Here is a 458526-nt window from a genome sequence, read left to right on the forward strand (position 1 = left end):
CCTGGGGATCTTCGGTCGTGGCGATGAACGTGACCGCGTCGGTGCCGTAATAGCGCTTCATGATGCCAGCCCAGGCGCCAGCGAAGATCGCGTGGCCGGACACGTACGCCGGGAACGGCGGTGAGAAGTGGACGCCGTTGCGGTCGATCGACAGCGGCTCCCACGCGGCGTTGGGCACGGTGGCGGCGTTGTTGTCGGTCTCGGGCTCGGCGATCGCGGTGTCCGGCCGCCACAGGTCGATGCTGGTGTTGTACTTGGCGTCCCATCCAGCGATGGCGGCGTCGGCCATCGCCATCGCCACGAGGGCGAACAGCTTGGCGGTGTCGCTGCCGAGCTGGGCCGCGATGATCTGGGTGTGCCGGAAGAGTTGGCCCGGCGGTTTGTAGGTGCCGTCGAGGTCGTTGGCCCAGAAGTACGCGGCCTGTGTCTGGTCGGCCGTGCGGTCGGTGGAGCTGGCGGTAGCCGAGCCGAGCTTCTTGACCTCGTTCACCTGTTCGGCGTACGCGCTGCTTTTGAGCATCGTGTCGGCGTTGGTGAAGCCACCCGGCAGCGGGGGACGGAACTGCGCACCGGAGGTGAGGGCGAACGGCTTGACCGCCCCCCAGTTGGGGCTGGCCGCCGCGCCTGAGCCGGTCGGTCGCCACTGGCCGGCGGTCAAGCTCGCGGTGTACGGGGCGTTGTTGGTCGAGCCGTCGTTGGCGCGGGCGTTGATCATGTTCCGCGCCGTGCCCTCGCCGACACTCGTGCTCCATCCCTCGGGTCCGGGATTGCCGATCGGCGGGTAGGAGCGGGAGCCGGCGAAGTCGTTGCCGAAGTCCCGGCTCGGCCAGATGGAGGCCAGGACAGTGACCGCCGCGACGTCCATGTTCCAGTTACGGTCGTAGCTGTAGTTGGGCATCTTGGCGACGCGGGCGATGTACGGGGTGCCGCTGGCACCGAACGACAGGCTGGTGTCGTACATCGCGAGGTGCATCATCGCGCCCGCCCGGGACAGCACCGTCGGCGGACCGCCCACTGCGCGGTATGTCTTCAGCAAGACGTTGTTCCAGTAGACGACGTGGTCGAAGCCTTCCGGGACGGCTTGGGCCGGCCGGGGTGCCGCGGTGATGGTGCCACCGACGGCGAGTGCGGTTACGAAGAGGGCGACGGTCTGCCGCAGTCCGATCCTTCGCAAGTGGGTCCTTCCCCCTGGACAAATCGCGCTCGAGGCGCGGTCACCGACGGGATCTCCATCGGCGTACGCCAATGATCGGAGATGCCGGAGGGTAGGGGCATGGCGAAGTGGTCGCAGTCCACAAGTTGCAAGATCAAATCCAACCGCGTTGGGCGGCAGCGATCCCAAGGGTCAGCCGGTTGGACGCGCCGAGCCGCTCGGAGAGGAGTTCGAAATGCCGGCGTACCCAGCGAGGGCTGCGCCCGAGACTGCGGGCGATGGCCTCGTCCTTGGCGCCGTGCGCGGCGAGCCGCAGAATCTGCAGCTGGACCTCCGACGGCGCGTCCCTGCCTGCCGCCGTCTCGGAGGCCAAGGGCTGCGCCAGCCGCCAGAGGCTGTCGAAGTAGTGGCCCGCCAGATCGACAAGCGCCGGCGCGCGCAGCACCCAGCCGACCGACCGGTGCGTGCCGGTCGGTGCGACCACGGCCATCTTCGCGGAGATCACCATCGAGATGGGGATGGCCGAGACGATCCGGGTCTGACCTTCCGGGTGGGTGGCTCCATCGGCACGGCTGAGTCCACCAGGAAGCTCGAGGAGTCGCCGGTCGAGGATCGTCCGGTGCCGTCGATCCGCGGGCAGGCCGGGCTCCGCGGCCGTCGGGTCCGGTGGCATCCCGAGCAGGACCCGCCAGTCGTCCGGCGCCTCGGCACTCAGCCGGCCGGCCAGTCGGGTGAACTCCGTCCAGTCCCGTACGACGTCGTCCGGGCCATGCGCGGTCGAACTCCGGTGCTCCTCCAGTCGTTCCAACTGGGCGTACTCGTCGATGAGTCGATGCTGGGCCCGGACCAGTTCCCGTTGTCGGGCGGCGAGCAGTAGTCGCAGCTCCACCGCCGACACCATGGCCGTGTCCAACGGGCTCGAATTCACCGTCCAGAGCGGGTCTGTGCCGCTGCCGTCCGTTTCCGACCAGATTCCACCTGACAAGCCTGACCACCCCCGTGGACGATGCCGAGGTGGCAGCCGGCAGGCCGGTCTGCGACGCCATCTACGCAGGGCGCCGGTCCACCATCAACATCGACGATCGTGCTTGTGGGGCGACTTTGTCGTCAAGTGGCCGTACCGCTGTTGACGACTAACCGCCGATGTGCTTGACCGTGCCCGGAACGCTACCGAGAGTCAAATCACGTCGTGCCGACGGTGGCGCGGACAAAGGGCGACGCCCGGGCAGGTCACCTGCCCGGGCGTCGCTATTGGTGCCGCAATCAGTGGTCAGCTGACCCGGATCTTCATCGAGGTGCCGTCCTGCTCCAGAACCTTGATCTTGACACCGGTCGCGGGGAGCTTGACGCCGTGGTTCGGCAGCTCCTCGTAGAAGTACTTCTTGGTGTCGTCGAACAGCGGCTCAGCGGCCTGGCCGCGGATGTACTGCGGCTGGCTGTTGAGGTGCAGGGTGAACGAGTCGGCCTTCTTCAGGCTGAACGGTGCGTCGTACACCTGGACGCGGGCCCGCCACGGAGCTCCCGTGAGGTTGTAGATCGGGCGCGGGTGCGCGTCGATGTACAGGTTGCGGCCCTCACCCGGGTGACCACCCGGGTTGGACTCCGGGTTGTACGGCGCGGTGTTGTTGTCCGACCAGCGGGTGTTCCAGTACGAGATGAGCAGGCCCTCCTGGTACGCGTAGTGGTCCACCCAGTCCGGGCGGGTGTTCGCGTAGCCGAAGAAGTACGGGCCGGTCTTCAGGTACTTGTCGTACGAGACGTACGACCGGTTGCCGGCGATGTAGAAGTTGTCGAACAGCCGGGTGTAGGTCGACCCGACCACCTGGAAGTTCTCCAGCGTCCAGCCGGCGTCGGCCTCGGCGCCGTCGCTGAACACGGTCTGGCCGTCGGCGGTCACGGTGATCGCGTCACCGAAGAAGCCGCCCAGGGAGACGCCGAGGTCGGTGACGTAGTGCAGGCGGACCTGCGCCACCTTCCCGGCAACCGAGGTCAGCGGGATGTTGATGTCCGTCCAGGCGCCCTCGCTGCTGCCGGAGATGGCGGGGCGGCCGTTGCCGTCCTCGCCGATCGGCGTGCCGTTGACGGTGCCGTCCAGGTCGGTCCAGGTCTTACCGCCGTCCGTGGACGCCTCGAAGTAGAGGTAGTCGTAACCGGGTTCGATGCTGTACTTGCCCTTGAGTGACAGCGCCGCCGAAGACTTCCCGGTGAGGTCGAACGTCCTCGTCATCCTGCTGTCGAGGCTGTCCTCGTTACCGGAGAAGTACTGCTTGGAGCCCTCGAACGGTGCGCCGTAGTCGAAGGTGTATTCCCGCTGCGGGAGCACGACCACAGCGGCCTGCGCCTTGTTGGAGTTGAACTCCTGCGGGCCGAGTTCCAGCGTGCGCTTCTGACCCGCCACGATGACCTCGTAGTCGAGCCAGCCGAGCTGGAGCTTGTTCCAGGCGCCGAGGTCGCCGCCCCGGTCGCCGATGCCGACGTCGTTCTTGGCGGCGAGCCGGCTCTGGGCCATCAGGGTCCAGTGTTCGTTGTTGTTGTCCGCCGGTCCGTAGTCGTCCGGCAGGCCCAGGTCGTGGCCGTACTCGTGGTAGAAGACGCTGCGGCCGCCGTTTTCCGGCTGGATCGTGTAGTCGCGGATCCAGACGCCGGTGTTGCCGATCTGGGTGCCGCCGCTCTGGTTGTATGCCGGACCGACCGGCGAGCTGTAGTAGGCCGACCACCGGTGGCTCCAGATGGCGTCCTCGCCCTGCTGCGGGTCACCGTCGGCCTGGTCGCCGCCGGAGTGGACGATCTGGAAGTGGTCGATGTAACCGTCCGACTCGTTGAAGTCGCCGTCACCGTCGTAGTCGAACCGGTCCCACTGGTCGAAGGCCTTCATCTCGGCGGCGATCTGCGCGTCCGTCCGGCCCTTGGCCTTCTGGTCGGCCACCCACTGGTTGGCGGCGTCGCGGACCAGCGCCCAGGTGTTGGAGCAGACGTTCTCGGGGCACACGGCCAGGTCGTCCCGCGGGTCCGGATCCTGGCCGGGCTTCGGGTCCGGGATCGGGTCGTCGGAGCGACCGTAACGGGCCTCGTTGTACCGGACCTTGACCCAGTCGGTCACCTCACCGTCGACGGTGTAGCGACCCGAGGACTGCGCCTCGTAGTACTGCTTGAGCGACTCGTCGCCGGGGTTGGTGCCGAAGTAGACCTGGCGGAAGTGCTCCGGGCTGAAGTCCGGCTGCCAGATGGTGGAGTTGTCCACGGCCCGGTTGGGCTCGGGGATCTTGTTGTGCAGCGGCCCCTCGAACGTCGTCGGTCCGGCGATGTCCGGGTCCATGTCCTTGTCCGGGTAGGACGGGTGCCGCTCGTCACCGAACTCGGCCAGGATCACGAAGATCTTGTCGGTCTGCTCACGCCTGAGCTCGACGTACTGGTCCTTGGCCTGCTTCGCGCCAGCGGTGGTGCGGGCGTTGGCGCCCGCTCCGGCCGCCTTGCCGACCTTGACCACCGTACTTCCGTTGCGCTCGATCGGCTTGCTCCGACCGCTCAGCACGTCGCTGAGCCCCTGCTCACGCAGTGCGCGGCGCTTCTCCTCGAGCTTGTCGGGGAGTTCGTCCTTCAGCGCCTGTGGTTCGGCAGCGGCCGGTGCTGCGGCCGGCAGTTTGGGCTGAGGCGCCGCCGAGGCGGACGGGCCGAAAGCCAGGCCTGTCGCCGTCAGTGAGAGCCCGAGCAGACCCACTGCGACTTTGCGCACGTGGTACCTCCGGTGTGAGGGAACCGGCCCAACGGGGGTACGGGCCGGTGGGAGATCGATCCCACTGGTGGGACCATTGGTGAACATAGTTACTGGCGGGACCGGTGGGAAGACGCGTGCGTCGATTTGTTGCAAGATTTTGTTGAGAATGGTTTCTGCCGTCACACCCCAGGTTTTCGCCAGGCATTGTGAGCTGGGCGCACTGCTCCCGATCCCGGGCGCAGTGTTGAGTGTCGATAAAGCAGCGGAAGCGGCGCGAAGGCAAATGTCGGCCCTTCGGGTTCGGCCACATTGCTCCGCGGACCGGTCTGTCCATCCACTGGTGTCGTCGCCCTTGACCGCCCGGCTTCGAGCTCGGACGGCCGCCGTCCTGCACCCCGCACGCGGAGTGCAGGACGGCTGATCATGCACGCACCGGCGGTAGCCGGGACCTGACCGAAAGCTACCAAGAGTGTTGACGGGCAAGATTGAATCGTCGAGGATCGATTCACCATCGCAGCGAGTCACGGGGGCTCTGCCGCGCGTAACTCCATATCGTCCTGGGCGGCATGCCCGGGGCGGGCCTCCGTGACCCATCTCTAGGAGGCCGAGTGGCCGCAGCGCCCGCAGATGTCACACCCCTACTACTGATCCTGGCGATCGCCGCCTTCGTCCTGGTAGTCGTACGCCGCAAGTCCACCTGGCCGGTCCGACTCGCCCTCACCGTGGGTGCGGGCCTGTGGATCGCCCTCGCCGGCGGGGCCATGTGGATGGTCAGCCAGGCCACCGCCGCTGGCACACTCCCGCCGAAGGCGGGTGCCCCGGTCAACCCGTGTGTTACCGGGGCGCCGGCGAAGGCGTTCAACGTCTCGATGATCAACCTGCCGATCTTCCTCAACCGGTTCGGGGACGTCGTCCCCGAGGGCAGGATGTACATCCTCGACTCGAACATCGCCACGGTGCGGGCCAACTTCAAAAGCGCCGCCGACCCGTCCAAGGCGAACCTCGACGATTTGATCGAGCCGCTCACGCTGCGGGTCAACAAGGGCGACTGCGTCACGGTCAATTTCACCAACCGGCTGAACGAGGCCGCGCCCACGCTGGACCGCACGGTCCGAGACTCGGCGATCTACACCCTGCCGGGGGAGATCAAGAAGGCCGCCGGTTCGAGCACGTTGGGCGCTCGGGAGTTCGCGCCGGCGCTCTCCGCGCCCAGGATCGACTTCGATCCGACCAAGGCGCCGAACGCCTCCATGCACTTCGACGGCCTGGACTACGACGTCAAGACCGGGGACGGGACCGTGGTGGGCGACAACCCGGACTCCACCGCAGCGCCGGGCGGAAAGATCACCTACCTGTTGCACGCGCAGGCCGAGGGTGAGTACCAATTCAAGGACGGCGCCGACTTCACCTCCCGGCAGACCCGGCCCGAAGATTCCACCGGCAAAGTGAAATTCATCGGCTCACACGCCTTCGGGGCGTTCGGTGCCATCGTGGTGGAGGCCAGCGACGCCACCTGGGTCGACTCTCGTACCGGTGGGGCGCTGGCGTCGGGCACTCGGGCGATCATCAAGCGCCCGAACAACAAGGACTTCCGCGAGCACGTGCTCTTCATGCACGACGAGGTGGAGGCCGAGCCGGGCATCCTGACCCGCTACTGCAGAGGGGCCTCGGAGGACAAGACTGGCTCGGAGTGCGTGACCCCGACCGCGGCCCAGACGGCGGTCATGACCAAGAACACCCTTCCTGGCCTCGGCGGCGGTGACGCCGACGCGATTGTGCAGTACCACGAGGAAGTGCCGGTCAAGCTCGAGTGGTTCGCCTTCAACTACCGCGCCGAGCCGACCTACAACCGCGAGGAGATCGGCTGCCCTGCGGCAACGGTGGCCGGGCAGGGCTACAAGGCGAACGAGTGCGTCGGTGAGGAAACCTCGTTGTCGTCGTGGATCTACGGCGACCCGGGCGGCGGTGACCTGGTCTTTCCGAACTACCGGGGCGAGCCGACCCAGGTGCGGCTGCTGCACCCGGCCGAGTTCGAAACCCACACCTTCCACTGGCATGTGAACCGGTGGGCGTACGACCCGCAGAACGAGGGTGGGCTGGACTCGATCAGCAGCCCCAACCACGTCACCGCCAAGACCAACATCCTTGACGTCCAGTCGGTGTCCCCGGGCACAAGTTACGACCTGGTGGTGCAGGGCGGTGCGGGCTCGTCGCACAAGACGAAGCAGGCCACCTTCGGCGACATCATCTTCCACTGCCACCTCTATCCGCACTTTGCGACTGGCATGTGGGGGTTGAACCGTACCCTCGACAAGCTCGAGGACGGCACCCGGAAGAACCCGGACGGCACGCCGATCCCGCGGCTGCAGCCACTGGCCGATTTCGATTACCAGACCTCGGTCACCGGGATCAACCCGCCTCCGTCGCCGGACGCGGACAAGACCGGCTTCCCGCACTTTGTACCCGGTGTCTTCGGGTACAAGGCGCCGAAGCCGCCGCTCGGAGTGTCGGAGCGCGCAACTTCCGGGACCTTCCCGCCCACCACGAAGGAGAAGGCCGCGGCCGACACCGGGGCACAGGTGCCGGGCGGCTTCTTCCAGAACCCCTGCCCGGCCGGCAGGCCGACGAAGACCTTCGACATCTCTGCCATCCAACTGAACCAGGTGTACAACCCGACAGCCAAGTGGCGAAATCCGCAGTCGCGCGTCTACGTGCTCAACTCGGAACGGGACGCGGTGCTGGCCGGCAAGAAGCCACAGCCCTTCTCGCCTCTGCTCAACGTGGGTGACTGCGTGGTCTACAACCTGACCAACCGACTACCCATGACGTACGGCGGCACCGTCTTCGACCGGCTCCAGACCACCAACGAGGTCGGCCTGCACCAGCACATGGTCCAGTTCGATGTGCTCTCCTCCGACGGCGCCGCCAACGGCTGGAACTACGACCAGGGCGCCGACGGTGCCGCCACCGGTGTCGGCCAGACCATCACCTACCGCGACTTCGTGCACGAGAACACATCCACGAACTCGTTCCACGACCACTTCTTCGCCAACGTCCACCAGGACGCGGGGCTCTTCGGCGGTGGCACCATCCACGACGCCGGATGCACTTTCCGCAGCCTGGCAACGGACCAGGCGGTCGCCGTCGGCACCATGGTCTCGGTGGTCTGCGACAGCACCACCGACTACAACGGCAAGGACACCGACGGGTACGACTACCGCAACGTGTCTCTCTTCATCGAGGATCACGTGCCGATGTTCAAGGACCCGGATCCGAGCACGACCAACGACGACCAGTTCGTCACTCCGTACGGGGTGCCGATCCAACCGGCACCATTCCCGTCCAGCCTCGACGACCAGGGCGTGATGGGTATCAACTACACCTTGGAGCCGTTCGAGGCGCGCCGAGACAGGGACCCGTCCCAGGTGTTCGCGGCGCAAGATGAGTCATACGGGAACCCATACACACCCATGCCAATGGCGTTCAAGGGTGACCGGATCAAGTGGCGGCTGTTCCAGCTCTCCCAGGAAGAGTCCCACGGTTTCAACATGGACGGCAGGTGGAAACAGGAGCCCAACGATCCGAACTCCAACGTCGTCTCCGCGCAGCACATCGGCATTCTCGAATACTTCGACATGCTGGTGAAACCGCAGACCGAGGGCCGCAAGAGTGGCGGGCCGGTGGACCGGGACGAGCTCTACTTCCTGGGCGGATCGGACGACATGTTCCTCGGCGCCTGGGGTTATCTACGGGTCATGCGCTGCCAGTACTGGGGAGCGTCCCCGGGCGGGGATCCCGACAATCCTCCTCCGCCCCCGAGATCGCTGCTGTATCCATTGCCGGACAACACCGCCAACGCACTGAACTGCATCGACGAGAAGCCGGAGGTCGGCGTGCCGCCTCCCGGCACACCCTGTCCCGCCGCGGCGCCGGTGAAGGCATTCAGTGTGGTCGCGATCAACCGGGACATCACCTACAACAAGGCCGGCGACCACGACCCGAACGGTCTTCAGTACGCGCTGGAATCCGACTGGACGAACGGCACCGTCAAGAACGAGCCGCTGGTCATGCGGGCCAACGCCGGTGACTGCGTGGAGGTCACCCTCAAGAACAGGCTCGATCCGGCCAAGATGGTGCCGAGTTGCTTCGAGGGCGTGGAACCGGGGCAGTTGGGCTACCGCACCAGTGTCCTGAGCTACCCGGGTTGCCTTGACCAACCGCCTAAGGACGAGGTCAACGTGCCCGGCTTCCGGCCGCTGCCGGTGAGCAACCGGGTGTCCATGCGACCCCAGTTGACCGACCACTGGAGCTACTCCGCGGGCGTGAACGTCGGCGCGACCCACGGTTACGACCGCACGGCGGGCCCGGGGGAGCAGGTCACCTACCGATGGTCCGTTCCGGTCCGCGGCATGGCGATGCTGCGTGACATGGCAGACCCGATGCATCACGCCTCGCACGGCCTGTACGGGGCCCTGATCATCGAGCCGGCCGGCAGCACGTACCTCAACCCCACCACGGGTGCACCGCTGGCCAGCGGTGTCAGCGCGGTGATTTCCAACCCGAACGGCGCCGACCACCGAGAAAACATCGTGCTGATGAACAGCGACCTGGCGCTGTTCCGCAAGGACACCAACGGCAACGTCGCCGACGACCAGCCGGTGCCGGACAATTTCGACCTGAGCCTGACGCCGAGCGATGTGGCCGATGACGCCGAGGACCAGGGCGAGTTTTCCATCAACTACAGCAACGAGCCCTTCGCGCATCGGTACGCCAACGACCAGAACATCACAAACATCTTCAGCTCGTACGTGCACGGGAATCCGTCGACGCCGATGTTCCAGGCGTACGGGGGCGACAAGACCGTGTTCCACGTCGGGCAGGCCGTCGGTGACCCGCGCTCGACGAGCTTCGCCCTGCACGACCACATCTGGCGGCGTGGGCCCAATGACCCCGACTCGCAGCTCGCAGCGAGCCAGGGGCAGTTCAATCCGGGTGTGTCGTATCAAATCGTGCTGGACCCGGCGGCCAATGGCGGCGCCGGCGGTCGACGGGGCGCCGCGGGTGACTACCTGTATCGCTCCGGCACTCTCGCCCGGCATCTGACGGGCGGTCAGTGGGGCGTCTTCCGGGTGTATGGGGCGGGTCGGAGCGGCCTGATCGCGCTCCCGGACCGGCCGATTGCCGGCAGTGGCCCGGCGGCGTAGGTGAGAGGAGGCACGTCCATGCAAGGTGACGAGTGGGCGCAAGCGGGGCGGCGGACGTGACCGCGCTCAGGGAGAGGTTGCGGCTCTCCGACGAGATGCTGGGCCGGTCGGCCTCCGCCGGCAGGCCGGTCCGAGCCGGAAAACCGGTCCGGCCCGGTCGGGGGCCTCGCAAACGGGGGCCGAACCGGTTCCGGCAGGGCATGCTCCTGGGGATCTGCATCGGGATGACGGCGGCACTGCTGGTCGGGGTGGTCGGCTTCCTGGCCACCCGGCCTCGGGTCGTCGTACCAACCGCTGCGGAGACTGCCCCAGCCGAACGGCATGGCCAGGGCAACGGGCAGCAGCCGCAGGCAGCGATCTCGATCGACAGTGAGCACCTGGGTGACCTCCAGGTGCGAATCGAGGCGAAGGTCAGCTCGCCGACCAGCTATGACCCGATAAGCAAGGGTCAGGTCGTGGCATACACCGACATGGTGGCCATGCCGATGGCGCACAAGTCGAGTCCGGTCGTGATGGCTGAGATGTCCGGGCAGCCGGGCGTCTACCAGGCCCTCGCCAACGTGCCCATGGCGGGCGAATACAACGTCATCGTCGAGGTGAAGCAGCCGATGGCATCCACCGCGAACCAGCGGTTGAACGTTGGCACAGTGGAGCAGAAGAAGTAGTAGTGATGGCAAGGCGATGGGCAGGCCCGGACGGGCCTGCCCATCGTTGTTCCAACCTCTGTGAGGGATGCCCTTCACCATCAGGCTTACGACAGTGGGGCCGGCAGCGTCTCCGCCACCGGCCCCACCATCAGTTGTCGATCTGTGAAACCGCTACTTCTTCGCCGGCGTCACGTAGATCATGGCCGACGAGTTGTCCCCGGCGGCCTTCTTGATCGTCAGCGAGACGCCGTAGTTCACGCCCTGGTCGCCGGGGTTGCCGGTGCCCAGCACGATCGCGCCACCGCCCAGGGTCACGCCGTAGAACTCCGGCGCCGGGCTGCCGTCCGGGTTGGTGACCCGGGTGGTGTACGGCGCGTTGTTACGCGACGGCAGGACCACCGACGCGTCGTTGTCCCGGGCGTAGGCAGCGCCATCGCGCATCTCGATGCCCGGGTACCAGCCCTTGGCGTCGGTGAACGCCTTGACCGGCGCCTGCCCCTTGAACTTCGTGCAGTAGGCGCTGTACGGCTCGTCCGCCGCCTCCAGGCACTCCGTGAAGGGGTACGTCCGCTGCAGCGTGAACGCCGCGTTGGACGACTGCGGGCGGCTGGGCAGGTTGTCCGTCACCGACGGGTCCTTCACAGCCGCCTCACCGGTGCGACGGAGCGGGTCGAAGTGCGAGTCGACGATCAGCAACCCGCCCTTCGCGCCGTAGCTGGGCAGCGCGGTCATCTGCCCGGTGACGTGGTTGACGTCGCCGAGCGCGGTGTCCCGGTACCAGACCAGCATGCCCGGAGCGTTGTAGGAGATCCGGTCGACCTTCCACGCCTCGTGCGAGTAGATGGTGTCGTACGCGTACTTCAGGCCCTTGTCGAAGCCGTCGAAGTTGCGCCACTCGGCCAGGTAGAACTGGGCGTGGACCTCGGTGCCGCTGGAGATCTTCCACCCGCCACCGGTGGTGTCGACGAAGGTGCCGCCGGTGGCCGTCCAGCCGTTGGCGCCGCCCTCGACGTCGTCACTCCACGTGGTGGCGCCGCCGCCGGTGACCGAGAAGTCGTCGACGAACCAGTTGCGCTCCTCGAACGCCTCGTCGGTGGCCTGACGCAACCGCAGCTGCACTGTCGTCCCGGCGTACGCCGACAGGTCGACGTAGTCGTGCCGCCAGCCGTCGGTGCTGCCGGTCAGGCCGTACTTCTTGCCGCCGAAGTCGTTCATGCGGCCGTTCGGGTCCGGGTAGCCGTCCGGCGTGGTGACCACCGTGCCGCCCTCGTCGTACACCTTCTGCTCGGTCCAGGTCGTACCGCCGTCGGTGGAGAGCTCGACGAAGCCGTAGTCCCAGTCCTCCTCGATGATGTAGTTGTTCCACATCCAGAACTTCGAGTCGGCGGCCGCCGGCACGTCGACCGAGCGGCTCAGCTTGACGTCGGCCCACTCCTGGTCGTTGTTGCTGTGCCACATCTTGGTGCCGCTGTGCGGGGTGGCCAGCGTCGTCACCTTGTCCGGCAGGTCGACCTTGATGCCGTCCTCGGAGTCGATCGGGGTGCGCGACGTCTGGCCGAGCTTCACCTCGCGCGGGTTCGACCCGGGGCGGATGGTCAGCGGGTCGGCCCAACCGAGCACCCACTTGTCCCAGATGCCCATGTGCGTCGGCAGTGCCTGGAAGATCTCACCGGAGTGCGAGCCCGAGGCCATCAGGTCCCAGAAGTCCACGTCGGAGTCGGCGTTGCCGGACGTGTCGTAGAGGTCCGGCAGGCCCAGGTCGTGGCCGAACTCGTGCGCGAACACGCCGACCCCGGCGTCCTCCGGCTGCACGATGTAGTTCGACGCCTTCAGGTTGGTGCCCGGGATGGTGTAGCCACCGGCGACCGTGGAGGAGTGCGCCCACACGGCGTACACGCCCTCGGCGCCGCCGCCGCGGGACTTGCCCTGGCCGGCGTGCACCAGCACGAGGTGGTCGATCACGCCGTCCGGCTCGAAGACGTTGCCGTCACCGTCGCGGTCGGCCTGGTCCTCGATGTCGTAGTCGGCCCACGGGAAGTTCGGGTCCTTCGCGACGAGCGCGTCGATCGCGTCGGTCGCTAGGCGACCCGCGCCGGCCGGGTTGTCCGGGTGGCCGTTCATCGACTGCTCACGGCCGGGAACCCACGCACCGGTCTCGTCCTGGAAGCAGCGGTTGGCCGCGTACCAGCCCTCCGAGTGCGGCACTGTGATCCACGGGCTGGCCTGCCCGTCCACCGTGTACGCGTTCTTGGACATCTCCAGGTACATGTTGTGCATGGTGCGACCGGACAGGTCGATGCCCTTCTTGCCGTCCGGGCCCTTCAGGTCCGTGCGGACCCGCTCGGTGATGCCCTTCTTGCTGTAGAGCATCTTGTTGTAGTGCTGCGGCGAGAAGTTCGGCACCCACATCGAGTTGTTGTCCTCGTGGGGCAGGCGCGCCGGGTCGGGGATCTTGTTGTGCTTCGGGCCGTTCTGGACCGTGCCGGGGACGCAGGTGCGGTCCTCGAACACCGTCTTGGGGACCATCACGCCGGTGAAGTCGTCGTTGGCCTTGTCGTTGAACTCCACCAGCAGCGTCAGCAGCTTCGCCGTCTGGGTGGTCGGCGCCTTCTTGAACTTGCGGGGGTTCTGGCCGGTCTTCAGCGACTTGGCCTCGTCCTTGGCCAGCTGCCGAGCGGTCACCGGGTTGCCCCGGGCGTGCTTCTGGTCGAACGCGCGCGCGGACTCCGCGGCAGGGGTGTAGATGCCACCCTTGCCCTTCACCTCACGGCCGGTGGTGTCCGGCTGCACCTCGGGCTCGGCGTAGTTGATGTAGTGCTCGTCGGCCCCGATCACCGCCTGGGGGGTGCCGGACGGCGACTGGGCCGCCGCGCTGCCACTCACGGTCAGTGACGTGGCCGCGAGGGCGATGGCGGGCAGCGCGACGAGTAGTCGTCGCCGCGCCCTGGACTGCGGTTTGTGGTTCATGCCGCTCCGTTTCTCGGGCATGGGGAGGTTGACGTTGGCGTGACCGACCATCGATGTGATGTGTGTCGAACTCTTCCAACCTGCGTGAACCTAAAGCACAACCGGCCGAAAGGACAGAGGTGATCTACGCCTGTGCCCGTTCAGCTTCTCCTGACTCCTCCGACCGACCGATGTGACAGTGGCGTTGCGGCGCGAACCAAAGCCGTAAGACATGACGGAGGGTGGCGGTCCGCACGGACCGCCACCCTCCAATGGGTACGCCTACCGTCAGTCTTCGTCGGACTTCGTACCGCTCATCCCCGAGGAGATCAGGTCCATCACCGAGGAGTCCTGCAACGTGGTCACGTCGCCCAGCGACCGGTTCTCCGCCACGTCCCGCAGCAACCGGCGCATGATCTTGCCGGAGCGGGTCTTCGGCAGCTCCGGCACCAGCATGATCTGCCGCGGCTTGGCGATCGGGCCGAGCGTCTTCGACACGTGGTTGCGCAGGTCGGCGATGAGCTGCTCGCCGGCTTCGCCGACGATGTCCGTGCTGCCCCGCGGGATGGCGAACGCGACGATCGCCTGACCGGTGGTCGGATCGGTCGCGCCGACCACCGCCGCCTCGGCCACCGACGGGTGCGACACCAGCGCCGACTCCACCTCGGTCGTCGAGATGTTGTGCCCGGACACCAGCATCACGTCGTCGACCCGGCCGAGCAGCCAGATGTGCCCGTCGTCGTCCTTCTTCGCACCGTCGCCGGCGAAGTACATGCCCTGGAAACGCGACCAGTACGTGTCGATGAACCTGTCGTCGTCACCCCAGATGGTGCGCAGCATCGACGGCCACGGCTCGCGCAGCACCAGGTAGCCGCCACCACCGTTCGGCACCGACTGGCCCTGGTCGTCCACCACGTCGGCCACGATGCCCGGCAGCGGTGCCATCGCCGAACCCGGCTTGGCAGCGGTCACGCCCGGCAACGGCGAGATCATGATGGCGCCCGTCTCGGTCTGCCACCAGGTGTCCACCACCGGCAGCTCGCCCCGGCCGATGTGCTCCCGGTACCACATCCAGGCTTCCGGGTTGATCGGCTCGCCGACGCTGCCCAGCAGGCGCAGCGAGGACAGGTCGAAACCGGCCGGGATGTCGTCGCCCCACTTCATCATCGTCCGGATCAGGGTGGGAGCGGTGTAGAGGATGCTCACCCCGTACTTGTCGATGATCTCCCAGAACCGGCCCTTGTGCGGCGTGTCCGGGGTGCCCTCGTACATCACCTGGGTGGCGCCGTTGGAGAGCGGGCCGTACACGATGTAGGAGTGCCCGGTGACCCAGCCGATGTCGGCAGTGCACCAGTAGACGTCCGTCTCCGGCTTCAGGTCAAACACCGCGTGCGTCGTGTACGACGCCTGGGTGAGGTAGCCGCCGGTGGTGTGCAGGATGCCCTTCGGACGGGCGGTGGTGCCGCTGGTGTACAGGATGAACAGCGGATGCTCGGCGTCGAACGGCTGCGCGGTGTGCTCGGCCGACGCGGTCTCCACCGTCTCGTGCCACCAGTGGTCCTTCTCCGACCACGCCACGTCTTCGCCGGTGCGGCGGACCACGAGCACGTGCTCCACCGACGGGGAGTTCGCCACCGCCTCGTCCACAGTGGGCTTCAACGCCGACGGCTTGCCCCGCCGGTAACCACCATCCGCGGTGATCACCACCTTGGCGCTGGCGTCCTGGATCCGGTTGCTCAACGAGTCCGCGGAGAAGCCACCGAAGACCACACTGTGCGCGGCGCCGATCCGGGCGCACGCCAACATGGCCACCGCCGCCTCCGGGATCATCGGCAGGTAGATCGCCACCCGGTCGCCGGCGGTCACCCCCAGGTCGGTGAGCGCGTTCGCCGCCCGGCAGGTCAGCTCGTGCAGGTCCGCGTACGTGATGGTGCGGGTGTCGCCCGGCTCACCCTCCCAGTGGATCGCCACCTTGTCGCCCCGGCCCGCCTCGACGTGCCGGTCCAGGCAGTTGTACGCGACGTTGAGCTGCCCACCCACGAACCACTTCGCGAACGGCGGGTTCGACCAGTCGAGCACCTCATCCCACTTCTTCGACCAGGCCAGCCGATCGGCCTGCTTCGCCCAGAAGGCCAGCCGGTCGGCCTCAGCCTCGGCGTACGCGTCGACGGTGACGTTGGCGTGCGCGGCGAGTTCGGCCGGCGGGGGGAACTGGCGCGTCTCGTTCAGCAGATTGGCCAATGCCTCGCTCATGCCGTGACTCCTCATCCTCGGGGTGACCTGGGTCTCGATGGCACGAGGGTAGTCGCGGGGCCTGCGACCGGCCACGGCTGCCCACTGCGTCGCGCCGAGTGGCCCCCGCCGCGCGCCCGACGGCCCGTCCCGCCCGTCCCCGCCGCGCGGGGCGCCCTGATCGACACGGGTTCATGAAAATCGCGGTCTCCAGGCCAGGCGGACACCCCAACGTCAATGAACCCGTGTTGACCTTGCCCGTGCCGGGTCGGGTCGGGTGGTCCCTGTCGCGTTGCGGGCGGGTGCGGCCCGCCGCGTCGGGTCGGGTCGTTAGCGTGGCGGGGTGACCACCGACCCGCTCGCCCCGCTGCTCGCGCTCGCCGACATCGCTGCCGCCGTCGAGCAGGCCCGCGAGCGGTTCGACCAGGCACTCGGGCACCGGGCGCTGCGGCGGCACGGTGGACAGGTCGCCGCCGAGGTCAGCCTCCGCTCCGCGGTGGCCAGCGCGGCCCTTGAGGGGGCCGGGCACGAGCGTGAGGCGGTCCGGGCCGGCACCGTCACCGACCCGGTGCTCCAGGGGGCGCTGCGGGTCGCCGGAGCGCTACCGGGCCTGAGTGAGCTGTGGCCGAAGGCGCCCCGCCAGGCGCTCGCGAAACTGCACGTGCTCGCCGCCCGGGACCTGGTGTCGGAGGCCGAGCTGGGCCGCCCGGTCCCCGACCCCGTCGTCGCCACCCGACTGGACGGGCTGGCCGGCCTCGTCGCCGGCGGCACGAAGGTCTCGCCGCTGGTGCTCGCCGCTGTCGTACACGGGGAGTTGTTGAACCTGCGCCCGTTCGCCGGGCCGTCCGGCGTGGTGGCCCGCGGTGCCGCCCGGCTGGTGCTGCTCGCCAGCGGCCTCGACCCGCGTGGCCTGCTCGCCGTCGACGTCGGGCACCACGAGCGGGAGCCCGAGTACGTCGGCGCGGCCGGTGCCTTCGCCACCGGCACCCCGGACGGGCTGCGCTCCTGGCTACGCCACTACATGGCCGCCGTCGAGGTCGGCGCCGACCAGCTCACCGCCATCGGAGACGAGATCCTCGCCGCCGCCTGAGCGGCCCGTCCTCGCGGCGTCGAAGCTCCCCGTCCTCGCGGCGTCGATCATGGAGTTGTGGTGCCCCGCAAAGGGCGCCAATTGGTCGAAGGCGCCCACCACAAGTCCAAGATCGACCTGAGCGTGGCGTGGCGTGGCGTGGCGGGAGAGGGTGGGGCGTGGCGGGAGAGGGCGGGGCCGTTAGGCGGTGGTGGCGGCTCGGGTGCGGCGGTGCCGGCCGTACCAGGCGATGCCGATGGCCACGCCCACCCCGACCCCCAGGGCCGCCGCGGCCACCGGAACCGCGGGTCGTTCCCGCAGGCGCCGGCCCAGCGGGATCGGGTGCCGGAACTCCAGCACCGGCCACGCGTTCTCCGAGGCCAGCTTGCGTAGCTGTCGGTCCGGGTTGACCACACTCGGGTGGCCCACGCACTCCAGGAGCGGGCGATCGCTGTACGAGTCGGAGTAGGCGTACGAATCAGCCAGGTCGTAGTCCCGAGCGGCGGCCAACTCGCTGACCGCCTCGACCTTGCTCGGGCCAGCCGCGTAGAACTCGACCTCGCCGCTGTACCGGCCGTCCCGCACCGTCATCCGGGTGGCGATCACGTCGGTCACCCCGAGCAGCTCGCCGATCGGCCGGACCATCTCCTCACCCGACGCCGACACCAGCACCACGTCCCGCCCAGCCGCTTGGTGCTCCACGATCAGGGCGGCGGCTTCGGCGTACACGTAGGGGTTGATCAGCTCGTGCAGCGTCTCCGCGACGATCTGGCGGACCTGCTCCACCTGCCAGCCCTTGCAGAGCGCAGCCAGGTAGTCCCGTGTTCGGGCCATGGTCTGCTCGTCGGTGCCGCCCAGCCGGAACATCAGCTGCGCGTACGCCGACTTGACCACGTCACGCCGGGTGATCAGCCCATCCCGGTAGAACGGCCGACCGAACGCCAGGGCGCTCGACTTGGCGATGACGGTCTTGTCCAGATCGAAGAAAGCGGCACTTCGGCCCACGGCGCGAAAGTCTAGCCGGATGGTCTATCGTCGGCGGGTGCCCGGGGTCATGCCACCCCTCAGACCTGCGGGCTCTCCGCTCCGCGTGATCACGCTCACACTCTGCGAGGAGATTTTCGCAGTGAGTGGAGGCAGCACCACTCGACGTGACGGGCCCGCTCAGGCAGACTTGTCCGTACGACGAGCTTTCACATCCTCGAAACAGGCAGACCCTCAGCGGTTGCACCCCCCGTGACCGCTGAGTGGTTCGGCTCGACCCCCCCGGAGCCGAACCTCCGACGACCCCCGTCTCCCCCCGACGGGGGTCGTCCCTTTTCCGTCAAAGTGCGCCACCGCTGCAAGCGCGCCGGCTGCCGGTCTCTGGTTGCAGGGCCCGATGCGCGACACAACTCCGCACCATGAGGCGCGCTCCTGGGCTGAAGCGGGGGCTGTCGATGAGCGGTGCCGCTCCGACGAGGTCCCCTCCCCAACTCGCCGTCAACGGTGCGCTCGCCGCGTGACGTGTAATTTGCCAAACGGGACGAGCTGAGGAGGAAACACGTGGCTTCTGGCGGCTTCTCGTCGAAACGGCTGGCTCGGCTGCAAGGGCTGCTTGAGCGCCACGTCGAGACCGGCTTCGTCCCGGGGATGGTGGTCGTCCTCGCCCGGCACGGCGAGGTGCACGTCGAGGCAACGGGTCATCTCGCGTTCGAGGGTCCCGGGTCACAGACGCCGATGGCGGTCGACACGATCTGTCGCCTGGGCTCGATGACGAAGCCGATCGTCGCCGCGTGTGCGATGACCCTCATCGAGGACTGCAACCTCCGCCTCGACGACCCGGTCGACAATCTCCTCCCGGAACTGGCGGGCATGACAGTGCTCGCCGATCCCCACGGCCCACTGGACGACACCGTCCCGGCGGAACGCCCGATAACGCTGCGGGACGTCCTGGACGGCACCCTTGGCACCGGCATGGTCCCCGCCGAGCCGGGAACGGTCCCGATCGCCGACGCGCTGAACGCACTCGAATATCCGTCGCCGGACGAGTGGATCCGCCAGCTCGGTGATCTTCCGCTCGTCCACCAGCCAGGTGATCGCTGGATGTACGACACCGCCGCCAACGTGACAGGTGTGCTCATCGCCCGGGCCACCGGCATGTCCTTCGGGGATGCCATCCGTGAGCGGGTCTGCAAGCCACTGGGGATGGCCGACACCGCCTTCAACGTGGGCAGCGAGAGCATCGGCCGGTTCGCGACGGCGTACGAGCAGGACAACGCCGCCACCGGCGAGCCGGTTGTCGAGGACGCTCCCGACGGGCGGTTCAGTCGACCGCGGATGTTCGAGTCCGGTGGCGGCGGGCTCGTCTCGACCGCCCAGGACTACCTCGCCTTCGCCTCGGCTCTGCTCGCGGGCGGTGCCCACCGCGGCGAGCGGGTGCTGTCGCGGCCGGCGGTGACGCTGATGACGAGCGACCACCTGACCCCGACGCAGAAGGCCATCTCCGGGTTCTGGCCCGGATACTTCGACGCCATCGGTTGGGGTTTCGGAATGTCGGTCCGGACCCGCCGCACACACCTCGGGCCCTCGGTCGGCAGCTACGGATGGCCCGGCTTCTATGGCACCGCCTGGTACAACGATCCCGCCGAGGACCTGACGACGATCGTGTTCATGCAGCGGGCCCACGCGGGCGACCAGCGGCTGCCGATGTGGCACGACTTCTGGACCACTGTCTACCAGGCGATCGACGACTGACCGCATCGCTCGTTCTCCCGGTGGGCGGCACCCGCCCTCGGCCGCGCGGTAATCCCGGGGCCCTCAGCGACACAAGCCACTGTGAGAGTCGCCGAGGCAATGGGGGTTCGGGTGGGTCCACCGAAGAGGCGGGACGAGGGCTGGTTCACCAGTCTCTACGCCGCCGAGTACGAGCACATAGTCCGATACGGCCTGCGCCGGCTCGCTGACCGGGATGCCTCGGTGGAGCTTGCCCAAGAGGTCTTCGTCGTCGCCTGGCGTCGCCGCGTCGAGGTGCCGGACCGCAGCCTGCCCTGGCTGTACGGGGTGGCCCGGCGCCTCCTGGCGAACCAGTGGCGGTCGCGACGTGCCGCCCCGGACCTCCTCTCGATCACCGATGTCGATTTCGAGCGACTGGCCGGATCGTCGGGTGCCGACACGAGCGTCGGGGTCGCCGACATCTGGGCCGCTCTGGCCACCCTCAACGACCTCGACCAGGAAATCCTCCGGCTGGTCGGCTGGGAGGAGCTGACCGTGTCCGAGGCGGCCAAGGTTCTCGGCTGCACCGGGGCGACCGCCGCAGTGCGCCTGCACCGCGCCCGCCGTCGTCTTGCCGAAGCGATGTCGGCCCGGCCCGCAAAGACCCGGCGCCGACCGGTGTTGGTGACCTTTCGAGAGGATCTGTGATGTTCGGAGCAGAGCGAACCCGTACTCTTCTCGGCCCGGCCGACCCGGCCCGGAACGTCGCTGCCGGTCAACCGCTGGTCTCGGCGCGCGAGCTGATCGACCGCGCCGGCGCTACCGAGCTGGTCGCCGGGCGCCGTCGCGTACACCCGACTCGCCGGCTGGTCCTGGCGGCCGGCACGTTGGCGGTCGCGGTCGGTGCCGTGGCAGTGCTCCAGCCGTTCGACGGGCCCGCACCGGACGCCCCGGGTGGGCCTGGAACCGCAGCGGGGTTGGTGCTCGTGCCAGTCGCGTACCAGTTCGACGCGGATCCGCCGGCCGCCGGCCCGCAGCTGCGCATGCTGGCCGACAAGATCAAAGACGCGGCGTACGACCACCAGAGCGGCCGCTACATGTATCACCACACGAAGCTGTGGGGCGATCCGGTGATGACGTCCGCCGACGGCCGCCACCACGTGGCCTTCGCCAGCGAGACGAAGGTCTGGCAGGCCGCCGACGGGACCGGCAACCAGGTCAGCACCCAACTGGAGCCGCAGTACCCCGACCAGGAGTCTCGGGACTACTGGCAGCGCGAGAGCATTGGGCGACCAGCAGCCACCGGCACCCCCGCACCGGACGTCATTCCGCTGTCGCCCGAGGAGCTCAGGCCGCTGTCGGCCGACCCGTCGGAGCTCCGGGAGCGGCTGAAGGTCGAGTACGGCGCGGGGGCGGCGAGCAAGTGGGTCGGCACGCTCTACGGGCGGTACGTCGTGCCGCGTGCGACCCGAGCGGCGGTCCTGCGGGTTCTCGCCGACGTGCCCGGCTTCCGCTGGCGGGGGCAGGTCACGGACCGCGCCGGCCGGCACGGATTGGCCGTCACCTTCGACGACCGCGAGCACGACCAGCAATCTCTTCTGATCTTCGATCCGAAGACGGGCGAATTGCTCGCCGATGAGCTGTTGACGCTGTCGCCCGTGCGGATCAGCTCGTACCAGGTGATCCTCGATGCCGCTTGGACAAATCAGCCCGGCTGACCACCGACTCGCGGGGCCGCTCCTTTCGTGAGCGGCCCCGTTGTTTTCCCGTAGCGGCAGTAGCTGCGGCGTTACCCGCGTCCGTAACAGATCAACTGTGTCGGCGGGGGTTTTCCACAGGCCACCAGGTTGTCCACAGGCGACGACATCGGGGCGGCTCCTGGGGCGGATTCCGAGCACTGTCGGCGGCATACCAGAGCCCGACCGCTGGAGGCCGCGATGCCACCCCGTACCACGGTTCCGCCGATCCGCCGGCTCCCGCTGGTCGTCACCGGCGACGACGATCTGCTCGATGACGTGCTCCGGCTCGCCGCCGTCGGCGGCACCGAGGTGGAGCTCGCCCGCGACCCAGCGGCTGCCCGTACCCGTTGGCTTCCCGCGCCCCTGGTGCTGCTCGGCGCCGATCAGGCGCAGGCATGTCTGCGCGCCCGGTTGCCGCAGCGGCCCCGGCTGGTGTTGCTCGGCCGAACTGGTCAGCTCGACCCCGGCTGGCAGATCGCCGAGCTCATCGGGGCCGAGCACGTCGCCACGCTGCCGGCCGCGGAGCCGTGGCTGGTGGATCGGTTCGCCGAACATGACCCGGACCGTCCGGCTGGCATCGGTGCCCGGGTCGTCGCGGTCCTTGGTGGTCGGGGCGGTGCGGGCGCGAGTGTGCTCGCCGGTGGCCTTGCGGTGACCGCCGCCCGGGCCCGGCTGCGCACTCTCCTGGTCGATGCCGACCCGCTCGGTGGTGGCCTCGACCTCGTGCTGGGCTGGGAGCAGTTGGAAGGCCTGCGCTGGCCATCGCTCACCACCGCCGACGGGCGGGTGGACGCCCCGGCGCTGGTGCAGGCCCTGCCCAGCCGGGGTGATCTCGTGGTGCTCTCCTGGGACCGTGGCGAGATGCTGGCGCTGCCGGCGACGGCGATGGCGGCGACCGTCGACGCGGCCCGGCGTGGGCGGGACTTCGTGGTGATCGACCTGCCCCGACAGTTGGACGACGCGGCCGTGGTGGCGTTGCAAGCCGCCGACCAGGCGTTCGTCGTCGTGCCGGCCGAGTTGCGGGCCACCGCGGCGGCCACTCGGGTGGTGGCTGCGGCCGCTCCGCACTGCGCTGCGCTCTCGGTGGTGGTGCGCGGGCCTGCTCCGGGGCGGCTGCGGGCGACCGAGGTGGCACGCGCTCTCGGCCTCCCGCTGGCCGGCACGCTGCGACCCGAGCCGGGGCTCTGCCGTGGGCTGGAACGGGGTGAGGCGCCGGCCGCCGGGGGCAAGGGCCCACTGGCCGCGCTCTGCCAACGGATCGTCACCGACCTCACCGGCGTGCCGGCTACGGGTGCGGCATGACCGCCGGGCCGGAGGACGGCACGCTCGCCGCCCGGGTACGGCAGCGGATCGCCGCCGCCGCCACCCCGGTCACCGCGGCGGCCATCGTTTCCGCGGTACGGGCCGAGCCCGCCGCCGCAGTGCTCGGTGACACCGCCATGCTGCGGATCGCCGACCGGGTTCGCGACGACCTCGTCGGCGCCGGGCCGCTGGCGCCGCTGCTCGCCGACCCGGAGGTCACCGACGTCCTCGTCAACGGCGCGCGGGTCTGGGTCGACCGCGGGTCGGGGCTGCACCAGGTCGCCGTCCCGGTGGGCTCGGTGGAGGACGTTCGCCGGTTGGCGCAGCGACTGGTCGCCAGCGCGGGGCGCCGGCTCGACGACGGCTCCCCGTACGCGGACGCGCGGCTTGCCGACGGCACCCGACTGCACGCCGTGCTGCCGCCGGTGGCGACCGAAGGTCCCTACCTGTCCCTGCGGACCTTCCGACACCGGCCGTTCACCCTGGACGAGCTGGTGCGTCAGGGCACCGTGCCGCGACCGCTGGCACCACTACTCGCCGCAGTCGTCGCGGCCCGGCTGGCGTACCTGGTGACCGGGGGCACGGGGTCGGGCAAGACGACCCTGCTCAACACCCTGCTGGGGATGGTGCCGGCCACTGAACGGATCGTGCTGGTGGAGGACGCCGCCGAGCTGCGTCCGGGGCATCCGCACGTGGTGGGGCTCCAGGCGCGTACCGCCAATGTGGAGGGCACGGGCGTGGTCAGCCTGGCGGACCTGGTTCGGCAGGCGTTGCGGATGCGCCCGGACCGGCTGGTGGTCGGGGAGTGCCGGGGCGGTGAGGTGGTCGACCTGCTGGCCGCGCTCAACACAGGCCATGACGGGGGTGCCGGCACGCTGCACGCCAACACACCGTCGGACGTGCCGGCCCGGTTGGAGGCCCTGGGCATGTTGGGTGGGCTGCCTCGCGCCGCGCTGCACGCTCAGGTGGCCGCCGCGTTGCAGGTGCTGTTCCAGGTGCGACGTAGCGACCGGGGTCGCGTCCTGGAGTCGGTCTGCCTGCTGTTGCCCGAAGGGCCCGAACGGATGGTGACAGTGGTGCCCGCCTGGGTTCGTGGCAGTGGGCTCGGGCTCGCCGCCCGCGCCCTCGGGGCGCTGCTGCGGGAACGTGGGGTGGCGGTGCCGCCCATCCTCAGCGAGCCGTGGCCCGGATCGGCGGGTCCGGCATGACCGCCGAGGCGATGGTGGCGGCGGCGCTGCTCCTGGTCGCCGCTGCCCTGGTGGCGTGGCCCGTGCGGAGCATTCGGGCCCGTCGACGTCGCGTGCTGGCACCGGGACGGAGGGGCGGCGGTGTCGATCCGGATGACGCCCTGGTGCGATGGATCCGGGAACTCGGTCGCACGCCGGACGGGCCGGTTGACGGCACCGGCGCTGCCCCGACCCCGGGTCGTCCGGCCGGCATCGCGTTCGAGTCGGCAACTACTGCGGGTGCCGACGGAAGACGGACGGCACTCGGCTGGCCCGACCGGGACGTGACCCGTAGCCCGAGGTGGCCGGGAGTGGCAGGTGGATTCACGCGTCCGGAGGGCCCGACGCGCCCGCCGGCCCGTCGGGATCCCCGACGCCCGACCGGCACCGCCCGGCCGGAGGTGGCCCCCACAACGCTCGATGCCGGACAACTGCCCGGCGCATCGGTGGCCACGACCACGATCGGTGTCAGCGGTCTGGACGTGGACGGTCGGAACGACGTCTGGGGCCCGGCAACCCCTGCGCCGGTGCGCACCAAGCGATCGACGGCCCGTGTGCTGCCAGTGGTCGGTCTGCTGGGTGGCGGTGTGGGTGCCGTGGTCGGCGGTCCGGTGGCCGCGGTCGCGCTGGCCGGTTACGGCACGCTGGCCGTGCGCGCCGCGCTGCGTTGGCGAGCGAACCGGGGCGCCGAGCGGGACCGACGACGTGGGCTGGACCAGCTTTGCGGCCTTGCGGCAGATTTGCGGGCTGGCCTGCCCATCCCACACGCGCTCGACGTCACGGCCGTCGAGAGTGACGGGGCGAACCGCCTACGTCAGCTGACCTCGGCGGCGGTGCGGTTGGCCGACCGGACCGGCGCGCCGCTGGCGGAGCTCGTGGAGCGGATCGAGGCGGACGCTCGGGCGACCGACCGGGGTCTGGCCGCAGCGGCGGCTCAGGCGGCCGGCGCCCGGGCCACGGCCTGGCTACTGGCGGCGCTGCCGATTGGCGGGATCGGGCTCGGGTACGGCATCGGCGTCGACCCCATGGCTGTGCTCCTGCACAGCACGGTCGGTGGCGCCTGCGCGGTCGCCGCGGTCGCCCTTCAGGCCGTCGGCCTCCTCTGGGCGGAACGGCTGGGCGCGACACCGGGGCGGGCCGGATGACGGCCCGCGGCCCGGCCGGCCAGCCCAGCGCCGCCGGCCAACGCAACCCAGCTGGCCAACGCAGCCCAGCCGACCGGCCCAGCTCGGCGAGCCAAGCCAGTTCAGCGAGCCAGCCCAGCTCGGCGGGCCAGCCCAGCTCAACCAGGGGGCGGCGGCCCGATGCGATCCGGCTCGCGGCGGTGCTGGGTGGGCTCGCCGTGGCGATCGTCGTCGAGGGCTGGCTCGGGCTGCTCGGGGCTCTTCCGGCCGCGTTCCTGCTTGATGTCGTCCTGCGGCGGATCGAGTCGCCCGCCGTGCGTAAGCGGCGGCAGCAGGAAGCCGCCGACCTGCCACTCGCCGCCGACCTTCTGGCCGCTGCGATGCGGGCGGGTGCCCCGGTGGATCGTTCGGTGTTGGCCGTCGCCGAGGCGCTGGACGGGCCGCTCGCCGGCCGGTTGGCCCGGGTCGGCCGCACGTTGCTGCTTGGTGGTGGCCCAGCTGAGGCATGGTCCGTATTGGACGGAGTGCCCGGCGCGGAGCGCCTGACAGCGGCGGCGTTGCGCTCGGCCAACAGTGGTGCCGCCCTGGCCGGCGCACTGACCCGGCTCGCCGACGACCTGCGCGCCGACCGGGCCACCGCCGCCGAAGCATCGGCCCGTCGGGCGGGTGTGCTCATCGTCCTGCCGCTGGGGCTCTGCTTCCTGCCGGCGTTCATTCTCGCCGGACTCGTGCCGGTGATCGTCGCCGTTCTCGGCGATGTGCTCTGACCCATCGAGAAGGGAAACAGTCATGCGCAAACTCATCGCTCGCCTACGCGGCGATGCCGGAATGAACACGGCCGAATACGCCGTGGGCACCCTCGCCGCGGTCGCCTTCGCCGGCATCCTGTTGAAGGTGCTGACTTCCGGCAACGTCCAGTCGGCGCTGACCGCCGTCATCGACCGGGCACTGAAGTGATCGAGCGCCGGCAGGTCGGCCGCGACTCAGGGTCGAGCGTTCCCGGGCCGGCGGCACGCAACGGGCGGAGACTTCGCGTCCTTGCGCCAGCGGTTGGCGGTGACCGGGGGTCTTTCACCGCCGAACTGGCGGCCGGCCTGCCGGCGCTGCTCCTGCTCCTGCTGGCCGGCCTGACCGCGGTCAACGCCGTCAGCGCACAGGCGGGCTGCCTGCACGCGGCCCGGGAGGCGGCCCTCGCCGCTGCCCGGGGCGCGGACGGCAGCGCGGAGGGTGGTCGCGCGGCACCGCCGGGGGCAGCGGTGTCGGTGTCCGTCGATGGCGACCGGGTGCAGGCGACGGTACGGGCACCCGTCCGGACATTGGGCGGCCGGCTACCACGAATCACAGTGGTTGCCACCGCCGTCGCCGCCGTCGAACCGGGCGCTCACGAGGGGAGCTGGTAGTGCGACAAGCCGGCGGTCCATTACCCCGCTTCGGTCGCGAACCCGCTGTAGGAGGGCTCGTCGACGGACGGCCGGGTCCGGAGCGAGGTGGAGCGACGGTCCTGCTGCTGGCGATGGGGCTCGTCTTCGTGGTGTTCGGAACGTTCGGCGCCGCCATCGTCGCCGCCGGAATGGCGAGCCAACGGGCGGCGGTAGCAGCCGACCTCGGCGCGCTTGCCGGGGCAGCCCGGGCACTCGACGGCAACGCGGTGGCCTGCGCGTCCGCCGCGGACCTCGCCGGTCGCAACGATGGCCGGTTGGTCGGCTGTCACCTCGACGGGCTGGACGTGCTGGTGACGGTCGAGGTGGCGTTCACGCCACTACCCGGCCTGACCCGGGTGGCTGCGGCGAGCGCCCGTGCCGGCCCGGTGCGTGGCTGAGCTGCGCGGCTCGGCTGCGCGGCGGCGCTTCTGGTCACCACCGCCGCGGCGCCGGACGCGGCGAGAGAAGGACGCGGCCTGTGGAGTTCCCGGCCTGACCGGGTCCCGGGGCCGAGCGCGGATACGGGTCCGCTGCGTGGCTGAACGAGCCAGGCCCTCGTGGGATTGGTGGGCGCTGTGGAGCTGAATCGTTTACGACATCAGGCCTGATGCGTTTACGACATCAGCTTCAAAGGGGGAGCGGACCCCGCCCGGGGCCGGCTCACCAACGGCCTGCCGCCCACAAGGCGGTCCGACGGCCTGCCGCCCGAAAACGCGGTCCAACGGCCCGCCGGCCGAAGGTGCGGTCCTGCGGCCTGCCGCCCGGAAGTCGGGGCGCCTGCGGCCTGCCGGCCGGGACTGGTCGAGGTCCCGGCCGGCTGCCGAGGATTGGGTGGCCGCGACGGCGACCGCGGAGCGTCGCCGCGCTGCCCTGGTCCGGGCCGGGTGTGTCAGCGGGCCTGGAGCGCGTCGAGGGCGACGGCCATCGCGATGACCAGACGACGGTCGATCTGCGGGTTCTGCACCTCGACGATGTACTTGTCGCGCAGGCCCCACTTCTTGACCACGGTGAAGACCGGCTGGCCGTTCGCGGTGAAGTCGAAGTGGTACGGCAGCCAGGACAGCGAGTCGACGAATCGACGCAGCAGTGCCACCGGCATGCTTCGCTCCTGGCCCGTCACCTGCGGCAGGCCGCCCTGCTCCACGTGCCAGGTGGACCGCAGCAGCGACTGGGCGAAGTCCTTGCGGAACAGGCCGATCGGGTTGCCAGCCGCGTCGGTGACGTCGTACGTGGCACCGAGGTCGATGCGCTGGCGGGCCTTGAAGCCGAGCAGAGGTTGCTGCTTGGAATCGTCCGTGTAGATGGTCACCTGCTCCTTGAAGGCGAGCCGCTTCTGCTGCGCGAACGCCAGCAGCTCACCCTCGGTGCCGTCGGGGGCGACCGCCCGGACCTCGTACTGGTTGACCATCATGCGCAGTCGCTGGCGGATGTGGAACTGGTGCTGGCCCTGCAAGTTGTCGAGCTGCATCTGAACTCCTCTGGAGGTTGGTGCGCCGGAGTCTCGCACAGCCCGACAACCGTCACGCCCCCTGCTATCCATGATCAGTTGCTGCTGGGTAGCCGTCGAGGTCGCCGGACGACTACCCAGCACGGAGTGATCACTGGTGCCCTGGCAGGATCACTCCCGGGAGACCTCAGCGACTGTCGACGGAGGTCGCGGCCCGCAGCGCCCAGGTGTTCAGCACCTGGTGGATGCCGCGCAGCCGCTCGTTGATCTGTTCCAGCCGTTCCGCCTGGGCCAGGGCGGCCAGCGCCGACCCCAGCGCGATCTGCTGGTCGAGGGTGAGATTGTCCTGGTCGATGGTGTAGAGCAGGTCGACGGTCTCGGCGATGGTGTCGGCCACAGCTTCTCCTCGGGCACGGGGGGTCGATCAGCAACATTGGCATCGATGGAAGCGCTCCCACATCATTGTGCCCTGCGCCATGCCGATTCATGCAAGCCGCTCAGTCCGGCAGGTTCGTCAGCACCACGTCGAGCACCCGGATCGCGTCCGGCTTGGAGAGGGGGTTGTTGCCGTTGCCGCATTTCGGTGACTGCACGCAGGACGGGCAACCGGCCTCGCACCCGCACTCCGCGATCGCGTCCCGGGTGGCCCGCAGCCACGCCGCCGCCGTCCCGTACGCCCGCTCGGCGAACCCGGCGCCACCCGGATGCCCGTCGTAGACGAAGACGGTCGGCGCCTCGGTGTCCGGGTGCAGCGCGGTGGAGAGCCCGCCGATGTCCCACCTGTCGCAGGTGGCCATCAGCGGCAGCAGGCCGATCGCGGCGTGTTCGGCGGCGTGCAGCGCACCCGGCACATCGGCCGGCTGGACCCCGGCGAGGGCCAACGACTGCGGTGACAGGGTGAACCAGACCGCCACCGTGCGCAGCTCCCGGCTGGGCAGGTCGAGCGGCCGGGTGTCGATCACCTCGCCGGTGGCGATCCGCCGCCGCTGGTACGACACCACCTGACTGGTTACATCCACCTCGCCGAGGAACATGCCGACCGGCCCGGCGTCCACATAGGAGCGCACCGACACCACGGACAGGTCGGTGACGTCGCGGGCGTGGGTGGACCAGTCCGGCTCCTCGGCGCGCACCAGCGCGCAACCGTCGGCCAGGTCCAGCTGGTCGACCACGTACGAGACGCCCTGGTGCAGATAGACCGCGCCGGAGTGCAGAAGGAAGTGCGATGAGCTGCCGTCGACGGTGCCGAGCAGTCGGCCGGTCGACGACTCCACCACGGCGACCGGGGCGCCGCCCTCGCCGCGCAGGTCCACCTCGGGCCGCTCCCAGTGCCGCCAGTACCAACCGGTGGGCCGCTGCCGCAGCGCCCCCGCCGCGACCAGCTCGTCGACCGCCTCCTTCGCCCCCTCGCCGAAGAGCACCAGGTCGGCCGGGGTGAGCGGCGCCTCCACAGCGGCGCAGGCGAGCTGCGGTGCCAGCACGTACGGGTTGGCCGGGTCGAGCACCGTCGCCTCCACCGGCGCGCCGAAGATCGCCTCGGGGTGGTGCACCAGGTAGGTGTCCAGGGGGTCGTCCCGGGCCACCAGCACCGCGAGGGCCTCCTGCCCGGAACGCCCGGCGCGGCCGGCCTGCTGCCACAGCGACGCCCGGGTGCCCGGGTAGCCGCAGATCAGCACCGCGTCGAGCCCGACCAGGTCCACGCCCAGCTCCAGCGCGTTGGTGGAGGCCAGGCCGAGCAGGTCACCGTGCAGCAGGGCCCGTTCCAGCTCTCGCCGCTCCTCCCGCAGGTAGCCGCCCCGGTAGGCGGCCACCCGGTCGCCGAGCCCCGGAACGGCGTCGTCGAGCGCTCGACGCGCGTTGGCGGCCACCACCTCGGCGCCCTTGCGGGAGCGGACGAACGCGAGGGTGCGTACTCCCTCGGCGACCGTGTCGGCGAGCAGGTCCGCGGTCTCGCGCAGCGCCGACCGGCGGACCTGGTGAAGCTCGTCGTGCTCGCCGGTCGCCTGCGGGGGCACCTGGGAAGCGGCCGACGAGTCGGGTGGCAGCAGCGGCGGTTCCCAGAGCGCGAAGGTCACCCCGCCGCGGGGGGAGGCGTCCTCGGTGACAGCTGTCACCGGCAGGCCGGTCAGCCGTCCGGCCGCGGTGGCCGGGTCGCCGGAGGTTGCCGAGGCGAGCACGAACACCGGGGTGGCCCCGAACCGGGCGCACTGTCGACGCAGCCGGCGCAGCACGTGCGCGACGTGCGAGCCGAACACGCCCCGGTAGGTGTGGCACTCGTCGATCACCACGTACGCGAGTCGGCGCAGGAAGCCGGACCACTGGGCGTGCCCGGGCAGGATGCCGTGGTGCAGCATGTCCGGGTTGGTCAACACGAACCGGGAGTGCCGGCGGATCCACTCCCGCTCGGTGCGCGGAGTGTCCCCGTCGTAGCAGGCGGGGCGTACGCCCTCCAGCTCCAGCGCGGCGACGGCGCGCAACTGGTCCGCGGCGAGCGCCTTGGTCGGCGCCAGGTAGAGCACTGTGGCCCGGGGATCGGCGAGCAGGGTGGCCAGGGCGGGCAGCTGGTAGGCCAGTGACTTGCCGGACGCGGTGCCGGTGGCGACGATCACGTGCTGGCCCTCGTACGCCAGGTTGGCCGCCTCGGCCTGGTGCTGCCAGGGCGCGACCACGCCGCGCCGGGTGAACGCCGCGCGCAACTCCGCCGACGCCCACGACGGCCATGGCGCGGGCACCCCGGCGCGGGCCGGAACCCGCTCGACGTGGGTGACCGGGTCGGCGGCACCCCGGGCGCGTAGCCGGCGCAGCAGGTCGGCCGGCGCTGGCCCGGGGCCGGGACCAGCGGATACGGTGGCCGCGGACGACGACTCCAGGTCGCGGCGCGGCGTGTGGCGCGCGGAGCTGAAGTCGTCGGAGGTCACGTCCTGCACTCTCGCACTGGTGTTCGGAGATGAAAAGTCGGACACCGGGGTAAGGGGAAGCCTCCGCTGGCGTCCGCAGGCCGCCTCGGCGGTAGTGGTTAGATGCCCACGAGAGTTTACGGCTCTGGCGAGGAGGACCGATGGAGCTGTCACTGGCGACCCGCACCGTGGGCGAGCACACGGTGCTCGAGGTCGGTGGTGAGGTGGACGTCTACACCGCGCCCCGGCTCCGTGAACGACTTCTCGAACTGATCGACGGTGGCGCCCGTCACGTGGTGGTCGACCTCGGTCGGGTGGATTTCCTCGACTCCACCGGGCTGGGCGTGCTGGTCGGCGCGCTCAAGCGGCTCCGCTCGGCGAGCGGTTCGTTCGCGCTGGTCTGCGACAAGGAGCCGTTGCTCAAGATCTTCCGGATCACCGCGCTGGACCAGGTGTTTCCGCTGCACTCGACGGTCGACGCGGCGATCAGCGCCGACTCGGCGGGCGCCGGCGCGTGATGGCGACAGTCAAGCTCTCGTTCTCGCCCGCCCCGGTGCACGTGCGCACCGCTCGCCTGGTCGGCGTCGCCGTCGCCCGGCGGGCCGGCGTGCGGGAGGACCTGTTGGACGAGGTGCGCCTGGCCATCGGTGAGGCGTGCACGCGCGCCGTGGCCCTGCACCGGCAGTACGGCCTGGCCGACCCGGTACTGGTGGAGATGTCCGACGGTGGCTCGTACGCCGTGCGGGTGGTGGACCGGGCGCCGATCGAGGCGGGTATCGGTCTGAGCGCGCTGCCGCCGGACGAGCTGGCCAACGAGGCGCTGACCGACGAGGCGCTGACCACCGGCGTCGGCTTCGCGCTGCTCGCGGGCTTCGTCGAGGACCTTCAGGTGCGCCCGGTCGACGAGGGCATCGGCACCGAGGTACGGATGGTGTGGCCGGTCGGCCGCTGACCCAGTTCCGCTGCGTAGGCCGCGTCCCCTGCTGGGGATGCGGCCTTCTTCGCATGGATCGGGCCCTATATCAGATTTCGTTTCATAACACAGCGACGAAGATCATCGCGACACGGTGCCACCTGGGTGTGACCTCCAACACTGCGGAGGGCTACAGTACCCGGGTTGTCAGCAAGTGACCTATCCCGCAGCCAGCGGGTATGGGTGTTCATCGCTGGTCCGCTGGTGGGTTGGCGCGCGCTTGCGAGTCCGCATCCAGGCGTCGGTCAGTGCGTCTCCACTCACCGGCGCGATTGTTCGGTAACAGGAGGACACAGATGTCCGAGACCTTGGCCGCCGACGGCGGCGGGCTTTCCCTTACCGGAAGCAATGTCACCTACGTCGTCATCGCCGCGGTTGTCGCGCTGGTGGCACTCGGTTTCGCTGCCGCCCTGACAAAAACGGTGCTGGCCGCTGGTAAGGGCACCGAGAAAATGCAGGAGATCTCGGGGGCGGTCCAGGAGGGCGCCTCCGCCTACCTGCTCCGCCAGTTCCGCACCCTGGCGATCTTCGTCGTCGTCGCCGTCGTGCTGCTCTTCCTGCTTCCGGTGCACGACACCGACGGCAGTGAGCTGGCTGTGAAGATCGGCCGCTCGCTCTTCTTCGTGGTGGGCGCCCTGTTCAGCGCGTTCATCGGCGGTGCGGGCATGTGGCTGGCCACCCGAGCCAACCTGCGCGTGGCCGCCGCCGCACGGGAGCGAGCAGGCGGCCGCGAGGCGGCCATGAAGATCGCTTTCCGAACCGGTGGTGTCGTCGGCTTCCTCACCGTCGGCCTCGGCCTCTTCGGTGCGGCGCTGGTCGTCCTCGTCTACCGGGGTGACGCGCCGACCGTGCTGGAGGGCTTCGGCTTCGGCGCCGCGCTGCTCGCGATGTTCATGCGGGTCGGCGGCGGCATCTTCACCAAGGCCGCCGACGTCGGCGCCGACCTGGTCGGCAAGGTCGAGCAGGGCATCCCCGAGGACGACCCGCGCAACGCCGCCACCATCGCCGACAACGTCGGCGACAACGTCGGTGACTGCGCCGGCATGGCCGCCGACCTGTTCGAGTCGTACGCCGTGACGCTTGTCGCCGCGCTGATCCTCGGCCGCGCCGCGTTCGGCGAGGAGGGTCTGGTCTTCCCGCTGATCATCTCCACCATCGGCGTGCTGATCGCGATCGTCGGCGTCTTCATCACCCGGCTGCGCGCGTCCGACCGCAGCGGCCTGACCGCGATCAACCGGGCGTTCTACCTGTCCGCGGTGCTCTCCGCGGTGCTGGTGGCGATCGCCGCCTACGCGTACCTGCCGGCGACCTTCGGCGAGTTCGACGACGGCCTCACCGAGGCCTCCGGCAACCCGCGGTTGGTGGCCATCGGCGCGGTGGTGATCGGCATCGTGCTGGCCGCCGCGATCCAGGCGCTGACCGGCTACTTCACCGAGACCAACCGGCGGCCGGTGCAGGACATCGGCAAGAGCTCGCAGACCGGCGCGGCGACAGTGATCCTGGCCGGCATCAGCATCGGTCTGGAGTCGGCCGTCTACTCGGCGCTGCTGATCGCCGCAGGCGTCTTCGGCGCGTTCCTGCTCGGCGGCAGCTCCATCACGCTGTCGCTGTTCGCGGTGGCACTGGCCGGCACCGGCCTGCTCACCACGGTCGGCGTGATCGTCGCGATGGACACCTTCGGGCCCATCTCCGACAACGCCCAGGGCATCGCCGAGATGTCCGGCGACATCGACGAGCACGGCGCTCGCACGCTCACCGAGCTGGACGCGGTGGGCAACACCACCAAGGCGATCACCAAGGGCATCGCGATCGCCACGGCGGTCCTCGCCGCGACCGCGCTGTTCGGCTCGTACACCGACACGCTCACCAGCGCGTACGCGACGGCTGGCGTGAACGACGTCGGCAACGAGATCCTCAACGCGCTGAACGTGGCGAACCCGCGCAACCTGGTCGGCCTGATCATCGGGGCGGCGGTGGTCTTCCTCTTCTCCGGGCTGGCCATCAACGCGGTGTCCCGCTCGGCCGGTGCCGTGGTGATGGAGGTCCGCCGGCAGTTCCGTGAGCTGCCCGGCATCATGGACGGCACCCAGCGCCCGGAGTACGGCAAGGTCGTCGACATCTGCACCCGGGACGCGCAGCGCGAGCTGATCACCCCGGGCCTGCTCGCCATCCTGGCGCCGATCGCTGTCGGCTTCGGCCTCGGGCCCGGTGCACTCGCGGCGTACCTGGCCGGGGCGATCGGGGCCGGCACCCTGATGGCGGTCTTCCTGTCCAACTCCGGTGGTGCCTGGGACAACGCCAAGAAGATGGTCGAGGACGGCGCGTACGGCGGCAAGGGCTCCGAGGCGCACGCCGCCACTGTCATCGGAGACACCGTCGGCGACCCGTTCAAGGACACCGCCGGCCCGGCGATCAACCCGCTGATCAAGGTGATGAACCTGGTCTCGCTGCTGATCGCGCCCGCCGTGGTGGCCTGGAGCGTCGGCGACGAGCGCAACGTCGGCCTGCGGGTCGGCATCGCGCTGGTCGCGACGCTGATCATCGTGGCGTCGGTGGTGTTCAGCAAGCGCAAGGGCATCGCGATGTCCGACTCGGACGCCGATGGCAACACCGGCGCGGGCAGCACCGATCACCGCCCGGAGACGGTCAACGCCTGATCCAGCAACGGCCCGGGGTCCCCGGTCGACGTAGCCCGTCGACCGGGGACCCCGGCCGTCCGGCCCGATGCCACACCTGGCCAAAGGCCGTACGCTGCAACGCATGCGTACGTGCCGGGCGTCTGCCGCCGGAAAGCTCACGGTGGTCCTGGCCACGATCGTCGTCCTGGCCGGCTGCGGCGGAGGCCCCAGCCCACGGGCCTGGGCGGCCTCGGTCTGCGGCGCCCTCACCCCGTGGCGCTCCGAGATCAACAAGCTGACCAGCAGCACTGACGAGCAGATGACCGCGCAGACCACGCCGGCGCAGGCCAAGGAGAACCTGGTGCGGCTCTTCGATGGGGCGGAGCAGGCCAGTGAGGCCGCGCGCCGCAAGGTGGAGAAGGCGGGCATCCCGGAGGCGGAGAACGGCGAGGCCATCTCCGCGGGTTTCGGCAGCTCACTGGGGAAGATGCGGGACGCGTACGGTCGCGCCCGGGACACCATCGACGGCCTGGGCACCGGCGAGCCGACCGCCTTCTACGAAGGCGTGCGGGCCGCCGTGGAGACCCTCAACAAGGAGTACGACGCCAGCGCGCTGGACACCAGCAAGCTCAACTCCGAGGAGTTGAAACAGGCATTCGACGAGGTGCCGGAGTGTCGCTGAGCGGGCTCGGTGACACCGGGAAGGCGCAGCCACCCCCGGCGCTGTTTCCCGCGCCCGAGTCCGACACGCCCACTCCCGGGCGACGCCGCGGCGGCGCGTCACAGAACCGCCCGTCCCAGGACGGCTCGGTTCAGAACGGCCCGACCCAGACTGACGCTGCGGGCCGGCAACTTGTCTTCTTCGGCGCGGACGCGGCCGAACCGACAGTCGCCGACCTGGCCGGGCTGCTCGCCGGGCCGGGCGAGGTGGTCCGGATGGGCGGCACCGCCCGGCTCTCGGTGCAGGTGGACGCCGCTTGGCGGGTGCACGTGCTCGTCGCCGAACTGGCGTCGCGCGGGCTGGCAGCGAGCTGGGAGCCGACCGAAGGCGCGCGACACGCCGTTCGTACGTCGTACACCCGGGTCTTGAAGCCGCTCGCGGCCGCCTGGCTGCACGGTACGACGAAACGCCCGCCGGCCGCCTTCCACCTGACCGGCCGGCGGTTGCGGCTGTGGCTCGTTGCCGCCGGCACGCCGGAGCCTCCGGATGCTGTTCTGCTGCGGCTCGGCGCGGACGGCCAGGAGTGCTGGGAGCGGATCGGGGTGGCGCTTGCCGCCGCCGGGCTCGGGGGCACCCTGCTCAGTCCGCGAGACGGTGGCCCGGCCTGCCGGATCACCGGCCGTCGCCGGCTCGCCCGGCTGGCCGAGCTGATAGGCGAACCACCGCGAGCAGCACCCCCGGAAGCCTGGCCGACCTGACCCGCCGCGCCGCGCCGCGCCCTCCGCGCCGCGCCGCGCCGCGCCCTCCGCGCCGATCGTGGAGTTGTGGTGGTGGACGTACTTCTCGTCCAGGGTTAAAACGCCCACCACGAGTCCATGATCGACGCGGCCGGGGCGGCGGCTTCCGGTGTCCGGTGCCGGACAGCCGGCGGGTCGATCCAGGCGGAAAACGGGCGGGTCGCGCCTCGGTAGTGGGCCCGCCATCGTCACAGTGACCCGCTTCGAGCCCTACACACGGTGTACGGTGGCGCCGTCCGGCAGTGCCGAGCGCGGCGGGGCGGCGTCGACCGCCGCCTTGAAGCGGTTTGCGGCCCGCGAAACCCGAAACGCGGGCGGCGCGTTACGTTGGACATCCGGACCGCCGGTGCGACGGCGGGGTCGAAAGCGGTCGCTGTCCGGGCGCCGGCAGACCACGAGCAGGAGTGAGGTCGGGGAGAGACGTGCCGAGCAACGCTGGAACCACCCGTCTGGTCATCGTCGAGTCACCGGCGAAGGCCAAGACGATCTCGGGCTACCTCGGCCCGGGGTACGTCGTGGAGGCCAGCTTCGGTCACGTCCGCGACCTGCCGCGCAACGCCGCCGACGTGCCAGCAAAGTACAAGGGCGAGTCCTGGGCCCGGCTCGGGGTGGACGTGGACAACGGCTTCCAGGCGCTCTACGTGGTCTCCGCCGACCGCAAGCAGCAGATCAGCAAGCTGATCAAGCTGGCCAAGGAGGTCGACGAGATCTTCCTGGCGACGGATGAGGACCGCGAGGGTGAGGCGATCGCCTGGCACCTGGTCGAGACGCTGAAGCCCAAGGTCCCGGTCAAGCGGATGGTCTTCCACGAGATCACCAAGCCGGCGATCCAGGCGGCGGTGGCCAACCCCCGGGAGATCGACCGCGATCTGGTCGACGCCCAGGAGGCGCGCCGGATCCTCGACCGCCTGTACGGCTACGAGGTCTCGCCGGTGCTGTGGAAGAAGGTCATGCCGCGGCTCTCGGCGGGCCGGGTGCAGTCCGTGGCGACCCGCATCGTGGTCGAGCGGGAGCGGCAGCGGATGGCCTTCCGCACCGCCGAATACTGGGACATCCTGGCCACCCTCGCGGTGGCCAACGCCGGTGAGGGCCCGCGGGCGTTCAACGCCACCCTGATCGCTCTGAACGGCGACCGGATCGCCACCGGTAAGGACTTCGAGCCGACCACCGGTCGCGTCCGGGCCGGCGCTGGTGTCGTGCACCTCGACGAGAGTGGTGCCCGGGGTCTCGCGGCCCGGCTGGAAAGCCGGCCGTTCACCGTCACCCGGGTGGAGGAGAAGCCCTACCGCCGTCGCCCGTACGCGCCGTTCATCACCTCGACCCTCCAGCAGGAGGCGGCCCGCAAGCTGCGCCTGTCCTCGCAGCAGACGATGCGCACCGCGCAGCGCCTGTACGAGAACGGCTACATCACCTATATGCGTACCGACTCGGTCAACCTGTCGGAGACCGCCATCTCGGCGGCCCGCCGACAGATCGTCGAGCTGTACGGCGAGCGCAGCGTTCCACCGGAGCCGCGCCGCTACACCGGCAAGGTGAAGAACGCGCAGGAGGCGCACGAGGCGATCCGCCCGGCGGGGGACAACTTCCGTACCCCGGGCGAGGTGGCCAAGGAGTTGTCCGCCGAGGAGTTCAAGCTCTACGAGCTGATCTGGCGACGCACCATCGCCTCGCAGATGACCGATGCGGTCGGCTCCAGCGTGTCGGTGCGCATCCGGGCGGTCTCCACCTCGCAGGAGGAAGCCGACTTCGGCGCGACCGGCAAGACCATCACCGACCCGGGCTTCCTGCGCGCCTACGTCGAGTCCAGCGACGACGAGACCGCCGAGGCCGAGGACGCCGAGCGTCGGCTGCCCACCCTGGTCAAGGACCAGCCGCTGACCGCCGACGAGCTGGCCGCGCAGGGCCACCACACCCAGCCGCCGTCGCGCTACACCGAAGCGTCGCTGGTCAAGGCCCTGGAAGAGCTGGGCATCGGCCGCCCGTCCACCTACGCGTCGATCATGCAGACGATCCAGGACCGGGGGTACGTCACCAAGCGCGGGCAGGCGATGATCCCGACGTTCCTGGCCTTCGCGGTGATCGGGCTGATGGAGCGGCACTACCCCCGCCTGATCGACTACGACTTCACCGCCACCATGGAGAACGAGCTGGACGAGATCGCCGGCGGTGACCACGCGGCGGTCGACTTCCTCACGGCGTTCTACTTCGGCAGCTCCAACGGTGCCGGCGACCAGGACATCGCCCGTTCCGGCGGGCTCAAGAAGCTGGTCACCGAGAACCTCAGCGACATCGACGCCCGCAGCGTCAACTCCATCCCGCTTTTCACCGACGACGACGGCCGCGAGGTCGTCGTGCGGGTCGGCCGCTACGGGCCGTACCTGCAACGGGAGCTGCCCGGCGGCGAGCAGCCGGCACCGGCCGCGGCTTCGGGTGAGGGCGAGGAGGGTGGCACCCAGGGTGACCGGGCGCCGATCCCCGAGGGCCTGGCCCCGGACGAGCTGACCCCGGAGAAGGTGCACGAGCTGTTCCTGGGCGGCAGTGGCGAGCGCAAGCTCGGCGACGACCCCGGCACCGGCGAGCCGATCGTGCTCAAGTCCGGCCGGTTCGGCCCGTACGTGTCCAGCGGCGAGCGGAAGTCGTCGCTGCTGCGTACGCAGACCCCGGACTCGCTGACCCTGGAGGAGGCGCTCAAGCTGCTCAGCCTTCCCCGGCTGATCGGTGTCGCGCCGGACGGCGTCGAGGTCTTCGCGAACAACGGTCGCTACGGCCCGTACGTCAAGCGGGGCGAGGAGTTCCGTTCGCTGGAGTCCGAGGACCAGATGTTCACTGTCGGTCTCGACGAGGCGCTGGCTCTGCTGGCCGCCCCGAAGGCCCGTGGACGGCGGGCCGCGGCACCGCCGTTGCGCGAGATGGGCGTGGACCCGGCGACCGAGAAGCCGTTGGTGATCAAGGACGGCCGGTTCGGCCCGTACGTGACCGACGGGGAGTTCAACGCCTCGCTGCGGCGCGGGCAGACGCCGGAGGCGCTGACCGTCGAGGAAGCGTCCGAGATGCTGGCTGAGAAGCGGGCTAAGGGTCCGGCGCCGCGGAAGAAGGCGGCGGCGAAGAAGGCGCCCGCGAAGAAGGCCACGGCCACCAAGAAGACGGCCGCCGCCAGCAAGTCCACGGCAGCGAAGAAAACCACCACGGCCAAGGCGACGGCGGCGAAGAAGGCTCCGGCGAAGAAGGCCGCCCCGCGCAAGGCTGCGACCAGCACGGAGTAGCCCCGCACGCTCTGCTCGCAATGATCATCGCGGCTTCCTTGAAACCGGGGTGTCCCGCTGTCGGCGACACCCCGGTTTTCAGGAAGTCGAGTCGGTAGACCGCACGCCGCACCGACGGAGGCCCGTCAGACCCCGAGGACGTGGTTCAGGTGGGCGTTGGTGAAGACGCGATGGGGGTCGAGCCGGTCGCGGACGGCCTGGAAGTCCGCGAAGCGGGGGTACGCAGTGGCCAGCGAGGCGGCGTCGCGGTAGTGCAGCTTGCCCCAGTGTGGGCGACCGCCCAGCCCCGCGGCCACCTGCTCGAAGGCCCGGAAGTACGGCTCGTACGGCATGCCGACGTACTGGTGCACGGCGATGTAGGCGTTGTCCCGGCCGTAGCCGTGCGACAGCCAGATGTCGTCGGCGGCGGTGAACCGCACCTCCACCGGGAAGAGCACCTTGAACGGCAGGCCGTCCACGATCCGCTGGAGCGCGGCGAGTGCCTCGGGCAACGCCTCGCGGGGCAGGCCGTACTCCATTTCCACGAAGCGGACCCGGCGCGGGGTGCAGAAGACCCGGTCGGAGCGGCCGGTGTACTGGCGTTCGGTGAGGGCACGGGCGGAGACCGCGCTGATGCCCGGGGCCAGCGCGGGCACGGCCCGGCCGAGTCGGCAGGCGCCGGCGAAGACCCGGTTGGACAGGAAGTCGTCGTCCACCCAGCCGCGCCAGCGGGACAGCGGCCGGTCGTTGGCCGGCACCCGGTCGTTGGCCTTGACCTGAACCCGGGACGTGTACGGGAACCAGTAGAACTCGACGTGGTCGTGCCGGCCGATCAGCTCGGGCAGTTCGCCGAGCACGTCGGCCAGCTCGGCCGGGCGTTCGTGGGCGCGCAGGACGAACGCGTCCACGCAGCGCAGGGTCACCTCGACCAGGACGCCGAGCGCGCCGAGTGACACCCGGGCAGCGGCGAGGACGTCGGGATGCTCGTCGGCGGAGCAACGCAGCACCTCGCCAGTGCCGGTGACCAGCGTGATCGCCTCGACGAAGGTGGAGAGGCACCCGTAGCCGGCTCCGGTGCCGTGGGTGCCGGTGGAGATCGCCCCGGCGACGGTCTGCGCGTCGATATCGCCAAGGTTGGGCAGCGCGAGGCCGTGCCGGGCGAGCAGGCCGTTGAGCGCATGCAGGGTCATTCCCGCCGGTACGGTGACCAGTCGGTGTGCGACATCCACGCTGACGATGGTGTCCAGTTCGGACAGGTCCATCCGACGGTCGTCGGCGAGCGCGACGGCGGTGAACGAGTGGCCGCTGCCCGTCACCCGGATCCGACCGCCGTCGGCGGCGACAGATCGGACGGCTTCTGCGACATCGGTCGGCGAGCCGGGGCGCAGGATCGCGCTGGCGCTGCCACGCTGGTTCCCGGCCCAGTTGGACCATCCAGCCCCGAGCGGTGCGGTGCGGACCATGCGCGCTCCTCATTCATGAATATGAACTGACTTCATATCAGGAACGTTCTAGCTGGTAAATACCGCAATTGCGATCCGCTCGTTGTACCGGTAGTCACGGACTCGTGACGTGGAGATATGTTCATCCGTCGAAGGGGGGTGGCGCAGAGTGTCCACACCAGCCGCCACGACCGGGCCGCTGCGCCGCGTACCGGTGCAAGGTCGAAGTGTCGCGCGGGTACAGCGCATGTTGGATGCCTGCGCCGAACTCGTCGACGAGGTGGGGTACGAGGGGCTGACCACCACCCTGCTCGCCGAGCGGGCCGAGGTGGCGATCGGGTCGGTCTACCAGTTCTTTCCGGACAAGCGGGCGATCGTGCAGGCGTTGACCCTGCGAACCATGGAGTCCTACCTCCAGCGCCTCGACGAGCGATTCGCCTCCGACGAGATGACGCACTGGTGGGACGGCGTCGACGCGGGCATCGACGAGTACATCACGATGCACCGCACCGTTCCCGGCTTCCGTACCCTGCACTTCGGCGACGTGGTCGACCTGCACCTGCTCGACGAGCAGCGGGACAACAACGGCGTGATCGCCGACCAGTTGGCCCGGGTGCTCACCGAGCGTTTCGGGCTCACCGACGTGCCAAAGCTGCGCTTCGTGCTGGAGATCGCGGTCGAGGCGGCGGACGCGCTGATCAAGCTCGCGTTCCGTCGGAAGTCCGACGGTGACGAGCGGGTGCTGCTGGAGGCGAAGGCGCTGATCCGGGAGTACCTGCACCGCCAGGTCGACGGCCCGGACAACGGCCGGTCCACAGTCGGCAAGCAGGCCGAGGCGCCCCAACCCGCCTGAGTCGGCGCGGCGGGCGGGCCTCGGCCGGCGGTGTAGGCGGCGGCTGTCCGGTCTCAGAGGAAGGCCTGCCCCTCACCCCGGTAGGTGGGGACGGTCGCCACGACCGCGTCCCCTTCGATCAGGTGCAGCTCGTTGACCCGTTCACACAGCTCACCTGCCTTGGCGTGCCGGAACCACACCCGGTCGCCGACGCGCAGCTCGGCCGCCGCCGCTCCGGACAGCGGAGTCTGCACCTCACCGGCACCCTCGGTGCCGACCAGCTTCAGCCCCGCCGGTAGCCACGGCCGGGGCAGTCGACTGTCGGCGGCCGGGCCGGAGGCGATCCAGCCAGCGCCGAGCACCGTCGCCAGCTCCGGCGTCGGTCGGCGGACCACCGCGCAGGCGAAGAACGCCGCCGGGGTGGGCCGCCAGGCGCGGTAGGCGTCGAACAGCGTCGGCCCGTACAGGCCCGATCCCGCGGTTATCTCGGTGACCGCGGGATCGGCGCTGGTCGCGGCCACGCTGCCGGTGCCGCCGCCGTTGACGAACTCCAGGTCGGCGTGCTCGCGTACCGCGGCGACCGCCGCGCCACGGCGGGCCAGCAACTCGCGGTACGACCCGCGCTGGGCCAGCCTGATCGCGCCCGCCAGCAGCGTCTTGCCCGGCGGCGCGTCGCCCAGGCCGGCGATCTGCGCCTCGTACGACATCAGCCCGACCAGCCGGAAGCCGGGCCGACCGGCGACGGCGGCGGCGAGCGCGCCGGCTGCCCGCGCGCTGTGCACCGGTGAGCGGCGGACGCCTACGTGCACCCGACCGCGCAGCGGCCGCCAGGAGGCGTCCAGATCCAGGCAGAGCCGTAGCTCGGCGCGTCGCCCCGGGGCCTCGATGGCGTCGATGAGGTCGAGTTGGCCGGTGCTGTCGATCATCAGGGTGATCGCGGCGGCGAGCGTGGGGTCGGCCCCCAGCTCGGCGATGGCGGCGCGGTCAGCGCTCGGGTACGCGACCAGCACGTCGTCGCTGACACCGGCGCGGACCAGCCAGATCGCCTCGGGCACTGTGAACGCCATCACGCCCTGCCAGCCGGGCCGGGCGAGGGCTCGACTGATCAACTTCCGGCTGCGGACCGACTTGCTGGCGAGGCGGACCGGTTTTCCGGCGGCGCGATCGGCCAGGGCGGCCGAATTGGCGTCGAAGGCGGTGAGGTCGACCACCGCGTACGGGGGGTCGAGGTGGGCAGTCGCCCGATCCAGGCGCTCGCGAAGTTTGTCGCTTTCGATGGCCACGTGTGCACGCTAACTGTCTGACGGAGAATGCGAAATACCCTCGCGTACGTCCGGGCTGCGGCCGGTACCTCCGGCGGCCTAGGCTCAGCGAGCAGGAGAATGTCGCCCGGGGGGTGGCCCCCACCGGGTCTAGAGTGTTGCACCGGAGGTGCCCAGCGATGGGCCGGCACGTGGAGGTACGGCCATCGAAAGCCAGAACAGCGGCGAGTCGCCCGGCGTGTCGCGCTCGGGTGACCAGTCGGACAACGCCGCCAAGCAGCCCAGCGGCGGTCAGGTCGATCCGTCCGGTTATGCCGCGATCCGGTCCGTGCTGCGCATCCGGCCGTTCCGCCGGCTCTGGATCGTGCTCGGCGCGGCCTCCTTCGGTGACTGGCTCGGCCTGCTGGCCACCGCCCTCTTCGCCGCCTCGCAGGTGCAGGGCAGCACCGCCCAGGGCGCCGCGTTCGGCGGGGTCACCGCGATCCGGCTGCTGCCCGCGCTGGTGCTCGGCCCGGTGGCCGGCGTCTTCGCCGACCGGTTCGACCGGCGCTGGACGATGGTCATCTGCGACCTGCTGCGCTTCGTGCTCTTCGCCTCCATTCCGCTCTACGCCCTCAGTGGCGCCGCAGGCGGCCTGGTGGTCGGCTGGGCGTTGATCGCCACCTTCCTCATCGAGTCGCTCACCCTGCTCTGGATCCCGGCCAAGGAGGCCGCGGTCCCCAACCTGATCCCGCGGGCCCGGCTGGAAGCGGCCAACCAGCTCACCCTGATCACCACGTACGGCCTCACCCCGGTCGCCGCCGCCATCGGCCTTGCCGTGCTCGACCGAGGCGTCCGTGAGGCCGTCGGGGGAGACCTGCCCTCCTGGGCCGAGCCGGCTCAGCTCGCGCTCTGGTTCAACTCCTTCTCCCGACTCGCCACCGCACTGGTGGTGGCGTTCGGGATCAAGGAGATCAGCGAGGCGCAACGCGGTGAGGCCGAGCGTGCCGAGCAGAGCATGTTCCGGCAGTTCTCCGAGGGCTGGAAGTACATCGGCCAGACCCCGCTCGTCCGCGGCCTGGTGCTGGGCATCTTCGGCGCGTTCGCTGGCGGCGGCATCGTGGTCGGCACTGCCAAGTTCTTCGCCAACTCGTTGGGCGCTGGCGACGCGGCGTTCTCACTACTCTTCGGTGCCATCTTCGTCGGCCTGGCGCTCGGCATCGGGCTCGGCCCGATGGTCGTCAAGGAGATGTCCCGGCGCCGCTGGTTCGGTATGAGCATCGTGCTGGCCAGCGCCGCGGTGATGACCCTCGCCTTCGCCATCCACCTGTCCATGGCGATCGTCGGCGCGGTGCTGGTCGGCGCCGGTGCCGGGATGGCCTTCCTGGCCGGCACCACGCTGCTGGGCGGCGAGGTGGCCGACGAGGTGCGCGGCCGGGTCTTCGCTGTGGTGCAGATCGGCACCCGGCTGGTGCTTATCCTGGCCATCGGCCTGAGCAGCGTGTTGGTCGGTGTCGGCGGCTCCCGCAAACTGACCATCGCCGACCTCGGCATCTCCGTCTCCTCCACCCGACTGCTGCTGCTCGCCGCCGGTGCCGCCGGCATCTTCGCCGGGATCAGCGCGTTCGGCCAGATGGACGACAAGAAGGGCGTACCGGTTCTCGCCGACCTCTGGGGCTCCATCCGGGGCCGTCCGCTGATGCCCTCCGAGCCGTTCGTCTCCGCCGGGCTCTTCGTGGTCTTCGAGGGCGGGGAGGGCGCGGGGAAGTCCACCCAGCTCACAGCGCTCTCCGAGCGGCTGCGCGGTCACGGCCGAGAGGTGGTGGTCACCCGCGAGCCGGGGGCCACCGGCGTCGGCCGGCGAATCCGGTCGCTGGTGCTGGACACCTCCGGCGACGACGCGCCCTCCCCTCGGGCCGAGGCGCTGCTCTACGCCGCCGACCGGGCGCACCACGTGGCCACCGTCGTCCGGCCCGCGCTGGTCCGGGGTGGCGTGGTGATCAGCGACCGGTACGTCGACTCGTCCCTGGCGTACCAGGGCGCCGGCCGGACACTGCCCGTCGACGAGGTCTCCTGGCTCTCCTCCTGGGCCACCGGCGGGCTCAAGCCCGACCTGGTGGTACTGCTGGACGTCGAACCGCGCACCGGCCTGTCCCGGGTGGCCTCGCGCAACACCGGCACCGACCGGCTGGAGGCCGAGTCGGTCGCCTTCCACGAGCGCGTCCGGTACGCGTTCCTCGACCTCGCCGCCGCCGACCCGAAGCGCTACCTGGTGCTCGACGCGTCCCGGCCGGCCGACGAGATCACCGGGCTGGTGGTCCGGCGGGTCGAGGAGATGCTCGGCAAGCCGGGCGGCATCGTTCACCCGCGGCCGGCGCAGGGCCCGGACACCTCGGTGCAGCCTGAGTTATCCGACGCGGAGCTGGTGACGATGGAGCACAAAACCTGATGTCGGACGTCTTCGCCGACCTGGTCGGTCAGGACGAGGCGGTGGTCGAGCTGCGGCGCGCCGCCGCCGCAGCTGCCGCCGTGCTGCGTGCTGGCGCGGCCGCGTTGGTCGCCGCCGGCCCGGTCAGCCGTGACGCGTCAGCGGCCGACGACGCCGTGACCGGCGCTGTGGACCCGTCCACCGGGATGACGCACGCGTGGATCTTCACCGGGCCACCCGGCTCCGGCCGCTCGGTCGCCGCACGGGCGTTCGCCGCCGCACTCCAGTGCGTGCACGGCACCGGCTGCGGTGAGTGCCCCGGTTGCCACACCACAATGGGCGGCACCAACGCCGACGTGCGGATGGTGGTGCCGGAAGGGCTCTCCATCGGCGTCGGCGAGATGCGCGCGCTGGTGCTTCGCGCGGCCAGCACCCCGTCCGGCGGGCGCTGGCAGGTGGTGGTCATCGAGGACGCCGACCGGCTCACCGAGGCCGCCGGCAACGCCCTGCTCAAGGCGATCGAGGAACCCCCGCCGAGGACGGTCTTCCTGCTTTGCGCCCCGTCCACCCACCCGGACGACATCTCGGTGACCATCCGGTCACGCTGTCGGGTCGTACCCCTGCGGCAGCCGCCGGCCGACGCGGTGGCCGAGGTGCTGGTTCGTCGGGACGGCATAGCCCTCGACGTGGCGCAGTGGGCGGCGGCGGCCGCGCAGGGCCACGTGGGTCGGGCCCGCCGGCTGGCCCGCGACCCGGAGGCCCGCAAACGGCGCGAGGCGGTGCTCGCGGTGCCCCGCCGGTTGACAGGTGTCGGCGCGGCGTTCGACGCGGCGTCCGCGCTGATCGAGGCGGCCGAGGCAGAGGCCGAGGCGTCGGTCACCGAGGCCGACGCGACCGAGCGGGCGGCACTGGAGACCGCGCTCGGCGCGGGCGGCACCGGCCGGGGCGCGGCCGGTGCCATGCGAGGCGCTGCCGGACAGCTCAAGGAGCTGGAGAAGCGGCAGAAGTCCCGGGCCACCCGGGCCCAGCGGGACGCACTGGACCGGGCGCTGGTCGACCTTGCGGGCTTCTATCGGGACGCGCTCACGATGGCGCTGAGCGCGCCCGTCGCCCCGGTGCACACCGACACGGCCGCGCTGGCCGGCGCCGGCGCGCAGAAGTGGGACGCCGAGGGATCGCTGCGCAGGTTGGAGGCCGTGCTCGCCTGCCGCGCGGCGATCGAGGCGAACGTCAAGCCGCGGATCGCGGTCGAGGCGATGATGCTCGCCCTCTGGAAGGGCTGACCCGCGCTTCCCGGCCGTTGTCCACAGGCATCGACAGGCCCGATTGCGGTGCGGTACGGTCCCTGTGCCGTGGTGACGGTGGCACCACACTGAGTGATGGATCACCCGGGAGGAGTCGGCCGATGCCGCGGGGGGAGATCGACGAAGCCTGGATCGAGGAGGCGGTACGACGCTACCGCCGGATCGAGTCCCTCCAGGCCGAGTTCGACCAGGCGGTGTCGACCGTCGAGGTGACCGTCCGCTCGCCGGACGGCCTGGTCGAGGTGGTGGTCACCGCAGGTGGACGGATCACCGACGTCCGGTTCCTCGGGCCGCTGCACACCCGCAGCCCGCGCGACGTGGCCGGCTCGGTGCAGGCCGCGGTAACCGCGGCGGCCGACGCCGCCGAATGGGCCCGGGAGAAGCTGCACAACGAGACGTTCGCCGCCTACCGACCGCTCGCGGGGGCCTGAGATGGACACACTGCGCGCGCTCTCCGCCCGACTGGACGAGGCGAGCGCCACGCTCACCGTCGTTTCGCACACCGTCACCGCCAGCGATCCGGCCCAGGCCGCGTTCGGCGCCGACGCACCGGGCCGACCGGGCGAGATCGGTCGGGCGCTGCACCGGCAGTGGGCCACCGCCACCGACGACCGGGCCCGGGAGGCCCGCGCCGCCGCCGGCCGACTGGCCGCCGCCGCAGCTGCGGTGCGGGAGGCCGCCGACCGCTACGCCGAGGTCGACCGGGCGGCCCGCCGCCGGCTCACCGGGGAACCGTGATGGACGCCCTGGACCGGCTCGCCGAACCCGGCCTCGACCTGCTCCGCCGGGTGGACACGCTGATCGCGGCCGGCGTCCCCGAGGGGCACCGGGTCTGGCCGCTGCTGCGCCGCATGCAGGTCCTGCCGGGCGACGCGGTTCGCAGCTTCCTCGACCTGCACCCGGTGCCGCTCGCCACCGCCGGCCACGCGGTGCGCCGGCTCGTCCGGGGGTACGACGACGTCTCCGCCGCGCTCACCGACTCGGTGCTCTGGTCCGGTCCGGCCGCCACGGCGTACGGGCAACAGCGGGCGGCGCTGCTCCGCCACCTCGACGAGGGGCCGGACAGCCTGGTCGGCCGACTCGAATCCACAGCCGGTTACGCCGACGCCCTCGCCGACTGGGTGGAGGGCAGCCGTCTCGCGCTGGCCCGCACGTTGGCCGACGTGCTCCGCTCGGCCGAAGCGGTCGCCGTTGTCGCCGCCACCGGTGCGTCGACGCGCCCCGGGCCGGTCGGCCCCGGTGTGGCCGACGCCGCCGAGATCGCCGCACGGGTGCTGGCGGTGCTCTGCGTCGCGTACGACGGTGCGGAGACGCTGCTGCGTCAGTGGGCGCCGAGCCTGGCCGAGACCGCGTGGGGTCCGCCAACGGACGGGCGCCCCCGCTACGACCAGCCCACCCGGGTCGGCTGGTAACCGAGCCCGGTCCTCCGGCAGTGGCCGCTCTGCCTCGGACACAGGCCACGGCGTCGCTCGCGGGCGCCTGGCCTGAGCCGGCGCCCACGGCGACGCCGTGGTCTTCCCCCTGCACCCCCCGCAGGTCTGCCTTCACTCAACGCCGCCGAGGCACGTCTTGTCTCCTGCCCGGCCCCGGATTCAACCGTCTGGGCGAGCAGCAACGGCACGACGGGACGCCCGGCAATAGGTCAAGTCGACGGTCATGAATGGCAGCGGGGCGTAGCCGGCCGCTGCGCTTCGCGGCGTGACCCGTCGTAGGGTGGGGGGATGGGCATGCTCTGCGCGGTCAGCTTCAACCGGTACGGGCGGCTCTACTACCTCGACCCGGGCGAGTTGCGTCCGCAGGTGGGCGACCGGGTGCTGGTGCCCACCGATGACGGGCCCGAGGTGGCGGAGTGCGTGTGGGCCGCGCAGTGGGTGACCGAGGAGACCGACGGCTTCCCCCGCCTGGTCGGGCTGGCCGGCGACGACGACCTCCGCCGGGACGAGGCGTTGCGTCGGCGCAAGGCCGAGGCGAAGGTTGCCGCGAAACGGCTGATCCGCTCGCACGGCCTGCCGATGAAGGTGGTGGCGGTCGACCATGTGCTCGGCTCCGCCGAGAGCGGCGGTGAGCGCAGCACCGTGTACTTCACCGCCCCGCACCGGGTGGACTTTCGCTCCCTGGTCCGCGACCTGGGCGCCACCCTGCACTGTCGGGTGGAGTTGCGCCAGCTCTCCGCACGCGACTCCGCGCGGGTGCAGGGCGGCATCGGCTCCTGCGGTCGGGACCTGTGCTGCGCCACGTTCCTCACCGACTTCGAGCCGGTGACCATCCGGATGGCGAAGGACCAGGACCTACCGCTCAACCCGCTGCGCATCTCCGGCGCGTGCGGTCGGCTGATGTGCTGCCTCAAGTACGAGCACCCGCTGTACCAGCGTTTTCAGGAGACCGCCCCGTCGGTCGGCAGTCGGGTCTCCACCCCCGAGGGTGATGGCCGGGTCGTCGGCCACAGCGTCCCCCGCGACGCGGTGACCGTACGCCTGGACGCCGACGGCTCTCGCTGCTCCTGCTCCCGAGCCTCCGTCTGCGCCCCCCGCCAAGCCCACGACCAGCACTACACCCCCTAACCCCCGCCCGTCCCCTGTCCCCATGCCCGTCCCACATTGATCATGAAGTTATTGCCGTCCGGAGCGGCGTGTCGGGGCAATAACCTCATGATCAACGGAGGGGTTGGTGGGGGTTAGTGCAGGACTGTGGGGGGTTCGGTTAGGTGGGGGGTCAGGGGAGACTTGGGGATCAGCCAGCTCTGCGTGGGGGACTGGTCGGGGTTCACCTGCCAGTCGCGGGAGACCCGGTCCACCCCCAGCGGGTAGATGGTCAACGTGCCGTCCGGGTCGATGCGCAGTCGCAGGAACGACTTGGAGTCCTCGATGCCCTGGCCGGCGAAGAGTTCGTTGACGTTCACGCCGAACGAGCCCGCCACCAGCAGGTACGCCGCCACCAGCTGGCTGGCGACCAGACCGATCACCGGGCCGTAGAGGACCGCCGCGGCGACCGCCGGCAGCGGCCACGGCCAGTCGTAGAACGGTAGCGCCAACCAGACCCAGGTGCCCGCCGCCGCCAGCGCCACCTGCGCCACGCCGTGGCCGACGCCGAGGATCCAGTGCCGCGCGTGGCGTTTGCCGCTCGCGCTCGGCGGCTTGGCGAACAGGGCCGCCGCGATCACCGTCACGAGCACCATCAGCACCAGCGGGACGCTGAACAGCCGCTGGTTCGTGCTGTCGGCCCAGTTCGCCGTCGCACCCGCCATGGCCAGCATCAGCAGGGTGTGCAAAGTGCCGAGCAACGTGGTGAAGCCGGGGTTGCGGAACGGCAACCGGGGGAAGATGCCCCAGCCGTAGCGGCGGGACCGTGCGGCGTCCGGGTAACGGGCCACCAGGTCGTACGGCTGGGCGGAGCTGGCCTTGCGGGCCAGCGTGTCCCGCGGTGGCACCTCGATGCGCTCCGGCAGCTTGTGCGTGGGGTAGAGGTACGCGCCACCCCCACCGCAGGTGATCAGCTGCCGGTCCGGCCCGGAGTAGCGGGCGTAGTGGTGCAGGTCGCCGGAGAGCAACAGCCGCACCCGTGCCCCGGTGGGGTCGATGATCGTACGGATGAAGTAGTCGATCGAGTCGTACGCCGTGGGGTTGTCCGCGGCCTTGACCCAGGTCGGCGCCGGCGCCGCGATGATCACCTTGGACTCCGGCCCGAGCCGCCGGGCCACCTCGTCGAAGTAGGCCAGCTGCGGGTCGTCAAGGTACGAGCCGGACTGGTCGTCCACGCCGAGCAGCCACCAGCCGGCCGGCAACTCCACAGCGAAGTACGACCGGGACTGCCCGGTGCCCCAGCCCGCGAAGTTGCGGTCCCGGGAGCGGACGAACAACCGCAGGAACGCGGTGAGGCCGTCGTACCAGTCGTGGTTGCCCGGCACCGCGAAGAGCGTCGGCTTCTCGGCCGGCGCCACCGGCAGGGCGGCCTGGTAGGGGCCCTTGCACCGGTCCTCGTACGCGGCGTAGGCCGCTGACGGGTACACCTGGTCGCCGCCCATCACCAGGGTCTGCGCCCGGGGCAGGCGGTGCCCGTCGACGGTCAGCTCGGGCTGCGCCAGCAGGTACGCCACCGAGTAGGTCGCGTTGAAGCCGTCACCGAGGTCGGCCACGTAGTCGAGCCACAGCCCGCCGTCCGGCCCGACCTGGCGGAAGACGCCGTCGCCGAACGCGTTCTGCAACTCGCGCTTGTCGAGGTACGCCCCGAAGAGCAAAGCCAGTAGCGTCCGGATGCCGGTGCTGATCAACAGGAACGGCGCCAGCCACGGCACCGGCTTGCGCGGCGTGAAGCCCAGCTCCAGCGGGTCGGTGCTGCGCGGCCGATGGGCGGCGCGTTCACCGGCCGGCGCACGGTCAGGGCGCTCGGTGGGCTCGTCCTGACGTTCGGGGTGGTCGCGTTCGTCGCTCACCCGCCGCAGCGTAGTCCCGGCCCCGATCATCCGCTGTCCGGTAAGCGTCCAGATGGCGGCCGATGTCCGGTTGGTGCTGGCGGGCTCGGCGGGGGTATCCCGTGCGGTCGGTGCCGCCGGGGTGCCGTACACTTGCTGATCGTTGCCGCCTTAGCTCAGTCGGCTAGAGCGACGCACTCGTAATGCGTAGGTCGACGGTTCGATTCCGTCAGGCGGCTCGGTACAGAAGCCCAGGTCATTGGCCTGGGCTTCTGCCGCTTCTCAAGGTCGGCAACCGCACCGGCCGGGAGGCCGGCCACCGCCGAATGGGCATAATGCGAGCCACTATGAGCGAACCGTTCGTCCTTCAGAGGTCTGGCGACCAGCGGTGGCTTGTTCGTCCTCCGCAAGATCCGTATGGCGACGGCTACGTCTACACGATCGCGACGGAGTTGCACGAGCTGGGCATGACAGCGTCGACGGTCGCGAAGGTCGATGGGCTCTACGCCCCCCTGGATACGACGCTGTCCGGTTTCGTGGAGAGCCTCGCTGCCGATTGGGAAGGTTGGAGCGGCACCCGTACCTGGACATCCTTGGAACGCGAGCTGGTGATCGACGCTCGGCACGACGGTCGAGGCCACGTGTCGCTGGGTGTGACTCTGCGGGCTCCCGGCCCCGATTGGGACGCCACGGCCTGGTCCGCCAGAGCGGTCTTCGTCCTCGAAGCAGGGGAGGAACTGACCCGCCTTGCCCGCGACCTCACACACTTCCTCCACACGTGGCAGCAGTCGCAGTAGATCGCTCTTACCGCAGCATGTCCGCGTCGCCCGTTTCCTGATCGACAGCCACCCGCAGCGGCCATCCGAAACTCACAACGTGGCAACGCCGCTCACCGGTCACGGTCACCACCTCCTCGGCGGTCACCCCCTGCACGCTCGGAAGTTCGCGCAGGTCCTGACGCTCGCCGAGGCGGTCGGCCAGGAATCGCATAGCGATCTGGACCGCCGCATCAGTGTCAATCACCAGACGAGAGTACGTAGTGGAGGTCCAACCCGGCCATCCATGGACCGCCGCCTCCGTCGTATTCCGGCGCGCAGGTGTGAGTCATCAGGTGGACCTTTGGGTGCCCGACGTCCTGTCGCTTGGGGGCACGGCAGTACCTGAGGAGCCGACCGGGATCGCCATGGCCATCATCGTCGACACCGCGTTGTCACTTGACCTCTGGCCGGAAGGCTTCACCCAGGGAGTCGGCGGGCGCACGTACCACTACAAGCCCAACGACTGATCCCGTTGGACGATGGACCGCGGGTGGGCGAACCCGTCAGGGCCCGCGCGATGGTCATATGTTCAGCGGGCCGCCGTTGCGCAGGGCGTCATCCTTGATCGCGATGAGATTTGCGGAGACGTACGGGATGTTGTGCGCCTTGTGCCATTCGCTCGGGAAGTAAGTGACCAGCCGCGACGCCTGAAACCGGCATGTGATTTCAGGTACGAACCGAGAGTACTTGGCGTCCGTGAAGTACCAGAACGAGTTTTCGTTGTAGAACGCCACGTGCGTCGGGTCCTGGTAGGCGCCTCGACCGTCGGTGCTGGGCGTCAGCGACAACAGCATCCCGTTCGGCGCGAGTAGTCGGTACAGCTCGTTGAACAGTGCGATCTTGTCCGGGATGTGTTCCAGGAAATCCACCGCCCGAATGACCCCGACGCTGTTGTCCGGCAGGTCGACACCCTTCGTTATGTCGCAGACGATGTCCACACCCGACCCGTCGTGGTAGTCCAGCCCTAGGTACCCTTCCGGCTTGTTGTGCGCGGCGCCCAGGTCGAGCGCCAGGAGCCCCTGCCGACGTGACCAGGCCAGCACATTATGTTGAATGTTCCGGTCGTAGATCTCCACCGTGCGCTGCTGGATACGAGCGTTGACTTCTGGAATGCGCTGCGTGTTCTTGGCGTGCATGCGTTGGAGGTACAGGCACTTCTGAATGTGATGGAACTCGCTCACCTGGTACATCCGAGCCATGAGATCGGCATCGTCTGCAACGTCGAGCGACTCGTCGTACCCGCCGACCTTCTCGTAGATGTCCCGGCGGAACGCCCGTACATGGTTCGGTGCGTACCAGATGTAACTCACGTTGTGTGGCGTCGGCGGCAGCGCCCGGCAGACCAGCACTTCGCGGCCGTCCACCTTGTCGTCGTAGTGCCGCCAGCCGAACGAACTCGCGAAACGGTCTTCAGAGCGGCCGCCGTCCTCCTGGATCTGTGCGGTGTCGCTGTAGACGAACCCCACCTCCGGGTTGGAGTCGAAGGCGTCGACGATCTCTTGCAAACAGTCACTGCTGAGCAGGTCGTCGTCGTCAAGCTCGACCAGGATGTCACCGGTAGCCTCGGCGCAGGCATAGCCCTTCACGGCGCCGACGCCGTTCAGGTCGTCCTGGACAATGAGCCGGATCCGATCGTCGTGCCTCTCGGGCCGCCAACGCGACCCCTGATTGAGGATGACCACCCATTCCCAGTCGGTGAAAGTCTGCGCCATGAGCGATTCGAAGCACTCATCGATGAAGCGGGTGCGGTTGCTTCCCGTGAAAACCGTTACGCGAGGTGTGCGCATTGAGCCAATCACCGACCCGCCGAAGTCGAAGACCGGGTGGTAGGAGTTGTGCGGTACTTCGCGGGGACGGCTGAGGTGAGCCCCTTGTCCAGACGGATCGCCGTCTTGAAGGCGTCCCGCGCTGCTGCGTCCTCACCGGACTGGGACAGCAACATGCCCAGTCGGAGGTAGGCGGTCGACGACTTGTCGTCGATCGACACGACCTTGCGGTAGATGTCTATCGCCGTCGTCGGTGCCTTGCCTTCCAGTGCTATGGCCTTGTTGTAAAGGGCCGGCTTGTAGTTGGCGTCGGCTGCCAGCGCCTTGTCGTAGTTGCTGATCGCCTCGTCGGCCTGGTTGCGCGACTGGGCGATGTAACCCAGGTTGAACCAGGCGAACTTGTTGTCGGCCTCGGCGTCCAGCAACTTCTCGAAGGTGACCTTCGCCGCGTCGAAGTTGCCGGCCTGGCCCTGCTCGACACCGAGCTTGAGCAGATCCTCCGGCGTAGTTTCGGTGCCGCCGTTCGACTTGTCGGTGTTGCCGGCGTTGTTCGTCTGCGGCTTCTCGGCAGGCTTGTCGCTGCATGCCGTGACTCCGGTCAGCAGGACCGCACCGCAGGCGAGCGACCCGAATATCTGACGCATGTCCATTACTCCTCCTCGACGGTAACGGGGCTGTCCGACCTGCTGTTCGGCCGGTTGGCATCGCTGCTGTTTGACGTTGCCCGGCCTGACGTGTTGGACGGAGCCGTCAATGCCAGCGGTGTGGCGAGTGAAATGCACGAGACCCAGATGTCAGCGCCTCCGCCAGTGAAGGTGAACTGATAGCCGCTGGTCGACAGTGGCTGGATGAGCACAGGGTTGACGCCTGCTCCCGAGAGCTGGTATCCGGTTCCGACAGCAATATCTCCGGCCTGGCAGCCGAAGTTGACAGGGGTGTCTGCGATCACGGTAAGCGGGCCCTGAATGTAGGCGGCCTCGATTCCGTTGCCCGCCACGCCCTGCGGGCCCTGGGCACCCGTGGCGCCCTGCGCACCTTGGGCGCCTTGGAAACCCTGGGCGCCGGTGGCGCCTTGAGCACCTGCGTCGCCTTGTGGGCCTTGGGCGCCGGTGGCGCCTTGGAAGCCTTGGGCACCTTGGGCACCCGCGTCGCCCTGGGGGCCTTGAGCACCTGCGTCGCCTTGCGGGCCTTGAGCGCCGGTGGCGCCTTGGAAGCCTTGAGCGCCTTGGGCACCCGCGTCACCTTGCGGGCCTTGGGCGCCGGTGGCGCCTTGGGCACCTGTGTCGCCCTGCGGGCCTTGAGCGCCGGTGTCGCCCTGCGCGCCGGTGGCGCCTTGGAAGCCTTGAGCGCCTTGAGCACCGGCGTCACCTTGCGGGCCTTGGGCGCCGGTGGCGCCTTGAGCACCCGCGTCGCCCTGGGGACCTTGGGCGCCGGTGGCGCCTTGAGCGCCCGCGTCACCTTGCGGGCCTTGAGCGCCGGTGGCGCCTTGGGCACCTGTGTCGCCCTGCGGGCCTTGAGCACCTGTGTCGCCCTGCGCGCCGGTGGCGCCTTGGAAGCCTTGAGCGCCTTGAGCACCGGCGTCACCTTGCGGGCCTTGGGCGCCGGTGGCGCCTTGAGCGCCTGTGTCGCCCTGGGGACCTTGGGCGCCGGTGGCGCCTTGAGCGCCCGCGTCACCTTGCGGGCCTTGAGCGCCGGTGGCGCCTTGGGCACCTGTGTCGCCTTGCGGGCCTTGAGCGCCTGCGTCGCCCTGCGCGCCGGTGGCGCCTTGGAAGCCTTGAGCGCCTTGAGCGCCTGTGTCGCCCTGCGCGCCTTGAGCGCCTTGAGCACCCGCGTCACCTTGCGGGCCTTGGGCGCCGGTGGCGCCTTGAGCGCCCGCGTCACCTTGCGGGCCTTGGGCGCCGGTGGCGCCTTGAGCACCCGCGTCACCTTGCGGGCCTTGAGCGCCGGTGGCGCCTTGAGCGCCTGTGTCGCCCTGCGCGCCGGTGGCGCCCTGGAAGCCTTGAGCACCTTGAGCACCGGCGTCGCCCTGTGGGCCTTGAGCGCCGGTGGCGCCTTGAGCACCCGCGTCACCCTGCGGGCCTTGAGCGCCGGTAGCGCCTTGAGCGCCCGCGTCGCCCTGCGCGCCGGTGGCGCCCTGGAAGCCTTGAGCACCTTGAGCACCGGCGTCACCTTGCGGGCCTTGGGCGCCGGTGGCGCCTTGAGCGCCTGTGTCGCCCTGCGCGCCGGTGGCGCCTTGGAAGCCTTGAGCGCCTTGAGCACCGGCGTCGCCCTGGGGACCTTGGGCGCCGGTGGCGCCTTGAGCACCCGCGTCACCCTGGGGACCTTGGGCGCCGGTGGCGCCTTGAGCACCCGCGTCACCCTGGGGACCTTGGGCGCCGGTGGCGCCTTGAGCGCCTGTGTCGCCCTGCGCGCCGGTGGCGCCTTGGAAGCCTTGAGCGCCTTGAGCACCGGCGTCGCCCTGGGGACCTTGGGCGCCGGTAGCGCCTTGAGCACCCGCGTCGCCCTGCGCGCCTTGAGCACCTGTGTCGCCCTGCGCGCCGGTGGCGCCTTGGAAGCCTTGAGCACCTTGAGCACCGGCGTAACCCTGCGAGCCTTGGGCGCCGGTGGCGCCTTGAGCACCCGCGTCACCCTGGGGACCTTGGGCGCCGGTGGCGCCTTGAGCACCCGCGTCGCCCTGCGCGCCTTGAGCGCCGGTGGCGCCTTGGGCACCTGCGTCGCCCTGCGCGCCGGTGGCGCCCTGGAAACCTTGAGCACCTTGAGCACCTTGAGCACCCGCGTCACCCTGCGAGCCCTGCGCGCCGGTGGCGCCTTGAGCACCCGCGTCGCCCTGCGCTCCTTGAACGCCGGTGGCGCCCTGGGCACCGGTGACACCTTGGAAGCCTTGCGCCCCTGCGTTGCCTTGCGCCCCTGCGTTGCCTTGCGCCCCTGCGTTGCCTTGCGCCCCTGCGTTGCCTTGCGCCCCTGCGTTGCCTTGCGCCCCTGCGTTGCCTTGCGCCCCTGCGTCGCCCTGCGCGCCTGCGTCGCCCTGAGCACCATGAGCGCCCGCGTCACCCTGGGCGCCTTGCGCACCCTGGGGGCCTTGGGCGCCATGCTTGTCGTGCTGGTAGTCCCCCTTGTCCTTGTCGTGCTTGTCCTTGTCCTTGTCGTGACCACCCCAGGGGCTCTGCCAGCCCTGCGGACCGTAGTCCGTTTGTCCGTCGGGGTACTGGTCCCACGAGTCGCCGGGTCCGTCGTCGTCTTGACGGACGCTTGACCAGGATGACGGCCACCCACCGCGTTGGCCCAGCGGACCGGGCGTACCGATGTGTACGTCCTGCGCGGACGGCTTCGTCTCCACCGGCTGCGCTGCGGCTGCAGGCCCACCCGTCATCCCGACTACCAGTAGGGCGGAGCTCAGCCCTGAAGCGGCCCGGCCATGGTTCAGGCTGCGCCGCAGCCGTCGGTTGTTACTCATGACCCCTCCAGAGCCACTCTGGATACACCCAGAGTTACCTACCCGTCACCCGACGTTATTCGTTGGGCGAGTCGTAGCGTATTCGACTGATTGGTCGGTCGAGAGGGGTTTTGAAAGTAGTTGGGTACATTTTGGAGAATGCGGAATTTCCTTACGATAAGGGCATAAGCCCTGGCCGCAGCGCTGCGAGCCACCGATCCAAGGACTTGTCACGTTCGACCGTGGATGGCCACCGCGACCCGGAGGTTCGTCCGGGGCAGCCGGTGGGTCCGCGGTAGGTGCGGCGCGCAAGCTGGGAAGCCGCCACCGTGCCTGTCGCGTTCGGCACGACGGCACGCGGAGACCTGGGGTGTCAGGCTCGCGGTTCGCGCCCCGGCGTTGTCTCCGCAAGTGCGGCGGCAACCCGGAGTGCCTCGCGTCGGCCCTGCTCGCGGGCTGCGGCCACGAGCGCGGGCACGACGGATCGGTCCATCACGCTGGTCCCCTGGGCTCGTTTGGAGGCCGGATCCCGGAGCAGCAACTCCACCCGGCGATCCGTTCCCAGCGCGGCTCGCTGCTTGTCGATGCGCGCCCAGGGTCCGATCGCGGCGGTGCTCGGCGCGAGGGCGATGACCGGGCCGTTTCCGGGGGCGAGGTCGAGGTTGAGGGTCGACCGCATGCCGCCGTCCATGTAGCGGCGACCGTCCATGCTGACCGGGGTCGCGGAGATCGGCATGGCGCAGCTTGCGGCGACGGCGTCGACCAGGGGGACGCCGTCGTGCCGGGTGATGGTGCGACTGACGCCGGACTCGGTGTCGACGACCACGATGCGGAGGTCCGCGTCGTCCGGCCAGACGTGGTTGGGCAGGCGGGCCTCGGATATCCGGCGCTGCCGGGACGGGTCGTCGATGCGTGCGGCGAGGGCGAGTCGACCGAGGCGGCGAGCGGCCTGCTCGGGGCTGCGCGCGAACAGTTGTGCCCGCGCGAGCCGAAGCAGGTGGAGAAGGCTCAGCGCGGGTGAGGTTTCGTGGGTGACGCCGCCGCGTTGGCGCTCGAAGAGTTCTACGAGTGGGGTGCCGCTGGCGAGCTGAGCGCCCACGACGGCGCCGGAGCTGGTGCCGATGAGGACTGCCTCTGGGGCCACTGTCACTCCCTCGTCGGCCAGCCCGGTGAGGATGCCGACCTCCCAGGCGATGCCGGCAACTCCACCACCGCCGAGCACCCAGACGGGCCGCGCGTCGTCCGTCATCAGTCGCCTCATTCGAAGTCGAATACTGCTAACGCTGTACGCAGTTTAGGGTAACGGCGGTGCCGGAGGATTGGCAACATGCGGTGCCGCTCAGGGCTCCCGTCGTCCGACGATGATCCCGCCGAGCCGGCTCTCCGCCGAGGTGACGGTGGTCTGCGAGTCGATCGTGAAGCCGCTCTGGCGTAGCCAGGCCGCCACCTGGGCTGGCTGCCGACGATGGACGCGCACGTTCATCGGGTGCCCGCCGTAGCCCTCGGTCTTGAGGGTCGTTTCGTCACCCACGTGGAAGCCGAGCAGCAGCGGGCCGCCGGGCCGCACCACCCGCCGGAAGTGGGCGAGCACGACGCCGATCTGGTCGTCGGGGATGTGGATGAGGGAGTACCAGGCGACCAGGCCGGCGACCGAGCCGTCGGCCAGATCGAGGTCGGTCATCGAGCCGACCTCGAACCTCAGCTCACTGTGGTCACGGCGGGCCACGTCGATCATTCCGGGTGAGAGATCGATCCCGAAGGCGTCGACGCCGAGCGTGTGCAGATGGGCGGTGATTCGCCCCGTCCCGCAGCCCACATCCGCGACCGGCCCGCCGCCGGCAGCCTGCACGAGCTCGGCGAACGATGCCAGGGCGGCTCGTTCGTACGGTGCCTCCGCCAGGAGGTCACGTACCAGGTGCGCGTAGCTGACCGCGACCGTGTCGTAGGAGGTGCGGGTCGCTGGCAACCAATCGTCGAGGTGCACCAGGCAACGCTAGAGCAGTGGTACGACGACCGGCCGATGTGGAGAGCCGACGGGGCTGGCGGTCCTGTCGTGGCGGCGGAAGTGTCGGCGGTGGTCGATATGGTCCGGCGGTGACCGTGACCACCGATGCCCCTGGGACGCTGCCCACCCCCGCCGACGAGGCCCGGCTGTGGGCACTCATCGAGGCGGCCTGGGCCGAGTTGGGCGCCGAGCCCCTGGCGCTGCGGCAGGCCCTCGTCGAGCGCGACCCCGCCGGCGACGACGGCGACGACGATGACGGCCCGTCCTACGCGATCGACGCCTGGCTTGATGCCTTCCTGGGCCACCTCGGGCAGTTGACCGTCGAGCTGACCGGGCAGGAGTTGACGGATCTCGACCGGGTGGTGGAGCGCAAGCTGCACGACATCGATCGGGAGGACATCCACGAGGTGACCGACGGGTCGGACGACGGCTTCCTCTACGCCCGAGGTTTCATAGTGGCCCTGGGGCGGTCGTACTACGAGGCGGTCCGCGCCGACCCCGCGATGGCGCTGCTGGACGCCGACTGCGAAGGCATGTGCTACTTCTTCGCGCACCTGCACAACGACCGGTTCGGATCGTGGCCGGAGACCGGCTCGGGGATCTCCCGGGAGTCGTTCGGCAACCCCGCCGGCTGGTCGGCCTGATCGTTGCCATCTGCATCAGCTCGGTTCGCGCTGCTGAGGTGGGGCTGCCTCCGTCGCCGGCAGTTCGATCCGGCGGAGGTTGACCTTCGAGACGCCAGGCGGAGTGCTGGTATACCGCTCCAGGTTCTCCAGCAGGCCCTCGTGCCGCGCGTGTGCCTTACAGACGCTGTCCAGATACTCCTGCCGGATCCGCGCGGTGCCCATCACGATGCCCTGGCGTGCCCGGTCGACCTGCTCCTGCCGCCCCGTGTAGATCCACACCACGTCGGGCACCACGGTGCCGGCCGGCACCGAAAGCCCGGTGGTGAGCACGGTGCGCTGGTAGTTGCCCTCGCGTTTGTCCAGCTCGACGAGTTGCTCGCCCCGTACGAGGATCAGGATTCCGTCGAGGGCCGCCGAGGCGTCAGCGTCCGGCTCGGCATTGAGGAACAGCACCTGGATCTCGGGTTCGTCACCGCTCGCCAGGTCCTGGTAGCGGATACGGCCCGGTCCGGTGTTGTCGGTGCAGACACTCCACGTCCGGCGCCAGCCGTCCAGGGTGGCCCGGCAGTAGTCGACGCCCTTCCGAGCGGGCCGACCTAGCAGGTCGCTGATCGTTTCGGGCGCGACCAGTGAGCCGTACGCGAAGATGCCGTACGTCGCCGGTTCGTCGAAGCGATCCCAGCCGCGCCAGTCGCGAGGCAGTCGGGTCAGGTCCGGTTCGATCGGCACCGCCCTACCCTCGTGGAAATCCTTGGCGAGCGCATAGCTCTGCTGGTCGTGGACGCTGATGTTCAACCCGGCGACCCTGGCCTCCACCACGACGAAGATGTGGTAGGTGCGGCTGTCGAGCTGCCGGCCCTGCACACTCGTCGCTCGCCCGTCGTGCAGAGGCGCCTTGAGCGGGATCCAGAGGGTCAGCGGCATGCACGAGTCGACCCGAGGCCACACCCGTTCCTCCACCTCGGTGGCCTCCGGGCTGAGCACCTGAAGCTGCTCGCGTTTAAAGAAGGTGCTGCCGTCGATGAGCGACGTGGAACGGAAGGCAAGGTAGGCCCGTGCCCGGATGTCGCTGAGCGTGACGCCGTGGATCTTCTTGTAGAAGCGGATCGCGATGATTCCGTCCGTGCTGACCTGCACCGGCCCGGCGGTGTCCGACCGCAGCTCGGCGAGGCTGGACAGACTTCCCTTGGCCCGCCAGGTGAAGAATTCGGTGGCGAAGACCCGGATCATGACGATGCCGATGATCGCGGCCGGGGTGACAGCGCCGAGAAGGCTCGCCAGTGTGGCGAGGAATTCGTGCCAGGTGTTCCCATCCTGCCGGGGAAAGTCCTCCGCGCCGAGGAGCGACCGAGCGGTCGCCAGCCAGGTCTGCGGGAAACCGTTCGGTCTGCCACTGTCGGTCCGCTCGGGGCCGGTGGTGAGCATCGCGGCCACTGTGAAGGCCGCCGAGACGGCCGCGACGAAGAGAACCAGCGCCGTCACCAGCTGCCAGGCGGAGGCACGAGCGACCCAAAACCTGCCGGCCCTGCGGATGACAGGGTGCGACCCAGGCCAGTTCGTCCTCATTGGACCCCCTCCCGTGGGGATCCAGCGTAGGCGTGCGAGCGTTATCGGTGACTGTCATTCAACAGACATACCGATTGCCACGACATCGCCGCGGGCCGTGCCCACCGCGCCACAGGTGATCGGGCGAAACCTCACGCCTTCTCAAGCACGATCAAGCGGTACTCCAACCAACGCCGTGACAATCCAGCCTGCAAGGCGGAACCGCCAATCATGTTGGCCCAGAATGGCACCTCGACAAGACGGTTGCGAAGCCGCGGAAGCAAGGCTGTGGCGCCGACAGTCAGCTTGATCACGCGGTCGCGGGGCCGCCCGAGGTGCAGGTATGGGGTGAGATCCAGGTCCTCGACCAGGCGCAAGCCAGCGCGCTCGGACATGGCGGCCAGCTCGGCCACGGTATGCAAGCTCCCGATCCGCCAGCCGGCGCGGAACTGGTCGAGACAACGCTCCCGAGCGGCGAGCCCGCGATCCTTCTCGGTCATCCAGTCGTCGCACAGGATGAGGCGCCCTCCAGGGCGCAGCCGCTCCACCAGGGACGGGATCAGGTTCTCCAGCGACGGCGAGTGGACGACCGCCTCCACGGCGAGCATGGCGTCGTAGTGGGGTTCCGCTGGCAGCTCGGCGAAGTCGGCACAGATCACGTCACAACGGCCGGTCAGTCCTTCGCGGGTGAACCGCTGCGCGGCGATCTCGGCCTGCACGCGGCTGATGGTCACCCCGGAGACGAACCCGTCCACCTCGCGGGCCAGGCGAACCATCGTCCCGCCGACACCACAGCCGAGGTCAAGCACCCTTGCGCTCCCCGCAGGGACCTGCCCGCGCAAGCGCTCGATGATCAGGCGGTTGACGGTGTCCATGGCCGCTGCCGTGTTCGCGACGTCCGGCGTCCACACACCGCGATGGATGGCGTCACTGCCTGGGCTCTCGGCAACCAGGAGGAACCGACGCGTGTTGTCGTCGTAGTAGTCAGCGACGCGATCAACGTGGCCAGACGCGCCTCGTTCAGGTGCCGAATTCATCGGCGAAAGCTATCAGGCCACCCCCGGGACCGTGACTATCGGTAACCGTAGGCCAACGCGGTTGATCACGCTCGATCTTCCTCTCGTGCAGCGGGATCAGACGTAGATCTTCGTGGCGTACGCCGGGCCGTAGTGCCGTTCCAGGTCTTCGAGGCTCTCCGTCGGGGCCTCGACCTCCTTGATCAGGCGTGCCCGGGACGGCAGTGCCTCGGGCTGCCAGGTCTCCGGCCGCCACAGTGCGGACCGCAGGAACGCCTTCGCGCAGTGGTAGAAGATCTGCTCGATCTCCACCACCACCGCGAGCACAGGTCGGTGCCCCTTGATCACCATGTCGTCGAACCAGGGCGCGTCGCTGACCAGGCGGGCCCGCCCGTTGATCCGCAGCGTGTCGGTCCGCCCGGGGATCAGGAAGAGCAACCCGATGTGTGGGTTGTCGAGGATGTTGCGGTAGCCGTCGGCCCGCTTGTTGCCGGGCCGCTCGGGCAGCGCGATGGTCGTGTCGTCCAGCACCAGGGCGAACCCGGCCGGGTCGCCCTTGGGTGAGACGTCGCAGCTGCCGTCCGCGCCGGCCGTGGCCATCAGACAGAACGGCGAGGCGCCGAGCCACTCGCGGTCCCGTTCGTGCAGCCGGGCGCGTTCCTTGTTGGCGGCCCGCGCGTTCGGCACGCCGAGCAGCTCGCGCAACTCCTCGTGCGACGTGATCTCCACCGTCACGTTGATCCTCCCTCAGCCGTTGACCCGGTGGCGGGCACCACCGTCGTCAGCGTAGGCCGCCCTGACCAGCGAGAGGTTTGTGCCTGGTTGCCGGGGGTACGGCCTCACCCGACGCGCTCGCTGCAAGCAGACCGTTCCGCAGGACGCCGACCAGTGGAGGCCGGGAGATGGAGAGCCGACTCAAGGTGCTGGGTCACCCAGTCCATCCGATGCTGGTCATGTTCCCGGTCGCGCTGCTGGCCACGGCGGTGCTGTTCGACGTGGTGGACACCGTCGGCGGTCCCGACTTCCTCGGCGAGGTCGCGTACTGGAACATCACTGTCGGCCTGATCGGCGGCCTGCTCGCCGCGGCTGCCGGCTCGTTCGACCTGTTGGCGATCCCGACCGGCACGCGTGCCAAGCGGGTGGGTCTGCTGCACGCGGGCGCCAACGTCGCGGTGATCCTGCTCTTCGCCGCCGTGTGGGCGGTGCGGCTCAACGCGGATTCCAGGGCCGCCGGTGGGGCGCTGGTCGCCATCGAGGTGGTCGCGCTGGCGATTCTCGGCATCAGCGCCTGGCTCGGTGGTGAACTGGTTGACCGGCTCGGTGTGGGCGTCGACCCCGACGCCGGCCTGGACGCGCCCAGCTCACTACGGCCGCCGACGGCCACTCAGCGGATCGGAGAGGTGTGATGAGCGAGCAGCAGTTTGGCGGCTTCGGCCGGGGGTGGCGCGGCAACCGGCAGCAGGGCTGGGACCCGATGGGGGAGTTGCAGTCGCTGCGCTCCGAGTTGAGTCGCCTGGTAGGTGGTCGCGGCGGGGCGTCCGACGTCGAGTTGACCGAGACCTCGGACGGCTGGGAGGTCGTCGTCCGGCTGCCCGGGGTGGCGCCGGAGGAGGTGGCCGTCGAGTTGGACGACCGCGAGTTGTGCGTGCGGGCCCGCTCGGAGGCGGAGGTCAACGCCGACCAGGGCATCCCCGGCGGCTTCGAGACGCGCGGCTTCGAGTACCGGGTCAACCTGCCGGCGCGGGTCGACCCGGACACCATCGACGCGCTGATGGATCACGGCCTGCTCCGGGTCCGGCTGCCGCGGGCGACCCGGCCCGCGCCGCGCACCATCACCGTCGGCCGCACTGGGCCGCGCTCCGGCGACCTCTCCACGGGTACGCCGATGCCAGCCGATCCCGCCGCGGACCGGGAGCTGCACCGCCCGGACACCGCTGGCGAGATCGACCGGCCGTAGCGGGCCGGGTGGTCACCCCGTCCGTGCTCGGCCCGACGGCCGAGCGCCTTCCCGACGTGCGGCGGATCGCCGTGCTGCGCGCCAACGCGCTCGGTGACTTCATCTTCGCCCTGCCGGCACTGGAGGCGTTGCGCAGCGCGTACCCCTCGGCGGAGATCGTGCTGCTCGGTGCGCCGTGGCACGCGAAGCTCTGGCGCGACCGGCCCGGCCCGGTGGACCGGGTGCTGGTGGTGCCGCCGGCAGCCGGCATCCGTACGCCGGAGGCGGGTGAGCCGGAGTCGTCGATCGACGACTTCGTGGCCGCTGCCGCAGGCGCGGAATTCGACCTGGCGGTGCAGATCCACGGCGGGGGTGCCAACTCCAACCCGCTGATCAGTCGGCTCGGTGCCCGGTTGACTGTGGGTCTGCGCGCCGACGACGCGCCGCCGCTTGACCGGTGGCTGCGCTACGTCTACTACCAGCACGAGGTGATCCGCTACCTGGAGGTGGTGGCGCTTGCGGGAGCGCCGGCCACCACCATCACGCCGACGCTGGCGGTGACCGACGCCGACCGGGCCGAGGCCGCTCAGGTGCTCGGCCCGGCGGGCCGTCCCCGGGTGGCGTTGCATCCGGGTGCCACCGACACCCGCCGCCGCTGGCCCGCCGAGCGCTTCGCCGAGGTGGCCCGTGCGCTGCACGAGGACGGCTACGAGGTGCTGGTCACCGGCACGCCCTCCGAGCAGGAGGTGGTGAACCGGGTCGTCGCTGCGGCGCAGGTGCCGGTGCGACAGCAGGTGGGCACGCTCAGCCTGGGTGGTTTGGTGGGCTGCTACGCCGACTGCGCGTTGGTCGTCTCGAACGACACCGGCCCGCTGCACCTGGCCGCCGCTGTGGGCGCGCCAACTGTGGGCATCTTCTGGGTCGGCAACCTGATCAACGGGGCCAGCCCGCTGCGGGCCCGGCATCGGCCGATCAGCTCGTGGACGGTGCACTGCCCGGTCTGCGGTGTCGACTGCACACCGGGCATCTACCCGCACCGGCCCGGCGACGGTGAGTGCCCGCACCGGGACTCGTTCGTGAGCGACGTACCGGTGATCGAGGTGCTGGAAGCCGCCCGCGAGCTGCTCACCCGGTAGTTCAGGCCGGCTGCGGGGTGTCCTCCTCGGCGAGGACGACCTCCCACGCCTCCACGTCCCGGTCGGTGACAGTGGTGGGGGACTCCAGGTGGTACGCGCCGCTGGGCAGGATGCCCGCGCCGCCGTAGCGGGCCAACACGGCGAGCTGCGCGGCCACGTCCTCGCCCTGGTGCTTCTCCTGCACCCGACGCCAGAAGTCGAAGCCACCGGCGTCGACGAGCTTGGCCCGGTCGTAGAGCACGCACCCGCCGATCCAGGAGACCTTGTACGCCCGCCACGCGCCCGGCGGCAGCGCCAACTGCTCGGTGATGTGCAGCAGGTTCGCGGCCGAATGGATCCGGGCCCGGTTCCACTCCGGGGTGCCGGGTCGGATCCGCTCCGGTGTGGGCGTGCCCGCCCACTCCTCGTAGTGGCCGTGCGATTCCGGCCGTACGTCATCGGTGTACGAGAGCCCGTGCACGCCGTTGCCGACGAACCCGCAGCCCAGCTCACCGATCGCGGTGACCAGTCGGTGCAGCGCACCGGCTTCCAGCCAGATGTCGTCGTCGAGGCTGAGGACGTAGCGGGCCGCCGAGGCGGCGAGCAGGTACGCCCGGTGTTCGGCCAACCCCCGTCGGGGCAGCCGGCGGGTCAGCAGCACCGGGTGACCCCGGTGGCGCAGCGCCCGGACCATGGTGGCCGCAGCGGGATGCGTGAACGCCGGATCCCCGTCGGACTGGTCGCTGACGACCACGCCGAAGCCGGGTACCCCGTCCTGGGCGGCGAGCCCGCCCAGGGTGACGGCCAACTCGGCGGGCCGGTTCCGGGTCGGGATCAGCACGTCGACCAGCCGATCGGCGCGGAACTCCTCCGGGGTGCCGAGGTCGAGGGGGCGGTTCACGACGCCTGGGTGCGGGTGCGCAGCGACGGGTCAGGCTCCCGGTCGTCGAGGTGTGGCGACGGGTCCTGGCTGTGCGACCGGATCCGCTCGATGATCGCGGAGGTGGACCGGTCCGGCACGTACCCCAGGGTGCGCACCTGGCCGCCCAGCCGGCGCACCAGCGGCGCCTCCGGCACCAGCTCCGGCGGATAGTCGCCGCCCTTGACGTACACGTCCGGTCGGACCGCCTCGATCAGCGCGGCGGGTGAGTCCTCCTCGAAGACCACCACGTGGTCCACGCAGGCGAGCGCGGCGAGCAGGGCACCCCGGTCCTCGACCGGGTTGACCGGCCGGTCCGGGCCCTTCAGCCGTCGTACGCTGCCGTCCGAGTTGACTGCCACGATGAGCAGGTCGCCCAACGCGCGGGCCTGCTCCAGGTAGCGCACATGCCCGCGATGCAGCACGTCGAAGCAGCCGTTGGTGAAGACCACCGACCGTCCCGCCTCGCGGTACTCGGCGACGATCGCGTTCAACTCGTCGCCGCCGACCAGCGCGGGGTGGCTCGTGGTGTCGGTCGGCTGGTCCAGTGCGGCGAGCAGGTCGTCCCGTCGGCACACGCAGGTGCCGGTGTCCGAGACGGTGATGGTGGCCGCCAGTTGGGCGAGTTGCGCGGCGGTGGGCAGGGGCGCGTCGGCGGCCAGGGCCAACGTCATCGCCGCCAGGTAGGCGTCACCGGCGCCCACGGCGTGGCTCGCCGGCACCGGGGTGCTGTGGCTGCGCCGCGGCTCCCCGTCGGCGCCGCCGACCACAGCGCCCTCGGTGTCCAGGGTCACCGCGACCACGTCGGCGCCGGTGTGCGCACGCAGTTCGGCCAGCCGCGACTCGGCCAGGACGGCCCGGTCGACGCCCTCCCCGGCCCGGGTGTTCACTGTGACGCCGGTGCCGGTGACGCTGAGCCCGTCGCCGGTGAGGGCCACCCGTCCCTCACCCGGGGTGGGCTCGCCGACCGGTCCCGGGCGGTCGGCCCGGGCCACCTCGGCGGCCGTGTCGTCGGCGCGTACCGCGCCCGGGGCCGCGCCGACGGTCATCTCGGAGGGCCCGTCGACCGGGTCGCCGTCCGGGTGTTCCAGGTGCAGTTCGGTCCCGCCGGTCGGTCGGGTCGTGCCGCCCGCGCGGGCCAGCAGCCGGGTCGCCTCGGCGAAGCTGGGGGTGACCACTGTCGGCGCGAGGCCCCGCCAGTCGGCCAGGTCGTGGGCGTCCAGCGCGACTGTGGCGTACCGCTGACGGTTCTCGACCAGCCACGCGCGGACCGGCGCGGGCAGCGCGCCCAGGCCGTAGTCGCAGACCACCAGGGTCGGCGCCTCTCCGCCGGCGGCGGCGCGCAACTCCCCGGTCGCGCAGCTCAGGGCGGTGAGCAGCCGGGTCACCCCGTCGTGGTCCAGGGCGTCCTCCGGGTCGCCGGAGTCCTCACGCAGCAGGATCTGGTTGCCGGCCAACATTCGCCGCTTGACCGGGGTGGGTCGCCCGGGCTGGTTGACGGTGCGGTCCCAGACGCTCGCGCGGTCCAGGCAGTCGTGCAGTTCGTCCCCGGCGACGTCCGCGCCGACCGGTGCCACCAGCACCGCCCGTCCGCCGAGGGCGGCGACGTTGACGGCCGTGTTCGCGGCCCCGCCGGCGGCGGAGATCCGCCGGCGCAGGGTGAGGACCGGTGCGGGCGCCTCCCGGCAGAGCCGGTCGGAGTCGGCGAACCGCCATTCGTCCAACATGGCGTCACCGACGATCAGCACTGGGCGTCCCAGCCAGCTCTCCACGACGGTGGCGAACCGGCGCTGTTCCGCTGCTGCTCCTGCCATGCCTCCCCGGGTCCCCAGCGGCCTGGGGGACAAACCTGCGCGCCGGCCGGCCCCGCCGCTGGCCAGGCGACCTTCGACGGCTCCTGACCGGTCCTCACCGGTCCGGACCGGTCCTCACCTGTCCGACCTGTTTCGGGCGTTCGAGGGCGGGAAGGGGATTGAGGTACCCCCCGGAAAGGAGATGTACCGAGATGGCAGCGACATTGCAGGGCAAGCGGATCGCCTTCCTGGCCGCCGACGGCGTCGAGGAGGTCGAGTACGTCCAACCACGCGAGGCGGTCGAGAACGCAGGCGCGACGGCCGAGCTGGTCTCGCTGAAGCCCGGTTCCATCCAGTCCTTCAACCACTTGGACCACTCCAAGACGTACGACGTGGACGTGACCGTCGACAAGGCCGACGCCGCCGGCTACGACGCGTTGGTGCTGCCCGGAGGGGTGGCGAACCCGGACTTCCTGCGGGGCGACCCGGACGCGGTGCGGTTCGTGAAGGCGTTCTTCGACGCGGGCAAGCCCGTCGGGGTGATCTGTCACGGCCCGTGGACGCTGATCGAGGCGGACGTGGTGCGCGGCCGGCGGATCACCTCCTGGCCCACCCTGCGTACCGACCTGACCAACGCCGGAGCCACCTGGGTGGACGAGGAGTGCGTTACCGACGGCAAGCTGACCAGCAGCCGCAAACCCGACGACCTCCCCGCTTTCTGTGCAGCAATCACCAAAACCTTCACCACCCCCTAACCCCCCACCCACCCCTACGTTGATCATGAAGTTATTGCCACCGCGCGCGGCGTGTCGTGGCAATAACTTCATGATCAACGCCAGGATGCGAGAGCGAGAGCGCGAGCCGGTGCGGTGCGGGTTGGTTTTTTGGGGGTTCGGCGCATGTTCTGCGGCTCGCGGGATAGAAGGGCACATGACCACCGAAGCCTCAGATGCGCCGGTGCTGAACCGGCAGCAGATCCGGCTGCTCATGTTCGGCCTGATGACCGGCATGCTGCTGGCCGCACTCGACCAGACCATCGTCGGTACGGCGCTGCCGACCATCGTGGGCGAGCTGGGCGGAATCAACCACTACTCCTGGGTGGTCACCGCGTACCTGCTCGCCTCGACCGCGTCGACGCCGCTCTACGGCAAGATGGCCGACCTGTACGGGCGCCGCCCGGTCTTCCTCTTCTCGATCGGCACGTTTCTGCTCGGGTCGTTGCTGGCCGGGCTGTCGCAGAACATGACCCAGCTGATCGTCACCCGGGGCATCCAGGGTCTCGGCGCCGGTGGTCTGTTGACGCTCGCGTTCACCATCATCTCGGACGTGGTGTCACCCCGGGAGCGTGGCCGCTACCAGGGGCTGTTCGGAGCGGTCTTCGGGATCTCGTCGGTCGCCGGGCCGCTGGTGGGCGGTTACTTCGCGGAAACCGACTGGCGGTGGATCTTCTACATCAACGTGCCGCTGGCGATCCTGGCGATCGTCGTCTGCTACCACGTGATGCGGTTGATCCCGTTCGAACGTCGGGACCACTCGATCGACTGGCTCGGCGCCGGCCTGCTGGTGGCCGGGGTGAGTTCCCTGCTGCTCGCGCTGAGCTGGGGCGGCAACGAGTACGCCTGGGGCTCCGGCGTGATCATCACGCTCTTCGTGGTCGGTGCGGTGCTGGGGGTGCTCTTCGTCCTCCAGGAGGCCCGGGTGGCCGAGCCGATTCTCCCGCTGCGGCTGTTCCGGAGCGCCACCTTCGCGTTGGCCAACTCGGCCCTGCTCATCATCGGTCTGGTGATGTTCGGTTCGATCATCTTCATCCCGCTGTACCTGCAGATCGTGAAGGGCGCCTCGCCGACCCGAAGCGGTCTGCTGATGCTGCCGATGATGGCCGGCATCATCATCACCTCGATCCTGACCGGCCGCGCGATGACCCGGATCGGTCGGTACAAGTGGTTCCCGGTGGCCGGTTCGGTGACCCTGCTGGTCGGCATGTTCCTCTTCACCCAGTTGGAGGTGGCCACCTCGCTCTGGGTCGCGTTCGGGTTCATGGTGGTGATCGGCGTCGGGTTGGGTCTCTGTATGCAGTCGCTGATCCTGGCGGTGCAGAACGCGGTCTCGGTACGCGACCTGGGTGCTGGCACCTCCTCGGCGACCTTCTTCCGGTCGCTCGGCGGTTCGTTCGGGGTGGCGATCCTCGGCACGGTGCTCTCGTCCCGGCTGACCGGCGGGCTCGCCGACCGGTTGCCCGGCGCGATCGCGCAGCTCCCGCCGCAGGAGCAGGCCGCTGTGGCGGCGAGTGGCGGCGCCAACATCTCGATCAACGACCCGGCCACCATCCTGGCCCTGCCGGGGCCGGTGCGCGCGGCCATCCAGGGCGCCTTCGTCGACGCGCTGGACATGGTCTTCCTGACCGCCGGCCTGATCGCGATCGTGGCGGTGGTGGTCACCCTGACGCTGCCCAACACGCAGCTGCGGGGTGCCGGCCCGCAGGGTGCCACAGGTGGCGCCGACCCGCTCGGTGGCGAGGCCCCGGCTCCGGGCGGTAAGCCGTTGACCCGCGAGTCCAAGGAGGAGGCGGCCGCCGACATGGAGGCCAAGTCCCAGACGATGATCTGAGTGTCCCGACGCCGACCGCCCCGGACCGCTCCGGGATCCGGCCGAGCGGCTGCTGCCCGACTTCGGGCCGGAGCAGCTGTGGTCAGGCGGGGCGGCGGTAGGCGCCGTACCACCAGGTCGCGGCCAACTCCCGGGCGGCCGCCGCGTCGGTATCGGGGTGGGCCGAGGTCGTGCTGACGTGGTCGGCGAGGAAGCGGTCGCCGCCGATCACGATCAGCCGGCTGGCCGCCGTCACGTCCAGGTCGGCGGGGGTACGTCCGGCCTGCTGCTCGATCCGGAGAGCGTCCACGGTGCGGGCCACGAACTGCTCCAGCCCGGTCGCCCAGTACTCCCGGACCGCCTCGTCGTAGGCGGCGACCTCGCTGACAGCGGCCAGCACCGGGGCGTACGTCCGGTATATCCGGATCACGTCGCCGAAGACCTCGGTGAGCCGGGCGAGCGGATCACCAGGGCCGCCCGGGTCCCAGTCGCCGGTGCGGTCGAACGAACTCTCCCGCATGGTGCCGGCGAGGCGCATGAGCAGCTCGGTCTTGTCCCGGAAGTGGGTGTAGAAGGTCGACCGCGCCACACCGGCCTCGGCGGCGATCCGCTGCACGCCGAGGTCGGTGAAGCGGATTCCCTCCTTCAGGAGCCGTTCGGTGGCCGCCAGCACCCGCGCTTCGACTGCCGCGCGTCCGTCGGGGTTGCGCGGGCGGCGGCGGGTGATCGAGGGCATAGCCGGAATCCTAGGTGGCTGGGGGTCGGGTGGGCGACGTACGCTCGTTGCCGGACACAGTGTCCGACATAGTGACCACGGAGTGCCTGACCTCGGCCTCCGACCCACCACGAGGAGCAACACACGTGAAGTACCGACTGTTGGGCACCACCGGGGTGTACGTCTCGGAGATCTCGCTCGGCGCGATGACCTTCGGCGGCAGCGGGCACCCGCTCTGGGGCACCCTGGGTGGGCTGGCGCTGCCCGAGGTGCAGCGGCTGGTGGACACCGCGCTGGACGCGGGCGTCAACTTCGTCGACACCGCCGACGGCTACAGCGACGGCGAGAGCGAGGAACTGCTCGGCAAGGCGCTCGGCAAGCGGCGTCGCGACGTCGTACTGGCGACGAAGGTGCACTCCCGCACCGGCCCCGGCCCGAACGACGTCGGCACCTCCCGGCTGCACATCATGCAGAACCTGGAGGACAGCCTGCGCCGGCTGGGCACCGATCACATCGACCTGTACCAGATCCACAACTTCGACCACATCACTCCCATGGAGGAGATGCTGCGCGCGCTCGACGACGCGGTCCGGCAGGGCAAGGTCCGCTACATCGGCGCCGCGAACTTCGCCGCCTGGCAGATCTCCAAGGCACTGGGCATCTCCGCTCGGGAAAAGCTGGCCGGGTTCGTCTCGGTGCAGGAGTACTACTCCCTGCTGGGTCGGGACGTGGAGCGCGACGTGGTGCCGATGGCGCTCAACGAGGGTGTCGGGGTGACCGTGTGGAGCCCGCTCGCCGGTGGTTTCCTCTCCGGCAAGGTCAGCCGGGACGGCGCCGTCGCCGACAGTGGCGCGCGTAGCGCACAGCCGGGTTACGCCAGCTTCACCCCGTTCGACCCCGAGCACGCCTTCGGCGTGGTCGACGTGCTCAAGGGCGTCGCCGAGCGGCACGAGGTCAGCCCGGCCCGGGTGGCTGTCGCCTGGCTGCTGTCCCGGCCGGCGGTGACCAGCGTGATCGTCGGTGCCCGCAAGCACGAGCAGTTGGTCGACAACATCGCCGCCTCGGACCTCACCCTGACCGCGGAGGATCTCACCGAGCTGGACGAGGCCACCAAGCTGCCGGTCGCGTACCCGAACTGGATCCAGGAAGGGTTCTTCGCCGGGCTCCGCCTGCCGCAGTGAGGCACGGCCCCGGGGCCGGTGGCCCCGGGGCCGACCTACTTGAGGATGAGCCGGTTGGTCTGCTCGAAGACGTCCAGGTCGGCCAGGGTCTCGATGACAGAGGTGGAGAGTGGGGCGGGGAACCGGTCGCGGGCGAAGAAGCCGGCGTCGGTGGTCTCGTCGGTGACCCGGGCCAACTGCCCGTCCCACTCCTCCACCTTGAACGCGGTGGTGAACACCTGGTACGTGTGGCCGTACATGTTGGTGCTCGTCCGGTCCGGGCCGGTGTAGAGAGCGAACGCGCAGACCCGCAGCGCACGCAGCCCGGTCTCCTCGCGGACCTCGCGGACCGCGCAGTCGGCGATCGACTCGCCCAGTTCCATCGCGCCGGCCGGCATGGCCCACTGGCCGTTGTCCGAGCGTTTGATCAGCAGGATGCGGCCGGCGTCGTCGTTGACCACGGCTCGGGCGCCGACGAACATCAGCGTCCGGTCCCCGGCGAGCGCGCGCAACTGCCCCACATATGAGTCGGCCCAGGAGATGCTCACCTGCGACAACTTACGGGGGTTCCCAACGTGTGACCGCCGACACTAGCTTGTTACCCATGCGTAGCACGATGATGGACGCCCCTCTGCAGATCTCCCGGATCCTCGACCACGGTGCACTGGTGCACGGCACGGCCGAGGTGGTCACCTGGACGGGCGCCGAACCCCGCCGGATGACGTACGCCGAGGTGGGCCGGGCGGCCGCTCGGTTGGCACACGGGCTGCGCGACGAGTGTGGGGTGACCGGCGACGAGCGGGTCGCCACCTTCATGTGGAACAACAACGAGCACCTGGTCGCCTACTTCGCGGTGCCGAGCATGGGCGCGGTGCTGCACACGCTCAACATCCGGCTCTTCCCCGACCAGGTCGTCTACATCGCCAACCACGCCGAGGACCGGGTGGTGCTTGTCGACAGCACGCTCATCCCGCTGCTGGCCCGGGTGATCGGTGAGCTGACCACGGTGCGGCACGTCGTGGTGGTCGGCGGCGGCGACCCGGCGCCGCTGGTGGCGGCGGCCGGCGACCGGATCACAGTGCACCACTGGGACGCGTTGCTCGCCGACCGGCCCGACACGTACGACTGGCCCGAGGTCGACGAGCGCGACGCCGCCGCGCTCTGCTACACCTCGGGCACCACCGGCAACCCGAAGGGCGTGGCCTACTCGCACCGGTCGATCTACCTGCACTCGTTGCAGGTCTGCATGCCGGAGGGTTTCGGTCTCGGGCCGACCGACCGCGAGTTGGCCATCGTGCCGATGTTCCACGCCATGTCCTGGGGCCTGCCGTACGCGGCCTTCCTCTCCGGCGCGTCGCTGATCATGCCGGACCGGTTCCTCCAGGCCGCGCCGATCGCCGAGATGATCGCCGCCGAGCGGCCCACACTGGCCGGCGCGGTGCCGACCATCTGGACCGACCTGCTGGCCTACCTGGACACGCACGACGTGGACACCTCCTCGCTCGGTGAGGTGATCGTCGGCGGCTCGGCGTGCCCGCCGGCACTGATGCACGCGTTCGACGAGCGGCACGGGATCGACGTCATCCACGCCTGGGGGATGACCGAGATGTCCCCGCTGGGGTCCGTCTCGCGCCCGCCCGCCGGTGCTACCGGTGAGCAGGCCTGGCGCTACCGCTACACCCAGGGGCGGGTGCCGGCGGGCGTGCAGGCGCGGATCGTCGGCCCGTCGGGCGACCCGATGCCCGCCGACGGCACGGCCGTGGGCGAGCTGGAGGTCCGTGGGCCGTGGGTGACCGCCCGGTACGTCGGTGACGACGCCCCGGACGAGGAAAAGTTCCGCGACGGCTGGCTGCGTACCGGCGACGTGGGCACCCTCTCGCCGGACGGGTACATCAACCTGACCGACCGCGCCAAGGACGTGATCAAGTCCGGTGGTGAGTGGATCTCGTCGGTGGAGTTGGAGAACGCGCTGATGGCCCACCCGGCGGTGCTGGAGGCGTGCGTGGTGGGGGTCCCGGACGAGCGATGGGACGAACGTCCGCTGGCCACCGTGGTGGTTCGGGAGGGCGCTTCGGTGACCGCCGAGGAGTTGCGGGACTTCCTGGCCGGGTCGGTGGCGCGCTGGCAGTTGCCCGAGCGCTGGGCGTTCATCGACACGGTGCCGAAGACCAGCGTCGGCAAGTTCGACAAGAAGGTCGTCCGTTCGCGGTACGCCGTGGGTGAGCTGACTGTCCGGGAGTTGACAGCCCCGTAACGTTTTCCTCGGCACTGTCGCCTGTTGAGGCGGGAGTACTCCTGATCCCTCCCCAGGGGCGGCCCCGGCGTTCGCACCGCGCCGGGGCCGCCCGCTCCACGCGGGGTGACCCGCACCGTCATTGTTGCGAAAGTTGTTCGCTTCTGTCCTGCTGACGGGGAAATCGGGTGGTCAGCGACCCGATCAGGCGTCGCTGGTGGTGATGAGCACCTTGCCCACCGTCGAGTCCTCCACCGCCTGGTGCGCCGCGGCCGCCTCGGCCAGGGGGTAGTAGTGCAGCGGTAGACCGGCGTCCGCGCCAACCCGGATGCCACCCTGGCTGGCCGCCGCCGCCACGTCCTTCACGCCCTGCGCCTTGGCCGCCTTCGGCTCGGTGTAGACCAGCACGAACTGCCAGCGGGCGTTCGGCGCCATCATCGCCCGGATCGGGATGCTCACCTCGTCCCCGCCGTTGTCGGCGTACATGCAGACCGCGCCGCCGTGCCGCAGCACCCGTGCGTCGACCGAGGCGTTGCGGGCGGGGGAGACCTCCACGATCGTGTGCACCCCGTCGGGGGCGATCTTGTGGACCTCCTCGACCACGTCCTGCTCCCGATAGTTGATCACGAAGGATGCGCCGGCCGAGGCTGCGAGCTGAGCCTTCTCCGCGCTGCTCACCGTGGCGATCACCGTGGCGTCGGCCCAGCGGGCGAGTTGGATCGCTGCGTTGCCGACAGCGCCCGCGCCGCCCTGCACCAGCACCGTGTGATCCGCCAGCGCGCCGGCCCGCAGCGTGTCCGGCATGAACTCGCCAGCGGTCAGACAGCGGTGCGCGGTGAGGAATGGGATGCCCAGGGCTGCGCCCAGCTCGAACGGAGCGGGGCCGAGGCGTACCGCCTGCCGGACCGGCACCAGCGTGTACTCCGCCGTCGTGCCCCACTGTCGCTGCCAGGCGGCCTCCCAGACCCACACCCGCTCACCGATCAGGTCGGGGTCGACCCCCTCGCCGACCGCCTCGACCACCCCCGCGCCGTCCTGCCCGGGGATCTGCCACCCGTTCGGCGGGGCGTTGCGGCGGGACTTCCAGTCGGTCGGGTTCACCCCGGAGACCGCCATCCGCACCAGTACCTCGCCCGCGCCCGGCTCCGGCACCGGCCGGTCGACCAGTTCCAGCACCGAAGGGTCGCCGTTGCGCTCGTACACGATGGCCTTCATCCGTGGTCTCTACCCGGCTCGACCCCTGTCAACCCAGCTCGTCCACCAGCTCGGGGGTCAGCTCACCGATCGCGTTCAGCGTCACCACGGCCAGCCCGGCGGCGTCCGGATCGAGCGGGTACGAGCCGTGCGGCACCGCCACCACCCGCATCCCCGCCGCCGCGGCGGAGCGCACGCCGTTGGACGAGTCCTCCACGGCCACACAGCGGGTCGGGTCGACGCCGAGGCGCTGCACCACGCTCAGGTACACGTCCGGTGCGGGCTTGCCCCGCTCGGTCTGCTCGGTGGAGAGGGTCGCGCCGAACGCGTCGGTCAGGCCGGTCGCCGCCAGCGCCGCCTCGATCAGCCGGGTCGGCGACGAACTGGCCAACCCGAGCGGCCACCGCGCGGCCAGCCGGCGAACGACCTGGTCGGCGCCGTCGATGAGAGGTACGTGGTCCCGGTAGCGTCGGGTCATCTCCTCGACCACCTCGACGGCGACCTGCTCGGCGGTGCGGCCGACGCCCAGCTCTCCGCTGAGGTAGTCGGCCCACTCACCGGTGCTCATCCCCATCAGACGGCGTTGCGTGTCCGGCTGCCACGTCCCGCCGTGCGCCGCCACGTACGCCCGGCGGACCTCCTCCCACACCGGCTCGGAATCCACGATCACGCCGTCCAGGTCGAAGACCACAGCATCAGTCACGGGCCCATCCTGCCCGACCGGTGGGTGCCCGGTCAGCTGGGCAACGCGGGCAGACCGAGCGGGCTGCCCTCGGGGAGCAGGGTGTGGCCGGACCGGGCGATCGGCTCCAGCAGCTCCCGGAGCCGGTCCGTGTCCTGGGCGCCGAGCGCCTGCCACGGGTGCGCGGCGGCCCGGTCGGTGGCATCCTCGATGGCCTGGAACTCGGCCCGGGCGTGCTCGGTGGCCGCGCCGTCCCCAGTCAGCCAACCCCGCTCGGTGAGCCGCTCACGGGCGGCCTGCCACTGCTCCTCGGACCAGCCGCGGCCCAGCAGGTACTGCGGCGACGAACCGTCCAGCGCGACCCGCCCGGTCAGCGTCTCCACCGGGTCCAGGCCGGCGGCCACCAGTGCGGCCACGTGCCCGTCCCCCCGGTGCTCGCGCAGCGTCGTGGCGGCCTGCCAGAGCCGCGCCAGCGGGTACTCGCCGGCCGGGAGGGCCGCGTTGGCGGCGCCGAGCACCCGGCCGGCGGTCTGCGCCGCCGCGGCGGCCCGCTCCAGCAGGTCGGCGGCCTCCACCAGGTGCGACTCCGGAAGCTCGTAGGTCAGCTCGGCGAGCGCCTGCACGGCACCGGTCAGACGGGCGCGCAGCGCCTCCTGCGGGGTGGCCAACCGCCACACCGCCGGCAGCGCGCGGGCCACCATCGGCGGCGCGAAGTTGAAGAAGGCGGCGATCACCGGGGCCGCCTCGGCGGCTCCCAGCGGTGCGGCACGGCCGGCGAAGTAACCGCGCCAGTAGCCGCGCAGCCCGACCGCCTCGTACGCGGCCCGGGCCCGGGGGTGCAGGTAGGTGACAGTGTGCACCGGCTCGAAGTACGCCCACATCGACCGGGCGGTCCGCCCAGGCTCGTCCAACGCCGTCACATGCACCTCCGCGTTCCGGTTCCGGATGCTGCTCACCCCGGGCGGCGAACCGCCCGGGGTGACGCCGAACCTACTGCCGCTGGGTGACGGGCCGGAAGCCCCATGTGAACAACTCCATCGCGTCCCGGCGACAACCGGGACGACCCGGACAGGTCACTGGGCGGCGAGCACGTCCACCACGAAGCGCAGCGGACCGGTCGGACGGCCACCGGCGGCGGCCTCGTCGTTGCCGTACCCAAGCTCGCCCGGGATGTCCAGCTGCACCCGGCTGCCCACTGTCACCCCGACCAGACCCTGGTCCCAGCCGGGAATGACCTGGCCGACGCCGATCGGGAAGGTGGCCGGCTGCCCGGCCTTCCAGGACGAGTCGAACTCCTTGCCGTCCTTGTAGAACACCCCCACGTAGTTGGTGGTGATGTTCTGGCCCTTCTGCACGGCCGGGCCCTTGCCCTTGATCAGCGGGGTGACCGTGAGCTTCTTGAGGTCACCGGTGCCCGGCGTCACCGTCGGCTTGGTGCCCAGCGCCGGGTCGGCGCCCTCGGGCAGCTGCGGAGCGGGGGGTGCGCCGGCCTCGTCGGGGGCCGGGGCGGAGGCGGACGGTGTCGCGTCGGCCTGGGTCTTGGGCTTGTCGTCGCCCCCGCCGATCGTCACGAAGACGCCGATCAGCACCCCGACCACGGCGACGGCGGCGAGGCCGCTGGCCCACGCGTTGCGCTTGCGCCTCGCGTCGGCGGCCTTCTTCTCCGCCAACTGGGCGGCCAGGCGGCGCCCCGACTTGGTTGCCGGGCTCTGGTCCGGGCCCGTCTGCTGCGTCCGCTCGCTCACGTCGTCGACTCCCTGCTGCGAAGTGTGGCCGGCACCCGGTGCCGGGGGGAAAGCCGACGCACACGGTACCCGCACCGCGGCCTACCGTGCCCGCCGCGGACGCCTCGGATCGCCCAGCGCGACACTTCCGGAGCTTTCTTGGGCGGTTATTCCGGGACGACCATGAAGTCGGTCACGAACGAGGTGACCCGGCCGTCGGCGGCACGGCCGATCCAGGTGCCGTAGCAGCCGTCGCCCCAACCCGTGGACACGGTGACGACGTTGGCGCCGGTGGCCTCGTCCAACACGGCGACGATCAGCCCCGGGACCGGGGACGAGGGCAGCTCGGCCGGGATGAAGACCTCCTCGACCCGGTCCTCGTCCCAGCCCTCCAGGACGGCGAGCGCGGTCGGGTCGGCGAAGGTGCCGACGCCGGCGTCCACGCCGTAGCCGAAGTAGTCGTCAGCGCCGAGCGTGGCGACGTCCTGGTCGCCCGCGACGGCCGGCTCCCAGCGGATTGTCGGCTCAGCCGAGACGACCAGCTCCAGCGCGGCGACCCGGCGGTCCACCTCGGCGTCCTCCCGGAGCACCACCGCCACCCAGGCGCGGGCGGGATGCCGCCCCGGCGGCACCGTCACAGTGAACGGCTCGGCCTCCGGGCAGACCAGCGGGTCGCAACCGACCACGCGGCCGGTCGGCAACACGATGTCGCCCGCCGGGTGAACCTCGATCAGGTATCCGCCGTGCTGGTCGGTGAAGCGGGCGCCGGGCGTCAGCAACCGGTCCAGATCAGGGGTGTACGGCATGGGGGCTCCTCCGGTCGCCAGCGGCCGGCGGAGCGTACCCGGCGGGGCGGACACCGCCGCCGCTGCCGTACGGTCAGGCGCTCTTGCGGGGTGCGGTCTTGCGCGCGGCCGTCTTCTTCGCCGGCTCCGCCTTCGTCGCGGCGGTCTTCTTGGCAGCGGTCTTCTTCGCCGGCTCGGCCGCCTTCTTCTCGGCCGTCTTCTTCGCCGCGGTCTTCTTCGCGGGCGCCTTGGCCGCCTTCTTCTCGGCTGCCTTCTGCGCCGACCGCGCCGACGAGATGGGCGTCGGCTCGCCACCACCACCGCCGCGGGCCGGCTGCTCGCCGCGAGCCGCCTTGGCGCGCTCCACCGAGGCCTTCAACGCCGCCATCAGGTCCACCGCAGCGGCCGGGGCCTCCTCGACCTCCTCCGGCTGGACGACCTCCCGACCCTCCACCTTGGCGTCGATGACCTCCTGCAACGCGGCCCGGTAGTCGTCGGTGAAGACGTCCGGCTCGAACTCGCCGGTCATCGAGTCGATCAGGGAGCTGGCCATGGCCAGCTCCGGCGGGCGCACCTTGAGGTCCTCGTCGAGGAAGCCGAAGTCCGGGGTGCGGATCTCGTCCGGCCAGAGCATGGTGTTGAGCAGCAGCACACCCTCGCGGACCCGCAGCGTGGCCAGCTGCTCCCGCTGGCGCAGCGCCACCTTGACGATGGCCACCCGCTCCGAGTCGATGAGCGCGTCGCGCAGCAGCACGTACGGCTTGGTCGCCGCGCCCTCCGGCTCGAGAAAGTACGCCTTGTTGTAGAGGATCGGGTCGACCTGCTCGGCCGGCACGAACTCCAGCACGTCGATGGCGCGGGAGCTGGTCAACGGCAGGTCGGCGAAGTCCTCGTCGGTGAGGATCACCATCTCGCCGCCGCCGATGTCGTAGCCCTTGGCGATGTCGTCGTAGGTGACCTCTTCGCCGCAGACCGAGCAGGTGCGCTTGTAGCGGATCCGACCGCCGTCCTCGCGGTGCACCTGGTGGAACCGAATGTCCTTCTCCTCGGTCGCGGAGTAGAGCTTCACCCCGATCGAGACGAGCCCGAACGACACGGCTCCCTTCCAGATGGCACGCATCCTGCGCTCCCTTCCCCGGTATCGACCATGCTCGCATCCGAAAGAACCGGACGCGAGGTGTTCGGGCTGCTACTACAGTCGGGTCGTGCCCGGCGCGCCGCTCAAGCCGATGCTCGCGATGACCGGGCCGCTCCCGGCGGGTGACGGCTGGGCGTACGAGTTCAAGTGGGACGGCGTCCGCGCCCTGGCCGACATCTCAGGTGGCGGTCAGCACCTGTATGCCCGTTCCGGCGTGGAGATCACCGCCGCGTACCCGGAGTTGGCCACCCTTCCCGAGCAGGTCGACGACGCGCTGCTCGACGGTGAGGTGGTGCTGCTCGGCCAGGGCGGGCAGCCGTCCTTCACCGCGCTGGCCGAGCGGATGCACGTCCGGGACCGGGCCAAGGCCGCCCGGTTGGCCGCCGTCATGCCGGTGACGTACATGATCTTCGACCTGCTCCGGCTGAACGGCGACTACCTGACCGGCTGGCCGTACGAGCGCCGCCGGGAGGCGCTGGACGCGCTCGCGCTCGGCGGCCTCCGGTGGGCGGTGCCGCCGATGTTCACCGACGGGCCGGCCACCTACGAGGCGGCCGGAGAGCACGGCCTGGAGGGGGTGATGGCCAAGCGGGTCGGGGCCGTCTACCGCCCGGGGGTGCGCTCGCCGGACTGGGTGAAGGTCAAGCTGGAGGTGACCGGCGACTTCGTCATCGGCGGTTGGCGACCGGGCGCGCGCCGGGTCGGCGGGCTGCTGGTCGGGGTGCCCGGCCCGGACGGCCGACTGATCTACCGGGGTCGGGTCGGCGGTGGGATCGGCGCGGCCATCGAGCGGCAGCTCCTCGCCGAGCTGGAACCGCTGCGCTCCGGCGTGTCACCGTTCGCGCCGGGTGTGCCGCGCGAGGATGCGCGGGGCGCCATCTGGGTAACACCCCGGGTGGTGGTGGAGGTGAAGTACGGCCAGCGCACCCCCGACGGCCGGCTGCGTTTCCCCCGGGTGCTGCGCTTGCGCCCGGACAAGCCTCCGGAGGAGGTCGACGATGCCGGCTGAACGGCTACGGGTGGACGTCGAGGGCCGCGCGCTGGAGTTGTCCAACCTGGACAAGGTGCTCTACCCGGCGGCCGGGTTCACAAAGGGTGAGGTGATCGACTACTACACTCGGATCTCCCCGGTGCTGCTGCCGCACCTGCGGGACCGGCCGGTCACCCGGATCCGCTATCCCAACGGGGTGGACGACAAGTCGTTCTTCGAGAAGAACACGCCGGCCGCGACCCCGGACTGGGTGCGGGTGGAGAACCTCCCGGCGCCCGGCTCGACGAAGGGCCGGGAGACCATCGACTACGTGGTCGCCGACGACCTGCCCACCCTGGTCTGGCTGGCCAACCTGGCCGCGTTGGAGCTGCACACGCCGCAGTGGAAGGTGGGCGAACACCCGGACATGATGGTCGTCGACCTGGACCCGGGGCCGCCGGCCGGGCTCGCCCAGTGTTGCCCGGTGGCGGTCCTGATGCGCGACCGCCTCGCCGACGACGGCATCGAGTCGTACCCGAAGACCTCCGGCAAGAAGGGCATGCAGCTCTGCTGCCCGATCGCCGGCACCCAGTCGTCAGACCTCGTCTCCGACTACGCCCGACGGATCGCCCAGGAGTTGGAGAAGGCCCACCCGAAGCTGATCGTGTCGAAGATGGCGAAGAACCTTCGCCCGGGCAAGGTATTCATCGACTGGAGTCAGAACAACGCCGCGAAGACCACAGTGGCGCCGTACTCGCTGCGGGCCCAGTCGGTGCCGTCGGTGTCGACGCCGCTGACCTGGGACGAGGTCGAGGCCGGCGCGCGCGGCCGGAAGCCGGCCGTCCGCCAGTTCACCGCCGCCGAGGTCCTGGCCCGGGTCGAGGAGTACGACGACCTGCTCGGCCCCCTGCTCGACGGCGGCCCGGAGCTGCCCTCGGCCTGACAACCTTCGGTGACCCCGCCGCGTGTAAGGCGCGTGACCGACCAACAGAAACCACTGTCCGCGGCGGACCGGTCCTACGTCGCGTTCGTCGAGGTGGCGTGGCAGCGACACATCCGGCTGGCCATGCTGCTGAGCGGCGACCGGTGGCGGGCCGAGGAGTTGCTCCAGGACAGCCTGGTCAAGGTCTACGAGCGGTGGCGGCGGCTGTCCCGGCTCGGCGACCCGCACGCCTACCTGCGCCGGGCCCTGGTCAACAACCACACCTCGGCGTGGCGGCGGCGTCGTCGCGAAAGTCTCTTCGCGGACGTCCCCGATCGGGCCGCTGCGGTCGGCGGCGTGGGCCCGCTGCCGGCCGACAAGAGCCCGGGCGAGACGTACGGCCGGTACGGGCAGTACCCGGGGACGTACGACCGGCTCTCCCTCTACGGCGACGGGAACGGGGTGCTGGGTGCCGCCGAGCCCGACCCGGCTGCCCTGTTCGCGGCGCTCACGCGGCAGAACGCGACAGTCACCGAGAACCCGGACGACACGCTGCACTTCACCTACGCCGAGACCAGCAAGGACGGGTCGAGCAGCACGGCCGGCGACGTCACGCTGGATCGCGCCGGCCGGATCGCGACGGTGGCGCTCACCCTCACCTGGCAGTCGACGGCGAAGGGGCGGCTCGACACCGGAACGGCCAACTCGACGCTCGAACTGTTCGACTACGGCACCGCCGTGACTGTCGAACGCCCGACCGACGTCGTGATGATGAAGGACTAGACCCGACGCCGGGCCGGACGACGTTCGGTCGCCCGACGTGACTTCCGGTGGCGACCCAGCCGGACTGCTCAGCCCCTTTGCTCTGCTTCAACGGACGCACTACCGGCTTGACCTGCGGCTGCGTTCACGTCCTGAGGCCGACCTGCCGACGCTGTGGTGACGGAGCGTGTCTGTTGCGTCCGTTGAAGCAGAGCAAAGGGGTGGAAGTGGGTGGCGACCTGGCGGCTGGTCACGGTGCGCGATCGGCCCGGCGTCCACGGTCGTGGACGCCGGGCCGGGTCGGCTGACGGGTCAGCGGCGGCCGAAGACCTTGCGGCTGGAGCCGAGGTGCAGGAGCACCGTCTCGCCGGTGGCGTCCTTGACCCCGTCGTTGTCGGTGATCGCGTACACCTCGCCGTTGCCGGCGACAGTCAGGCCCTCCAGCTTCTCCTGCGTCCACCCGTTGGTGGCGCGCAGCGCGGGCAGCACGTCGACGGCGAGCGTCTTCGGCAGCACGGTCAGCGGGCCGGTCGCCGCCGCACCGGGCAGCGGCACCGTGTAGATCCGCTTGACAGTGGCGGCCGGGCCGTTCAGCTTGTCCCGTTCGATGACCGCGAGCCGGTCACCGACCACTGTGATCTCGGACAGACCCATCCAGTCGCCGGGCACTGTGGTGGCCCCCAACTGGTAGCCGAACCAACTCCAGGTGCCCGCTGCGACGTCGTAGCGGCCGAGCCGGACGATGCCGGCCGGGTCGGTGCTCAACTCCCGCTGTACGGCCACCCAGACGATCTCCCGGCCCTGCCGGTCGGTGGTCGCGGTGACGCCCTCCAGGCCCTGCTTGCCGAGGCCGGCGGCGACCTCGGCGGGCAGCGCGACGGTCTGCCGGGTCACCCCGACGGCGTCGAGCCGGACCAGTTTGTTCTCCGCACCCTTGGCGCCCTCCACGGCGAGCCAGAAGCCGCCCTGCGGACGGGCGAAGATGCCCTCCGCGTCGTACCCGACCGGAGCGCCGGCCGCGTCCCGCACCGGCAGCGCGCCGGTGATCACGGCCGGCGTCCGCTTCGCGTCGATGGTGAGGATGCGGGTCTGGCCGTACGCCGCGTCGGTGACGCTGTAGAGCTGGTCCCGCTTGCCCGGGACCGCGCTCAGCGCGCCGAGTGCGCCCCAACCGGTCGGGGTGCCGGCCCGGTCGGCGCCGGAGACGATGCTCGGGAACGCCGGGGTGGCCTTGCCGAGCTGGAAGAGTGACACCGAGGCCCGAACGTTTACCGAAGCGTCGTCCTCCTCACTGGAGACAGCGAGCAGCCCGCGCGACGGGATGGGCAGCAGCCCCTCCGGCCCGTTTGTGGTCGGCAGGACCTGCCGGAAGACCGGCCGGGTGGGGTCGCCCAGGTCGTAGACCGCGACGAAGTTGCTCCGCTCCGAGCCGACGAAGGCGTACCGGACGCCGTCGTACTCGGCGACGGCCACGCCCTCCGGCTCGGTGCCCTTCTTGGCGGCCCGGTCCTCGTTGTGCAGCCCGTACGTGACGGCGAGCCGCTCGAAAGTGTTGCCGGCGTCCCAGGCCACGCGTCCGCTGCGGCTGTCGAAGACCGACCAGCCACGGGTGCCGCCGTGCCAGTCGCCCTCGTTTGCCGTGGCGAGATAGCGGTCGTCGACCCAGGCCACCGCGTCCGGCTCACGCGGCACGTCGGTGATGCTGCCGGTCAGGTCGATGACACCGTCCTTCTTGGTGTCGATGCCGCTGATCGTGGCGGTGCCGGCGCTGAACACCTTGGTGAGCCGGCCGGTGGGCAGGTCGACCAGGGCGACGCCGTTGTTCTCCTGAAGCGTCACGGCCAACTGGTTGCGGCTGTTGATCGAGACGTACTCCGGCTCGGGGTCGGTCGGCGCGGCGAGGCCGGCCTGCGCCAGCGCGGGCAGCGCGCTGCCGTCGGCCCCGGTCAGCGCGACCGGCCGCAGCCGCCAACCGGCCGGAGACTTCCCGGCCAGGTCGACGATCTGCACGAAACCGGCGGGCGCCTGGGGCAGGTCGCCTTCCTCGCCGCCGGGCGGTGTGGCCTCCTCGTCGCGCTCGTTCTCGATCGCGATCGCGGCGTACCGCTTGTCAGTGCTGATCGCGATGGAGTCGGGCTGACCGCCGAGATCGAAGCTGGCCACCCGCTCGCGGCTGGCCAGCTCGATCACGTCGAGGCGACCGGACGGCTTGGTGTAGCTGGCGCTGGTGTTCACCACCACCAGCACGTACCTGCCGACCACGGCGACCGAGGTCGGCTCGTCCTCGGCGTTGCCGAGCTGGGCCAGGGAGAGCGTGCCGAGGCCGCGCGGCCGGTCGGCACGGGAGATGTCCAGGAAGCCGATGCGCCGGGCCAGCGCGTCGGTGTGGATCAGGGTGCGACCGTCCTCGCTGACCGCCGAGATCTCGGCGACCGTCGCGGTCGTCGGATCCTCGCCGGCCGGACGGTTCTGGAACACCGGGTACGTGGCGACCCGGTCGAAGGCGAGCGAGCTGCCTGGGTGGTGGTGCGCGCCGGCCGACGCGGGGGTGGCCCCGGTCAGGCTCGCGGCGGCGACACCGGCTGCGGTGAGCGCGGTGAATGCTCTTCTGAGTGTCAAGGACTTCCTCCGTTAGGTCGTACCCGCACGGAGGCTGACAGTTGTTGGGGAGCGTCAGCTTGCGCCGACATGAACAGTCGGCGAAGCACGACGCAGCCGCCACCAGGCGGCCCCGACCAGGGCGACCGTGACGACGGTGACCGCGACGTCGCCGGCCAGGGCCGCGGCCGGGCTCGCCGGGGAGTACGGCGGCACCAGGTACGCGAACGCGGCGGCGGTGACCAGGCCGGCCGTGCCCGCCGCGAGCACGTGCCGCTGCCCCCAACCGCTGCCCGACGACCAGTACGCGATCAGCCCTCCGACGGCGGCGACGAGTCCCAGCGCGATGGCCACCCCCGCCCAGCCCGGCGTCAGGTCGGCCCCGATTCGGACCAGGATGACGGGCAGACCGATCCAGAGCGGGTGCGGTGCCCGGCGGGTCCGGCGCGGGTGGGGGCGGCGCCAGCGAGGGAGCAGGGCCGTCGCGACGAGGGCAAGGACCAGCAACGCCGCGAAGGTCAGCTGGAGTGGGCTGGCCAGGAAGCCCTTGTCATCGTTGATGTCCGAGAAGATCAACAGGCTGCCGAGCAGGTAGATCACGCCCACCACGGCGAGACCGGGCCGGCCCAGCCACGGCCGCAGCCGCCGCTTCGACCCGAGGAACGACTCGATCAGCACGATCGGCGCGCAGATGGTCAGCACGATGTGGTTGCCGACGTAGTCGAACGCCTGCCGGAGGCTGAATTCGAGCCCCGGCACCAGCGTCGCCTCGGCGGCGGCCCGGGTGTCGGCGTACTGGGTGTCGTCGAGGTAGTCGGGGTTGAACAGCGACTGGTCGACCAGCCCGGCCTGTAGTACGCCGAACGCGGCCGCGAGCAGCACGATGGTCGGCCAGCCCGCGCCAAGGTGCCGGGCGGTCTCCCGGATGAGGATCGCCGCGCCGCCGTACATCGGGCCCAGGAAGATCAGCACCGGCAGGAAGTCGTCGATGGCGAAGCCACCCCACGAGCACTCGGCCGCCCACGGCGCGAGCAGCAGCAACGCGATCACCGGCAGGAGCCGCCGGCGCACTGGCAAACGGTCAGCGGCGACAGGGCGGTCGGCGGCGGGATGGTCGGCGGTGACGGGGTCGGGTCCGGTCGGCATGGGCGCTCCTCAACGGCGTTTCGGGGGTCACCTGCACCGTGCGCGGGCCACCCGGTCACCCGATACGGCCATCGGCCGACGACCGGTGCGACCAAAGTCGTTGAGTACTGTGGTGCCGACGTCGACCCGGGGAGCGTGGAGATGCAGCCAACCGTCACGGCCGACCTGACGGCCCGGCCCGTCGAGGCCGAGCGTCCGCTGCTCAGCTACCGCGACGAGGCGACCGGCGAGCGCGTCGACCTGACGGCACAGCAGGTCGGCCAGTGGGCGGCACGTAGCGCGAGCCTGCTGCGGGACGGCTGCCGGCTCGGCCCCGGCAGCCGCGTAGCGGTCCTGCTGCCGCCGCACTGGCGTACCGCCGCGGTGTTGTTGGGCGCCTGGGCCTCCGGCCTGGCGGTGTCGTTCCGACCGCGCGCCACAGCGGGCCTGGCGGTGCTCGAACCGGGCGGCGACCGACCGTTCGACGCGGTCTTCGTGACGCCGGAGCGGCAGGACGACTGGCTGGAGGACGTGCCGGACGCGCCGCACCGCTATCTCGTCGGCACCGGGCCGGGGCGGCTGGACGACGTGCCGTTGGGCTGGTTGGACTGGTCCGCCGAGGTGCTTCGGCACGGCGACGGCGCGCCCGACCACACCGCCATCCACCCGTCGGACCCGGCCACCGCTGACGGCACCACCTACGGTCAGTGGGGTGCGCTCGCCCAGGAGTTCGCCACCATGCTGGACCTGCGCGCCGGCGATCGCCTGCTGGTCGACGCCGCCGAGACCGAGCAGCCGCTGAAGTGGTTGCTCGCGCCGCTCTCGGCCGGCGCGTCCGTGGTGATCAGCGCCAACCTCGACAGAGCGCGGCGGGACGCGGTCGTCGCCGCCGAACAGGTGACCCGGGTCCTCTGAACTCCGCCGGAGCGGCCGAAACAGCGCTTGCCGATGCCGTCGGCGCAGTTGATCAACTAACTGTTCATCCCCGCTGCGTCCGTTTCTCATCAAGCTCGCCTGACGAGTTCGCCAGCGGCCGGCAGGGTCACTGAACGGTCGCGCCCACCGGCGTGCCACAGCACCTGTAGACCGGAGCGCTGGCATGCCCTCAACCGCACGGTGGCTTCGCCGCGTCACGGCGCGCCTCCTCGCGTCGGTGGCGTTCACCCTGACGTTGTTCGCCGCCGCCGTTCCCGCTGCGGCCCACCCGTACGGCTATCCGCAGACCGTGACCATCGCGGCGGACGCGACCCGCCCCGCGGTGGTCCGCCTGACGTGGAAGGCGGGCGGTGTCGACGAACTGACCCTGCTCGGCGTCCGGCTCGGCCTGCTGCCGCAGGACCGTGTACTGCTCGACGGCGCGATCTCCTTTCAGGCTTCGGACGCGACAGTGCTCGCCTCGTCCGCGCCATTCGCGAGTTACCTGCTCACGCAGATGACGGTCAGTAGCGGCGGACACGCGTGCGCCGGCACCGTCGACACGCCGAGCGATCTCGCGGGCTCTGGTGTGGACGTCGACTACCTCTGCGCGGGGCCGATCGGCGCGGCCCGCATCGAGCTTCGGATGTTGAGCGACCTCGACCCCGCGTACCAGACGGTGGCGACCGGCCCGTGGGGCCAGCGCCAGGTGTACGGCCCCGGCCGGTACACCCACGACTGGGCGCTCGGCGACGCACCCTCGGCGAGCGACGCGGGCGTTGCCGACCACGGCCGCGCAACCGCCTGGAAGGCCGCCGGGAGCATCGGCCCCCTGCTGCTCATCGCGGCAGTCGTCACGCTGCTGCGACGTCAGGTACGTCGCCGACGGGTCGCCCGCGCCCGACCGTCGTCCTGAGACCGGCCACCCGCTCTGGCCCCGTGCCCGCCGCGGTCGGCATTCCGGTGCCCGGCGTCGGCGGTTCTTCGCACCCAACAAAGGAGAAACCCCGCCATGACGCACGCACCACGTGCGCGTAGGAAGCGAACACGCGGACTCCTGTCCGCGGTGGCGCTCCTCCTCATCGCCGGACCGGCGACGACCCTCAGCCCCACCCTGGCAGGAGCGCAGACGGTCCCGACCAGCGGTAACACGCCGCTGATCAACCTGACCGACGGGCAGAACCTCGAAGGTAAGGTCCCCGTCGTCGTCGAGCCCGTCACCGAGAACGACTCGGTCACCACCCTCGCCGTCGACGGCGACCGGATCGGTGCCGACAGGACCGCCGGAACCGCCCACTTCGCCTTCGAGATGGGCGGCAACGGCACCGAGGCCCGCTACCGCAACTACATCACCGTCAACGGCCACACCGCCGACGCCGACCGGGTGTACCTCCCGGACATTCCGGGCGGGCAGGTCGGCACTCTCGACTTCCCCGGTGACTGGCTGCAGCCCGGCACGAACACCGTCACCGTCCAAGCCGGCGCCAACTGGGTCGACTCGACCACCAAGACCGCCGTGGGCTACGAGGAGTTGCCGAACGGTGAGGGTGGCCGCTGCCCCAACTACGACGACTACGCGTTGAGCAGCATCAGCCTCAGCCTGCTCGGCGTGGTCGCCGACGGCGAGCAGAACCTGTTCAGCTACAGCTTCGGCGACGGCACCTGCGGCAGCTCCGCGAAGCTGCTCAAGCAGGCCCTGACCTTCGTCATCTCCGGCGAGCCGGGCAGCACGTCCGGCCTGCGCACCGACCTGGACACCACAAGGCTCACCAACGGCACGCACACGGTCAGCGCGACGACCCAGTCGGGCGCGAAGACATCAGTGACTGTCGACGTCAACAACTCGCCGGCCGGCGCGGCGGTCGTCACCCCCGGTGACGGTGCCCGCATCCGGGGCACGCGACCGGTCATCGCCGCGCTGCCCACCGGTGGCAAGGACCCCGTCGAGTCGCTGGCCATAGACGACAAGCCCGCCGAGAACGCCGAGGCGCTGGCCACCGGCACCGCCACCCTCGGCCTCCGGGTCGAGGCCGGCAACTCCATCGAGGCCCGCTACCAGAACTACGCGCTGGTCAACGGCCACCGGGTCGATCTCGGCGGCGACTACGGCGCCACCGGTGCCGAGGACGTCAGGCTGGCGTTCCCGACCCGTTTCCTGCACCTCGGTGACAACGTCGTCGAGGTCCGGACCGGCGACTACAACGGCACCCTGAACGGCGCGACCTGCGCCAACCACGACGACTTCACCCTGACTCGGGAGGCGACGAGCCTCACCCTGAGCACGGCGGGCACGGTGGCGGCCGGCGCCACGTACGTCGTCACCACCAGCGGCACGACCGTGACGAAGGCGGAGACGACCGCCGCCACGCTGGCGCTGGGCGACAGCACCTGCGCGGCAAACAGGGACGCCGAACTTCACTTCACCATCGGCGGCGCCCCGACGACCCGTACGGTCGACACCCTCGGCAGCGGCGGCGACGCGCACCTGAAGGTGTTCGTCGGCGGCAACGGCAGCGACAACGGGTACGACAACAAGGTGCTGATCAACGGCATCCCGCTGGAGATCGGCATGTGGGAGAAGGAGGTCGCCGACCTCGCCTTCCCGAACGAGTGGCTGGTGCCGGGCGTCAACGCCGTGGAGTTCGTCGCGGGCAACGACCACGGCAGCGCCAAGCCCGGCGGCTGCGACAACTTCGACGACTTCACGCTGCGGGACTTCCAGCTGCTGCCGACCGATGCGAAGGCGACCCAGCTGACCCGCTCGATCGCGCAGACCACTGTCACCATCGGCTCGGCGAGCTACCCCGCCGGTTCGCAGGTGACCACGTACCTCGGCGACGGCACCTGTGGCAGCAGCTACAACTCGGTGCTGACCAAGATGGTCCTGTTCGACGTCACGGCACCCGACGGCGCGGCGCTGCCGGCGCTGGGCAAGCGCGCCGACGTCGACACGACGACGATCGCGGACGGCGCCCACACCATCAAGGCGGTCGTCGGGGACAGGACCTCGACGCGGCGCTTCACCACTGACAACACCGCCCCGGAGGTCGAGAGCAGCGTCCCGGCGGCCGGGCAGCGGCTGACCTCGACCGTCGCGCTCAACGTCAAGATAAAGGACGCCTCCGGGGTCCTCGGTACGCCGGCCATCGCCCTCGACGGCGTGGCCGTCAAGCAGGGCGATCAGATCGGCCACGGTCTGCCGGCCGGCGAGCACACGATCGCCCTGACGGCGACCGACGCGCTCGGCAACACCGCCACCCGCGAGGTGCGCTTCAGCAGCGCGAGCATCCCAGACGTTCCGACCGAGCTGAACTCGACAGTCAAGAGCACCGACCCGCTCTCGGCCGAGCTGTCCGCCCGGATCCCCGGCGCCGAGGGCGTCGGGCTGACCGCCACCTTCACCAAGGCGGACGTGGTCCTGCCGACGGGCGGCTACCAGGGCGAGGCGGCCGACGTGCCGACCACGCTCGACGTTCAGCACGACAAGAACGTCAACGTCGCCTCGCTGCGTCCGCTCGACGGCGCGACGATCGACACCCCGTCCAGCCGTGGGGTGATCTTCCAGCGGTACGACCTGCCGCTGGGCGCGACCAGGCAGGAGCCGACACTGCGTTGGTCGGGCACCATCGACCCGGCCCGGATCGTGGCGCTGCGGGCGTGGGACCCGGCCACCAGGAAGTGGGTCGTGCTGACGAGTTCGCGGGGGCAGGCCGGGCAGGACACCGTTCTGACCGCGCAGATCGAGGCCGGCTACCGCGACGGCGGCGTGGTGCACGTGCTGGTCACCGGCGAGGATCCGTTCGCCGACGACCTGTCGCCGCACGACGCGTCGGCGCAGAACGACAAGGACCGCTTCGAGGATCCCGCGTCGTACGACTTCTCGCTGGCGCACTTCACCGACACCCAGTACGTCACCGAGGGTGCGGCCGGTGGTACGTACGACGACTTCGACGGCAACGCCGAGCCCTCGGACGTCGAGACGGCCGAGGAGCAGGCGATCTGGTCGGCCGCGTACCGCGACCAGATGCAGTGGATCGCCGACAACGCGGCCAGCCGCAAGATCGCGTACGCCGCGCACACCGGCGACGTCATCGAGAACGACTACTACGACCCGCTGGCCAAGAACCCGGACGGCTCGCTGAAGCGGCCCGGTCTGCACGAGCAGGTCGAGAAGGAGCTCGCCACCGCCTCGGGCTTCCAGAAGATCCTCGACGACAACGGCGTCGTCAACCAGGTCATCGCGGGCAACCACGACGACCAGTTGGGCGCCGAGACGGGCCCCACGTCCCGGTTCAGCCGGACCTTCAGTGCCGACCGGTACTACGGGACGGCGAAGGGCTGGCCGAAGGGCACCGAGTACCACGCGTGGGACGAGGTGACCAACGCCGACGGGTCCGTCACGCCGGGCAAGGACAACCAGAACAACTACCTGCTCTTCTCCGCCGGTGGCCTGGACTTCGTCGCGGTCGGCCTGTCGTACGGCGTCACGCCGGCCGAGGCCAAGTGGGCTGACTCGATCTTCAAGCGGTACCGGGACCGCAACGGGATCCTGCTCTCCCACGACTACCTGAAGCCGTCAGCCAACCCTGACGGTCGCGGGGCGGACTTCTCCGCACCGGACGGCTCGCCGCTGTTCAAGCAGGTCGTCGAGGTCAACCCGAACGTCTTCCTGGTCCTCGCCGGACACGAACACGGTGTCGGCACCAACCTGAAGTCGAAGATCGGCGTCACGGTCAGCCACGACGTCGTGGAGCTGCTCGCGGACTACCAGTTCTACACGGTCACCGCCGCCGAGCTGTGGCCGACGCGGGTCGCCCCGGACGGCACCATCGACGTCAACGGCGACGGCACCCCGGACCACAAGGCCACCGACCGGCTGCAGTTCGGCGCGAGCTTCCTGCGCCTGCTCCAGTTCGACGTGGACCGGGCCGAGATGCACATCGACACGTACTCGCCGTTCCTCAAGAACTTCGGAGCGACCGAGTACGACATCCGCCAGGACGGCAGCCAGCCGAAGCCGCGGTACAACGGCTCGGAGGACAACCTGACGCTGCCGGTGGATCTCAGCACCCGCAAGACGTCGTTCACCACCGACTCGCTCGCCGCGTACGTGCCGTCCGGCACGATCGGCACCGACGAGGTGACCTCGAACGGCGTCGCCACCACGACCTGGGGCAAGCTCCTGCCGGGCACCTCGTACGGCTGGATCGTCTCCGCGAAGAGTGCCGACGGCGGCGAGGCGGTGGCCCAGCCGGCCGTGTTCACGATCGCCAAGCAGGTCCCGACGATGACCGTCACCGCAGCCCCGACCGCCTGGGGCACCGCGGCGACGGTGACCGTGCGGGTCGCGGCCGGCAGCACGCCGGTCACCGGCACGGTGGAGCTGCGCGAGGGTACGACCGTCCGCGGTTCGACCACTGTGACAAACGCGACGGCGACGTTCACCCTCCCGGTGGGCCTCGCGGGCGGCCAGCACACGCTCACCGCTTCGTACGCGGGCGACGACCACCTCACGCCGGCGCAGGCCACCGCCGTCCTGGCGGTGAACCTGCCGGCCGAGTGGAGTTCGTCGACCGTCTACAACGACGGGGACCGGGTCACCTACCAGGGCCGGGTCTTCCGGGCCTCCTGGTACACGAAGAACCAGAAGCCGGGCGCCGACGCCAACGGCGCGTGGCAGGAACTCGCCATGACCGAGGACGGTACGACGATCTGGACCGCGTCGCGGATCTTCAACTCTGGTGACGTCGCGATGTACGACGGCCGGAAGTGGCGGGCCCAGTGGTACACCCGCAACCAGAAGCCGGGTGACCGAAACGGCTCCTGGGAGGAGATCGCCCCGACCCCACCGGACAACAGCCCGGCGGCCTGGACGCTCACGAAGGTCTACAACGCCGGTGACCGGGTGTCCTTCAAGGGCCACGTGTACGAGGCGAAGTGGTGGACGCGCGGCCAGGAGCCCGGTGACAAGAACGGCCCCTGGAAGCTAATCAAGTAGTCAGGTTCGCGTGACGCCGGCCCGGGATCGCTTCTGGTCCCGGGCCGGTGCGCGTCTCGTCACCCGTCCGGTGGAGCCCACACGTTCCGCCGTCTCTCACGTTTTCCTGCCTCCTAGGCTCCGCCGAAGGCCGGTATGGGTGGCGGAGGGCGATTGTGGTGTCGAGGCGTACACGTCGGATGGTGGTGTCGGCCGTGGCCGGCGGTCTGTTCGCCCTCGGTGTGGTCGCGCCTGGTCCGGCGGCGGCGCCGCTGCCCCGCGCGGCCCAGGCCGACGGCCCTACCGTTCCCGAACCGCGCGAGCCGCGCCCACCGCTGCTCCCCGCCGACTTCCAGGGCACCGGCCGGTACATCGTGCGGGACCTCGGCATCGACGTGCCGTTCTCGTGGCAGGGCCGGGACGGCAACAGCCAGATGACCGCCGGCGGCCCGGACCACCCCATCTGGTTCACGAACCTGATCTACGAGAACACCCTCTACACGCTCACCTACAAGTGGCCGAACATCCCGCTGTTCCCGCCCCGCGCGTGCAGCAAGGTCCCGGGGTTCTTCAACCGCCAGATCTTCAACGACAAGCTGAAGACCGCCCGTTACGTGGGGCCGGAGATCCTCCAGGGTGACCAGGACCGGCACGTCGACCACTGGCGGGTCGGGGTGGTCGGGGGTTCCACAGTGCCGGGGGAGTTCTTCCGGTTCCCGCTCGCGCTCGGCGACATCTACGTCGACCAGCACGACCCGAGCCGGTGGTGGCAGGTGTTGCAGTTCGGCCTGCAGAACCTCTTCGACCCGGAGTTGGACGAATGGTTCACCATGGACACCTTCGACCACCGTCCCGGCGAGGTCACCCTCCCCGACCGCTGCCCACCCCCCACGTCGTAACCCGGCCTGCCGCCGCCCACCCCGCGCGTTGATCGACTCGGCTTTCATGAAACCGGGGCATCAGCCTGCGTCGGACACCGCGACTTCCAGGAAGTCGAGTCGATCAAGGCGGGCGCGCCCCGGCCGGGTCGGGGCCGAGTCTGGTTACAGGGCGAACAGCAGGGCGGCGTCGAGGAGGACGACGAGGGCGGTGGCGAAATGGATGCCGAAGGCGACGGCCTTCGTTCCGCCGTTCCGTAGCACGATGACGGTGTCGCCCAGCGGGACGAGCGCGACGACCAGCATGAACCACGCGACCGCGTCGGCTGTCGTGAAGGCGATCAGGGCGAGGCCGAGCAGCCCGAACGTGAGGTCTTTCAGCCCTTTGACCGTCAGGTAGGCGGAATCACCGTCCGGCCTGGCCGGTACGCCGTACCCGGCGGCCGCGGCCTGCGGCACCAGCAGGAACCGCGCGCCGATGAAGGCGACGAAGAGGCTGAGTACGACGGCGAGCCCGTAGGCGAGGGGTGCCAGCATGAGTCTGCTCCAATTCCTAGCGCTGCTAGATATATGAGCGACGCTAGCAGAGCACCGGCAGGATAGCTAGCGGTGCTAGAGTTGCTGTCATGTCGACACAGGCGCGCCGGCAGCGTGAGCGGGCTGAGCGGGAGCAGGCGATCATCAGCGCGGCACGGGACCTGGCGTTGGCCGAAGGCTGGGACGCGGTAACCACCCGACGGCTCGCCGCCGAGATCGAGTACAGCCAGCCCGTCCTCTACAGCCACTTCAAGGGCAAGGACGCCATCATGGCGGCGGTCGCCGTCGAGGGCTTCGCCGAGCTGGCAACCGCACTGGTCTCGGCCCGGGCCTCCGCCGCCGACCCCCGGCAGGCGGTCGCCGACGTCGCGGCGGCATATGTCGCCTTCGCCGAACAGCGTCCCGCGATCTACGACGCGATGTTCACCCTCGCCGTGGACCTGCCGTTCGCCAGCCAGGACGTGCCAACCGACCTGGCCCGGGGCTTCGCCGAACTGTCCGAGACGGTGCGCCCGGTCGCCGCGGCCGACGACCTGGAGACGGTCACCGAAACCTTCTGGGCCGGCCTGCACGGGCTGGTCACGCTGATGCGCAGCGGCCGGCTCCGCCGCGCCGACCACGACCGCCGGCTCGCGGTCCTGGTGGACCGCTTCTCCCCGTGATGATCGACTCGGCTTTCAGGAAACCGGGGCATCAAAGCGCCCCGGACACCGCGACTTCCTGGAAACCGAGTCGATCAAGGCCGCGCGGGTCAGTCGACGGTCGGTAGCTTCGGGCCGAGGACGTCGTCGGCGTCGACGATCGTGTACGCGTACCCCTGCTCGGCGAGGAAGCGCTGCCGGTGCGCCGCGTACTCCGTGTCGATCGTGTCCCGGGACACCACAGTGTAGAAGTGCGCCTGTCGGCCGTCGGCCTTCGGCCGGAGCACCCGACCGAGCCGCTGCGCCTCCTCCTGGCGCGAGCCGAACGTCCCCGACACCTGGATCGCCACCGCGGCCTCGGGCAGGTCGATGGAGAAGTTGCCGACCTTCGAGATGACCAAGGTTCGCAGCGAGCCGGACCGGAACGCGTCGAACAGCCGCTCCCGCTCCTTGTTCGTGGTCGAGCCCTGGATGATCGGCGCGTCGAGGTACTCGCCGAGTTGGTGCAACTGGTCGATGTACGCCCCGATCACCAGCACCTGGTCGTCCGGGTGCCGGTCGACAAGCGCCTTGACCACCGGCAGCTTGGTTCGGGCGGTCGCCGCCATCCGGTAGCGCTCCTCGGCCTCCGCCGTCGCGTACGACATCCGCTCCGCGTCGGTCAGGGTCACCCGGACCTCGGTGCACTCGGCCGGGGCGATCCAGCCCTGCGACTCGATGTCCTTCCACGGCGCGTCGTACCGCTTCGGACCGATGAGGCTGAACACGTCACCCTCGCGGCCGTCCTCGCGTACCAGAGTCGCGGTGAGGCCCAGCCGACGGCGGGCCTGGAGGTCCGCGGTGAACCGGAAGATCGGCGCGGGCAGCAGGTGCACCTCGTCGTAGACGACCAGGCCCCAGTCGCGGGCCCCGAAGAGGTCCAGGTGGGTGAACGCGCCGCCGCGCCGCGAGGTGAGCACCTGGTACGTGGCGATGGTGACCGGGCGGATCTCCTTGCGCTCGCCCGAGTACTCGCCGATCTCCTCCTCGGTCAGCGAGGTGCGGGCGATCAGCTCCCGCTTCCACTGCCGGCCGGCGACAGTGTTGGTGACCAGGATCAGTGTGGTCGCCTTCGCCTCGGCCATCGCCGCCGCGCCGACCAGGGTCTTGCCGGCGCCGCAGGGCAGCACCACCACCCCCGACCCGCCGGCCCAGAAGGCTTCGACGGCCTCCCGCTGGTACGAGCGCAGCGTCCACGGCTTGCGCCCGTCCTTGCCGGCCTCGGCCAGCTCGATCGGGTGCGCCTCACCGTCGACGTAACCGGCCAGGTCCTCCGCCGGCCAACCCAGCTTGAGCAGCGCCTGCTTGAGCCGGCCACGCTCGGACGGGTGCACCCGGATGGTGTCGTCGTCGATCTTGTCGCCGAGCATTCCGGCGAGCTTCTTGCTCTTGGCCACCTCGATCAGCACCAGCCGGTCCAGTGCGCGCAGCACCAGCCCGTACGCCGGGTCGTTGGCGAGCTGAAGCCGGCCGTACCGGTCCATCGTCTCGGCCACATCCACCAGCAGCGCGTGCGGCACCGGGTAGCGGGAGTACTTGAGCAGCGAATCCACGACACCCTCGGCGTCGTGGCCCGCCGCGCGGGCGTTCCACAGACCCAGCGGGGTCAGCCGGTAGGTGTGCACGTGCTCCGGCGAGCGTTCCAGCTCCGCGAACGGCGCGATCGCCATCCGGCAGGCCTGCGCGTCGGGGTGGTCGATCTCCAGCAGCAGGGTCTTGTCCGACTGCACGATCAGTGGTCCACCGCTCACGCCAGCGTCCTCTCCTCGGTTGGCCGACCGGCCGGAACGGGTCGCATACCCGCTGCTGGCCGACCATCCAGTGTTGCACGACGCGGGACGGCGAAAGAAAGATGCTCACCGGGCGCAACCGTGATGGCACTCACGAACGTCTAGTAAAGGGACGACTGTCTGGGGAGGTTCCATGAAGCATGTCCGGATAACTTCCCGGCTGGTCGCCCTCGTGGTGGTCGTGCTGGTCGGCGCGGGAGCGTGCGCGTTCGATCCGCAGTCCGGCGGGAGTGGTGGCGGGGGAGCCGCCCCAGCCGGTGCGGCGGAACAGGCAACGGGGGCGGGCGACACGCCCGGGCCCGACCAGCACGGCCGGCCCACGCCGACCGCGCCCACCCCGAAACCCTCCCGGAAACCCACGCCGAAGCCGACCCGCCCGGCGCCCACCACGACCCCCGGCACCGGTACGCCGACCGTCGTCGGCTGCCCCCAGGGCCAGCACCAGCGCGCGGTGGAGACCTACCTGGCCCGGTTGGGCGGGTTCGGGGCGGTGACAGTGGACGGCCGGCAGTCCGCCGCCGACTGCGCGGCGATCAAGAAGTTCCAGAAGAGGTACGGCATTCGCCCCGTCGAGGGTCGCGCCGGACCAACCACCCTCGACGTGGCCCAGCGCCTCGCCACCACCGACACGACCCGCTGCAAGGCCGGCACCGGCACCACGTTCTGCGTCGACCTGACCCGGCAGACCGTCTGGGCGCTCCGCGGCGGCAAGGTGATCATGGCGCCGACGGTGACCCGCACCGGCATGTCCGGCTACCGCACCCCGGCCGGCACGTACGCCGTCAACTACCGCAACCCCAAGGAATGGTCGGACCCGTACGAGGTGTGGCTGCCGTACTGGCAGCACTTCACGCAGGGGATGGGCTTCCACGAGACCACCACCTACCTGCACGAGAAGTCGATCGGCTCGCACGGGTGCGTCAACCTGCTGCACGCCGACGCCGTCCGGATGTGGGAGCTCGGCAAGGTCGGCACCCGGGTGGTGCTGATCGGCCGGCGCCCCGGCACCTGAGCGACACGGAGCGAATCGCGGCGGTAACCCCCTGTCCGGCCGGACTAACGAGTGTCACCCTTGGAGTCCAGGGCCGGACCGGGCGGGGAGGCTGGGCATGACGGTCGACAGTGACGTATTCGCGGAGCACGAGCAAGCACCACCCGACGAGGTGTCCCGAGCGACGGTGATCGCGTACGCCGTCGCGGCGACGCTCCTCCTCGGGTGGTTTCTCTTCGGCTGGCTGGTGCTCCAGCAGGGCTTCGTCGACTCGGTCGGGGAATCCGCCGGCGCCGGCTTCGCGCTGCTGCTGATCATCTCGGTGGTCGGCACCGTACGTCGCAGCCGCCGCTGACCGACAGCGCCCGCGCGGTGGCGCCGTCGGTCAGTCCGCCACCACCGCCGCGGTGATGCGGTGCAGCGCGAACGTGTGCAGCATCTCGGTCCGTTCGTCCTCGGCCCGCAGGTAGCCGGCACCGATCGAAACCGGCTTGAGCAGGCGTGACGCCGTCGCCCCGTGCGCGTCGACGTAACCCACCCAGACCAGCGCCTTGTCCCGGACCGCCTGCTGGAGCACCGCCAGGGCCTCGCTGTGGGTGTGCGCCGGCACCGGGCCGCCGCCCAGCCCGGGCGCCCCGCCACGGACCACCGCCGGGGCCCGCCGGGCGGCACGCGCCGCCGCGTCACCTCGTCGGATGTGCTCCACCACGCCGAGCAGCCGGGGCATGGGCAGCTTCGGGGCGGCCAGCGGGTCGATCGTCCGGGTGGTGACCGACACCCGGGGCGGAGCCCGCCGGATTCGCGGCCGGGCCAGCACCGTGCTGCCGGTGCCGTCCTCCTGCACCGGGGCGTACCCCGCGTCGCGCAGCGCGCCCAGCAGCCGACCAACCTGGTACTGCGTGCACAGCACCGTCGGCGCGAGCCGGCGCAGCGCCAACGACTCCAGCCGCCGGTCTGCCAACACCTCGCTGATCAGCGTCTCGTCGTCGCTGCGCAGGTACGCCCCGGCCAGGCCGACCCGCAACCCGCCGTGCTTACGGGCCACGTCGTCGATCAGGTAGGTGAGCCCCTGCGGCACCGGTGTACGTGACCGGCGCCGGAACACGTCGTGCAGGTCGTCGGCCGTGTAGCCGGAATCCAGGGCACGCCGCACGCTCGCCGTGGTGACCCGGTGCACGCTGGCCCCGCCGGCCGACTCGAGCTCGGTCATCGCCTCCAGTTCGACGGCGAGCGCCGGCTCGGGTGGGCCGGGCACCACAACGGTCAGGTCGGCCTGCACCAGGAAGTGATCGACCGGTGCGGGCAGCAGGGCGTCCAGCGCCCTCGCGGCACCGGACGGGTCGCCGCTCTCGACGTCCGCGTGCACGCCCAGCGGGTCGTCACCCCGCTCGGTCGACGTCAGGTCCCCCAGCAGCAGCCGACCGTACGAGGTGAGCGCCCCCAGCCCCGTCACGCCCAGCTGTGCGGCCTCGGCCAGCACCTCCCGGTGGGCGGCGTCCCGGCCCCGGCTGCGACGCGGAGCCCGCCAGTCCAGCAGGTCCTGCACCTCCTCCGGGGTGGGCGCCGTCGCCGGCTCCAGATCGGCGAGTACGCCGAACACCGCCCGTCGGGTGGCCGGCACGCTGGCCCGCTCGGCCTCGGCGGAGAGCGCGGTGATCGGTCGGTCCCGGTCGTCGCGGCGGCCCACCAGCCCCACCTGCCGGGTCATGGTCAGCCACGCTCGGGCGAGCTGCTCCCACCGTTGGGCCAGCGAGGCGGCCCGCCACACCTCGTACCCGCCGGTCGGCAGCACCTGCTGATCCGCCCCGTACCGGCCGGTGGTCGTACCGGGCATCTCCAGCTCACCGAGGAGCCCCGCCGCGTACGCCACCTCCAGCAGCAGCGCGGTGGTCGGTTCGTCCAGCCCGGTGGCACGCGCCAACCGGCGCAGGTCCCGCACCCCGATGCCACCGGAACGCAGCACCGGTGCAGGCTCGTCGGCGAGTTGCTCCAGCAGCCCTTCGGTGTGCCGGACGACCTCCATGGTCTGCCCGGCCCCGGCCGAGTCGACAGCCTTCGGCTCGCGCGGCGCGGCGGCCACCGGCGGTGGGCTGGTGCGCAGCGCCCCGAGCGGGCCACTGTCGCGGCGCAGCAGCAGGCCGACCTCGCGGGGCAGTTCCACAGTTCCGCTGGCCGTGGACGAGCCGGTCGTCACCGGGACCAACAGCCGGTTGTCGACGAGCCACCGCACCGGGGAGCCGGTCGGCGCGCCACCGTTTGTCGGGTCGGAGAGGACCGGGTCGGCCGCGCCGAGCGGCGGCGCCTGCAACGCCCCCGGCGGCACGCTGCCCACCGGCGGGCCGGCCGCCAACCGGTCCAGGATCGCCCGGGCCGAGGGCGGGGCGGCGAGCACCGTCCGTCGGAGCTTCGCCGGGTCCGCGCAGAGCGCGGCCGTGCGCGGGTCCAGCTCCGCGGCCGGCCGGCCGAGCCCAGCGGGGTACGGGGCGACTTCGTCGACGGCGGGCACCACCTGGAGCGCGTGCTCCGGGCCGTACAGCAGGAAGAGCGCACGCAGTCGGCCCACGGCGGCCCGGACGGCCGTCGGAGCCGGCGGTTGTGGCCCCGAGGTCGCCATCGCGAGCACTGTGTCGGTGGCCGTGGTGGCGTCGTCCGGGTTCCGGGTGAGGCGGGCGGCGTCGAGGATCTGGAGGGTGAACTGGTCCAGACCGTCCAGCGCGCGGGCCACGGAGACCCGGGACTGGGCCCGGATGGCCAGGGCGGAGACGTCGGCTGGCACGGGCACGACGAGGTCGGGCCGCAGCTGGAGGAGCGCGGCCAGTGACTCGTCGGGCAGCGACCGCAGGTGGTCGGCGAGTGAGGTGGTCATCGTCTTTCCACGCTAGCCCGGCACCGGGCTTCCGCGCCCCTCGGACGTCCGGCCGACTGGGAGTAGCCGGTACGTTTCTCGACATGCCCGCACTGACCGTCGGATTCGACCTCGACATGACCCTGGTGGATTCCCGCCCCGGCATCGCCGCGGCGTACCGGGCGCTGACTGCGAGAACCGGTGTGCCGGTCGACGCCGAACTGGCGGTGTCCCGGCTCGGGCCGCCGCTGCGTACCGAGATCGCGCACTGGTTCCCGCCGGAGCAGGTCGAGTCGGCTGTTCTGGTGTATCGCGAGCTCTACCCGGCGTACGCGATCACCCCGACGCTCCTGCTGCCCGGCGCGCGGGAGGCGATCGACGCCACCCGTTCGCGGGGTGGCCGGGTGCTGGTCGTCACGTCCAAGATCGGCCGGCTGGCCCGGTTGCACCTGGACCACCTCGGTCTCGCGGTCGACGAGTTGGCCGGCGACCTGTTCGCCGAGCAGAAGGCGACCGCTCTGCGGGAGCACGGCGCGACCCACTACGTCGGTGACCATGTCGCGGACATGGTGGCGGCGGCAGCGGCCGGAGTGCCCGGCATCGGTGTGGCGACCGGCCCGTGCTCCTCCGATGAACTGCGCGCGGCCGGGGCGGAAGTGGTGCTGGACGAGCTCACCGAATTCCCAGCGGCGCTCGACCGGATGATCCAGCTAGCCTTGGAGCAGTAGCGGCTCAAGTGAAGCAGGGGTTTTCAGGTGCCTACGGGTCGAGTGAAGTGGTACGACACGGCCAAGGGATACGGCTTCGTCACGAGTGACGAGGGCGGCGACGTGTTCCTGCCCAAGGGGGCGCTGCCGGCGGGTGTCACCGACCTCAAGGGTGGCCAGCGGGTCGACTTCAGCGTGGTGGACAGCCGCCGGGGCGCGCAGGCCATGGGGGTCAAGCTGCTGGACGCGCCGCCGTCGATGTCGGAGCTGCGCCGTCGGCCGGCCGAGGAACTGCACGGCCTGGTCGAAGACATGATCAAGGTGCTGGAGGCGAAGGTCCAGCCGGACCTGCGCCGGGGTCGGTACCCGGACAAGAAGGCCGCGCAGAAGATCGCTCAGCTGGTCCACGCGGTGGCCCGCGAGCTGGAGGTCTGAGGCACCAGGCCGGCGGTGGCGGCCCGGTCGAGCAGTGCCGCCACCGCGGCGAAACCGGCCTCGCCCAGGTCCGCGGTGAACTCGTTCACGTAGAGGCCGATGTGCCGGTCGACGACGTCGAGTTCCATCTCCTGGGCGTGCGCCAGCACGTACTCCCGGCTGGCCGCCGGGTCCGCCCAGGCCTGCCGGACCGACTCGCGGACCCAGCCGGCCGCGGCCTCCGGGTCGACCGCCCCACGTCGGGCCAGGATCGCGCCGAGAGGAATGGGCAGGCCGGTGTCGGCCTCCCACCACTCGCCGAGGTCGACAAGGGCGCTCAGCCCGTGCCGGTGGTAGGTGAACCGCGCCTCGTGGATGACCAGCCCAGCGTCGTAGCGCCCAGCCGCCACGCCCGGCATGATCTCGTGGAACGGGACCACCTCGATCCGGGCCGGCGGTCGCCCGGCTGACCAGAGCCGGAACAGCAGGTACGCGGTGGTCCGATCGCCCGGCACCGCCACCGTGGCGCCGGTCAGGTCGGTGCGGTCCGGCCCGCCGTCACGGTCGCCCCGGGTGAGAACCAGTGGGCCGCAACCGCGACCGAGGGCGCCGCCGCAGGGCAGCAGGTGGTAGTCGTCGAGCAGCCAGGGCAGCGCCGCGAAGCTCACCTTCACCAGGTCGAACGCGCCCCGCTCGGCAGCCGTGTTGGTGACGTCCACGTCGGCGTACGTCACCTCGACCGGCGGCGCCCCGGGCACCCGCCCGTGCACCAGCGCGTGGAAGACGAACGTGTCGTTGGGGCAGGGCGAGATCGCCAGGGAGAGCGCCACACCCTCACGGTAGCCCCGCCCTCCGCACGGGGTCCGTGCCCACCCCACGACTGTGATCCGCGACTGGCCCAGCAGGGGCGAGCACCCACCTCCCAGTCCCCCTTTGGAGCTGATGTCGTCAACGAATCGCCCAGCGTCGCTGCCCGTGGTCCGGAGTTGAGGGCCCCGAGATGGTGGTGATGCCGCAAACGATTCAGCTCCAAAGGGATCGCGGGAGTAGGCCGTCCACCGGTTGGAGAGGTTTTCCACAGCGTTATCCACAGGTTGGCGCGGGGTGTTGATAGCTCGTCGACCGGCCGGGAACATCGGCCTGTGACCGAGGCGAGTGACCACACCGACGAGGCCGGCGGTTGGGGCTCGGGCGTCGGCTGGTCTCCGCACTGGTGATCGGGATGCGTGAGGCAGGCATCGACGACGCGGCAGCTGTCGCCGAGGGATCCGGCACCGACCTGCTGCTGGCGTGCGGCTTCGAGATCGAGGCACGCCGCCCAACCGCACTGCGTCTGGGCCACCCTGGCAAACGCTGTTGCTCCTGAACGTCGCCCGGGTCAGCGCAGTGCCGGGGCTGCTGCGGTCAGGGCGGCCAGGGCTTCGCGCAGCCGCCAGGCGTCCCGGTCGCGGGGGCCGATCGGGTTGGAGATGGTGCGCAGTTCGGCGAAGGGCACCCCGGCCTGCGCCGCGGCGACCGCCACGCCGTACCCCTCCATGGCCTCGGCGACCGCTTCCGGATGCCTCCGGCGCAGTTCGTCGGTGCTGGCCGTGGTGCCGGTGACGGTGCTGACCGTGAGCACCGGGCCGGCCGTGGCCGTCGGGAGGGCAGCTCGCAGTGCCGCCAGCAGGCCCGGGTCCGCCGGCACCCTGCTGCCGGCACCGAGCAACGCGGACGGCATGCCCAGCTCGTCGACCGGGATGAAGCCGTCGGGCGACTCCGCGCCCAGGTCGGCGGCGATGCTGGCGGTGCCGAGCACCGTGTCGCCGACCTCGGCCCGCCCGGTGAAGCCGCCGGCCACACCGGCGCTGACCACCGCACGGTACGGGCGGCCTGCGGCCTCTGCCAGCGCCAGCAGCCGGGCGGTGGCGGCACCGGCGACGGCCGGGCCCACACCGATCGGGGTGACTGTCACGCTGCGGTCGGTCAGCCCGGCGCGGACCGCGTCCGCCTCGGCGGGGACCGCCGTCACCACCAGCAGACCGGTCACGAGAGTGAGCCGGGGGACTCGCGGCGGGTGTCGTCGTCGGCTCCGCCACCCGGGCCGCCAACTGCCGACGACGGGCGGTAGATGTGGTAGCCCGGCGGGGCGAGGCTCGGGTCGTCGTACTGCGGTGAGCTGGTCTGGGCCGGTGCCGGTGAGGTGGGCGCGGGGTCGCCGGGCTCGTCCGCCGGCTCGTCCTCGGTCAACTCGTCGTCACCGAGTGGTCGGCCGGCCAGCTTCTCGCCGCGAAGCCGGGCGGCGGCCAGCACACCCCGGATCGCGGCCAGTACGCCGACCCCGGCGGCCACGGCGATGCCCATCCGACCATCGAACGGCACCAGCCCGAGCCCGCCGCCGGCGACGAAGGCGAGCATCAGCGCCGTCTCGGAGTGGGCGAAGGAACTGGCCCGCAGCCGTTCCGGGATGCGCTCCTGGATCGAGGCGTCCACTGCCAGCTTCGCTATCCCGCTCGCCAGCGCGGCGACCAGGCAGAGCAGGGCAACCATCAGCAGCGAGAACTGGATGACGGCGAGCACCGCCACCCCGGCCACGATGATCATGCTGCTGGACTGGATGGCGGTCGGCCGGTGGATGCGCAGTCGGGTGCCGATGGCGGTGGCCAGGAAGGTGCCGACCGCGAGCGCGCCGCCGACCACGCCCAACGCCCACTCGGCGCCCAGTTCCCGGCCGAACACCACTGTGGTCAGGTCGCCCTTCTTGATGGCGAAGGCGAGGAAGAGCAGCAGGAAGCCGTAGAGCGCGCGTAGCGTCGCCGCGCCGATCAGGGTGGCGATCACCAGCCGGCCGGACGGTCGGCCCCGACCCAAGGGGCGATCACCACGGCGGCGGCCCAGCGCGCGCAGTGGCCGGGGGACCCGCTCCGGTGGCTCCGAGTCGGCCTTCGGTGGCAGCCGCAGCGAGATCACCATGCCGACCAGGAAGATCACCGACGCGACCCGGAGCGGCCACTGCGGCCCGAACCAGAACGCGGCCAACCCGATCGGCGCCACCAGCGCGCCCGCGACCGTGCCGTAGACGCTGGCCCGGGCACCCACCTGGGACAGGCCGAGGCCCTCCGGCAGCAACCGGGGCACCGCCGCGGAGCGGGCCACGCCGTACGCCCGGGAGAGCGCGAGCACCCCGAACGCGGCCGGATAGAGCCCGAAGCCGTGGATGTAGTCGGAGATCAGCCAAGCCAGGAAGGCGCGGCCGAGCATCGTCGCGGCCAGGGCGTACCGCCGGCCGTGCCGGAAGTGATCCAGCAGCGGGCCCACCACCGGGGCGAGCATCGCGAACGGCACCATGGTCACCAGCAGGTAGAGCGCGACCTTGCTGCGGGCCTCGCCGAGCGGCACGTTGAAGAAGATCGTGCCGGCCAGCCCGATGGCGATCAGAGTGTCACCGGCACAGGACACCGCGTGCAGGTCGAAAAGGCGAACCATGCCGACCTCGCCGCCGGCGCCCCGGGCGCGGGCCCGACCGGCCCGGCGGGTCACCCAGCGGCCGCTGCCCACCGAACCGCGCAGTAGCAGACGGATAGCGCGAATGCCGGTGCCGACGGTCCGCCCGAGGACGGATCGCCCGGAGCGGGAGTACGACGGCATGTGCACCATCCTCGCCCATCTGATCCGGGTACGCCGCACCACTGCTGGGAAAGGTTCCCCGGGAGTCCCTGTCACCCCTGCGAGGCGCATGGGGAACAATGGTGAGGTGACCAGGCCCGTCTCCACCCGTGCCGCCCGTCTCGACCAGGTCTGCGCCGCCGCCGTCGAGGTGGCCCGCGCCGGCATCACCGAGGTGGACGCCGACGATGTCGGCGACCACCTGCAGGTCGTTGCCGAGGGCGATCGGCTGGTCACCCACTACTTCGAATGTCGCCTCGCCGGCTACAACGGCTGGCGCTGGGCGGTCACCGTCACCCGGGTGCCGCGCAGCAAGACGGTGACGATCTGCGAGACGGTCCTGCTGCCCGGCCCGGACGCGCTGCTCGCGCCCGGCTGGCTGCCCTGGCAGGAGCGGCTGAAGCCGGGCGACCTGGGTCCGGGTGACCTGCTCCCGACCTCGCCCGACGACGATCGACTGGTCCCCGGTTACCTGCTCTCCGACGACCCGGCGGTCGAGGAGACGGCGTGGGAGCTGGGCCTCGGGCGCGCCCGGGTGCTCTCCCGGGAGGGCCGCATCGACACGGCGCAGCGCTGGTACGAAGGTGACCACGGCCCCGCCGCGGCCATCTCGTCCGCCGCTCCGTCCGCCGCGCGCTGCGGCACCTGCGGCTTCTACCTGCCGCTGGCCGGTGCGATGCGGCAGGCATTCGGGGCGTGCGGCAACTTCTACGCCCCCGACGACGGCCGGGTGGTGAGCGCCGACCACGGTTGCGGCGCCCACTCCGAGACGTTGATCGAGGCGGCCGAGACCGCTGTCGAAGAGCTGCCCACTGTGTACGACGACAGCGCGGTGGAGGCCATGTCGGTCAGCCGGGCCCCGGGCTCGGTCGAGGCGGCTGAGGCGGCTGAGCCGGCGGAGCCGTACGGGCACTCCTGATCGTCCGTGCCGGAGTGCTCTGGCGCGGCGGCCAGCTCACCTGACGCGGCGGCGGCGTCGGTTGGCGTCGTGGCGCATCATCACGGCGAGGCCCGGGAAACCCCACAGGAAACCGGCGAGGCAGGTCCAGAGCCAGTTCTGGTGACCGTGGTCGGTCAGCCAGCCCCGGAAGAAGATCAGCAGGACCAGCCCGGCCACCGCCCACGCGATCAACCCGGCGAGGGCGAACGGCACCATCGGCGGATCCAGTGGTGCGGGCCGCGGTGGCTGCTCGTTCGGCATTCGGCAAGCGTACGGGATCTACTTCCCCTGCCCACCGACGATCTGGGACGATGCGCGCGACAACTGGAAGATCACCTGCGAGGACCTGATGGCCGTAGCGCCGCCCGAGAACGGCACACCTCCCAACCCCGCTCATCCGCGTAACGGTTTCGACCGTTTCTTCGAGATCTCCGCCCGTGGCTCGACGTTGAGCCGTGAGGTACGCGGTGGCCTGGCGACCTTCTTCACGATGGCGTACATCGTGGTGCTCAACCCCCTGATCCTGGGCGGCGCCGTCGACGGTGACGGCAAGAGCCTCCCAATTCCCGCGCTGGCTGCCGCGACCGCGCTGGTCGCCGGCCTGATGACCATCCTGATGGGTGTGGTCGGCCGGTTCCCGCTGGCGCTCGCCGCCGGTCTGGGCGTCAACGCGCTGGTGGCGTACGAGATCGCCCCCGAGATGACCTGGGCCGACGCGATGGGCCTTGTGGTGATCGAGGGTCTGATCATCGCGGTGCTGGTGCTCACCGGTCTGCGGACCGCGGTGTTCCGCTCGGTGCCAACCCAGATGAAGAGCGCGATCGGGGTCGGCATCGGTCTGTTCCTGACCATCATCGGCCTGGTGGACGCCGGCTTCGTCCGACGCATCCCGGATGATGCCAACACCACAGTTCCGGTCGGCCTGGGCATCGGCGGCAAGCTGGTGAGCTGGCCGATGCTGGTCTTCGTGGTGGGCCTGCTGATCACGCTGGTGCTGGTGGTCCGTCGGGTGAAGGGCGCGATCCTGATCGGCATCCTCGCCTCGACGGTGCTCGCGGTGATCGTGGAGGCGGTCGGCAACATCGGCCCGTCGTTCGTCAACGGTCAGCCCAACCCGAAGGGCTGGTCGCTGAACGTGCCGGAGCTGCCGAAGTCGGTGGTGGACCTGCCGGACCTGTCGCTGCTCGGCAAGTTCAACGTGTTCGACTCGTGGGGCCGGGCCGGTTGGCTGGTCGTGCTGATGTTCATCTTCACGCTGTTGATCACGGACTTCTTCGACACCATGGGCACGATGGTCGCGGTCGGCCAGGAGGGCGGCCTGCTCGACGAGCAGGGCACCCCGCCGAAGGCCAAGGAGATCCTGCTGGTCGACTCGATCGCGGCGGCGGCCGGCGGTGCGGCCAGCACCTCCAGCAACACGTCGTACATCGAGAGCGCCGCCGGTGTCGCGGAGGGCGCCCGGACCGGTGTGGCCAACCTGGTCACCGGCGCGCTCTTCCTGCTCGCGATGTTTCTGGCGCCGTTGGTCGTGATCGTGCCGTTCGAGGCGGCGTCGACGGCCCTGGTGGTGGTCGGCTTCCTGATGATGACAGCGGTGCGGACGATCGACTGGTCCGACTACGAGATCGCCATTCCGGCGTTCCTCACCATCGTGCTGATGCCGTTCACCTACTCGATCTCGAACGGGATCGGCGCTGGCCTGATCACCTTCGTGGTGGTCAAGTTGGCGCGGGGCAAGGCCCGGGAGATCCACCCGTTGCTGTACGGGGTGGCCGCGCTGTTCGTGCTGTACTTCCTGCGTGGGCCGATCGAGTCCCTGGTGCTCTGAGGCACATCCGGGCGGGGAGTCGATCAGGATTCCCCGCCCGTACCATCTGAATCCCCTCGTGAGCCTGGTCATAACGGATGTCGTTAGCCATGCTCATTAGTTAAGCTAACTACTGTGACGGAGCGGACGGTGACGGCGGAACGCGTGCCACCGGCGCAGCTGGCTCCCCAGCTGCGTGATGCGATCACCCGACTCAACCGGCGGGTCCGACAGGCCCGACCGGTCGGCGACCTCACGGTCACCCAGGTCTCCGCGCTCACCAGCCTGCGGCTGGCGGGCGCGATGACACCCCGGGAGCTGGCCGACGTTGAGCGGGTGCAGCCGCCGACGATGACCAAGATCGTCGGGAAGTTGGAGGACCGCGGCCTCGTGCGGCGGACACCCCATCCGACCGACGGGCGGCAGGTCATCCTCGCGGCGACCGAAGGAGGGCAGGCCGTGCTCGACCAGTTCGAGCGGGCCCGCGACGAGTGGCTGGCCCACCGGCTGGCCGCACTCGACGAAGACGAACGGGAGACCCTGCAGAGGGCCGCCGAGATTCTTCAGCAGCTCGCTCGCGCCTGAGCCGCACCCGCGCCACCGGGTCCGTGCCGTCACCTGTCGATGACGCGTACGTCCGGAGGAGGCGCACCAAGAGTGCAGGCGAAGCTGAGCACGATGTTCCAGTCCCTACAGGTCCGCAACTACCGCCTCTTCGCATCCGGGCAGCTGATCAAGTTGATCGGCGTCTGGATGATGTTCATCGCCCAGGACTGGCTCGTCCTCGAGCTTTCCAACAACTCGGCGACCGCGCTCGGCGTGGTGACCGCCTGCCAGTTCACCCCGGTGCTCCTGCTCACCCTGCTCTCCGGTCGGCTCGCCGACCGGTACGACAAGCGGGTGCTGCTCTTCGCCGCCAACGCCTTCTGGAGCCTGCTGGCGCTCGGCATGGCGGTGCTGGTCCTCACCGACCTGGTGCAGCTCTGGCACGTCTTCGCCTTCGCCGCGCTGCTCGGCACGGCCAACGCTGTGGAGACCCCGGTCCGGCAGGCGTTCGTCTCCGAACTGGTCGGCACGCCGCTGTTGCCCAACGCGCTGTCGCTGAACGCCGCCGTGTTCAACTCCGCCCGGATCGTCGGCCCGGCCGTCGCCGGCCTGGCCATCGCCGCGTTCGACGTGGGCCCGGTCTTCCTCTTCACCGCCCTCAGCTCGGTCGCGCCCCTGGTCAACGTGGTACGGATGCGGACGACCGAACTGCAGCGCGACGCCCTGCTGCCCCGCGACGAGCGGGCGTCCGCCCGGGTCGTCGACGGGCTGCGGTACGTGTGGCGGCGCCCCGACCTGCTGCTGCCGATGGCGATCATGTCGGTGATCGGCATGTCGCTGTTCAACTTCCAGCTCACCCTGGCCGCGTTGGCGAAGACGGTCTTCCACACCGGCGCCGCCTCCTTCGGCCTGTTCAGCACGGCGCTGGCCGTCGGCGCGCTCGGCGGCGCCCTCAGTGGCACCGGTCGGCGTAGCCGCCCGTCGGTGTGGCTGGTGCTGGGCGCGGCGATCGCCTGCGCCAGCTTCGGCACCCTGGTCGGCCTCTCCTCGGCGTACTGGCTGGTGGTGGCACTGCTGGTGCCGACCGGCTTCTGCATGGTCTTCTTCGCCCAGGCCGCCAACCAGCGGATCCAGATGGGCGTCGACGCGGCCTTCCGGGGACGGGTGATGGCCCTGTGGGTGCTGGTGTTCCTGGGCACCAACCCGGTCGGCGCGCCGCTGATCGGCTGGGTCGCGGAGCACTACGGTGCCGGTGCCAGCATCTGGATGGGCGGGCTCATCTCGCTGGCCGCCGCGCTGGTCGCGCTCACCTGGCAGCTGCGCCACTCCGGTGCCCGGCTGCGGTTCCGGGTGCTGCCGATGCCCCGCTTCTACGTGACCTCCACCGACTGCTGAGGTTTGAGGCGGGCCGGTCCGCGTCCGGTTGCGCGCTTTGCGCGGATGCGGCCAAACCGCTGGCGAGGTGGCACGGTGGGGCTTAGCGTCGATACGTGGGAGTCGGACGCGCGCTGATGCTGGCCCTGGCGTTCCTCGCCGTGGCCATTCTGCCGGCGGCATTCGCCCTGCTCTTCTGCTACGACGAGATCGTCGACCGGGCGGTCTGCGGCTGGTCCGAGTGGCGTGACCGCCGCCGGGAGAAGCGCACGATCGCCCGTCTCGACCGGGCCATCGAGGCCGACGCGTTGACCCGGGACATCGACCTCAGCGAGTTCGACAGCGCTGACCGCCGACCGCTCGAGCAGCTCGCCGCCGACCTGCGCCGCCTCGGCGGCCAGCGGGTCGGCGGCACCGGTCGCTCGATGGTCTGGCACACCGCACTGCTCCAGGCGTACGACGACCGGCTTCGACTCGCCTGCCGCGCCCTCGGCATCGCCGAACACCTCGCCGAGCTGGAGGGCGTCGATCAGGAGATCGAGCGGGTCCGGGTGGAGGGCGTGCTGCACGCCGCCGGGCTGGCCCTTCCGGCGGCCCGCGCTGGGCTTCGGCAGCGACACCGCTGAGCTTCCGGCCGCATCTGACCGTCGCCCGGCCCGGCGATCGGATGGACCTGGCCGACGTCGAGGCCGACCGGGCCAGCCTGGACGGGTACGAAGGGCCATCGTGGCCGGCGTCGGAACTGCTGCTGGTGCGTAGCCACCTCGGCGGCCGACCGCGCTACGACCGGGTTGCCGCCTGGTCGCTGTGACCCGGCGGCACGTGGCTGGTCGCTGTGGACGGCCTGCTGCGGAGAAGCTCGCGGGCCTGTTCGGCGGCGCGGGTGATGCTTTCGCTCATGAAGTCGAGGAAGCGGGCGATGTTCTCCAGACGGGCGGCGGCGGGGGTGTGCGCGCCGAGGAGGGCGACGCCCTGCCGAGCGGCCGCGACGAGATGATCGTTGGCCCGGGCACTGGCGATCGTCGCCTGGAAGAAGAGCTCGTCGTCGACGACGTAGCGGTCGCGGCGGCGCTCGTCGCGTTCGCGGCGGACGAGGCTCTGGCTCTCCAGGAAGGTGATCGCCTTGGAGATCGACGCCGGGCTGACCTGGAGGCGCTGGGCGAGTTCAGCCGCGGTGAGACTGCCCGAGTCGGTGAGGAACAGTTTGGTCAACACCCGGGCCCCCATCTTGTTCAGACCGGAGGCCATGAGGACGGTGGCGAACGCCTCCTCGTAGTCGTTCACGGCCTGGGCGTCGCGTCCGTCCGGTCGGCGGGCCGCCTCGGGCCCAAGGGAGGGGGCGGGCTTGCGCCGGTGGGCGCGGCGCTCGGTCGCGTGGTGGGCCAGATCGGCGCGGTAGCCGGTGGGGCCGCCGTTGCGCATCACCTCGCGCGTGATCGTCGAGGTGGGACGGTCGAGGCGTCGGGCGATCTCGGCGTAGGGGAGGCTGTCCGCCAGCCCCAGCGCGATCTGCTGGCGTTCCTGCTGGGTGAGCCTGCCTCCCGGCATCGCAATCTCCCTCGTGGTCCCGTAAGGCCGCAGCCCCAGACTCCGCCACCATAGCGTTAACCTACAGACCATTGCAACGATGGCTGGTGTCGTGTTGCATTAGATTCAGGGCTGTTGCAACAGTTTTACGAGCGAGAGCAGCGAAAACGCACCTTCACTGCAACATGGGTGTTGCAAAAAATGGAAAGCAACGTAGCGTTTCCCGTATCGGAAACAAGCACCAACCTGGGAGAGCACGATGCAGACGTTCGACACACCCGCCCCCATCTCCGCCGTCCTGGACATCCCCGCCGGACGCATCCAGCTCATCGCCGCGGACCGCGCCGACACCACAGTCGAGGTCGTCCCGGCCGACCCCGCCAAGAGCCGCGACACCAGGGCCGCCGAGCAGACCACAGTCGCCTACGCCGACGGCGTCCTGCGAATCACGACCGCACGTCCCATCAACAAGCTCTTCGGCCCCTCCGGCTCTCTGGAGGTCACCGTCCGGGTTCCCGCCGACTCCCGTGTCGAGGCCAGGGCCGCCAGCGCCGAGTTTCGGGGCGTCGGCCGCCTCGGCGACGTCACCGTCGACGGGGCGTACCGGGAAATCAAGATCGACGAGGCCGCGAGTGTGCGCCTCACCGCCATCGACGGCGATGTCGAGATCGGCCGGCTCAACGGGCCCGCCGAGATCAGCACCGCCCGGGGTGACATCACTGTCGCCGAGGCCATGCGCGGCACTGTCGTTCTCCGTACCCAGTCCGGCGACATCTCGGTCGCGGCGGCGGCCGGCGTCTCGGCCGCCCTGGACGCCGGCACCGGCCACGGCCGCGTCAGCAACGCCCTCAAGAACGACGGCACCGTCCAACTCGACATCCACGCCAGCACCCTGCAGGGCGACATCAACGCCCGCAGCCTCTGAGAGGACGGAACGAGATGACGAACAACAGCCTGCCCTCGACCAACTCACAGTGGACCGGCATGGTGTCGGTCGACGACACGGCCCTGGCCGTCACCGACACCGGCGGTTCCGGCATCCCAGTGGTCTACCTCAACGGCCAGTTCGCCACCCAGGGTTACTGGCGGCGGGTCATCGCCGAGCTGGGCACCGAATTCCGGCACATCACCTACGACGAGCGGGCTCGCGGCAGGAAGTCGAAGCGCTCAGCCGACTACTCGTTCGAGGCGGCCGTCCGGGACGTCGACGCCGTTCTCGCCGCCCGAGGCGTGCACCAGGCGGTGCTGGTGGGCTGGTCCTACGGAGCGGTGGTCGGGGCGCACTGGGCCAACCGGAACCCGGAGCGGGCCCTGGGCGCGGTCCTGGTCGACGGCGCGTTCCCGCACGACTGGCTCGACGAGGCCATGGCGCAGCGGATCCGCAAGATGTTCCGACGGATGAACCTGTTCATGCCGCTGCTCCGCCCGACCGGCCTTACCCCACGGATGAACGCCGACCAGATGGCGGACAGCAACATCGAACTCGGCGAACTCTCCCGCGAGCGCGAACTGGGCCCGGTGCTGGACGCCATCACCGTCCCGGTGCGGTACGTGGTCGCCTCGGGAACGTCACTCGGCAGTCGGGGGGACGAGCAGGAGCAGATCCGCGCCAGCCTCGACGCGGTGACCGCCCGCAACCCGCACATCACCATCGGGGCGAAGGTCGCCAGCAACCACGGTGCGATCCTCAAGAAGGACTTCCGCGCCGTCGCCGAGGCCGTACGCGGGGTCGCCGCCCCTCATCGCGAAGAGGCCGGAGACATTCGGTGAGGTCCGAACGCTCGCGCTGACGGGTGACGCACTGTCACCCGTCAACGCGAAGCGTCAGGAAGATTCGCGGGCGGCCGGGCCGCTGCCGAAGAGCACGTCGTCCCAGCTCGGCAGCCGCTTGCGTGGCTTGCCGTTGGCGTCGGTGGACTCGCCGGCGGCCGCCGCAGCGCCCGTCCGGCGGGGCCGCAGCACCGCCAGCGACGGCACGGCCGGCACCTCCTTGGGCGCGTCCGAATCATCGTCGAAGGCCGAGCCCTGGCCACCGCCGAGCAGCGCGGCGGCACCCCCACCGACGGGCCGTTGCCGAGGAGCGTCCGACCCGGCAAGGGCAGCCGGGGTACGCGGCTCAAGCCCGCGACCCGACGAGCCGCCGAGCGGGCGGTCCAGTGAGGCGAGCAGCGCGTCCCGGCCAGCCCGGATCGGATCGCGGCCAGGGCGCGGGTGCTCGGACGCGGCAGGCAACCCGTGCCCACCACGACTCGGCTCACCACGCGACGGACCGGGCAGGGCGTGCCCGGTCCGTTCCGGTGCCGGCTCCTGACCGAGGATCGGCGTGGGCCGCTCGGCGCACAGGTACTGCGCCATGTCGTCGTGCGGCGTGACCACCTGCCGGGCCTTGTCCATGTCCCAGATGGCCTGCGCGGTGGCCTTTCCGGACGGCCAGGTGGCGATGATCCGCCAGGTGCCGTCGTCGCGCCGGTAGGCGTCCCAGGAGATCTTCTCGGTGTCGATTCCGTGCTGGCTCAGCCGACCGTTTACCACCTCGGCGAGGGGGGTGGGCTTCTCCGCGCCCTTGAGGCGGGTGCGACGGGCGTGCTGGGCGAGCATCGCCCGCTCCTGGAGCACCGGCCCGGCATAGCGCAGCACCCGGTCGACCGGCACCCCGGCGATGCGGGCGACATCCTCGGCGGACTCACCCGAGCGGATGCGGGCCTGAATGTCGCGAGGAGACAGTGAGGGAATCGGATCGACGGTGGTCGGTGCCACCGCGAGCGGCGGGGCACCCGGCTCGGGGTGCATCACGCCGGCGATGCGTTCGTCGATCGGCAGGGCGAGAAGTCGCCCCACCTCGTCGGCGAGCACCAGGGCCTGGCCGTCCTCGGAGAGGGCGACGAAGCGTACTGGGCGCATAGCGTTGCCTCCGTCCCGCTTCGCTGACCGCACGCCACGAGTCGGCCACCCAGGCGTCTCGGACCACCGTACGCGCATCTGCCTCGGGGTGGGGGAAGCGACACCCCGCATGTCGTGACTGAGCTGCGGCGATGATCACGGTCGGTGTCCGTGGAGGCCCCAACGGACACCGACCGTGACGAACGTCAGAGTCGCTCGACCACGTAGTCGATGGACGCCGTCAGCGCCTCGACATCGGCCGGCTCGACGGCCGGGAACAGCGCCACCCGCAGCTGGTTGCGACCAAGCTTGCGGTAGGGCTCAGTGTCCACGATGCCGTTGGCACGCAGCGCCTTGGCGATCGCTGTGGCGTCCACCCCGTCGGCGAAGTCGATGGTGGCGACCACGTTGGAGCGCAGCGCCGGGTCGGTGACGAACGGGGTGGCCACGCTGGACCGCTCGGCCCAGCCGTAGACAGCGGCGGCGCTCTCGGCGGTGCGCTTCGCCGCCCAGGACAGGCCGCCCTGCGCGTTCATCCAGTCGGTCTGCTCGGCGGCCAGGAAGATGGTGGCCAACGCCGGGGTGTTGTAGGTCTGCTCCAGCCGCGAGTTGTCGATCGCGGTGACCAGATCGAGGAAGGCGGGGATGTAGCGCCCGGACGCCTTGATCTCGGCGGCCCGGTCCAGTGCGGCCGGGGACATCAGGGCCAGCCAGAGACCGCCGTCGGAGCCGAAGCACTTCTGCGGGGCGAAGTAGTAGACGTCGGTCTCACCGACGTTGACCTCCAGGCCACCCGCGCCGGAGGTCGCGTCGACAAGCAGCAGCGCGCCCTCGTCGGCACCGGCCACTCGGCTGATCGGGACGGCCACACCGGTCGAGGTCTCGTTCTGCGGCGTCGCGTACGCGTCCACGCCGGACTCGGCGACCAGGGCCGGCGCGCTGCCCGCGTCGGACTTGCGGACGGTCGGCTCACCCAGGAACGGGGCGTCCTTGACCGACTTCGCGAACTTGGCGCCGAACTCGCCGAAGCTGGCGAACTGGGCCCGGTCGCGAATCAGGCCGAAGGTGGCGACCTCCCAGAACGCGGTGGTGCCACCGTTGCCGATCACCACCTCGTAGCCCTCGGGCAGCGAGAAGAACTCGGCGATGCCGGAACGCAGCCGGGCCACCTGGTCACGGACCGTCTTCTGCCGGTGCGAGGTGCCGAGGTAGGTGGTCGCGACCTCGGCGAGAGCGGACACCGCCGCCGGGCGGACCTTGGACGGGCCGCAGCCGAAGCGTCCGTCGGCGGGCTTGATCTCATCGGGAATCCGGATGATCGGTGCGTCAGCCACGGTCTTGAAGATCCTTCCGCAAGGGCGAGGGCGGGCCCGGCGACACTGCCGGCCCTCATCCTCGCACCCGGGTCGGGCGGCGATGGGCGGGGTCCCGGCGGTCGGTCTGAGTCCTTCGCCACAGTCGGCCCCGGTAACCAACGAGAAGGGCCCCTCCTCGACGCCTGACGTCGGGGAGGGGCCCTTTCCTAGCAGCTCAGACGCCGTGCGGGATGGCCGCCCAGCCCTCGACGTCGGACGGCTTGCGGGTCTCCGGGCCCATGTAGAGGGCGGACGGGCGGACCAGCCGCTGGAGACGCTTCTGCTCCAGGATGTGCGCGCTCCAGCCGCCCATCCGTGCGCAGGTGAACATCGAGGTGAACATGTGCGCCGGCACCTCGGCGAAGTCCAGCACCACTGCCGACCAGAACTCGACGTTGGTGGCCAGCACCCGGTCCGGGCGGCGGGCCTGAAGCTCGGCGAGGGCGGCCTTCTCCAGCGCCTCGGCGATCTCGAAGCGCGGCGCGCCCAGCTCCTTGGCCGTACGCCGGAGCACTCGGGCGCGCGGGTCCTCGGCACGGTAGACGCGGTGGCCGAAGCCCATCAACCGCTCGCCGCGGTCGAGGACGCCCTTGACGTAGCCCTCCGCGTCGCCGCTGCGCTCCACCGCCTCCAGCATGCTCAGCACCCGGGATGGGGCGCCGCCGTGCAGCGGGCCGGAGAGGGCGCCGATGCCCGACGAGATGCAGGCAGCCGCGTCGGCCCCGGTGGAGGCGACGATGCGAGCGGTGAAGGTGGAGGCGTTCAGGCCGTGCTCGGCGGCCGAGATGAAGTACGCGTCGACGGCCTTGACGTGCCGCGGGTCGGGCTCGCCACGCCAGCGCTTCATGAAGCGCTCGACGATGGTCTGCGCCTTGTCGATCTCCTTCTGCGGCACCGCCGGCAGGCCGAGGCCGCGGGCGGACTGTGCGACGAAGGAGAGCGCGGTCACCGAGACCCGGGCGAGATCCTCACGGGCCTGCTCGTCGGAGATGTCCAGCAGTTGGTTGAGACCCCAGTACGGGGCCAGCATGGCGACCGCGGACTGCACGTCGACGCGGATGTCACCGGAGTGCACCGGCACCGGGAACGGCTCCGCCGGCGGCAGGCCCGGCCCGAACCGGCCGTCGACCAGCAGTGCCCACACGTTGCCGAACGACACCTGGCCGATCAGATCCTCGATGTCGACTCCGCGATAGCGCAGCGCACCGCCCTCACGGTCAGGTTCGGCGATCTCGGTCTCGAAGGCGACGACGCCCTCCAGCCCGGGTTTGAAATCAGCCATGTCGCTCTCCTGGATCTGGTCGGTGCGCCGGATCGCTCATCCGGCCCGATCGGCCGAGCGCCTTAGGCGACCCTCAGGGATGTGTTCGGAACATACTGCCTGCTGAGTAAGGGATACGCGACCCGCTGCGACTGTGCTGCACGCGACATCCCCGGACGCGCATTCTCCGCCCGGCTCAGTGAGACTGGGCGGGGCGGGCTGGTCAGCGCGGGAGGGTGCTGGCGGGGCCTGCGAAAAGGAGTGGGGACGTGACGGGTGACACACCCGCCCCGGCCGCGATGCGTAACGAGTACGCCGCGGACCTGGGCCTGACCGAGGCTGACCTGGCCGCCGACTGGCACACCCAGTTCGACAGGTGGTTCGCCGACGCGGTGGCCTTCGGGCTACCCGAACCGAACGCCATGGTGGTGGGCACCGCCGACTCGGCCGGCCGGCCGAGCGGGCGGACGGTGCTGCTGAAGGGGTACGACCCGGAGGGCTTCGTCTTCTTCACCAACCACCTGTCGCGCAAGGGCGTCGAGGCGACCGCCAACCCGTACGCCAGCCTGGTCTTTCCGTGGTTTCCCATGCAGCGTCAGGTGGTGGTCGCCGGGCGGGTCGCGCACGTCGACCGCGCGACGAGCGAGGCGTACTTCGCCAGCCGGCCGCGCGGCTCCCAACTGGGTGCCTGGGCCAGCCCGCAGTCCCAGGTGGTGTCGGGTCGGGCGGCGCTGGAGCAGCGGTACCAGGAGGTGGCCGAGCGGTTCGCCGACCAGGCCGAGATCCCGACCCCGTCGCACTGGGGCGGGCTGCGGGTCCAACCCGAGTCGGTGGAGTTCTGGCAGGGCCGCGCCGGTCGGTTGCACGACCGGCTCCGCTTCCGTCGCCTCGACGAGGGTGGCTGGGCCGTCGAGCGGTTGGCGCCGTGACCGGTGTGCGGGAGACCCGGCCGCGCGCGGCGCGCCGCTGGGCGATCGACGTACGTCCGCTGCGGGTTCCGGCGTACCGACGGCTCTGGCTCGGCAACACCGTGGCGATGTTCGGCTTCCAGTTCACCGCCGTCGCGGTGCCGGTGGAGATGTACGCCCTGACCCGGGACTCGTTCTGGGTGGGCCTGCTGGGAGTGGCCGCCTTCGTACCGTTGCTGGTCTTCGGGCTCTGGGGCGGCGCGATCGCCGACGCCCGCGACCGACGTGCGGTGTTGCTCGGCGGCTCATTGTTGCTCTGGGCATCCACTCTCGGGCTGTTGCTCCAGGCGGTGCTGGACGTGCGCAGCCCGGTGCTGCTGCTGGCGTTGATGGCGTTGCAGTCGGTGGCGTTCGCGATCAGCTCGCCGGCCCGCAGCGCCATGCTGCCCCGGCTGGTGCCGGAAGACCTGGTGGCGTCCGCCACCACCCTGAACTACACGACCTTCACCGCCGCCTCGGTCGCCGGCCCGCTCGCCGCCGGCCTGATCCTCGCCGCCTCGCCGGACACCACTGTGGTCCTGCCGATCGCCTACGGGTTGGACGCGGTGCTGTTCACAGCGATGCTCTGGGCCGCGCTGCGGCTGCCCTCGCTCCCGCCCGAGCCCACCGCCGACGGCCAGGCCCGGCGTGCGGGTCTGGCCAGCGTCGTCGACGGGTTCCGCTACCTGGCCACCACCCCGGTCCTGCTGCTGTCCTTCGGGGTGGACCTGATCGCGATGATCCTCGCCATGCCCCGGGCCCTCTTCCCGGAGATCGCGCACGAGCGGTTCGGTGGCGGTGGCGCTGTCGGTCTGCTCTACAGCGCCATCGCGATCGGCTCGATGATCGGTGGGTTGACCTCCGGTTGGATCGGCCGGCTCCGCCGCCAAGGGCTCGGCCTGGTGCTCGCCGTGGTCGGCTGGGGTCTCGCGATCGCCGCGGCGGGGTTGGCCCACCAGCTCTGGCTGATGGTCGTGCTGCTCGCCGTGGCCGGCGCCGCCGACCTGATCAGCGCGGTGCTGCGTCAGTCGATGCTGCTGGTCTACGCACCGGACCGGATGCGCGGCCGACTCCAGGGCGTCAACACTGTCGTGGTGGCGGGTGGTCCACGCCTGGGCGACCTGCGTGCCGGCACCATGGCCGCCGGGTTCGGTGGCGGGGTGGCCTGGGTGGCCGGTGGGCTCGCCTCCGCGGTGCTCGTGGTGGTGCTCGCTGTCGCCTTCCCGGCGCTGCTGCGCTATCGGGCGGCGACGGCGTCGAGCGACGACCGGACCTGACCGGTTAGGGTCGCCGGCATGGAAAGCCCCGATCCGCGCCCGTTCTCCGGCGCCCAGTGGACCATCTCCGCCGCCGGCCACGAGGCCGTCATCGTGGAGGTCGGCGGTGGGCTCCGGACGTACCGGCACGACGGTGTCGACCTGCTCGACGGGTACCAGACCGATGAGGTCTGCCCCGGTTGCACCGGGCAGGTGCTGGCGCCCTGGCCGAACCGGATCCGCGATGGTCGCTACTCGTTCGACGGGCGGACGCACCAGCTTTCGCTGACCGAGCCGGAGCGGCACGTGGCCATCCACGGGCTGGTCAACTGGGTGCCGTGGCAGCTGCTGGAGCAGTCGGCCGACGCCGTGACTGTCGGCTACGACCTGCCGCCGCAGCCCGGCTACCAGTGGCCGCTGCGGCTGCGCAGCCGGTGGAGCGTCGACGCGGACGGGCTGCGTGCCGAGCACGAGGTGACAAACATCGGCGGGGAGCTGGCCCCGTTCGGCTTCTCCGTGCACCCGTACCTGCAACTGCCGGGCGTCGCGGTCGACGACCTGGTGTTGCGGCTGCCCACCCGGAGCCGGGTGCTGGTGGACGGTCGGCTGCTGCCGGTGGGGGTGACGCCGGTGGCCGGCACCGAGTACGACTGGACCAGCCCTCGCCGGATCGGCTCGGCCGTGCTGGACTCCTGCTTCGGCGAGGTGATCCGGGACGCCGACGGCGGTTCGTCGGTGAGCCTCGCCGCGCCGGACGGTTCGGCCGGGGTGAGCATCTGGGCGGATGCCGAGTTCGGTTGGTGGCAGGTGTTCACCGGGGACGCCCTCACCGGCGAGCGGCACCGTCGCTCGGTGGCGGTCGAGCCGATGACCTGCCCACCGGACGCGTTCCGGTCGGGCAAGGATCTGCTCACGCTCAAGCCCGGCACGACCTGGCGAGGTGCCTGGGGCATCCGCCCCGGTGCCTGATGGAGTTCGCCGAGGTCGTCCGCCGTCGGCGGATGGTGCGCAACTACGACCCGGACCGTCCGGTCCCGCCCGACGTGGTGGACCGGCTGCTCGACCACGCGGTTCGCGCGCCGTCGGCCGGCTTCGCCCAGGGCTGGGGTTTCCTGGTGTTGGAGGAGCCGGCCGATCGGGAACGGTTCTGGGCCGCCACCACCCCCGATGGCGGTGGGCGGGAGCGCTGGCTCGCGGGCATGCGCCGGGCACCCCTGATCGTGGTGCCGCACGCCAACGAGTCGGCCTACCTGCGGCGGTACGCGGAGCCGGACAAGGGTTGGACTGATCAGTCCACGGAGCGGTGGCCGGTGCCGTACTGGCACGTGGACGCCGGCTTCGCGGCGTTGCTGATGCTGCTCACCGCGGTGGACGAGGGGCTGGGGGCGTGCTTCTTCGGCATTCCATCGCTGCGGCTCGCCGCCTACCGGGACGCGTTCGGCGTGCCGGCGGAGTATCAACCCATCGGTGCCGTCACAATCGGTTACCGCGCAGCTGACCATCGGTCACCATCGTTGCGCCGTGGGCGTCGCCCGATGGACGAAGTCGTGCGGCGCGGCCGGTGGAACTGAGGCGGACGTCCCGTTCGTCCGGTTGAGGATCGGACGAGCGGTAGCGAAACTGACATCAGGGAGCAGAACGTAGCGTGCGCTGGGCGGCTAGGCTGGCACGGTCAATCGGTGCCGCGCCGCGCGGTGCCCGCCGCGGCCCGGCTCGGCGCCGTCGGTCGGCCCGGCCACGGGGAGGGGAGCGTGCCGTCGTGATCTTCAGAGCGGTCCGGGACGGGCGTCCCTATCCGGAGCACAATCTGACGCTCAAGCAGTGGGCGGAGATCCCGCCGCGGCCACTGCGCCTGGATCAGATGATCACCACCAAGCGCGAGCTGGCGCTGGACAAGCTCCTCGCCGAGGATTCCACCTTCTACGGTGACCTGTTCCCGCATGTCGTGCAGTGGAATGGCGGGCTCTACCTGGAGGACGGGCTGCACCGGGCGCTGCGCGCCGCCCTCCAGCAGCGCAACCAGATCCACGCGCGAGTGCTGGTGCTCTCCGAGCCGATCGAGTGACGAGCCCTTCTTTCGAACGCTGAACCTTCGTTAGGGTGGCGTTCATGACCGCTGCGCTGGACCTGCTCGACCTGGACCCGTCGCTCAGCGAGGAGGAGCGGCAGATCCGCGACGTCGTCCGCCACCTCGTCGACGACCGGGTGCGACCCCACGTCGCCGACTGGTACGAGGACGGCCGGGTGCCCGCCCGGGAGCTGGCCCGCGAGTTCGGCAAGCTCGGCCTGCTCGGCATGCACCTGACCGGCTACGGCTGCGCCGGCGCCTCCGCGGTCGCCTACGGGCTGGCCTGCCAGGAGTTGGAAGCCGGCGACTCCGGCCTCCGCTCCCTGGTCTCCGTGCAGGGATCGCTCGCCATGTACGCCATCTGGCGCTACGGCAGCGAGGAGCAGAAGCAACGCTGGCTGCCGTCGATGGCCACCGGTGAGGCCATCGGCTGCTTCGGCCTGACCGAGCCGGACCACGGCTCCGACCCCGCCTCGATGGCCACCCGGGCCCGCCGCGACGGCGACGACTGGGTGCTCACCGGCGGGAAGATGTGGATCACCAACGCCCCGATCGCGGATGTCGCGGTGATCTGGGCCCGCACCGACGAGGGTGTACGGGGTTTCGCGGTACCCATGGACACGCCCGGCGTCACGGCCCGGGAGATCCGCCGCAAGATGTCGCTGCGCGCGTCGGTGACCGGCGAGATCGTGCTCGACGACGTCCGGCTCCCGGCCGACGCCCAACTGCCCGAGGCGGTAGGGCTCAAGGCGCCGCTGAGCTGCCTCACCGAGGCCCGCTACGGCATCGTCTGGGGCGCGATCGGCGCGGCCCGCGACTGCCTGGAGACCACCCTGGCGTACGCGACCACCCGCACCCAGTTCGGTCGCCCACTGGCCGGCTTTCAGCTCACCCAGGCGAAGCTCGCCGACATGGCCGTCGAGTTGGTGAAGGGGCAACTGCTCGCGCTGCACCTGGGCCGGCTCGCCGACGCCAAGCGGCTGCGGCCCGAGCAGGTCAGCGTGGGCAAGCTGAACAACGTGCGGGAGGCGCTGGCCATCGCCCGGCAGTGCCGCACCATCCTCGGCGCCAACGGTGTCTCCGGTGAGTACCCGGTGATGCGGCACGCCAACAACCTGGAGAGCGTGCTGACCTACGAGGGCACCTCCGAAATCCACCAACTGGTCATCGGGCAGCGGCTCACCGGGCTCTCCGCGTTCGCCTGACCTGCCCGTTTGTCGCTTCCTGGCGCTCGCCGCGCGACTGTCGTATCGGGGCCGTACCGTCATTGACAGACGACGTGTCTGACGAGGACGGTGAGGGTGATGGCCCGCGACGCTGGCAGCAACGAGCCCACGAGAGAGTTCCCCGGTTACCCGACCGGTGACGATCTCAAGGCGCGGTCGAGCGCGACACCCGAGTGGAGCACTGATACGCCGGGTGACCCCGGCGGGCCTGGTGGTCCCGCTGGTCCCACTGGTCCCGGTGGGCCGGGTGGCCCGACGAGCGGTGGCGATGGCCCCGGTGGTGGCGGTGGCGGTGGGGCGGCCCGCGGTCTGCTCCTGCTGCTCGGCGCCGCCGCGCTGGCCGTGGTCGTGCTGCTCGGCATCCAGGCGACCGGCATCCTGCCGGAGTTCCGCAACCCGTTCGCCAAGGAGCAGACCGACCGCAGTCAGCCACCGCTGCTGAAGTCGATCCAGGACCTCAGCCGCTACGTGGCCGCGGAAGGCAACTTCCAGGTCGTGGTCGACACGCAGAACGACCGGCGTAACGTTCCAGACTTCCTGCTCAACGAGCGCACCCTGTTCGTCGGGGCCGGCAGCGTCGAGGCGTACGTCGACTTCACCAAGATCGCTGAGGGCGCCATCGTCCAGTCCGCCGACGGCAAGTCGGTCGAGATCAAGCTGCCCGCGCCGCAGCTCGGCGAGACCAACCTCGACATGGAGAAGAGCTACGTCTTCGCCGAGCAGCGCGGGCTGCTCAACCGACTCGGTGACCTGGTCGGCAACGACCCCAACCGGCAGCAGCAGGTCTACAAGCTCGCCGAGGACCGGATCACCGCCGCCGCCCGGGACAGCGGTCTCTCCGCCCGAGCCGAGGAGAACACGCGCAAGATGCTGGAGGGGCTGCTCCGCTCACTCGGCTACCAGCAGATCACTGTCACCTACGTGGCTCCCTGACCTGCCCCTCGTACGCCGAAGCGCCCGCTCCGACTCTCGTCGGAGCGGGCGCTTCCGTCTTGCCCCTCGGTCCTCTGCGATTAGGTCAGGTGCGCGGGGCGGGTCAGTGGCCGGTGGAGGCGAGGTAGCGGTCCTCGTTCGGCACCAGCACCCACAGGATCAGGTAGACGATCACCTGCGTGCCGGGCAGCAGCAGCGACAGCAGGAACAGCAGCCGGACCATTCCGGCCGACATGCCGAACCGCCGTCCGAGGCCGGCGCAGACACCGGCGATCATGCGCCCCTCGCGGGGCCGGACCAGTTTGCGACTCATCGTCGTACTCCCACTCTGCGGCGGTGCGCCGCGTCTGCAATCCACGGTAGAAAGGGATGGCCACCTCGCCCTCGGTCCCGAGGAGGATCGGCAACCCGTGGACCCGTAGGTGCTTTACCCGGGCAGCCCCCCGCTGACGCCTCCCCGAACCGCCCGGCCGCGCGGGTGGGAGACGGTGGTCGGGTGTTCACGTCCCGGCCCGGGTGGGCGGTGAGCTGGGCGGGTAGGCTGGCTGATCGGCCTTCCACACCCCGGAGGGCCGGCACCCCATACCCCGGACGGTCACGAGCGGGGCCGCCAGACCGGCGGTCACGACCCGGCCGGGTCCCGTACGCCGGGACGACGGCGAGGAAGCGCAGCCATGATCAGTGTTTTCGACCTCTTCAGCGTCGGTATCGGGCCGTCCAGCTCGCACACGGTGGGGCCGATGCGGGCCGCGCGTACGTTCGTCGGCGGGCTGAAGGCCGACGGGCTGCTCACGGACACGGCGCGGGTGCAGGCCGAGCTGTTCGGCTCGCTGGGGGCCACCGGGCACGGCCACGGCAGCGGTCCGGCGGTGCTGCTCGGGTTGGCCGGCGAGTCGCCGGAGACGGTCGACACTGACACCGTCGGTCCTCGGGTCGAGCGGATCCGGGCCGAGCGGCGGATCAACATCCTCGACGCGCACGAGATCGACTTTGACCCGGATCGGGACCTGACGCTGCACCGCCGCCGGTCGTTGCCGTACCACCCGAACGGGATGACCTTCGTGGCGTACGACGGGGACGGCGCCGAGCTGCGCAGCCGCACCTACTACTCCGTCGGTGGCGGGTTCGTGGTGGACGAGGCGGCGGCCGGGGCGGACCGGATCAAGCCGGACAGCACAGCGGTGCGGTACCCCTTCCTGACCGGGGCGCAGCTGCTCGACGTCACCACCCGCACCGGGCTGTCGATCAGCGAGGTGATGTTGGCCAACGAGCGTTCCTGGCGCAGCGAGGCGGACATCCGGGCCGGTCTGCTGGAGATCTGGCGGGTGATGCAGGAGTGCGTGCAGCGCGGCTGCGAGCGGGACGGCGTACTCCCTGGGGGGTTGAAGGTTCGGCGGCGCGCGGCCGAGCTGCGGCGCGGTCTGGAGGCGGAGGCCGGGTCGGTCGACCCGCTGCACGTGATGGACTGGGTGACGCTGTTCGCGCTCGCTGTCAACGAGGAGAACGCCGCTGGCGGCCGGGTGGTCACCGCGCCGACAAACGGCGCGGCCGGGATCATTCCGGCGGTGCTGCACTACTACACCCGGTTCGTTCCGGGCGCCGATGACGAGGGTGTGGTGCGGTTCCTGCTGACGGCGGGAGCGATAGGTGTGCTGTTCAAGGAGAACGCCTCGATCTCGGGCGCCGAGGTGGGCTGCCAGGGTGAGGTCGGTTCGGCGTGCTCGATGGCGGCGGCAGGGCTGGCGGAGGCGCTCGGTGGCACCCCGGAGCAGGTGGAGAACGCTGCCGAGATCGGGATGGAGCACAACCTCGGGTTGACCTGTGACCCGGTGGGTGGCCTGGTGCAGATCCCCTGCATCGAGCGGAACGCGGTGGCTAGCATCAAGGCGATCACGGCCGCCCGGCTGGCGCTGCGCGGCGACGGGGTGCACAAGGTGTCGCTGGACAAGGTCATCAAGACCATGCGGGAGACGGGCGCCGACATGAAGGTCAAGTACAAGGAGACGGCGCGTGGCGGTTTGGCCGTCAACGTGATCGAGTGCTGAGTCCGGTCGATTCGGGGCAATCGTTCACCGACTGCTAACCTGTCGTCCGTTTCGGGAGGCGGGAGGCTGCGGTGACCTCTGGCGTCGCGGCGTTGTGGTCGCACCGCAACTCGCTGCGCATCCTGGTCAGGCGGGATCTGGCGGTCAAGTACCAGCAGTCGGTGCTGGGCTACTTCTGGTCGTTGATCGAGCCGCTCGGCATGGGCGCCATCTACTGGTTCGTCTTCGGGGTGCTCTACTCCCGGGACACCGGTCGGCACCTCGGTGAGGCCGCCGGGTCGTACCCGTTGTTCCTGATCACCGGCATCTTCGCCTGGATGTGGACCAGTTCGGCGCTGAGTGAGGCGACGAACGCGCTGACCGGCCAGTCCCGGCTGATCACCACTATGAACGTGCCGCGTCAGGTCTTTCCGATCGGCCGGGTCACCGGCCGGTTCGCCGAGTACGCGGCCGGCCTGCCGATCCTGATCGCCATCGCGGTGATCTACGCGGTGCACGGTCGGATCCACCCAGGCTGGTCGCTGCTCTCCCTGCCGCTGGCGGTGGCCGTCCAGGCCGTCCTGTTGACCGGGCTCGCCCTGCTGCTCTCCGCGTGGAACGTGCTGATGCGCGACGTGGAACGCCTGATGCGGTTGATCATCCGGGTGCTCTTCTACGCCACGCCGATCATCTACCCGCTCAGCCTGGTCCGGGAGTCGGGGCTGCCGGGCTGGTTGAAGGTGGTGTACGAGCTGAACCCGCTGGTAGGGATCTTCCAGCTGCACCACGCGATCTGGTACCCGGACGAGTTCCCGGACGCCCGGCTGCTCGCCACCACGGTCGTCGGCAGTGTGCTGGTGCTGGCCGCCGGCTGGTGGTCGTTCCGCCGGTTGGAGCCAGCCGTGCTCAAGGAGCTCTGACGTGGCCGCTCCGATCATCGAGGCGGACGGCCTGGGCATCCGGTTCGTCCGTAACCGTCGCCGCCAGCTTCGGCTGCGGGAGTTGTTCATCCACCGGGGCGGCCGTGGCGCGTTGCCCGGCCAGTTCTGGCCGTTGCGGGACGTGTCGTTCACTGTGCAGCCCGGCGAGACCGTCGGGGTGATCGGGCGCAACGGCACCGGCAAGAGCACCCTGCTGCGGCTGATCGCCGGTGTGCTCATTCCGGATGAGGGCGGCATCCGGGTGCACGGCGCCGTGGCGCCGTTGCTGGAGTTGTCCGCCGGTTTCTCCAACGACCTGACCGGGCGGGAGAACCTGCACCTGGTCGGTGGGCTGCACGGACTGTCGACGGGCTACCTGAAGCGGCACTTCGACGAGATCGTCGAGTTCGCCGGTGAGCAGGTGGAACGGGCCATCGACACGTCGGTGCGGCACTACTCGTCGGGGATGAAGGTACGGCTGGGCTTCGCGATCATCTCGCACCTGCCGCACCCGATCCTGCTGATGGACGAGGTGACAGCGGTCGGGGACGCGGAGTTCCGCAAGAAGTGTTACGCGACGATTGATCGTCTGCTCGGGGAGGGGCGCACGCTCGTGCTGGTGTCACACAACGAAAAGGACCTGACCCGGTTCTGTCGTCGGGGGTTGTACCTCGACGCGGGCCGGTTGACGCTCGACGGCACCATCGCCGAGGCGCTCGACGCGTACCACGCCGCGGTCCCGCGGTGACGCTCGCGATCGTGCTCGCCGCCGGGACGCCCGCGGCGGGCCTGACCACCGCGACCGGTGAGCCGCTGGCCGACCGGCTGGCCGCCCAGTTGCGCCTGGCCGGGGCGGACGAGGTGCGCTTCGCCGCCACCCTCGACGAGTTGACCGACCTGGTCACCACAGCGACCGCGCCGGTGCTGATCACCGGCACGGACCTGGTCGCGCACACCGCCGTACTGCGGCACCTGGCCACCAGCCCGGTGGGGCCCACTGTGGCGCTCGTGCTCGGTGACCCGCCGGTCCCCGGTCGGACGGCAGTGCGGGAGGAGCGCGGTCAGGTGGTCGACGCAGGCGCGCTGGACTCCCTCGACGGCACCGCCACCGGCGTGTTCGGCGGCGCGCTGCGGGTCGGCGTGGACGATCTGCCGACCCTCGCGGCCGCCGCCCGGGCCGCCGCGTCGGGGATGCTCCCCGTCGCCGCCCCGATCGGCCCGGCCGGCGACGTGGCGCCGCTGCCGGCGACCGGCGGGGCCGGGCCCGGGGGTTCGGTCGCTGCCGGTGGCCCCGGGGCCGCCGTGGACCGGCTCTTCGCGGGTCTCACGGCGCTCGGCACCCTGGTCTTCGCCCAGCGGGTACGCCTGCTCGTCGCCCACCGGGTCGAGGACCAGGCCGGGCTGACCGCTGCCGAGGCGGCGGTGACAGCTGTCGACGAGGACCGGGCCGAGCTGCGGTTGTCGGTGAAGGAGAAGGACGACTTCTTCTCCACCTACTTCGTCAGCACCTGGTCGCCGTACGTGGTCCGGCTCTCGGCCCGGCTCCGGCTCACCCCGACCGGGGTGACGGTGATCTCGGTTCTCTTCGCGCTGGGCGCGGCGGTGCTGTTCGGGGTCGGTGGGCGGCCCGCGCTGGTCGGTGGCGCGGTGTTGCTCTACCTGGGCTTCGTGCTGGACTGCGTGGATGGCCAGTTGGCCCGCTACACCCGGCACTTCAGCGCCTGGGGTGGCTGGCTGGACACGATGGCGGACCGGGCCAAGGAGTATCTGGTCTACGCCGGGCTGGGCTTCGGGGTGAGCCACGCCGGGCTGGGCAACGGGTGGGCGCTGGCGATCGCCGCGATGACGTTGCAGACCGTCCGGCACATGACCGACACCTGGTACGGGGTGCTGCACGACGAGGCGGCCCGCCGCCCGCGTACGGCGACGAACGCCAGCGGCGGGATCGGTGACCGGCTCAACGCGGCGTCGACCAGGGTGCAGGCGGACACCGGCTCGGTGTCGTACTGGCTGAAGCGGACAGTGGTCTTCCCGATCGGTGAGCGGTGGGCGCTGATCGCGCTGACAGTGGCGCTGTTCAACCCGCTGGTCAGCCTGATCGCCGTGCTGGTCTGGGGGGTGCTGGCGTTCGCGTACACCGGGGCGCTGCGGACGCTGCGGGCCCGCTGGATGTGGGTGCCGGTGCTGGACACCGTCGATGCCACACTGCACCGCGACGACGGGCCGTTGGCCCGCTGGTTGCCGGTGGTCCGTCCGATGGGGCCGCTGACCCTGGCGGTGATCTCCGCGCTCGGCCCGGCGGCGCTGCTGGTCGGGGCGCTGCTGAGTGACGCGCCCGACGGGCTGCGCTGGGCGGTGCCGGTGGCGCTGCTGGTGCTGCTGGTCGGTGGCCTGGGCGCCGGGGCGGCGCACAACGGTCCGCTGGACTGGCTGGTGCCCGCCGCTTTGCGGGCCGCCGAGTACCTGTTCGCCATCGCGGTCGGGGTGGTCGGTGCGGTGCCCGGCTGGCTGATCTTCGGGTACGTCTTCGTGCTCACCGTGCACCACTACGACCTGACCGCCCGGCTGGAGAAGCGGCAGACGGCACCGCCGCTGCACGCGGCGACGCTGGGCTGGGAGGGGCGCTCGGTGCTGCTGGCCCTCGCAGCGATCGCCGGAATTGCGGGTATCGGACTGGCTACACTCGGTGCGTACCTTCTCGTGGTTTTCGTGGTGAGCGTCGTCCTGGCCTGGTTCGTGCGACCGGCCCGTAGCGCGCGGGCGTCGGTGGCGCCGGCGGGCGCTGGAGGTGCCGCGCCGCGCTGACGGAGGGCGGCCGGATGACCCTGATCAGCTTCGTGGTGCCGGCCTTCCGGGTGCAGGGATACCTGCGGGAGTGCCTGGACTCCATCCTCGGTCAGCCGGAGACCGACATCGAGGTGATCGCCGTCGACGACTGCTCGCCGGACGCCAGCGGCGACATCATCGACGAGTACGCGGCCCGCGACCGGCGGGTCCAGTCGGTCCGGCTGCCGGAGAACGTCGGCCTCGGTCCGGCCCGCAACATCGGGCTGGACCGGGCCGTCGGCGAGTACGTGTGGTTCCTCGACGGCGACGACTGGCTGGCTCCGGAGTGCCTGACCGAGGTCGCCGAGCGCTTGCGGGTCACCCGTCCGGACGTCCTGCTGGTCGACCATGTCCGCACCCACTGGAACGACACCGCCACCCGCAGCGCGATGGCCGAGGTGTTTCCGGAGTCGCCGGGCCCGGACACCTTCCGGTTGCGGGACCGGCCGCAGGCGATGCACCTGCTGCACACCGCGTGGAACCGGCTGGTCCGTCGGGAGTTCCTCGCCGACCTGGGGCTGCGCTTCGCGCCCGGCTGGTACGAGGACGTCTCGTTCAGCTACCCGGTGCTGATGGCCGCGCACCGGATCGGCGTGCTGGATCGGGTCTGCGTCAACTACCGCCAACGCCGTGCCGGCGCGATCACCCGGACCCGGGGTGACAGGCACTTCGAGGTCTTCCCGCAGTGGCACCGGGTCTTCCACCTGATGGATTCATGGGGGTCGGCGACGGAGGCCCTGCGACCGGCGGTCTTCGAACGGATGATCTGGCACTACCTGACAGTGCTCGGCAACGGTCAGCGGATCGCGCCGGAGCTGCGGGAGGCGTTCTTCGCGCAGATCACCGCCGATTACGAGCGCTGGCTGCCGCCCGGCGGCTATCCGGTGCCGGACGGGGTCGAGGGGATCAAGCACAAGCTGGTCGCCTCGGGTCGGTGGCGCACCTTCAGCGCGTTGCGGGCCGCCAGCCGGGCCCGCGACGCCGCCCGCCGGCACACCCGCACCGCCCGGCGCACTGTCGGCCCGGTCGCCCGGCGCGGTGCCCGGCTGACCCGCGACGGGCTGCTGCGCGAGTACTACCGGGCCGAGATGCGGCGGCCGGTCGATCCGACGCTCGCGGTCTTCGCGGCGTACTGGTACCGGGGTTACTCCTGCAACCCGGCGGCCATCTACGAGGTCGCCCGCCGGTTGGCGCCGGGGGTGCGCGGGGTGTGGGTGGTGCGACGGGACCGGGTGGACACCGTGCCGGCCGGGGTGGAGTACGTGGTGGCCGGCACGCCGGCGTACTACCGGGTGCTCGCCCGCGCCCGGTGGTTGGTCAACAACGTCAACTTTCCGGACTTCGTCCGCAAGCGACCGGAACAGGTACACGTGCAGACCCACCACGGCACGCCGGTCAAGGTGATGGGGCTGGATCAGCAGCGCTACCCGATCGGCGCGGGCCGGATGAACTTCGCCGGGCTGCTGCGCCGGGTGGACCGCTGGGACTACAGCGTCAGCGCCAACAGCTTCTCCACCCAGATGTGGGACCGGGCGTACCCGGCCACGTACACCACGCTGGAGGTGGGGTACCCGCGCAACGACCGCCTGGTCACCGCCGGCCCGGACGAGGTGCGCCGACTCCGCGCGGAGTTCGGCCTCGACCCCGACGAGCAGGTCGTCCTGTACGCCCCGACGCACCGCGAGCACCTGCCCGGCTACCGGCCGCCGTTCGACCCGGACCGGTTCGTCCAGGCGCTGGGTGACTCGGGCCGGCTGTTGATGCGCAGCCACTACTTCCACGACCGTGATCGACGTCCTGGCCAGCCGAAGGACTGGGAGCGGGTCCGTGACGTCAGCGGCCATCAGCGGGTGGAGGATCTCTACCTGATGGCGGACGTGCTGGTCACCGACTATTCGTCGGCCATGTTCGACTATGCCGTTCTGGACCGGCCGATCGTGCTCTACACCCCGGACTGGGAGGCGTACCGGCTGGCCCGGGGGGTCTACTTCGACCTCACCGCCGAACCGCCGGGCGCGGTGGCCTCCACTTTCGCCGATCTGCTCGACCTGTTCCGTACCGACGGGGTGCGCTCGGACGCGGCGGCGAAGGCCCGCGAGCATTTCCGGGCCCGGTTCTGCACGTTGGACGACGGTCGGGCGGCGGAGCGGGTGGTGCGGCAGGTTTTCCTCGGTGAGCCGGGCGAGCGGTCCACGCGCTGCTGATCGCCGCTTCTGTCGTGTAATAGCAGCGTCATCGATCGAACATAAGACGTTTACCCGATGTCACAAACCCATGATCCTGGTCACAGTCTTGTGGGGTTCGGCCGACGCGCTGAGGGGGAAGACGGTGAGCACCGTCACGCTCAAGGATGTGACCAAGGTTTTCCGGGATGGCACGCTGGCCGTCGACAGCATCAATCTCGATGTGAACGACGGCGAGTTCATGGTGCTGCTTGGGCCGTCCGGGTGCGGCAAGTCGACAGTGCTGCGAATGATCGCCGGGTTGGAGGAACCGACCACCGGAGCGGTAATGCTCGACGGGGAGTTGGCGAACGACCTCCCACCACGGGACCGCAAGATCGCCATGGTCTTCCAGGACTTTGCCCTCTACCCGCACATGACAGTCGGCGACAACATCGCGTTTCCGCTGCGCCTGGCCGGGATCGAGCCCGAGCCGCGGGGCGAGCGGGTCAGCGACGTGGCGAGCGCGCTGGGCATCGGTGACGTGCTGGCCCGCAAGCCGGGTCAGCTCTCCGGCGGGCAGCGGCAGCGGGTGGCAATGGGCCGCGCGATCGTCCGCCGGCCGGGCCTGTTCCTGATGGACGAGCCGCTGTCCAACCTGGACAGCGGCCTGCGGGCCGAGTTGCGCGCGGAGATCTCCGGCCTGACCCGCGAGCTGGGCGTCACCACTGTCTACGTCACGCACGACCAGGCCGAGGCGCTCACCATGGCCGACCGGGTGGCCATCATGCGCCGTGGAGTGCTCCAGGACGTGGGCACACCGACCCAGGTGTACGGCCGACCGGCGACGCTCTACGTGGCGGCGTTCCTGGGCAGCCCACGGATGAACCTGCTGGAGGCGTCGGTCTACGTTCATCTCGACCGGTACGTCACGCTCAACCTCGGTGACCAGTCGCTCTACCTGCCCTGGAACGACATCCGCAGTCGGGCTGTGGCGCACTACCACGGTGAGCGGATCGTGGTCGGCATGCGGGCCGAGGCGCTCACCCCTGTCGCACCGGACAGCCCCGGCGACGTGCTGCGCGGGCGGATCCGCTACCTGGAGCATCACGGGCACGAGTCGTTGGCGTTCCTCGACATCGGCGCGACAGCGATCGTGGTCGACGAGATGGGCGCGCCCCAGGAAACGCCGCCGGTCGGTCAGCGCGGCCTGCGCCGGTTCGGCTCGGTGATGCAGCGGCTCACCGGCAAGCCGGTGGACGCGCAGGAGGCCCCGGCCAATGGCGTCCAGACCAGCGTGCTCCCCGATCCGGGCCGGCACCACCGCCGCCCGGCGGAGCTGGCGGTACGGCTGGCACCGTACCCGGCGGTCAGCGCCGGCCACCCGCTCGCCGTCTCGGTACGGATGGACGCCCTGCACTTCTTCGACGAGCGCGGCGACCGGATCGACGTGGGTTGGCGCTGACGACGTGCCCGGACGGGGTGGCGGGCCCACTGTCCGGTGCCCTACCGTCTGCGCACCAGTCCACAGTGAAACACCACCGAGAGGGGTGCACCCGTGTCGGGTGACCGTCCCAGCCCGCTCGTCATCGAGCGCATCCTGCGGGATCGCGAGGGCATCTGGCAGCAGATCGTGGCCGAGCGTGACCTCAACGCCCTGACCGGGCGGATGCTGACCAGCTCCGCCATCGCGTTGGCCTGCTACGGGGGGGTGCTGGGCTTCTTCCACAGCCCGCTGATGGCGTTGACCTCGGCGTTGAAGCTGCCGCTGCTGTTCCTGGTCACGTTGGTCATCTGCCTGCCCACGCTCTACCTGTTCAACCTGGTCTTCGGTGCCCGGCTCTCGGTGCGCCAGTCGTTGGCGCTGGTGATGGTGGCGATCACGGTCACCTCGATGCTCGCTGTGGCGTTCGCGCCGATCAGCCTGTTCTTCCTGATCACCGCCAACGACTACGGGTTCTTCAAGCTGCTCAACGTGGCGATCCTGACCCTGTCGGCGCTGGTCGGGTTGCGCTTCCTGACCAGCGGTATGCAGGTGCTCAACGACCACGGCCTTCTCGCGCCGGTGGCCGCCAACGCTACTGTCGACGAGCAGGTCGGCGCGCCGGCGCCGGTCCAGGCCGTGCCGGCCGCGGTGCCCGTCGGGGCGACGCCGGCCGCCGCGCCGGTCGCTGGTCAGAGCGCCGAGCCGGTTGCCGTGCCGGCTGGGGCCGCGGTGGCCGAGTCGACTCCGAACGGTGCCGTGACCACCGCGCCGGCTCCGGCTCAGGTGCCGGCGCAGTGGCCCGGGCAGCCGGCCGGTGCCTCCTTCCCACCCGGCATGCTGCCGCCCGGCTACGTGGCGCAACGCCCGTGGGACGGCCGTTCGGTTCGACGCGGGGAGCCGACGCAGCGGCCGGCCAGCATGACACTGCTGTACATCTGGATCCTGCTCTTCGGTTTCGTCGGCACCCAGCTGGCCTGGACGCTGCGCCCGTTCTTCGGCGACCCGGGCCAGGATTTCGCCTTCTTCCGCAGCATCGACGGCAACTTCTACGCGGAGATCCTGCGCACCATCGCCAACCTCTGAGCGGGCCCCCGTCGGCGACGTCACTGGTTGCCGGCCTGGTTACCGGTTAGTAACGTCAGGCCATGACTATCGACTCCCGCCAGGTGGCGGCCCACATGCTGCAAGCGGTGCCGTTCGCTCGTACGCTCGGCATCGAGTTCGTCGAGGTGGCGCCCGAGGCGGAGGGCGGCGTGCGGGCGGTCGTCCGGCTGCCCGACTCGGCGGCCACCCACAACCACATCGGCGGGCCGCACGCCGGTGCCATGTTCACCCTCGGCGAGACGGCCTCCGGCGCGGTCGTGCTGGCTGCCTTCGGGCAGCTGCTCGACCGGGCCGTGCCGTTGGCCGTACGGGCCGAGATCGCCTACCGGAAACTCGCCATGGGTCCGGTGCTCGCCACCGCGCGACTCGGCCGGCCGGCGGCCGAGGTGACCGAGGAACTGGCCGCCGGTCGGCGCCCGGAATTCCCCGTCGCGGTCCAGATCGCTACCGAGGACGGCAAGCCGACCTCGGAGATGACGGTGATCTGGACGCTGCGACCGAACTGAAACGCCTCAGGGCTGCCGAAATGGGTTTGCGGGCCCAGCAGTGTGGATAGATTCGTACCGTGCTGGGCCTACCTGCTCACGTGACCGCCTGTCTCTTCGATCTGGACGGTGTGCTGACGCAGACCGCCCGCGTACACAACGCCGCCTGGACGCAGACGTTCGACGAGTTTCTCCGCCAGCGCGCCACGGTCTCCGGCGAGCCGTTCCAACCGTTCGATCCAGGCCCGGACTACAACCGCTACGTCGACGGCCGCCCCCGGGCCGACGGCGTCCGGTCATTCCTCGCCTCCCGGGGGATCGTGCTGCCCGAGGGCGGCCCGGACGACCCGCCGGAGGCCGAGACCGTCAACGGCCTGGGCAACCGCAAGAACGTCCTGCTGCTGCAACGTCTGCGTACCGCCGGCGTCGAGGTCTACCCGGGCTCGGTGCGGTATCTGGAGGCGGCGACCGCCGCCGGGCTCCGCCGAGCCGTGGTCACCGCCAGCGCGAACGGGGCTGAGGTGGTCGCCGCCGCCGGGTTCGAGCCACTGCTGGAGGCCCGCGTGGACGGGCTGGTCGCCCGTGCGCAGGGGCTGCGCGGCAAACCACACCCCGACACGTTCCTCGCCGGGGCCAGGCTGCTCGGCGTCGACCCGACGCAGGCCGCCGTCTTCGAGGACGCGCTCTCCGGGGTGGCTGCCGGCCGCGCCGGTGGCTTCGGCTACGTGGTCGGCGTCGACCGGGTCGGGCAGGCCGACGAGTTGCTCGCCCACGGCGCCGACATCGTGTTGACGGACCTCGCCGACCTGCTCGACAGCGCGGACCCACCGGCACCGCACCGCACCGCTACCGACCCGCTCGCCGCCCAACGAGGCTCCGGATGATCCGGGAGCGCGCCTATCCGGTAGAGCCGTGGCACGTCCGGGAGACCCGGCTGGACATGGACGTGCTGGCCCAGTCGGAGTCGGTCTTCGCGCTCTCCAACGGGCACGTCGGCCTGCGGGGCAACCTCGACGAGGGCGAACCGCACGGCCTGCCCGGCACCTACCTCAACTCGTTCTACGAACTGCGTCCGTTGCCGTACGCGGAGGCGGGCTACGGCTTCCCCGAGTCCGGGCAGACCGTCGTCAACGTCACAAACGGCAAACTGATCCGGCTACTGGTCGACGACGAACCGCTCGACGTGCGCTACGGCGAGCTGATCGCCCACGAGCGGATCCTCGACCTGCGCGCCGGCACGCTGCACCGGGAGCTGCACTGGCGCTCGCCCGCCGGCCGGGAGGTCAAGGTCCGCAGCACCCGTCTCGTCTCGTTCACCCAGCGGTCCGTGGCCGCCATCAGCTACGAGGTGGAGGCCGTCGGCGGCCCGCTGCGGCTGATCGTGCAGTCCGAGTTGGTGGCGAACGAGTCGCTGCCCGCGCAGAGCAAGGACCCCCGGGTCGCGGCCGTGCTGGAGTCGCCGCTCCAGGCCGAGGAGGAGCTGACCACCCCCGACGGCGGGCAGTTGATCCACCGCACCAAGGTCTCCGGTCTGCGGGTCGCCGCCGCCATGGAACACGAGGTGCACGGCCCGGACCACACCACCATCGAGTCCGAGGGATACCAGGACTGGGTGCGTACCACAATCGCCTGCGTGCTCCAGCCCGGCGAGAAGCTGCGCGTGATCAAGTATCTGACGTACAGCTGGTCGAGTCGCCGGTCCCTGCCGGCGCTGCGCGACCAGGTCGGTGCGGCGCTGGCCGGTGCCCGGCTCGACGGGTGGGACGGGCTGCACCGGGAGCAGCGCAACTACCTCGACGCGTTCTGGGATGCCTCCGACGTGCTGGTCGAGGGCGACCCGGAGGTGCAGCAGGCGGTCCGGTTCGGGCTCTTCCACGTGTTGCAGGCCGGCGCGCGGGCCGAGCAGCGGCCGATCTCGGCGAAGGGACTGACCGGCCCCGGTTACGACGGTCACGCCTTCTGGGACACCGAGATGTTCGTCCTGCCGGTGCTCACGTACACCCAGCCGAGCGCGGTGCGCAGCGCGTTGCAGTGGCGGCACAGCACGCTGGACTCGGCGCGGGAACGCGCCGAGACGCTCAACCTCCGGGGCGCCGCCTTCCCCTGGCGGACGATCGGAGGCCCGGAATCATCCGGGTACTGGCCGGCCGGGACGGCAGCCTTCCACATCGCCGCCGACATCGCCGACGCTGTGCGCCGCTACGTGATGGTCACCGGGGACACCCAGTTGGAACGGGAGATCGGGCTGGAGTTGCTGGTGGAGACCGCCCGGCTGTGGCGCTCGATCGGCCACCACGACCGGCACGGGCAGTTCCACATCGACGGTGTCACCGGCCCGGACGAGTACACCGCAGTGAAGAACGACAACATCTACACCAACCTGATGGCGCAGCGGAACCTGCTCGCCGCCGCCGACGTGGTCATGCGCTACCGGGACGAGGCGTTCCACCTCGGGGTCACCGACGAGGAGGCCGCGAGCTGGCGGGACGCCGCCACCTCCATGCACGTCCCGTACGACGAGGAACTCGAGGTCCATCAGCAGGTGGAGGGCTTCACCCGACTCCAGGAATGGGACTTCCCGCACACCCCGGCGGAGAAGTACCCGCTGCTGCTGCACTACCCGTACTTCGAGCTGTACCGCAAGCAGGTGGTGAAGCAGGCCGACCTGGTCCTCGCCATGCACTGGCGGGGGGACGCCTTCACCCCCGAGGAGAAGGTGCGCAACTTCCTCTACTACGAGCGCCGCACCGTACGCGACTCGTCGTTGTCGGCCTGCACACAGTCGGTGCTCGCCGCCGAGGTGGGCCATCCCGAGCTCGCGCACACCTACCTGCGTGAGGCCGCTCTGATGGATCTGCACGACCTCAATGAGAACACCCGCGACGGCGTACACATGGCGTCGTTGGCCGGCGCGTGGCTCGCCCTGGTCAGCGGGCTCGGCGGTCTGCGGGACCACGACGGCGAGCTGTCCTTCGCCCCCCGGCTCTCCAGCCGACTCAGCCGGTTGGAGTTCTCGCTCCAGTGGCGGGGGTTGGCGCTGCGGGTGGATGTCCGGCCGCACCAGACGACGTACTCGCTGCGCCACGGCGGCCCGGACGACGTGGTGGAGCTGCGCCACCACGACCAGATGCTGCGGGTGACCTGCGACGAACCGGTGACGGTGCCGGTGCCGCCGGCCGAGCCGTCCGGCCCGCCGCCCGAGCAGCCACCGGGCCGGTCTCCGCTGATGCGGTTGCCCGAACGCGAACAGTGACGGGCGGGGCGGGAGTCGTCCCGCCCCGCCCGCCCGCGCCGCTGGTCAGACCGGCTCGCCGGTTGACGGTCGTCCGATCGCGTCCCGGGGCGCCGCCGCCTTCGGGTCGTCGGGCAGCCGGGCCGAAGCGGCCTGGTCCCCGAAATCCTGGTCCCCGACGTCCTGGTTGCGCTCGGCGTCCTGTTCACGCTGGGTCCGCTCGGTCAGCTGCTGCTGCCGGGAGATCTGCTGCTTGGCCATGACGATCCTCGCGATCCGTCGGGGCGCGGCTGCGCCGACACGGTCTGCGGTCGCTCGTCGCGTACCCGACGCCCCAGTGGGCAAACGCCGCCCGGCGGGGGCCCACGACCCGGAGGTGGCGCCGTCGCGGCGTGCGTGCCCGGCGGCGGGCGGGGTACCCGGACCACCGGCGAGCACGCGGAGGTGGGGCATGGACGAGCAGCGCAGCGTGACCATTCCGATCGGGGACGCCCAACTCCCCGCCGATCTGACGCTGCCCACCCGGCCGGTCGGCGTGGTGCTGTTCGCGCACGGCAGCGGCAGTTCCCGGCACAGCCCGCGCAACGTGGCGGTGGCCCGGACGCTGAACGACAGTGGGCTCGGCACTGTGCTGGCGGACCTGCTCACCCCGGCCGAGGACGAGGTGGACGCGCGAACAGCCGAACTGCGCTTCGACATCGGGTTGCTGGCCAGCCGACTGGCCGGCATCGTCGACTGGCTGGCCGTCGAGCGTCCCGCCGGCGACGTGCCGATCGGCCTGTTCGGCGCCAGCACTGGTGCTGCCGCTGCCCTGGTCGCGGCGTCGTCCCGCGCCGATCGGGTGGCCGCCGTGGTCAGCCGGGGTGGTCGGCCGGACCTGGCCGGAAACGCGCTGGCACAGGTGCGTACCCCGACGTTGCTCCTGGTCGGCGGGCTGGACGAAGAGGTGATCACGCTCAACGAGCGGGCGCTGGCCGAGTTGGGGGAGGTCGGCGAGCTGCGGGTGATCCCCGGCGCCACTCATCTCTTCGAGGAGCCCGGCACCCTTGAGCAGGTCGCCGATCAGGCTGGCTCCTGGTTCACCACGCACCTCGGTCGGTGATCAGTCCGCGGGCAGGAGAGCCGAGGCTGAGCGACGCTGTTGGACGGTGTCGATGACGCGCCAGAGGACGGCGGTGATCGGGACGCTGACGAAGGCGCCAGCGATGCCCGCGATCAGCGTGCCCGCGGTGACCGCCACCAGGATCACCGCCGGATGCAGTCGGACCTGCCGTTTCATGACCAGCGGCTCCAGCAGGTTGCCCTCGATCTGCTGCACGGCGATCACCGCCGCGAGGGTGAGCAGCGCCGTGGTGGGACCGTTCGCGGCCAGCGCCACCAGCACCGCCACCGCTCCGGCCACCGTCGCTCCGATGATCGGCACGAACCCGCCGAGGAACGTGATCAACGCCAGCGGCAGGGCGAGTGGCACCCGCAGCACCACGAGAGCCAGCCCGATGCCCAGCGCGTCGATCGCGGCGATGAACATGGTGCCCCGGCTGTACGCCCCCAACGTCTGCCAACCGTTCCTGCCGGCCTCAGCCATCACCGGCTGGGTCGGGCCGGACACCCGGGACAGCACCCAGTGCCACATCGACCGGCCATCCTTGAGCAGGAAGAACAGCAGCACCAGAGCCAGCAGCGCGGAGCCGAACACCTCGGTGGCGGTCCGGGCGCCGGCCACCGGGTCCGGAGAGCTGCCACTAAGCCCCTCCCGGGCCTGGTCGACCAGCCGGTCCAGCTGTGCCTCGCTGACCGGCAGGGTGGACGTCACGAAGTCCCGGCTGCGTTCGACCCCCTGCGTCAACTCCTGGCTGAGCTGGTCGAACTGGTTGGCGGTCAGGTTCCACACCAGGGCGCCGACGCCGACCAGGATGCCGAGCAGCAGCAGTACGGTGCAGAGCGCGGCCAGCGCCGCAGGCAGGCGCAACCGGCGCAGCAGCAGCAGGACCGGGTCGAGCAGCGCGGCGAGGAAGACGGTGACGGCCAGCGCGATGGCCAGCGGCGCCAGCAGCACGGCGATCCGGCCGAGCAGGTAGAGCCCCGCGGCGATCACCACCAGACAGGCGCTCCACAACACCGCGGTCCGGACCAGCCACGGCAACGCCGCCCAGGTCTGGCGCGGCGCGGGGCCGCCTGTCGGTCCGGGTTCCTCTGCGGCCATGTCGGTCCTCCTCGATGTCGACGAGGTCGGTACCCGGTCGGTCGTGCCCCGACACCCGAATCGTCGGCCGACACCCGCGCGGATCGTACGTCGGCCGGTGCGACGTGGGTGGGTGTTCGCGAATCACATCCGGAGCGGCGGCGTTTGCGTGGTCCGGCCGAGGGAACGCGAAGGGGACGGACCGGACTGAGGAGGAACACAGTGGGTGACTTCATGGACAAGGCCAAGGACTTCGCGGACAAGCATGACAAGCAGGTCGACCAGGGTGCGGAGAAGGCCGGCGACATGGCCGACAAGCGCACCGGCGGCAAGTACGGCGATCAGGTCGACAAGGGCGTGGACCAGGCCCAGGCGCGCACCGGTGAGGGCGACCAGGTCCGCTGACACACCGCGCTCCTCCCGGGCCGCCGAACCGTCGGCGACCCGGGAGTGCCCGGTCCGGATGGTATGTGGATCAGCCCTTGTCGCGTAGCTCGTCCATCGAGGTGGGCCGGCCGCTCAACGCGTCGCGCAACCGGTCGACCAGACCGATGCCGGGGGCGAGCAGCTTGTTGGCCGGCGGGTGCTCCGGGCTCCCCGGATGTGGCCGCGTCGGCCCGATCTTCTTGATCGCCGTAACCCGGGCGGCAATCTCGACCAGCTCCTCCCGGGCCGCCGCCGCGCGAAGCCGGGGGAAGAGTTCCTTCTCCTCTTCCGCCACGTGGTGTCGGACGGTGCTGGTCAGTTGGGCGAGCAGCTCGTCGAAGCGGGGGTCGGCCGGGTCGGCGGACTCCAACTCCTTCATGGTCCGCTCGGCGTCGGAGTGTTCCGCGATCTCCCGGTCGGCGATCTCGTCGCCGTCGGGCAGCACCTTGCGGGCGATCGGATACACGTACGCCTCCTCGGCCACCGAGTGGCGGACGAGTTCGGCGATCACCACGTCGGCGAGGCCTCTGCGGTGCTCGGGGGTGCCCTGCCGGGTCGCCAACTCGACGAGGACTGCCTCGATCTCACGATGATCGGAGACCAGGACGTCGACGGCGTCGTGGTCGTCGGTGGTCGGTGGATTGGTCATGTCACGGCCCCTTACCGGTTGCGGATCGGTGGGAGGTGTGTGGCTCTGGTACCCCCACGGGGCTGCACAAACCCATGGTTGGCGATGCGTTCGACGGTGTCGGTGGTGCCAATGGTGGCGGTGGGGCCCGGCCACCACGATTGCCCTGCCGCCGCCGGGGTAACCGCCGCCATGGCCGACGACCGCCCACCCGCCGACCGCGATCAGTCGCGGTTCGACGAGACCGCCGAGCGGACGGTCCGGCGGGTGCGGCACCGTGGTGGGCAGGCCGGCCGGATCCGGGCCCGGCAGTGGGAGGTCACGCTGGTGATCTCCATCCAGGCCGGGCTGGCCGCGGCGATCGCCGCCCTGCTCGCCAAGAACCTGCTCGGCCCCGGATCGCACGTCTTCGCGCCCGCCGCCGCCGTCGGTACGATCGCCACCGCCATCGGGCAGCGGGCCCGCCGGACCTTCGAGCTGTTGGGCGGCGTGGCCCTGGGCATCATCATCGGGGACACGCTGCGGTTCCTGCTCGGCTCGGGCCCGTGGCAGACCGGCGTGGTGGTCGCGCTGGCCATCGCCGCCGCGTTGCTGGTGGCCGGGAAGGGTGGTCCGCTTGTCGGTCAGGCCGGCGGTACCGCCGTGCTGATCGCCACGCTGGCCCCGATGGAGCGTGGCCTGGAGGTCCCCCGGATCTTCGACGCGCTCGTCGGCGGGGCGGTCGGCCTGGTGGTGGTCGCGCTGTTGTTGCCGATCAACCCGATGCGGGTGCTGGACCGCGCCGCGACACCGATCTTCGCGATCCTCTGCGAGCAACTCGCCGAGTTGGCGCGAGCACTGCGCGAGCGCGACGGCGCCGGGACCATGGGCGTCCTGGAGCGGCTCCGCAGCACCGAGGACGACCTGGGCCGTTTGCACGACGCGCTCAGCGGCGCCGAGGAGGTGGTGACGATCGCCCCGGTGCGCTGGCACCGCCGGCAGCAGTACCACCGTTACGCCCGCAGCGCGGGTCACCTGGAACGGTTGCTGCTGGACAGTCGCGCCATGGCCCGTTGGTCGAGCACGGCGTTGCAGTACGACGAGCCGATCCCGCCGGAGCTGCCGGACGCAATGGGCCGGTTGGGCCAGGCGGTGGCGGAGATGCGGGTGGAGTGCAAGGTCACTGACGACCCTCGGCGCACCCGCCGGTTGGTCGAGCAGTGCGCCGAGTTGGCCGGGCGGGCCGCCGCGACCGGGGTCAAGTCGTTCGGCGAATCCCTCGTCACCGGACTGCGTACCGCGGCCAGCGACCTGCTCCGGGCCGCCGGTTCCGAACCCGACGACGCGAACCGGATCGTGCGCCGGGCGGCCGGCGCCGGCGAGAGGGAGATCCAACCGCCGGTCCGCCGACAACTGCACCGGGCCCGACCGACCCGAGCCGCCCGAGCCCGGCGACGCGCCCACCTCGCCGCCCGGGCCCGTAACGACGGTCGGACCGGCCTCCCCGCACGGGAGAGGCCGGCCCGGTGAACCGTTCGGATCAGGAGGAGTAGCCGCGCTCGGCGATCCAGTTGGCGACCTTCGGCAGGCTCATCCAGTACTCGCCCAACGCCGGGTCGGCCGGGTCGGCGACCCGGATCGTGTCACCACCGTCGCGGTAGCCGACGAGGGTCAGGTAGTGGCCGCCCTCGTACGAGTGCGGGTTGCCGTCAGTGTCCACCGTCGTGCCCTTGATGTTTGCCACCACCGGACGGCCGGCGTCCACCGCTGCCAGCACGTCACGACGCAGCTGCTCGACCTGGTCGGGGCGAGCCACCGAATCACGGATCTCGGTGGTCCGGTACTTGCCGCCGGTCAGCTCGTTCAGCACCCGCGTGGTGTCCAGGGCCGAGGGGGTACCCGCCTCGGTGGTGCCGAGCAGTCGGGCCACCTCGTCCTGGGAGAGCGCCTTGCCCTGAGCGGACAACGCGATCCGGGTCGCGGCCGGGCCGCAGTAGTAGAAGTTCGGCTGGGCCTGGTAGTCGACGCCGAGGATCCGTTCGGCGTGCCGGTCGTTCTGGCTCGACGAGGCCGGGGCGGCCTGCGTCGGGGCGGCCTGCGCGGCCACCGCCGGGCCGAGGGCGCAGCCGCCGGCGACGAGCAGGCCGACGACGGAAAGGCCGCTCTTCTGGACGATCGGGTTCATGGTCGAGTCTCCGTTCGAGGGTTGGCGCCTCCGGCCAGCGGAGGGCGGCAGCACCGGGAATGGCGCTCGGCGCAACACGGGGGCCGACCATCGGTGGTCTCGGCCCTGGGCGTACCGAGGGCGTAACCGCTCTGCTCCACGGAGAATTCCGCCGGCTGCGGGCACCGGAGTCGCGCGACATCCCGGCCCGACCCGAACCGGTCATCGGGGACGAACGGTCAGCTCAGAGGCTGCCCAGCAGCCTGGTCACCGTGATCTCGAGGACCACCCGCTCCGGATTCGGGCGCGGTGTCCGATACCGCTCGGCGTACCGCCGCTCCGCCTCCGCCACGGCGGCCGGATCCGACCGCAGCACCGCGCGACCCTCGATCGTCAACCAGCGGCGGCCATCCACGTGACACACCGCCACCGCCGCGCCCGCCGCGCCGGCCGCCGCCACCTGACGGGCCTTGCGGGAGGCGCCGGAGGTGATGACCCGGGCCAGTCCGGCCGCCGGGTCGAGAGTCACACCGACCGGTACGACATGCGGGGTGCCGTCCGCCCGCACTGTGGTCAGCGTCGCCAGGTGTCGTTCGGCGCAGAAGGCGACAACCCGCTCATCGTGCACGTCCAACCGATGATCGCCCGCCATGCCCGTCCCCTGTCCGCCGATCCGACCTCGATCATGGCACGCGGCGGCGCACCTGGCCCCGATCCGGCGGGGCGTCCGGCTGACCGGGCAGCTGGCGACCAGCCGCGCGACGTTGGTGCACCAGCCGGGTCAGGTAGATCAGGGCGGCGGCCAGGACACCCATGTCGTCCAGGTAGATCGGGTCCGGCAGCACGTCGACCGGGAAGATCGTGTAGATCAGCGCCCCGTAGAAGGCGACCTTGCCGCCCGCGCCGAGCCCGGTCAGCATCCGCCGGGTACGTACCACCCGCACCGCCAGCACCACGGCACCGACCAGTGTGGCGAGCGCCAGGATGCTGGCGATCACCACGAGGACCCACGCCTGTCGGGACATGCCGTCACGCTAACCCACCCGAGCCCGCGCGGCTCAGAACGCGGGCACCGTCGCACGGCCGCGCGCGGTCACCTTGTTCTCCCGGGTCTGCTCGACGTTCTCCCGAGGCTGTGCGCCCACCGGTCGGCCAACCTCGCTCAGCGGCAGCACCGACGCCGACTCGGTGACCCGTCGGCCGGTCGCTGCGTACGCCTCCTCGCGCAGACTGCGAGCCGCGGCCACCGCCAACTCCGCCGCCCGCCACGCGGCCTGCTCCCGCTCGCGGGCTGCGGCGTGCCGGGCCGCCAGGTTGTCCCGGATCGCCCGCTGGAGCACCAACTCCTGCTCGACCGGGTGCAGTCGCGGGTTCCAGCCGTCGCGGTGTCCAAAGACGTCGCTGAGCTGCTCCACCGACAGCTCCCGTCGCCAGTACGCGTCCAGCGCGGCCCGGTGCAGGTAGCGCTCGCGGTCCGCGTACTCGGCGGGGGTCCGTGCGGTGTGCGGCAGCGGCATCGCGGCCGCCGCGTCGAGCCGCCGTACGCCAGCCTCGGCCGCCTCGTACGCCTGCCAGACCGCCTCGACCGCCTCCTGCGCGGCCTCCCACTCCGCCCGGCGGCGCCGCACCGTGGTGGTCGCCCGCTCCGCGGCCACAGCGACCTCCTGCGCGTAGCGGCTCTGCTCCCGCTCCTCCTGCGCCTGCTCGAGTTGGCTCGGCATGGCGGCGCGGCGGATCCGGGCGCCCGGGTCGAAGCGGAGCCGGCCGGGCCGCAGCAGCAGAGCGGAGACGGCGACGGCGACCACCCCGAGCAGGCTCAGCCAGATGACGGCGGCCCGGGAAAGGTCTGGCAGTACGGCGGAGAGGATGGTTTGCATGATCAGCACCTCGCGGTCGAAGGCGGGTCGACGGGCGGCAGGGAAGGCGCGGCAGCACCGGTCGGCGGGGTCGTCCCGGCGACGGCGAACTCAGGTGCCGTGCGGGAGGATCAGCCGGGAGCGGGCCCCGGGGAGCGCCGGGCCGGGCTCAGCGGGCGGGCGGGCCGCGTCGTGCAGGAGTGCCACGGCCGGGATCGATGGCCGGGATGTGCACCGGGCCCGCCGCGACCGGACCGGTCGCCCTGGCGGTATCGAGCGTGCCCGCCGGCGGGGCCTCAGCGGGCTGACCGGCCCGCTCGTTGGCCGGGCCGGCGTCGGGGCGGACACTTGCCACCCGGCTGCTCACGGCACTGGGCCGCAGCTGCGTGGAGGCGGGCGGCGGGGTCGCGGCGAGAGCGGCACTGAGGCCGACCGCGAGCACCAGCGCGGTGACTGCCAGGCGGGTCAGGTCCCGCAGTGACCGCAGCACAGCCCACCTGGCTGGGCGGACAGACGCTGCGGAGGACACCCGACCAACCTATCGCCCGTCCTGGCCCAGCGCAGCACGGCGAAGGACCGCACGGGCGTGACCGCCACCACCACGCGCACTGTGGACGCCGTCGACCGGAGCCCGGGAACGGCGGTGCCCCCGACCGGATCGGGTCCGATCGGGGGCACCGCTCGCTGTCTTGGTGGCACCACCGGTGGTGCGCGCGTGCCGGCTTTGGGCCGTGGTCAGTCGCCGCTGCCGAGCACCGGGGGCGCGGGCTTGTCGTCGCCCTGCCACACCATCTCGTCCTCGGTCAACCAGGTCAGCCGCTCGTCGGTGTCGTCGTCCTGGGCTGCACCGCGCCCGCCGAGCACACCGGGACGGCCGCCGCCGGACCCCGGCCGGGCGTTGCCACCGGTCATGGCAGGGCGTCCGCCGCTCCCGCCGCTCCCACCGCGCTGGCCGTCGATGCTGCGCCCGACCCCGTTGGCGGCGCGATTCTCCGCCGGGGGCGCACCACCGCCGGTCGGTCGAGCCGAGGCGGGGGGCGCGTTGCCCGAGCCCGCGAGCGCGCCGCTGCGCAACACCCCGCCGGCCGGTGCCCCGCCCTGTGCTCCGTAGAGCAGGCCGGGACCGGTGCTCGACGCAGCGGGCCCGCCGGCCGGCCCGGACAGCCCGGCCAGCCCGGCGGCACCCCCGCCGAGCAGAGCGCCGCCGACCAGTGGGTCCGCTCCGGCGAGGGAGGTGCCGCTGCCAACGAGGCCGCTGCCAGCGCCGATCGGAGCGGTGCCGACAGCCGGGCTGCCACCGGTGCCCGAGCCGACCTCGCCCGGAGTCGAACCGTCGCCCGGCAGTTGAGCGACGCGGTCCGGCGACGAGATGGTCGCGTCGCCGGTGCGCGCGGTGTCCGCGCCGGTGTTGGGACCGCCGGACACCCTGGCGATGGCCGAGACGCTCTGTGGCGTCGTCGGATCCTTGCGGGCGGTGGTCGGAGTATCCGGGTCGGGCGGGGGCGGTTCGACCACCCGGTCGTAGGCGGAGATCTCGTAACTGTTGGCCAGGCCGGCCACCAGGTTCACCATCCGCTGGTGGGCCTTCTCCTGCTCGGCCTTGTCCTGCTGGTGACCCGCGATGCCCCCGACGATCAGACCGGTCAGACCGAAGACGGCGCCACCCTTGATCGCACCGCCGATCGCCTTGTCGTTGTCGTCGGTCTCCTCCGGGCTCTCGGCCTGCTTGTGGGCGGCGCGCAGATGGTCGGCCATCATGGTCAACCCCTGCTTGATGCCGGCCATCCCCTCACCCAACGCGTCGGTGTGGGCGACGATGAAGCTGAGTCGCCGGTGAAACTCCCGACCCGCCGAACCCGTCCACGTGTTGCTGAGCTTGTCGAGGTCGCCGCTCAGCTCCCGGCCGAGGCCGTCGAGGATGCCCTTGAGCTCGGCCCACTGGGTGGCCACGCCCTCGATCTGCTCCGGCTTGCCCGCCATCAGGCCGTCGTACAGCTGCTGGTGGCTGTTGCCCTGGTAGCGCTGGGTGTATTCAGACACGCCCGTCCTCCTTCGGCTGCAACACGCGGTCGACCGGGGTCAGCGCGGCAGTGACGTCGTCGGCGTTGGCCGCGTTACGCGCCTCGGCGGTGCGGTAGTTGCTCAGGATCGTGCTGGTGGCCTGCTGTGCCGCCAGCACCGCCTGCCGGATGCGTTCGGCCTGGTCGACATAGGACTGGTGCACCTCGCTGTAGCGACGCGCCTTGTCGGTGGCGTCGAAGAACGAGCCCAGGGCCGGAGGACGGCACTGCATCTCGGTGTTGAGCTTGCGCAACACCGACTCGGCCTGGCTCAACCGCGACGCCAGGTGCTCGTGGAAGTCCTCAAGGGACAACAGGTCGACTTCGGTACGCCCGGCCATGGCAACATCCCCGTCGTTCTGGTTGACAACCGTCAGCGACATCCAGGTTAGTCCACCAGTGCGACTCCGGGCGACCCGTCGAAGCTGCTCAGCCGTCGGCGCCGGTCGATTCCGTGGAGCCCCCGCCGGTCCCGCCGCTCGACGGGGTGCCACTGGCCGGACTCGACGGTGTCGACCCCGACGGTGGCGCGGCGGACGACGACCCCGACGGTGGCGCGGCGGACGGCGTGCCCGAGGGCGGCGCCGCGGATGGTGAACCCGACCTCGGTGCGGCCGACGGTGATGCGGCCGGCGCCGGCCCGTCGGGAGCGAAGACGGTGAACGCGTCCTCGCGGTCCAGGGTCGGCCCGGTCGGGATCAGTGCGAGCAGGGAGCCGGGCACCGCCAGCGGGGTGATCCCGCCGTAGCCGAGCACGTCCAGGGTCGCCGCCGAGCCGAGCGGATACCGGATGCCCTGCGGGCTGATCAGGTAGATCGTCGACCCGGCGGCACCGGACCCGCTGGTCCCGGCACCGGGCGAAGCCTGCGCGATGACACCCTTGCCGCCGGGCAGCAGCACCGCCTCGGCGGTGCGTACGGCGTCGCGCCTGGTCTGGCGCACCGGCATCAGGCCCGGGTCGCTGTCGGTCAACTCGCTCGGCACCCGGTCGAAGACCTCCAGGGTGGTGGTCGGCGGGCCGCCCGCGCTGCCCTGACGGTACGTCGCGCACAGCGTGGTCTGACCGGGCTGGGCCGGGTAGAGGGCGGGCATCGTCGGGGGCACCCCCTCCTCCTCGATCCGCCGCTCCTCGAACGCCTCGCTGGCCTGATTCGGGGTGATGTCGGTGATCCGACCGCCGTTGCTGACGAGCAGCAGAGCGGTGATCTCACTGATCGAGACGAGAGCGTCCCGGGTCAGCACGTAGTGCCGCCCGGCGGCCTTGAACACCGAACCGACGCTGTGGATCTGCCCGGCCACGTTGCGGCTGCTGGGCTCGCCCTCACCGGGCAGCGACGGCCGGCGCAGCGGTGGCCCGGCCGGCACGGCGTTGAGCAGTTGCTGCCCGACCTGGAGCCGCTCGGTGCCGGCCATCCGCAGCGCCGTGATCGTGCGGGACGGGTCGAGCAGTTGGAGTCGAGTGTTGTTGGTGACCAGGTACCGCTGGTCGTTCACCGAGACCAGCACCGCCCGGTCACCCAGCGGCGTGCCGCCGGGCAGGGCCCGGTCGATCACCAGCCGGGTGCTGGACCGCTGCCGGTCGACCGGGTCGGGCACGTCGCAGACCGACCAGGGCAGCCCGGTCAGCGACTTGCGGTCCGGCAGGGCGTCCGGTGCCCCGACGATGCCGACGGTGACGCCGCGGGGCCGGTCCCGCAGTGAGGCCTGGGACATCGTCCGCACCTGAGCACCTGCATCGTTCACGATGAGCCGCGCCGAGGTGTAGTTCAGCGTCGGGTGCAGCTTGCCCTGGATGAACACGTACGTCGCGCCGGTCTCCCGTTCGATGACCAGGGTCTGGTCGTCCAGCGGCGCCGCGCCACCGGTCAACTGGCCGTAGGCACCCACCCCACCGAGCACGATGGCCGCGGTGAGGACGCTGCCGAAGACGGCCATGCCGAGCCGTCGCATCGGCAGGTTGGTGGTCTCCGGATCGCCCGACAGCAAGGCGGAGACGATGCGGCGGGTGACGAAGCGGTACGCCTGCACCTGATCGCGGCGGGTCCGCATGACTTACCTCCGGCGGGATGGATCCGCGACGATCAGGGTCGGGGTGCCGTCGCGGACTTCCCTACGATAAGGGGCCGACGGTGGTTCCTTGGGACCACCGCTCGTGGCCGGCACCGGACCGACCCGGCGCAGAGCCGTACCGTGCAGGAGGGACAGTCAGCGATGACGCAGGTTCAGGCGCCACCCGCCCGAGCGGTCACGGACCCTGTCGACGTTCCGACCCGGCCGGTGCCCCCGGCCGAGCGGCCCGGCCGTGGGCGGGTCGGCCCCGTGCTGGTCGGGCAACTCATCGTGCTGGAGTTGTGCGTGGTCGGTGTCTGGGCCGCCACGGCCGGACCCAGCTGGGTGCTCGCCGCGGTGGGCGCGGCGGCGCTACTGGTCGTCCTGGCGGCCTTCGCCCGTCGAGGTGGCCGCTGGTGGTTCGAGGACCTGCTGCTGCGTCGGCGGCTGCGGCGACGCGGTGAGCGGGCGTCGGCGGCGCTGGCCAGCGGCACGGCGACCGACCCGAGGTTGGCTGCGCTCGCCCCTGAGCTGAGCGTCATCGAGCTGACCGACAGAGGCACCCGGCTCGGCATCGGGCGTGACGACCAGGGCTGGTTCGCCGCCGTCGCGTTGCAGTCCGCGACCGGTGCGGCCGTCGGCTCGGTCGACGCCGCCGCTGTGGACCGCGCGCTGCGGGTGCTCACGGACTTCAGCGCCCCGGTCTCCCGGACCCAGGTCGTCGCGCACACGTTGGTCTGGTACCCGGCACCCGGTGCGCCGCCGGCGGCACACCGGACCGTCTGGGTGGCGGTGCGCCTCACCGTCCGGGACGCTCGGGTCGAGGCGGTGAGCCGGGGCGGCGGGCTGACCGGCGTACACCGGACGGTGGCGGCCGGGATCGGCCGGCTCGGCAAGGCGCTGACCTCGGCTGGCCTGGCCCATCGTCCGCTGGGCCGGGAGGAACTACGCGCGGCCATCGTTTCGGCCGCCGGTCTGGACCTGGTGCCCGAGGCGCCGGCGGAGAGTTGGCGTGGGTTGCGCGGCGGCGGCTGGACGCACCGCTGCATGGCTCTGCGGGGCCGCTTCGACGCGCCGCTCGGTCCGCTCGTGGACGCGATCACCGCGACCTCGGCACCGTCGCACACCGTGGCCGTGACCGTCTCGTCGGACGGTCGGGTGGCGGCACCGCTGCTGCGGGTCGCGGCGATGGACAACCACGTCGAGGCCCTGGTCAAGGTGGTTCGCGAGGTCGCCGGCCGGGTGGGGGCGTCCAGCCGGCCGATGGACGGTCAGCATGCTCCGGGCGTCTACGCCACCGCTCCGGTCGCGTCGGCGCTGGGCGTCTCCACCGGTCCGCGGTCGCGCTGACCGGTGCGGCAGCGGCACACGGTCAGGGTCGGAGGTTGACGATCCAGCCGTAGAGGCCGCAGACCCAGAAGGCGAGCGGCACCAGCGAGATGATGAGCAGGATCTCGGCGATGTCGAGCAGGCGGCCCCAGACCGGCGAGATGCGCTTGCCGGCGACGGTCAGACCGTAGATCAGGCTGATCACCGCGGCGAGCACCAGCCCGCCCAGGATCAGGCCGAGCCGGACCGGCAGCGACCCACCGGCGAAGGTGGTAGCGGCGGCCAGGCCCAGACCCACGGTGCCGGCCAGCAGCACCGGGGTGCGCTGGGCCCGGCCCAGGAGGGGGCGGGCCCGCAGCAGCGCCAGCAGGGCCAGCACCAGGCACAGCAGCACCGCGGGCAGGCGTCCGTCCAGGGCCAGTACGAGTTGCGCGCCCAGCACCAGCAGCGAGACGGTCCACAGCAGACCGGTCAGGAACTGGTCGGCGCGCTCACTCTGCTGGAGCACCTGCCGGCCGTCCACCGACTCGCTGTCGGTCTTCAGGTCCTCGGGACCGGTCGGGATCGACGGCACCGGCAGCCGGGCCAGCCGGTAGGCCATCATCGGCAGCGCCGGCACCACGCCGAACGCGACAGCCGCGACCACCGCTGCGGAGGCCGCCGCGTCGAGGCCCAGGGCCAGGCAGAGCACCGCGCCCAGGCCGGTCGCTGCGGCGACCCCGATCGCGGCGAAGAAGAGGGGGTACCGGTCGCCGACCGCCAGCACTGCCACCGCGCCGGCCACCACCGCGGCGGTCGCCGCGAGCAGGACATGCGGACTGGCCAGGTCGGTCAGCGATCGATCGCCGGCGAGCAGCAGCAGGCCGCCCGTGGCCGCGTGCACGAGGCCGACCAGGGCCAGCACCGCGCCGATGCCGCTGTCACCGGCGGCCCTGGACAGCACCGCGGCGCCCACCAGCAGCGCCACCGCGACAAGCAGCGCGGCCAGCGCGCCGGGCAGGTGCGGCGGACCGGCGAAGAGGGCGGCCAGCGCGCCGGCGCCGAACGCCGCGGCTGCGAAGACCACAGCGAAGGAGCGGGTCGCGCCGACCTGCCAGGCGCCGGGGCGTTGGTTGGTAGCGGTGGCGACCGCGTCCACCACGTCGTCGAAGACGATCTCCGGTGCGGCGTCGGACCGGGGGTTGAAGTAGAGCACCTCACCGTCGCGGACGCTGAGCTGCGCCGCGGTACGACCACCGTCGAGGGGCGCACCGCCCAACCGGGACAGTGCCCAGCCGCCGTGCCGCGCGCCCTCGTCGGCCATGTCCTCGCCGGCGTAGCGCAGCAGGGTGGGGAGCAGGTCGGCCATCGGCACGTCCGACGGCAGCGCCAGATCCATCCGGGTACGTGGAGCCACGATGGTGATCCGGCTCAGACCACCGGTCGCCGTCTTCGTCGCCACAGTGGCCTCCAGGTGTGCGTCTGTGATCGGCTGGCTGTGATGCTGCGGTCCGGGTCCACCGCGCACACGGCAGATTACCTACGATGACGGCACGTACGATGCCCACCCGCGGGCGGTGTTCCACGGGCCGCACGTCATCAGGGCCGCTTCTGGGGAGGAGACAGCCGTGAGCACTGTGGTGTTCCGCCGGCTCACGCGTCAGCCGGGGCCGGCCTTACCGCGCGGCGAGGTGCTGCTGGAGTCGCCTCCCGAGCTGCCCGAGCCGACGCCCCGCGGGATGGGGCAGCTGCTCATGATCCTGCCGATGTTCTGCGGGGTCGGCGCCATGGCGTTCCTCTACGCCGGCAAGGGCGGCGGCATGATGACCTACGTCGCCGGCGGTCTGTTCGGTGTCTCGATGCTCGGCATGGCGATCGGCTCGCTGGCCAACAGCGGTGGCAAGGACAAGGCCGAGCTGAACGCCGATCGCCGCGACTACATGCGCTACCTGGCGCAGATGCGCAAGCGCACCCGGCGCGCCGCCGAGCAGCAGCGGGCCGCGATGGCCTGGCGGCACCCGGAGCCCGACGCGCTCTGGTCGATCGCCGCGTCCCGGCGACTCTGGGAGCGGCGGATCACCGAGGACGACTTCGGCGAGACCCGGATCGCGCTCGGCCCGCAGCGGCTCGCCGTGGAGATCGTTCCACCGGAGACGAAGCCGGTGGAGGACCTGGAGCCGATGAGCGCCATCGCGCTTCGCCGGTTCGTCCGGGCACACTCCACGGTGCCCGACCTGCCGACGGCGCTGTCGGTGCGCGCGTTCAGTCGGGTGGTGCTGCGCGGCGACCGCGAGCCGGTGCTCGACCTGACCCGGGCGGCACTGGGCCAGCTGGCCACCTTCCACGCACCGGACGACCTGGTGATCGCCGTGGTCGCCGCACCCGATCGGCAGTCGTCCTGGGGCTGGGTGAAGTGGCTGCCACACGCCCACCACAGCGGTCGTACGGACGCTGCCGGCGCGCGCCGGCTGGTCTTCGCCAGCCTGGCCGAGGCCGAGGCGTCGCTCGCCGCCGAGCTGGGCGGGCGGCCTCGGTTCGCGCCGGAGGCCAAGCCGCTGACCACCGCCCCGCACCTGGTCGTGGTGATCGACGGCGGAGAGGTCTCACCGACCTGCCAGCTGGTCGGTCCGGGGCTGCTCGGCGCCACCGTGATCGACCTCTCCGGCACGGTGCCGCGCGACGCCGGCCGCTGGCTGCTCTGCCTCGACGTGGGCGATGGAAGTTCACTCGACCTGGTCCGGGGCAGCTCGTCGTCGACGCTGGGTCGGCCCGACCGGCTCAGCGCGGAGGCCGCCGAGGGGCTGGCCCGACAGATCGCCCCCTTCCGGCTCTCCCAGCAGCAGACCGGCGGCGACGAGCCGCTGGCCCGCAGCACGGAGCTGCCGGATCTGCTCGGCGTCGGTGACGCCGCGGCGGTGGACGTGCAGAACACCTGGCGCCCGCGTGGGCACCGGGACCGGCTGCGCATCCCGCTCGGCGTCGGCCCGGACGGCAACGTGGTCGAGCTCGACTTCAAGGAGTCGGCGCACGAGGGCATGGGCCCGCACGGTCTGGTGATCGGCGCGACCGGTTCCGGCAAGAGCGAGCTGCTGCGTACCGTGGTGGCCGCGTTGGCGGTGACCCACTCGTCGGAGGAACTGAACTTCGTCCTGGTCGACTTCAAGGGCGGCGCCACCTTCGCCTCACTGGAGGCGCTGCCACACACCAGCGCGGTGATCACCAACCTGGCCGACGAGCTGCCGTTGGTCGACCGGATGCGGGATGCGCTCGCCGGCGAGATGGTGCGCCGGCAGGAGCTGCTGCGGGCGGCCGGCAACTACGTCTCCCGCTTCGAGTACGAGAAGGCGCGCGCGGCCGGTGAGGCGCTGGCGCCGATGCCCAGCTTGTTGATCATCTGCGACGAGTTCAGCGAACTGCTCGCCGCCAAACCGGACTTCATCGACCTGTTCGTGATGATCGGCCGGTTGGGTCGGTCCCTCGGCGTGCACCTGCTGCTGGCCAGCCAGCGCCTCGAGGAGGGCAAGCTGCGGGGCCTCGACACGCACCTGTCGTACCGGATCGGTCTGCGGACGTTCTCCGCCGTGGAGAGCCGGATCGTGCTCGGCGTTCCGGACGCGTACGAGCTGCCGAACGCGCCGGGCCACGGCTACCTGAAGACGGACACCAGCACCATGCTGCGGTTCCGGGCCGCGTACGTGTCGGGGGCGTACCGGGCACCGGGGCAGCAGGCCTCCGCCTCGCAGGCGTTGGTGCAGCGGCGGATCGTGCCCTACGGTCTCGACTTCGTTCCGGTGCAGGTCCCGCAGGTGCCGGTGGCCACCGCCCCGGAGCCGGAGCAGCCGGCCGACGGCAAGGCCGTGGCGATGCTCGACGTGCTGATTGACCAGCTCAAGGGTCGGGGCCGCCCGGCGCACCAGGTGTGGCTGCCGCCGCTTGCCGACCCGCCGGGCCTGGGTGAGCTGCTCGGCCCGCTGGCGGTCGACCCGACCTACGGGCTGTGCACCGCCTCCTGGCCCGGGCGCGGGCGACTGACAGTGCCGGTCGGCGTGGTGGACCGCCCCTACGAGCAGCGCCGGGACCCGATGATGGTCGAGCTGGCCGGGGCCGGCGGCAACGTGGTCATCGTCGGTCGGTCGATGAGTGGCAAGAGCACGATGCTGCGTACGCTGCTGGCCTCGCTGGCGCTCACGCACACGCCGCGGGAGGTGCAGTTCTTCTGCCTGGACTTCGGCGGGGGCGCGCTGCGCAGCATGGAGCGGTTACCGCACCTGGCCGGGGTGGCTGGTCGGCGCGACGTCGAGGCGGTCCGCCGGACGGTGGCCGAGGTGGTCGCCATCCTGGACGAGCGGGAGGGTCGTTTCGCCCAGCACGGCATCGACTCGGTGGCGAGCTACCGCCGTCGCCGTGCCGCTGGTGAGTTCGCGGACGACCCGTTCGGCGACGTGTTCCTGGTGGTGGACGGGTGGAACACCCTGCGCCAGGAGTACGAGGAGCTGGAGCAGACCATCACCACGTTGGCCAACCGGGGCCTGGGCTTCGGGGTGCACGTGGTGCTCACCGCCGTACGGTGGGCGGAGATCCGGATCAACATGCGGGATCTGCTCGGCACCAAGTTGGAGCTGCGCCTCGGCGACGCGTCGGAGTCCGAGATCGACCGCCGCGCGGCGAACAACGTGCCGGAGAAGTCGCCCGGTCGCGGCCTGACCAGGGACAAGCTGCATTTCCTCACGGCCATCTCGCGGATCGACGGTCGGCGCGACATCGACGACCTGAGCGAGGCCTCGCTGTCCCTGGCCGGGCACGTGGCGGCGAACTGGCCGGGTCGCCCGGCGCCGAAGGTGCGGTTGCTGCCGCGCCGGCTGCCGGTGGCGGAGCTGGCCCGGATCATCGACCGCTCGGCACCCGGGCTCCCGATCGGTGTCAACGAGTCGGCACTCGCGCCGGTCTACCTGGACCTGACCAACGAGCCGCACCTGACGGTCTTCGGCGACGCGGAGTGCGGCAAGACCAACCTGCTGCGCCTGATCGCCCGGGGGATCACCGAGCGGTACACGCCGGCGCAGGCCCGGCTGGTGATCGCCGACTACAGGCGTGGCCTGCTGGGGGCGGTGGAGGGTGATCACCTGCTCGACTACGCCCCGTCGAACCAGGCGTTCGCGCAGGGGCTCGGGTCGATCCGCAGCGCGCTCTCCAACCGACTGCCCGGCCCGGACGTAACCACCGCCCAGCTGCGTGATCGGAGCTGGTGGAAGGGTCCGGATCTGTACATCCTGGTGGACGACTACGACCTGGTGGCCTCCGGCGGCAGCAACCCGCTGAGCGCCCTCCACGAGCTGTTGCCGCAGGCCCGCGACATCGGTCTGCACCTGATCGTCACGCGCCGGGTCGGTGGTGTGTCCAGGGCGCTGTACGAGCCGGTGCTGCAACGGCTGCGCGAATTGGACTCGCCGGGCCTGCTGATGTCCGGAAACCGGGAGGAGGGCGCGGTCTTCGGCACGTTGCGGCCGAGCCCGCAACCGCCCGGCCGCGGCACACTGGTTCGCCGTCGTGATGGTCAGCAGCTGATTCAGACCGCCTGGTCCGAGCCGACCTGAGCACTCTCGGTAGTTCGGTAGGGGGTGGTGGGCCGTTCCGGTCCGATTCACCACCATCCATCGAACGTCACCGGTCAGGGCTGCGAGGGCTGGACAGGTTCCGCTACGGTCTTCACAGGAGTGTCCGTCGGTGGGGTGTTGCTGCCTTGCCGCGGGGGAGGGTGCGGCGAAGCCGCCACCACAACAGACGGAAGGGTGTGAAGCATGGCGTTCGAGGTCGAAGCTGCGACTCTGCATACCGCCGCGAGTGACGTGCGGTCCACGCGCAGCGAGGTCGACGGCGAGCTGAAGAAGCTGTGGAACGTTGTCGACGACCTGGCCATCGCGTGGAAGGGTCAGGCGTCCACGGGCTTCCAGTCGCTGATGACGCGCTGGAACGAGGACACCGTCAAACTGCTGACGGCGATGGACAGCATCGCTGACCTGCTCGACAAGTCGGGTACGACGCACCAGGTCAACGACGAAGAGCAGCAGCAGATGCTGGACAAGTTCCACTCTGCTCTCAACCCGTGATCCGTAGCCGGCAGAGGAGGAAATCGTGACGATCAAAGTTGACTATGCGGTCCTCGAGAGCAGCAACCAGCAGATGCAGGCCATCTCGAAGACCCTCGAGGAAAAGCTTGACACGCTGCGGTCGATGCTGACCAAGCTGCACTGGGACGGCGAGGACCGGGTTGCCTACGAGCAGCACCAGGCGAAGTGGGACGCGGCGGTCCGGGACATCAACCGGATCCTGAACGAGATCGGCGGTGCCGTGGGCATCGCCCGCGAAAACTACCTCACCACGGAGATGAGCAACTCCAAGGTGTGGAGCTGAGGGATTCGCACGAGCGGCTCCGGTCCGGTTCGCCCGGCCCGGAGCCGCTCTGTGTGTGGCGTAGGTAAGCGTAGGCGTCGGGCTGCGGTGCGCCGCTCAGCCGGCAGTTGGTGCGTCGGTGCGTCGGCCGGGGCGCCAGTCACGTCGGCGGCCCAGGGTCATGATCGGTCGCGCGACCAGCAGCAGCGCGGCGAGTAGCCCGCCGATGACCGCAGCCCAGATCGCGGTGGGGCGCTGCCAGCTCAGCGGGTCGTCCCGCACGGCGGGCGCCGGGAGCGCGCCGGCGGGCGGGTTCGCCCGGGTGCCGAGCAGGCTCGACACCGCCCGGTAAGGGTTGACCATCCCGTGCCCGATGTCGGCGTTCTGACCCTCGGGTGGGTTGTCCGCGGTGCGTTTCAGCCGATCCGCGACCTGCTGCGGGTCGAGGCTCGGGTAGGCCGCCCGGACCAACGCGGCCACTCCCGACACGTACGCGGCCGCGTAGCTGGTGCCGCCCTCCGGCACGGTGCGGTAGCCGGTGTTTCCGGGCGCCGGCCCGACGATGTTCATCCCCGGTGCGGCGATGTCGACGTAGTCGCCGCTGATCGAGGTGCCCACGTGGCCGCCCTGCTCGTCCACCCCGCCGACCGCGATCACCCCGGGGTACGCGGCCGGGTATCCCGGCAGGTTCTGCGAATCTTCCGACCGGTTGCCCGCGGCGGCGACCAGCACCACCCCTTTGGCCAGCGCGCGCTCGACGGCCGCCGTCAGCTCGGGGCGGGGAATTGTGGTCAGGGACAGGTTGATCACATCGGCGCCCTGCGCTACCGCCCAGTCGATGGCCGCCGCGATCTGTGCGGGAAGCTGCGGGTTGTTGACCGCCCCGAGCTGCGGCAGAACCCGGATCGGCAGGATGCGGGCGGCCGGGGCGATGCCGCTGAAGGGGACGACAGTGCCCTCCCGGCCCGCGATGATGCCGGCGATCAGTGTGCCGTGCCCGGCCTCGTCGCACTGGCCCTGTCGGGCCGGCAGGCCGTTGAAGTCGCGACCCTCGAGCACCTGCCCCTTGAGGAGTGGGTGGGCGGCGGAGACACCGGAGTCGATCACGGCCACCGTGATCCCGGCGCCCCGGGACAGCGGCCACGCCGAGGACGGCTCCAGCCGGCGGAGCGCCCACGGCATCTGGGTCAGGCTGTCGGTGCCGGTGGGACCGCAGAGGGGCGGCGCGGCGGTCGCGGGGGAGGGTGCCACCAGGCCGGCGCCGAGCAGGACCGCCAGCGTTCCACTGAGGACGCCGCGAAGGGCACGGCGGGACGGGGTCGCGCTCAACGGCGGGCATTCGCGCACCCGCAAAGGTTACCGCCGTGACCGTCGGTCAGCGGCCCCCCGGTGACCAGGGTCAGGCCTGGGGCTGTGCCTTCGCGGCGGGATCGTCGGCGAACAGCGCGAGCAGGTCGCCGACCTGCCGGTCGGCCTCGGCGGGATGCCGGAACCGGCCGGCCGGGTTGAGGGTGTACTCGTTGCGTCGCCCGACCCGGGTGCGGTGCAGGTAACCGCCCGCCTCCAGGTCGGCGACGATCGCCTGCGCGGCCCGTTCGGTCACCCCGACCTCGGCCGCGACGTCGCGCAGCCGGGCGGTCGGATCGCGGGCGATCGCCAGCAGGACGTGCCCGTGGTTGGTGAGGAACGTCCAGTTCCGCCCGCCGCCGGTGTCGTCCGTCACCGTGCTCGCCATCGTGCGACCGCCTTTCCGGATGTCCGCCTGCCCTCGCGAGAGTCTGGTCCGCCCTGCGCCGGGAAGGTTGCCCAGGGGGTGGCCGGAGTCAACGTATGAAATCTAAATCACGCATACCTTGACGCATCTTACGGTGCGTGTGACGGTGGAGCACGAGCCAGCGCCCGCCCGCTCGGCCGGCGGAAAGCCGGCTTGACCAGGGCAGATGCGTCGAGACGAGGTGCGGGATGAGTCATACCGGGAGCTCCGGCGGCCAGCCGGGTCCGCAGCGGACCACCGACCGGGCCACCGCGCTCAACGAGCCGACCCGGGCGTATGCCGAGCTGGTCGCCGGCAACCGGCGCTTCGTCGATGGCGCACCACGCCACCCCAACCAGGACGCCGGGCACCGGGCCGCCGTGGCCGACGGACAACATCCGTTCGCGGTGATCGTCGGCTGCTCCGACTCACGGCTGGCCGCCGAGATCATCTTCGACCGGGGTCTGGGCGACCTGTTCGTGATTCGCACCGCCGGGCACACCGCCGGTCCTGAGGTGCTCGGCAGCGTCGAGTACGCGGTGACAGTGCTCGGCACCCCGCTGGTGGTGGTGCTCGGCCACGACTCGTGCGGTGCGGTGCAGGCCGCCCGGGAGTCCGCCGCGACCGGTACCGCACCGAGTGGCCATCTGCGCGCTGTGGTCGACGCCGTGCTGCCCAGCCTGCGCCGGGCCGAGGCCGAGGGCGTGGACGACATCGACGGCATCGTCGACATCCACATCGCCCAGACCGTCGAGACGTTGCTCGGGCAGTCCCCGGTGCTGGCCGACGAGGTGGAGCGGGGGCGGTGCGCGGTGGTGGGGGTGTCCTACCGACTCGCCGCCGGAGCGGTGCGCCCGGTGGCCGCTGTGCCAGCTGGCTTCGCGACGTTGGAGACCCCGGCCGGATCGCCCGAGTCGACCGACCAGGCCGCGGCTGCCACCGTCTGACGCGACGAGGGCCGCTCCGCGTCACGCGGAACGGCCCTCGACGGAGATCGTGCGGGTCAGAGCAGCGACATGTGGACGTGGTCGGTGTGGTTCGACGGCCCGCTGTACGAACTCCAGCCGGTGGCCGGGAACCAGATCTGCCGGTTCCAGATCACGTAGTAGATGCCGAGCCGGTCGGCGTTACGGATGAGGAACGCGGCGACGTTGTTGCCGTACGTCCTGGTGTCGTTGTTGTGCCACGGGGCGAACCCGCTCTTCTGTAGCGACCAGTCGCAGGCGCGGCCCTTCGGGTGCTCCCACGGCCCGCCGGAGCGGTAGCAGCCCACGAACCGGTTGAAGCCGGCCGCCTTGACCTCCTTGTACGCGTGCAGCGTGCGGGCGGTGACGCAGCCGGACGTGGTGGGGTCCTTTTCGCTGCACGACTGGGGCTTCCAGTCACCGTCGGCCGTGCGACCCGGGCCGATCTTCGCGACCTTGGAGGTGGCGTCCACCAGGCCGCCGGTGAAGCCCTTCCCGCCGACGAGGGAGAGCGCCTTGTCGGCCTCGCTCTTGCGCTTCGCCATCAGGGCGGTCTGTTTCTGCTGCTCGCGGACCTCGGTGTCGAGGGCCAGCTTGGCCTGCTCGGCGCGGGCCTTCACCTCGTTGACCTCGGAGAGCTTCTTCTCGTTGACCATGTTCATCTCGTCGAGCATCCCGGCGCGCTGGACGAACGAGTCGGGCGCATCGCTCTCCAGCAGCATCGCGACCGCGCCGATCCGGCCGGTCCGGTACGCCTGGGCGGCGATCTGCCCGACCTGCGGGGCCAACGCGTCCAGGTCGGCCTTGGCCCGGTTGACCTCCGCGGCCAACTCGCCCTGCCGCTTCTTGGACTTGTCCAGCTTGGACTTTGCGGCGGAATAGTCGCGGTTGGCCTGCTCGATGACGTCGTTGAGCAGCTTGGGCTCGCCGTCCTCCTCGTGCCCCGAGGGTGTGGGGTTCGTCGGGGCGGCGTGCGCCGGCAGCGGCCCGGCGAGCACTGTCAGTGCGGCGATCACGGCCACCACGGGAGTCAACCAGCGGCGTAGGGGTGCCGTCACAATGTTCCCTTCCGTCGACCGCCGACCGGGTTAGCTGACGGGTTCGGGGCGGAAGTGGCCCCTACCGCTGACGCGGATTCACCCCAGGTACCTGGGTCCCCGGCTCGCCGGTTGGCGATTGGGCGGTGGCACCGCAGGCGCCGCTTCGCGCCTTCATCGGTAACCGGCAGCGAGGTTACCCGAGAGTCGACCAGGTGAGCTACGCCTGGATGCCGACCAAAAGCGTCATTTCGCCATAGCGTTGAGTGACCAGTGACGCGGTTCTCAGGGTGGATGCCCGATCTGGTCACGCTGAGGAGTGTCACCATGCCGTATCCGTGCTCCTGTTCGACTCCGGCCACCGGTCGGTGGCCTTGGATGGGGGTGCGGTCCGCGTCTGGTCCGGCTCGTCGGAGCCGGCCGTTCGCGGTGAGATGAGTGCGGCCAGTGCCTCGCTGCGGTCCGGCTCGGGCCGGGACGCCGGAGCGTCGGTGGACGCCGTGGCAGCCGTGGCAGCCGTACGCCCGGCGGCGGTCACCACAGCGGCCAGCCCGGTGGTCAGCGGCACGGCGGCGATCAGGCCGAGGGTGGCGACCGCGCTGCGGACGATCTCCTGCGCGAGGAACTCACTGGTGAGGATCTGCCCGATCGGCCGCGCGTCGGCGGTGAGCAGGAGCAGCAGGGGCAGTGACGCGCCCGCGTACGCCAGCACGATGGTGTTGACAGTGGAGGCGATGTGCGCGCGGCCGACCCGGGTGGCCGCCCGGTACAGCTGCAAGCGCGTCAGCCCGGGGTTGGCGTTCGCCAGTTCGGTGACGGTGGCCGCCTGGGTGACCGTCACGTCGTCGAGCACCCCGAGCGAGCCGATGATGATCCCGGCGAGCAGCAGACCGTGCAGGTCCACGTCGCCCTGGAACATCGACAGGGTGGTGGCGTCCTCGCTGCCGAAGCCGGTGAGGTGGGTCGCGGCCGTGGCGATGGTGGCGAGCACGCCGGTCAGCACCAGGCTGCCCAGGGTGCCGAGCACCGCGACCGAGGTCTGTGCGGTGACCCCGTGGGTCAGATAGAGCACCACGAACATGATCAGGGCCGCGCCGACCACCGCCACCAGCAGCGGTGACCTGCCGGCGCTGATGCCCGGCAGCACGAAGCTGAGCAGGATGGCGAAGCTGGCTGCCAGCCCGGCGAGCGCGGCCAGACCTCGCCACCGACCGAACGCGACGATCGCGGCCGCGAAGATCACCGCCAGCCACACCATCGGGGTGCCGCGTTGGTGCTCGGCGATGTTCCAGTTGCTGGTGGTGGGATCGGTCGGGTCGGCCAGCTCGACCAGGATGACCTCGTCGCCGACCTCGACCCGGGGTGCGCCGGGCCCGTCGGGCACCGGTGTCCGTACCTGCTGGCCGGCGGTCGGCCCGTCGTCCACCAGGACGTCGACAGTGCCGCACCGCCCGTCGCCGACCCTCGGTGTGCCCTCGGGGGCCGACGGCACCGGCGGGCACGGCTCGCTCACCACCCGGGTGACCGTCCCGGGGTAACGCGGCACGTCCGCACCACCATCGGTCTGCGGTGACCCGCCGCGTGGCCAGAGCAGCACTGCGGCCAGCACGGTCGCGACGAAGAGGGGTACCACCGTCACGACGAGGATCCGTCGCACCCGTGGTGGGGCGGACGGAGCAGGGTGACTGTGGTCGGCGGCCAAGGCGAGACTCCCAACGATCCGGTGCGGGATACGGGTCAGCGGGCCGGGCGGTTCACCGTTGCGGGGGAAACGCTGCGGACGGTGCGGCGGATCGCTGCCTGACGACCACTTGATCACGGACGGTCAGTGCTCGGCCCGGTCGGCCGGGGGCGACGCCACGAGGTGGCGGCGCCGGTGCGCGACTGTGCAGCGGCATACGGAGAGCCATCGTGGGAGATGCTAGCCAGCCCTCCTGGGGGTTGCAGGTCGTGGCGGAGTGTCGGGTACTCGAACCGCCCGCGTGGCGGCCCGGCGGTCAGCCGCGCTTCATGAGCCGGCCGACCGCCGCCATCATCTCGGTGGCCATCTCGTCGGCCCGACCTTCGGCGGCGCCCTCGTGCATGCAGTGCCGGGCGTGACCGTCGAGCAACCCGAGGGCCACCTTGTCGAGGGCGGCCTGGATGGCGGAGATCTGGGTGAGCACGTCGATGCAGTAGCGGTCGTCGTCGACCATCTTCTCGATGCCCCGGACCTGCCCCTCGACGCGGCGGAGCCGCGCGAGCAGCTGGTCCTTGCTGGCGGTGTATCCGCGGATCGGGGTGGGTGCGGTCATGTCGACCAGGATAGCTTACCCCCAGGGGGTATGGTACGGTCGTGTTCTGGTGGGATACCCCCACCGGGTACCGGTACCGCAAAGGAGACGATTCAATGGTCGACACGACGTACCAGGTGCAGGGCATGACCTGCGGGCACTGCGTCAGCGCGGTCAGCGCCGAGGTCGGCGCCATCGCGGGGGTGCGCGACGTCCAGGTCGACCTCGCGGCCGGCCGGGTCACGGTCAGCAGCGATCAGCCGCTGGACACCGCTGTTGTCCGGGCCGCGGTTGACGAGGCCGGCTACGACCTCGTCGACGCGTGATCGGCGGGCCGGCGTGCGTACTGTGACGAGACTGGCCGGGTTCGCCGTCGGCCTCGCGGCGGTCTTCGGCACGACGTACGGGATCGGCCGGGTCGTCGACCGCGCCCCGGTGGTCGAGGGCCGGCACGACGGCGACGCCGCCCACGCGACGGGCGAGCACGACGAGACGGCCGCCCGGCTTCCCGGCGGGCTGCTCGTCTCCGACCGGGGCTACACCCTCGAACCGCTCGACGCCCCTGCCGACGAGTTCGCCTTCCGGATCGCCGGGCCGGACGGTCAACCGGTCACCCGGTACGACGTGGCGCACGACAAGCAGATGCACCTGATCGTCGCCCGACGGGACCTCTCCGGCTTCCGTCACGTCCACCCCGAGTTGGCTCCGGACGGCACCTGGCGGGTCGACACCCCGCTGACCGGCCCCGGGCAGTGGCGGGCGTTCGCCGACTTCGCCCCGACCGGTGGCGAGCCACTGACCCTCGGCGTGGACGTGACAGTCCCCGGCGAGCTGACCGAACGGCCGTTGCCCGCCCCGGCGACCAGCACCACCGTCGACGGCTACACGGTCACCCTGACCGGTGTGCCGCAGCCCGGCCGCACGTCGTCGCTGACCCTGACCGTCAGCCGGGGCGGGCAGCCGGTTACCGACCTGGAGCCCTACCTGGGCGCGTACGGGCACCTGGTGGCGCTGCGCCGGGGCGATCTGGCCTACCTGCACGTGCACCCGGACGGGACGCCCGGCGATGGGCGCACCCGGCCCGGTCCGGCCGTCACCTTCCTCGCCGAGGTGCCCTCGGCCGGCAGCTACCGCCTCTACCTCGACTTTCAACACGGCGGCCGGGTGCACACCGCCGAGTTCACAGTGGTCGCCGGCGCTGCCCCGACCGGAGACGCCCCCACCCCGAGCGGACCCGCACCGACCGGCGGGGCCGACCACGGCACCCCCGGGCACGGACACAACTGACGGGACCAGACGATGACCACCACCAGCAGCAGACCGCTGCCCGAGGCGCCGAACCGGATCGAACTGGCGATCGGCGGGATGACCTGCGCCGCGTGCGCCGCCCGGATCGAGAAGAAGCTCAACCGGATGGACGGGGTGAGCGCCACCGTCAACTACGCCACCGAGAAGGCGACCGTCCGGTACGCCGACGGCGTCACACCGGACGACCTGATCGGGACGGTGCAGAAGACCGGTTACACAGCGGCGTTGCCGGCCCCGCCCAGCACGGAACCTCCGGTGGACCCGTTGCGGGGGCCGCGTACCCGGCTCTGGGTGTCGGTGGTCCTGAGCGTGCCGGTGGTCCTGCTGGCCATGGTCCCGGCCTGGCAGTTCGACTACTGGCAGTGGCTGTCGCTGACCCTGGCCGCCCCGGTGGTGGTCTGGGGTGGGCTGCCGTTCCACCGCGCCGCCTGGACCAACCTGCGGCACGGCGCAGCCACCATGGACACGCTGGTGTCGCTCGGCACCCTGGCCGCGTTCGGCTGGTCGCTCTGGGCGCTCTTCCTCGGTGACGCGGGGATGCCCGGGATGACGCACCCGTTCCGCTTCGACATCACCCGGACCGACGGCGCCGGCAACATCTACCTGGAGGCGGCCGCCGGGGTCACCGTGTTCATCCTGGCCGGCCGCTATTTCGAGGCCAGGTCCAAGCGGACCGCCGGCGCCGCCCTGCGCGCCCTGCTCGACCTCGGCGCCAAGGACGTGGCGGTGCTGCGCGACGGCGTGGAGACGCTGATTTCCGTGGACCAGCTCGCCGTCGGTGACCGGTTCGTGGTCCGCCCCGGGGAGAAGATCGCCACCGACGGGGTGGTCGACGAGGGGACCTCCGCTGTCGACGCCAGCATGCTCACCGGTGAGTCGGTGCCGGTCGAGGTCGCTCCGGGTGACGGCGTGGTTGGCGCCACGATCAACGCGGGCGGGCGGCTGATCGTCACCGCCACCCGGGTCGGCGCGGACACCCAGCTCGCCCGGATGGCCGACCTGGTGGAGCAGGCGCAGAGCGGCAAGGCGGCCGTACAGCGGCTGGCGGACCGGATCTCCGGGGTCTTCGTGCCGATCGTCATCACCCTCGCGGTCGGCACGCTCGGCTGGTGGCTTGGCACCGGGGCCGGCCCGACCGCCGCGTTCACCGCCGCCGTGGCCGTGCTGATCATCGCCTGTCCGTGTGCGCTCGGCCTGGCCACCCCGACCGCGCTGCTGGTCGGCACCGGCCGGGGCGCCCAGCTCGGCGTGCTGATCAAGGGCCCGGAGGTGCTGGAGTCGACCCGTCGGGTGGACACCGTCGTGCTCGACAAGACCGGCACCGTCACGACCGGCCGGATGACACTGGTGGACGTGGTGCCGGCGAGCGGTGTGGACCGGGCCGAGCTGCTCCGGCTCGCCGGGGCGGTGGAGGCCGCCTCCGAGCACCCGATCGCCCGTGCGGTCGCCGCCGCTGCCACCGAGGCAGGCGCGTTGCCGCCGGTGACCGCCTTCGGCAACCTCGAAGGGCTCGGGGTGACCGGCACTGTCGACGGGCGTGCCGTGCTGGTCGGCCGGGTCCGGCTGCTGCGCGAGCACGAGATCGACGTACCGCCGGAGGTCGAGTGGGCAGTGCGCGACGCGGAGGCCGCCGGCCGTACGGCGATCGTCGCCGGCTGGGACGGACGGGCCCGCGGCGTGCTCACTGTCGCTGACGTGGTCCGGCCGACCAGCCGGGCGGCGGTGGCCCGGCTGCGCGGGCTGGGGCTGACCCCGGTCCTGCTGACCGGGGACAACACCACTGTGGCTCGCGCGGTCGCCGCCGAGGTGGGTGTCGACGAGGTGATCGCCGAGGTGCTGCCGGCCGGGAAGGTCGACGTGATCAAGCGACTCCAGGCCGAGGGGCGGTCGGTGGCAATGGTCGGTGACGGGGTCAACGACGCCCCGGCGCTGGCCCAGGCCGACCTGGGGTTGGCCATGGGCACCGGCACCGACGTGGCGATCGAGGCGGCCGACCTCACCCTCGTCCGGGGCGACCTGGACGCCGCTGTGGACGCCATCCGGTTGTCCCGACGCACGCTCGCCATCATCCGGGGCAACCTGTTCTGGGCGTTCGGCTACAACGTGGCGGCCCTGCCGTTGGCCGCCGCCGGGCTGCTCAACCCGATGATCGCCGGCGCCACGATGGCGCTGTCCTCGGTCTTCGTGGTGGCCAACAGTCTGCGGCTGCGTCGCTTCCGTCCGGCCGCCGCCGATCTGTGACGGGGGTAATGGTTGGGCCGGTGACGACGGGGGTACCTCTGTGGTTGTAGCGACGCTTGCAATGGAGGTTGGCAATGGGTATCGACGACAAGATCAACAACGCCACCGAGGACGCGACCGGCAAGCTGAAGGAAGGCGCCGGTCGGGCCACCGACAACGAGCAGCTGGAGGCGGAGGGTCGCGCTGACCAGTCCACCGCCAAGCTCAAGCAGGCGGGCGAGAAGATCAAGGACGCCTTCAAGAGCTGACGTACGACGTAACCCGCACGCCGGGCCGGTGATCATCACCGGCCCGGCGTGCTGTGCGTCGGGTGGCGCGTACGACCACGTCGTGCAGCGGAGCCTCCCGGCCCGGCATCGTGCGGCGGTTCTCCTCGGCGGTGCTGATCTCCCAGGTGCTGCTGTCCAGGCCGGCGGTGATGTCCGCGAGGGTGACCGATGCCTCGTCCGGCGGGTGGTGCCCGTGTCCGTGTCCGTGTCCGTGCCCCGGCTCGGTGGCGTCCGAGGTGTGCAGATGACCGACGATCAGGAGGGTGCCGCCGGGGGCCACCCAGTCGGCGATGCGGTCGTAGAAGGCCAGCTGCGGCATCGCGGGGTGCGCGTAGTGCGTCGTGACCAGGTCGAACCGGGTTTCCGGGGCCCAGGCCGTCAGGTCCGCCTCCACCCACCGCACGCGCTCGGACACCCCGCTCTCCGTCGCGCGTTCGGCGGCCCGGGCGAGGGCGACGGGTGCGATGTCGACTGCGGTGACCTGCCAGCCGTGGGCGGCGAGCCAGATCGCCTCGGCGCCGGCGCCGCAGCCGGCGTCCAGCGCCGAGCCCGGCGCCAGAGCGCCGATCTCCTGGGCCAGGTACGGGTGCGCGGGGCTCGTGCTCATCGCGCCGGGGCGGTCGTGGTGCGCCTGGTGCCAGTGCCGCTCCCAGTAGTCCTTGTCGAACTCGTGCTGCTCGGTCATCTGTCCTGCTCCTTCGCGGGTTGCCCACGACTGTGACCGGCGACCGGGTAAATACGCAAAGATTGTTGCCAAAATGGCAACGCGGCGTCGCTCACCACTGCCCGGTCAGCCGGGCCGCCCGTACCTCCAGGTAGCGCTGCTCGGGCCGGCTCGTGGTGCCCCGCGCCGCCGCCAGGTACGCCTCCCGCGCCGCGCCGACGTCCCCGGCCAACTCCAACAGGTGAGCCCGGACGGCGGCCAGCCGGTGGTGCCCGGCCGTGCGGTCGTCGGCGTCCAACGGGGTGAGCAGGGCGAGCCCGGCCCGGGGCCCGTCGACCATGGCCACCGCCACCGCCTGATTGAGGGTGACCATCGGATTCGGCGCGATCCGGGCCAGCAGTCGGTAGAGCGCGACGATCTGCCGCCAGTCCGTCTCCGCCGCCGTCGACGCCTCGGCGTGCACAGCGGCGATCGCCGCCTGGAGTTGGTACGGGCCGGGCGGCGACCAGGTCAATGCCTCGGTGATCAGCGCGATCCCCTCCGCGATGGCGGCGGCGTCCCACCGGGAACGGTCCTGCTCCGCCAGCGGCACCAACTCCCCGTCCGGCCCCACCCGGGCCGCCCGGTGCGCGTCGGTCAGCAGCATCAGCGCCAGCAGCCCGGCCACCTCGCCGTCGTCGGGCAGCAGCCCGCGCAGGATGCGAGCCAGCCGGATCGCCTCGCCGGTCAGCTCGGCCCGGCGCAGGTCCGGGCCACTGGACGCGGTGTAGCCCTCGTTGAAGATCAGGTACAGCACCCGCAGCACAGTTCCGAGCCGCTCGCCCCGCTCGGCCGGCCCGGGCATTGTGAACCGGGCCCCGGCGGCCTCGATCCGCTGCTTGGCCCGCCGGATCCGTTGACTCATCGTCGCCTCGGGCACCAGGTGCGCCCGGGCGATCTGGGCGGTGCTGAGACCGCCGACCGCTCGCAGGGTGAGCGCCACCTGCGCCGATCCGGGCAGCGCCGGGTGGCAGCAGAGGAACAGCAGCGTGAGGGTGTCGTCGTCGGCCGCAACGGCGGGCTCCGCGTCCGCCGCGGGCGCCACCCCGGCGTACGCCGGCTCGCGCCGCGCCACCGCCACCTCGCGGTCCCGGCGTGCACTCTCGCTGCGCCACTCGTCGGTGAGCCGACGGGTGGCCACTGTGAGCAGCCAGGCGCGCGGATTGTCCGGAACGCCCTGCCCGGGCCACTGCGTCGCGGCGGCGAGCAGCGCCTCCTGGACCGCGTCCTCGCACCTGTCGAACTGTCCGTGCCGACGGACCAGCAGGCCGAGGACCTGCGGCGCGAACGTGCGCAGCAGATCCTCGACCGTCCGGTCCTCGGTCACATCTCCGTCCCGGCCTCGTCCATGATCGGGCGGACCTCCATCGCGCCGCCGTACCGGACGTCCGGCCAGCGGGCGGCGATCTCGGCAGCCCGCTGCGGGCTGTCGCAGTCGACCGCCAGGTAACCGGCGAACTGCTCCTTGCTCTCCATGAACGGGCCGTCGAGGACCTCGGGGCTGCCGTCCACGAGCCGGACCGTCAGCGACTGCGACGGATTGGCCAACGCCTGGCCGCCGATCAGCTCGCCGGTCTCGGTCAGCTCCTTCATGATCTCGTCGACCTCACCGAAGAGGGCGGTGCGCTCCTGCTCGCTCAACTCCTCGGTGAAGCCGGGCCGGTTCCAGATCAGCAGCATGTACTTCACGGCGATGCTCCTCAGGCTCTGGTCGCACCCCGATCGGGGCGCGGCTCACCGGAGGGTCGGAGCCGTTCCCCCGATCCCTACCGCGTACCGAAGAAAATCGCAGAAACGTCCGTCGGGGGCGGTCCCACGCCGGATGATTCAGCGCGGATCGGGTCGGCCGGGCACCTGTCGGGGCTTCCGGGCGCCGCCGACGTCCAGCGAAGCCCGGTCGGCGGCCGAGGTGCCGGACGACCAGCCCTCGGCGTCGCGCACGCTGAGCCGGTGCCGGGTGACGCCGGGGAAGAGCGTGTCCAACCGCTCCCGGACCGCCTCGCCCCGCGCCGCGAGCACCGGCAACAGCCGTTCCGCCCCGGCCGTCTCGGCCGTCGCCTGGTCCGCCGCTTCGGTCGCCGCCTCGGTGGCCGTCCGCAGCCGCTCGCCGATCCGCAGCGCGAACGCGTTGAGGAAGGACTCGTCCCAGACCTTCGTCCGCCGCCCCGACCCCGCCCGGCGCTCGGCACGCCCCCGCAGCATCGCCGCCGTGGCCTGGACCAGCAGCGACGTGTAGAGCAACTCCACCGCCACCAGATCGGCCGGCCAGCCCAGCACTGTGGCGAAGCCGAGATCGTCGGACCAGACTGCCTCGCACCGGTTCGCCGCCGCCACCTCCTGCACCAGCAGCGCCTTCGCGCCCGCGTACGGGGTGTCGGTGCTCAGGCGTACGCCGCCGGGCAGGTCCCCGCGCTCCGACCCGGCCGCCAGCAGCGCCTCGTCGATGCTGTGCCGGGCGATCAGCTCCTGGGCCTTCCCGGTCAGCGCCTCCGCCTCCGCAGGGAAGGTGGTCGACTCGGCCTTCGCCAGCAGCGCCCGTACCCGATCCAGCATCGGCGACCCGCTGCGCGACCTACCGGCCGTCCGGGCGGTCGCCGCGCCGGCCGTGCCCGGCGGTGGGCGCAGCACCGCGATCGGCGGCAGGCTCTCCACCAGCGCGAGGGTGTCCACGGCCGCGCGGAGCGCGTCGGCCCGGTCCAGACCCTCCCGGCTGGCCCAGCCGGTCAACTCGCTGCCGTCGGCGCCGCCCTCGGTGGCCGCCAGCTCGCGTAGCTGGTCGTCCCACCAGACCGGGACCGGCTCGGCCTGGTCGCGCCGCTGGACGGCCATCGCGGCGCGGATCAGCCGGGCCGCGCGGGCGTCGAGCCGTCGACTGGTGATCCGGTCCACGTCGACCGGCTGCCAACCGCGCGGCCAGAGCCAGCTCAGGCCGCGGACCAGGCGACGCAGCAGAGCGGCGTCCACCGCCGTGGTGCCGTCCGCGGCGCCGGTGCCGACCATCAGTTGGTCCAGCTGCCGTTCGGCCTGCCGTACGTCAGTGCCGCGCACCGCCGCGAGCGCGTTGGCGACGAGTTCGTCCGCGTCCGGCACGGGCACCTCCTTCTCGGGATCTGGCTGTCGCTCTTCTGAGGCTCTGGCGGTCGCTGCCCCTCCAGGCTCCATGATCATGCCGTCAGTGGCCCGGGAGTCACGAAACGGGGATGTGCCACCGGCCCGTTGGGGCGTTCCCGCCGCTTTGACCTGGCATGTTTCATGCGGTTCGGGGTATTTGCGACCTGATCCGAGCTGACTGCGAGGTGTGTGGTGGTCGATTCGAGCCTGCCGAGGACCCGTACCGCCGACGTTCGTTCCTCCACCCTCGTCGGCGTCCTGATCGGCATCGCGATCATGGCCGCGGTGGACGAGATCGTCTTTCACCAACTCCTCGCCTGGCACCACTTCTACGACCGTTCCACCCCCTCGGTGGCGCTGCTCTCGGACGGGCTGCTGCACGCCGCCGAGGTGATCGCCCTGGTCGGCGGGTTCTTCTGGTTCGCCGACCTGCGTCGACGGCGTGCCCTGTCGAGCCGGCTGGCCTGGGGTGGCTTCCTGCTCGGCGCCGGAGGATTCCAGCTCTTCGACGGGCTCGTCGACCACAAGGTGCTCCGGCTGCACCAGATCCGCTACGGCGTACACCTGGTGCCGTACGACGTGGTCTGGAACGTGGCCGGCGCGGTGCTGCTGCTGGCCGGCGTCGCCGTCCTGTGGCGGGCCCGGTCCCGCCGGCCCGGCGCCCGATGACGGTGGCCGGGCCGCTGGCGCACGCCGGGCACGGCGCGGCCGGGCCGACCTGGCTCCCGCTGTTTCCGATCGCGTTGTTGGCGGCCGGCTACGTGCTGGCCGCCGTCCGAGACTCGCGGGGCTGGGACCACCGGCGCACCGCCTCCTGGCTGGTCGGCTGCGCCCTGCTGGCGGTCGCCGTCGGGCCGCTGGCCCAACTCCCCGACAACCCGCGCGGGCACATGGCGCAGCACCTGCTGCTCGGCATGCTGGCCCCGCTGGGGCTGGTGCTCGCCGCCCCGGTGACGCTGCTGCTGCGGGTCGCGCCGCCGCCGGTACGCCGAGCTGTCGGCCGGCTGTTGCGCGCCCGCCCGCTGCACCTGCTCGCCCACCCGTTCACCGCCGCGCTGCTGACCACCGGCGGGTTGGCTTTGGTGCTGCTCACCCCGCTGTACGCGGCGGCCGAACGGCAGCCCGTCCTGCACCACGCCGTACACCTGCACTACCTGGCCGCCGGGTACCTCTTCGCCTGGTCGTTGGCCGGGCCCGACCCGGCGCCGCGTCGCCCCGGACTGGCGGTACGGACCGGCGCGTTACTGGCCGCGTCGGCCGGCCACGCCGTGCTGGCCAAGTACCTGTACGCCCGGGCCGAAACCCTCCCGCCCGGTCTCAGCGACCGGGACCCGGAAGCGTTCCGCTCGGCCGCCCAACTCATGTACTACGGCGGCGACCTGGCCGAACTACTCCTGGCAGCAGCCCTCTTTGCGACCTGGTACCACTCCCGCCGCCCCCGTCCGTCCCCGTCTCCGTCCCCACCTCCGTTGATCAAGAAGTTCGCGTCACCGGAAAGCGGTTCCTTGACGCAAACCTCTTGATCAGCTCAGAGGTGGGGTGGGCAGTGCGGCGGAGAGTCGGCGGAAGAGCGAGGGGATCTCGTCCTCACTGCCAGTTGGTGAGGATGTCCTCGACGGGTAGGACGTCCTGCTCCGGGTCGGGTGCCGGGGTTGGTCGGTCGGTCGGGGTGCGGTCGAAGCGGGGTGCGGGGGCCGGCTGGATCTCGCCGCCCACCTCGACGAACGTGCCCCGGGCCGCGTTGTGCGGGTGTGCGTGCGCCTCGCCGGGGGCGAGCACCGGCGCGACACAGGCGTCCAGGTCGGCGAAGACCGCCGTCCACTCGTCCCGGGAGCGCTCGGCGAACCGCTCGGTGAACCGGCGGCGCAGCTCGTCCCAGCCGCTCGGGTCGTACTGGGCGGGCAGGTCCGGGTCGTCGGCGAGGTCGAGGCCGGTGAGCAGTACGGCGTAGAAGGCCGGTTCCATTGCGCCGACGGCCATGTAGCCACCGTCGGCGGTGGCGTACGTGTCGTAGAACGGCGCCCCGCCGTCGAACATGTTGCGCCCACGCGGGGCGGCCCACAGGCCGGTGCCGAGCAGCCCGTGCAGGAACGAGGTGAGCAGCGCCGAACCGTCCACCATCGCCGCGTCGACCACCTGGCCGAAGCCGGAGCGCTCCCGCTCCAGCAGCGCGGCCAGCACCCCGACGGCGAGCAGCATGCCGCCGCCGCCGAAGTCGCCGAGCAGGTTCATCGGCGCGTACGGGCGTTCGCCGGCCCGTCCCAGCGGCTCCAACGCCCCGGCCACCGCGATGTAGTCGATGTCGTGCCCTGCTCGGGCTGCCAGCGGGCCGTCCTGACCCCAGCCGGTCATCCGCGCGTACACCAGTCGGGGATTGCGGGCCTGGCACACCTCCGGCCCGATGCCGAGCCGCTCGGCCACCCCGGGCCGGTACGCCTCGACCAGCACGTCCGCGCGTTCGGCGATTCGCAGCAGATCCGCCACCCCGGCCGGGGACTTCAGGTCCAGCGCGGTGACCCGCCGGCCGCGTTGCAACGGCCCGCTGGTCGGTGCGGCCAGCCGGCCCGCTCCCGGGGCGCCCGGCCGGTCCACCCGCACCACGTCCGCCCCGAGGTCGGCGAGCACCATGCAGCCGAACGGCGCTGGGGCGAGGCTGGCCAGCTCGACCACCCGCACCCCGGCCAGCGGCCCGCCGCGTGCCGCCGTCACGCGACGTCCACCGGTTCGGCCCGAGGGGCGGCGAGCCGGTCGGCCAGGTCGGCGGGGGGCGTGAACCGGTCGCCGTAGCGGCCGGCCAACTCGGCGGCACGGGCCGCGAAGCCGACCGGGCCGCCCGCGTACTGCCGGACGTAGCGGATCACTCCTCCCGTCCACGCCGGGAAGCCGATGCCGAAGATCGAGCCGATGTTGGCGTCGGTCTCGGTGCGCAGCACCCCCTCGTCGAGGCAGCGCAGCGCGTCCAGCGCCTCGGCGAAGAGCATCCGCTCCTGGAGGTCGGTGAACGGCACCGCCCGACCCGCGTCGGTGGTCAGGTCGGCGAGACCGGGCCACAGCCGGCCCCGGGTGCCGTCGTCGTAGGAGTAGAAGCCGCGTCCGGCGGCGCGCCCCGGCCGGTCGTACGCGTCGACCAACTCGTCCACCAGGCGGTGCGCCGGCAGCGGTCGGAACTCCTCGCTGGCCGCCTCGAACTGGCGGCGGATCCGCTGGATCAGCGTGAGACTGACCTCGTCGGCCAGCGCCAGCGGCCCGGTCGGGTAGCCGGCCTGAAGGGCGGCCTGCTCCACCGATGCGGCCGGCACCCCCTCGGCGACCATGCCGACCGCCTCGTCGATGAACTTGCCGATCACCCGGCTGGTGAAGAAACCCCGGCCGTCGTTGACCACGATCGGGGTCTTGCCGATCCGCCGGCCCAGGTCGAACGCCCGAGCCAGCGCCACGTCACCGGTCTGCTCGCCGACCACGATCTCCAGCAACGGCATCCGGTCCACCGGGGAGAAGAAGTGCATGCCGATGAAGTCCACCGGCCGGTCCACGCCCTCGGCCAGCCCGGTGATCGGCAGGGTCGAGGTGTTGGAGGCGATCAGCGCGTCGGGCGCCAGCACGGGCAGCACCTCGGCGAAGACCTGCTGTTTCAGCGCCGGGTCCTCGAAGACCGCCTCGATGACCGCGTCGCAGCCAGCCAGCGCGTCCACCTGGTCGGTGGTGGTGATCCGATCCAGTACGGCGCGGGCGTCCGCCTCGGTCGTGCGACCCTTGCGTACCGCGCGGGCCAGCAACCGCTCGGCGTGCTCCCGGGCCCGGCCGGCGGCCTCCGGTGTGACGTCCTTGACCACGACGTCCAGCCCGGCGCTGGCGCAGGCGTACGCGATGCCCGCGCCCATCATGCCCGCGCCGAGCACCGCCACCCGGCGTACCGGTGCAGCGTCCACATCGGCCGGTCGGGCCGCGCCACCGTTGACGGCCTTCAGGTCGAAGAAGAACGCGCCGATCATGTTCTTGGCGACCTGCCCGGTGAGCAGGCCGATCAGGTGCCGGGTCTCCACGGTCAGGGCGGTCTCCAGGTCGACCTGTGCGCCCTCGACGGCGGCGGCCAGGATCGCCTCGGGCGCGGGCAGCCGGGCACCCTTGAGCTGCTTGCGCAGCGTCGCCGGGAAGGCGGGCAGTTGAGCGGCCAGCGAGCGGCTGGCCGGGGTGCCGCCGGGCATCCGATAATCCGGCCGGTCCCACGGCTGCGCCGGGTGCGGGTTCGCCGCGATCCAGGCCCGGGCGTGCTCGAACAGTTCGGTGGGCGTGGCGACCACCTCGTCGACCAGCCCGGCGGACAGGGCGTCGGCCGGGCGCATCCGCCGGCCGGTGAGCAGCACTGTGGTCAGCGCGCCGGCCAGGCCGAGCATCCGTACGGTCCGGGTGACGCCGCCCGCCCCGGGCAGCAGGCCCAGGGTCACCTCGGGCAGCCCGAGCCGGCTGCCCGGCGCGTCCAGCGCGATCCGGTGGTGGCAGGCGAGCGCGATCTCGAGGCCACCGCCGAGCGCGGAGCCGTTGACCGCGGCGACCACCGGCCGGCCCAGCGTCTCCAGCCGGCGCAGGTCCCGCTTGATGGTGCCGAGCAGGTCGGCCAGGTCGGGCGCGTCGGCGCGGGTGGCCCGGATCATCTCGGGCAGGTCGCCGCCGGCGAAGAAGGTCGACTTCGCGCTGGTCACGATGACGCCGACGAGATCCTGCTCTGCCTCCAGCCGGTCCAGCGTGGCGCTCATCGAGGCGGCGTACGCCCGGTTCATGGTGTTGGTGGACTGGGTGGGGTCGTCAAGGGTGAGCGTGACGATGCCGTCGGCGCCGCGGTCGTACCGGATGGTGTTGGTCATTGTCGTCCTCCGGGTCAGCAGCGCTCGAGAACTGTGGCGACGCCCATGCCGCCGCCGATGCAGAGGGTCACCACGGCGCGGCGCAGGTCGCGGCGCTCCAACTCGTCCAACGCCGTACCGAGCAGCATCGCTCCGGTCGCGCCGAGCGGGTGGCCGAGCGCTATCGCGCCGCCGTTGACGTTCACCCGGTCGGGGTCGAGGCCCAGGTCACTGACGTACTTGAGCACCACCGCGGCGAACGCCTCGTTGATCTCGAACAGGTCGATGTCGTCGACTGTCAGCCCGGCGACGGCGAGCGCCTTGTGGGTGGCCGGGATCGGGCCGGTCAACATCAGCGTCGGGTCGGCGCCGGTGACCGCCGCGCCGACGATCCGGGCGCGCGGGGTGAGGCCGAGATCCCGACCAACCTGCTCCGAACCGATCAGCACCAGCGCCGCGCCGTCCACGATGCCGGACGAGTTGCCCGCGTGGTGGACGTGCTCGATGGCCTCCAGCCAGTGGAACTTTTGCAACGCGACAGCGTCGAAGCCGGCCGCCTCACCCATCGTGGCGAAGGACGGGGTGAGCTTGGCCAGCGCCTCCCGGGTGGTCTCCGGGCGCGGGTGCTCGTCGACGGTGAGGATGTCCAGCCCGCTGCCGTCGCGGACCGGCACCACAGAGCGGGCGAAGTATCCGCCGGCCCACGCCTTGGCGGCCCGCTCCTGCGACCGCAGCGCGTAGCCGTCCACGTCGTCGCGGGTGAAGCCCTCCAGGGTGGCGATCAGATCCGCGCTGACGCCCTGCGGCACGAACGACGTGGCCAGCGCGGTCTGCGGATCGGTGGCCCAGGCCGCGCCGTCGGAGCCCATCGGCACCCGGGACATCGACTCGACCCCGCCGGCGAGCAGCAGATGCTCCCAGCCGGAGCGGATCCGTGCGGCGGCGGAGTTGACCGCCTCCAACCCGGAGGCGCAGAACCGGTTGAGCTGCACCCCACCCACCTGGTCGGGCAGCCCGGCCAACAGCGCGGCGGCCCGGGCCAGGTCGCCGCCCTGCTCGCCGACCGGGGTCACGATGCCGAGCAGCAGATCCTCCAGCCGGCCGACGTCCAGGCCGGGGTTGCGCTCCCGCAACGCGTCGATCAGGCCGACCACCAGGGAGATGGGCTTGACCCCGTGCAGCGCGCCGGTGTCCCGGCCGCGTCCGCGCGGGGTACGGACCGCGTCATAGACGTACGCCTCAGAGGGCACGGGCGATCAACTCCTTCATGATCTCGTTGGTGCCGCCGTAGATCTTCTGGACGCGGGCGTCGGCGTACATCCGGGCGATCGGGTACTCCGTCGTGTAGCCGTAGCCGCCGAAGAGCTGGAGGCACCGGTCGACGACCTCACACTGCCCGTCGGTGAGCCATGACTTCGCCATCGCCGCGGTGGCCACGTCCAGGTCACCACGTGTGTGTCGGACGATGCAGTCGTCCAGGAAGACCCGGCTGACCCGCGCGTGGGTGGCGCACTCGGCGAGCACCATCCGGGTGTTCTGGTGACCCATCAGGGTCTTGCCGAAGGCGGTGCGCTCCTTGGCGTACGCGACGGTCAGCGCGACCGCCCGTTCCATGGCCGCGACCGCGCCGACGCCGATGACCAGCCGTTCCTGCGGGAGCTGCTGCATGAGCTGGATGAAGCCCAGCCCTTCGGCGCCGCCGAGCAGGTTGGCCGCCGGCACCCGGAACTCGTCGAAGAACAACTCCGCCGTGTCGTTGGCGTGCAGGCCGATCTTGGACAGCAGTCGGCCCCGGCGGAAGCCCTCCGGGTCCCCACCCACCTCGCAGACCAGCAGCGAGACGCCGGACGCCCGCTGCTCGGGGTCGGTCTTCACGGCCACGATGACCAGATCGGCCAGACCACCGTTGGTGATGAACGTCTTCGCGCCGGTCACCAGGTAGTCGTCGCCGTCGCGGACAGCCCGGGTGCGCATCGCCTGAAGATCGGAGCCGCCGTCCGGCTCGGTCATCGCGATCGCGCCCACCAGCTCACCGCTGCACAGGCCGGGCAGCCAGCGCCGCTTCTGCTCCTCGCTGCCGTACGCCACCAAATAGCCGGTGATGATGCCACTGTGCACGGCCAGGCCGAGGCTGCTCTCCCCGGCGTACGCCTGCTCGTGCAGCAGCACCGCCTCGTGGGTGAACCCGCCGCCCCCGCCGCCGTACTCCTCCGGGACCGACAGGCCGAGCAGCCCCAGCTCACCGGCGCGCCGGTAGTGCTCGCGGTCCGGGTGGCCCTGCTCCTGAAGGCGGTCGGCGTGCGGCAACACCTCCTTGGTGAAGAAGGCGCGGGCCAGCTCGGCCAGGTCGTCGTGCTCCGGCTCGCGCCAGGGTGAGGGGGAGCCGTCGGGCGGGGGGGTCGGCATGTGCACCACCCTCGCGCGCTGTTGGCAGCATGTCAATAAGTCGTGATCAGCTCTCAGGCCCCCGGTGGCCGGGCATACGTCGGGACGTCTGGTCCGCAGCCCGGCACCGCTGGGCGGGATTCGCCAGGGCTGACTGGGGTTACGGCAGCACGAGATCGCCGGCCCTGGCCTGGACGTCGTCGATCATGGAGTTGTGGTGCTTCATAAAGAGGGAACGCGCGGCCATATCGCCCACCACAACTCCATGATCGACGGTGGTTCGGGCGGCACGCGGGCCAGGAAGGCTGCGCGCCGACGGGGAGGCATCGATTGCCGCGGTTGTGTACGCGGAGATCTTGGACAGTTTCCGTTACGAGCTAACGGAAACTGTCCAAGATTGCGGGAGCCTGCCCCGCCCCGAGGCATGCGTGGTGCGGGGCGCGGGGTTGTGGAGGTGCATCAATCGCGCGAACCCGCTGTTGTCAGACACTACGGGCGGGCGGCGAGTGGGCGGGCGCGATGCGGGCGGGCGAACTACTCGGCCTCGTCGCCGTCGGTGGGGCGCGGCGGGCGGTGCTCGGCGATCCACGCCTCCACATCAGCACGCAGCCACACCGTCGTGCCGTGCAGCCGTTGGAACGGCGGGGGGAAGGTCGGGTAGCGGATGAGCTGGCGCATGCGGGTCCGGCTCACGCCGAGCAGGTCTTGCAGCTCGTGAGGACCGACCAGCGGACCCGGGACTTCACCCATCACTTGACGGTAGGGCGATCGGGCATGCCCAATTACGTCTACCTGTTTGCGCAGCCCTCTCGAGTGGGTGAGGGTAAACGGGACGGTCCGGCTGCTGCTCGGGCCGCCCCTGGCAGTGATCGCGAGCGTTGGGAGGGGTACCCGGTGGATCAGGTGACTGAGTTGGCGTGGTTGCGGGAGCGGGTCGGGGGCCTGGAGGCAGCGCTGCACTGTGCGCGCAGGGAGTTGTTCGATCTCCGGTGTCGGCTGACGTTGATCGGCCGGGTGGTTCAGGACGTTGACCGGGTGCAGCGAGCGCCCGGGGTGGCCCTGGGTGCGATCAACGCGGCGCTCTACTCCGAGGCGTTCAATCTGCGCCACGTGGGACGACACGTGATCCGGCGTCGCCGGGGCCTGCGGTGATCACTTGATGCTGAGTAGCTCAGCGGCAGCTCTTACGACTGATCAGCATCAAGTGATCAAGGTGAGGAACGGCGGCCGGCCGGTGAGCTGTCGATAGGGTCGGGCAGATGAGTGTCGAGACGGCTCCGCGCCGCCGCCGTTTGGAGCCGGACGCCCGGCGTGGGCAGATCCTGGCCTGCGCGGTCCGGCTGTTCGGCGAGCGCCCGTACGCGGACGTGTCGACCACCGACGTCGCCCGTGAGGCAGGTGTCGCTCGCGGCCTGGTCAACCACTACTTCGGGGCGAAGAAGGACCTCTACCTGGAGGTCGTCCGGGTCATGGTGACCATCCCCGAGGTTGCCCTCGAGCGGCTGCCCAAGGGTGATCTCCGGACCCGGGTCGACGCCAGCGTCACCTGGTTCCTCGACGTGGTGTCCCGGCACAGCACCTCGTGGCTGGCGGCGGTCACCGCCCGGGGGATGGGCGGCGACGCCGACGTGGAGCGGGTCCTCGCCGAGGCCGAGGAGGTCGCCGCGGACCGCATGCTGGTCGCCGTCGGGCTGGCCGGCGAGGCGGAGCACCGCGAGGAGTTGCGCGGGATGGTCCGGGCGTACGGGGGTCTGGCCACCTCGACCGCCCGCGAATGGCTTCAGCGTGGCGCGCTGACCCGCGACCAGGTGCACCTGCTGCTCACCACGACCCTGCTGACCATCGTCGAACAGGTCATCCCGCAGGTCCTCGCCGACCGCGAACCGACGCGACCAGAGCGCTGAACGCCGGGGCCGCTCAGGCGGCGCGTCGGTCGCCGGCCTGGCCGGTACGAGCCGCCGGTGCGGCCTGGCCGGCATGCGCCGCCGGTGCGGCGTACCGGTCGGCCGCCTGCGCTGGGTAGGACTCGGGGCCCACCACCCGCAGCGGCCGGTCCACCTCGTCGGCCCCGAACCGCCAGCGGGACGGCGTCGGCTGCCGCTGTGGTGCCGGGCCACCCGGGCGCAGCCCGGGCCGGGACAGCAGCACGGTGATCAGGTAGCCGACCACCAGGAAGCCGTGGCTGATCAGCCGTTCCCCGCCCACTGAACCGGTGGCCAGGTCGTTGACGGACAGCAGCAGCAACGTGCCGACGAACGCGCTGAGCATCGGCAGCAGCCCGGCGGGTGGGCTGCGGCGCAGCGCCACGAAGAGGAAGCCCGCGCCCACTGCCACGTTCCACGCCGCCGACTCGTGCCACAGGTGCTGGCCGGTGGGGTGCAGGTGGTCGGCGGTCGCGCCCCGGCCCACCTGGGCCAGGCCGAGCACCAGTTGCACCGCGCCGAGCAGCCCGAGCGCCGACCGCAGGCCGGCGACGAGCGGGCCCCGGCCGTTCGAACGCCGCCACCGCGACCGGCGGGCCGGGGCCGCGCTGGCGGCGGCAAGGATCGCCGCCGTCCGGTCGGGCACCTCAACCACCAGTCGGGTACGAACCCGACGGGTCACCGCTGCCGCCGCCGTGAACCAGGCCCGGCACTCGGCACACCCGTCCAGGTGCCCCTGCACCGCCGTCAGTTCGGCGGCGGTCTCCTCCCCGTCCAGCTGCGCGGACAGGACCTCCCGCCACTGCTCACACCCCATGTATCGGTAGTCGCTCCGGCAGCCGCTCCGGTTCCCGGCGACCGTGACTGGTTGTGGAATACTCGCCGGATCATGACGCGTTACGGCCTGCTGATCCTGCCCGCAACCAACCGGGTGTACGCCCGCGCCGCCGTCGACCTCACCCGAGCCGAGCTGGAGATCTTCGGCCGCTCGGCGCTGGACGGCCGGATCGGCGAGCTGGACACCGAGGTCGTCGGAGGGGCGTCCTACATCACGTTCACCAGCGACGGGCTGACCGAGCGTGACCTGGCCGTCCTGGGCAACCTCTCCGCCGGGTACGCGTTGTTCGAGATCGTCGGCGAGCTCTTGCGGCCGATCGAGTGGAGCCGTCTGGACCGCTACGACGATGATCTGCTCACCATCCAGAAGTACCCGGGCAAGACCAACGAGCAGTTCACCAAGCTGCTGCTCAACGTCACCCTGCTCGCCTCGGACTGGGCCGCCGAGATGACCAGCCGCCGGTTTCGGGTGCTCGACCCGCTCTGTGGTCGGGGCACCACCCTCAACCAGGCGCTGATGTACGGCTTCGACGCCGCCGGAATCGAGCGCGACCAGAAGGACGTCGAGGCGTACCGGGCGTTCATCACCACCTGGCTGAAGCAGAAGCGGGTCAAGCACCGGGTGCTGGAGTCGGGGCCGGTGCGGCGGGAGCGCAAGGTGGTCGGCCGACGGGTGCGGATCGAGCTGGCACCGACCCGCGAGGAGCACAAGGCCGGCCAGACCCAGCTGCTGGACGTGGTCAACGCCGACACCGCCCGCTCGGCGGAGTTCTTCCGCCCGGAGACCGTGGACCTGGTCGTCGCCGACGCGCCGTACGGCGTGCAGCACGGCAGTCGTACCGCTGGGCAGGGGTTGACCCGCGACCCGCTCGCGCTGCTCGCGGACGCCGCGCCGGTCTGGGCCCGGTTGTTGCGCCCCGGCGGTGCGCTCGGGATCTCCTGGAACACCCACGTCGCGAGCCGCGACGACGCGGCGGCGGCGCTGGCCGACGCCGGTCTGACAGTGGTCGACTCCGAGCCCTACCGCGCGCTGCGCCACCGGGTGGATCAGTCGATCATGCGGGACGTGCTGGTGGCCCGCCGCCCGGCCTGACCGGGCCTCGCACCTCTCACCGCCCAGCGCCGCGCCGCCGCCCAGCGACGCCGCCCGGGCCGCGCCCGGCCTCTCTCCATCCTTTGCTCTGCTTCAACCCACGCAACGGTTCGGGCGCCTCTCTGTTGCGCCCGTTGAAGCAGAGCAAAGGACGCGCAACTGACCCTGGCCGCCCCGCGGACCACCGAGGGTCTGTGCCGCATTTCACCTGTTCAGTGGGTAGGTGTGAAAACCACGTCAAGAAAAGGTTCGCCCCCGTCATGGTCGCGTTATGACCCCTGCCGTTCGGCGGGTGGTGGGGCTTTGATTGCCCGGCGCGACCGGAAGGCGGTCGCGACGAACCTTTCCGGCTGAGGAGTCAGCGTGTCTGACGTGGTGTTCGTGGTCCTGACGGTGGCGCTGTTCGCAGTGCTCGCCCTGGTGGTCCGGGCGGTGGAGAAGCTGTGAACGCTGTCAACGCCGTCGGTCTGGTGCTCGCGGTCGTCCTGGGCGCGTTCCTGGTGTTCGCCCTGCTGTTCCCGGAGCGCTTCTGATGACCATGACAACAGCGGGCGTCATCTTCGTGTTGACGCTGGTGGCGGCCCTGGTCGCCGTCTATAAGCCGTTCGGCGACTACATGTTCCGGGCGGTCTCCGGCACGAAGCAGTCGCGGGTCGAGCGGGGCATCTTCCGACTGGTCGGGGTCAATCCGGCCGCCGAGCAGACCTGGGGCGTGTACGCCCGCAGCGTGCTGGCGTTCTCCGCGGTCTCGATCCTGTTCCTGTATCTGTTCCAGCGCGTGCAGAACCACCTGTGGTTGTCGCTGGGGTTCGACCCGGTGGTGCCGCACGGCGCGTGGAACACGGCCGTGTCGTTCGTGACCAACACGAACTGGCAGTCGTACTCGGGTGAGTCGACGATGGGCCACCTGGTGCAGATGGCCGGCCTGGCCGTGCAGAACTTCGTCTCGGCGGCGGTCGGCATCGCGGTGGCGGTCGCGTTGGTACGCGGCTTCGCCCGCAGCCGCACCGGGCAGCTCGGCAACTTCTGGGTCGACCTGACCCGGATCACGCTGCGGATCCTGCTGCCGATCGCTGTGCTCGGCGCCATCGCGTTGATGATCGGCGGGGCCGTGCAGAACCTGTCCGCCGGCACCGACGTGAGCACGCTGACCGGCGGCACCCAGACCATCACCGGTGGTCCGGTCGCCAGCCAGGAAGTGATCAAGGAGCTGGGCACCAACGGTGGCGGCTTCTACAACGTCAACAGCGCGCACCCGTTCGAGAACCCCACCACCTGGACGAACTGGCTGGAGATCTTCCTGATCTTCCTGATCCCGTTCAGCCTGCCCCGGGTCTTCGGCCGGATGGTCGGGCAGAACCGGCAGGGCTACGCCATCGCCGCGGTGATGGGCATCCTCGCGTTCCTCAGCGTCGCCATCACCAACATCTTCGAGCTGGCCGGCCACGGCACGGTTCCGCAGGCGGTCGGCGCGGCGATGGAGGGCAAGGAGGTGCGGTTCGACGTGTCGAACTCGGCCACCTTCGCCGCCGCCACCACGCTCACCTCGACCGGCGCGGTGAACTCGTTCCACGATTCGTTCACCTCGCTCGGCGGCATGATGACGATGGTCAACATGATGCTCGGCGAGGTTGCGCCGGGCGGCACCGGTTCGGGGCTGTACGGCCTGCTCATCCTCGCGGTGATCACGGTCTTCGTGGCCGGGCTGATGGTGGGCCGCACTCCCGAGTACCTGGGTAAGAAGATCGGGTCGCGCGAGATCAAGTTCGCCTCGCTCTACTTCCTGATCACGCCGATCCTGGTGCTCGTCGGTACGGCTGCGGCGTTCGGCACCGGCAACAACTCCACGGCGCTCAACGTCGGCCCGCACGGCCTCTCCGAGGTGCTGTACGCGTTCACCTCGGCCAGCAACAACAACGGCTCGGCCTTCGGCGGCATCACCGTCAACACGACCTGGTGGGACACCGCGCTCGGGTTGTGCATGCTGCTGGGCCGGTTCCTGCCGCTGATCTTCGTGCTCGCGCTGGCCGGCTCGCTGGCCCGCCAGGCACCCACCCCCGCGTCCGAGGGCACCCTGCCGACCCACCGACCGCTGTTCATCGGCATGGTCGTCGGCGTCACAGTGGTCCTCGTCGCACTGACCTTCCTGCCCGCGCTCGCGCTCGGTCCGCTGGCAGAGGGGCTCTGACCATCATGAGGAACGAGGACATGTCCGTCACGTCCGCCCCAACAGAGCAACTCCCCGGCACACCCGCCACCCAGGGCAACCGGATCGGCGGGGGCCTGCTCGACCCCAAGCAGTTGATCCGGTCCCTGCCGGACGCGGTACGCAAGCTCGACCCCCGCACGCTGTGGCGCAACCCGGTGATGCTGATCGTTGAGGTCGGCGCGGCCTTCACCACGGTCCTGGCGGTGATCGACCCGTCGGTGTTCGCCTGGGCGATCACCATCTGGCTGTGGCTGACAGTGGTCTTCGCCAACCTGGCCGAGGCGGTCGCCGAGGGTCGGGGCAAGGCCCAGGCGGCGACCCTGCGGCAGGCGAAGAAGGACACCATCGCCACCCGGCTGATCGACTGGAAGCCGGGCGCTCGGGCCAACACCTACCGCGATGAGGCGGTGCCGGCGCCGGACCTGCGTCAGGGCGACGTCGTGCTCGTCGAGGCGGGCGGCATCATCCCCGGCGACGGCGACATCGTCGAGGGCATCGCCAGCGTTGACGAGTCGGCCATCACCGGCGAGTCGGCCCCGGTCATCCGGGAGTCCGGTGGCGACCGCAGCGCTGTCACCGGCGGCACCAAGGTGCTCTCCGACCGGATCATCGTGAAGATCACCCAGAAGCCGGGGGAGAGCTTCATCGACCGGATGATCGCTCTGGTCGAGGGGGCCAACCGGCAGAAGACGCCGAACGAGATCGCGCTGAACATCCTGCTCGCCGCGCTCACTGTCATCTTCCTGCTGGCAGTTGTCACCCTCCAGCCGCTGGCCATCTTCTCCAAGGCGTACCAGGCGGCCGCGCCGAACAGCGGGGCGATCACCGACTCCGGCGTCACCGGAGTGGTGCTGATCTCGCTGCTGGTCTGCCTGATCCCCACCACCATCGGCGCGCTGCTCTCCGCCATCGGTATCGCCGGCATGGACCGGCTGGTGCAGCGCAACGTCCTGGCCATGAGCGGCCGGGCCGTCGAGGCGGCCGGCGACGTCAACACCCTGCTGCTGGACAAGACCGGCACCATCACGCTGGGCAACCGGCAGGCCGCCGAGTTCGTGCCGGTCGAGGGGGTCGACCCCGCGGCGCTGGCCGACGCCGCGCAGCTGTCCAGCCTTGCCGACGAGACCCCGGAGGGGCGCTCGGTGGTCGTCCTGGCGAAGAACGAGTTCGGGCTGCGCGAGCGCGAGCCCGGCGTGATGCCGCACGCCACCTTCGTACCGTTCACCGCGCAGACCCGGATGAGCGGCGTCGACCTCACCCCGGACGCCAGCGTGGACGCCGGCGCGGTGGGCACGGCCCGCCGGGTCCGCAAGGGCGCCGCCGCCGCGGTGATGAAGTGGGTACGGGAGAACGGCGGCCACCCGACCGAGCAGGTCGGCGAGATCGTGGACGCTATCAGCGGCACCGGCGGCACCCCGCTTGTCGTCGCCGAGCACGTCGACGGTCAGCCCGCCCGCGCGTTGGGCGTCATCCACCTCAAGGACGTGGTCAAGTCCGGCATGCGGGAGCGGTTCGACGAGATGCGCCGGATGGGCATCCGAACCGTGATGATCACCGGCGACAACCCGCGTACCGCGAAGGCGATCGCCGACGAGGCCGGGGTGGACGACTTCCTGGCCGAGGCGACACCGGAGGACAAGCTCGCGCTGATCAAGCGGGAGCAGGAGGGTGGCCGCCTGGTCGCGATGACCGGTGACGGCACCAACGACGCGCCGGCGCTCGCACAGGCCGACGTCGGGGTGGCCATGAACACTGGCACGTCGGCCGCCAAGGAGGCCGGCAACATGGTCGACCTCGACTCCGACCCGACCAAGCTGATCGAGATCGTCGAGATCGGCAAGCAGTTGCTGATCACCCGTGGCGCGCTGACCACCTTCAGCATCGCCAACGACATCGCGAAGTACTTCGCGATCATCCCGGCCATGTTCGCCGGCCTCTACCCGAGCCTGGACGCGCTGAACATCATGCGGTTGTCCAGCCCGGAGTCGGCGATCCTGTCCGCTGTCATCTTCAACGCCCTGGTGATCATCGCGCTGATCCCGCTCGCCCTGCGGGGCGTACGGTACCGGCCGGCCGCCGCGTCGAAGCTGCTCAGCCGCAACCTGCTGGTGTACGGGCTGGGCGGCATCATCGTGCCGTTCATCGGGATCAAGCTCATCGACCTGCTCATCCAGTTCATCCCGGGGATTTCGTGATGCGCCTACCCACCTGGATCGCCCAACACCTCGCCGCGCTGCGCGCCGTGCTCGTCTTCACTGTGCTGCTCGGCCTGGTCTACCCGCTGGCCCTGGTAGCTGTTGGTCAGCTACCCGGCCTTAACCACAAGACCGACGGCTCGCTGATCTCCTCGGGCGGGACGACTGTCGGCAGCGCGCTGATCGGTCAGTCCTTCACCGACGCGGACGGCAACCCCGTCGCCCGGTACTTCCAGTCCCGCCCCTCCGCCGCCGGCGACGGCTACGACCCGACCTCCACCTCGGCCAGCAACCTGGGCCCGGAGAGCGTTGTCGACACCATCGCCACCGACCCGGAGGAGTCCAGCGAGAGCCTGCTCACCCAGGTGTGCGGGCGCAGCAAGTCCGTCGGCGAGCTCGACGGCGTCGACGGCCGCCGCCCGTACTGCACCGACGACGGGGTGGGCGCCGTGCTCGCGGTCTTCCGCGCCGACGGTCTGACCGGCCCGGTCACCCGGGTGGTCAGCGTCAACCAGGCCGCCCCGGCCACCCCGTTCGTCAGCTCGTACGAGGGGGTGTCGGTGGAGCTGGCCCAGCCCGGCGAGGACTACGTGGCCGCCGGTGGGGTGGTCACCCCGATCCGGGGCGACGCGCCCGCCGACCCGGCGGTGCCCGCCGACGCGGTCACCGCCAGCGCCAGCGGCCTCGACCCGCAGATCAGCCCGGCGTACGCCGAGTTGCAGGTGAACCGGGTCGCGCGGGAGCGCGGCGCGGACCCGGCGGCGGTCCGCAAGCTGGTCAAGGAGCACACCGGCGGGCGTGGGCTGGGATTCATGGGTGAGCCCGGCGTCAACGTGCTGGAGCTCAACCTCGCGCTCGACAAGCAGTTCGCCGCACGCTGAGCACCTTCGCGGGCGGGGCCGTGCCGACCGGGCGCGGCCCCGCCCGCCGATCTGACCAGGGAGGATGGTCCCCGTGCCACGCGGAGAACTGCGCATCTATCTGGGGGCCGCCCCCGGCGTCGGTAAGACGTACGCCATGTTGGAGGAGGCCCAGCGGCGGGCCGCGCGCGGCACCGACGTGGTGATCGGTTTCGTGGAGACCCACGGCCGCCAACACACCGCCGCCATGCTCGGCGACCTGGAGCAGGTGCCCCGCCGGAGCATGGACTACCGCGGCGCGGCGTTCACCGAGATGGACCTGGACGCGGTGCTGGCCCGCCGGCCACAGATCGCTGTGGTCGACGAGTTGGCGCACAGCAACGTGCCCGGTTCCCGGCACGACAAGCGCTGGCAGGACGTTCAGGAGTTGCTCGACGCGGGGATCGACGTGCTGTCCACCGTCAACGTGCAGCACCTCGAGTCGGTGAACGACGTCGTCGCGCAGATCACCGGCACCACCCAGCGGGAGACCGTGCCGGACGAGATCGTCCGCGCCGCCGAGCAGGTCGAGCTGGTCGACATGACCCCGGAGGCGCTGCGCCGGCGGATGGCGCACGGCAACATCTACCGGCCCGACAAGATCGACGCCGCGTTGGGCAACTACTTCCGGGTCGGCAACCTCACCGCGCTGCGCGAGCTGGCGCTGCTCTGGCTGGCCGACAAGGTCGACGAGCAGCTCGACCGCTACCGCAGCCAGCAGGGGATCGCGGCCACCTGGGAGGCCCGGGAACGGGTAGTGGTCGCGCTGACCGGTGGCCCGGAGGGCGAGACGCTGATCCGCCGCGCGGCCCGGGTCGCGGCCCGCAGCAAGGGCGCCGACCTGCTCGCCGTGCACGTGGCCCGCAGCGACGGCCTGGCCGGCGCCGACCCGGCCCAACTGGCCCGGCAACGAGTGCTGGTGGAGAGCCTCGGCGGCACGTACCACCAGGTGCTCGGCACCGACGTGCCGGCCGCGCTGCTGGACTTCGCCCAGGGCGTGAACGCCACCCAGTTGGTGCTCGGGGCCAGCCGGCGTGGCCGCTTCGCGCAGATCTTCGCCAGAGGTGTCGGGGTGACCACCACAGCGCTCTCCGGCTCGATCGACGTGCACCTGGTCACCCACAAGCAGGCCGGCAAGGGTCGCCGGGCGGCGGCAGTGCCGGCGGCGCTGTCCCGCCGCCGCCGGCTGCTCGGCTTCGGCCTGGCGGTGCTGGGCATGCCGCTGCTCACAGTGCTGCTGAAGACCCTGCCCGACCTGACGTTGACAAACGACATCCTGCTGTTCCTCGCCGGGGTGGTCGGGGTCGCGCTGGTCGGCGGGGTGTGGCCGGCCCTGGTCGCCGCGCTCGGCGGATCGCTGCTGCTCAACTGGTTCTTCACCCCGCCCTTCCGCACGCTGACCATCGCCGAGGCGGACAATCTGCTCGCCCTGGCCGTCTTCGTCGGCGTGGGATTGGCGGTGAGCTGGATCGTCGACGTGGCCGCACGGCGTACCCGGGAGGCCGCCCGCGCCGCCGCCGACGCGCAGACCCTCGCCGCCGTTGCCGGTGGGGTGCTGCGCGGCGAACGCCCGCTGCCCGCCCTGCTGGAGCAGCTTCGGGAGACCTTCGGGCTGCGCGCGGTGAGCGTGCTGGAGTTGGCAGAGGAGGCCAGTGGTCGCCCGGAGCGAGCCCACGAGGAGCACGCCTGGTGCGTCGTGGCCAGCGTCGGCGAGCAGCCCGCCTGCACGCCCGACGGCGGTGAGACGGCGGTCCCTGTCGACGACCGCATCACCGTCGTGCTCAGCGGCCGACGGTTGGAGGCCGCCGACCGGCGGATCGTCGAGGCGTTCGCCGCCCAGGCCGCCGTCGCGCTGCGCCAGGAACGGCTCGCCGAGGAGGCCGCCACCGCCCGGCCCCTCGCCGCCGCCGACCGGATGCGCACCGCGCTGCTCGCCGCGGTCAGCCACGACCTGCGTACCCCGCTGGCGTCGGCGAAGGCAGCGGTGACCAGCTTACGCAGCCACGACGTCGAGTTCGACGAGTCCGACCGTGAGGAGTTGCTGGAGACCGCCGAGGAGTCGCTGGACCGCCTCGCCCGGCTGGTCGGCAACCTGCTGGACATGAGCCGGCTCCAGGCGGGCGTGCTGGGCATCTCGGCGACCGCGATCGGCCTGGAGGATGCCGTACCCCTGGCGTTGGACGAACTTGGCCCGGCGGCCGCGACGGTCGGCACTGACATCCCGGCCGACCTGCCGGCCGCCACCGCCGACCCGGGCCTGCTGGAACGGGTGCTGGTCAACATCGTCGCGAACGCGCTGCGCTACAGCCCGCCGGACCAGCCCCCCATGATCACCGCCAGCGCCCACGCCGGCCAGGTCGAGCTGCGGGTGATCGACCGGGGGCCGGGCATCCCGGAGGACCAGTGGGAGCACGTCTTCCTGCCGTTCCAACGCCTCGGTGACCGGGACAACCAGACCGGCGTCGGTCTCGGTCTTGCCCTGTCCCGGGGGTTGGCCGAGGCGATGGGTGGCAGCATCACCCCGGAGACCACCCCCGGCGGTGGGCTCACCATGGTGCTGCGGTTGCCGGCCGCGCCGATCACCTCGGAGGGGCCGCAGGAATGACGCGCATCCTGGTCGTCGACGACGAACCGCAGATCCTGCGTGCCCTGCGCATCAACCTGCGTGCCCGCCGGTACGACGTGGACGTCGCCGGCACCGGGGCCGCCGCGTTGAAGGCCGCCGCCAGCCACCCGCCCGACCTGGTGGTGCTGGACCTCGGCCTGCCCGACATCGACGGCGTGGAGGTGATCCGGGGCCTGCGCGGGTGGACCACAGTGCCGATCATCGTGCTCTCCGGCCGGGCCGGCAGCGAGGACAAGGTCGCCGCGCTGGACGCGGGCGCTGACGACTACGTCACCAAGCCGTTCGGGGTGGAGGAGTTGCTGGCCCGCATCCGCGCGGTGACCCGCCGCCTCGGCGCGCCCAGCGAAGCGGTGCCGGCCTTGCGCATCGGCCAGCACACAGTCGACCTGGCCGACCACAGCGTGCTGCGGGACGACGGCACCGAGGTCAAGCTGACCCCCACCCAGTGGAGCGTGCTGGAGAAGCTGCTGCGTCACCCCGGCAAGCTGGTCAGCCAACGTCAGCTCCTCCAGGACGTGTGGGGGCCGGAATACCAGAACGAGACCAACTACCTGCGGCAGTACCTGGCCCAGCTGCGGCGCAAGCTGGAGGACGATCCGGCTCGCCCCCGCCACCTCATCACCGAGCCGGGAATGGGTTACCGCTACCGGCCGTGAACCGTTGACACCCGACGGCAGAGATTGAAGAATCTCGTTCGCAGTGGCAGCGGCGTGCTTCTGTAACCGTCCCCTTCACCGGTTACCCCTCGGGAGCTCGCCGTGTCCGTGCCCCTGCCCCTGTCCCGTCGTCGGCTGCTGGTCGCCGGCGGTGCCGGCCTCGTCCTTGCCGGTCTCACCGACCCGTTCCGGGCCGACCCCGCCCGAGCCGCCGTCACCACCGCCGACCTGGTCGTCTACGGCGCCACCTCCGGCGGGCTGGCCGCCGCGATCACCATGCGCCGGCTCGGCCGCACCGCAGTGGTGGTGGAGCCCACCGGCCACGTCGGTGGGTTGAGCACCGCCGGGCTGGGCGCCACCGACACCGGCGTCCAGGCGTCTATCGGCGGGCTGGCCGCCGAGTTCTACCGCCGGGTGTACGTGAAGTACCACGGCGGAACCCTCACGCCGACGTCGCCGCTGCGGATGACCTTCGAACCGCGCGTCGCCACCGCCGTCTTCGCCGAGATGCTGGCCGAGGCGGGCGTGCCGGTGGTCGTCGACGCCCGGCTGGTCGGCCTCGGCCGGACCGGGAACCGGATCACCGAGCTGCGCACCGAGGACGGGGCGATCTACCGGGGCGGGGTGTTCGTCGACGCCACCTACGAGGGCGATCTGCTGGCCATGGCCGGGGTGGGGTTCACCGTCGGGCGGGAGTCCAACGACACCTACGGCGAGACGATCAACGGGGTGCAGTCGCGCAACACCCACCAGTTCGCCTACCCCGTCGACCCGTACGTGACGGCCGGGTCGCCCGCCAGCGGGCTGCTGCCGGGCATCTCCGCCACCCCGCTCGCCCCGCAGGGCAGCGGCGACGACAAGATCCAGGCGTACTGCTTCCGGATGTGCCTGACCCAGGCGTCCAACCGCATCCCGTTCGGCAAGCCGTCCGGTTACGACCCGATCCGCTACGAGCTGCTGCTGCGGCACATCCAGGCCGGCTACACAGGGCCGTACTTCACCACCCACTCGGTCGGCGGCGGGAAGACCGACTCCAACAACAACGGTGCGGTGTCGACAGACAACATCGGCTTCAACTACGCGTACCCGACGGCGAGCTGGGCCACGCGGGAGAGCATCATCGCCGAGCACCGCACCTACCAGCAGGGGCTGATGTGGTTCCTGGCCAACGACCCCCGACTGCCGGCGTCGGTCCGCGACTCGACGGCCCGGTGGGGGCTGCCGGTGGACGAGTTCACCGGCACGGGCGGCTGGCCGCCGATGCTCTACATCCGTGAGGCACGCCGGATGATCTCCTCGTACGTGATGACCGAGGCCGACTGTCGGGGCCGGGTCCGCGCCACCGACTCGGTGGGCCTGGCCAGCTACACAATGGATTCGCACAACTGTCAGCGGGTGGTCGTCGACGGCAAGGTGCGCAACGAGGGGGACGTGCAGATCGGCGTGCCGGCGCCGTACCCGGTGAGCTACCGCGCGATAGTGCCGCACCAGGCGCAGTGCGCCAACCTGCTGGTGCCGGTCTGCCTCTCGGCGAGTCACATCGCGTACGGCTCGATCCGGATGGAACCCGTGTTCATGATCCTCGGGCAGGCCGCAGCCACCGCGGCGTCGATGGCGCTCGCCGGGAACCTCGCCGTGCAGGCCGTCTCCGTGCCTGCCCTCCAGACCCGGCTGCGCCAGGACGGCGCGGTGCTGGAGTGGGGCTCCACCAGCGAGGTGATCCTGGACAACGCCGCGTCCAGCGGCATCACCCGGGCCGGGACGTGGCTGCGCAGCACCAGCATCGGCGGCTACTACGGCCCGGACTACGAGCACGACGGCAACACCGCCAAGGGCGTCAACCGGCTGCGGTTCCGCCCGACACTGCCCGCCACCGGGTCGTGGACCGTGCAGTTGCGCTGGACCGCGGACCCGAACCGCGCGACGAACGTGCCGGTGGACATCGCGTACTCCGGGGGGTTGGTCACCCGGACGGTCAACCAGCGACAGGCCGGCGGCCAGTGGGTGCCGTTGGGCACCTATCCCTTCAGTGCGGGCAGCGACGGAAGCGTGCTGATCCGCACCGAGGACACCGACGGCCACGTGGTCGCTGACGCGGTGCGCTTCGTGCGCGCCTGACCGGAGGCGGGTGCCGGGTCGACCCGGTCAAGTGGCGGGGCCACCAGCAGCGGGTCGACCTGGATCACCTCGATGCCGAGCGGGCGCAGCATGCCCCGCAGTGCCGGCTCGCACAGCTCTTCCCAGTGCTGGTCCGCGCCCATCGCGGCGACCAGCAACTCGGGCCGGGTGAAGGCGATGCCCACCCGTTGCCCCTGCGGCGAGCGGCCGGTCCGCACCGTCCGCACCAGCCGTCCCGGCAGGTCGCGCACCGGGACGGCGAAGATTATCGGGGCCTCGTCCATGGTCGGGTGTGTCCTCTCTCTGCCCGCTGAAGCGGCGGTTGTCGGCTCTGTCGCGGCAGCGGCGGTCATCGGCTGAATCGTTCGAGGTCGCGGGCGAAGCTGCGGATCGTCGCGGCCCGTGCCCAGGTCGGCGCGGGCACCGCGACAACCGGCACTGCCGCACGGGTCACGCAGTACCGGGTGACGTGGCCACGGGACCGGCCGAACCGGCCGCGATCCGGGCTGCCGACGACCAGCAGATCGGTTTCCCGGTGCGCGTGGTCGACCAGCACCTGCCCGGCGTACCCCTGGGTCGCCACCAGCCGCACTGTCACGTCCCGGGGCAGGCCACCGAGCGCCGCGTCGAAGACGCCGCGCAGGTAGACCAGGGCCGCCCGGTCGCACTCGTCCTGCCACCGCCAGGTCAGGGTGCCGGGCCGCCACGTCGGCGCGAAGACCCACGCGCGGACCGCGTCCAGTTGCGCGCCGTCGCGGCGGGCCAGCTCCATCGCCCGGCGCAGCGCCTGCATCCCGGCGAACGAGCGGTCGACTCCCACAACGATCCGGTGGGCACCGGTGCGGCGGTTCATGCGGCGGACCCCACCCAGGCCGGGCTCCCCTTCGCGGTACGCGGGTCGGCCGGGGTGGTCAGGTCGAGCGCGCGCAGGATGTAGTTGGCCTCCGCCACCTCCACCCCGGCGCGCAGGCGCAGGTCGGCCACGGCGCGGTGCAGCACTGTGATGCTGTCGGCGGAGAGGCGGACCACGGCGTCGACGTCGGCGGCGATCCACCACGCCGCGACCGCGCACGGCTCGTGCCGCAGGTACTCCACCAGGTGACTGCCGGGCGCGGACGGGCCGAGTCGGACGCTGACCAGGGCCTCGTGCCGCCGACCCGGCTCGTCCGCTCTGGTCGCGGGCTCGCCGGGGTCGCTGGCCGTGTCGATGCCGGGTGGCGGCTCGCCGCGTTCCCAGCGTGTCATCCGCCAAGGACTCATGGACCCATCGTCACCACCGCGCGACGACGGAGCACCACTCGATACGCGGTTTCGACGGGCCACCGCCATTTCTTGACGCCGCGTTCACGCGGCTGGCCGCCGGGGGCACCGATACGGCGAGTAACGTTCCGAACGGACCAAGATCGGCGTACGAGGAGGCACGGTGCTGACGACGACGGTGGACATCCCGACCAGTGACGGAGTGGCGGACGCGAGTCTGACCCGACCGGACGGCGACGGCCCGTTCCCGGCGGTGCTGCTCTTCATGGACGCCTTCGGGCCGCGCCCGCGCCTGGTCGAGATGGCCGAGCGGATCGCCGCACGGGGCTACCTCGTGCTGACGCCCCACCTGTTCTACCGGGCCGGCCGGGCACCCCTGTTCGACCTGTCCCGGCTGGGCGAGGCCGATCAGCGCGGTGCGCTCTTCGAGAAGATCATGCCGTTGGTCGGCGCGTTGACCCCCGAGGTGATCAGCCGGGACACCGCCGCGTTCCTCGACTTCCTGGCCGCCCGCGACGACGTCCGGCCGGGCCCGGTCGCCATCACCGGTTACTGCATGGGCGGCACGAACGCGCTGCGGGCCATCGAGGCGCACCCGGACCGCATCGCCGCGGTGGCGAGCTTCCACGGCGGGCGGATCGTCACCGAGGCACCGGACAGCCCGCACCGGGGCGTCGCCTCGATCACCGGCGAGCTGTACTTCGGGCACGCCGACGCCGACCAGTCGATGACGCCCGAGCAGATCGCCGCGCTGGAGGAGGCGCTGGACGCCGCCGGGGTGCGCTACCGCTCCGAGGTGTACACCGGGGCGCACCACGGCTACACCATGGCCGACACCCCGGCGTACGACGAGCAGGCCACCGAACGCCACTGGGCGGCCCTGTTCGACCTTCTGGACCGCACCCTGCCGACCTGAGCACGGCGGGAGCGCCGGTGCTCAGCGGCGCAGCAGCACCGGGCCGGCGTCGATGCGGGTGCGGAACAGCGCGTACGGCTTGCGCCGCAGGTCCTTGCCCCGCTGGTACTGCGGCTGCCGGTGCAGTTGATTGGCGGTGACGTAGAGGTACCCGTCCGTGGCCACCGACATGGTGTCCGGCCAGAGCAGTCGTGGGTCGTGCACCAGCGTTTCGTACTCGCCGTCGGGCAGTCGACGCAGCACCGCGTTGTGCTCGTACGAGGTGAGGTAGAGCCGCCCGGCGTCGTCGCTCTCCAACCCGTCCGAGGCGGTGCCCCTGTCGCCCTCGTCGACCACTGTTGCGGCGGCCGCCTCCTGGGTGACGCCCGGGTCGGCCAGCGCCTCGGCGGAGACGCTGTGCAGGCGCCGGGACGCCAGCGGGCAGTAGTAGAGCCGAGTGCCGTCGGCGGAGATGGCGATGCCGTCGGAGCCCATGGTCAGCGGCTTCGGCGGGCCGTCGGCCGGCCGTTCGAGGAACGGCCGGCCCTCCACCACCGGCCGGAACGACGTCAGCGGCTCCGCCTTGGTGGACGGGTGGTCGTGCAGCCGCCGCCAGGAGGCCCCGCTGGCCAGGTCCACCACGATGATCCCGTTCGGCCCGGAAGCCGCCGAGTCGGTGATGTACGCGACCCCCGCCTCGCCCCGCCGCAGGTCGAAGCGGACGTCGTTGAGGTACGTCGTCGGCAGCGCCACGTCCGCCGGGAAGGTGATCACCTGGGCGACCGTGTCGGTGTCCAGGTCGATCCGGACCAGCTTCGGGCCGCCCGGCTTCGTGGGCTGGAACATCGGGCTGCCGGTGTCCAGCACCCAGAGCCGGTCGGCCGGGTCCACCACGATGCTCTGCACCGACACGAACGCGCCCGCGTCGTCGTCGCCGGACGGGTCGTTCCAGGCCTGGTCGGGGTAGGGCACCTCCCGGCCGTCGCGCAGCTCGACGACGGTGGCCGGCACCTCGTCGCCCCACTTCGGGAAGTTGACGAAGATCCGGCCCCGGTGCGAGACGCTCACCCCGGTCGGCATCGGGCCGGTGAAGGTGTGCACCAGCTCCAGCTCGCCCATCGGCTCGTCGCCGACCGGCCCGTTCACGACGTCCGCCCCACGGTGCTCATCGGCTCGCTCCCTACCGGTCGGCTGTTACCGCGGTTGTTCCCGCACTGGCGTCCGGTATGCCTCCGATCAGCTCGCCGGCGCGCCGGCCCGCGCGGCGGGCAGGCCGGGCACCGCGACGTCCACCGCGAGCAGCGCGCCGTCCTGCGGGCCCGCCGTGTCCAGCCCCACCCGGGCGGTGCCGATGAAGAGCCGCCGCAGGTCGGGGCCGCCCAGGCAGATGCCGGCCGGCTGCTTGGCCGGCAGCCGGATCTCCCGGTCGAGGGTGCCGTCGGGCCGGTAGCGGCGTACCGCGGAGCCGCCCCACAGCGCGATCCACAGGTGGTCGGCCGCGTCGAGCGTCATGCCGTCCGGGCCGCCGTCGGCGGGTGACAGCCGCAGGAACGGCTCCCGCCCGCGCAGGGCCCCGGTGGCGGGGTCGACGGTGAACCGGTCGATCTCTCCGCGCGGGGTGTCGGCCAGGTACATGGTGGTGCCGGTCGCGTCGAACGCCGGCCCGTTCGGGATGGTCAGCCCGGTCACCGCGGGGACCGGCTCGGCGCCGGGGGTGAGGCGGAACAGCGTGCCCCCGCCGGGCACCATCGCGTACGTCATGCTGCCGGCCCAGAAGCGGCCGTGCGGGTCGGCGACCGCGTCGTTCATCCGGGTCGGCTCGGGCGCGTCGGCGACCAGATCGGCGACCGGTCGGGGGTCGCCGGTGGCGGGCAGCACCGTGACGCCGGTCCCGGCGGCGGCCAGCCATTCGCCGGGTCGGTCGGCCACCGGAGCGACAGCGCCGAGCGGCACGTCGAGGCGGCGTAGCTCCCGCAGCGGGGTCGGGGCGTCGCCGTCGGTCTCCAACAGTCGCCCGGCCAGCAGGTCGACCAGGATCAGCCGGTCGTCGACCCAGCGCAGGCCCTCACCCAACTCCAGCCGGTCGGTGCTCCAGACGGTCGGCTCGGTCAGCTCCATGGTGCTCCTCCAAAGGATCGTCAGCGGACCGTACCGCCGGTGCCGTGGTCGAGCAGCGCCAGCTCGGCACGGTCGGGCAGGCCCTCCCAGTCGCCCCGGGTGGCGACCGCGAACGCGCCGGTGGTGACGGCCCGGTCCAGTCGCGCTGACGCGTCGACGCCGTCGAGCCAGCCGGAGAGCAGCCCGGCGACGAAGGCGTCGCCCGCGCCGACGGTGTCCACCACCGGAACCGTCCGGGCTGGACGATGGATGGCGCCGGTCGCGGTGTGGCTGGTCGCGCCACCGGCGCCGTGCTTGACCACGACCTCGGTGACGCCGGCCGAGAGTAACGCCGAGGCTGGGTCGGTCGCGTCGGTCAGCACGGCCAGCTCGTCGTCGGAGGCGACCACCAGGTCGATCGAGGGCAGCAGCGGGCGCAGCGCGGCGGCGGCCCCCGCGACCGACCAGAGACTGTTGCGGTGGTTGACGTCCAGGCAGATCGTGCTGCCGGCGACGCGGGCGCGCCGCACGGCCTCCACCACCGCCTGGTACGGCTCGACGCCGAGCGCGCAGGTGATGCCGGTGACGTGCAGCAGCCGGGGTGGTGGCCCGGGCGCGTCGAAGGCCCGGGTCACGTCGGCAGTGCCCAGCCGGGAGCCGGCCGACCCGGCGCGGTGGTAGGTGACCCGGTTGATGTCGGCGACCCGGTTCTCGAAGAGGATCAGCCCGGTGGGGGCTGTCACGTCGACCCGGGACCAGGTCAGGTCGACACCCTCGGCGCGCAACGTACGGCGGACCAGCTCGCCCGGCTCGTCGGCGCCGGTGACACCGACCCAGGCGGCCCGGTGGCCGAGCCGGGCCAGGCCGATCGCCACGTTCGACTCGGAGCCGGCGACGGAGATCCCGGCGGTGCCGCCCAGTCGCAGTGGGCCGGTGGTGCGGAACGCCGCCATCGTCTCGCCGAGTGTGAGCAGGTCGTTCATGGCCGGACCGCCGCGAGGAAGGCAGCGGCGCGCTCCCGCAGCGCCTTCGTGTCGCCGCCTCGGATGGCGTCGCCGAGCAGCGGGGAACCGACGCCGACAGCTGTCGCGCCCCGGTCTAGGTAGCGCCGCGCACCGTCCGCGTCGACCCCACCGACCGGCACGAACGCGATACCGGGAAACGGGTCGCGCAGGGCGGCGAGGTAGTCGGGCCCGCCGAGCGAGGCCGGGAAGAGTTTGATCGCGGCGGCCCCGCCGTCGACGGCCTGCACCACCTCGGTGGGGGTGAGGGCGCCGGCGAGCACCGGCAGCCCGAGCCGGCCACCCTCGGCGAGGCTCGGTGCGATCGCCGGGGTGACAAGGAAACCGGCGCCCGCGTCGGCCGCCGCGCGGGCGTCCTCGGCGCTGAGCACGGTGCCCGCGCCCAGGGCGAAGTCGGGCCCGAGGGCGGCACGGGCGCGGCGGATGATGCCGAGCGCGTCGGCGCTCGTCATCGAGACCTCGACCAGGGCGACGCCGCTCTCGGCCACTGTGAGCACGGCGGCCAGCGCGGCGGCCGGGTCCGGGCCGCGCACGATGGCCAACAGTCGATGGGTACGCAGCTCGTCGAGCAGGTTCATTCCGGTGTCCTCAGTGGTTGCGGTGGGCGGAGATGGTGAGTCGCCAGGTGACCTCGCCGGTTTGCGGGACGACCGCCGCGTCGGAGGGGCCGGCGTCGGCCAGGTCGAAGGCCGCGCCGAGCATCGGTTCGATCCCGACGCTGCGGTAGGGGCCGTTCGCCGGCCAGCCGCCCAGGTTGCGCCAGAGCGCGGTGCTGCGGGGCTGGTCGGCGCATCCCAGCTCCAGAGTCAGCCGGTCGGCTCCGTCGATCACCTGGACCCGGGCGCAGTCGAGCAGCACCGCGCCGAGCGCGGTCCCGTCGTCCGGCCCGAACATGTCCAGGGTCAGCCCGGCCACTGCCAACCCGGCCGGAGCCGGCCACGGCCCGGTCAACCACGGGTCACCGGTGGGCCAGCTGCCCGGCGGCAGGAGCGCGGCGGCCTCCGGGTGCAGCCGGGTCGGGGTGCCGGCGGGCGCGTCGAGGCGGGCGGCGGGGGAGAGGTCGAGCAGGGCGTGCGCGGCCCAGACGAACCGGTGCCCCGGGTCGGCGGCCAGCCGGTAGTCGGCCACCACCACGCCGCGCTCGTCGGTGATCCGGCGGGTGAGGGTGAACGTCGGCCGCTCGATGAGAACGGTGCCGGGCCCGGCGCTGCGCCACGGTCGCGACCACACCTCGCCGTGGTCGGGCTCGCCGCGCACTGTGGGCAGGCACTCCTCCAGTCCGCCGGCGTCGACGAACGCGTCGTCGGGGCGTACCTCGTGCCGGCCGGGTTCCGGGCCACGCCAGAGCCACTCCCGGCCGCCGCCGCGCAGACTCGTCCACCGGCCGCCGTGCGCCGCGTCGTACGCCACCCGCAGCGCCACCGGCCGCACGCCGGTCACCACTCGGCGAAGGACCCGTCGGCGTGCTGCCAGACCGGGTTGCGCCAGGTGTGTGGGGTCTGGGCGGCCTTGCGGACCGCCGTCTCGTCGACGGTGATGCCCAACCCGGGTCGGTCGAGGCGGGCGATGTGCCCGTCCACGAACCGGAACGGCTCGGGGTCGATGAGGTAGTCCAGCAACTCCGAGCCGGCGTTGTAGTGGATGCCGATGCTCTGCTCCTGGATCAGGAAGTTCGGCGTCGCGAAGGCCACCTGGAGACTGGCCGCCAGGGAGATCGGGCCGAGCGGGCAGTGCGGGGCGAGCAGCGCGCCGTATGTCTCGGCCAGCGCGGCGATCCGGCGGACCTCGGAGATGCCACCGGCGTGCGACAGGTCCGGTTGGACCACGGCGACCCCGGCCTGCAACGGGCCGAGGAACTCGGACCGGCCATAGAGCCGCTCGCCGGTGGCCACCGGGATCGGCGTGCCGGCCACGATGTCGCGCAGGTGGTGAGCCTGATCGGGCAGGACCGGCTCCTCCACGAAGAACGGGCGCAGGGCGGCCAGTTCGGGCAGGATCCGGCGGACAGCGGCCATTCCGGCGCGACCGTGGAAGTCCACGGCGATGTCCCGGTCGGGGCCGAGCACCTCGCGGGCGGCGGCCACCCGGCCGATGACCGCGTCCACCTCGGCCGAGGTGGGGATCGGCGAGAGCCGCCCGCAGGCGTTCATCTTGACCCCGGTGAGGCCGGCGGCGACCTGCGCGGCGGCGGCGTCGGCCACCTCGCCGGGTTCGTCCCCGCCGATCCACGAGTAGATCCGCACCCGGTCGCGCACGTGCCCGCCGAGCAGCGCGTGCACCGGCGCGCCGTACGCCTGCCCGGCGATGTCCCAGAGCGCCTGGTCGAGGCCGGCGACCGCGCTGGAGAGGATCGGGCCGCCCCGGTAGAAGCCGCCCTTGGTGAGCACCTGCCAGTGTTGCTCGATGCGCAGGGGGTCCGCACCGATCAGATGTTCGGAGAGCACCTCGACCGCGCTGCGCACCACCTCGGCGCGGCCCTCGACCACCGGCTCACCCCACCCGACCAGCCCGTCGTCGGTCTCCACCCGGCAGAACAACCACCGTGGCGCGACCAGGAAGGTCTCGATCCGCGCGATCTTCACTGACTGCCCCTTCGTCCCCGTGCCTTCTCGACGTCGCGGACGGCCTTGTCCAGCAACTGACGCATCGCGGTCTCGGCCGCCGTCTCGTCCCGGTCGCGCAGCGCGTCGACCACCGCGCGGTGGCTGGGCACTGGGTCGTCGTGCGCGGTGCCGCCGTGCACCAGCCGGTCCCGTTCGGCGAGCCCGGTCTCCATCACCACCTCCATCCGCTCCAGCAGCTCGTTGTGGGTGGCGGTGAGCAGCGCGCGGTGGAAGGCGAGGTCGGCGACGATGGCGGCGGCGGGATCACCGTTGGCCTGGGCCATCTCGGCCAGTGCCCGGTCGAGAGCGGTCAGGTCGTCCTCGGTGGCGCGGGTGGCGGCCAGCCGTGCGGCGGCCGGCTCGATGATGGCGCGCACCTCGTGCAGTTGGTCGAGCAACCGCTGGTCGGTGCCCTCGGCGAACTGCCAGCGGATCACGTCGCCGTCGAGCAGGTTCCAGTCTGCGCGGGGTCGGACGAAGGTGCCGCGCTTCTGTCGGGCGTCGACGATGCCCTTGGCGGAGAGGACCTTCAGCGCCTCGCGGAGCGCCGTGAGGCTGACGTCGAACTCCTCCTGCAACGCGACGATGTTCAGGGTCGCGCCGGCGGCGATCTCGCCGGTGAGGATGCGACGGGCGATCGCTTCGACGGTCTGCCCGTGGACGCCGCGGCGTGCGTACTGTGCCAATGCTCCTGGCCTTTTCGCTGGTCGGTATCGATCTCTCAGGCCGAGGCTTTCACCGCTGTCCAGCCACCGTCCACCACGAGGCTCGCGCCGGTGATGTAGGCGGCGTCCGGCGAGGCGAGGAAGGCGACGGTGGCGGCCACCTCGTCCGGTGTGCCGAAGCGCTTCGCGACGGTCTCCGCGATGCTGCGTTGGCGGTCCTCTTCGGACACGTCGGCCCAGGCGGCGGTGAGGATCGGCCCGGGCAGCACTGTGTTGACCCGGACCTGCGGGCCGTACTCGACGGCGAGCTGGCGGCCGAGCGCGACCAGGCCGCCCTTGGCCGCGGCGTACGCGGGCCGGCCGGGCAACCCGACCAGCGCGTGCACCGAGGAGATCAGCACCACCGCGCCGGAGCGTGCCCGCAGGTCGTCCAGGCAGGCGCGGACGCCGAGGAAGGAGCCGGTGAGGCTGACGCCGAGCTGGTGGTCCCAGGACTGCCGGCTGGTCTCGTGCGCCGGCGCGACCCGCACGGCGTACGCGGTGCTGACCAGGATGTCGACCGGGCCGAGGCGGTCCCGTACGGCGCTCACGGCGGCCGTCCAGTCGGCCTCGTCGCTGACATCGCCCACTACGGACAGTGCGCGGTCGCCCCGCGCGGTCAGTTCGTCGGCCAGTGGGGCCGGATCGGCCACGTCGAGCAGCGCAACCGCTGCCCCCTCGGCGGCGAGCCGCCGGGCGATGGCTGCGCCGATCCCGCCCATCGCACCGGTGACCAGCGCGTTTTTGCCTTCAAGCCGGCGCATAGGCTGATCCACCTGACCCTCGCCTTGGTCTCGTCTAATCATTAATTACGAAGATATCTTGACAGCCGGCGAGGGTCGATGCAACCTTCTGGTCACAGCATTCACATGGACGACACATCGCGTGGTGACGCTGAGTGTCGTAAAGGAAGGGATACCTCCGTGAGCGACTTCGACCCCGGTCGCCGGCGATTCCTTGGCCACCTTGGGCTCGCCGGCATGGGCGCGCTCGGCGCCAGCTCGTTCCTCAGCGCGTGCGCCAGCTCCGCCAGCGGGCCGACCACGAGCAACGGCTCGGGCGCGGTCACCATCCAGTCCAACCTCTCCTCGCCGCAGGCCAAGGCGGCGATGGAGAAGCTGATCGAGACCTTCAACGCGCAGGGCAAGGGCACGGCGAGCCTCAACACGATCGCCTCGGAGACCTTCCGGACCCAACTGCCGACCTACCTGACCTCGGCCAACCCGCCGGACCTCTACACCTGGTACGCGGGCTCGGTCGCCAACGACTACGCCAGCAAGAACCTGCTGCTGGACGTGTCCGAGGTGTGGAAGTCACTGGACGACTACCCCCAGTCGTTGCGGACCCTCTCCACCGACGCCAGCGGCAAGCAGATCTTCGTGCCGATGAACAACTACTGGTGGGGCTTCTTTTACCGCAAGTCCAACTTCGCCAAGTGGGGCGTGCAGGAGCCGAAGACCTGGACCGAGTTCCTGGCGCTGTGCGAGACGCTGAAGAGCAAGGGCATCCCGCCGATCGGCATCGGCCTCGGCGACACCCCGTGGGTGGCCTCGGCCTGGTTCGACTACCTGAACATCCGGATCAACGGCGCGCCGTTCCACCGCGAGCTGCTCGCCGGCAAGCAGCGCTTCGACGACCCGAAGGTCAAGGCGGTCTTCACCCGCTGGCGCGAGGCCCTGCCCTACTTCGACCCCAAGGGCAAGGCGTACCCGTTCCAGGAGGCGACCACAGCGCTGCTGGCCGGCAAGACCGGCATGTTCCTGATCGGCACGTTCTTCGCCGACGCGGCACCCAAGGACGCGCTCGGCGACCTGGACTTCTTCCGGTTCCCGATCATCGATCCGGCGGTGCCGCTGGCCGAGGAGGCCCCGACCGACGGCTTCTTCGCCAGCGCGAAGACCGCCAACCCGACCGGCACCAAGGCCCTGCTGAGCTACCTGGCCGGGGTGGAGGCCCAGGAGGCGTACGTCAAGGCCAGCTCCGGCATCGTGCTGCCGGCCAACCCCAAGGCCAAGGCGTCGGACTCGCCCCTGGTGGTCAAGGGCAAGGCGATGCTGAACGAGGCCAAGGAGCTGACCCAGTTCTTCAACCGCGACTCGAGCGACGCGCTCCAGCCGACCGCGGACACCGCGCTGACCAAGTTCATCGACAAGCCGGACCAGATCGACGCGATCCTGCGGGAGTGGCAGGCCGGCGCCGAGAAGGTCTTCAAGGGCTGACGTGACAGCAACGATCTCCACGACTTCGGTCACCCCCACCCGGCGGCGGCGACGGTCGGCTCGACTGTCGCCGCTGCTGGTGGCGTTCGTCCTCGTGCCGTTCGCGGTCGAGAGCGTCTGGGTCTTCTGGCCGGCGATCCAGGGCTTCTGGTTCTCCCTCACCCGCTGGGACGGGATGACACCGCCGACCTTCGTCGGCACCGACAACTACGTCGAGCTGGCCGGCGACGCCACGTTCCGGGGTGCGCTGGTCAACACGGTGATCTGGCTGGTGCTCTTCGGCGGCCTCTCCGTGCTGGGTGGCTTCGGGATGGCACTCGTCCTCCAGAAGGAGCGGCGCGGTGTCGGCTTCTACCGGGCCGCACTGTTCACCCCGGTGGTGTTCTCGCTGGTGGTGACCGCGCTGGTCTGGCGGGTCTTCTACCAGCCCGACGGCATCGCCGACACGTTGCTGCGGGCGGTCGGTCTGGAACATCTGATCCGGCCCTGGCTCGCCGACCCGCAGACAGCCCTGTACGCGGTGATCCTGCCCGCGTTGTGGCGGCAGATCGGGTACGTGATGGTGCTGTTCCTGGCCGGGTTGAAGGCGATCGACCCGGCGTTGCACGAGGCGGCGCGGATGGACGGAGCCAACTCCTGGCAGCGGCTGTGGCACGTCACCATCCCCCAGATGAAGGGGGTCAACGCCGTCGTGCTGTCGGTCATCGTGATCGACTCGCTGCGCTCGTTCGACATCGTCTGGTCGCTGACCAAGGGTGGGCCGTACCACTCGTCGGAGCTGCTCAGCACCTACATGTACTCGACAGCGTTCCAGAGCCTGCGGCTCGGTTACGCCTCGGCGATCGCTGTCGTGATCTTCGTGCTCGCGCTGGCCGTCATCCTCGGCTACCTGGTCCGCGCGTTCCGGGAGGAAGCGTCATGAACAAGCTCCGTACCGGGGCCTTCCACACCGGCATGATCCTGCTCTCGCTGCTCTGGCTGGGCCCGGTGCTCTGGGTGGTGGTGATGTCCACCCGGTCGTTCGACGACATCGCCGCGCACGGCGTGGGCAGCCTGCCCCGGTCGTTCACACTGGACACCTACCGGCAGGCGTGGACCGACGGTGGCGAGCTGCGCGCACTGATCAACAGCATGTTGGTCACCGTCCCGTCGGTCGCGCTGAGCCTGGGGCTGGCCGCGATGGCCGCGTTCGCGCTGAGTCGCTTCCGGATCCCCGGGCGGCGCACGATCCTGCTGCTGATGCTCGCCGGCAACCTGCTCCCACCGCAGATCCTGCTCATCCCGGTGGCCAAGTTCACCGAGCTGACCGGCCTGTACGACACGCTCTGGGCGTTGATCGCGGTGCAGGTCGGCTTCGGGCTCGGCTTCTACACGTTCGTCCTGCACGGCTTCATGCGAGACCTGCCCGGCGAGATCCAGGAGGCCGCCACCATCGACGGCGCCGGCACGGCGCAGATCTTCACCAAGGTGATGCTGCCGCTGACCCGACCCGCGCTGGCCGCTCTCGGGGCGCTCTCCTTCACCTGGATCTTCAACGACCTGCTCTGGGCGATCACAGTGCTGCGTACCGATGACAACATGCCGGTCACGCCGGCGCTGCTCGCCCTCCAGGGCCAGTTCGTCTCGTCCTGGAACGTGATCGCCGCCGGTACTGTCATCGCGGCCGTGCCCACCGTCGCGGTGTTCCTCCGCTTCCAACGGCACTTCGTCTCCGGTCTGGCGCTCGGAGCGGTCAAGTGACCGCCGAGGCCGGGCAGCGCTGGACGCTGCGCGGCACGCACACCGAGTACACGGTGCGGGTGCCCGCGCACGGCCGCTGGCTGGAACTCGTCGCGTGGGGGCCGCACGGCGTCTCCGACGGGCCCTCGCCGGTCGCCTACGACGGCCCGGTCCCGTTTCTCACCGCCGGGGACGCGGCCCCCATCGAGTACGCCACCGACGCCGACCGCCCGTTCACCGGCTCCGACCTGGTGATCGAGACGGCGAACGGGCAGCGCCGGGTGGGCTTCGTGCACACCGACGCGCGGATCGACGCCGACCAGCGGGAGCTGGTCGTCGAGTTCGCCGACCCGGTCACCGGGCTGCGCGCCACAGTGCACTACCGGGTGCCCGTCGGCACCGACGTGGTGCAGCGGTGGGTCGACCTGGTCAACGACGGCACCGACGCGCTGCGGGTCGTCCGGGCCGGATCGGGCGGGTTCTGCGTACCGACGCCGCACGGCGCCCTGCTCAGCCACCAGTGGGGTCAGTGGGCGCAGGAGTTCCAGCTCTCCCACGTCGAGCTGGGCCATGGCGCTTTCAGCATCGGCAGCTCCCAGGGCGTACCCGGGCACCTGCACGTGCCCTGGCTGGCCGTGCGCGACACCGCCGAGCCGGCCGGCCCGGCCTGGGGGATGGCGCTGGCCTGGACCGGCTCGTGGGAGATCAGCGCAGAGCGGGACACCGGCGGTCTGACCCGGGTCCGGGTCGGCCGTCAACTGGTCGACGGCCCGCTGGAGTTGGCCGCAGGCGAGCGGCTGACACTGCCGGTGGCCACCGGGGCGTACAGCCCGGACGGCCTGGACGGGCTGGCGCGGGTCTGGCACACCCACCAGCGGATGCTGGCCGGGGAGCGGCTCAACCCTCGCCCGGTGCTCTACAACTCCTGGGAGGCGACCTACTTCGCCGTCGAGGCGCAGAGTCAGCTCGCGCTCGCCCGGATCGCCGCCGAGTTGGGCGTGGAGACCTTCGTCGTGGACGACGGTTGGTTCGTCGGCCGCATCGACGACACCGCCGGGCTGGGCGACTGGACGCCCGACCCGGCGAAGTTCCCGGCCGGGTTCGACGCGTTCATCGCCGACGTCCGCGCGCTCGGGCTGAACTTCGGGCTCTGGGTCGAGCCGGAGTGCGTCAACCCGAAGTCCTCCCTGTACGCCGAGCACCCGGACTGGGTCTATGCCGTCGACGGCCGGCCGCTCACCCCGGTCCGTAACCAGTACCTGCTCGACCTGGGCCGGCCGGAGGTCGCCGAGTTCGTCCACTCCACAGTCGACGGCCTGCTGCGCCGGTACGACATCGACTACCTGAAGTGGGACTTCAACCGGCCGCGTACCGAGCCGGGGCGGCCCGGTGGGGTGGGTCCGCTCGACCTGGACGGCGCGCACGTCGCCAATCTGCATCGGATCTACGAGCGGTTGCGCCGGGACCATCCCGGGGTGCTCATCGAGGCGTGCGCCGGCGGAGGCGGGCGGACCGACCTGGCGATGGCCGAACGGGCCGACGTCTTCTGGCCCAGCGACAACACCGGCCCACTGGACCGGCTGGCCATCCAGTACGGCTTCCTGCACGCCAACGCCCCGCACCTGCTCAGCTCCTGGGTCACCGACGCGCCCGGCCTGTTCGACAGTCGCCCCCGAACGCTGGCGTTCCGGTTCGTCCTGGCGATGGCCGGTGTGCTCGGCATCGGCGCGGACATCCGGGCGTGGACCCCCACCGAGCGGGCCGAGGCGGCCGACTGGATCGCCCGCTACAAGGAGATCCGGGACGTCGTCACGCACGGCGAGGTGCACCTGATCGGCGGCCCCGACCAAGCCCGCTGCGCGGTGCAGTACACCGCGCCGGACGAGAACCAGGTGGTCGTCCTGGCCTGGCACACCGGCCGGCTCGACGGCGCCGGGCTGCTCCCGTCCCGCCCGGTCCGGTTGCCAGTGCGCGGCCTCGACCCGGCGGCCCGTTACTCGCACGGGGATCGGCACTACTCCGGCAGCCACCTCGCCACCGTCGGCCTGCCCGTGCAGTGGAGCGCGACCCACGACGCCGACCTCATCGTGCTGACCCGCGGCTGAGATCGGAGCACCACCACCCCCACCCCCGAGGGACAGGAGTACCTCCATGCGCCTGAACCGACAGCTGACCGCTGCCCTGGCCGTGCTCGGCCTGGGCCTGGCCAGCCCGATGCCGGCGATGGCCGGCCCACCCCACGCCGACCCACCACAGGCCGGCCACGGGCCCGGCCGCCCCGGTCACGCCCCGACGGCCACCGGCGCGGAGGACCAGGGCGCGCCGACCTTCTTCAACAGCGGGCTCGCCCCGACGCCCTACCAGGGCTGGAACACCTACTTCGGTCTCGGTGGTGACCCCACCGAGGCCGAAGTACGGTCGGTCACCGACCACATGGTCCGCAGTGGCCTGCGGGACGCCGGCTACACCTACGTCTGGATCGACGGCAACTGGGCCGCGCCCACCCCGCGCAACGAGGCCGGTCAGCTCGTCGCCGACCCGGCCCGCTTCCCCGGCGGGATGGCCGCGCTGGCCGCGTACATCCACAGCAAGGGGATGAAGGCCGGCATCTACACCGACGCGGGCCCGTACCTGCCGGGGCAGTGTGGGCTCGGCAGCAACGGCCACTACCGGGCGGACATCGCCCAGTTCGCCGGCTGGGGCTTCGACGCGCTGAAGGCCGACTGGCTCTGCGGCCGGGCCGCCGGCCTCGACCCGGAGACCACCTTCCGGGAGTTGGCCGAGGCGGTACGCCAGTCGCCCCGACCGATGCTGCTCAACATCTGCAACCCGGTCAGCTCGGACTGGGGCGGCGGCCCGTACACCCCGGAACAGCTCTCCACCTGGAGCTACACGTACGCGCCCACCATCGCCGACTCCTGGCGGACCTACACCGACGTGGGGCTCACCGACCCGAGCCCGCAGTGGGCGTACCAGTGGGTGCTGCGCAACATGGACGTCAACGCGTACCACCCGGCGGCCACCGGGCCGGGGCACTACAACGACCCGGACTACCTGCTGCCGATGCGCCCGCTGCCCGACGGCGGGTACGAGTTAAGCCTTGACGAGTCCAAGACGCAGCTCGGCATGTGGGCCATCATGGCCGCGCCGCTGGTGATCGGCTCCGACCCGCGTGGCCTGCCGAAGGAGATGATCTCCGCGCTGACCAACCCGGAGATCATCGCTGTGGACCAGGACCCGCTGGTCCGACAGGGTGTCAAGGTCGCCGACACCGGCACCGACGCGCAGGTGTGGAGCAAGGTCCTCGCCGGCTCCGGCAAGCGGGCCGTCGCGCTGCTCAACCGGCACGACAGCGCCCAGCAGATCACCGTGAACTTCGCCGACGTCGCCCTCGGCGGGTCGGTCAAGGTCCGTGACCTGTGGTCCCGCACCACTGCGGACGCCCAGCCGAACACCCCGGGGGCGCAGCCGTTCACCGGCTCGTACAGCGTCGAGGTGCCGGCGCACGGGGTGGCCATGCTCGGCCTGACCGGCACCGACCAGGTCGCCGGCGCCGACCTCGGTGGCAGCGCCAGCGCCAGCCCGGCGCTGGTCCGGGTGGACGACACCCACGCCACCGCCTTCGTCCGCGACGCTTCCGGTGCGCTGGCCGTCAACACCCGCACCGGTACGACGTGGGGCACGCACTGGACCTCCCTCGGCGGCCCGGTCGGCGGCCGGATCCTCGGCCAGCCGGCGGCGTACGGCTCCGCCGACGGGCGGCTCGACGTCTTCGTCCGCGGCACCGACAACGGCGCCTGGCAGCGCAGTTACGTGGCCGGCAGCTGGGGACCGTGGCGCAGCCTCGGTGGCACGCTGACCGACGCGCCCACTGTTGCCTGGACCAACCCGACGCAGTGGACCCTCGTCGCCCGCGGCGCCGACGGCAAGCTCTGGTCGCGTACGCCGAACGCCGGCTGGACCGGCGTCGGGGCTCCCGAGAACCGGCCGTTCTACGGCCGGCCGAGCGCTGTCGTCGACGACGCCGGTGTGCTGCACGTGGCGGTCCGCAGCCGCACCGACGAGGTGTGGTGGAGCAGCCGGGCCGGCGCCACCTGGTCGGCCTGGACTAACCTGGGCGGCACCACCAGCGGCAGCCCGACAGTGCTCGCCACCTCCGGCCGGGTCTACCTGTTCGCGCTGGCCGCCGACAACCGGCTCTGGCAGCGCAACCTGGCCGACGGCGCCTGGGGCGGCTGGTTCCGACGCGGTGAATTCGCCACCGACGCGTTCCGGGGTGCGCCCGGCGCCGCCGCCGGTGCCAACGGCAGCGCCTGGCTGGCGGTACGCGGCGTCGACGACCGGGTGCACCAGGTCACCCTCTGATCCAGAGGTGGCGGGCCGTCCTGACGGCCCGCCACCCCGTCAGCGTGTGGCTCAGGCCGGGACGAGTTCCCGGCATCGGCGTAGGGCGGCCAGGGCCAGCGGCGCGTCCCGGCCCGCGATCCCGGCCTCCAACTCGGCCACCGCTCCCGCGGCCCGCCCCGGATCACCGGCTGCGGCTGCTGCCTCGGCCAGCACCAACACGGCCTCGGCGGCCCACGCCACGATGCCCTTTCCGCGTACCAGCGACAGCGCGTCCGCCGCGTGCCGGACGGCCTCGTCCGGACGCCCGGCCACTGTGAGCCGGGCCAGCGCCGAGAGCGCCTGCACCAGCGGCCAGATCGCACCGACCCGCCGGGCGTCGGCCACCACCTCCCGCAGCGCCCGTTCGGCCGCCTCCACGTCGCCGCGCCCCTCGGCACTGCCGGCGCATTCCTCGGCGTTGTCGCCGCCTGCGGTGCCGGCGGTACGGGCCAGCACTGTCGCCAGTTCGACCCGCGCGTCCAGCAGGGTGACCGGCATCCGCTCGGCACTGGCGACCAACCGGCTGAGCCGTTCGGCGAGCCCGTCCAGTCGGCCGGCGGCCCGGTCCAGTGACAGTTCGGTCGCCTCCACGAGGGAGGCCAGCCGCTCGTACCCGGTCTCGTCGACCAGCGCCCGACCGGCCGCCAGCAGCGCGTCGGCCTGCTCCGGGTGGCCGGCGTGCAGCGCGCCCTGCGCCCAGTTCAGGCAGGCCCGCGCATGCTCGCGGGGCCGGTCGGCCAACTCGGCGGACGCGCGCAACTCGGAGATGATCGCCCAGGCCGCCGGGTCCCCCAACTCCAGCAGCAGCGAGGCTCGGGCGATGCGGACCGCGAGGTGCGCCGCCGGATCCCCGCTGGCCGCGGCGGCGATCTCCGCCTGCGCGCAGCGGGCCAGGTGGTCGTCGACGTGCCGGCCGACGACGGTGTCGGGGGCCGCCAGCACCGCGAGCGCCTGGGCCTTGCGGCGCGGCGCGCGCAGGTACGGCACGGCACGCTCGATCTCGGTGTACCCGCGCAGCGCCTCGCCCTGCTGGCGCAGCATCCGCCCGAGCACCAGACCCAGCTCACCTCGGGCGCCCGGCGGCAGCCTTCGGTCGGCGAGCAGCCGTTCCAGCACCGGGATCGCCTCGGCCTGGCTGAGCCCGTCGATGGCCGACCGGCCCAACTTCGCGGCGAGCCGAACCCGTACCGGTCGGGGCAGCTCGGCGATGTCCATCGTCTGGAGCAGGAAACTGGCGGCGGTCGCGTCGTCGCCGCGCTCGGTGGCCAGGTCGGCGGCCGCCTCCGCGTTGCGGACGAAGTCGGCCCCGCTGCCGGCCCGACGGTAGTGGTGCGCCAGCTGGGCCACCGGCCTCGGTAGCTCCTGCTCCAACACTCGCGCCACCCGTAGGTGCAGCCACTCCCGGCTCTCCCGGGGCACCAGGTCGTACACCACCTGTCGGGCCAGGTCGTGGCGGAACCGCAGGCCGTCCCCGGCGTCATGCAGCAGGCCCGCCCGGTGCGCGGCGGTCAACGCCGCGACGATCGCCACCCGGTCCAGGCCGAGCACCGAGGCGAGGATGCGCTGATCGGGCGTCATCCCCAGTACGGCCGCCGCGCCGAGCACCTCCCGGGTGGCCTCGTCGAGGGGGCGCAGCCGCCAGAGCAGCACGTCCCGGAGGACGAACGGGACACTGTCGTCCGCCAACGGGTCGCCGCCCCGCTCGGCGAGCGTCCGCAGCACCTCCTCGACCACGAACGGGATGCCGGCGGTGCGGTCGAGCAGGGTGGCGGTCAGCTGCTGCGGCGGGTCGTCGAGCCGCAGGGTGCGGGCCGCCAGGCGGCGTACGTCGTCGGCGTCCAGCGGGCTGAGCGCAACGCGCGTGACGCTCCACGGGGGAGTCCGCGCCAGGGCGTCGTGGATCGGCGTACTGCTCCCCGGCGTCGCCGTACGCGCGGTCAGCACCACTGCCAGCCCTTCCACCGGGTGCGTGCTGAGGTAGGCGAGGAGTTCGCAGGTCGCCGGGTCCGCCCAGTGCAGATCCTCCAGCAACAGCGTGGCCGGGCTCAGCGCGGCGAGCACCGCCGCGACGGCGCGGAGCAGGCGATGTCGCTCGGCCGCCGGGTCGACCAACGGGGGCGGCGCGTCCGGCAGTACGTCGGCGAGTTCCGGCAGGAGCGGCGCGAGTGCGCCGGCCACCGGGCTGAGCGGACCGAGCCGGTCGGCGCTGCCGCGGATCGCGTCCAGCAGCACGCCGAGCGGAAAGGGCTCGGGCACGTCGTCGCACTCGCCGATGAGGTGCCGCCCTGGGAGTTCGGCGAGCAGTTCGGCGACGAGTCGACTCTTGCCGATCCCCGGCTCACCCTCCAACAGGATCAGGCAGGGCGGGTTTGCGACGAGCCGGCGTAACCGGGCCAGCTCCGCCGCGCGGCCGACGAACTCGACGGGCCCGCGCAGACGTTCGGGGCGGACGGGAGCTGGGCTCCCGCCGCCCCGTGTCGTGTCCTCGCCGCCGTCGATCACCGTGGGCCGAGCAGATCACCTCTGCCCCGCGCGACGGTGGGCCGGCGGACCGGCGGTGACCTGGGTCACACGCCGTCCCGCCGGCCTGCAGGCACGGTCAGGACTGGACGGTGACCGGCACGGTCTTCAGCGAGCCGTCACCGTTGCGGAACTCCAGCACCCCGAGGTAGCGCTGCCCCGGGGCGAGACCGAACCAGCGCAGTGTCAGGTTCGCCGTCGCGCCCGGCCGCACGCTGCGCTGCTTCGGGTCGATGGTGAACCGGCCGGTGGAGGTCCCCGGCGCGCCCGGCAGGTAGCTGGTCACGGTGTACGCGTTCGCGCCGTCCTTGATGTTCTCGGTGAACTCCTGCTCGACGACCACTATGTAGTCCCCGGCGCCGTCCGGCAGGGTCACCTTGGCGCCGTCCCGGCCGCTGACCGTGGCGGTGACGAACTTCCCGAACTTGTCATAGACGTTGAGGCTGAACTCGGTGCACTCCATCACCCCCTCCTCGTCGTCCCAGTCGATGTGGGAGCAGGTGGGCCGCTGCGACGTCACCTGGACGAGTGGGCTGCGGGTCCCGGCCGGCACGTGCAGGGTCGTCCTGCTGATCGACGCGGGCAGCGGCACCGGCAGGTTGTTCGACGTGCTCCAGTCCCAGCTCGGTCCGTCGCCCTTGAGGGTGACCACGTTGCTGGTGCCCGAGGTCAGGCCGGAAAGCTGGGAGATCAGCTGACCCTGGTAGCCGACCTCGGCGGCGATCCGGACGCTGCCGAAGGTGCCCTTGCCGGTGATGGCGTCGGGGGCGACCAACCCGGAGTTGTGCACTACCAGCGGGCTGCGTACCGCGTGCTTGAACTGGTCGCGCCAGGTCAGCGAACCGTCGGCCCAGGTGTCGAACGCGCCACCGGTGTTGGTGACCTCAACTGTAAAGCGAGCGCTCTTGCCCGGACGGATCTGCAGCTTCTTCGGGGTGACAGTGACCTTGTAGCCCGGCGGTGCCTGCACCGACGAGGAGTAGGTGCTGGTCTTGTCGCTGACGTTGGTGACCGTACGGGTCACCGTCTGCTTGCCCACCATCCGGCCCAGCGAGATCGACGGGTAGTTGAGCTGCGCCGTGTCGATCGCCCCGACCGTGTCGCAGCCGTCCAGGTCGCCGAGCCCGTAGTCGCCGCCACGGTCGGCGGACACCCCGCACAGGTACTGGATCCAGTCCTGCTGGTTGGAGTCGTAGACCAGACCCGGGTCGAAGGCGCTGCCCGGCTCGACCTGGCCGGCACCGTAGTTCAGCGGAGTCGCGTCGTACGTGCCGATCTTGATGGGGTTGCCCTTGTCGGTCTTGTCCACCGCGCTGGTCATCAGTGCCGAGCGGACCGCCGCCGGCGACCAGCCGGGGTGCTTGGCCAGCAGCAGGGCGGCGATACCGGCGATGTGCGGCGCCGCCATCGAGGTGCCCGACTCCAGCGCGAAGTCGTTGCCGCCGATCGACGGGGAGAACGCGGCGACGATGTCCTGACCGGGCGCGCTGATGTCCGGCTTGAGCAGTTCACCGGCGTTCAGGTTCGACGGGCCCGCCGAGGAGAACGCGGCGACCGAGGGCGCCTCGACCGTCTCCAGCTTGCTCGGCGAGATGGTCGCCGTGGCGTTGCCCGTGGCGACGTACGCGGTGACCGTGGCCAGGTCGACCTCGTTGATGTGCACGGTCGGCACTGCCTGCACGTCGGCGTTCAGGGAGTTCAGCTCGTCGTTGTACAGCACCATGCCGACGCCGCCAGCCCGCGCCACCTCGATGCTCTTGTCGGTACGCGGGATCTCGCCCCGCAGGCAGAGCACGATCGCGCCCTTGACCTTTGCCGGATCCAAGGTGTCGTCGGCGCAGAGGCCGGCACCGTAGGCGCCGTCGGGGTCGATCGCGCTGTCCTTGGCGAAGACCAGTCGGGCCGGCCCGACGCCGGCCTCGCCCATGCCCACACCGGCGATGGTGGTGCCGTTGCCGAGGGTGAGCTTCCGAGTGTTCTGCCGGTTGGTAGTGCTCGCGGCCACAGTGGTCAACCAGGGCGTCGAGTTGTCGACGGTGTTGGCGAACGGGCCGGAGTTGCCGGCGGCGGCGGCGACGAACACCCCGGCGGCGGCCGCGTTGAAGAACGTCGCGTCGACAGCCCCGAACCGCTCGGTGTCGTCACCGATCGAGTAGTTGATCACGTCGACGCCGTCCGCGACCGCGTCGTCGATGGCGTGCACGATGTCGATGTCGGTGCCGGTCGCGCCGCCCGCACCGTTGTCGTACAGCGCCTTGTAGATCGCCAACCGCGCGGCCGGCGCCATGCCGGAGATCATGCCCAGGTCCTGGGTGCCCGACGTGGCCCGCACGCCGTGGATGCCGGCCGCGGTGCTGGCGGTGTGGGTGCCGTGGCCGTTGCGGTCGCGCGGCGAGGAGTAGTCGTCCGGGAACGCCTCGGCGATGCCGCTGTCGTTGTACCAGCGCGCCCCGATCACCTTGTTGTTGCAGGTGACCGGCGCTTCGACGCCGACGTCGCAGGTGCCCTTCCACTTGGCGTCGATGACGGCCTGGTCGGGGCGCGGGCTGGGCAGCGGCGCGAAGCTCGCGCTCTCCGGCCAGTAACCGCTGTCGATGACCCCGATGATCACGCCCTCACCGGCGTGGGAGTCTCCCCCGAACTCCTTCTTCCACACCCCGCCCTTGCCGGTCAGGCCCAGGTAGTCGGGGGTGTGGGAGGTGGCGGCGTGCACCTTCTGGCTCTCGTACACAGCGCGGACACCGCCGGTGGCGCGCAGCCGGGCGGCCTGCGGCCCGGTCAGGTCGGCGGCGAAGCCGTTGAACGCGGTCTCCATGGTGACGCGGGTGCGCTCGGCCGGCACACCGACGTGGTCCAGCACCGACTTACGCTGCCGGCGCAGGTGCTCCCGGTACGCGTTGGCACTGCCGGACGTGCGGTTCAGCTTGGCCCCGTCGGCCGGCTTGGTCGCCGCGATCCCGGGAACCCCGCCGGTGTACGTGGCCAGCGGTTCCTCGGCGAGCTGGACGAGGTAGCGGGCGGTCGGCCCGCTGCTCGCCGGCGCGGCGCTGGCGCTGGCGGGCAGGCTGGTCAGGCCGGCCGCGGTCAGCGCCACGGCGGCCAGCATGCTGACCCCGTACCTGGCCCGTCCGGTCCGATGTGCGTTCGGTTGTGGCACGTCGTTGCCTCCACGTTCGGTGCCGGCCGCCACGACTGATGACGGTGGCCGAAACCTAGGATCGGTATCGATCATCGAGAAGCACCCGTAACCTGGCTGTCATCTTGGAAACAAGCTCGTAACACAACGGGTACTTTGCGCGTCATTTGGGAGCGCCGACATGGGGGATCCGTGCCATTTGGTGGGTTACCTGTGCCGTCGGTCGAGTCGGCCTTCGTGGTCTTCGACGCCCAGGGCTCCGGATGCCTGTCCTACGGCGTCGAGGAGGCGGGTCGCCGCCGGCCTCGTCGCGGTCGAGCTCTACGACGGCTGCTTCCTGTACGACTTCGCCGCCAGCCGGATGCGGCTGATCGACCTCGACGAGGACCGCCCCGGTCCCTTCGTGCTTGCGAGGGATCGGCTGCCAGGTTCACGTCGCTACATGGCGCCGGAGGAGTTCACCCGCGGCTCGGTCATCGACGCACGGACCACTGTGCACGCCCTCGGCCGTACCCTGCACCACCTGCTCGATTCGCCGGCTGGCCGGCGCGGTCCTCGGGATGGTCGGCAGGGTTCATCAACGGCCTGGCGGGGCACCAGCGAGCAGCGCCGGATCGTGGAACGAGCAACGAGACAGGCGCCGGCCGCCCGGTATCCCGACGTGCCGGCACTGGTCCACGCCTGGCGGCTGGCGACACCCTGAAGCAGGCAGGGCGGTGCCCGCGTCCCGTCGAGCGGGCGAAGCGCAGCGCCAGCCCGGCCCGCTACCAGGAGCAAGTCCGGTCGCCCAGAGCCACGCGCGAATGTGGTTGCCCGGCTTGAAGGGCTGCTCGGGCGGCCGCCTGCCTCTACGTTCGTCGGTGGTAGTGGTTGCGGCGGGGGAGTTGTTCGGGGTCGAGCCAGGCGGGTGGGACGAATTCGGGGTGGCCGTCGCCGGCCAGCCGCACTGTCCAGTGCGTGATGAAACACGGCGGCGGGTGCGGCGAGGGTTCGCGGCCAGGAAGAGTTGCCGAACCGGGGTTGCCGCGCGCCTAAGTGGCGGCAGGGGCGCCGGTCCGGCCGTGGGCCGTAGCGTCAGTCGCGCCGGACGAGGCCCGGGCCGGCGATGATGTCGATGTCGCCGTCCGCGATCTCGTGGCCGGCGGCGCAGCGGAGCACTGCGCGGATCGGTTCGCCGCAGTCGTGGTGGGTGGCGATGACGGACGGGCCGGTGTCGGCGGCGGCCCAGGTGTCGCCCCAGTTGCGCAGTGCGGTGATGACGGGCAGGAGTTCGCGGCCCTTGCGGGTGAGTTGGTACTCGTGGCGGGTGCGCTGCCCGGGCTCCCGGTAGGGGATTCGTTCGAGCAGTTCGGCGGCGACCATCTCCTTGAGGCGGGCGGCCATCGCGGGTTCGCCGACGCCGACGCGGCGGACGAAGTCGTCGAAGCGGCGCGTGCCGAGCAGGGCCTCGCGCATGATCAGGACCGTTGACCTGCTGCCCACGATGTCCATCGCCCGGGCCACCGAGCAGTTCTCGCTCGTCCAGGAATCACGATCGTCTCGTAGGTCCTCCATGCCGTCCAGCCTACCTGACTTGCATTAAGGCTAGCCAGGTGCTTCACTGGGTCGCGCTGACTTCAGCATACGCAAGTCAGATCACCAGCCTGAAGGATCTTCAGTGACCACCAGCGCCACGGCCCCGACCCCACCCGGAGCGACCCCACCCGGCAAGATCCCACCCGGAGCGGTGGCACCCGGGCCGGCCGCCACCGCCCGCTCCTCCTTGCGCGGCTCCCGCCCGGTGACCCTGATCGCCATGTGCCTGGGCGCGATGATCACGTTCCTGCAGATCACCGCGACGGTTTCCGCGCTGACCACGATCCAGCGGGACCTGGGGGTCGACCCGACCACACTGGTCTGGATCCCCAGCGCCTACACCCTGATGGTGGCGAGCGTCGTGCTGTCTGCGGCCACCCTGGGCAGCCGCTACGGGCGTAAGCGCATGTTCGGCGCCGGGGTCGTCGCGATGATCGTCGGCGCAGCCGTCGTGGCTGGCGCTCCGACCGTCGCGTGGGTGATCGTCGGGCAGTTGGTCGCCGGCCTGGGTGGGGCCCTGATCCTGCCGAACAGCCTGGCGATCCTCGGCGCGACCTTCACCGACCCGCACCGACGGACCGAGGTCATCACCGCGTGGTCGGCGGCGTCCGGCATCGGGCTCGCGATCGGCCCGCTCATCGCCGGCACCCTGCTGCGGCACTACCAGTGGCACAGCGTCTACCTGTCGACGATCGCGCTGGGTCTGGTCACTCTCGTCGTCGCCGTCGTCGGGGTGGCCGAGTCCCGGCCGAGCGCCGCCCGACTCGACGTGCCCGGCCTGCTGCTGGGCACCGTCGCCATCGCGGCCGCGGTCTACGCGCTGATCCAGGGCGGCAAGGTCGGCTACACCAGCCCGCTGGTGTCGACGGCCTGGGTCGTCGCGGTCGTCGCCCTTGTCGCGTTCGTGCTGGTCGAGCTGCGGACCAGCGCGCCAATGCTCGACGTGCGGCTGTTCCGGTCCGCGTCGTTCAGCGCTGTCATGGTCGTCGGCGCGGTGTCGCTGTTCGGTTTCACCGGCGTGGCGATCCTGCTGGTCCTCTTCCACGAACGTGCGCAGGCGCTCAGCCCGCTGGACACCGGCTGGCGGATGCTTGTGCTCTTCGGCGCGTACGTGCTGGTCGCCTTCGGTGCCGGGCGCGCGATTCGTCGTACCGGATTCAAAGCGCCCTTGACCCTCGGCCTGGTCCTCGGTGCAGTGGCCAGCTTCGCGCTGGCGAACCAGGGGCCGACCACGTCGTTCGGTGACCGGTGGGCGCTGTTCGCGTTGTTCGGCGCGGCCAGCGGTCTGGTGGTGGCCCCGGCGACGGCGGCGGCGTTGGCCAGCGTCGCGCCCGCCCAGGCCGGCATGGCCTCCGGCGCGGTCAACGCCGCCCGCCAGGTCGGCTCGGTGCTCGGCTCGTCCCTGCTTGGCACGCTCCTCACCACCACGATGGTGGCCGACCTGCCGGACCGGCTCGCCGCGCACCAGATCGGCGAACCCACCCGTGCCGCAGTGCAGGCGGCGGTGGCCTCCGGCGCCAACGGCGGCCAACCGCTGCCCGACCCGGTCCGGGCGGCGATCGCCGAGGCACTGACCTCCGGTGTGCAGGCCGGGTTGCGGATCAACGGCGTCGTCTTCCTGGTCACCGCCGTGCTGGCGCTCACCCTGATCCGCAACAGGCCGCACCAGCACTAGGGCGTAAGAGCGTCCAACTCCTCGATGGCGTCGGTCGGCAGTTGCAGGTCGGCCGCCGCCATGTTCTCCCGCAGGTGCGCCAGGCTGGAGGTGCCGGGGATCAGCACGGTGGTGGGGGAGCGCTGGAGCAGCCAGGCGAGGGCGACCTGCTGCGGTGAGGCACCCAGTCGGGCGGCCACGCCGTCGAGCGTGTCGGACTGCAACGGCGTGAACCCGCCGAGCGGGAAGAACGACGCGAACGCGATGTTCTCCTCCGCGCACCGGTCGACCAGGGCGTCGTCCTGCCTGTTGGCGAGGTTGTAGAGGTTCTGCACGGTGACCACCGGCGCGATGGCCTGGGCCTCGGTGAGCTGGTCGAGCGTGACGTTGCTGAGCCCGAGGTGCCGGATCAGGCCCTCCTGCCGCAGCTCCGCCAGGGCGGTGAACTGCGCTCCGAGCGGCGCGTCGCCGGTGCCCTCCGCCACGCCTACCCGCAGGTTGACCACGTCGAGCACGTCCAGGCCGAGGTGTTCCAGGTTCTCCCGTACCTGGGCCTTGAGGTCGTCCGGCTCCAACGCCGGGATCCAGGAGCGGTCGGCACCGCGGCGCGCGCCGACCTTGGTGACCAGGTGCAAACCCTGGGGGTACGGGTGGAGCGCCTCGCGGATCAGCTCGTTGACCACGACGGGCCCGTAGAAGTCGCTGGTGTCGATGTGTCGGACGCCCAGGTCGACGGCCTCGCGGAGCACGGCGAGCGCCTGCTCGCGGTCGCGGGGCGGGCCGAAGACACCCGGGCCGGCCAACTGCATCGCCCCGTAGCCCATCCGGCTCAGGGTGAGGCCGTCAGCGGGGGTGAGGGCACCGCCGGGAAGGTTCTCGCTCATCTCGTCCTCTATCCGTGATCGCAGTGGGTACCCGACGACTGTCCGCCGGCAGCCGGCCGGGCGGCAGGGCGAGCTGTTCCTGGTAGTGACACAGCCAGTCACCGGGCCGTCCGGCGATCTACCGTCGGTGGCATGGACGCAACGAACCCGCTCGGCGACTTCCTGCGCGCCCGTCGGGAGCAGACCCGGCCCGAGGACGTCGGGCTCGGCCCGGGCGTGGGCCTGCGCCGGGTTCCGGGGCTGCGGCGTGAGGAGGTGGCGATGCTGGCCGGCATCAGCGCCGACTACTACCTCCGATTGGAGCAGGGTCGCGAGCGGCACCCCTCCGTGCAGGTCCTTGATGCCCTCGCCGGAGTGCTGCGGCTGGATCCGGAGGCGACCGCGTACATGATCGGGCTGAGCCGTGCGCGGTCGCGCCGGGCGGCTCGACCGGCCGCCGAGCGGGTGCCGGCCAGCATCCTGCACCTGCTGCGGCAGCTCTCGATGCCGGCCTTCGTGCAGAATCGCTACCTTGACATCCTGGCCTCGAACCCGATGGCGAGGGCGCTCTCGCCGAATCTCGCCCCGGGCGCCAACCGACTCCGCGCGGTGTTCCTGGACCAGGCCGAGCGGGAGCTGTTCCGCGACTGGCGGCAGGCGATGCAGAGCGTGGTGGGGCAGATGCGTGCCGACTCGGGCGGGGCCACCGACGACCCACGGTTGACGGCGCTGGTGGGGGAGTTGTCACTCAAGAGCGACTGCTTTCGGAAACTGTGGGCGCGCCACGAGGTGCGTCGGCGGGAGGGCATCGTCAGCCGGCTGCACCACCCCGAGGTGGGCGACCTCGACCTGTACTGCGACAAGCTCTCGGTGGCGGGCGCCGACGGGCAGCTGCTGGTGATCTACCACGCCGAGCCCGATACGGAGTCCGCCCGCTCGTTGGCGCTGCTCGGCTCGATCGCCGCGAGCAGTGCGGACGACGTGCCGGACAGCCTCCGACCCGGCGACCCGGCCCGCCTCTATCCGCTGGAGTGAGCCCCTCCGGGCCGTTACGGGATCGCCCGGGTGGGGAGGTGCTCGGCGGACAGATGGACGGGCGACGGGCTTGACGACCCTTGTTTGTGAGTGCACACTTACAAACATGCGATCCACCGCCGAGGCCCGCCGGGTCACCGTCCTGAACACCGCAGTGTCGGTGTTCGCGCGCGCCGGCTTCCACGCCACACCGGTCACCGCCGTGGCCGCCGCCGCCGGCATCTCCGAGGCGTACGTCTTCCGGCTCTTCTCCGGAAAGCTCGGCTTGTTCGTGGCGGCGGCCGGGGCGTGTTTCGACCGGATCGCCGACGCGATCGAGGCGGGTGCGGAGCGTGCCGAGGGTGACAGCCCGGAGGAGATCCTCGACGCCATGGGCGGTGCCTATGCGGAGTTGATTGCCGATCGCGACCTGCTGCTCTTCCAGGTGCAGGCGCAGGCCGTCACGGACATCCCGGAGGTCGCCGAGGCGGTGCGGGCCGGCTACCGAAGGGTCGCGACCTTCGTGCAGAGTCGGGCCGGCGCGAGCGACGCGCAGGTGCAGCAGTTCTTCGCGTACGGCCAGCTCTGCCACCTGATCGTGACCGCCGGCCTGGAGCAGGTCCCGGAGCCCTGGGCCCGTGCCCTGACCGCAGGCATTCGCCACCCCTGACCGACCCCGATTGTCGGGCCGCTTCGGCGGCCCACTTTTTCAGCCCGCCAAGTGTGTGAGTGCACACTTACAAACAAGGGAGAACCCCGATGAGCACCGACACGACGATCACCGAAGTGGTACTGCCCGGCGTGGTGGAGCCCGACGGCCTCCTGCTGCACCGACGCGCGATGCCCGTCCCCGCCCCGGGGCAGGCGCTCGTCCAGGTCGAGGCCACCGGCATCTCGTTCGCCGAGCAGCAGATGCGCCACGCGCTCTACCCCGGGCAGCCGAAGTTTCCGTTCGTGCCCGGCTACGACCTCGTCGGCACCGTCCGGGCGGTCGGTCCCGGCGGCGACGATGCGCTGGTCGGCACCCGGGTGGCGGCGGTCACCAAGACCGGTGCCTGGGCCACGCACGCGCTTGTCGACATCGACGCCCTGGCCCCCGTACCCGAAGGCCTGGACCCCGCCGCTGCCGAGACCGTCGTCGTCAACGGGGTGACCGCCTGGCAGATGCTGCGGGACGCCGACCTGACGGCCGGGCAGACCATCCTCGTGCACGGCGCGAACGGCGGCGTCGGGAGCGTGCTCGTCCAACTCGGCCGACACCTCGGCCTGCGGGTCATCGGCACCGCCGCCGCACGGCACCACGCCGGGCTGCGCGAACTCGGCGTCGAACCGCTTGACTACCGGGACCCGGACATGGCGGCGCGGGTCCGCGAGCTGTCGCCGGGTGGCGTCGACGCCGTCTTCGACCCGGTCGCCGGCCCGGGCGTACGCACCTCGTACGCCCTGCTCGCCCCCGGCGGCAAGCTGGTCGTCTACGGCAATGCCGCCGCCGTCGGCACCGGGCAGTCGGTCGTCTGGGTCTTCGTGAAGCTGCTGACCCGCCTCTACACCTGGAACGCGCTCCCCAACGGCCACCGGGCCGGTTTCTACAACTTCTGGGCCGGTCAGCTCACCCGGCGGGCCGCGTTCCGCCGTCGCCTGCGCACCGACCTCGGCATCGTGCTCGACCTGCTGCGGCAGGGAGTGATCGTGCCGCAGATCGCCGCCCGTTACCCGCTCAGCGAGGTCTCCGCGGCACTGGTGTTCGCCGAGAACCGCAGCCGGGCTGGCAAGGTGGTGCTGGAGCCCTGATCATCGACTAGGTCGAGGGCATTGGTGGTTCGGGCGCCCGCCCATGGGCCCGGATGCTGTCGGTGACGGCGACCCCGGCGAGTACCAGGGTTGCGGCGAAGCCGGCCACCAGGGCGGGGGTGAGACTCAGGACGGGTCCCGCGACCGCCAACGCGAGCAGCGCGAGCAGTCGAGACGGCGACACGCGGCTGAACACCTCGTACTCGAACCTGGCGCGTCCAAGCAGGAACAACGCCGGCCCGCCGAGAAGGACGCCGATCAACCACGGCGACGCCTCCTCGGCGGGGTGGGCGATGACGGCTTCGAAGCCCGCGGAGGCGGCCACGATGCCGGCCACCATGAGTAGGTGGGTGTTGGGCGCGGACCGCACGAACCTGCCCGGGTCCCGGGAGGTCTCGATGGCGGCTTTCAGCAGAGCCCCGGCGCGGTGGACGTAGATCTGCCACAGCAGTACGGCAGCGGCGAACCCGACCAGGAGTGCCGCCGTCCGGTCGATGGTCAGGTCGTGGGCGGCGTAGGTCAGAGTGATGACGAGGATGAGATCGCCGAGGGCGAGCGTGAAGATCTGCTGGTAGCGCTCGGCCAGGTGGTCGGCCGCCACCGCGTAGTCAGGTGTGGGTAGACGGCCGATTAGCGGCGTCGGGTGACGGAGCCAGGCGGCTCCGTAGTCGATGGCGAGCGCGGCGGTCCACAGCAGGCCCCGCGCCGAACCACCCACCAGAGCGCCAGCTAGCCACGGCACGGCGGACACGGCGAACCAGAACATGAGCCGACCTGAGCGTTGCTGCTCCATGTGGCCGCCCAGCGCGGCGACGAGGAAGGTGCCACGTCCCACCTGAATCGCCACGTACGCGCCCGCGAAGACGAGGCCGTGCTCGGCGAAGGCTCCGGGCAGCGAACCCGCCATCAGGATCGTCCCGAACATGACCCAGACCGTGATGGCGAAGATCAGGCGCCGGCCGGGGCGGTGGAGTTCGGTTGCCAGCGCGTTGGCTGCCCAGACCCACCAGATGGCCATCAGCAGCACCGCGGCCTCGAAGGCCCCGACCCAGTCGAGGCGCTGCGCCAGGGTTTGTGACGTCAGAGCGAGTGCGGCGACGAACACCAGATCGAGGAACAGTTCCAACAGGGTCGCCCTCTGGGGCCCCTCATCCTCGCGGGTCAGGCCCACCGCTTGGTCGGTCGTCATCAGGTGCCCGCCTACGCGACTCTGGGCCCTCAATGCTAGTGAGATGTTGACTGCAAATCGGACAAAGCGGCGGAGTTGGCTTCGTCGGGTGGGTCGGTCGGCGCCGCTGTAGGGCACATTCCGAAAGGCCCGGCTTCCGGTGCGTGTGCAGCCCGATGCCCCGAGGGCGTACGGTGGACACGTCGCCCGGGACCCCGGTGGCCGTCAGATGCCGTCGCCACCAGCCCCATCAGGGGCGTTATCGATCGTCATCCCCATCGCCGCCACCTGCTGGTCGTGCTGTTTGATCGCCGACCACGTTTCGGCTGTCGGATTCGCCGTTCAACCCGGCTGGGACGGCTGAAGGTCCGGATGCGACCTGCGCGTTCACGCCACTGTCCGTGCGAATGATCGTTTTGAACACCTTAACCAGGGGAGTACCAGATGAGGATCGCCAGGGACCGGATCGTTACCGCACTACGCGACCGGGGCCAGCAGGCCCGGGCCGACTGGGTCGAGCGCGAGCTGCCGGAGCGCGTGGACCCGGCCAAGCACTCAGGGCTGCTCGCCACCCTGAATCTCAACCCAGCTGATCTCGTCGACGCGTCGTCCCCTTGAGGGTTGCGCTGCTCGGACCGGTCGCCTGGCGTACGCCCCCGCACCACTACGGCCCGTGGGAACAGGTGACCGGCTTGCTCGCCGAGGGGCTGGTCAGCCGCGGGATCGACGTGACGCTCTTCGCGACACTGGACTCCGTCACGTCCGCCCAGCTCGAGGGAGTCTGCCCACGGGGGTACGCGGACGACCCGGACCTGGACGGTCGGGTGTGGGAGGCGATGCACGTCTCCCACGCGATGGCCCGCTCGGCGGAGTTCGACCTGGTGCACAGTCACCTGGACTGGCTGCCCCTGGCGTTCGCGGAACACTGCCGCGCGCCGCTGCTGACCACAGTGCACGGTTTCTCCGGCGCGGGGATCCTGCCCGCCTATGGCCGAGCCCGCTCGTCGTACGTGTCGATCTCCGACGCCGACCGGGCGCCGGAGCTCGACTACGTGGCCACGGTCTACCACGGCGTCGATGTCGCCGGACTGCCGTTCACCAACGAGGCCGGTCCTGGGCTGGCCGCCTTCGGCCGGATTCACCCGGACAAGGGCACCCAAACCGCGATCGAGATCGCCCGCCGCGCCGGCCGGCCCCTGACCATCTGCGGGATCGTGCAGGACGAGCGGTACTTCGCCGAACAGGTTGCCCCGCACATCGACGGCGATCAGGTCGTCTTCCTCGGGTCGGTGGGTCCGCGGCGGCGAGCCGAGGTATTGGGTGACAGCACCGCACTGCTGCACCCGATCGCCTTCGACGAGCCGTTCGGGCTGTCGGTAGTGGAATCGATGGTCTGTGGCACCCCGGTCGTCGCCTACAAGCGAGGGTCCATGGCCGAGGTCGTCGACGAAGGGGTTACGGGCCTCCTCGTCTCCACCGTCGACCAGGCCGTCGAAGCGATCACCCGGGCCGCCGGCCTCGATCGGGTGGAGTGTCGGGCGCGGGCTCTGAAGCGCTTCAGCGCGGACCGGATGGTCACCGACTATCTCGCCGTCTACGACAAGCTCGCCCGCAACTGACTGAACTTCACCGCTCTCCGTTCCGCCGGTCACACACGCTGACCGGGCGTGCGCCGTTCCCGCGTGAGGCTCACCCGTACTCCTGCGGTGGCCGACAATCGGAAGGCCCGACGTTCATGCCCAGCTACGGATTCCTCAGCACCCACCCACCGACCCGGTGCGGACTGGCCACCTTCAACGCGGCCCTCGCCGCCCAGTTGACCGCCGACGGCACCCGCAGCGGCATTGTCCGGGTCACCGATCACGGCGACGACCAGCGGCCCGGACCCGGGGTGGTGCACACCTGGTCGGCGCGCAACCCGGCCGGATGGCGGGAGGCGGCGGCCGCTCTGAACGCGTACGACGTGGCGATCGTTCAGCACGAGTACGGCATCTACCCCGGCACCGACGGCGAGGAGGTCCTGCCGTTGCTGCGGCGGCTCGGCGTGCCGAGCATCGTGGTGTTGCACACGGTGCTCAGCCAGCCGTCGGTCCGGCAGAAGTCCCTGTTGGAGCAGATCGTGGCGATCGCCGGGGCGGTTGTCACGATGACCGACACAGCCCGTGACCGGCTGCTCGTCGGGTACGCCGTGCCAGCGGGCAAGGTGACGGTGATCCCGCACGGCGCGGCCGAGCTTGCCGGTGTACCCGCCGACAGGCGTACTCGCCCGCACCTGCTGACCTGGGGGCTGCTCGGGCCGGGCAAGGGCATCGAGTGGTCGTTGCGGGCCCTCGCGCGGTTGCAGGATCTGGAACCGACTCCGACCTACACGGTGGCGGGGCGGACCCACCCGAAGGTGATCGAGCACCACGGTGAGGCGTACCGGGCGGGGCTGCACCAGCTCGGTGCCCAGCTGGGCGTCGCGCACGCCGTCGACTACCAGGACGTCTACCACGACCAGGAGGCGTTGGGCCGGTTGATCCGCTCCGCCGACGTGGTCGTCCTGCCCTACGACTCCCGCGAACAGGTCACCTCGGGGGTACTCATCGAAGCGGTGGCCGCCGGAGTGCCCGTCGTGGCGACGGCGTTCCCGCACGCCGTCGAGCTGCTGACCGGTGGGCCCGGTCTGGTCGTACCCCACCAGAATCCGGCGGCACTGGCCAAGGCGATCCGGCGGGTCCTGATCGAACCGGGCCTGGCCGCCCGGTTGGCCGGACGGGTCCGCCCGCTGGCCGCGCACCTGCGTTGGCCTGCGGTGGCGGCCCGCTACGACACCCTGGCCGGAGAGCTTCTCGACGCCCGCTCACCCGCCGTCAGCGCCGTGCCGGCGTGACGGCGACCACCGGACGCCCTCGGACGTCGACGCGTGGGCGATGGGTGACGGCGCCCGCGCCGAGCTTCGCGCACCTGGCTCGGCTCAGCGATGACACAGGTCTGTTCGAGCACGCACGGCACGCCATCGTCCGGCGTGAGCATGGTTACTGCACCGACGACGTGGCCCGTGGCCTGCTGGTCGTCAGCCGCGAGCCGGAGCCGAGCGAGGAGCTGCTCCGGCTGGCGGAGCGATACCTGGCGTTCCTGACCCACGCGCAGGACGCCGGCGGCGCGTTCCACAACCGGCTCGGGCACGACCGACGCTGGGTCGACGGGCCAGGCCTCGGCGACTGGTGGGGTCGAGCTCTGTGGGGCCTGGGCACTGCCGTCGCGCGCAGCCCCGCCCCATGGGTACGCGAGGAGGCGCTGGTCGCCTTCAGCCGGGGCGCCAGCCGCCGGGCCAAGGCCCCGCACACGATGGCCTTCGCCGGTCTGGGCGCGGCTGAGGTGCTTCGCCGTCACCCGGGCCACGTCGCCGCCGCGTCCCTGCTGGCTGACGCGGCCAGCACGATCGGCCCGCCGGCCTCCGATGCGGGGTGGCCGTGGCCACGGCAGGAGCTGACGTACGCCAATGCCGCCCTCGCCGAAGTGGTCATCGCCGCGAGTCAGCTTCGCGAGGGCGGCCCACCTCTCGACGATGGCCTGCGCATGTTGACCTGGCTGCGCGGTGTTCAACTCCGCGATGGGCGGCTGTCGGTCGTACCCGCCGCGGGTTGGCGGCGCGGCGCCGTACGGCTGCACCACGACCAGCAGCCGATCGAGGTCGCCGCCCTCGCCGATGCCTGCGCCACGGCGGCCACTGTCACCGGCGACCCGGAGTGGGACAACGGGGTGCGGCAGGCGGTCGGGTGGTTCCTCGGTGACAACGACCTCGGCACGCCGATGTGGGACCCGGCGACCGGCGGTGGCTACGACGGGCTGACCGCGCACGGGCCCAACCTCAACCAGGGCGCCGAGTCCACCCTCGCGCTCATCTCCACGCTTCAGCACGCCCGGCGGTGGTCGTGACAGGGAGTCTGGCCGTCCGGCAGGACGTCACTCTCACCCCGGATCCACGCCGCGTCATCGTCAAGCTCTTCGTGCCGGGTGAGGACGCCGCCGTAGTACGGACCCGCGCGCAGGCGCTGATCGACCGGGTCGCGCACCTCGACGACGAGGAGACCGCACGGCTGCTGCGGGAAACCCTCGACCGGTTCGGCGCCCGGCACCGCGACCTGGCCGGCACCTTCCACCACCACTACGAGCTGGTCCGGCACCGCGCCGCGCGGGCCCGGGATCTCTCACCGAACAGCCGGCTGCTGGTCGGCGCCTACTTCAGCCACGAGTACGCCGTCGAGGCCGCCGCCCTGTGCAACCCGTCGATGGTGGCCCACCCGGACCAGAGTGGTCTCGGCTCGGGGCAGCTGCGTGTCGCCATCAGCCTGCGCCAGGTCGGTGAGGGCCACGTGTCCTCGATCGGTTTCGCCACCGCGATCGTCGGCCCAGGGGAACAGCTCACGGTCGCCGACCGGGCCGGGCCGTTGGCCGTCGGGCAGCGGATGGGCGTACGGCACCGTCGGGACCTGCTCGCTGCCGGACTGGCCGAGGAGGGCTGCGACAACGAGGTCGCGGCCACGGTGCTGGACGCGCTGCCCGAGTGGTACGAGGAGGCCGCCTTCGAGCGGGTGCTCGGCAACCTGCCACCCGATCTGCTCTCCCGCAGCACCGGGTTGGGGACCGTCGAACAACTGCGTCGAACCAACGCCGGTAGCTACGCCACGGGCTTCCCGGAGGACACGGTCCTGCACCAGCGGGTGCTGTGGCCAGCGACCCCGGCGGAGAGCAACGGCATGGAGGATGCCCGGTTCGTCCGCTTCGTCGACGAATCCGGACCGGTGTACCGGGCCACCTACACCGCCTACGACGGTCGGAACATCGCCACCCGCGCGCTGGCCAGCGACGACCTGCGCCGGTTCGAGATGACCCCGATGCGCGGACCGGGCGCCCGCAACAAGGGGCTCGCGCTGTTCCCGCGCACCGTCGGCGGACGGCACCTGGCACTCTGCCGTGCCGACGGCGAGACCATCGGCCTGACCGCCCTGGACGGCGAGAGCCGCTGGCAAGCCCCGACCCCGTTGCACGCACCGGGCGAGAGCTGGGAATTGATCCAGGTCGGAAACTGTGGATCACCGATCGAGACCGACGCCGGCTGGCTCGTGCTCACCCACGGTGTCGGGCCGATGCGTCGCTACGCGATCGGTGCGCTCCTGCTCGACCTGCGCAGACCGGAGCGGGTCGTCGCCCACCTCCCTGGTGCGCTCCTCGCACCCGACGAGGACGACCGGGACGGGTACGTGCCGAACGTCGTCTACTCCTGCGGTGGGCTCGTGCACGACGGTGAGCTGTGGGTGCCGTACGGGGCGAGTGACGCGCGAGTGGGATTCGCCACCGTGCCGCTGTCCGCGCTCCTCAGCGCGATGGTCGGGGCGGGCGGAGAATGCGCTGGGGCGGGGTAGCCTCACCGCTGGACAGGGGGAGGTGGAGCGTGGCCGACATCGGCGAGGTGGTGCGGTGGTTGCAGCTCAACGCGCCCCGGGGCGGCCCGGACGAGGTCTCGCAACTGGTCGCCCGTGCGGCGCCCGCCATCGACGCCAGCGAAATCGTGATCTATCTGGCCGACTACACGCAGACCCTCCTCGTGCCGCTGCTCGGCGCGGGACTCGACCGGGACCAGTTGCCGATCGAGACGACGCTCGCCGGCCGGGCCTTCACCACCCTCGACATCCAGCGCGCGCCCGACAACCCGGACCGGGTCTGGGTGCCACTGCTGCTCGGGTGTGAGCGGATGGGCGTACTGGAGATCGTCTCCCCGGCCGCCGCCGACGAGACGATGGACGGTCCGGCGTGGGAGGTGGCGGTCAACGTCGCCCAGATCCTGGTCAACCGCCGGCTCTACGGTGACGTGGTCGAGCGGATGCGGCGGCGGATGCCGATGCAGGTCGCGGCCGAGATCGTGTGGGGGCTGCTCCCACCGCTGACCTTCGCCACCGACGACCTGGTGGTCACCGCCATCCTCGAACCGTGCTACGACGTCGGCGGCGACATCTTCGACTACGCGTTGAACGACGACGTGCTCAGCGTCGGGCTCTTCGACACCTGTGGGCACGGCATCAAAGCGAGCACCCTGGCCTCACTGGTGGTCAGCGCGTACCGCAACGCCCGTCGCTGTGGCCTCGACCTGGTCGACACGGCGATCAGCATCGACCGGTGGGTGCGGTCCGAGCACCCGAACTTCTTCGCGACCGGGTTGCTCATCGAGTTGGACCGCCAGACCGGCCGGCTCAGCATGATCAACGCGGGTCACCCCGGTGCGATGTTGCTGCGTGACGGCAAGGCCATCCGAGAGCTCCCGGGGCCGACCGCGTTGCCCCTCGGCTTGGGTCACCTGACTCCCCGCCGACCGCGGGTACACGTCGAGGACCTGCACCCGGGCGACCGCATCCTCGCCTACACCGACGGCATCACCGACGCCCGTAGCGCGGAGGGGGAGCAGTTCGGGCTGGACCGGCTCGTCGACTTCGTCAACCGCGCTCTCAACGACGGTTTGCCCAGCCCGGAGACGATGCGTCGCCTGGTCCGCGCGGTCGTCGGCTACCAGGACGACCAGCTCGAGGACGACGCGACAGCCCTGTTCGTGGAGTGGCGGCCGCCGCACCTGCCGCTCGCGCACCTGCGCGACCTCGCGAAGCTCCGACCCTGACCGAGCGCAGCCGCGCTCCCGACCCTGACCGCGCGCAGTGGGATTTTGCACTCGCAGTGCACTTGTCTCCGATTGCGAGGCTGTCTAGCGTCACCTCATGGCTGACTCATGGACCTTCGCCGTGGCGCGTGACGACCTCGGGCAGACCACGCTCGTCGATGGCTCCACGCCCGCCCTGGCCGACGGCGAGGCACTGCTGCGCGTGGATCGCGTCGGCCTCACCGCCAACAACGTGACCTACGCGGTGCTTGGCGACTCGATGCGCTACTGGCAGTTCTTTCCGCCGGCGGCCCAGGGACTCGGGTCGCAGTGGGGCCTGCCGCCGCTCTGGGGCTTCGCCGAGGTGGTCGCCTCGGCGGCGGCGGGGGTCGAGGTGGGGCAACGGATCTACGGCTACCTCCCGCCCGCCGGTCACCTCGTGGTGCGACCGGACCGGGTGGACGCGTCCGGGTTCCGCGAGGCGAGCCCGCACCGGGCCGAGTTGCCGTCGCCGTACAACGCCTACCGGTCGACCACCGGCGACCCGGCGTACCAACGCGACCAGGAGGATCTCCTGATCCTGTTCCGGCCGCTGTTCTTCACCTCGTTCATGCTGGCCGACCAGGTCGTCGACAACGACTTCTACGGTGCCGAGGCGCTGCTGGTGTCGTCGGCGTCGAGCAAGACCGCGTACGCCGCCGCGTTCGAGCTGCACCGGCGCGGGCCGCGCCTGGTCGGTCTCACCTCACCCGGCAACCTGGCGTTCACCCGGTCGCTCGGCTGCTACGACGAGGTCGTGTCGTACGACGACATCGACGCCCTCGACGTGGTCCCGACGGTCTACCTCGACCTGTCCGGCGCGCCCTCGACCCGCGCCGCACTGCGCCGGCGCCTCGGCGACCGGCTGGTCCGGGACGTCGCTGTCGGGCTCACCAACCAGACGCCGAACGCCGACGCCGCCGAGGAGGTGTTCTTCGCTCCGGTGCAGATGCGCAAGCGCAGCCACGACTGGGGCCGCGACGGGCTCGACCAGCGGTTCACCGAGGCCTGGCAACGCTTCGCCGCAGTGGTGAGCGGGTGGCTGGACGTTCGGGTGGGTGCCGGGCCGGAGGCGCTGCAACACGCGTGGCTCGACGTTCTCGCCGGTCGGACGCCGCCACGGGTGGGCCACGTCATCCAACTCTGATCAGGCTCAGGCTGCGATGTCGGGATTGAGCTGGTGACGCAGCGCGGCCAGCGAGCGGGTGATCAGCCGGGACACGTGCATCTGTGAGACGCCGATCCGGTCGGCGATCTGCGCCTGGGTCAGGTTGCCGTGGAAGCGCAGGCTCAGGATCTCGCGCTCGCGTTCCGGCAGCGTGGCGAGGGCCGGGCCGAGGGCGACCCGGATCTCGACGAGATCGAACTCGTGGTCGTCGCCGCCGAGGGTGTCCCCGAGCTCGCGGCTGCCGTCAGCCCCGGTCGGGGTGGACAGCGACGTGGCCCGGTAGGCGCGCGCACCCTCCAGCCCCTCCAGGACGGTCTCCTCGGTCACGTCGAGGTAGGACGCGATGTCGGCGACGGTCGGCGAGCGGCCGAGGTTCTGAGTCAAGGCGCTGTTCGCCGCGCTGATCGACAGGCGCAGCTCCTGGAGGCGGCGCGGCACGCGCACCGCCCAGGTGCGGTCCCGGAAGTAGCGCTTGATCTCACCGATGATTGTGGGAATGGCGTACCCGCTGAAGTCGACACCTCGGTCGTGGTCGAAGTTGTCCACGGCCTTGATGAGCCCGACGAAGGCGGTCTGGGCCAGGTCGTCGTCGGGTGCGCCACGTCCGCCGTAGCGACGCGCCAGGTGCCGGGCGAGCGGCAGCCACGCCTCGATGGCGCGGTCCCGCACTGCCGGACGGCGGGGATCGTCCGCCGGGGTCGCCGCCAGGGCGGCGAGAAGGTCGTCCGGGCTCTGCTCGCTGCTCCGCGGATCGATGCCGGCGCTGGTGGTGTTGTCGACGATGGTGGCCATCTGGGTGGTCCTTCCCGCAGGCCCGTCGATCGAGTCGACCGGAAGGGTCTCCGAACCGGCTACCGCCGGGGCGCACGTACGGGCGAAGGTGCGCTGTCGCAAGGCCACGAGCACGGGCCTCGCCACCGCGTCATGTCGTTCACTTGATGACCCGGACACTACCCGAAAGGCCGACTATTTTCTAGCCGAAAGTATGAGTCAAGGCGTTTAGGGAGCGAGCGGGCGGGGATCAGCCGCGCTGATCCGAGGCGTCGACAGCTGTCGCGGCCGGCTGGGCCGGCTTCACCGCGAACGGGTGGCGCAGGCGCCGCATGGCCTCCTCGCTGCTGTCGAAGCTCACCGCCGGTCCGTCCAGCACGTCACCGTGCGACGTGGCGAGGAACAGGGCGGGCCGACCGTTGTCGTTCGATGTCATGCAGGGATCCTGTCTCTACGAAAGGGGTGCGTCTGGGGCCTCGGCAACGTCGGCCGTGCGACCTGGTGACGCTTCGGCGCACACGCTGGCGCCCGAATGCTGGTGTCCTGTGCACGGGCGAGCGCCCGGCGACACCGACACCCCGCACCATACCCGGCGCCGCCACCACATATGCGCCGCCGACGGACCCGTCTCGCTTGTGGCCAACCGGCCGCCCGGGAATTCTGTAATCCCACCCGCTGCCGCGAGTCTCCGATCTTGAGGGCGGTCAGCACACCCAGCGTGGGCGCCGCGCGGATGAGCACCCGAGGAGTGAGACCCATGTCGTCAGCCGGTCGAGCACTGCCCGATGTCGGGTTGGTCGTCGCGGCCCGGCAGGGCGACCAGCGCGCTCTCGACGACGTCGTCGCGGCCTCGCTCCCGCTGGTCTACAACATCGTCGGGCGTGCGCTGCGCGGGCACGCCGACGTCGACGACGTGGTCCAGGAGACGTTGGTACGGGTGATCCGGTACCTGCCCTCGCTCAACGACCCGGCGGCGTACCGGTCCTGGCTGGTGGCGATCACCATCCGCCAGGTGCGTGACTGGGAGACGCGCCGCCGTGTCGCGCTCAACCGCGATGCCGGGCTGGACGCGATCCACAACGTGCCCGACCCCGCCTCCGACTTCGCGGGAATGACAATCCTCCGGCTCGGCCTCACCGACCAACGACGCGAGGTCGCCGAGGCGACCCGCTGGCTCGACCCGGACGACCAGGAACTGCTCTCGCTGTGGTGGCTGGAGGAGACTGGCGAGATCACCCGGAACGAGGTCGCCGATGCGCTCGGGTTGTCACCCGGGCACGTCGCGGTGCGGATCCACCGGATGAAGGAGCAGATCCAGAGCGCCCGTGGTGTCGTACGCGCGCTCCGCGCCCGCCCCGGCTGCCCGGACCTGGGCGCCGTGAGCGCCGAGTGGGACGGCGCGCCCAGCTCGCTGTGGCGCAAGCGACTGGCTCGACACGTCCGCGACTGCGCGTTCTGTGGACGGCTGGGCACCACACTCCTGCCGATCGACCGGCTGCTCGCCGGTATGCCGTTGCTGCCGCTGCCGGCGGGTCTCGGCGCTCACCTGCCGAGCGCTGCCGCCCCGGCCGCCGCCGCGCAGGCCGTCGCGCCGCCTGGCCCGACGGCCGGACCCGCCGCCGGGCCGACCCCACAGGGGGCGGTGCACACCCCCGATGCGGGCGGCGGCCCGAGCGTCGTCGACCTCGCTGTGAACCGGCCCCGTGGCCTCGTACCGTCCCTCGCCGCTGGTGTGGCCGCCGCCGTCCTGGCCATCACCATGGCGGTGGTGATCCTGCCGGACGAGCCGTCCGCACCCTCGTGGGCGGCGCCGCCGTCTGCCGCGCCCACCGCCGTCGCCGCCCCGAGCGTTGCGCCCTCGCCGAGCGCGCGGCCCTCGTCGAAAGCTCCGGTGGCGCCGGCGGTCAGCTCCGCCCGCAAGGGCGTAGGGGTGTGGAACTTCGCCGGGGCGAGCCAGGCGTTGGCGAACTCCAAGGCCAGCTGGTACTACACCTGGGGCACCCAGCACCCGGGGATCAGCACGCCGCGCGGTGCGACGTTCGTGCCGATGATCCGCAGCGCGGAGAACGTCACCGCCGCCGAGCTGGCTCGGGCCAAGGCCGCCGGGCCGTACCTGCTCACCTTCAACGAGCCGGACATGCCCGAGCAGGCGAACATGACCGTCGAGCAGGCGTTGGACCTGTGGCCGCAGCTGATGGCGACGGGCAGCAAACTGGGCAGCCCGGCGGTCGCCTGGGGCGGGCCGGACCCGCAGGGTTGGCTGGACAGGTTCATGACCGGCGCGCAGGCCCGCGGCCACCGGGTGGACTTCATCACGCTGCACTGGTTCGGCGCCGACTTCACGACCGCCACCGCCGTGGCCCAACTCCGGCAGTACCTCCAGGCCGTCTACCAGCGATACCGGAAGCCGATCTGGCTGACCGAGTTCGCGCTGATCCGCTTCGCCGGGGGCGGTTCGCAATTTCCCAGTCAGCAGCAGCAGGCGGCCTTCCTCACGGCGGCCACCGCCATGCTCGGCCAACTGCCCTACCTCCAGCGCTACGCCTGGTTCGGGCTACCCGCCACGGACAAGGACCGGTCCGGTTTGTTCAGCGACGGGACCGAGGCGACAGTGGTCGGCCGCGCGTTCCAAGCCGCCCGCTGAGCACTGGCGAACGAATGGACGAGCAGATCATGGTGGAGCGCCGAGGGCTTCGCGTACGGGCCGGGCGGCTGGTCGGCGTCGTCGCGACCCTGGTAGCTACGGCATTGGCCGTGGGGCTCACCCAGGGTTGGGGCCGCACCAACCGGGAACCTGCAGCGTCGTCGGTGACAGCGTCGCCGGCCGCTGCGGCGCCGACCGCGCCGGTGGTGCTCAACGGCACCGACGACGCCTTCATCCAACTGCTGATCCCGATGAACGAGGGCGCGCTCGCGCTGATCGACCAGCTCGACGCCCGCCCGGCGGATCCGTCGCTGCGGGCCCTCCTCGGCGAGGTCCGGCAGGCCCATCAGACGGAGTTGCGGGACCTGCGTGGGCTGTTGGCCGCGGGCAACGTGCCGGAGCTGAACATCCACGAGGGGCATCAGATGCCCGGCATGGTCACCGATGCCCGCCTCGCTGAGCTCCGTGCCGCGTCCGACGCGGAGGTGTCGTCGCGGGCGGCTGCTCTGATCCGGGCGCACCTCGCGCAGACCGTGGTGCTGTGCCGAGGCGAGCAGACCGCCGGGGGGAGCCCGGAGCTGAAGGCGCTCGCCGGCCGGATCCAGCAGGCGCGGGCCGCCGAGCTGAACACGCTGGACAACCGGCCCGGCGCGCCGACAGCCGCACCGGGCGGCTGAGCATGCGGCCCAGAGGACCGGCCGATGCGGACTTCTGACCTGCACGCCGACGTCCATCCCCCGTCCCGGGCGTCCCGCCCCGCCCACCGCGCCGTCACGACGGACGCCGCCCGCCCGGTGCGGCGCGCGACGCACCGGACCCGGAGCGCGTCACCGCCCGACGCGGTCGCCCCGGTGCCGGCGGCAGGTTGGCGCGGTGGCCACCGACGCGCCGCCGGCCGGGCCACCATCGTCGCCTCGGTACTGACGGTCAGTCTCGGGTGGCTGCTCGCGATCCTGGTAGCGCCGCACGTCACCCTCTCTCCGGGCGCGCGGATGGTCGCCCTCTTTTGTCACCTGACCTGCCTCGTGGTGGGCTTCGGCGCGGTGCTGACTGTGGACTGGTTCAGTCTCCGCTGGCTGCTGCGTCGGGAACCGCTCGGCACCGTGCTGACCGCTGCCCGCGGCGCGCACCTGCTCATCTGGCTGGGTCTGGTGGGACTGCTCGCCAGTGGGGCAGCCCTCGGGCCGGACACGTCGTCCGGGCTGGTCTGGGTCAAGTTGCTCGCGGTGCTGGTGGTCGGCATCAACGGGCTGTTCCTCGGCCGGGTCCGGGATCGACTTGTGGCCGTGCGGGGCCGCCCATCCTGGTCCGCCCTGCTGCCCGGTGTCGCCGCCGCCACGATCTCGCAGATCGCCTGGTGGACCGCGACCCTTGTCGGCTTCTGGAACGCCAACGGCTGACGGTCAGGCTGGCGTCGGGTGTCTCGCCGTGAACCGGGCGCGGGTCAGGAACGCGAGTTGGGCCCGCTTGTCCGGCATGTCGATCTCGGAGTCGAAGGTGAAGCCCTCGATCTCCAACCGGCGTAGGGCGAGATGGTTGCGGATGTCCGGCTCGACCACGATCCGCTGCGCGGCCGGGTCGCGGAACAGGAAGCGGGCGACGGCCGGGCCGACCGCGTTGGTGAGGCTGCGGGCGAGGCGTCGGTCGGGGCTGAGCAGCAGGTGCATCCCGACGTCGCCGGGCTGGACGGGGTAGCGCTCGCCGACCGGGTCCGCCTCGGGCTGATAGCTCTGGAAGAGGCCTACCGGCTCCCCGTCAACAGTGATCAGGTACGCGTGGTGCGTGGGCAGACCATCCACAAAGGCGTAGATCTCGCGGACCTCTTCGAGGGTGTGCGATCCCATGCCCCAGAAGGAGTTGCGGGGCAGGGTCACCCAACCGTGCAGGAGCGCGGCGTCCCGGTCGGGGTCCACGGTCACCAACGACAGCTCGCCGAGACCGGCGATCTTCTCCTGGTAGGTCATCGGGCGCTGTCCTCTGTTCCATCCGGGGCGCGACTTAGGTTAACCTCCCCTAACCAAGGATGACCTTACCTGGAGGGGTGCGTGAAACGGAACTGGGAGGCCCTGGTCCTCAAGGCCATGGGAGGGCGGGACTTTCAGTTGACCGTCCTGAGCACCGAGTCAATCGACGGGCACTACCAGCGGCTCCTCCTGGACGGGGGCGGCCTGCTGGAGACGTGCGGGGTGCACCCCACGATGTGGATCCGGCTGTGGTTCGACAACGACGGCCGGGCCCACCAGCGCGCGTACACGCTGGTGGACCCCGACCCGGCCACCGGCCGATTCACACTCGAATTCGCCATCCACGACGGCTGTGCGGCCCGCTGGGCCACCACGGCCAAGGTCGGCGACACCATCAGCGCGACAATGCAAGGCAGTGCGTTCGAGCTGCCCGACCCCGCGCCCGAACACCTCTACCTGGTCGGCGACGCGGCCTCCCTGCCGGCGGTGAACAGCCTGCTCGACGCCGGTGCCGACATCCCGGCGACGGTCTGGCTGGAGTACGCCCACGAGGGCGACAAGGCGCTCGCGCTGCGGGCCCGGGCGCACCACGACGTCACCTGGGTGCCACGGCGCGACGCGGGTCAACATCTCGTCGACACGGTCTGTGGCGCCCTGCCGACCAGCGGCGCGGGCCACTACTGGGTGGCCTGCGAGGCGGCCACCACCCGGGGCATCACCCGGCACCTCCGCAAGACGCTGGGCGTCGACAAGGACCGGTTGACCTCCCTCGGTTACTGGAAAGCGGCATGAAGGGCCGGCTCGGCACCCTGACCGCGCTGTACGTCACCCAGTACCTCGGCGTCGGCTTCATCACCGTCGGGCTCACCGCCATCCTGCGCGACGGCGGCACCTCGCTGGACACGCTGGCGATGTTGCAGATCGTCGGCCTGATCTGGCCCATCAAGTTCCTCTGGGCGCCGATCCTCGACCGGTACGGCTCACGGCACCGCGGCCACTACCGCTCCTGGCTGCTCGTGCTCCAGACCGCCCTGGTGCTCGCCCTGCTGGCGCTGCTGCCGTTCGCCAGCCCGGCCGACGCGCTCGGCCCGATCATCGCGATCTGCGCCGCGTACGTGTTCTTCTCGGCCACCCAGGACATCGCCGTGGACGCCGTCGCGGTCCGGATGCTCGCCGACTCGGCCCGGGGGACCGGCAACGGCATCCAGATCGCAGCGAGCTACCTCGGCAACCTGCTCGGCGGCGGAGCCTGCGTCCTGGTCTACGACCAGTTCGGCTGGGCGCCGGCGATCGGCCTGCTGGCCGCGATGACGGCGGTCGGCCTGCTGGTGGTGTGGCGGTTCCGTGAGCCTCCCCGTACCGATCGGGTGGAACGGGTCGGCGCGGCCTACCGGGCGTTGCTGTCGGTGTTCGGCCAGCCGGGCTGCCGGTGGTGGACCTTCGGTGTGGTGCCGCTGGTCTACGTCGGCGCGGGCATGGCGTACGCCCTGGTCACTCCGGCTCTGGTCGACGCCGGGTGGTCGTTGGGTCGGATCGGCGTCGTCACCGGCGTGGTGATCAGTGCCCCGGCCATCGTGGCGGGTCTGGTCGCGGGGCTCGGGATCGGGCGGTTCGGGCGCGGTGGCGTGCTCGTGGTCGGCGGTGTGGCGTTGACGGTGTCGACGTTGCTGCTGCTGCCGCTGATGAACGGCCGTGCGCCGCTGGGCGGAACGGTCGCCGCGCTCTGCTTCTTCATGGTGGCGTACACCATCGCCAACGTCGTGCTCTACACGGTCAACATGGACTACTCCCGGCCCGACACCGGCGGCACCGACTTCACAGTGCTGTCGTCGTTCGGCCTGGTCTGCTCGTTCGTGGCGGCGTCCATCGGTCTCGCGGCGGCTGACCGGGTCGGCTATCCGGCGGTAGCGGTCGCGGCCATCGTGCTGGTGGCCGCCGGGGTCGCCCTCGGCCTCGCCCATCAGCGGCGATTCCCGCACCGGCCCGGCCCCGCCGTCGACCCGACGGCCGAGCAGCCCACCGAGCAGCCCGCAGTGGACGGCGTCAAGGCGGTGGCGTGACCACAGTCCAGCCGGCCACCGACACCGCAACATCGGCACGACTGCCACAGCGATGGCTCATCCTGGCCGTGCTGTGCGTCGCGCAACTGGTAGTGGTGTTGGACAACACAGTGCTGACCGTGGCGGTGCCGGTGCTCACCACCGAGTTGGGTGCCAGCACCGCCGAGGTGCAATGGATGATCAACGCGTACGCGCTGGTCCTGTCCGGGTTGCTGCTCACCGCCGGTAGCGCCGCCGACCGGTACGGCCGCCGCCGGATGCTGCTCGCCGGGCTCGTCCTGTTCGGGGTCGGCTCGCTGGCCGCCGGTCTGGCCAGCACCAGCGGGCAGTTGATCGCCGCGCGGGCCGGGATGGGCGTCGGTGGCGCGTTGCTGGTCACCGCGACTCTCGCGGTGGCGATGCAGGTCTTCGACGCCGCCGAGCGGTCCCGGGCGATCGGCATCTGGGCCGCCACCAGCGCGTTGGGCTTCGCCATCGGGCCACCGATCGGCGGCACGATCCTCGCGCATCTGCCGTGGGGCGCGATCTTCCTGATGAACGTGCCGATCGTGCTGGTCTGCCTGCTCGTCGGTCGCGCGCTGGTCCCCGAGTCCCGCGGGCCGGCTGGTGGCCGACTCGACGTGCTCGGCGCCGTGCTCTCCACCGCCGGCCTGACCGCTGTCGTCTGGGCGATCATCTCCGGGCCGGAGCGCGGGTGGGCGTCGACCGAGGTGATGGGCGCGGCGGTTGTCGGTGTACTCCTGCTCGGGATCTTCGTGCGGTGGGAGCGACGGATCGCGCACCCGATGCTGGACATGCGCTTCTTCCGGGACCGGCGCTTCGTCGGTGCGATCTCCGGCGTCGTGCTGATCACGTTCGGCGCCACCGGCGCGCTGTTCCTGCTCACCCAGCACCTCCAGTTCGTCAGGGGTTATCCCGCCTGGGAGGCCGGTCTGCGGATGGCGCCGTTCGCGCTGTCCATCGTGCTGCTCAACGTCAGCGGCGTCGTCGCGAGCGTGATCCGTCGGCTCGGCCTGGCGGTCGCCATCGCCGTTGGCATGACGCTGCTCGCGGCTGGTCTCGCGTTGGTCACCCTCATTCCGTCCGACGGGTACGGGGTGCTGCTGGTCGGGCTGCTCGTCATGGGTGTCGGTTGCGCGCTGGCCAACCCGGCCATCGTCGAGGCGGTGATGAGCGCGATCCCGGCGGCGAAGGCCGGCGCGGGCGCGGGTGTCGACGGCACCATGACCGAGGTCGGCAGCAGCCTCGGCATCGCGGTGCTGGGCGCCGTGCTGAACGCCCGGTTCGCGGCGCTGCTGCCGGCGGCCCTGGCCGGTGCCGGGTCGTTTCCCGCCGCTCTCGCCGCCGCCGGTGAAGGGGCGGAACGGGAGGCCGTGACTGACGCCTTCGCCTCGGCGCTGGAGACGGGGCAGCTGGTGGGTGCGGCTGCGGTGTTGATCGGTGGCCTGGTGGCCGCCGGGTTGCTACACCGGGCAGACCGCATCAAAACCGTCTAATTAGGGTAGGCTACCCTAATAGTGACATCGTGGTAGTCGACGGAGGCGGTATGCGGCTCTACCTGACCGCGCTCAACCCCACCGACGCCGTCCTGGACGGGTTCCTCCCGGCGGCGGCGGCGCTCGGGCTGTCGGCGACTGTGCTGACCGACCGGCCCGCCGAATGGCCGGCGGACGTGCGTGTGGCGCGCTGCGCGGTCCGTGACCCGGCCGCTGTGGTCGCGGCGGCGGCACCCTCCCGACCGGTGGCGCTACTGTCCAATAGCGACCATCTCCAGGAGGCCACCGCGATCGCCGCCCGAAAGCTCGGCCTACCCGGCAAGGACCCGGACGCCGCCCGTCTCTGCAAGGACAAGGCCGCGGCCCGCCGGGCGATCGCCGCTGCGGGCCTCGATCTGGTACGCACCGTCACCGTCGACCCCGGCGCCGCGCCAGAGGTGCCGACCGGGATGTTCCCGGCGGTCGTCAAACCCCGCGAGGGGGTGGCCAGTGAGGACGCGTACCTGGTGGTCGACCACGCCGAGCTGGTCGCCCGGGTCGCCGAGATCCGTGGTCGGCGGCCGGACGTGGCACTGGTGGTCGAGGAGTACCTCGCCGGCGAGCTGCGGACCTTCGAGACCGTCGGCGACGGCACCGAGCTGGCCTCCCTCGGCGGCTGGCGCACCGGCCTCGGCCCGCCACCGACCTTCACCGAGGAGAGCCTCGCCTGGTCGCCCCCGGCGGAGCCGGCGCGCACCCAGCTGCGGGCACGGCTCGACGCGCTAGGGGTCGGCTTCGGCGCCTGCCACACCGAGTACGTCGTCTCCGACGGCCGGGTCCGGCTGATCGAGGTGAACTACCGCCTCATCGGCGACCGGATGGACCTGATCCTCGCCGAACTGCTCGGTGTGCCGTTGTTCGAGTACGTCATCCGGCTGCACCTCGGCGAGCCGCTGACCGCCCTCGGCCTGCCCGACACTGTCGACAGCTACGCCCGGGTCGAGTACGTCTGCGCGGACCGGTCCGGCCGCCTCGTCGCGGCACCCGGCCCACTCGACACCGTTCACGGCGACGTCCGGCTGGGCTGCCGTCCGCTGCGCGAGGTGGGCCGCACCGCCGAGCACACCGGCACGAACCGCGACTACCTCGCCGTGCTGCACGGAATCGGCCCCGACGAGGGCACCGTCCGGCAGTCGCTGGTCGCCCTCCGCAGTGACCTCCAGTGGACCATCGTCGAGTGAGCGACGACTGCGAGCGGGAGGTCTTCGCCCGGGTGCTCGACGCCCTGCTGCGCGAGGACCACCTCGGTCTGCGCAGCGCCGGCCGACCGGACGGGCCCGACTGGTGGCAGGTGCCACACCCCGCCGGTCTGCTGCGCATTCCGGTCCGCGCCGACGGGTTCCAGCAGGCCCTGCGCAGCGCCGCGCCGATGGTGCTGTTGGTGACCCGCGTCGGCGAGCCGCAGCGTACGGAGACACTGGACGGGCTGTTGACGCTGCTCGCCCCGCACGGCAACGCCGAGGCCGAGGCCGGCTGGCGGGACTTCGGCGTCGAGTGCCACGCCGACCTGCGGGCCCGACGGCTCGCCGCCCGCAACCGGGCACTGGTGCTCACCGAGGTGGCCGCCGAACGCGCGCACACCCCGACCGGCCTGCCGGCGGCGCTCCTGGACGACGTGCTCGCCGCCCACCACGGCCACCCCGTCTACCCCACCGACCGGTGCCGGCACGGTCTTCGCGACGACGAACTGCTCCGGTACGCCCCGGAGCACGCCCCACGTTTCACGCTGCGCTGGTACGCCGCCCCGGCCGAGGACGTCCGGCTCGCGGGCGAGCTGCCGTCGTGGTGGCCCCGCGCGCCGCGACCGGATCAGCTGCTGCTGCCGGCGCATCCGATCACGGTGGCCCGCGACGCGCTTCCGGTGGTCGACCTGCCGGTGACCCCGGTGCGACCCACCCTCTCCATGCGGACGGTGGCGCTCGACCACGACCCGTACCTGCATCTCAAACTGCCGCTGCCGACCGCGAGTCTCGGCGCGCGCAACCGGCGCACGCTGCAACCGGGCTCGCTCGCCGACGGCGCGGCCGTCGCCGCACTGCTCGACCGGATCGCCACCGCCGAACCCCGCTTCGCCGGTCGGATCCGGCACGCCGACGAGAGCACCTGGGCGCACGTCGACGGCGACGAGCGGCGCGGTTTCCTGCTGCGCCGATTTCCGCGCGACCTGGCCGGCGTCCAGGTGGTGCCGGTCGCGGCCCTCGCCGCCGCCGACCCGGTGGCGGGCACGGTCCTCGAACGGATCAGCCCGCGGCGGCCCGTCGCGCTGCTGGAGTCCTACCTGGACCTGCTGCTCGACTGGCACGTCTTCCTCTGGCTTCGCCACGGGATCGCCCTGGAGGCGCACCCGCAGAACATCCAGCTGCTGGTGCACCCGGACGGCACTGTCGGCCTGCTCTACAAGGACAACGACGGCGCCCGGCTCGACAGGCGGCACGACGGCCCGAGCGGGCTCGCCCTGCACGACGACCGGATGTGGGCGCGCGACCCGCACGAGTTGGCCGACGTGTTCATCACCATCACCCTGCACCTGGCCGCGGCCGCGCCACTGGTCGCCCTGGCCGCCCGAGGGCTGCCCGTGCCGTCACCCGCCGAGGCGCTGGTGCCCCGGCTCGCCGCCGCCCGCGACCGGTGGGGCGACGGACCGGCGGCGCGGACGTTCACCGAGCGGGTCCTGCATGCCACCCAGCTGCCCATCAAGGCGATGCTCACCGCCGGCACCCTGCTGCCCAAACAGCGGCTGGGCTGCGCCGACATCAACAAGTACTACCTGCGTACCGGCCCGAACTACCTCCGGGAGACACGATGACGAGCGCGCAGTTGCGCTCCCGGCCGGCCACCGACACCGGTCAGCGCGCTGACCTGGCCGCCGCCCACGCCGTCTTCGGCTGCCTGCTGCGCGAACTGGCCCCGCCCGACGGCACCCCGACAGTGGTCGACGGCGCCGTCCGGCTGCTGCTGCGGCACCTCGACGTCACAGTCCGTTGCGAGGTCGCGCGAGCCTCGCCGCTCGGCGCGCACCGCTACACGGGCCCGGTCCAACGCAGCTCCGGCGGCGGACGATGGGAAGACCTGGACGCGGACGGGTTGGCAGCCTTGGTCGCGGCGGAACTCACCACCCGTACCGGCCTGGTCAACGACGAGTTCGCCGAGCAGGTCCGGGCCAGCCGGGACACAGTGGCCCGGCTGCTGGCCGACCGACCGGCCGAGGATCCGACCCCCACCGGTGAGCCCGCCATCGACGCGTACGTCGACTCCGAGCAGTCGCTGGTCTTCGGCCACCCACACCACCCCACCCCGAAGTGGCGCAGCGGTGACCCGGACAGCTGGCGGGCGTACGCCCCGGAGCTGCGCACCGCGTTCCGGCTGCACTGGCTGGCCGTACCGGACGACCTGACCGCCGAGGCGGGGCCGTTCGATCCGCTGGTGGCCGCCCTCGACCCGCCACGGCCCCCGCGCGGGCACCGCGTCCTGCCGGTGCACCCCTGGCAGCTGTCGCTGATTCCGCCCACTCACCCACGGCTGCGCGACCTGGGGGCGGCCGGTGTGCCGGTGCGACCGACGGCGAGCGTCCGTACCCTCTACGCCCCCGAGGCCGACCTGTTCGTGAAGACCAGCCTGCACGTGCGGATCACCAACTGCCTGCGCAAGAACGCCCGCTACGAACTCACCGGCGCGGTGGCGCTGACCGACCTGCTGGCCCGGGTGCCGCTGCCGGACGGGGTGGGGCTGCTCGCCGAGCCCGCCTACCGCACTGTCGACGTTCCCGGCCCGGACGAGGCGTACGGGACGATCCTGCGCGGCGGTCTGCGCCCGCACCTGCGTCCCGGCGACACGCCGGTGCTGGCGGCGGCGCTGGCCGCAACGCCGCTGGTGACAGCGGATCCGGTGGACTGGTGGCGCGCGTACGTCGGCCTGCTGGTGCCGGCGGTGCTCCGCAGCTGGCTCAGCCACGGCGTCGTGCACGAGGCGCACCTGCAGAACGTGGTCGTCGTGCTCGACCGGGATCGCCACCCGGTACGCATGCTGCTGCGCGACCTGGAGGGGGTGAAGCTGGACGCCGATCGGTGGGGCGCCTGGCCGGACGGCGTTCCGGCGCAGGTCCGCTACGGTCCCCCGGCCGCCCACCGCCGGATCGTCTACTGCCTGTTCGTCAACCATCTCGGTGGGATCAGCGGGGCCCTCGCCGACGGGCGGCCGGGAATCGAACGGCGGCTGTGGCAGGAGCTGCGCGCCGTCGTCGAGGCGGTGGCCGCCGACCTCGGTGAGCCGGCGGAGCTGCTCGCGCTGCTGACCGGGGAGCCGCTGCTGGCCAAGGCGAACCTGCTGGTCCGGTGGCGGCGTGACGCCGACCGGGCCGCACCGTTCGTGCCGGTGCCGAACCCGATGGGTGGGCCACGATGACCCGACCGGTCTACGTCCACGACCTCGACGCGCTGGCCGGGCAGGCCAGGGCCATCCGAGCGGCGTTGCCCCGGCCGGTCGAGCTGCTCTACGCGGTGAAGGCCAACCCGGATCCCGGTGTGCTGCGAACCCTCACTCCGATCGTCGACGGGTTCGAGGCCGCCAGCCGGGGCGAGCTGCGGAGGCTGGCCGAGGTGCTGCCGGGACGCGCGCCGGCCGCGTACGCCGGGCCGGGCAAGACCGACGCGGACCTCGCCGCCGCCCTCGCCGCCGGGGTGCACCGCATCCACGTCGAGTCGCCCACCGAGCTTGCGCGACTCGGCGCGCTGGCCACCGCCGCCGGCCGCTCGGCCCAGGTGCTGCTGCGGGTGAACCTGCCGGTCGACGTGCCGGGCGCGAGCCTGGTCATGGGCGGCGGGCCCAGCCCGTTCGGCATGGATCCGGCCGACGCTGTCGCGTGCGCCCGCCGCCCGCCCGCCGGCATCGACGTACGCGGAATCCACGCCCACCTGGCCAGCGGGCTGGACGCACCGCTCGCCGCGACGGTCGCCGCTGCCGTGGTCGGCTGGGCGGTGGCCGAGGTCGACGCCGCCGAGGTCGATGTCGGCGGAGGCATGACAGTCGACTACACCGACCCGGACGCGCGGTTCGACTGGGAGGGCTACGGCCAGGCCCTGGCGGACGTCCTCGACAGGCATCCGGGCGTGCGGCTGCGCATCGAGCCGGGCCGGTCGGTCACCGCCCACTGCGGGGCGTACCTCACCGAGGTCATCGACGTGAAGCGCTCCTACGGCGAGTGGTTCGTGGTGGTGGCCGGCGGGACGCACCACCTACGGACTCCGGCGGCGAAGGGGCACGCGCAGCCGTTCACCGTGCACCCGCGACGCGGTGCCGGCGGCCCCCGCACCGACGGCGGCCCGGTCACAGTGGTCGGGCAACTCTGCACACCGAAGGACGTGCTGTCCCGGTCGGCCACCGCGGGGCCGATCGGCGTGGGCGACGTGCTGGCCTTCGCCATGGCCGGCGCGTACGCCTGGAACATCAGCCACCGCGACTTCCTGCTGCACGAGCCACCACTCTTTCGTAACGGTAATCCGAGCGGGATTGCTACCGAGTGGGCGGAACGGGAGCTGCGGGCTGATTTGAGTGGCGAAAGCGCACGAACCGCCTAATAACTCCACATTGGATTGCCGGGCGAATAATCGATGCCGCTCGTCGTTACGATAACGCGAAACGGAGTCGATCAAGGCTCCGTCAAGTGGAGGTAACCGTCCAAATGAAGCGCATCGGATCAGCGATGCTGGCATCCGTGGTGGGTGTCGCCGCCGTCGTTCTGGCCACCAGCCAGCCGGCCCTCGCCGCCACCTCGGTCAATCTACCTCTGTCGAGCTGGGCCTATCTCGATTCGCAGAGCCCCAAGACAAAGTTCGTCAACCCCGCGGTCGCGCCGCCCGTCGGCACCCTGCTCGACGACGCGAACAAGGCGCACACCTACCGCTCCTACTTCACCTACGACCTGACCCAGCTCAAGGGCACTGTGGTGCACAACTCGTACCTGTACACGTACGAGGACACGGTTACCGACTGCTCCACCGCCGCGACGATCGAGTTGTGGCGGACGGCCCCGGTCAAGACCAGCACGACCTGGAACAACCCGCCCGCCGAGCTCGACAAGCTGATCTCCGTCAACCGCGGGGAAGGTGCGTACTACTGTCCCAGCTACCTGGGCATCGACATGGTGTCGACGCTCAACGCGGCGCTCGCCCGGCACGAGAAGTCGATCACCATCGAATACCGGATCACGGCAGCTCAGGAGGCGGACCCGCGGGCCGGCCGGACCTTCCAGCAGCCGACGCTGAGCTCCACGTCCAACCACCCGCCGACCGTGACCGAACTACGCCTCGAGAGCCCGACCCGGCCGTGCGGCACCGTCGACAAGCCTTCGCCGGCGGCGGCGTCGACACTGTTCAAGGCCACAGTGAACGACCCCGACGAGGGTGATTCACCGTCGATTCTCTACGCGATCTGGCCGGTCGACCACCCGGACCAGCGCCGCGAGTTCTCCAGCTACAACTACGGCACGGACCTCAACCAGTACGCCGACGGCGAGCTTCTTGCCTGGCAGGCACAGGCCCGCGACTACTACGACGCCGGCCCGTGGAGCAAGGTCTGCTACCTCGTCATGGACAAGACGGCACCGGCGAACCCGCCGGCCGTGGCCTCGAAGCTCTACCCCGAGGGCACCACGCCGGGCGGGGGCACCGGCCTCAAGGGGAAGTTCCGCCTCGACGCGGGCGGCGACCTCGACGTGGTGGGGTTCGCGTGGCGTGACTCGAGCGGTTACTACGGACAGGTCAAGGCGCGGCAGCCGGGCGGCACGGCGGTCCTCGAATACACCCCGAAGCGGGACCGGTTCGAGGAGTTGACCATCCGCTCGGTCGACGCCGTGGGCAACCAGGGGCCGGAGAAGCGCTACCGCTTCAACATCGCCGACACCGCACCGAGCGCGCAGATCGAACTGGGCGGGGTCGGGCTTCCGAGCACGCTCGCCCTCACCGCGCGGAAGCCCGAGACGACAGCTTTCGGCTATCAGATCAAGGGTGGGCCGGAAACCCGGGTGCCGGCCGTCGACGGTGGAGCCACCGGTCAGCTGACGTTCACCGCGACCGGCGAGGTCGAGGTCGTCGTCAGCAGCTACGTGAAGAACAAGCTCATCGGTCAGGACACCCTGCGGGTCTATGTCACCGACGCTCCCGGGGTGGAGTCGGCCGAGTTCAACTTCGACACCGACCAGATCGCCGGCAAGACCGGATCGTTCACGTTCAGGCCGCGCAACAGTGACGTCGTCGCCTACGAGTACGTTCTGGACGGCGTCGCGCAGACCGTCCAGGCGGCCGCGGACAAGACCGCTGTCGTATCGTGGACGGCGACCGCAGGCTGGCACGACATGGTCGTGCGGTCGGTACGGGCGGACGGCGAGAAGTCGATGGAGACGTACCACCAGTTCCACGTCATCGACCCGGTGCCGCACCTGTACTCGGAGACTCTTCAACATCTGGACCGGATCGACGGTGTCGGCCTGCCGGTGGAGTTCTACGTCAGCAGCCGGCTGCCAGACGTGACCGGGTTCGCCTACCGGTTCGACGGCGGCCCGGAGGTCGCGATCGACGGCGGCGGGAGCAGCGCGGAGTTCACCGTGACGCCGACGCACATCGGTGACAACACGCTGATCGTCCAGGCGCTGCTGGCCGATGGCACGCGGTCGCCGGAGAAGACCTTCACCTGGCAACCGTTCGAGGCGCCGCTGGTCACCACCGACCCGGCGAACGGCGGTGCGGAAGGTCAGCCGATGACGCTGACGTTCCGCTCGGTGCTGCGGGACACCAAGGAGTTCCGCTACTCGCTGGACTTCAGCGAGTATCAGACCGTCGCGGCGCGGCCGGATGGCACGGCGACCGTCTCGTTCACACCGCAGTCCGGAGGCGGCTGGTTCTCGGCCAGGGTCACCGGTGTCGCTCAGGACGGAACGACGTCGCCGGAGCGCGCGATGACGGTCCCGGTCCGTGACACGCGGGTCTCGGTGTGGAGCGAGTTCTCCGAGTGGAGCCCGAGGGGTGGCATCGGCGTGCCCGGCGACTTCAGCTTCAGCACCTCATGGACTCCCGAGGTGGTGGAGTACCGCTACCGGCTCAACGACGGCCCGGAACTGACAGTGCCCATGGGGGACAGCTGGAACACCCTGGTAACGGTCGTGCCGGACCGGAACGGGCTCAACATGCTCACAGTGCAGGGCCGTACCGAGGACGGCCGGCTCTCGCCGGTCACCGAATACCCGTTCCAGGTCGGCACCGCGCCGTACGTCTTCTCCGAGGAGTATCCGCAGAGCACCCCCGGCGGTGGAGTGGGCCTCGAGGGCCGGTTCGAGTTCAGCGGCGGGACGGCCGGAATCACGTCGTTCGAGTACACCATCGGCGGCGTCCCCGGGACTGTCGAGGCCAACGCCGAGGGCCGCGCGTCGATCACCTGGACGCCGACCGAGGCAACCGGCACCTACCTGGTCGTCAAGGGCCTTAAGGCCGACGGCAGCACCACCGACGAGGTCTGGTATTTCGTCGTGGTGAAGTCGGACTGATCGACCCACGCTTATTCAGCAGCTGTCGAGTGACGCCCCGCAGGCCGATGAGCGCCTGCGGGGCGTCGCTTATTCGGCGCACGATCGCCCCGCCGGACGGTCGATCTGGATCAGCATGTTATCGATAACATGCTATCTTTCATCCGGGAGTGAAGGGCACGCTCCCGGTCACCCGAGCCAGCCGGCGAAGACGCGCCGAGGGGCCCCGCCTCTCCCGCCGCTTCTCGGTCGGTGACCAGTCCGGGCCCCCGTCAATGCCAGGCGACCATTGTTGGTCGTCGAACGGCAAGGAGCCCAAGCAATGCTCAGACGTAGGTTCTTCCTCCCATCCATCGCGGCCGCGGCGCTTCTCCTCGCGGCCACCACCGGCGGCGTGTTGAGCGGCGGCCTCGGTGCGACGGCGGTGGCCGCCACCAACGGCACCCTCGCGGCGACCGCCGGCTGCGGCAAGGCCCCCACCCTCGCCAGCGGGACGCGGACGATTCAGAGCAGCGGACAGAGTCGTACGTACAACCTGCGGATTCCGGACGGGTACGACCGGAACCACCCCTACCGACTGATCTTCGGCTTCCACTGGTTGAACGGCTCGGCCAACAACGTCACATCGGCCGGTTACTACGGGCTCCAGTCACTGTCGAACAACAGCACCATCTTCGTCGCTCCGCAGGGCCTCAACGCCGGTTGGGCCAACACCAACGGTCGGGACCTGACTCTCTTCGACGACATCTCCCGGCAGATCGAGAACGACCTCTGCGTGGACACCACCCAGCGCTTCGCCCTGGGCTGGAGCTACGGCGGGGCGATGAGCTACGCGGTGGCCTGTGCCCGGCCCACGATCATCCGCGCGGTCACCGTCATATCCGGCGCCAACCTCAGCGGATGCAACGGGGGCACCCAGCCCGTCGCCTACTTCGGCATCCACGGCATCTACGACAGCGTGCTGAACATCTCCCAGGGTCGGCAGTTGCGCGACACGTTCGTGCGGAACAACGGCTGCACCGCACAGAGCCCACGCGAGCCGAGCCGTGGCAGCCTCACCCACATCACCACCGCCTACGCGGGCTGCCGCGCCGGCTACCCGGTGCAGTGGGCGGCGTTCGACGGGGACCACACCCCCAGCCCGGTGGACGGGTCGGGCAGCCCGAACGACTCGCGGACCTGGACCTCGGGTGAGATCTGGCGGTTCTTCAGCCAGTTCGAGTCGACAACGCCTCCAACGACCCCGCCGCCGACCGACCCGCCCACGGATCCACCGACGACCCCGCCGCCGACCGGAGAGCCCGGCACCTGCGCCGCCACCTACCGGACGCTGAACACCTGGCCCGGCGGCTTCCAGGCCGAGGTGACAGTGGCCAACAACTCCACAGCGCCCCTGAACGGCTGGACGGTGGGCCTGACCCTGGCCAGTGGTCAGGCCATCAGCAGCCTCTGGAGCGGCACCAACACGGGCACCACAGGCAGCGTCACCGTCAGGAACGCCCCCTACAACGGCACGGTCGGCCCGAACGCGTCGACGACGTTCGGGTTCACCGCCACCGGCAACGGTGCCACAGCACCCGGCAACGTCACCTGCACCAGCCCTTGACCGGGGCAGGGTGAGGGCCCGGAGCCAACTGGCTCCGGGCCCGCTGGCGACGTCCGCTGGCGGCGGTTGCCGCCGGCGCCACCGGCTCACGCTGCGCTCAGGCTTCGCTCTCCAGCAGGTCGCGTAGGGCGTCGAGGGCAGCGATTTCCTCCTCGAACGTCTTGCCGACGACCGGGCCGAGGAAGCGCGACAGCCCGCTCGGCTGCCACGCCAGCTTCAGCGTGAGCTGAGTCCCGCCGCCACCGGCCGGCGTGAGTGTGTATTCGCCCTGGGTGCGTACCACGCTGCCGGTGGCCTGGAACGCCAGTCGCCGGCCCGGCTCGAACCCGGTCACCTCGTAGTCGGCCGGGATGCGGCTCCCACCGGGGCCCTTGAGTCCCTGTTTGTAGCGAGCGCCGACCCCCTCGCCGGAGACGCGCGCGACGTCGAGCACGTTGGGGCGCCAGCGCGCGTCGTTCTCGCCACGAGCGAGAAAGGCGAACACGACCTCAGGAGTCCGTCCGATCTGCACAGTCTTCTCTGCCGAGGGCACAAGAAACCTTTCTCAGGGGTCAGGGAACGATCTTCATCTGTGCCATCATCCCACTCGCGGAATGGTCGATCATGTGGCAATGGTAGACATACCGGCCAAGGTACGGCCCGAATGTCGCCTGGAGTCGGACCGTCTCGCCCGGCCCCACCGAGATCGTGTCCTTCACCCCGGCTTCGCCCGGCGCCGGCGGCTGGCCGTTGCGGGCCAGCACCCGGAACTGGACCAGGTGGGGGTGGAAGTTGTGTGGGATGCCGAAGAGCGTGTCGCCGTTGGTCACCGTCCACACCTCGGTCGTGTTGCGCTTGATCTCGGTGTCCACCCGATCGGCGTCGAACTGCTGCCCGTTGATGAGGAACTGCCCGGTCGACGGGTTGAAGTTGAGCGTGAACGCCCGCTCCTTCGTGGCCGCTGGCAGCGCGGGGATCGTGCTCAGCCGGTCGGGCACCCGGCTGGCGTCGGCGGCGGCTCGGTTGACGTCGAAGCGCAGCACCGGCCCCGCCACGGCGTCGTCGAGGAAGACCTGGCTGCCGACCGGGAACGCGCCGAAGTCGACGACGATCTCGATCCGCTCGCCGGGCGTCAGGCTCCACGAGCGGATCGGCGTCGGCCCGGCGAGCAGCCCGCCGTCACTAGCGATCTGGGTGACCTCGGCGTCGTTGCCGAGCCGCAGGGTGAACGTTCGGAGGTTGGACGCGTTGACGAAGCGCAGCCGGTACTTCCGAGCGGCAACCTGGAAGTAGGGCTGCGGCTTGCCGTTGACGAGGATCGTGTTGCGGAACTGGAAGTCGTCGTGCTCGAAGATCAGGCTCGCGTCGTCGGCGAACCGCGCGTCGCGCAACATGATCGGGATGTCGTAGTTGCCGGAGGGCAACCGGAGTTCGGCCTGGGCTGGGTCGTCGATCAGGAAGAAGCCGGCGAGCCCGCGGAACACGTGCTCGGCCTCCATGTGATGGGCATGGTCGTGATACCAGAGCGTCGCCGCCCGCTGCTTGTTGGGATAGCTGTAGATCCGGCTCTTGCCCGGGTCGAGCACGTCGGTCGGGAACCCGTCGCTGCTCGACGGTGTGTGGCCTCCGTGCACGTGTACCGCGGTCGGCATGTCGAGGTGGTTGCTGTGCGCGATGACCGCGAGCCGGCCCGTCTTGACCCGGAACGTCGGGCCGGGAAAGTGCCCGTCGTAGGTCAACACTTCGGTACGCGTTCCGGGCAGGATCTCCGCTTGAGCCTTACGGGTGGAAACGACGTAGAAGTCGGTGTTGGCTACCGAGGCGATCGGCTGCTGCACTGGCGGTATCGGCATCCGGACAGCGAACGGGGCGGTGACGGCCGCGACGTGTGCCGTCTTCCCGTGGCCGGTGTGGGTGCCGTGCGCCGGTGTCGCGGACGGGGTGGAACCGCGGGCCGCTGCCGCCGCGGTGGCCGTGACCAGCGCGGCTGCTCCCGCGGTGGCACCGGCCTTCATGACGTTGCGTCTGCTCACCATTGGTCGCTCCACTCCTGGTGGTCGAGGTCTCGGGTGAACTGTCAGCTAGGTCCCTCGACGCGCCGTCGAAAACTGGTCGCGGCCAAATATGGATTTCACCTTAAGTTTTGGTGTGACTACCAAAAGCTAAGCTTCGATGCTTCCAACGGCGCGCGGTGAGACCGTAGACTCGTGCGAGTAGTCGGCCGTGACAACTCGTAGAAGGCCGATCCGATCTGAGTGCTTTGTCGCCCACGACGGGGGGAGTCGGCGGCACGGCGGGCAGCCGGCGCTGGGGAGAGCCGTTCGTGCCCGCACCTGGGGAGCAATAGGGCACACACCGGGGGATCCGCAATGGTTGTTGGGAAAAACGATGCGCTGCGGAGGACCGCTGCCGAGGTTCTCGAACGCAGGCGTCAACCGATTCTTGCCGCCTACCGTCAGCGTCTTGCCGCTGCGAGTGACGACTTCGCCGGGGCCGCTGACCTGATCGACAGCTACCCGGCATCAGCCGACGCCCTGCTCCGGGAGACGATGGCCGAGATTCGTCGCGGGGCGGACGATCCACTGTCGACACCGCCGCCGGCGGCGTCCACCGAGGGCGTCGAGCTTCACCCACGCGAGTGCTTCCGTGCCGTCGTCGTGCTGGCCGACATCGTGTTGGCCGACGCGTTGGAGCAGTTGGCTGGCCAGCCCGACCAGGGCGCGATCCTGGCGCTGATCGCCGACGCGCTCACCCGTACGACACTGACCCGGCTGGTCGACGCGAGTTCGCGCTATGCCGCCGGCCTGATGAACGAGGTCCACCAGGCGCAGATCGCCGAGCGTTCGCTGATCGCGCGTGAGCTGCACGACCGGCTGGGCCACAGCCTCAGCGCGGCGTACCGCAACCTGGAGGCCCATGAGCTCGCGCAGGAACGACGCCACGACGACGTGGACCGCCGCGTGGTCATCGCCCGGGAGTCGCTCCACGACGCGGTGGGCTATCTGCGTGTGCTCATCGCCGACCTTCGGCTCTCTCAGCCGCTCGGGTCACTCGATGAGGCGCTGGCCAATTTCCTGTCGACTGTCGAGACGGGCGAGACACGTCTGCACACCGAGATCAACGGCGACGAGTCGTGGGTTCCGCCCGAGGTGCTCGACGAGGTGTTCCTGGTCGTCCGCGAAGCGTTGCGCAACGCGGTGGCCCACGCCGGCGCTCGGGTGATCCATGCGGTCATCGACATCACCCCGCACGAGCTGCGGGCGACCGTCGCCGACGACGGGGTGGGCTTCGACCTCGCGACGGTGCGCGACGGCTCCGGCCTGCGCGCGATGGCTGAGCGCGCGGCCGTCGTCGGTGGTCGCCTCGCTGTGCGCGCGGCGGGCGACCAGGGCGCTTCGGTCGAGCTCGTCGTGCCGCTGCTCGCCGTCGGGGCGGGGGCCGGCCGGTGACCGTCACGATGATCGAGCCGACCCGCATCGTGCTGGTCGACGACCACGTCGTGGTGCGTGACGGCCTCCGGGAGATCCTCGACGCCCAGCGCGACCTCGTGGTCGTCGGCGAGGCCGGCGACAGCGGCGCCGCGATCAACGAGATCCGAATCCGTCAGCCCGACATCGTGCTGCTCGACGTGCAGATCCCCGGCGACGGGGTGACCACCACGGTCCGCCGGATCCGTGACGTCGCGCCGGCGAGCCGGGTCATCATCCTCAGCATGTTCGACGGCCCGACGCTGTTGCGCGAGTTGTTGACCCTTGGCATCTGCGGCTACCTGCTGAAGAACTCGACGCGCCAGGAGTTGGTGGCGGCGATCCGTGGCGCCCGCGCCGATGACGCGCCGGTGATGCTGGCGGTGTCGCGGGAGAGCCTGACCCAGGTGCAAGGGCCGGTGCACAGCACACTGTCGGACCGTGAGCGCGAGGTCCTGCAGTTGGTCGGTCAGGCGATGAGCAACGCTCAGATCGCCGGCCGGCTCTGCCTGTCAGAGGCGACGGTCAAGCGCCACCTGCGCAACATCTTCGCCAAACTCGGTGCGGTGTCCCGGATCGACGCGGTCAACAGGGCCATCGCGGCCTCGCTGATCGTCCTGCCGAGGCTCTGCGATCCGACGTTCCACGGATAGCGGGCCGCTCAAGGATTGCTCTGGGTAACTTGCCCGCAAACGGGCACTCGTGTTGGACTAATGCCGTGAATAGCACTCGCCTGTTCGTACTCGGAGCGCTCGCGCGTGGGGGCCCCATGCATGGGCACCAGATCCGCCGGGCGGCCCAGGTCGACCGTACCGAGCTGTGGAGCGACGTCAAGCCGGGGTCGCTCTACGGCGCGCTGCACCGGATGCAGGTCGAGGGCGTCATCGAAGCGGTCCGGACCGAGCAGGAGGGCAACCGGCCCGCCCGCACGATCTACGCGCTCACCTCGGCCGGCGCGGCGGAGCTGATCGACCACCGTGACGAGGCGCTGCGTGACACCAAGCTCCGTCACGACCCGGTCGACCTGGCCTTGCAGAACGTGATCGACCTCGGAGAGGACGAGCTGCGCGCGATCATCGTGGCGCGCCGGAAGGCCCTCGCCGCGCAGCTCGACTCGTGGCTCGCGCTCCGAGAGCTGGCGGCGCCGCACATCCGTGGTCTGGAGTGGACGACCTTCCGTCATACCGAGCTTCGCCTCCGTACCGAGCTCGCCTGGCACGACGAGCTGCTCGACCAGTTGCCCAAGCTGATGTCCAACCAACCGACATCGATGACCACGTCGTGACGGTGCCAGCCCCGGCCCCGGTGGCATCTCCGGGGCCAGGGCTGGCGGCATGTCACTGAGCGGGCTCGGGCTGGGTGGTCACGTTCCAATCAGGCTTGCTCGCCTCGGCCCAGGGCTCTTCGGGCCGGCGGGGCAGCAGGTAGACGAGAAGGAACGTGAGGATCACCCCGACCAGGACGGCGCCGACGGTCCACTGGACCGCTCGGTTGAAGTTGGTCTCCAGCGCCGAGGTGGCCGCGCTGTCGAAGGCCTCGCCGACCGGACCCGGCGCCGAGTCCGCACAGCCGGGCGGCGTGGCCGTCGGATCCGACGCGCGCGACTGGCGGATGAAACAGTCGGCGAAGGTGGTCGTCGCCGCGCTCGCCTCGGCCGGCGGCAGGCCCGCGGCCACGAGCGATGCCTGGAGCTCCGGGCTCGCCTTCTCGGCGGCCGTCCCCGAGTAGGAGCCGAGCGTCCCGAAGAGGACCACGCCGGCCACCGCGACGCCGATCGCCTGGCCGAGACGCTGGGCGGTGCCGAGCACGCCGCTGGCCGCGCCCGCGTCCTGCCAGGGCACGCCGGCCAGCACGATCTCGACGCTCGGCGCGATCACCAGGCCCGAGCCGAAGCCGGCGAAGAGCAGGGCCGGCAGTAGCTCCAGGCCCGAGCCCCACCAGTGGATCGTGGCGATGATGCCCACCATGCCGACGATCACGATGCCGGCGCCGAGCATCAGGACACCGCGCCCGAGCGCCCGGGCGACGTTGTCGGAGATGGCCGCGCCGACCAGTGTGCCGAACGAGAACGGCAGCAGGATCAGGCCCGTCGTCAGTGCGGACTTCTCCAGGCCGATCTGCAGGTGCAGCGAGAGTGCGAAGAGCAGGCCGATGAAGCCCGCGAAGTAGCAGAGGCTGATGCCGACGCCGGCGGAGAACGAGCGGTGCGCGAAAAGGCGCATGCTCACCAGCGGGACCTGGGCCCGTCGGGCGCGGCGCAACTCCCACACCGCGAAGACGGCCAGCGCGGGCAGCGCCGCTGCCATCGAGGCGAACGTCCATGCCGGCCAACCCAGGCGCTGGCCCTCGACCAGTGGGACGGCCAGCAGCAGAACGGCCGCCGAGACGAGCAGCATGCCGATCACGTCGAGCCCACCGCGGCGGCCTCGCGACTCGGGCACCAGGATCAGCGCGGCGACGAACGTGGCCAGGCCGATCGGCACGTTGAGCAGGAACACCGGTCGCCAGTCCCAGCCGTTGAGGTCCCACGCGATCAGCAGGCCGCCGAGGAGCGGGCCGCTGGCGGTCGCGATACCGCCGATCGCGCCGTAGATCCCGTACGCCTTGCCGGTCTCCTTCGCCGGAAACGTGGTCTGGATGAGCGCCAGCACCGGCGGGTTGAGGATGCCGGCCATCATGCCCTGCACCACCTGGAACGCGATCAGCTGACCGGGTGTGTCCGCGAGCGCCGACGCCGCCGACGCGAGCGTGAACCCCGCGACGCCGATGAGGAACAGCTTGCGGTGGCCGAAGCGGTCGCCGATCCGACCGGCGGGGATGAGCAAGAGGCCGTAGCCGAGCGCGTAGCCAGCGATGACCCACTCCATGGCCGTGTAGGTCGACTGGAGGTCGCGCTGGATCGGTGCGACCGCCACATTGACGATCGTCGTGGCCAGCAGAATCATGAATGCCCCGGCCAGAATGACGGCCAGGATCAGCCATCGGCGCGGATTGGGTGGGGCGGCGCTGCGTTCGTCGGTCCAGCTCTCCGTCATCGCGTTCCTCCTGAAGTCGGACGGGGGTCGACAGCGGACCCACCCTTCGACTACACGCCGTCGCGCACGAATAGTCAAGTACGGCTATTTGCGTATGACCTGTACGGCACATGAGGAGGGCCCGGGTCAGGAGCTGACCCGGGCCCGGTGACGCAGAGGTGGCTACGACCAGTCGGAGGAACCCGAACCCCACTCGGAGGAACCGGAGCCCCACGCGGACGTCGCCGGCCACGCCAGGTCAAAGGGGAAGTCGTTGGCGCGAAGCTCCAGCGTGCTCTCCAGCACGGCGTCGGTCAGCCGGTCGACGTCGGCGTCGCTGTGGGCGCCTCCGGCGAAGAACATCGGCATGCCGAGCGTGTAGATGCCGCGCTTGCGCAGCAGCAGCGTGAGGATGAACGTCGCCGGGTTGAGCGCCCGCGAGTAGTCCCGGTAGTCGGTGTAGGAGTCTTCGGGAAGGAACTGGAAGCACCCGACGTAGTCGCCGAACCCCACCATGCGCAGCGGGATCCCCTCAGCCGCCCGGAACGCGGCCAGCCGCGCCTGGACCCGGTCGACCTTGGCCCGCAGTTCGGTGTAGTAGGCCGGCCCCTTGTCCCGGAGCAGCTGGAGCGTGGCCAGCGACGCGGCCACCGACAGGTAGTTGCCGGTGTGGCTGCCCTGTAGGCCGGTCTTCTGGCCGAAGTCGGTCCAGGACTGCCCACTGGTCTGCGAGATGTCGAGGATGTCGGCCCGACCACCGATCGCCGACAGCGGCAGCCCGAGCCCGCTGATCACCTTGCCGTAGGTGACGAGGTCGGTCGGGATGTCGAACTTCTGCGCGGCGCCGCCGAGCCCCGAACGGAAGCCCGTCAGCACCTCGTCGAGGATGAACGGCACCCCGAGCCGCCGGGCGGCCACCGCCACCTCGCGGATCATCGGGATCGTCGTCTCCTCGAACGGGAACGACGAAGCGGCCGGCTCGGCCAGGATGCAGGCCAACTCGCCCGCGTGGCGCTCGATCAGCTCGACCGCGAGCGCAGTGTCGTTGGGCAGGATCAGCAGGTCGCGGGGCTCGGCCGGGGTGACGCCGGCGAACGCCGAAACCAGCGGGATGCCGTCCTTGCCGATCTCCGGGAACGGCACCGCGGGATGCCCGTGATACCAGGGCGCGGTGTTGTGGACGGCGAGGTCGTGGGACCCGTGCAGGGTGCCCTCGAACTTGGCGACCATCCGCCGCCCGGTGTGCGCACGGCAGAGCCGGATCGCCGACTGGGTGGCGCCAGTACCCGAGTGCTGGAAGGCGAACTTCTCGTTGTGCGGGAGGATCTCCCGCAGCAGCGTCGCCAGCTCCAGCTCCAACGCGTTGGTGTAACCGTTGCCGGTGCCCTTGCCGAGGTGCTCGCGGACGAAGTCGACGACCGGCGCCGGGTTGTGCCCGTGCAGCGCCTGAGCGCCGTATCCCATGTGGCAGTCGAGGTAGTCGTTGCCGTCGATGTCGGTCAACGTCGACCCGCTCGCGGTGGCCGCGATGACCGGAAACGGCGGTGCCTGGAACGGCCAGAACACGTGCGCGGCGGCGTCGACCGCCCTCAGTTGCTCGACGTGCGCGGCCGAGGCACCCTGGCGCGCGCCGATCTCGCCGAACAGCTCGTAGACCCACTTCTGCTGCATGAGGTCCTGAATGACCTCGATCGCTCCGCGCTCCTGGTGGCTGGCGCCCATCGTGTCCCCTTCGCATGGCGGCCGTGACAGGCGCAGCCTGCGCCCGCCCACTCGAACCCGGCTGGAGAACCGGTCGATCGACGCGGCTTCGAGCCGGTCTCGAGCGCCGTCGTCGAAGCTCGCCGCCATGACGGAAAATCGGGTCAATCTCTACTCGCTGACCGACACGATCACGCCGTGGGCAGTGCGGGCCGCGGCGACGCTCGGCCTCGCCGACCTGATCGCCGCGGGCACCACCACGCTCGACGAGCTCGCCGCGGCGACGAAGGCCAATCCCGACGCGCTGCACCGGCTGCTGCGCTACCTCTCGGTCCGCGGCGTCTTCAAGGAGACCGAGCCGCGGGTGTACGCCCTGACGGAAGCCGCCGAGTTCCTCAAGACCGACCACCCCGCCGCCCAACGCCCCTGGCTCGACGTCGACTCGATGGCCGGCCGGATCGAGGGCACGTTCAGCTCGCTGACCCACTCGATCCGCACCGGCGACGCGGCGTACCCCGTGCGTTACGGCATCGAGTTCTGGGACGACCTGTCCACCAACCCCGACCGGGCCACGTCGTTCGGCGCGCTGATGGCCACCCACGCGAGCTACTTCGACCAGGTCGTCCAGGGTTACGACTGGAGCACCGTCAACCACGTCATCGACGTCGGCGGCGGCACCGGCGCCCTGCTCACCGAGATCCTCAAGGCCCAGCCGCACCTGCGCGGCACGGTGGTCGACCTGCCGGGCGTCGTCGAGCAGGGCCGGGCCCGGTTCGAGGCGGCGGGCATCGCCGACCGCGCCGAGGTGGTCAGCGGGAGCATCTTCGACCCGCTCCCGGCCGGCGCCGACGTCTACATCTTGTCGAACGTCCTGCACGACTGGAACGACAGCGCCGCCGAGAAGATCCTCCAGCGGGCGGCGGACGCGATCGGCACTACCGGAAAGGTGCTGATCGTGCAGATCCTGGTGAAGGACGAGAACGACAACTTCCCCGACGACCCGGCCCGGCTGATGTTCATCACCCAGATGGACCTGCGCCTCCTCTCGCTCATGGCGGGCAAGGCCAGGACCTGGCGCGAGTACGCCGAACTGGGTGAGAAGGCCGGGCTCCAGGTGGACGGCAGCACTGTGATCCCCACTGGGCAGACCCTGCTCTCTCTCCGCCGCGGCTGAGCCGACGGGCCCCTTGCTGACGGTTTCCGTTTGGGAAGGGGCCCTCGCTAACGGACCGTGCGCGCGTCGTACCGTTGCGGACATGAACCCGGCCATCCGACGAATCGCGATCGATGCCCTCATCGCTGTCGTCGTAGCGGCCGTCGTGGCGGTGGCGATCCGAGTCGCCGATGAGCCCGGCGCCCGGCCGCCGGACGCGCGCGCCTACGCGATCGGCGCGGTGATCGGGCTCCTGCTGGTCTTCCGGCGCCGCTGGCCGCTGCTGGTGCTGGTCGGCTCGGTCACCGCGCTGATGATCTACTACGCGCTCGAGTACCCGGGCATCCCGCCCGCCCTCCCGCTGGCCGCCGCCCTCTTCTCCGTCGCGGCCGCCGGCCGGTTCACCTGGGCGCTCATCGTCGCCGGGTTCTTCGTCGTCCTTGAGCTGATCATGCGGTACACGCTGCTCGGCGAGGGTTTCTTCCCCGCCTTTTCGGCCACCCTCGAAGAGGGCTCGCTGCTCGCGGCCGTGGTGCTGCTCGCCGAGACGATCCGCACCCGCCGGGTCCGGCTGGCCGAGGCGCAGCAGCGCCTCGCCGTGATGCGCCAGGAGCGTCAACACGAGGTCGCCCAGGAGCGGCTCCGCATCGCCCGCGAGGTCCACGACGTACTCGGTCACACGATCGCCGCGATCAGTGTGCAGGCGAGCCTCGCCGACGACATCTTCGACAGCAAGCCGGCCGAGGCGCGGGCCGCGCTGCGGAGCATCCGGGGCGCGGCACGCGACGCCATGCACGAGGTCCGCTCGGCGATCGGCATGCTCCGCGACGCCGGGGAGGTGCCCGATCTGGCCCGCGTCTTCGCGGTCGCCGAACAGGCCGGTGTGAAGGTGCGGTCGGGGATCGCCGGCATCCCGCGTCCGATCCCGCCGGAGGTGGCGCTCTCGGTCTACCGGATCGTGCAGGAGTCGATCACCAACACTGTCAAACACGCCGAAGCGACGACCGTCGACGTCACCATCGCCTACGCGGGTGACGCCGTCACTGTTGAGATCGTCGACGACGGGGTCGGGGCCGGTGCGGGCCGGAGGGGGCACGGGGTGGCCGGCATGCGGGAACGGGCCACGGCCGCCGGTGGGTCGCTCGAGGCTGGGCCCCGGCCGCAGGGCGGGGGGTTCCGAGTGGCCGCGCGGCTGCCGGTCGAGGTGGAGGAGACAGCGTGACGATCCGGATGGTGCTGGCGGACGACCAGACGCTCGTGCGGGCCGGTTTCCGGGGCCTGCTCGACCACAGCGACGACCTGGAGGTGGTCGGTGAGGCGTCCAACGGCGCGCAGGCTGTCGAGATGGTCGCCGCGACCCGGCCGGACATTGTGCTGATGGACGTGCGAATGCCGGTGCTCGACGGCGTGCGGGCCACGGCCGCGATCGTCGAGCGGTTCCCGGCCGTGCGGGTCATCGTCCTGACCACCTTCGAGCTCGACGAGTACGTCTTCGAGGCGCTGCGCGCCGGCGCGAGCGGGTTCCTGCTCAAGGACATCGAGCCCGACGAGCTGCGCCAGGCGGTGCGGGTGGTGGCCGGCGGCGACATGTTGATCTCGCCACGGGTGACGAGCCGGCTGGTGAGCGCGTTCGTCAGCAAGGTCGCGCCGACGCCTGTCGACGGCGGCCGGCTGGCGGTGTTGACCGACCGCGAGCGCGAGGTGATGAGCCTGGTGGCCAGCGGGCTGACGAACGAGGAGATCGGGCGTCGACTGTCGATGAGCCCGGCCACGGCCCGTACCCACGTGCACCGGGCCATGGTCAAGCTCCGCGTCCGCGACCGCGCGCAACTCGTCGTGCTCGCCTACCAGACAGGGCTCGTCGCACCCGGCAGCTAGCCGGCTACGGCAGTTGTGTCGCACGCCGTACCGGCTACGGCGATCGCCGTACAACCTGGCCGGTCGTCACCGGATGCCGGATGGTGCGCATCCTTCGTATGTTGAGGTCATGTTTGAGGTCGGAGAGAACGCCGATGGGATCCTGGCCGGGGTCCTGTTCCTGATCTGGCTGTCCGCGGCGATCCTCGCCACGCGGCTGGCCTGGCGGCCGACGCCCGAGGCGCTGCGGAAGAGCGCCCGTCGGCTGCTACGTCTGCTCGTTGCCGCGCTGGTGGTGCTGGTCGTCAAGTGCGTCGCGATCGGGCTGATGCTCGCCGTCGACTGGATCTTTGCCGACAACCGCGTGATCGTGCAGATGCCGCTCCTGCTGCTGCCGATGCTGGCCGTCGCCGTCTGGACAGTGCCGGGCCTGCGCGCCCTGGCCAGCCGCGATGACGCACCGGTCGACGTCGAGACGCGTTCCGCCGCCGCCAATCCCCGATTCGTCGTGCCGGTCCAGGTGACGGCCGTGGCGACGGTCGTCGGCGTCTATTTCGCGTACGTGTCCCGTCCGGTCCCGTCCTACCTCGACGACATCGCGACCCACGCCGCGCCGATCCTCCTGTCGGTGCTGGTGCTGTGGTTCTGGCAGGGGCGTCGCCTGCGGGTCGTCACCGCTACCGACTTCGCGCGTCGGGGCCGGCGTGCCAGCGTGCTGCGCGCCACCGCGCAGGCCGCCGTGGTGGTGCTGGTCGTCGCCGCCGGCATCACCTACGTGGCCCAGAGCAGCAGGCTGCCCGACCGCATGACAATGACGTCCCACGACAACGTCGACTACGGCGGCGGCCCTTCGTTCGGTCACGGCGGTCACGGCGGGGTCTCCGTCGACGACCTGCGCGGGCCGCGGACAGGCAAGCCCAACAAGGCTTTCACCCTGACCGCGAAGAACGCAACGGTACGGCTCTCGTCGGGCGCCGAGATCAAGGCGCTGACGTACAACGGACAGTCGCCCGGGCCGGAGCTGCGGGTCCGCGAGGGAGACCTCGTCGAGGTGACACTGCACAACGAGATTCCCGACGAGAACGTGACCATCCACTGGCACGGCCTCGACGTCCCCAACGGTGAGGACGGCGTGGCCGGCGCGACGCAGAACGCTGTGGAGCCGGGCGGCACCTTCACCTACCGGTTCATCGCCGAGCAGGTCGGCACCTTCTGGTACCACACCCACCAGAACCCGCTGGAGGCGATCCGGCGGGGTCTGTTCGGTGCGCTGATCGTCGAGCCGCGCGACGGCCCACCACCCGGCGAGCGGGACTTCGTCGTGCAGGCCCACGAGTGGCGTACGCCGGACGACAACATCGTCTCGTTCGGCACGAGTGACACGCTGGAACGCCAGGAGGTCGCCCCGGGCACGCCGGTGCGACTGCGCCTGATCAACACCGACAACAACCCGTCCACCGACAGTCGTCCGCGGGCCCTGACGGTCAACGGCACGCCGGTGCGGGTGGCGGCGATCGACGGGGTCGACGTCAACGGCCCGACCCCGCTGACCGACCCGCGGTTCGGCTTGGCGACCGGTGGACGCTACGACGTGACGTTCACGATGCCGGCGGGCCCGGTGCGCCTGACCGATCTCGCCAACCGCGACGGCGGGCTGGTCCTGGCGCCACCGGGTGACGCCTCGACGCCGGAGATCGTCGACGACGGGGACCACTTCGACCCGCTCTCGTACGGCTCTGGCGGCTCCCGGCCCTTCGACGCGGGCTCGTCGTACGACCGCTCGTTCACCCAGCTCCTCGACGACCGGTTGTCCTTCTACAACGGAGGGCTTCACCTGGTGCCGATCATCAACGGGCACAGCTTCCCCAACACGCCGACGTTGATGGTCCGGATGGACGACGTGGTCAAGGTGCGGATCGTCAACCGCAGCCACCAGAACCACCCGATGCATCTGCACGGTCATCACGCGTTGGTGCTGTCCCGCAACGGGGTCCGCGCGACCGGGTCACCGTGGTGGATCGACAGCCTCGACGTGATCCCCGGTGAGATCTACGAAATCGGCTTCAAGGCGGACAATCCTGGGCTCTGGATGGACCACTGCCACAACCTCGACCACGCGGCCAACGGCATGGTGATGCACCTCGCCTACGAGGGCGTGTCATCCCCCTATGAGCTGGGGCGCGGCACCCCCAATCAGCCGGAGTAGGCGGGCCTGTCGAGCCTTCCTCCACCGGGCCTCGAGGCAACGCCGGCAGCGTCGTTCGCATCCGAACCCCTCTTGCTGAGGAGAACCCATGCTCGACGCGATGCGACGAACGTTGTCGCTGGCTGTGCCGCTGGTACTGGTGGCCGGCATTGCCGCGCCCGCCACTGCGGCCACCTCGACCACTGGGCGACTGACCGTCGTCGCCCGCAACCTCGACAACCCGCGCGGTGTCGCCATCGACCGGGCCGGCATCGTCTACGTCGCCGAGGCCGGGCTCGGCGGCGACGACGTATGCATCCCCGGCACGTTCGGCACCAACCTCTGCTACGGCTCGACCGGTGCGATCACGGCGGTCCGTCACGGCTGGCAGAAGCGAGTCGTGACGGGTCTGCCGTCGCTGCGTAGCACCGGTGGCGGCTTCTCCGTCTACGGTGCCCACGACCTGGCCTTCGATCGGCAGGGGAAGCTGCTGGTGGCGATGGGCTACAGCACCGACCCGGTCTCGCGCGACCTGCTCGGCGCGGCCGGGGCCACTATGGGAACCATCCTCCGGGTCGAGGGGAAGCGCCGCTGGTCGGTCGTCGGCGACCTCTCCGCCTTCGAGGGGCAGAACAACCCGGACGGGGTCATTCCGGAGAGCCAGCCGTACGCCGTCGTCGCCGACGGGCGTGACGTCTACGCGCTCGACGCGGCCGCGAACGACGTGCTCCGGATCGACCGTCGTGGCGTGGTCACTGCCGAACACGTCTGGCCGCAGGAGCAGGTTCCGGCGCCGCCGGAGTGGGGCCTGCCGCCCGGTTCGACCACGCCGATCCAGTTCGTGCCGGTCACCATCACCCGCGGGCCGGACGGTGCCTTCTACATCGGGCAGCTGACCGGGCATCCCTTCCCGAACGGCGGCGCCCGGGTGTGGCGGCTGGTGCCCGGGCAGGAGCCGACGATCTTCGCGACCGGCTTCACCAACATCATCGACATCGCGTTCGACAAGCGGGGTCGACTGGTCGTGCTGGAGATCGCGAAGAACGGGCTCAGCTCGGGGGATTCCACAGGTGCGTTGATCCGGGTGGAGCGCGACGGCAGCCACCGGGAGCTGGCGAGCACCGGCCTGGACTCCCCGATGTCGTTCGCCATCGCCTCCGACGGCAGCTTCTACATCGCCAACAAGGGCCTCGGCATCGGCGAGTTGGTCCGTCTGTCCACACGAGACTGACAGAATCGCACGGCGATCGTGGCGTTCTTCGTGTCGGGAGGACGCCACGATAGCTGTGGTGTCACACGTCCGCGATACGGTGCCAATCATGTGCACGCTGGCGGCGGGGGACGGGGTCTGGGGGTTAGGTTGACGCGGTCCGACGGCGGGTCTTCCGCCGGCGCCACCACCATCCTCATCGTCGACGACCACGCTCTCGTTCGCGAGGGGCTGCGCTGGGTGCTCGAGGTGCACGCCGACCTCGACGTGGTCGACGAGGCCGGCGACTCGGCCACCGCGGTCGCCAAGGCGGCGTCGGAGCGTCCCGACGTGGTGTTGCTCGACGTCGAGATTCCCGGCGACGACCCTGTGGTCACGGTGCGCCGCATCCGTGAGGTGTCGCCCGACAGTGCAGTCGTCATCCTCAGCATGTACGACAGCCCTGACCTGCTGCGCCGACTGATCGCCGCCGGGGTGCGCGCCTACCTGCTCAAGAGCGTGGGTCGTGAGGAGCTGGTCGCCGCGATCCGCAAGGCGCGCGACGGCAGCGGCTCGGTGCTGCTCTCGGTCTCCGGTCAGAGCCTGGTGCAGGTGCAGAACGCGGAGTCCGCCATTCTGTCCCCCGTCGAGCTGGAGATCCTCCAGCTCGCGGCCGAGGCGATGACCAATGCCCAGATCGCGCGCCGACTCGACCTGACCGAGGCCACCGTGAAGAGTCACCTGCGTCGCATCTTCGCGAAGCTTGGCGCGGTCTCCCGCATCGACGCGGTCAACAAGGCGGTGGCAGCGTCACTGGTGACGCTGCCACACGACCGGTTGGTGCCGCGCCCTCGCCGCCCGCCGTTCTAGCGATCGGCGACGTTCCTCAGCAAGCGGCCTTGAGGTCGGCGGCGCGGTCCGTGCGCTCCCAGGTCAGGTCCGGGAGTTCACGACCGAAGTGGCCGTAGGCGGCCGTCTGCTGGTAGATCGGACGCAGGAGGTCCAGGTCGCGGATGATCGCCGCCGGACGCAGGTCGAAGACCTCACCGATCGCCTTCTCGATCCGATCGAGAGGCACCGTCTCCGTGCCGAACGTCTCCACGAAAAGGCTCACCGGGTGGGCCTTGCCGATCGCGTAGGCCACCTGCGCCTCACACCGTTCGGCCAGGCCCGCGGCGACCACGTTCTTCGCCACCCACCGCATCGCGTACGCCGCCGAGCGGTCGACCTTCGACGGGTCCTTCCCCGAGAACGCGCCACCACCGTGCCGGGCATACCCGCCGTAGGTGTCGACGATGATCTTCCGTCCGGTCAGGCCGGCGTCGCCCATCGGACCACCGATCTCGAACCGCCCCGTCGGGTTGACCAGCAGCCGGTATCCCTCGGTGTCGAGGTCGAGCGCCTCCAGCTCCGGCGTGATCACGTGGTTCCGGACGTCGGGGGTGAGCAGTTCGTCGAGGGAGATGTGGGCGGCGTGCTGCGTGGAGACCACGACGGTGTCGAGCCGGACCGGGCGTAGGCCGTCGTACTCGACGGTCACCTGGGTCTTGCCGTCCGGCCGCAGGTAGGGCACCGTGCCGTCCTTGCGGACGGCGGCCAGCCGACGGGCCAGCCGATGGGCCAGTGCGATCGGCAGCGGCATCAGCTCCGGGGTCTCCGAGCAGGCGAAGCCGAACATCATGCCCTGGTCGCCGGCGCCCTGGGCGTCGAGCCCGCCGCCGGACGAACCGTCGCGCAGCTCGATCGCCGTGTCGACACCCTGCGCGATGTCGGGCGACTGGGCGCCGATCGAGATGCTGACGCCGCAGGAGGCGCCGTCGAAGCCCTTCTTCGACGAGTCGTACCCGATGCCCAGGACGGTTTCCCGCACGATGCGTGGGATGTCGGCGTAGGCCTGCGTGGTGACCTCGCCCGCGACGTGGACCTGGCCGGTGGTGATCAGGCTTTCGACGGCGACCCGGCTGTGCGGGTCCTGCGCCAGTAACGCGTCGAGGATCCCGTCGCTGATCTGATCGGCGATCTTGTCGGGATGACCTTCGGTGACCGACTCGGAGGTGAAGAGGCGGCGCGACATGTGTGACTCCTAACCCGAGGGGGCGTGGGGGCCCGGCGAGTCTTCCCGCCCCCGGTGGAGGTTGCGTGGAGGAAGCATCGAGCGATCGAAGGGGTATCCGCCGTACAACTTTCGACACGCATCGATCCTCGGAAGAACCCGCGATGTCGCTACCTGCGGTCGTTCCGACACGCCCCGCTCATCCATAGCTTGAGAGCGTCTCGACGAGTGCTATGGGGAATGGGGGACCACTGTGGTCAGGTACGAGATCCTCGGATCGCTGGAAGTGATCCACGAGGGCCGGATCTGCACGCCGACGCCGCCGAAGGTGCGGACCGTGTTGGCGCTGCTGGTGATGCGGGCCAATCGGGTCGTTCTGGTCGACTCGATAATCCGGGAGCTGTGGGGTGACGATCCGGCGCGCAGCGCCGTCACCACAGTGCAGACCTACATCTACCACCTGCGCAAGCTCTTCGCGAAAGAGGGCATAGAGACCCCGGACCGGACAGTGCTGGAGAGCCGTGCCCGCGGCTACCTGCTCAAGGTAGAGCCGGGCCAGCTCGACGCCGAGGTGTTCGAGACGATGCTCGACCAGGGTCGCTCGCACATCGAGTCGGACCGGCCCGAGGAGGGCGCCGAGGTGCTGCGGCGGGCGCTGGCCATGTGGACGGGGCCGGTGGGCGCCAACGTGACGTTCGGGCCGGCGTTGGAGGCGCACGCGATCCACCTCCAGGAGCAGTGGATCCGGGCGTTGGAGTTGCGCATCCAGGCCGACATCACCCTCGGCCGCCACCGCGAGCTGATCGGCGAGCTTCGCTATCTCGTGGGCACGTACCCGCTCAACGAGTGGTTCCACCGCCAGCTCATCGTGGCGCTCAGCCGCTCCGGGCGCCGTGGTGAGGCGTTGCAGGCGTACCACCACCTGCGCCGGGTGCTCAGTGAGGAGTTGGGCCTGGACCCTTCGCCTGACCTCCAGCGGCTCCAGCGGGAGGTGTTGGCCGCCGGCGGGCCACTGCGCCCGGGGCTTGCCAGGGCCTCGTGACAGGCCCTCGACCAACGCTCCAGCGCCGTTCGACCGGCCGTCCCTAGCTTTCACACGGACATCGCGGCCAGGAGGTCTTCCATGACGAGCACATCCGACCGTCGGGTGGTCATCACCGGGATTGGCGTCATCGCCCCCGGTGGACTGGGCACCAAGGCGTTCTGGGAACTGTTGACCGCTGGCCGCACGGCCACCCGTACCCTGTCGTTCTTCGACGCCACCCCCTTCCGGTCGCGGGTGGCCGCGGAGGCCGACTTCGACCCGGTCGCCGAGGGCCTGTCGCCGCAGGAGGTCCGCCGGATGGACCGGGCGGCCCAGATGGCAGTGGTCTGCACCCGGGAGGCGCTGGCCGACAGCGGCTTCGAGGTCGTCGACCCGACCCGGGTCGGCGTCAGCGTCGGCACCGCTGTCGGGGCCACGATGAGCCTCGAAAAGGAGTACGTCGTGGTCAGCGACGGCGGCCGGAAGTGGCTGACCGACCACCGGTACGCCACTCCGCACCTCTACGACTATCTGGTGCCGAGCTCGTTCGCCCGCGAGGTGGCGTGGTCGGTCGGGGCGGAAGGTCCGGCGACGGTGGTCTCCACCGGTTGCACGTCGGGTCTCGACTCGGTCGGCCACGCCCGGGAGCTGATCCGGGAGGGCTCGGCCGACGTGATGATCGCCGGCGCCACCGACGCCCCGATCTCGCCGATCACTGTGGCCTGCTTCGACGCGATCAAGGCGACCACGGCCCGCAACGACGACCCGACGCACGCGTCGCGGCCGTTCGACAACAGTCGCGACGGGTTCGTCCTCGGCGAGGGTTCGGCGATGTTCGTCCTCGAAGAGCTCGAGCACGCCCGCCGGCGAGGAGCGCAGATCTACGCCGAGCTGGTCGGGTTCGCCTCGCGCTCCAACGCGTTCCACATGACCGGTCTGCGGCCCGACGGGCGGGAGATGGCAGAGGCGATCCGGGTCGCGCTCGCCGACGCCCAGCTGCCCGGCGACGCCGTCGACTACATCAACGCGCACGGCTCGGGTACGAAGCAGAACGACAGGCACGAGACGGCGGCGTTCAAGCGGAGCCTCGGCGACCACGCGTACCGCACCCCGGTCAGCTCGATCAAGTCGATGATCGGTCACTCGCTCGGCGCCATCGGCTCGATCGAGATCGCGGCGTCGGCCCTGGCGATCAAGCACGGTGCGGTGCCGCCGACGGCCAACCTGCACGATCGCGACCCGGAGTGCGACCTCGACTACGTGCCGCTCACCGCCCGCGAGCAGCAGACCGACGTGGTGTTGAGCGTGGGCAGCGGGTTCGGCGGCTTTCAGAGCGCGATGCTCCTGGCGCGTGTGGCATGACCACTGTCGTCACCGGGGTCGGAGTGGCCGCTCCCAACGGGTTGGGCCGCGACGCCTTCTGGGAGGCCACCGTCGCCGGGGTGGGCGGCATCGGGCCGATCAGCCGGTTCGACCCCTCGGGTTACCCCGCCCAGTTGGCCGGCGAGGTTCCCGGCTACGAGGCGGCCGATCACATTCCGAGCCGGTTGATGGCGCAGACCGACCACATGACCCGGCTGTCGTTGACGGCGGCGCAGTGGGCGCTGGCCGATGCGTCGGTCGACCCTTCGGCGCTGCCCGAGTTCGGCATGGGTGTCGTCACGGCCAGCGCGTCGGGCGGCTTCGAGTTCGGCCATCGTGAGCTGGAGAAGCTCTGGAGCAAGGGCTCCGAGCACGTCAGCGCCTACCAGTCGTTCGCCTGGTTCTACGCAGTCAACACCGGCCAGATCTCGATCCGTCACGGGATGCGTGGGCCGACCGGCGTGCTCGTCACCGAGCAGGCGGGTGGGCTCGACGCGGTGGCGCAGGCCCGACGCCAGGTGCGCAAGGGCGTGCAGCTCGTGATGACCGGCGGCGTCGACGCATCGCTCTGCCCGTGGGGCTGGACGGCCCAGCTCGCCAACGGCCTCCTCAGTACGGGGCGCGATCCGGCCACGGCGTTCCTGCCGTTCGACGCCAACGCGTCGGGCTACGTGCCGGGCGAGGGCGGGGCGATCCTCGTGTTGGAGGACGAACTCGCCGCTGCCCGGCGCGGGGCCGCCGTCTACGGGGTGATCGCCGGATACGGCGCGACGTTCGACCCCCGGCCCGGCTCCGGCCGTCCGCCGGGTCTGCGTCGGGCGGCCGAGATGGCACTGTCCGACGCCGGTCTCACGCCGGCCGACATCGACGTCGTGTTCGCCGACGGCGCCGGTGTCGCGGAGCTCGACCGCGTCGAGGCCGAGGCGATCACAGCGGTCTTCGGCCCACGCGGGGTGCCGGTGACAGCGCCCAAGACGATGACCGGCCGGCTCTACTCGGGCGGGGCGGCGCTCGACCTCGTCTCCGCGCTGCTGTCGATCCAGCACGGTGTCATCCCGCCCACCACCAACATCCGCCAGCCGGCCGAGGGCCTGCACCTCGACCTGGTGCGCGACGTCGCGCGGGAGACACCCGTACGCGCGGCGCTCGTGCTCGCCAGGGGCTACGGCGGGTTCAACGCGGCCATGGTCGTGACCGACGAAAGGAATGGACGATGACCGACGCCAGCCTCGCCGCCGTCGCGAACTTCGACGAGCAGCAGGCACTTGACCTGCGTGAACGGCAGATCGCGGTGCTGGGAAGCGCCAAACAGATCGCCAACGTGATCTACGTGGTCACCGAGCTCGGCGTCGCCGACCTGCTCGTCGACGGTCCGGTGCCTGTCGCCCAACTGGCGGCGGCGACCGAGTCGCACGAGGACGCGCTGCGGCGGATCCTCCGCGCGGCCTCCGCGGTCGGCATCTTCGACGAGCAGGAGGACGGGTCGTTCGCGCTGACGCCGCTCGGCGAGGGGCTGACGTCGGCCCGGATCGGCGGGCTGCGACCGATGGTGCAGTTCAGCGGCGCCGACTTCAACCGCCTTCCGTACGCGGAGATCCTGCACAGCGTCCGCACCGGCGAGCCGGCCTTCAACAAGGTCTTCGGCATGGGCTTCTACGACTACCTCCAGGCCCACCCCGAGGCCAACCGGTTCTTCGAGGGCTTCATGGCCCACTGGAGCCGGCGGCTCGCCGACCGGTTCGCGGCGGAGTTGGCGCCCGAGCGGTTCGGCCGGATCGCCGACATCGGCGGCAGCAACGGCTACTTCCTGGCCAAGATGCTCCAACGCCATCCCGAGGGCACCGGTGTCCTCTTCGATCTGCCCGAGGTCGTGGCCGACGCCGAGCCGCTGCTCAAGGAGCACGGCGTCACCGAGCGGGTCGAGGTGCGGGGCGGCGACTTCTTCACCGACGAGCTGCCGGCCGGCGCCGACGCGTACATCCTGAAGTCGATCGTGCACAACTGGCCGGACGACACCTGCGTCACGCTGCTGCGGCGGATCCGCGCGGCGATCGGCGACGCCGACTCCCGCCTCATCGCGATCGACCAGATCGTGCCGCCGCGCAACCAGTGGGACCACGCCAAGATCATCGACATCGACATGCTGGTGCTCTTCGGCGGCAAGGAGCGCGACCTCCGCGAATGGCAGGCGCTGTTCACCGCGTCCGGTTTCGAGCTGGTCAACACCCCCGCGTCCCGCGGCTGGGCCCTGCTCGAAGCGCGTCCGATCTAGGAAAGGAAGCCCGCAATGGCACACATCGGCATCGACCAGCCGGTCGTGACGATGGTCAACGTCTTCACCGTCGAGCCGGCCAACCAGCAGAAGCTCGTCGACATCCTGATCGAGGCGACCGACGCGGTGATGTCCAAGGTCGACGGGTTCGTGTCGGCGAACATTCACGCCAGCCTCGACGGGACCCGGGTCGTCAACTACGCGCAGTGGAAGAGCGAAGAGCACTTCACAGCGATGCTCCAGAACCCCGAGGTCCACCCCCACTTCGGCGAGGTACGCGCGATCGCCACGCCGGAACGCCACCTCTACAAAGTCGTCTACACGGAGGACGCTCATGTCTGACGGAAGCACCGACGTCCTGATCGTCGGCGGCGGCCCGGTCGGCCTGTCGACCGCGCTCTTCCTGGCCCGCAAGGGGATCCGGCCGATCCTGGTCGAACGTCGGCCCCGACTGTCGACGATCCCCCGCGCGACCGGTCTGCACGCCCGCACTGTGGAGATCTTCCGCACCGTCGGCCTGGAGCCGGCGGTGCAGCAGGCCGGCATGAAGATCGTCGGGCCGGGCGCCGAACTCGACCTCGTCCGCGCCGGCCGCGCCACGCCACTGGTCATGCTCGGCGCCCAGTCGCTGGCCGACCTCCACAAGTCCTTCGTCATGGAGGCGCACGACGTCGACTACGACAAGTTCACGCCGAGCTGGCCGATCTGGTGCGGCCAGGACCACTACGAGCCGCTGCTCTACGACGCCGCCGTCGAAGCGGGCGCGGAGATCCGCTTCCAGAACGAGCTGATCGGGCTGACCCAGGATGAGGACGGGGTGACCGCGACCGTCTCCGACAACGGCACGACACGCACGATCCGGGCGCGCTACGTCGTCGCGGCCGACGGCGTGAAGAGCCCCGTCCGGAACATGCTCCAGATCGGAGACCGCAGCAACGGTGTCGCCGGGAACTTCGTCAGCATCATCTTCCGCGCCAAGGTCGACCTGCCCGACACCGCGCCACGGTTCACGCTGATCTACCTGATGAACCAACTGGCCCAGGGTCTGCTGCTCTTCATCGAGCCGGGGCGGTGGATGTTCGGCGTCAACTACTACCCCGAGCGGGGGCAGTCGCCGGCCGACTTCACCCCGGAACGCTGCGTCGAGCTGGCCCGGATCGCTGCCGGTGACCCCGAGCTGGAGGTCGAGGTCGAGTCGGCCCAGCCCTGGGACGCGCGGCACATGGTCGCCGACGCGTACCAGGCAGGGCGGGTCTTCCTCGCCGGCGACGCCTGCCACGCCCACCCGCCGGCCGGCGGCTTCGGCGTCAACGCCGGAATCCAGGACGCGCACAACCTGGCGTGGAAGCTCGCCGACGTGCTTCAGGGGCGGGCTGACGAGAGCCTGCTCGACTCCTACGAAGCCGAGCGTCGTCCGGTCGGCGCGGCGACGGCCGACCAGGCGTGGATGCTCTTCCGCACCCGCGGTCAGCTCGCCGACGAGGACAAGGCCGCCTATCGGGACTTCGTCATCGTGACGATGGGCTACCGGTACACCTCGAACGCGATCGTCGGCGCGCCCGCCGACACCGAGCTGCTGCCCCGCGAGCTGACCTTCACCGGCCAACCCGGATCGCGTGCCCCACACGGCTGGGTCGACCAGGACGGCGCTCGGGTCTCCACGATCGACGTGCTGACCGAGGGCTGGACGTTGGCCACGGCTCCCGGCGACGACGCGTGGCTCGCGGCGGCCGAGGCGGTCTCCGCGGAGACCGGGCTTCCGATCAAGGCGCTGACCGCCGGCCCCGACGGTGACCTCGCCGACGACGGTTCGTGGCTGGCGAGCTGTGGAGTCGGCCCCGGCGGGGCGCTGCTGGTGCGCCCCGACGGCATCGTCGCCTTCCGCAGTGCCGGCCCGGTCGACGACCAGGCAAAGACCCTCGCCGCCGCCCTGGCCACGATCCTGCGGGGAGCGTGAGCACATGTCCTACCGCGCCCTCATGGTCATGCGGATGGCCCCCGGTCACGCCGACGCGGTCGCCGAGCTCTTCGCCGAGCACGACAAGGGCGACATGCCCTACGTCGTCGGCATCTCGCGGCGCACGCTCTTCCAATACCAGGACCTCTACATGCACCTGCTCGAGGCCGACACCGACGTCTTCGACAAGCTCCTCGCGGCCCGAGCCCGCGCGGACTTCCAGGAGGTCAACCGGCGCCTCTCGGCCTACCTGCAGCGCTACGCGCCGGACAGCATGACCGAGTTGCAGGACTCGAAGGCCACGCCCTTCTACACCTGGAGCCCCGAGACAGGGAGCATCACGTGACGCTGACCCGCCGCGACATCAACGACATGATGCAGGCATACAAGAAGACGAGCCTGCTGCGCACCGGGGTCGAGCTGGGCGTGTTCGACGCGCTCGCCGCGGGCCCGGCCACTGCCAACGGGCTCGCTCCGAAGCTCGGCATCCACCCGCGGGGCGCGCGCATCCTGCTCGACGCGCTCACCGCGATCCGTCTCACCGACCGGACCGGCGAGCACTTCTCGCTCACCCCGGCGGCCGCCGACCACCTGGTCAGCACCCGTCCCGACTACCTGGGCGGAATGGTCAAGGTGATGTCGAGCGACTGGGAGTGGGACGCGCTGCGCGACCTCAGCGCCGCCGTCCGGGCCGGCGGCACCGTCCTCGACGTGCACGCCGAGACCCCGGAGTACACCTACTGGGAGGACTTCGCCGCCTACGCGACGAAGGTCGCCCAGCCGACCGCCGAGGTGATGGCCGAAGCGCTCGCGCCGTGGACGAAGGAGCGCGCCGAGCTCGACATCCTCGACGTCGCCTGCGGTCACGGCGTCTACGGCTACACGCTCGCGCAGCACAACCCGCAGGCGGCGGTGACCTCGCTGGACTGGCCCAACGTTCTCGCCGTGACGGAGAAGCACGCCGAGCGGCTCGGCGTACGCGACCGGGCGTCGTTCCTGCCGGGTGACATGTTCACCACCGATCTCGGCGGCCCCTACGACGTCGTGCTGCTCACCAACGTCACCCACCACTTCTCCGAGGAGCGGGTGCACGAGCTGGTGACCCGGCTCGGTTCCGTCGTCAAGCCGGGGGGGCGCCTGGTCATCGTCGGCTTCACCACGGGCGACGAGTCGCCGGCACTGGACCCGGCGCCTTACCTCTTCTCGGTGCTGATGTTGGTCTGGACCTTCGAAGGGGAGTCGCACTCCGTCGCCGCCTACAACCGGGCCCTCGCCGCGGCGGGCTTCGGCCCGGCCACCGTCCACCCGACGGACCTGCCGTTCCGAGTGCTCGTCGCAGAGAAGGGATGACAATGCATCGGCAACCGATCGTGAAGGTCGCCGCCACCGACGTGCCCGGCATCAACCGGATCGGCGGGGAGGTGCGGATCCTGCTCAGCCCGAAGACCGTCGACGCGACGGAGGGCTTCATGGGCACTGTCCGCCTGGAGCCGGGCGAGTTCCTGGCGGAGCAGTACAACCCGTACTCGGACAAGTTCTGTTATCTGGTGCGCGGCGAGGTCGTGATCCGGGTCGACGGCGCGGAGGTCAAGCTCGCGGCCGACGAAGCTCTCATGGTCCGTCGCGGCCAGCGGCACCGCATCGTCAACGCCGGTGGCGAGACCGCGCTGATCGTGTTCCAGATCAGTCCGCTCGCGCCGCGCCCCGAGCTGGGCCACGTCGACACCGAGGAGGTCCCGCACCCCGAGTCGCCGGTGCCGCAGGTCGGTGGCGTGCGCGACGGGTGGCAGCGACCGACGGGAGGAAACTCATGAGCCAGCTGACCCTCGACGACCTGCGTCGGATCCTGGAGACCAGTTCCGGTGTGGTCGAGCAGACCGACTGGGCCGATCCGGCGACGCTCGACGCGCCGTTCGACGACCTCGGCTACGACTCGCTCGCGCTGTTGGAGCTGGCGGCGCGGGTGCAGCAGGAGTACGAGGTCCGCATTCCCGACGACGCCGTGTCGATCATGAAGACGCCGCGGCTCGCCGTCGACTACGTCAACCAACGACTCGCGGATCGGTGACCCCATGGCCGGACACACGGACAACGCGGTAGTCATCAACGCATCGTTCGACCTCGTCTGGGACCTGACCAACGACATCCCCAACTGGCCCTCCCTGTTCAGCGAGTACGCCAGCACCGAGGTCCTCTCGACGTCCGCCGACGGGGCCGTCGTCTTCCGCCTGACCATGCACCCCGACCCGGCCGGCCGCGTCTGGAGCTGGGTCTCCGAGCGGGTGCCCGACCGCGGCGACCGGGTCGTGCGGGCACGGCGGCTGGAGACCGGCGCCTTCAAGTACATGAACCTGTTCTGGGAATACACCGAGATCCCGGACGGCGGCGTGCGGATGCGGTGGGTACAGGACTTCGAGATGCGGCCGGGCGGGCACGCCGACGACGAGGGCATGACCGCCCACCTCAACCGGACCACACGTGAGCAGCAGGCACGCATCCGGGAGATCGTGGAGAAGGCCGCGGCCGAACGCGGGCAGTCATGACCGCCACCGTCAACGCGCCCGTCGGCAAGAGCTGGCTGATCTGCCCGGGCTGCCGGGCGTTGCTCTACCAGCGCCGGGTCGAGCGCAACCTGGGCGTCTGCCCGGAGTGCGACCACCACGACCAGGTCACCGCACACCAGCGGATCGAGCAGCTCTTCGATCTCGACTCGGTCGAGGAACTGCCACCGGTCGGCGCCTTCGGCGATCCGCTGGGGTTCGTCGACACCAAGCCATACCCGCAACGGATCGAGACCGCCCGCCGGCGTACAGGGCTCGACGAGGCGGTCGTCTGTGTCCGGGGCACTGTCGAGGGGCAGCCGTTGATCGCGGCGGTCATGGACTTCCGGTTCCTCGGCGGCAGCCTCGGCACGGGCGTCGGCGAGCGGATCACCCGGGCGGCCGAGTTGGCGCTCGAGACCCGTACACCGCTGCTGATCGTCAGCGCCTCCGGCGGTGCCCGGATGCAGGAGGGCGTGCTGTCGCTCATGCAGATGGCCAAGACGAGCGCGGCACTCGGGGCCCTCGACGAGGCCGGGGTGTTGACGATCTCGCTGGTCAGTGACCCGACCTACGGTGGCGTCGCGGCATCGTTCGCGACGCTCTGCGACGTCATCCTCGCCGAGCCGGGGGCCCGCCTCGGCTTCGCCGGGCCGAGGGTCATCCAGCAGACGCTGCGTCAGCCGCTGCCGGCCGGCTTCCAGACCGCCGAGTACCTCTTCGCCCGCGGCATGCTCGACGACCTGGTGCCCCGGTCGAACCTGCGGCCGACCATCGGCCGGCTGCTGGCCTTCGCAGGGGCCGACAGGTCCGCGCCGGATCCTTACCCGGTACGGGCGACCGCGGCACCCGAGCCGGCGGACCCGTGGGCGGTCGTGGCGCTGTCCCGCGACCTCGGCCGACCCTCCACACTCGACTACATCGGCAACTTCGTCGACGGTTTCGTGGAGCTGCACGGCGATCGGCTGGCGGGTGACTGCCCGGCGATCGTCGGCGGCGTCGGCCTGATCGACGGCCGGCCCACAGTGGTGATCGGCCACCAGAAGGGGCACACGGTCGCCGAGGTGGCCAGCCGCAACTTCGGCATGGCGACACCGGCCGGCTACCGCAAGGCGGCCCGGCTGATGCGCCTGGCCGAGAAGCTCGGCACGCCGATCGTGACGCTCATCGACACGCCCGGCGCGTACCACGGCATCTCGGCGGAGGAGAACGGGCAGGCCATAGCCATCGCCGACAGCATCCGGCTGATGGCCGGTCTGACGGTCCCGGTCGTCGCGATCGTGACCGGCGAGGGTGGCAGCGGAGGCGCGCTCGCCCTCGGCGTCGGCAACCGGGTGCTGATGCTCGCCAACGCGACGTACTCGGTGATCAGCCCGGAAGGCTGCGCCGCGATCCTCTGGAACGACTCCGGTCGGGCCGACGAGGCCGCCGCGCAGCTCAAGCTCCAGGCCAACGACCTGCTGGCGCTCGGCATCGTCGACGGGGTGGTTCCCGAACCGCCCGGCGGGGCACCGGCCGATCCCGGGGCGACCGCGTCGGCCGTACATCGGGCGGTCGTCGACGCGTTCGCGGAGTTGGCCGGTCTCACCCGCGAGGAGGTGCGGGCCCAGCGCCGGGCCCGCTTCCGACAGATCGGAGGTTTGACGAATGCCGGAGGGTAACGCCGACCCGCTGGATGCCGCGGTCCGCAGTCTCGCGCGGCTGATCGGGTCGACGCCAGGTCCGGTTCGCCGTGCCCGGCTGCAACACGGCGACCTGGTGGTCGAGGTGGAGTGGCCGGACGGCGCACCCGTGGTGGCGATGGTCCCGGCGGCCCCGCCGGTGGACGCCGACGCCGGTCTGCACTACGTGTGCGCGCCGATGGTCGCGACGCTCTACCTCGCGCCGTCGCCCGGCGCTGACCCGTTCGTCCGTGAGGGCGACCAGGTCGTGCCCGGCCAGCAGGTCGCGATCCTCGAAGCGATGAAGATGATGATCCCGGTCGAAGCCGACCGCGCGGGCGAGGTCGTGAAGGTGCTGGTGCCCAACGCGACCCCGGTCGAGTACGGCGAACGGCTGATCGCCTTAGCTGTGTCGGAGGGCTGACCCAGTGTTCGAGTCGGTGCTGATCGCCAACCGGGGCGAGATCGCGGTCCGGATCGCCCGGACCTGCCGGGAGATGGGGCTGCGTACCGTGGCGGTCTACTCGACAGTCGACCGCGACTCGGCGGTGGTGCGGCTGGCCGACGAAGCCGTCCAGATCGGGCCGGGTCCGAGTCGGCGCAGCTACCTGAGCGCACCGGCCATCATCGAGGCGGCCCGCCGCACGGGGGCCGACGCGATCCATCCGGGCTACGGATTCCTCTCCGAGGACCCGGACTTCGCCGAAATCTGCGAGGCCGACGGGATCACGTTCATCGGGCCACCGCCCGCCGTGATGGCCGCGCTGGGCGACAAGGCCCGGACGCGGGGCATCATGGCGGGCCTCGGCCTGCCCGTGCTCCCCGGCACCACCGACGCCGTCGAGTCGGCGGCCGACGCCCGGGCGGTCGCCGAGGAGATCGGCTTCCCGTTGATCATCAAAGCGGTCGCCGGTGGCGGCGGTCGGGGCGTACGGGTGGTCCGCGATCCGGCCTCGTTCCTGGGCGAGTTCGCCTCCGCGCGGGCGGAGGCGCAGCTGCTCTTCGGTGACAACCGGGTCTACATCGAGCGCTATCTCGAGTCGGCCCGCCACGTCGAGGTGCAGGTGCTCACCGACCGCTACGGCAACGGCATCCACCTCGGCGAGCGCGACTGTTCGGTACAGCGGCGTCACCAGAAGCTGATCGAGGAGTCACCTGCGCCCGGGCTGCCGCAACACATGGTCGACCGGATGACCGCCGCAGCGGTCACCGGCGCGCTCGGTGTCGGCTACGTGGGCGCGGGCACCTTCGAGTTCCTGGTCGGCGGTGGGGACGACTTCCACCTCATGGAGGTCAACTGCCGGCTCCAGGTCGAACACCCGGTCTCCGAGCTGGTGACCGGCGTCGACCTGGTGCGGCAACAGATCCTCGTCGCGGCCGGCGAACGGCTCGCGCTGACCCAGGCCGACGTGACGCCACGCGGCACAGCGATCGAGTGTCGCCTCAACGTCGAGGACCCGGCGCGCGGCTTCGTACCGACGCCGGGTGAGCTGACCCGCTTCGACCTGCCCGCCGGCCCGTTCGTCCGCGTCGACACGCACGGGTACGCCGGCTACCGGGTGCCGGCCGACTACGACTCCCTCCTCGCGAAGGTGGTCGTCTGGGCGCCCGACCGCACCCAGGCCCTGGCCCGGATGGCCCGCGCCCTCGACGAGTGCGCAGTGGAAGGGCCAGGTGTGGCCACAACCCGCGACTTCCTCCGATCGACGCTCGACCACCCGCTGTTCCGCGCCGCGAAACACGACACCTCGCTGGTCGACGCCATGCTCACCGGCCTCCAGCCGGACACCACCGAAGCTCCAGGGCGCCACTAGCCGAAGGGTTCACACTGCTGCCGGTTCGCGGGTTTGCGGCCCGTGCGTCCACGCGGGCGCCCGCGGACGGAAGGTGGCCGACATGGCAATTGACAACGCTTCTCGAGGTGTCAGCCGACGGCGATTACTGGCCGGAGTCGGCGCGGGGGCGCTCGTGGCCGGCACCGGGGGAGTCCTGCTCGACGCGACGCCGGCGGCGGCCGCGTTCTCCAACCGGTTCGGTCGGATGTTCCCGTCGCTGCCGGCGTTCGGATCCGCGACGACCCAGATGCGGAACGCGCTGATCGACCTGTCGCGCGTCGGCGGCCCGATGGACGCGCGCGACCCGCTCAGCGTCGGCGCGGAGGCGCTCGCCGACCAGCAGCAGCACAGCATCAACAACCCCGACAACTTCTCGATCCCGCAGGGCATGACGTACTTCGGGCAGTTCATCGACCACGACCTGGCCTTCGAGACGACGGCGCCGCTGGGCACGCCGGTCGACCCGACCACTGTGCCGAACCCCCGGACGCCGGCCCTCGACCTCGACTCGCTCTACGGTGGCGGGCCGACCGGGAACCCGGAGCTGTACAACTCGGCCGATCCCGCCAAACTCAAGATTGAGTCCGGTGGGCGCTTCGAGGACCTGCCGCGCAACTCCAATGGCAGGGCGATCATCTTCGACGTCCGCAACGACGAGAACCTGCCGATCGCGCAGATCACGGCCGCGTTCATCCTCTTCCACAACCGGGTGGTCGACCTGGTGCGCGCACAGGGCACACCGGCGGCGCAGGTCTTCGGCGCCGCCCGGCAACTCGTCACCTGGCACTACCAGTGGATCGTGCTCAACGAGTTCCTTCCGCTGATCGCCGGGCCGGGCACTGTCTTCACAGTGCTCAACGGAGGCCGCCGTTTCTACAAGCCGGAGCCGAACGCGACGTTCATCCCGGTCGAGTTCACCGCGGCGGCGTTCCGCTTCGGCCACAGCCAGCCCCGACCGGCCTACCTGGTCAACCGCACCGGCAACGGCGGCGACGAGTTCTACGCCATGCTCTTCGACCCGGCGATGAGCGGCGCCGACCCGGCCGACCTGCGCGGCGGGAAGCGGGCCACCCGCCGCTACCTCGACTACCAGTTCTGGTTCCAGTTCTTCGACGGCCAGGTGCACTGGAGCAAATGGATCGACGTCCGCAACTCGACGCCGCTGTTCGGCTTCCCGCTGCCACCGCCGCCGTCCGGCTCGCCGTCGGCCAACCTGCTCGGACGCGACCTGCTCCGTCAGCTCACCTTCGGCATCCCGTCGGGCCAGCGGATCGCCGCCCACATCGGGGCGCCCGCACTCGGCAGCTTCAACTTCCCGGAGCTCAGTGGGTACGGCCTCGGCCTGGACTCCAACACCCCGCTCTTCTACTACATCCTCAAGGAGGCACAGCTCCAGGCCGGCGGCGGCTCGTTGGGCGCGGTAGGTGGGCGAATCGTGGCAGAGGTGCTCATCGGCATCGCTCAGCTCGACCCGGCGAGCTACCTGAAGGTGCAGCCCAACTGGCGTCCGACCCTGCCCGCCCGCTTCTCGGGCCAGTTCACGATGGCCGACCTGCTCACGTACGCCCGGGTCGACCCGGCCAGCCGCAACTCCTGACGGCGCTTGCTCCGCACCCGGGCCGGGTTGGCCCGGTGTGCGGAGCAGGGCCCGGTTGAACGGGACTCCAACGGTCCTCGACGCGGGTGGGGGAGGGTGCGGGCATGACTGGCGACTTCAGCGATTTCAAGGTGGCAGATCTGTCGTTGGCGGCCTTCGGGCGTAAGGAGATCGAGCTGGCCGAGCATGAGATGCCGGGTCTGATGTCGATCCGGAGGGAGTTCGCCTCGCGGCAGCCGTTGAAGGGTGCGCGGATCACCGGCTCGCTGCACATGACGATCCAGACGGCCGTGTTGATCGAGACGCTGGTGGCGCTCGGCGCGCAGGTCCGCTGGGCGTCCTGCAACATCTTCTCCACCCAGGACCACGCGGCGGCGGCGGTAGCGGTCGGCCCGACCGGCACCCCTGATGCCCCGGCGGGTGTCCCGGTCTACGCCTGGAAGGGCGAGTCCCTCGACGAGTACTGGTGGTGCACCCAGCAGGTGCTGCTCTGGCCGGACGGGCAGGGCCCGAACATGATCCTCGACGATGGTGGTGACGCCACGCTGCTGGTGCACAAGGGCGCCGAGTTCGAGGCGATCGGCGCGGTCCCGTCACCGGAGAGCGCGGACTCCGAGGAGTACGAGGTCATCCTCGGTGTGTTGACGCGGTCGCTGCGGGAGGACAACCGCCGCTGGACGCGGGTCGCCGCCGGGATCAAGGGAGTGACCGAGGAGACCACGACCGGCGTGCACCGCCTGTACGAGATGCAGCAGGCCGGAAACCTGCTGTTCCCGGCGATCAACGTGAACGACTCGGTGACCAAGAGCAAGTTCGACAACAAGTACGGCTGCCGGCACTCGCTGATCGACGGGATCAACCGGGCCACCGACGTGCTGATCGGCGGGAAGGTCGCCGTCGTGTTCGGCTACGGCGACGTCGGCAAGGGCTGCGCCGAGAGTCTGCGCGGTCAGGGTGCGCGGGTCATCGTGACCGAGGTGGACCCGATCTGTGCCCTCCAGGCGGCGATGGACGGCTACCAGGTCGCGACCATCGATGACGTTGTCGAGACCGCCGACATCTTCGTGACCGCGACGGGCTGCTTCAGCGTGATCACCAACGAGCACATGGCGCGGATGAAGCACCAGGCGATCGTGGGCAACATCGGCCACTTCGACAACGAGATCGACATGGCCGGTCTCGCGAAGCGCGGGGACGTCGAGCGGATCACCGTGAAGCCGCAGGTGGATGAGTGGCGGTTCGCGGACGGGCACTCGATCATCGTGCTGTCCGAGGGGCGACTGCTGAACCTGGGCAACGCCACCGGGCACCCGAGCTTCGTGATGTCGAACAGCTTCGCCAACCAGACCATCGCGCAGATCGAGCTGTTCACCAGCACCGACCAGTACCCGATCGGTGTCCACACCCTCCCGAAGCACCTGGACGAGAAGGTGGCCCGACTCCACCTCGCCGCGCTGGGTGTCCGCCTCACCGAACTGACCAAGGAGCAGGCCAACTACCTTGGCGTCCCGGTCGAAGGGCCCTACAAGCCCGACCACTACCGCTACTGAGAGGGCCCGTCCGCATGATCGCCGTATCCGGCTCGATCGCGACCGACCATCTGATGCGCTTCCCAGGTCGGTTCGCCGAGCAACTCATCGCCGGCAGCCTCGACACCGTCTCACTCTCGTTCCTCGTCGACGACCTCGTCGTCCGACGCGGCGGGGTCGCGGCCAACATCGCCTTCGGGCTCGCCCAACTCGGGCACCGGCCGGTGCTGCTCGGCGCGGTCGGTGGTGACTTCGGGGACTACCGCAGCTGGCTGGAGCGGCACGGGGTCGACTGCTCGGAGGTGCAGGTCAGCTCCGTCGCACACACCGCCCGGTTCATCTGCACCACCGACACCGACCTCTGCCAGATCGCGTCGTTCTATCCCGGTGCGATGGGCGAGCCCGACCGGATCAGCCTCGACGGTGTCGCAGCCCGGGCCGGTGGGCTTGGGCTCGTCATCCTCGCCGCGGAGAACCCGGACACGATGCTCGCCCGCGCCGCCGCCTGCCGCCGACTGGGCCTGCCCTTCGCCGCCGACCCGTCACAGCAACTGGCCCGGATGCCGTCGGCCGACATCGAGGCGATGATCAACGGCGCTCGCTACCTGTTGACGAACGAGTACGAGGCGGCGCTGCTGGAGTCGAAGACCGGGCTGAGTGAAGACGACATCCTGCGCCGCGTGGGCGTGCGGGTCGTGACCCTGGGCGCCAGCGGGGCACGGATCACCGGGCAGGACGGCGACTTCCTGGTGCCGGCGGCACAGGTGGGTGCCATCGTCGACCCGACCGGTGTCGGCGACGGCTTCCGGGCCGGCTTCTTCGCAGCGCTCGCCGCCGACCTGCCCATCGAGCGGGCAGCGCAGGTGGGCTGCGTCCTGGCGGCGCACGTGCTGGAGGTCGAGGGCCCGCAGGAATACACGATCGACGCCGACGCCTTCGAGCGCCGCATCGCTGAGTCGTACGGCAGCCACGTCGCGGTCGATGTGCGCGCGCTGGGGCTGGCCCGGGTCTGACCGGGCGAGCCGGCGTGCTCGACCGTCCCTGGTGAGGACCCCGATTTTCCGGGGCCGTTACCGGCCGGGCGCCCCGCGCACCACCAGTCCCGCCGTGTCGGCCGCCCTGGTCAACAGGTTGCCCTCGATCCGCTCGACCGCGGCCTGGTAGATCCCACGTCGCCCGGGGGACAGGGTCGGGTCCGCCAACGCCCGCTCCAGATCGACCAGACGGATTTTCGGGTTCAGATCGACGAAGGTGGGGATCGCTTCGATGGCCACCACTTTCCACCTTTTCGGCTCGCTCGCCGGACCAAACGTCACCCGGGTCATCGCGCCGTCACGGTTGGCGTTGATGGGCTTCTCGTGCCGGGCGATCTGGTTGCCCATCCCGTAGACGATCCAGGTGTCGCCGATCCGCTCCACCGGCTGAACGACGTGCGCGTGATGCCCGAAGACGACGTCCACGGCGTCGATTGCGGCGATCTGACGCGCCCAGGTCTGCTGGTCGGCGTTCGGCTCGTGCTCGTACTCGGTGCCCCAGTGCAGGCTGACCACCACGATCTCTGCGCCCGCCGCCCGAGCTGCCGCCGCGTCCCGCCGGATAGTCTTCACGTCGATCAGGCTCGCCACCCACTCCTTGCCGGCCGGCGGGTGCAGGCCGTTGAAGCTGCTGGTGAGGCTGATGTGCCCGATCTTCACGCCCTTGGCCTGATAGATCTTGACGATGTCGGAGTCACGCTTGGTCCGGTAGCTGCCGGCGTGCCCCAGACCCGCCTTGTCCATCGCGTCGAGGGTCCGCTTGACGCCGTCGTACCCATGATCGAGGGTGTGGTTCGAGGCGGTGGAGCAACCGTCGTACCCGATGCTCTTGAGGCCCTTGAGCACCTCCTGCGGCACACTGAAATTCGGATAGCCGATGTACGGGCCCCCCGGCGGTGCCAGCGGAGTCTCCAGGTGGCACAGGGCCAGATCGGCGTTGGAAACGGTCTCGCTCACCGGTGCCAGCATCGGGCCGAAGTCCAACGTGCCGCCGCCATCGGTCCGGGCCTGCTCCCACAGCTTGGGGTGCAGCAGGATGTCCCCCGCACCGAGCACGGAGACCGTACGGTCGGCGACCGCCACCGGGTTGGGCGGGTCAGCCCACACAGGCGATTCAGCCGGCGCGGGCGAGTCCGCCGACCAAGGGCCGAGGACGTAGATCGCGCCCGCCCCGACCGCTAGTGCGACCACGCAACCGAGGATCGCCCGTAGCGTGCGGGAGCGCTCGGCGCTTAGCTGAAAATTACTCGCCACCGCGACAGGCTAGCCGCCCTGGTCACGCCCCGTAGCGTCCCGGCGTTGTGCGGGGTCCGCCTCGCCCCCCAGGCGCGGGCATCTGTCTCATCGATGAGTGTTCACACCTTGGCAGCGGTGCGCGCCTCCGCTAACGTCCATGGGAACGCTCCCATGAACTTAGATACATCTATGTGATCTGGAGGCAATACGTCGTGGCTATCCTCTCCTCGCTCCGCCGCAGATCGGCGGCCATCAGCGTGGCGGCCGTCGCGGGCGCCACCGCCGTCGGCGTCTGCCTCGCCGTCAGCAGTGCCTCCGCCGGCACGCTGTCCGGGTCGCTCTACCGCGACCCGAGTTCGGCCGTCGTCCGCTGGGTGGCCGCCAACCCCGGCGACTCCCGTACGGCCGTCATCCGCGACAAGATCGCGAGTCAGCCGCAGGCGCGCTGGTTCGCCAACTTCAATCCCTCGACAGTGCAGTCCGAGGTCTCCGGGTTCATCGGCGCCGCCAACGCGGCGCAGCAGATTCCGGTGCTGGCCGTCTACGAGATCACCAACCGGGACTGTGGCGGGGCCAGCGCCGGTGGCGCGCCGGACCTCAACCAGTACCAGACGTGGGTGTCCAACTTCGCCAGGGGACTGGGCAACCAGACCGTCATCATCATCCTGGAAACCGACTCGCTCGCCCTGCTGACGTGCCTGAGCGGCGCCGAGATCAACGCGCGCAACGAGGCGATCTCGACGGCCACCCGGACCATCAAGTCGGGCAACCCCAACGCCAAGGTGTACCTCGACGGCGGCCACTCCACCTGGAACAGCGCGGGTGAGACGGCCAACCGGCTCCGGGCAGCCGGCGTGCAGTACGCCGACGGCTTCTTCACCAACGTGTCGAACTACAACTCCACCTCCAGCGAGGCGAACTTCGGTCGGGCGGTCATCTCCTCCCTCAACGGCATGGGGATCTCGGGCAAGCGCCAGGTCATCGACACCAGCCGTAACGGGGGCGCCAGCGGGGACTGGTGCGGCGACGACAACACCGACCGGCGCATCGGGCAGTACCCGACGACCAACACCGGCGACGGCAACATCGACGCGTATCTGTGGGTGAAGCCGCCGGGGGAGGCCGACGGCTGCCGCTTCACGGCCGGTTCGTTCCAGCCCGACCTGGCCTTCAGCCTGGCCAACGGCGCGCCCAACCCGCCCACGACCACCCCGCCGACGACTCCGCCGCCGACGACCACCCCGCCGACGACTCCGCCGCCGACGACCACGCCGCCGACCACCCCTCCGCCGAACACCACGCCGCCGGCCGGTGACGGCTGCTACGCGTCGATAGCGGTCAACCAGTGGGCTGGCGGCTTCACCGCCAGCGTGACGGTCACCGCCGGCAAGTCGGACATCAACGGCTGGACCGTGACGGTCGCGCTGCCCGGCGGCGCGGTCACCAGCGCCTGGAACGCCCAGGTCAGCGGCACCAGCGGCACCGTCGGGTTCACCAACGTGAGCTACAACGGGCGGGTCCTGGGCCGGCAGTCGACCAACTTCGGCTTCCAGGGCACCGGCACCGGCCCGGGCGTGTCGGCCGACTGCGTGACCAGCTGACCCCAACCGCTGCGGCGGGCCCGGCGTGGAGGACCACTCTCCGCGCCGGGCCCGCCCCCGTGCCCGCGGAACGAGCCGGGCTGCCCCATCTACGTCTGCACGCTGGTGGCCTGTGGCTTCCCGGCATCGCGGCTGTGGGTCTGTCGCACCGACCAACTGCTGTGGTCAGGCTTGTGGTCGCTCCCTCTCTTGCGGGACATCTCGTGGCCGGCGAGCAACGCGATCGCCACGGCCGTCAGCAGGCCACCGAACAACGGGATGACGCGCACCCCGGCCGTCGCGAGCAGGCCCGCGCCGATGAACGAGCCGGCAGCGAGGCCGAAGTTGAACGCGACGCTGAGGCTGGCCGACGCCATCTCGGTGGTCGACGGGGCCACCTGCATGACGCGGTGCTGGATTCCCGCGATCAGCGAGCTGAACGACATCCCCGCCACGGCGAGCAACGGGATCGTCAACACCTTGCTTGCGCCAACTCCATAGAGGCCGAGCATCGCGGCGGTGAGGAACCCGAGTAGGACCAGTACGACACCGAGTGGAAACCGGTCCAGGAACCGGCCGGCCGCCCAGGTGCCGGCCACGCCGAACGAGCCTTGCACGAAGAGCAACAGGCCGAGAGATGCTGCGGCGAACCCGCTGACGTCCAGGAGGAAGACGGTCATGTAGGTGAATGCGCCCATGGCGCCGGTGACCGCGAGGATGGTGGCGATCAGGAGCACGACGAAGCGGTGCCGGTCCGGCATCGGCCCGACGTCGCCCGCACTCTGTTGCGGTGTGACGCTCGGCAGGAGCAGGGCGACAGCCACGCAGGTGACGAAGCCGAAGATGGCCATCGCGACGAAGGCGGCCCGCCATCCGGCCTGCCCGCCCAGCCAGGTGCCCAGCGGTACGCCGAGGACGGGGCCGAGAGCGTTGCCGATCGACAGCCGAGCCACGATGCGGCCTCGGATGTTCGGAGGGAACATCGATATCGCTACCGGGAACACCACCGCCCAGAAGACACCGTTGGTGGTGGCGGACACCAGCCGGGCGGCGAGCAACACCTCGTAGGAGGTGGCGAAGGCCGACACCGCCGTCGCCGCGGCGAACACACCGAGGGCGCCGGCGAGCAGTGGGCGCCGGGGCACACGCCGAGTGACCCGGGTCAGCGGGAGCGCCACAACCATGACCACCGCGGCGTACCCGGTCACCAGCAGGCCGGCTTCGGACCGGGAGCGTCCCAGGTCCGGCGCGATCAGGGTGAGCAACCCGATCGGAAGCACCTCGGTGGTGACGTAACAGAACGTGGCGGCGGACAACGCGGCGAGGGCATGGACCGCGCGTCGTCGGTGCACCATGAGCTACCTCCCAGATCCTGGACGAGGTGTAGCAAGCAGCCGTGACGCACGAGCCACTGTGATCCCGGCTAACCAGGTTTTGAAGGTAGCATAGGTTGCCGTGTATCCCTCGCTGTCTTCGCACTGCGACGCCGCAGTCGCACGCCAGTTGGTGTGCAGGGCGGCACAGTGGAGGCCGGTGCAGTCAGGGAAGTCGCCACAATTGATCGCTTGGCAAGAGGATGGCACGAGGCATGCCGGGTCCACAGCGTGTCGGAACGCAGGCGCGAGGAGCGGCGTGGGTCATAACCCCCTCCACGTATCTAGGTGGTAGCATCGCCGCATGTCAATCGACGTGAGCCAGCTACCGATGGTCGGCGGACACCCGGCACTCGAACTGGCCAACACCCTCGAACGAGGTGGCGAGTCGCCGCACGACTTCCTGACCGACAGTTCCGCTTTGCTGCGCTGGTCGGTCCGGGTGAGCGTGGTCAGCGACGCGGAGGCCGACCAGGTGGGCCGGGCCTGGCGCGACGAGCCTGCGGCGGCGCACGCGGGACTGGCCGCCGTGCGGGACATCCGCGAGAGTCTCTATCTCGTGCTGCTCGCGGCGATCACCGAGGCGGACGGTAGTACGGCGGGCGACCCCATCGCCGCCGGTGCCGCGCTGGTCGCACTACAGCAGCGCTGGTCCGGCGCGGCCGCCCGAGCAAGATTCGTGCTCGACTCGTCGCAGGTGCGGCTGGTCTACGGCACGGTGCCGGCCATGCTGGTGCCCGACCGGATCGCCGAGGCTGCCCTCGACGTCATGCTGACGGCCGACCTGACCCGGGTGCGCCGCTGCCCGGTGCTCGAAGGGGGCTGTGGCTGGCTGTTCCTCGATCAGAGCCGCAACGGTTCCCGCCGCTGGTGTCGCATGGCCGACTGCGGCAACGCGGTGAAGGCGCGACGGCTCACCGAGCGTCGCCGTGCCGCCCGTTCCTCCAGTTCGTAGCCGGTCGACTGTGTCGTCGTCGCCGTTTGGTCGCCGGTCGGGGGGCGATTCGCGGGTTCAACGCAGGTCAACGAGGGCCACTCCCTGCCAGCGCGGGTCAACCCGCAGGTCGTTACACTGACCACTCGCGCCCCCGTAGCTCAGGGGATAGAGCATCGGTTTCCTAAACCGTGTGTCGCAGGTTCGAATCCTGCCGGGGGCACCTCGAAGGCTGGCAGCCGTGGTGGTTCCTTGTCGGTCCTCTGCGTCATTTCCCGCGAATCCGATGGGGAATCGGGAATCCGGGCAGCCTGGTCACGGAGTCGATCCCGGCAATGCGACTGCGCGCCGACGATCCCTGAGTGTCAAAAGCCAGGAAGGTGAGTCAACGTTCAGTTTGCTGGCGACTCCCAGTATTGAAGCGCATATCGCGCCAGTCGGGTCGCGACGCCCCCGGCGTAACGGGTCTCGCATTCCCCGGCTTCGATGCTAGGCTCCCGGAGTCAGCTCGATGCTTGTCGGGGAACCTCGATGCTTGACAGGGGAAAAGGATGAGTTCTGCGCACCCGTTGATCTCCGCCACGAACAAAGGCGATGAAAGGTCAGTGTCGGTGGCCATCGCTGATATCCATCCGCTGTTGTCCGGGATGTTGAACAAACTGTTCTCGCAGCAGTGGAATGTCGATGTCGTGGCGCACGTCACATCGATGGCCGAATTGATCGACGGGAATGCCTGGGCCGGACGGTCTGTGGGCGTCCTGATCTTGCATGTCGCGCAGGTGGACTGCGCGATCGAAACCGCAGTGCGAGACGTCACCGCCGGTTCTGCCACCCACGTGATGGTGGTGTCTGGATCGGAGAGCGATGACGAGATGGTCCGGTGCCTGCGGTCTGGGGCTCGGGGCTACTTCGGCAACAGCGCTGATTTCGACTCGTTGTGTCTGGCCCTCGGTCTCGTGGCACGCGGCGGCACTGGAATCACCGGTTCGGCGGCACCACGCCTGGCCGCACTGGCGGGGCAGGAGAGGAATTCCGCGCCGCCGTCCGCAGAGGGCCTACTGGACTCGCTGACCAACCGGGAGCGTGAGGTGGTTGCGTTATTGGCAGATGGTCAGAACAATCGCGGTATTGCGCGGAGATTGAACATTTCAGAGCGCACGGTCCGAAATCACCTCAGCCGAATTTTCTTCAAGCTCGGCGTGCAGGATCGGCTTCGTGCGGCGCTGGTGGCACGTAGATTGATGAGTCTCTCCGGGGACCTTGCATAGAAGGGGCGTTCGTGCACCCGAAGGGAGCGGTAGAAGGTGCCCGGCTGCCGGTTCGGCCGCTGACCCACAGTGAGTTGGTCGCCGTCGACATCGTCGTCGCCGGACTGCTCGCCACGGTCTACCTGACAGCCCTGCCCCGGTCGAGCACGCTTCCCGACTGGCTACACGGCGTGCTGGTCTCCCTGATCGCGCTCCCCGTCGCAGTCCGCAGGGTCTGGCCAATGCCAGTCTTCGCGAGCGTCGCCCTCGCATCGATCGTCAGCGTGTCACTGGGGGTCCTGCCGGACCCTCTCCTCGCGGCGGCCCTCACCGCTTACACGGCTGCGGCCACCGATGGTCAGCGGAGCCGTCGCAGTTGGCTGGTGATCGTGTCGTCCAGCGTGGTTCTGACGTTTCTGGCCGTCGCCACCGGGTCGCCGCAACCGTGGCCGAGTCGATTCGGAACACTGCTGCCCGGCCTCGCCCTGGTGGGCGCCTCCTGGGCCGCGGGAATCGCGGTTGCGCAGCGGCGGGCGTACGCGGTCTGGCGGGCTGCCGACCGGGTTGAGCGAGCGGTCTCCGACGAACGGCTGCGAATTGCCCGCGAGGTGCATGACATCGTGACGCACAACCTGGGGGTGATCGCGGTCAAGGCAGCGGTGACCCGACACCTGGCTCGGGACCGGCCGGCCGAGACGCTGGCCTCGCTCGCAGTGATCGAGCAGGTCAGCCGAGAGGCGCTCGCCGAGATGCGGCAAGCCCTCCGGCTTCTCCGGGACAGCGACGAACCTCGTGGACCGGCCCCTGGTCTGCCCGACGTCCCCACGCTGGTGCGCCGTGCCGAGAAGGCGGGCCTGACCGTCCGGAGCGAACTGCCGGAGCAGGACGACGTCCCGCCGGGCGTGTCGTTGACGGCTTATCGGATCGTTCAAGAGGCGCTGACCAACGTCATCAAGCACGCTGGGCCGACCCGCTGCAGCCTGACGGTCCGGAGCACTGGGAGTGAGCTCCTCGTCGAGGTCGCGGACGACGGGCCGGTGGGCGGCCGGCCGGTCCGCCCTTCCGCAGCGGAGGGTTTCGGCCTGGCCGGTATGCGGGAGCGGGTGGAGATGCACAACGGTGAAATGACGGCCGGGCCGCTTGCGGCCGGCGGCTTCCAGGTCCACGTGAAGATCCCGTACGCGCCAATGGGTGGTAGGCAGTGATCCGGGTCGCGATCGCCGACGACGAGCCCATGTTGCGCGAGAGCTTCCGCCTGCTGGTGAGCTCGGATCCGGAGTGCACGGTCGTCGGGGAGGCGGCCGACGGCGCGGCCGCGGTCCGGCTGGCGAAGAGCAGGCGGCCGGACGTCATGCTCATGGACGTGCGCATGCCGCACACCGACGGCCTTGAGGCCACTCGCCTGATCACCGGCGACCAGGCCACCACGGACGTCCGAATCTTGATTCTGACCATGTTCGACCTGGATCCGTACGTCTATTCGGCCCTGCGCGCGGGTGCCAGTGGGTTCCTGCTCAAGGACATCGCCCCCGCCGACCTGCTGGCAGCCGTTCATGTAGTGGCCGGCGGGCACGCGCTGTTCGCGCCCAGCGTCACCCGACGGATGATCGCTCGATTCAGTGCGGCCGAGGCCATTGCCGAAACGGGTCGCCTGGATGTCCTGACTAACCGGGAGCGGGAGATCCTGACGCTCGTCGCCAACGGCCTGTCGAACACGCAGATCTGCGACCGCGAGCACATCAGCATGGCCACCGTGAAGACGCACCTCAACCGGATTCTGGCCAAGCTCAGTCTCCGCGACCGCGCTCAACTGGTGATCGCCGCCTACGAGAACGGGCTGGTCAGCGCCGGGGCGCAGGCCGAGGTCAGCCAGCATCGCCGAGGGCTTCTCTGACCGAGGTCGAGTCCGCGTCCGTCACCTCTCCGTTCACCTTGACCGTGGGGGTACCGATCACACCGGCGCGGGCAGCCCGCTCACTGACGTGTGCGGCCCAACTGCGATACGTCCCGTCGCGGACGCACTGGGCGAAGCTTTCGGTGAGTCCGGCGTCCCGGCCGAGAGTGATGAGCCGGTCGTCGCTGAGCCCAGGTGTTTGTTCTGCCGGCTGGTGCTGAAACAGCATCCGCGAGTACTCGGTGAACCGACCGCCGTCAGCGGCACATCCAACAGCGGCCACAGCCCGGGTGGAGTACTTCTCGCCCTGGCTCATGCGGTCCAGGAACGCCACGGGGTGGGTGACCACCGTGACTCGACCGGCCGTCACCGCTTCGTCGAGCGTGGTCGCCGTCGAATCTTCGAATTGCTTGCAGTTGGGGCACATGAAGTCGGCGTACACGTCGATGGTGACAGGTCCGCTGCCGCGGGCCACGCCGGTGCCGCCATAGGCGGCTGTTCCCGCGGGGTACCGGACCGGCTCGGCCGACTGGCTTTGAAAACGCTGGTAGCCCACCGTGCCGGCGGCGGTGAGCGCGGCCACGACGATCACGGCCGACCACACCGTGCGCCGCCGGCGGCGATCGGCCGCGAACTGTGCGGCCACCGCCGCGCTGGGTGTTGGAGTGCGACTGGTGGTTGTCATGAGACCTCCGCTCGGCCGGCAGCCATGGGAGTGGCCTGCAGCCAGTTGTCGATCGCCAGCCGGCCGGCCGGCCGAGCTGTCAGGAAGCCAGCGAGCAGCAGGAAGAAGCCGTCGCGCAGCAGGTCGAGGAGATAGGTCGGCCTCTGGTTGGCGGCCAGCTCGCCGCCGCCCCCGAAGCAACCGCAGTCGATCCGGTAGCCGTGTGCCCAGACCCAGGCGATTCCCACGACGAAGCCGATCAGCAGTACGGCCGAGATCCCGGCGGCCAGGCGCGTTCCGAGCCCGAGCAGCAGTAACATCCCCAATGCCAGCTCGATGAACGGCAGCATCGCGCCAAACGCGGTGGCCGCTTCGTACGGCAGGATGCGGTAGGCGTTGACCGTGCGGCCGGATGCGGCCAAATCGCCGATCTTGGTCGCACCAGCGAGGAGCCACACTGCGGCCAACCCAGCGCGCGCCACGGTGGTGAACCAGGCAGAACCGATCATTGCTGGGCCTTGGCGAAGCGGTTGGCGGCCACTGCGAGGGTGCCCAGGGCCAGTGTGGTGATCATTAGCAGCTCGGCCCAGACTGGCGGCGTCCAGCCCCAGAGTTGCGGCGACTGTGACATGCCGTCGAGAAAGAAGTCACCGGGCAGGACCCGGCGGGTCGCGTCGATCGCGTACGTCAGCGGGTTGATCAGTACCAGCGTGCCTAGCCAGCCGGGCAGTCCGTTCGGTGGGAACACCGCACCGGACAGGAAGAGCAGAGGCGTCAGCGCCAGGCTGACCACGACCTCGAACGTATCGACCGACCGGATCGTCACCGCGGCCAGAATTCCCAACGCGGTGAACGTGAAGGCGATGAGCGCGGCCACGGCCAAACCAAGCAGCAGGCGCGGGCTGTAGCTCATGCCGGCGTACGGAGCGACGAGTAGCACCAGGAACGCGTAGAGCGCACCGGCCGTGGCGCCGCCCAGGCAGAGACCGATCAGCAGGCTGATCCGTCGGACCGGGGCAGCGAGAGTCTGCCGGAGGAAACCGCTCTGCCGGTCCCAGACGATGGAGATGCCGACACCCATCGCGGGCGACTGGACAGCCATCATCAGCATTCCGGGAAAAAGGAAGGTGCGGTAATGCTCCATGACCACCGCATCGCCACCGACCGCCTCGAGTCCGGTGCCCAACACGACGATGAACATCAGCGGAGTCACCAGGCCCATCACGACGCGAAGCCGGTTGCGTGTCAGCCGGATGACCTCGCGGCGCCAGAGCATGCCAATCGCCCCGAGGTTGCGGCGCATGCCGGCTGTCGGGGTGTCGAGCGGCTGGGCCGGGGTGAACGCGACGGGCATCTGGTCCGCTTGGGTGATCGTCATTTCCGCGGCCCTTCCTCTTCGCGAATGGTGCGGCCGGTGTAGTGCAGGAACGCGTCATCGAGGCTTGGCGACCGGACGGTCACCGACATCACCGGCACCGGAATCGCCGCGCACAACCGGGGCACCAGGGCGGCCCCGTTGTGAACCCGCATGCGGAGGTTCGAGGCCCCAACGGCGACATCCAGGTCGAACTGCGTGCGGATGCTGGTTGCGGCGGCATCGTCGTCCTCCGTGCGCATCTCCACCAGGTCATCCCCAACCACGGCCTTGAGTTCGGCCGGCGTGCCCTCGGTGACCAGTTCGCCGTGATCCATGATCGCGATCCGATCGCAGTGCTCGGCCTCCTCGAGGTGATGCGTGGTCATGAAGACGGTCAGGTCGTACTCGGAGCGGAAGCGCCGCAGCTGGTCCCAGATCAGGATGCGGGTCTGTGGATCGAGTCCAGTCGTAGGCTCGTCCAGGATCAGGACCTTCGGCGCGTGCAGCAAGGCCCGCGCGATCTCGAGCCGGCGGCGCATCCCTCCGGAGAAGGTCCGGACCGGCGAGTTCCGACGATCCTGCAGATCCATCAGCGTGAGCAGATCGGCAATGGTGCCCCGCACGGCGCGGCCGCCGATGCCGAAGAGGCTGGCGTAGAAGCGCAGATTTTCCTCGGCAGACAGGTCCGGGTCCAGCGTGGACTCCTGAAAGACGATACCGATCGACCGCCGCACGTCGTCCGGTCGCCGACAGATGTCGAAGCCGGCCACCTCGGCGGTACCGGCGGTCGGCCGCAGCAGCGTCGCGAGCATGCTGATGGTGGTGGTCTTACCCGCACCGTTGGGACCGAGGAAGCCGAAGATCGAGCCCGTCGGGACGTCCAAGTTGAGATCAGCGACCGCCGCGATGCGGTCCGAATACCACTTCGCGAGATTCCGCACACTGATCGCGCTCACGTCGCTCTCCCTTCCGGGCATCGCACGGCCAGCACGGTCACGAAACGTGCCACGTCGGCGGGCTCGCCGACCGGACGGCCGTCCACCTCGACCCACGCATGAGCCCCGAACGGGTTGGTCCGGAAGCCGGTACACCAGTCCGGCCATCGGCCACGCAGTCGGCAGATCAGTGCCGTCGCCACCGATCGCTGCAGGCAACCGAGCCCCGCGCAGCGGGTGCTGACGGTCACGGTCGCCGACCGGGCATGCAGGGTCTCCTCGAATCGGCCGGGAGCCGCGCCCGTGCTGAGCAGCCGCAGCGCCTGACGTAACCGGCGCGGAGGTAGCGCCGCGAGTGGTCGGGCCACACCAACCGCCGCCAGCGCGATGACACGCTGCCCGACGGTGAGCCGCACGCCTCGCTCCGCGGTGACCGGCATGCTCATGAGGTCACCAACTTGGCTCGCCTGAGGCCGTTGACGAACTCCTGCACGTCCGCAGTGACCCGGTTTCGGAATTCGTCGTCGACAGGTGGGCCACCGGCTGAACCGGCCGTCAGCCGGTGCGCGGTCTCGGCCGGCGAGTGCCCAGCGAGAAGGTCACGCAGCATCTGCTCGGCAGTGCTGTTGAGATGCCAGTAGCGGCCGGTTCTTTCATCCAGCAGAACAAGCCCGTCATCCACCTCGTTGAGCACGACGTCACGGCGCAGTGACAGGGTCATCGCAAGGCTCCAGTCTTCCGTCCCGACCAAGCGGACGCCACGGCCGAGGATCGCAGCCAGCTCTCGCAGGCAAGGGTGTTCTGCAGAATGGTGAGGTGATGGGCGACCGGCCCTGGGTTCAGCAGACGGGCGCGGAGCGCGGCCACGTCGATGAGGCCAAGTTCGCCCAGCTTGGATCCGTCACACAACTCCAGCAGGGTCTGCCGGTTGCGGCGCAGTCCCTCGTGCATCTCGGCGCTGAACTCGCCCTTGTCCGGACGGTTCAGGATCGCGTCCGGCACGAGGCCGCGCATGGCGGTGGTGAGCAGCGGCTTGTACTGCCCGGGAGCGTTCCGCTCGGCAAGCCGGACCGACAGCGCTGCCTCGACGACCTGGTGGTCCAGCATCGGTGCGTCCCATTCCATGCCAGGTCCGGTGGCCGCACGAATCTGGCGCAGCAGTGCGCCTTCGAACGCCATCGCCTCCAGGACCTGGTGGCGTACCCGGTCGGGATCCAGGGGCTGCGGATCGGAGGCCGCAGCCGAACGCAGGGCGTTTCGCACGGTCTCCGCTGCGGCTCCCGTCGCCCATGGCGGGATTCGTGCCGCTGGCACCCAGCCCAGGTCCAGGTGGGGTGGACGTGGGGGTGGCGCATCGATCTGCGCGGGCAGCGCGGCGATGGCCTGCGCGAACGTGGACCGGTCGGTGAGCCCGCGCAGGCAGTCAGACCAGGACCAGCGATTGAGTAATCGGGATCGTCGGATCGTCGGCAGGGCGCGCAGCGGATGCTGGCGTGCCAACGACCACAGGTGTGCGGGCATCGCCCCGAAAAGCGTGTCACCGCCGAACCCCATCAGGTGCAGGTCTGAACCCTCAGCCGTCGCGCGTCGCTCCAGGTCCGCAAGGTGTGCCCAGCCGCCGATCCAGAGTTGTGGCCCCTCCCACTGTCCCGCGCCGGTGCCCTGCTCGACGTCGACCTGAAACAGGTTCGCCGGACGGCTGCGCGGTACGACCCGGTGGCGTGCGCCGGGTAGTGCCGCGGCGGCCCGTTCTGCCCAGACGGTGTCGGTGTTCGCCGGATCCAGCGGCTGCACGTGAAAGGTGGTCAGGTCGGCGCCAGCCGCTGCCGCTAGAAACGCGACGCTGGTCGAGTCGAGTCCACCGGAGAGGTCAGCGGTCACCATCCGGCCGCCCGGCACGCGGCTGGCGACTGCTCGGAACAAGGACTCGCGCACCTCGGCTGCGGCCTCCTGCAGCGACCTGACCGGCTCGGGAGGATGCCACCACCGGTGTGTCCGTGCCGATCCGTCGCGGTCGACCGCCAGCCAGTGACCAACTGGTACCGCCTGTATGCCGGTCCAGAACGTCCGTTGCGAGAGCGGCCATGGCGCGCCGAGCGGCGACAGCAGTCGTAACGCCAGTGCTTCCTGGTCGATCGTGGCACCGGCGAGTCGGCCCAGCCGGGCGATGGAGGACGAGGCCACTGTGAAGCCATCGACGGTTGTGTAGAAAATCTGTCGTACGGTCGACACCGTTCCCTGCGAACGGGTGGCGCCGTCCTGTGAAAGGAGGAGGTGGACTGCTCCCGGAATCCGCCGGGCCAGCTTGTCCAGGTCGGACGGCGACGTGATGGCGGCCAGTGCCCGGGTTACCTCCGGCTCCCGAATCTCCGTCCGGCCGGCGATGGCGAGCCGAGTGTTTCCGGCGGTCAGGACGGTGATTTCGCCAGAATTCCATTGCCCGACAATCCATGGCCGACCGGAGGCGTGCACTACCACTCTTTCCGGCGTTAACTGGAGCTTCTCCGAAACGAATTCCCGATCTGGCAGGACGACGAATTCCACGAGGCGAGACGCCCTTTCTCCCGCAATGACCGACACGTCGGCGGCCGGCCGAAAGTGAGCCGGCCGCCGACGGACTGCTACCTGCTCACGTCACCTCAGCTGCTCGTTCTGCAGTTGCGGTGCCGACTTTGTGATCAGATGCAGATCGGCGCACGGGCGCAACCGAGGAAGTCGCGGCAGTCGCCCCACGGGGTGCACAGGGTCAGCTCGGTGAAGTCGCCCAGGTCGGTGATCGCAGGCGTGACGTACTCGGTCTGGTTCATTTTCTCTCCCTCGTAATGCTGGATTTTTCCGCCGGCGGCGGGCCTCAGCGAAGGCCCGGGTTAGACGCTACGAGCGACACGCGTCCGGCGAAATGGGAAAGAGGACTCAGCCGTCATGCGTCAGTGCGGAGGGGGCATCTGTCATGCATCACGGCGACGGATCAACCAGTACCCGACCGCTGCGGCCGTGACCGTCCAGAGCAGAAGCACGAGGATCCCCTGCCCGGCGGTCAGTTCGCCCGAGTCGGCCGTCACCTGCATCGCGCGCATGCCGGCCTGGTCCGGTAGGAACTGCGCCACCGGCTTGGTGCCGGAGATCGTGCCGAGCGCCGGCCCCACCACGAAGAACAGCGGCATGAGGATGCCCAATGTCAGCGCGGTGCTGCGTAGCAGTGCCGCGACTGCTGCGGAGAAGACGTTGATCAGTACGACGTACGCGACTCCGCCGAGCACGGCCCGCATGGCCCCAGGGTCGGACAGGCTCGCCCCATGTGGTCCCAACGCGCTCTGGGTGATCAGAAACGACGCGATCACGGCTGTCCCGCCGACGATCAGCGCAACTGCCGCCACGACCAACAGCTTGGCCAGGTAGAACAGGCCCCGGGTGGGCACCGCTGCCAGCGAGGCGCGGATCATCCCGCTCGTGTACTCGGAACTGAACACGAGCACCGCGAACACGACGAAGGCCAGATTGCCGTAGAGAAGGGCGTTGAACCCCGAGTTGATGGGGTTGAAGTCCGACGCCAGCATGTTGCTGCCGCTGTCGATGGCGTTTCGAGTGGACAAGCCACCAGCCAGTGCCAGACCGAGACTGATGACCAGCGCCAGTGGCAGCGTCACCAGACTGCCCACCGTTGACCGTGCCTTGATCCATTCCGAGTGCAGGACTGCGGGTACCGCGTTGCTGCTCACCGGCTTGCCTCCGTGATCCCACCGCGATACTCGACGGCATCGGCTGTCAACTTGATGAACGCGTCCTCCAGCGAGGCAGTGCAGGGTGTGAGCTCGGTGATTATCACGCCTTCGTCCCGACCAACCGCGCCGATCTGCTCCAGCTCGGCGCCCAGCGCGTGCAGTGTGCCGTCCCCCGCCTCGGTCACCTGGATCCCACGGGCGGTCAAGGCGCTGCGCAGGCGCGCAGCCTCAGGTGAGCGCAGCCGGATGTACGAACCCGCATGCTGGGCCACAAAATCCCTTGTCGGGATGTCGGCGAGCATCCGCCCCCGGCCGATGATGATCAGATGATCGGCGGTGGCCGCCATCTCGGTCATCAGGTGGCTGGACAGCAGCACCGTGCGCCCCTCAGCCGCCAACCCCGTCAACAGCTGCCGGATCCACCGGACCCCCTCCGGGTCGAGCCCGTTGATCGGCTCGTCCAGCAGCAGCACCGGCGGATCGCCGAGCAGCGCGGCGGCCAACCCGAGCCGCTGTGTCATGCCCAGCGAGAACCCTCGAACTCGCTTGCCGGCGACGCTCTCCAGCCCGACCATCTCGATCACCTGGCGCACTCGCTGCCGCGAGATGCGGTTGCTGGCCGCCAGGCTGAGCAGATGGTTGTACGCGGATCGCCCAGGGTGCGCCGCCCGGCTCTCCAGCAGCGCACCGACCTGCCGTAGGGGCTCGGTCAGTTCGCCGTACTCCTTGCCGTTGATTCTGACGTGCCCCGACGTGGGCCGGTCCAGTTGCAGCATGAGCCGCATGGTGGTGGACTTCCCGGCCCCGTTGGGACCGAGAAAGCCGGTGACCCGCCCTGGCGTCACCGTGAACGTGAGCCCGTCGACGGCGGTTTTGGCACCGTAGTGCTTGGTCAGCTCAGTCGCCTCGATCATGCCCTCAGCCTGCCAACGTGCCCTGTACGCCGCGTCAGACCACGGTTTGACAATGCCCATGGCTGAGCGGCTGCGCGGGATCCGCAAGAAGTGGTGCTCCGCGCCGCGAGCCCTCATCAGCCCTGAAGGGCTCGCGGCGCGGAGGGCGACTCAGGCGGCGTAGATGAGCTTGACGCCGTCCAGTCCCAAGGCGGCTGCCCGCGTGCCGCGGACCCCGCTGTTCAGGTTGCGCCAGCTGTTGTTGCTGGCGGCTTCGTGCACCCACCCGTCGACGACGTTGTAGATGTGCTTCACCCCGTTGACGTTGAGCGCGGCCAGCGAGGTGCCCTGCGCGCCGTAGATGCCGGTCCACAGGTTGGCCCAGCCGGCGTTGCTGGCGGCCTCGTGGATCCGGCCGCCGTTGAGGGTGTAAAGGATCTTCGTGGATCCCACTGTGATCGCCGCTACCGCCGAGGCCGGGATGCCCGTGTTCAGGTTCCGCCAGGCGTTGGCGCTGTGCGCCTCGTGTACGTAACCGCCGACGATGCTGTAGACGTACTTGACGCCGTTCAGCACGATCACCGAGATCGAGGACGAGCTGGCGCCGCCGATGCCGGTGTTGAGGTTGCGCCAACTGTTGTTGCTGGCGGCCTCGTGCACGTACCCGTCGACGACGTTGTAGACCAGCTTCACCCCGCCGAGGTTGATCGCGGCCAGGGCGGTGCCCTGTGCGCCGTGGATGCCGGTCCACAGGTTGGTCCAGCCGGCGTTGCTGGCGGCCTCGTGGATCCGGCCGCCGTTGACTGTGTAGAGGATCTTCGTTGATCCCACTGCGATCGCTGTCGCCGCCGTGCCGGTGACCGCACCCGCGCTGCCGGCGACCGGTAGGGCGCGCCAGCCGGCGTTGCTGGCCGCCTCGAACACCTGACGGGGCTGGTCGGCGGGGTTCTGCTGGATGAAGGCCAGCGGGTTGATCCGGGTGCCGGACGGGTCGATCATGTGCCAGTGCAGGTGCGGGCCCGTCGAGCTGCCCGAGCCGGGTGCGCCGGCCGCGCCGCCGGAGCGGCCCACGATCGTGCCCGCGCCCACGCTGGTCCCGTTGGCGAGCAGGAACTGCGACAGGTGCAGGTACTGGCTGCGGTACCCGTCCGCGTGCTGGATCGTGACGGTGTGCCCGCCCGTGCCGTTGTTCGGGATGTTCTGGATGGTGCCGGCGCCGCAGGCCGGCAACGCCGTGCCCACCCCCATCCCGAAGTCGATGCCGCCGAGTGATCCGCGGCTGAGGTGACCCTCCCAGGTGTCGGTGATCGGGTAGGCGCTGAACGGGTTGTAGATCGCCGGCGCGGCCTGTGCGGCCTTGGGGACCAGCAGGCCACCGGTGCTGATGGTGCCCGCACCCAGCACCGCCGCGCGCAACATCGTGCGGCGACTCACGGCGGAGGTGGTCGTGTCGCCGCCGCAGCAGCTGCCTTCGTAACCGTCCGTCATTCCCACTCCTTCTGCGCCCGCCAAGATATCCACGGAGGCTAATGGGTGGGGTGGTCCGGCGGTACCGGTGCCACCAGACGTTGATCAGAGCGTTGGCAGCTGTTCGGCTCGGGTGACCACCTGGTCGATGAGGCCGTACTCCCGGGCCTGCTCGGCGGTGAACCACCGGTCCCGGTCCCAGTCCTGCTGGATCTCGTCGAGGGTCCGTCCACTGTGCTGGGCGATCAACTCCTGCATCGTCCGCTTCACGTGCAGCATGTTCTCCGCCTGGATGGTGATGTCGGCGGCGGTTCCGCCCATCCCGCCGGACGGCTGGTGCATCATGATCCGTGAGTGTGGCAGCGCGTACCGCTTGCCGGCCGCGCCCGCGCAGAGCAGGAACTGCCCCATCGAGCCGGCGAACCCGAGCGCCAGCGTCGCCACGTCGTTGCGGACGTAGCGCATCGTGTCGTAGACCGCCATCCCTGCGCTCACCGAACCGCCCGGCGAGTTGATGTAGAGGTAGATGTCCCGGTCGTCGTTCTCGGCGGCGAGCAGCAGGATCTGAGCACAAATCTGGTTGGCCGACTCCTCGGTCACCTCGGTGCCGAGGAAGACGATCCGCTCCCGCAGCAGCCGCTCGAACACATGGTCACCGAAGGACGGCTGCCCGCCCTCCAGCATCCGCACGTCGTACCCGATCATGTGCCGCCGCCTTCCACCGCGCCGGCGGGCGGTGGGGACCGCCCGGTGGACCGGCCCCTTCAGCGTGCGGGCGACGGCGGTGGCTGGCCCAGTGATTCTGCCGCCGGCAGATCCGCCGACGGCAGAACCCACGCGGCCTACGCGACGGTCAGCCGCCGCAGGCCCAGCCGGGTCTGTGCGCAGTCAGCCAGGGCGGCGGTACGCGGACCGGGGCGCGAGCCACCAGCGGAGGCTCTTTCGTCGACGCTGAGGGTCGGCTCGTTCGCCACCGGCCCGCGGTGCAGGACGAACCCGCTGACACGTGGACCCACCAGCAGTGTGGCGTTGCCGATCTCCCGCCGAGTCGCGTCGACCCGCTCCAGGTGGGTCAGCGCGGCGCGCGGCGCGGCCGGGAGGCGGGGCTCGACCCGGCGCATGTCGTCGCGGGCCTCGCCGAGCAGGTCGGCGAGGCTGATGCCGAGCGCTCGGCAGATCGCGGCCAGCACCTCCGACGAGGCCTCCTTTCGGCCCCGCTCGACCTCCGAGAGGTAGGGCACGGAGACGTCGGCCGACGCGGCGACCTCGCGCAGCGTGCGGCCCTGACGCTGGCGGTGGCGGCGCAGCACCCCGCCGATCACTCGTCGCAGTAACGACATGCCGGCCTCACTTTCGCGGTCGTCGTCGGGAACACTCTCATCATGCCCGTCCTTGGCCGTCCGGACCGACCCGTCCGGCCCGCGCCGCTCCGACGTAGCGGGCCCTGGGCTCGGGTGCGGGCGCGACGTCGGTTGTCCGCCGCAACCCGGACGTGCGGTCGACGGTGTACCCGCTATGTTGTGGGCGTGCAGGCGACGGCGGGGGAGCAGGTTCGACGGTGATCCATTTTCCCGCGCAGCGCCGGGGCCCACTGAGCGCGCTGAGCCTTCGGCTCGCCGCCGCCCTGGGCCTGGTCTTCGCCGTGGTCGCCGCGGTCTACCTGGGCCGGGACGGCTACCGCGATGTCAACGAGGACGGCCTCACCCTCCTCGACTGCTTCTACTACGCGGTCGTGTCGCTCTCGACCACCGGCTACGGGGACATCACCCCGGCCGCGCCGTCGGCCCGGCTGGTCAACGTCCTCTTCATCACCCCGGCCCGAGTGATCTTCCTTATCATCCTGGTCGGCACCACCCTGGAAGTTCTGACCGAGCAGTACCGGACCGGCCGTCGCCTGTCGCGGTGGAGGAGAGCCGTGAAGGACCACGTCATCATCTGCGGCTACGGCACCAAGGGGCGCAGCGCTGTCTCCGCTCTGATGGAAAACGGTCTGGACCGCTCGCGGATCGTGGTGGTGGAGCGCAGCGCCGCAGCCCTGCGGCAGGCCACCTCCGCTGGGCTGGTGGCGATCGAGGGCTCGGCGACCCGCTCGTCGGTGCTGAACGAGGCGCACGTCAAGAACGCGAAGGCCGTGATCATCGCGACCGACAGTGACGACGCGTCGGTGCTGGTCGCGCTGACGGTACGGCAGCTCACCGCCGGGCAGGTCCGCATCATCGCGGCGGCCCGGGAGGCGGAGAACGCCCCGCTGCTCAAGCAGAGCGGGGCGCACCATGTGATCGTCTCCTCGGCCACGGCGGGCCGGCTGCTCGGCCTGTCCACCTCGGCGCCGCCGCTGATCGACGTGGTGGAGGATCTGCTCACTCCCGGCCAGGGCATGGCGCTGGCGATGCGTTCAGCGGAGCGGAACGAGGTGGGTCGCTCGCCGCGCGAGCTGGAGTCGTTGGTGATCGCCCTGGTGCGGCGGGGCAAGGTGGTCAGCCTGGCCGACCGGGCCGGCGCGGTGATCGAGACCGGCGACATGCTGGTGCACGTACGCGACGACCGCCCCCAGTCGGCCACCACCGCCTGATCGTCCCGCCGCTGCCGGCCGGTGTGTGACCGCTGGCGTGACGCCGCCGCCGTTGTGGTGAGGCGGCGTCAGCAGGTCTCGTCGGCGGCGCAGATCGCCTCGGTGCAGTTGGCCGCCGTGCCCGCGGAGGCCCGGCTGAGCAGCTTGTAGAGCGTCTCCCGCTCGGCGGGATCCAGCGCGCCCAGCACCTCGTCCTCGGCACCGGCCAGGGCGCATTCGGCCTCGCTGAGGCGTTTCGCACCATCTTCGGTGAGTTCGACGACGTGTCGGCGGCGATCCTCGGCTGAGCGCCGACGCTCGATCAGCTGCTTCGCCTCCAGGTCGTTGAGCAGCCCGACGATGTTGGTGCTGTCCATTTCCAGGATGGCGGCGAGCGCCTGTTGCCCGGTGCCGCCGCCGGCGCGCAGCACTGTGAGCGCGACCAGATGCCGGGGGCGTAGCCCCAGCGGCGCCAGCACCGACTCCGACCGCAGTCGCATCCGCCGGGCCAGATGGTCCAGGAGTGCGCCCGAGCGGTGCTCGGAGGAGTCGAGCGGCTGCGCGGACATGTGACCCAGTCTACCGACCGGACGGAACATCGGCCTGCTATAAATAGTTGGTGCTTCACAGACGATTCCTGAGGGAGGAATAATGCATCTGCTGCATATTGACTCGAGCATCCGCGGTGACTGGTCGGTCAGCCGGCGGCTCACCGCCCGCGCGGTCGACGCATGGCGTGCGGCCCACCCGGACGGCACCGTGGCCTACCGGGACCTGGGCGCCGAGCCGCTGCCGCACCTGGACGCGGAGGGTGGCCTGGCGCGGATGACCCCTCCGGACCAGCACACGCCGGCCCAGCGCGAGTCCTGGGAGCTCAGCGAGCGGCTGGTCGACGAGGTGAAGCAGGCCGACGTGGTGCTGCTCGGCCTGCCGCTCTACAACTTCGGCGCGCCCAGCAGCGTCAAGTCCTGGGTCGACCACCTGATCGTTCCCGGGCTGGCGTACGACCCGACGACGCAGGAGGGCCTGCTCGGCGGACGCGAGTTCGTGGTGCTGGCCACCCGGGGCGGCGGCTACGGCGAGGGCACCCCTCGCTACGGCTGGGACCACGCCGAGCCGTGGCTCCCGCACGGCCTGTCGATGACCGGTATGCAGCCGCGCTTCATCAGCGCCGAGCTGACCCTGGCGCCGTCGGTGCCGGCGATGGCCGAGCTGATCCCGCTGCACGAGGCGAGCCTCACGGCGGCCGAGAAGGAGATCGACAACCTCTGGCTGCCGGCCGGCGCCGCCCGCTGACCAGTCGCCCCTCGTCCCTCGTCGCCCGGAGGGCGGCCGCTCCACACCGGAACGGCCACCCCTCCGGGGCGGGACATCCAGTTTCTGCGCACCAGGCGGCGGGAGCCGCAACCCGTCCGGATGAGTCGCGGCTGCGCTGACCCCGTTGGTTCGTCGCGGTCTGGTTGCGGATCATGGAAAAACCTCGTTACCGGGCAGCTTCCCGAACGAACCCTTGCTACGGTGTCCCGGCTTAGAGCTGTCAATGGGTGTCGCTGCCGGGGCTCGCCGGTGCAGCGTCGTTGGCGCAGGCACGACGGGGAAATCTTTCTAGAGCCGGGCGTACTCGCCCTGGTGTGGTTTGTCGTTCACCCGTCGCGTCCCACGCAGGTCATCCCGGGCAGTTCCGAGTGCCTCGTTAATCGAACGACGGGAAGCAATCAGTGGCTGAAGTGGCAACATCCGCAGGAGCCCGCCGGCGGTGGTACGCCGGCGTCATGGCGGGCCTCGCTCTCACGGGCGTGGCGGCCGTGGCACCCACGACCAGTGCTCAAGCCGCCCCCGCTGGCGGCGGCGCGTACGACGTGGCGAGCAGCGAGCGACCGGACCGGTCGAGCAAGCTGCCGAACCTGCACAAGGGGAAGCTCACGCTTCCCAAGCCGGGTGCCCAGGGCCGGGCCTTCCAGTCCGGCACCGGTGCCTCTCCCAAGGTCTTCCAGGGGACCCTGGCGAGCGCCTCCGAGTTTCCGTACATCGTGGGTATCGTCACCACTCTCCAGGACAGCGACCAGTACTACTGGTGCACCGGCACGATCATCGCCCCCAACAAGGTGCTGACGGCCGCGCACTGCACCGCCGACGGGCCCGGCAGCACTCGGGTCATCGCCGGCAACGACCGGCTGGTCGACAGTAACGGCCAGATCGTCGGTGGCAGCGGGTTCGTCGCCGAGGTCAGTTCGACCTGGACCCACCCGGGCTGGAACATCGCCCAGCAGTACGAAGACCCCTACGCGCCGATCGTCGACGACGTCTCGGTCCTCACGCTGAAGCAGAACCTGCCCAGCGTGTACAAGCCGGTGTCGTTGAGCGCCCAGGGTGACCAGACTCCGTACGTGGCTGGCACGCAGGCCCAGATCGCGGGCTACGGCGTCACCGCGTCCGACGAGGAGAACCCGGACAGCCGGCTGCGCAAGGCGACTGTTCCGATGCGGTCCGACGAGGACTGCAACATCGAGGGGCTCTACCTCGCCGACCGGATGATCTGCGCTGGCGCGGGCACCGACGCCACGCCGAGCAGCGACACCTGCGGGGGTGACTCCGGCGGTCCGCTGCTCGTCAACGGGGTCCAGGTCGGCATCACCGACTGGGGCTTCGCGCCGTGTGGTTCGTCGCCCGGCTACTACGAGCGGTTGAGCTACTACAACAACTCCATCAAGGCGGACCTCACCCGTCCGTCGCTGGTCAACGCGGACTGGACGGGCGACGGTCACACCGACCTGCTCGCCCGCGACGCCGCCGGCAACCTGGCGTTGTGGTACGGCAGTGGCTTCTCCAACGACGGGTACGGCGGCTTCTACGGGGTTCAGCAAATCGGCGCGGGCTGGAACATCTACAGCCGGGTCTTCCGCGTCTACAACTGGAACGGCGACAAGAAGCCGTCCATCATGGCGATGAAGCCCAACGGTGAGCTGTTCATCTACAACACCGATGGCAAGGGCAACTTCGTCGGTGGCGCGAAGAAGATCGGCACCGGGTGGCAGGGCTTCACCGCGCTCATGGTGACGAACAACTGGCTGGGCAACAACCGGCCGAGCCTTCTGGTGCGCAAGTCCAACGGCGACCTGATCCGCTACACCAGCAACGGTAATGGTGGCTGGGAGAACCCGCTGGGTACCAAGATCGGCAACGGCTGGAACGGTTTCAACCTGTTCCTCACCCCGGGGGCCTGGAAGGGCGACGGGCGTGAGGTGCTGATCGGTCGTACCTCGACCGGCGACCTGAAGATGTACCAGTCCGACAGCAAGGGCGGCTGGACCAACCCGCTCGGCACCAAGATCGGTGGCGGCTGGCAGGGCTTCAAGAACATCATGGTTCCGGGCGACTGGAGCGGCGACAACATGATGGACATGCTCGGCGTCGACGGCAATGGCCGGATGCGGCTCTACACGACCAACGGCTACGGCCAGTGGATCGACTCGAGCGGCGCGGTCATCGGCACCGGCTGGGGAGTCTTCAACCTGGTCTTCTGATCAGGCTGTCCGCAGCAGTAACGGGAAGGGCCCGCAACCGAACGGTTGCGGGCCCTGTCCCATTTCCGAGCGTCAGACGATCGTCCAGGTGTCGCCGCTGCCCAGCAGGCCGGCGAGCTGCTGCTCGGGGGTCTCGGTGACAGTCGCCTTGGCGGCCGCGAGCTGAGCCTGCACCACGCTGTCGTAGGACGGTCGGTCCACCGATCGGAACACCCCGATCGGAGTGTTGCGCAGGTCCAGGCCGGGCAGCCGGGACAGCGCGAAGGCGTACGCCGGGTCGGCCACCGTCGCGTCGTGCACGACGATCTCCTCCGGGCGGACCGAGCTGGTGTCCCGGACCTCCAGGCCAAAGCCGCCCGGCGGGTGCACCACGCAGAACCGCCCGTCGGCGCCGAAGGTGATCGGCTGCCCGTGCTCCAGGCGGATCAGGTAGTCGTCCCGGGTGGACGGGTCCTTGAGCTGCTCGAACGCCCCATCGTTGAAGATGTTGCAGTTCTGGTAGATCTCCACGAAGGCCGAGCCCTCGTGCTCCGCGGCGGCCCGCAGCACCGACTGGAGGTGCTTGCGGTCGGAGTCGATGGTGCGGCCGACGAAGCTGGCCTCCGCGCCGAGAGCGAGCGAGAGCGGGTTGAACGGGGCGTCCGCCGAGCCGGCCGGTGTCGACTTGGTGATCTTGCCGACCTCGGACGTCGGAGAATACTGACCCTTGGTCAGACCGTAGATCCGGTTGTTGAACAGCAGGATCTTGAGGTTGACGTTGCGCCGCAGCGCGTGGATCAGGTGGTTGCCACCGATGGAGAGCGCGTCGCCGTCGCCGGTGACGACCCAGACCGACAGGTCCGGCCGGGACACCGACAGGCCGGTCGCGATCGCCGGGGCCCGACCGTGGATCGAGTGCATTCCGTACGTGTTCATGTAGTACGGGAAGCGGGACGAGCAGCCGATCCCGGAGACGAAGACGGTGCGCTCCCGGGGGATGTTCAGCTCCGGCATGAACTGCTGGATGGCTGCCAGGATCGCGTAGTCACCGCAGCCGGGGCACCAGCGCACCTCCTGGTCGGACTTGAAGTCCTTCGCGGTGAGCTTGACGGCGACGGGCTCAGACATTCTTCAGCACCTCTTCCAGCGTCGTCTCCAGCTCGGCGGCCGTGAACGGAAGGCCGCGGACCTGGTTGTAGCTGATCGCGTCGACCAGGTAGCGGGCCCGGATGACGTGGGCCAACTGGCCCAGGTTCATCTCCGGGATGACCACCTTGTCGTACGAGCGGAGCACCTCACCGAGGTTGGCCGGCATCGGCGCCAGGTGCCGCAGGTGCGCCTGGGCGATGGAGAGGCCGCGCTGGCGGACCCCGCGGCACGCCGCGCCGATCGGCCCGTACGTCGAGCCCCAGCCGAGGACCAGCACCCGGGCGTCGCCGTCCGGGTCCTCCACCTCGATGTCCGGCACTCCGATGGTCTCGATCCGGGCGGCCCGGGTGCGCACCATGAAGTCGTGGTTGGCCGGGTCGTAGGAGATGTCCCCGGTCTTGTCGGCCTTCTCCAGACCGCCGATCCGGTGCTCCAGGCCCGCGGTGCCCGGGATCGCCCACGGCCGGGCCAGGGTCTCCGGGTCACGCAGGTAGGGCAGGAAGGTGGTGCCGTCCTCGCCGTTGGGCTTGGTGGCGAACTCGACCCGCAGGTCGGGCAGCGACTCCACGTCCGGCAGCAGCCACGGCTCGGAGCCGTTGGCGACGTAGTTGTCGGACAGCAGGATCACCGGGGTGCGGTAGGTCAGCGCGATCCGGGCCGCCTCCAGCGCCGCGAAGAAGCAGTCCGACGGTGACCGGGGCGCGATCACCGCGACCGGCGCCTCACCGTGCCGACCGTAGAGCGCCATGTTGAGGTCGGCCTGCTCGGTCTTGGTCGGCATGCCGGTCGACGGGCCGGCGCGCTGCACGTCCACGATCACCAGTGGCAGCTCCAGCGCCACAGCGAGCGAGATGGTCTCGCTCTTGAGTGCCACGCCGGGGCCGCTGGTGGTGGTCACGCCGAGCGACCCGCCGTAGGAGGCGCCGAGCGCGGCGCCGACGGCGGCGATCTCGTCCTCGGCCTGCACGGTGATGACGCCGAAGCGCTTGTGCTTGCTCAGCTCGTGCAGGATGTCCGACGCGGGCGTGATCGGGTACGCGCCGAGGAACACCGGCAGCCCGGAGCGGACCCCGGCGGCGACCAACCCCAGCGAGAGCGCCGCGTTGCCGGTGATGTTGCGGTACGTGCCCGGCTTCATCTTGGCCGGCTTGACCTCGTAGCGGACCGCGAAGTCCTCGGTGGTCTCGCCGAAGTTCCAACCGGCCCTGAAGGCGGCGACGTTAGCGGCGACCAGCTCCGGACGGGCCGCGAACTTGCGCTCCAGGAAGCGCAGCGTCGACTCGTAGGGCCGGGAGTACATCCAGGAGAGCAGGCCGAGGGCGAACATGTTCTTCGACCGCTCGGCGTCCTTCTTGGACACCTGGTGGGCGGCGAGCGCGCCGACCGTCATCGAGGTCAGCGCCACCGGGTGCACGACGTAACCGGCCAGCGAGTCGTCGTCCAGTGGGCTGGCCTGGTAGCCGACCTTGGCGAGGTTGCGCTTGGTGAACTCGTCGGTGTTGACGATGATGTCCGCACCGCGCGGCAGGTCGGCCAGGTTGGCCTTCAGCGCCGCCGGGTTCATCGCCACCAGCACGTTGGGCGCGTCGCCCGGCGTGAGGATGTCGTAGTCGGCGAAGTGCACCTGGAAGCTCGACACGCCGGGCAGGGTGCCGGCGGGAGCCCGGATCTCGGCGGGAAAGTTTGGCAGCGTGGAGATATCGTTGCCGAGCTGCGCCGTCTCCGAGGTGAACCGGTCGCCGGTCAGCTGCATGCCGTCGCCGGAGTCACCGGCGAACCGGATGACCACCCGGTCGAGTTGACGGATCTGCTTGGTCACTGTGCCACCTTCGTTCGCGACTGCGGGGCTTGCCCGGCCACGGAACCTCCTTGACGCAACGCTTCACCGCACCGCCCCAGGCTGGTCCGGCCGCTGTCGTTCCTCACCTGAGAGCCTACGTCTAAGGGAGCCCTAACCATCCCGGGAGGTCCGCCGACTGGGACCCGATGTGGGCGCGAAACGCCCACATTTGCGGTGTTACACCCCGCCCGCCGTAATTCAGATCACCACCGGTTGCGCCGACGACCCCGGCCACCCGCCGCCGGGGTCGTCCGTCGATCAGTCGGCCGGGTTGGGCGCGGCCTCGGGCGGCGGACCGCCGAACCGGCGGCGCAGCGAGGTCGTGGCCAGCGTGAGAGCCAACACCACCAGCAGCGTGGAGACCGCGATCAGGATGACCGCGGTGCGCTGCGCCGAGGTCAACCCGTCGTCGCCGGTCGTGGCACCGGCGGGCAGTACGCCCTGCGAGCCGGTCGGCGCGGGCGGAGAGACCACCGGCGTGGCCAGGGCGGCCGCCGCGGTGATCCGGAAGCTCATCTGCACCCGACGGGTCGGGCCGCTGCGTGGATCGAGTTGACCGATCACGGCCCCGGACAGCGGCGCTTCCCGCTGCGCCTGCGGCGTCGCCTCCACCGGCAGCTGCACCTCGGCTGTCGTGCCGGCCAGCACCAGGCCGGCGTCGCAGCGGGTACGGGTCGGGTCGACCGCCACGCAGCCCAGCGGTGGGGTCGGCACTGTCACCCCGGCCGGCAGGACGACCTCGACCCGGCCGGCGGCGTCCACCGCGCCGGTGTTGCCCAGCCGCAGCGTGAGGGTGCTGGGGCCGCCGCTGATGTCGAAGGCCACCTCGTCGGCGGCGAGCGCGATCCCGGGCACCGGCGGGCCGGGCGGGAAGAGCACAGCGAAGCCCTGGTCGTCGGTCGCCTCTCCGGTCGCTCCCGGCGCGTCCGCGATGACCTGGACGGAGCCGCTGAGCGGCATCTGCTTCCACGCCGTGCCAGCGACCCGCAGCCGCAGCACGGTGCTGAACCGAACGCCCGCTCCGGCCGTCCAGGCCCCACAGCGGTACGTCCCACCACCGGCGGCGGCGCAGCCCTTCGTGCCGGCGTCGGTCAGCCCGGCGGGCAGCGTGTACGAGAGTCGGATCTGTTCCGTGGTGGTACCGGTGTTGTGCACGGTGACCTGGAGGGTGACGGCCGTGCTCGGCGTGTTCCAGTACGCCTCGGTGAGGGTGACGTCGCCGGTGGTGACCTGCACGCCCAGCGGGCTCTGCGGCGGCGGCGCCGAACCCGGCGCGGGCGGGCGGACCGTCGGCGCCGGGGGTGTCGGCGGGGCCGGGGGCACCGTCGGTGGCACCGGGGGAGCCGGGCTGGGCGGTCGGGTGGTGCCGCCCGGCGCGGGCGCGCTGGTGGTCGGCACCGGCGGGACCTCCGGGGCGGTGGTCACCGGCGCCGGTGGCGTCGTCTCCGGTGGTGGCGCGCTGGTCTCTGGTGCGGGGTCGGTCGGCTCCGGTTCACCGCCCGGGTCCTCGGTCGGGGTGGGCTCCTCCGCCGGTGTGGTCGGGCCCGGCTCGTTGATCGGCTCGGCCGAGGTCGCGACCGGGTCCGCGTCCGGCGTGGCCGCGCTGGCCCAGGCCGGCCCCACGGCGAGCGCCGTGAGTAGGCCGAGCGCGAGCGCGGTCGCCAGCAGGGGCGTGGAACGCCGCCCCTCCGCCCGGTTACCGGGCGATGCCTTCACGCGGGCCATCTGTCCTCCGGTGACATGGGTGGGTGTCCAATATTCGGTAACAGTTGCCCCTGTGCACTAGTCCCATCCGGAAACAAATCCGTAACGTGTTTGGGACGACCCGTCCGGGCGGACGGTAGGCTGCCGACTGTGACCGGATACCTGGGCTCGTACGCGACGCTCGGGCTCCTGCTGCTCGCCAGCGTTCTCTTCTTCGTTACGGCGTTCTCGGCCAACCGGGTGTTACGCCCGGCGCGTCCGGCCGACCCGCCGGGCAAGCGGGCCAGCTACGAGTGTGGGCTCGACCCGGTCGGTGCCGACTGGGCACAGATGCAGATCCGCTACTACGTGTACGCCTACCTGTACGTGCTGTTCGCGGTCGAGGCGGTGTTCCTCTTCCCCTGGGCGGTGGTCTTCGACCGGCCAGGCTTCGGTCTGGTGACGGTGGTGGAGATGGCGGTGTTCGTGGCGGTGCTCGCGCTCGGCATCCTCTACGCCTGGCGTAGGAACATCCTCCGCTGGACCTGAGCGCCACGGCCTCCGGCGATCGTGTCGGTCCGTCCGGCCGTTCGCTGTCGGTTACGGCGACGACCGGTCAGGCGAGTCCCCGACGGGTCGCCGTCGGCGGGTGGTCGCCTCGGATCGAGGCCACCATGTCCAGCACCCGGCGGGTCGGGCCGACCTGGTGGGCCCGGAAGACCCGGGCGCCCAACCAGGCCGAGACGGCCGTCGCGGCGAGCGTCCCCTCCAGCCGTTCGGACACCGGCAGGCCCAACGTCTCACCGATGAAGTCCTTGTTGGAAAGTGCCACCAGCACCGGCCAGCCGGTTCCGGTCAGCTCGTCCAGTCGGCGGGTGATCTCCAGCGAGTGCCGGGTGTTCTTGCCGAAGTCGTGCGCCGGGTCGATGAGGATGCCGTCGGGGCGTACCCCTGCCGCCACCGCGCGCTCGGCGAGCCCGGTCACCGTCGCGACCACGTCGGCGACCACGTCGGTGAAGGCGGCCCGGTGCGGCCTGGTCCGCGGCGTCAGCCCGCCGGCGTGCGAACAGACCAGGCCGGCGCCGGTCCGCGCGGCCACCCGGACCAACGCCGGGTCGGCGCCCGACCAGGTGTCGTTGAGGAGGTCGGCGCCGGCCGCCACGGCCTCCGTCGCCACCTCGGCACGCCAGGTGTCGATGGAGATCACCACCTCCGGAAACGCGGCTCGGACGGCGGCGATGGTGTCCACCGTGCGCCGGATCTCCTCGGCGACGTCCACCTCCGCGCCGGGCCCGGCCTTGACCCCGCCGATGTCGATGATGGCAGCGCCCTCGTCCACCGCCCGTTCCACAGCGCGCAGGGCGCTGTCGGCGGCGTAGGTGGCCCCCCGGTCGAAGAACGAGTCCGGCGTGCGGTTGATGATCGCCATCACCACCAGCTCGCCGGGGGCGAACGTGTGCCCACCCAGCCGAAGCGCCCCGGCCATGCCCGCCTCCTGGAAGTTCGCGCCGTCGCCGCCGCGTCGGCCGGTCCCGACGCTAGTCGGTCGCTCGTCCACCATTCCGGGCGGGCGTCGGCACCGATCGTGATCGAGGCGGGTGGCGGGGTCGCTCCCGGCCGGCCGTCATGCCACGATCAGTACATGGGTCAGCTTCTGCTCCTCCTGGTCGTGGCGTTGACCGTCGCGGCGGTGATATTCGGCGTGACGGTGCTGGTCAGCGGCCGTGATCCCGGCCTGGTGCCGGCCGCGCCGGATTCGCGGGCCGTGGCGTTGCCGGGCACCCGCCCGTTGCGCGAATCCGACGTGGGGACGGTCCGTTTCGACACCGGGTTGCGCGGGTACCGGATGGACCAGGTCGATCAGGCGTTGCGCCGTGCCGCCTACGACATTGGTTACAAGTCCGAGCTGATCGGCGTACTGGAGTCGGAGGTCATCGCCTTGCGTGAGGGGCGCACCGACGATGCGGACGTGCTGCGGCAGGCCCGCGAGCAGTCCGCCAGCAAGGTGACCACCACCGAGGCGGCGGAGCCGGCCGAGGCGGTCGAGCCGGGCAAGGCAGTGGAGCCGGGCACAGACGCGCCGCTGACCGGCGAGGCGGGCTCGGCCCCGGTCGGCTCGACGACCCCCGGCCCGGTTCCCACCGCTACCTCGTCCCCGGCCGATTCCGATGGGGTGGCGCCTGCCGCCGCGCCCGTCGACGACGAGTCGGCCGATCGTGAGCAGACCGGTGGCGCCTCCGCCGACGGCACCGAGCAGCGCGACGCGGTGGTTCGGTCGGAGTCGGCGTGACCGAGCCGGGGGGCGCCGACGATCTTCGGGAGGCGGCCCGACCCGGTGCCGGTGAGGTGACCGCCACGGTGATCGTCGACGCCCCGGCGGAGCGGGTGTTCGCCGCGCTGCTCGCCTGGGAACGTCAGTCCGACTGGATCCCGTTCACCCGCGTGCGGGTGGTCGAGGGCGACGGGCGCGAGGGCAGCCGGATCGAGGCGGTGACCGCGCTCGGCCGTGCGACGCTGCGCGACGAGATGCTGGTGGTCCGGGTCGACGAGCCGTACGAGATCGGCGTCGTGCACCACGGCCAACTGCTGCGCGGCCCGGGGGTGCTGCGCTGCACCCAGCTGGGCCGGGACCGCACCCAGGTCGTCTGGCACGAGTGGTTCCACCTGCCGGGCGGTCGGGCCGGTCGACTGGCGTGGCCTGTGCTCTGGCCCGGCTCCAAGCTCGGCCTCACCCAGGCGCTGAAGAGGTTTGCCCGTCTGGTCGAGCAGGGCCGACTGCCCTGACCGGGGAGCCCGGTGCCGGCTGCCAGCCGGGCGCGCGGAAGAGATGCCCGACCCGGTGCCGCCAGGTCACTGCGGCGCGTAGGTCCCGGGCGATCGAGGCGTACTCGTGGAAGGCCACCCGGACCGGGTTGTAGCTGCCGACGTTCTTGGTCAGGCCGTACACGCAACGCTCCCGTTCCGGCGCGAACGACCTGAAGAGCCGGTCCCAGACGATCAGGATGCCGCCGAAGTTGCGGTCCAGGTAGCTGCCCTGCGACGCGTGGTGCACCCGGTGGTGCGACGGGGTGTTGAACACCGCCTCGTACCAGCGCGGCATCTTGTCGATCCGCTCGGTGTGGATCCAGAACTGGTAGAGCAGGTTGACCGAGCCGCAGAACGCGACAACGGCCGGGTGGACGCCGGCCAGTATCAGCGGGATGTAGAACACCCAACTGGTCAGGCCGGTCCACGGCTGGCGCAGCGCTGTGGAGAGGTTGAACCGCTGCGACGAGTGGTGTACCACGTGCGAGGCCCAGAGGATGCGGATCACGTGGTGGCCGCGGTGCGACCAGTAGTAGCAGAAGTCCTGCGCGAGCAGGATCAGCGGCCAGGTCCACCACAGCTCGGCGACCCGCAGCGGGGTGAGCGCGTAGAGCAGCGCGTACGCGGCGGCGATCGGCACCTTCCAGAGCAGGTCGGCGACGATGCTCCCCAGCCCCATCGTCATGCTGGTCGCGGTGTCGGCACCGCCGTAGCCGACCTCGTCGTCGTCGCGGTGCAGCAGGTAGGAGACCCGCTCCAGCACGATGAGCAGCACGAAGGCCGGGATCGACCAGGCGATGACGTCAGGGAATTCCTTCACCGCGCGGCCTCCGCTCGCCGTCACCGGTCGGGGCGCACCGTCGGGGGACCCTGACCTACCGGTCGGTAACAAGCACCATAGGCAGCCGGGCGGCCGGTGGCAATGGGCTGTCGGACGGATGCCCTAGCGTGTACGAGGTGACTGACCTGGTGATCGGCGCCGATGGGCTGGCTCGCTGCGCCTGGGGGTCGAGCACCCCCGACTACGCCATCTACCACGACACCGAGTGGGGGCGGCCGCTGCGCGGCGACGACGCGCTCTACGAGCGGATGACGCTGGAGGCGTTCCAGTCGGGGTTGTCCTGGCTGACAATCCTGCGCAAGCGTCCGGCGTTCCGGCTGGCCTTCGACGAGTTCCACATCCCGACCGTCGCCAGCTACGACGACGCCGACGTGACCCGGCTGCTCGCCGACGCCGGCATCGTCCGCAACCGGGCCAAGATCGAGGCGGCGATCGCCAACGCCCGCGCCGCACTGGAGCTGCCGGAGGGCCTGTCCACGCTGCTCTGGTCCTTCGCGCCGGAGCCCCGGCCAGCTCGCCCCGCCTCGTTCGCCGAGCTGGCGCCGATCACACCGGAGTCGACGGCGATGGCCAAGGCTCTCAAGAAGCGCGGCTTCCGGTTCGTCGGCCCGACCACCGCGTACGCGCTGATGCAAGCCACCGGGATGGTCGACGATCACATCGTCGGCTGTCACGTCACCCTCCCACCGACGGCGTGATGAGATGGCAGGCATGACGACCGAGACCGCGCACCGGGCCGGTGCGGCCGGCAACGCCGACGGGGTGGGCACCTGGGCGGTGCTGCTGCCCGCCGAACGGTACGAGGCCGAGCGGCTCGTGCACCACGACACGCTGGAGCTGACCGGGCTGACCGACGTTTCGCGGCCAGGGCCGGGGGACCAGGTGGCCGTGCTGGTCGACGCGCCGCCACGGCTGGTGGCCCTCGGCCGGGTCACCGCGCCGGGTCGACGCCACCGCGAAGACCCGGACGACCCGCAGTCCCCGGTCGAGCCGGGCACGCTCGTCGTCGCGTACACCCGACGGGCCTTCGACGAGCCGGTGCCGGCCGACCTGCTGACGCTCGACGGGCCGGTCACCGCGGTGGAGCCGGCGGCCTTCCGGGCGCTGGCCGACCAGCTCGGCCCGCCCCCGGCGCGGCGCACCTGGCTGGTCAGCCTCGACCTGCCGATCGAGGCCGCCACGCCGGCCGAGGCGGTTCGGCTGTTCTGGTCCTATGTGCAGGAGCTGGGCCCGCGTGAGCTGCCCGCCTTCGTCTCGCCGGCCGGCGACGAGCTGGCCATGCAGGCGTTCGTGCTGGGCGAGCAGGCCAACCAGGACCCGGAAGAGGACGACTAGAAGAGCTTGTCCACTCGTCCCCGCCAGTCGGCGAGGACCGGGCCCGGGTCGGTGTCCAGCACCCGCTCCAGCAGCGTGGCGTAGACGTCCCGGAAGTCGGTGGTGTATTTCAGGTCGCCGTCGTCGAGGTCGGTGAGGCTCGGTGGTGCCCCGTGCCAGCCGCCCCGCACGCCCGCGCCGAGCAGCAGCACGTCCGAGGCGGTGCCGTGGTCGGTGCCGTCCGAGGCGTTGGCCCGTACCCGGCGGCCGAACTCGGAGTAGACCGCCACCACCACCTTCCGGCCCGCCTCGGTGCGACTCATCCGGTCGGCGAACCCGGTCAACGCCCGGTCCAGCTGACCCAGGAGCACTGCCTGCAACTGCTTCTCATCGGCGTGCGTGTCGAAGCCGCCCAGCGACACCGAGAAGACCCGGGTGGACACTCCCGCCTCGACGCACTGCGCGACAAGGTCGAGCTGCGCGTCCAGCGGGGTGCGGGCCCCGCCGGTGGCCGTCGCAGGGGCCTGCTCGCCGTCCGGGTCCGCCGTGTCCGGGTCGGCGGAGTCGCGTACCTGGCGGATCATCTCGTCCACCGACCGTAGGTCGGCGAAGCAGGCGGCGGCGCGACCCCGGGCCGCCGACTCGCCCGCCTCGGCGGCGGCGAACGCGGTGAGCGTCGCCGCGGGCAACCCCTTGGCGGCCTTCCGGTCGGTCACCGGCACGGCCGCACCGGCGCTCTGCGCCCCGGCCAGCAGCGGCGGCAGGGCCGGCTCGAAGGAGACGGCCAGCCGGGGGTCGCCACCGGCGCGGTCCAGCCACCGCCCGAGCCAGCCGGTGGTGCCGGGCCGGTCCGGTTGCGCGGTGTGCCAGATGTCCATCGACCGGAAGTGGCTACGGTCCGGCTTCGGGTAGCCGACTCCGCGCACGATCGCCAGCCCACCGCTGGACCAGCGCTGGTGCAGGCCGGCCAGCGCTGGGTTGAGGCCGAAGTCGTCGTCCAACCGCCGCACCTCCCCGTCCGGGTACGCCAGCTCCGGGCGCGCCGCCCGGTAGGCCGGGTCGCCGTACGGGATGACCGTGTTGAGCCCGTCATTGCCGCCGTAGAGGGTCACCAGCACCAGCGTGTGGGACTGCGGGTCGCGGTCCCCGCTGGTGTCCAGCAGGTCCCGCAGGCTGTACGCGCCGGCCCCGGCGGCCAGCGCGCCCGCGCCGACCACCCCACTGGTGAGCAGGAACCTGCGTCGGGTCACTGTGTCCATGTCGACTCCTCCGCTCAGCTGACTGTGTATTCGGGGCTGACCAGGCCGGCGGCCAGCAGCTTGCGGGGCTCACCGGCCAGCGGGGTGAGAGCCGCCCGGGTGCGTGCGCCCCAGCCGTCGACCACCAGCAGTCGGGCCAGCGCGTCCGGCCGGCCGGCGGTGGGCGCGGCGGTCAGCCGGGCCAGCACCGCCGGTGCCGTGGCGGCGGCGAGCACCCCGGCCGTCCGCAGCCGGGCCTGCAACGACGAGGTGGTCAGCCAGGCGGCCCCGGCCGGCCAACCGCCCACGCTCGGTGGGCGCAACGGCACCTGGTCGAGCGCGTTCAGACCGGCGAGCAGTTGTTTGCGTTGCTGCTCGGGCAGCGCGGACGGTCGGATGCCGAGCTGCCGCAGCGCACCGACGAGCCACTCCACCGGCTGCTTCACCAGCGTGCCCCGGGTCTGCGCGAAGGCCGGTGCGGAGAAGAGCGCGCGCACTGTCGCCGTGGTGTCGGCACCGGCCAGGCCATCCGGCGCCGGGGTCTCGGTGCCGGCGTAGCGGAACCAGAGCCGGCCGGCCACGAAGGTCGCCGCCGCCGGTTGGGCCGCGAGCAGACCGGCGTACGCCTCGGCGTCGAACCGGCCGCTCTGCCCGAGGATGCTCTTCTCGCCAGGGTCGTGCCGCTTGGTCTCGAAGCGGACCGCGCCGGTACGCCGGTCGACCACCCAGCCGGTCAGGGCCCGCGCGCCGGCCTTCACGTCGGCCTCGCTGTAGGCGCCGATGCCGAGGGTGAACAACTCCATCAGCTCGCGGGCCAGATTCTCGTTCGGCGCCTTGCGGGTGTTCTTCTGCCCGTCCAGCCAGACGATCAGGGCGGGGTCGCGCACCATCGCGGCGACCAGCGGGCCCAGCGGCCCACGACCGTGCCGGCGCAGCGTCTCCAGCTGGCCCACCATCAGCCGCGCCGACTTGACCTTCTGCGCGCTGGTGGCCCAGTGCCCGTGCCAGAAGAAGAGCAACTTCTCGGTCAGCCCGTCCTCGGCGGCCACCATCCGGTCCAGCCACCACTCGGTGACCTGCTGGAGTTGCTTGCGGCGCTCCGCATTGGCCTGCTGCCGCTGCTCGCGGGTGGAGTCCTTGGTCAGCCCGGCGTACGGGTCGGGGGGCAGCGTCGGGACGGGCGTTGCCGCCGCACCCCGGTCCGTGGCGGGCGGCTTGAGCAGCCGGTCCAGTGTCGCCGCCGGCCCGGCCCGCTCGGCCGCGTCCACCTCGTCGGCGGTCGGCCCAAAGGTGGCCCGGCGCAGCAGGTGTGCCACCGCTTCACGATCGCTCATACCGGCCGACGCTAGGCGGCCCGTGTTCGAGGACGGTAAGGGCGGCGTCCGGATCGCGTTCAGCGTCCCTCGAAGACCGGTTTCTGCTTGCCGACGAAGGCGAGGGTGGCCGCCCGGTGGTCGGCGGTGGCACCGCAGATCGACTGGGCCTGCGCCTCGGCGGCGAGGGCGTCGGCGAGGGTGCCGGCGTCGGCGATGGAGAGCTGTCGCTTGATCGCCCCGTACGCGACGGTCGGGCCGGCGGCGAGGCGGGCGGCCAACTCCTGGGCGACGGGCAACACCTGCTCGTCGTCGTCCGTCAACCGGTTGAGCAGGCCCAACCGGCATGCCTCCTCGGCGCGGACCGGCTCGGCCAGCAGCAGCAGCTCCACCGCCTTGGCGTGGCCGACCAGTCGGGGCAGCGTCCAGGAAGCGCCGGTGTCGGCGGCGAGACCGACCTTGGCGAAGGCCATCAGGAAACTGGTGGTCGGGCCGCCGATGCGGATGTCGGCCAGGAACGCCAGCGACGCGCCCGCCCCGGCGGCCATTCCACGGACCGCGGCGATCACCGGCTTGGGCAGGTTGGCGAGCCGGGCGGCGATCGGGTTGTAGTGCGCCCGCACGGTGCCCAGCGGGTCACTGGCGGAGTTTTCCAGGGTGGCCACGTGCTCGCGCAGGTCCTGACCGGCGCTGAACGAGCCGCCGGCCCCGGCCAGGACGACCGCGCGGCAGGACCTGTCGGTCTCCAGCTCCGCGAGGGCGTCCCGCAGCGCCTCCTTGAGCGCCACGTCGAGCGCGTTCATCGCGTTCGGCCGGTTCAGTGTGAGGGTGACGACGGCATCGGTCCGGTCGACCAGCAGCGGCTCGGTCACGTGTCTAACGACCCTTCTGTCGGACGATGCGGTTGCCGGCGTCGAGGCACTGTTCGACGTACCGGTCGGCGGCCGGACGCAGGCGGGCTGCGTGCCGGTCGAAGAAACTGGCCGCGGCGGTGCCAGGCCACCGCTCGGGCAGCAGCGCCGGGGGCAGCTGCGGATCTTGGAAGAGGAACGTACGCCACGCGTGCACGAGGCGGAACCGCGTCGCGTACGCCTCCTCGTCGCTGCTGCGCACTGTGACCGCGGCGAGCAGCGGACGTTGGTCCGCGACGAACCGCTCGTAGGCGCGGCCGATCTCGGCCAGGTTCCAGGCGCGTCGGACCACGCCCATCGCGCCGGGGGTGCCGGAGAAGTGCGAGGCGGTGAACCGCTCGAACCGGATGCCGGTCTCGGCGAGGAGCAGGTCGACGTCCTCGGCGGGGCGGGTGGCGACCCAGGTCTGCTCGTCGAGCGTCCCGTAGCCGAGGAAGCTCAGGTTGGCGGCGAGCCGCTGGCGGTCCCGCCGGGAGCCCGGAGCCTCCAACACCAGCAAATCGAACCGGCCGTCCCAGGTGACCCGGCCGGTCCGGTAGATCCGGGCCGCTGCCTCGTCGAGTCGGCGGGCAGCTTTCGGTGTGATCGAATATCCCGGTCCGGAGACCAACCGGAGGGGTTCGAGCCAGCCCTGACGCACCATCCGGGAGACGGCGGTGCGAACTGCCGGCGGTGCGATTCCCAGCGGCGCCAGTAGCTTGACCAGGGCAGCAACCGGTGCCCGGCCACCCCTCGGACGGAGGTGGTCGCCGTACAGGTCGAAGAGTGCCGACCGTGCCTGCATGACCGCACATTGTGACAGGCCTTCTCAAGATAAGCTAGATGCTGTTACATCAATGCTGCTCCGGTTTGGGTCCGGCGGTGTTCATCAGGGAAAATCGTTGTTGACACCCCCGTGACCGTTGCGGGTGGTCGTGACGAAGTGGCTGTGGGGCAACCCACCGACCCTGGTGTAGGTCTGAGGGGAGACAACATGGCGGCGATGAAGCCGCGGACGGGCGACGGTCCGCTGGAAGTCACCAAGGAGGGGCGGGGCATCGTCATGCGGGTCCCGCTGGAGGGCGGTGGCCGGCTCGTCGTCGAGATGACTCCCGACGAGGCCAACGCGCTCGGTGACGCACTGAAGGCAGCGGCCGGCTGAGTAAGGAGTGCTCCGGGCGGCTCGCGCCGCCCGGAACGTTCTTCAGGCCCTGAGCCACCGGAACCACCGGTGGCTCAGGGTCTTCAACGCTGTGGGCAGGTGGCTTCGCCGCCGGCCCGCGACACTTTCCTGGAGGTGCGGTTCCGCGTGCTCGCCATCCGTCTGATCGCCGAGCCCGACCGGCTCGACGTCCTCGTCCTGCCCGTCCGCCCCGCCGATTCGACGGCGGAAGGTGACACCTCGGCCGAGCCCGTGTCGACCGCCGTGGCGAGCCCGGACGGCACGGCCGACGAGGCGGCAGCGCTGGCGTCAGCCGCCCGACTGACGGGCCGAGCCGGCGAGATCCACACCCAGTTGCGCCCCGGGCGTACCCCCGGCAGGCTGCTGCTGCTCGGCATCGGTGACGGCGGCGAGGCGGCCTGGCGGACGGCAGGCGCGGCCCTGGCCCGCTCAGCTTCGGCTGAGACGCATATCACCATCGCGCTGCCGGCCGAGGTCACCTCGGCCGCGGTTCGCGGACTGACCGAGGGGCTGCTGCTCGCCCCGTACCGGTTCCGACTCACCGAGGCCGGCGACCGACCGTCGCTCACCGACGTCGACCTGCTGCTCCACGACCCGACCGGGTACGAGGACATCGTCGCCACGGCCCGCACCACGGCCGCGATGACCCACCTCGCCCGGGACCTGACCAACACCCCCTCCTCGGTGAAGACCCCGCAGTGGTTCGCCGACCAGGTGGCCTCCGCCGCAGCCGACCTTCCGGACCTGCGGCTGCGGGTCCGTGGCCCGGCCGAACTCGCCACCGAGGGCTTCGGCGGGATCCTCGCCGTGGGCGGTGGCTCCGCCAGCGGACCCCGGCTCGTCGAACTGGACTGGCACCCCGCCAACGCGCGCACCCACGTGGTGCTGATCGGCAAGGGCATCACCTTCGACACCGGCGGCATCTCGATCAAGCCGGTGGCGTCGATGAAGCTGATGCGCAAGGACATGGCCGGCGCGGCCGCTGTCGTCGCCGCCACCCTGGGCGCCGCCGCGCTGCGGCTGCCGGTCCGGATCACCACGTTGGCCCCGCTGGCCGAGAACATGGTCAGCGGCTCGGCGTTCCGCCCCGGCGACGTCATCCGGCACTACGGCGGTACGACCAGCGAGACGACCAACTCCGACGCCGAGGGTCGGCTGGTCCTCGCCGACGCGCTGGCGTACGCGGTGCAGCAGCTCGAGCCGGACCTGCTGCTCGACCTGGCCACGCTCACCGGCGCGAACTCGGTGGCGCTGGGCAAGCGCACCGCCGCCCTGTACAGCGAGAACGACGAACTGGCCGCCGGCGTGCTGGCAGCGGCCGAGGCGGCCGGCGAGTCGGCGTGGCGGATGCCGCTGCACACCGACTACGTCGAGTACCTCGGCAGCGAGATCGCCGACCTCTACAGCGCACCGACGCAGGGTGCCGGCTCGGTGCTGGCAGCGCTCTACCTGCGCGAGTTCACCGGCGACCTACGGGACCGCTGGCTGCACCTGGACATGTCCGCCCCGTCCTGGGCCGACGGCGACCAGGCCGAGGTCAGCCGCGGCGCCACCGGCTGGGGCGTCCGCTCGTTGCTGCGCTGGCTCGCCGACGTCAACTAGGGCGCGTTTCAGAGCCTCGGGGCGACCGGGGCTCTGACCCGTTCCGGGCTCGGATCAGCACTTCACCGCGGCGAGCAGCCCGTGCCCGACCGGAAGCAGCGCGGGAATCCAGTGCTCCGACTCCCGGACCGCCTTGATCGTCTCGCGAACCGTCACCGTCTCCGCGTCCCGGGCGGACGGGTCACCGATCCGGTCATTGGCCAGCACGCCGTTGAGCGCCAGCACGCCCCCCGGGCGCAACAGCCGCAGTGCCGCCTCCACACAGGCATGGAAGCCGGTCGCCTCCGCGTCCACGAAGACCAGGTCGTACGCACCGTCGGCGAGCCGGGGCAGCACGTCGAGCGCCCGACCGGTGATGATCCGGGTGCGCCCGGCCGCGAAACCCGCCTCGGCGAAGATCCGCCGGGCGATCCGCTGGTGCTCCACCTCCACGTCGATGGTGGTGAGTACGCCGTCGGCGCGCATGCCGCGCAGCAACCAGACGCCGCTGACCCCGGTGCCTGTGCCGATCTCCACCACCGCACGGGCACTGCCGGCGGCGGCCAGCAGCCGCAGCGCCGCCCCCGCGCCGGGGGTGACCGCGTCGAGGCCCACCTCCCGGGCCAGGCTGCGGGCGGTACGCAGAACGAGATCCTCGGTGACGTACGACTCGGCGAAATGCTGGGCCTGTGTCGTCGAACTGCCGGAACCGGCGACCGTGGCGATGGGGCACCTCCGGGGGCGGTGCGTGGTGCGGGGGCGGGTTGGCACTGTGAGCGTAGAGGCGACCGTCGTGGGGCGCAGCCGCGCCTCCGCCGGAAGCGATCACCGGGGCAACCGCTGACTGCACCGCGTCCATCCGTGCAATCCTGGAGGCGGTATCCCGTCAGCCGCGACCAGACCGGCCCGTGGCCGGGCGACGCGGCGCGGGATCCGGGGACGGACTGGGAGGCACCGACGTGACCGACGGCTGGGACTGGCGCCGGGGCGGTGAGACTCCGGCTCCGGCGCGACCGCCCGGGGCAGGAGCCCCGTCGGTGGGGCCGCCGACCATGCCGGGGTCTGACCCCGCACCCCTCGCCTCGCCAGGCAGCGGACCGACACCGGGCTGGCCGGCGCCTCCCGGCGGACAGACACCGAGTTGGCCGGCGTCTTCTGGCGGGCCGGCACCGAGTTGGCCGGCGTCTTCTGGCGGGCCGGCACCGAGTTGGCCGGTGCCGGCTGCGGGCGGGCCCACCTCGGCCGACGCGTCGGCCTGGTGGTCGGACGCGCTCGCCGACCCCTGGCGCGACCCGGCGGCCCCGACCGCGGTGGTGGTGCCCGGGGTGGTGGCACCCGGCACCGAGCCCGAGCCGGTCACCGACCCCGATGCGCCGGGCCGTCCGACACTGCGCCACCTGTTGCTCATTCCCGTGATCACCGCGCTGCTGGCCGGCACCCTCGGCGGTGCGCTGGGCTACGCGTTCGCGGTCCGCGGTGGCGCTGGTGCGGCGGTCCTCGGTGGTGCGCCCGCGGAGGTGCCGGCGCTGGCGCAGCGCAAACCGGAGTCGCTGGCGGGCGTCGCCGAACGGGTCCTGCCCAGCGTGGTCACCGTCCGGGTGAGCAGCCTCGGTGGGACCAGTGAGGGCTCCGGGTTCATCGCCACCGCCGACGGCCATGTGATCACCAATGACCATGTGGTGGCCGGCGGCACCGGCAAGGCCTCGGTGGTCTTCAACGACGGCAGCACCGCGCCGGCGACCATCGTGGGTCAGGACGCGGAGTCGGACATCGCGGTGATCAAGGTGAGTCGTCCCGGGTTGCGACCTGTGGAGTTCGGCGACTCCGACGCGCTGGCGGTCGGCGACCCGGTGCTCGCCATCGGCTCGCCGTTGTCGCTGGCCAACACGGTCACCGCCGGCATCGTGAGTGCGCTGGACCGGACGATGCAGGCCGGTGAGCCGGGCGGCCCGGTGCGTTACTACGCCGCCATCCAGACCGACGCCGCGGTCAACCACGGCAACTCGGGCGGCCCACTGGTCGACGGCGCCGGTCGGGTGGTCGGAGTGAACTCCACAATCAAGTCACTCGTAGCCGAGGGGCACGAGGCGGGCAACATCGGGCTCGCCTTCGCCATCCCGATCAACCAGGCCAAGCGGGTGACCCAGGACATCATCGGCACCGGCAAGGCCCGGCGTACGGTGATCGGCGCCCGGGCGGACGGCCCGACCGGGGTCGTCGGGGGTGGCCTGCGGTTGGCCGAGGTGGAGCCGTCCGGCCCCGCGGACGGCGCCGGGCTGAAGGTCGGCGACGTGATCCTCAAGATCAATGGTCGGCCGATGACCGAGCCGACGGATCTGACCGCGTTGGTCCGCAAGTACGCGCCGGGCTCGGTCGTGACAGTCGAGTATCGGCGGGGCTCCACCCGGCAGAACACCTCGGTAACTCTCGCCGCGGACGCGAAGTGAACAGCGGCGCACCCCTTGCCCGAAAGCCGTTCGGCGTGCGTAGTCTTGCTGCTGACGCCGAGAGGAGGCCCGCGGGATGCTCGACAACCTGAACTGGTGGGAGATCGGTGCGCTGCTGCTTTTGGCGCTGCTGATCTTCGGCGACCGGCTCCCCGCCGTGATCACCGACGGCCTGCGGTTGGTGCGCAACCTGCGCAACATGGCCCGCAACGCCACCGGCGACCTGAGCCGCGAGCTGGGCACCGACATCCAGCTGGAAGACCTGCACCCGAAGGCGTTCATCCGCAAGCACCTCCTCAGCGAGGAGGACGAGGCGGCGATCCGCAAGCCGTTGCAGGGTGTCTACGACAACCTGCGCGCGGACGTCAGCGGTGTGCACAACGACCTGAAGGACGTGGCCAACGCCGCCGACCTGCGGTCGAAGGAGGCCCGGTCCGGCACGGCCACCAGCAGCCCCTTGGCGCCGGCCCCCCGCGCCAGCTACGACGACGCCACCTGACCGACCCGCACCCCGACCGGCTGGTGCCCGCGAGCGGCCAGTCCCGCCCTGCCCGGACTCGGCCGGATCGCCCGCCTGGGCCCGGCGCCGGCTTGATCGACTCCGGTTCCCGGAGGTCGCGGTGTCCCACGCCGTTCGAGCGGCCGACTTCCTGAAACCCGAGTTGACCATGCCGGCCACGTCGCGGCGGCCTGGCTGGACCAGCCACCGACGTGACTCAGCCCGCCGGCCAACAGTGGCCGACGGGCTGACGGTGGTTCGCGGTGGTCAGCGGCCAGCGGGCTTGAGACCGAGCGGCTTGCCGAGCAGTGAGTCGCGGCGCAGGGCGAGCCGGTCGGCGATCGTGCCGAGCGCCTGCGCGGCCGGGGAGTTTGGCTCGGCCAGCACGATCGGGTTGCCGGCGTCGCCGGCCTCGCGGACCCGGGTGTCCAGTGGGATCTGACCGAGCAGCGGCACCTGCGCACCGATGGTCCGGCTCAGCGACTCGGCAACCGCCTCACCACCGCCGGCGCCGAAGATCTCCATCCGGGAGCCGTCCGGCAGCTCCAGCCAGGACATGTTCTCGATGACGCCGACCACCCGCTGGTGGGTCTGCAGGGCGATCGACCCGGCCCGCTCCGCGACCTCGGCGGCGGCGGTCTGCGGGGTGGTGACGATCAGGATCTCTGAGTTGGGCAGCAACTGGGCCAGCGAGATGGCCACGTCACCAGTGCCCGGCGGCAGGTCGAGCAGGAGCACGTCCAGGTCGCCCCAGTAGACGTCGGCCAGGAACTGCTGCAATGCCCGGTGCAGCATCGGGCCACGCCACACGACTGCGGCGTTGCCGGAGGTGAACATGCCGATGGAGATCACCTTCACGCCGTGCGACTGCGGCGGCATGATCATGTCTTCGACCCGGGTGGGCCGGGCCTCGGTGCCGAGCATTCGGGGCACCGAGTGGCCGTAGATGTCGGCGTCGACGACCCCGACGGAGAGCCCACGGGCGGCGAGCGCCGCCGCCAGGTTGACAGTGACGCTGGACTTGCCGACGCCACCCTTGCCGCTGGCCACCGCGTACACGCGGGTGCGTGAGCCGGGCTGCGCGAACGGGATGACGGGCTCCTCGGTGGCGCCGCCGCCACCGCGCAGCTGCGACTGCAACGACTGCCGCTGCTCGGGGGTCATCACCCCGAAGTCGATCTCCACGCCGGTGACGCCGGGCACCGCGGCGACGGCGGCGGTGATGTCGTTACGCAGCTTGTCCTTCAGCGGGCAGCCGGCGACGGTGAGCAGCAGCTCGACGCGGACGACACCACTGGCACCGATCGTGGCGGAGCGGACCATGCCCAGCTCGGTGATGGGCCGGCGGATCTCCGGGTCGTTGACGGTGGCCAGGGCGGCCTGGATCGCGTCCTCGACGGTGCTCACGGGTGCTGACATGCCCGCAATGCTACGTCGCGGGGCATCCGTTGCCGCCGCTGCCCGGGGCGGTGTGAGCCAATCGATGAGCCGTCAGTCAGCTCTCTGACCGCGCGGGCCGGTGCCGTCCGGCCGGGCGTCCCGGGTGAAGTCGCCATCCAGGTCGTCGCGGGGTTCTTCCAGGCCGACGCCGTCGGTCGGCCGCTGGCCGCGCCGCTCCTGCCGGCTGTCCTTCTCCTGCTGGCGGCGCTCCAGTCGCTGCCGGCGTTGCCCCACCTCGTCCAGTTCTTCGGCCAGCCGGGCCAGCTCGGAGCGGAGGAAGTCGCGGGTGGCGACCTCACCCAGAGCGATCCGCAGGGCGGCGATCTCCCGGGCCAGGTACTCGGTGTCCGCCTTCTGCGCGGTGGCCCGCCGCCGGTCCTCCTCCAGGGCAACCCGGTCCCGGTCGGCCTGCCGGTTCTGGGCCAGCAGGATCAGCGGGGCCGCGTAGCTGGCCTGCAACGAGAGCACCAGGGTCAGGAACGTGAAGGTGTACGGGTCGAAGCGCAGGTCCGCCGGGGCCAGGGTGTTCCAGACGAACCAGATCGCGATCACCACCGTCATGACGACGATGAAGTTCGCGGTGCCCATGCCCCGGGCGATGCCCTCGGACCACCGACCGAACGCCTCCGCGTCGAACCGGGGCAGCTTGACGCCCCGGGGCTCGCGTGGCTGGTCGAGACGCTCCGTCCGACGCTGGTCAGCCATCTGCGCCGTCCAGCGCAGGGTCGGTGGTGCCCGGGGCGGCCAGGGCGTCGCGGTCGCGCCAGTCCCGGGGCAGCGAATGGTCCAGCACGTCGTCGACAGTGACGGCGCCGACCAGCCGGTTGTTGCGGTCGATCACCGGCATGGCGACCAGGTCGTAGGTGGCCATCCGGCGGGTGATCTCCGGCAGCGGCGTGGTGGGGCGCAGCGGGTCGATGTCGTTGACCACCACCTTGCCCAGCAGGTCGGCAGGGGGTTCGCGCAGCAGCGCCTGGAAGTGCACCATGCCCAGGTAGCGGCCGGTCGGCGTGTTCTGCGGCGCCCGGGTCACGAAGACCTGCGCGGCGACGGCGGGCGAGAGCTGCGGCTCCCGGATCCGGGCCAGCGCCTCGGCGACTGTGGCGTCCGGCGGCAGGATGACCGGCTCCGAGGTCATCACACTGCCCGCCGTGCCGGGGGTGTACTTCAGCAGTTGGCGTACCGGGTCGGCCTCGTCCGGCTCCATCAGGTCCAGCAGCACGTCCTGCTCGGGTGGGGGCAGTTCGTTGAGCAGGTCCGCCGCGTCGTCCGGGTCCATCTCCTCCAGGACGTCGGCCGCCCGCTCCCGGTCGAGGGCGGCGAGGATCTCCACCTGGTCGTGCTCCGGCAGCTCGCTGAGCACGTCGGCCAGTCGCTCGTCGTCCAGCGCGGCCGCTACCTCGTTGCGTCGCGCGTCGGGCAGATCCTGCAACGCGTTGGCCAGGTCGGCGGGGCGCATGTCCTCCAGAACGGCGAGCAGGTTCGCCGTACCCCGGTTGTCGGCGATGCCGCTGAGCCCGCGCACCCGGTCCCACTCGACCTGGTGCAGGTGGCCGCGGCGGCTGAGCCGACCGGTCTGCTCGCGTACGGCGACACGGGTCAGCGACCACTCGCCACCCCGGGTGCACTCCATCGCGACGTCAACGACCGCGCCGGGCTGACCGCCCGGGTCGAGTTGCACCCGCCGGTCGAGCAGCTCCTGGAGCACCAGCAGCTCGTTCTGGCGTTTCTCGAACCGGCGCAGGTTGAGGGTGCCGGAGCCGAGCACGACGGCGTCCGCGTCGATGGAGGTGATCCGGTTGATGGACAGGAAGATCCGACGACGCATCGGCATCTCGGCGACGAGGCCCACCACCTCCGGTGGACGCTTCGTCGCCCGCAGCCGTGCCACGGCGTCACGAACCCGCCCCACCTGATCGCCGTTCGGATCGAAGACGGCGACTCCGGCGAGACGGGCGATGTAGACCCGGGTCGGCGTACTCACGGGCACCAGCCTAAGCGCCTAGTGTTTATCAACATGTCGACCTTGGCCTACGAGATCGTGGACGTCTTCACCGACCGCCCCTTCGCCGGCAACCCGCTGGCAGTGGTGTTCGGCGCGGAGGCGCTGGCCACCGAGCAGATGCAGGCGCTCGCGTTGGAGTTCAACCTGTCCGAGACGGTGTTCGTGCTGCCTCCGACCCAGGCCGGCGTCACCTACCGGGCCAGGATCTTCACTCCGGTGGAGGAGTTGCCGTTCGCCGGGCACCCCAGCGTCGGCGCGGCGGTCACCGCCTGCCGGCGGGGGATGTTCGGTGTGGGGCAGGTCACCCAGGAGTGCCGGGCCGGTGTGCTGCCGATCGAGGTGACCGCGTCCGGGGCGACGCTGACCGGCGGCGCCCCGACCCTCGGGCCGGAACTGGACCCGGAGCCGTTGCTGGAGATCGCCGGGTTGGTCGCCGACGACCACATCGGGCCCGCCCCACGGGTCGCCGGCTGCGGGCTGGAGTTCCCGTACCTGCCGGTGCGGCCGGAGTCGGTGGCCCGCGCCCGGGTGGACCCGGCGGCGGCGCAGCGGTACGGGGTGTCGCACGTCAGCGTCTTCTCCTGGGACGAGGCCGCGCAAACCGCGCACGCCCGGGTCTTCGTGCCGGGGATCGGCGTTCCGGAGGACCCGGCGACCGGTTCGGCGGCGCTCGGCCTCGGTGTCTGGCTGGTGGCGAGCGGTCTGCTGCCCGGCGAGGGGCGGTCGGAGTACGCGGTCCGTCAGGGCGTGGAGATGAACCGTCCGTCCGCGTTGGCCTGCACGGTCACCGCGGCGAACGGGGTGGCGGTCGGCGCGACGGTCGCCGGCCAGGTGGTGCCGGTGGCCCGCGGCGAGATCGCCGTGCCGCCGTTCGTGGGCTGAGCGGAGGCGCGGATGCGGGAGGATGCGGGTGTGACGGACGAGGACGCCCCCGAGGGCACCCCACTGGTCGACGAGGCGATGAAGAAGGCCGCCGTGGCCTGGGTCAGCGTTGCCGGCGGGCCGGCGCTCGCGCTCTGGTGCGCCCCCCTGGAGGGCGCGCTGCTGGTGGTCAGCGGGCCGGGCGAGCAGGCCGCACCGGGTCTGGCCGACGCGACCGAGGCCCAGGTCACCCTGCGCGGCGACCACGGCGGTCGGATCGTCACCTGGCCGGCCCGGGTGAGCCGGTTGCAGCCGGGCACCGAGGCGTGGGACGTCACCGCGCCGCTGGTGGCGGCGAAGCGCCTCAACGCGCCGGGTCCGACCGCCGACCTGGTGGCCCGTTGGGCCGCCGACGGATGCGCGGTGAACCGGCTCGCCCCGGCCGGCGCGCCGCTGGCCGGGGCCGAGTTGCCGGCCGACGCGCAGGCCGAGCCACCCCGGGCGACTCCCGCGGTCCGGGCCACCCGCAAGCCGTTCCGGCTGCACCGGGTCCGCCGACGCTGATCGGTTGATCAGCCGGCTCGCCCGCCGACGCCTGCCACCGCGGCGTCGGCGTCGACGAGGGCGAGCACCTCGTCCAGGGTGCCGAGCGTGGGGCCGCGCCAGTCCTGGTCGGCGTTGAAGACCATGTGCGTGGCCAGATCCGGTGCGGCGAGCCGGACGGCGGTCATCCCGGCCCGCTCGGCGCCGGTCAACTCCTGGCTGCCGCCGTCACCGACGTAGAGGCAGTCGCCCGGCGCGAGCCCGAGCCGGTGGCAGGCAGTCAGGTAGAGCGTCGGATCCGGTTTGCACCGCCCGACCTGCACCGAGAAGACCCGTACGTCGAGCAGGGGAGCGACCGCGAGCTGCGGAAGGAAGGCCGGCAGTTCGTGCGTACAGTCGCTGATCACGCCGGTGCGCAGGCCGCGCTGGCGCAGGGCCGCCAGCACCGGCACCGCGTCGGCCCGTAGCCAGGTGTCGGCGCGGACCGCCCGGTGCCGGGACGCCACCGCCGCCCGTACCGCCTGGTCGCTGGGGTGTACGCCGGCCTGTGCGCACACCCAGCGCAGGGTCGCCTCCGCGTCGCCGAGCCGGCCGCTGGCCCGCTCGTAGTAGGTGCGGTTCAGCACCTCGGTCAAGATCTCGGTGGGACACCCGAGCAGTTCGGCGGTGCCGACGTGCGCGACACCGCGTTGTACCGAACGGGTCAGGGTGCCGAAGAAGTCGAACAGCACCGCCTGGTAGCTGGGCATGAGGGGAGCGCCTCCGGGCGGTCGAGGGTCGTCGGCGCGAACCCGCGTGATCGTAACGGAGTGATGACCCTCCGTGCTGACCGTCATACGTGTGAGGATTACGTCCCGTGCCCCCACCTTCACCCCGGCCGTCCCTGGACCCGCTGACCACCGGCGCGGTCGGGCTGGCAGTGGTCGCCGTGTCGTCGTCCGCGCCGCTGATCGCGTACGCCGCCGCCCCCGCGCTGGCGATCGCGTTCTGGCGCAACCTGCTCGCGGTGGCGGTGCTGAGCCCCTTCGCGCTGGCCCGACGCCGCGCCGAGTTCCGCAGACTGACAGTGGTCGCCGGCCGGCGGGAGGGCCTGTTCTGCGTTCTGTCCGGGGTCGCACTGGCCGGGCACTTCGCAACCTGGGTGCCGAGCGCCCAGCTCACCTCGGTCGCCACGTCCACCGCCCTGGTCGCCACCCAGCCGGTCTGGCAGGGGCTGATCGCCCGGGCCCAGGGGCGTCCGCTGCCCCGGGTGGTGTGGATCGGCATCGCGGTGGCGGTCGGCGGCGCGGCGGTCGCCACCGGGGTGGACGTGGGGGTCTCCGGCCGGGCCGTCCTCGGTGACGTGCTGGCGCTGATCGGCGCCATGTTCGCCGCCGTCTACACCGCCTTCGGGGAACGGGCCCGGGTCAGCATCAGCACCACCACCTACACCACCATCTGCTACGGGATCTGCGCGCTGATCCTGCTGGCACTGTGCCTGGTCGGCGGCGTACGGCTGACCGGCTTCGACGGGCGTACCTGGCTGGCCATCCTGGCCCTGGTGGCCGGCGCTCAACTGCTCGGGCACTCGATGTTCAACTACGCCCTGCGGAAGATCCCCGCTACCACTGTGAGCGTGCTGATCCTGCTGGAGGCGCCCGGCGCGGCCCTGCTCGGCTGGGCCTGGCTGGGTCAGCTGCCCCGCCCGTACGCGCTGCTCGGCATGGCGTTGCTGCTGGCCGGCGTGGCGGTGGTGGTGCTGGGCGGCCGGCGGAGCGAACCCACCGCCCTGCCGGCCGACCCGACCCCGCTGGCCGACTGATCGCCCGGCACGGTGCTGACACGACGTGAGGAACATGGACACTGGTTCCCTCCGCGGCGAGCCCGCCCGGCGTCTGTCCGGTTGAGGAGGGCGATCCGTTGACGACTGAGGACCGCGCCCGGGACGGCTTCGCCGATTTCGTCCGGGCCGAGACCGCCGGGCTGACCCGGTTCGCGTACCTGCTGACCGGTGACCGGCACCATGCGGAGGATCTGGTCCAGGTGGCGCTGGCTCGTGTCGCGGTGCGCTGGGAGCGGATCGAGGACCCGCCCGCCTATCTGCGTCGGGTGCTCTTTACCCAGGCCGCCAGCTGGTGGCGCTGGCGGCGGGCTCGCCCGGCGGAGCGGCTGGGCGTGGCGCTGCCGGAACGGTCCGGTCCGGGTGACGACCACGATCTGCGGCTGGTGCTGTCGGCGGCGTTGGCCCGGCTGACCGTGCGGCAGCGCGCGGTCCTCGTGTTGCGCTACTACGAGGACCGCACCGAGACGGAGACGGCGGAACTGCTCGGCTGCCGGGTCGGCACCGTGAAGAGTCAGACCCGTCACGCCCTCGGCCGACTCCGCGTCCTCGCCCCCGAACTGGCCGAACTTGTCGGCCGTGACCCGCAGGAGGTGGCCCGGTGACCGCCCGGCTCTCCGAAGCGCTGCGGCGCCTCGCCGACGACGTGCCGCCCGCGCGCGTACCGGAGGGGTTCTTCGACGCGGCGCGGACCCGGCACCGCCGTCGCCGGGCCGCCGTCGCCGGCGCGCTCGCCGTCCTGGTCCTGCTCCTGGGCACCGGGTACGCGCTGCACCCGGTCGCCCTGCCGATCCCCGCCGGCCCGCGGCACGACGCCCCCGGCCTGCCCACCCGACTCGTCGACCCGCCGCTGCGAACCGCCTCGGTGCGGGCCTCGGCACCTGGCTCGGCGGCGATGCTCTTCGGCGGTCCGGCCGTGCGCACCGATTGGTTCGAGACCCGGATGGGTGTGCTCGCCGCGGACGCCGACCGCTACCGGGTGCTGGACGCCGGTTCGGCCGTCGCGGGCTTCGAGGCGATGCTGTCCCCGGACGGCCGGTACGCCTCGATCGGTACGACACTGCTCGACCTGCGGACCGGGAAGCTCACCCCGCATCGCACGGGCGGCTACCCGCTCGCCTTCGCGCCGAACGGGAAGCGTCTCGTCTACGCCGAGGACGACACGACGTTCACCCCGCCCAACAGCTACGGCACTCCGTACGTCGGTGTCTACGACCGGGAACGCGGGGCGGACGTGCTGCGGGTGCGGGTCGGCACGGCCTGGGTTCCGCCCGGACGCACGGCCGCGCTCTCGCCCGACGGCGGGGAGTTGGCCCTCGAGGTCCGCGACGAGGTCTGGCTCATCCGGGTGGCCGACGCGGGCGCCGAGCGGGTCGCCGAGCCGTACCGGAAGTTGCCGCTCGCCGGCGGCCGGCTCGCCGGGGCCGGGTCCTGGCTGCCGGACGGTCGAACGGTGGCGGTCCTGGACCGGTCCACCTGCGCCGATTGTCCGGTGCCGTCCTTCCGGCGCACCTGGACGCTGGCGTTGCGGTCCACCGTCGACGGTTCGCCGTTGGCCGGTGCGGCGTTCCCCCCGCTGCCCTCCCGCACGTTCGTGCAACTGCTCGGCTGGCGCTCGGCGGACGAGGCCGTCGCCTTGGTCGGCGTGCCGGGTCCGGTGGCGGTGGACCGCCCGGACGACCATGACGTGGCCTGGGGGCCGTTCCACGAGCCCGGAACCGAGGCGGTGGAAGTCGTGACGCTGCGCCGAGGCGCACCCGCGCCGGAGGTGCTCTTCCGCACCCCGGCCGGCGTTACCGATCTGTCGGTCGCTGCCGACCTGGCGATCGACGGGGCGGTACGCGAATCCGGTCGCCCCGATTACGGGCCGCTGCCGTTCTGGGCGCTCGCGGTGGGGTTCGTCCTGGCGGTCCTGGTCGCGGTGCCCGTGCTGGCGTGGTTGCGCCGCTGGAGCGGTTGGCGTCGCCGCCCGCGCACCCGGACCGTGCCCTAGCTCTGGTGCACCTCGATGACCCGGGTCGTCGGCGCGCGTTCGCCGAGGGCGGTACGCAGGGCCGCCCGGTCCGGGTCGACGAGGAACGACTCGTAGCCGGCCCGCCCGTCGAAACGGATCACGTGCACCTCGGCCTGCCCGTCGGTGCCGCGCAGTCGCCGCTCCAACCGGCCGCCGTGCCGTTCGAGCAGGGCCAGCACGGCGTCCTCGTAGCGCTGCCCGGCGGCCTCGGCCCCGACGGCGAACTCGACGATCGCGACGAGTGTCAGCACACCGTCCCGCTCAGTCATCGAGACCGACCGCCTTGGCGCTCGCCGCCCACAGCCGGGCGGCGAGCTGCGGATCAGCCGCCTTCCGGAACGGCCGACGGGGCCGACGGTCGACGTAGTAACCCCCGTTGATCAGCCGGGAACGCTCCTGGTTGGCCAACCACACCAAGGTCTCGGCGCCCTTCTCCGGGCTGCGGAACGGCATGAACCGCATGCCGAACGCGACCAGTTTGCTGTCGTTGGCGAACCGGGTACGGACCACCCCGGGGTGGAAGCTGTACGCGGCAACGTCCGGCCAGCGCCGGGCGGCCTCGGCGGTGAACAGGACGTTCGCCTGCTTGCTGGTGCCGTACGCGCCCATCGGCCGGTAGCCACGCAGCGGCTTGTTCAGGTCGTCCGGGTCGAGTGCGCCGAAGCGGTGCGCGCCGGAGGCGGTCACCACGACCCGGCCCACCCGGTCGGCGAGCAGGTTGGTCAGCAGGAACGGGGCCAGGTGGTTGGCCTGGATCGACATCTCGAAACCGTCGACGGTGCTCAGTGGTTGCAGCGCGATCGCGCCGGCATTGTTGGCGAGCACGTCGATCCGGTCGTACGCGGACCGGAGCTGCTCGGCCAACCGGCGTACGTCGTCGAGGACCGCGAAGTCGGCCCGGAACAGCTCCGGACGTTCACCGGAGTTCTCCCGTACCCGTTCGGCCGCGGCCTGGAGGCGGGCCGGGTCCCGCCCGACCAGCACCACCTGGTCGCCCCGGCAGGCCAGGTGCACGGCGGCGGCCAGCCCGATGCCGGAGCTGGCCCCGGTCACCACCACCAGTCGACGCCCAGTGACATCTTCCACAGGTCCATTCACCCCGGTCATGGCGCGAGGTTACCGTGGCGTCACAACGCCCTTTGGGATCGTTAAGGTCTCGGATCTGTCGTCAGGTGGCGTCGGCATGCCCGCCGGACGCTGGAAGGAGCGCATCCATGGCCGCAGTCGGTCGCCCTCGCAGGTCCTGCCTCGCCGTGCCGGGTTCCAGCGTGAAGATGCTCGGCAAGGCCCAGGGGCTCCCGGCCGACCAGGTCTTCCTCGACCTGGAGGACGCCGTCGCCCCACTGGCCAAGCCGGATGCGCGCAAGAACATCGTGGCCGCCCTCAACGAGGGTGACTGGGCCGGCAAGACCCGTGTGGTCCGGGTCAACGACCTGACCACACCGTGGACCTACCGGGACGTCATCGAGGTCGTCGAGGGCGCCGGCGCCAACCTGGACTGCATCATGCTGCCGAAGGTGCAGACCGCGGCCCAGGTGCAGTGGCTGGACCTGACGCTCACCCAGATCGAGAAGACGATCGGCCTGGAGGTCGGTCGGATCGGCATCGAGGCGCAGATCGAGAACGCCGCCGGTCTGGTCAACGTGGACGCGATCGCCGCCGCCTCACCGCGCGTGGAGACCATCATCTTCGGCCCGGCCGACTTCATGGCGTCGATCAACATGAAGTCGATGGTGGTCGGCGGCCTGATCCCGGACTACCCGGGCGACCCGTACCACTACATCCTGATGCGGATCCTGATGGCCGCGCGCATGCACGACAAGCAGGCCATCGACGGCCCCTTCCTACAGATCCGCGACGTCGACGCGTTCCGCGAGGTGGCCAAGCGCTCGGCCGCGCTGGGCTTCGACGGCAAGTGGGTGCTGCACCCGGGCCAGATCGACGCCGCCAACGAGGTCTACCAGCCGGCGCAGGCCGACTACGACCACGCCGAGCTGATCCTCGACGCGTACGAGCACTACACCTCCGAGGCCGGCGGCCGGCTCGGCGCCGTGATGCTCGGCGACGAGATGATCGACGAGGCGTCCCGCAAGATGGCGCTGGTGGTCGCCGCCAAGGGCCGGGCCGCCGGGATGAGCCGTACCTCGTCGTTCACCCCACCGGCGCAGTGACCGGCCGGGCCGGGACGACCACCGCCGGCTGTCGGTCCGGCCCGACAATCGGCGGTACGCCGGCCCGCCCGCCGGTCAGTAGCTACTGCTGCTGTTGTCGCTCGTCGCGATCGCGTAGATGATCGCGGCGGCGTAGATGGCGATCACCAACACCAGGAACCCGGTGAGAATCCAGCCGACGATGATGGCGGCCTTCGCCATCCCCGCACCGCCCTCGCCGCTGAGCCGGATCTGCTTCTGCGCCACGTGTCCGAGGATCGCGCCGATCGGCGCGGTGATGCAGGATGTGAAACCGATAAGGGCCAGCACGAACGCCGCGATGGCCAGCCCGTTGGTCTTCGGCGGCTGCGGATAGCCGTAGCCGGGGTACTGCGGCGGGTAACCGGGCGGGGCGTATCCGGGCATCGGCTGGGTCGCTGGCTGCTTCGCGCCGGCGTACGGGTCGACCGGGGCGTACGGGTCCGGGGCGTAGGGGGCCGGGGCGTACGGGGCGGGGGCGTACGGGTCGACCGGGCCAGGTTGTGCGGGCACCGGCTGACCGGCCACCACTGTCGGATCCGGTGCGGGGCTCGACGGCTGGGCCGACCACGTGGGGTCGCTCCAGTTGCCGGGCGGCGGGGGATTGGTCATGCGAACTCTCCGTCAGGTTGGGGTGCGGAGACAGGGTAGCCAGCGCCGCCCAAACCCGACGCCCCTGCTTCCGGGTGCCGCGTTGCTCGGGCCGGTCGTAACGGGCAGGATCCCTGACATGGCATACGACGCGCGCGCCGCGGACCGCTCCGGCAGTCGACCCCGACGGGACGTCAGCCGCCCGGGCGCGGCCCGTCGCGCCCGGGCGGCCGCCCCGGCGGGCAGCCCAGGCCCCGACGAGCCGGTCGCGCTCACCGACCCGGTCACCATGCGCCTCGACGGGCGGGTCGCCCTGGTCACCGGGGCGGGCAGCCCGGACGGCATCGGGTACGCCACTGCCCGGCGACTCGCCGACCTGGGCGCGCGGGTGGCCATCGTCTCCACCACCCGACGCATCCACGAGCGGGCGACCGAGCTGGGCGTGACCGGCTTCGTCGCCGACCTGACCGACGAGTCCGAGGTCGGCGCGTTGGCCGATGCTGTCGCCGAGCAGTTGGGCGACGTCGAGGTGCTGGTCAACAACGCCGGTCTGGCCAGTCGCGCCAGCCAGGGGGTGCTGCGGCCGGTAGCCCAGCTGACCTACGACGAGTGGCGCGGTGAGATCGACCGCAACCTCTCCACAGCGTTCCTCTGCAGCCGGGCGTTCATCGGGGGGATGGCCGAGCGGGGTTGGGGTCGGATCGTCAACCTGTCGGCCACGGCAGGCCCGGTCAACGCCCTGCCCACCGAAGCCGCGTACGCCGCGGCGAAGGCGGGGGTCGTCGGGCTGACCCGGGCGCTGGCCATGGAGATGATCGCCGACGGGGTGACAGTCAACGCGGTGGCGCCCGGCACCATCTACACCGCGGCGTCCACCATGGCCGAGATCAAGCAGGGGTTGGGCACCCCGGTGGGGCGACCGGGCACGCCGGACGAGGTCGCCGCGGCGATCAGCTTCCTCTGCTCGCCGGCCGCCTCGTACATCACCGGGCAGATGCTGGTGGTGGACGGCGGCAACAGCGTCCGCGAGGCCCGCTTCCGCTGACCGCGACGGGCCACGTCGGCCCGTTCGTCAGTAGCCGCCGCTGTCGCCGTTGTTGCTGAAGGCCACCAGCGCCAGCCAGCCACAGCAGGCCAGCACGGTGAGCCCGGTGAAGACGTAGCCCAGGATCAGCCCCCAGGTCGCGAGCTGGTCGCCCTCCTCGCCGCTGGTGCGGATCTGCCGCTTGGCCACGTGGCCGAGGACGGCGCCGGCCGGCGGGAAGACGAAGGCGAACACCAGCGACAGGATCGCCAACACGTTGGTGCCCCGACCCGGCCCGCCCGGCGGGGGGCCGTACTGGCCGTAGGGGCCCTGCGGGGGGTACGGCGGTTGCTGGCTCCAGTGCGCCGACTGCTGCGGCCCCTGGTGGCCGTACGGCGGCGGTTCGCCCGCCGATGGCCCGTACGGTGAGCGTTCCGCTGGCAGCTCGTACGCCGGCTGGTCCGGCTGCGGCGCGTACGGCGGCTGGCCGGCCGGCGGTGGCGCGTACGGCGACTGGTCCTTCGGTGGCTCGTAGGGTGACGGCGGCGGCTCGTCCTCGGGCGGTCCCGACGGCGGCGGGTAGCTCACAGCTGTCCTCCTCCTGCCGGTGCCGGAAAAGTCCCTCTTGCCGGACGCTACCCGCAGCGGTGAACCTTTTCACAGCGGTTGTGTGGACTGGTCACCTTGGCCTCGTCGACCCGAGGGGCCGATACTGACCCAGCGTTCAGTTACCCATGAGTAGTGCGCGGATCCCCGGAGGCTGAGATGGCCCGACTCGCCCAGACGCCCGGCCTGACCGATGTGCAACAGTCGATCCTGGAGACCGTTCGGGACTTCGCCGACAAGGAGATCATCCCGCACGCGCAGCGGTTGGAGCACGCCGACGAGTACCCCACCGACATCCTCGACGGCATGCGCGAGATGGGGCTGTTCGGCCTCACCATCGACGAGGAGTACGGCGGCCTCGGCGAATCACTGCTCACCTACGCGCTGGTGGTGGAGCAGCTGTCCCGAGGCTGGATGTCGATCTCTGGCATCGTCAACACCCACTTCATCGTGGCGTACCTGATCTCTCAGCACGGCTCCACCGAGCAGAAGGCCCGGCTGCTCCCGCGAATGGCCACCGGCGAGGTACGCGGCGCGTTTTCCATGTCCGAGCCCGAGACCGGCTCCGACGTCTCCGCGATCAAGTCCCGGGCCGTCCGCGACGGCGACAGCTACGTGCTCAACGGGCAGAAGATGTGGCTCACCAACGGGGCGTACTCCTCGGTGGTCGCCACCCTGGTCAAGACCGACACCGGCGCCGAGTCCGTCTACGGCAACATGAGCACCTTCCTGCTGGAGAAGGAGCCGGGCTTCGGCGAGACCGCGCCCGGCCTCACCATCCCCGGCAAGATCGAGAAGATGGGTTACAAGGGCGTCGAGACCACCGAGATGGTGCTCGACGGCGTGACAGTGCCCGACTCCGCGATCCTCGGTGGCGCCGACCAGGTGGGTCGCGGCTTCTACCAGATGATGGACGGCATCGAGGTGGGCCGGGTCAACGTGGCCGCCCGCGCCTGCGGCATCTCCATCCGCGCCTTCGAACTGGCGGTGAGCTACGCCCAGCAGCGCAAGACCTTCGGCCAGCCCCTCGCCAAGCACCAGGCGATCGCCTTCAAGCTCGCCGAGATGGGCACGAAGATCGAGGCTTCGCACGCCCTCATGGTCAACGCCGCCCGGCTCAAGGACGCCGGCCAGCGCAACGACGTCGAGGCCGGGATGGCCAAGCTGCTCGCCTCGGAATACTGCGCCGAGGTCGTCCAGGAGGCGTTCCGCATCCACGGCGGCTACGGCTACTCCAAGGAGTACGAGATCGAGCGGCTGATGCGGGAAGCCCCGTTCCTGCTCATCGGCGAGGGCACCTCGGAGATCCAGAAGACCATCATCTCCCGAGGTCTCCTGAAAGAATACAAGCTCTAACCCACCCCCGGCCCCCGCGATCTTGCACTTTCGGTTGCCCGATAAACCCTTATGCCGGTTACGTCGGGACAGTAAGTGCAAGATCGCGAGGGTGGGGAGGTGGGTCGGGTTAGGTCAGGCGGGTCAGGTTGGCGGCGGCGCGTTCGACGATGAGGCAGCGATCTTCGACGTAGTCCATGCCGGCCTCCTCGGCGATCCGCCGCGCCTCGGCCGAGACGATGCCCAGTTGGAGCCAGACAGCGGGGGCGCCGATCGCCGCCGCGTCCCGGACCACCTGCACGGCGTCGGCCGCCGGTCGGAACACGTCCACCAGGTCGACGGGGTGCGGAATGTCGGCGAGGGTCTTGTAGGCCCGTTCCCCGAACAGTTCGTCGACGGTGGGGTTGACCGGGATGATGCGCCAGCCGTACTGCTGCATCTGCAACGGCACGCCGTGCGCGGCCTTGAACGGGTCGCGCGACGCGCCCACGACGGCGATCACGGCGGAGTCGGCGAGGATCTGCTGAGCGGTACGCACCCGCCGACTGTAGCTCCGACTAGAGCAGCGTCAGCTGCTCGGCCGCCGGTGGCGGAGACTCTGGCAGGCTGCGGTTGTCGCCCCGCTCCCCGCGGTGCAGCCCGTGCCGACGGGCGGCGATCCGCACCCGCGCGGTCAACTCCCGCTGGTACGCCTGCGGGGAGTACGCGCCGGCCCGGTAGAGCTCGCGGTAGCGGGGCACGAGGTGCGGGTGCTCGCGGGCGAGCCAGTGCGCGTACCACTCCCGGGCACCGGGACGCAGGTGTAGGGGCAGGGCGGTCACGCTCGTCGCACCGGCGGCGGCGATCGCCGAGACGGTGGCGTCGATCGACTCGTCGCTGTCGCTGAGGCCGGGCAGGATCGGGGCCATGAGCACACCGACGGAGAAGCCGGCGTCGGCGAGTGCCCGGACGGCGTCCAGCCGGCGGCGTGGGTGTGGTGTGCCCGGCTCGACGCTGCGCCAGAGGTGCTCGTCGACGAACCCCACCGAGAAGGAGATGCCCACCGCGGTCACCTCGGCGGCCTCGCGCAGCAGCGGCAGGTCGCGCAGGATCAGCGTGCCCTTGGTGAGGATCGAGAACGGGTTGGCGAAGTCACGCAGGGCGCCGATGATCTGCGGCATCAGCCGGTAACGACCCTCGGCGCGCTGGTAGCAGTCCACGTTGGTCCCCATCGCCACGTGCGCGCCCCGCCAGCGCGGCGCGGCCAGCTCCCGCCGGACCAGCTCACCGGCGTTGACCTTGACGATCACCTTCCGGTCGAAGTCCGCGCCGGCATCGAGATCGAGATAAGTGTGAGTATTTCTCGCGAAACAGTAAACACAGGCATGAGAACAGCCTCGGTACGGGTTGATCGTCCACTCGAACGGGACGCGGGACTGCCCGGGCACCCGGTTGAGGATGGACTTGGCCTGCACCTCGTAGAAGGTCATTCCGGCGAACTCGGGGGTGTCGAAGGTGCGGGCGACGGCGCCGGGCAGCGCCAGCGGCAGGGGTGGCGTCGCTGGCGCTGCCCGCTCGGGGTCTCCCTCGACCGGGGGAGCGGTGAGGTTGTCCCAGCGCATGGCCATTATTCGAACACGTGTACGAGGCAAGCGCAAGTGACCCGCCGTACACCGGTGGGCGTTCGGATGGTCGGAGAGGGGAGGATGGACTCATGGAGACGTCGACCTTCGTCTACGACGGGGACTGCGCGTTCTGCACGAGCTGTGCGGAGTTCATCGAGCGTCGCATCCCCACCGCGGCCCGGGTGGTGCCCTGGCAGTTCGCCGACCTGGACGCGCTCGGCCTCAGCGTGGCCGAGTGCGAGGAGGCCGTGCAGTGGGTCGGCGCGGACGGCTCGCGCGCGGCCGGTCCGGACGCCATCGCGACGCTTCTCGCCGCGAGTGGTCCGCTCTGGCGGGTCGCCGGCGCCGGCCTGCGGATTCCTCCGGTGCGTGTTGCGGCCTGGCCGTTGTACCGCTGGGTGGCGCGCAACCGGCACCGGCTTCCCGGTGGCACGGCTGCCTGCTCCCTGCCGCAGGAGGCCCGGGAACGGCTCTACGGGCCGGCCGGCCGCCCGACCACCGGCGCCTGATCGTCGAGCGTCCGCTTCGCGCCGGCGGCCACCGGATCCTGGTCGGCCGGCACCGGGCCGACGTCGGTCGGGCGCGGTTCCGGGGTGTCCGTCGTCGCCGCCTCGGAGGGGCCGCGGCCGATGAGCCGGCGGGCCCAGACCAGCGGGCGTACCCGCTCCAGGGGTAGGAAGCTGGTCATCGCGGCCAGGTGCGGCGCGAACGAGATCGTGATGGTCGCGATGGTGACCGCGTGGAACGAGTAGAAGAAGCCGACCATGGCGAGTCGCCAGCGGGGTGGCAGCAGGAAGACCACCGGGCTCAACAGCTCGAACGCCACGATGCCGAACTGGGCGACGATCAGCAGGTGCGGCACCTGGGCGATGAGGTCCGCCAGGTCGGTGCCGCGCCGGATGATCGCGCGGGCCAGGACCGAGCCGGTCAGCCAGTCCAGACCGCCGAAGCGCAGCTTGGCGAAGGCGGCCAGGAAGTACGTGCAGATGACCGCGATCTGGGTGACGCGCAGGGCCCAGCCGCCGGCCTCGGTGCGGGTGGTGTCGCCGTGTCGGGCGCGACCGGCGGTGGGCAGCACGGCCAGTGCGACGAGCAGCCCGAACCGGTCGTGGTCGACCTTCCCGTAGCTCATCGCGATGATCATCCATTCCAGGTACAGCGCGCACACCGCCCAGCCGAGCAGCCGGGGCGCCCGTCCGGTGGCGGCGAGGAGGGCGAGCAGCAGCAGCGCCCAGAAGATCACCGTCACCAGCGTCTCGGTTGGCGTCGGGAGTGGGAGCAGGCGGCCGATCAGGAGTGGTCGGTACAGGTCGCCGGGCACGCTGACCCGGGTGCGTACCCAGGGGGTGAAGATCACCAGGTCGGCGGCGACGAACAGGTAGATCAGGGTGCGGAACGCGGCCACCCGGCCCCGGGGTACGGCCTCGGTCAGCCAGCGGTTCATCGGGTGGCCTGCCAGCGGACGATGGTCTGGTCGGTGTGCTGCCCGGTCGGCCGGCCGGCGCGGATGCCGTGCCAGCGGATGACGATGCGGACCTCGACCAGCGCGGGAGCGTCCGGGTGGCGTTCGGCGTACGCGTCGGCGACCTCGGTGAGCAGCGTCGGGTCGGCGGCGTATCGGGCCTGCTGGCCCTCGATCTCGGCGCGGCGGATGCCTGTCGCGTTCTGGTCGAGGTCGATCACCGTCCCGGAGCTGTTCACCCCCTCGACGCGGGTGTCGGGTGCGGGTGCGTTCGGCGGGTTGGAGGTGGAGTACATCCGGAACGGGCCGAACGGGAAGTCGTCGTCGCTGCCCCAGAAGGTGCCGACGACGAGCAGGACGAGACCCAGTGCGGTCGCGCCCAGCCGGGTCACGCGCCCGCGGGTGGTCAGGTTCTCCATCGGGTCGTGACGATACGGGATGTACCGACGGCCTCGGGTCCCTCCGACGGCCAGTTCGGCCTGACCAGGCAGGTGATCATGCGGAAGTTGGTGGGGGTACGACGAAGGCCGGGCCCGCATCGGGCCCGGCCTCGTGTGTCGTCGTCGGGACGACTCAGTGGTTGTGCTCGGCCAGCTGCTTGCGAACGTCGTCCATGTCCAGCGCCTCGACCTGCTCGATCAGGTTCTCCAGCGCGGACTCGGGAAGGGCGCCCGGCTGGGCGAAGACGATGACGCCGTCACGGATCGCCATGATCGTCGGGATCGAGCGGATGTCGAACTTGGCGCCCAGCTCCTGCTGAGCCTCCGTGTCGACCTTGCCGAAGACGATGTTCTGGTGCTTCTCCGAGGAGCGCTCGTAGACCGGGGCGAACCGCTTGCACGGACCACACCAGTCGGCCCAGAAGTCGACCAGGACGATGCCGTCGTTGCCGGTCACCTCGTCGAAGTTCGTCGAGGTCAGCTCAACGGTTGCCATTGCACTCTCCGATCACCGCGGTTTATCTACGTCCCGTAGAACCAGGGCTGACCGTATCGAATTCCCGGGCGATGGGGCACGAAACGTGCTCGGGGCTGCCGGGGGGTGCCGCAGGTCATCGACGCGCATCTGTTCACACCCGACCTGCGGATCGCAAGTGCATGACGCACTTGCGTGACCTGCCGTAATGGGAGCGTTTCCAGGGAGATCCACGCGATTGAGCACTACGAATCGGTAACTTGGGCCTTGACGAGGAGGTATCCGGCCTGCGGAGATCGCTGATCAACCTCCGCTTCGTCACGGACAGTAGTGTTACAAAAAGATAAATGTGACCGGGGTCTCTGTTGAACCTACGCAGGCGTAGGGCAGAATTCCTCACATCAGAGCGTGGGCGGCGGGTGCCGGGGAGGGCCCCGCCGCTCATTGCGTCTCCCCCCAGGCAAGTGACCGGTGTGACATTTCCGCCGCCGTCGCGCCCCGCCGGTCGCCTTAACCATCGGTAAGGCATGCTGTGCCGAACTCCATCGCCGCCCGTCGAAGGGACCAGCATGCAGTTCGGTCGCTACTACGAGGAGTTCGAGGTCGGCGCGGTCTACCGGCACTGGCCGGGCAAGACCGTCACCGAGTACGACGACCACCTCTTCTGCCTGCTCACCATGAACCACCACCCGCTGCACATGGACGCGCACTACGCCGCGACGGCCAGCCAGTTCAAGCGCAACGTCGTGGTCGGCAACTACATCTATTCGCTGCTGCTCGGCATGTCGGTGCCCGACGTGAGTGGCAAGGCGATCGCCAACCTGGAGGTCGAGTCGCTGCGGCACGTCGCGCCGACCTTCCACGGCGACACCATCTACGGCGAGACCACGGTGCTGGACAAGCGTGAGTCCGGCTCGAAACCCGACCGGGGCGTCGTGTCGGTGGAAACCCGCGGCTACAACCAGGACGGCACGATGGTCTGCGTCTTCCGGCGCAAGGTCATGGTCCCCAAGCGGGAGTACGCGGCCGCCGCGGTGCCCGACGGCGTGGATCCGGAGCGGCCGAGCTTCCCCGAGCCGCGCTGACCGTCGCGGCGGGCTCGACCGTCGACGAACACGGGGCCCCTTCCTCACCGCGGGTCTGCTGGGGAAGGGGCCCTGTTCCCGTCTCGGGGCATATGCTGACGCCGGAGGTTCCGATGAGCCACTCCGTAGCGGGAGAGCCGTCCTCTGCCGGCCGCCGAGCCGCACCCTTGACCACAGCTGTCTACTCCGCCGCCGAGTGGGATCTGCTCACCAGCCTGCCCGGTCGGGTTCTCGTGGCCGCCGCGGCGCCCGGTCCTGGCCGGACGGAGCGTGGAGTGTTGGCCAGCCTGGCCGGCCTGGATGCCGTGGCTGCGGGCCGAGCCTCCGACAGCGACCTGGTCCGCGCGGTGGTCGCCACGATCTACGCCCGCCACGACGGCACCCCGCAACCCGCCGAGCGGCTCACCGACCTGGTGGACCTGCTGGCCGCCTGCCGGGCGGCGAGCCGGGTCCTCCGGCGGCGGGCCGACCCCGCCGACTCGGCCGCGTACCGCCAGTGGGTGCAGTCGGTCGCGGCCCGGGTCTGTCGCGCGGTGCCCGGCGCCGGCGCGCGCCGGGTGGACCCACCGGCCAGCCCGGCGGATCGGCGCTTCCTGGACCGGCTCGGTGCGGGCCTCGACCTGGGCTGACCGGCAGGTCGTCGCGGCCGGTGCCGACGCGGTCCGTACCCTCTGATGACCGTGACCGACGACCAGCTTGAGGTGGGCGTGGGCCCCTGGCCGGGGGACCCACCGGACGACCCCCGTTACGACCCGCAACTGCTGGCGGAGGGGGACCGGCGCAACGTCGTCGACCGCTACCGCTACTGGCGGCACGAGGCGATCGTGGCCGACCTGGACCGGCACCGGCACGGCTTCCACGTCGCGATCGAGAACTGGCAGCACGATTTCAACATCGGCACTGTGGTGCGCAACGCCAACGCGTTCAACGCCGCCGAGGTGCACATCGTCGGACGGCGACGGTGGAACCGGCGCGGCGCGATGGTGACCGATCGGTACCAGCACGTACGGCACCACGAGACGATCGAGGAGTTCGTCGCCTGGGCGGCCGAGCGGCAGCTGCCGGTGTTCGGCATCGACAACCTGCCCGGGTCGCGTCCGCTGGAGACCGGCACCCTGCCGCGGGACTGCGTGCTGCTGTTCGGCCAGGAGGGGCCCGGCCTCTCCGCGCCGGCCCGCGCCGCCTGCGACCAGCTCTACTCCATCGCCCAGTACGGCTCGACGAGGTCGATCAACGCGGGCGTGGCCAGCGGAATCGCCATGCACGCCTGGATCCGTGCGCACGCCGGTACGCCGCCGGACTGACCCACGTACGGTGCCGAATCGGACGTTCCGGCTTGACGTGCCGCCGCTCCGGGGAGACGGTGGGGATGTGAGTGTCGCGGTGAGTTGTCCGAGATGCGGGGGCCCGGTACGGGCGCCGGATCTGATGAACACCGACTCGAGGTGTGTGCGCTGCGGCCCGGTGCCGCCGCTGCACGTGCCGGAGCACATCGGAGCGGACATCGTGGCGAGCGTTGTGGAACGGATCACCGCGACCGGCGATCCGCCGGTGACACCGTTGTGGTGCCCGTGGCCGCTGCCGCCCGGTTGGACACTCACCGGTGTGGCGTACGCCGGGGACGACCGGACGGGCGTACGGGCGACAGTGGTGGCCTGCGCAGGCCCGGCCCCGCTCGGTGGCGGCCCGGCCGATCTGGTCTTCGTGGCCGAGGAACCCGGTGTCGGCCTGGGCACCAGGCTCGCCGGTCTGGCCGGCCCGGATCCGGGACCGGAGTTGGTGGACGCGCTGACCGACCCGGGGTCGGGTCACCCTGACCATGTCGGACAGGCGAAGATCAAGGTCGGCGGGCACCCTACTCCACTGTGGTTGGTGAATTCACCAACGGATCGAAGCGCGTACGCCGGCGAAGCTCGGGGAATGTGGCTCCATGCGATAGCCTGGCCGGCGAGTGCGGGTCACCTGCTCGCGGAAGACGTCGTGCTACACGACCTGACCGAGTGGACTCCGCCCGAGCTCGTGTACGGCGCACCGTCCCCGTATCTACCCGGTAGAGCTTGACAACTCTTCCGGATTGACGGAGAACGGACGCAGATATTCACTGTACGACACCACACTGATACTCTGGGTGCCGCTGCGGTAATGGGACCCGGCGCCGCGCGAGAGGATGGCCCGCCATGGTCAAGAAGGTCCTCACCTGGGCCGGAATCGCATTCTTGATCTTCTTCGTCGCCTACCGGCCAAACTCTGCGGCGGACGTGTTCAAGTCGCTCGGCGGCGGGATCATGGATATCGCCCAGGGGTTTGGCGACTTCTTCACCAGCCTCGTCGCCTAGCCGCCGATGGGCAGCCCCTCCGGACCACCCTTCGACCCGGACGACCCTGACCGGGAGCGCCGCGAGCGCGACACCGAGCCGATCCCGCGGATCGGGCCTGATGACGGCCCGGGCTACGGGGCCGGTCCCGGCCTGTCCGACGGTCCGTCCCTTTCGGACGACGTCGGCTATGGCGACGGGCCCGGCTATGCCGGCCAGGGTCGTTCCGGTCGGGGGTGGGTCCGTGATCCGGAGGCCAGCTACCAGCCGCCGCAGATCTCCGAGGACGAGCTGGCCGGGTTGCGCGCCGACGCGACCGGCTCGACCCCCCGGCGGGTGCTGCCACTGGAGGACGAGCCCAGTTCGCTGGTGGCTCGCTACCTCTTCCCCACCGAGCGCTACCGGGGTGAGTGGAAGCGACACTGGATCCACCTCACCAACCCGCTGTTGATCGGCGTCGCGGCGACCTTCGTGCTCGGCTACCTCTCCGGCTTCCTCGCCGGCCAGGACGTCGGCGTGCTGACCACCATCGCCGTGCTGCTGTGGTTCGCGGTGATGGGCTGGGTGGCGTGGAAGATCGCCGACTGGTGGTATGACCGGTTCATCCTGACCAACAAGCGGGTCATGGTGGTCAACGGCATCGTCACCCGCAAGGTGGCGATGATGCCGCTGGTCCGGGTCACCGACATGAAGTACGAGCAGACCCCGACCGGTCGCGCGCTCAACTACGGCACCTTCGTGCTGGAGTCCGCCGGCCAGGAGCAGGCGCTCCGCGAGATCAAGAACCTGCCCAACCCGAACGAGCTCTACCTGCGCGTCGTCGAGGAGATGTACGAGCCGCAGGCGGTCGAGGCGCGGCTCGGCAAGGAGGCCGACGAGGCCAAGGCCGACGACGGGGCGTGAAGGTTTTCGACCGAACATCGGAGCAAGTGCGCACCTTTCGTCATGGACCAGAGCGCCCCTGACGTGGCACTCTGCCAGGACGGCAGGGGTGTGGAGGTGGGCGGTGGCGAGCAAGGACTCGTTGGAGGAGCAGTTCCGCGAGTTCGTCGCGGCCCGCTCCGCCGCGCTCCTACGCACCGCTTATCTGCTCACCGGGGACTGGGCCACGGCCGAGGATCTGCTCCAGACGGCGCTGACCAAGACCTACCTCGCATGGAAGCGGCTCGGCGGAATCGAGGCGGTCGAGCCGTACGCCCGGCGTGTGATGGTCAACACGTCGACCAGTTGGTGGCGGCGACGCTGGCACGGTGAACGCCCGACCGAGGTGCTGCCCGAGCGGGCGGGCGTCGACGAGATCGAGCAGCAACTGGACCGTGATCTGCTCTGGCGGCATCTCCGGGAGTTGCCCAACCGGCAGCGGGCAGTGCTGGTGCTGCGCTACTACGAGGACATGTCGGAGGCGCAGACCGCCGCGATGCTGGACATCTCACCGGGCACTGTGAAGAGCCAGGCGTCCCGGGCACTCGCCACGCTGCGTCGACGGCTCGGCGCGGACGCACCGGAGCTCGCGGCCACCGCCGGCATCGCCGCCCGGCCGGCCGCTGCCGCCGGGACCGCGACCGGTGCCGCCGGCCGGACCACGGGCTCGGGTTCCCGGACCGGGCGGGTCCCGACCGGTGCCGCCGCACCCCGGCCCGGACGGACGGCCAGCCAACCCGTGCCCCGCCCGGCCGCGTCGCGCCCCGCCGTGCCGCGTGCGATCACCCCGCAGGTCGTGCTGCCCACCGCCCCGGCGGCCGTGCCCGTCGGCACGGGCTCCGGGGATCAGCAGTGAGTCAGTTCCCAGGCCGGCGCGACAACCTGACGGCCGGCCCGCAGCGTTCATACCAGGTGCGGCCAGACGAGCTGGAAGGTGCGGTGCGGGAGACACTCTCGCACCAGGTCGCCCTTGGCCGCCCACTGCGCGTCGATCCGGCCGGCCAGGCCATCCGCCGCGCGAACCGCATCCGGCGTCGACGCACCGCCGCCGGCCTCGCCCTCGCGGCGGTCACCACAGTGCTGCTCAGCGCCGGCATGGCCCAGCTCGGTGCCGAAACCAGGCGGGACGGCTCACCCATCGTGGTGATCGGCGACCCGGACCCGACCAACCGACCACTCCCGACGGCCAGCATTCCCGGCCCGGCCCCCTCTCCCACGACGTTGTCCTCCCACCTCGTCGGTGAGACGCTGGTCAACGCCGACGGGCGGCGGCTGGTGCTGCCCGACGTCGGGCCGGCCGAACGCGTCCAGCCGCTGCCCAGCGGTGGCGGTTGGCTGGTGATCGGTGCGCCGAGCATCGCAGGACGCTCGCTGTCGGTGGTGCAGGACGACGGCCTGGTGCAGGTGCTGCTGGCCGGGGCCGGCGCGATCGTCCTGGCCCCGGACGGCCGCCAGGTCGCCTGGCTCGAAGGGGACGATCTGCTGGTGGCAGGCGTGGTCGGCACCCAACTCATCGGGGCGGTGCGCACCCCGGTGCCCGCGTCGGCGGAGCCCGTCCGGTTCGTCGCTGACAGCGTGCTGGTCCGACTCGACACGGCCAGCGCCGGTCACACGCTCTGGCGGCCCGGTGCGGGGCCGTTGCCCGACGCCTTCGACCGGAAGAGCCTCAACGTCTACGGGGGGCTGCCCGACGGGCGACTCGTCGGCCAGGTCACCACGACCGACCCGGGCCGGACCTGCCTCGCCATCCTCGCCCCGACACGTCACCTCGACCCGGTACGCACCGGCTGCCCTCCAGACCTGAGCCAGGACGGCGTCGGCGGGGTCTCGCCGGACGGGCGGTGGCTGTTGGTCAACGGGGGGAGCGGCAAGGCCGGTCGGTCCCTGCTGGTCGACCTCCAGCGGCTCGGGCCGGGTGCGACAGCCGTTGCGGCCGGTCCGCCGATGACCGGGGCGATCGTGTGGAGCGACGAGAACCAGGCCTCCTACCTCGACGGCACCGGCGAACTGGTCCGGGTCGACGTCGGCCAGGTGCGGGCGGGAGAGCCCGCCAGCCCCGCTGCCGTGCCCGGCGTGCCAACCGGAGAGCGGCCGATCCTGGTGAAGGGCTTCTGACCCCGGGTGACCTGGGCGACCCATGTGAGCCGAGCTCACTGTTTCCTCGGTAGCGTCGGGCGGTGACCTCGCGTACCGGCCCCGCCCCCCGGATCGACCTGCACGCCCACTCGACGGCCAGCGACGGCACGCTGACCCCGGCCGAGCTGGTCGGCGCGGCCTCCGACGCCGGGCTGGATGTGGTGGCGATCACCGATCACGACACCACGGCCGGCTGGGCGCCGGCCGTCGGCGCGCTGCCGTCAGGTCTGCGTCTGATCCGGGGTGCGGAGTTGTCGTGCCGCTGGTCCGGTGCGCAGCCGGCAGTGCCGCTGCACCTGCTCGCGTACCTGTTCGACAGGGACCACCCGGAGCTGGTGGCCGAGCTGGCGCGGGTCCGGGCCGCCCGGGAAGAGCGCGGCGAACGGATGGTCGACCTCCTGCGGGCCGACGGCATCGATGTGAACTGGCCGGACATCCTGGCCGGCGCGGGTGGCGGCACCGTGGGACGCCCGCACCTCGCGCAGGCACTCATCCGCGCCGGCCTGGTCGGCAGCGTCCGGGAGGCGTTCGGCCCGGACTGGCTGGGCGAGCGGTACCGGCTGCCCAAGGAGGACATCGACGTGTTCCGGGCCGTTCGACTGGTCCGGGCGGCCGGAGGCGTGCCGGTCTTCGCCCACCCGCGGGCGACCCGACGCGGCCGGGTGGTGCCCGACGAGCTGATCGCCGAGCTGGCCGCCGCCGGGCTCGCCGGGCTCGAGGCCGACCACGAGGACCACAGCCCGGCCGAGCGGGAACACGTACGGGCGCTCGCCGCCGAGCTGGGTCTGCTCGTCACCGGCTCCTCGGATTTTCACGGCACCCACAAGACCGTCCAACTCGGCGCGTTCAGCACCAGCGTCGAGGCGTACGAGCGGATCGTCGCCGAGGGGGTGACCGAGGTCGCTTCGGGCTGATCCGGGTATTTCGCCCATCGCGGCGCGGCTAGGTTGATCACGTGGATCTGAAGCTGTTCGGCGAGGTCTTCGTGACCCTGCTGGTGATCACCGACCCGCCGGGCATGATGCCGATCTTCCTGGCGCTGACCGGCCCGCTGCCCGCCCGCGACCGCAACCGGGCAGCCTGGCAGGCCGTCGCGTTGGCGCTCGGCGTCATCGTGATCTTCGCGGTGGCGGGGCAGACCCTGCTCGACTATCTGCACGTGGACCTGCCGGCGTTGCAGGCGGCCGGTGGGCTGCTGCTCGTGCTCGTCGCGCTGGAGCTGCTGACCGGCAAAGCCGACGACCCGAGCCAGCAGGTCACCTCCAACATCGCGCTGGTGCCGCTGGGCACGCCGCTGCTGGCCGGCCCGGGCGCCATCGTCGCCACCATGCTCTTCGTCCAGCAGGCCGACGGGCTGGGAGAGTTCAGCGCCATCGCCGTGGCGATCCTCGCCGTGATGGTCGCCGTCTGGATCGTCCTGCGCTTCTCCGGCGGCATCGTGAAGATCCTCCGGCCGGGCGGGATCGAGGTGTTGACCCGGATCGCCGGCCTGCTGCTGGCCGCGATCGCCGTGCAGCTCATCGCCGACGCGGTGGCCGCCTTCGTCACGCAGTACGTCAACATGGCCTGACGGCACGCGCGCGATGTCGGGGGCGGATGGCAGGATCGCAGGCGTGCGACGATCCTCATCAGCAGGGCGGCCGGCCGCCGGCGGTCGGGCCCCTCGGCAGCGCGCCGGCGACGCCGAGCAGCTCGGCTTCGAGGGCATGCCGGAGCGGCTGTTCGTCTGCACCCCGAGCAAGCTCGGCGCGTACGCGGACTGCCCGCGTCGCTACCGCTACTCCTACGTCGACCGGCCCGCCCCACCCAAGGGCCCGCCGTGGGCGCACAACTCGCTCGGTGCCAGCGTGCACACCGCCCTGAAGAACTGGTATGCGCTGCCCGCCGACCGGCGGCGCCCCGAGGCGCTGGCCACGCTGCTCAAGGGCACCTGGGTCCGCGAGGGCTACCGCGACGACGAGCAGGAGCGGGCCGCCTACCGGCGGGCGTTGGGGTGGCTGGAGGCGTACGTCGAGACGCTGGAGCCGGATTCCGACCCGCTCGGTGTGGAGCGGGTGGTGGCGGTCAAGACCGCGGTGTTGGCGTTCAACGGCCGCGCCGACCGGATCGACTCGCGGCCGGGCCCGGAGGGGCCGGAGCTGGTCATCGTCGACTACAAGACCGGTCGCACCGGGCTGGACACGGACGACGCCCGGGGTTCGCAGGCGCTGGCGCTCTACGCGTACGCCGCCGAGCGGGTGTTCCGTCGCCCGTGCCGCCGGGTGGAGCTGCACCACCTGCCGACCGGCACGGTCGCCGGTCACGACCACACCGTCGAGTCACTGGCCCGACAACTGACCCGTGCGGAAGAGACAGCCCGCGACATCATGGCCGCCGAGCGGGCAGTCGCCGACGGCGCCGACGCGGACGAGGCTTTCCCGGTGGCACCCGGCCCGCGCTGTGGCTGGTGCGACTTCCGACGGCACTGCCCGACGGGCTCGCAGGTCCCGGGCAAGGAGCCGTGGGCGGCCATGGACCGGCCCGCCGACGGCTGACCCCCCGCCGAGGGCCGGGTCAGCCGGCCAGCGAGGCGGCGGCGTGCCGCGCGGCCCGCTCCTTGGCTGCCTGTATCAACGGCCCCTCCAGGTAGCGGCGGGGGACTGCGGCGAACGCGAGCCGCAGCGCGCGCACTGTCAGGTCCGCCGACAGGGCCGTGGTCGGTAGACCGAGACCTCCGTACATCCGGTGTGCCCACGTCGGCAGCAGCGCGAACGCGGTGCTGGCGATCCCCAGGTACGCCCAGCGTGGCGGGCCCAGCGTGAGCCCCAACCGGACCGGCAGGCTGAGCTTCCACGGCAGCGGCGGGGCGGTGAGGAACACCGCCGTCTCGGCGGCCTCCCGGGTCATCCGCAACTGTGGCCGTACGGCCTTGTAGTAGTCCGCGACCTCGGCGGCGGTCCCCGGGACGGTGGCCGGGTCCAGGCCGACCAGAGCGGCGGCGCGGCGCTGCTCGGTGTAGTAGCCGTCCACCTCGTCGTCGCTCAGCGGCAGCCCGGCGCGTCGGGCCGTGCTCAGGAACGACTCGACCTCGGTCACGTGCACCCAGCGCAGCAGGTCCGGTTCGTCGATCCGGAACTGCTCACCGGTGCGCGTGTCGGTGGCCCGTAGCCGGTCGTGCAGGCGGCGCAGCCGGGCCCCGGCGGCCTCCGCCTCGGCGGTGGTCCCGTAGACGGTGGTCGCCACGTAGGTGGCGGTGCGGATCAGTCGGCCCCAGGCATCGGTGCGGTAGTTGCTGTTCTGCGCGACCCCGGCCATGGCCCGGGGGTGCAACGCCTGGAGGTAGAGCGAGCGTAGGCCGGCGACGATCAGGATCGGCTCGTCGTGCACCTTCCACGTGACCGAACCCGGACCGAAGAGGCCGAGGTCATCGGAGTCCACCGTCCAAGAGTGCCACGGTCGGGCCGGCCTCGCCGATCACCGCCGCCGCTGCCGTGCCTGAACCGCGGCGTCGCTGGTCAGACGTCGGCGGAACGGCGGGCCCGGCAGCCCGGGCAAAGGCCCCAGAAGGTCACCTCGGCCTCGTCCACCTCGAAGCCGTGGGCGCTGTTCGGTTCCAGGCACGGGGCGCTGCCCACCGCGCAGTCGATGTCGGCGATCTCGCCGCAGCCCCGGCAGACCACGTGGTGGTGGTTGTCGCCCACCCGCGCCTCATAGCGGGCGGGACTGCCCGCCGGCTCGATCCGGCGCGACAGCCCGGCCCGGGACAGCGCGCCCAGCACGTCGTAGACCGCCTGGGTGGAGACCGAGTCGAGGCGTTCGCGGACCCTGCGGGTGATCTCGTCGACCTCCAGATGGCCGCCGCCGGCCAGCACGTCGAGCACCGCGACGCGTGGCCGCGTGACACGCAGGCCCCTCGACCGCAGCAGCTCCTCGGCACCGGACACCGGCCAATGACAGCACGCCCGGTCCGCATCGACAACCGTCGCCCGCTCCGGGTGGCCACCGACACAGCCAGGCAAGATCGGGAGTACGGCCCAGCGGATGAACCCGATCGACGCGGCGCGCGTGTCACCGGTCGAGAGCCTGGGGACGATCGGCGGACCATAGGCTGACCACCCCTGACCATGATCCACCTGGAGGGTTCGATGTTCGAGGAGATCCTGGGTCTACCGGTGCACGTCCTGGTAATCCACGCGGTCGTCGTGTTCGTACCGCTGCTGGCGGTGCTGGCCATCGCGTACGTGGGGCTGCCGCGGTGGCGGCACCGGCTGGACTGGGCCCTGGGCCTCCTCGCCGTGGCCGCGCCGGTGACCGCCTACGTCGCGGTCAAGTCGGGTGAGGCACTCACCGACGCGCTGGTGGCCCGGGGGTTCCAGGGGCCGATCCTCGATCAGATCTTCGAGCACTCCCGTTACGGCGACATCCTGTTCCGCATCGTGGTGCCGCTCGGGATCGTGGCCATCCTGCTGCTCGTGGCGACAAGTGGGCACCCCCGGGTGCCGCAACTGCCCGCGCTGGTCATCCCGGTGCTGGCGGTAGCGACAGTGGGCCTTGCCATCGCCGCCCTGATCTACGTCTACCTGACCGGACACTCCGGCGCCGAGACCGTCTGGGGCACCACCCTCTGAGCTGCTGCTTCCTGCTGTGGCCCGGGGGTGGGCATCAGAAGATCACTCGCGAGCAGAGCAGACAGAGCAGGACCAGCAGCACCACGCCTGCCGCCGCGCCGAAGCCGTAGGTGACCCGCTGCGAACGCTGCTCGGCCGCGTCCAGGCTGGCCATGTCCTGCGGTGGTAGCTGTCGCGGTGGCGCCGGCTGCAGATGTACGGGTGGACGCCAACCCGCCGGCGGCGGCACGCTCGGCGGCGGGCCGGAGTACCCGCTGGCAGTGCGCCCCGTCGACGCTGGGCCGGTCTGCCCGGTCGGTGGTGCGGGCGCGGGCGCGGCGGGAGGTTGGTCCGCCACCGAGTCGCCACCGGTGTCGGGCCGTCGCCAGTAGTCGTCCGGGGTGCTGCCACCGCTGGGGGTCGTCACGCCGTCCGACGCTACCAACGCGACCGGCGGCCCGGTCGCTTCTGGCCGGCGCGCCCACGGTCGGCGGTTCGGTCGGTTCTGGCCGACGCGCCCGCCGTCGATGGCCCGGTCCACCGTCGTCGGCTGCGCTAGTCTTGCCGCTCGTGAGCACCGAGGACCCCGGCACGCACGGCGCACGTGGCGACGACGACCGCGCCGTCGACCTGAGCGAAGACTTCGTGGTGCTGCCCGAGCAGACCACTGACGACACCGACAGTGGTTGGGGCGAGCGGTCGGGCGGCAACGACGACTGGCTGCTCGCGGAACGCCCCCCGCACTGGGACTGACCCCCGGCGGCGCGCCAGGGCCTCACGACGTCGATCCGATATTCGACAGTGGGATGACCGGGGCCGGACGATCTCGCAGCGGAACCTGCCCCGTCGTGGTCGTACCCGTCGGTGAGCGGGTCAGCGCCCTCGGGTTCCGGCCCCCGCTGACGGCGGTGGAATCTGTGCTGGCGGGGTTCGGTCTGGCATCGAGGGTGCGTCGGAGGGAACGGCGGCCGGCGGGCATCCGGCCGGGGTGTGCAGGACTGCGGCGGCCAGGCCGAGAAGCGCGGCGACCAGACCGGCCCGGAGCAGGGCGCGCCCGCCGGGCCGAGTGAGCTGGCGCAGCGGGCGCAACGCCCGCGCGGAATCCGGATCGAGCATCGCCTCTGCCGCCTCCCGTCCCCGAGCGCCGCAGTGGCACCCCTGAACGGCAGGCTAGGCAGTTCCAACCGCCTCGGCCGATCCTCTGGCCGACGCCTGTGGACAACCGCGCGGCCTGTGGATAACGCCCGTCCGTCGGTGCCATCTGCTACGGCACCCGCCTCGATCGGCTCGCGATCGAAGAATCTGGGCGGTCAGAGCGGCGGGGACAGGCCGACTTCCTGGAACCCGAGTTGATCGAGGCCCGACCCGAGGTGGGGTCGGGCCTTCGGCGATCAGGACGTGGAGCTTGCCGCCGCCTTGCCGCCGCCCGATCCACCTGAGGACGAACCGGAGGACGACCCCGAGGAGGACGACGAGCCCGAGGAGGACCCGGACGAGGACGAGGACCCCGAAGAGGACGACGAGGAGGACGAGGACGAGCTGTCACCGGAGGACGACTCGGACTTCGCCGGCTTGGTGGCCGTGCCGCCGGCCGTCGTCTCGGAAGCGGACGCCCGGGAGTCGGTGCGGTAGAAGCCCGAACCCTTGAAGACGATGCCGACCGAGTTGAAGACCTTGCGCAGCCGCCCCTGACACGCCGGGCACTCGGTCAGCGGCTCGTCAGAGAAGGACTGCACCGCCTCGAGCTGGTGACCGCACGTGGTGCAGGCGTACTGGTACGTGGGCACGTTCTCCTCCGGATCTGGGCTCGGCCAGTTGGCACTCGACGTATTCGAGTGCCAATGGTGCGTCATTCGGCCTGGGTTCGTCCAGCGGACGTGTGGGGCGCGACACCGTGCGCCGCATCCGGGCCGCCGTCAAGCGTACGCACCCCGTCGGCGGGGGTGACGACCGCGCGCACCCGACGGTCGTGTGGCTCCGCCGGCAGCGCCTCGACCAGCTCACCGTCGTGCAGCGGCACCACAGTCAGGGCTGCCTCGGGTACCCGGGCGAGTGCGCGGTCGTACGAGCCGCCACCGCGCCCGAGCCGCCGACCGTGGTGGTCGACCGCGAGAGCCGGTACGACCACCAGCTCCGCGTGAGCCACGGCGGTCACGCCGAGACGGGCACCGACTGGTTCTCGGATACCCCGACCCGCGGCGATCAAGGCAGCCGGCCCGGTATACGCCGCCCAGTCCAGATCCAGGTCGGCGAGGAGCACCGGCAGCAGCAACTCGGCGTCCGCGGGCAGGGCCGCCCGCAGTACCTCGGGCAGGTTGGCTCCGCCCGGTTCGGAGCCGACCGGCACGTACGCCGTCATCCGGTGTGGGCGCAGCCGGCGTACCAGGGCGATCAGTTCGGCCTGCACGCGCCCGGCGGCGGCTGCCCGGGTCTCGGCGGGCAGCGACCGGCGGCGAGCGAGCAGTTCGACACGGGTGTCCCGCTTCGCCATTCGGGTCACTTCCGCTTCATCAGAAAATTCCGGCACGCAACACTCCTGACGCAACGCCTCTCTCACGGTTGCTCTGTGTCAGCATCGCAAGCAACGGAGGCGGAACTTCCGGGGGGACCGAGTGACGCTACGCGGGCGGTTGACGGCAGCCTTCCTCGTGGTGGTGCTCGGGCCGGTCCTGCTCGGCGCGCTCTTCGTCGCCTCCACCGTCGCGGCGGTCGACCGCAGCCGCTCCACCGAGCGTCTGGCGGTGGCGGCGTCCACCGTGCGGACCTCGGTCGACGCGCTCTGCCAGCAGCTACGCGCCACCGCCGACGCGGTGGCGCTCACCGCCGATCCGGCCGTCGCCGCCGCGCAACTGGTCGGCCGGGGTCTGGCCGCCGCGGTGCTGATCACCGACGTGGCCGGCCAGATCACCTACGTCTCGCCCGGTGCGCCGTCGACCCCGTGGCAGGACTGCGCCGGCTCGACCGAGGGCTCGAACGGGGGCTCGAACGGAGGCTCGGACCCAGGCCCGCCCGGCCCGGTCCGTGCGCTGGCCGCTCAGGTCGACCTGCACGATCGGGCCGGCACCCGGCTGGGCACTGTGACCGCCGCGCAACTGGTCGACAGTGCCTTCGTGGCCCGACTGGCGGCGGTGACCGGGGTGGCGGTCACCCTGCTCGACAGTGGGGCGAGCGCCGCGCAGGTCACCCACACGACCGAGTCCCGCAACGTCCGCGACGCGGTGCTGGCCGCCGCCGTAGGCGTCCGGGGCGAGCAGGTCACCGAGACCAACGAGGGCCGGTACGTGCGCCGGCTCGGGCCCACCGACGCGCAGCCGCTGGCACTGGTGCTCTCCGTGCCCAGTGAACGGCCACCGGGGCTGCACGCCACGCTGGTCGGGGTGGTCGTGCTGGCCGGGCTGCTCGCCGTGCTGACCGCCTGGAGACTGGCCCGGGTGACCACCCGGCCGCTGGCGGAGTTGGCCGGTGCTGTCGACCGGGTGGCCCAGGGCGACCTGACCGCCCGGGTGCCGGTACGCAGTCGCGACGAGTTGGGACGGTTGGCCGCCGCTTTCAATCGGATGACCCGGGAGACCGGCTCCTACGTCGCGGCGTTGACCAGCAACCGGGATCAGCTGCGCGGGCACCTCGCGGTGCTCGGCGACACCCTGGCCAGCACGCACGACCTGCAACGCATCCTGCGGGTGATCCTGCGCAGTGCCATCGGGGCCACCGGCGCCCGTGCCGGCGCCGTGCTGCTGGTGGAGACCGGCGGGGTGCTCGTCGCGCAGTGCACCGAGGGGTTGGACGGGCGCTGGCCGGCCGAGGCGGCCGACGGGTCGCAGACGCTCCGGGTGCCGGTCGGCGTCGGCGTGGTCGGTGAGGTCGCGGCTACCGGGGAACCGCAGCGGGGCAGGGCGGAGCCGACCGAGGCGCCAACGGGTGAGCCACGCTGCCGCACCTACGTCGCGGTTCCGTTCGCCGCCCCGCCCGGCGGTGCCACAGCCAACCTCGGCGGGCCCTCAGGGCCGGTCGACGAGGCGGGCGCGGCGGCCGCGCTCGGCGTTCTGGCTCTCTACGACCGGCTGGGCGCCGACGAGTTCGACGACGACGACCTGGCCACCCTGCGCACCTTCGCCGGCCACGCGGCCGTGGCGGTCGACAACGTCCGGGTGCACGAGGAGGCGCAGCGGCTCTCCCTCACCGACCCGCTCACCGGGCTGTGGAACTACAGGTACCTGCGCGAGTCGATCCGGCGGGAGGTGGAACGGGCCAGCCGCTTCGGGCGGATGCTCAGCGTCCTCGCGTTGGACCTGGACCGGTTCAAGGACGTCAACGACACCTACGGGCACGCAGCGGGGGACACCGTGCTGGCCGAGTTCGCCCGCCGGGTGCGCGGGGAGATCCGTGAGGTCGACCTGGCCTTCCGCCAGGGTGGTGAGGAGTTCGTGCTGCTGCTGCCGGAGACCGATGCGCGGGGCGCGGCGATCGTGGCTGAGCGGCTCGGCGCGGCGGTGCGCGACACGCCCATCGCCGTCGAGGCGTACGCCGGGCCGGTCCTGGTCACCGTGTCGGTGGGCATCGCCGTTTTCCCTGACCACGGCAGCACCGGGCGCGAGGTGCTGGAGGCCGCCGACGACGCGCTCTACGCGGCCAAGGCGGCGGGCCGCGACACGTACCGGGTCGCCGAGGTGCGCTCGGATCTGCCGACCCGGGAGATACCGGTGCTCGCGTGTGCGGTGAGCCCACCCGACGGGCTGCCGCGCGCCGGCCAGCCGGTGCAGGCCAGTCGGGAGCCGGGCGGGCCCGCCCGGTCCGACCCGGCGGTGGGCGTACCGGAATCATCGCTGGCGGGCCCGGCGCACGCCCGACCGGATTCGGCCGACGACACGGCGGACAGCGCGACGGGCGCGGCGCGGGCCGGCCCGGACGCGGCCCGGCCGGGGCCGGGTGGCGGCGCGTCTTCTGGGCCACACCCGCCGCGGCAGAGCCGTGGCCGATAGTCTCGCGGCATGTCGGAGCACTCAGCGAACCCCTCATCGACGGTCGCCGCAAACGGCCGTCCCCTGGCGGTCAAGGCCGTCATCCCGGCCGCCGGACTGGCCACCCGGTTCCTGCCGGCCACCAAGGCGGTGCCCAAGGAGCTGCTGCCGGTGGTGGATCGGCCGGTGTTGCAGTACATCGTCGAGGAGGCCACGCAGGCTGGCATCGGTGACGTGTTGCTGATCACCGGTCGGGGTAAGACGTCGATGGTGGACCACTTCGACCGTCGCCCGGACCTGGAGACCAGGTTGGAGGAGAAGGGCGACTCCGAGCGGTTGGCCGCCGTGCGTCGGCCCAGCGAGCTGGCCGAGATCTACACAGTGCGGCAGCCCGAGCAGCTCGGGCTCGGCCACGCCATCGGGTACGCCGAGTCGCACGTCGGCGACCAGCCCTTCGCGGTGCTGCTCGGCGACGAGTTCGTCAAGCCGTCGGAGCCGCTGCTGCCGGCGATGTTGGAGTTGCAGGCCCGCACCGGCGGTGTGGTGCTCGCCTTTTTCGAGGTCGACCCCTCCGAGACCAAGCGGTACGGGATCGCCTCGGTCGAGCCGGCCGAGTCGGAGCTGACCGACATCGGCGAGGTCGTCAAGGTGACCGGGATGGTGGAGAAGCCGCAGCCCGAGGACGCCCCGAGCAACCTCGCGGTGCTCGGCCGCTACGTGTTGCCCGGCAAGATCTTCGACGCGATCCGGCGGACCAAGCCGGGCAGCGGCGGCGAGATCCAGCTGACCGACGCGATGGAACTGCTGCGTACGGAGGGCATCCCTGTGCACGCGATCGTCTACCGGGGCACCCGCTACGACACCGGCATGCCGCTGGGCTACCTCCAGACTGTGGTGCAGATCGCCGCCGAGCGCGACGACCTGGGCGCCGAGTTCCGGTCCTGGCTGGCCGACTTCGTCAAGGCCGACGCGGCAGGCGGATCTGGTACATGACCGCGACGGCCGACGCCGAGGCGGCCGCGAACGAGTTGACGCCGCTCGCCGACTACCTGGGCAGCGTGCTGCGCAGGTTGCGCGCGCTGCCGCCACTCGACCTCGACCTCACCCAGGCGCACGGCAACGTCCTCGCCGAGGACGTCGTCGCGCCGCACGCCTTCCCGGCCTTCGACCAGGCGGCCGTGGACGGCTACGCCGCGCGCTGGGAGGACATTTCCGGAGGGGGTCGGGGGCCGAGCTACGTCCCGGCCCCCTCCGGCACTCCCGGTGGCCGCACCATCCGGCTCAACGTGGTCGGCGATCTCGGCGCCGCGAGCTGGCGGCCGGTCCGGCTCACCCCCGGCTCGTGTTTCTCTGTGGCCGCCGGGGCGCCGCTGCCGGTCGCCGCGGACGTCGTGGTCCCGGTGGAGTGGACCGACCAGGGCATGGCCGCGGTGGAGATCTTCCGTACCCCCAAACGGGGGTACGGGGTACGCCGAGCCGGTGAGGAACTGCCCGCCGGCACCCTGCTCGCTCGGGCCGGCACCTACGTGTCCCCGGCCCTGGTCGCCGTCTTCGCGGCGACCGGCATCGGGCACGTGGTGGTCCGGCCCAGTCCACGGGTGGTCATCGTGGCCACTGGCGACGAACTTGTCGACGTGGGCCGGGGCAGTCAGCCCGGTCAGGTGGTGGACGCGAACTCGCACGCGCTGACCGCCGCCGCAGCCGAGGTGGGTGCACTGGCGTACCGGGTGGGTATCTGCGACGACGACCCGGAGGGGCTGCGCGGGCTGCTGGAGGACCAGACGCTGCGCGCCGATCTGATCATCACCACCGGTGGCACCGGCACCGGCCCCGGGGACATGGTGCGCCGGATCCTCTCCCGCCGCGAGGGCGGTCGCGCCGGGCCGGTCACCTTCACCGACGTGGCGCTCTATCCCGGCACCGCGCTCGGGTTCGGCACTGTCGGCGCCGAGGAGGTGCCGGTGGTCTGTCTGCCCGGCGACCCTGGCGCTGCGTTGATCGGCTTCGAGGTGCTGGCCCGCCCCGCCATCCAACTGCTCGCCGGCGCCGAGCCGGTGTTCCGACCCAGTGTGCGGGCACACCTGCTGGAGACCGTGTCGTCGCCGACGGGCCTGCGCGAGTTCCGGCCGGCGCACGTCGCCGAGCGGCGCGGCGGCGGGTACACGGTCCAGCCGCTCAGCGGCGGGCCGTTCACCCTCTCCGGGTTGGCCGAGGCCAACGGGTTGCTGGTGCTCGGGGAGCGGGTCACCACGGCCGCGGCCGGCTCCACAGTGGATGTCCTGCTGCTGGACCGCCGCCGGTGAGGCGTCCCGGCCGGTCCGCTCGCGGCCCGCGTCGGGCGCTCGTCGGATCTGTGCGGTGAACGCGGTGGGGCCACTTGTGCGCGACACGGTCCCGCGCGGGAGACTGTGCGGGTGAGTCTCTTCGGACCCGCGCGGGCACCGGGCTGGCCGATGGAGCTGGCCGACGGCCCGGTGCTGCTGCGGCCCTACCGGCGCTCCGACGCGGCGGCGTGGTCGGAGGTGCGGCGGGCCAACCGGGCCTGGTTGGCGCCCTGGGAGTCGTCGCTGCCCGGCGGTTGGGACGAGATGAACTCGCCGGCCGCGTTCCGTTGGGTGCACCGTGACCAGCGACGTTCGGCCCGCGAGGGTGAGGGGATGCCGTTCGCGGTCTGCCTGCGTGAGGCCGACCGGGACCGGCTGGTTGGGCACATCAACGTGGGCAGCATCGTGCGGCGGGCGCTCTGCTCCGGCTACGTCGGCTACTGGGTGGACGCGCGGGTCGCCGGCCGTGGTGTGATCCCGACGGCGCTCGCGCTCGCCGTGGACCATGCGTTCGGCCCGGGCGGGCTGCACCGGGTGGAGGTGAACATCCGTCCGGAGAACCGGCCGTCCCGGCGGGTGGTGGAGAAGTTGGGCTTCCGCGAGGAGTCGTACCACGTGCGCTACATGCACATCGACGGCGCGTGGCGGGACCACATCGGATACGCGATGACGAGTGAGGAAATCACCGCCGAGGGTGGGCTGCTGGCCCGCTGGCACCGGGTACGCGCCAACGCGCGGTAGGAGGATTTCCCGAGATCCGCCCACTCGTCCCACGGACGGGATCGGCGCGGCGCGGTGGCATCCCGGTCGGCGCGCCGTAACCTCAAGTAACTGCAAGCTGCGGCAAGCGCTCCCCGGCCGGACGATCCGCGCGCCCAGGCGCGATCGGTGGAAGATCCTGCGGCCGGACGGCGGTTGCTTCGAATTCGGTGACGGGAGGGGTGAGGGTGCCGACCTCGGTGCTCCTCGCCGTCCTCGCCGCCGCCGGCCTGCTCGCCCTGGCTCCGGCGTTGGTTCGCCGGTACGACGCCACCGAGCGGCTGGTGGCGGAGCGGGCGCAGTCGACGGCGCGGGTGCTCCAGCGCCGCCGGCGACGCCGCACTGTGCCGGGACGGCGACCCGTCCATCCTCCGCGCTCATTGATAGTCACCCTCAGTGAAGATGCGACTACTGGCGCGTTGAGCGCGCCGGTCTCCGCGCCCCCGGCCGGCCGCCGCTCCGGTCGGCTGCGCGCCGTGCCCGCCGCGTCCAAGCGGTCCCGTCGCCGCCCGCCACCGCGCCGACAGCACACCCCCGCCGTGTACCGGCGTCGCCGGGTGCTCGCCGCCCTGCTGCTCCTCAACGTCGTCGAGCTGATCGGCGTGCTGTTCGTCAGCCCCGGCTTCTGGGTCGGCTTCGGGGTCACCTTCCTGCTCCTGTCCCTGTACGTCGTCCACCTGCGGGGGCAGGCCCTCGCCGGGCGTCGCCGCCGCCGCGCCCGAGCCCGGGAGGCTGCCTGGTTGGCCGACCGGCAGGCCGAGGTGCGCCGGGAGCAGGCCCGTCGGGCTGCGGCTCGCCGGGAGGCACAGCGCCGCCTGGCCGCCCAGCGCGAGGGGGTACGCCGAGCCGCCATGGGCCTGGACCGGCCGGGCGACCTGCCGGCGGCGGTCAACGGCGGATCGGTCTCGTACCGGCGGTCGGGCGGCCTGCGTGGCCGCCCCTACGAGGCCGGCCGAGGCGCCTGACCCGGTCCCGCCGGCCGTGCCCTGGTCGCGGCCGGCTACCGGCCTGGGCCGGTCGCGCCCGGCTGGCTTGATCGACTCGGGTTCCTGAAAGTCGGGTGGTCGCGGCGTCCGGGATGCCCCGATTTCAAGGAACCCGAGTCGATCTTCGCGTAGGCCGGAGCGCCGGGCGGGGGGCGGATTCGCGGTGAGGGCCGGCGACCTGTTAACCTTGCTGCCGGCCCGCCCGGTGTAAGCCGGGTGGGACCGAAGCCGGTTCGCCGGCGGGGGGCTGTGGCGCAGACTGGTAGCGCACCTCGTTCGCATCGAGGGGGTCAGGGGTTCAAATCCCCTCAGCTCCACCCCAGCTAAAAAGGCCGTCTCCCGTGTGGGAGGCGGCCTTTTTCGATCTTGTGTGGCGGCAGGGGCGACCTGTCCCGAACGGGCCCGTACTGGCCCGAACGGTCCCGAACAGCCTTTCTGCCGGAAACGGCGATCATCGATGCTCTACTCGATCTCGCGGCGGGTCGTCGCAGTCCTGATCGGACGGTTGGGGACTGCGGCCGACGGCATGCGCGCGGGTCCTTGACCAGCGGCGACCACCGCAGCTCATACGGCCGCGCCGCGTACCAGTGCGTTCGCGAAGCCGTTCCTGTCTCGAGGATCGTCAAGGGGGAGTTGCATGCTCAGGTTCCTACCAAGGGCGGGTGGCCGACGACGTGCCACCGGAGTCGCGCTGGGTGTCCTACTGGTGTCCGCGTCCGGTGTGGTGGTCGTGCCGGCGCACGCCGCGCCACAGCAGGCGGCTGCGAAGCCCGCCTCGGCCTCGCCGTCCCAGCCCGCGTCGCCCGGCTCGCCAGAACAGCGAGCGCTCGGACCGTCGAACGCTCCGGTCAGCCAGCTCGACGGGCCGATCTCGGTCCCGATCGGCACCGGGCCGGTCCGCAACGGAACGTTCAGCACGTTCCAACTGACCGACCGGTTGACCGCCCAGGTCAACACCGGCTCGGGAAACTTGCTCATCCGCAGCACCGACCTGGCCCTGCCGGGCATCGCGGACAACCTCGTGCTGGGCTCGGCGTACAACAGCCTTCTCACAGGCAGCGAGGTGCCGACCGGCTCGCTCGGCTACAGCTGGCGTACGCGGGCCGGTGTGGACGTCAGGCTGATCAAGGCGGACGACAACTCGGTCACGTACGTCGCGTCGGACGGCGTCATCGGGCGGTTCACCCCGAGCGGTTCCGGCTACACCGCCGCGAAGGAGTTCAAGGCGACGCTCTCCGCAGACGGCTCCGGATGGAAGCTGGTCGAGCACGACAGCGCCCGGAAGCTCTTCTTCACCTCCGCCGGGCAACTGGACCGCAGCCAGGACCGCAACGAGGGCGTGACCGACTACAGCTACGACGGCAGCGGCCGGTTGACCACTGTGACCTCCAACCGAGGCGCCACGGGCGTCCGCACCGCGAAGGTGCTCTACGGCTCGAACGGCTACCTCTCGGCGATCGAGCAGACCGTCGCCGGTGGGCAGTACCGCAGCGTCAAGTACAGCTACGCCAGCAACGGCAACCTGACTCAGATCCGCTCCGCCACCGGAACGGACACCCGGTTCGAATACGACTCGTCCCGCCGAGTCACCAAGATCTCGGGCGGCATCCAGGGTTCCAATCTCGGGAACGCCACCACGATCACCTATGACGCGGCGCACCGGGTGACCTCGTTGACCCGGGCCTTCCAGCCGCAGAACCCGTCGGTGGGCGCCACCACCCGGTGGGCGTACCCGTCGGCCACCCAGACGCTCGTCGCCGACGCCAACACCAACCAGTCGCAGCCGGTCACCTCGGTGCCGCGCAGCACGTACACGGTCAACGCCGACAAGCGGGTGACCGGCCTGGTCGACCCCGACGGCAAGGCCCGCAGCATCTCCTACACGCCCAGCCTCGACGTGGCGTCGACGCAGAGCGGCACCGGCGGCGTCACCAGCATCTCGTACGAGGCGAACGGTGGGCAGTCGCCGACCCTGGTCGTCGCGCCGACCGGCGCGAAGTCCTCCCTCGCCTATGCGAACGTGGCGACACCGACCAACCCGACGGCGAACTTCCAGCCGTCGTCCGGCGCGGACACCCAGGGGAACGCCAGCCTCTACACCTACAACGGGGCGGGTAACCGGTTGTCGGCGACGGACGCCCTTGCCGCCGAGGCGAAGGTCGAGTACAACACCGACGGCACGATCGCCTCGTCGACCGACCCCGGCAACGGCACGAACAGGACCACCTACCAGTACGACGCCAACAAGCAGCTGACCTCGATCACCCCACCGACGGGGACGACGCTCGGCACCCGTCAGTTCACCTACGACGAGTTCGGCCGGGTACGCACGACGACCGACGGCACCGGACGGACCCAGGAGTACGAGTACGACCTGGACGACCGGGTCACCCGGATCAAGTACCCGGACATCCCCGATGTCGCCTACGAGTACGACGGCGGCGGCAACGTCTACGCCCGCATCGACGGCAACGCGTACCAGAACTTCTTCTACGACCGGCTGAACCGGCTCACCGGCCGGCGGACCGGCAGCGTGGGCGGGCTGTGGTACGTCTACGACCCGGTCGGCAACCTCATCGAGCAGCAGGACGAGCGGGGCAGCTCCTTCTACACCTACAACGCCCGCAACCTGCTCACCAAGCTGGTCGCCGCCAACGGCACCTACACCTTCGGCTACGACGACGAGGGTCGGCGCACCTCCACCACGTTGGCCGTCTCCTCGGTCAAGGTGGCCGAGACCGTCAACACCCTCGACCAGTCCGGCCGGATCAGCCGAACGACCAGCAAGCGGTGGCAGGGCGGCACGGCCAGCACCGTCTTCGACGTGTCCTACTGCTACGCCAAGCGGGTCGGCACCGCCGCCTGCTCGACGACCAAGGCCGACGACACCGGCCTGCGGCAGTGGCAGACCGACCACCACCGCGGCGGCGCGGTCAGCCTCTACAGCTACGACAAGGGCAACCGGCTCACCAAGGCCACCGACATCGACGGCAAGACCTACGACTACACGTACGACAGCAACGGCAACCGCACCTCGGAGAAGGTGAACGGAGTCACCAGGCAGACGCTGACGTACAACCCGGGCAACCAGATCACCAGTTCGGGCTACCAGTACGACGGTGCCGGTAACCAGGTTGGCGGTTCGGCGCTGCGCGACTTCGAGTACAACTCCGCCGGTCAGCTGATGCGCGGCTTCACCGCCGGGGGTGCGGAGCTGGGTTGGGCGTACAACGGGGCCGACCAGATCGAGCTGGGCTGGAAGGGCACGCCCCGGTTCGAGTACGAGTACTTCTTCGGCCGCAACGACCAGAACGGTCAGAGCGTGGTGCAGAGCTACACGGTGCCGGGCACCTACGGCCGGCACTACATCGAGCGCGACCAGCTCGGCACGCCGCTCGGCTTCCGGGGCAAGACCGGGAGCACCTTCCACCACTACTTCTACGTGTTCGACGGGCTGGGTTCGGTGGTCGCCCTGATCAAGTACGACGGGTCGCTGTCCGGCTCCTACACCTACGACCCGTACGGCAAGGTGGTCAAGACGGTCGGCAGCAACAACGAGATCATCGACAACGCCATCGGTTTCGCCAGCGGCACCCGTCACGACGACCTGACCAAGTTCGGTCGCCGCTGGTACGACCCGAACACCGGGCGCTTCACCCAGCAGGACGCCGTTGAACTCCTGGGGGACGTGAACGAGGGCAACCGCTACGCCTACGCCGCCGACAATCCGGTCAACAACGTCGATCCCACCGGCCTGTCCTGTGAGAGCACGGTGCTCATGGCGGTCGCCGCAGCCGGACTGACGGTGGCCGCTGTCGTGACAGCCGTTCCGACCGCCGGGACAAGCGTCGCGGCGGCCATCGCTTATCTGTCCGGTATTGGGGCCATTGCCCAGGCATCAGATATCGAAGACGACTGTTGATCGCTGCTGCTGTCCGTCGTGGAAGGGCGGCTCGGGAGTACTTGGCGGCACCGAGGTAATTGATGGATCCTGAAGAGGGCGGTGGATTCTCACCGCCCTCTTCAGCGTTAGGAGAAGCGTTCGGTCGTCACCGGTATCAGACCGTGCTCGCGCAGGACGTTGGTCAGGTCGGTCAGGGTCGAGCCCACCGCGTCGGCGGCCTCGGTGCTCAACAGCGCGGTCAGGTCGAGACCCCAGGCGAGGCTGCCGCCGACCCGCCGCAGGTCCCAGGTGATCTGGTCGCCACCCATCTCGAGACGGCCGCTCGCGGCGGCCGTACTCGTGCCGCCCGCCGGTTTCCGCCAGGCCGTCCGGAGGCTCGCCACCTGCTCGGCGCGGAGATCCCCGGCGAAGAGGACGCGATACACCCGCCGCTCGTGGAAGCCGGCCGGTGGCTGCGCGGGGCCGAGCCGCAGCGGCGGGGCGCTGGCGATCGGTTGGTGGTCGAAAAAGTGCGTACGCAGCACCGACTCGTCCGGCAGTTGCCCACCACCGAGCGCGCGGTAGACGTTCTCGGCCTCGCGGCGTGAGGTGGATACCACCCGCACCAGCATCTCGGGGTCGGTGCGCATGCCGCGGCTCAGCGCGGCGGAACTGCACCAGCCGACCCCCGGCGTCCAACCAGCGCTGTCCAGCCCTGTCGTGGTGAAGTCGTGGTGACGGGCGAACTCCTCGATCACGATCCGCTCCACAGTGGTGGCCGAGTCACGATCGCCGAGATGAGGTAGGACCAGGTAGTAGTCCAGGCGCGGTCCCGCGTCGGGCACCAGCACGGGGACAGCGCGCAACGGGTCGGTGCTCATCGACACAACCGTAGCGAAGAAGAACGGTTAGCATCCGGACCTCTACGTGAGGAGCCCAGATGACTTCGGTGGCCCAGACCCGGTTCGGCATCGTCGGCAGCGGTTGGCGAGGTGAGTTCTTCCTTCGCCTGGCCCGGCTGCTCCCCGAGCGGTTCCGGGTGACCGGGGTGGTGACGCGTACCGAGTCGCGGGGAGCTGCCGTGGCGGCCGACTGGGGCGTGCCGACCTTCCGCACGACGGCGGAGTTGCTCGCCCACGAGCGGCCGGACTTCGTCATCGTGTCGGTGCCGTGGCCGGTGACGCCCGAGGTGACCCGGGAGTTGGTGGCGGCCGGCGTACCGGTGCTCGCCGAGACGCCGCCCGCCCCCGACCTGGCGGGTCTGCGCTCGCTCTGGACCGACGTCGGGGGCAGCGGCCTGGTGCAGGTCGCCGAGCAGTACCTGCTGATGCCCGGGCATGCTGCGCGTCTGGCGTTGGTCAGCGCCGGTGTGCTCGGTGAGCCGACCTCGGTGCAGATCTCCTCGACCCACCTGTACCACGCGGTCTCACTGATCCGGGGTCTGCTCGGCGTCGGTCACGAGAGCGCCGAGGTGAGCGCGCGCGCCTTCGTCGCGCCGCTGGCCAACCCGCTCTCGCCGGCCGGCTGGAGCGGCGACGACACCCCGCAGCAGCTCACCACCACCCTCGCGACGATCGACTTCGGCGGGCGGATGGGGTTGTACGACTTCACCGACAACCAGTGGTGGAACCCGCTGCGTACCCGTCGTTTGGTGGTCCGGGGCTCGCGCGGTGAGCTGGTGGACGACCTGGTGGTCCGCCTGGTCGACCCGACCACGCCGGTGGAGTCATCGCTCGTGCGACGCCAGACGGGTCTCGACCTCAACCTGGAGGGGCTCGACCTGAAGCACATCAGCTTCGACGGCGACGTGGTCTACCGCAACCCGTTCGTCGGCAGTGGGATGTCTGACGACGACATCGCGGTGGCCGACATCGTCGATCGCGCCGGGGCGTGGGCGCGGGAGGAGGGTCCTGCGCCGTATTCGCTCGCCGAGGCCTGCCAGGACCACCTGATCAGCCTCGCCGTCGAAGAATCGGTACGCACCGGCCGGCCGGTCGTCACCGCCACCGAGGCGTGGGGGCGGTAGCTCGCCCGCTACGCCTACTGACGACGCCGGAGGCGGGGCGGGCCCATCCGGGCCAGCCCGCCTCCCGTACGTTCACGGCTTCCAGGAACCGGCGGTCTGGAAATGGTCCTGGTACTCCAAGGCGCCCGAGGTGTCGTGCACGTCGAACACCACGCTGCCGGTGCGTCTGGTGCCGGCGGTCAGGTCGTCGACGGCCGGCATCGGTTTGCCGCAGCCGGAGAAGGCCCCACCGATCGCTGTGGTCTTGCTGCCGTCGGCGGAGACCCACTGAAAGTAGAGCGGGTTCGTCGACGCGGTGCCCTTGGTGACGGCCACCGTCACGTCGGCGATCACGTACATGCCCTCGCCGGGCTTCAGTCCGTGGGACTTGCAGGGTTTGGTGGCGCTGCTGAACTTCGTCACGGTGATCTCGACGGTGCCGGCCTCGCTGTTGACGACCAGCGTGTCGCCCGGCGACATGCCACGGGTGTCGCCGCCCGTCGACTCTGGCGTCGGCGGTGTGGCCCGCGCCTCGCTCACAGTGGTCGAGGTGCCTTTGGTGCCGATGACGACCGCCACGATGCCACCGGCGCAGAAGAGCAGGGTGAGTACGGCCGCGGTGACCGCGACGACCACGACTGACCTCTTGGCGCGCTCGGTCTGCACCGGCGGTGGTGCGATGATCGGGTAGCCGGCGCCACCGGGCGCCCGATATCCGCCGCCAGCGTCCGCGTACCCGCTGGCCTCCGGGTACGCAGCCCCCGAGAACGGCGGCTGCGGTGTCGCCGCGAACGAGCGGGTCGGCGGCTGCCGGTTCGGCTGTCGGGGGTCGTGCGGCCTGACGGGGGGCTGGGGGTGGGTCACCGTACTCCTTGACGCTTCGGTACGTGCGGTGCGGGAACTCTTCGACGTTACCGTGGGTGGCGGAACGTCCAGCCGCCACGGCAGAGTGCTTCCCACCACGAGGGTGCGAATCCCCTCTGGCCAGCGTGGACGGTGTTCACACGGTCACCGAACGCCAATGTGGATCGGTATTCCATTCATGGCTATGAGTAACCAGGGGAGGTCAACGTGCCGGAAGCGCGGCGGCGGTGCGGACCAGCCCGTCGGTGATCACAAATCGGCCGCTGATCGATGCCGGCGGGTCGTCGACCCCCGCCGCGTCGACCCGGGCCGGTGCGATCCGGGCGGTGAACGTGCCGGCATCCGGATCGATGTCGAGTCGGGCGTCGTGAAAGTCCAACCAGCCACGGACGATCGGGTACCACACCTTGTAGACGGTCTCCTTCGCACTGAACAGCACGACCGGCCAGCAGGTGCCGGTGGGCAACCGTGCGCAGATGGCCTCCTCCTCGGGCAGCAGCACGAGTCTGCGTACTCCCGGATTGACCTCGCGGTGCTGCTCGGCATCCATCCCGACGGACCGGATGTCGGTGGTGTGCGCCGCCGCGGCGGCGCAGTAGCCGGCGGTGTGGGTGATGCTGCCGACCACCCCGGCCGGCCAGACCGGCGCGCGGTCGGCGGCGGCCGGCACGGCGGTCTCCGGCAGGCCGAGTTCCCGCAATGCCCTGCGGGCGCAAATCCTCCCCGCGGCAAAGTCCCGCCGACGGGTCTGCACCGCTCGTTCGCCGAGACATGCCTGCTCAGCGGGGAGTAACTCGCCCGTATAGTCCGCGGGCCCGGCGACGGCGACGGCGACCGTTGATGGCAGCAGGTCACGCATTCCGCTGACCTACTGGTCGGTAGGAATGACGCATCGAGTTAACCGTCAAATTTCCGACTCCCACGACTGCCGAAGGTACCGCAAAGATGTAACACCGGAGGGACGCGCAGCGCCCTCCCTGATGGCTCCGGGGGGACCACCATCAATGCTGGCCGGCACGGCAGCCGCCAGTCCCGTGGACATCTGGAAGGACGTGCGATGACCGATGGCCTGGATCGGCCGGGGGTGCGGGCTGACGAACACGCCCCGAAGACCCCCTGCTGGAGCTGCGGCTCCTGCGGTGACGAGTGGCCGTGCGCGACGAAGCGCACCCGGCTGCTGGCGGAGTACGGAGGTGACCGCGCCATGCTCAGCGTCTATCTGGGCTCCTGCCTCGCCGCCGCCACCGAGGACCTGCGCGCCGCCCCGGTGATGTCGCTCCAGGACCGGTTCATCGGCTGGATGCCGCGCGGCACCCGGCGTAGCTGAGCCTCTGGTGGCCCCGCCACTGGGCGGGGCCACCAGAGGGGGCATCTCAGCGACGTCGAGGCCGCCGGGTCACCGCGAAGCCGAAGACGCCAGCCACCGCGGCGAGCGCGCCGCCGATGCCGGTCCAGACCCAGCGCGAGCCCAGATCCGGCAACCAGCCCGTCAGCGAGCCGCTCTCGTCGTCGGCCTCCGCGTCCACCGGGGGTACGGCGTTGAGCACCGTGCCGGCCTTGGTGTTCGGCACCAGCGGGGCGGCCAACTCGCCGTCGTCAGCCGAGGCGCCGCGGTCGGCGACGGTGCCGACCAGCAGGTCGACGTCGATCGGCGCACCCAGATCCGGCTCGGGCAGCTCGATCACGGAGAGTCGGACGACGTACGTGCCGGGCAGTGGGTCGGCCGACCAGGGCTCCGCCCACGGCCGCACCTCGCGCAGCGTGCAGCCCAGCACCACGTTCGACGCCTTCGCGTCCACTGTCGGGGTCTGGGCTCCCGCCGTGCACGCCTGGCGTCGGCGCAGCCCGTCGAAAACGTCCACCGTCCACGTCGAGGCGCCACTGCGCCCCTTCGGGAAGGTGACGGTGGCGTTGATCTCGTGCACCTGGCCGGCCGTCGCCGGGAACGACCAGTAGAGGTGGTCGCCGATCGACGCGTCCACGCGTACCGGTTGTCCGGCGGTGATCGGGGTGGCGGTGAGGAACGACGTGCCGGCACGGTTCACCGGCGTGGCGCCCGGGGAGGGGGTCGGTGCGGCGACGGCCGCAGCGGGGAGCAGAGCGGCCCCGCCGGCGGCGAGCAGCGCCGCCATCGACCGGAAGAGTGCGGTACGCATCAGTTCTCCCTCCAGGTGGCGACCCACCAGCGGGTGAGCAGACCGGCGAGCAGACCGGTGATCAGCCCGGCGATGGTGAGCAGGGCGAGCAGCACCCAGCCCCGGCCGAGGTCCGGTCCGTCCGGTGCGGGTGCGGCGGCGACCACGTCGATGGTCAACTCCACGGGCATGCCCGGGGTGGCCGCGGTGCCGGGACGCGGGGCGAACGAGTTGCTGACCACCAGGCAGACGGTCGTGGGTTCGATGACCGGCGCCGCGCTCTCCTCGGTCTCGGCGGCATCCTCGTCGTCAGCGGCGGCCGACCAGCGCAGCCCGGCGGAGAGCACGTCGGCTCGTCCGCTGCCGGCATCGGCGCCCCGGACGAGTTCCCGGCCGTCGGCCGCGGTGGCCCGCAGCAGCACCCCGTAGTCCCGGTTGACGGCCCGGTCCAACGCCATGCTCACCGAGGCCCGCAGCTCCTGCCCGGGGCGGATCGGCACCCGGTAGTAGCGATGCTCGGAGAACGCCTCCCGGTCGGCGTAGACGCCGGGGGCGAGCAGTGGCGCCGAGTCGCACGCGTTGGTGCCGCCGACAACGGTCGGGGCCCGGGTGTGCGTGTCGGCGGCCCGCTCGACGAGCTGTTTGATCCGGTCGGTCAGCTCCTCGGCGCTCTCCGCGGCGGTGTAGGTCCCGCCGGTCGCGCTGGCGATGCAGAGCAGTTGCCGGCGAACCTTCTCGTCGGGTGCCAGGCCGAGGGTGTCGACGACCAGGCTGGTGCCCTGGGCGGCCAGTTCCCGGGCCACCTCGCACGGGTCCGGCGGAGCGCAGGTGTCCTCGCCGTCGGTGATCAGCACGATTCGCCGGGTGGTGGCCCCGGTGCCCAGGTCCTGCGCGGCGGAGCGCAGCGCCAGCCCGACCGGAGTGAACCCGGTCGGCCGAAGTGTCGCCACCGCCGCCTTGGCGGCGGACCGGTCCACCGGGCCGACCGGGACGATCTGCTGGGTGTCCTGGCAGCCGACCTTCTTGTCCTTGCCGCGGTAGGTCGCGCCGAGCACCCGGATGCCGAGCTGTGTCTCCTCGGGCAGCGCGTCCACGACCTCGTTGAAGGCCTGCTGGGCGACCGCGATCCGGGTGCGTCCGTCGATGTCGGCGGCGCGCATCGACCCGCTGACGTCGAGCACCAGCTCGACCCGGGGCGGCTCGGGCGCCGGCTCCTCGTCGGCCTGCGCCGGCCCGGTCAGCGCGGTGGTCGCCAGCAGTCCGAGAAGGACCGCCGTCGATCGTCTGAAGTTGATCACGATCCGCAGTGTAGTGAGATCCACTTTGGATGATCGTTTGGGTGGAGGGGTCCGAAACCGCGGCTCCAGCCGGGTCGGGGACCGCCTCTGACCGGCCGCGCCCGCGCTCAGGGTCCACGGCGGGTCACCCTCGGTCAACTGCGCGAGGGGAGGTGCCGGTTCGGCCAGCATCCGTCGGAAATCTGACCCAAGTCGACCCGTTGTGCCGGTGGTGCGCGGTGGTTAAGCTCTTCATGCGCGCCCCAATCGCCCGCTTCCCCCGTGGCAGGCGATCGGGGCGCGCGTCTTTGTCAAGAAGGGCCCGCACGCTTCGGCGTGCGGGCCCTTCTTCCGTCGCGCTACGCGGCGCGTCGCCTGTCGATGCTTATATCCACCGACCGTCGAGCCACATCCGGGACAGCCAGTCCGAGTACGGAATCACCCGGCCGACGAAGATCGGATAGAAGTACGCGAAGCAGAGCGCCACCAGCAGCACGTATGCCCCCGCCGCGATGCTGCCCACCAGTCGGCGCTCATAACTCGGGTCACCGGGCACCAGCGGCGCCACCGCACCCACGTCACCCCCGGCGGGCGCGATCAGCGCGCCCAGCACATACACCACGGCCAGCACCAGGAACGGCACCACCGGCGCGGCGTAGAACGAGAACATCGTTCGGCCGTCGAGGGCGAACCAGAACCACGGCAGCAGCCCGGCGGCCACCGTCAGCAGGATCGCGCCGGCCCGCCAGTCCCGACGGGCCACACCCAGCCAGGCCAGCGCCACCAGGGCGGGCAGGAACGACCACCAGAGCAGCGGGGTGCCGAGCAGCAGAATCTCGGAGGCGCAGGTCGGCGCGCCGCAGACGCCGTTGCTGGCGTAGTGGAACGCCACCGGCCGGCCCAACAGCAGCCACTGCCACGGCCACGACTGGTACTTGTGCGCGTCGTCGAGCTGGGCGTGGAAGCCGTACGCCGCGCGATGGTATTCGAAGAGATTGATCAGCGGGCCGATCACCGGGCGGTCGCTGAGCGGGGCGCCGGGATGGGCCGACGCGAGCCGGTAGTAACCGTCGTCGGTGAGCAGCCAGCCCGACCAGGTGGCGAGGTAGGTGCCCACCATGACCACGCCGGCGAGCACCAGCCAGGGCAGCTCGTCGACGAGCGTGTCCCGCCAGGGCCGGCGGACCCCCGCCGAGCGGCGGACGCCGACCTCCCAGAAGAGCACCAGCAGCGCGAAGGCCGGCACGAAGTACAGGGCGCTCCACTTCACCGCACAGGCGCAGCCGATCAGCACCCCGGCCGCCAGCCGCCACCACGGCCAGGTGCGCCAACCGGTCGGCGGGCGGCCGGCCCGGCCCGGCTGGCTCGGATCGAGCCCGTCGTTTAGAGCCCGAGCCCAGCGCCGACGGCGGGCGTCCCGATCGAGCACCAGCGCACCGAACGCCGCCAGCACGAAGAAGAGCAGGAAGATGTCGAGCAGGGCCGCGCGGGACAGCACCAGGTGGAAGCCGTCCAGGGCGAGCAGCAGGCCGGCCGCGCAGCCGAGCACCGTCGAGCGGAACATCCGCCGACCGATGCGGACCAGCAGCAGCACCGACAGGGTGCCGATCACCGCCGCCGAGAATCGCCAGCCGAACTCCGGCGCGGTGGTCATCAGGTGGCCCGGGACGGTGACCTTGGATTCCGCGTCCTGATAGCCGAAGGCCCACTCGCCGACGCCGATCAACCACTTGCCCAGTGGCGGGTGCACCACGTACGACGCGACGTTGTCCTTGTAGTTCCACTCCACGCCACGGGAGATCAGCCCGTAGGCGTCCTTGGCGTAGTACGTCTCGTCGAAGATCTTGCCCTTCGGGCTGGACAGCCCGACGAAGCGCACGATCGCCGCGATGGCCACCACCACTGCCGTGGCCAACCAGGAGAACCGGTCCACCTGGGTGTCGACGGTGGCGAACCGTCGCCGGACCATGGCGGCCACCCCGCCGCCCTCGGCACTCGGTGCTGTCGGCTCCTGGGTGGCACTGGGCTCGCCCGTCACCTGGATCATCTTGTCCGGATCCGCGCTCGGGCTCTGCGCTGTCGACGCACTCGTCACCCGGCGATCGTAGGCTGCCAAGGTGTCCGGTGGCGTCCGTCGTCCCTGATACCGGTATTCCCAGCAATGAAGGAGACGAATCCGTGGGTGAAATGTCCGAAGTTGGGCGCCTGATTCTGCTCGGTGCTCCACTCGGCAACCCCTCCGACGCGTCGGCCCGGCTGCGGGAGGTGCTGATCAGCGCCGACGTGGTCGCCGCCGAGGACACCCGCCGGCTCACCCGGCTGGCCCGCGACCTCGACCTCACCGTCGGCGGTCGCATCGTCTCCTACTTCGAGGGCAACGAGGAGCGGCGCACCCCCGAGCTGGTCGAGGCCATCCTCGGCGGGTACGTGGTGGCGCTGGTCACCGACGGCGGGATGCCCAGCGTCTCCGACCCCGGCTACCGCCTGGTCCGTGCCACGTTGGATGTCGGGGCGCCGGTCACCGTCGCCCCCGGGCCCAGCGCGGTCACCACAGCGCTGGCCGTCTCCGGGCTGCCCTGCGACCGGTTCTGCTTCGAGGGCTTCCTGCCCCGCAGCCCCGGCGGGCGTCGATCCCGGCTGCGCGCGCTCGCCGCCGAGGAGCGCACCCTGGTCTTCTTCGAGGCGCCGCACCGGATCGGGGCGATGCTCACCGACCTGGCCGACACGTTCGGGGCGGACCGGCCGGCCGCGCTCTGCCGCGAACTCACGAAGACCTACGAGGAGGTGCTCCGCCGCCCCATCGGCGAGTTGGCCCGGTGGGCCACCGAAGGGGACCCGCGCGGAGAGATCACCCTGGTGGTGGCCGGAGCCCCGGTGACCGCGGCCGAACGCCCCGACGACGACACACTGCGCGCCGCCGTCGCCGAGCGGGAGGCCGCCGGCCGGTCCCGCCGGGACGCCATCACCGACGTCGCCACCGAGTACGAGATGCGCCGCCGGGACGTCTACACGATCGTGCACAGCTGACACCTGTGGTCCGGCTCGCCGGACGGCGGGTTCACCACGCGGCGGCCAGGAAGCCGACGGTGATCAGCGTGGGGCCGGCGACGGCGGCGGCCACCGCCCAGCGACGGTGCTGGCGACCGGGCAGTCGGGCCGAGCCGGTCCACCGGACGATGCCGACGGTGCAGGCCAGCACCACCAGCAGACCGGGCAGCCACAGCAGGTGCCGGCCCACGCCGACGTCCGCGTACGCGGTGCCGCTGTCCGGGCCGGTCATCCGCGCTGGCAGCGAGGTGCCGGCCGCGCTCCCCTCGTCGGGCACGCCGCTGACCCGGATCCCATGGGCGATGAACCGCCCGTTCTCGGCTGTGAAGATCCCCCGGCACCGTTGGGTGAGCCCGCCGCCGGAGCAGTCGTCGATCACTACGGTGCCCGTCCGGGCGTGCCCGACCGCGAGCCAGAACGGGCCGGCGCTGACCCAGGCGAAGAAGGCCGCGACAAGGCTCAGCACCACCAGCGCGGCGAGCCCGGGCAGCGGATCCGGCGGTGGGGGCGTGCGGCTGGGTGCCCGGCGCCGCGCCAGTCGGAAGCCGCGAAGCCGCGCCGGTGCCGCGTCCTTGCGGACCGGGGTGCCGTCCCAGTGCACCTGCTCGATCGGGGCCCAGAAGGCGCCGCCGTCGTCGTCCGGCGGGTCGCCGTCGGGCCCATGGTCCCGCTGCCGGCGACCCTGCTGCCGGACCGGCACCCGACGCGGCACCGCGTCCACCGGCGCGCCGGTGGTCGGCTCCACCTCGACGGGCTCCGCGCCGGCGGGTGCCGCGCCGGCCGGCTGGCCCGACGAGCCGGGCCGCACCGGGCTGGGTACGGGTGCCCCCGGGGTCGGACGGGTCGGGGTGGGCGACGGCGCCGCCGGCGTGGGGCGGGCCGGGGCGGCGGACCTCCCCGCCGGGGTGGGCCGCTGCGCACCCGGGTCGGCGCTGGGCACCAGCCGGGGCTGCGGCGCGACCCCGGCGACCCGGGGCGCGGCGGGCTCGGGCCCCGGGTCGTCGCCGACCGCCGGCCCGGTGGGACGGTCCTCGTGGTCCCGCGCCGCTCCTCTGCCCGTCACGACGTTCATTGCACACCGCACCAGGAGGTGAAACGGGCAGCTGAGCCGCGTGTCGACGACAAATCGGACCAACGGGCGACGTGGTTGACCCGGTCCGCCGGTCGGGCACCCCCCATTGGTTCGCGGACGCGCCGGACAGGTCACTAGGCTCACTGCTCATGAGTCACGTTCTCGCGGCAGTGGCCTGGCCGTACGCCAACGGCCCCCGCCACATCGGCCACGTCTCCGGTTTCGGCGTTCCCTCCGACGTCTTCGCCCGGTACATGCGGATGGCCGGCCACGACGTGCTCATGGTCTCCGGCACCGACGAGCACGGCACCCCGATCCAGGTGCAGGCCGACGCCGACGGGGTGACCCCGCGCGAGCTGGCCGACCGGTACAACAGGGTGATCGTCGAGGACCTGCACGGCCTCGGTCTCTCCTACGACCTGTTCACCCGCACCACCACCCGTAACCACTACGCGGTGGTGCAGGAGTTGTTCGAGGGGATGTACCGCAACGGCTACATCGTGCCGAAGACCACCATGGGCGCGATCTCCCCGTCCACCGGGCGCACCCTGCCCGACCGCTACATCGAGGGCACCTGCCCGATCTGCGGGTACGACAGCGCCCGCGGTGACCAGTGCGACAACTGCGGCAACCAGCTCGACCCGATCGACCTGATCAACCCGAAGTCGCGGATAAACGGGGAGACCCCGAAGTTCGTCGAGACTGAGCACTTCTTCCTGGACCTGCCGGCCCTGGCCGAGGTGCTGCGGCAGTGGCTGGACACCCGCGAGGGGTGGCGGCCCAACGTGCTGCGGTTCTCCCGCAACCTGCTCGACGACCTCCAGCCCCGGGCGATCACCCGTGACCTGGAGTGGGGCGTGCCGATCCCGCTCGACGGTTGGCGCGACCGGTCGGACAAGCGGATCTACGTGTGGTTCGACGCCGTGATCGGCTACCTGTCCGCCTCGATCGAATGGGCCCGTCGCTCCGGCGACCCGGACGCGTGGCGGAAGTACTGGTCCGCCGACGGTGCGGGGAAGGACGCCCAGTCCTACTACTTCATGGGTAAGGACAACATCGTCTTCCACTCGGTGATCTGGCCGGCGCTGCTCTCCGGCTACTCCGGCGAGGGCTCCCGCGACGGTGAGCCGGGCGAGCTGGGTCGGCTCAACCTGCCCACCGAGGTGGTTTCGAGCGAGTACCTGACCATGGAGGGGCGCAAGTTCTCCTCGTCCCGCAAGGTGGTCATCTACGTTCGCGACTTCCTGGAGCGCTACGACGCCGACGCGCTGCGCTACTTCATCGCCGCCGCCGGCCCGGAGAGCAACGACACCGACTTCACCTGGGCCGAGTTCCTGCGCCGCAACAACGACGAGTTGGTCGCCGGCTGGGGCAACCTGGTCAACCGGTGCGTCTCGATGGCCGCGAAGAACTTCGGGGCGATCCCACCGGTCGACCCGGCCGGGCTCACCGAGGCCGACGAGGCGCTGCTCGCTGTCTCCCGGACCGGCTTCACCACGGTGGGCAACCTGATCGGCCGGCACCGGCAGAAGCAGGCGATCGGCGAGGCCATGAAGGTGGTCGCCGAGGCCAACAGGTACCTCTCCGAGCAGGCGCCCTGGAAGCTCAAGGACGAGGCGGACAAGCCCCGGATGGGCACCATCCTGCACGTCGCCCTTCAGGTGATCAGCGATGCCAACACGCTGCTCACCCCGTTCCTGCCGCACTCCGCGCAGCAGGTGCACGAGCTGCTCGGGGGCACCGGCGTGCACGCGCCGATGCCGGTGATCGAGCAGGTCGACGACCTGGACGGCGGCCCGGCGTACCCGGTGCTCACCGGGGACTACACCGTCGGCGCGCGCTGGGAGTCGGTGTCGATCGAGGCGGGCCGCCCGCTGGCCGCGCCGAAGCCGGTGTTCCGCAAGCTCGACCCGTCGATCGTCGACGAGGAACTGGCCCGGCTCGCCGACTGAGCACACCACGACGCGCGGCGGCGGGGTGCCCTGCCGCCGCGCGTCGTCACATCGCGTACCGGGTGTCCATCACCTGGTCGTCGGTCACCTCGGCGCCCGGTGCCCAGGCCTCGTAGACGCCACGTTCCTGACACTGTGCGCCGGTCGTGACCATGGCGTCCGGGTTCGGGTAGCGCAGGCGCACCCGCAGCCAGCCGGCCTCCTCCCGCAGCACCAGGCACGGCACCCCCCGCCACTGGGCGAAGCGGACCCGGCGGGCCACCGCGTCCACCGGGTAACGGGCCGCCCGGGTCATCGCCAGCACCCGGAACCCACCGGGTAGGTCGGCGACGGCCTCGTACTCGCTGTCGCCGTACATGCCGACCAACTGGGTGGAGCGGGGTGCGTCGGCGTTCGGCACGTACTCCTGGTCCGGGGAGAGGCCCGGCACCGCGGCCAACAGGTGCCGCCACTGCGGGCCCACCATCCGCAGCCACCCGCGCTGCTCGGCCTGGTAGGTGTACAGCACCACCTCCACCCCCTCGGCCGGGTACGCGATGAGGGCGGCGTTCGCCGGCATCGGCAGGTCGGCGAAGTCCCGGGTGATGAACTCCGGGATGAGCTGACCGTTGCTGGGCACGAAGCCGGTGCCGAGCACCGGGGCGCCGAGCCGGTCCCGGGAGGCCAGAGCGGTCAGGCCGCGGTGTGCCGGGCCTACCGGCACGTCGTAGTCACCCGGGTCGGACGCGCGCCAGCGCAGCGCGTACGCGACGTCCGGGCCGTCCCGGCCAGCGTCACCATCAGTACGCAGCACCGTCGTCGTCGCCGGCGTACGCAGGTGCGCCACATCGTGCTCGCGGTAGCAGAAGCCGTGCGGCAGCCAACCCCGTACGAAGCCGGCGAGCTGCTGGGCCGAGAGCACCTTCATCATCCGGGTGCCCCGCCGGACCACCGCCGACGCGCGCGCCACCGCCAGCATCGGGTCGCCCGCCGCCGCCGGCTGCTGGCTGAGCTGGTGCAGGTACGCCCAACCCCGCTCGCGGTGGGCGGGCATCAGCAGCGGCGTCTCCGGCTCGTCGGCCGGCTCGGTCGCCCCGTGCACAGCCGTCACCTCGGTGACGTGCACGAACCGGCGCCACGGCAGGGCGCTACCCGGGCGGGGCGCCCACTCGAAGCCGGCCACCTCGTCGGCGCTGAACAACTCGTACGCGGCGCCTCGGGCGATCTCCTCGGCCGGGTACACGCCGCCGTCGAACGCCACGTGCAGTCCGGTCCGTTCACCGGCGCTGCCGCCGGCCTGGGGGGTGACGCTCACGCCGTCGCCTCCCTGCTCCGTGGGATGGGTCGCACGCTGTCGCGTCCGCTCGTGAGCGACCGTAGAGTCGCGCGACGTAGTCGAGGTGAACGTCGGGTGGCGGGCAGATGGACAGGCCCGGTGTGTGATGCTGTCGCTGATGAGCGAGCCCACTGAAACCCGCCGCGAGCGTGCCGCCCGGCGGGCCGGAGAGTTCCCGCCCGCCCCCGAGTCGTTGCCCCGGGCGGTGCTGGACAGCCACACCCACCTGGACATCACTGTCAGCGAGGCCGGTGTGCCCGGCGGCGGGCCGGCCGACGACCCGGTCGCCGTGGCCATCGCGTTGGCCACGAAGGTCGGCGTGGACCGGCTGGTCCAGGTGGGCGTGGATGTCGCCTCCTCCCGGTGGGGCGCGGACACCGCCGACCGGTACCCCGCCGTGCTGGCCACCGTGGCGCTGCACCCCAACGAGGCGCCCCGGCTGAGCGACCTCGACGAGGCGTTGCGGGAGATCGAGTCACTCGCCGCCCGCGACCGGGTCCGGGGGATCGGCGAGACCGGAATGGACTTCTTCCGGACCGGCGACGAGGGGCGCGCCGCGCAGGAGCAGAGTTTCCGGGCGCACATCGCCATCGCCAAGCGGTACGGCAAGACGCTGGTCATCCACGACCGCGACGCGCACGCCGACGTGCTGCGGATCCTCGACGACGAGGGCGCTCCCGACCGGGTGGTGCTGCACTGCTTCTCCGGCGACGCCGACTTCGCCCGCGAGTGCGTCCGCCGCGGCTACCTGCTGAGCTTCGCCGGCACCGTCACCTTCGGCAGCGCGACGGCGCTGCGCGAGGCCGCCGCGCTCACCCCGGTGGACCAGATGCTGGTGGAGACCGACGCCCCGTACCTCACTCCGATGCCGTACCGGGGCCGGCCGAACGCGTCGTACCTGATTCCGCTCACCGTCCGCGCGCTCGCCGAGACCACCGGCAGCGACCTGGACGAGCTGTGCGCGGCCATCTCCGCCACCGGCGACCGGGCCTTCGGCCCATGGTGAGCCCGGCCCGACGGTCGGCACCGACCCCGTCGCTACGCTGCCAGCCATGACCGGTCTCCTCGGCCCGGCGGAGATCCGGGAACTCGCTGCCCGGCTGGGCGTCGCGCCCACAAAGAAGCTGGGCCAGAACTTCGTGCACGACCCGAACACAGTGCGCCGGATCGTGACCGCCGCCGGCCTGACCCCCGACGACGTGGCCCTGGAGGTGGGGCCCGGGCTCGGCTCGCTGACCCTGGGTCTGCTGCCGGTCGCCGGGCACGTGCACGCCGTGGAGATCGATCCGGTGCTCGCCGGGGCCCTACCGGAGACCGTCGCGCGGCACGCCGGGGCCGACGCCGCCCGGCTCACGGTGCACCGCGCGGACGCGTTGCGTATCGCCGCCGCCGAGCTGGCCGACCCGGCACCGACAGCGCTGGTGGCGAACCTGCCCTACAACGTCGCCGTGCCCGTGGTGCTGCACCTGCTCGCCGTGCTGCCCACCCTGCGACACGGCCTGGTGATGGTGCAGAAGGAGGTCGCCGACCGGCTCGTCGCGGGTCCCGGCTCCAAGGTGTACGGCATTCCGTCGGTGAAGCTCGCCTGGTACGCCCAGGCCCGGGGCGCCGGCAAGGTGCCGCCGAACGTGTTCTGGCCGGTGCCCAACGTCGACTCCGGCCTGGTCTCCTTCACCTGCCACGAGCCACCCCGCACCGATGTACCGCGGGAGCAGGTCTTCGCCGTGGTGGACGCGGCGTTCGCGCAGCGGCGCAAGACGCTGCGCGCCGCGCTGGCCGGCTGGGCCGGTGGCGCGGACCGGGCCGCCGCGGCGCTCACCGCCGCCGGCGTCGACCCCGGCGCCCGCGGGGAGTCACTGACCGTTCAGCAGTTCGCCGCCATCGCCGCGTCGGCTCCGGTCGGTACGCCGGCCGGGAAGTAGGCTGACGCCGTGCCCGCCCAGGACGCTGAGGAGCTGATCGTGGCCAAGCCGTTCGACATCCGTCTGCGCGTCCGGGACATCACCCCGTGACCGAGGCCTGGCGACCGGACGACGACGAGCGACGCGGGGCCATCGGCCCGGTGCGGGTGCGGGTGCCCGCGAAGGTCAACCTGCACCTCGGGGTGGGCCCGCTGCGCCGGGACGGCTACCACGAGCTGAACACGATCTACCACGCCATCTCGATCTACGACGAGCTGACGGCCCGCCGGGGCGACACCCTCGCCCTGACCATGGAGGGTGAGGGCACCGGCGAGCTGGCCCTGGACGACACCAACCTGGTGATCCGCGCCGCGCACGCCCTCGCCGGTTACGCGGGGGTGCTGCCGCACGCCCGACTGCACCTGCGCAAGCAGATCCCGCTCGCCGGCGGGTTGGCCGGTGGCAGCGCCGACGCGGCCGCCGCGCTGGTGGCCTGCGACGCGCTCTGGGGCACCGGGCTGTCCCGCGACGAGTTGGCCGGCATCGCCGCCGACCTCGGCTCCGACGTGCCGTTCCTGATCTACGGTGGCACCGCGCTGGGCACCGGCCGGGGTGAGGCGATCAGCCCCGTGCTGGCCCGCCCCACCTCCTGGCACTGGGTGGTGGCGATCGCCGACGGCGGCCTGTCCACCCCGACCGCGTACCGGGAGCTGGATCGGCTCCGCGACTCCGGTGCCGCCGGGGCCCCGCTGGGCAGCACCGATGCCCTGCTGGGCGCGCTGCGCCAGCGTGACCCCCGGGTGCTCGCCCGTACGCTCGGCAACGACCTCCAGGACGCCGCGCTGGCCATGCGCCCGGCGCTGGCCGACACGCTCAAGGCCGGCGAGGCGGCCGGCGCGCTCACCGGCATCGTCTCCGGCTCCGGCCCGACCTGCGTGTTCCTCGCCGCCAACGCGGCCGACGCGGAGCGGATCGCGGCCGAGTTGACCGCCGCGGGCGTCTGCCGGGAGGCGCGGGTCGCGCACGGTCCGGTAGCCGGCGCTCGCGTCGGCTGACGACGCGTTCCACCGGAGCTGCTGGCGCGCGGCGCGGGCGTTCGGGGCTTCCGCGTACCCTTGGGACAGGCGTCCAGGTGCCCGCCGGCACCGGGACGCCTTGATCATGAAGGGTGGAACGTGGCGAACATCGTCAATCTGGACCGGGTGTCCAAGGGGTACGGCGCCGCCGGGCGGCTGCTCACGGACGTCTCGCTCGGCCTGGACGACGCCGACCGGATCGGCGTGGTCGGCCTCAACGGCGCCGGCAAGTCCACCCTGTTGCGGCTGCTCACCAAGCAGGAGGACCCCGACGACGGTCGGGTGACCCACCGCCGTGACCTGCGTGTGCTCTGGCTGCCGCAGCAGCTCACCCTCGCCCCCGAGGCCACCGTCCGGGACGTGGTGCTCGGCACCGCCTGGCTCGCCGAGGGCATGGGCGCCGAGCACGAGTGGGCCGGCGACTCCGGGGTGCGGGCCATCCTCGACGGCCTGGGCATGCCGCACCTCGGCCTCGACCAGCCGGTCGGCCCGATGTCCGGTGGCGAACGCCGCCGGGTGGCGCTCGCCGCGCTGCTCGTCCGCGACTCCGACCTGCTCATCCTCGACGAGCCCACCAACCACCTGGACGTCGGCGGGGTCGACTGGCTGGCCCGGCACCTGGTCGGCCGCAAGGGCGCCCTGGTCGTGGTCACCCACGACCGGTGGTTCCTGGACGCGGTCTGCACCAACACCTGGGAGGTCGCCGACCAGACCGTTCGCGCCTACGAGGGTGGCTTCGCCGCCTGGACCCTCGCCCGCGCCGAGCGCGAGCGGGTCGCCGCCGCCACCGAGGCCCGCCGGCAGAACCTGCTCCGCAAGGAGATCGCCTGGCTGCGCCGTGGCCCGCCCGCGCGGACCTCCAAGCCGCAGTTCCGCATCGACGCCGCGAACGCGTTGATCGCCGACGTGCCGCCGGCGCGCGACACCATGTCGTTGCAGCGGATGGCCACGTCCCGGCTGGGCAAGCAGGTGTACGACCTGGAGAACGTCGAGCTGCACGCCGGCCCGAAGGAGATCCTTCGCGACGTCACCTGGCTGGTCGGCCCCGGCGACCGGATCGCCATCCTCGGTGCGAACGGCGCCGGCAAGACCACGCTGCTACGGATGCTCGCCGGCATCACCCGCCCCGATGGCGGCCGCCTCGGCACCGGCTCCACGGTGCGGCCCGCCTTCCTCTCCCAGGAGCTCACCGAGCTGCCCGGGCACCTGCGGGTGTTGGAGGCGGTGGAGGAGGTCGCCCGCCGGGTTCAGTTGGGCGACCGGGAGGTCTCCGCTTCGCAGCTCGCCGAGGTGTTCGGCTTCGACGACCGCCGCCTCTGGACCCCGGTCAGTGACCTCTCCGGTGGGGAACGCCGCCGGTTGCAGATGCTGCGGCTGCTGGCCGGCGAGCCCAACGTGCTGCTCTTCGACGAGCCCACGAACGACCTGGACACGGACACCCTCGCCTCGTTGGAGGACCTGCTCGACTCGTGGCCCGGCACGATCATCGTGGCCAGCCACGACAGGTACCTGATCGAGCGGGTCACCGACACGGCGTACGGGATGTTCGGCGACGGTCGGCTGGTGCACCTGCCGGGCGGTGTGGACGAGTACCTCGCGCGGACCGCGGAGCGGGCCGGCTCTCCTCGGGCGGGTGTCACCTCGACCTCCGCACCCGCTGCCACCTCGGGAGGTGGCATGTCCGCCGCCGAGGTCCGTCAGGCCCGCAAGGAGCTGACCCGGCTGGAGCGGCAACTCAGCAAGCTCGACCAGCGGGAGACCACGCTGCTCGATCAGCTCGCGGCGGACGCCACCGACTACGCCCGGGTCGCCGAGTTGGACACCCAGCTCAAGGATCTGCGCGCCGAACGGGAGCGGATCGAGGAGAGCTGGATGACCCTCGCCGAGGACCTGCCCGAGAGCTGACCGGTCGGGCGCGCCGGCCCGGGCCCCGTGTGCGGCGTCACACCACCACATGCGAGACAATCGTCGGCGACACCTACCCCACGGCGTTGGAGACACAGACATGGCACACACCCCCGTCAACCACCCCGCGCGGCCGATCTACCGGGCGATCGGCGGGCTGACCGGTCTGTACCTGGTCGTCTTCGGTGTGCTCGGCATCATCGCGAGCACCGGCAACGAGATCCTCGCCCAGGACGACACCCGCGTCCTCGGTCAGGGCACCAACCTCGGCTTCTCGCTGCTCAGCGTGCTGCTCGGGATCGTCGTGCTGGTCGGCACCGCGCTCGGCCGCAACATCGACGTAGCGATCAACCAGTGGCTGGCGTACAGCCTCATGGTGGTCAGCCTGGCCGGTCTCGCGTTCATCCGGACTGACGCCAACATCTTCAACTTCAGCATCACCACTGTGGTCGTGGTGATGACGGCCGCCCTGGTGCTGCTCATGGTCGGCATGTACGGCAAGGTCGGCACTGAGGATGAGGCGGAGGCGTTCCACAAGGCTCGTCTCGTTCTCTGATCTTCTTCTGCGGTTGCGGCCGTTGGTTTTCGCCGGAGCCCGAGCAGCTCCGGGCGGTCAGGCTTGATCCCTGCGCAGCTCGGGCTCCGGCGAAAACCTGACCTGGTCCAGCCTCTCGGCGGACCCCGTCGGCATCGTGGTTCTCCGGACAGCCAGCTCTGCTCTGGGCGACAATTCCCCTGAAACGGTCACATCAGGGGGTCTGGGCATGCCGCATTTTCCGGTCAACCATCCGGCACGGCCGCTCTACCGGGTCCTCTCCGGGCTGATCGGCGTCTACATCCTGGTCTTCGGCGTCTGGGGCGTCGCCGAGACGATCGGGGATCCGCTCTTTGCCCGCAACAGCACCTGGGCCCTCGGGCTCCGGACCAACCTGGCCTTCTCGCTCGCCTCGGTGGTCTTCGGGGTCGTCCTGATCTTCGGGGCCTCGCGGCGTACCAACCTCGGCCACTACATAAACCTGACAGCGGGCGTGGTGTTCCTGGTGACCAGCATCCTGATGATGTCGGTGCTGCAGACCGGAGCGAACTTTCTCAACTTCTCGATGTCGACAGTGGTCGTGTCGATGCTGTTCGGCCTGATCCTGCTCGGCACCGGCCTCTACGACAAGGTCGGCCCACCGGAATCCGCCGAGGCGGAGTTGGAGCACCGCAAGCACCCGGTGGCCGACGTGCACCGCAGCTGATCGGGGTCAGGTGCGCCGCGCGGTGATCAGCGTCGGCTTCGCCTCCAGGTGTGACAACCCGTTCCAGGCCAGGTTGACGAGGTGCGCCGCCACCGTCTCCTTGCGCGGCTTGCGCACCTCCAGCCACCAGCGGCCTGTCAACGCCACCATTCCGACCAGCGCCTGTGAGTACAGCTCGGCGAGCTTTGGGTCGTACCCGCGGCTCTTGTACTCGGCGCCCAGGATGTGCTCGACCTGGTGCGCCACGTCGTTCATGACGCTGCTGAAGGTGGCCGTGCCGGACATCAGCGGCGACTCGCGGACCAGCACCCGGAAGCCGCTGGTCTCCTCCTCGATGTAGGTCAGCAGGGCGAGCGCCGCCTGTTCCAGCAGCTCCCTCGGATGCCCGGCGGTCAATGCCGTGGTGATCCGGTCCAACAGGGCACGGACCTCCCGGTCCACCACCACCGCGTAGAGCCCTTCCTTGCCACCGAAGTGTTCGTACACCACCGGCTTGGAGACCTTGGCGCGGGCCGCCACCTCCTCGATGGAGGTGGCGTCGAAACCGCGTTCGGCGAAGAGTTGCCGGCCGGTCGCGATCAACTGCTCCCGGCGTTGGGCGGCCGACATGCGGACCCGGGAGGGGGCTTTGGCTTTCGGTGCCGCCGCCGTCGGCGACGCTCGTCGGCCGCCGACAGCTGCCGACGCGTCGTCGCTGACCTCGGGCATGTCGCCGCCTCGCTGGCGCTCGGTGACGCCCTGCCGTGGAATGGTTCCTCCGCTGTGCCCGTTCACGTCGTCGCCTCACTGTCGGGCGGTCCGACCACCCTGACGTGCCGTTCGACCGTACCCGGATCGGGCTCGGCTCCCCGTCCGCCGAGCCGCCTGGTCCCCCCGCATGGCTCGGTCACCCGGCCATCCTGCCAGGCGGCATGGTCGTGCACCGCCCGGTTTCAGCGGGGCGCGACCGGCTTCACCAGCTTGGCGGCGAGGCGCTCGGGCTTTGGCCAGCGCACCTGCGTTGCCGCGCCGGTCTTCTCGAACAACCAGATCACCCGCGCGGAGATGTCCACCTGACCGCGCAGCACGCCGTGCCGGGCGCTGGTCGGGTCGGCGTGGTGCAGGTTGTGCCAGCTCTCGCCGAACGACAGGATCGCCAGCGGCCAGAAGTTCGAGGCGCGGTCGCCCTGGCGCATCGCGAACGGACGCTCACCGTAGACGTGGCACACCGAGTTGATCGCCCAGGTGACGTGGTGCAGGAGGCCGATCCGGACCAGCCCGGCCCAGAAGAACGCGGTCAGCGCGCCCTGCCAGGACCAGGTCACCAGGCCGCCGATCAGCGCCGGGCCGAGCAGCGAGATGGCCACCAGCGCGGGGAAGAGCCGATCGACCCGGCTGATGTCCCGGTCGGCGATGAGGTCCGGTGCGAAACGCCCGCGGTTGGACAGCTCCCGGCGGAACAGCCAGCCCACGTGTGCGTGGAACAGGCCCCGGGTCAACGCCCAGAAGCTGGTGCCGAAACGCCACGGCGAGTGCGGGTCGCCTTCCAGGTCGGAGAACGCGTGGTGGCGCCGGTGGTCGGCGACCCACTGAATGATCTCGCCCTGCACCGCCAGCGAACCTGCGACCGCCAGAGTCACCCGCAGCCACCGCTTGGCCTTGAACGAGCCGTGCGTGAAGTAGCGGTGGAAGCCGACGGTGATGCCGAGCCCGGAGACGACGTACCAGACCAGGCCGATGATCACGTCGGTCCAGCCCAGCCAGCCGCCCCACGCCACCGGCACGGCGACCAGCAGGGCGACGAAGGGAATCACCACGAAGGCCCAGAGGGCGGCCAGGATGCCGGGGGACTGGCTGCCGTCGGTGAGTGGTTTGGGGCCGGGTCCGGCGGTGTTGGGATCGAGCAGAGCAGTGGACATGGGACCTCGCAGGGGGATGGTAACGATCACAAAGCTACGCCTACGTCACCGTAACTTACGGCACCGTAGATCGCACGGGGAAGTTTTGAATCGCCTTCGCGTAACTGCCCGAAGTGGCAGGTCAGCCGGTTCGGTGGCGGCTACCTGACCGACCCGGGAGGGGGGCGGCCGAGGTGCGGGCCGGTCACCCCCGGAAGGTCGAGGCATCGATCGCTCGCCGTGCGGCGGGATGAGCGCTGGCGTCCGACGGCCGGGGCGCTAAGGTGTAGCGGCGGGATGTCCATCCCTCATGCGACGTGCTCGCGTCGCTGATCGGCCGTGGTGTAATTGGCAACACCCGGGTCTTTGGTACCCGTATTTCAGGTTCGAACCCTGGCGGCCGAGCTGCCCACCTACGTCCGCTTTGCGGTCCGGTGGGGGTAAGAGGGGAACGTGCCGGGCCTCGCGGCTAGCATGGCCGCGAGAGTGTCCGCCGTCCCGACGGGAGCCACGTCGTGCCCCAGCCCCACCTCCGTACCGTCGTCGTACTTGCCGCCGGTGAGGGCAAGCGGATGAAGTCGACACTGCCCAAGGTGCTGCACCCCCTGCTCGGTCGGACACTCCTCGGTCACGTGCTGAGCGCCGCCGCCCCGTTGGGCGCCGACCGCACCGTCGTCGTGGTGGGGCACGGCGCCGACCAGGTGCGGGCGCACCTGTCCGAGGTCGCCCCGGACGCCACGCCGGTGCTCCAGGCCGAGCAGCTCGGCACCGGGCACGCCGTGCGGATCGCGCTGGAGGCCGTACCGGACGGTGCCGGCACGGTCGTGGTGATCAACGGTGACGTGCCCCTGCTGCGACCCGAGACGGTGGGCGCACTGGTGACCGCCCACGAGGAGGCCGCCGCGGCGGCCACAGTGCTGGCCGCCGAGGTGCCCGACCCGACCGGCCTCGGGCGGATCGTCCGGGACGCCGACGGCCACCTGGAGCAGATCGTCGAGGAACGCGACGCCGACACGACGCAGCGCGCGATTCGGGAGATCAACGCCGGCATCTACGCGTTCGACGCGGTGCGGCTGCGCGAGGCGCTGGGCAAGCTGTCCACCGACAACGACCAGGGCGAGGAGTACCTGACCGACGTCTTCGGTCTGCTCCGTTCCGCCGGCGAGCCGGTGGCGGTGCACGTCGCCGTGGACCATGTCGAGACGCTGGGCTGCAACGACCGGGTGGAGTTGGCCACGCTGCGCCGGCTGCTGCGCGACCGGATCAACGAGGCGTGGATGCGCACCGGGGTGAGCCTGCTCGACCCCGCCACCACCTGGATCGACGTGACTGTCGCGCTGGACCGGGACGCGGTGGTCGACCAGAACACCCAGTTGCGCGGCGGCACCGTGGTCGGCGCGGGCGCGCAGATCGGGCCGGACGTCACCCTGATCGACACGATCGTCGGCCCCGCCGCGTCGGTGGTCCGCAGCCACGCCGTCGGCGCCGAGGTGGGCGCGGGCGCGACGGTCGGGCCGTACGCGTACCTCCGGCCGGCCGCCCAGTTGGCGGAGAAGGCGAAGGTCGGCACGTTCGTCGAGGTGAAGAACTCGCAGATCGGCGCCGGCGCCAAGGTGCCGCACCTGACGTACGTCGGCGACGCGACGATCGGCGAGCAGACCAACATCGGTGCCGCGTCGGTCTTCGTGAACTACGACGGGGTCAACAAGCACCGCACGGTGATCGGCAGCCACGCGCGGACGGGTGCTGACAACATGTTCGTGGCACCGGTCGAGGTGGGTGACGGGGCGTACACGGCGGCCGGTTCGGTGATCGTCGACGACGTGCCGCCAGGGGCGATGGGCGTTGCCCGGGCGCGCCAGCGCAACATCGAGGGCTGGGTGGTCAAGCGGCGCGCCGGCACTGCCGCGGCGGAGGCGGCGCAGCGGGCCCGCGACGCGAAGGGTGCGTCCGGTACGACTGGTGCCGCAAGCCACAGTGAGGCAATCCACGGGGCGACCGAGACGGTGGGCGGCGCATCCGGCGCGGGAGATACTGCAACCGAATAGTCCCTGACCCACCACCACCGGGTCGGGTACCGCCGACATAACGGGAGCAGACGGGCCCATGGGCAGCATCGTCGCCGAAAACCGCAAAAGCCTGATGCTCTTTTCCGGACGTGGCTTTCCGGAGTTGGCCAAGGAGATCGGCGAGGTGCTCGGCGTCGCGCCGACGCCGGCCGACGCGTACGAGTTCGCCAACGGCGAGATCTTCGTACGGTTCAAGGACTCGGTACGTGGTTCGGACGCCTTCGTGGTGCAGTCCGTCACGCACGGGGTGAACACCTGGGTCATGGAGACCCTGATCATGGTGGACGCGCTGAAGCGGGGGTCGGCCAAGCGGATCACCGTGGTGCTGCCGTTCTACCCGTACGCCCGCCAGGACAAGAAGCACCGCGGTCGGGAGCCGATCTCGGCCCGACTGGTGGCGGACCTGCTGAAGACCGCTGGCGCCAACCGCATCCTCACCGTCGACCTGCACACCGCGCAGATCCAGGGCTTCTTCGACGGCCCGGTGGACCACCTCTTCGCGATGGACATCCTGGCCGAGTACGTGGAGCACAAGTACGCCGGCCGGCCGATGACAGTGGTGGCGCCGGATTCGGGCCGGGTGCGGGTGGCCGAGCGGTGGACCGACCGGCTGGGCGGCTGCCCGCTGGCGTTCATCCACAAGACCCGTGACCCGATGAAGCCGAACCAGGTCGTTGCCAACCGGGTGGTCGGCGAGGTGGAGGGCCGGGTCTGTCTGATCGTCGACGACATGATCGACACCGGGGGCACCATCGCCAAGGCCGCCGACATCCTCAAGGAGTCGGGCGCTGCGGAGATCGTGGTCGCGTCCACCCACGCGCTGCTGTCCGACCCGGCCACCGAGCGGCTGAAGAACAGCTCGATCAGCGAGATCGTGGTGACGAACACCCTGCCGCTCCCGCCGGAGAAGCAGCTGGACAAGCTCACCGTGCTGTCGATCGCGCCGCTGCTGGCGCGGGCGATCCGGGAGGTCTTCGACGACGGCTCGGTGACCACCCTCTTCGGTGGCCTGAGCTGATCCCGAGCCCCGTTTCCGCCACTCGACACGCTGGCGGGGCGGGGCTGGCAAACTGGTGGAAACGGGGCCGGCACGCTGGTGGGAGCACCACCGACGCGCCGGTCTTGAGCCGTGATCGGGGACTGCCGGAAACCCTGGAAACAGCTCGGGTAGACTGGTGCGGTTGCCACGGCGAGGGTGCCCGGCGGGCCGCTGAAAAGCGCCGCACGGAGGCACCGTCATCGACGCGGTGCTCCGGGCAGTCGTTCATGACGCATGAGCCCCAGCGAGCCCCTCGCCCCAGCACCGTTAGACGACAAGCCGCCGCAGCGAAAAGCATCAGGAGTTTCCCCGTGTCCGAGGTAAAGATCAGCGCCGAGCCCCGTACCGAGTTCGGCAAGGGTGGTGCCCGCCGTACCCGCCGGGCCGGCAAGGTGCCCGCCGTGCTGTACGGCCACGGCGAGAAGCCCAAGCACATCGCGCTGCCGTCGCGGGAGTTCGCGGCCGCGATCCGCAAGGGCGGTGCCAACCAGCTCTTCGCGATCGACATCACCGACGGCACCCAGGTGCTGGCGCTGCCGAAGGCGATCCAGCGTGACCCGATCCGCGACACCTTCGAGCACGTCGACCTCATCCTGGTCCGCCGGGGCGAGAAGGTCACCGTCGACGTTCCGGTCCAGCTGACCGGCGAGGCCGCACGGGACACCCTGATCGTGCACGACCACGACACTCTCTCGGTGACCGCGGACGCCACCAAGGTTCCGGACCACCTCGACGCGTCGATCGAGGGCCTGGAGGCGGGCACCCAGGTGACCGCCGGTGACGTCGAGCTGCCGGCCGGCGTCGAGCTGGCCGTTGACTCGGAGCTGACCGTCGCTTCGATCACCGCCGCCCCGACCGCTGAGCAGCTCGAGGCGACGCTGCCCGAGATCGAGACCGCCACCGACGAGGCCGAGGCCGAGGTCGGCGAGACCACCGAGGGCTCCGAGGGCGCGGACACCGAGGCGGCCGCCGAGGCCACCGAGGGGCGCACCGAGGCCTGATCGGTTCGTACTGTGCGACAGGCGCCCCCGAACGTTCGGGGGCGCCTGTCGGCATATCGGGAGTCGGTGGGATGGGCGTCGGAAGGGACGGGTCGTGACGGACGAGGCGGGGCCGTGGCTGGTGGTCGGCCTGGGCAACCCGGGTCGGGAGTACGCCGGCAACCGGCACAACGTCGGGTTCATGGTGGCCGAGCTGCTGGCCGGGCGGGTGAGCGCGCGTTTCGGCCGGCACAAGCGGGCGGTGGCCGAGGTGGCCGAGGCGCGGCTGGGGTTCGGTGGGCCGAAGCTGGTGCTGGTGAAGCCACTGACGTACATGAACCTGTCCGGCGGACCGGTAGCGGCCTTGGCACAGTTCTACAAGGTGCCGACGACGCAGGTGATCGCGGTGCATGACGAGCTGGACATCGACTTCGGTCAGGTGCGGATCAAGTTCGGCGGCGGCGAGGGCGGGCACAACGGCCTGCGCTCGATGTCGAAGTCGTTGGGGACGAAGGACTACGCCAGGGTGCGGTTCGGCGTTGGCCGCCCGCCGGGGCGGCAGGATCCGGCGGATTACGTGCTGTCGGATTTTGGCGCGGCCGAGCGCAAGGAGCTCGATTTCCTGGTGGATCGGGCCGCCGACGTGGTGGAGTCGGTGATCACCAAGGGCGTGGAGCCGACCCAGAACCTCTACCACGGCAGCTGAGCCGGGCGGGGCGTACCCGAATCGGAAACGGCGGGCCGGTAGTCTGCGCCTTTCAGCGTGCCGCGACCGGCGACGCGAGTCGCGGCGGATCGGCCCGTGCGGGCAGCGCGGCGAGGCGACGGGAGCGGACAGATGAGCAGTCCTCCGATGATCGATGGCGCGTTCGCCCGATGGTTGGCGTCCCGGGCCGGGCAGGCGTTGCTCGACCTGCGCACGGAGATGGGGTTCGCCGACGCCGGCGCGCTGAAGTCGGCCGGGGACAAGGTGTCGCACGACCTGATCCGCACGGAGCTGGCGAAGTGGCGTCCGGGTGACGCGGTGCTCTCCGAGGAGGACGAGGGGTCGCGGCTGGCCTGGGCGGCGGAGGTGAACACCGGAGCGGTGTCGCGGTTGAACGCGGACCGGGTGTGGATCGTCGACCCGTTGGACGGCACCCGGGAGTTCTCCGAGGAGGGCCGCTCGGACTGGGCGGTGCACGTGGCGCTCTGGGCGCGCAACGCGCCGAGCCCGCACGGGCTGGTCGCCGGGGCGGTGGGGTTGCCGGCGCAGGACCGGGTGCTGGGCACGGACTACCCGCCGGCGTACCCGCCGATGACTGTGGAGGCGGCGACGGCCGGCGAGCGGAAGATCCGCCTGGCCGCGAGCCGGAGCCGGCCGCCGGTGTTCCTGACCGATCTGGCCGAGGACGTCGGGGCGCACCTGGTGCCGATGGGCTCGGCCGGAGCGAAAATCGCCGCCGTGGTCACCGGCGAGGTGGACGCGTACATCCACGCAGGTGGGCAGTACGAGTGGGATTCGGCGGCCCCGATCGCTGTGGCGACGGCCACCGGACTGCACGCTTCCCGGATCGACGGTTCTGCGCTGAGATACAACGAGGCGGATCCGCGGCTGCCCGACCTCCTGGTCTGCCGCGAGGATCTCGCCACCCGGTTGCTTGCAGCGCTGCAAAAACATTCCGGGTAGCCTGAGCGAACTTTCTTGACATGCCCGACCGGAAAGGTCTGGAAATCGGATGAGCGAGCGAATCGAGCCGGTGTCATGACCACCCCCGCGGCGTACCAGGTCTCCCACCTGGACGCCTTGGAAGCGGAGAGCATCTTCGTGATGCGCGAGGTGGTCGCCGAGATGGAACGCCCGGTGATGCTCTTCTCCGGTGGCAAGGACTCGATCGTCATGCTGCGGCTCGCGCAGAAGGCGTTCGCCCCGGCCAACGTCCCCTTCCCGGTCATGCACGTCGACACCGGGCACAACTTCCCCGAGGTCCTGGAATACCGCGACCAACGGGTCGCCGAGCTGGGGTTGCAGCTCGTGGTGGCGAGCGTGCCGGAGGCCCTGGCCAGCGGCATGGTCCGGGAGTCCGGTGACGGTATGCGTAACCGGATCCAGACGCCGGTGCTGCTGGACGCGGTGGAGAAGCACCGCTTCGACGCGCTGTTCGGAGGCGCCCGCCGGGACGAGGAGAAGGCCCGGGCGAAGGAGCGGGTGTTCAGCTTCCGCGACGAGTTCGGTCAGTGGGACCCGAAGAACCAGCGGCCGGAGCTGTGGTCGCTGTACAACGGCCGACACCACCCGGGCGAGTCGATCCGGGTCTTCCCGCTGTCCAACTGGACCGAGCTGGACGTCTGGCACTACATCGCCCGCGAACGCATCCCGCTGCCGTCGATCTACTACGCGCACGAGCGCGAGGTGATCGAGCGCGACGGCATGTTCTACGCCGTCAACGAGTTCTTCCGCCCCCGCGCGGGTGAGGAGCGGTTCAAGGCGCAGGTGCGCTACCGCACCGTCGGCGACGCCTCCTGCACCGCCGCGGTCCGTTCCGACGCGGACACCGTGGAAAAGGTCATCGAGGAGGTGGCGGCCACCCGGATCACCGAGCGCGGCGCCACCCGCGGTGACGACCGGGTCAGCGAGGCCGCCATGGAGGACCGCAAGCGGGAGGGCTACTTCTGATGAGCACCGAGATCGTGGCCCCGGCCCCCGAGGCCCGGCCGATGGACCTGCTGCGGTTCGCCACCGCCGGCAGCGTGGACGACGGGAAGTCGACTCTGATCGGGCGGCTGCTCTACGACACCAAGTCGCTCTTCACCGACCAGTTGGCCGCTGTGGAGGCGGTCAGCGCGGCCCGCGGTGACGAATACACCAACCTGGCGTTGCTCACCGACGGCCTGCGTGCCGAGCGGGAACAGGGCATCACCATCGACGTGGCATACCGGTATTTCGCCACCCCCCGGCGCAAGTTCATCATCGCCGACACCCCGGGGCACATCCAGTACACCCGCAACATGGTCACCGGCGCATCGACCGCTGACCTGGCGCTGATCCTGGTGGACGCGCGCAAGGGCCTTGTCGAGCAGTCCCGCCGGCACGCGTTCCTCTGCTCCCTGCTGCGGGTGCCGCACCTGGTCCTCTGTGTCAACAAGATGGACCTGGTCGACTGGTCGCAGGAGGTCTACGAGCGGATCGCCGACGAGTTCACCGCGTTCGCGGCGAAGCTCGACGCACCGGACCTGACAGTGGTGCCGGTCTCCGCGTTGCGCGGCGACAACATCGTCACCCGGTCGGAGAACATGCCCTGGTACGAGGGTCCGTCGCTGCTGCACCACCTGGAGCGGGTGCACATCGCCAGCGACCGCAACCTGGTCGACGTCCGGTTTCCGGTGCAGTACGTGATCCGTCCGCAGTCCACCACTGTCACCGACTACCGCGGTTACGCCGGCCAGGTCGCCTCCGGCGTGCTGAAGCCGGGCGACGAGGTGATGGTGCTGCCGTCCGGCTTCACCAGCCGGATCGCCGCCGTGGAGACCGCCGACGGGCCGGTCCCGGAGGCGTTCCCGCCGATGTCGGTGACGGTACGACTGGCCGACGAGATCGACATCTCGCGTGGTGACCTGATCTGCCGGCCGAACAACGCGCCGGCGGTGGCCCAGGACATCGAGGCGATGGTCTGCTGGATGGACGAGACGGCCCCCCTGCGGGTCGGCGGCCGGTACGCGATCAAGCACACCACGCGGTCGGCACGGGCGATCGTGCGCGGGCTGCACTACCGGCTGGACATCAACTCCCTGCACCGCGACGAGTCCGCCGACGAACTGCGGCTCAACGAGATCGGCCGGGTGCGACTGCGCACCACTGTGCCGTTGCTGGCCGACGAGTACCGCCGCAACCGCACCACCGGCGGCTTCGTCATCATCGACGAGGCCACCAACCGCACGGTAGGCGCCGCCATGATCGTCGAAGCCAGCTAGCCCAACCTGTCGCCGGCCCCGCAAGATCGCGCTAGTTCCAGGAAGTAGTGGCCTCGCCCGTTGGGCGAGGCCACTACTTCCATGAACAAGCACGATCTCCACCCCCGGGTGGGTGGGGAGCGGTCGGGTCAGGGCAGGCGGGTGGCGCCGGGGGAGGGGAGGACCGTCACGGTGGCGGGTGCGGTGAAACCTCGTTGCGCGTACGCGGCGGTCACGGCGGTGGCTACCGCGTCGGCACTGTCGGCCTCGATCAGCGCGAGCACACAACCGCCGAAGCCGCCGCCGGTCATCCGGGCGCCCAGCGCGCCGGCCGCCAACGCCGCCTCGACCGCGGTGTCGATCTCCGGCACGGTGATCTCGAAGTCGTCGCGCATCGAGACGTGGGAGGCGGTCAGCAGCGGGCCGATGTCGCGGACCCGGGCGGCGCGCAGCAGCGCCACAGTGTCCAGTACGCGCTGGTCCTCGGTCACCACGTGCCGGACCCGTCGCCGGGTCTCCTCGTCGTCGAGTTGTGCCAACGCGGCGTCGAGTTGGTCGACGCCCACGTCGCGCAGGGCGGCAACGCCGAGCGCGCTGGCCCCGGCCTCGCAGGAGCGACGGCGGGCCGCGTACTCCCCGTCGGCGTGGCGGTGCGGCGCCCGGCTGTCGATGACCAGCACAGCCAGCCCGTCAGCGTCCAGGTCGAACGGGATGTGCTCGACCGACTCGTCGCGACAGTCGAGGAAGAGGGCGTGCCCAGCGCGGCAACGGATCGCCGCGGACTGGTCCATGATGCCGGTCGGCGCGCCCACGTAGACGTTCTCCGCCCGTTGCGCCAGCCGGGGTTGTAGTTCCGGGGCGAGCTCCAGCCCGCCGAGGTCCAGCAGGGCAGCCAGCACTGCCGACTCCAGCGCGGCCGAGGAGGAGAGCCCGGCGCCCAGCGGCACGTCGGAGGCGATCGCCAGCCGGGCACCCGGCACCCGGTGGCCGGCCTCGCGCAGCGCCCAGACCACACCCGCGACGTACGCGCCCCAGCCGGTGACTCGACCCGGTTCGGCGACGTCGTCCGCGCCGAACGTGATCGCCTCGCCGGAGAGCTCGGACCAGGCAGTCCAGTGCTCCCCGTCCTGCCGGTCGGCAGCGACGACGGTGCGCATCGGGAGCGCGAACGGCAGCACGAACCCTTCGTTGTAGTCGGTGTGCTCACCGATCAGGTTGACCCGGCCCGGGGCCGCCCAGCGGCCGGCAGCCTCGCCACCGAACTGCGCGGAGAAGGCGGCGGCGGCCCGCTCGGCGACGTCACCACTCGGGTCGGTCATGACTGCCCCAGGATGTGCGTGCGGTAGAACGCCCAGGCATCCCCGACCATGTCGTGCAGGGTCGGCTTCTGCGGCACCCAGCCCAGCTCCTCGCGGGCCAGCGCGGAGGACGCGACCAACTCGGCCGGGTCGCCCTCGCGGCGCGGCGCGACCTCGACGGGCAGTTGGTGCCCGGTGACCTCGCGGACCACGTCGACGACCTGGCGGTTGGTGAAACCGTTGCCGTTGCCCAGGTTGTAGATCCGGTGCTGGCCGCTGGTGGCCGCTTCCAGCGCCAGCAGATGCGCGCGGGCCAGGTCGGCGACGTGGATGTAGTCGCGGACGCAGGTGCCGTCAACTGTGGGGTAGTCGTCTCCGAAGAGCTGGAGCTTCTCCCGCCGGCCGGCGGCGACGTCCAGCGCGATCGGGATCAGGTGCGTCTCCGGGTCGTGCCGCTCGCCGAGCGTGATGTCGCCGTCGAGGTGGGCGCCGGCCACGTTGAAGTAGCGCAGCGACACGGCGGCCAGCCCGTGCGCGATCGCCTCGGAGGTGAGTGCCATGTCGGCGGCGAGCTTGGTGGCACCGTACGTGTTTGTGGGTGCCTTGACCGCGTTTTCGGTGATGGGCAGCTCGGTGGGGTTGCCGTAGACGGCGGCGGTGGAGGAGAAGACCATCCGGGGCACCCCGGCGGCCCGGACCGCGTCGATCAGGGCGAGCGTTCCGATGGTGTTGTTCTGCCAGTACAGCTCCGGCTTGACCATCGACTCGCCGGCGGCGATCAGGGCGGCGAAGTGCAGCACCCCGTCGAACCCGGCGGCCGCGGTGATGACCTGGGCGGCGTCGTGGATGGACGCCTCCACGTGGGTGGCGTCCGGGGCGAGGGCCTCGCGGTGGCCGGTGCGCAGGTCGTCCAGGATGACCACCTGGTGACCCGCGTCCAGCAGCATCCGGGTCACCACGCTCCCGATGAAGCCGGCGCCCCCGGTGACGAGCAGTTTCACGTCGTTGCCTCCTGCCTGGCCCGCCCGGGACGTGGCCCTTCGGTGATCACACTAGGGCGGTGGTCGGCGCTCTCGCCGCTGCCACCGTCAACCCCATTCCATCATAATCTCTCATGATTAAACAGAGCCGAACATCTGCCCGCCGCTCCGCGTGATCCCCGGTGCGGTGGGCCCACGGTGTCTACCATCTCTGTCATGCGGGAAGCGGCCCGTACCGGGCTCCGGCGACACGCGCGGGCACACCCCCGCCGCGACCCTGGCCCGCTCGCCCGGGCCGTCGCCCGGGTGCTGGTTCGCGCCGCGGATGGCGCCACCCGACTCGTCACCGATCTGCTCGGGACCGGTCCGACGGCCGGCCGGGAGCACATCTCCGAGGCCGATCTGCGGGATCTGGTCGCGGCGAACAGGGTTCTCGACCCGGACGAGCGGCGGATCATCGACGAGGTCCTGGTGGCCGGTGCCAGTCTGATCCGCGAGGTGATGATGCCGCGCACCGAGGTGGTCTTCCTCCCGGCGCGGCTGACCATCGTCGAAGCCGCCCGACTGGTCCGCGCCGAGACGCACACCCGCTACCCGGTCACCGACGGCACGCACGACGACGTGATCGGCTTCGTGCACCTGCGTGACGTGCTGCTGCGCCCCGACGCCGACCCGTGCGTCACCGTCGGCGAGTTGGCCCGGGAGGTGAAGCGGCTCCCGGGCAGCAAACGGGTGCTCGCCGCGCTGACCGAGATGCGCCGGGAGGGCCAGCACCTCGCGGTGGTGGTCGACGAGTACGGCGGCACGGCCGGGATCGTCACCCTGGAGGATCTCATCGAGGAGTTGATCGGCGAGATCCACGACGAGTACGACGCCACTCCGGACCCGGTTCACGCCGGCCTGCCCGCCGTGGTGGACGGCCGTCTCAACCTCGCTGACTTCGCCGAGCGGACCGGTGTGGCACTACCCGCCGGACCGTACGAGACGGTGGGCGGGTTCGTCATGGCCGCGCTGGGTCGGCTCCCGGTGACCGGCGACGAGGTGCCGGTGCCGGGTGAGCCCGCCGAGGTCGGCGCGCCCGATCCGGCCGAGCTTCCGGCCGGCTGGCTGCTGCGGGTGCTCACGTTGGACGGCCGCCGGGTGGCCCAACTGGCCGTCTCCGCAGCCCGCACCACCGAACAGAGCACCGGGCGGCGCCGCGAGTACGACGCCGCGTCGGCCTCGGCGGGCGGCCACGAGCAGGTCCGAAAGCCGATGGCGGGGCAGCACCGCCGGGTCGCTGTCGGGCCGACGCGCCGGGTCGGCGCGGGCGAACCACGCGAGGTCAGCACCCCGGCACCGGCGGGCCGGAGCCGACCCGCCGGCCCGTCATGACGGACCGGGTTGCTTGCTGACAGAATTATCGCCATGTCCGACGTTCCCGCCCGGCCCCGCGTCTTCTCCGGCATCCAGCCGACAGCCGACTCGTTCCACCTCGGCAACTATCTCGGCGCGGTGCGGCACTGGGTGGCGCTACAGGACACCCACGACGCGTTCTACTGCGTGGTGGATCTGCACGCCATCACCGCAGGGCACGATCCGGCACTGCTGCGCCAGCGGACCCGGGTGGCGGCGGCCCAGCTCTTCGCGGTCGGGCTCGACCCGGAACGCAGCACCCTGTTCGTCCAGTCGCAGGTGCCCGAGCACCCGCAGCTGGCCTGGGTGCTCGGCTGCATCACCGGCTTCGGCGAGGCCAGCCGGATGACCCAGTTCAAGGACAAGTCGCAGAAGCAGGGTAACGAGCGGGCCAGCGTCGGGCTGTTCACCTACCCGGTCCTCCAGGCCGCCGACATCCTGCTCTACCAGGCCAACGCGGTGCCGGTCGGCGAGGACCAGCGCCAGCATCTGGAGCTCTCCCGGGATCTTGCCCAGCGCTTCAACTCGCTGTTCGGCGCGACGTTCACGGTGCCCGCGCCGCACATCGTCAAGGACACTGCCAAGATCACCGACCTCCAGGACCCGACCGCGAAGATGTCGAAGTCGTCGTCCTCACCGGCCGGCATCATCGACCTGCTGGACGATCCGGCTCGGTCCGCGAAGAAGATCCGTTCGGCGGTGACCGACACCGGTCGCGAGATCGTCTTCGACGCCGAGACCAAGCCGGGTGTGTCCAACCTGTTGACCATTTATTCGGCGCTCAGCGGTCGCGGCATCGACGAGCTGGTGGCCGCTTACGCGGGCCGCGGCTACGGCGATCTGAAGAAGGAACTGGCCGAGGTGGTGACGGACTTCGTCCGGCCGATCCAGGAGCGCACCCGCGCCTACCTCGACGATCCGGCGCAGTTGGACAAGCTGCTCGCGGCCGGCGCGGAGAAGGCCCGTGCGGTGGCCGCGACGACCCTGCGGTCCGCGTACGAGCGGGTCGGGTTCTTCCCGCCCGTGCGCGGCGAGTAGCTGCGCGGTACAGGTGGACGGCTCGGTGGTCGGAGGGGCGGCGCGAAGCGTGGATCGCAGTGGCGGGGTGCCGCCGACCGGCGACACCATCCAGATCGGCATCGCGGTGGACATCCCCGAGCCGTGGGGTGCCCTCCTCACCCGGCGGCGGGTCGAGGCCGGTGACCCGTTGGCGGTGCCCGCGCACGTGACGTTGCTCGGGCCCACCGAGATCCGGACGGCCAACCTGCCGGCGGTCGAGCGGCACCTGGCCGCCGTCGCCGCCTCGCACCTGCCGTTCACGCTGCACCTGCGGGGCACCGGCACGTTCCGTCCGGTCACCCAGGTGGTGTTCGTCGCGGTGGCGGCCGGGATCAGCGAGTGCGAGCTGCTGGCCGCGGCCATCGCCGCGGCGCCGGGCCTGCACCGCGAACTCCGGTTCCCGTACCATCCGCACGTCACAGTGGCTCAGGACGTGGCACCGGAGGCCCTGGACAAGGTGTACGAGGATCTGGCCGACTTCTCCGCGATGTTCGAGGTCGACGGGTTCACCCTCTTCTCGCACAGCGGGCAGGCCAGGTGGCAGCCGCGTCGGGACTTCTGCCTCGGCAACTGAAGCGCCGGCAACCAGACCGCCGGCAACCGAACCGCCAGCACCTGAAGCGTCGGCGACGCGCCGGCCGGCGAGCATCGGGAGCCGGTTGCCACTACAGCGGTGGGAGATCGGCGAGGATGATCGCGTGAACGTGATCGGCCAGATCGAGGCGGGCATCGACCGCTGGGTGAGCGCCGCGCGCCACCGGTCGGGGCTCTTCGATCATGTGTGGCGGGCCGGCGTGTTGTACGGCGAGGTGCTGGCCGGCCGGTTGGCCGCCGCGATCGCCTACTACGGCTTCTTCGCGGTGTTCGCCCTCGCCCTGGTGGCGTTCTCCATCTTCGGCGCGATCCTGGAGGACAACGACGAGGTCAGCGCGGCGGCGGCCGACTTCCTCAAGGAGAATCTGCCGTTCCTGGACGCCGAGCAGATCGCCAACTCCAGCGGCACTGTCGGTGTGGTCGGCCTGGTCATCCTCGTCTTCACCGGGATCGGCTGGGTGGAGGCCATCCGGTCCTCGCAGCGGTTGATGTACAAGCTCAACCAGCAGCCGGGCAATCTGGTGGTGCGGCGGCTCGTCGACCTGGGCGTGATGATCGGCGTCTTCGTGCTGCTCGGCGTCTCGGTCGCGGCGGTGGACGCGCTGGAGTCGTTGCTGCGTTTCCTGCTGCGCAGCACCGGGTCGGTGGGTCTGACCACCATCAGCGCGGTACTCAGCGTGGTGGTCAACACAGTGCTCGCCACCGCGTTGCTGCTGGCCGTGCCCCGGCTGCGGATGAGCCGGTCCCGGCTGCGCCCGGTGGTGGTGCTGGTGGCGGTCGGTATCACGCTGCTGAACACAGTAGGGCGGTACTACGTGGTGCGGACCGAGCGGAACCCCGCGTACACCGTGGTGGCCGGCGCCGTCGGTCTGCTGCTCTACCTCTACCTGCTCAACCAGTTGGTGCTGTTCGGCGCGGCGCTCCTGGCGACCAGCACCAACGGCCGAGTGGTGGACCTGGCGGAAACCCCAGCGCCACCGAAGGATGTCGACGAGGGCATCGACCCCGGTACGCCGGGCGGTGGAGGCTGATGACGGAAGGCGCGCAGGTGCTGATCTCGGTCGACTCGGACTCGTCGGTGCCCCCGTACGAGCAGGTGCGCGTGCAGCTCGCCGAGCTGATCGGCGACGGGCGGTTGCCGGTGGGCAGCCGACTGCCGACCGTCCGGCAGCTCGCCGCCGACCTGCGGTTGGCCGCGAACACCGTGGCCCGCGCCTACCGGGAGTTGGAGGCGGCCGGGCTGCTGGAGACCCGGGGGCGCAACGGCACCTTCGTCGCCCCCGGACGGGACGACGCCGTCGACCGGTTGCAGCGCGCGGCGGCCGGCTACGCGGCGGAGGCGGCCCGGCTCGGCGTGCCGACGGCCACCGCACTCGCGCTGGTTCGCGCCGCCCTGGACGCCGTCCGCCCCGGCTGACCGGCCGCCGATCGACAGTCGGACGGGCGATAACTGAGCAGAACGGCGTCGGCGCTCGCGTTCGCGGACCATGATGAGCCGGTGGGCGCACTCATGACACTGGACCTGCCGGCGGACTCACCGCTCCTCGGCCTGCCGTGGATCATCACCTTCGGTCCGCTCGGTGATCTCGACGAGTGGGAGCCGGTGGTCTGCGGGCCGTACGAGCGACCGCACGCGTTGGCCCTGGCCGAGGCGGTGGTGGCTGAGGAGCAACTGATGGCCGTGGTGGAGCCGTTGCTGCCGGCGCTGTCCGCCGACGAGATCCGCAGCGAGATCGCCGCCGCGCAGGTTGCCGCCGAGGACGAGGCCCGTCAGGTGGAGGGGGCCGACCTGTACGGGGACTTCGAGGACGTGATCGACGAGGAGTTGGACGCGGCAGCCGACGAGGCCGGCCACGGTGAGCCCGCCGAACCGCCGGACGAGGCCGAGGTACGCGCCGGTTTCACCCGGATCGCGGCGTTGCTCACCGCGAAGTGACGACCTGGGTTGCTGTACACGGACACCGGCGCCACGCGGAGCGGACTCCGCGCGGCGCCGGTGGCACCTCACCCCCCACCACAAGGGGTCGGTAGCCCAGTCGCCCGTCGGCGCGGGGCACGACGAACGACCAGGTCGAGAACGAGTTACCCGTTCAGGGCCGTTCCAACCAGACTGCCGCGTCAATTGGCAGCAGCTGACCGGAGCCCTGTTCGGTGAGCTCGTCGCTGGAAACGAGCGGCTGACCGTACCCGTCGATCACTACCGGAGCGCCGCTGAAGTTGACCACGCAGGTCAGCACTGTCGCGCCGGCGGAGCGGGAGAAGGCCAGCACGCCCGGCTCGCTCTCCCGCCAGGTGACCTCGTCGGCGTCGAGGGCGAGCGCGGGATGAACGCGGCGGATCCGCAGGGCGGCCCGGTACAGCTCCAGGGTCGAGCCGGGCACATCGGTCTGCGCGGTGACGGACAGCGCCTGCCAAACCGCCGGGGCAGGTAGCCAGCTCAGCTCGCTGCCGGCCGGCCCGAAGCCGTACGGGGCCAGCTCGCCGCTCCACGGGATGGGCACCCGGCAGCCGTCGCGGCTCTCGCCGGTGCGCAGGAACGCCGGATCCTGGCGCAGTTCGTCGGGGAGGTCGAGGACCTCCGGCAGGCCCAGTTCCTCGCCCTGGTAGAGGTAGGCGCAGCCGGGCAGGGCGAGCATCAGCAGGCTGGCGGCCCGGGCCCGGCGCAGCCCTTCGACGCCGTCGCCGTAACGGGTGACGTGCCGCTGCTTGTCGTGGTTGGACAGCACCCAGGTGGTCGGCGCCCCGACCACTGTCGCCTCGGCCAACGCGGTGTCGATCACCTTGCGGAACGAGTCGGCCGACCAGGTGGCGTCGAGGAAGTCGAAGCTGAACGCCTGATGCAGCTCGTCCGGGCCGATGTAGCGGGCCAGGCGCTGTGGCGTCTCGGCCCACGCCTCGGCGACCGCCATCCGACCGCCCGGGTAGCTGTCCAGGATGGGCCGCCAGGCCCGGTAGATTTCGTGCACCTCGTCCTGGTCGAAGTACGGCAGCCGGCCCTTGCCGAGCAGTTCGACCTGGCGCTGGCCGGTAGTGGCCGAGCTGAAGCCGACGTCCGGCAGCCCTTCCGCCTTGATCATGCCGTGCGCCACGTCGACGCGGAATCCGTCGACGCCCCGGTCCAGCCAGAACCGCAGCACGTCCTCGAACTCGGAGCGGACCTCCGGGTGGCGCCAGTTCAGGTCCGGCTGCGACCTGTCGAACAGGTGCAGATACCACTGACCGTCAGCGATCCGGGTCCAGGCGGGGCCGCCGAAGATGCTCTCCCAGTCGTTCGGAGGCAACTCGCCGTGCGCGCCCCGGCCGTCGGCGAAGAGGTAGCGGGCCCGCTCCGGTGAGCCGGGGCCGGCGGCGAGCGCGGCGGTGAACCAGTGGTGCGCGCTGGAGGTGTGGTTGGGCACCAGGTCGACGATGATCCGCAGGCCGTGGGCGTGCGCGTCGCTGATCATCGCGTCGAAGTCGGCGAGGGTGCCGAACATCGGGTCGACGTCGCGGTAGTCGGCCACGTCGTACCCGCCGTCGATCATCGGCGACGTGTAGAAGGGGGTCAGCCAGAGCGCGTCCACCCCGAGGTCGCGCAGGTACGGCAGGCGCTGCCGGATGCCCTGGAGGTCGCCGGTGCCGTCGCCGTCGCTGTCGGCGAAGCTGCGGACGTACACCTGGTAGACGACCGCGGAGCGCCACCAGTCGTCGTCGGTGGCGTGCGGCGGGGTGGCGGTGCTGATCATTCGAGCAATATGCCGGCCCGCCGCTGCAAGAGTCAAGCAGATCTTGCGTAAGACAGGCGGGCGGAACTCGGCGCGACAGCTGTGGAACCGCGCACCACCAGCTCCGGGCGGAACAGGTACTCCGAGTGCGGGGCGCCGTGCCCGTTGATCTCGTCCACCAGAGCGCGGACGGCGGCCACCGCCATCGCCGTGACAGGTTGCCGCATCGTGGTCAGCGGCGGGTCGGTGAAGGCCATCAGCGGGGAGTCGTCGTAGCCGACCACGGAGAGGCCGTCGGGGACGTTGAGGCCGCGTTGGCGGGCGGCCCGGATCGCGCCGAGCGCCATCAGGTCCGAGCCGCAGACCACGCCGGTGACGCCGCGGTCCAGCAGGCGGCCGGCCGCCGCCTCGCCACCCTCCACTCCGAACAGTGACAGCTCGGCCAGCGGACCCAGGTCAGCCTCGGCGACGCCGGCCAGTCGGGTCATCGCGGAGCGCCAGCCGGCCACCTTGCGCTGCACCGGAACGAACCGGTCCGGGCCGGTGATCAGGCCGATCCGCCGGTGCCCGAGCGCGACCAGGTGGGCGACGGCCAGCTCGGCCGCCTCCCGGTCGTCGCAGGAGACGAAGGGCGCGCCGATGCCGGGTACGTACCCGTTGATCATCACGACCGGCAACGGCCGGGCGAGCAGCGCCCGGTAGCGGTCGTGGTTGGCGGCCGTGTCGGCGTGCAGGCCGGAGACGAAGACGATCCCGGAGACCTGCCGGTCCAGCAGCATCTCCACGTACTCGTCCTCGGTCACGCCGCCGGCGGTCTGGGTGCAGAGCACCGGTGTGAACCCGCTCTGCGCCAGTGTGGACTCGATGACCTGGGCGAAGGCGGGGAAGATCGGGTTGTCCAGCTCCGGCACCACCAGGCCGACCAGCCCGGCGCTGCGCTTGCGCAGCCGGGCCGGGCGCTCGTACCCGAGCACGTCGAGGGCGGTGAGGACGGCCTGCCGGGTCTCCGGGGCCACGCCGGGGCGGTCGTTGAGCACCCGCGACACCGTGGCCTCGCTGACTTCGGCCTGCTGGGCGATGTCGGACAGTCGAGCGCGCATGGCGGCACTTTAGCCCACCGGCAAGTTCTTGCGGGGTGCTCTGCAAGCCCTTCCATTACTTGCAACGTCTTGCTAACGTCCCCGCAACATGCGAGAGCAGCGGCGCAGCATCCGTGCGCCGGATGGCAAGAACTTCCAGAGGTTTCCACTGGCGGCCCGTCCTTCCCCCGGCGGACCGCCATGACGACAGGAGCACCGATGCGCATCCGTACCGCGGGTGTGGTCGCCCTCTTCGCCCTGGCGCTCGCCGCCTCGGGCTGCGGTGGCGACAGCGACGAGCCGGCCGCGAAGGACACCCCCAAGGCCGCCGGCGGCAAACTGGTGATCTGGGCGGACGACAAGCGGACCGCCGCCCTCAAGCCGTTCGCCGAGAAGTTCGGCCAGGAGAACGGCGTCACCGTCGAGGTCCAGGCCGTCAGCAAGGACCTCCAGACCAACTTCGTCACCGCGTCCCAGCAGGGCAGCGGGCCGGACGTGGTGGTCGGCGCGCACGACTGGATCGGCAACCTGGTGCAGAACGGCGCCATCGACCCGGTGCAGCTCGCCGCCGAGCAGAAGAGCGCCTTCAACGCGACAGCCATCAAGGCGGTCACCTTCAACGGCCAGCTCTACGGAGTTCCGTACGCGCAGGAGAACCTGGCGTTGATCCGCAACACCGAGCTGGCCCCGGAGGCGCCGAAGACCATCGAGGACCTGGTCGCCACCGGCAGGACGCTCAAGGCGTCGAAGAAGGCCACCGAGACGCTCTGCCTCCAGGTCGGCCAGAACGGCGACGCGTACCACATCTACCCGCTGTACACCTCGGCCGGCGGTTACCTCTTCGGGACCGGCCCCAACGGGGACTACGACCCGAAGGACCTGGGCGTGGGCAAGCCCGAGTCGATCGAAGCCTTCAAGAAGATCGGCGCGCTCGGCGAGAAGGGCGCGGGCGTGCTCAAGCGCTCCATCGCCGACACCAACTCGATCGCCACCTTCACCGGCAAGAAGTGCGCGTACCTGGTCTCCGGGCCGTGGGCCGTGGCCGACGTGAAGAAGGCCAACATCAAGTACGACATCTCGGCGATCCCCGGCTTCGCCGGCGGCAAGGAGGCCCAGCCGTTCGTGGGCGTGCAGGCGTTCTACGTCGCCGCCAAGGGCAAGAACAAGGCGCTGGCCCAGGAGTTCGTGGCCAACTACACCACCACTCCCGAGCTGGCCGTCGCGCTGTACAACGCCGAGCCCCGGCCGCCGGCGCTGACCGCCGCCCTCGACCAGGTCAAGGGCACCGACCCGGACCTGGCCAAGTTCCAGGAGGCGGGCAAGAACGGGCAGGTGCTTCCGGCCATCCCGGCGATGGCGGCGATCTGGGACCCGTTCGGCAAGGCCGAGGCAGCCGTCATCGGCGGGGCAGACCCGACCAGCACCATCACCGCGGCCGGCAAGACCATCTCCGGCCAGATCAAGTAATGAGTACGCCGCTGTCCGGCCCGGGGTCTGCCACGCAGACCCCGGGCCGGGAGCCCGCCGGCTCCCGCCCCCCGCGCTCTCGTCCGTCGCGAACCCGCGACGACGCGCCGATCACAGTGACCGGGCTCGCCGGCAAGGTGCTCCTGCTCGGCCTGACCGCCGGTGTCGCGGTCTGGGCGGCGTTCCCGCTCATCTCCGCCGGCATGTGGCCCGGCCTGGCACTGCTGGCGGCGTCCACCGCCGGGCTGTTCTACCTGTACCTCACCCGCCGGCACATCCCGGCCAAGTATCTGGTCCCGGGAACCCTGTTCCTGATCGCCTTCCAGGTCTTCCCGGTGCTCTACACCGCCAGCACCGCCTTCACCAACTTCGGCGACGGGCACCGGGGCAGCAAGGACGACGCGATCGTCGCCATCGGGTCCTCGTCGGTCACCCAGGTACCCGGGTCCGCCGAATACGCCCTGTCCATCGCCACCAAAGGCGACCCGGCCACCGGTGCGCTGGTCTTCCTGGTCACCGACCCGGGCACCGGCGCTGTCTCCGTCGGCGACACCGACGGGCTGCGCCGACTCGACCCCGCCGACGTCACTGTCGCCACCGGTGGCCGGGTCACCGCCGCCGACGGGTACACAGTGCTGACCGTCGGCCAGGCCAGCTCCCGCAGCAAGGAGATCACCGACCTGGTGGTGCCCACCCCGGGCGGCGCGGTGCGCTCCAGCGGACTGTCCCGCGCGTACGAGGGCAAGGCGGTGCGGGCGTACGACGCCGGCTGCGACTGCGTCCGGGACGCCGAGACCGGCCAGACCTGGACCGCCGACGCCGAGGCGGGCGCCTTCGTCGCCGCCGACGGTGAGCGGCTGGCCCAGGGCTGGAAGGTCAACGTCGGGCTGACCAACTTCACCCGGGTGCTCACCGACGAGAACATCTCCGGCCCGTTCCTGAGCAGTCTCATCTGGAACTTCGCCTTCGCCATCGGCTCCACCGGCGGAACGTTCCTGCTCGGCATGCTGATCGCCCTGGTCCTGCACTCGCCCCGGATGCGCGGCACCAACTTCTACCGGGTGCTGCTCGTCCTGCCGTACGCCATGCCGTCGTTCGCGATGCTGCTGGCCTGGCGGGACATGTTCAACGCCGACTTTGGGCTGATCAATAACCTGTTCGGGGTGAATGTGGACTGGTTCGGGCAGGCGTGGACGGCCCGCTTCGCGGTAATCCTCGTGCAGCTCTGGCTCGGCTACCCGTACATGTTCCTGGTCGCCACCGGCGCGTTGCAGGCCATCCCGCGTGAGCTGACCGAGGCCACAGCGGTCGACGGGGCCTCGCCCTGGCAGTCCTTCCGCGCGGTCACCCTGCCGCTGCTGCTGGTCGCGCTCTCCCCGCTGCTGATCTCGTCGTTCGCGTTCAACTTCAACAACTTCAACGCGATCTACCTGACCACCGAGGGTGCGCCCTTCCCCGCCGACAACCCGGCCAACGGCGCCACCGACCTGCTCATCACGTACACCTACCGGCTGGCCTTCGGCGGGCAGGGCGCGCAGTTCGGCTTCGCCGCCGCGATCTCACTGTTCATCTTCGCCATCGTCGCGGTGGTCTCCGCGGTGAGCTTCCGGCGGACCCGCCAACAGGAAGAGGTGTACGCGTGAGCGCGGTCAACCGCAACCTCAACCGGACCGGCCGGCGGCGTGGTCGCTGGTTCGCCCAGGTCGGCTGGCGGCATCTGGTGGCCCTGCTCGGCGTCCTGTTCAGCCTCTTCCCGATTGTGTTCGTGCTCTCCGCCGCACTGAACCCGCTCGGCACGTTGTCCACCACCGAGTTGGTGCCGACCGGCGGGGTGTCGCTCGGCAACTTCGGTGGACTGTTCGAGCGAACCGCGTTCGGGCAGTGGTTCCTCAACTCGCTGCTGATCGCCGGGGTGGCGTCGTTCGCGTCGGTGTTCCTCTCGGCGCTCGCCGCGTACGCGTTCTCCCGGATGCGGTTCCGTGGCCGCCGGGTGGGGCTGCTCTCGCTGCTGCTGATCCAGATGTTCCCGCAGTTCCTGGCGATCGTGGCGATCTACCTGATCTTCGGCACGATCACCGACCTGTGGCCGTCGATCGGCTTCAACACTCCCTGGGGCCTGCTGCTGCTCTACCTGGGTGGCGCACTCGGGGTGAACACCTGGTTGATGAAGGGTTTCTTCGACACGCTGCCCCGGGAGCTGGACGAGTCGGCGACCATGGACGGCGCCTCGCACGCCCAGGTCTTCTTCCGGATCATGCTGCCGCTGGTGGCGCCGATCCTGGCGGTCGCCGGGCTGCTGGCCTTCATCGGCACCATCAACGAGTTCCTGATGGCCAACGTCTTCCTCACCAGCACGGACTCCAAGACCCTGGCGGTCGGGATGTACGGCCTGTTGGAGGGCAATGAGCGCAACAACAACTTCGGCATCTTCGCGGCCGGCACCCTGCTGACCGCGATACCGACGGTACTGGTCTTCCAGTTCCTCCAGCGGTACATCGTCTCCGGGCTGACCTCGGGCGCCGTCAAGGGTTGAGGCCGGGGGGCGGTCGATCTCCGGTGGCGCGAGGTAGGGTGCTTCGGCACCGCCACGACGCTGCTCAGCGAGAGCGGGCCAGCGAACGTGTGGCGCGCCTGCTTCACTAGCCGCTGGCGGCTTCGCCGCCTCTTCATCCGCCGTCCGGTGCGGTTCCCGGGGAGAACTCTCGTGCAATTGTCGATCTTGATGCCGGTCTACAACGAAGCGGAACGCGTCGCGGAGGCCCTGAAGCAGGCCCTCGCCGTGCGGTACCCGTGCGAGATTGAGATCGTGGTGGTCGACGACGGTAGTACTGACGCAACTGCGGAGATCCTCGGTCGGTTGGATGACGCGCGGCTGCGGGTAGTGACGCACCCGCGTAACGCGGGCAAGGGCGCGGCGATCAAGACGGCCGTGGACAGCGCCCGCGGCGAGTACATGGTGATCCTGGACGCCGACCTGGAGTACGACCCACAGGACATTCCGAGGCTGCTGGCACCGGTCCTGGAAGGGCACGCGACAGTCGTCTACGGCAACCGCACCTTCGGCAGCCACAGCGCCTACAGCTTCTGGTACGTGGTCGGAAACCGAGGGGTCACCACGGCGGCGAACGTCCTGTTCAACTCCTACATCGGTGACCTGGAGACGTGCTTCAAGCTGATGCCGGTGGAGCTGTACCGGTCGCTGAACATCCGCTCCCGCGGGTTCGGCATGGAGGCCGAGGTGACTGGCAAACTGCTGCGGCGCCGGATCCGCCCCTACGACGTGCCGATCACCTACCGGGCGCGGGGCCGGGACGAGGGCAAGAAGATCACCTGGCGGGACGGGGTCGAGGCGTTGTGGATCCTGGGCCGGGAACGGGCCCGGCGTCGTCCCCACGACATCCCCGCCAAGACGCTCGCTGACCGATGACGACCACGAAACACCGGAACCCGACCACTATCGCCCGGATCGTCGTGGCGCTCGTCGGGGTGGGCTGCCTGCTCCTGACCGCCCAGGGCGCGGTGCAGGCCACCGGCCGCGGTGCTGCCCTGATGAGTGACCGGGAACACGACCTTCCCGCACTTCAGCACCAGGTGGACCTGGAGACGCTCTGGGGCCAGTTCGTCGAGCAGGTGCCCACGGGCAGCCGGATCTCGCTCACCCCGGCCCGGGCCAACAAGGACCTGTGGCGTCAGCGGTTGAGTGAGCTGGCAGTGCTGCGCGGATGTGTGGTCGTCGAGGGGGCGCCGCGGGACTACACGGTGGGCGTCGCCTCGGTGCAACGGAAGCGGCCGACCAGCGCCGGCGTGCGGCTGGTCGTACGGAAGGTCGACTGACGACATGGATCCCACCCCGGTGCTCGCCGTACTCGCCCTCCTCGTCGCCGGCTTCCCGCTGGCCTTCGCGATACTGCGCAGTCCCTTTCTCGCCCTGCTCCTCGCGCCCCTGGTGGCGGCGTTGCTGAGCACTGTCGCGGTGGTCCTGATGCTGGTCGTCGGCGGTCCACTGCCGCTCTGGCTCGCCCTGGTGGTGGCCGCCGGGGCGGTCGGCGCCTGGTGGCTGTTGCGCCGCCCCGGCGAGCCCGCACCCTACGGGCGGTGGTCGCACGCGCTGTTGATCGCGCTGCCACTGCTCCCGCCGTGCCTCATGATCTTCGAACCGGCCCACCAGTGGGACGCGCACTCGATCTGGTGGCTGCACGCCGGCTACTTCGCCAACGGGAGCGAGTACGCGCGGGCGACGATCGGCAGCCCCGCCTTCGTCTTCTCGCACACCGACTACCCGCCACTCGCCTCCGCGCCCGTCGCGGCCGTGTGGAGCGTCGTCGAGCCGGACTTCCGTACCGCCCAGCTCGTTGGCGCGCTGGTCACCGTCTCCGCGGTCGCGATGCTGGTCTACCTGGTCCGGCGGGCGCTGGGCCGGGTGTCCGCGCGGGTGGCCTGGGCGCTGGCCATCGCTGTGGGCCTGGCGACCTGGTCGGGCGTCCCGTACGCGGTGACCGGCGGGCTCGCCGACGCGCTCTGGTCCGCCGCCTTCGCCGGAGCTGTGGTGGCCCTGCTGCTCAGTGCGGAACCGCTGCGCCGACCCCTGTTGCCGCTGTTGCTGTTGACCGTCGCGGCGCTCAGTAAGAACGAGGGGCTGATCGCCGCAGCGGGCCTGGCCGTGCTGGTCACCGTGCGGGCCCGCGCCGACCTGCGGCGAGCCGCGCTGGTCTGGCTGCCGGTGCTGGCCGGGGGCGCCTGGGCGGTGCTGGCCCGCCTGTTGGACGCCCAGTCGGACATCACCAACGGCGGCTCGGGTGACCGGGGCGCGGAGGTGGTGGAGCGGTTCCAGTTCACCACCGCGGCGCTGTGGGACGTGGTCGGTCCGGTGCTGGTGGGTGCTGCCGTGGTGGCGCTGCTCGGCACGCTGTTCCTGCGAGGGCGACGGCGTGCCGCCGGGCTGGCGGCGGACGGCTGGGTGTGGGCGGCCAACGGCTACTACCTGGCTGTTCTGGTCGGGACGTACCTGTCCGGCCCGAACGACATCGAGTGGTGGCTGGCGACCTCGGTGCACCGGGTGACGCTGCCGGTGCTGCTCCTGGCTGCGGTGAGCCTCGCCGGATGGGTCGCCGTCGCGTTCGGCGGTGACAGCCGGGCGGAGTCGCAGCCGGTGCTCGACCAGCCGCGCGAGCCGGCCCTGTCGAGTGCCACCCCCACAGCGACCGGTTGATCGACTGATCCGTGCCCGTCGGCGGTTCCCACTACTACGATCCGTCGTTCATAGGGAAGTATGGCGTCCGTGGAAGCTCTCAGACTCATCCTTCTCTACGTCCATCTGATCGGGTTCGCCCTGCTGCTCGGTGGCTCGATCGCCCAGTACGCCAGTGGTCGGCTACGCATCAACCCGGCCATGCTGTGGGGCGCGGTGATCCAGTTGCTGACCGGGCTGGGCTTGTCCGCGCCGCTGCGCGACGGCGACGAGCCGGCACCGGCAAAACTTGTGACGAAGTTGGTGATCGCGCTGCTGATCTTCGTCATGGTCTTCTTCTCCCGGAAGCGGGACGTGGTCAACCGCGGTCATTTCCTCGCGATTGTTGGTCTGACCCTGGTCAACGCGGCGGTCGCGGTCTTTTGGCGGTAACGTCCGAGGAGGAAAACGCCTCCAGAAAACGGACGTTGCGGACGCCACGGCGCTCAGTTACCAGCACGAAGAGTGACTTGCCCCACGCAAGGGTTACACCCGGGTAACAGGCGCTCAACAGTCGTGCACGATTGTCGGCCGGTGGGTGGACGCGGGCGTACGCTCCCGTCCGTAACGTGGGACAGCCGGCGGCACACCCGCAGGTCGGCTGATGGCTGCCACCGCACAAGGCGCGGTGTGCAATGGGAAGGAGACGTCTTGCGCTCGGTGCGTGGGATGCGGATCGCCTCGATCTTCGCGGTGGGTGGGCTCGCGCTCACCGCCGCCGCTTGTGGCGAGGCCCCCAAGGATGACAACAACGCCGGCAGTGGCGCCAAGAAGTTCAGCGCCTGCATGGTGACCGACGTCGGCGGCATCGACGACAAGTCGTTCAACACCTCGGCCTGGAAGGGTCTGCAGGAGGCCAAGGCCGCCAACGACAACATCGACATCAAGTTCGTCGCGTCCAAGGCCGAGGCCGACTACGAGCCGAACCTGACGCAGTACGTCAACCAGAAGTGCGACTTCATCCTGGCGGTCGGTGGCCTGATGGCCAACGCCACCTCGAAGATCGCCAAGGCGAACCCGAACCAGGAGTTCGGCATCGTCGACGCGAACCCGGGTGACGCCAACGTCTACCCGATGCAGTTCGACACCGCCCAGGCCGCGTTCCAGGCCGGCTACCTCGCCGCTGGGATGAGCAAGACCGGCAAGGTGGGCACCTACGGTGGTCTGCCGATCCCGCCGGTCACCATCTTCATGGACGGCTTCGTCGACGGTGTGACGTACTACAACACCACCAAGAAGAAGAACGTCCAGGCGCTGGGTTGGAACAAGCAGACCCAGAAGGGGTCGTTCACCAACGACTTCGCCAAGCAGGACGAGGGCAAGAAGGTCTCCGACGCGCTGGTCGCCCAGGGCGCGGACATCATCATGCCGGTCGCCGGCGGCTCCGGCCTCGGCACCACCGCCGCGGCCAAGGCCTCGGGCGGCAAGTACAGCACCATCTGGGTGGACGTCGACGGCTGCGAGAGCACCCCGGACTGCGCGGCGATCATCACCACCGTGGTCAAGAACATCCCGGAGGCCGTCAAGGAGGCCGTGGTCAAGGCTGCCGCTGGCGACAAGTTGCCGGCCAACCCGGGCTTCGTCGGCACCCTGGCCAACAGCGGTGTCTCGATCGCCCCGTACCACGACTTCGACAGCAAGGTTCCGGCCGAGCTGAAGGCCGAGGTCGACAAGATCAAGGCGGACATCGCCGCCGGCACCATCACCGTCACCTCGAAGGCCCAGCCGACCAAGTGACAACCGGCCGGCCCCTCCGGTGAGATCATCGGGGGGATCGGCGGGGGACAGGTACGACCGATCGGCCGCTCCGGCTCTGCGGGTACCCCGCGGGGGTCGGAGCGGCCGATCGCGCACCACGGCGGCCGGCCCGGTCCGGCCGGTCCACGGCAGCTAGGCTGCACCATCGCTCGCACTCCAGGAGGTTGCGCTGAGACTCGAACTGCGCGGCATCACCAAGCGGTTCGGTGATCTGGTCGCCAACGATCACATCGACCTGACGGTGGAGCCTGGAGAGATTCACGCCCTCCTCGGCGAGAACGGCGCGGGCAAGTCGACCCTGATGAACGTGCTCTACGGGCTCTACCAGCCCGACGAGGGCGAGATCCTGGTCGACGGCAAGCCGCTGAAGCTGAAGGGCCCGTCCGACGCGATCGGGGCCGGGATCGGCATGGTGCACCAGCACTTCATGCTGGTGCCGGTCTTCACCGTCGCCGAAAACATCATGCTCGGCGCCGAGCAGGTCCGCGGCGGCATCGCCGGCTTCCTGGACCGGCGTCGGGCCCGACGCGAGGTCACCGAGGTGTCCGAGCGCTACAACCTGCGGGTCGATCCGGACGCGGTGATCGAGGACCTGCCGGTCGGCATCCAGCAACGAGTCGAGATCGTCAAGGCGCTCACCCGCGACGTCGATCTGCTCATCCTGGACGAGCCCACCGCGGTGCTCACCCCGCAGGAGACCGAGGAACTGCTGACGGTCATGCGGTCGCTGAAGGCGGCCGGCAAGTCGATCGTCTTCATCACCCACAAGCTCGGCGAGGTCAAGGCCATCGCCGACCGGATCACGGTGATCCGACGCGGCAAGACCGTCGGCACCGCCTCACCCGAGGCCAGCCGGGACGAACTGGCCGCGTTGATGGTCGGGCGCAACGTCCGGCTCACAGTGGACAAGACCCCGGCCACGCCGGGCGAGCCCGTGCTGGAGGTTGCCGGGCTCGTTGTCGACGACGACCGGCAGATCCGCGCGGTCGACGGTGTGGACCTGACCGTGCGCGCGGGTGAGGTGCTCGGTGTGGCGGGCGTACAGGGCAACGGTCAGACCGAGCTGATCGAGGCGGTCATGGGCCTGCGCCCGGTGCTCGCCGGCACGATCAGCCTCGCCGGCGACCGGATCGACGGCTGGAAGCCGAAGAAGGTGCTCCGGGCGGGCGTCGGCTACGTGCCCGAGGACCGCAGCGTGGACGGCCTGGTCAAGGAGTTCAGCGTCGCGGAGAACCTGGTGCTGGACATCTACGACCGACCGCCGTTCGGTGCCGGGCTCGCGCTGAAGCCGGACGCGATCGCCGCCTCGGCGAAGGAGCGGATCGAGCAGTTCGACGTCCGCACCTCATCGGCCGACGCGGCGGTGGGCACCCTCTCCGGCGGCAATCAGCAGAAGGTGATCGTGGCCCGGGAGCTGTCCCGGCCGCTGAAGCTTTTCATCGCCGCCCAGCCGACCCGTGGCGTCGACGTCGGGTCGATCGAGTTCATCCACAGTCAGATCATCCACGAACGGGACATCGGCACCGCCGTCATGGTGGTCTCCAGCGAACTCGACGAGGTGATCGGGTTGGCCGACCGGATCGCTGTGATGTACCGCGGTCGGATCATCGGCATCGTCGGCCCGGACACCCCGCGTGAGGAGATCGGTCTGCTGATGGCCGGCATCAGCCCGGACGCGGCCCACGACGCCACCGAGGCACCCGCCGCCGATCAGCCCGGAACGGCCGACGGGCGCCCGGCGAGCGATGCAGGCTCCGCGAGCGAGGACAAGGCATGACCAACCCCAATCCGCAGTCTGGCTCGCCGGACAAGGAGCCGGCGAGCGAGGCGCAGGCCGCGCAGAACGCGCTCGGCAACACCGAACGGGCCGAGGTGGCGACCGAGCCGGACCGCTCGGTGGCGAAGCCGGGCCCGGAGCCCGAGCCGAAGCCGAGCCTGGGCCGGTTGTTCCTGGACAACCTCTGGGCGGCCAACACGTTCACCGTGACGCTGCTGTCGTTGGTGCTGGCGATCGTGGTCGGCGCGGTGCTGATGATCATTTCTGATCCCGAGGTGCTCTCCACCTACTCGTACATCACCTCGCGCCCGTCCGACGCGATCAACTCCAGTTGGACGCTCGTCAGCGAGGCGTACGCGAACCTGTTCAAGGGCTCGGTCTTCGACCCCGAGGCGTTCTCCGGCTGGCTGGACGGCGCCAACGGCTGGCAGGCAGTGCTCGCGCCGATCTCGGAGACGCTGACCTACGCGGCGCCGCTGGTCTTCACCGGTCTGTCGGTGGCGCTGGCCTTCCGCGGCGGCCTGTTCAACATCGGCGCCCAGGGCCAGGCCACCATCGGTGTGATCATGGCGGCGCTGGCCGGTTTCCTGCTGCCGCTGCCGCCCGGCCTGCACCTGCTGGTGGCGGTGCTGGCCGGCGCGCTGGGTGGAGCGATCTGGGGTTTCATCCCCGGCATCCTCAAGGCCCGTGCCGGCGCGCACGAGGTGATCAATACGATCATGCTCAACTACGTCGCCACGTACTTCCTCACCTGGTTGATCGTGCAGAACGGCGTGCAGGACCCGAACCGTACCGACGCGATCAGCAAGGCGGTGGACAGCTCCGCCCAGCTGCCCCGACTGCTCGGCGACAACCTGCGGGTGCACGCCGGCATCCTGCTCGCCGTGCTGGCCACCTGGGCGGTCGCCTGGCTGCTCAACCGCTCGACGCTCGGCTTCGAGCTGCGCGCGGTCGGCGCCAACCCGGACGCCGCCCGGACCGCCGGCATCAGCGTCACCCGGACGTACATCCTGATCATGGTCTTCGCCGGGATCCTGGCCGGCCTCGGCGGCTCGAACATGGTGCTCGGCTCCACCGCCAGCGCGTTGACTCCGCTGGTGGTCGCGCAGATCGGCTTCGACGGGATCCTGGTGGCGCTGCTCGGGCGGGTGAAGCCCTGGGGGGTGCTGCTGGCCGCGCTGCTGTTCGGTGCGCTTCAGGCCGGTGGTAACCGGATGCAGTCGTACTCCGGGATCTCGCTGGAGCTGGTGACAGTGCTCCAGGCGCTGATCGTCATCTTCATCGCCGCACCGGCCCTGGTGAAGGCGATCTTCCAGCTCCGGGCCGCGCGCGCCGCCCGGTTGCAGACGAGCCTGGCGAAGGGCTGGTAACTCATGTCCACCATGGCTGTCCCCGACATCGCGGTCGCCCCGGTCGACGAGGGCTTCTGGACCCGCAGCCGGAAAGTCGGTCTCACGCTGCTGGCGCTCGGCCTGCTGTCCGCTGTGCTCTTCGGCGCGCTCGCCACCGACCAGCAGGCCCGGTTCACACTCAGCGACGACGCGGCCGGTGCCGCGTTGGAGATCAACGGGACGATCGGCGCGATCCTGTTCGGGATCATCACGATCGCGGCCGGCGCGGCGCTGCTCGCCGGGGTGCCGAAGCGGTGGTTCCTCCCCGTGCTCGGCGTCGGGCTGGTCGCCTTCGTGCTGTCGTTCCTCTGCTGGCAGGTCTCCGCCGCGCCGGCCGGGCAGAACTTCATGCCGCTGGTCAACATCATCCGGGGCACGTTCATCCTGGCCCTGCCATTGATCTTCGGCGCGCTCGCCGGGGTGCTCTGCGAGCGGTCCGGCGTGGTCAACGTGGCCATCGAGGGCCAGTTGCTGATGGGCGCGTTCAGCGGCGCACTCTTCGGCAGCATCTCCGGCAGCGTCTGGGTGGGCCTGGTCGCCGCCGCGATCGGCGGCGCGTTCATCTCGCTGCTGCTGGCCGTCTTCGCCATCCGCTATCTGGTCGACCAGGTCGTCATGGGCATCGTGCTGAACCTGTTGGCCGTCGGCGTCACCGGCTTCCTCTACGAGCGGCTGATGCAGACCGACGCCGCGAAGTACAACAGCGCGCCCCGCTTCAGCAACTGGGAGATCCCGCTGCTGAAGGACATCCCGGTGCTCGGGCCGGCGTTGTTCCGCGGCAACATCTTCCTGTACCTCGGGCTGCTCCTGGTGCTGGTGATCCACATCGGGCTGTTCCGCACCCGGTGGGGGCTGCGGACCCGCTCGGTCGGCGAGCACCCGATCGCCGCCGACACGCTCGGCGTCAAGGTGCTGCGGGTCCGCTACCGCAACGTGCTGCTGGCCGGCGTGGTCGCCGGCATCGGCGGGGCGTCCTACACGCTGGCGCTCTACTCGTTCACCAAGAACATGATCGGCGGTAAGGGCTTCATCGCCCTGGCCGCGCTGATCTTCGGCCGCTGGAACCCGACCGGCGCGCTGCTCGCCGCGCTCTTCTTCGGCTTCGCCGACCAGCTCGCCACCTACCTGGGCGCCATCAACAGCGTCATCCCCAGCCAGTTCCTGGCCATGTTGCCGTACCTGGCGACCATCCTGGCGGTCGCCGGGCTGGTCGGCAGGGTCCGGGCACCGGCCGCCGACGGCAAGCCGTACATCAAGGGCTGACCAACCACTGGTCCGTCGATCATGGAGTTGTGGTGCCACACAAAAATCGCAAAGTTGCACCTGTCGCCCACCACAACTGCATGATCGACGAGGCAGATGGGCCGGCGCGAGCCAGGAGGATGGTGGCATGACCGACATTGACTGGGCGCGGCTGCGCGCCGCTGCCACCGACGCGATGCGGCACGCGTACGCGCCGTACTCGACGTTCCCGGTCGGCGCGGCCGCGCTGGTCGACGACGGCCGCATCGTGGTCGGATGCAACGTGGAGAACGCCGCGTACGGGGTGACGCTCTGCGCCGAGTGCGGGGTGGTTTCCAGCCTGCACGCCACCGGCGGCGGTCGCCTCGTCGCGCTCTCCTGCGTCGACGCCACCGGCGAACCGCTGATGCCGTGCGGCCGGTGCCGGCAGCTGCTCTGGGAGCACGGCGGGCCGGAGTGCCTGATCGAGAGCAAGACCCAGCCACTGCGGATGGCCGAGCTGCTGCCGCACGCCTTCGGCGTGGAGGATCTGGAGGCCGTCACCGGGGAGACGCCGGTGCCGGTGGTCCCGGAGCGGCTCGCTGCCTGGCGCGGGCGCGGCACCGTCTTCGTACATCCGGACATGTCCGCTGGTCAGCAGGTCTGGACCGCGTACTGGGAGCGGTCGGCCGGCGACGACGCCGGCGCCGAGACCGGGGTACTGGAGGAGGCCCCGAGCTGGGACGACCCGGCTGAGGCGATCACCTGGGGCCTGGCCCGGACACCGCGGGTGGTGGTGGTCGACGCGACCGGCACCATCTTCTGGGCCGGCGAGGGTGAGCCGCCGCTGGAGATCCCGGTCCGCTGGTCTTGACTGTGGTTCCGCTTGGGGGATTGGGCCGACCGTGCCCGGCTCCGGGCGGTCAGGCTTGATCCCTCCGCCGGGCACGGTCGGCCCAATCCCTCGGCGCTCGCTGTCCGCGGGTCGGGATCTCCATACGACTATGAAAGATCATTTGATGAGTGGTTTTGCTGCTGTTGACGTTATTCGGGTCAAGCGGGATGGGGGTGTGCTGTCGGACGCGCAGATCGACTGGGTGGTCGACGCGTACACCCGGGGGGTTGTCGCCGACGAGCAGATGTCCGCGCTGGCGATGGCGATCCTGCTCAACGGCATGACCGGCCCGGAGATCGCCCGGTGGACCGCCGCGATGATCGCCAGCGGTGAGCGGCTGGACCTGTCGGCGGTACGCCGGCCGACCGTCGACAAGCACTCCACCGGCGGCGTCGGCGACAAGATTACTCTGCCGCTCACCCCGCTGGTGGCGGCGTGTGGCGCGGCCGTACCGCAACTGAGCGGCCGGGGTCTCGGGCACACCGGCGGCACGCTGGACAAGTTGGAGTCCATCCCGGGCTGGCGGGCCACGGTGAGCAACGACGAGTTCATCGCCCAGCTCGACGAGGTCGGCGCGGTGATCTGCGCGGCCGGTGCCGGGCTGGCCCCCGCCGACCGCAAGCTGTACGCGTTGCGCGACGTGACAGGCACCGTCGAGGCGATCCCGCTGATCGCCAGCTCGATCATGAGCAAGAAGATCGCCGAGGGCACCGGGGCGCTCGTCCTCGACGTCAAGGTTGGGTCGGGCGCCTTCATGAAGTCCGTCGACCAGGCCCGCGAGTTGGCGCGCACCATGGTCGAGCTGGGCGGCGCGCACGGGGTGCGGACTGTCGCCCTGCTCACCGACATGTCCACCCCGCTCGGCCTGGCGATCGGCAACGCTGTCGAGGTGACCGAGTCGGTCGAGGTGCTGGCCGGTGGTGGACCGGCCGACGTGGTGGAGCTGACCCTCGCCCTGGCGCGGGAGATGCTCGACGCCGCCGGTCTGCCGGACGCCGACCCGGCGGCGGCGCTGCGCGACGGCCGTGCCATGGACTCCTGGCGGGCGATGATCCAGGCGCAGGGCGGCGACCCGGACGCGCCGATGCCAGCGGCCGCCGAGGTGGAGGTGGTCCGCGCCGAGCGGGACGGGTACGTCGCGGCCATCGACGCGTACGCCATGGGGGTTGCGGCGTGGCGGCTCGGCGCGGGTCGGGCGCGCAAGGAGGACCCGGTCAGCGTGCCTGCCGGTGTGGTGTTGCACAAGCGGCCGGGTGACGAGGTGCGGGCCGGTGACCCGCTCTACGAGCTGCGTGCCGACGACGCGACGCGGATTCCGGCCGCGCTCACCGAGGCCGCCAACGCGGTGCGGATCGCGTCGACGGCCCCGGCGGCGACGTCGTTGGTCATCGAACGCATCGGCTGATCGATCCGGCGTCGCCCTGGCGTGGTGCCGGTCACCTGGGAGCGCTATTGTCGCAGGCCAAGGGGGGACAACCGGCCTTGCGCCGGCGCGAGCAGACAGGAAGATCCGCCGTGACCGTTGCTGCCCCCGACCCACGTGAGGTGCGCGAGGCGAGCCTGGACGAGCTGTCCCGGCTCGGCCTGCCGTTGCCGCCGGCCCAGTTTCCCCTCGTCTGGGAGCCGGGTGACCACATCGATCTGCGCCCGACCGTGGAGATCGAGGCGCGGATCGCGGTGCTGCACCTGATCCTGGCCCGCTGTTTCGGGATGCCCCCGCAGGCGGCGATGAGCTGGCTGCTCGGCTCGCACCTGGTCGACATGGTCACCCCGCCGGAGTGGCAGTTCGTGATGGGCGGCAAGGGTGACCACCGGTCGTTTGTGCTGCACCACGACGCGCTGTTCGCGCTGGCGTGGGTGCTCGGGCTGAGCAAGCAGCTCGACCCGACGCTGGCCGTCGACGAGCGGCTGGTCGAGCGGCTGCCGCACATCGCCGAGGGGGAGACCTTCCCGCACTGGCGATCCCGGATCCTCACCGCGCCGCAGCACCCGGCCGACGCGGCAGCCCTGCTGGATCTGCACTACTGCCTGGACTGGGCGTACCTGGAGACCGAGCGCGGCGGCCGGCGTGCGCCGGGCCTGGTCGACGCGAACGCGATCGGGCAGCGGCGTTGGGCGCTGGAGTGGGCGGTGATCCTGCGCGGGCCGTACCACGACGAGCCGCCCGGCTGGGAAGAGGTCGACCTCTCCACCTGAGGTCAGCGAGGTCGCAGGACGTCGAGCCGGACCGCCACCGTGACCCGGACCGGTTCGGGTAGCGCGGCCAGCCGGGCGGCGAGCGCGCCCGCGTCGGTGTGCCAGGCGCTGGGGCCCATCCCGACCACTGTGGCGACCTCCGGCCGGGTCAGCGCCAGCTCCGCCCGGTGCACGGCGGAGCTGACCGGCGTGAAGTGCCCGCCCAGACTGCCGGCCACCCGGTCGGCCTTGTCCGGGTCCACCCGCAGCAGGTCGAGGGCGCCCACCAACTCGGCGAGGTGGTCGGTGTCGGGCGTGACCACCAGCAACGTGCCGGCCGGGTCGAGCACCCGGTGGAACTCCGGGCCGTTGCGCGGGGCGAAGACGTTCAGCAGCACGGCGGTCGAGGCGTCGGCGAGCGGCAGCCGCTGCCAGGTGTCGGCGAGCGCTGCGGCGGCCCGGGGATGCGCGCGGGCCGCGCGGCGCAGCGCCGGCTTGGACACGTCCAGGGCCAGACCCACGGCGTCCGGCAGCGCCGCCAGCACCGCGCCGAGGTATCGGCCGGTGCCGGCGCCGGCATCCACCACCAGGGGGTACGCCTCGACGTCGGGCGTCGGCGTCGCGTGGAGCCGACCGACGGCTTCCGTCGCGGCGTCGCAGAGGGCGGCCGAGATGCTGTCGTAGTGCCCGGCGGCGAGGAAGTCTGCCCGGGCGGCCACCATCTCGGCGCTGTCGCCGACGTGCGGGGCGCGCCCGGCGAGGAGGTTGACGTACCCCTGCCGGGCGATGTCGAAGCTGTGCCGGCGCGGGCAGCGCAGCGTACTGGTGGTGCCGGCGGTCGCCTCGGCCAGCGGCTCGCCGCAGACCGGGCAGCGCAGTCGGTCGAGGATGCGGGGGTCCACGTCAGGCCTCCGCTGCGGGCTGCGGCCGGGTGGCCCGCAGGCCCGGGTCGGCGAGGTTTTCGACCACCCGGTGGGTGAGCGCGCCGAGTGCGTCGACCTCCGCGGGGGTGAGCAGGTCGATCAGGTGCCGGCGGACGGCGGCCACGTGACCGGGTGCGGCGGACTCGATGGCCTGCCGGCCCGCCGGGGTGAGCACGACGATCGAGCCGCGGGCATCGTCGGCGCACTCCTCGCGGGTCACCAGGCCACGCTGCTGCATCCGGCTCAGGTGGTGGGAGAGCCGGCTGCGCGACCAGAGCATGCGGTCTGCCAGCTCCCGCAGGCGCAGCCGCCCCTGCGGTGTCTCGGAGAGGTCGGAGAGCACGTCGTAGTCGGCCTCGGAGAGGCCGGCGTCCTGGGTCAGCTCCCGGGCCAGCTCCAGGTCGAGCAGACGACGCATCCGGCGGTAGCCGCGCCACGCGCGGTTCTCCCGTTCGTCCAACCACCGGGTTGCGTCCATTCGACAAGTCTAGCGGTTGGTTGACACGTCATCGATTCGCCACGTAGGTTCGATGACATGTCAACAAAATCTCCGCACGGTGACTCCGTCGCACTCCGCCTTAACGTGATCGTCGCGAGCACCCGCCCCGGCCGGACCGGTCGGCTCATCGGTGACTGGTTCACCGACGCCGCCAGCAGCCACGGCGGCTTCGACGACGTCCGGCTGGTCGATCTCGCCGAGGTCGGGCTGCCGTTTCACAACGAGCCGCACCACCCGTCCGAGGGCCGCTACCTCTATCGGCACACCCAGCAGTGGAGCGCGACGACCGCCGAGGCCGACGCGTTCGTGTTCGTGATGCCGGAATACAACTACGGCTTCAGCGCACCCCTCAAGAACGCGATCGACTACCTCTACCACGAGTGGCAGCACAAGCCGGTGGGCTTCGTGAGCTACGGAATGACCTCGGGTGGCCTGCGGGCCGTTCAAATGATCAAACAGGTGGTGACCACGCTCAACATGGTCCCGGTCAATGACGCGGTGACCATCTTCCTGCGGCAGGCGCTGGACGGTGCCGGCCGGCTGGTGCCGGACCCGGGGCGGGACGCTGCCGCTGACGCGATGCTCCACCAGCTCGGCCGGCTGGCCGCCGCGCTCGCGCCGCTGCGGGTGCCGGCGTGAGCGACCGACTGTGGGAGCTGTTCGGTCAGCGGGGGCGCGGGGTGCTGGTCACAGTGCGCCGGGACGGGCGGCCCCAGCTGTCCAACCTCGACTACCTGGCCGAGCCGGGGTTGATCCGCTGCTCCACCGCCGAGGGTCGGGCGAAGGTGCGCAACCTGCGCCGCGATCCCCGGGCGAGCTTCCACGTGACCACGCCGGACGGCGGCGCGTACGCGGTCGCCGAAGGGACCGTGACGCTCACCGAGCCGGCCGTGGCCACCACCGACGAGACTGTCGACGAGCTGGTCGAGGTCTACCGCCGTATTCGCGGCGACCATCCGGACTGGGCGGACTACCGCGCCGCCATGGTTGCCGACGGGAGGCTCGTGATCCGCCTCGACGTGCACCGGGTGTACGGGTGGCGGCCATGACGTCCGGCCGGTCCCGTACCGGTCCGCCCAGGCCGCTGACTAGGGTCTGAGCATGGTCGCAACTATCCGGTACGAGGACATCGTCAAGGTCCCGAAGGCGCTGCTGCACGACCACCTCGACGGCGGGCTGCGGCCGGCGACGATCGTCGACCTGGCCGCCGAGGTGGGCCACGAACTGCCCACCACCGACCCGGAGGCGCTCGGACGCTGGTTCGCGGACGCGGCGGACTCCGGTTCCCTGGAGCGCTACCTCGAGACGTTCGCACACACCGTGGCGGTCATGCAGACCGCGCCCGCGCTGCGTCGGGTGGCCCGCGAGTGCGCCCTGGACCTGGCCGCCGACGGAGTGGTCTACGCCGAGGTGCGCTTCGCCCCGGAGCAGCACCTCGAACGGGACCTCAGCCTGGACGAGGTGGTCGAGGCTGTGCTGGCCGGGTTCGCCGAGGGCACCGCCCAGGCGGTCGAGGCGGGCCTGACCATCCGGGTGGGCACCCTGCTCACCGCGATGCGGCACGCCGCCCGCTCCCAGGAGATCGCCGAGCTGGCCGTGCGGCACCGGGACGCCGGGGTGGTCGGCTTCGACATCGCCGGCGCCGAGGCGGGCTTTCCGCCCACCCGGCACCTGGACGCCTTCGAGTACCTCCAACGGGAGAACTTCCACTTCACGATCCACGCCGGCGAGGCGTTCGGTCTGCCGTCGATCTGGCAGGCGATCCAGTGGTGCGGAGCGGACCGGCTCGGCCACGGGGTTCGGATCGTCGACGACATCGCCCCCGACGGCTCGCTCGGCCGGTTGGCCGCGTACGTCCGGGACAAGCGGATCCCCCTGGAGCTGTGCCCCTCGTCGAACGTGCAGACCGGCGCGGTGGCCTCGATCGCGGACCACCCGATCGGCCTGCTGAGGGACCTGCGCTTCCGGGCCACCGTCAACACCGACAACCGGCTGATGAGCGGCACCTCGATGTCGCGGGAGATGTCGCTGCTGGTGGAGACGTTCGGCTACGGCTGGAAAGAGTTGCAGTGGTTCACCATCAACGCGATGAAGAGCGCCTTCATCCCGTTCGACGAGCGGCTGCGGATCATCGATGACGTGATCAAGCCGGCGTACGCGAAGTTGCTGGCCTGAGCTCAGCCATGCGGGTGGCCGGCGAGCAGCCCGGCCACCCGGCGCAGCACCTCCCGAGCCCGGGCCGCCTCCGCGCCGAGGCCCATCTGCCGACGCAGCACAGCGGGCTCGGCCCGCAGCAGCGCCACCCCGCGCCGAATCAGCACCCGAGGCGCCTTGCGCTGCTCAGCCAGGTCACGGGCGAGCCGGCGCAGGAAGGTGGCCCCGCGCGGGCGGCGCAGCGCGTACGCCCCGGCGAGCAGGCCACGGCGACGGCACTCCTCGACGATCTCGGCGGCGAAGATCCCTTCGGCCACGAAAAGTGGCGATCCGGCGACATCAAATGGCCGGGTGGCTACCCGTCGATCTGCGCCGATCGCATAAACCGGCACATCGGCTCGGCCCTCGCGGGCAAGTTGGGCAATGATTTCCACCGCACTGAGGGCGTCCCAGGAGTGCGGCGATTCCCAATCCACCTGGCCGTTTCGTCTCGGCAACGTAGGGTCATCGCCGTCTTTGTAGAAGTCGTCCAAGCAAAGCACCGGCAAGCCGGTTTGCTGCGCTATGTACGACTTTCCGGACCCCGATGGGCCGGCCAGTAGGACAACTCGGTGCGGATGTTTCATTACCTTCAGTCACTCCGGCCAGACAGACTGCTATCAAATCGCATCAACATCTCATCACACCTTCGGTTGGGGACAACCTGGGCTTTCTTCTTGTCGACCGGCGTGATGGAATCTCGGGGGTCCGACCCGCCGGGTCGGTCGCTGGGCGTTGCCCGGGGCAACGCGTTCAAGCTGTAATCGCGAGGGCGGTGACGTGAGCAAACGGCCAAAGACGGCGGGCTCCTTCCTGTCGCGGCTGCGCCGGCCGGCCAGCCGGCTCCGGGACATGCCGATCTGGTCCAAGCTCGGTCTCATCATGATCGTGCCGACCATCGCCACGGTCGTGGTGGGCACCAGTGGTCTTGTCGACCACGTGGAGACGCTCAACAATGCCAACCGAGCTGGCGACCTGGCCAACCTGTCGAGCTACTCAGGTGACCTGGTCGACACCCTTCAGGACGAGCGGACCGCCGCCGTGCTGCTGCTGGGTGCGGACGGGACGCAGCCGACGGCGCAGTACCAGGAGGCCTACAACCGGGTGAACTCCCGGGTGGACCAGGCAGCGGCGCCCTACCGGCAGCAGCGGACCGAGATCGAGGACCTGCCGAGCAGCCTGGAAAGTCTGCTCGACGGCATCGACCAGAACCTTCAGGACCTGTCGGGCGTCCGCAGTCAGGTGTTCAATGGGAAGCTCGCGCTCACCGAGACCGTGCAGGCGTACGAGGGTCTGATCACTGACCTGCTCGCCATCCGCGACTCGTCCACCCAGCTCGCCGGTGACAACCAGCTGAGCGACCGGATGCGCGCCGCCGCGGCTGTCGCCCGGGAGAAGGAGTTCCTCGCCGTACGCCGGGTCGTGGTGCACCGCGCGCTGGGCGTGAAGGGCGGGCAACGCCTGACCCCGGCACTGCGCAGGGACTACGTCGCCAGTGACACCGGCCAGCAGCAGGCCCTGCAGAGCTTCAAGGCCGTCGCCACCCCGGACGACGCCAAGTTCCACGACCAGACGGTCGCGGGCGGCGACCGCCGGCAGGCACAGAACTACACCGGCTGGATCGACGGCAACACCACCGGCAACATGCGCGGTGCGCCGTTCGGCCCGGACCAGTGGGAAGCCGCCATGACGGCCAACGCCAAGCTGATCCGCACCGTCGAGACGAAGCTCGACAGTGAAGTGGTCAACCAGGCCGACACGCTCCGCTCGGACGTCCAGCGCCAGGTCTTCCTGGAGACCGGCCTGCTGCTCAGCATGCTGTTGCTGGCCATCCTCTTCGCCTACCTGGTGGCCCGCTCGATGGCCCGCTCACTGCGTGAGCTGCGGCAGGGCGCGCTCTCCGTGGCCCAGTACGGTCTGCCGCAGGCGGTGGCCCGTCTGCGCGACCCGCAGGTCGTCGGGCAGCTCTCGCCGGTGCAGCTGGCCAACCAGATCGCCGAACCGCTTCCGGTGCGCAGCAAGGACGAGTTCGGCCAGGTGACCGAGGCGTTCAACGCCGTCCACCTGGAAGCCGTCCGCACGGCCGCCGAGCAGGCGGCACTGCGTGCCTCCGTCGCGACCATGTTCGTCAACCTGGCCCGCCGTTCCCAGATCCTGGTCGACCGCCTCATCGGGCACCTCGACCGGCTGGAGCGCGGCGAGGAAGACCCGGACCGGCTGGCCGAGCTGTTCCAGCTCGACCACCTGGCCACCCGGATGCGCCGTAACGACGAGAACCTGCTGGTGCTCGCCGGTGCCGACTCCACCCGTGTGCAGCGTGAGCCGGCCGCTCTCATCGACGTGCTGCGCGCCGCGCAGTCCGAGGTCGAGCACTACACCCGGATCGAGTTCGGTGTCATCGACCGCGACATCGAGGTCGCCGCGCACGCGGTCAACGACCTGGTGCACCTCGTCGCGGAGCTGTTCGACAACGCCACAGCGTTCTCTCCGCCCGACTCGCAGGTCATGGTCGAGGCTCGCCGGGTCGGCGACCGCTCCTCGCTGTACGTCGAGGACCGCGGCATCGGCATCAGCGCCGAGCAGTTGCACGACCTCAACGAGCGGCTCGCGACGCCGCCGCAGGTGGACGTGGCCGTGTCCCGGATGATGGGCCTGGTCGTGGTCGCCCGGCTGGCGTCCCGGCACGGTGTCCGGGTCGAACTGCGCCCCGGCAACGATCGCGGCACTGTCGCCGACGTGACCCTGCCCACCTCGGTGCTGGTGCCCCGGGCGCTGTCCGGTCGGGTGCAGCAGCCTCCGGCTCTGCCGGCGGCCGGTGCTCCCCAGTTCGGTGGTCCGCAGTCCGGTGGGCCCGTGCCGGTGTTCGGCGCGCTGCCCGCGCTGGGCAACGGCCCTCGCCCGAGCGAGTCCGGCAACCAGGTCACCCTGGGCGGTCGTCCGTTCGACCCCGCGACGCGCAACGGTGCCGGCGCCCCCGCCAACGGTGGCGCGTACCGGTCGATGCCGGCCTGGTCCGATCTGACCGGCGCGGCCGGGACGAACGGCGGCGACGGGTTCACCCCCCGGTCGGCTAACGGTCCGGGGAACGACCCGCTGCCGCAGCGCCGGGCCGGGGACGAGACCCCGACCACCGGCCAGCAGCCGTCCATCCCGCGTCAGCTGCCGAGCAGCCCTGAGACGCACCCGTACTCGGCGCCGCCGGTCTCCGCGCAGCCCTACTCCGGCGCGCCGGTCTCCGCTTCGCCGGCCTCCGGGCAGCCGTACTCCGGGCAGCCGTACTCCGGGCAGCCCTACTCGGGTGCGCCATACGGCGGCGCGCCGGTGTCCGCCGCCCCGGCCTCCGGGCAGCCGTACGCCGGTCCGCCGGTTTCCGCGTCGCCGGTCTCGGCCTCGCCGGCGTCCGGTCAGCCGTACTCGAACCAGCCGTACTCGGCGCCGCCGGCCTCCAGCCAGTCGTTCAGCGGCTTCGCGCCCCGATCCGCCCCGCCCGCGCAGGCACCCAGCGCCCCGGCGCCGCCGGCCTGGCCGCCAGTGCCGGGTAGCGAGCGGGACACTGCCACTCCGCCGGTGCCCGAGCGGCTCGCCGCCGCGCTGGACATGACCACGGAGCTGCCGCGGGTGCCGCGACCGGGCGAGCAGCCGGCCGCAGCCCAGCCTCCGGCTCCCGCGCCGACTCAGGCCGCAGCGCAGGCCCCGGCTCGGCCGGCTCCGCAGGCACGGCCGGCGCCGCAGCAGCCGCAGGCGCAAAACCGTCAGCGGTACGCGGATGAGACGATGGAGCTTCCGATCTTCCGGGAGCTCGAGTCGGCCTGGTTCCGTACCCGTCGCCCGGGCTCCGAGGAGACCGCGGCCGGCGCACAGCCAGCGACGAACGGCGACTCCGCGACCCAGCAGTTCGCCACGGTCGAGGCCACCGGTCGGGCAGTCCACAAGACACCACCCGGGACGACAGGTAACACACCGATGGCAGACACTCCGACGGTCGGAGGAGCGCCGCGGGACAACGGCTCCACAGCGAGCGAGGGCACTCGCCCCAGCCTCGCCGAGAGCCTGCCGAACCGCCGGCCCCAATCGCAGAGCAACGGCTGGCAGACCGCCGCCGACGACGGCTGGCGTGCTGCCACTGCCGCGGCCGGCGCGACGCCGGTGAGCGAGACCACCACGACCGGTCTGCCGAAGCGCAAGCCGATGGCGCAGCTGGTGCCCGGTGCGGTAGAGAAGCCCACCACCTCGGTCCAGCGGCGTTCCCCGGAGGCGGTTCGTGGCCTGCTCTCCGCCTACCACCGGGGCGTGCAGCGAGGGCGTAGCACCTCGGACAACCCGACCAGCCCGGAGGCGACTCCGGGAGGGCAATCCTCGCAGTCTGGCTCAGGCCCGGTGGCCGGGAGCGGGCAGAAGGAGCAAGAAGGATGACAACTACGCAGGATCTTGGTTGGCTGCTGGCCAACTTCGCCGACCGGGTGCCCGGCGTCGCGCATGCGGTCGCCGTATCGGCGGACGGCCTACTCCTCGCGTCGTCACGGGATCTGCCGCGCGACCGGGCAGACCAGCTCGCCGCGATCTCATCGGGTCTGGTCAGCCTGACCCAGGGGGCAGCACGCTGCTTCGAGGGAGGCGCGGTGTTGCAGACCGTCGTGGAGATGGACAATGGCTTCCTGTTCCTGATGTCCATCTCGGACGGCTCCTCCTTCGCCGTGCTGGCAGCCCGCAGCTCCGACGTGGGCCAGGTTGGCTACGAGATGGCGCTGCTGGTCGACCGGGTGGGCGACGCGCTGACCCCGCAGCCGCGTGCGGCTGCGGGCATGCTGGGCTGACGTTTCGCCGATCGTGAGGTCGGCGCGACTGCAACAACGACAACGACGGGTTTCACCGGTGGGAGCCGGTAACGGGTGCGAAGGAGGTGAGCGGCGAGATGGCCGATCGTGACGAACCGACCGGAGCGTTGGTCCGTCCATACGCCGTGACCCGTGGTCGCACCCGTCCCCGGCTCGACATCGCGCTGGAGGCGCTCGTCGAGACGACGGTGCGCGGCCGTACCGCTGCCAATGGCAACGGTGGTGGCCGCGAACACCAGTACATCGCCGCGCTGTGTGACGGACGCGTGCAATCGCTCGCAGAGATCGCGGCGCGGATGCAGCTCCCGCTCGGTGTGGCCCGGGTGCTCATCGCCGACATGGCGACGGACGGCCTGGTCGCGGTCCACGAGCCGACCATTTTGGACGACTCCGACGACGCGGTGGGCACTGAACTGCTGGAGAGGGTGCTGAGTGGACTTCGCAGGCTCTGACATGTCGCACCGCCCGCCGAACCCGAGCGGCCGCGTGACGTCGGCGAAGATCGTTATCGCCGGTGGATTCGGCGTCGGTAAGACGACGCTGGTCGGCTCGGTCTCGGAGATCACGCCGCTGACCACCGAGGCCATCATGACCTCCGCTGGCGTGGGCGTCGACGACACCCGGCAGGTGCCGGGCAAGACGACGACCACGGTGGCCATGGACTTCGGCCGGATCTCGATCGACCGTGACCTGATCCTGTACCTGTTCGGTACGCCGGGTCAGACCCGTTTCTGGTTCATGTGGGACGAACTGGTGCGGGGCGCGATCGGTGCGGTCGTGCTGGTGGACACCCGCCGGCTGGCCGACTGCTTCGCGGCGATCGACTTCTTCGAGCACCGACGCCTCCCGTACCTGGTGGCGATCAACTGCTTCGACGGGATGCAGTACCACGACCCGCAGGACGTCCGGGACGCCTTGGCGATCTCGAGCGACGTGCCGGTGGTGGCCTGCGACGCCCGTAACCGGGAGTCGACGAAGCACGTGCTGATCTCGCTGGTCGAGTACGTGCTGACCATGCGCCGTACGCGCGCCGTCGCCCCGGCCTGATCCGGGACGCTGCACGCCCCGGTGGTGGCTCCGGCCGCCACCGGGCGTAGCACCATGCCCGCTGCGCCGTCGTGCGCCAGCGCGTCCGTCACGCCGCCTCCTGGACGATCATGGAAGCTACCGGCCCTGGGGCCGTTCTTCGCCGATCGTCGAGGAGGCGGCGTCGTCGTGTCCGGGGTTCTCCGGCATACGTGAGAGCGCCCTCAGTCAGCTGACTGAGGGCGCTCTCACGTATGTACAAGGATCAGGACTGGTAGCCCGCCGAGCGGTACTCGTACTCCCGGTCGTCGTCGCGGTCCCCGTGGTCGCGGCTGAAGTCCCAGCCGCCGGCCGCCTCACGACCGGGCCGACCACCCACCGCGAAACCGCCGATCTCCTGGCCCCGACGCCAGCCACGGAAGTAGCCGGTCGTGTTCTCCGCGAGGCTTGCCGCATCACGCACTATCCGCAATGGGCGCTCCTCGCGCAGCGGCGAACCCGGCACCAGGTTGGCCTGCGGCACGCGCTTCGGCAGCCCGGCATTGGTCTCGGCGCCCACCGCCGGGCGGGCGGCCTGCTCGGCGGCCTGCCAGCCGGTGTCGGCAGTGGTCGACCAGTCCAGGTCGGACTCCTCCTCGGCCTGCCCGACGAACCAGGCCGACTTGGCCTGCGCGAAGATCAGCAGATCGCCGTCGCCCTCGTCGGCGACCGGCGGCGGCCGGTGCTCCAACGGCGGCGGCCGGTGCTCCATCGGCGGCGGCCGGTGCTCCATCGGCGGCGGCCGGTGCTCCATCGGCGGCGGCCGGTGCTCGACCGGGGGCGCCGGCCGGTGCTCGACGGCACGCTCGGTGCGGGCGGCCGCCCGACCGTTGCGAGCTGCCTGCTCGCGGTCGACCAGGCGCAGCGGTGGCGTCTCCAGGTGCTGGTCCACGGGAGGGTTGAGCCCCTCGCGCAGCGCCCTGTCGGCCAGCGGCGGCGGCTCCACCAGCCGCAGCATCGGCGGCTCCGGTGGCAGGTCGTCCGCCAACCACGGCGGGGTGACCCGACCGTCGGACCGGCCTGGATCGGTCGGGGCGTCGACACCGCGGCCGCCGCCGTACGAGTAGGCCACCGGGTTGTTCGGTGAGCTGTCGGACGGGTCCTCCGGGTTGTTGACCAGCGGCCAGTTGGCACGGGAGCCGGGCGGTGCGGCCTCCTGCCCGGGTCGGGGGGTCGGCACCGGAATGCTGAGATCGGTGGCGCTGAACCCGCCGGTGGGTGGCTCGTCGACCGGGCGTTGCAGGTGGCTCGGCCGGGGCTCGCCGTTGGTCTTGGGGCGGGGCGGAATGACAGTGCGCTGCCGTTCGGCCCGCGCGTTGTTAATCGCGGCAGTCGTCAGCGTCGGCCGGAACGGCTCGCCGGCCTCGGCCGGAGGCACCATGCCGCGCTGTGCCGGCGCGATCGGGGTGATCCCGGGCGGAGGAGGCGGCGGCGAGGAGACGGGCCGGTTGGTCGGGCCGTCGATCCGGCTGGGGAGCGGCTCGCTGCGACTGGGCAGCGTGGAGGCCGGCGGACCAGCCATTGCCGCCGGCGTCATCGGCGCGGGTGCGACCGGTGGGGGCGTGACCGGCGCCGGGGCGACCGGCGGTGGCCCGAGCGGGCGCGGCGACGCCAACGGCGCGTTACCGGGGACCGGCTCGGGACGGCTGCGCCGCCCGACAGCGGGTGCCGGGTCGGCGGCCGGCGGGGTGGGTCGGACCGACCGCAACCCGGCGTTGGTGCCGGCGAGGCCGGTCATCCCGGCGTTGGTGCCGGCGAGGCCGGTCATCCCGGCGTTGGTGCCGGCCAGGCCGGTCAACTCGCCGACGGACTCCCCACGGCGGGCCGCGGCCCGGCGGCCGGGTGCCTGGACAGGCGTGCTGACCCGTGAGCTGAGCGCGCTGACCAGCGCCTCACACCCGGCGTCGCAGGCCCGTACGGAGGCGACGGCCTGGCGGACAGTCTCGGCCACCGCGGACGTGAGTGCCCGGTTGACCGCAGCCCGTCGGGGTGTCTCGGAAATGGCGACCCGCAGGGCGGTGACCGCCTCGTTGATCTCCTCGGCGTCGGCGACCCCGTCCGCGGCGAGGTGCGCGGCGATGGCATCCGCCGCGACCGAAACCTCACGGCCCCGGGCCACAGTGCCACCGAGCATGCCCGGCTCGGGCAGGGCGTCCAGCACGGCCAGAGAGACCGGCTCGGCCGGGTCCGGGTAGGCGCGCAGGGCCGCCGGGTAGAGCTCCCGCAGAACCTCGCGCAGCGCCACGGCGGCGGAGTGCCGCCCACTGGCCAAAGCGGCGTGCGCGGAGAGCACCTGCTTGTAGCCGGCGAGGTCCCGGGGTGCCGGCAGGGTGACGGCGGAGAGTGCCCCCGCCTGCAACGCGCGGGCGAGGCCGACCGCCCGTCGTTCGGCCGGAGGGGACTGCATCTCCTCGAGGGAGTCGTCGTCGGCGAACCGCTCGGCGAAGTCGTCCACCGAGTCGTCGTCGGCGATCGCCAGGGGTCGCCCCGCCGCGCTCAGCAGCGAGGTGACCGTGTGGTCGTCGCTGTCGGCGGCGATGGCCGCACCGCTCGGCCCGCCCGACCGCTCCACGAGCAGCGCGACGAGCTGGGCGTAGCCAGCGGCGTCATCGCTGATCTCGCAGACATGCAGCAGACGGCCTGCGTCGTCGACCACAGCGGACGTCAGCGTCGAACCGGCGGAGGCCGGTCGGTCAGCCGGATCCGCCGAGGCCAGACCGCAGTAAACGCGCACGAGCGCCACGGCGTCGTCCTCCTCCCGGGACAGGTCTTTCCTCTGCCAGCAACTGATGCTCCCCGGTACGGGTCAGTCGCGCCAGTCCACCACCGCAGAGATCTTGCCGACAATGGTGCGCCAACCCAAACTTGCGGTCTGCGCACCGATCTTCTTCAGCCGTCGCCGACCCATGAACGCGCCGATCCCGCCGTTGGCGGTGGCACGCAGCGCCTCGTCCAGGTCGTCGAGGCTGGAGCCGGCGGAGAGCATGTCGAGTACTGCAGGCAGCCGCAATGCGTACGAGAGGTCACGTGCGGCCTCGCCCGCCTCGATCAGCAGGGTCGAATCCCACGTGTCGTGCCCGCCGCGCAGGTTCTCCACGACCAGGTCGAGCTCGTAGGTGTCCTCGTCCAGCGGAGCGATATCTGCCGGCTCCACCCGTTCGGACAATTCATTCCAGCTGTCCAGTTGGGACAGATCGTTTGGCGCACCGGATCGGATGAAACTGACAAGCGACTCGGGGGTCTTGAACAGCAGCAGCTTGCCTTGGTTGCTGAGGAAGACCGGCACCTCCTCGTCGTCCGCCTCGTCCGTGACGGCCTCGTCCGACTCGTCGTCGGTGTCGGTGGCGGAGCCGTCCCGGCGACGCTTCGACTCGTCGTCGTCCTCGGCGAACTCCTGGGCCAGCTCCTCGTCGAGGATGACGACGGTCTCGTCGTCCTCCTCCTCCTCGATCGCCTGGCGGCGGGCGAGGAACGGGTCGTCCTGGTCGCGCTCGGTCACGTCGGTCGGAGTCAGCGAGCTGGCCGGTCGGTACGCCCGGAGCGTGAAGCCGGTGCCGGCGGGCAGGGCGATCTCCACTGGGTCGATGCGCAGCTCGTCCCAGAGTGAACGGTCGATCGACGCCGACGGTCGGTCGGTCTCGGTCTCGTCTGGCTCGGCCGCGCCGGTGGTGTCGTCGAGCTCGGGCTCGTCGGCGTCGGGCCGTTGGGGCGACTGGCGGGCCACGCTGACCTCCGTGTGCTTCGGGTTGCCCACCCACCGGGGTCTCTGACCGGCGAGTGACTCTGGGCACATACCCTAGTCGGCGGCCCTGGGTGACCGATGCCCGCACCCCGGTGGCCGGTTGGCGCACGGGTCCGACCTGCTGGTCGTCACCGCTGGCGAAGCGGCGGTTCGACAAGTAGCGTAGCTACGTATGAAGGCCCAGGCGCTGCACGGCCATCTCGACGCTCTGCTGCTCGCCGTGCTCGAACAGGGCGCGCTGCACGGCTACGCGATCATCGAGGCGCTGCGCGCCCGCAGTGACGGCAATCTTGATCTGCCCACCGGCACCATCTATCCGGCGCTCCGTCGCCTGGAACGCGCCGGTCACGTGGCGAGCACCTGGAGCACTGTCAGCGGCCGGGAACGGCGGACGTACCAGCTCACCGACTCCGGCCGGCGGGCGCTGGCCGGGGAGCGGGCCGGTTGGCGCGAGTTCCAACTGACCGTCGGCCGGTTCCTCGATCCCGGCAGCCCGCCCACCCCGGCCTGACCCGCTCGGATCCGCCGCCGATCAGCGGGTGGTGGCCAGCAGCCAGCCGCGCGCCGCGCGGGTCAGCGAGAAGTAGGCGCCGCCCACCAACACCGCCCCGATGATCATCGGGGGCCAGTGCAACGCCGCGTCCCAGAGGTTCAGCGACCAGGTAAAGAGGGCGCTGCCAGCCACCATGCCGAGGATCAGGACGCCGGTCAGGCCGGCGCCCACCGCACGCTGGGCCAGAGCCAGGCCCGGCCGGGGCGCCCGCGCGCTCGCCCAGACCACCAGCAGACCGGCCACCGAGAGCAGCAACGCGCTCATCCAGATCCAGTCGACCGAGTTGGAGAGCAGCAGGTAGCCGGCCGGGGGACGTGGGCCGCCACTCCAGCTCGACCCCCGCCAGGTCAGATCACCGGCGACCACCCCCACCCCGGCGATCGCCAGCATCCGCAGGGAGAGCCCACGCAGGGCGCCCACCGCCAGCTCGGCCTGCCAGGACGGGAGCACCTGCGCCGGCGAGCCGAACTCCACCACCGCCCGACGCTGCGCCTCGGTGGGTGGCACCCCGCTCTCGCGGTACGCCTCGACGGCGTCCAGCAACCCGTGCCGGGCCTCGGTCAGCAGGTCGGACTTGAGTCGCGCCGGCCCCTGCAACCGAGCGGCCAGCTCCCGCAGGTGCTCGTCGACCATCACGTCCTCACCGCGCGCCATGGCACCACAGTGCCACGGACTCCCGCCGGTCGACGTCCGGGAGAACCCTGGTCCGCCCCCGAGTCGGGTCAGGGAGCGAGCGCCAGGTAACCCCGTTCGGCGGCGGCCTGGAGAAGCCACTGGTCCCGGTACCAGCCCGGGGTCGCGACCAACTCGGCGTGCCGACCGCGCTGGATCACCCGGCCGCCGTCCAGGACCACGATCTCGTCCAGCTCGGCCAGCCCGCTGAGCCGGTGGCTGATCAGCAGCACCGAGTGCCCGGCGGGGGTGGCGGCGAGGGCGGACGCGAGCACCGCGTCCGCGGCGGTCGGGTCCAGACCCTCGGTGGGCTCGTCGAGCACCAGCACCGGCGGCGCGGCGAGCAGTGCGCGGGCGAGCGCCAGCCGCTGCCGCTGCCCGCCGGAGAGCTGCCCGCCCTCCTCGCCGACCAGCGTGTCCCAGCCCGCCGGCTGGGCGCGGACCCAGTCCAGCAGGCCGGCGGCGGCGGTGGCCGCGGTCAGCTCCTCCTCGTCCGCCGCGGCCCGCCCGAGCAGCAGGTTCTCCCGCACCGTGGCATGGAAGACGTACGCCTCGGCCAGCAGCCCGCCGACCGCGCGGGGCAGCGCCTCCTCGGCGTACGTCGAGAGGTCGTGACCGTCCAGGGTGACCCGGCCGGACGCGGGCCGGACGGTGCCGGTCAGCACGGCGGCCAGGGTGCTCTTGCCGGCGCCGCTCGGGCCGACGACAGCGATTCGGCGTCCGGCCGGCAGGTCCAGGCTGACCCCGTCCAGGGCGGGCGCCGCACCGGCCCGGTACCGCACTGTCACGTCGACGAAGCGCAGCTCGTGCGGACCGCTCAGGTCCGTTGGACCGGTCGCGGTCGGCGCGGTCGGCGGGTCGGCGTCGAGGAGATCTGCCACCCGGGTCAGGCCGGGCCGCAGCTGTGTCCACTGCCGGGCCGCCGCGACCAACGCCAGCGTCACCTCGACGGCTGCCAGTGTGCCGACGGCCAGGACGCCCACCAGCACTCCCGGCACGTCGGCGGCGAGCGCGACCAGCACCACAGCTGCGGCGGTCACGCCGGCCGCCAGCACACCGGCTGCGTCGACGGCGAACCCGGTGGCGGCCAGCCGACGTTCCAGCCGGGCCAGTCGGTGGGCGCGCTGCTCGGCGGCGCGCAGCGTGACGTCGGTCGCGCCGAACGCGGCCAGGTCGGCGGCGCCGTGGGTGAGGTCGATCGCGTCGGTGGCCAGCGCGCCCCGCAGGGGGGCCACCTCGGCCGCGCTGCGGCGGGTGACCGCGGTGGCCAACGCGGGTAGCGCCACCCCGGCGACCAGCAGCCCGACGGCGAGCGCGCCGGCGGCCGGTGGCGAGATCAGCGCCGCCACGGCGACCGCCGACAATCCGACCACTGCCGCCGCCGAAGCGGGCACCAGCACCCGCAGCAGCAGATCCTGAACGGCCTCCACGTCGGAGACCAGGCGGCTCAGCACGTCCCCCGAGCGGTGCGCCGTGCCACGGCGGGCCGCCAGGGTGGCGAAGACCCGGGCCCGGACGTCGGTGATCATGCGGAGCACCGCGTCGTGCCCGGCGAGCCGTTCGGTGTAGCGGAACACGCCCCGGCTGATCGCCAGCGCCCGGACCGCGACGATCGCCACTGTGAGGCGGTCCAGCGGAGGCTGACCGGCGGCGCTCATCAGCAGCCAGGTGGCGGTGGCCATCAGGGCGAGCCCGGCGAACTCGGTGGCTGCCGCCAGCAGCCCGGCTCCGACCAGGCGGCCCAGGTACGGCCGGGCCAGTCGCAGCACGGCCCGTTCGGCGGCGGCCCGCCCGGCCGGTGCCGCGTCGGCCACCGCCGGCCCGTGTTCCCCGGTCATCGGGTGGCCTTCCCGGTCGATTCGGGCGTCAACTCGGTGACCCGACCGTCCTCGATGCGCAGGATCCGGTCGGCGTCGGCCAGCAACGCCGGCCGGTGCGCGACCAGCAGCGCCGTCCGCCCGGCGACCAGGCGACGGGTGGCGTCGAGCACCACCGCCTCCGCCGCCGTGTCGAGTCGGGCGGTGGGTTCGTCGAGCAACACCACCGGGGCGGCACGCAGGAACGCCCGGGCCAGTGCCACCCGCTGCCGCTGCCCGCTGGACAGCCCGTGACCGCGCTCGCCCAGCAGGGTGTCGAGCCCGTCGGGCAGGCCGGCCACCACGTCGTCAAGGGCGGCGTCGTGCACGGCGGCGGTGAGTGCGTCGGCCGGGGTGTCCGGCGCGCCGAGGCGGATGTTGTCGGCCAGCGAGGCGGCGAAGAGGTGCGCCCGCTGCGGCACCCAGGCGAGCTGCCGACGCCAGGCGTCCGGGTCGGCAGTGGCGAGGTCGACCCCGTCCACTGTGATCCGGCCGCTGGTCGGCACCACGAAGCCCAGCAGCAGGCCGAGCAGTGTGCTCTTGCCGGCGCCGCTGGGCCCGATGATGGCGATCCGCTCACCGGGCCGGATGGTCAGTGTCACGTCGCGCAGCGCTGTGGTCCGCTCGTACGCCACTGTCACCCCCTCGAACCGGATCTCGGCCCGCGCGTCCGGGACGGAGGCGCCCTCGGCGGCCCGGGGCGCGGTGGGTGCGGCGGAGACGGTCAACGCCTCGTCCAGCGCGGCCAGCCCTTCCATGCTTGCGTGGAAGCGGCTGCCGGCGGCCCGCAGCGGCAGGTACGCCTCCGGGGTCAGCAGCAGCACCAGCAGCGCGGTCTGCAGGGCCAGCCCGCCGCCGAGCAGGCGGATGCCGACCGGCACCGCTACCAGCGCCACTGAGAGGGTGGCGACCAACTCGAGGACCAGCGCGGAGAGGAACGCGATCCGCAGCGTCTTCATGGTGGCGACGCGGTGACCGTCGGCCATCCGGCGCACCACGTCGGTCTGCGCCCGGGCCCGCCCGAACGCGCGCAGCGTGGGCAGCCCGGCGACCATGTCGAGGAAGTGCCCGCCGAGCAGTGCGAGCCGCCGCCACTGCCGTTCGGTGGCGGCCTGCGCCTGCCAGCCGAGCAGCGCTCCGAAGACCGGGATCAGCGGCAGGGTCAGCGCGATGATCACCGCCGAACTCCAGTCGGCGAAGACCACCCGCGCCAGCACCGCCAGTGGCACCGTCACGCTGAGCACCAGTTGCGGCAGGTAGCCGGTGAAGTACGCGTCCAGCGCGTCCAACCCACGCCCGGCCAGGGTGGCGATCTCACCGGCCCGCTGCCCGGCCACCCAGCCGGGCCCGTGCCGGCCCACAGCGCCGAGCAGGTCGGCCCGCAGCGTGGCCTTGACCGTGGCGGCGACCCGCGCCGAGACCGTGCCCTGCGCCCAGACCAGTGCCGAGCGGGCGGCGACCGCGACCACGAAGCCGGCCAGCGCCGGTCGATCCAGCCGGCCGTCGATCGCCGTGGCCAGCAGCGACGCGAGCGCGGTGGCCTGCGCCACGATCAACCCGGCGGCCAGCACCCCCAGGAGCGCGAGCACGGCAAGATCGCCCCGGGCCGCAGGGACCCGGCGCAGCAGACGCGGGTCGAACGGACGGCGGCTCACCAGTACACCGGTGCCCTACCGTCGGTCCGTCCTCGGAAAACCCACCAGCACATCGCCTGGAAGCCTAGTAGGGCCGGAAGTAGCGGCAGCGCCACCCAGCCCAGCAGCCGCAGTGTCGGCGCGCTGGCGGCGGCGTCGGCCACCCGCAACGAGGCGTCCGGGTCGGTCGTGGACACCAGAACGTAGGGCCAGAGAGCGGCTCCGACCAGCACCACCGGCAGCGCCAGGGCCGCGCCGGTGGCGACCAGAGCCCATCCTGGCCGCCGCCGGGTCAGCGCCGCGCGGGCCGCCAGCAGCGCCGCCACGAGCAGCACCGGCAGGAGTAGGGCCACCGCCGGCCGCTGCACGGCGTCGCGTACCCGGGCGGAGAGCAGGCCCACGACGGTGGCCAGGGCGACGGCGGTGAGCGCCACCGGGACCAGCCGACGGGCCGTGCGGCCGACCGCGGCGGCGGCCTCGGCCGACAGCCGCAGGGTGAGGAAGGTCGCCCCGTGCACCGCTACCAGTGTGACCATGGTCAGCCCGGCGGCGGCCGCGAACGGGGTGGCCAGGTGCGTCACCCCGGCGACGTGCCCGTCGGCCTGCAGCGGTACGCCCTGCAACAGCGCGGCGAGCAGCGCACCCCAGCCCAGCGCGGCGAGGGCGCTGCCGATCACCACGACGCGGTCCCAGCGGGCGCGGATCCGCTCGTGGCTGGGTCGGCTGCGCAGCTGCACCCCGACGGTGACCAGGATGACGCCGACCAGGGCGCCGACGACGACCGGATAGCAGCCGGCCAGCAACTCGCCCTCCAGGAGGGGGAACGCGCCGAAGAGGATGCCCATGGCGGCCACCAGCCAGACCTCGTTGCCGAGGAAGAACGGGCCGAGCGCGGTGAGCGCCTCCCGCCGCCCGGCCGGGCCGACGCCGCGGGCGAGCAGCAGCCCGACGCCGTAGTCGTAGCCGGCGAGCACCAGGTAGCTGGCGAAGAAGAGGCCGAGCAGGGCGTACCAGGCGAGGTCCACTGTCTACTCCTCAGATGAGGGCGGGTTCGGGGTGGGCCGGCTCGCTGGGCGGTGCCGGTGGGCGGCCGAGCGCCGGGTCGGCCGCGCCGCGCCTGGCGTGCCGGGCGAGCAGCACCCAGTTGGTGACGGCGAGGGTGCCCAGCAGCAGGCTGAACCCGATCAGCGAGGTGAGCATCAGCGGTGCGCTGACCGGGGAGACGGCCTGCTCGGTGGGGAGCAGCCCGTACGCCACCCAGGGTTGACGGCCGACCTCCCGGGAGATCCAGCCGAGGATCACCGCGATGAACGGCAGCGGCAGGGCGAGCAGGATCAGCCAGAGTGGGAAGCGCAGTCGGATGATCCAGTCCCGGAAGAGCAGGGGCAGCAGGAGCCAGACGCAGCCGAGGGTGAAGCCGATCAGGATCATGAAGCCCAACCCGACGCTGGCCAGCACCGGTGGGGTGTAGTCGCCGGGGCCGAACCGGGTGGTCCACTCCGCGATCAGCGCCTGGCTCTCCAGGCTGTCGCCGCCGAACTTGGTCGGCTGCACCGAGCCCACCGGGCCGAACTGGGCGAAACCGAAGCCCTGCACCATCGTGATGGCCAGTGCCGCGGTGACCAGGCCGATCCGCAGCGAGGTGCGGAAAAGCGCGAAGTCCGGGGTACGCCGGATCAGGTGCCCGGCGCTGACCGCCGCCATCAGCATCCCGCCGACCAGCAGCGCCGCCGAGACAACGTGCCCGAAGGCCATGCCGAGGCTGGGGTTGGTGAGCAGCGCGCCGAAGTCGGTGAGGTGGGCGATCCCGTCGCGGACCTCGTACCCGACCGGGTTCTGGAGCCAGGAGTTGGCCACCATGATCCAGAACGCCGAGGCGTACGCGGTGATCGCCACGCCCCAGAGCAGCGCGAGGTGGACGCCCTTGCCGAGCCGGTGCCAGCCGAAGATCCACATGCCGAGGAACGTGGACTCCAGGAAGAACGCCACAAGCGTCTCGATGGCCAGGGGCGCCCCGAAGACGTTGCCGACGTAGCGCGACAGGCCACTCCAGTTCAGCCCGAACTGGAACTCCATCACGATCCCGGTGGCGATGCCGAGCACATAGTTGATCACGTAGAGCTGGCCCCAGTAGCGGGTCAGCCGCTCCCACTTCGGGTTGCCGGTGAGCACCCAGGCGGTCTGCATGCCGACCAGCAGGGTGACCAGCCCGAGCGTGACGACGACGAACAGGAAGTGGATCGACGTGGTAGTGGCGAACTGCAGGCGGGCGAGGAGCAGGGTGTCCATGACCAGCCCTCCATAGCGTTGGCTGCCTTGTCGTAGCCACCCTACACGTAGCTAGCCTACATAAAAACTCTACTACGTCCTGTCGTAGTCAATGTTACGACGAGGCGTAGTAGCTGCGTTTGCTGGGGAGGTGCGGCGAGGCAGCGGCAGACGAGGGGGCCGCCTACCCCGCCTTGCCGCCTTTGCTCTGCTTCAATCCACGCGAGGGTTTTGCCGCGCATGTGGTGCGTGGGTTGAAGCAGAGCAAAGGGAGCTTCGCCCACCTGCCCACCCGGCCGGCGACACGCCGTCACCCGGGCAGTGGCGTGGGGCGGGGTTGGCCCGTCAGCTCAGGAAGAGGGTGACCGGGAGGGCGACCAGCGTGGTGGCGACCGCGAGGGCGGTGGCGCCCAGCACCCGGGGCGGCCGGTCGCTGACCAGCAGGCGCTGCACCCGTACGTCGAGATCCCGGTCGCCCATGCCGAGAGCGCCGGCCGGGGTGATCCGGTGCCCGGCGGCGGCGAACCGGCGTAGCGCCCCCGCCAGCGGGGCCTCGGCGTGCAGCTCGCGGGCCTTGTCGTCGGCGCGCATCTCGACCAGCAGGGCGACCCGCTCGTGCGCGTCGCGCACCCAGCCGAACCACGGCAGCGCCCGGCACAGCGCGGTGAACGGCAGCAGCACCAGGTCGTGCCGCTCGTGGGCGTGCGCACGCTCGTGACTGAGCACCGCGGCCAGCTCGGCCCGGTCCAACAGGCTCAGGGTGCCGGCGCTGACCACCACCTGTGGCTTCACGCCCGGCAGGCAGTACGCGGCGGCGCTCGGATGATCCAGCACCAGTGCGCCCGGCGCGGCCGGGTCGTTCCGGGCGACAAGGGAGAGCAGGTCCCGGTGGCGACGCTGGGCGCGTACGGTGCCGTGGATGCTGCGCACTGTCGTCGTGACCAGCACCGCTCCGATGCCGAAGCCCACGCCGACGCCGGCCAGGTGGAACGTGCCCACCCCGATCGGCAGGGCGCCGTGGGCGAGGTCGTTGGCCAGGGCGAGCAGTGCGCTACCTGTCGGCCGGTCGTACGCGCTCAGCCCGAGCGCCATCGGCAGGCCCATCGCCGAGAGGCCCAACGCCAGCCCGACGGCCTGCCAGCAGAGGATCGCCACCCGGGGGCTGCGCCATGTCCAGGTGGAGCGGGCCAATACCTGGGCGGTCAGATAGCAGGCCAGCATCGTGGCGGCGAAGTGCACGGCGTAGGCCATGGTGTGCGCCCTACCGCTCCGCTGCTTCGCCGGCGGGTCGTCGGCCCGCCGGCCCGTCCACCCGATCGGTCAGGGTGTCGGCCCCGCCCGCGTCGCCGCCGGTGGAGCCCGGCCCGGTCAGGCCGGCCTCGCTGCCCAGGGCTGCTCGCAGCACCTCGGCTTCGGTGCCGGTCACCGAGCGGGCGAACCGCACCAGCGCGGCGTCCCGGCTGCCGCCCAGGTCGAGGGCGTCGAGCATGAGTTGAGCGATGTGCGCCTCGCGGCTGGCCGCCGGACGGTACCGCCAGGCCCGGCCCTCCCGCTCCCGCTGCACCATGCCCTTGCCGGCGAGCCGGTCCAGCACTGTCATCACAGTGGTGTACGCCAGCTCGCGGCCATCGAGCGCGTCGGCCACCTCGCGCACGGTCACCCCGTCCGACGTGCCGGGAACCACGTCCCACAGCACGTCCATCACCGCACGCTCAAGATCGCCCAACCGAGTCACGAACCAATCCTACCCCCGGTAGTAGACCCCCCACCCACCCCACCGGGCCGATCATGAGGTTGACCGACCCCCAGGAGATCAACACCCCCGCCAACCCCATGATCACCGCACTTGAGGTCCGAGGGCGGGCCGCCCAACCCGAGGCAGAACCCCTGAGCTGACCCACCCGACGAACCCGGCCCACGTCAGGTTTTCCGGGGGAGCCCCGCCCGCGCAGGGATCAAGCCTGACCGCCCGGAGCGGGCGGGGCTCCCCCGGAAAACCCAGAAGGCCGAGCAAAAACGATCACACCCCCTTGGGGTGCCACACCGTCTTCGTCTCCAACAGCGCGGTCATCGGCGCCACCCCCGGGTCACCGGTCCAGTCGTGGTCGGCCGGGGCCGGTCGGAGCACCCGCTTGAGGTTCTCCGCCGCCTTGACCTCAAGGTCGGTGGCGAGCGCGGCGTCGGTGACCCCGGTCAGGTCGATCGCGTTGACGTCCATGTGCGCGGCCAACGTCGGCGCGGTCTCGGTGATCGCGCCGGTGAGGATGTTGACCACACCGCCGGGCAGGTCGGAGGTGGCCAGCACCTCGGCCAGCGTCACCGCCGCCAGCGGCTCGCTCGGGGAGGCCGCCACCACCACCGTGTTGCCGGTGATGATCGCCGGGGCGATCACGCTGACCAGGCCGAGCAGCGCCGGGCGTTCCGGGGCGACCACAGCGACCACGCCGGTCGGCTCGGGCGCGGAGATGTTGAAGTACGGGCCGGCGACCGGGTTGGCGCCGCCGTACACCTGGGCGAGCTTGTCGGCCCAGCCGGCGTACCAGACCCAGCGGTCGATCGCGGCGTCCACCTCGTCGCCGGGGATGCCCAGGGCGACGAACTGTTCGCGGCGGCCCTCCAGCATCTCGGCGGCCCGGTAGAGGATCTGACCCCGGTTGTACGCGGTCGCGCCGGCCCAGCCCTTGACGGCGGCGCGGGCGGCGACCACAGCGTCCCGGGCGTCCTTGCGGGAGGCCAGTGACACATTCGAGGACTGCACGAGATACGACCGTCCCGACTCGCTGCGCGGGAACTTCCCGCCGATGAAGAGCTTGTACGTCTTGCGTACCGCGACCCGCTCAGACATTGAGGTAGCCCTCCAGCCCGTGCCGGCCGCCCTCGCGACCGTAGCCCGACTCCTTGTACCCACCGAACGGCGAGGTGGGGTCGAACTTGTTGAAGGTGTTGGCCCAGACGACGCCGGCGCGCAGCCGGTCGGCCATCCACAGGATCCGGGAGCCCTTGTCGGTCCAGATCCCGGCCGACAGCCCGAACGGCGTGTTGTTGGCCTTCTCCACGGCCTCGGCCGGGGTGCGGAAGGTGAGCACCGACAGCACCGGGCCGAAGATCTCCTCGCGGGCGATCCGGTGAGCCTGGGTGACGCCGGTGAAGATGGTCGGCGCGAACCAGAAGCCCCGGTCGGGCAGGTCACACGGCGGTGACCAGCGCTCGGCGCCCTCGGCCGACCCGGCGTCGGACAGTTCGCGGATCCGCTCCAGCTGGGCGGCCGAGTTGATCGCGCCGACGTCGGTGTTCTTGTCCAGCGGGTCGCCGACCCGGAGCTGAGCCATCCGTCGCTTCAGCGACTCCAGCACCCGGTCGGCCACGTTCTCCTGGACCAGCAGTCGGGAGCCGGCGCAGCAGACGTGCCCCTGGTTGAAGAAGATGCCGTTGACGATGCCCTCGACGGCCTGGTCGATGGGTGCGTCGTCGAAGACGATGTTGGCGGCCTTGCCGCCCAGCTCCAGGGTGAGTTTCTTGCGGGTGCCGGCGATCGACCGGGCGATGGCCCGGCCCACGTCGGTGGAGCCGGTGAAGGCGACCTTGTCCACGCCGGGGTGCTCGACCAGCGCGCGGCCAGTGTCGCCGGCGCCGGTGAGGATGTTGACCACACCGGCCGGCAGCTCGGCCTGCTGGCAGATCTCGGCGAAGAGCAGCGCGGTCAGCGGGGTGGTCTCGGCCGGCTTCAGCACCACGGTGTTGCCCGCGGCGAGCGCCGGAGCGATCTTCCAGGCCAGCATGAGCAGCGGGAAGTTCCACGGGATGACCTGCGCCGCAACCCCAAGGGGTTGCGGGTTCGCCCCACTGTGCTGGCTCGTCGGCCTCCGGCCGAACCCGGCGTGCTCCAGCTTGTCGGCCCAGCCCGCGTAGTAGAAGAAGTGCGCGGCTACCAGCGGCAGGTCGACGTCGCGGGACTCGCGGATCGGCTTGCCGTTGTCCAGCGATTCGAGGACGGCCAGCTCGCGGGAGCGCTCCTGGATGAGCCGGGCGATCCGGTACAGGTACTTCGCCCGGTCCCGGCCCGACATCGGGCCCCAGACCTTGTCGTACGCCTTCCGGGCGGCGCGGACCGCGCGTTCCACGTCCTGGGCGCCGGCCTCGGCGACCTCGGCCAGCACCTCCTCGGAGGCGGGGTTGATCGACTTGAAGCTGCCACCGTCGGTCGGGTCGACGAACGTGCCGTCGATGAACAGCCCGTACGAGGGCTTGAGGTCCACCACCGAGCGGGACTCGGGGGCGGGGGCGTATTCGAACATCGGCTATCAGTCCAGGGTGAAGTAGTCGGGACCGGAGTAGGTGCCGGTCGTCAGCTTGGTGCGCTGCATCAGCAGGTCGTTGAGCAGGCTGGAGGCGCCGAAGCGGAACCAGTCCGGGTCGAGCCAGTCCGGGCCGACGGTTTCGTTGACCATCACCAGGTACTTGATCGCGTCCTTGGTGGTCTTGATGCCACCGGCGGGCTTCACGCCCACCTGACGCCCGGTCGCCTCGCGGAAGTCGCGGACCGCTTCCAGCATGACCAGGGTCACCGGCATCGTCGCCGCGACCGGGACCTTGCCGGTGGAGGTCTTGATGAAGTCGCCGCCGGCCAGCATGGCCAGCCAGGAGGCCCGCCGAACGTTGTCGTAGGTGGCCAGCTCGCCGGTCTCCAGGATCACCTTGAGGTGGGCATCCCCGGAGGCTTCCTTGGTGGCCACGATCTCGTCGTAGACCTCCTTGTACCGCCCGGCCAGGAACGCACCCCGGTTGATCACCATGTCGATTTCGTCGGCGCCGGCCGCGACGGCGGCCCGGGTGTCGGCCAGCTTGATCTCCAACGGCGCCTGACCCGACGGGAACGCGGTCGCCACGCTGGCCAGGTGCACAATGCCAAGTCCGGCCGGCGCGGCGCCGCCCGCATGTCCCGGTTCGCCGGATGGCCGCCCGGACCCGGCACCACTTCCGCGCAGCACCTCCGCCACGTGGGGAACCATCGCCGGGTAGACGCAGACCGCGCCGACGTGCGGGCAGGACGGGTCGGCCGGGTCCGGGCGCAGGGCCTTCGCGGCGAGCGCGCGCACCTTGCCCGGGGTGTCCGCCCCTTCCAGGGTGGTCAGGTCGACCATCCGGATCGCCAGGTCGATCGCCCGGGCCTTGGCGGTGGTCTTGATGGAGCGGGTGCCGAGCTGTGCCGCCCGCTGCTCCGCGCCGACCTGGTCCACGCCGGGCAGGCCGTGCAGGAAGGTCCGCAGAGCGGTCTCGGATCGTCCCAGCTCGGAGAGCTCCGACCGGGCCGACGTCGTTGTCGCCGTCATGCCGAGAAGTCTACGCACCGGACCGCCGAGTGATCTTGCTCACGAGCGCTCGGTGACCTGCCGACGTGAGCGGCGTCCCTGGTCCGACCGCACCCGCACCGCCGCGCGGTACGGACCGGTAGGTTGAGCGATCGTGGACGTACACGTCATTGACCACCCGCTGGCCCAGTCCAGGTTGACTGCCATGCGGGACGCGCGCACCGATTCCTCGACGTTCCGGGCGGCGCTGCACGAACTGACCACCATGCTGGTGTACGAGGCGGCGCGCACCTTCCCCGTCGAGCGGTACCCGGTGCAGACGCCGGTCACCGGCACCGAGGGCACCCGGCTGGCCAACCCGCCGCTGCTGGTCCCGGTGCTGCGCGCCGGTCTGGGCATGGCGGACGCCGCGTTGGGCCTTCTGCCCGAGTCGTCGATGGGTTTCGTGGGCCTGGCCCGCGACGAGGTGACCTACGAGCCTCGCGCGTACATGGAGTCGCTGCCCCGCGACCTGGCCGGGCTGCCGGTGCTGGTGCTCGACCCGATGCTGGCCACCGGTGGTTCGCTGGAGCACTCCTGTCGGCTGCTGGCCGATCGGGGCTGCACCGACATCACAGTGCTCTGCGTGCTCGCCGCCCCGGTCGGCATCGACCGGCTGGAGCGCTCCGGCCTGCCGTTGCGCCTGGTCACGGCCTCGATCGACGAGGGGCTCAACGACAGCATGTTCATCGTCCCCGGCCTCGGTGACGCCGGTGACCGCCAGTTCGGTGGCATGCCCCGCTTCTGAGGGGACACCCGGTCGGTGCCGGGTCCGGCGGGTCCGTGCGCGCGGTGCGCGGACCCGCTACCGTCTCCGGCCATGACTGGTGTTGCGCTCGCCGAGGAATTGCTGCTCCTCGCCTACGACGACACGACCGGCAAGGCGACCATGCCACGGATCAGCCTGGACCTGGGCATGGCCGCCGCGGTGCTGGTCGAGCTGGCTCTGGCCGGCCGGATCGCGTACGCCGACGGGTCCCTGACGGTGATCGACCCGACGCCGACCGGCGAGCCGTTCAGCGACGATGTCCTCAGCCGGATCACCGCCGATACCCCGCACACCCCGGCGTCCTGGGTGCAGCGTCTGCGGCACGGCCTGCGCGACCGGATCCTCGCCGACCTGTGCCGGCAGGGCGTCGTCCGGGACGTCGACGAGACCGAGTTGGGCTTCATCCACGTGCACCGTTACCCGGTCGTGGACACCTCCGTCGAGGCGGAGACCCGGCAGCGGCTGGCCGAGGCGCTGACCGGCGCGGCAGCCCCGGACGAGCGGACCGCCGCGCTGGCCACCCTGGTAGTGGTGCTCCGGATGGAGTCCGCGCTCGGGGTGAGCGGCGAGGCCGCCGCCGACGCCCGCCGCCGGTTGACGGAGATCGCCACCGGCGCCGGGTTCTCCGGCGAGGTGAGCACCGACGACTCGGTGGTCCGGCCGTCGGTCGGCCTGGTCGTCGCCGCCCTGGCCAAGGCCGTCGACCAGGCACTCGGCCCGCGCCGCTGACCCCGCGCGCCGGTCAGAGCCCCAGAGCTGCGGCGATCTCGCCGCGCAGGGCGGCGACGGCCTGCGCCGCCCTGCTGCGGGCCGTCTGGACGTCACCGTCCACTACCGGTTCCACCACCTCGAGGTACGCCTTGAGCTTCGGCTCGGTCCCGGACGGGCGGATCACCACCCGGGCCACAGCGGTCCGCAGGATCACCACGTCCGACTCGGGCAGCAGGTCCCGGACACTGTCCACCGGCTGCCCGAGCAGGGTGGCCGGGGTGGCCGCCCGGATCCGGGCCATCGCGTCCGAGATGACCCGCAGGTCGTCCACCCGGGCGGAGAGCTGGTCGGTGTGGTGTACGCCGAACTCGGCGGCCAGCTCGTCCAGCCGGTCGGTCAACGTACGACCCTGCGTCTTCAGGCCGGCGGCCAACTCGGCCACTGTCAGCGCGGCGGTGATCCCGTCCTTGTCCCGGACGTGTTCCGGGGCGACGCAGTAACCGAGCGCCTCCTCGTAGCCGAAGACCAGCGGCGCGCTCCCGCCGCCGGCCCGCACGATCCACTTGAAGCCGGTCAGCGTCTCGTCGTAGGGCAGGCCCCGGGCAGCGCACATCGCCCGCAGCAGCGACGACGACACGATGGTGGTGGCGTAGAGGCCGGTCACCCCCCGGCGCATCAGGTGGTCGGCGAGCAGGACACCCACCTCGTCGCCGCGCAGCATCCGCCAGCCGTCGCGGTCGTCCCGGACGACCACAGCGCAACGGTCGGCGTCCGGGTCGTTGGCGATGGCGAGGTCCGCGCCGGTGGAGTCGGCCAGGGCGATCAGCCGGTCCACAGCACCGGGCTCCTCAGGGTTGGGGAACGACACGGTGGGGAACGCCGGGTCCGGCTCGGCCTGGTCGGGCACCACCCCGGGGGTCGGGAAGCCAGCGCGGGCGAAGGCGGCGGTGAGCACCGCCGCTCCCACCCCGTGCAGCGGCGTGTACGCCACCGTCAGGTCCCGTGGCCCGTCCGGGTCGATCACCGCGGTGGCCCGTTCGACGTACGAGGCGACCAGGTCGTCGCCGAGCACCTGGCCGGGCTCGCCCAACGGCACCTGGGCCAGCGGCCCGACCGATCGGATGGCCGCCTCGATACCGGCGTCGGCGGGTGGCACGATCTGCGCGCCAGCGCCCAACTCGCCGCCCAGCTCAGCGCCGAGGTAGACCTTGTAGCCGTTGTCCTGCGGCGGGTTGTGGCTGGCCGTGACCATCACGCCGGCGACACCGCCGAGGTGCCGCACCGCGTACGCCAGCACCGGGGTGGGCAGCGGGTGGGGCAGCAGCAGGGCCGGGCGGCCCGCGCCGGTGGCCACCTGGGCGGTGCGCTCCGCGAACTGCCGGGAGCCGTACCGGGCGTCGTACCCGATCACCAGCGGGCCGGTGCCTCCCTGGGCCGCGAGCCAGGTGACCAGGCCGGCAGCGGCCTGGGTGACCACGGCGAGGTTCATGCCGTTCGGGCCGGCGCGCAGCGGGCCGCGCAGGCCCGCCGTGCCGAAGGTCAGCGGGCCGGCGAACCGGTCAGCCAGCTCCGGGGCGCTCGCCGGCAGCCCGTCGAGCACCGCCGTCAGCTCGTCCCGGCTGACCGGGTCGGGGTCGTCGGCCAGCCAACGCCGGGCTTGCTCGCGAATGTCGTCGATGTCAGTGGTGTCCGCCGCCATGCCCCTTGATAGCACGGCGACGGATCACCCCTGTGGGTTCCCTCCGGCTCAGCCGTTTCCGGTGAGCTGGAACGTCCGCGTCATCTCCTCGAAGATCGGCTTGCTCTCCGCGAACTTGGCGTCGGTGGCGGTGAGGTAGAACGAGTACGCCTTGCCGTCCTGCGCCACGCCCCGCCAGACGCCGTGCCGCATCGCGTCACCCTCACCGCAGGTGTACTCGAATTCCGCTGCCGGCTTGCTGGCCAGCTCGGTCTCGGTGGAGGAGATCTGGTTGTACGGCTTGACGCAGGAGGTGCTCCGGGTCTTGAGGCCGTTCTCGGCCGTCTCGGCCCATCGGGTGGAGCTGCTGCTCCACTTCTCGGTGATGATGCGGACCTTGCGGCCGCTGTCCGTCGGGTCGACGTAGTCGGTGTACGAACCGCCGGTGGTCTTCTTCCACCCCTTCGGCACCATGACCTGGATTCCGCGGGCCGTGTGCTCCTGCATCTCGACAGTGGGAGCCGCCGGGGCGGACGACGCGGTGGGCTGCGCCGCCGGGGTGTTCGGCGGCGGGTCGTCGCCGCTGGAGAGCGCGACAGCGGTGAGCAGCAACACGACGACCAGACCGCCGGCCGCGGCGAGCTGCACCTTGCGCGGCCAGCCCTTGACCGTGGTGACGAGCTGACCACCGGTGGCCCGGACCTTGTCCAACGCGCTGCCGCCCGAAGCGGCGGGTGTGGTCGCCCAGGGCTGACCGGTGCCCGGCACCGACCACTGGTTGCCGCCGCCGTAGGTGCCGCCGACGCGCTGGGTGGCCTCCGGTGCTGCGCCGCCGTACCCGACCTGCTGGGTGGCATCGGCCGGGCTGCCGTAGCTGACCCGCTGGGTGGCGTCGGGGTGCCCGCCGGCGTCCACCCGCTGGGTGGCGTCCGCGTTGCCACCGTAGGTGCGCCCGGCCGCCGGTCGGCCGGGGGTCGGCATCGCGCCGGTCGGCGTGTGCAGCGGGCCGGCCAACGCGTCGGCGCTGGTCTCGTCGAGACCGCCGGTTGCGCCGGCCGCGCGAGCTGCCTGCGGGCGCTCGCCCCGGCGCATCGAGGCCAGCCGGTCGGTCAGGGACTCACCCGGGGCCAGCATCGCCGGGCCACCGATCTGGCTGTCCGGCTTCGGCTCCGGCTGGGCCGGCGGAAGGACGGGGATGGGGCGCTGCTGCACCGGCACCACGGCGTACGGGTCGGTGACCGAGTGCACAGCCGTCGCCGTGCTGCCCAGCGGGCCGGCGAGCAGCTCGCGCAGCATGGCCCGGGAGGTGTGCACGTCGAGTCGGCGCGCCGGGTCCTTCTCCAACAGACCCATCAGCACCCGGGTCAGCGGGCCGCTGCGCTGCGGCGGGGCGGGTGGGTCCTCCACCACGGCGTGCATGGTCTCGATCGGGTCGCCCTTGTCGAACGGGGGTCGCCCCTCGACAGCCGTGTAGAGCGTCACACCCAGCGAGAAGAGGTCACTGGGCGGGCCGAACTCCTGGCCCATGGCCCGCTCGGGCGAGATGAAGTGCGGCGAGCCGAGCACCATGCCGGGGGTGGTGAGCTGCACGTCGGTGGGCATCCGAGCGACACCGAAGTCGGTCAGCACGCAGCGCCCGTCGGTGCAGATCAGCACGTTTGCGGGTTTGACGTCGCGGTGCAGCACGCCGATCGCGTGCGCGACCTCCAACGCGCCGAGCAGCGCGATACCGATCTTGGCGACGGCGCGGGGCGCGACCGGCCCGTCCTCGATCACCATGTCGGCGAGGCTGCGGGCGTCCAGCAGCTCCATCACGATCCACGGCCGGCCGGCCTCGGTGACCACGTCGTACACCTGCACCACAGCGGGGTGCTGGATGGCGGCGGCGGCGCGGGCCTCGCGCAGGGTGCGTTCGTACATCGCGTCGCGGTCGCTGGGGGCCAGCCCCGGGGGCAGGACGACCTCCTTCACCGCCACGTCACGGCGCAGCAGGGTGTCTGTGGCGCGCCACACCGTGCCCATGCCGCCGTTGCCCACCGAGGACCGCAGCGAGTACCGGCCACCAATGGTGGTGCCGGGCGCCGCTCGTCCGTTGGCGGGACTAACTGGTCCGCCGCTCCACGTCGGGATCTGAGTCACAGAAAAGCCACCGGGGGAAATCGAGGGGGGCTGGGACACAACCCCCCTATCTTGCTGGTTCCGACGCCCGATGCGAAAGCCGACGCGACGGACGTTTATCGAAGTCGACAGAACGTGCCCTGTCGTTCACCTGGTGTCGACCGGTCGGGACGCACTGTGCGGTATCCCTCACCCGACGACGTGGCCAGGCGTCCTACCATCCGGGGATGAACCAACGGCGGTCAAGTGAGTCCGGTTTCCCGATCAACGGCGTCTACACGGAGGCCGACCTTCCGGAGGACCTGGACTCCCGGCTCGGCAGCCCGGGCGAGTTCCCGTACACCAGGGGTGTCTACCCCACCATGTACACCTCCCGCCCGTGGACCATGCGCCAGTACGCCGGCTTCGGCACCGCCACCGAGTCCAACGCGCGGTACCACCAGCTGTTGCGGGCCGGCACGATGGGCCTGTCGGTCGCGTTCGACCTGCCCACCCAGATGGGCTACGACTCCGACGAGCCGATCGCGCACGGCGAGGTCGGCAAGGTGGGTGTCGCTATCGACTCCATCGAGGACATGCGGCTGCTCTTCGCCGACATCCCCCTGGACAAGGTGTCCACCTCGATGACGATCAACGCGCCCGGCTCGGTGCTGCTGCTGCTCTACCAACTCGTCGCCGAGGAGAACGGGGTGCCGGGCACGGCGCTCAACGGCACCATCCAGAACGACATCCTCAAGGAGTACATCGCCCGGGGGACGTACATCTTCCCGCCGAAGCCGTCGCTGCGCCTGGTGGCCGACACGTTCGCGTACTGCCGCAGCGAGGTGCCGAAGTGGAACACCATTTCCATCTCCGGCTACCACATGGCGGAGGCCGGCGCGACGCCCGCGCAGGAGATCGCGTTCACCCTGGCCAACGGGGTGGAGTACGTACGGGCGGCGCTGGCCGCCGGGCTCGCCGTCGACGACTTCGCGCCCCGTCTGTCGTTCTTCTTCGTGGCCCGCACCACGCTGCTGGAGGAGGTGGCGAAGTTCCGCGCCGCCCGGCGGATCTGGGCCCGGCTGATGCGGGACGACTTCGGCGCCAAGGATCCGAAGTCGTTGATGCTGCGGTTCCACACCCAGACCGCTGGCGTGCAGCTCACCGCCCAGCAGCCGGAGGTGAACCTCGTTCGGGTGGCGGTGCAGGGGTTGGCCGCCGTGCTCGGTGGCACCCAGTCGTTGCACACCAACAGCTTCGACGAGGCGATCGCTCTGCCCACCGAGAAGGCGGCCCGGCTCGCGCTGCGTACCCAGCAGGTGCTGGCCTACGAGACGGACCTGACCGCCACCGTCGACCCGTTCGCCGGGTCGTACGTGGTGGAGGCGATGACCGCCGAGATCGAGGCCGCCGCCGTCGAGTTGATGGAGCGGGTGGCCGACCACGGCTCGGCGGTGGACGCGATCGAGGCCGGGTTCCAGAAGCGGGAGATCGAGCAGTCCGCGTACCGGATCGCCCAGGAGATCGACTCGGGGGAGCGGGTGGTGGTCGGGCTCAACCGGTTCACAGTTGACGAGGAGGAGCCCTACGAGCCGCTGCGGGTCGACCCGACGATCGAGGCGGCCCAGGCCGACCGGCTGGCCCGGCTGCGCTCCGAGCGGGACGCCGACGCGGTGGCGCGGGCGCTCGCCGATCTTCGGGCCGCCGCCGAGGGCACGGAGAACGTGTTGTACCCGATGAAGGAGGCGCTGCGGGCCCGGGCGACGGTGGGCGAGGTCTGCGGGACGCTGCGTGAGGTGTGGGGGTTGTACCGGCCCACCGACCGCTTCTGAGCGCTCCGGCCACGACTGCGGCTGAGCGCCTGGCCGTGACTGCGGCCTCGGGGCGGTGTGTCAAGCGCTGTCAACGGGTATCCGGTCGGTTGAGCCGGGACGCACACCCTGTGCGCCCACGGTGGGTGGGTGCGTGTGAGCGTCCTTATCCGGCTCGTTGCGGAGTGTGGTCGGCTAATTGTCGGAGTGTCAGTTCATCACCCCGACTAATGCGACAATTTGGCAACGGGGCTCCGACTGGCGCCGGGATTCGTGACAGCCCGGATCGGTTACGCGTTGTAGGAGGTGAGGGGCTGATGACGGCATTCGACCGTGATCTACCTGCTGTCCCCCGCCTTGACGAGCGCCCCCAGCAGGGCATACGTGACTCTGCGCGGTCCGATCATTACCGTAACGAGGTTGCGCAGCGTCACCGTCGGAGGTCTAGGCTGTCTGCTGTCTCCGATGATCCATCCATTCCTAGTGATCGAGAATTCGACGTGACGAGTGCGTTGACGCTGCCCACGAATGGCCAGCTGGCGTCGTCCTGGCCGGAAACGCCACCGGGATCCCAGCCCCTGCCCCGCGAGCTGGACCACCTTCTCGCGCTCCGGGCACCGGGGCTGATCGCTACGCGCCGTCACCTCCACTCGCACCCTGAGCTCTCCGGCAACGAGTTCGAGACGGCCGCGCTGATCGCCCGGGAGCTGTCGCTGGCCGGGCTGACCCCGCGCCTGCTGCCCAAGGGCAACGGCGTGATCTGCGACGTCAACGGCAGGCCGGACGGCCCGGTCGTGGCGCTGCGCGCCGACATCGACGCCCTGCCGCTGGACGACCCCAAGGACGTCCCGTACCGGTCGACGGTGGAGGGCGTCTGCCACGCCTGTGGGCACGACGTGCACACCTCGATCCTGCTCGGCGTCGGCATGCTGCTGGCCCAGCTCGCCGACCTCGGTGAGCTGGACGGCCGGGTCCGGCTCATCTTCCAGCCGGCCGAGGAGATCCTGCCCTGCGGTTCGCTGGAGGTCATCGAGGCCGGTGGCCTGGACGACGTGGTGCAGATCTTCGCGCTGCACTGCGACCCGAACCTGCCGGTGGGCCAGGTCGGCCTGCGGGTCGGCCCGATCACCGCGGCAGCAGACAACGTGACAGTCCGGCTCTCCGGCCCGGGCGGGCACACCGCCCGCCCGCACCTGACAGTGGACATGGTCGACGCCCTCGGCCGGCTGATCACCGAGGTGCCCGCCCTGGTCAGCCGCCGGGTGCCGGCCAACAGCGGCCTGCTGCTGGTCTTCGGCCACGCCTCGGCCGGCACCCGCTACAACGTCATCCCGTCCGAGGCGAGCGCCTCCGGCACCCTCCGCGTGATGGACCGCGACACCTGGGAGCAGGCTCCCAAGATCGTTGCTCAGGTGGTGCGGGACGTGATCGCACCGACCGGTGCCACCGTCGACCTGGAATACCTACGCGGCCGACCGCCGGTGTGCAACGACGCCCGCGCCATCCAGGTGCTGACCGCCGCCACCGCCGCCGCACTCGGCCCGGGCGGGATCGCCGAGACACCGCAGAGCATGGGCGGCGAGGACTTCTCCTGGTACCTGGAGTACGTCCCTGGCGCCCTCGCCCGGCTCGGCGTGGGTCGCTCCGGCCCCAACGTCGACCTGCACCGGGCGAGCTTCGACGTGGACGAGCGGGCCATCCCGGTCGGCGTCCGCGTCATGGTGCAGACCGCGCTGAAGGCACTGGCGGCGGCGCGCTGACCGGCGCGACCAGAGCCGGGGCCTTGCGCCGCCGGCGCAGCAGCACCAACAGCACCACCAGCGGTACGCCGAACGCCACCAGCCAGGGCAGCAACGCGCCCAGCACCGTGAGCAGAACGGTCATCGAGACGACGAACGCCTTCCAGCCGCCCCTGAGCCCGACCAGGAAGCCGGTATCGGCCTCCTCCTCGGTGTCCTTCGCCGCCGGGCCCGCCAGCGACACGGTGATCGTGGAGAGGGCGGTCAGGTCGGCCAGGCGTCGCTTCTTGGCCTCCAGCGAGGCCAGGTCGGCCTCCCGTCGACCCAACTCGTTCTCCAACGACACCAGGTCGGTGATCGAGGAGGCTCGGGCCAGCAACCGGCGGGCGCTCTCCACCCGCGCGCGCTGACTG

Annotated in this window: 418 protein-coding genes, 4 tRNA genes, 3 pseudogenes and 1 riboswitch (2 of these 426 cut by a window edge); of the genes and pseudogenes, 253 read left to right on the forward strand and 172 right to left on the reverse strand. The window is 71.1% G+C overall.

From position 1 onward, the window contains the following. From ACLJOK_RS17900 to ACLJOK_RS17910, 3 genes are all read right to left on the reverse strand, one after another. Nucleotides 1-1174, reverse strand: partial view of a phosphatase PAP2 family protein gene (locus ACLJOK_RS17900; protein ID WP_410819931.1) — the 5' portion only. Its footprint begins 161 nt before the window's first position; the window shows 1174 of its 1335 coding nt (coding positions 1-1174); the start codon lies at nt 1172-1174; the stop codon falls past the left edge of the window. 133 nt (nt 1175-1307) lie between these two features. Continuing rightward, nucleotides 1308-2081 carry a helix-turn-helix domain-containing protein gene (locus ACLJOK_RS17905; protein ID WP_410819932.1) on the reverse strand — a complete coding sequence of 258 codons (774 nt, stop codon included), beginning with the start codon at nt 2079-2081 and terminating at the stop codon, nt 1308-1310. Nucleotides 2082-2423: 342 nt separating this feature from the next. Further along, nucleotides 2424-4871 (reverse strand): immune inhibitor A domain-containing protein, encoded by a 2448-nt coding sequence (locus ACLJOK_RS17910; protein WP_410821525.1) that lies wholly within the window; start codon nt 4869-4871, stop codon nt 2424-2426. Nucleotides 4872-5434: 563 nt separating this feature from the next. Here ACLJOK_RS17910 and ACLJOK_RS17915 point away from each other — a divergent pair. Further along, on the forward strand, nt 5435-10072 hold the full coding sequence (locus ACLJOK_RS17915; RefSeq protein ID WP_410819933.1) for a hypothetical protein: 4638 nt from the start codon (nt 5435-5437) through the stop codon (nt 10070-10072). Between the two features lie 32 nt (nt 10073-10104). After that, the gene (locus ACLJOK_RS17920; RefSeq protein ID WP_410819934.1) at nt 10105-10737 is read left to right on the forward strand and encodes a FixH family protein; all 633 of its coding nucleotides are present in this window, start codon (nt 10105-10107) and stop codon (nt 10735-10737) included. 153 nt (nt 10738-10890) lie between these two features. On the opposite strand, the gene ACLJOK_RS17925 is transcribed toward ACLJOK_RS17920, so the two are convergent. Further along, nucleotides 10891-13686 carry an immune inhibitor A domain-containing protein gene (locus ACLJOK_RS17925; RefSeq protein ID WP_410819935.1) on the reverse strand — a complete coding sequence of 932 codons (2796 nt, stop codon included), beginning with the start codon at nt 13684-13686 and terminating at the stop codon, nt 10891-10893. A gap of 267 nt (nt 13687-13953) precedes the next feature. Beyond that, nucleotides 13954-15918 carry an acetate--CoA ligase gene (gene acs / locus ACLJOK_RS17930; protein ID WP_410819936.1) on the reverse strand — a complete coding sequence of 655 codons (1965 nt, stop codon included), beginning with the start codon at nt 15916-15918 and terminating at the stop codon, nt 13954-13956. A gap of 322 nt (nt 15919-16240) precedes the next feature. Between acs and ACLJOK_RS17935 the strand changes: the two genes are divergently transcribed. Continuing rightward, entirely contained in the window at nt 16241-16987 is a 747-nt protein-coding gene (locus tag ACLJOK_RS17935; RefSeq protein ID WP_410819937.1) for an oxidoreductase, read from the forward strand. A 180-nt stretch (nt 16988-17167) separates the two neighbouring features. Here the strand turns inward: ACLJOK_RS17935 and ACLJOK_RS17940 are convergent, their stop codons facing one another. Further along, nucleotides 17168-17971: an HAD family hydrolase gene (locus tag ACLJOK_RS17940; RefSeq protein ID WP_354944431.1), complete on the reverse strand. Its 804-nt coding sequence runs from the start codon at nt 17969-17971 to the stop codon at nt 17168-17170. Between the two features lie 540 nt (nt 17972-18511). Here ACLJOK_RS17940 and ACLJOK_RS17945 point away from each other — a divergent pair. The 10 genes from ACLJOK_RS17945 (at nt 18512) to ACLJOK_RS17990 (ending at nt 26870) form a co-directional block, all read left to right on the forward strand. After that, nucleotides 18512-19702, forward strand: coding sequence for a serine hydrolase domain-containing protein (locus ACLJOK_RS17945; RefSeq protein ID WP_410819938.1), 1191 nt, complete (start codon nt 18512-18514; stop codon nt 19700-19702). A gap of 111 nt (nt 19703-19813) precedes the next feature. After that, nucleotides 19814-20368, forward strand: a complete 555-nt coding sequence (locus ACLJOK_RS17950) for an RNA polymerase sigma factor (protein ID WP_410819939.1) — start codon at nt 19814-19816, stop codon at nt 20366-20368. Then, on the forward strand, nt 20368-21378 hold the full coding sequence (locus ACLJOK_RS17955) for a CU044_5270 family protein (RefSeq protein ID WP_410819940.1): 1011 nt from the start codon (nt 20368-20370) through the stop codon (nt 21376-21378). The genes ACLJOK_RS17950 and ACLJOK_RS17955 overlap by 1 nt, the downstream gene beginning before the upstream one ends. Nucleotides 21379-21597: 219 nt before the next feature. After that, the gene (ssd, locus tag ACLJOK_RS17960; protein ID WP_410819941.1) at nt 21598-22701 is read left to right on the forward strand and encodes a septum site-determining protein Ssd; all 1104 of its coding nucleotides are present in this window, start codon (nt 21598-21600) and stop codon (nt 22699-22701) included. Further along, nucleotides 22698-23909, forward strand: a complete 1212-nt coding sequence (locus tag ACLJOK_RS17965) for a TadA family conjugal transfer-associated ATPase (protein ID WP_410819942.1) — start codon at nt 22698-22700, stop codon at nt 23907-23909. The genes ssd and ACLJOK_RS17965 overlap by 4 nt, the downstream gene beginning before the upstream one ends. Then, nucleotides 23906-25072, forward strand: coding sequence for a hypothetical protein (locus ACLJOK_RS17970; RefSeq protein WP_410819943.1), 1167 nt, complete (start codon nt 23906-23908; stop codon nt 25070-25072). Before ACLJOK_RS17965 ends, ACLJOK_RS17970 begins: the two co-directional genes overlap by 4 nt. Then, nucleotides 25069-25818, forward strand: coding sequence for a type II secretion system F family protein (locus tag ACLJOK_RS17975; protein ID WP_410819944.1), 750 nt, complete (start codon nt 25069-25071; stop codon nt 25816-25818). The genes ACLJOK_RS17970 and ACLJOK_RS17975 overlap by 4 nt, the downstream gene beginning before the upstream one ends. 22 nt (nt 25819-25840) lie before the next feature. Next, nucleotides 25841-26008 carry a DUF4244 domain-containing protein gene (locus ACLJOK_RS17980; RefSeq protein WP_081883916.1) on the forward strand — a complete coding sequence of 56 codons (168 nt, stop codon included), beginning with the start codon at nt 25841-25843 and terminating at the stop codon, nt 26006-26008. A 125-nt stretch (nt 26009-26133) separates the two neighbouring features. Beyond that, nucleotides 26134-26451 (forward strand): TadE family type IV pilus minor pilin, encoded by a 318-nt coding sequence (locus tag ACLJOK_RS17985; protein WP_410821526.1) that lies wholly within the window; start codon nt 26134-26136, stop codon nt 26449-26451. Next, nucleotides 26445-26870, forward strand: a complete 426-nt coding sequence (locus ACLJOK_RS17990; RefSeq protein WP_410821527.1) for an Rv3654c family TadE-like protein — start codon at nt 26445-26447, stop codon at nt 26868-26870. Before ACLJOK_RS17985 ends, ACLJOK_RS17990 begins: the two co-directional genes overlap by 7 nt. 491 nt (nt 26871-27361) lie before the next feature. Here ACLJOK_RS17990 and ACLJOK_RS17995 read toward each other — a convergent pair whose 3' ends face one another. From ACLJOK_RS17995 to ACLJOK_RS18005, 3 genes are all read right to left on the reverse strand, one after another. Continuing rightward, the gene (locus tag ACLJOK_RS17995; RefSeq protein ID WP_410819945.1) at nt 27362-27940 is read right to left on the reverse strand and encodes a hypothetical protein; all 579 of its coding nucleotides are present in this window, start codon (nt 27938-27940) and stop codon (nt 27362-27364) included. 166 nt (nt 27941-28106) lie between these two features. After that, nucleotides 28107-28316: a hypothetical protein gene (locus ACLJOK_RS18000; protein ID WP_030334221.1), complete on the reverse strand. Its 210-nt coding sequence runs from the start codon at nt 28314-28316 to the stop codon at nt 28107-28109. A gap of 100 nt (nt 28317-28416) precedes the next feature. Then, a complete protein-coding gene (locus ACLJOK_RS18005) occupies nt 28417-30837 on the reverse strand; it encodes a DEAD/DEAH box helicase (RefSeq protein ID WP_410819946.1) in 2421 nt (806 codons plus the stop codon). 140 nt (nt 30838-30977) lie between these two features. Between ACLJOK_RS18005 and ACLJOK_RS18010 the strand changes: the two genes are divergently transcribed. The 6 genes from ACLJOK_RS18010 (at nt 30978) to topA (ending at nt 39128) form a co-directional block, all read left to right on the forward strand. Beyond that, nucleotides 30978-31334 carry an STAS domain-containing protein gene (locus ACLJOK_RS18010; RefSeq protein WP_355501449.1) on the forward strand — a complete coding sequence of 119 codons (357 nt, stop codon included), beginning with the start codon at nt 30978-30980 and terminating at the stop codon, nt 31332-31334. Continuing rightward, nucleotides 31331-31768 (forward strand): ATP-binding protein, encoded by a 438-nt coding sequence (locus ACLJOK_RS18015; protein WP_410819947.1) that lies wholly within the window; start codon nt 31331-31333, stop codon nt 31766-31768. The genes ACLJOK_RS18010 and ACLJOK_RS18015 overlap by 4 nt, the downstream gene beginning before the upstream one ends. Nucleotides 31769-32085: 317 nt before the next feature. Then, nucleotides 32086-34446: a sodium-translocating pyrophosphatase gene (locus ACLJOK_RS18020; protein WP_410819948.1), complete on the forward strand. Its 2361-nt coding sequence runs from the start codon at nt 32086-32088 to the stop codon at nt 34444-34446. A 103-nt stretch (nt 34447-34549) separates the two neighbouring features. Continuing rightward, nucleotides 34550-35089: a hypothetical protein gene (locus ACLJOK_RS18025; protein ID WP_410819949.1), complete on the forward strand. Its 540-nt coding sequence runs from the start codon at nt 34550-34552 to the stop codon at nt 35087-35089. Continuing rightward, nucleotides 35080-35826 carry a hypothetical protein gene (locus ACLJOK_RS18030; protein WP_410819950.1) on the forward strand — a complete coding sequence of 249 codons (747 nt, stop codon included), beginning with the start codon at nt 35080-35082 and terminating at the stop codon, nt 35824-35826. The genes ACLJOK_RS18025 and ACLJOK_RS18030 overlap by 10 nt, the downstream gene beginning before the upstream one ends. Before the next feature lie 461 nt (nt 35827-36287). Next, entirely contained in the window at nt 36288-39128 is a 2841-nt protein-coding gene (gene topA / locus ACLJOK_RS18035; protein WP_410819951.1) for a type I DNA topoisomerase, read from the forward strand. Nucleotides 39129-39253: 125 nt separating this feature from the next. On the opposite strand, the gene ACLJOK_RS18040 is transcribed toward topA, so the two are convergent. Next, nucleotides 39254-40570 (reverse strand): D-arabinono-1,4-lactone oxidase, encoded by a 1317-nt coding sequence (locus ACLJOK_RS18040; protein ID WP_410819952.1) that lies wholly within the window; start codon nt 40568-40570, stop codon nt 39254-39256. Nucleotides 40571-40796: 226 nt separating this feature from the next. On the opposite strand from ACLJOK_RS18040, the gene ACLJOK_RS18045 reads away from it, so the two are divergent. Continuing rightward, nucleotides 40797-41402, forward strand: a complete 606-nt coding sequence (locus tag ACLJOK_RS18045; protein ID WP_410819953.1) for a TetR family transcriptional regulator — start codon at nt 40797-40799, stop codon at nt 41400-41402. 53 nt (nt 41403-41455) lie between these two features. On the opposite strand, the gene ACLJOK_RS18050 is transcribed toward ACLJOK_RS18045, so the two are convergent. After that, a complete protein-coding gene (locus ACLJOK_RS18050; RefSeq protein ID WP_410819954.1) occupies nt 41456-42664 on the reverse strand; it encodes an amino acid deaminase/aldolase in 1209 nt (402 codons plus the stop codon). A 307-nt stretch (nt 42665-42971) separates the two neighbouring features. Between ACLJOK_RS18050 and tmk the strand changes: the two genes are divergently transcribed. From tmk to ACLJOK_RS18080, 6 genes are all read left to right on the forward strand, one after another. After that, complete coding sequence (gene tmk, locus ACLJOK_RS18055) at nt 42972-45071, forward strand: dTMP kinase (RefSeq protein WP_410821528.1); 2100 nt, start codon at nt 42972-42974, stop codon at nt 45069-45071. After that, nucleotides 45071-46333: a DNA polymerase III subunit delta' gene (locus ACLJOK_RS18060; protein WP_410819955.1), complete on the forward strand. Its 1263-nt coding sequence runs from the start codon at nt 45071-45073 to the stop codon at nt 46331-46333. Before tmk ends, ACLJOK_RS18060 begins: the two co-directional genes overlap by 1 nt. A gap of 122 nt (nt 46334-46455) precedes the next feature. Then, nucleotides 46456-46785 (forward strand): YbaB/EbfC family nucleoid-associated protein, encoded by a 330-nt coding sequence (locus ACLJOK_RS18065; protein WP_007454690.1) that lies wholly within the window; start codon nt 46456-46458, stop codon nt 46783-46785. Between the two features lies 1 nt (nt 46786). Beyond that, nucleotides 46787-47092 carry a hypothetical protein gene (locus tag ACLJOK_RS18070; RefSeq protein WP_410819956.1) on the forward strand — a complete coding sequence of 102 codons (306 nt, stop codon included), beginning with the start codon at nt 46787-46789 and terminating at the stop codon, nt 47090-47092. Next, nucleotides 47092-47766 (forward strand): hypothetical protein, encoded by a 675-nt coding sequence (locus tag ACLJOK_RS18075; RefSeq protein ID WP_410819957.1) that lies wholly within the window; start codon nt 47092-47094, stop codon nt 47764-47766. The genes ACLJOK_RS18070 and ACLJOK_RS18075 overlap by 1 nt, the downstream gene beginning before the upstream one ends. A gap of 309 nt (nt 47767-48075) precedes the next feature. Then, nucleotides 48076-48915, forward strand: a complete 840-nt coding sequence (locus ACLJOK_RS18080; protein WP_410819958.1) for a stage 0 sporulation family protein — start codon at nt 48076-48078, stop codon at nt 48913-48915. Between the two features lie 113 nt (nt 48916-49028). On the opposite strand, the gene ACLJOK_RS18085 is transcribed toward ACLJOK_RS18080, so the two are convergent. Next, complete coding sequence (locus ACLJOK_RS18085; protein WP_410819959.1) at nt 49029-50783, reverse strand: metallophosphoesterase family protein; 1755 nt, start codon at nt 50781-50783, stop codon at nt 49029-49031. Nucleotides 50784-50927: 144 nt separating this feature from the next. On the opposite strand from ACLJOK_RS18085, the gene ACLJOK_RS18090 reads away from it, so the two are divergent. Beyond that, a tRNA-Thr gene (locus ACLJOK_RS18090) sits at nt 50928-51001 on the forward strand. Between the two features lie 108 nt (nt 51002-51109). Continuing rightward, a complete protein-coding gene (locus ACLJOK_RS18095) occupies nt 51110-51559 on the forward strand; it encodes a DUF6228 family protein (RefSeq protein ID WP_410819960.1) in 450 nt (149 codons plus the stop codon). A 7-nt stretch (nt 51560-51566) separates the two neighbouring features. On the opposite strand, the gene ACLJOK_RS18100 is transcribed toward ACLJOK_RS18095, so the two are convergent. Continuing rightward, complete coding sequence (locus tag ACLJOK_RS18100) at nt 51567-51785, reverse strand: hypothetical protein (protein ID WP_410819961.1); 219 nt, start codon at nt 51783-51785, stop codon at nt 51567-51569. Nucleotides 51786-51885: 100 nt separating this feature from the next. Between ACLJOK_RS18100 and ACLJOK_RS18105 the strand changes: the two genes are divergently transcribed. Further along, nucleotides 51886-52047, forward strand: coding sequence for a hypothetical protein (locus ACLJOK_RS18105; RefSeq protein WP_410819962.1), 162 nt, complete (start codon nt 51886-51888; stop codon nt 52045-52047). Nucleotides 52048-52101: 54 nt separating this feature from the next. On the opposite strand, the gene ACLJOK_RS18110 is transcribed toward ACLJOK_RS18105, so the two are convergent. The 5 genes from ACLJOK_RS18110 to ACLJOK_RS18130 form a co-directional block, all read right to left on the reverse strand. Next, entirely contained in the window at nt 52102-53367 is a 1266-nt protein-coding gene (locus tag ACLJOK_RS18110; protein WP_410819963.1) for a glycosyltransferase, read from the reverse strand. 8 nt (nt 53368-53375) lie between these two features. Then, complete coding sequence (locus tag ACLJOK_RS18115; protein ID WP_410819964.1) at nt 53376-53990, reverse strand: tetratricopeptide repeat protein; 615 nt, start codon at nt 53988-53990, stop codon at nt 53376-53378. 301 nt (nt 53991-54291) lie between these two features. Next, on the reverse strand, nt 54292-56397 hold the full coding sequence (locus ACLJOK_RS18120) for a hypothetical protein (protein WP_410819965.1): 2106 nt from the start codon (nt 56395-56397) through the stop codon (nt 54292-54294). Nucleotides 56398-57152: 755 nt separating this feature from the next. After that, entirely contained in the window at nt 57153-58028 is an 876-nt protein-coding gene (locus tag ACLJOK_RS18125; RefSeq protein WP_410819966.1) for a patatin-like phospholipase family protein, read from the reverse strand. A 90-nt stretch (nt 58029-58118) separates the two neighbouring features. Beyond that, nucleotides 58119-58763 carry a class I SAM-dependent DNA methyltransferase gene (locus tag ACLJOK_RS18130; protein WP_410819967.1) on the reverse strand — a complete coding sequence of 215 codons (645 nt, stop codon included), beginning with the start codon at nt 58761-58763 and terminating at the stop codon, nt 58119-58121. 110 nt (nt 58764-58873) lie between these two features. Between ACLJOK_RS18130 and ACLJOK_RS18135 the strand changes: the two genes are divergently transcribed. Beyond that, nucleotides 58874-59428 (forward strand): DUF4240 domain-containing protein, encoded by a 555-nt coding sequence (locus ACLJOK_RS18135; RefSeq protein WP_410819968.1) that lies wholly within the window; start codon nt 58874-58876, stop codon nt 59426-59428. Nucleotides 59429-59443: 15 nt separating this feature from the next. Here ACLJOK_RS18135 and ACLJOK_RS18140 read toward each other — a convergent pair whose 3' ends face one another. The 3 genes from ACLJOK_RS18140 to ACLJOK_RS18150 form a co-directional block, all read right to left on the reverse strand. Continuing rightward, the gene (locus tag ACLJOK_RS18140; RefSeq protein WP_410819969.1) at nt 59444-60892 is read right to left on the reverse strand and encodes a gamma-glutamylcyclotransferase family protein; all 1449 of its coding nucleotides are present in this window, start codon (nt 60890-60892) and stop codon (nt 59444-59446) included. A 215-nt stretch (nt 60893-61107) separates the two neighbouring features. Next, complete coding sequence (locus tag ACLJOK_RS18145) at nt 61108-61992, reverse strand: SAM-dependent methyltransferase (RefSeq protein ID WP_410819970.1); 885 nt, start codon at nt 61990-61992, stop codon at nt 61108-61110. A gap of 96 nt (nt 61993-62088) precedes the next feature. Next, nucleotides 62089-62706 carry a pyridoxamine 5'-phosphate oxidase family protein gene (locus ACLJOK_RS18150; protein WP_410819971.1) on the reverse strand — a complete coding sequence of 206 codons (618 nt, stop codon included), beginning with the start codon at nt 62704-62706 and terminating at the stop codon, nt 62089-62091. A gap of 167 nt (nt 62707-62873) precedes the next feature. Here ACLJOK_RS18150 and ACLJOK_RS18155 point away from each other — a divergent pair, with 167 nt between their 5' ends. Genes ACLJOK_RS18155 through ACLJOK_RS18165 form a run of 3 tightly spaced genes read left to right on the forward strand, consistent with a single transcriptional unit; the run spans nt 62874 to nt 65043 of the window. Beyond that, a complete protein-coding gene (locus ACLJOK_RS18155) occupies nt 62874-63377 on the forward strand; it encodes a DUF2231 domain-containing protein (protein ID WP_410819972.1) in 504 nt (167 codons plus the stop codon). Continuing rightward, nucleotides 63377-63928, forward strand: coding sequence for an Hsp20/alpha crystallin family protein (locus ACLJOK_RS18160; protein WP_238681905.1), 552 nt, complete (start codon nt 63377-63379; stop codon nt 63926-63928). The genes ACLJOK_RS18155 and ACLJOK_RS18160 overlap by 1 nt, the downstream gene beginning before the upstream one ends. Before the next feature lie 8 nt (nt 63929-63936). Continuing rightward, a complete protein-coding gene (locus tag ACLJOK_RS18165) occupies nt 63937-65043 on the forward strand; it encodes a glycosyltransferase family 9 protein (protein ID WP_410819973.1) in 1107 nt (368 codons plus the stop codon). A 1-nt stretch (nt 65044) separates the two neighbouring features. Here ACLJOK_RS18165 and ACLJOK_RS18170 read toward each other — a convergent pair whose 3' ends face one another. Together ACLJOK_RS18170 and rfaE2 are read right to left on the reverse strand one after the other, a co-directional pair. Continuing rightward, a complete protein-coding gene (locus tag ACLJOK_RS18170; protein WP_410819974.1) occupies nt 65045-65923 on the reverse strand; it encodes a glycosyltransferase family 2 protein in 879 nt (292 codons plus the stop codon). Beyond that, entirely contained in the window at nt 65920-67755 is a 1836-nt protein-coding gene (rfaE2, locus tag ACLJOK_RS18175) for a D-glycero-beta-D-manno-heptose 1-phosphate adenylyltransferase (RefSeq protein WP_410819975.1), read from the reverse strand. Before rfaE2 ends, ACLJOK_RS18170 begins: the two co-directional genes overlap by 4 nt. 191 nt (nt 67756-67946) lie before the next feature. Between rfaE2 and ACLJOK_RS18180 the strand changes: the two genes are divergently transcribed. Together ACLJOK_RS18180 and ACLJOK_RS18185 are read left to right on the forward strand one after the other, a co-directional pair. Beyond that, nucleotides 67947-68489: a type 1 glutamine amidotransferase domain-containing protein gene (locus tag ACLJOK_RS18180; protein ID WP_410819976.1), complete on the forward strand. Its 543-nt coding sequence runs from the start codon at nt 67947-67949 to the stop codon at nt 68487-68489. 175 nt (nt 68490-68664) lie between these two features. Continuing rightward, entirely contained in the window at nt 68665-70341 is a 1677-nt protein-coding gene (locus tag ACLJOK_RS18185) for an MDR family MFS transporter (protein WP_410819977.1), read from the forward strand. 82 nt (nt 70342-70423) lie between these two features. Here the strand turns inward: ACLJOK_RS18185 and ACLJOK_RS18190 are convergent, their stop codons facing one another. Then, on the reverse strand, nt 70424-71056 hold the full coding sequence (locus tag ACLJOK_RS18190) for a TetR/AcrR family transcriptional regulator (protein ID WP_410819978.1): 633 nt from the start codon (nt 71054-71056) through the stop codon (nt 70424-70426). A gap of 125 nt (nt 71057-71181) precedes the next feature. Between ACLJOK_RS18190 and ACLJOK_RS18195 the strand changes: the two genes are divergently transcribed. After that, complete coding sequence (locus ACLJOK_RS18195) at nt 71182-72216, forward strand: aldo/keto reductase (protein ID WP_410819979.1); 1035 nt, start codon at nt 71182-71184, stop codon at nt 72214-72216. Nucleotides 72217-72251: 35 nt separating this feature from the next. Here ACLJOK_RS18195 and ACLJOK_RS18200 read toward each other — a convergent pair whose 3' ends face one another. Then, a complete protein-coding gene (locus tag ACLJOK_RS18200; protein WP_030334282.1) occupies nt 72252-72743 on the reverse strand; it encodes an NUDIX domain-containing protein in 492 nt (163 codons plus the stop codon). Nucleotides 72744-72814: 71 nt separating this feature from the next. Here ACLJOK_RS18200 and ACLJOK_RS18205 point away from each other — a divergent pair, with 71 nt between their 5' ends. Next, nucleotides 72815-74449: a fatty acid--CoA ligase gene (locus ACLJOK_RS18205; RefSeq protein WP_410821529.1), complete on the forward strand. Its 1635-nt coding sequence runs from the start codon at nt 72815-72817 to the stop codon at nt 74447-74449. A 183-nt stretch (nt 74450-74632) separates the two neighbouring features. Here ACLJOK_RS18205 and ACLJOK_RS18210 read toward each other — a convergent pair whose 3' ends face one another. The 6 genes from ACLJOK_RS18210 to ACLJOK_RS18235 all read right to left on the reverse strand — a co-directional run bounded on the left by ACLJOK_RS18210 (nt 74633) and on the right by ACLJOK_RS18235 (nt 79933). Then, entirely contained in the window at nt 74633-75643 is a 1011-nt protein-coding gene (locus tag ACLJOK_RS18210) for an NADPH:quinone reductase (protein WP_238681913.1), read from the reverse strand. A gap of 28 nt (nt 75644-75671) precedes the next feature. Beyond that, the gene (locus ACLJOK_RS18215; protein ID WP_410819980.1) at nt 75672-76325 is read right to left on the reverse strand and encodes an HAD family hydrolase; all 654 of its coding nucleotides are present in this window, start codon (nt 76323-76325) and stop codon (nt 75672-75674) included. Between the two features lie 32 nt (nt 76326-76357). Beyond that, nucleotides 76358-77185, reverse strand: a complete 828-nt coding sequence (locus ACLJOK_RS18220; RefSeq protein WP_410821530.1) for an SCO6745 family protein — start codon at nt 77183-77185, stop codon at nt 76358-76360. A gap of 192 nt (nt 77186-77377) precedes the next feature. After that, nucleotides 77378-78049, reverse strand: a complete 672-nt coding sequence (locus tag ACLJOK_RS18225) for an FKBP-type peptidyl-prolyl cis-trans isomerase (protein ID WP_410819981.1) — start codon at nt 78047-78049, stop codon at nt 77378-77380. A gap of 146 nt (nt 78050-78195) precedes the next feature. Further along, on the reverse strand, nt 78196-78834 hold the full coding sequence (locus ACLJOK_RS18230) for a DUF4241 domain-containing protein (protein ID WP_410819982.1): 639 nt from the start codon (nt 78832-78834) through the stop codon (nt 78196-78198). Nucleotides 78835-78907: 73 nt separating this feature from the next. Then, the gene (locus tag ACLJOK_RS18235; protein ID WP_410819983.1) at nt 78908-79933 is read right to left on the reverse strand and encodes a Ku protein; all 1026 of its coding nucleotides are present in this window, start codon (nt 79931-79933) and stop codon (nt 78908-78910) included. An 85-nt stretch (nt 79934-80018) separates the two neighbouring features. Here ACLJOK_RS18235 and ligD (ACLJOK_RS18240) point away from each other — a divergent pair, with 85 nt between their 5' ends. The 3 genes from ligD (ACLJOK_RS18240) to ACLJOK_RS18250 are packed head-to-tail and all read left to right on the forward strand — an operon-like array spanning nt 80019 to nt 82626. Next, nucleotides 80019-80960, forward strand: coding sequence for a non-homologous end-joining DNA ligase (ligD, locus tag ACLJOK_RS18240; RefSeq protein WP_410819984.1), 942 nt, complete (start codon nt 80019-80021; stop codon nt 80958-80960). Further along, nucleotides 80950-81864, forward strand: coding sequence for a non-homologous end-joining DNA ligase (gene ligD / locus ACLJOK_RS18245; protein ID WP_410819985.1), 915 nt, complete (start codon nt 80950-80952; stop codon nt 81862-81864). Before ligD (ACLJOK_RS18240) ends, ligD (ACLJOK_RS18245) begins: the two co-directional genes overlap by 11 nt. Nucleotides 81865-81897: 33 nt before the next feature. After that, nucleotides 81898-82626, forward strand: coding sequence for a sigma factor (locus ACLJOK_RS18250; RefSeq protein WP_410819986.1), 729 nt, complete (start codon nt 81898-81900; stop codon nt 82624-82626). A 291-nt stretch (nt 82627-82917) separates the two neighbouring features. Here the strand turns inward: ACLJOK_RS18250 and ACLJOK_RS18255 are convergent, their stop codons facing one another. Then, nucleotides 82918-85224 carry an esterase-like activity of phytase family protein gene (locus ACLJOK_RS18255; RefSeq protein ID WP_410819987.1) on the reverse strand — a complete coding sequence of 769 codons (2307 nt, stop codon included), beginning with the start codon at nt 85222-85224 and terminating at the stop codon, nt 82918-82920. 54 nt (nt 85225-85278) lie between these two features. Further along, nucleotides 85279-86349, reverse strand: a complete 1071-nt coding sequence (locus ACLJOK_RS18260) for a hypothetical protein (RefSeq protein WP_410819988.1) — start codon at nt 86347-86349, stop codon at nt 85279-85281. 141 nt (nt 86350-86490) lie between these two features. On the opposite strand from ACLJOK_RS18260, the gene ACLJOK_RS18265 reads away from it, so the two are divergent. From ACLJOK_RS18265 to ACLJOK_RS18280, 4 genes are all read left to right on the forward strand, one after another. Then, nucleotides 86491-87243: a TIGR03089 family protein gene (locus tag ACLJOK_RS18265; RefSeq protein WP_410819989.1), complete on the forward strand. Its 753-nt coding sequence runs from the start codon at nt 86491-86493 to the stop codon at nt 87241-87243. Nucleotides 87244-87481: 238 nt separating this feature from the next. Beyond that, nucleotides 87482-88159 (forward strand): hypothetical protein, encoded by a 678-nt coding sequence (locus ACLJOK_RS18270; protein ID WP_410819990.1) that lies wholly within the window; start codon nt 87482-87484, stop codon nt 88157-88159. Nucleotides 88160-88309: 150 nt separating this feature from the next. Next, entirely contained in the window at nt 88310-93241 is a 4932-nt protein-coding gene (locus ACLJOK_RS18275; RefSeq protein WP_410819991.1) for a carbohydrate-binding protein, read from the forward strand. Between the two features lie 194 nt (nt 93242-93435). Continuing rightward, on the forward strand, nt 93436-94119 hold the full coding sequence (locus ACLJOK_RS18280; RefSeq protein WP_410819992.1) for a hypothetical protein: 684 nt from the start codon (nt 93436-93438) through the stop codon (nt 94117-94119). A gap of 144 nt (nt 94120-94263) precedes the next feature. Here the strand turns inward: ACLJOK_RS18280 and ACLJOK_RS18285 are convergent, their stop codons facing one another. After that, nucleotides 94264-94635, reverse strand: coding sequence for a DUF4267 domain-containing protein (locus ACLJOK_RS18285; RefSeq protein WP_410819993.1), 372 nt, complete (start codon nt 94633-94635; stop codon nt 94264-94266). An 89-nt stretch (nt 94636-94724) separates the two neighbouring features. Here ACLJOK_RS18285 and ACLJOK_RS18290 point away from each other — a divergent pair, with 89 nt between their 5' ends. Further along, entirely contained in the window at nt 94725-95297 is a 573-nt protein-coding gene (locus ACLJOK_RS18290; RefSeq protein WP_410819994.1) for a TetR/AcrR family transcriptional regulator, read from the forward strand. 89 nt (nt 95298-95386) lie between these two features. Here ACLJOK_RS18290 and ACLJOK_RS18295 read toward each other — a convergent pair whose 3' ends face one another. After that, nucleotides 95387-97066: a DNA repair helicase XPB gene (locus tag ACLJOK_RS18295; protein ID WP_124854244.1), complete on the reverse strand. Its 1680-nt coding sequence runs from the start codon at nt 97064-97066 to the stop codon at nt 95387-95389. A 172-nt stretch (nt 97067-97238) separates the two neighbouring features. Between ACLJOK_RS18295 and ACLJOK_RS18300 the strand changes: the two genes are divergently transcribed. Then, nucleotides 97239-98117, forward strand: coding sequence for a L,D-transpeptidase family protein (locus ACLJOK_RS18300; protein ID WP_410819995.1), 879 nt, complete (start codon nt 97239-97241; stop codon nt 98115-98117). A 97-nt stretch (nt 98118-98214) separates the two neighbouring features. Beyond that, nucleotides 98215-98451, forward strand: coding sequence for a hypothetical protein (locus ACLJOK_RS18305; protein ID WP_410819996.1), 237 nt, complete (start codon nt 98215-98217; stop codon nt 98449-98451). Nucleotides 98452-98481: 30 nt separating this feature from the next. On the opposite strand, the gene ACLJOK_RS18310 is transcribed toward ACLJOK_RS18305, so the two are convergent. Then, nucleotides 98482-100962: a helicase-associated domain-containing protein gene (locus ACLJOK_RS18310; RefSeq protein WP_410819997.1), complete on the reverse strand. Its 2481-nt coding sequence runs from the start codon at nt 100960-100962 to the stop codon at nt 98482-98484. A gap of 83 nt (nt 100963-101045) precedes the next feature. Between ACLJOK_RS18310 and ACLJOK_RS18315 the strand changes: the two genes are divergently transcribed. Then, nucleotides 101046-101669, forward strand: a complete 624-nt coding sequence (locus ACLJOK_RS18315) for an HAD family hydrolase (RefSeq protein ID WP_410819998.1) — start codon at nt 101046-101048, stop codon at nt 101667-101669. 27 nt (nt 101670-101696) lie between these two features. Further along, nucleotides 101697-102083: a cold-shock protein gene (locus ACLJOK_RS18320; protein ID WP_196920747.1), complete on the forward strand. Its 387-nt coding sequence runs from the start codon at nt 101697-101699 to the stop codon at nt 102081-102083. On the opposite strand, the gene ACLJOK_RS18325 is transcribed toward ACLJOK_RS18320, so the two are convergent. Beyond that, nucleotides 102044-102892: a 1,4-dihydroxy-6-naphthoate synthase gene (locus ACLJOK_RS18325; protein ID WP_112677681.1), complete on the reverse strand. Its 849-nt coding sequence runs from the start codon at nt 102890-102892 to the stop codon at nt 102044-102046. The two genes, ACLJOK_RS18320 and ACLJOK_RS18325, sit on opposite strands and share 40 nt — an antisense overlap. A 392-nt stretch (nt 102893-103284) precedes the next feature. Here ACLJOK_RS18325 and ACLJOK_RS18330 point away from each other — a divergent pair, with 392 nt between their 5' ends. Beyond that, nucleotides 103285-103428 (forward strand): hypothetical protein, encoded by a 144-nt coding sequence (locus ACLJOK_RS18330; protein ID WP_410819999.1) that lies wholly within the window; start codon nt 103285-103287, stop codon nt 103426-103428. A gap of 12 nt (nt 103429-103440) precedes the next feature. On the opposite strand, the gene ACLJOK_RS18335 is transcribed toward ACLJOK_RS18330, so the two are convergent. Both ACLJOK_RS18335 and ACLJOK_RS18340 read right to left on the reverse strand, forming a co-directional pair. Continuing rightward, nucleotides 103441-104091: a futalosine hydrolase gene (locus tag ACLJOK_RS18335; RefSeq protein WP_410820000.1), complete on the reverse strand. Its 651-nt coding sequence runs from the start codon at nt 104089-104091 to the stop codon at nt 103441-103443. Further along, entirely contained in the window at nt 104088-105689 is a 1602-nt protein-coding gene (locus tag ACLJOK_RS18340) for an MFS transporter (protein WP_410820001.1), read from the reverse strand. The genes ACLJOK_RS18335 and ACLJOK_RS18340 overlap by 4 nt, the downstream gene beginning before the upstream one ends. Here ACLJOK_RS18340 and ACLJOK_RS18345 point away from each other — a divergent pair. After that, nucleotides 105688-106626: a DUF3027 domain-containing protein gene (locus tag ACLJOK_RS18345; RefSeq protein ID WP_410820002.1), complete on the forward strand. Its 939-nt coding sequence runs from the start codon at nt 105688-105690 to the stop codon at nt 106624-106626. The two genes, ACLJOK_RS18340 and ACLJOK_RS18345, sit on opposite strands and share 2 nt — an antisense overlap. Nucleotides 106627-106662: 36 nt before the next feature. Here the strand turns inward: ACLJOK_RS18345 and ACLJOK_RS18350 are convergent, their stop codons facing one another. Next, nucleotides 106663-106908: a DUF2530 domain-containing protein gene (locus ACLJOK_RS18350; protein ID WP_410820003.1), complete on the reverse strand. Its 246-nt coding sequence runs from the start codon at nt 106906-106908 to the stop codon at nt 106663-106665. Between the two features lie 88 nt (nt 106909-106996). Here ACLJOK_RS18350 and ACLJOK_RS18355 point away from each other — a divergent pair, with 88 nt between their 5' ends. From ACLJOK_RS18355 to ACLJOK_RS18375, 5 genes and pseudogenes are all read left to right on the forward strand, one after another. Continuing rightward, entirely contained in the window at nt 106997-108475 is a 1479-nt protein-coding gene (locus ACLJOK_RS18355) for an NCS2 family permease (RefSeq protein ID WP_410820004.1), read from the forward strand. 114 nt (nt 108476-108589) lie between these two features. Further along, on the forward strand, nt 108590-109039 hold the full coding sequence (locus tag ACLJOK_RS18360) for a MarR family winged helix-turn-helix transcriptional regulator (protein WP_030486369.1): 450 nt from the start codon (nt 108590-108592) through the stop codon (nt 109037-109039). 72 nt (nt 109040-109111) lie between these two features. Beyond that, nucleotides 109112-110395, forward strand: a complete 1284-nt coding sequence (locus tag ACLJOK_RS18365; RefSeq protein ID WP_410820005.1) for an MFS transporter — start codon at nt 109112-109114, stop codon at nt 110393-110395. A gap of 95 nt (nt 110396-110490) precedes the next feature. Next, on the forward strand, nt 110491-111000 hold the full coding sequence (locus ACLJOK_RS18370) for a hypothetical protein (RefSeq protein WP_410820006.1): 510 nt from the start codon (nt 110491-110493) through the stop codon (nt 110998-111000). A 2-nt stretch (nt 111001-111002) separates the two neighbouring features. Beyond that, nucleotides 111003-111185, forward strand: a pseudogene (locus ACLJOK_RS18375) (RNA 2',3'-cyclic phosphodiesterase); the annotation flags it as partial. On the opposite strand, the gene ACLJOK_RS18380 reads toward ACLJOK_RS18375, so the two are convergent. After that, a complete protein-coding gene (locus tag ACLJOK_RS18380; protein ID WP_410820007.1) occupies nt 111155-111922 on the reverse strand; it encodes a helix-turn-helix domain-containing protein in 768 nt (255 codons plus the stop codon). The pseudogene ACLJOK_RS18375 and the gene ACLJOK_RS18380 sit on opposite strands and share 31 nt — an antisense overlap. Nucleotides 111923-112160: 238 nt before the next feature. Between ACLJOK_RS18380 and ACLJOK_RS18385 the strand changes: the two genes are divergently transcribed. Both ACLJOK_RS18385 and ACLJOK_RS18390 read left to right on the forward strand, forming a co-directional pair. After that, the gene (locus tag ACLJOK_RS18385; protein ID WP_410820008.1) at nt 112161-112826 is read left to right on the forward strand and encodes a DUF4097 family beta strand repeat-containing protein; all 666 of its coding nucleotides are present in this window, start codon (nt 112161-112163) and stop codon (nt 112824-112826) included. A 14-nt stretch (nt 112827-112840) separates the two neighbouring features. Continuing rightward, complete coding sequence (locus tag ACLJOK_RS18390) at nt 112841-113671, forward strand: alpha/beta fold hydrolase (RefSeq protein WP_410820009.1); 831 nt, start codon at nt 112841-112843, stop codon at nt 113669-113671. Between the two features lie 54 nt (nt 113672-113725). On the opposite strand, the gene sepH is transcribed toward ACLJOK_RS18390, so the two are convergent. The 3 genes from sepH to ACLJOK_RS18405 form a co-directional block, all read right to left on the reverse strand. Further along, nucleotides 113726-114802, reverse strand: a complete 1077-nt coding sequence (sepH, locus tag ACLJOK_RS18395; RefSeq protein ID WP_410820010.1) for a septation protein SepH — start codon at nt 114800-114802, stop codon at nt 113726-113728. 185 nt (nt 114803-114987) lie between these two features. Then, complete coding sequence (gene serC, locus ACLJOK_RS18400; protein WP_410820011.1) at nt 114988-116115, reverse strand: phosphoserine transaminase; 1128 nt, start codon at nt 116113-116115, stop codon at nt 114988-114990. A 196-nt stretch (nt 116116-116311) separates the two neighbouring features. Further along, the gene (locus ACLJOK_RS18405) at nt 116312-117418 is read right to left on the reverse strand and encodes a citrate synthase 2 (RefSeq protein ID WP_210782815.1); all 1107 of its coding nucleotides are present in this window, start codon (nt 117416-117418) and stop codon (nt 116312-116314) included. A 278-nt stretch (nt 117419-117696) separates the two neighbouring features. Here ACLJOK_RS18405 and pdxH point away from each other — a divergent pair, with 278 nt between their 5' ends. From pdxH to ACLJOK_RS18440, 7 genes are all read left to right on the forward strand, one after another. Continuing rightward, nucleotides 117697-118326, forward strand: coding sequence for a pyridoxamine 5'-phosphate oxidase (gene pdxH, locus ACLJOK_RS18410; protein WP_410821531.1), 630 nt, complete (start codon nt 117697-117699; stop codon nt 118324-118326). Further along, a complete protein-coding gene (locus ACLJOK_RS18415) occupies nt 118323-119621 on the forward strand; it encodes an MFS transporter (RefSeq protein ID WP_410820012.1) in 1299 nt (432 codons plus the stop codon). The genes pdxH and ACLJOK_RS18415 overlap by 4 nt, the downstream gene beginning before the upstream one ends. Before the next feature lie 18 nt (nt 119622-119639). Beyond that, complete coding sequence (locus ACLJOK_RS18420; RefSeq protein WP_410820013.1) at nt 119640-120569, forward strand: aldose 1-epimerase family protein; 930 nt, start codon at nt 119640-119642, stop codon at nt 120567-120569. Next, complete coding sequence (locus ACLJOK_RS18425; RefSeq protein WP_410820014.1) at nt 120569-121171, forward strand: nitroreductase family protein; 603 nt, start codon at nt 120569-120571, stop codon at nt 121169-121171. The genes ACLJOK_RS18420 and ACLJOK_RS18425 overlap by 1 nt, the downstream gene beginning before the upstream one ends. A 188-nt stretch (nt 121172-121359) precedes the next feature. Then, nucleotides 121360-121665, forward strand: a complete 306-nt coding sequence (locus tag ACLJOK_RS18430) for a type II toxin-antitoxin system VapB family antitoxin (RefSeq protein ID WP_030329612.1) — start codon at nt 121360-121362, stop codon at nt 121663-121665. A gap of 44 nt (nt 121666-121709) precedes the next feature. Then, nucleotides 121710-122873, forward strand: a complete 1164-nt coding sequence (locus tag ACLJOK_RS18435) for an acyl-CoA dehydrogenase family protein (RefSeq protein WP_410820015.1) — start codon at nt 121710-121712, stop codon at nt 122871-122873. A gap of 99 nt (nt 122874-122972) precedes the next feature. After that, on the forward strand, nt 122973-123827 hold the full coding sequence (locus ACLJOK_RS18440; protein WP_410820016.1) for a DUF4230 domain-containing protein: 855 nt from the start codon (nt 122973-122975) through the stop codon (nt 123825-123827). A gap of 103 nt (nt 123828-123930) precedes the next feature. On the opposite strand, the gene ACLJOK_RS18445 is transcribed toward ACLJOK_RS18440, so the two are convergent. Further along, on the reverse strand, nt 123931-124140 hold the full coding sequence (locus tag ACLJOK_RS18445; protein WP_410820017.1) for a PspC domain-containing protein: 210 nt from the start codon (nt 124138-124140) through the stop codon (nt 123931-123933). A gap of 361 nt (nt 124141-124501) precedes the next feature. Here ACLJOK_RS18445 and ACLJOK_RS18450 point away from each other — a divergent pair, with 361 nt between their 5' ends. From ACLJOK_RS18450 to ACLJOK_RS18495, 10 genes are all read left to right on the forward strand, one after another. Beyond that, a complete protein-coding gene (locus ACLJOK_RS18450) occupies nt 124502-125872 on the forward strand; it encodes an L-serine ammonia-lyase (protein ID WP_410820018.1) in 1371 nt (456 codons plus the stop codon). A 71-nt stretch (nt 125873-125943) separates the two neighbouring features. Further along, nucleotides 125944-126771 carry an ABC transporter permease gene (locus tag ACLJOK_RS18455; protein ID WP_328651236.1) on the forward strand — a complete coding sequence of 276 codons (828 nt, stop codon included), beginning with the start codon at nt 125944-125946 and terminating at the stop codon, nt 126769-126771. Nucleotide 126772: 1 nt separating this feature from the next. Then, complete coding sequence (locus ACLJOK_RS18460; RefSeq protein WP_238681951.1) at nt 126773-127519, forward strand: ABC transporter ATP-binding protein; 747 nt, start codon at nt 126773-126775, stop codon at nt 127517-127519. Beyond that, entirely contained in the window at nt 127516-129576 is a 2061-nt protein-coding gene (locus ACLJOK_RS18465; RefSeq protein ID WP_410820019.1) for a DUF5941 domain-containing protein, read from the forward strand. The genes ACLJOK_RS18460 and ACLJOK_RS18465 overlap by 4 nt, the downstream gene beginning before the upstream one ends. A 14-nt stretch (nt 129577-129590) precedes the next feature. Continuing rightward, nucleotides 129591-131801, forward strand: a complete 2211-nt coding sequence (locus tag ACLJOK_RS18470; RefSeq protein WP_410820020.1) for a CDP-glycerol glycerophosphotransferase family protein — start codon at nt 129591-129593, stop codon at nt 131799-131801. Nucleotides 131802-131925: 124 nt separating this feature from the next. Further along, nucleotides 131926-133224 (forward strand): ABC transporter ATP-binding protein, encoded by a 1299-nt coding sequence (locus ACLJOK_RS18475; protein WP_410820021.1) that lies wholly within the window; start codon nt 131926-131928, stop codon nt 133222-133224. A 93-nt stretch (nt 133225-133317) separates the two neighbouring features. After that, nucleotides 133318-134328: a hypothetical protein gene (locus ACLJOK_RS18480; RefSeq protein WP_410820022.1), complete on the forward strand. Its 1011-nt coding sequence runs from the start codon at nt 133318-133320 to the stop codon at nt 134326-134328. 62 nt (nt 134329-134390) lie between these two features. Further along, nucleotides 134391-134855 carry a DUF4442 domain-containing protein gene (locus tag ACLJOK_RS18485; RefSeq protein ID WP_410820023.1) on the forward strand — a complete coding sequence of 155 codons (465 nt, stop codon included), beginning with the start codon at nt 134391-134393 and terminating at the stop codon, nt 134853-134855. Nucleotides 134856-134914: 59 nt separating this feature from the next. Further along, entirely contained in the window at nt 134915-135718 is an 804-nt protein-coding gene (locus ACLJOK_RS18490; protein ID WP_410820024.1) for an HAD family hydrolase, read from the forward strand. Then, complete coding sequence (locus ACLJOK_RS18495; protein WP_410820025.1) at nt 135715-138087, forward strand: glycoside hydrolase family 65 protein; 2373 nt, start codon at nt 135715-135717, stop codon at nt 138085-138087. Before ACLJOK_RS18490 ends, ACLJOK_RS18495 begins: the two co-directional genes overlap by 4 nt. Before the next feature lie 45 nt (nt 138088-138132). On the opposite strand, the gene ACLJOK_RS18500 is transcribed toward ACLJOK_RS18495, so the two are convergent. Then, nucleotides 138133-138327: a hypothetical protein gene (locus ACLJOK_RS18500; protein ID WP_091395197.1), complete on the reverse strand. Its 195-nt coding sequence runs from the start codon at nt 138325-138327 to the stop codon at nt 138133-138135. Between the two features lie 190 nt (nt 138328-138517). Here ACLJOK_RS18500 and ACLJOK_RS18505 point away from each other — a divergent pair, with 190 nt between their 5' ends. Further along, nucleotides 138518-139168: a dienelactone hydrolase family protein gene (locus ACLJOK_RS18505; RefSeq protein ID WP_410820026.1), complete on the forward strand. Its 651-nt coding sequence runs from the start codon at nt 138518-138520 to the stop codon at nt 139166-139168. Here the strand turns inward: ACLJOK_RS18505 and ACLJOK_RS18510 are convergent, their stop codons facing one another. Then, a complete protein-coding gene (locus ACLJOK_RS18510; RefSeq protein ID WP_410820027.1) occupies nt 139169-140269 on the reverse strand; it encodes an AI-2E family transporter in 1101 nt (366 codons plus the stop codon). It lies immediately after the preceding gene. 213 nt (nt 140270-140482) lie between these two features. On the opposite strand from ACLJOK_RS18510, the gene ACLJOK_RS18515 reads away from it, so the two are divergent. Next, nucleotides 140483-140653 (forward strand): antitoxin, encoded by a 171-nt coding sequence (locus tag ACLJOK_RS18515; protein ID WP_410821532.1) that lies wholly within the window; start codon nt 140483-140485, stop codon nt 140651-140653. Between the two features lie 70 nt (nt 140654-140723). On the opposite strand, the gene ACLJOK_RS18520 is transcribed toward ACLJOK_RS18515, so the two are convergent. Next, a complete protein-coding gene (locus tag ACLJOK_RS18520; RefSeq protein ID WP_410820028.1) occupies nt 140724-141323 on the reverse strand; it encodes a hemerythrin domain-containing protein in 600 nt (199 codons plus the stop codon). Between the two features lie 84 nt (nt 141324-141407). Between ACLJOK_RS18520 and ACLJOK_RS18525 the strand changes: the two genes are divergently transcribed. Next, nucleotides 141408-142811, forward strand: coding sequence for an FUSC family protein (locus ACLJOK_RS18525; RefSeq protein WP_410820029.1), 1404 nt, complete (start codon nt 141408-141410; stop codon nt 142809-142811). A 10-nt stretch (nt 142812-142821) separates the two neighbouring features. Here the strand turns inward: ACLJOK_RS18525 and ACLJOK_RS18530 are convergent, their stop codons facing one another. The 8 genes from ACLJOK_RS18530 to eccB form a co-directional block, all read right to left on the reverse strand. Continuing rightward, nucleotides 142822-143466 carry a C39 family peptidase gene (locus ACLJOK_RS18530; protein ID WP_410820030.1) on the reverse strand — a complete coding sequence of 215 codons (645 nt, stop codon included), beginning with the start codon at nt 143464-143466 and terminating at the stop codon, nt 142822-142824. Nucleotides 143467-143689: 223 nt separating this feature from the next. Beyond that, entirely contained in the window at nt 143690-144097 is a 408-nt protein-coding gene (locus ACLJOK_RS18535; protein ID WP_354943965.1) for a pyridoxamine 5'-phosphate oxidase family protein, read from the reverse strand. A 31-nt stretch (nt 144098-144128) separates the two neighbouring features. After that, on the reverse strand, nt 144129-144470 hold the full coding sequence (locus ACLJOK_RS18540) for a YkvA family protein (protein WP_091395179.1): 342 nt from the start codon (nt 144468-144470) through the stop codon (nt 144129-144131). 33 nt (nt 144471-144503) lie between these two features. Then, nucleotides 144504-145322: a hypothetical protein gene (locus ACLJOK_RS18545; protein ID WP_410820031.1), complete on the reverse strand. Its 819-nt coding sequence runs from the start codon at nt 145320-145322 to the stop codon at nt 144504-144506. Between the two features lie 148 nt (nt 145323-145470). Continuing rightward, nucleotides 145471-145791 carry a hypothetical protein gene (locus ACLJOK_RS18550; RefSeq protein ID WP_410820032.1) on the reverse strand — a complete coding sequence of 107 codons (321 nt, stop codon included), beginning with the start codon at nt 145789-145791 and terminating at the stop codon, nt 145471-145473. Between the two features lie 245 nt (nt 145792-146036). Then, a complete protein-coding gene (locus ACLJOK_RS18555) occupies nt 146037-147341 on the reverse strand; it encodes a WXG100 family type VII secretion target (protein WP_410820033.1) in 1305 nt (434 codons plus the stop codon). Beyond that, the gene (locus tag ACLJOK_RS18560) at nt 147334-147744 is read right to left on the reverse strand and encodes a hypothetical protein (protein ID WP_238681967.1); all 411 of its coding nucleotides are present in this window, start codon (nt 147742-147744) and stop codon (nt 147334-147336) included. The genes ACLJOK_RS18555 and ACLJOK_RS18560 overlap by 8 nt, the downstream gene beginning before the upstream one ends. Nucleotides 147745-147790: 46 nt before the next feature. Continuing rightward, nucleotides 147791-149410, reverse strand: a complete 1620-nt coding sequence (eccB, locus tag ACLJOK_RS18565) for a type VII secretion protein EccB (RefSeq protein ID WP_410820034.1) — start codon at nt 149408-149410, stop codon at nt 147791-147793. 162 nt (nt 149411-149572) lie between these two features. Between eccB and ACLJOK_RS18570 the strand changes: the two genes are divergently transcribed. Continuing rightward, a complete protein-coding gene (locus tag ACLJOK_RS18570; protein WP_410820035.1) occupies nt 149573-150760 on the forward strand; it encodes a type VII secretion protein EccE in 1188 nt (395 codons plus the stop codon). A 22-nt stretch (nt 150761-150782) separates the two neighbouring features. On the opposite strand, the gene eccD is transcribed toward ACLJOK_RS18570, so the two are convergent. Continuing rightward, nucleotides 150783-152180: a type VII secretion integral membrane protein EccD gene (eccD, locus tag ACLJOK_RS18575; protein WP_410820036.1), complete on the reverse strand. Its 1398-nt coding sequence runs from the start codon at nt 152178-152180 to the stop codon at nt 150783-150785. 166 nt (nt 152181-152346) lie between these two features. Between eccD and eccCa the strand changes: the two genes are divergently transcribed. From eccCa to ACLJOK_RS18590, 3 genes are all read left to right on the forward strand, one after another. Then, entirely contained in the window at nt 152347-156312 is a 3966-nt protein-coding gene (eccCa, locus tag ACLJOK_RS18580) for a type VII secretion protein EccCa (RefSeq protein WP_410820037.1), read from the forward strand. Nucleotides 156313-156516: 204 nt separating this feature from the next. Next, the gene (locus tag ACLJOK_RS18585; RefSeq protein ID WP_030329557.1) at nt 156517-156825 is read left to right on the forward strand and encodes a WXG100 family type VII secretion target; all 309 of its coding nucleotides are present in this window, start codon (nt 156517-156519) and stop codon (nt 156823-156825) included. Between the two features lie 25 nt (nt 156826-156850). Beyond that, entirely contained in the window at nt 156851-157129 is a 279-nt protein-coding gene (locus ACLJOK_RS18590; RefSeq protein ID WP_030329555.1) for a WXG100 family type VII secretion target, read from the forward strand. Between the two features lie 96 nt (nt 157130-157225). Here ACLJOK_RS18590 and mycP read toward each other — a convergent pair whose 3' ends face one another. Then, complete coding sequence (gene mycP, locus ACLJOK_RS18595; RefSeq protein ID WP_410820038.1) at nt 157226-158455, reverse strand: type VII secretion-associated serine protease mycosin; 1230 nt, start codon at nt 158453-158455, stop codon at nt 157226-157228. Nucleotides 158456-158507: 52 nt separating this feature from the next. Then, a complete protein-coding gene (locus ACLJOK_RS18600) occupies nt 158508-158843 on the reverse strand; it encodes a helix-turn-helix transcriptional regulator (protein WP_238681973.1) in 336 nt (111 codons plus the stop codon). A gap of 227 nt (nt 158844-159070) precedes the next feature. On the opposite strand from ACLJOK_RS18600, the gene ACLJOK_RS18605 reads away from it, so the two are divergent. Beyond that, entirely contained in the window at nt 159071-159808 is a 738-nt protein-coding gene (locus ACLJOK_RS18605; RefSeq protein ID WP_410820039.1) for a carbonic anhydrase, read from the forward strand. A 56-nt stretch (nt 159809-159864) separates the two neighbouring features. Here the strand turns inward: ACLJOK_RS18605 and ACLJOK_RS18610 are convergent, their stop codons facing one another. The 3 genes from ACLJOK_RS18610 to ACLJOK_RS18620 all read right to left on the reverse strand — a co-directional run bounded on the left by ACLJOK_RS18610 (nt 159865) and on the right by ACLJOK_RS18620 (nt 163157). Beyond that, nucleotides 159865-160884, reverse strand: a complete 1020-nt coding sequence (locus tag ACLJOK_RS18610) for a coiled-coil domain-containing protein (RefSeq protein WP_410820040.1) — start codon at nt 160882-160884, stop codon at nt 159865-159867. Nucleotides 160885-160888: 4 nt separating this feature from the next. Continuing rightward, nucleotides 160889-161019: riboswitch (cyclic di-AMP (ydaO/yuaA leader) on the reverse strand. 166 nt (nt 161020-161185) lie between these two features. Then, nucleotides 161186-162565, reverse strand: a complete 1380-nt coding sequence (locus ACLJOK_RS18615; RefSeq protein WP_410820041.1) for a YibE/F family protein — start codon at nt 162563-162565, stop codon at nt 161186-161188. Between the two features lie 295 nt (nt 162566-162860). After that, complete coding sequence (locus ACLJOK_RS18620; RefSeq protein ID WP_030329541.1) at nt 162861-163157, reverse strand: metal-sensitive transcriptional regulator; 297 nt, start codon at nt 163155-163157, stop codon at nt 162861-162863. Nucleotides 163158-163252: 95 nt separating this feature from the next. Here ACLJOK_RS18620 and ACLJOK_RS18625 point away from each other — a divergent pair, with 95 nt between their 5' ends. From ACLJOK_RS18625 to ACLJOK_RS18640, 4 genes are all read left to right on the forward strand, one after another. Then, nucleotides 163253-163462, forward strand: a complete 210-nt coding sequence (locus ACLJOK_RS18625) for a heavy-metal-associated domain-containing protein (RefSeq protein ID WP_238681977.1) — start codon at nt 163253-163255, stop codon at nt 163460-163462. 13 nt (nt 163463-163475) lie between these two features. Next, complete coding sequence (locus tag ACLJOK_RS18630; protein ID WP_410820042.1) at nt 163476-164423, forward strand: hypothetical protein; 948 nt, start codon at nt 163476-163478, stop codon at nt 164421-164423. A 12-nt stretch (nt 164424-164435) separates the two neighbouring features. Beyond that, nucleotides 164436-166685, forward strand: a complete 2250-nt coding sequence (locus ACLJOK_RS18635) for a heavy metal translocating P-type ATPase (protein WP_410820043.1) — start codon at nt 164436-164438, stop codon at nt 166683-166685. 74 nt (nt 166686-166759) lie between these two features. Then, the gene (locus ACLJOK_RS18640; protein ID WP_036390803.1) at nt 166760-166933 is read left to right on the forward strand and encodes a CsbD family protein; all 174 of its coding nucleotides are present in this window, start codon (nt 166760-166762) and stop codon (nt 166931-166933) included. On the opposite strand, the gene ACLJOK_RS18645 is transcribed toward ACLJOK_RS18640, so the two are convergent. The 4 genes from ACLJOK_RS18645 to ACLJOK_RS18660 all read right to left on the reverse strand — a co-directional run bounded on the left by ACLJOK_RS18645 (nt 166923) and on the right by ACLJOK_RS18660 (nt 170747). After that, on the reverse strand, nt 166923-167639 hold the full coding sequence (locus tag ACLJOK_RS18645) for a class I SAM-dependent methyltransferase (protein ID WP_410820044.1): 717 nt from the start codon (nt 167637-167639) through the stop codon (nt 166923-166925). The genes ACLJOK_RS18640 and ACLJOK_RS18645 overlap by 11 nt on opposite strands. Nucleotides 167640-167730: 91 nt before the next feature. Beyond that, complete coding sequence (locus ACLJOK_RS18650; protein WP_410820045.1) at nt 167731-168984, reverse strand: RNA polymerase sigma factor; 1254 nt, start codon at nt 168982-168984, stop codon at nt 167731-167733. After that, complete coding sequence (locus tag ACLJOK_RS18655) at nt 168981-169337, reverse strand: YciI family protein (protein WP_238682127.1); 357 nt, start codon at nt 169335-169337, stop codon at nt 168981-168983. The genes ACLJOK_RS18650 and ACLJOK_RS18655 overlap by 4 nt, the downstream gene beginning before the upstream one ends. 147 nt (nt 169338-169484) lie before the next feature. Continuing rightward, nucleotides 169485-170747, reverse strand: coding sequence for a DUF2786 domain-containing protein (locus ACLJOK_RS18660; RefSeq protein WP_410820046.1), 1263 nt, complete (start codon nt 170745-170747; stop codon nt 169485-169487). A 213-nt stretch (nt 170748-170960) separates the two neighbouring features. On the opposite strand from ACLJOK_RS18660, the gene ACLJOK_RS18665 reads away from it, so the two are divergent. Both ACLJOK_RS18665 and ACLJOK_RS18670 read left to right on the forward strand, forming a co-directional pair. Further along, entirely contained in the window at nt 170961-171437 is a 477-nt protein-coding gene (locus ACLJOK_RS18665; RefSeq protein WP_410820047.1) for a DUF2243 domain-containing protein, read from the forward strand. Beyond that, the gene (locus ACLJOK_RS18670) at nt 171434-172291 is read left to right on the forward strand and encodes a cytochrome c oxidase assembly protein (RefSeq protein WP_410820048.1); all 858 of its coding nucleotides are present in this window, start codon (nt 171434-171436) and stop codon (nt 172289-172291) included. The genes ACLJOK_RS18665 and ACLJOK_RS18670 overlap by 4 nt, the downstream gene beginning before the upstream one ends. Nucleotides 172292-172355: 64 nt before the next feature. Here the strand turns inward: ACLJOK_RS18670 and ACLJOK_RS18675 are convergent, their stop codons facing one another. The 5 genes from ACLJOK_RS18675 to ACLJOK_RS18695 all read right to left on the reverse strand — a co-directional run bounded on the left by ACLJOK_RS18675 (nt 172356) and on the right by ACLJOK_RS18695 (nt 178744). Further along, nucleotides 172356-173477, reverse strand: coding sequence for a CaiB/BaiF CoA transferase family protein (locus ACLJOK_RS18675; RefSeq protein WP_410820049.1), 1122 nt, complete (start codon nt 173475-173477; stop codon nt 172356-172358). Further along, nucleotides 173474-175630: a 3-hydroxyacyl-CoA dehydrogenase NAD-binding domain-containing protein gene (locus ACLJOK_RS18680; protein ID WP_410820050.1), complete on the reverse strand. Its 2157-nt coding sequence runs from the start codon at nt 175628-175630 to the stop codon at nt 173474-173476. The genes ACLJOK_RS18675 and ACLJOK_RS18680 overlap by 4 nt, the downstream gene beginning before the upstream one ends. Before the next feature lie 14 nt (nt 175631-175644). Then, a complete protein-coding gene (locus tag ACLJOK_RS18685; protein ID WP_410820051.1) occupies nt 175645-176859 on the reverse strand; it encodes an acetyl-CoA C-acetyltransferase in 1215 nt (404 codons plus the stop codon). Further along, entirely contained in the window at nt 176849-178015 is a 1167-nt protein-coding gene (locus ACLJOK_RS18690; protein ID WP_410820052.1) for an acyl-CoA dehydrogenase family protein, read from the reverse strand. Before ACLJOK_RS18690 ends, ACLJOK_RS18685 begins: the two co-directional genes overlap by 11 nt. Before the next feature lie 513 nt (nt 178016-178528). Then, entirely contained in the window at nt 178529-178744 is a 216-nt protein-coding gene (locus ACLJOK_RS18695) for a helix-turn-helix transcriptional regulator (RefSeq protein ID WP_410820053.1), read from the reverse strand. 144 nt (nt 178745-178888) lie between these two features. Here ACLJOK_RS18695 and ACLJOK_RS18700 point away from each other — a divergent pair, with 144 nt between their 5' ends. Continuing rightward, nucleotides 178889-179146: a hypothetical protein gene (locus ACLJOK_RS18700; RefSeq protein ID WP_410820054.1), complete on the forward strand. Its 258-nt coding sequence runs from the start codon at nt 178889-178891 to the stop codon at nt 179144-179146. A 107-nt stretch (nt 179147-179253) separates the two neighbouring features. Continuing rightward, entirely contained in the window at nt 179254-179898 is a 645-nt protein-coding gene (locus tag ACLJOK_RS18705; protein WP_354943997.1) for a TetR/AcrR family transcriptional regulator, read from the forward strand. Between the two features lie 13 nt (nt 179899-179911). Here ACLJOK_RS18705 and ACLJOK_RS18710 read toward each other — a convergent pair whose 3' ends face one another. After that, a complete protein-coding gene (locus tag ACLJOK_RS18710) occupies nt 179912-180733 on the reverse strand; it encodes a zf-HC2 domain-containing protein (RefSeq protein ID WP_410820055.1) in 822 nt (273 codons plus the stop codon). Nucleotides 180734-180805: 72 nt separating this feature from the next. Here ACLJOK_RS18710 and ACLJOK_RS18715 point away from each other — a divergent pair, with 72 nt between their 5' ends. From ACLJOK_RS18715 to ACLJOK_RS18750, 8 genes are all read left to right on the forward strand, one after another. After that, on the forward strand, nt 180806-181846 hold the full coding sequence (locus tag ACLJOK_RS18715) for a TRM11 family SAM-dependent methyltransferase (RefSeq protein WP_410820056.1): 1041 nt from the start codon (nt 180806-180808) through the stop codon (nt 181844-181846). A 443-nt stretch (nt 181847-182289) separates the two neighbouring features. Further along, nucleotides 182290-182379 (forward strand): K(+)-transporting ATPase subunit F, encoded by a 90-nt coding sequence (kdpF, locus tag ACLJOK_RS18720; RefSeq protein WP_036410889.1) that lies wholly within the window; start codon nt 182290-182292, stop codon nt 182377-182379. Next, the gene (gene kdpA / locus ACLJOK_RS18725) at nt 182379-184034 is read left to right on the forward strand and encodes a potassium-transporting ATPase subunit KdpA (protein WP_238681997.1); all 1656 of its coding nucleotides are present in this window, start codon (nt 182379-182381) and stop codon (nt 184032-184034) included. The genes kdpF and kdpA overlap by 1 nt, the downstream gene beginning before the upstream one ends. A 20-nt stretch (nt 184035-184054) precedes the next feature. Further along, nucleotides 184055-186250: a potassium-transporting ATPase subunit KdpB gene (gene kdpB / locus ACLJOK_RS18730; protein ID WP_410820057.1), complete on the forward strand. Its 2196-nt coding sequence runs from the start codon at nt 184055-184057 to the stop codon at nt 186248-186250. Continuing rightward, complete coding sequence (locus ACLJOK_RS18735) at nt 186250-187131, forward strand: potassium-transporting ATPase subunit C (RefSeq protein WP_410820058.1); 882 nt, start codon at nt 186250-186252, stop codon at nt 187129-187131. Before kdpB ends, ACLJOK_RS18735 begins: the two co-directional genes overlap by 1 nt. 73 nt (nt 187132-187204) lie before the next feature. Beyond that, a complete protein-coding gene (locus ACLJOK_RS18740; protein WP_410820059.1) occupies nt 187205-189754 on the forward strand; it encodes a DUF4118 domain-containing protein in 2550 nt (849 codons plus the stop codon). Beyond that, nucleotides 189751-190431, forward strand: coding sequence for a response regulator (locus ACLJOK_RS18745; protein WP_210782924.1), 681 nt, complete (start codon nt 189751-189753; stop codon nt 190429-190431). The genes ACLJOK_RS18740 and ACLJOK_RS18745 overlap by 4 nt, the downstream gene beginning before the upstream one ends. 102 nt (nt 190432-190533) lie before the next feature. Continuing rightward, nucleotides 190534-192549, forward strand: a complete 2016-nt coding sequence (locus ACLJOK_RS18750; protein ID WP_410820060.1) for an FAD-dependent oxidoreductase — start codon at nt 190534-190536, stop codon at nt 192547-192549. On the opposite strand, the gene ACLJOK_RS18755 is transcribed toward ACLJOK_RS18750, so the two are convergent. The 3 genes from ACLJOK_RS18755 to ACLJOK_RS18765 all read right to left on the reverse strand — a co-directional run bounded on the left by ACLJOK_RS18755 (nt 192450) and on the right by ACLJOK_RS18765 (nt 193809). Then, complete coding sequence (locus ACLJOK_RS18755) at nt 192450-192833, reverse strand: SAV_915 family protein (protein WP_410820061.1); 384 nt, start codon at nt 192831-192833, stop codon at nt 192450-192452. The genes ACLJOK_RS18750 and ACLJOK_RS18755 overlap by 100 nt on opposite strands. A 65-nt stretch (nt 192834-192898) precedes the next feature. Then, the gene (locus ACLJOK_RS18760) at nt 192899-193402 is read right to left on the reverse strand and encodes a universal stress protein (RefSeq protein WP_410820062.1); all 504 of its coding nucleotides are present in this window, start codon (nt 193400-193402) and stop codon (nt 192899-192901) included. Further along, on the reverse strand, nt 193399-193809 hold the full coding sequence (locus tag ACLJOK_RS18765; RefSeq protein WP_410820063.1) for a hypothetical protein: 411 nt from the start codon (nt 193807-193809) through the stop codon (nt 193399-193401). Before ACLJOK_RS18765 ends, ACLJOK_RS18760 begins: the two co-directional genes overlap by 4 nt. A gap of 163 nt (nt 193810-193972) precedes the next feature. Here ACLJOK_RS18765 and ACLJOK_RS18770 point away from each other — a divergent pair, with 163 nt between their 5' ends. Continuing rightward, entirely contained in the window at nt 193973-194725 is a 753-nt protein-coding gene (locus tag ACLJOK_RS18770; protein WP_410820064.1) for a dienelactone hydrolase family protein, read from the forward strand. Nucleotides 194726-194746: 21 nt separating this feature from the next. Here the strand turns inward: ACLJOK_RS18770 and ACLJOK_RS18775 are convergent, their stop codons facing one another. From ACLJOK_RS18775 to ACLJOK_RS18810, 8 genes are all read right to left on the reverse strand, one after another. Further along, nucleotides 194747-195850, reverse strand: coding sequence for an L-dopachrome tautomerase-related protein (locus tag ACLJOK_RS18775; RefSeq protein WP_410820065.1), 1104 nt, complete (start codon nt 195848-195850; stop codon nt 194747-194749). Between the two features lie 90 nt (nt 195851-195940). Next, on the reverse strand, nt 195941-196822 hold the full coding sequence (locus tag ACLJOK_RS18780) for an SMP-30/gluconolactonase/LRE family protein (protein WP_410820066.1): 882 nt from the start codon (nt 196820-196822) through the stop codon (nt 195941-195943). 20 nt (nt 196823-196842) lie between these two features. Then, nucleotides 196843-197784, reverse strand: a complete 942-nt coding sequence (locus ACLJOK_RS18785; protein WP_410820067.1) for a sugar kinase — start codon at nt 197782-197784, stop codon at nt 196843-196845. Further along, nucleotides 197781-198401 (reverse strand): bifunctional 4-hydroxy-2-oxoglutarate aldolase/2-dehydro-3-deoxy-phosphogluconate aldolase, encoded by a 621-nt coding sequence (locus ACLJOK_RS18790; RefSeq protein ID WP_410820068.1) that lies wholly within the window; start codon nt 198399-198401, stop codon nt 197781-197783. The genes ACLJOK_RS18785 and ACLJOK_RS18790 overlap by 4 nt, the downstream gene beginning before the upstream one ends. A 10-nt stretch (nt 198402-198411) precedes the next feature. Continuing rightward, entirely contained in the window at nt 198412-199254 is an 843-nt protein-coding gene (locus ACLJOK_RS18795; protein WP_410820069.1) for a hypothetical protein, read from the reverse strand. A gap of 5 nt (nt 199255-199259) precedes the next feature. Next, a complete protein-coding gene (gene dgoD / locus ACLJOK_RS18800) occupies nt 199260-200405 on the reverse strand; it encodes a galactonate dehydratase (protein ID WP_410820070.1) in 1146 nt (381 codons plus the stop codon). Next, a complete protein-coding gene (locus ACLJOK_RS18805) occupies nt 200402-201112 on the reverse strand; it encodes a FadR/GntR family transcriptional regulator (protein WP_410820071.1) in 711 nt (236 codons plus the stop codon). Before ACLJOK_RS18805 ends, dgoD begins: the two co-directional genes overlap by 4 nt. 35 nt (nt 201113-201147) lie before the next feature. After that, complete coding sequence (locus ACLJOK_RS18810; RefSeq protein WP_410820072.1) at nt 201148-201894, reverse strand: SDR family NAD(P)-dependent oxidoreductase; 747 nt, start codon at nt 201892-201894, stop codon at nt 201148-201150. A 159-nt stretch (nt 201895-202053) separates the two neighbouring features. On the opposite strand from ACLJOK_RS18810, the gene ACLJOK_RS18815 reads away from it, so the two are divergent. From ACLJOK_RS18815 to ACLJOK_RS18835, 5 genes are read left to right on the forward strand one after another with little or no spacing between them, the layout of a single operon-like run. Further along, entirely contained in the window at nt 202054-203349 is a 1296-nt protein-coding gene (locus ACLJOK_RS18815) for an ABC transporter substrate-binding protein (protein ID WP_410820073.1), read from the forward strand. 1 nt (nt 203350) lies between these two features. Further along, entirely contained in the window at nt 203351-204271 is a 921-nt protein-coding gene (locus ACLJOK_RS18820) for a carbohydrate ABC transporter permease (protein WP_410820074.1), read from the forward strand. After that, on the forward strand, nt 204268-205089 hold the full coding sequence (locus ACLJOK_RS18825) for a carbohydrate ABC transporter permease (protein WP_410820075.1): 822 nt from the start codon (nt 204268-204270) through the stop codon (nt 205087-205089). Before ACLJOK_RS18820 ends, ACLJOK_RS18825 begins: the two co-directional genes overlap by 4 nt. Next, nucleotides 205086-207173 (forward strand): alpha-galactosidase, encoded by a 2088-nt coding sequence (locus ACLJOK_RS18830; protein ID WP_410820076.1) that lies wholly within the window; start codon nt 205086-205088, stop codon nt 207171-207173. Before ACLJOK_RS18825 ends, ACLJOK_RS18830 begins: the two co-directional genes overlap by 4 nt. A gap of 46 nt (nt 207174-207219) precedes the next feature. Then, nucleotides 207220-209433 carry a glycoside hydrolase family 27 protein gene (locus ACLJOK_RS18835; RefSeq protein ID WP_410820077.1) on the forward strand — a complete coding sequence of 738 codons (2214 nt, stop codon included), beginning with the start codon at nt 207220-207222 and terminating at the stop codon, nt 209431-209433. 51 nt (nt 209434-209484) lie between these two features. Here ACLJOK_RS18835 and ACLJOK_RS18840 read toward each other — a convergent pair whose 3' ends face one another. Together ACLJOK_RS18840 and ACLJOK_RS18845 are read right to left on the reverse strand one after the other, a co-directional pair. Further along, nucleotides 209485-211956: an ATP-binding protein gene (locus tag ACLJOK_RS18840; protein WP_410820078.1), complete on the reverse strand. Its 2472-nt coding sequence runs from the start codon at nt 211954-211956 to the stop codon at nt 209485-209487. 97 nt (nt 211957-212053) lie between these two features. Then, the gene (locus ACLJOK_RS18845; protein WP_410820079.1) at nt 212054-215131 is read right to left on the reverse strand and encodes a S8 family serine peptidase; all 3078 of its coding nucleotides are present in this window, start codon (nt 215129-215131) and stop codon (nt 212054-212056) included. Between the two features lie 421 nt (nt 215132-215552). Here ACLJOK_RS18845 and ACLJOK_RS18850 point away from each other — a divergent pair, with 421 nt between their 5' ends. Beyond that, nucleotides 215553-215813 (forward strand): hypothetical protein, encoded by a 261-nt coding sequence (locus ACLJOK_RS18850; protein WP_410820080.1) that lies wholly within the window; start codon nt 215553-215555, stop codon nt 215811-215813. 371 nt (nt 215814-216184) lie between these two features. On the opposite strand, the gene ACLJOK_RS18855 is transcribed toward ACLJOK_RS18850, so the two are convergent. Then, on the reverse strand, nt 216185-216664 hold the full coding sequence (locus ACLJOK_RS18855) for a winged helix-turn-helix transcriptional regulator (protein WP_410820081.1): 480 nt from the start codon (nt 216662-216664) through the stop codon (nt 216185-216187). 103 nt (nt 216665-216767) lie between these two features. Between ACLJOK_RS18855 and ACLJOK_RS18860 the strand changes: the two genes are divergently transcribed. Continuing rightward, nucleotides 216768-218360, forward strand: coding sequence for an MFS transporter (locus ACLJOK_RS18860; RefSeq protein WP_410820082.1), 1593 nt, complete (start codon nt 216768-216770; stop codon nt 218358-218360). On the opposite strand, the gene ACLJOK_RS18865 is transcribed toward ACLJOK_RS18860, so the two are convergent. Beyond that, entirely contained in the window at nt 218357-219223 is an 867-nt protein-coding gene (locus ACLJOK_RS18865; RefSeq protein ID WP_410820083.1) for an oxidoreductase, read from the reverse strand. The two genes, ACLJOK_RS18860 and ACLJOK_RS18865, sit on opposite strands and share 4 nt — an antisense overlap. Nucleotides 219224-219355: 132 nt before the next feature. On the opposite strand from ACLJOK_RS18865, the gene ACLJOK_RS18870 reads away from it, so the two are divergent. From ACLJOK_RS18870 to ACLJOK_RS18880, 3 genes are all read left to right on the forward strand, one after another. Beyond that, nucleotides 219356-220237 (forward strand): helix-turn-helix domain-containing protein, encoded by an 882-nt coding sequence (locus ACLJOK_RS18870; protein WP_410820084.1) that lies wholly within the window; start codon nt 219356-219358, stop codon nt 220235-220237. 106 nt (nt 220238-220343) lie between these two features. After that, nucleotides 220344-220886 carry a TetR/AcrR family transcriptional regulator gene (locus tag ACLJOK_RS18875; RefSeq protein WP_387172617.1) on the forward strand — a complete coding sequence of 181 codons (543 nt, stop codon included), beginning with the start codon at nt 220344-220346 and terminating at the stop codon, nt 220884-220886. An 89-nt stretch (nt 220887-220975) separates the two neighbouring features. Next, nucleotides 220976-222007, forward strand: a complete 1032-nt coding sequence (locus ACLJOK_RS18880; protein ID WP_410820085.1) for a medium chain dehydrogenase/reductase family protein — start codon at nt 220976-220978, stop codon at nt 222005-222007. A gap of 7 nt (nt 222008-222014) precedes the next feature. On the opposite strand, the gene ACLJOK_RS18885 is transcribed toward ACLJOK_RS18880, so the two are convergent. After that, the gene (locus ACLJOK_RS18885) at nt 222015-223196 is read right to left on the reverse strand and encodes a low temperature requirement protein A (RefSeq protein ID WP_410820086.1); all 1182 of its coding nucleotides are present in this window, start codon (nt 223194-223196) and stop codon (nt 222015-222017) included. Between the two features lie 423 nt (nt 223197-223619). Here ACLJOK_RS18885 and ACLJOK_RS18890 point away from each other — a divergent pair, with 423 nt between their 5' ends. The 7 genes from ACLJOK_RS18890 (at nt 223620) to ACLJOK_RS18920 (ending at nt 230992) form a co-directional block, all read left to right on the forward strand. After that, nucleotides 223620-223793: a hypothetical protein gene (locus ACLJOK_RS18890; RefSeq protein ID WP_238661919.1), complete on the forward strand. Its 174-nt coding sequence runs from the start codon at nt 223620-223622 to the stop codon at nt 223791-223793. Then, a complete protein-coding gene (locus tag ACLJOK_RS18895) occupies nt 223790-224794 on the forward strand; it encodes a glycosyltransferase family 4 protein (protein WP_410820087.1) in 1005 nt (334 codons plus the stop codon). Before ACLJOK_RS18890 ends, ACLJOK_RS18895 begins: the two co-directional genes overlap by 4 nt. Nucleotides 224795-224910: 116 nt before the next feature. Continuing rightward, on the forward strand, nt 224911-226047 hold the full coding sequence (locus ACLJOK_RS18900; protein ID WP_410820088.1) for a glycosyltransferase: 1137 nt from the start codon (nt 224911-224913) through the stop codon (nt 226045-226047). Nucleotides 226048-226091: 44 nt separating this feature from the next. After that, nucleotides 226092-227096 carry a glycosyltransferase gene (locus ACLJOK_RS18905; protein WP_410820089.1) on the forward strand — a complete coding sequence of 335 codons (1005 nt, stop codon included), beginning with the start codon at nt 226092-226094 and terminating at the stop codon, nt 227094-227096. Then, nucleotides 227093-228583, forward strand: a complete 1491-nt coding sequence (locus tag ACLJOK_RS18910) for a glycoside hydrolase family 130 protein (protein WP_410820090.1) — start codon at nt 227093-227095, stop codon at nt 228581-228583. Before ACLJOK_RS18905 ends, ACLJOK_RS18910 begins: the two co-directional genes overlap by 4 nt. A gap of 29 nt (nt 228584-228612) precedes the next feature. Continuing rightward, nucleotides 228613-229827: a PP2C family protein-serine/threonine phosphatase gene (locus tag ACLJOK_RS18915; protein ID WP_410820091.1), complete on the forward strand. Its 1215-nt coding sequence runs from the start codon at nt 228613-228615 to the stop codon at nt 229825-229827. A gap of 97 nt (nt 229828-229924) precedes the next feature. Then, nucleotides 229925-230992: a DUF2855 family protein gene (locus tag ACLJOK_RS18920; protein WP_410820092.1), complete on the forward strand. Its 1068-nt coding sequence runs from the start codon at nt 229925-229927 to the stop codon at nt 230990-230992. A gap of 6 nt (nt 230993-230998) precedes the next feature. On the opposite strand, the gene ACLJOK_RS18925 is transcribed toward ACLJOK_RS18920, so the two are convergent. Together ACLJOK_RS18925 and ACLJOK_RS18930 are read right to left on the reverse strand one after the other, a co-directional pair. Continuing rightward, entirely contained in the window at nt 230999-231805 is an 807-nt protein-coding gene (locus tag ACLJOK_RS18925) for a SigB/SigF/SigG family RNA polymerase sigma factor (RefSeq protein ID WP_410820093.1), read from the reverse strand. A gap of 229 nt (nt 231806-232034) precedes the next feature. Continuing rightward, the gene (locus ACLJOK_RS18930; protein ID WP_410820094.1) at nt 232035-232220 is read right to left on the reverse strand and encodes a hypothetical protein; all 186 of its coding nucleotides are present in this window, start codon (nt 232218-232220) and stop codon (nt 232035-232037) included. Nucleotides 232221-232541: 321 nt separating this feature from the next. Between ACLJOK_RS18930 and ACLJOK_RS18935 the strand changes: the two genes are divergently transcribed. From ACLJOK_RS18935 to ACLJOK_RS18945, 3 genes are read left to right on the forward strand one after another with little or no spacing between them, the layout of a single operon-like run. Continuing rightward, a complete protein-coding gene (locus ACLJOK_RS18935; protein ID WP_410820095.1) occupies nt 232542-234428 on the forward strand; it encodes a sigma-70 family RNA polymerase sigma factor in 1887 nt (628 codons plus the stop codon). Between the two features lie 14 nt (nt 234429-234442). Next, nucleotides 234443-235105, forward strand: a complete 663-nt coding sequence (locus ACLJOK_RS18940; protein WP_410820096.1) for a DUF305 domain-containing protein — start codon at nt 234443-234445, stop codon at nt 235103-235105. Nucleotides 235106-235129: 24 nt separating this feature from the next. Beyond that, nucleotides 235130-235828 carry a hypothetical protein gene (locus ACLJOK_RS18945; RefSeq protein WP_410820097.1) on the forward strand — a complete coding sequence of 233 codons (699 nt, stop codon included), beginning with the start codon at nt 235130-235132 and terminating at the stop codon, nt 235826-235828. Nucleotides 235829-235831: 3 nt separating this feature from the next. On the opposite strand, the gene ACLJOK_RS18950 is transcribed toward ACLJOK_RS18945, so the two are convergent. Continuing rightward, the gene (locus ACLJOK_RS18950) at nt 235832-236392 is read right to left on the reverse strand and encodes a GNAT family N-acetyltransferase (RefSeq protein ID WP_410820098.1); all 561 of its coding nucleotides are present in this window, start codon (nt 236390-236392) and stop codon (nt 235832-235834) included. 81 nt (nt 236393-236473) lie between these two features. On the opposite strand from ACLJOK_RS18950, the gene ACLJOK_RS18955 reads away from it, so the two are divergent. From ACLJOK_RS18955 to ACLJOK_RS18995, 9 genes are all read left to right on the forward strand, one after another. Further along, entirely contained in the window at nt 236474-237184 is a 711-nt protein-coding gene (locus ACLJOK_RS18955; RefSeq protein WP_410820099.1) for a siderophore-interacting protein, read from the forward strand. Then, nucleotides 237181-238452 carry an MFS transporter gene (locus ACLJOK_RS18960; RefSeq protein WP_410820100.1) on the forward strand — a complete coding sequence of 424 codons (1272 nt, stop codon included), beginning with the start codon at nt 237181-237183 and terminating at the stop codon, nt 238450-238452. The genes ACLJOK_RS18955 and ACLJOK_RS18960 overlap by 4 nt, the downstream gene beginning before the upstream one ends. After that, nucleotides 238449-239948 carry an MFS transporter gene (locus tag ACLJOK_RS18965; protein ID WP_410820101.1) on the forward strand — a complete coding sequence of 500 codons (1500 nt, stop codon included), beginning with the start codon at nt 238449-238451 and terminating at the stop codon, nt 239946-239948. Before ACLJOK_RS18960 ends, ACLJOK_RS18965 begins: the two co-directional genes overlap by 4 nt. A 50-nt stretch (nt 239949-239998) precedes the next feature. Next, on the forward strand, nt 239999-241168 hold the full coding sequence (locus ACLJOK_RS18970; protein WP_410821533.1) for an acetyl-CoA carboxylase biotin carboxylase subunit family protein: 1170 nt from the start codon (nt 239999-240001) through the stop codon (nt 241166-241168). Beyond that, complete coding sequence (locus tag ACLJOK_RS18975) at nt 241165-242793, forward strand: IucA/IucC family protein (RefSeq protein ID WP_410820102.1); 1629 nt, start codon at nt 241165-241167, stop codon at nt 242791-242793. Before ACLJOK_RS18970 ends, ACLJOK_RS18975 begins: the two co-directional genes overlap by 4 nt. Next, entirely contained in the window at nt 242790-244388 is a 1599-nt protein-coding gene (locus tag ACLJOK_RS18980) for an IucA/IucC family protein (RefSeq protein ID WP_410820103.1), read from the forward strand. The genes ACLJOK_RS18975 and ACLJOK_RS18980 overlap by 4 nt, the downstream gene beginning before the upstream one ends. Continuing rightward, nucleotides 244385-245560 carry an alanine racemase gene (locus ACLJOK_RS18985; RefSeq protein ID WP_410820104.1) on the forward strand — a complete coding sequence of 392 codons (1176 nt, stop codon included), beginning with the start codon at nt 244385-244387 and terminating at the stop codon, nt 245558-245560. Before ACLJOK_RS18980 ends, ACLJOK_RS18985 begins: the two co-directional genes overlap by 4 nt. 125 nt (nt 245561-245685) lie before the next feature. Beyond that, nucleotides 245686-248520 (forward strand): hypothetical protein, encoded by a 2835-nt coding sequence (locus tag ACLJOK_RS18990; protein WP_410820105.1) that lies wholly within the window; start codon nt 245686-245688, stop codon nt 248518-248520. A 301-nt stretch (nt 248521-248821) separates the two neighbouring features. After that, nucleotides 248822-250105 carry a cellulose binding domain-containing protein gene (locus ACLJOK_RS18995; RefSeq protein ID WP_410820106.1) on the forward strand — a complete coding sequence of 428 codons (1284 nt, stop codon included), beginning with the start codon at nt 248822-248824 and terminating at the stop codon, nt 250103-250105. A gap of 97 nt (nt 250106-250202) precedes the next feature. On the opposite strand, the gene ACLJOK_RS19000 is transcribed toward ACLJOK_RS18995, so the two are convergent. Both ACLJOK_RS19000 and ACLJOK_RS19005 read right to left on the reverse strand, forming a co-directional pair. Continuing rightward, nucleotides 250203-250637, reverse strand: coding sequence for an SRPBCC family protein (locus ACLJOK_RS19000; protein WP_410820107.1), 435 nt, complete (start codon nt 250635-250637; stop codon nt 250203-250205). Between the two features lie 19 nt (nt 250638-250656). Then, nucleotides 250657-252120 (reverse strand): multicopper oxidase family protein, encoded by a 1464-nt coding sequence (locus ACLJOK_RS19005; protein ID WP_410820108.1) that lies wholly within the window; start codon nt 252118-252120, stop codon nt 250657-250659. A gap of 333 nt (nt 252121-252453) precedes the next feature. On the opposite strand from ACLJOK_RS19005, the gene ACLJOK_RS19010 reads away from it, so the two are divergent. The 3 genes from ACLJOK_RS19010 (at nt 252454) to ACLJOK_RS19020 (ending at nt 254836) form a co-directional block, all read left to right on the forward strand. Further along, on the forward strand, nt 252454-253533 hold the full coding sequence (locus ACLJOK_RS19010) for a sensor histidine kinase (RefSeq protein ID WP_410820109.1): 1080 nt from the start codon (nt 252454-252456) through the stop codon (nt 253531-253533). Next, nucleotides 253530-254204 (forward strand): response regulator, encoded by a 675-nt coding sequence (locus ACLJOK_RS19015; RefSeq protein WP_238683696.1) that lies wholly within the window; start codon nt 253530-253532, stop codon nt 254202-254204. The genes ACLJOK_RS19010 and ACLJOK_RS19015 overlap by 4 nt, the downstream gene beginning before the upstream one ends. Before the next feature lie 65 nt (nt 254205-254269). Then, nucleotides 254270-254836 carry a PadR family transcriptional regulator gene (locus ACLJOK_RS19020; RefSeq protein ID WP_410820110.1) on the forward strand — a complete coding sequence of 189 codons (567 nt, stop codon included), beginning with the start codon at nt 254270-254272 and terminating at the stop codon, nt 254834-254836. A 52-nt stretch (nt 254837-254888) separates the two neighbouring features. Here the strand turns inward: ACLJOK_RS19020 and ACLJOK_RS19025 are convergent, their stop codons facing one another. Both ACLJOK_RS19025 and ACLJOK_RS19030 read right to left on the reverse strand, forming a co-directional pair. Further along, entirely contained in the window at nt 254889-256586 is a 1698-nt protein-coding gene (locus tag ACLJOK_RS19025; protein ID WP_410820111.1) for an MFS transporter, read from the reverse strand. 162 nt (nt 256587-256748) lie between these two features. After that, nucleotides 256749-258287, reverse strand: coding sequence for an aminotransferase class III-fold pyridoxal phosphate-dependent enzyme (locus ACLJOK_RS19030; protein WP_410820112.1), 1539 nt, complete (start codon nt 258285-258287; stop codon nt 256749-256751). Nucleotides 258288-258414: 127 nt separating this feature from the next. Between ACLJOK_RS19030 and ACLJOK_RS19035 the strand changes: the two genes are divergently transcribed. The 6 genes from ACLJOK_RS19035 to ACLJOK_RS19060 all read left to right on the forward strand — a co-directional run bounded on the left by ACLJOK_RS19035 (nt 258415) and on the right by ACLJOK_RS19060 (nt 265520). After that, a complete protein-coding gene (locus ACLJOK_RS19035) occupies nt 258415-259440 on the forward strand; it encodes a methyltransferase (protein ID WP_238682053.1) in 1026 nt (341 codons plus the stop codon). An 82-nt stretch (nt 259441-259522) separates the two neighbouring features. Beyond that, nucleotides 259523-260641, forward strand: a complete 1119-nt coding sequence (locus ACLJOK_RS19040; protein WP_410820113.1) for a sensor histidine kinase — start codon at nt 259523-259525, stop codon at nt 260639-260641. Continuing rightward, nucleotides 260638-261297 carry a response regulator gene (locus tag ACLJOK_RS19045; protein ID WP_112581714.1) on the forward strand — a complete coding sequence of 220 codons (660 nt, stop codon included), beginning with the start codon at nt 260638-260640 and terminating at the stop codon, nt 261295-261297. The genes ACLJOK_RS19040 and ACLJOK_RS19045 overlap by 4 nt, the downstream gene beginning before the upstream one ends. A gap of 109 nt (nt 261298-261406) precedes the next feature. Further along, entirely contained in the window at nt 261407-263482 is a 2076-nt protein-coding gene (locus ACLJOK_RS19050; protein ID WP_410820114.1) for a multicopper oxidase family protein, read from the forward strand. A gap of 88 nt (nt 263483-263570) precedes the next feature. Next, on the forward strand, nt 263571-264692 hold the full coding sequence (locus ACLJOK_RS19055) for a ScyD/ScyE family protein (RefSeq protein WP_410820115.1): 1122 nt from the start codon (nt 263571-263573) through the stop codon (nt 264690-264692). Nucleotides 264693-264821: 129 nt separating this feature from the next. After that, complete coding sequence (locus tag ACLJOK_RS19060) at nt 264822-265520, forward strand: response regulator (RefSeq protein ID WP_386995182.1); 699 nt, start codon at nt 264822-264824, stop codon at nt 265518-265520. A 16-nt stretch (nt 265521-265536) separates the two neighbouring features. On the opposite strand, the gene metK is transcribed toward ACLJOK_RS19060, so the two are convergent. Beyond that, the gene (metK, locus tag ACLJOK_RS19065; protein ID WP_410820116.1) at nt 265537-266724 is read right to left on the reverse strand and encodes a methionine adenosyltransferase; all 1188 of its coding nucleotides are present in this window, start codon (nt 266722-266724) and stop codon (nt 265537-265539) included. A gap of 232 nt (nt 266725-266956) precedes the next feature. Here metK and ACLJOK_RS19070 point away from each other — a divergent pair, with 232 nt between their 5' ends. The 17 genes from ACLJOK_RS19070 (at nt 266957) to ACLJOK_RS19150 (ending at nt 283493) form a co-directional block, all read left to right on the forward strand. Then, on the forward strand, nt 266957-267745 hold the full coding sequence (locus ACLJOK_RS19070) for an AfsR/SARP family transcriptional regulator (RefSeq protein ID WP_354944056.1): 789 nt from the start codon (nt 266957-266959) through the stop codon (nt 267743-267745). Nucleotides 267746-267826: 81 nt separating this feature from the next. Continuing rightward, on the forward strand, nt 267827-269089 hold the full coding sequence (locus ACLJOK_RS19075) for a beta-ketoacyl-[acyl-carrier-protein] synthase family protein (protein WP_410820117.1): 1263 nt from the start codon (nt 267827-267829) through the stop codon (nt 269087-269089). After that, nucleotides 269086-270306: a ketosynthase chain-length factor gene (locus tag ACLJOK_RS19080; RefSeq protein WP_410820118.1), complete on the forward strand. Its 1221-nt coding sequence runs from the start codon at nt 269086-269088 to the stop codon at nt 270304-270306. Before ACLJOK_RS19075 ends, ACLJOK_RS19080 begins: the two co-directional genes overlap by 4 nt. Then, nucleotides 270303-271361: a methyltransferase gene (locus ACLJOK_RS19085; RefSeq protein ID WP_091394932.1), complete on the forward strand. Its 1059-nt coding sequence runs from the start codon at nt 270303-270305 to the stop codon at nt 271359-271361. Before ACLJOK_RS19080 ends, ACLJOK_RS19085 begins: the two co-directional genes overlap by 4 nt. A gap of 15 nt (nt 271362-271376) precedes the next feature. Then, nucleotides 271377-271703 (forward strand): antibiotic biosynthesis monooxygenase family protein, encoded by a 327-nt coding sequence (locus tag ACLJOK_RS19090; protein WP_210781784.1) that lies wholly within the window; start codon nt 271377-271379, stop codon nt 271701-271703. Beyond that, nucleotides 271696-273318, forward strand: a complete 1623-nt coding sequence (locus tag ACLJOK_RS19095) for an FAD-dependent oxidoreductase (protein ID WP_410820119.1) — start codon at nt 271696-271698, stop codon at nt 273316-273318. The genes ACLJOK_RS19090 and ACLJOK_RS19095 overlap by 8 nt, the downstream gene beginning before the upstream one ends. A gap of 4 nt (nt 273319-273322) precedes the next feature. Beyond that, complete coding sequence (locus ACLJOK_RS19100) at nt 273323-273664, forward strand: TcmI family type II polyketide cyclase (protein ID WP_112581708.1); 342 nt, start codon at nt 273323-273325, stop codon at nt 273662-273664. Then, nucleotides 273661-274668: a methyltransferase gene (locus ACLJOK_RS19105; protein ID WP_410820120.1), complete on the forward strand. Its 1008-nt coding sequence runs from the start codon at nt 273661-273663 to the stop codon at nt 274666-274668. Before ACLJOK_RS19100 ends, ACLJOK_RS19105 begins: the two co-directional genes overlap by 4 nt. 2 nt (nt 274669-274670) lie before the next feature. Next, nucleotides 274671-275132, forward strand: a complete 462-nt coding sequence (locus tag ACLJOK_RS19110; RefSeq protein WP_091394919.1) for a cupin domain-containing protein — start codon at nt 274671-274673, stop codon at nt 275130-275132. Further along, nucleotides 275129-275386: an acyl carrier protein gene (locus ACLJOK_RS19115; protein WP_091394916.1), complete on the forward strand. Its 258-nt coding sequence runs from the start codon at nt 275129-275131 to the stop codon at nt 275384-275386. The genes ACLJOK_RS19110 and ACLJOK_RS19115 overlap by 4 nt, the downstream gene beginning before the upstream one ends. A gap of 4 nt (nt 275387-275390) precedes the next feature. Next, complete coding sequence (locus tag ACLJOK_RS19120) at nt 275391-275861, forward strand: SRPBCC family protein (protein WP_410820121.1); 471 nt, start codon at nt 275391-275393, stop codon at nt 275859-275861. Beyond that, nucleotides 275858-277519, forward strand: coding sequence for an acetyl-CoA carboxylase carboxyltransferase subunit alpha (locus tag ACLJOK_RS19125; protein ID WP_410820122.1), 1662 nt, complete (start codon nt 275858-275860; stop codon nt 277517-277519). The genes ACLJOK_RS19120 and ACLJOK_RS19125 overlap by 4 nt, the downstream gene beginning before the upstream one ends. Continuing rightward, nucleotides 277506-277943 (forward strand): biotin/lipoyl-containing protein, encoded by a 438-nt coding sequence (locus ACLJOK_RS19130; protein ID WP_410820123.1) that lies wholly within the window; start codon nt 277506-277508, stop codon nt 277941-277943. Before ACLJOK_RS19125 ends, ACLJOK_RS19130 begins: the two co-directional genes overlap by 14 nt. 4 nt (nt 277944-277947) lie before the next feature. After that, nucleotides 277948-279333 carry an acetyl/propionyl/methylcrotonyl-CoA carboxylase subunit alpha gene (locus tag ACLJOK_RS19135; protein ID WP_410820124.1) on the forward strand — a complete coding sequence of 462 codons (1386 nt, stop codon included), beginning with the start codon at nt 277948-277950 and terminating at the stop codon, nt 279331-279333. Nucleotides 279334-279415: 82 nt separating this feature from the next. Next, nucleotides 279416-280951, forward strand: a complete 1536-nt coding sequence (locus ACLJOK_RS19140) for a peroxidase family protein (protein WP_410820125.1) — start codon at nt 279416-279418, stop codon at nt 280949-280951. Between the two features lie 104 nt (nt 280952-281055). After that, nucleotides 281056-282501, forward strand: coding sequence for an adenosylhomocysteinase (gene ahcY, locus ACLJOK_RS19145; protein WP_410820126.1), 1446 nt, complete (start codon nt 281056-281058; stop codon nt 282499-282501). A 14-nt stretch (nt 282502-282515) separates the two neighbouring features. Further along, nucleotides 282516-283493: a carbohydrate kinase family protein gene (locus ACLJOK_RS19150; RefSeq protein ID WP_410820127.1), complete on the forward strand. Its 978-nt coding sequence runs from the start codon at nt 282516-282518 to the stop codon at nt 283491-283493. A gap of 57 nt (nt 283494-283550) precedes the next feature. Here the strand turns inward: ACLJOK_RS19150 and ACLJOK_RS19155 are convergent, their stop codons facing one another. Beyond that, nucleotides 283551-284768, reverse strand: coding sequence for a CapA family protein (locus tag ACLJOK_RS19155; RefSeq protein ID WP_410820128.1), 1218 nt, complete (start codon nt 284766-284768; stop codon nt 283551-283553). Between the two features lie 194 nt (nt 284769-284962). On the opposite strand from ACLJOK_RS19155, the gene ACLJOK_RS19160 reads away from it, so the two are divergent. Then, nucleotides 284963-286351, forward strand: a complete 1389-nt coding sequence (locus tag ACLJOK_RS19160; protein WP_410820129.1) for a glycoside hydrolase family 6 protein — start codon at nt 284963-284965, stop codon at nt 286349-286351. Nucleotides 286352-286440: 89 nt separating this feature from the next. Here the strand turns inward: ACLJOK_RS19160 and ACLJOK_RS19165 are convergent, their stop codons facing one another. Then, a complete protein-coding gene (locus ACLJOK_RS19165; protein ID WP_410820130.1) occupies nt 286441-287685 on the reverse strand; it encodes an MFS transporter in 1245 nt (414 codons plus the stop codon). 322 nt (nt 287686-288007) lie between these two features. On the opposite strand from ACLJOK_RS19165, the gene ACLJOK_RS19170 reads away from it, so the two are divergent. The 5 genes from ACLJOK_RS19170 (at nt 288008) to ACLJOK_RS19190 (ending at nt 291778) form a co-directional block, all read left to right on the forward strand. Then, nucleotides 288008-288658 carry a CGNR zinc finger domain-containing protein gene (locus tag ACLJOK_RS19170; RefSeq protein WP_410820131.1) on the forward strand — a complete coding sequence of 217 codons (651 nt, stop codon included), beginning with the start codon at nt 288008-288010 and terminating at the stop codon, nt 288656-288658. 129 nt (nt 288659-288787) lie between these two features. Beyond that, a tRNA-Arg gene (locus ACLJOK_RS19175) sits at nt 288788-288860 on the forward strand. Between the two features lie 388 nt (nt 288861-289248). Continuing rightward, nucleotides 289249-289905 carry a LuxR C-terminal-related transcriptional regulator gene (locus ACLJOK_RS19180; protein WP_410820132.1) on the forward strand — a complete coding sequence of 219 codons (657 nt, stop codon included), beginning with the start codon at nt 289249-289251 and terminating at the stop codon, nt 289903-289905. An 11-nt stretch (nt 289906-289916) separates the two neighbouring features. Further along, nucleotides 289917-291089, forward strand: coding sequence for a sensor histidine kinase (locus tag ACLJOK_RS19185; protein ID WP_410820133.1), 1173 nt, complete (start codon nt 289917-289919; stop codon nt 291087-291089). Then, on the forward strand, nt 291086-291778 hold the full coding sequence (locus tag ACLJOK_RS19190) for a response regulator (RefSeq protein WP_410820134.1): 693 nt from the start codon (nt 291086-291088) through the stop codon (nt 291776-291778). Before ACLJOK_RS19185 ends, ACLJOK_RS19190 begins: the two co-directional genes overlap by 4 nt. Here ACLJOK_RS19190 and ACLJOK_RS19195 read toward each other — a convergent pair. The 13 genes from ACLJOK_RS19195 to ACLJOK_RS19255 all read right to left on the reverse strand — a co-directional run bounded on the left by ACLJOK_RS19195 (nt 291750) and on the right by ACLJOK_RS19255 (nt 302156). Beyond that, on the reverse strand, nt 291750-292463 hold the full coding sequence (locus ACLJOK_RS19195) for a DsbA family protein (RefSeq protein ID WP_410820135.1): 714 nt from the start codon (nt 292461-292463) through the stop codon (nt 291750-291752). The genes ACLJOK_RS19190 and ACLJOK_RS19195 overlap by 29 nt on opposite strands. Further along, the gene (locus ACLJOK_RS19200; RefSeq protein WP_410820136.1) at nt 292460-292951 is read right to left on the reverse strand and encodes a MauE/DoxX family redox-associated membrane protein; all 492 of its coding nucleotides are present in this window, start codon (nt 292949-292951) and stop codon (nt 292460-292462) included. Before ACLJOK_RS19200 ends, ACLJOK_RS19195 begins: the two co-directional genes overlap by 4 nt. Then, on the reverse strand, nt 292948-293745 hold the full coding sequence (locus ACLJOK_RS19205; RefSeq protein ID WP_410820137.1) for an ABC transporter permease: 798 nt from the start codon (nt 293743-293745) through the stop codon (nt 292948-292950). Before ACLJOK_RS19205 ends, ACLJOK_RS19200 begins: the two co-directional genes overlap by 4 nt. 71 nt (nt 293746-293816) lie before the next feature. Next, nucleotides 293817-294755 carry an ABC transporter ATP-binding protein gene (locus tag ACLJOK_RS19210; protein WP_410820138.1) on the reverse strand — a complete coding sequence of 313 codons (939 nt, stop codon included), beginning with the start codon at nt 294753-294755 and terminating at the stop codon, nt 293817-293819. Beyond that, on the reverse strand, nt 294752-295180 hold the full coding sequence (locus ACLJOK_RS19215; protein ID WP_410820139.1) for a lasso peptide biosynthesis B2 protein: 429 nt from the start codon (nt 295178-295180) through the stop codon (nt 294752-294754). Before ACLJOK_RS19215 ends, ACLJOK_RS19210 begins: the two co-directional genes overlap by 4 nt. Then, complete coding sequence (locus ACLJOK_RS19220) at nt 295177-295455, reverse strand: lasso peptide biosynthesis PqqD family chaperone (RefSeq protein WP_410820140.1); 279 nt, start codon at nt 295453-295455, stop codon at nt 295177-295179. The genes ACLJOK_RS19215 and ACLJOK_RS19220 overlap by 4 nt, the downstream gene beginning before the upstream one ends. Continuing rightward, nucleotides 295452-297278, reverse strand: coding sequence for an asparagine synthase-related protein (locus tag ACLJOK_RS19225; protein ID WP_410820141.1), 1827 nt, complete (start codon nt 297276-297278; stop codon nt 295452-295454). Before ACLJOK_RS19225 ends, ACLJOK_RS19220 begins: the two co-directional genes overlap by 4 nt. Before the next feature lie 134 nt (nt 297279-297412). Then, the gene (locus ACLJOK_RS19230) at nt 297413-297541 is read right to left on the reverse strand and encodes a lasso RiPP family leader peptide-containing protein (RefSeq protein ID WP_410820142.1); all 129 of its coding nucleotides are present in this window, start codon (nt 297539-297541) and stop codon (nt 297413-297415) included. 141 nt (nt 297542-297682) lie between these two features. Then, complete coding sequence (locus tag ACLJOK_RS19235) at nt 297683-298453, reverse strand: ABC transporter permease (RefSeq protein WP_410820143.1); 771 nt, start codon at nt 298451-298453, stop codon at nt 297683-297685. Continuing rightward, nucleotides 298450-299370 (reverse strand): ABC transporter ATP-binding protein, encoded by a 921-nt coding sequence (locus ACLJOK_RS19240; protein ID WP_410820144.1) that lies wholly within the window; start codon nt 299368-299370, stop codon nt 298450-298452. The genes ACLJOK_RS19235 and ACLJOK_RS19240 overlap by 4 nt, the downstream gene beginning before the upstream one ends. Nucleotides 299371-299520: 150 nt before the next feature. Continuing rightward, the gene (locus tag ACLJOK_RS19245) at nt 299521-300837 is read right to left on the reverse strand and encodes a M23 family metallopeptidase (RefSeq protein ID WP_410820145.1); all 1317 of its coding nucleotides are present in this window, start codon (nt 300835-300837) and stop codon (nt 299521-299523) included. Nucleotides 300838-300921: 84 nt separating this feature from the next. Further along, a complete protein-coding gene (locus ACLJOK_RS19250) occupies nt 300922-301521 on the reverse strand; it encodes a ClpP family protease (protein ID WP_410820146.1) in 600 nt (199 codons plus the stop codon). A gap of 137 nt (nt 301522-301658) precedes the next feature. Next, entirely contained in the window at nt 301659-302156 is a 498-nt protein-coding gene (locus tag ACLJOK_RS19255) for a helix-turn-helix domain-containing protein (protein WP_410820147.1), read from the reverse strand. Nucleotides 302157-302374: 218 nt separating this feature from the next. Here ACLJOK_RS19255 and ACLJOK_RS19260 point away from each other — a divergent pair, with 218 nt between their 5' ends. Next, nucleotides 302375-303388 carry a potassium channel family protein gene (locus ACLJOK_RS19260; RefSeq protein WP_410820148.1) on the forward strand — a complete coding sequence of 338 codons (1014 nt, stop codon included), beginning with the start codon at nt 302375-302377 and terminating at the stop codon, nt 303386-303388. Between the two features lie 68 nt (nt 303389-303456). On the opposite strand, the gene ACLJOK_RS19265 is transcribed toward ACLJOK_RS19260, so the two are convergent. Then, on the reverse strand, nt 303457-303936 hold the full coding sequence (locus tag ACLJOK_RS19265; protein WP_410820149.1) for a MarR family winged helix-turn-helix transcriptional regulator: 480 nt from the start codon (nt 303934-303936) through the stop codon (nt 303457-303459). 82 nt (nt 303937-304018) lie between these two features. Between ACLJOK_RS19265 and ACLJOK_RS19270 the strand changes: the two genes are divergently transcribed. Further along, entirely contained in the window at nt 304019-304663 is a 645-nt protein-coding gene (locus ACLJOK_RS19270) for an FMN-dependent NADH-azoreductase (protein WP_410820150.1), read from the forward strand. 476 nt (nt 304664-305139) lie between these two features. Continuing rightward, entirely contained in the window at nt 305140-306891 is a 1752-nt protein-coding gene (locus tag ACLJOK_RS19275) for a trypsin-like serine protease (RefSeq protein ID WP_410820151.1), read from the forward strand. Nucleotides 306892-306963: 72 nt separating this feature from the next. Here ACLJOK_RS19275 and ACLJOK_RS19280 read toward each other — a convergent pair whose 3' ends face one another. The 3 genes from ACLJOK_RS19280 to ACLJOK_RS19290 all read right to left on the reverse strand — a co-directional run bounded on the left by ACLJOK_RS19280 (nt 306964) and on the right by ACLJOK_RS19290 (nt 311584). Beyond that, on the reverse strand, nt 306964-307998 hold the full coding sequence (locus ACLJOK_RS19280; RefSeq protein WP_410820152.1) for a 2-oxoacid:ferredoxin oxidoreductase subunit beta: 1035 nt from the start codon (nt 307996-307998) through the stop codon (nt 306964-306966). After that, complete coding sequence (locus tag ACLJOK_RS19285) at nt 307991-309838, reverse strand: 2-oxoacid:acceptor oxidoreductase subunit alpha (protein WP_410820153.1); 1848 nt, start codon at nt 309836-309838, stop codon at nt 307991-307993. The genes ACLJOK_RS19280 and ACLJOK_RS19285 overlap by 8 nt, the downstream gene beginning before the upstream one ends. Nucleotides 309839-310117: 279 nt before the next feature. After that, entirely contained in the window at nt 310118-311584 is a 1467-nt protein-coding gene (locus tag ACLJOK_RS19290) for a hypothetical protein (protein ID WP_410820154.1), read from the reverse strand. A 129-nt stretch (nt 311585-311713) separates the two neighbouring features. Here ACLJOK_RS19290 and ndhC point away from each other — a divergent pair, with 129 nt between their 5' ends. Then, nucleotides 311714-312091: an NADH-quinone oxidoreductase subunit A gene (gene ndhC, locus ACLJOK_RS19295; RefSeq protein ID WP_088986508.1), complete on the forward strand. Its 378-nt coding sequence runs from the start codon at nt 311714-311716 to the stop codon at nt 312089-312091. 67 nt (nt 312092-312158) lie between these two features. On the opposite strand, the gene folP is transcribed toward ndhC, so the two are convergent. After that, nucleotides 312159-313028, reverse strand: coding sequence for a dihydropteroate synthase (gene folP, locus ACLJOK_RS19300; RefSeq protein WP_410820155.1), 870 nt, complete (start codon nt 313026-313028; stop codon nt 312159-312161). 156 nt (nt 313029-313184) lie between these two features. Between folP and ACLJOK_RS19305 the strand changes: the two genes are divergently transcribed. After that, a complete protein-coding gene (locus ACLJOK_RS19305; protein ID WP_410820156.1) occupies nt 313185-313832 on the forward strand; it encodes a DivIVA domain-containing protein in 648 nt (215 codons plus the stop codon). Further along, nucleotides 313829-314326 carry an SRPBCC family protein gene (locus ACLJOK_RS19310; protein WP_410820157.1) on the forward strand — a complete coding sequence of 166 codons (498 nt, stop codon included), beginning with the start codon at nt 313829-313831 and terminating at the stop codon, nt 314324-314326. Before ACLJOK_RS19305 ends, ACLJOK_RS19310 begins: the two co-directional genes overlap by 4 nt. Here ACLJOK_RS19310 and ACLJOK_RS19315 read toward each other — a convergent pair. Further along, nucleotides 314271-315167: a sterol desaturase family protein gene (locus ACLJOK_RS19315; protein ID WP_410820158.1), complete on the reverse strand. Its 897-nt coding sequence runs from the start codon at nt 315165-315167 to the stop codon at nt 314271-314273. The two genes, ACLJOK_RS19310 and ACLJOK_RS19315, sit on opposite strands and share 56 nt — an antisense overlap. Nucleotides 315168-315304: 137 nt before the next feature. On the opposite strand from ACLJOK_RS19315, the gene ACLJOK_RS19320 reads away from it, so the two are divergent. Next, entirely contained in the window at nt 315305-315886 is a 582-nt protein-coding gene (locus tag ACLJOK_RS19320; RefSeq protein WP_410820159.1) for a DNA-3-methyladenine glycosylase I, read from the forward strand. Nucleotides 315887-315899: 13 nt separating this feature from the next. Then, on the forward strand, nt 315900-316523 hold the full coding sequence (locus tag ACLJOK_RS19325) for a hypothetical protein (RefSeq protein ID WP_410820160.1): 624 nt from the start codon (nt 315900-315902) through the stop codon (nt 316521-316523). Here the strand turns inward: ACLJOK_RS19325 and ACLJOK_RS19330 are convergent. The 4 genes from ACLJOK_RS19330 to ACLJOK_RS19345 are packed head-to-tail and all read right to left on the reverse strand — an operon-like array spanning nt 316520 to nt 320748. Beyond that, on the reverse strand, nt 316520-317761 hold the full coding sequence (locus tag ACLJOK_RS19330) for a DUF1501 domain-containing protein (protein ID WP_410820161.1): 1242 nt from the start codon (nt 317759-317761) through the stop codon (nt 316520-316522). The genes ACLJOK_RS19325 and ACLJOK_RS19330 overlap by 4 nt on opposite strands. Before the next feature lie 14 nt (nt 317762-317775). Next, on the reverse strand, nt 317776-319074 hold the full coding sequence (locus ACLJOK_RS19335; RefSeq protein ID WP_410820162.1) for a DUF1800 family protein: 1299 nt from the start codon (nt 319072-319074) through the stop codon (nt 317776-317778). A 59-nt stretch (nt 319075-319133) separates the two neighbouring features. Next, the gene (locus ACLJOK_RS19340) at nt 319134-319925 is read right to left on the reverse strand and encodes an enoyl-CoA hydratase-related protein (RefSeq protein WP_091394802.1); all 792 of its coding nucleotides are present in this window, start codon (nt 319923-319925) and stop codon (nt 319134-319136) included. Nucleotides 319926-319929: 4 nt separating this feature from the next. Continuing rightward, nucleotides 319930-320748 (reverse strand): PaaX family transcriptional regulator C-terminal domain-containing protein, encoded by an 819-nt coding sequence (locus tag ACLJOK_RS19345; protein ID WP_091394799.1) that lies wholly within the window; start codon nt 320746-320748, stop codon nt 319930-319932. 189 nt (nt 320749-320937) lie between these two features. On the opposite strand from ACLJOK_RS19345, the gene ACLJOK_RS19350 reads away from it, so the two are divergent. Both ACLJOK_RS19350 and ACLJOK_RS19355 read left to right on the forward strand, forming a co-directional pair. Then, on the forward strand, nt 320938-321105 hold the full coding sequence (locus tag ACLJOK_RS19350; RefSeq protein WP_007455245.1) for a DUF3117 domain-containing protein: 168 nt from the start codon (nt 320938-320940) through the stop codon (nt 321103-321105). Between the two features lie 147 nt (nt 321106-321252). Then, nucleotides 321253-322728 carry a leucyl aminopeptidase family protein gene (locus tag ACLJOK_RS19355; protein ID WP_410821534.1) on the forward strand — a complete coding sequence of 492 codons (1476 nt, stop codon included), beginning with the start codon at nt 321253-321255 and terminating at the stop codon, nt 322726-322728. A 54-nt stretch (nt 322729-322782) separates the two neighbouring features. Here ACLJOK_RS19355 and ACLJOK_RS19360 read toward each other — a convergent pair whose 3' ends face one another. Beyond that, entirely contained in the window at nt 322783-323352 is a 570-nt protein-coding gene (locus ACLJOK_RS19360) for an O-methyltransferase (protein ID WP_410821535.1), read from the reverse strand. A gap of 407 nt (nt 323353-323759) precedes the next feature. Here ACLJOK_RS19360 and ACLJOK_RS19365 point away from each other — a divergent pair, with 407 nt between their 5' ends. After that, nucleotides 323760-325154: a trypsin-like peptidase domain-containing protein gene (locus ACLJOK_RS19365; RefSeq protein ID WP_410820163.1), complete on the forward strand. Its 1395-nt coding sequence runs from the start codon at nt 323760-323762 to the stop codon at nt 325152-325154. A 76-nt stretch (nt 325155-325230) separates the two neighbouring features. Beyond that, entirely contained in the window at nt 325231-325653 is a 423-nt protein-coding gene (locus ACLJOK_RS19370) for a preprotein translocase subunit TatB (RefSeq protein WP_410820164.1), read from the forward strand. A 267-nt stretch (nt 325654-325920) separates the two neighbouring features. Here the strand turns inward: ACLJOK_RS19370 and ACLJOK_RS19375 are convergent, their stop codons facing one another. The 3 genes from ACLJOK_RS19375 to ACLJOK_RS19385 all read right to left on the reverse strand — a co-directional run bounded on the left by ACLJOK_RS19375 (nt 325921) and on the right by ACLJOK_RS19385 (nt 329077). Further along, the gene (locus tag ACLJOK_RS19375) at nt 325921-327072 is read right to left on the reverse strand and encodes an Mrp/NBP35 family ATP-binding protein (protein ID WP_410820165.1); all 1152 of its coding nucleotides are present in this window, start codon (nt 327070-327072) and stop codon (nt 325921-325923) included. A gap of 72 nt (nt 327073-327144) precedes the next feature. After that, nucleotides 327145-327798: a DUF1003 domain-containing protein gene (locus tag ACLJOK_RS19380; RefSeq protein ID WP_410820166.1), complete on the reverse strand. Its 654-nt coding sequence runs from the start codon at nt 327796-327798 to the stop codon at nt 327145-327147. Next, complete coding sequence (locus ACLJOK_RS19385; protein WP_410820167.1) at nt 327791-329077, reverse strand: magnesium transporter MgtE N-terminal domain-containing protein; 1287 nt, start codon at nt 329075-329077, stop codon at nt 327791-327793. Before ACLJOK_RS19385 ends, ACLJOK_RS19380 begins: the two co-directional genes overlap by 8 nt. A 33-nt stretch (nt 329078-329110) precedes the next feature. On the opposite strand from ACLJOK_RS19385, the gene ACLJOK_RS19390 reads away from it, so the two are divergent. Further along, entirely contained in the window at nt 329111-329980 is an 870-nt protein-coding gene (locus ACLJOK_RS19390; protein ID WP_410820168.1) for a PhzF family phenazine biosynthesis protein, read from the forward strand. Between the two features lie 12 nt (nt 329981-329992). Then, on the forward strand, nt 329993-330523 hold the full coding sequence (locus ACLJOK_RS19395; protein ID WP_410820169.1) for a hypothetical protein: 531 nt from the start codon (nt 329993-329995) through the stop codon (nt 330521-330523). Nucleotides 330524-330531: 8 nt separating this feature from the next. On the opposite strand, the gene ACLJOK_RS19400 is transcribed toward ACLJOK_RS19395, so the two are convergent. Further along, nucleotides 330532-331251: an HAD family hydrolase gene (locus ACLJOK_RS19400; protein WP_410820170.1), complete on the reverse strand. Its 720-nt coding sequence runs from the start codon at nt 331249-331251 to the stop codon at nt 330532-330534. 107 nt (nt 331252-331358) lie between these two features. On the opposite strand from ACLJOK_RS19400, the gene ACLJOK_RS19405 reads away from it, so the two are divergent. From ACLJOK_RS19405 to ACLJOK_RS19415, 3 genes are all read left to right on the forward strand, one after another. After that, the gene (locus ACLJOK_RS19405) at nt 331359-332303 is read left to right on the forward strand and encodes a DMT family transporter (protein WP_410820171.1); all 945 of its coding nucleotides are present in this window, start codon (nt 331359-331361) and stop codon (nt 332301-332303) included. A 98-nt stretch (nt 332304-332401) separates the two neighbouring features. Beyond that, nucleotides 332402-332926 carry a SigE family RNA polymerase sigma factor gene (locus ACLJOK_RS19410; protein ID WP_410820172.1) on the forward strand — a complete coding sequence of 175 codons (525 nt, stop codon included), beginning with the start codon at nt 332402-332404 and terminating at the stop codon, nt 332924-332926. Then, entirely contained in the window at nt 332923-334314 is a 1392-nt protein-coding gene (locus ACLJOK_RS19415; RefSeq protein ID WP_410820173.1) for a hypothetical protein, read from the forward strand. Before ACLJOK_RS19410 ends, ACLJOK_RS19415 begins: the two co-directional genes overlap by 4 nt. Here ACLJOK_RS19415 and ACLJOK_RS19420 read toward each other — a convergent pair. After that, nucleotides 334311-334604: a hypothetical protein gene (locus tag ACLJOK_RS19420; RefSeq protein ID WP_410820174.1), complete on the reverse strand. Its 294-nt coding sequence runs from the start codon at nt 334602-334604 to the stop codon at nt 334311-334313. The genes ACLJOK_RS19415 and ACLJOK_RS19420 overlap by 4 nt on opposite strands. Further along, nucleotides 334597-335421, reverse strand: a complete 825-nt coding sequence (locus ACLJOK_RS19425) for an SDR family NAD(P)-dependent oxidoreductase (protein ID WP_410821536.1) — start codon at nt 335419-335421, stop codon at nt 334597-334599. The genes ACLJOK_RS19420 and ACLJOK_RS19425 overlap by 8 nt, the downstream gene beginning before the upstream one ends. A 128-nt stretch (nt 335422-335549) precedes the next feature. On the opposite strand from ACLJOK_RS19425, the gene ACLJOK_RS19430 reads away from it, so the two are divergent. Further along, nucleotides 335550-336506 (forward strand): HpcH/HpaI aldolase/citrate lyase family protein, encoded by a 957-nt coding sequence (locus ACLJOK_RS19430; protein ID WP_091394764.1) that lies wholly within the window; start codon nt 335550-335552, stop codon nt 336504-336506. A 75-nt stretch (nt 336507-336581) separates the two neighbouring features. Here ACLJOK_RS19430 and ACLJOK_RS19435 read toward each other — a convergent pair whose 3' ends face one another. Next, complete coding sequence (locus ACLJOK_RS19435) at nt 336582-337136, reverse strand: DUF4190 domain-containing protein (RefSeq protein ID WP_410820175.1); 555 nt, start codon at nt 337134-337136, stop codon at nt 336582-336584. A gap of 118 nt (nt 337137-337254) precedes the next feature. Here ACLJOK_RS19435 and ACLJOK_RS19440 point away from each other — a divergent pair, with 118 nt between their 5' ends. Further along, the gene (locus ACLJOK_RS19440) at nt 337255-338160 is read left to right on the forward strand and encodes an SDR family NAD(P)-dependent oxidoreductase (protein ID WP_410820176.1); all 906 of its coding nucleotides are present in this window, start codon (nt 337255-337257) and stop codon (nt 338158-338160) included. Between the two features lie 27 nt (nt 338161-338187). On the opposite strand, the gene ACLJOK_RS19445 is transcribed toward ACLJOK_RS19440, so the two are convergent. Next, entirely contained in the window at nt 338188-338727 is a 540-nt protein-coding gene (locus ACLJOK_RS19445) for a DUF4190 domain-containing protein (RefSeq protein ID WP_410820177.1), read from the reverse strand. A 177-nt stretch (nt 338728-338904) separates the two neighbouring features. Here ACLJOK_RS19445 and ACLJOK_RS19450 point away from each other — a divergent pair, with 177 nt between their 5' ends. Then, the gene (locus ACLJOK_RS19450; RefSeq protein ID WP_410821537.1) at nt 338905-340101 is read left to right on the forward strand and encodes an acyl-CoA dehydrogenase family protein; all 1197 of its coding nucleotides are present in this window, start codon (nt 338905-338907) and stop codon (nt 340099-340101) included. 109 nt (nt 340102-340210) lie between these two features. On the opposite strand, the gene ACLJOK_RS19455 is transcribed toward ACLJOK_RS19450, so the two are convergent. Continuing rightward, nucleotides 340211-340618, reverse strand: a complete 408-nt coding sequence (locus ACLJOK_RS19455) for a CoA-binding protein (RefSeq protein WP_124819981.1) — start codon at nt 340616-340618, stop codon at nt 340211-340213. A 19-nt stretch (nt 340619-340637) separates the two neighbouring features. Then, nucleotides 340638-341681 carry an Rv2578c family radical SAM protein gene (locus ACLJOK_RS19460; protein ID WP_410820178.1) on the reverse strand — a complete coding sequence of 348 codons (1044 nt, stop codon included), beginning with the start codon at nt 341679-341681 and terminating at the stop codon, nt 340638-340640. 92 nt (nt 341682-341773) lie between these two features. Here ACLJOK_RS19460 and ACLJOK_RS19465 point away from each other — a divergent pair, with 92 nt between their 5' ends. Then, complete coding sequence (locus ACLJOK_RS19465; protein WP_410820179.1) at nt 341774-342193, forward strand: thiol-disulfide oxidoreductase DCC family protein; 420 nt, start codon at nt 341774-341776, stop codon at nt 342191-342193. On the opposite strand, the gene ACLJOK_RS19470 is transcribed toward ACLJOK_RS19465, so the two are convergent. The 3 genes from ACLJOK_RS19470 to trxA all read right to left on the reverse strand — a co-directional run bounded on the left by ACLJOK_RS19470 (nt 342157) and on the right by trxA (nt 344082). Then, nucleotides 342157-343128, reverse strand: a complete 972-nt coding sequence (locus tag ACLJOK_RS19470) for an MFS transporter permease (protein WP_410820180.1) — start codon at nt 343126-343128, stop codon at nt 342157-342159. The genes ACLJOK_RS19465 and ACLJOK_RS19470 overlap by 37 nt on opposite strands. Continuing rightward, nucleotides 343125-343565 (reverse strand): hypothetical protein, encoded by a 441-nt coding sequence (locus ACLJOK_RS19475; protein ID WP_410820181.1) that lies wholly within the window; start codon nt 343563-343565, stop codon nt 343125-343127. The genes ACLJOK_RS19470 and ACLJOK_RS19475 overlap by 4 nt, the downstream gene beginning before the upstream one ends. A 154-nt stretch (nt 343566-343719) precedes the next feature. Then, a complete protein-coding gene (gene trxA, locus ACLJOK_RS19480; RefSeq protein WP_007455291.1) occupies nt 343720-344082 on the reverse strand; it encodes a thioredoxin in 363 nt (120 codons plus the stop codon). A gap of 548 nt (nt 344083-344630) precedes the next feature. Here trxA and ACLJOK_RS19485 point away from each other — a divergent pair. From ACLJOK_RS19485 to ACLJOK_RS19535, 11 genes are all read left to right on the forward strand, one after another. After that, nucleotides 344631-345146 carry a MaoC family dehydratase gene (locus ACLJOK_RS19485; protein WP_030486570.1) on the forward strand — a complete coding sequence of 172 codons (516 nt, stop codon included), beginning with the start codon at nt 344631-344633 and terminating at the stop codon, nt 345144-345146. A gap of 92 nt (nt 345147-345238) precedes the next feature. Continuing rightward, a complete protein-coding gene (locus tag ACLJOK_RS19490) occupies nt 345239-345775 on the forward strand; it encodes a hypothetical protein (RefSeq protein WP_410820182.1) in 537 nt (178 codons plus the stop codon). Nucleotides 345776-345826: 51 nt separating this feature from the next. Continuing rightward, nucleotides 345827-346450: a TrmH family RNA methyltransferase gene (locus ACLJOK_RS19495; RefSeq protein ID WP_091397287.1), complete on the forward strand. Its 624-nt coding sequence runs from the start codon at nt 345827-345829 to the stop codon at nt 346448-346450. Between the two features lie 79 nt (nt 346451-346529). After that, nucleotides 346530-347207, forward strand: coding sequence for a DUF6758 family protein (locus tag ACLJOK_RS19500; RefSeq protein ID WP_372471748.1), 678 nt, complete (start codon nt 346530-346532; stop codon nt 347205-347207). A gap of 116 nt (nt 347208-347323) precedes the next feature. Beyond that, nucleotides 347324-347482 (forward strand): hypothetical protein, encoded by a 159-nt coding sequence (locus tag ACLJOK_RS19505; protein WP_007455302.1) that lies wholly within the window; start codon nt 347324-347326, stop codon nt 347480-347482. A gap of 6 nt (nt 347483-347488) precedes the next feature. Then, entirely contained in the window at nt 347489-348364 is an 876-nt protein-coding gene (locus ACLJOK_RS19510; RefSeq protein WP_410820183.1) for a PH domain-containing protein, read from the forward strand. 103 nt (nt 348365-348467) lie between these two features. Beyond that, entirely contained in the window at nt 348468-349238 is a 771-nt protein-coding gene (locus ACLJOK_RS19515; RefSeq protein ID WP_410820184.1) for a SigE family RNA polymerase sigma factor, read from the forward strand. Further along, nucleotides 349235-350497 carry a hypothetical protein gene (locus tag ACLJOK_RS19520; protein ID WP_410820185.1) on the forward strand — a complete coding sequence of 421 codons (1263 nt, stop codon included), beginning with the start codon at nt 349235-349237 and terminating at the stop codon, nt 350495-350497. The genes ACLJOK_RS19515 and ACLJOK_RS19520 overlap by 4 nt, the downstream gene beginning before the upstream one ends. A 62-nt stretch (nt 350498-350559) precedes the next feature. Further along, nucleotides 350560-351432 carry a PHP domain-containing protein gene (locus tag ACLJOK_RS19525; protein WP_410820186.1) on the forward strand — a complete coding sequence of 291 codons (873 nt, stop codon included), beginning with the start codon at nt 350560-350562 and terminating at the stop codon, nt 351430-351432. A gap of 41 nt (nt 351433-351473) precedes the next feature. Then, on the forward strand, nt 351474-352088 hold the full coding sequence (locus ACLJOK_RS19530; protein WP_091394729.1) for a MarC family protein: 615 nt from the start codon (nt 351474-351476) through the stop codon (nt 352086-352088). A gap of 13 nt (nt 352089-352101) precedes the next feature. Continuing rightward, nucleotides 352102-353052: a RecB family exonuclease gene (locus tag ACLJOK_RS19535; protein ID WP_410820187.1), complete on the forward strand. Its 951-nt coding sequence runs from the start codon at nt 352102-352104 to the stop codon at nt 353050-353052. Nucleotides 353053-353071: 19 nt separating this feature from the next. Here the strand turns inward: ACLJOK_RS19535 and ACLJOK_RS19540 are convergent, their stop codons facing one another. Beyond that, the gene (locus tag ACLJOK_RS19540; RefSeq protein ID WP_410820188.1) at nt 353072-353935 is read right to left on the reverse strand and encodes an oxygenase MpaB family protein; all 864 of its coding nucleotides are present in this window, start codon (nt 353933-353935) and stop codon (nt 353072-353074) included. 77 nt (nt 353936-354012) lie between these two features. After that, nucleotides 354013-354441: a Fur family transcriptional regulator gene (locus tag ACLJOK_RS19545; RefSeq protein ID WP_410820189.1), complete on the reverse strand. Its 429-nt coding sequence runs from the start codon at nt 354439-354441 to the stop codon at nt 354013-354015. Nucleotides 354442-354642: 201 nt separating this feature from the next. Between ACLJOK_RS19545 and ACLJOK_RS19550 the strand changes: the two genes are divergently transcribed. Next, nucleotides 354643-355125, forward strand: coding sequence for a hypothetical protein (locus tag ACLJOK_RS19550; protein WP_410821538.1), 483 nt, complete (start codon nt 354643-354645; stop codon nt 355123-355125). A 34-nt stretch (nt 355126-355159) separates the two neighbouring features. On the opposite strand, the gene ACLJOK_RS19555 is transcribed toward ACLJOK_RS19550, so the two are convergent. Beyond that, nucleotides 355160-355531: a hypothetical protein gene (locus ACLJOK_RS19555; protein ID WP_410820190.1), complete on the reverse strand. Its 372-nt coding sequence runs from the start codon at nt 355529-355531 to the stop codon at nt 355160-355162. Between the two features lie 143 nt (nt 355532-355674). Between ACLJOK_RS19555 and ACLJOK_RS19560 the strand changes: the two genes are divergently transcribed. Both ACLJOK_RS19560 and ACLJOK_RS19565 read left to right on the forward strand, forming a co-directional pair. Beyond that, a complete protein-coding gene (locus tag ACLJOK_RS19560; protein ID WP_238680428.1) occupies nt 355675-355857 on the forward strand; it encodes a hypothetical protein in 183 nt (60 codons plus the stop codon). Nucleotides 355858-356502: 645 nt separating this feature from the next. After that, nucleotides 356503-356736, forward strand: coding sequence for a hypothetical protein (locus ACLJOK_RS19565; protein ID WP_410821616.1), 234 nt, complete (start codon nt 356503-356505; stop codon nt 356734-356736). Nucleotides 356737-356750: 14 nt separating this feature from the next. On the opposite strand, the pseudogene ACLJOK_RS19570 reads toward ACLJOK_RS19565, so the two are convergent. After that, a pseudogene (locus tag ACLJOK_RS19570) lies at nt 356751-356957 on the reverse strand (FmdB family zinc ribbon protein); the annotation flags it as partial. Beyond that, entirely contained in the window at nt 356954-357631 is a 678-nt protein-coding gene (locus tag ACLJOK_RS19575) for a 5-formyltetrahydrofolate cyclo-ligase (protein WP_410820191.1), read from the reverse strand. The pseudogene ACLJOK_RS19570 and the gene ACLJOK_RS19575, both read right to left, overlap by 4 nt. 85 nt (nt 357632-357716) lie before the next feature. Here ACLJOK_RS19575 and ACLJOK_RS19580 point away from each other — a divergent pair, with 85 nt between their 5' ends. The 7 genes from ACLJOK_RS19580 (at nt 357717) to ACLJOK_RS19610 (ending at nt 368053) form a co-directional block, all read left to right on the forward strand. Continuing rightward, on the forward strand, nt 357717-360083 hold the full coding sequence (locus ACLJOK_RS19580; protein ID WP_410820192.1) for a diguanylate cyclase: 2367 nt from the start codon (nt 357717-357719) through the stop codon (nt 360081-360083). Nucleotides 360084-360092: 9 nt separating this feature from the next. Further along, nucleotides 360093-361055 (forward strand): UTP--glucose-1-phosphate uridylyltransferase, encoded by a 963-nt coding sequence (locus ACLJOK_RS19585; protein WP_238680432.1) that lies wholly within the window; start codon nt 360093-360095, stop codon nt 361053-361055. Then, a complete protein-coding gene (gene glp / locus ACLJOK_RS19590; protein WP_091394702.1) occupies nt 361052-362365 on the forward strand; it encodes a gephyrin-like molybdotransferase Glp in 1314 nt (437 codons plus the stop codon). Before ACLJOK_RS19585 ends, glp begins: the two co-directional genes overlap by 4 nt. A gap of 150 nt (nt 362366-362515) precedes the next feature. Then, entirely contained in the window at nt 362516-363127 is a 612-nt protein-coding gene (locus ACLJOK_RS19595) for a GNAT family N-acetyltransferase (RefSeq protein ID WP_410821539.1), read from the forward strand. A gap of 200 nt (nt 363128-363327) precedes the next feature. After that, nucleotides 363328-364110, forward strand: coding sequence for a hypothetical protein (locus ACLJOK_RS19600; RefSeq protein ID WP_410820193.1), 783 nt, complete (start codon nt 363328-363330; stop codon nt 364108-364110). A 264-nt stretch (nt 364111-364374) separates the two neighbouring features. Further along, nucleotides 364375-364448: transfer RNA gene (locus ACLJOK_RS19605), tRNA-Ala, on the forward strand. A gap of 389 nt (nt 364449-364837) precedes the next feature. Next, entirely contained in the window at nt 364838-368053 is a 3216-nt protein-coding gene (locus ACLJOK_RS19610) for an RHS repeat-associated core domain-containing protein (RefSeq protein ID WP_410820194.1), read from the forward strand. 107 nt (nt 368054-368160) lie between these two features. Here ACLJOK_RS19610 and ACLJOK_RS19615 read toward each other — a convergent pair whose 3' ends face one another. Continuing rightward, the gene (locus tag ACLJOK_RS19615; protein ID WP_410820195.1) at nt 368161-368895 is read right to left on the reverse strand and encodes a hypothetical protein; all 735 of its coding nucleotides are present in this window, start codon (nt 368893-368895) and stop codon (nt 368161-368163) included. Between the two features lie 59 nt (nt 368896-368954). Between ACLJOK_RS19615 and ACLJOK_RS19620 the strand changes: the two genes are divergently transcribed. Beyond that, the gene (locus tag ACLJOK_RS19620; protein ID WP_410820196.1) at nt 368955-370040 is read left to right on the forward strand and encodes a Gfo/Idh/MocA family protein; all 1086 of its coding nucleotides are present in this window, start codon (nt 368955-368957) and stop codon (nt 370038-370040) included. A gap of 72 nt (nt 370041-370112) precedes the next feature. Here the strand turns inward: ACLJOK_RS19620 and ACLJOK_RS19625 are convergent, their stop codons facing one another. Both ACLJOK_RS19625 and ACLJOK_RS19630 read right to left on the reverse strand, forming a co-directional pair. Further along, nucleotides 370113-370883: a DUF4352 domain-containing protein gene (locus ACLJOK_RS19625; protein ID WP_410820197.1), complete on the reverse strand. Its 771-nt coding sequence runs from the start codon at nt 370881-370883 to the stop codon at nt 370113-370115. A gap of 202 nt (nt 370884-371085) precedes the next feature. Next, nucleotides 371086-371742 (reverse strand): 4'-phosphopantetheinyl transferase family protein, encoded by a 657-nt coding sequence (locus ACLJOK_RS19630; RefSeq protein ID WP_410820198.1) that lies wholly within the window; start codon nt 371740-371742, stop codon nt 371086-371088. Nucleotides 371743-371940: 198 nt separating this feature from the next. Between ACLJOK_RS19630 and ACLJOK_RS19635 the strand changes: the two genes are divergently transcribed. Next, nucleotides 371941-372210, forward strand: coding sequence for a hypothetical protein (locus ACLJOK_RS19635; protein WP_410820199.1), 270 nt, complete (start codon nt 371941-371943; stop codon nt 372208-372210). A gap of 46 nt (nt 372211-372256) precedes the next feature. On the opposite strand, the gene ACLJOK_RS19640 is transcribed toward ACLJOK_RS19635, so the two are convergent. The 3 genes from ACLJOK_RS19640 to ACLJOK_RS19650 form a co-directional block, all read right to left on the reverse strand. Beyond that, complete coding sequence (locus ACLJOK_RS19640; RefSeq protein WP_410820200.1) at nt 372257-373039, reverse strand: peptidase; 783 nt, start codon at nt 373037-373039, stop codon at nt 372257-372259. Then, a complete protein-coding gene (locus tag ACLJOK_RS19645; RefSeq protein WP_410820201.1) occupies nt 373039-374316 on the reverse strand; it encodes a VWA domain-containing protein in 1278 nt (425 codons plus the stop codon). Before ACLJOK_RS19645 ends, ACLJOK_RS19640 begins: the two co-directional genes overlap by 1 nt. Nucleotides 374317-374680: 364 nt before the next feature. Continuing rightward, complete coding sequence (locus ACLJOK_RS19650) at nt 374681-376342, reverse strand: dolichyl-phosphate-mannose--protein mannosyltransferase (RefSeq protein WP_410821540.1); 1662 nt, start codon at nt 376340-376342, stop codon at nt 374681-374683. A gap of 140 nt (nt 376343-376482) precedes the next feature. Between ACLJOK_RS19650 and rsmI the strand changes: the two genes are divergently transcribed. Then, nucleotides 376483-377322, forward strand: coding sequence for a 16S rRNA (cytidine(1402)-2'-O)-methyltransferase (rsmI, locus tag ACLJOK_RS19655; RefSeq protein ID WP_410821541.1), 840 nt, complete (start codon nt 376483-376485; stop codon nt 377320-377322). Nucleotides 377323-377353: 31 nt separating this feature from the next. Here rsmI and ACLJOK_RS19660 read toward each other — a convergent pair whose 3' ends face one another. Then, nucleotides 377354-378415, reverse strand: a complete 1062-nt coding sequence (locus ACLJOK_RS19660; protein ID WP_410820202.1) for a hypothetical protein — start codon at nt 378413-378415, stop codon at nt 377354-377356. Nucleotides 378416-378564: 149 nt separating this feature from the next. Between ACLJOK_RS19660 and metG the strand changes: the two genes are divergently transcribed. Beyond that, nucleotides 378565-380367 carry a methionine--tRNA ligase gene (gene metG, locus ACLJOK_RS19665; protein WP_410820203.1) on the forward strand — a complete coding sequence of 601 codons (1803 nt, stop codon included), beginning with the start codon at nt 378565-378567 and terminating at the stop codon, nt 380365-380367. 46 nt (nt 380368-380413) lie between these two features. Here metG and ACLJOK_RS19670 read toward each other — a convergent pair whose 3' ends face one another. Next, nucleotides 380414-381661, reverse strand: a complete 1248-nt coding sequence (locus ACLJOK_RS19670) for a hypothetical protein (RefSeq protein ID WP_410820204.1) — start codon at nt 381659-381661, stop codon at nt 380414-380416. Between the two features lie 127 nt (nt 381662-381788). Here ACLJOK_RS19670 and ACLJOK_RS19675 point away from each other — a divergent pair, with 127 nt between their 5' ends. From ACLJOK_RS19675 to ACLJOK_RS19700, 6 genes are all read left to right on the forward strand, one after another. Beyond that, complete coding sequence (locus tag ACLJOK_RS19675) at nt 381789-382688, forward strand: TatD family hydrolase (RefSeq protein ID WP_410820205.1); 900 nt, start codon at nt 381789-381791, stop codon at nt 382686-382688. A 46-nt stretch (nt 382689-382734) separates the two neighbouring features. Next, nucleotides 382735-383604: a 16S rRNA (adenine(1518)-N(6)/adenine(1519)-N(6))-dimethyltransferase RsmA gene (gene rsmA, locus ACLJOK_RS19680; protein ID WP_410820206.1), complete on the forward strand. Its 870-nt coding sequence runs from the start codon at nt 382735-382737 to the stop codon at nt 383602-383604. 86 nt (nt 383605-383690) lie between these two features. Continuing rightward, nucleotides 383691-384638 carry a 4-(cytidine 5'-diphospho)-2-C-methyl-D-erythritol kinase gene (locus tag ACLJOK_RS19685; RefSeq protein ID WP_238683605.1) on the forward strand — a complete coding sequence of 316 codons (948 nt, stop codon included), beginning with the start codon at nt 383691-383693 and terminating at the stop codon, nt 384636-384638. Between the two features lie 120 nt (nt 384639-384758). Then, nucleotides 384759-386564, forward strand: coding sequence for an ABC-F family ATP-binding cassette domain-containing protein (locus tag ACLJOK_RS19690; protein ID WP_410820207.1), 1806 nt, complete (start codon nt 384759-384761; stop codon nt 386562-386564). A 100-nt stretch (nt 386565-386664) separates the two neighbouring features. After that, nucleotides 386665-387120: a DUF4383 domain-containing protein gene (locus ACLJOK_RS19695; RefSeq protein ID WP_410820208.1), complete on the forward strand. Its 456-nt coding sequence runs from the start codon at nt 386665-386667 to the stop codon at nt 387118-387120. A 208-nt stretch (nt 387121-387328) separates the two neighbouring features. Next, on the forward strand, nt 387329-387805 hold the full coding sequence (locus ACLJOK_RS19700) for a DUF4383 domain-containing protein (protein ID WP_410820209.1): 477 nt from the start codon (nt 387329-387331) through the stop codon (nt 387803-387805). Between the two features lie 6 nt (nt 387806-387811). Here ACLJOK_RS19700 and ACLJOK_RS19705 read toward each other — a convergent pair whose 3' ends face one another. Both ACLJOK_RS19705 and ACLJOK_RS19710 read right to left on the reverse strand, forming a co-directional pair. Next, nucleotides 387812-388513 (reverse strand): TetR family transcriptional regulator, encoded by a 702-nt coding sequence (locus ACLJOK_RS19705; protein ID WP_410820210.1) that lies wholly within the window; start codon nt 388511-388513, stop codon nt 387812-387814. 224 nt (nt 388514-388737) lie between these two features. Next, nucleotides 388738-389703, reverse strand: a complete 966-nt coding sequence (locus tag ACLJOK_RS19710; protein ID WP_410820211.1) for an acyl-CoA desaturase — start codon at nt 389701-389703, stop codon at nt 388738-388740. Between the two features lie 312 nt (nt 389704-390015). On the opposite strand from ACLJOK_RS19710, the gene ACLJOK_RS19715 reads away from it, so the two are divergent. The 8 genes from ACLJOK_RS19715 (at nt 390016) to ACLJOK_RS19750 (ending at nt 397721) form a co-directional block, all read left to right on the forward strand. Next, nucleotides 390016-390087, forward strand: a tRNA-Gln gene (locus ACLJOK_RS19715). Between the two features lie 110 nt (nt 390088-390197). Continuing rightward, nucleotides 390198-391730 carry a bifunctional UDP-N-acetylglucosamine diphosphorylase/glucosamine-1-phosphate N-acetyltransferase GlmU gene (gene glmU / locus ACLJOK_RS19720; protein ID WP_410820212.1) on the forward strand — a complete coding sequence of 511 codons (1533 nt, stop codon included), beginning with the start codon at nt 390198-390200 and terminating at the stop codon, nt 391728-391730. A 58-nt stretch (nt 391731-391788) separates the two neighbouring features. Next, nucleotides 391789-392769 (forward strand): ribose-phosphate diphosphokinase, encoded by a 981-nt coding sequence (locus ACLJOK_RS19725; RefSeq protein WP_030329105.1) that lies wholly within the window; start codon nt 391789-391791, stop codon nt 392767-392769. 332 nt (nt 392770-393101) lie between these two features. After that, entirely contained in the window at nt 393102-393791 is a 690-nt protein-coding gene (locus tag ACLJOK_RS19730; protein ID WP_410820213.1) for a 50S ribosomal protein L25/general stress protein Ctc, read from the forward strand. A gap of 94 nt (nt 393792-393885) precedes the next feature. Then, complete coding sequence (pth, locus tag ACLJOK_RS19735) at nt 393886-394476, forward strand: aminoacyl-tRNA hydrolase (RefSeq protein WP_410820214.1); 591 nt, start codon at nt 393886-393888, stop codon at nt 394474-394476. A gap of 132 nt (nt 394477-394608) precedes the next feature. Beyond that, a complete protein-coding gene (locus tag ACLJOK_RS19740; protein ID WP_410820215.1) occupies nt 394609-395439 on the forward strand; it encodes a 3'(2'),5'-bisphosphate nucleotidase CysQ in 831 nt (276 codons plus the stop codon). Between the two features lie 75 nt (nt 395440-395514). Then, nucleotides 395515-396426, forward strand: a complete 912-nt coding sequence (gene cysD / locus ACLJOK_RS19745) for a sulfate adenylyltransferase subunit CysD (protein ID WP_091394617.1) — start codon at nt 395515-395517, stop codon at nt 396424-396426. Next, nucleotides 396426-397721, forward strand: coding sequence for a sulfate adenylyltransferase subunit 1 (locus ACLJOK_RS19750; protein WP_410820216.1), 1296 nt, complete (start codon nt 396426-396428; stop codon nt 397719-397721). The genes cysD and ACLJOK_RS19750 overlap by 1 nt, the downstream gene beginning before the upstream one ends. Before the next feature lie 128 nt (nt 397722-397849). Here ACLJOK_RS19750 and galK read toward each other — a convergent pair whose 3' ends face one another. Next, nucleotides 397850-399019, reverse strand: coding sequence for a galactokinase (gene galK / locus ACLJOK_RS19755; protein WP_410820217.1), 1170 nt, complete (start codon nt 399017-399019; stop codon nt 397850-397852). Beyond that, nucleotides 399016-399999 carry a UDP-glucose 4-epimerase GalE gene (gene galE, locus ACLJOK_RS19760; RefSeq protein ID WP_410820218.1) on the reverse strand — a complete coding sequence of 328 codons (984 nt, stop codon included), beginning with the start codon at nt 399997-399999 and terminating at the stop codon, nt 399016-399018. The genes galK and galE overlap by 4 nt, the downstream gene beginning before the upstream one ends. Before the next feature lie 195 nt (nt 400000-400194). On the opposite strand from galE, the pseudogene ACLJOK_RS19765 reads away from it, so the two are divergent. The 6 genes and pseudogenes from ACLJOK_RS19765 to ACLJOK_RS19790 all read left to right on the forward strand — a co-directional run. Beyond that, a pseudogene (locus tag ACLJOK_RS19765) lies at nt 400195-401163 on the forward strand (hemolysin family protein); the annotation flags it as partial. A gap of 222 nt (nt 401164-401385) precedes the next feature. Next, on the forward strand, nt 401386-402411 hold the full coding sequence (gene trpS / locus ACLJOK_RS19770) for a tryptophan--tRNA ligase (RefSeq protein WP_210784770.1): 1026 nt from the start codon (nt 401386-401388) through the stop codon (nt 402409-402411). 25 nt (nt 402412-402436) lie between these two features. Continuing rightward, nucleotides 402437-403006: a 2'-5' RNA ligase family protein gene (locus ACLJOK_RS19775; protein WP_410820219.1), complete on the forward strand. Its 570-nt coding sequence runs from the start codon at nt 402437-402439 to the stop codon at nt 403004-403006. Between the two features lie 124 nt (nt 403007-403130). Further along, entirely contained in the window at nt 403131-404057 is a 927-nt protein-coding gene (locus ACLJOK_RS19780) for a YihY/virulence factor BrkB family protein (protein ID WP_410820220.1), read from the forward strand. Then, a complete protein-coding gene (locus ACLJOK_RS19785) occupies nt 404057-404443 on the forward strand; it encodes a GntR family transcriptional regulator (RefSeq protein WP_354940927.1) in 387 nt (128 codons plus the stop codon). Before ACLJOK_RS19780 ends, ACLJOK_RS19785 begins: the two co-directional genes overlap by 1 nt. An 81-nt stretch (nt 404444-404524) precedes the next feature. Further along, entirely contained in the window at nt 404525-404962 is a 438-nt protein-coding gene (locus tag ACLJOK_RS19790) for a hypothetical protein (RefSeq protein WP_091394593.1), read from the forward strand. Between the two features lie 154 nt (nt 404963-405116). Here the strand turns inward: ACLJOK_RS19790 and ACLJOK_RS19795 are convergent, their stop codons facing one another. Together ACLJOK_RS19795 and ACLJOK_RS19800 are read right to left on the reverse strand one after the other, a co-directional pair. Further along, nucleotides 405117-406751: a glycoside hydrolase family 13 protein gene (locus tag ACLJOK_RS19795; protein ID WP_410820221.1), complete on the reverse strand. Its 1635-nt coding sequence runs from the start codon at nt 406749-406751 to the stop codon at nt 405117-405119. 32 nt (nt 406752-406783) lie between these two features. Continuing rightward, a complete protein-coding gene (locus ACLJOK_RS19800) occupies nt 406784-407830 on the reverse strand; it encodes a LacI family DNA-binding transcriptional regulator (protein ID WP_238680467.1) in 1047 nt (348 codons plus the stop codon). A 198-nt stretch (nt 407831-408028) separates the two neighbouring features. Between ACLJOK_RS19800 and ACLJOK_RS19805 the strand changes: the two genes are divergently transcribed. The 14 genes from ACLJOK_RS19805 to ACLJOK_RS19870 all read left to right on the forward strand — a co-directional run bounded on the left by ACLJOK_RS19805 (nt 408029) and on the right by ACLJOK_RS19870 (nt 423741). After that, nucleotides 408029-409276: an extracellular solute-binding protein gene (locus ACLJOK_RS19805; RefSeq protein ID WP_410820222.1), complete on the forward strand. Its 1248-nt coding sequence runs from the start codon at nt 408029-408031 to the stop codon at nt 409274-409276. Continuing rightward, nucleotides 409276-410919 carry an ABC transporter permease subunit gene (locus ACLJOK_RS19810; RefSeq protein ID WP_410820223.1) on the forward strand — a complete coding sequence of 548 codons (1644 nt, stop codon included), beginning with the start codon at nt 409276-409278 and terminating at the stop codon, nt 410917-410919. Before ACLJOK_RS19805 ends, ACLJOK_RS19810 begins: the two co-directional genes overlap by 1 nt. Beyond that, on the forward strand, nt 410916-411809 hold the full coding sequence (locus ACLJOK_RS19815; RefSeq protein WP_410820224.1) for a sugar ABC transporter permease: 894 nt from the start codon (nt 410916-410918) through the stop codon (nt 411807-411809). The genes ACLJOK_RS19810 and ACLJOK_RS19815 overlap by 4 nt, the downstream gene beginning before the upstream one ends. 171 nt (nt 411810-411980) lie before the next feature. Beyond that, nucleotides 411981-412703 (forward strand): glycosyltransferase family 2 protein, encoded by a 723-nt coding sequence (locus ACLJOK_RS19820; protein ID WP_410820225.1) that lies wholly within the window; start codon nt 411981-411983, stop codon nt 412701-412703. Next, on the forward strand, nt 412700-413110 hold the full coding sequence (locus ACLJOK_RS19825) for a hypothetical protein (RefSeq protein WP_410820226.1): 411 nt from the start codon (nt 412700-412702) through the stop codon (nt 413108-413110). The genes ACLJOK_RS19820 and ACLJOK_RS19825 overlap by 4 nt, the downstream gene beginning before the upstream one ends. Nucleotides 413111-413114: 4 nt before the next feature. Beyond that, complete coding sequence (locus tag ACLJOK_RS19830) at nt 413115-414485, forward strand: hypothetical protein (protein ID WP_410820227.1); 1371 nt, start codon at nt 413115-413117, stop codon at nt 414483-414485. 69 nt (nt 414486-414554) lie between these two features. After that, the gene (locus tag ACLJOK_RS19835) at nt 414555-414896 is read left to right on the forward strand and encodes a hypothetical protein (RefSeq protein ID WP_091397247.1); all 342 of its coding nucleotides are present in this window, start codon (nt 414555-414557) and stop codon (nt 414894-414896) included. A gap of 276 nt (nt 414897-415172) precedes the next feature. After that, on the forward strand, nt 415173-416240 hold the full coding sequence (locus ACLJOK_RS19840; protein ID WP_238680491.1) for a BMP family protein: 1068 nt from the start codon (nt 415173-415175) through the stop codon (nt 416238-416240). A gap of 250 nt (nt 416241-416490) precedes the next feature. After that, nucleotides 416491-418038, forward strand: a complete 1548-nt coding sequence (locus tag ACLJOK_RS19845; protein WP_410821542.1) for an ABC transporter ATP-binding protein — start codon at nt 416491-416493, stop codon at nt 418036-418038. Then, nucleotides 418035-419408, forward strand: coding sequence for an ABC transporter permease (locus ACLJOK_RS19850; RefSeq protein ID WP_410820228.1), 1374 nt, complete (start codon nt 418035-418037; stop codon nt 419406-419408). Before ACLJOK_RS19845 ends, ACLJOK_RS19850 begins: the two co-directional genes overlap by 4 nt. 3 nt (nt 419409-419411) lie before the next feature. Continuing rightward, complete coding sequence (locus ACLJOK_RS19855; protein WP_238680475.1) at nt 419412-420692, forward strand: ABC transporter permease; 1281 nt, start codon at nt 419412-419414, stop codon at nt 420690-420692. 127 nt (nt 420693-420819) lie between these two features. Continuing rightward, nucleotides 420820-421524 (forward strand): cytidine deaminase, encoded by a 705-nt coding sequence (locus ACLJOK_RS19860; protein WP_410820229.1) that lies wholly within the window; start codon nt 420820-420822, stop codon nt 421522-421524. A gap of 145 nt (nt 421525-421669) precedes the next feature. After that, entirely contained in the window at nt 421670-422950 is a 1281-nt protein-coding gene (locus ACLJOK_RS19865; protein WP_410820230.1) for a thymidine phosphorylase, read from the forward strand. Nucleotides 422951-423060: 110 nt separating this feature from the next. Continuing rightward, the gene (locus tag ACLJOK_RS19870; RefSeq protein WP_410820231.1) at nt 423061-423741 is read left to right on the forward strand and encodes a DUF4272 domain-containing protein; all 681 of its coding nucleotides are present in this window, start codon (nt 423061-423063) and stop codon (nt 423739-423741) included. Between the two features lie 2 nt (nt 423742-423743). On the opposite strand, the gene ACLJOK_RS19875 is transcribed toward ACLJOK_RS19870, so the two are convergent. Further along, nucleotides 423744-424622: a putative RNA methyltransferase gene (locus tag ACLJOK_RS19875; protein ID WP_410820232.1), complete on the reverse strand. Its 879-nt coding sequence runs from the start codon at nt 424620-424622 to the stop codon at nt 423744-423746. Between the two features lies 1 nt (nt 424623). Beyond that, nucleotides 424624-425121 (reverse strand): MarR family winged helix-turn-helix transcriptional regulator, encoded by a 498-nt coding sequence (locus tag ACLJOK_RS19880; RefSeq protein ID WP_410820233.1) that lies wholly within the window; start codon nt 425119-425121, stop codon nt 424624-424626. A gap of 57 nt (nt 425122-425178) precedes the next feature. Between ACLJOK_RS19880 and ACLJOK_RS19885 the strand changes: the two genes are divergently transcribed. The 3 genes from ACLJOK_RS19885 to ACLJOK_RS19895 are packed head-to-tail and all read left to right on the forward strand — an operon-like array spanning nt 425179 to nt 427317. Beyond that, a complete protein-coding gene (locus tag ACLJOK_RS19885; protein WP_410820234.1) occupies nt 425179-425781 on the forward strand; it encodes an NADPH-dependent FMN reductase in 603 nt (200 codons plus the stop codon). Next, the gene (locus ACLJOK_RS19890; protein ID WP_410820235.1) at nt 425778-426191 is read left to right on the forward strand and encodes a PPOX class F420-dependent oxidoreductase; all 414 of its coding nucleotides are present in this window, start codon (nt 425778-425780) and stop codon (nt 426189-426191) included. Before ACLJOK_RS19885 ends, ACLJOK_RS19890 begins: the two co-directional genes overlap by 4 nt. Nucleotides 426192-426243: 52 nt before the next feature. Beyond that, nucleotides 426244-427317, forward strand: coding sequence for an adenosine deaminase (locus tag ACLJOK_RS19895; protein WP_238680481.1), 1074 nt, complete (start codon nt 426244-426246; stop codon nt 427315-427317). A gap of 2 nt (nt 427318-427319) precedes the next feature. Here the strand turns inward: ACLJOK_RS19895 and ACLJOK_RS19900 are convergent, their stop codons facing one another. Beyond that, entirely contained in the window at nt 427320-427613 is a 294-nt protein-coding gene (locus ACLJOK_RS19900; protein ID WP_410820236.1) for a hypothetical protein, read from the reverse strand. Nucleotides 427614-428115: 502 nt separating this feature from the next. On the opposite strand from ACLJOK_RS19900, the gene ACLJOK_RS19905 reads away from it, so the two are divergent. The 4 genes from ACLJOK_RS19905 to ACLJOK_RS19920 all read left to right on the forward strand — a co-directional run bounded on the left by ACLJOK_RS19905 (nt 428116) and on the right by ACLJOK_RS19920 (nt 433217). After that, complete coding sequence (locus tag ACLJOK_RS19905; protein WP_410820237.1) at nt 428116-431748, forward strand: nitrate- and nitrite sensing domain-containing protein; 3633 nt, start codon at nt 428116-428118, stop codon at nt 431746-431748. Next, a complete protein-coding gene (locus ACLJOK_RS19910; RefSeq protein WP_030329023.1) occupies nt 431745-432149 on the forward strand; it encodes a roadblock/LC7 domain-containing protein in 405 nt (134 codons plus the stop codon). Before ACLJOK_RS19905 ends, ACLJOK_RS19910 begins: the two co-directional genes overlap by 4 nt. Nucleotides 432150-432247: 98 nt before the next feature. Further along, a complete protein-coding gene (locus ACLJOK_RS19915; RefSeq protein WP_124820399.1) occupies nt 432248-432622 on the forward strand; it encodes a DUF742 domain-containing protein in 375 nt (124 codons plus the stop codon). Between the two features lies 1 nt (nt 432623). Then, nucleotides 432624-433217: a GTP-binding protein gene (locus tag ACLJOK_RS19920; RefSeq protein ID WP_007455465.1), complete on the forward strand. Its 594-nt coding sequence runs from the start codon at nt 432624-432626 to the stop codon at nt 433215-433217. Between the two features lie 244 nt (nt 433218-433461). On the opposite strand, the gene ACLJOK_RS19925 is transcribed toward ACLJOK_RS19920, so the two are convergent. After that, on the reverse strand, nt 433462-436002 hold the full coding sequence (locus ACLJOK_RS19925) for a transposase (protein ID WP_410821543.1): 2541 nt from the start codon (nt 436000-436002) through the stop codon (nt 433462-433464). A gap of 39 nt (nt 436003-436041) precedes the next feature. Beyond that, a complete protein-coding gene (locus tag ACLJOK_RS19930; RefSeq protein WP_410820238.1) occupies nt 436042-436989 on the reverse strand; it encodes a DNA primase in 948 nt (315 codons plus the stop codon). 160 nt (nt 436990-437149) lie between these two features. On the opposite strand from ACLJOK_RS19930, the gene ACLJOK_RS19935 reads away from it, so the two are divergent. Next, a complete protein-coding gene (locus ACLJOK_RS19935; protein WP_112680778.1) occupies nt 437150-437488 on the forward strand; it encodes a PadR family transcriptional regulator in 339 nt (112 codons plus the stop codon). A 21-nt stretch (nt 437489-437509) separates the two neighbouring features. On the opposite strand, the gene ACLJOK_RS19940 is transcribed toward ACLJOK_RS19935, so the two are convergent. The 10 genes from ACLJOK_RS19940 to deoC all read right to left on the reverse strand — a co-directional run bounded on the left by ACLJOK_RS19940 (nt 437510) and on the right by deoC (nt 449290). Beyond that, nucleotides 437510-438184 carry a permease prefix domain 1-containing protein gene (locus tag ACLJOK_RS19940; RefSeq protein WP_410820239.1) on the reverse strand — a complete coding sequence of 225 codons (675 nt, stop codon included), beginning with the start codon at nt 438182-438184 and terminating at the stop codon, nt 437510-437512. Between the two features lie 68 nt (nt 438185-438252). Next, a complete protein-coding gene (gene cydC / locus ACLJOK_RS19945; protein WP_410820240.1) occupies nt 438253-440040 on the reverse strand; it encodes a thiol reductant ABC exporter subunit CydC in 1788 nt (595 codons plus the stop codon). Next, nucleotides 440037-441713, reverse strand: coding sequence for a thiol reductant ABC exporter subunit CydD (gene cydD / locus ACLJOK_RS19950; protein ID WP_410820241.1), 1677 nt, complete (start codon nt 441711-441713; stop codon nt 440037-440039). Before cydD ends, cydC begins: the two co-directional genes overlap by 4 nt. Then, entirely contained in the window at nt 441710-442717 is a 1008-nt protein-coding gene (locus ACLJOK_RS19955; RefSeq protein WP_410820242.1) for a cytochrome d ubiquinol oxidase subunit II, read from the reverse strand. Before ACLJOK_RS19955 ends, cydD begins: the two co-directional genes overlap by 4 nt. A gap of 10 nt (nt 442718-442727) precedes the next feature. Then, nucleotides 442728-443981, reverse strand: a complete 1254-nt coding sequence (locus tag ACLJOK_RS19960; RefSeq protein ID WP_410820243.1) for a cytochrome ubiquinol oxidase subunit I — start codon at nt 443979-443981, stop codon at nt 442728-442730. A 324-nt stretch (nt 443982-444305) separates the two neighbouring features. Then, complete coding sequence (locus ACLJOK_RS19965; RefSeq protein WP_410820244.1) at nt 444306-445211, reverse strand: M56 family metallopeptidase; 906 nt, start codon at nt 445209-445211, stop codon at nt 444306-444308. Between the two features lie 10 nt (nt 445212-445221). Beyond that, nucleotides 445222-445695, reverse strand: a complete 474-nt coding sequence (locus ACLJOK_RS19970) for a BlaI/MecI/CopY family transcriptional regulator (RefSeq protein ID WP_112601951.1) — start codon at nt 445693-445695, stop codon at nt 445222-445224. Nucleotides 445696-445980: 285 nt separating this feature from the next. Then, on the reverse strand, nt 445981-446805 hold the full coding sequence (locus ACLJOK_RS19975; protein WP_410820245.1) for an aldehyde dehydrogenase family protein: 825 nt from the start codon (nt 446803-446805) through the stop codon (nt 445981-445983). After that, nucleotides 446798-448255, reverse strand: a complete 1458-nt coding sequence (locus tag ACLJOK_RS19980) for an aldehyde dehydrogenase family protein (RefSeq protein WP_410820246.1) — start codon at nt 448253-448255, stop codon at nt 446798-446800. The genes ACLJOK_RS19975 and ACLJOK_RS19980 overlap by 8 nt, the downstream gene beginning before the upstream one ends. 6 nt (nt 448256-448261) lie before the next feature. Next, the gene (gene deoC, locus ACLJOK_RS19985) at nt 448262-449290 is read right to left on the reverse strand and encodes a deoxyribose-phosphate aldolase (protein WP_410820247.1); all 1029 of its coding nucleotides are present in this window, start codon (nt 449288-449290) and stop codon (nt 448262-448264) included. Between the two features lie 133 nt (nt 449291-449423). Between deoC and upp the strand changes: the two genes are divergently transcribed. Next, nucleotides 449424-450056, forward strand: a complete 633-nt coding sequence (gene upp, locus ACLJOK_RS19990; RefSeq protein ID WP_410820248.1) for a uracil phosphoribosyltransferase — start codon at nt 449424-449426, stop codon at nt 450054-450056. A gap of 72 nt (nt 450057-450128) precedes the next feature. After that, complete coding sequence (locus ACLJOK_RS19995; RefSeq protein ID WP_238679674.1) at nt 450129-450806, forward strand: GOLPH3/VPS74 family protein; 678 nt, start codon at nt 450129-450131, stop codon at nt 450804-450806. A 13-nt stretch (nt 450807-450819) separates the two neighbouring features. On the opposite strand, the gene ACLJOK_RS20000 is transcribed toward ACLJOK_RS19995, so the two are convergent. Beyond that, complete coding sequence (locus ACLJOK_RS20000; RefSeq protein WP_410820249.1) at nt 450820-452487, reverse strand: phospho-sugar mutase; 1668 nt, start codon at nt 452485-452487, stop codon at nt 450820-450822. A 48-nt stretch (nt 452488-452535) separates the two neighbouring features. Continuing rightward, entirely contained in the window at nt 452536-454605 is a 2070-nt protein-coding gene (locus ACLJOK_RS20005) for a protein kinase domain-containing protein (RefSeq protein WP_410820250.1), read from the reverse strand. 206 nt (nt 454606-454811) lie between these two features. On the opposite strand from ACLJOK_RS20005, the gene ACLJOK_RS20010 reads away from it, so the two are divergent. Both ACLJOK_RS20010 and ACLJOK_RS20015 read left to right on the forward strand, forming a co-directional pair. Continuing rightward, entirely contained in the window at nt 454812-456395 is a 1584-nt protein-coding gene (locus ACLJOK_RS20010; RefSeq protein WP_410820251.1) for a methylmalonyl-CoA mutase, read from the forward strand. Nucleotides 456396-456874: 479 nt separating this feature from the next. Next, nucleotides 456875-458134 carry an amidohydrolase gene (locus tag ACLJOK_RS20015; RefSeq protein WP_410820252.1) on the forward strand — a complete coding sequence of 420 codons (1260 nt, stop codon included), beginning with the start codon at nt 456875-456877 and terminating at the stop codon, nt 458132-458134. Here ACLJOK_RS20015 and ACLJOK_RS20020 read toward each other — a convergent pair. Then, a protein-coding gene (locus ACLJOK_RS20020) for a DUF4349 domain-containing protein (RefSeq protein WP_410820253.1) crosses the window boundary here: on the reverse strand, nt 458091-458526 show its final stretch. The gene runs 530 nt beyond the window's last position; 436 of the gene's 966 nt are visible here — the last part of the coding sequence; its start codon lies beyond the right edge, outside the window — the gene reads right to left on this strand; it ends in the stop codon at nt 458091-458093. The genes ACLJOK_RS20015 and ACLJOK_RS20020 overlap by 44 nt on opposite strands.

The sequence above is a fragment of the Micromonospora sp. 050-3 genome (assembly GCF_046549335.1).
Classification (GTDB): domain Bacteria; phylum Actinomycetota; class Actinomycetes; order Mycobacteriales; family Micromonosporaceae; genus Micromonospora; species Micromonospora trifolii.

Bases quoted from the DNA above. Each gene is read 5' to 3' on its own strand.
- ACLJOK_RS19350 (WP_007455245.1), top strand. From the start codon at position 320,938: ATGGCGGCGATGAAGCCGCGGACGGGCGACGGTCCGCTGGAAGTCACC.
- rsmI (WP_410821541.1), top strand. From the start codon at position 376,483: ATGTCCGAAGTTGGGCGCCTGATTCTGCTCGGTGCTCCACTCGGCAAC.
- ACLJOK_RS18315 (WP_410819998.1), top strand. From the start codon at position 101,046: ATGCCCGCACTGACCGTCGGATTCGACCTCGACATGACCCTGGTGGAT.
- ACLJOK_RS19200 (WP_410820136.1), bottom strand. From the start codon at position 292,951: ATGATCGGTTCTGCCTGGTTCACCACCGTGGCGCGCGCTGGGTTGGCC.
- ACLJOK_RS18485 (WP_410820023.1), top strand. From the start codon at position 134,391: ATGACTATCGACTCCCGCCAGGTGGCGGCCCACATGCTGCAAGCGGTG.
- ACLJOK_RS19465 (WP_410820179.1), top strand. From the start codon at position 341,774: ATGGAGACGTCGACCTTCGTCTACGACGGGGACTGCGCGTTCTGCACG.
- ACLJOK_RS18745 (WP_210782924.1), top strand. From the start codon at position 189,751: ATGACGCGCATCCTGGTCGTCGACGACGAACCGCAGATCCTGCGTGCC.
- ACLJOK_RS18900 (WP_410820088.1), top strand. From the start codon at position 224,911: ATGCCCAGCTACGGATTCCTCAGCACCCACCCACCGACCCGGTGCGGA.
- ACLJOK_RS19460 (WP_410820178.1), bottom strand. From the start codon at position 341,681: ATGCGCTGGGACAACCTCACCGCTCCCCCGGTCGAGGGAGACCCCGAG.
- ACLJOK_RS18570 (WP_410820035.1), top strand. From the start codon at position 149,573: ATGACGCAGGTTCAGGCGCCACCCGCCCGAGCGGTCACGGACCCTGTC.
- ACLJOK_RS19700 (WP_410820209.1), top strand. From the start codon at position 387,329: ATGCCGCATTTTCCGGTCAACCATCCGGCACGGCCGCTCTACCGGGTC.
- ACLJOK_RS18515 (WP_410821532.1), top strand. From the start codon at position 140,483: ATGGACAAGGCCAAGGACTTCGCGGACAAGCATGACAAGCAGGTCGAC.
- ACLJOK_RS19785 (WP_354940927.1), top strand. From the start codon at position 404,057: ATGACGGAAGGCGCGCAGGTGCTGATCTCGGTCGACTCGGACTCGTCG.
- ACLJOK_RS18970 (WP_410821533.1), top strand. From the start codon at position 239,999: ATGCGGCTCTACCTGACCGCGCTCAACCCCACCGACGCCGTCCTGGAC.
- kdpA (WP_238681997.1), top strand. From the start codon at position 182,379: ATGACCATGACAACAGCGGGCGTCATCTTCGTGTTGACGCTGGTGGCG.
- ACLJOK_RS18945 (WP_410820097.1), top strand. From the start codon at position 235,130: ATGCGGACTTCTGACCTGCACGCCGACGTCCATCCCCCGTCCCGGGCG.
- ACLJOK_RS19880 (WP_410820233.1), bottom strand. From the start codon at position 425,121: ATGGACGCAACCCGGTGGTTGGACGAACGGGAGAACCGCGCGTGGCGC.
- ACLJOK_RS18160 (WP_238681905.1), top strand. From the start codon at position 63,377: ATGAGCGAGCAGCAGTTTGGCGGCTTCGGCCGGGGGTGGCGCGGCAAC.
- ACLJOK_RS18935 (WP_410820095.1), top strand. From the start codon at position 232,542: ATGTCGTCAGCCGGTCGAGCACTGCCCGATGTCGGGTTGGTCGTCGCG.
- ACLJOK_RS18235 (WP_410819983.1), bottom strand. From the start codon at position 79,933: ATGCGTGCCATCTGGAAGGGAGCCGTGTCGTTCGGGCTCGTCTCGATC.
- ACLJOK_RS18045 (WP_410819953.1), top strand. From the start codon at position 40,797: ATGTTGGATGCCTGCGCCGAACTCGTCGACGAGGTGGGGTACGAGGGG.
- ACLJOK_RS19535 (WP_410820187.1), top strand. From the start codon at position 352,102: ATGTCGGGGGCGGATGGCAGGATCGCAGGCGTGCGACGATCCTCATCA.
- ACLJOK_RS18880 (WP_410820085.1), top strand. From the start codon at position 220,976: ATGAGCACCGACACGACGATCACCGAAGTGGTACTGCCCGGCGTGGTG.
- ACLJOK_RS18040 (WP_410819952.1), bottom strand. From the start codon at position 40,570: ATGGTCCGCACCGCACCGCTCGGGGCTGGATGGTCCAACTGGGCCGGG.
- ACLJOK_RS19120 (WP_410820121.1), top strand. From the start codon at position 275,391: ATGGCCGGACACACGGACAACGCGGTAGTCATCAACGCATCGTTCGAC.
- ACLJOK_RS18390 (WP_410820009.1), top strand. From the start codon at position 112,841: ATGACGAACAACAGCCTGCCCTCGACCAACTCACAGTGGACCGGCATG.
- ACLJOK_RS19265 (WP_410820149.1), bottom strand. From the start codon at position 303,936: ATGTCCGCGCAGCCGCTCGACTCCTCCGAGCACCGCTCGGGCGCACTC.
- ACLJOK_RS18210 (WP_238681913.1), bottom strand. From the start codon at position 75,643: ATGAAGGCCATCGTGTACGAGCGCAACGGCGACCCTTCGGTGCTGGAA.
- pdxH (WP_410821531.1), top strand. From the start codon at position 117,697: ATGCGTAACGAGTACGCCGCGGACCTGGGCCTGACCGAGGCTGACCTG.
- ACLJOK_RS19840 (WP_238680491.1), top strand. From the start codon at position 415,173: ATGCGGATCGCCTCGATCTTCGCGGTGGGTGGGCTCGCGCTCACCGCC.
- ACLJOK_RS19960 (WP_410820243.1), bottom strand. From the start codon at position 443,981: ATGGACACCCTGCTCCTCGCCCGCCTGCAGTTCGCCACTACCACGTCG.
- ACLJOK_RS18940 (WP_410820096.1), top strand. From the start codon at position 234,443: ATGGACGAGCAGATCATGGTGGAGCGCCGAGGGCTTCGCGTACGGGCC.
- ACLJOK_RS18765 (WP_410820063.1), bottom strand. From the start codon at position 193,809: ATGAGTCCTTGGCGGATGACACGCTGGGAACGCGGCGAGCCGCCACCC.
- ACLJOK_RS18855 (WP_410820081.1), bottom strand. From the start codon at position 216,664: ATGGAGGACCTACGAGACGATCGTGATTCCTGGACGAGCGAGAACTGC.
- ACLJOK_RS19550 (WP_410821538.1), top strand. From the start codon at position 354,643: ATGTTCGAGGAGATCCTGGGTCTACCGGTGCACGTCCTGGTAATCCAC.
- ACLJOK_RS18995 (WP_410820106.1), top strand. From the start codon at position 248,822: ATGCTCAGACGTAGGTTCTTCCTCCCATCCATCGCGGCCGCGGCGCTT.
- ACLJOK_RS19650 (WP_410821540.1), bottom strand. From the start codon at position 376,342: ATGATCCAGGTGACGGGCGAGCCCAGTGCCACCCAGGAGCCGACAGCA.
- ACLJOK_RS19365 (WP_410820163.1), top strand. From the start codon at position 323,760: ATGCCGGGGTCTGACCCCGCACCCCTCGCCTCGCCAGGCAGCGGACCG.
- ACLJOK_RS19430 (WP_091394764.1), top strand. From the start codon at position 335,550: ATGGCCGCAGTCGGTCGCCCTCGCAGGTCCTGCCTCGCCGTGCCGGGT.
- ACLJOK_RS19895 (WP_238680481.1), top strand. From the start codon at position 426,244: ATGGTCGCAACTATCCGGTACGAGGACATCGTCAAGGTCCCGAAGGCG.
- rsmA (WP_410820206.1), top strand. From the start codon at position 382,735: ATGACCGGTCTCCTCGGCCCGGCGGAGATCCGGGAACTCGCTGCCCGG.
- ACLJOK_RS18025 (WP_410819949.1), top strand. From the start codon at position 34,550: ATGCGTACGTGCCGGGCGTCTGCCGCCGGAAAGCTCACGGTGGTCCTG.
- ssd (WP_410819941.1), top strand. From the start codon at position 21,598: ATGCCACCCCGTACCACGGTTCCGCCGATCCGCCGGCTCCCGCTGGTC.
- ACLJOK_RS17955 (WP_410819940.1), top strand. From the start codon at position 20,368: ATGTTCGGAGCAGAGCGAACCCGTACTCTTCTCGGCCCGGCCGACCCG.
- ACLJOK_RS17965 (WP_410819942.1), top strand. From the start codon at position 22,698: ATGACCGCCGGGCCGGAGGACGGCACGCTCGCCGCCCGGGTACGGCAG.
- ACLJOK_RS18155 (WP_410819972.1), top strand. From the start codon at position 62,874: ATGGAGAGCCGACTCAAGGTGCTGGGTCACCCAGTCCATCCGATGCTG.
- ACLJOK_RS18980 (WP_410820103.1), top strand. From the start codon at position 242,790: ATGACGAGCGCGCAGTTGCGCTCCCGGCCGGCCACCGACACCGGTCAG.
- ACLJOK_RS19125 (WP_410820122.1), top strand. From the start codon at position 275,858: ATGACCGCCACCGTCAACGCGCCCGTCGGCAAGAGCTGGCTGATCTGC.
- ACLJOK_RS19910 (WP_030329023.1), top strand. From the start codon at position 431,745: ATGACAACTACGCAGGATCTTGGTTGGCTGCTGGCCAACTTCGCCGAC.
- ACLJOK_RS18600 (WP_238681973.1), bottom strand. From the start codon at position 158,843: ATGGCGAGCACGGTGACGGACGACACCGGCGGCGGGCGGAACTGGACG.
- ACLJOK_RS19920 (WP_007455465.1), top strand. From the start codon at position 432,624: ATGTCGCACCGCCCGCCGAACCCGAGCGGCCGCGTGACGTCGGCGAAG.
- ACLJOK_RS19305 (WP_410820156.1), top strand. From the start codon at position 313,185: ATGGGTCAGCTTCTGCTCCTCCTGGTCGTGGCGTTGACCGTCGCGGCG.
- ACLJOK_RS18425 (WP_410820014.1), top strand. From the start codon at position 120,569: ATGGAGTTCGCCGAGGTCGTCCGCCGTCGGCGGATGGTGCGCAACTAC.
- ACLJOK_RS18985 (WP_410820104.1), top strand. From the start codon at position 244,385: ATGACCCGACCGGTCTACGTCCACGACCTCGACGCGCTGGCCGGGCAG.
- ACLJOK_RS19635 (WP_410820199.1), top strand. From the start codon at position 371,941: ATGACCGATGGCCTGGATCGGCCGGGGGTGCGGGCTGACGAACACGCC.
- ACLJOK_RS17995 (WP_410819945.1), bottom strand. From the start codon at position 27,940: ATGCAGCTCGACAACTTGCAGGGCCAGCACCAGTTCCACATCCGCCAG.
- ACLJOK_RS19165 (WP_410820130.1), bottom strand. From the start codon at position 287,685: ATGGTGCACCGACGACGCGCGGTCCATGCCCTCGCCGCGTTGTCCGCC.
- ACLJOK_RS18925 (WP_410820093.1), bottom strand. From the start codon at position 231,805: ATGGCCACCATCGTCGACAACACCACCAGCGCCGGCATCGATCCGCGG.
- ACLJOK_RS18330 (WP_410819999.1), top strand. From the start codon at position 103,285: ATGCGTGAGGCAGGCATCGACGACGCGGCAGCTGTCGCCGAGGGATCC.
- ACLJOK_RS18510 (WP_410820027.1), bottom strand. From the start codon at position 140,269: ATGGCCGCAGAGGAACCCGGACCGACAGGCGGCCCCGCGCCGCGCCAG.
- ACLJOK_RS18540 (WP_091395179.1), bottom strand. From the start codon at position 144,470: ATGTCCCGACAGGCGTGGGTCCTCGTGGTGATCGCCAGCATCCTGGCG.
- ACLJOK_RS19345 (WP_091394799.1), bottom strand. From the start codon at position 320,748: ATGCAGGCACGGTCGGCACTCTTCGACCTGTACGGCGACCACCTCCGT.
- ACLJOK_RS19140 (WP_410820125.1), top strand. From the start codon at position 279,416: ATGGCAATTGACAACGCTTCTCGAGGTGTCAGCCGACGGCGATTACTG.
- ACLJOK_RS18310 (WP_410819997.1), bottom strand. From the start codon at position 100,962: ATGACCACCTCACTCGCCGACCACCTGCGGTCGCTGCCCGACGAGTCA.
- ACLJOK_RS19855 (WP_238680475.1), top strand. From the start codon at position 419,412: ATGTCCACCATGGCTGTCCCCGACATCGCGGTCGCCCCGGTCGACGAG.
- ACLJOK_RS19830 (WP_410820227.1), top strand. From the start codon at position 413,115: ATGGATCCCACCCCGGTGCTCGCCGTACTCGCCCTCCTCGTCGCCGGC.
- ACLJOK_RS19280 (WP_410820152.1), bottom strand. From the start codon at position 307,998: ATGTCTGAGCCCGTCGCCGTCAAGCTCACCGCGAAGGACTTCAAGTCC.
- ACLJOK_RS19025 (WP_410820111.1), bottom strand. From the start codon at position 256,586: ATGACGGAGAGCTGGACCGACGAACGCAGCGCCGCCCCACCCAATCCG.
- ACLJOK_RS19110 (WP_091394919.1), top strand. From the start codon at position 274,671: ATGCATCGGCAACCGATCGTGAAGGTCGCCGCCACCGACGTGCCCGGC.
- ACLJOK_RS18620 (WP_030329541.1), bottom strand. From the start codon at position 163,157: ATGACCGCACCCACCCCGATCCGCGGATACACCGCCAGCAAGGACCAG.
- ACLJOK_RS19620 (WP_410820196.1), top strand. From the start codon at position 368,955: ATGACTTCGGTGGCCCAGACCCGGTTCGGCATCGTCGGCAGCGGTTGG.
- ACLJOK_RS18060 (WP_410819955.1), top strand. From the start codon at position 45,071: ATGTCGGACGTCTTCGCCGACCTGGTCGGTCAGGACGAGGCGGTGGTC.
- glp (WP_091394702.1), top strand. From the start codon at position 361,052: ATGACCGCGACGGCCGACGCCGAGGCGGCCGCGAACGAGTTGACGCCG.
- sepH (WP_410820010.1), bottom strand. From the start codon at position 114,802: ATGCGCCCAGTACGCTTCGTCGCCCTCTCCGAGGACGGCCAGGCCCTG.
- ACLJOK_RS18070 (WP_410819956.1), top strand. From the start codon at position 46,787: ATGGACACACTGCGCGCGCTCTCCGCCCGACTGGACGAGGCGAGCGCC.
- ACLJOK_RS19940 (WP_410820239.1), bottom strand. From the start codon at position 438,184: ATGGCGCGCGGTGAGGACGTGATGGTCGACGAGCACCTGCGGGAGCTG.
- ACLJOK_RS19055 (WP_410820115.1), top strand. From the start codon at position 263,571: ATGCTCGACGCGATGCGACGAACGTTGTCGCTGGCTGTGCCGCTGGTA.
- deoC (WP_410820247.1), bottom strand. From the start codon at position 449,290: ATGACGGCGACAACGACGTCGGCCCGGTCGGAGCTCTCCGAGCTGGGA.
- ACLJOK_RS19510 (WP_410820183.1), top strand. From the start codon at position 347,489: ATGGGCAGCCCCTCCGGACCACCCTTCGACCCGGACGACCCTGACCGG.
- ACLJOK_RS19750 (WP_410820216.1), top strand. From the start codon at position 396,426: ATGAGCACCGAGATCGTGGCCCCGGCCCCCGAGGCCCGGCCGATGGAC.
- ACLJOK_RS18625 (WP_238681977.1), top strand. From the start codon at position 163,253: ATGGTCGACACGACGTACCAGGTGCAGGGCATGACCTGCGGGCACTGC.
- ACLJOK_RS19270 (WP_410820150.1), top strand. From the start codon at position 304,019: ATGCATCTGCTGCATATTGACTCGAGCATCCGCGGTGACTGGTCGGTC.
- ACLJOK_RS18525 (WP_410820029.1), top strand. From the start codon at position 141,408: ATGCGTTCGACGGTGTCGGTGGTGCCAATGGTGGCGGTGGGGCCCGGC.
- ACLJOK_RS19075 (WP_410820117.1), top strand. From the start codon at position 267,827: ATGACGAGCACATCCGACCGTCGGGTGGTCATCACCGGGATTGGCGTC.
- ACLJOK_RS18075 (WP_410819957.1), top strand. From the start codon at position 47,092: ATGGACGCCCTGGACCGGCTCGCCGAACCCGGCCTCGACCTGCTCCGC.
- ACLJOK_RS19725 (WP_030329105.1), top strand. From the start codon at position 391,789: ATGGGCAGCATCGTCGCCGAAAACCGCAAAAGCCTGATGCTCTTTTCC.
- ACLJOK_RS19375 (WP_410820165.1), bottom strand. From the start codon at position 327,072: ATGTCAGCACCCGTGAGCACCGTCGAGGACGCGATCCAGGCCGCCCTG.
- ACLJOK_RS18930 (WP_410820094.1), bottom strand. From the start codon at position 232,220: ATGACATCGAACGACAACGGTCGGCCCGCCCTGTTCCTCGCCACGTCG.
- trpS (WP_210784770.1), top strand. From the start codon at position 401,386: ATGTCCGACGTTCCCGCCCGGCCCCGCGTCTTCTCCGGCATCCAGCCG.
- ACLJOK_RS19290 (WP_410820154.1), bottom strand. From the start codon at position 311,584: ATGGCCCGCGTGAAGGCATCGCCCGGTAACCGGGCGGAGGGGCGGCGT.
- ACLJOK_RS19615 (WP_410820195.1), bottom strand. From the start codon at position 368,895: ATGAGCACCGACCCGTTGCGCGCTGTCCCCGTGCTGGTGCCCGACGCG.
- ACLJOK_RS19915 (WP_124820399.1), top strand. From the start codon at position 432,248: ATGGCCGATCGTGACGAACCGACCGGAGCGTTGGTCCGTCCATACGCC.
- ACLJOK_RS19485 (WP_030486570.1), top strand. From the start codon at position 344,631: ATGCAGTTCGGTCGCTACTACGAGGAGTTCGAGGTCGGCGCGGTCTAC.
- ACLJOK_RS18220 (WP_410821530.1), bottom strand. From the start codon at position 77,185: ATGTGGGCGTACTTCGAGCCGGTGCACACTGTCACCTACCTGCACCCC.
- ACLJOK_RS18545 (WP_410820031.1), bottom strand. From the start codon at position 145,322: ATGCAAACCATCCTCTCCGCCGTACTGCCAGACCTTTCCCGGGCCGCC.
- ACLJOK_RS18695 (WP_410820053.1), bottom strand. From the start codon at position 178,744: ATGGGTGAAGTCCCGGGTCCGCTGGTCGGTCCTCACGAGCTGCAAGAC.
- ACLJOK_RS18715 (WP_410820056.1), top strand. From the start codon at position 180,806: ATGACGCGTTACGGCCTGCTGATCCTGCCCGCAACCAACCGGGTGTAC.
- acs (WP_410819936.1), bottom strand. From the start codon at position 15,918: ATGAGCGAGGCATTGGCCAATCTGCTGAACGAGACGCGCCAGTTCCCC.
- cydC (WP_410820240.1), bottom strand. From the start codon at position 440,040: ATGACCGGGGAACACGGGCCGGCGGTGGCCGACGCGGCACCGGCCGGG.
- ACLJOK_RS18865 (WP_410820083.1), bottom strand. From the start codon at position 219,223: ATGAGCGAGAACCTTCCCGGCGGTGCCCTCACCCCCGCTGACGGCCTC.
- ACLJOK_RS18125 (WP_410819966.1), bottom strand. From the start codon at position 58,028: ATGACGGACGACGCGCGGCCCGTCTGGGTGCTCGGCGGTGGTGGAGTT.
- ACLJOK_RS18180 (WP_410819976.1), top strand. From the start codon at position 67,947: ATGGCAGCGACATTGCAGGGCAAGCGGATCGCCTTCCTGGCCGCCGAC.
- ACLJOK_RS19150 (WP_410820127.1), top strand. From the start codon at position 282,516: ATGATCGCCGTATCCGGCTCGATCGCGACCGACCATCTGATGCGCTTC.
- ACLJOK_RS18020 (WP_410819948.1), top strand. From the start codon at position 32,086: ATGTCCGAGACCTTGGCCGCCGACGGCGGCGGGCTTTCCCTTACCGGA.
- ACLJOK_RS19255 (WP_410820147.1), bottom strand. From the start codon at position 302,156: ATGTCGTTACTGCGACGAGTGATCGGCGGGGTGCTGCGCCGCCACCGC.
- ACLJOK_RS17980 (WP_081883916.1), top strand. From the start codon at position 25,841: ATGCGCAAACTCATCGCTCGCCTACGCGGCGATGCCGGAATGAACACG.
- rfaE2 (WP_410819975.1), bottom strand. From the start codon at position 67,755: ATGGCAGGAGCAGCAGCGGAACAGCGCCGGTTCGCCACCGTCGTGGAG.
- ACLJOK_RS18205 (WP_410821529.1), top strand. From the start codon at position 72,815: ATGGACGCCCCTCTGCAGATCTCCCGGATCCTCGACCACGGTGCACTG.
- metG (WP_410820203.1), top strand. From the start codon at position 378,565: ATGAGTCACGTTCTCGCGGCAGTGGCCTGGCCGTACGCCAACGGCCCC.
- ACLJOK_RS18520 (WP_410820028.1), bottom strand. From the start codon at position 141,323: ATGACCAATCCACCGACCACCGACGACCACGACGCCGTCGACGTCCTG.
- ACLJOK_RS17975 (WP_410819944.1), top strand. From the start codon at position 25,069: ATGACGGCCCGCGGCCCGGCCGGCCAGCCCAGCGCCGCCGGCCAACGC.
- ACLJOK_RS19030 (WP_410820112.1), bottom strand. From the start codon at position 258,287: ATGGGCGCCAGCCACCAGGAGCGCGGAGCGATCGAGGTCATTCAGGAC.
- ACLJOK_RS18405 (WP_210782815.1), bottom strand. From the start codon at position 117,418: ATGGCTGATTTCAAACCCGGGCTGGAGGGCGTCGTCGCCTTCGAGACC.
- ACLJOK_RS19330 (WP_410820161.1), bottom strand. From the start codon at position 317,761: ATGGACACAGTGACCCGACGCAGGTTCCTGCTCACCAGTGGGGTGGTC.
- ACLJOK_RS18440 (WP_410820016.1), top strand. From the start codon at position 122,973: ATGGCCCGCGACGCTGGCAGCAACGAGCCCACGAGAGAGTTCCCCGGT.
- folP (WP_410820155.1), bottom strand. From the start codon at position 313,028: ATGGCCGGGGCGCTTCGGCTGGGTGGGCACACGTTCGCCCCCGGCGAG.
- ACLJOK_RS18885 (WP_410820086.1), bottom strand. From the start codon at position 223,196: ATGACGACCGACCAAGCGGTGGGCCTGACCCGCGAGGATGAGGGGCCC.
- ACLJOK_RS18260 (WP_410819988.1), bottom strand. From the start codon at position 86,349: ATGCCGACCGGACCCGACCCCGTCACCGCCGACCATCCCGCCGCCGAC.
- ACLJOK_RS18645 (WP_410820044.1), bottom strand. From the start codon at position 167,639: ATGACCGAGCAGCACGAGTTCGACAAGGACTACTGGGAGCGGCACTGG.
- ACLJOK_RS19475 (WP_410820181.1), bottom strand. From the start codon at position 343,565: ATGGAGAACCTGACCACCCGCGGGCGCGTGACCCGGCTGGGCGCGACC.
- ACLJOK_RS19080 (WP_410820118.1), top strand. From the start codon at position 269,086: ATGACCACTGTCGTCACCGGGGTCGGAGTGGCCGCTCCCAACGGGTTG.
- ACLJOK_RS19325 (WP_410820160.1), top strand. From the start codon at position 315,900: ATGACGACCGAGACCGCGCACCGGGCCGGTGCGGCCGGCAACGCCGAC.
- ACLJOK_RS18380 (WP_410820007.1), bottom strand. From the start codon at position 111,922: ATGCCGGGAGGCAGGCTCACCCAGCAGGAACGCCAGCAGATCGCGCTG.
- ACLJOK_RS19450 (WP_410821537.1), top strand. From the start codon at position 338,905: ATGGCCCGACTCGCCCAGACGCCCGGCCTGACCGATGTGCAACAGTCG.
- ligD (WP_410819985.1), top strand. From the start codon at position 80,950: ATGCCGGCTGAACGGCTACGGGTGGACGTCGAGGGCCGCGCGCTGGAG.
- ACLJOK_RS19825 (WP_410820226.1), top strand. From the start codon at position 412,700: ATGACGACCACGAAACACCGGAACCCGACCACTATCGCCCGGATCGTC.
- ACLJOK_RS17915 (WP_410819933.1), top strand. From the start codon at position 5,435: ATGCCCGGGGCGGGCCTCCGTGACCCATCTCTAGGAGGCCGAGTGGCC.
- ACLJOK_RS19440 (WP_410820176.1), top strand. From the start codon at position 337,255: ATGGCATACGACGCGCGCGCCGCGGACCGCTCCGGCAGTCGACCCCGA.
- ACLJOK_RS18265 (WP_410819989.1), top strand. From the start codon at position 86,491: ATGCAGCCAACCGTCACGGCCGACCTGACGGCCCGGCCCGTCGAGGCC.
- ACLJOK_RS18355 (WP_410820004.1), top strand. From the start codon at position 106,997: ATGGCCGTAGCGCCGCCCGAGAACGGCACACCTCCCAACCCCGCTCAT.
- ACLJOK_RS19980 (WP_410820246.1), bottom strand. From the start codon at position 448,255: ATGTTCGAATACGCCCCCGCCCCCGAGTCCCGCTCGGTGGTGGACCTC.
- ACLJOK_RS18420 (WP_410820013.1), top strand. From the start codon at position 119,640: ATGGAAAGCCCCGATCCGCGCCCGTTCTCCGGCGCCCAGTGGACCATC.
- ACLJOK_RS19035 (WP_238682053.1), top strand. From the start codon at position 258,415: ATGACGGAAAATCGGGTCAATCTCTACTCGCTGACCGACACGATCACG.
- ACLJOK_RS19130 (WP_410820123.1), top strand. From the start codon at position 277,506: ATGCCGGAGGGTAACGCCGACCCGCTGGATGCCGCGGTCCGCAGTCTC.
- eccB (WP_410820034.1), bottom strand. From the start codon at position 149,410: ATGCGGACCCGCCGCGATCAGGTGCAGGCGTACCGCTTCGTCACCCGC.
- ACLJOK_RS18655 (WP_238682127.1), bottom strand. From the start codon at position 169,337: ATGCTGCTGATCTGGAACCGGCCCGGCTTCACCGAGGAGTTGAGCGAG.
- ACLJOK_RS19805 (WP_410820222.1), top strand. From the start codon at position 408,029: ATGCGCATCCGTACCGCGGGTGTGGTCGCCCTCTTCGCCCTGGCGCTC.
- ACLJOK_RS18990 (WP_410820105.1), top strand. From the start codon at position 245,686: ATGCTGGCATCCGTGGTGGGTGTCGCCGCCGTCGTTCTGGCCACCAGC.
- ACLJOK_RS18870 (WP_410820084.1), top strand. From the start codon at position 219,356: ATGGACGCAACGAACCCGCTCGGCGACTTCCTGCGCGCCCGTCGGGAG.
- ACLJOK_RS18920 (WP_410820092.1), top strand. From the start codon at position 229,925: ATGGCTGACTCATGGACCTTCGCCGTGGCGCGTGACGACCTCGGGCAG.
- ACLJOK_RS18605 (WP_410820039.1), top strand. From the start codon at position 159,071: ATGAGTCATACCGGGAGCTCCGGCGGCCAGCCGGGTCCGCAGCGGACC.
- ACLJOK_RS19245 (WP_410820145.1), bottom strand. From the start codon at position 300,837: ATGACGGACGGTTACGAAGGCAGCTGCTGCGGCGGCGACACGACCACC.
- ACLJOK_RS18145 (WP_410819970.1), bottom strand. From the start codon at position 61,992: ATGAATTCGGCACCTGAACGAGGCGCGTCTGGCCACGTTGATCGCGTC.
- ACLJOK_RS18470 (WP_410820020.1), top strand. From the start codon at position 129,591: ATGACCCTGATCAGCTTCGTGGTGCCGGCCTTCCGGGTGCAGGGATAC.
- ACLJOK_RS18680 (WP_410820050.1), bottom strand. From the start codon at position 175,630: ATGACCAACACCATCCGGTACGACCGCGGCGCCGACGGCATCGTCACG.
- ACLJOK_RS19010 (WP_410820109.1), top strand. From the start codon at position 252,454: ATGGTTGTTGGGAAAAACGATGCGCTGCGGAGGACCGCTGCCGAGGTT.
- ACLJOK_RS18495 (WP_410820025.1), top strand. From the start codon at position 135,715: ATGATCCGGGAGCGCGCCTATCCGGTAGAGCCGTGGCACGTCCGGGAG.
- ACLJOK_RS18190 (WP_410819978.1), bottom strand. From the start codon at position 71,056: ATGCCCTCGATCACCCGCCGCCGCCCGCGCAACCCCGACGGACGCGCG.
- ACLJOK_RS18760 (WP_410820062.1), bottom strand. From the start codon at position 193,402: ATGAACCGCCGCACCGGTGCCCACCGGATCGTTGTGGGAGTCGACCGC.
- ACLJOK_RS19795 (WP_410820221.1), bottom strand. From the start codon at position 406,751: ATGATCAGCACCGCCACCCCGCCGCACGCCACCGACGACGACTGGTGG.
- ACLJOK_RS18690 (WP_410820052.1), bottom strand. From the start codon at position 178,015: ATGCCGACCCCCCCGCCCGACGGCTCCCCCTCACCCTGGCGCGAGCCG.
- ACLJOK_RS18505 (WP_410820026.1), top strand. From the start codon at position 138,518: ATGGACGAGCAGCGCAGCGTGACCATTCCGATCGGGGACGCCCAACTC.
- ACLJOK_RS18445 (WP_410820017.1), bottom strand. From the start codon at position 124,140: ATGAGTCGCAAACTGGTCCGGCCCCGCGAGGGGCGCATGATCGCCGGT.
- ACLJOK_RS19860 (WP_410820229.1), top strand. From the start codon at position 420,820: ATGACCGACATTGACTGGGCGCGGCTGCGCGCCGCTGCCACCGACGCG.
- ACLJOK_RS19810 (WP_410820223.1), top strand. From the start codon at position 409,276: ATGAGTACGCCGCTGTCCGGCCCGGGGTCTGCCACGCAGACCCCGGGC.
- cysD (WP_091394617.1), top strand. From the start codon at position 395,515: ATGACCACCCCCGCGGCGTACCAGGTCTCCCACCTGGACGCCTTGGAA.
- ACLJOK_RS19885 (WP_410820234.1), top strand. From the start codon at position 425,179: ATGTCAACAAAATCTCCGCACGGTGACTCCGTCGCACTCCGCCTTAAC.
- ACLJOK_RS19865 (WP_410820230.1), top strand. From the start codon at position 421,670: ATGAGTGGTTTTGCTGCTGTTGACGTTATTCGGGTCAAGCGGGATGGG.
- ACLJOK_RS18300 (WP_410819995.1), top strand. From the start codon at position 97,239: ATGAAGCATGTCCGGATAACTTCCCGGCTGGTCGCCCTCGTGGTGGTC.
- ACLJOK_RS18790 (WP_410820068.1), bottom strand. From the start codon at position 198,401: ATGAACCTGCTCGACGAGCTGCGTACCCATCGACTGTTGGCCATCGTG.
- metK (WP_410820116.1), bottom strand. From the start codon at position 266,724: ATGTCGCGCCGCCTCTTCACCTCCGAGTCGGTCACCGAAGGTCATCCC.
- ACLJOK_RS18735 (WP_410820058.1), top strand. From the start codon at position 186,250: ATGCGCCTACCCACCTGGATCGCCCAACACCTCGCCGCGCTGCGCGCC.
- ACLJOK_RS19100 (WP_112581708.1), top strand. From the start codon at position 273,323: ATGTCCTACCGCGCCCTCATGGTCATGCGGATGGCCCCCGGTCACGCC.
- ACLJOK_RS20000 (WP_410820249.1), bottom strand. From the start codon at position 452,487: ATGGCGGCGGACACCACTGACATCGACGACATTCGCGAGCAAGCCCGG.
- trxA (WP_007455291.1), bottom strand. From the start codon at position 344,082: ATGGCAACCGTTGAGCTGACCTCGACGAACTTCGACGAGGTGACCGGC.
- ACLJOK_RS19490 (WP_410820182.1), top strand. From the start codon at position 345,239: ATGCTGACGCCGGAGGTTCCGATGAGCCACTCCGTAGCGGGAGAGCCG.
- ACLJOK_RS18530 (WP_410820030.1), bottom strand. From the start codon at position 143,466: ATGAACCCGATCGTCCAGAAGAGCGGCCTTTCCGTCGTCGGCCTGCTC.
- ACLJOK_RS19585 (WP_238680432.1), top strand. From the start codon at position 360,093: ATGTCGGAGCACTCAGCGAACCCCTCATCGACGGTCGCCGCAAACGGC.
- ACLJOK_RS18185 (WP_410819977.1), top strand. From the start codon at position 68,665: ATGACCACCGAAGCCTCAGATGCGCCGGTGCTGAACCGGCAGCAGATC.
- ACLJOK_RS19370 (WP_410820164.1), top strand. From the start codon at position 325,231: ATGCTCGACAACCTGAACTGGTGGGAGATCGGTGCGCTGCTGCTTTTG.
- ACLJOK_RS18950 (WP_410820098.1), bottom strand. From the start codon at position 236,392: ATGACCTACCAGGAGAAGATCGCCGGTCTCGGCGAGCTGTCGTTGGTG.
- kdpB (WP_410820057.1), top strand. From the start codon at position 184,055: ATGTCCGTCACGTCCGCCCCAACAGAGCAACTCCCCGGCACACCCGCC.
- ACLJOK_RS19975 (WP_410820245.1), bottom strand. From the start codon at position 446,805: ATGTCTGAGCGGGTCGCGGTACGCAAGACGTACAAGCTCTTCATCGGC.
- ACLJOK_RS19965 (WP_410820244.1), bottom strand. From the start codon at position 445,211: ATGGCCTACGCCGTGCACTTCGCCGCCACGATGCTGGCCTGCTATCTG.
- ACLJOK_RS19170 (WP_410820131.1), top strand. From the start codon at position 288,008: ATGTCAATCGACGTGAGCCAGCTACCGATGGTCGGCGGACACCCGGCA.
- ACLJOK_RS19195 (WP_410820135.1), bottom strand. From the start codon at position 292,463: ATGACAACCACCAGTCGCACTCCAACACCCAGCGCGGCGGTGGCCGCA.
- ACLJOK_RS18810 (WP_410820072.1), bottom strand. From the start codon at position 201,894: ATGCGCCGGCTTGAAGGCAAAAACGCGCTGGTCACCGGTGCGATGGGC.
- ACLJOK_RS18345 (WP_410820002.1), top strand. From the start codon at position 105,688: ATGTGCACCATCCTCGCCCATCTGATCCGGGTACGCCGCACCACTGCT.
- ACLJOK_RS18010 (WP_355501449.1), top strand. From the start codon at position 30,978: ATGGAGCTGTCACTGGCGACCCGCACCGTGGGCGAGCACACGGTGCTC.
- ACLJOK_RS19695 (WP_410820208.1), top strand. From the start codon at position 386,665: ATGGCACACACCCCCGTCAACCACCCCGCGCGGCCGATCTACCGGGCG.
- ACLJOK_RS18785 (WP_410820067.1), bottom strand. From the start codon at position 197,784: ATGAACGACCTGCTCACACTCGGCGAGACGATGGCGGCGTTCCGCACC.
- ACLJOK_RS19230 (WP_410820142.1), bottom strand. From the start codon at position 297,541: ATGAACCAGACCGAGTACGTCACGCCTGCGATCACCGACCTGGGCGAC.
- ACLJOK_RS18825 (WP_410820075.1), top strand. From the start codon at position 204,268: ATGAACAAGCTCCGTACCGGGGCCTTCCACACCGGCATGATCCTGCTC.
- ACLJOK_RS18850 (WP_410820080.1), top strand. From the start codon at position 215,553: ATGGCGCCGGAGGAGTTCACCCGCGGCTCGGTCATCGACGCACGGACC.
- ACLJOK_RS18435 (WP_410820015.1), top strand. From the start codon at position 121,710: ATGACCGCTGCGCTGGACCTGCTCGACCTGGACCCGTCGCTCAGCGAG.
- ACLJOK_RS19390 (WP_410820168.1), top strand. From the start codon at position 329,111: ATGTCGACCTTGGCCTACGAGATCGTGGACGTCTTCACCGACCGCCCC.
- ACLJOK_RS18710 (WP_410820055.1), bottom strand. From the start codon at position 180,733: ATGGGGTGTGAGCAGTGGCGGGAGGTCCTGTCCGCGCAGCTGGACGGG.
- ACLJOK_RS19275 (WP_410820151.1), top strand. From the start codon at position 305,140: ATGGCGGGCCTCGCTCTCACGGGCGTGGCGGCCGTGGCACCCACGACC.
- ACLJOK_RS19090 (WP_210781784.1), top strand. From the start codon at position 271,377: ATGGCACACATCGGCATCGACCAGCCGGTCGTGACGATGGTCAACGTC.
- ACLJOK_RS19335 (WP_410820162.1), bottom strand. From the start codon at position 319,074: ATGAGCGATCGTGAAGCGGTGGCACACCTGCTGCGCCGGGCCACCTTT.
- ACLJOK_RS18585 (WP_030329557.1), top strand. From the start codon at position 156,517: ATGGCGTTCGAGGTCGAAGCTGCGACTCTGCATACCGCCGCGAGTGAC.
- ACLJOK_RS18960 (WP_410820100.1), top strand. From the start codon at position 237,181: ATGAAGGGCCGGCTCGGCACCCTGACCGCGCTGTACGTCACCCAGTAC.
- ACLJOK_RS18640 (WP_036390803.1), top strand. From the start codon at position 166,760: ATGGGTATCGACGACAAGATCAACAACGCCACCGAGGACGCGACCGGC.
- ACLJOK_RS18535 (WP_354943965.1), bottom strand. From the start codon at position 144,097: ATGGCGGGCGATCATCGGTTGGACGTGCACGATGAGCGGGTTGTCGCC.
- ACLJOK_RS19995 (WP_238679674.1), top strand. From the start codon at position 450,129: ATGACTGGTGTTGCGCTCGCCGAGGAATTGCTGCTCCTCGCCTACGAC.
- ACLJOK_RS20010 (WP_410820251.1), top strand. From the start codon at position 454,812: ATGAACCAACGGCGGTCAAGTGAGTCCGGTTTCCCGATCAACGGCGTC.
- ACLJOK_RS19935 (WP_112680778.1), top strand. From the start codon at position 437,150: ATGAAGGCCCAGGCGCTGCACGGCCATCTCGACGCTCTGCTGCTCGCC.
- ACLJOK_RS19435 (WP_410820175.1), bottom strand. From the start codon at position 337,136: ATGACCAATCCCCCGCCGCCCGGCAACTGGAGCGACCCCACGTGGTCG.
- ACLJOK_RS18875 (WP_387172617.1), top strand. From the start codon at position 220,344: ATGCGATCCACCGCCGAGGCCCGCCGGGTCACCGTCCTGAACACCGCA.
- ACLJOK_RS18890 (WP_238661919.1), top strand. From the start codon at position 223,620: ATGAGGATCGCCAGGGACCGGATCGTTACCGCACTACGCGACCGGGGC.
- ACLJOK_RS19595 (WP_410821539.1), top strand. From the start codon at position 362,516: ATGGAGCTGGCCGACGGCCCGGTGCTGCTGCGGCCCTACCGGCGCTCC.
- ACLJOK_RS18500 (WP_091395197.1), bottom strand. From the start codon at position 138,327: ATGGCCAAGCAGCAGATCTCCCGGCAGCAGCAGCTGACCGAGCGGACC.
- ACLJOK_RS18080 (WP_410819958.1), top strand. From the start codon at position 48,076: ATGGGCATGCTCTGCGCGGTCAGCTTCAACCGGTACGGGCGGCTCTAC.
- ACLJOK_RS18450 (WP_410820018.1), top strand. From the start codon at position 124,502: ATGATCAGTGTTTTCGACCTCTTCAGCGTCGGTATCGGGCCGTCCAGC.
- ACLJOK_RS18340 (WP_410820001.1), bottom strand. From the start codon at position 105,689: ATGCCGTCGTACTCCCGCTCCGGGCGATCCGTCCTCGGGCGGACCGTC.
- ACLJOK_RS19800 (WP_238680467.1), bottom strand. From the start codon at position 407,830: ATGCGCGCTCGACTGTCCGACATCGCCCAGCAGGCCGAAGTCAGCGAG.
- ACLJOK_RS17925 (WP_410819935.1), bottom strand. From the start codon at position 13,686: ATGAACCACAAACCGCAGTCCAGGGCGCGGCGACGACTACTCGTCGCG.
- ACLJOK_RS19040 (WP_410820113.1), top strand. From the start codon at position 259,523: ATGAACCCGGCCATCCGACGAATCGCGATCGATGCCCTCATCGCTGTC.
- ACLJOK_RS18755 (WP_410820061.1), bottom strand. From the start codon at position 192,833: ATGGACGAGGCCCCGATAATCTTCGCCGTCCCGGTGCGCGACCTGCCG.
- ACLJOK_RS19740 (WP_410820215.1), top strand. From the start codon at position 394,609: ATGAGCAGTCCTCCGATGATCGATGGCGCGTTCGCCCGATGGTTGGCG.
- ACLJOK_RS19710 (WP_410820211.1), bottom strand. From the start codon at position 389,703: ATGTCCACTGCTCTGCTCGATCCCAACACCGCCGGACCCGGCCCCAAA.
- ACLJOK_RS19380 (WP_410820166.1), bottom strand. From the start codon at position 327,798: ATGGCTGACCAGCGTCGGACGGAGCGTCTCGACCAGCCACGCGAGCCC.
- ACLJOK_RS19220 (WP_410820140.1), bottom strand. From the start codon at position 295,455: ATGACCCTGTCACTGCGCCGTGACGTCGTGCTCAACGAGGTGGATGAC.
- ACLJOK_RS19395 (WP_410820169.1), top strand. From the start codon at position 329,993: ATGCGGGAGGATGCGGGTGTGACGGACGAGGACGCCCCCGAGGGCACC.
- ACLJOK_RS19240 (WP_410820144.1), bottom strand. From the start codon at position 299,370: ATGATCGAGGCGACTGAGCTGACCAAGCACTACGGTGCCAAAACCGCC.
- ACLJOK_RS19470 (WP_410820180.1), bottom strand. From the start codon at position 343,128: ATGAACCGCTGGCTGACCGAGGCCGTACCCCGGGGCCGGGTGGCCGCG.
- ACLJOK_RS19420 (WP_410820174.1), bottom strand. From the start codon at position 334,604: ATGACTGAGCGGGACGGTGTGCTGACACTCGTCGCGATCGTCGAGTTC.
- ACLJOK_RS18635 (WP_410820043.1), top strand. From the start codon at position 164,436: ATGACCACCACCAGCAGCAGACCGCTGCCCGAGGCGCCGAACCGGATC.
- ACLJOK_RS19215 (WP_410820139.1), bottom strand. From the start codon at position 295,180: ATGAGCATGCCGGTCACCGCGGAGCGAGGCGTGCGGCTCACCGTCGGG.
- ACLJOK_RS18290 (WP_410819994.1), top strand. From the start codon at position 94,725: ATGTCGACACAGGCGCGCCGGCAGCGTGAGCGGGCTGAGCGGGAGCAG.
- ACLJOK_RS17970 (WP_410819943.1), top strand. From the start codon at position 23,906: ATGACCGCCGAGGCGATGGTGGCGGCGGCGCTGCTCCTGGTCGCCGCT.
- ACLJOK_RS18065 (WP_007454690.1), top strand. From the start codon at position 46,456: ATGCCGCGGGGGGAGATCGACGAAGCCTGGATCGAGGAGGCGGTACGA.
- ACLJOK_RS18385 (WP_410820008.1), top strand. From the start codon at position 112,161: ATGCAGACGTTCGACACACCCGCCCCCATCTCCGCCGTCCTGGACATC.
- ACLJOK_RS18110 (WP_410819963.1), bottom strand. From the start codon at position 53,367: ATGCGCACACCTCGCGTAACGGTTTTCACGGGAAGCAACCGCACCCGC.
- ACLJOK_RS18705 (WP_354943997.1), top strand. From the start codon at position 179,254: ATGAGTGTCGAGACGGCTCCGCGCCGCCGCCGTTTGGAGCCGGACGCC.
- ACLJOK_RS18780 (WP_410820066.1), bottom strand. From the start codon at position 196,822: ATGGAGCTGACCGAGCCGACCGTCTGGAGCACCGACCGGCTGGAGTTG.
- ACLJOK_RS19005 (WP_410820108.1), bottom strand. From the start codon at position 252,120: ATGGTGAGCAGACGCAACGTCATGAAGGCCGGTGCCACCGCGGGAGCA.
- ACLJOK_RS18230 (WP_410819982.1), bottom strand. From the start codon at position 78,834: ATGCCGTACACCCCTGATCTGGACCGGTTGCTGACGCCCGGCGCCCGC.
- ACLJOK_RS19675 (WP_410820205.1), top strand. From the start codon at position 381,789: ATGCTGTCGCTGATGAGCGAGCCCACTGAAACCCGCCGCGAGCGTGCC.
- ACLJOK_RS19850 (WP_410820228.1), top strand. From the start codon at position 418,035: ATGACCAACCCCAATCCGCAGTCTGGCTCGCCGGACAAGGAGCCGGCG.
- ACLJOK_RS18350 (WP_410820003.1), bottom strand. From the start codon at position 106,908: ATGCCGAACGAGCAGCCACCGCGGCCCGCACCACTGGATCCGCCGATG.
- ACLJOK_RS19095 (WP_410820119.1), top strand. From the start codon at position 271,696: ATGTCTGACGGAAGCACCGACGTCCTGATCGTCGGCGGCGGCCCGGTC.
- ACLJOK_RS18560 (WP_238681967.1), bottom strand. From the start codon at position 147,744: ATGTCGCTGACGGTTGTCAACCAGAACGACGGGGATGTTGCCATGGCC.
- ACLJOK_RS19115 (WP_091394916.1), top strand. From the start codon at position 275,129: ATGAGCCAGCTGACCCTCGACGACCTGCGTCGGATCCTGGAGACCAGT.
- ACLJOK_RS19205 (WP_410820137.1), bottom strand. From the start codon at position 293,745: ATGCGCCGCAACCTCGGGGCGATTGGCATGCTCTGGCGCCGCGAGGTC.
- ACLJOK_RS18095 (WP_410819960.1), top strand. From the start codon at position 51,110: ATGAGCGAACCGTTCGTCCTTCAGAGGTCTGGCGACCAGCGGTGGCTT.
- ACLJOK_RS19250 (WP_410820146.1), bottom strand. From the start codon at position 301,521: ATGATCGGGTACGACGTGCGGATGCTGGAGGGCGGGCAGCCGTCCTTC.
- ACLJOK_RS19630 (WP_410820198.1), bottom strand. From the start codon at position 371,742: ATGCGTGACCTGCTGCCATCAACGGTCGCCGTCGCCGTCGCCGGGCCC.
- ACLJOK_RS18835 (WP_410820077.1), top strand. From the start codon at position 207,220: ATGCGCCTGAACCGACAGCTGACCGCTGCCCTGGCCGTGCTCGGCCTG.
- ACLJOK_RS19640 (WP_410820200.1), bottom strand. From the start codon at position 373,039: ATGCGTACCGCACTCTTCCGGTCGATGGCGGCGCTGCTCGCCGCCGGC.
- ACLJOK_RS18285 (WP_410819993.1), bottom strand. From the start codon at position 94,635: ATGCTGGCACCCCTCGCCTACGGGCTCGCCGTCGTACTCAGCCTCTTC.
- galK (WP_410820217.1), bottom strand. From the start codon at position 399,019: ATGACCGACCCGAGTGGTGACGTCGCCGAGCGGGCCGCCGCCGCCTTC.
- ACLJOK_RS18115 (WP_410819964.1), bottom strand. From the start codon at position 53,990: ATGCGTCAGATATTCGGGTCGCTCGCCTGCGGTGCGGTCCTGCTGACC.
- ACLJOK_RS19660 (WP_410820202.1), bottom strand. From the start codon at position 378,415: ATGAACGTCGTGACGGGCAGAGGAGCGGCGCGGGACCACGAGGACCGT.
- ACLJOK_RS19705 (WP_410820210.1), bottom strand. From the start codon at position 388,513: ATGCCCGAGGTCAGCGACGACGCGTCGGCAGCTGTCGGCGGCCGACGA.
- ACLJOK_RS19085 (WP_091394932.1), top strand. From the start codon at position 270,303: ATGACCGACGCCAGCCTCGCCGCCGTCGCGAACTTCGACGAGCAGCAG.
- ACLJOK_RS19050 (WP_410820114.1), top strand. From the start codon at position 261,407: ATGTTTGAGGTCGGAGAGAACGCCGATGGGATCCTGGCCGGGGTCCTG.
- ACLJOK_RS18670 (WP_410820048.1), top strand. From the start codon at position 171,434: ATGACGGTGGCCGGGCCGCTGGCGCACGCCGGGCACGGCGCGGCCGGG.
- ACLJOK_RS19400 (WP_410820170.1), bottom strand. From the start codon at position 331,251: ATGCCCAGCTACCAGGCGGTGCTGTTCGACTTCTTCGGCACCCTGACC.
- ahcY (WP_410820126.1), top strand. From the start codon at position 281,056: ATGACTGGCGACTTCAGCGATTTCAAGGTGGCAGATCTGTCGTTGGCG.
- ACLJOK_RS19505 (WP_007455302.1), top strand. From the start codon at position 347,324: ATGGTCAAGAAGGTCCTCACCTGGGCCGGAATCGCATTCTTGATCTTC.
- ACLJOK_RS18305 (WP_410819996.1), top strand. From the start codon at position 98,215: ATGACGGTCGACAGTGACGTATTCGCGGAGCACGAGCAAGCACCACCC.